The 461,373-nt window shown below is 68.5% G+C and carries 397 protein-coding genes, 9 tRNA genes, 1 other RNA gene, 2 pseudogenes and 1 riboswitch (2 of these 410 cut by a window edge); of the genes and pseudogenes, 202 read left to right on the top strand and 207 right to left on the bottom strand.

The genetic code is table 11. The features are described 5' to 3' along the window. Both ABZV58_RS00520 and ffs read right to left on the bottom strand, forming a co-directional pair. Positions 1-651: the 5' portion of an aminotransferase class I/II-fold pyridoxal phosphate-dependent enzyme gene (locus tag ABZV58_RS00520; protein ID WP_354998056.1), read on the bottom strand. It extends 639 nt beyond the left edge of the window; only the first 651 of its 1,290 coding nucleotides appear in the window; it begins with the start codon at positions 649-651; its stop codon lies beyond the left edge, outside the window. Positions 652-873: 222 nt separating this feature from the next. Beyond that, positions 874-968: signal recognition particle sRNA small type (gene ffs / locus ABZV58_RS00525), an RNA gene on the bottom strand. Between the two features lie 173 nt (positions 969-1,141). Between ffs and ABZV58_RS00530 the strand changes: the two genes are divergently transcribed. After that, positions 1,142-1,229, top strand: a tRNA-Ser gene (locus ABZV58_RS00530). A gap of 144 nt (positions 1,230-1,373) precedes the next feature. Here ABZV58_RS00530 and ABZV58_RS00535 read toward each other — a convergent pair. Next, the gene (locus tag ABZV58_RS00535; RefSeq protein WP_354998057.1) at positions 1,374-2,393 is read right to left on the bottom strand and encodes an alpha/beta hydrolase family protein; all 1,020 of its coding nucleotides are present in this window, start codon (positions 2,391-2,393) and stop codon (positions 1,374-1,376) included. Positions 2,394-2,592: 199 nt separating this feature from the next. After that, complete coding sequence (locus ABZV58_RS00540) at positions 2,593-3,429, bottom strand: NmrA family NAD(P)-binding protein (protein WP_354998058.1); 837 nt, start codon at positions 3,427-3,429, stop codon at positions 2,593-2,595. A gap of 190 nt (positions 3,430-3,619) precedes the next feature. On the opposite strand from ABZV58_RS00540, the gene ABZV58_RS00545 reads away from it, so the two are divergent. Then, entirely contained in the window at positions 3,620-4,300 is a 681-nt protein-coding gene (locus ABZV58_RS00545) for a hypothetical protein (RefSeq protein ID WP_354998059.1), read from the top strand. A gap of 37 nt (positions 4,301-4,337) precedes the next feature. Here the strand turns inward: ABZV58_RS00545 and ABZV58_RS00550 are convergent, their stop codons facing one another. The 4 genes from ABZV58_RS00550 to ABZV58_RS00565 form a co-directional block, all read right to left on the bottom strand. Further along, positions 4,338-4,784 (bottom strand): GtrA family protein, encoded by a 447-nt coding sequence (locus ABZV58_RS00550; RefSeq protein WP_354998060.1) that lies wholly within the window; start codon positions 4,782-4,784, stop codon positions 4,338-4,340. Continuing rightward, a complete protein-coding gene (locus ABZV58_RS00555) occupies positions 4,781-7,009 on the bottom strand; it encodes a hypothetical protein (protein ID WP_354998061.1) in 2,229 nt (742 codons plus the stop codon). Before ABZV58_RS00555 ends, ABZV58_RS00550 begins: the two co-directional genes overlap by 4 nt. A 133-nt stretch (positions 7,010-7,142) precedes the next feature. Further along, positions 7,143-7,424 carry an XRE family transcriptional regulator gene (locus tag ABZV58_RS00560; RefSeq protein ID WP_354998062.1) on the bottom strand — a complete coding sequence of 94 codons (282 nt, stop codon included), beginning with the start codon at positions 7,422-7,424 and terminating at the stop codon, positions 7,143-7,145. Continuing rightward, entirely contained in the window at positions 7,424-7,762 is a 339-nt protein-coding gene (locus ABZV58_RS00565) for a type II toxin-antitoxin system RelE/ParE family toxin (RefSeq protein ID WP_354998063.1), read from the bottom strand. Before ABZV58_RS00565 ends, ABZV58_RS00560 begins: the two co-directional genes overlap by 1 nt. A gap of 162 nt (positions 7,763-7,924) precedes the next feature. Between ABZV58_RS00565 and ABZV58_RS00570 the strand changes: the two genes are divergently transcribed. Next, positions 7,925-8,377 carry a hypothetical protein gene (locus tag ABZV58_RS00570; protein WP_354998064.1) on the top strand — a complete coding sequence of 151 codons (453 nt, stop codon included), beginning with the start codon at positions 7,925-7,927 and terminating at the stop codon, positions 8,375-8,377. A 163-nt stretch (positions 8,378-8,540) separates the two neighbouring features. On the opposite strand, the gene ABZV58_RS00575 is transcribed toward ABZV58_RS00570, so the two are convergent. After that, complete coding sequence (locus tag ABZV58_RS00575; protein ID WP_354998065.1) at positions 8,541-10,070, bottom strand: wax ester/triacylglycerol synthase domain-containing protein; 1,530 nt, start codon at positions 10,068-10,070, stop codon at positions 8,541-8,543. A 95-nt stretch (positions 10,071-10,165) separates the two neighbouring features. Here ABZV58_RS00575 and ABZV58_RS00580 point away from each other — a divergent pair, with 95 nt between their 5' ends. Then, positions 10,166-11,812 (top strand): cytochrome bc complex cytochrome b subunit, encoded by a 1,647-nt coding sequence (locus ABZV58_RS00580; RefSeq protein ID WP_354998066.1) that lies wholly within the window; start codon positions 10,166-10,168, stop codon positions 11,810-11,812. Between the two features lie 81 nt (positions 11,813-11,893). Here ABZV58_RS00580 and ABZV58_RS00585 read toward each other — a convergent pair whose 3' ends face one another. Continuing rightward, the gene (locus ABZV58_RS00585) at positions 11,894-12,103 is read right to left on the bottom strand and encodes a DUF397 domain-containing protein (protein WP_354998067.1); all 210 of its coding nucleotides are present in this window, start codon (positions 12,101-12,103) and stop codon (positions 11,894-11,896) included. A gap of 423 nt (positions 12,104-12,526) precedes the next feature. Here ABZV58_RS00585 and ABZV58_RS00590 point away from each other — a divergent pair, with 423 nt between their 5' ends. The 3 genes from ABZV58_RS00590 to ABZV58_RS00600 are packed head-to-tail and all read left to right on the top strand — an operon-like array spanning position 12,527 to position 14,832. Further along, on the top strand, positions 12,527-13,072 hold the full coding sequence (locus ABZV58_RS00590; RefSeq protein WP_354998068.1) for a DUF309 domain-containing protein: 546 nt from the start codon (positions 12,527-12,529) through the stop codon (positions 13,070-13,072). 24 nt (positions 13,073-13,096) lie between these two features. Continuing rightward, positions 13,097-14,044 (top strand): tRNA glutamyl-Q(34) synthetase GluQRS, encoded by a 948-nt coding sequence (gluQRS, locus tag ABZV58_RS00595; RefSeq protein WP_354998069.1) that lies wholly within the window; start codon positions 13,097-13,099, stop codon positions 14,042-14,044. Positions 14,045-14,091: 47 nt separating this feature from the next. Further along, positions 14,092-14,832, top strand: coding sequence for an RDD family protein (locus ABZV58_RS00600; protein ID WP_354998070.1), 741 nt, complete (start codon positions 14,092-14,094; stop codon positions 14,830-14,832). 82 nt (positions 14,833-14,914) lie between these two features. Here the strand turns inward: ABZV58_RS00600 and ABZV58_RS00605 are convergent, their stop codons facing one another. Next, positions 14,915-15,469 (bottom strand): DUF4190 domain-containing protein, encoded by a 555-nt coding sequence (locus ABZV58_RS00605; RefSeq protein ID WP_354998071.1) that lies wholly within the window; start codon positions 15,467-15,469, stop codon positions 14,915-14,917. A gap of 83 nt (positions 15,470-15,552) precedes the next feature. Between ABZV58_RS00605 and ABZV58_RS00610 the strand changes: the two genes are divergently transcribed. Next, positions 15,553-16,335, top strand: a complete 783-nt coding sequence (locus ABZV58_RS00610; RefSeq protein WP_354998072.1) for a queuosine precursor transporter — start codon at positions 15,553-15,555, stop codon at positions 16,333-16,335. Positions 16,336-16,752: 417 nt separating this feature from the next. Here the strand turns inward: ABZV58_RS00610 and tgt are convergent, their stop codons facing one another. Then, the gene (tgt, locus tag ABZV58_RS00615; protein WP_354998073.1) at positions 16,753-18,006 is read right to left on the bottom strand and encodes a tRNA guanosine(34) transglycosylase Tgt; all 1,254 of its coding nucleotides are present in this window, start codon (positions 18,004-18,006) and stop codon (positions 16,753-16,755) included. Between the two features lie 102 nt (positions 18,007-18,108). Between tgt and ABZV58_RS00620 the strand changes: the two genes are divergently transcribed. After that, positions 18,109-18,741 (top strand): helix-turn-helix domain-containing protein, encoded by a 633-nt coding sequence (locus ABZV58_RS00620; protein WP_354998074.1) that lies wholly within the window; start codon positions 18,109-18,111, stop codon positions 18,739-18,741. A 4-nt stretch (positions 18,742-18,745) separates the two neighbouring features. Here the strand turns inward: ABZV58_RS00620 and ABZV58_RS00625 are convergent, their stop codons facing one another. From ABZV58_RS00625 to ABZV58_RS00640, 4 genes are all read right to left on the bottom strand, one after another. Further along, positions 18,746-20,665, bottom strand: coding sequence for an ABC transporter ATP-binding protein (locus ABZV58_RS00625; RefSeq protein WP_354998075.1), 1,920 nt, complete (start codon positions 20,663-20,665; stop codon positions 18,746-18,748). Further along, positions 20,662-22,395 carry an ABC transporter ATP-binding protein gene (locus ABZV58_RS00630; protein ID WP_354998076.1) on the bottom strand — a complete coding sequence of 578 codons (1,734 nt, stop codon included), beginning with the start codon at positions 22,393-22,395 and terminating at the stop codon, positions 20,662-20,664. Before ABZV58_RS00630 ends, ABZV58_RS00625 begins: the two co-directional genes overlap by 4 nt. 68 nt (positions 22,396-22,463) lie before the next feature. Further along, a complete protein-coding gene (locus ABZV58_RS00635) occupies positions 22,464-22,922 on the bottom strand; it encodes an Rrf2 family transcriptional regulator (protein ID WP_354998077.1) in 459 nt (152 codons plus the stop codon). Positions 22,923-22,958: 36 nt separating this feature from the next. Next, on the bottom strand, positions 22,959-23,552 hold the full coding sequence (locus ABZV58_RS00640) for a TetR/AcrR family transcriptional regulator (RefSeq protein ID WP_354998078.1): 594 nt from the start codon (positions 23,550-23,552) through the stop codon (positions 22,959-22,961). A 203-nt stretch (positions 23,553-23,755) separates the two neighbouring features. Between ABZV58_RS00640 and ABZV58_RS00645 the strand changes: the two genes are divergently transcribed. Further along, positions 23,756-26,053, top strand: coding sequence for an MMPL family transporter (locus ABZV58_RS00645; RefSeq protein ID WP_354998079.1), 2,298 nt, complete (start codon positions 23,756-23,758; stop codon positions 26,051-26,053). Positions 26,054-26,282: 229 nt separating this feature from the next. Further along, positions 26,283-28,580: an MMPL family transporter gene (locus ABZV58_RS00650; RefSeq protein WP_354998080.1), complete on the top strand. Its 2,298-nt coding sequence runs from the start codon at positions 26,283-26,285 to the stop codon at positions 28,578-28,580. A gap of 94 nt (positions 28,581-28,674) precedes the next feature. Here the strand turns inward: ABZV58_RS00650 and ABZV58_RS00655 are convergent, their stop codons facing one another. Continuing rightward, entirely contained in the window at positions 28,675-28,875 is a 201-nt protein-coding gene (locus ABZV58_RS00655; RefSeq protein WP_354998081.1) for a hypothetical protein, read from the bottom strand. A gap of 685 nt (positions 28,876-29,560) precedes the next feature. Between ABZV58_RS00655 and ABZV58_RS00660 the strand changes: the two are divergent. Continuing rightward, a pseudogene (locus tag ABZV58_RS00660) lies at positions 29,561-29,950 on the top strand (EamA family transporter); the annotation flags it as partial. 81 nt (positions 29,951-30,031) lie between these two features. Here the strand turns inward: ABZV58_RS00660 and ABZV58_RS00665 are convergent. Then, entirely contained in the window at positions 30,032-31,006 is a 975-nt protein-coding gene (locus ABZV58_RS00665) for a helix-turn-helix domain-containing protein (protein WP_354998082.1), read from the bottom strand. 106 nt (positions 31,007-31,112) lie between these two features. Here ABZV58_RS00665 and ABZV58_RS00670 point away from each other — a divergent pair, with 106 nt between their 5' ends. After that, the gene (locus ABZV58_RS00670) at positions 31,113-32,069 is read left to right on the top strand and encodes an NADP-dependent oxidoreductase (protein WP_354998083.1); all 957 of its coding nucleotides are present in this window, start codon (positions 31,113-31,115) and stop codon (positions 32,067-32,069) included. 146 nt (positions 32,070-32,215) lie between these two features. Here the strand turns inward: ABZV58_RS00670 and ABZV58_RS00675 are convergent, their stop codons facing one another. Next, positions 32,216-32,416, bottom strand: a complete 201-nt coding sequence (locus tag ABZV58_RS00675) for a hypothetical protein (protein ID WP_067789709.1) — start codon at positions 32,414-32,416, stop codon at positions 32,216-32,218. A gap of 194 nt (positions 32,417-32,610) precedes the next feature. On the opposite strand from ABZV58_RS00675, the gene ABZV58_RS00680 reads away from it, so the two are divergent. Further along, the gene (locus tag ABZV58_RS00680) at positions 32,611-32,787 is read left to right on the top strand and encodes a hypothetical protein (protein ID WP_354998084.1); all 177 of its coding nucleotides are present in this window, start codon (positions 32,611-32,613) and stop codon (positions 32,785-32,787) included. A 92-nt stretch (positions 32,788-32,879) separates the two neighbouring features. Here ABZV58_RS00680 and ABZV58_RS00685 read toward each other — a convergent pair whose 3' ends face one another. From ABZV58_RS00685 to ABZV58_RS00705, 5 genes are all read right to left on the bottom strand, one after another. Continuing rightward, positions 32,880-33,257, bottom strand: a complete 378-nt coding sequence (locus ABZV58_RS00685; RefSeq protein ID WP_354998085.1) for a PIN domain-containing protein — start codon at positions 33,255-33,257, stop codon at positions 32,880-32,882. Continuing rightward, positions 33,254-33,514, bottom strand: coding sequence for a hypothetical protein (locus ABZV58_RS00690; RefSeq protein WP_354998086.1), 261 nt, complete (start codon positions 33,512-33,514; stop codon positions 33,254-33,256). Before ABZV58_RS00690 ends, ABZV58_RS00685 begins: the two co-directional genes overlap by 4 nt. 134 nt (positions 33,515-33,648) lie before the next feature. Further along, a tRNA-Ser gene (locus ABZV58_RS00695) sits at positions 33,649-33,739 on the bottom strand. A gap of 66 nt (positions 33,740-33,805) precedes the next feature. Then, positions 33,806-34,282 carry a nucleoside deaminase gene (locus tag ABZV58_RS00700; protein ID WP_354998087.1) on the bottom strand — a complete coding sequence of 159 codons (477 nt, stop codon included), beginning with the start codon at positions 34,280-34,282 and terminating at the stop codon, positions 33,806-33,808. A 13-nt stretch (positions 34,283-34,295) separates the two neighbouring features. Beyond that, positions 34,296-34,835 carry a tRNA adenosine deaminase-associated protein gene (locus ABZV58_RS00705; RefSeq protein ID WP_354998088.1) on the bottom strand — a complete coding sequence of 180 codons (540 nt, stop codon included), beginning with the start codon at positions 34,833-34,835 and terminating at the stop codon, positions 34,296-34,298. A 58-nt stretch (positions 34,836-34,893) separates the two neighbouring features. Between ABZV58_RS00705 and ABZV58_RS00710 the strand changes: the two genes are divergently transcribed. Further along, a complete protein-coding gene (locus ABZV58_RS00710) occupies positions 34,894-35,847 on the top strand; it encodes a prephenate dehydrogenase (protein ID WP_354998089.1) in 954 nt (317 codons plus the stop codon). A 184-nt stretch (positions 35,848-36,031) separates the two neighbouring features. Here the strand turns inward: ABZV58_RS00710 and ABZV58_RS00715 are convergent, their stop codons facing one another. The 3 genes from ABZV58_RS00715 to ABZV58_RS00725 all read right to left on the bottom strand — a co-directional run bounded on the left by ABZV58_RS00715 (position 36,032) and on the right by ABZV58_RS00725 (position 40,504). After that, entirely contained in the window at positions 36,032-36,637 is a 606-nt protein-coding gene (locus ABZV58_RS00715; RefSeq protein ID WP_354998090.1) for a putative glycolipid-binding domain-containing protein, read from the bottom strand. Between the two features lie 103 nt (positions 36,638-36,740). Continuing rightward, the gene (locus ABZV58_RS00720) at positions 36,741-38,654 is read right to left on the bottom strand and encodes an ABC transporter ATP-binding protein (protein ID WP_354998091.1); all 1,914 of its coding nucleotides are present in this window, start codon (positions 38,652-38,654) and stop codon (positions 36,741-36,743) included. Further along, complete coding sequence (locus ABZV58_RS00725; RefSeq protein WP_354998092.1) at positions 38,651-40,504, bottom strand: ABC transporter ATP-binding protein; 1,854 nt, start codon at positions 40,502-40,504, stop codon at positions 38,651-38,653. The genes ABZV58_RS00720 and ABZV58_RS00725 overlap by 4 nt, the downstream gene beginning before the upstream one ends. Positions 40,505-40,660: 156 nt before the next feature. Between ABZV58_RS00725 and ABZV58_RS00730 the strand changes: the two genes are divergently transcribed. After that, a complete protein-coding gene (locus ABZV58_RS00730; protein ID WP_354998093.1) occupies positions 40,661-40,939 on the top strand; it encodes an antibiotic biosynthesis monooxygenase family protein in 279 nt (92 codons plus the stop codon). A gap of 4 nt (positions 40,940-40,943) precedes the next feature. On the opposite strand, the gene fadD32 (ABZV58_RS00735) is transcribed toward ABZV58_RS00730, so the two are convergent. Both fadD32 (ABZV58_RS00735) and ABZV58_RS00740 read right to left on the bottom strand, forming a co-directional pair. Next, a complete protein-coding gene (gene fadD32, locus ABZV58_RS00735) occupies positions 40,944-42,860 on the bottom strand; it encodes a long-chain-fatty-acid--AMP ligase FadD32 (protein ID WP_354998985.1) in 1,917 nt (638 codons plus the stop codon). Between the two features lie 141 nt (positions 42,861-43,001). Continuing rightward, positions 43,002-44,252: a KasA/KasB family beta-ketoacyl-ACP synthase gene (locus ABZV58_RS00740; RefSeq protein WP_354998094.1), complete on the bottom strand. Its 1,251-nt coding sequence runs from the start codon at positions 44,250-44,252 to the stop codon at positions 43,002-43,004. Between the two features lie 303 nt (positions 44,253-44,555). Here ABZV58_RS00740 and dcm point away from each other — a divergent pair, with 303 nt between their 5' ends. From dcm to ABZV58_RS00765, 5 genes are all read left to right on the top strand, one after another. After that, positions 44,556-45,710, top strand: a complete 1,155-nt coding sequence (dcm, locus tag ABZV58_RS00745) for a DNA (cytosine-5-)-methyltransferase (RefSeq protein WP_354998095.1) — start codon at positions 44,556-44,558, stop codon at positions 45,708-45,710. A gap of 4 nt (positions 45,711-45,714) precedes the next feature. Continuing rightward, on the top strand, positions 45,715-46,134 hold the full coding sequence (locus tag ABZV58_RS00750) for a very short patch repair endonuclease (RefSeq protein ID WP_354998096.1): 420 nt from the start codon (positions 45,715-45,717) through the stop codon (positions 46,132-46,134). A gap of 265 nt (positions 46,135-46,399) precedes the next feature. After that, positions 46,400-47,110 carry a DUF998 domain-containing protein gene (locus ABZV58_RS00755; protein ID WP_354998097.1) on the top strand — a complete coding sequence of 237 codons (711 nt, stop codon included), beginning with the start codon at positions 46,400-46,402 and terminating at the stop codon, positions 47,108-47,110. A 74-nt stretch (positions 47,111-47,184) separates the two neighbouring features. Further along, positions 47,185-47,604 carry a RidA family protein gene (locus ABZV58_RS00760; RefSeq protein WP_354998098.1) on the top strand — a complete coding sequence of 140 codons (420 nt, stop codon included), beginning with the start codon at positions 47,185-47,187 and terminating at the stop codon, positions 47,602-47,604. Between the two features lie 60 nt (positions 47,605-47,664). Then, positions 47,665-48,393 (top strand): maleylpyruvate isomerase family mycothiol-dependent enzyme, encoded by a 729-nt coding sequence (locus tag ABZV58_RS00765; RefSeq protein WP_354998099.1) that lies wholly within the window; start codon positions 47,665-47,667, stop codon positions 48,391-48,393. A 6-nt stretch (positions 48,394-48,399) separates the two neighbouring features. Here ABZV58_RS00765 and ABZV58_RS00770 read toward each other — a convergent pair whose 3' ends face one another. From ABZV58_RS00770 to ABZV58_RS00790, 5 genes are all read right to left on the bottom strand, one after another. Then, entirely contained in the window at positions 48,400-51,186 is a 2,787-nt protein-coding gene (locus ABZV58_RS00770) for a CHAT domain-containing protein (protein ID WP_354998100.1), read from the bottom strand. Positions 51,187-51,188: 2 nt separating this feature from the next. Then, complete coding sequence (locus ABZV58_RS00775; RefSeq protein WP_354998101.1) at positions 51,189-52,595, bottom strand: hypothetical protein; 1,407 nt, start codon at positions 52,593-52,595, stop codon at positions 51,189-51,191. 421 nt (positions 52,596-53,016) lie between these two features. Further along, positions 53,017-53,089: transfer RNA gene (locus ABZV58_RS00780), tRNA-Arg, on the bottom strand. A 36-nt stretch (positions 53,090-53,125) separates the two neighbouring features. Continuing rightward, a tRNA-Ser gene (locus ABZV58_RS00785) sits at positions 53,126-53,215 on the bottom strand. Between the two features lie 91 nt (positions 53,216-53,306). Continuing rightward, positions 53,307-54,023, bottom strand: a complete 717-nt coding sequence (locus ABZV58_RS00790) for a dienelactone hydrolase family protein (RefSeq protein ID WP_354998102.1) — start codon at positions 54,021-54,023, stop codon at positions 53,307-53,309. A gap of 168 nt (positions 54,024-54,191) precedes the next feature. Here ABZV58_RS00790 and hisC point away from each other — a divergent pair, with 168 nt between their 5' ends. Then, positions 54,192-55,268 carry a histidinol-phosphate transaminase gene (hisC, locus tag ABZV58_RS00795; RefSeq protein WP_354998103.1) on the top strand — a complete coding sequence of 359 codons (1,077 nt, stop codon included), beginning with the start codon at positions 54,192-54,194 and terminating at the stop codon, positions 55,266-55,268. A 65-nt stretch (positions 55,269-55,333) separates the two neighbouring features. On the opposite strand, the gene ABZV58_RS00800 is transcribed toward hisC, so the two are convergent. Then, entirely contained in the window at positions 55,334-56,386 is a 1,053-nt protein-coding gene (locus ABZV58_RS00800; RefSeq protein ID WP_354998104.1) for an alpha/beta hydrolase family protein, read from the bottom strand. A 478-nt stretch (positions 56,387-56,864) separates the two neighbouring features. Here ABZV58_RS00800 and ABZV58_RS00805 point away from each other — a divergent pair, with 478 nt between their 5' ends. The 6 genes from ABZV58_RS00805 (at position 56,865) to ABZV58_RS00830 (ending at position 61,855) form a co-directional block, all read left to right on the top strand. After that, positions 56,865-57,941, top strand: coding sequence for a nitric oxide synthase oxygenase (locus ABZV58_RS00805; RefSeq protein WP_354998986.1), 1,077 nt, complete (start codon positions 56,865-56,867; stop codon positions 57,939-57,941). A 141-nt stretch (positions 57,942-58,082) separates the two neighbouring features. Continuing rightward, positions 58,083-58,952, top strand: a complete 870-nt coding sequence (locus ABZV58_RS00810) for a phosphatase PAP2 family protein (RefSeq protein ID WP_354998105.1) — start codon at positions 58,083-58,085, stop codon at positions 58,950-58,952. Between the two features lie 635 nt (positions 58,953-59,587). Next, positions 59,588-59,908 (top strand): type VII secretion target, encoded by a 321-nt coding sequence (locus ABZV58_RS00815; protein WP_354998106.1) that lies wholly within the window; start codon positions 59,588-59,590, stop codon positions 59,906-59,908. After that, complete coding sequence (locus ABZV58_RS00820; protein ID WP_354998107.1) at positions 59,905-60,621, top strand: WXG100 family type VII secretion target; 717 nt, start codon at positions 59,905-59,907, stop codon at positions 60,619-60,621. The genes ABZV58_RS00815 and ABZV58_RS00820 overlap by 4 nt, the downstream gene beginning before the upstream one ends. A 2-nt stretch (positions 60,622-60,623) precedes the next feature. After that, positions 60,624-61,166 carry a hypothetical protein gene (locus ABZV58_RS00825; protein WP_354998108.1) on the top strand — a complete coding sequence of 181 codons (543 nt, stop codon included), beginning with the start codon at positions 60,624-60,626 and terminating at the stop codon, positions 61,164-61,166. 434 nt (positions 61,167-61,600) lie between these two features. Continuing rightward, on the top strand, positions 61,601-61,855 hold the full coding sequence (locus tag ABZV58_RS00830) for a hypothetical protein (RefSeq protein WP_354998109.1): 255 nt from the start codon (positions 61,601-61,603) through the stop codon (positions 61,853-61,855). 643 nt (positions 61,856-62,498) lie between these two features. Here the strand turns inward: ABZV58_RS00830 and ABZV58_RS00835 are convergent. The 3 genes from ABZV58_RS00835 to ABZV58_RS00845 all read right to left on the bottom strand — a co-directional run bounded on the left by ABZV58_RS00835 (position 62,499) and on the right by ABZV58_RS00845 (position 64,317). Next, positions 62,499-62,583, bottom strand: a tRNA-Ser gene (locus tag ABZV58_RS00835). Positions 62,584-62,607: 24 nt separating this feature from the next. Next, positions 62,608-63,018 (bottom strand): MarR family transcriptional regulator, encoded by a 411-nt coding sequence (locus tag ABZV58_RS00840; RefSeq protein ID WP_354998987.1) that lies wholly within the window; start codon positions 63,016-63,018, stop codon positions 62,608-62,610. Between the two features lie 123 nt (positions 63,019-63,141). Beyond that, the gene (locus ABZV58_RS00845) at positions 63,142-64,317 is read right to left on the bottom strand and encodes an alpha-hydroxy-acid oxidizing protein (RefSeq protein ID WP_354998110.1); all 1,176 of its coding nucleotides are present in this window, start codon (positions 64,315-64,317) and stop codon (positions 63,142-63,144) included. Between the two features lie 88 nt (positions 64,318-64,405). Here ABZV58_RS00845 and ABZV58_RS00850 point away from each other — a divergent pair, with 88 nt between their 5' ends. Then, positions 64,406-65,410, top strand: coding sequence for an NAD(P)H-quinone oxidoreductase (locus ABZV58_RS00850; protein ID WP_354998111.1), 1,005 nt, complete (start codon positions 64,406-64,408; stop codon positions 65,408-65,410). A 7-nt stretch (positions 65,411-65,417) separates the two neighbouring features. Here the strand turns inward: ABZV58_RS00850 and ABZV58_RS00855 are convergent, their stop codons facing one another. Continuing rightward, complete coding sequence (locus tag ABZV58_RS00855; RefSeq protein ID WP_067789854.1) at positions 65,418-66,620, bottom strand: cysteine desulfurase-like protein; 1,203 nt, start codon at positions 66,618-66,620, stop codon at positions 65,418-65,420. 392 nt (positions 66,621-67,012) lie between these two features. Here ABZV58_RS00855 and ABZV58_RS00860 point away from each other — a divergent pair, with 392 nt between their 5' ends. The 7 genes from ABZV58_RS00860 (at position 67,013) to ABZV58_RS00890 (ending at position 73,820) form a co-directional block, all read left to right on the top strand. Next, positions 67,013-67,615, top strand: a complete 603-nt coding sequence (locus ABZV58_RS00860; protein WP_354998112.1) for a bacterial proteasome activator family protein — start codon at positions 67,013-67,015, stop codon at positions 67,613-67,615. 252 nt (positions 67,616-67,867) lie between these two features. Then, positions 67,868-68,704: an ABC transporter permease gene (locus ABZV58_RS00865; protein WP_354998988.1), complete on the top strand. Its 837-nt coding sequence runs from the start codon at positions 67,868-67,870 to the stop codon at positions 68,702-68,704. Positions 68,705-68,715: 11 nt separating this feature from the next. Beyond that, positions 68,716-69,567, top strand: coding sequence for an ABC transporter ATP-binding protein (locus ABZV58_RS00870; protein ID WP_354998113.1), 852 nt, complete (start codon positions 68,716-68,718; stop codon positions 69,565-69,567). After that, positions 69,564-70,559 carry a glycosyltransferase family 2 protein gene (locus ABZV58_RS00875; RefSeq protein ID WP_354998114.1) on the top strand — a complete coding sequence of 332 codons (996 nt, stop codon included), beginning with the start codon at positions 69,564-69,566 and terminating at the stop codon, positions 70,557-70,559. Before ABZV58_RS00870 ends, ABZV58_RS00875 begins: the two co-directional genes overlap by 4 nt. A gap of 350 nt (positions 70,560-70,909) precedes the next feature. Then, positions 70,910-71,956, top strand: a complete 1,047-nt coding sequence (rsgA, locus tag ABZV58_RS00880; protein ID WP_354998115.1) for a ribosome small subunit-dependent GTPase A — start codon at positions 70,910-70,912, stop codon at positions 71,954-71,956. A 120-nt stretch (positions 71,957-72,076) separates the two neighbouring features. Beyond that, complete coding sequence (locus ABZV58_RS00885) at positions 72,077-72,928, top strand: NAD(P)-dependent oxidoreductase (RefSeq protein WP_354998116.1); 852 nt, start codon at positions 72,077-72,079, stop codon at positions 72,926-72,928. Positions 72,929-73,199: 271 nt separating this feature from the next. Then, positions 73,200-73,820 (top strand): antibiotic biosynthesis monooxygenase, encoded by a 621-nt coding sequence (locus tag ABZV58_RS00890; RefSeq protein WP_354998117.1) that lies wholly within the window; start codon positions 73,200-73,202, stop codon positions 73,818-73,820. A gap of 42 nt (positions 73,821-73,862) precedes the next feature. Here ABZV58_RS00890 and ABZV58_RS00895 read toward each other — a convergent pair whose 3' ends face one another. Both ABZV58_RS00895 and ABZV58_RS00900 read right to left on the bottom strand, forming a co-directional pair. Beyond that, the gene (locus tag ABZV58_RS00895; RefSeq protein WP_354998118.1) at positions 73,863-75,761 is read right to left on the bottom strand and encodes a glycosyltransferase; all 1,899 of its coding nucleotides are present in this window, start codon (positions 75,759-75,761) and stop codon (positions 73,863-73,865) included. Positions 75,762-75,887: 126 nt separating this feature from the next. Continuing rightward, on the bottom strand, positions 75,888-76,430 hold the full coding sequence (locus ABZV58_RS00900; RefSeq protein ID WP_354998119.1) for a GtrA family protein: 543 nt from the start codon (positions 76,428-76,430) through the stop codon (positions 75,888-75,890). 110 nt (positions 76,431-76,540) lie between these two features. On the opposite strand from ABZV58_RS00900, the gene ABZV58_RS00905 reads away from it, so the two are divergent. Together ABZV58_RS00905 and ABZV58_RS00910 are read left to right on the top strand one after the other, a co-directional pair. Next, positions 76,541-77,530, top strand: coding sequence for a glycosyltransferase (locus tag ABZV58_RS00905; protein ID WP_354998120.1), 990 nt, complete (start codon positions 76,541-76,543; stop codon positions 77,528-77,530). Beyond that, positions 77,527-79,257: a DUF2142 domain-containing protein gene (locus ABZV58_RS00910; RefSeq protein ID WP_354998121.1), complete on the top strand. Its 1,731-nt coding sequence runs from the start codon at positions 77,527-77,529 to the stop codon at positions 79,255-79,257. The genes ABZV58_RS00905 and ABZV58_RS00910 overlap by 4 nt, the downstream gene beginning before the upstream one ends. A gap of 147 nt (positions 79,258-79,404) precedes the next feature. Here the strand turns inward: ABZV58_RS00910 and rfbB are convergent, their stop codons facing one another. Then, positions 79,405-80,415: a dTDP-glucose 4,6-dehydratase gene (rfbB, locus tag ABZV58_RS00915; protein ID WP_354998122.1), complete on the bottom strand. Its 1,011-nt coding sequence runs from the start codon at positions 80,413-80,415 to the stop codon at positions 79,405-79,407. Positions 80,416-80,711: 296 nt separating this feature from the next. Here rfbB and ABZV58_RS00920 point away from each other — a divergent pair, with 296 nt between their 5' ends. Together ABZV58_RS00920 and ABZV58_RS00925 are read left to right on the top strand one after the other, a co-directional pair. Beyond that, positions 80,712-81,425 carry a hypothetical protein gene (locus ABZV58_RS00920; RefSeq protein WP_354998123.1) on the top strand — a complete coding sequence of 238 codons (714 nt, stop codon included), beginning with the start codon at positions 80,712-80,714 and terminating at the stop codon, positions 81,423-81,425. 373 nt (positions 81,426-81,798) lie between these two features. After that, positions 81,799-82,596: a hypothetical protein gene (locus tag ABZV58_RS00925; RefSeq protein WP_354998124.1), complete on the top strand. Its 798-nt coding sequence runs from the start codon at positions 81,799-81,801 to the stop codon at positions 82,594-82,596. A gap of 48 nt (positions 82,597-82,644) precedes the next feature. On the opposite strand, the gene ABZV58_RS00930 is transcribed toward ABZV58_RS00925, so the two are convergent. After that, positions 82,645-83,055: a hypothetical protein gene (locus ABZV58_RS00930; protein WP_354998125.1), complete on the bottom strand. Its 411-nt coding sequence runs from the start codon at positions 83,053-83,055 to the stop codon at positions 82,645-82,647. Positions 83,056-83,169: 114 nt separating this feature from the next. Beyond that, positions 83,170-84,162 carry an alpha/beta hydrolase gene (locus tag ABZV58_RS00935; RefSeq protein WP_354998126.1) on the bottom strand — a complete coding sequence of 331 codons (993 nt, stop codon included), beginning with the start codon at positions 84,160-84,162 and terminating at the stop codon, positions 83,170-83,172. Positions 84,163-84,476: 314 nt separating this feature from the next. On the opposite strand from ABZV58_RS00935, the gene rfbA reads away from it, so the two are divergent. Both rfbA and rfbC read left to right on the top strand, forming a co-directional pair. Then, entirely contained in the window at positions 84,477-85,349 is an 873-nt protein-coding gene (rfbA, locus tag ABZV58_RS00940; RefSeq protein WP_354998127.1) for a glucose-1-phosphate thymidylyltransferase RfbA, read from the top strand. Between the two features lie 2 nt (positions 85,350-85,351). Beyond that, positions 85,352-85,900: a dTDP-4-dehydrorhamnose 3,5-epimerase gene (rfbC, locus tag ABZV58_RS00945; RefSeq protein WP_354998128.1), complete on the top strand. Its 549-nt coding sequence runs from the start codon at positions 85,352-85,354 to the stop codon at positions 85,898-85,900. A gap of 81 nt (positions 85,901-85,981) precedes the next feature. On the opposite strand, the gene ABZV58_RS00950 is transcribed toward rfbC, so the two are convergent. Beyond that, on the bottom strand, positions 85,982-87,445 hold the full coding sequence (locus tag ABZV58_RS00950; protein WP_354998129.1) for an MFS transporter: 1,464 nt from the start codon (positions 87,443-87,445) through the stop codon (positions 85,982-85,984). A gap of 85 nt (positions 87,446-87,530) precedes the next feature. Here ABZV58_RS00950 and ABZV58_RS00955 point away from each other — a divergent pair, with 85 nt between their 5' ends. Then, positions 87,531-87,935 (top strand): MarR family transcriptional regulator, encoded by a 405-nt coding sequence (locus tag ABZV58_RS00955; protein ID WP_354998130.1) that lies wholly within the window; start codon positions 87,531-87,533, stop codon positions 87,933-87,935. 146 nt (positions 87,936-88,081) lie between these two features. Here the strand turns inward: ABZV58_RS00955 and ABZV58_RS00960 are convergent, their stop codons facing one another. Together ABZV58_RS00960 and ABZV58_RS00965 are read right to left on the bottom strand one after the other, a co-directional pair. After that, on the bottom strand, positions 88,082-88,960 hold the full coding sequence (locus ABZV58_RS00960) for a helix-turn-helix transcriptional regulator (protein ID WP_354998131.1): 879 nt from the start codon (positions 88,958-88,960) through the stop codon (positions 88,082-88,084). A gap of 222 nt (positions 88,961-89,182) precedes the next feature. Next, on the bottom strand, positions 89,183-89,740 hold the full coding sequence (locus ABZV58_RS00965; RefSeq protein WP_354998132.1) for a DUF4282 domain-containing protein: 558 nt from the start codon (positions 89,738-89,740) through the stop codon (positions 89,183-89,185). A gap of 255 nt (positions 89,741-89,995) precedes the next feature. On the opposite strand from ABZV58_RS00965, the gene ABZV58_RS00970 reads away from it, so the two are divergent. From ABZV58_RS00970 to ABZV58_RS00980, 3 genes are all read left to right on the top strand, one after another. Further along, positions 89,996-90,478: a hypothetical protein gene (locus ABZV58_RS00970; RefSeq protein WP_354998133.1), complete on the top strand. Its 483-nt coding sequence runs from the start codon at positions 89,996-89,998 to the stop codon at positions 90,476-90,478. A gap of 171 nt (positions 90,479-90,649) precedes the next feature. Continuing rightward, entirely contained in the window at positions 90,650-92,839 is a 2,190-nt protein-coding gene (locus tag ABZV58_RS00975) for a molybdopterin oxidoreductase family protein (RefSeq protein ID WP_354998134.1), read from the top strand. A 228-nt stretch (positions 92,840-93,067) separates the two neighbouring features. Then, entirely contained in the window at positions 93,068-93,715 is a 648-nt protein-coding gene (locus ABZV58_RS00980) for a pyridoxamine 5'-phosphate oxidase family protein (protein ID WP_354998135.1), read from the top strand. 121 nt (positions 93,716-93,836) lie between these two features. On the opposite strand, the gene ABZV58_RS00985 is transcribed toward ABZV58_RS00980, so the two are convergent. After that, a complete protein-coding gene (locus ABZV58_RS00985; RefSeq protein WP_354998136.1) occupies positions 93,837-94,295 on the bottom strand; it encodes a GtrA family protein in 459 nt (152 codons plus the stop codon). Between the two features lie 128 nt (positions 94,296-94,423). On the opposite strand from ABZV58_RS00985, the gene ABZV58_RS00990 reads away from it, so the two are divergent. From ABZV58_RS00990 to ABZV58_RS01025, 8 genes are all read left to right on the top strand, one after another. Further along, positions 94,424-95,911: an FAD-binding oxidoreductase gene (locus tag ABZV58_RS00990; RefSeq protein ID WP_354998137.1), complete on the top strand. Its 1,488-nt coding sequence runs from the start codon at positions 94,424-94,426 to the stop codon at positions 95,909-95,911. Next, positions 95,908-96,687, top strand: coding sequence for a decaprenylphospho-beta-D-erythro-pentofuranosid-2-ulose 2-reductase (locus ABZV58_RS00995; RefSeq protein ID WP_354998138.1), 780 nt, complete (start codon positions 95,908-95,910; stop codon positions 96,685-96,687). Before ABZV58_RS00990 ends, ABZV58_RS00995 begins: the two co-directional genes overlap by 4 nt. 177 nt (positions 96,688-96,864) lie before the next feature. Further along, positions 96,865-97,110: a hypothetical protein gene (locus ABZV58_RS01000; RefSeq protein ID WP_354998139.1), complete on the top strand. Its 246-nt coding sequence runs from the start codon at positions 96,865-96,867 to the stop codon at positions 97,108-97,110. Beyond that, positions 97,107-97,541, top strand: a complete 435-nt coding sequence (locus ABZV58_RS01005) for a PIN domain-containing protein (protein WP_354998140.1) — start codon at positions 97,107-97,109, stop codon at positions 97,539-97,541. Before ABZV58_RS01000 ends, ABZV58_RS01005 begins: the two co-directional genes overlap by 4 nt. A gap of 109 nt (positions 97,542-97,650) precedes the next feature. Continuing rightward, positions 97,651-99,765, top strand: a complete 2,115-nt coding sequence (locus tag ABZV58_RS01010; protein WP_354998141.1) for an arabinofuranosyltransferase — start codon at positions 97,651-97,653, stop codon at positions 99,763-99,765. A gap of 214 nt (positions 99,766-99,979) precedes the next feature. Beyond that, a complete protein-coding gene (locus tag ABZV58_RS01015) occupies positions 99,980-101,932 on the top strand; it encodes a glycosyl transferase (RefSeq protein WP_354998989.1) in 1,953 nt (650 codons plus the stop codon). A 59-nt stretch (positions 101,933-101,991) separates the two neighbouring features. Then, positions 101,992-105,246, top strand: a complete 3,255-nt coding sequence (locus tag ABZV58_RS01020) for an arabinosyltransferase domain-containing protein (RefSeq protein ID WP_354998142.1) — start codon at positions 101,992-101,994, stop codon at positions 105,244-105,246. Positions 105,247-105,532: 286 nt separating this feature from the next. Next, positions 105,533-105,694, top strand: coding sequence for a hypothetical protein (locus tag ABZV58_RS01025; protein WP_169810867.1), 162 nt, complete (start codon positions 105,533-105,535; stop codon positions 105,692-105,694). A gap of 156 nt (positions 105,695-105,850) precedes the next feature. On the opposite strand, the gene ABZV58_RS01030 is transcribed toward ABZV58_RS01025, so the two are convergent. Further along, positions 105,851-109,180, bottom strand: a complete 3,330-nt coding sequence (locus tag ABZV58_RS01030; RefSeq protein ID WP_354998143.1) for an arabinosyltransferase domain-containing protein — start codon at positions 109,178-109,180, stop codon at positions 105,851-105,853. 139 nt (positions 109,181-109,319) lie between these two features. On the opposite strand from ABZV58_RS01030, the gene ABZV58_RS01035 reads away from it, so the two are divergent. Continuing rightward, positions 109,320-109,823 carry a peptidylprolyl isomerase gene (locus tag ABZV58_RS01035; protein ID WP_354998144.1) on the top strand — a complete coding sequence of 168 codons (504 nt, stop codon included), beginning with the start codon at positions 109,320-109,322 and terminating at the stop codon, positions 109,821-109,823. A 71-nt stretch (positions 109,824-109,894) separates the two neighbouring features. Here the strand turns inward: ABZV58_RS01035 and ABZV58_RS01040 are convergent, their stop codons facing one another. The 16 genes from ABZV58_RS01040 to glf form a co-directional block, all read right to left on the bottom strand. Then, positions 109,895-111,439, bottom strand: a complete 1,545-nt coding sequence (locus ABZV58_RS01040; protein WP_354998145.1) for an acyl-CoA carboxylase subunit beta — start codon at positions 111,437-111,439, stop codon at positions 109,895-109,897. After that, the gene (pks13, locus tag ABZV58_RS01045) at positions 111,436-116,772 is read right to left on the bottom strand and encodes a polyketide synthase Pks13 (protein WP_354998146.1); all 5,337 of its coding nucleotides are present in this window, start codon (positions 116,770-116,772) and stop codon (positions 111,436-111,438) included. Before pks13 ends, ABZV58_RS01040 begins: the two co-directional genes overlap by 4 nt. Before the next feature lie 111 nt (positions 116,773-116,883). Further along, positions 116,884-118,803 (bottom strand): long-chain-fatty-acid--AMP ligase FadD32, encoded by a 1,920-nt coding sequence (gene fadD32, locus ABZV58_RS01050; protein ID WP_354998147.1) that lies wholly within the window; start codon positions 118,801-118,803, stop codon positions 116,884-116,886. A gap of 192 nt (positions 118,804-118,995) precedes the next feature. Further along, positions 118,996-120,015, bottom strand: coding sequence for an LLM class F420-dependent oxidoreductase (locus ABZV58_RS01055; protein ID WP_354998148.1), 1,020 nt, complete (start codon positions 120,013-120,015; stop codon positions 118,996-118,998). 167 nt (positions 120,016-120,182) lie between these two features. Continuing rightward, positions 120,183-121,163, bottom strand: coding sequence for a cutinase family protein (locus tag ABZV58_RS01060; protein ID WP_354998149.1), 981 nt, complete (start codon positions 121,161-121,163; stop codon positions 120,183-120,185). Beyond that, complete coding sequence (locus ABZV58_RS01065) at positions 121,163-121,711, bottom strand: DUF732 domain-containing protein (RefSeq protein ID WP_354998150.1); 549 nt, start codon at positions 121,709-121,711, stop codon at positions 121,163-121,165. The genes ABZV58_RS01060 and ABZV58_RS01065 overlap by 1 nt, the downstream gene beginning before the upstream one ends. A gap of 102 nt (positions 121,712-121,813) precedes the next feature. Further along, positions 121,814-123,616, bottom strand: a complete 1,803-nt coding sequence (locus ABZV58_RS01070; protein ID WP_354998151.1) for an alpha/beta hydrolase-fold protein — start codon at positions 123,614-123,616, stop codon at positions 121,814-121,816. 207 nt (positions 123,617-123,823) lie between these two features. Then, complete coding sequence (locus tag ABZV58_RS01075; RefSeq protein WP_354998152.1) at positions 123,824-124,861, bottom strand: alpha/beta hydrolase family protein; 1,038 nt, start codon at positions 124,859-124,861, stop codon at positions 123,824-123,826. 297 nt (positions 124,862-125,158) lie between these two features. Beyond that, positions 125,159-126,148 carry an alpha/beta hydrolase family protein gene (locus ABZV58_RS01080; RefSeq protein ID WP_354998153.1) on the bottom strand — a complete coding sequence of 330 codons (990 nt, stop codon included), beginning with the start codon at positions 126,146-126,148 and terminating at the stop codon, positions 125,159-125,161. Between the two features lie 423 nt (positions 126,149-126,571). Then, positions 126,572-127,627, bottom strand: coding sequence for an alpha/beta hydrolase family protein (locus ABZV58_RS01085; RefSeq protein ID WP_354998154.1), 1,056 nt, complete (start codon positions 127,625-127,627; stop codon positions 126,572-126,574). A gap of 301 nt (positions 127,628-127,928) precedes the next feature. Then, on the bottom strand, positions 127,929-128,924 hold the full coding sequence (locus tag ABZV58_RS01090; protein ID WP_354998155.1) for an alpha/beta hydrolase family protein: 996 nt from the start codon (positions 128,922-128,924) through the stop codon (positions 127,929-127,931). A gap of 326 nt (positions 128,925-129,250) precedes the next feature. Beyond that, on the bottom strand, positions 129,251-131,167 hold the full coding sequence (zomB, locus tag ABZV58_RS01095) for a flagellar motor control protein ZomB (RefSeq protein WP_354998990.1): 1,917 nt from the start codon (positions 131,165-131,167) through the stop codon (positions 129,251-129,253). 7 nt (positions 131,168-131,174) lie between these two features. Further along, positions 131,175-132,101: a decaprenyl-phosphate phosphoribosyltransferase gene (locus tag ABZV58_RS01100; RefSeq protein ID WP_354998156.1), complete on the bottom strand. Its 927-nt coding sequence runs from the start codon at positions 132,099-132,101 to the stop codon at positions 131,175-131,177. 74 nt (positions 132,102-132,175) lie between these two features. Next, a complete protein-coding gene (locus ABZV58_RS01105) occupies positions 132,176-132,748 on the bottom strand; it encodes a phosphatase PAP2 family protein (RefSeq protein ID WP_354998157.1) in 573 nt (190 codons plus the stop codon). Next, on the bottom strand, positions 132,749-134,680 hold the full coding sequence (locus ABZV58_RS01110; protein WP_354998158.1) for a glycosyltransferase: 1,932 nt from the start codon (positions 134,678-134,680) through the stop codon (positions 132,749-132,751). Beyond that, a complete protein-coding gene (glf, locus tag ABZV58_RS01115) occupies positions 134,677-135,906 on the bottom strand; it encodes a UDP-galactopyranose mutase (RefSeq protein WP_354998159.1) in 1,230 nt (409 codons plus the stop codon). Before glf ends, ABZV58_RS01110 begins: the two co-directional genes overlap by 4 nt. A gap of 205 nt (positions 135,907-136,111) precedes the next feature. On the opposite strand from glf, the gene ABZV58_RS01120 reads away from it, so the two are divergent. After that, entirely contained in the window at positions 136,112-137,329 is a 1,218-nt protein-coding gene (locus ABZV58_RS01120) for a hypothetical protein (protein ID WP_354998160.1), read from the top strand. Between the two features lie 248 nt (positions 137,330-137,577). Here ABZV58_RS01120 and ABZV58_RS01125 read toward each other — a convergent pair whose 3' ends face one another. The 6 genes from ABZV58_RS01125 to ABZV58_RS01150 all read right to left on the bottom strand — a co-directional run bounded on the left by ABZV58_RS01125 (position 137,578) and on the right by ABZV58_RS01150 (position 142,122). Then, positions 137,578-138,102, bottom strand: a complete 525-nt coding sequence (locus ABZV58_RS01125; RefSeq protein WP_354998161.1) for a hypothetical protein — start codon at positions 138,100-138,102, stop codon at positions 137,578-137,580. 77 nt (positions 138,103-138,179) lie between these two features. Further along, entirely contained in the window at positions 138,180-138,767 is a 588-nt protein-coding gene (locus ABZV58_RS01130) for a hypothetical protein (protein WP_354998162.1), read from the bottom strand. A 32-nt stretch (positions 138,768-138,799) separates the two neighbouring features. Further along, on the bottom strand, positions 138,800-139,798 hold the full coding sequence (locus tag ABZV58_RS01135; RefSeq protein WP_354998163.1) for a hypothetical protein: 999 nt from the start codon (positions 139,796-139,798) through the stop codon (positions 138,800-138,802). Positions 139,799-139,872: 74 nt separating this feature from the next. Continuing rightward, entirely contained in the window at positions 139,873-140,133 is a 261-nt protein-coding gene (locus ABZV58_RS01140; protein WP_354998164.1) for a hypothetical protein, read from the bottom strand. 156 nt (positions 140,134-140,289) lie between these two features. Further along, entirely contained in the window at positions 140,290-141,063 is a 774-nt protein-coding gene (locus ABZV58_RS01145) for a MerR family transcriptional regulator (RefSeq protein WP_354998165.1), read from the bottom strand. 75 nt (positions 141,064-141,138) lie between these two features. Beyond that, the gene (locus ABZV58_RS01150) at positions 141,139-142,122 is read right to left on the bottom strand and encodes an EamA family transporter (RefSeq protein ID WP_354998166.1); all 984 of its coding nucleotides are present in this window, start codon (positions 142,120-142,122) and stop codon (positions 141,139-141,141) included. 107 nt (positions 142,123-142,229) lie between these two features. Here ABZV58_RS01150 and ABZV58_RS01155 point away from each other — a divergent pair, with 107 nt between their 5' ends. Further along, positions 142,230-142,730 (top strand): MarR family transcriptional regulator, encoded by a 501-nt coding sequence (locus tag ABZV58_RS01155; protein WP_354998167.1) that lies wholly within the window; start codon positions 142,230-142,232, stop codon positions 142,728-142,730. A 33-nt stretch (positions 142,731-142,763) separates the two neighbouring features. On the opposite strand, the gene ABZV58_RS01160 is transcribed toward ABZV58_RS01155, so the two are convergent. Beyond that, a complete protein-coding gene (locus ABZV58_RS01160; RefSeq protein WP_354998168.1) occupies positions 142,764-144,035 on the bottom strand; it encodes a SpoIID/LytB domain-containing protein in 1,272 nt (423 codons plus the stop codon). A 415-nt stretch (positions 144,036-144,450) separates the two neighbouring features. Here ABZV58_RS01160 and ABZV58_RS01165 point away from each other — a divergent pair, with 415 nt between their 5' ends. Then, a complete protein-coding gene (locus tag ABZV58_RS01165; RefSeq protein WP_354998169.1) occupies positions 144,451-146,895 on the top strand; it encodes an N-acetylmuramoyl-L-alanine amidase in 2,445 nt (814 codons plus the stop codon). 40 nt (positions 146,896-146,935) lie between these two features. Here the strand turns inward: ABZV58_RS01165 and ABZV58_RS01170 are convergent, their stop codons facing one another. Beyond that, positions 146,936-147,775 (bottom strand): HAD family hydrolase, encoded by an 840-nt coding sequence (locus tag ABZV58_RS01170; protein ID WP_354998991.1) that lies wholly within the window; start codon positions 147,773-147,775, stop codon positions 146,936-146,938. Positions 147,776-147,928: 153 nt separating this feature from the next. Here ABZV58_RS01170 and ABZV58_RS01175 point away from each other — a divergent pair, with 153 nt between their 5' ends. From ABZV58_RS01175 to ABZV58_RS01215, 9 genes are all read left to right on the top strand, one after another. Next, entirely contained in the window at positions 147,929-148,906 is a 978-nt protein-coding gene (locus ABZV58_RS01175; RefSeq protein WP_141807929.1) for an ABC transporter permease, read from the top strand. A gap of 40 nt (positions 148,907-148,946) precedes the next feature. Beyond that, entirely contained in the window at positions 148,947-149,873 is a 927-nt protein-coding gene (locus tag ABZV58_RS01180; protein WP_354998170.1) for an ABC transporter permease, read from the top strand. Next, positions 149,870-151,741 (top strand): ABC transporter ATP-binding protein, encoded by a 1,872-nt coding sequence (locus ABZV58_RS01185; RefSeq protein WP_354998171.1) that lies wholly within the window; start codon positions 149,870-149,872, stop codon positions 151,739-151,741. The genes ABZV58_RS01180 and ABZV58_RS01185 overlap by 4 nt, the downstream gene beginning before the upstream one ends. Before the next feature lie 13 nt (positions 151,742-151,754). Next, positions 151,755-153,434, top strand: a complete 1,680-nt coding sequence (locus tag ABZV58_RS01190; RefSeq protein ID WP_354998172.1) for an ABC transporter family substrate-binding protein — start codon at positions 151,755-151,757, stop codon at positions 153,432-153,434. Beyond that, positions 153,431-155,113 carry an ABC transporter family substrate-binding protein gene (locus ABZV58_RS01195; RefSeq protein ID WP_354998173.1) on the top strand — a complete coding sequence of 561 codons (1,683 nt, stop codon included), beginning with the start codon at positions 153,431-153,433 and terminating at the stop codon, positions 155,111-155,113. The genes ABZV58_RS01190 and ABZV58_RS01195 overlap by 4 nt, the downstream gene beginning before the upstream one ends. A 35-nt stretch (positions 155,114-155,148) precedes the next feature. Then, positions 155,149-156,819 carry an ABC transporter family substrate-binding protein gene (locus tag ABZV58_RS01200; protein ID WP_354998174.1) on the top strand — a complete coding sequence of 557 codons (1,671 nt, stop codon included), beginning with the start codon at positions 155,149-155,151 and terminating at the stop codon, positions 156,817-156,819. Continuing rightward, positions 156,816-157,466 carry a hypothetical protein gene (locus ABZV58_RS01205; RefSeq protein ID WP_354998175.1) on the top strand — a complete coding sequence of 217 codons (651 nt, stop codon included), beginning with the start codon at positions 156,816-156,818 and terminating at the stop codon, positions 157,464-157,466. Before ABZV58_RS01200 ends, ABZV58_RS01205 begins: the two co-directional genes overlap by 4 nt. 146 nt (positions 157,467-157,612) lie before the next feature. Next, positions 157,613-158,377 (top strand): GntR family transcriptional regulator, encoded by a 765-nt coding sequence (locus ABZV58_RS01210; RefSeq protein ID WP_354998176.1) that lies wholly within the window; start codon positions 157,613-157,615, stop codon positions 158,375-158,377. A 24-nt stretch (positions 158,378-158,401) separates the two neighbouring features. Then, positions 158,402-159,064 (top strand): sterol desaturase family protein, encoded by a 663-nt coding sequence (locus tag ABZV58_RS01215; RefSeq protein WP_354998177.1) that lies wholly within the window; start codon positions 158,402-158,404, stop codon positions 159,062-159,064. A gap of 190 nt (positions 159,065-159,254) precedes the next feature. Here ABZV58_RS01215 and ABZV58_RS01220 read toward each other — a convergent pair whose 3' ends face one another. Beyond that, on the bottom strand, positions 159,255-159,392 hold the full coding sequence (locus tag ABZV58_RS01220) for a hypothetical protein (RefSeq protein WP_354998178.1): 138 nt from the start codon (positions 159,390-159,392) through the stop codon (positions 159,255-159,257). Positions 159,393-159,521: 129 nt separating this feature from the next. Between ABZV58_RS01220 and ABZV58_RS01225 the strand changes: the two genes are divergently transcribed. Genes ABZV58_RS01225 through ABZV58_RS01235 form a run of 3 tightly spaced genes read left to right on the top strand, consistent with a single transcriptional unit; the run spans position 159,522 to position 163,040 of the window. Further along, positions 159,522-159,743, top strand: coding sequence for a heavy metal-associated domain-containing protein (locus ABZV58_RS01225; RefSeq protein WP_354998179.1), 222 nt, complete (start codon positions 159,522-159,524; stop codon positions 159,741-159,743). A gap of 30 nt (positions 159,744-159,773) precedes the next feature. Beyond that, on the top strand, positions 159,774-160,694 hold the full coding sequence (locus tag ABZV58_RS01230) for a hypothetical protein (protein WP_354998180.1): 921 nt from the start codon (positions 159,774-159,776) through the stop codon (positions 160,692-160,694). Between the two features lie 30 nt (positions 160,695-160,724). Further along, positions 160,725-163,040 (top strand): heavy metal translocating P-type ATPase, encoded by a 2,316-nt coding sequence (locus ABZV58_RS01235; protein ID WP_354998181.1) that lies wholly within the window; start codon positions 160,725-160,727, stop codon positions 163,038-163,040. A 67-nt stretch (positions 163,041-163,107) separates the two neighbouring features. Here the strand turns inward: ABZV58_RS01235 and ABZV58_RS01240 are convergent, their stop codons facing one another. Then, positions 163,108-163,668, bottom strand: coding sequence for a dihydrofolate reductase family protein (locus ABZV58_RS01240; RefSeq protein ID WP_354998182.1), 561 nt, complete (start codon positions 163,666-163,668; stop codon positions 163,108-163,110). Positions 163,669-164,012: 344 nt separating this feature from the next. On the opposite strand from ABZV58_RS01240, the gene tuf reads away from it, so the two are divergent. Both tuf and ABZV58_RS01250 read left to right on the top strand, forming a co-directional pair. Next, positions 164,013-165,194: an elongation factor Tu gene (gene tuf / locus ABZV58_RS01245; RefSeq protein ID WP_354998183.1), complete on the top strand. Its 1,182-nt coding sequence runs from the start codon at positions 164,013-164,015 to the stop codon at positions 165,192-165,194. Positions 165,195-165,520: 326 nt separating this feature from the next. Next, positions 165,521-166,954, top strand: a complete 1,434-nt coding sequence (locus tag ABZV58_RS01250) for a lipase maturation factor family protein (protein WP_354998184.1) — start codon at positions 165,521-165,523, stop codon at positions 166,952-166,954. Between the two features lie 49 nt (positions 166,955-167,003). On the opposite strand, the gene ABZV58_RS01255 is transcribed toward ABZV58_RS01250, so the two are convergent. After that, positions 167,004-167,687 (bottom strand): PAS and ANTAR domain-containing protein, encoded by a 684-nt coding sequence (locus tag ABZV58_RS01255; protein WP_354998185.1) that lies wholly within the window; start codon positions 167,685-167,687, stop codon positions 167,004-167,006. Positions 167,688-167,738: 51 nt separating this feature from the next. After that, complete coding sequence (locus ABZV58_RS01260) at positions 167,739-168,158, bottom strand: ATP-binding protein (RefSeq protein ID WP_354998186.1); 420 nt, start codon at positions 168,156-168,158, stop codon at positions 167,739-167,741. Between the two features lie 258 nt (positions 168,159-168,416). Here ABZV58_RS01260 and ABZV58_RS01265 point away from each other — a divergent pair, with 258 nt between their 5' ends. Then, a complete protein-coding gene (locus ABZV58_RS01265) occupies positions 168,417-168,779 on the top strand; it encodes an STAS domain-containing protein (RefSeq protein ID WP_354998187.1) in 363 nt (120 codons plus the stop codon). A 60-nt stretch (positions 168,780-168,839) separates the two neighbouring features. Here the strand turns inward: ABZV58_RS01265 and ABZV58_RS01270 are convergent, their stop codons facing one another. The 5 genes from ABZV58_RS01270 to ABZV58_RS01290 form a co-directional block, all read right to left on the bottom strand. Next, entirely contained in the window at positions 168,840-169,283 is a 444-nt protein-coding gene (locus ABZV58_RS01270; protein WP_354998188.1) for a response regulator, read from the bottom strand. Further along, entirely contained in the window at positions 169,280-170,884 is a 1,605-nt protein-coding gene (locus ABZV58_RS01275) for a CHASE3 domain-containing protein (RefSeq protein WP_354998189.1), read from the bottom strand. Before ABZV58_RS01275 ends, ABZV58_RS01270 begins: the two co-directional genes overlap by 4 nt. Continuing rightward, positions 170,881-172,041 (bottom strand): fused response regulator/phosphatase, encoded by a 1,161-nt coding sequence (locus tag ABZV58_RS01280; protein WP_354998992.1) that lies wholly within the window; start codon positions 172,039-172,041, stop codon positions 170,881-170,883. Before ABZV58_RS01280 ends, ABZV58_RS01275 begins: the two co-directional genes overlap by 4 nt. A gap of 248 nt (positions 172,042-172,289) precedes the next feature. Then, positions 172,290-172,362: transfer RNA gene (locus ABZV58_RS01285), tRNA-Gly, on the bottom strand. 135 nt (positions 172,363-172,497) lie between these two features. Continuing rightward, on the bottom strand, positions 172,498-173,376 hold the full coding sequence (locus ABZV58_RS01290) for an NAD(P)H-binding protein (protein WP_354998190.1): 879 nt from the start codon (positions 173,374-173,376) through the stop codon (positions 172,498-172,500). Positions 173,377-173,543: 167 nt separating this feature from the next. Between ABZV58_RS01290 and ABZV58_RS01295 the strand changes: the two genes are divergently transcribed. Continuing rightward, positions 173,544-174,116, top strand: a complete 573-nt coding sequence (locus ABZV58_RS01295) for a helix-turn-helix domain-containing protein (RefSeq protein WP_354998191.1) — start codon at positions 173,544-173,546, stop codon at positions 174,114-174,116. Between the two features lie 3 nt (positions 174,117-174,119). Here the strand turns inward: ABZV58_RS01295 and ABZV58_RS01300 are convergent, their stop codons facing one another. Continuing rightward, on the bottom strand, positions 174,120-174,869 hold the full coding sequence (locus ABZV58_RS01300; protein WP_354998192.1) for a lysophospholipid acyltransferase family protein: 750 nt from the start codon (positions 174,867-174,869) through the stop codon (positions 174,120-174,122). 420 nt (positions 174,870-175,289) lie between these two features. On the opposite strand from ABZV58_RS01300, the gene ABZV58_RS01305 reads away from it, so the two are divergent. Both ABZV58_RS01305 and ABZV58_RS01310 read left to right on the top strand, forming a co-directional pair. Then, complete coding sequence (locus ABZV58_RS01305) at positions 175,290-176,156, top strand: hypothetical protein (protein WP_354998193.1); 867 nt, start codon at positions 175,290-175,292, stop codon at positions 176,154-176,156. 83 nt (positions 176,157-176,239) lie between these two features. Continuing rightward, positions 176,240-177,775 carry a Rieske 2Fe-2S domain-containing protein gene (locus ABZV58_RS01310; RefSeq protein WP_354998194.1) on the top strand — a complete coding sequence of 512 codons (1,536 nt, stop codon included), beginning with the start codon at positions 176,240-176,242 and terminating at the stop codon, positions 177,773-177,775. Positions 177,776-177,840: 65 nt separating this feature from the next. Here ABZV58_RS01310 and ABZV58_RS01315 read toward each other — a convergent pair whose 3' ends face one another. The 7 genes from ABZV58_RS01315 to serS form a co-directional block, all read right to left on the bottom strand. Further along, complete coding sequence (locus ABZV58_RS01315) at positions 177,841-178,176, bottom strand: calmodulin (protein ID WP_354998195.1); 336 nt, start codon at positions 178,174-178,176, stop codon at positions 177,841-177,843. A 159-nt stretch (positions 178,177-178,335) separates the two neighbouring features. Beyond that, positions 178,336-179,367, bottom strand: coding sequence for a MauE/DoxX family redox-associated membrane protein (locus ABZV58_RS01320; RefSeq protein WP_354998196.1), 1,032 nt, complete (start codon positions 179,365-179,367; stop codon positions 178,336-178,338). A 199-nt stretch (positions 179,368-179,566) separates the two neighbouring features. Then, positions 179,567-180,562: a DMT family transporter gene (locus tag ABZV58_RS01325; RefSeq protein ID WP_354998197.1), complete on the bottom strand. Its 996-nt coding sequence runs from the start codon at positions 180,560-180,562 to the stop codon at positions 179,567-179,569. Between the two features lie 54 nt (positions 180,563-180,616). After that, positions 180,617-181,876, bottom strand: coding sequence for an oxygenase MpaB family protein (locus ABZV58_RS01330; protein ID WP_354998198.1), 1,260 nt, complete (start codon positions 181,874-181,876; stop codon positions 180,617-180,619). 129 nt (positions 181,877-182,005) lie between these two features. After that, positions 182,006-183,334, bottom strand: coding sequence for an MFS transporter (locus tag ABZV58_RS01335; RefSeq protein WP_354998199.1), 1,329 nt, complete (start codon positions 183,332-183,334; stop codon positions 182,006-182,008). 145 nt (positions 183,335-183,479) lie between these two features. Further along, positions 183,480-185,330 (bottom strand): bifunctional diguanylate cyclase/phosphodiesterase, encoded by a 1,851-nt coding sequence (locus ABZV58_RS01340; protein ID WP_354998200.1) that lies wholly within the window; start codon positions 185,328-185,330, stop codon positions 183,480-183,482. 85 nt (positions 185,331-185,415) lie between these two features. Continuing rightward, a complete protein-coding gene (serS, locus tag ABZV58_RS01345) occupies positions 185,416-186,678 on the bottom strand; it encodes a serine--tRNA ligase (RefSeq protein ID WP_354998201.1) in 1,263 nt (420 codons plus the stop codon). A gap of 195 nt (positions 186,679-186,873) precedes the next feature. Here serS and ABZV58_RS01350 point away from each other — a divergent pair, with 195 nt between their 5' ends. From ABZV58_RS01350 to ABZV58_RS01375, 6 genes are all read left to right on the top strand, one after another. After that, entirely contained in the window at positions 186,874-188,574 is a 1,701-nt protein-coding gene (locus ABZV58_RS01350) for an aldehyde dehydrogenase family protein (protein ID WP_354998202.1), read from the top strand. A 125-nt stretch (positions 188,575-188,699) separates the two neighbouring features. Further along, positions 188,700-189,842, top strand: coding sequence for a septum formation family protein (locus ABZV58_RS01355; protein WP_354998203.1), 1,143 nt, complete (start codon positions 188,700-188,702; stop codon positions 189,840-189,842). A gap of 13 nt (positions 189,843-189,855) precedes the next feature. Further along, positions 189,856-190,206: a metallopeptidase family protein gene (locus ABZV58_RS01360; protein WP_354998204.1), complete on the top strand. Its 351-nt coding sequence runs from the start codon at positions 189,856-189,858 to the stop codon at positions 190,204-190,206. A gap of 192 nt (positions 190,207-190,398) precedes the next feature. Then, entirely contained in the window at positions 190,399-190,722 is a 324-nt protein-coding gene (locus tag ABZV58_RS01365) for a PE domain-containing protein (RefSeq protein WP_141807961.1), read from the top strand. Between the two features lie 34 nt (positions 190,723-190,756). Next, positions 190,757-191,911 (top strand): PPE domain-containing protein, encoded by a 1,155-nt coding sequence (locus ABZV58_RS01370; RefSeq protein ID WP_354998205.1) that lies wholly within the window; start codon positions 190,757-190,759, stop codon positions 191,909-191,911. Beyond that, positions 191,908-192,735, top strand: a complete 828-nt coding sequence (locus ABZV58_RS01375) for an ESX secretion-associated protein EspG (protein WP_354998206.1) — start codon at positions 191,908-191,910, stop codon at positions 192,733-192,735. The genes ABZV58_RS01370 and ABZV58_RS01375 overlap by 4 nt, the downstream gene beginning before the upstream one ends. A gap of 96 nt (positions 192,736-192,831) precedes the next feature. Here the strand turns inward: ABZV58_RS01375 and ABZV58_RS01380 are convergent, their stop codons facing one another. The 3 genes from ABZV58_RS01380 to ABZV58_RS01390 form a co-directional block, all read right to left on the bottom strand. Beyond that, positions 192,832-193,497, bottom strand: a complete 666-nt coding sequence (locus tag ABZV58_RS01380) for a histidine phosphatase family protein (RefSeq protein ID WP_354998993.1) — start codon at positions 193,495-193,497, stop codon at positions 192,832-192,834. A 5-nt stretch (positions 193,498-193,502) separates the two neighbouring features. Then, positions 193,503-194,417 carry a prephenate dehydratase gene (gene pheA / locus ABZV58_RS01385; RefSeq protein ID WP_354998207.1) on the bottom strand — a complete coding sequence of 305 codons (915 nt, stop codon included), beginning with the start codon at positions 194,415-194,417 and terminating at the stop codon, positions 193,503-193,505. Between the two features lie 455 nt (positions 194,418-194,872). After that, positions 194,873-195,253, bottom strand: a complete 381-nt coding sequence (locus ABZV58_RS01390) for a hypothetical protein (RefSeq protein ID WP_354998208.1) — start codon at positions 195,251-195,253, stop codon at positions 194,873-194,875. A 167-nt stretch (positions 195,254-195,420) separates the two neighbouring features. Between ABZV58_RS01390 and ABZV58_RS01395 the strand changes: the two genes are divergently transcribed. From ABZV58_RS01395 to ABZV58_RS01415, 5 genes are all read left to right on the top strand, one after another. Beyond that, positions 195,421-196,182, top strand: coding sequence for a DUF2470 domain-containing protein (locus ABZV58_RS01395; RefSeq protein ID WP_354998209.1), 762 nt, complete (start codon positions 195,421-195,423; stop codon positions 196,180-196,182). A gap of 152 nt (positions 196,183-196,334) precedes the next feature. Further along, complete coding sequence (locus tag ABZV58_RS01400; protein ID WP_354998210.1) at positions 196,335-197,123, top strand: CPBP family intramembrane glutamic endopeptidase; 789 nt, start codon at positions 196,335-196,337, stop codon at positions 197,121-197,123. A gap of 820 nt (positions 197,124-197,943) precedes the next feature. Beyond that, positions 197,944-199,044, top strand: a complete 1,101-nt coding sequence (locus tag ABZV58_RS01405) for an LCP family protein (protein WP_354998211.1) — start codon at positions 197,944-197,946, stop codon at positions 199,042-199,044. A 9-nt stretch (positions 199,045-199,053) separates the two neighbouring features. Then, on the top strand, positions 199,054-199,599 hold the full coding sequence (locus tag ABZV58_RS01410) for a ferritin-like domain-containing protein (protein ID WP_354998212.1): 546 nt from the start codon (positions 199,054-199,056) through the stop codon (positions 199,597-199,599). 70 nt (positions 199,600-199,669) lie between these two features. Next, positions 199,670-200,218: a ferritin gene (locus tag ABZV58_RS01415; RefSeq protein WP_354998213.1), complete on the top strand. Its 549-nt coding sequence runs from the start codon at positions 199,670-199,672 to the stop codon at positions 200,216-200,218. A gap of 260 nt (positions 200,219-200,478) precedes the next feature. Here ABZV58_RS01415 and ABZV58_RS01420 read toward each other — a convergent pair whose 3' ends face one another. The 4 genes from ABZV58_RS01420 to ABZV58_RS01435 form a co-directional block, all read right to left on the bottom strand. Beyond that, positions 200,479-201,399 carry a DUF5926 family protein gene (locus tag ABZV58_RS01420; RefSeq protein ID WP_354998214.1) on the bottom strand — a complete coding sequence of 307 codons (921 nt, stop codon included), beginning with the start codon at positions 201,397-201,399 and terminating at the stop codon, positions 200,479-200,481. A 125-nt stretch (positions 201,400-201,524) separates the two neighbouring features. Beyond that, a complete protein-coding gene (locus ABZV58_RS01425) occupies positions 201,525-202,292 on the bottom strand; it encodes a glycerophosphodiester phosphodiesterase (protein WP_354998215.1) in 768 nt (255 codons plus the stop codon). Next, positions 202,289-203,338 carry a DUF4328 domain-containing protein gene (locus ABZV58_RS01430; RefSeq protein WP_354998994.1) on the bottom strand — a complete coding sequence of 350 codons (1,050 nt, stop codon included), beginning with the start codon at positions 203,336-203,338 and terminating at the stop codon, positions 202,289-202,291. Before ABZV58_RS01430 ends, ABZV58_RS01425 begins: the two co-directional genes overlap by 4 nt. A 94-nt stretch (positions 203,339-203,432) precedes the next feature. Further along, the gene (locus ABZV58_RS01435; RefSeq protein WP_354998216.1) at positions 203,433-203,798 is read right to left on the bottom strand and encodes a rhodanese-like domain-containing protein; all 366 of its coding nucleotides are present in this window, start codon (positions 203,796-203,798) and stop codon (positions 203,433-203,435) included. Between the two features lie 453 nt (positions 203,799-204,251). On the opposite strand from ABZV58_RS01435, the gene ABZV58_RS01440 reads away from it, so the two are divergent. Beyond that, on the top strand, positions 204,252-204,863 hold the full coding sequence (locus ABZV58_RS01440) for a hypothetical protein (protein ID WP_354998217.1): 612 nt from the start codon (positions 204,252-204,254) through the stop codon (positions 204,861-204,863). A gap of 129 nt (positions 204,864-204,992) precedes the next feature. On the opposite strand, the gene msrA is transcribed toward ABZV58_RS01440, so the two are convergent. Next, on the bottom strand, positions 204,993-205,700 hold the full coding sequence (gene msrA, locus ABZV58_RS01445) for a peptide-methionine (S)-S-oxide reductase MsrA (RefSeq protein WP_354998218.1): 708 nt from the start codon (positions 205,698-205,700) through the stop codon (positions 204,993-204,995). Positions 205,701-205,893: 193 nt separating this feature from the next. On the opposite strand from msrA, the gene ABZV58_RS01450 reads away from it, so the two are divergent. The 3 genes from ABZV58_RS01450 (at position 205,894) to ABZV58_RS01460 (ending at position 208,431) form a co-directional block, all read left to right on the top strand. Further along, entirely contained in the window at positions 205,894-206,517 is a 624-nt protein-coding gene (locus tag ABZV58_RS01450; RefSeq protein WP_354998219.1) for a superoxide dismutase, read from the top strand. A gap of 357 nt (positions 206,518-206,874) precedes the next feature. Then, positions 206,875-207,402 carry a peptidase gene (locus ABZV58_RS01455; protein ID WP_354998220.1) on the top strand — a complete coding sequence of 176 codons (528 nt, stop codon included), beginning with the start codon at positions 206,875-206,877 and terminating at the stop codon, positions 207,400-207,402. Between the two features lie 210 nt (positions 207,403-207,612). Next, a complete protein-coding gene (locus tag ABZV58_RS01460; RefSeq protein WP_354998221.1) occupies positions 207,613-208,431 on the top strand; it encodes a methyltransferase domain-containing protein in 819 nt (272 codons plus the stop codon). Positions 208,432-208,484: 53 nt separating this feature from the next. Here the strand turns inward: ABZV58_RS01460 and ABZV58_RS01465 are convergent, their stop codons facing one another. Beyond that, positions 208,485-209,252 (bottom strand): SDR family NAD(P)-dependent oxidoreductase, encoded by a 768-nt coding sequence (locus ABZV58_RS01465; protein ID WP_354998222.1) that lies wholly within the window; start codon positions 209,250-209,252, stop codon positions 208,485-208,487. Positions 209,253-209,471: 219 nt separating this feature from the next. Here ABZV58_RS01465 and ABZV58_RS01470 point away from each other — a divergent pair, with 219 nt between their 5' ends. Both ABZV58_RS01470 and ABZV58_RS01475 read left to right on the top strand, forming a co-directional pair. Further along, the gene (locus ABZV58_RS01470) at positions 209,472-210,350 is read left to right on the top strand and encodes an SDR family NAD(P)-dependent oxidoreductase (RefSeq protein WP_354998223.1); all 879 of its coding nucleotides are present in this window, start codon (positions 209,472-209,474) and stop codon (positions 210,348-210,350) included. 67 nt (positions 210,351-210,417) lie between these two features. Further along, positions 210,418-211,089 carry a TetR/AcrR family transcriptional regulator gene (locus tag ABZV58_RS01475; RefSeq protein ID WP_354998224.1) on the top strand — a complete coding sequence of 224 codons (672 nt, stop codon included), beginning with the start codon at positions 210,418-210,420 and terminating at the stop codon, positions 211,087-211,089. Here ABZV58_RS01475 and ABZV58_RS01480 read toward each other — a convergent pair whose 3' ends face one another. The 3 genes from ABZV58_RS01480 to ABZV58_RS01490 form a co-directional block, all read right to left on the bottom strand. Beyond that, positions 211,090-211,818: a TMEM165/GDT1 family protein gene (locus tag ABZV58_RS01480; protein ID WP_354998225.1), complete on the bottom strand. Its 729-nt coding sequence runs from the start codon at positions 211,816-211,818 to the stop codon at positions 211,090-211,092. A gap of 559 nt (positions 211,819-212,377) precedes the next feature. After that, complete coding sequence (gene htpG / locus ABZV58_RS01485; RefSeq protein WP_354998226.1) at positions 212,378-214,336, bottom strand: molecular chaperone HtpG; 1,959 nt, start codon at positions 214,334-214,336, stop codon at positions 212,378-212,380. A gap of 46 nt (positions 214,337-214,382) precedes the next feature. After that, a complete protein-coding gene (locus ABZV58_RS01490; protein ID WP_354998995.1) occupies positions 214,383-216,089 on the bottom strand; it encodes a TM0106 family RecB-like putative nuclease in 1,707 nt (568 codons plus the stop codon). A gap of 363 nt (positions 216,090-216,452) precedes the next feature. Between ABZV58_RS01490 and ABZV58_RS01495 the strand changes: the two genes are divergently transcribed. From ABZV58_RS01495 to rraA, 8 genes are all read left to right on the top strand, one after another. Further along, positions 216,453-217,085, top strand: a complete 633-nt coding sequence (locus ABZV58_RS01495; protein ID WP_354998227.1) for a DUF6474 family protein — start codon at positions 216,453-216,455, stop codon at positions 217,083-217,085. Between the two features lie 14 nt (positions 217,086-217,099). Beyond that, on the top strand, positions 217,100-217,906 hold the full coding sequence (locus ABZV58_RS01500) for a hypothetical protein (protein ID WP_354998228.1): 807 nt from the start codon (positions 217,100-217,102) through the stop codon (positions 217,904-217,906). 37 nt (positions 217,907-217,943) lie between these two features. Next, positions 217,944-218,594, top strand: a complete 651-nt coding sequence (locus ABZV58_RS01505) for a YcnI family protein (RefSeq protein ID WP_354998229.1) — start codon at positions 217,944-217,946, stop codon at positions 218,592-218,594. Then, complete coding sequence (locus tag ABZV58_RS01510) at positions 218,591-219,160, top strand: copper resistance CopC family protein (protein ID WP_354998230.1); 570 nt, start codon at positions 218,591-218,593, stop codon at positions 219,158-219,160. Before ABZV58_RS01505 ends, ABZV58_RS01510 begins: the two co-directional genes overlap by 4 nt. Before the next feature lie 7 nt (positions 219,161-219,167). Next, positions 219,168-220,097: a CopD family protein gene (locus ABZV58_RS01515; RefSeq protein ID WP_354998231.1), complete on the top strand. Its 930-nt coding sequence runs from the start codon at positions 219,168-219,170 to the stop codon at positions 220,095-220,097. Positions 220,098-220,134: 37 nt separating this feature from the next. Continuing rightward, entirely contained in the window at positions 220,135-220,590 is a 456-nt protein-coding gene (locus ABZV58_RS01520; RefSeq protein WP_354998232.1) for an SRPBCC family protein, read from the top strand. Between the two features lie 140 nt (positions 220,591-220,730). Continuing rightward, a complete protein-coding gene (locus ABZV58_RS01525) occupies positions 220,731-221,108 on the top strand; it encodes a DUF5313 family protein (protein ID WP_354998233.1) in 378 nt (125 codons plus the stop codon). A gap of 90 nt (positions 221,109-221,198) precedes the next feature. After that, on the top strand, positions 221,199-221,684 hold the full coding sequence (rraA, locus tag ABZV58_RS01530; protein WP_354998234.1) for a ribonuclease E activity regulator RraA: 486 nt from the start codon (positions 221,199-221,201) through the stop codon (positions 221,682-221,684). Between the two features lie 5 nt (positions 221,685-221,689). Here the strand turns inward: rraA and ABZV58_RS01535 are convergent, their stop codons facing one another. Further along, positions 221,690-221,911: an RNA-binding S4 domain-containing protein gene (locus ABZV58_RS01535; protein WP_354998235.1), complete on the bottom strand. Its 222-nt coding sequence runs from the start codon at positions 221,909-221,911 to the stop codon at positions 221,690-221,692. A 263-nt stretch (positions 221,912-222,174) separates the two neighbouring features. Here ABZV58_RS01535 and lysX point away from each other — a divergent pair, with 263 nt between their 5' ends. Then, positions 222,175-225,498 (top strand): bifunctional lysylphosphatidylglycerol synthetase/lysine--tRNA ligase LysX, encoded by a 3,324-nt coding sequence (gene lysX, locus ABZV58_RS01540; RefSeq protein ID WP_354998236.1) that lies wholly within the window; start codon positions 222,175-222,177, stop codon positions 225,496-225,498. 156 nt (positions 225,499-225,654) lie between these two features. Further along, positions 225,655-225,945 (top strand): hypothetical protein, encoded by a 291-nt coding sequence (locus ABZV58_RS01545; RefSeq protein ID WP_354998237.1) that lies wholly within the window; start codon positions 225,655-225,657, stop codon positions 225,943-225,945. Between the two features lie 115 nt (positions 225,946-226,060). On the opposite strand, the gene ABZV58_RS01550 is transcribed toward ABZV58_RS01545, so the two are convergent. Then, positions 226,061-226,639, bottom strand: a complete 579-nt coding sequence (locus tag ABZV58_RS01550; RefSeq protein ID WP_354998238.1) for a Uma2 family endonuclease — start codon at positions 226,637-226,639, stop codon at positions 226,061-226,063. A 170-nt stretch (positions 226,640-226,809) separates the two neighbouring features. On the opposite strand from ABZV58_RS01550, the gene ABZV58_RS01555 reads away from it, so the two are divergent. The 3 genes from ABZV58_RS01555 (at position 226,810) to ABZV58_RS01565 (ending at position 228,682) form a co-directional block, all read left to right on the top strand. Further along, the gene (locus tag ABZV58_RS01555; protein ID WP_354998239.1) at positions 226,810-227,421 is read left to right on the top strand and encodes a histidine phosphatase family protein; all 612 of its coding nucleotides are present in this window, start codon (positions 226,810-226,812) and stop codon (positions 227,419-227,421) included. Positions 227,422-227,546: 125 nt separating this feature from the next. Beyond that, entirely contained in the window at positions 227,547-227,870 is a 324-nt protein-coding gene (locus ABZV58_RS01560; RefSeq protein WP_354998240.1) for a hypothetical protein, read from the top strand. A 485-nt stretch (positions 227,871-228,355) separates the two neighbouring features. Continuing rightward, positions 228,356-228,682, top strand: a complete 327-nt coding sequence (locus tag ABZV58_RS01565; protein WP_354998241.1) for a hypothetical protein — start codon at positions 228,356-228,358, stop codon at positions 228,680-228,682. A 65-nt stretch (positions 228,683-228,747) separates the two neighbouring features. Here ABZV58_RS01565 and ABZV58_RS01570 read toward each other — a convergent pair whose 3' ends face one another. The 4 genes from ABZV58_RS01570 to aroQ form a co-directional block, all read right to left on the bottom strand. After that, positions 228,748-229,647 (bottom strand): cutinase family protein, encoded by a 900-nt coding sequence (locus tag ABZV58_RS01570; RefSeq protein WP_354998242.1) that lies wholly within the window; start codon positions 229,645-229,647, stop codon positions 228,748-228,750. A gap of 304 nt (positions 229,648-229,951) precedes the next feature. Continuing rightward, on the bottom strand, positions 229,952-231,421 hold the full coding sequence (locus ABZV58_RS01575) for a glutamate synthase subunit beta (RefSeq protein WP_354998243.1): 1,470 nt from the start codon (positions 231,419-231,421) through the stop codon (positions 229,952-229,954). Beyond that, a complete protein-coding gene (gene gltB, locus ABZV58_RS01580) occupies positions 231,414-236,060 on the bottom strand; it encodes a glutamate synthase large subunit (RefSeq protein WP_354998244.1) in 4,647 nt (1,548 codons plus the stop codon). The genes ABZV58_RS01575 and gltB overlap by 8 nt, the downstream gene beginning before the upstream one ends. 785 nt (positions 236,061-236,845) lie before the next feature. Continuing rightward, positions 236,846-237,421 carry a gamma subclass chorismate mutase AroQ gene (gene aroQ / locus ABZV58_RS01585; protein ID WP_354998245.1) on the bottom strand — a complete coding sequence of 192 codons (576 nt, stop codon included), beginning with the start codon at positions 237,419-237,421 and terminating at the stop codon, positions 236,846-236,848. A gap of 250 nt (positions 237,422-237,671) precedes the next feature. Here aroQ and ABZV58_RS01590 point away from each other — a divergent pair, with 250 nt between their 5' ends. Both ABZV58_RS01590 and ABZV58_RS01595 read left to right on the top strand, forming a co-directional pair. After that, positions 237,672-239,474 carry a DUF4407 domain-containing protein gene (locus tag ABZV58_RS01590; RefSeq protein WP_354998246.1) on the top strand — a complete coding sequence of 601 codons (1,803 nt, stop codon included), beginning with the start codon at positions 237,672-237,674 and terminating at the stop codon, positions 239,472-239,474. Between the two features lie 133 nt (positions 239,475-239,607). Further along, positions 239,608-241,161, top strand: coding sequence for an adenylate/guanylate cyclase domain-containing protein (locus ABZV58_RS01595; protein WP_354998247.1), 1,554 nt, complete (start codon positions 239,608-239,610; stop codon positions 241,159-241,161). Between the two features lie 171 nt (positions 241,162-241,332). On the opposite strand, the gene ABZV58_RS01600 is transcribed toward ABZV58_RS01595, so the two are convergent. Continuing rightward, on the bottom strand, positions 241,333-242,880 hold the full coding sequence (locus ABZV58_RS01600; protein WP_354998248.1) for an MFS transporter: 1,548 nt from the start codon (positions 242,878-242,880) through the stop codon (positions 241,333-241,335). 91 nt (positions 242,881-242,971) lie between these two features. On the opposite strand from ABZV58_RS01600, the gene ABZV58_RS01605 reads away from it, so the two are divergent. From ABZV58_RS01605 to ABZV58_RS01625, 5 genes are all read left to right on the top strand, one after another. After that, complete coding sequence (locus ABZV58_RS01605) at positions 242,972-243,517, top strand: TetR/AcrR family transcriptional regulator (RefSeq protein WP_354998249.1); 546 nt, start codon at positions 242,972-242,974, stop codon at positions 243,515-243,517. A gap of 147 nt (positions 243,518-243,664) precedes the next feature. Beyond that, complete coding sequence (locus ABZV58_RS01610; protein WP_354998250.1) at positions 243,665-244,516, top strand: hypothetical protein; 852 nt, start codon at positions 243,665-243,667, stop codon at positions 244,514-244,516. Continuing rightward, positions 244,513-245,538, top strand: coding sequence for a DUF4129 domain-containing protein (locus tag ABZV58_RS01615; RefSeq protein ID WP_354998251.1), 1,026 nt, complete (start codon positions 244,513-244,515; stop codon positions 245,536-245,538). The genes ABZV58_RS01610 and ABZV58_RS01615 overlap by 4 nt, the downstream gene beginning before the upstream one ends. Further along, the gene (locus ABZV58_RS01620; RefSeq protein ID WP_354998252.1) at positions 245,535-246,515 is read left to right on the top strand and encodes a MoxR family ATPase; all 981 of its coding nucleotides are present in this window, start codon (positions 245,535-245,537) and stop codon (positions 246,513-246,515) included. Before ABZV58_RS01615 ends, ABZV58_RS01620 begins: the two co-directional genes overlap by 4 nt. A gap of 2 nt (positions 246,516-246,517) precedes the next feature. After that, on the top strand, positions 246,518-247,804 hold the full coding sequence (locus tag ABZV58_RS01625) for a DUF58 domain-containing protein (protein WP_354998253.1): 1,287 nt from the start codon (positions 246,518-246,520) through the stop codon (positions 247,802-247,804). 650 nt (positions 247,805-248,454) lie between these two features. Here ABZV58_RS01625 and ABZV58_RS01630 read toward each other — a convergent pair. Continuing rightward, positions 248,455-249,231: an RDD family protein gene (locus ABZV58_RS01630; RefSeq protein WP_354998254.1), complete on the bottom strand. Its 777-nt coding sequence runs from the start codon at positions 249,229-249,231 to the stop codon at positions 248,455-248,457. Between the two features lie 44 nt (positions 249,232-249,275). On the opposite strand from ABZV58_RS01630, the gene ABZV58_RS01635 reads away from it, so the two are divergent. Beyond that, entirely contained in the window at positions 249,276-250,286 is a 1,011-nt protein-coding gene (locus tag ABZV58_RS01635) for a stage II sporulation protein M (RefSeq protein ID WP_354998255.1), read from the top strand. A 755-nt stretch (positions 250,287-251,041) separates the two neighbouring features. Here the strand turns inward: ABZV58_RS01635 and ABZV58_RS01640 are convergent. Continuing rightward, a complete protein-coding gene (locus ABZV58_RS01640; RefSeq protein WP_354998256.1) occupies positions 251,042-253,282 on the bottom strand; it encodes an MMPL family transporter in 2,241 nt (746 codons plus the stop codon). A 7-nt stretch (positions 253,283-253,289) separates the two neighbouring features. Here ABZV58_RS01640 and ABZV58_RS01645 point away from each other — a divergent pair, with 7 nt between their 5' ends. Then, positions 253,290-253,958 carry a TetR/AcrR family transcriptional regulator gene (locus ABZV58_RS01645; RefSeq protein WP_354998257.1) on the top strand — a complete coding sequence of 223 codons (669 nt, stop codon included), beginning with the start codon at positions 253,290-253,292 and terminating at the stop codon, positions 253,956-253,958. A 303-nt stretch (positions 253,959-254,261) separates the two neighbouring features. Here the strand turns inward: ABZV58_RS01645 and ABZV58_RS01650 are convergent, their stop codons facing one another. The 3 genes from ABZV58_RS01650 to ABZV58_RS01660 form a co-directional block, all read right to left on the bottom strand. Next, the gene (locus ABZV58_RS01650) at positions 254,262-255,692 is read right to left on the bottom strand and encodes a hypothetical protein (RefSeq protein WP_354998258.1); all 1,431 of its coding nucleotides are present in this window, start codon (positions 255,690-255,692) and stop codon (positions 254,262-254,264) included. A 43-nt stretch (positions 255,693-255,735) separates the two neighbouring features. Further along, complete coding sequence (locus tag ABZV58_RS01655) at positions 255,736-256,503, bottom strand: SDR family NAD(P)-dependent oxidoreductase (RefSeq protein ID WP_354998259.1); 768 nt, start codon at positions 256,501-256,503, stop codon at positions 255,736-255,738. A gap of 339 nt (positions 256,504-256,842) precedes the next feature. Continuing rightward, positions 256,843-256,925: transfer RNA gene (locus ABZV58_RS01660), tRNA-Leu, on the bottom strand. A gap of 236 nt (positions 256,926-257,161) precedes the next feature. Between ABZV58_RS01660 and ABZV58_RS01665 the strand changes: the two genes are divergently transcribed. The 8 genes from ABZV58_RS01665 (at position 257,162) to ABZV58_RS01700 (ending at position 267,665) form a co-directional block, all read left to right on the top strand. After that, complete coding sequence (locus ABZV58_RS01665; protein ID WP_354998260.1) at positions 257,162-258,583, top strand: FhaA domain-containing protein; 1,422 nt, start codon at positions 257,162-257,164, stop codon at positions 258,581-258,583. Positions 258,584-258,787: 204 nt separating this feature from the next. After that, positions 258,788-259,255: an FHA domain-containing protein gene (locus tag ABZV58_RS01670; RefSeq protein ID WP_067786390.1), complete on the top strand. Its 468-nt coding sequence runs from the start codon at positions 258,788-258,790 to the stop codon at positions 259,253-259,255. Continuing rightward, a complete protein-coding gene (locus ABZV58_RS01675) occupies positions 259,252-260,745 on the top strand; it encodes a PP2C family serine/threonine-protein phosphatase (RefSeq protein WP_354998261.1) in 1,494 nt (497 codons plus the stop codon). The genes ABZV58_RS01670 and ABZV58_RS01675 overlap by 4 nt, the downstream gene beginning before the upstream one ends. Then, a complete protein-coding gene (locus ABZV58_RS01680; RefSeq protein WP_354998262.1) occupies positions 260,745-262,217 on the top strand; it encodes an FtsW/RodA/SpoVE family cell cycle protein in 1,473 nt (490 codons plus the stop codon). Before ABZV58_RS01675 ends, ABZV58_RS01680 begins: the two co-directional genes overlap by 1 nt. Further along, positions 262,214-263,680 carry a penicillin-binding protein 2 gene (locus ABZV58_RS01685; protein WP_354998263.1) on the top strand — a complete coding sequence of 489 codons (1,467 nt, stop codon included), beginning with the start codon at positions 262,214-262,216 and terminating at the stop codon, positions 263,678-263,680. The genes ABZV58_RS01680 and ABZV58_RS01685 overlap by 4 nt, the downstream gene beginning before the upstream one ends. Before the next feature lie 37 nt (positions 263,681-263,717). Continuing rightward, positions 263,718-265,226: a protein kinase gene (locus ABZV58_RS01690; protein WP_354998264.1), complete on the top strand. Its 1,509-nt coding sequence runs from the start codon at positions 263,718-263,720 to the stop codon at positions 265,224-265,226. Further along, complete coding sequence (gene pknB / locus ABZV58_RS01695) at positions 265,223-267,130, top strand: Stk1 family PASTA domain-containing Ser/Thr kinase (protein WP_354998265.1); 1,908 nt, start codon at positions 265,223-265,225, stop codon at positions 267,128-267,130. Before ABZV58_RS01690 ends, pknB begins: the two co-directional genes overlap by 4 nt. 115 nt (positions 267,131-267,245) lie before the next feature. Continuing rightward, positions 267,246-267,665: a CBS domain-containing protein gene (locus tag ABZV58_RS01700; RefSeq protein ID WP_354998266.1), complete on the top strand. Its 420-nt coding sequence runs from the start codon at positions 267,246-267,248 to the stop codon at positions 267,663-267,665. A gap of 121 nt (positions 267,666-267,786) precedes the next feature. Here ABZV58_RS01700 and ABZV58_RS01705 read toward each other — a convergent pair whose 3' ends face one another. The 3 genes from ABZV58_RS01705 to ABZV58_RS01715 all read right to left on the bottom strand — a co-directional run bounded on the left by ABZV58_RS01705 (position 267,787) and on the right by ABZV58_RS01715 (position 269,724). Continuing rightward, on the bottom strand, positions 267,787-268,254 hold the full coding sequence (locus ABZV58_RS01705) for a deaminase (RefSeq protein WP_354998267.1): 468 nt from the start codon (positions 268,252-268,254) through the stop codon (positions 267,787-267,789). 142 nt (positions 268,255-268,396) lie between these two features. Further along, positions 268,397-269,083 (bottom strand): RibD family protein, encoded by a 687-nt coding sequence (locus tag ABZV58_RS01710; protein WP_354998268.1) that lies wholly within the window; start codon positions 269,081-269,083, stop codon positions 268,397-268,399. Next, positions 269,080-269,724: an aminodeoxychorismate/anthranilate synthase component II gene (locus ABZV58_RS01715; protein WP_354998269.1), complete on the bottom strand. Its 645-nt coding sequence runs from the start codon at positions 269,722-269,724 to the stop codon at positions 269,080-269,082. Before ABZV58_RS01715 ends, ABZV58_RS01710 begins: the two co-directional genes overlap by 4 nt. Positions 269,725-269,922: 198 nt before the next feature. Here ABZV58_RS01715 and crgA point away from each other — a divergent pair, with 198 nt between their 5' ends. Further along, positions 269,923-270,186 carry a cell division protein CrgA gene (gene crgA / locus ABZV58_RS01720; RefSeq protein WP_067786371.1) on the top strand — a complete coding sequence of 88 codons (264 nt, stop codon included), beginning with the start codon at positions 269,923-269,925 and terminating at the stop codon, positions 270,184-270,186. Positions 270,187-270,277: 91 nt separating this feature from the next. After that, complete coding sequence (locus ABZV58_RS01725) at positions 270,278-270,742, top strand: PH domain-containing protein (protein WP_354998270.1); 465 nt, start codon at positions 270,278-270,280, stop codon at positions 270,740-270,742. 52 nt (positions 270,743-270,794) lie between these two features. Here ABZV58_RS01725 and ABZV58_RS01730 read toward each other — a convergent pair whose 3' ends face one another. Together ABZV58_RS01730 and ABZV58_RS01735 are read right to left on the bottom strand one after the other, a co-directional pair. After that, the gene (locus ABZV58_RS01730) at positions 270,795-271,664 is read right to left on the bottom strand and encodes a rhomboid family intramembrane serine protease (RefSeq protein ID WP_354998271.1); all 870 of its coding nucleotides are present in this window, start codon (positions 271,662-271,664) and stop codon (positions 270,795-270,797) included. A 4-nt stretch (positions 271,665-271,668) separates the two neighbouring features. Next, positions 271,669-272,196 carry a peptidylprolyl isomerase gene (locus ABZV58_RS01735; protein ID WP_354998272.1) on the bottom strand — a complete coding sequence of 176 codons (528 nt, stop codon included), beginning with the start codon at positions 272,194-272,196 and terminating at the stop codon, positions 271,669-271,671. A gap of 187 nt (positions 272,197-272,383) precedes the next feature. Here ABZV58_RS01735 and ABZV58_RS01740 point away from each other — a divergent pair, with 187 nt between their 5' ends. After that, entirely contained in the window at positions 272,384-272,596 is a 213-nt protein-coding gene (locus ABZV58_RS01740; protein ID WP_354998273.1) for a hypothetical protein, read from the top strand. Positions 272,597-272,602: 6 nt separating this feature from the next. Here the strand turns inward: ABZV58_RS01740 and ABZV58_RS01745 are convergent, their stop codons facing one another. From ABZV58_RS01745 to ABZV58_RS01760, 4 genes are all read right to left on the bottom strand, one after another. Then, positions 272,603-273,421: an ABC transporter permease gene (locus ABZV58_RS01745; protein WP_354998996.1), complete on the bottom strand. Its 819-nt coding sequence runs from the start codon at positions 273,419-273,421 to the stop codon at positions 272,603-272,605. Positions 273,422-273,456: 35 nt separating this feature from the next. Next, a complete protein-coding gene (locus tag ABZV58_RS01750; protein WP_354998274.1) occupies positions 273,457-274,509 on the bottom strand; it encodes an ATP-binding cassette domain-containing protein in 1,053 nt (350 codons plus the stop codon). A gap of 837 nt (positions 274,510-275,346) precedes the next feature. Next, positions 275,347-276,273: an acyl-CoA dehydrogenase family protein gene (locus tag ABZV58_RS01755; RefSeq protein WP_354998275.1), complete on the bottom strand. Its 927-nt coding sequence runs from the start codon at positions 276,271-276,273 to the stop codon at positions 275,347-275,349. Positions 276,274-276,416: 143 nt separating this feature from the next. Further along, complete coding sequence (locus ABZV58_RS01760) at positions 276,417-276,914, bottom strand: pyridoxamine 5'-phosphate oxidase family protein (protein ID WP_354998276.1); 498 nt, start codon at positions 276,912-276,914, stop codon at positions 276,417-276,419. A 79-nt stretch (positions 276,915-276,993) separates the two neighbouring features. On the opposite strand from ABZV58_RS01760, the gene ABZV58_RS01765 reads away from it, so the two are divergent. The 3 genes from ABZV58_RS01765 to ABZV58_RS01775 all read left to right on the top strand — a co-directional run bounded on the left by ABZV58_RS01765 (position 276,994) and on the right by ABZV58_RS01775 (position 279,870). Continuing rightward, positions 276,994-277,419, top strand: coding sequence for a helix-turn-helix domain-containing protein (locus ABZV58_RS01765; RefSeq protein ID WP_354998277.1), 426 nt, complete (start codon positions 276,994-276,996; stop codon positions 277,417-277,419). A gap of 326 nt (positions 277,420-277,745) precedes the next feature. Beyond that, entirely contained in the window at positions 277,746-278,480 is a 735-nt protein-coding gene (locus tag ABZV58_RS01770) for a YoaK family protein (RefSeq protein ID WP_354998278.1), read from the top strand. Between the two features lie 37 nt (positions 278,481-278,517). Beyond that, the gene (locus tag ABZV58_RS01775; protein ID WP_354998279.1) at positions 278,518-279,870 is read left to right on the top strand and encodes a TIGR01777 family oxidoreductase; all 1,353 of its coding nucleotides are present in this window, start codon (positions 278,518-278,520) and stop codon (positions 279,868-279,870) included. A gap of 128 nt (positions 279,871-279,998) precedes the next feature. On the opposite strand, the gene ABZV58_RS01780 is transcribed toward ABZV58_RS01775, so the two are convergent. Beyond that, complete coding sequence (locus ABZV58_RS01780; RefSeq protein ID WP_354998280.1) at positions 279,999-280,835, bottom strand: MerR family transcriptional regulator; 837 nt, start codon at positions 280,833-280,835, stop codon at positions 279,999-280,001. A 136-nt stretch (positions 280,836-280,971) separates the two neighbouring features. Here ABZV58_RS01780 and ABZV58_RS01785 point away from each other — a divergent pair, with 136 nt between their 5' ends. The 3 genes from ABZV58_RS01785 (at position 280,972) to ABZV58_RS01795 (ending at position 284,254) form a co-directional block, all read left to right on the top strand. Next, entirely contained in the window at positions 280,972-281,571 is a 600-nt protein-coding gene (locus ABZV58_RS01785) for a lipocalin family protein (RefSeq protein WP_354998281.1), read from the top strand. Between the two features lie 136 nt (positions 281,572-281,707). Then, positions 281,708-283,021: a deoxyribodipyrimidine photo-lyase gene (locus ABZV58_RS01790; protein ID WP_354998282.1), complete on the top strand. Its 1,314-nt coding sequence runs from the start codon at positions 281,708-281,710 to the stop codon at positions 283,019-283,021. Positions 283,022-283,066: 45 nt separating this feature from the next. Then, a complete protein-coding gene (locus ABZV58_RS01795) occupies positions 283,067-284,254 on the top strand; it encodes a hypothetical protein (protein ID WP_354998283.1) in 1,188 nt (395 codons plus the stop codon). A 52-nt stretch (positions 284,255-284,306) separates the two neighbouring features. Here ABZV58_RS01795 and ABZV58_RS01800 read toward each other — a convergent pair. The 11 genes from ABZV58_RS01800 to dnaA form a co-directional block, all read right to left on the bottom strand. Beyond that, positions 284,307-284,379 (bottom strand) — tRNA-Ala (locus ABZV58_RS01800). Between the two features lie 24 nt (positions 284,380-284,403). Then, positions 284,404-284,511 (bottom strand): DLW-39 family protein, encoded by a 108-nt coding sequence (locus tag ABZV58_RS01805; RefSeq protein ID WP_218018413.1) that lies wholly within the window; start codon positions 284,509-284,511, stop codon positions 284,404-284,406. A gap of 29 nt (positions 284,512-284,540) precedes the next feature. Then, positions 284,541-284,614 (bottom strand) — tRNA-Ile (locus ABZV58_RS01810). Positions 284,615-284,899: 285 nt separating this feature from the next. Beyond that, positions 284,900-286,003: a DUF3566 domain-containing protein gene (locus tag ABZV58_RS01815; protein ID WP_354998284.1), complete on the bottom strand. Its 1,104-nt coding sequence runs from the start codon at positions 286,001-286,003 to the stop codon at positions 284,900-284,902. A gap of 40 nt (positions 286,004-286,043) precedes the next feature. Continuing rightward, complete coding sequence (gyrA, locus tag ABZV58_RS01820; RefSeq protein WP_354998285.1) at positions 286,044-288,557, bottom strand: DNA gyrase subunit A; 2,514 nt, start codon at positions 288,555-288,557, stop codon at positions 286,044-286,046. A 55-nt stretch (positions 288,558-288,612) separates the two neighbouring features. Continuing rightward, positions 288,613-290,664, bottom strand: a complete 2,052-nt coding sequence (gyrB, locus tag ABZV58_RS01825) for a DNA topoisomerase (ATP-hydrolyzing) subunit B (RefSeq protein WP_354998286.1) — start codon at positions 290,662-290,664, stop codon at positions 288,613-288,615. A 299-nt stretch (positions 290,665-290,963) separates the two neighbouring features. Next, entirely contained in the window at positions 290,964-291,872 is a 909-nt protein-coding gene (locus ABZV58_RS01830) for an alpha/beta fold hydrolase (RefSeq protein WP_354998287.1), read from the bottom strand. Positions 291,873-292,053: 181 nt separating this feature from the next. Further along, positions 292,054-292,617, bottom strand: a complete 564-nt coding sequence (locus ABZV58_RS01835) for a DUF721 family protein (protein WP_354998288.1) — start codon at positions 292,615-292,617, stop codon at positions 292,054-292,056. Positions 292,618-292,996: 379 nt separating this feature from the next. After that, positions 292,997-294,178: a DNA replication/repair protein RecF gene (gene recF, locus ABZV58_RS01840; RefSeq protein WP_354998289.1), complete on the bottom strand. Its 1,182-nt coding sequence runs from the start codon at positions 294,176-294,178 to the stop codon at positions 292,997-292,999. A gap of 54 nt (positions 294,179-294,232) precedes the next feature. Further along, positions 294,233-295,408, bottom strand: coding sequence for a DNA polymerase III subunit beta (dnaN, locus tag ABZV58_RS01845; RefSeq protein ID WP_067786332.1), 1,176 nt, complete (start codon positions 295,406-295,408; stop codon positions 294,233-294,235). Between the two features lie 832 nt (positions 295,409-296,240). Then, positions 296,241-298,268 carry a chromosomal replication initiator protein DnaA gene (gene dnaA, locus ABZV58_RS01850; RefSeq protein ID WP_354998290.1) on the bottom strand — a complete coding sequence of 676 codons (2,028 nt, stop codon included), beginning with the start codon at positions 298,266-298,268 and terminating at the stop codon, positions 296,241-296,243. Positions 298,269-298,871: 603 nt separating this feature from the next. Between dnaA and rpmH the strand changes: the two genes are divergently transcribed. The 9 genes from rpmH to ABZV58_RS01895 all read left to right on the top strand — a co-directional run bounded on the left by rpmH (position 298,872) and on the right by ABZV58_RS01895 (position 309,684). Further along, entirely contained in the window at positions 298,872-299,015 is a 144-nt protein-coding gene (rpmH, locus tag ABZV58_RS01855) for a 50S ribosomal protein L34 (protein WP_005516618.1), read from the top strand. A 21-nt stretch (positions 299,016-299,036) separates the two neighbouring features. Beyond that, the gene (gene rnpA / locus ABZV58_RS01860; protein WP_354998291.1) at positions 299,037-299,501 is read left to right on the top strand and encodes a ribonuclease P protein component; all 465 of its coding nucleotides are present in this window, start codon (positions 299,037-299,039) and stop codon (positions 299,499-299,501) included. Beyond that, complete coding sequence (gene yidD / locus ABZV58_RS01865; RefSeq protein WP_354998292.1) at positions 299,498-299,851, top strand: membrane protein insertion efficiency factor YidD; 354 nt, start codon at positions 299,498-299,500, stop codon at positions 299,849-299,851. The genes rnpA and yidD overlap by 4 nt, the downstream gene beginning before the upstream one ends. A gap of 4 nt (positions 299,852-299,855) precedes the next feature. Then, a complete protein-coding gene (yidC, locus tag ABZV58_RS01870; RefSeq protein ID WP_354998997.1) occupies positions 299,856-300,938 on the top strand; it encodes a membrane protein insertase YidC in 1,083 nt (360 codons plus the stop codon). A 79-nt stretch (positions 300,939-301,017) separates the two neighbouring features. Then, the gene (locus ABZV58_RS01875) at positions 301,018-301,569 is read left to right on the top strand and encodes a protein jag (protein ID WP_354998293.1); all 552 of its coding nucleotides are present in this window, start codon (positions 301,018-301,020) and stop codon (positions 301,567-301,569) included. Positions 301,570-301,803: 234 nt separating this feature from the next. Then, entirely contained in the window at positions 301,804-302,598 is a 795-nt protein-coding gene (gene rsmG, locus ABZV58_RS01880) for a 16S rRNA (guanine(527)-N(7))-methyltransferase RsmG (protein WP_354998294.1), read from the top strand. 4,012 nt (positions 302,599-306,610) lie between these two features. After that, positions 306,611-307,615, top strand: a complete 1,005-nt coding sequence (locus tag ABZV58_RS01885) for a ParA family protein (protein WP_354998295.1) — start codon at positions 306,611-306,613, stop codon at positions 307,613-307,615. A 70-nt stretch (positions 307,616-307,685) separates the two neighbouring features. Next, positions 307,686-308,705, top strand: coding sequence for a ParB/RepB/Spo0J family partition protein (locus ABZV58_RS01890; RefSeq protein ID WP_354998296.1), 1,020 nt, complete (start codon positions 307,686-307,688; stop codon positions 308,703-308,705). A 250-nt stretch (positions 308,706-308,955) separates the two neighbouring features. After that, positions 308,956-309,684 (top strand): GNAT family N-acetyltransferase, encoded by a 729-nt coding sequence (locus ABZV58_RS01895; RefSeq protein WP_354998297.1) that lies wholly within the window; start codon positions 308,956-308,958, stop codon positions 309,682-309,684. 52 nt (positions 309,685-309,736) lie between these two features. Here ABZV58_RS01895 and ABZV58_RS01900 read toward each other — a convergent pair whose 3' ends face one another. From ABZV58_RS01900 to ABZV58_RS01935, 8 genes are all read right to left on the bottom strand, one after another. Beyond that, positions 309,737-310,933 (bottom strand): N-acetylmuramoyl-L-alanine amidase, encoded by a 1,197-nt coding sequence (locus ABZV58_RS01900; protein ID WP_354998298.1) that lies wholly within the window; start codon positions 310,931-310,933, stop codon positions 309,737-309,739. A gap of 161 nt (positions 310,934-311,094) precedes the next feature. Beyond that, positions 311,095-311,421 (bottom strand): thioredoxin, encoded by a 327-nt coding sequence (gene trxA, locus ABZV58_RS01905; RefSeq protein ID WP_141808050.1) that lies wholly within the window; start codon positions 311,419-311,421, stop codon positions 311,095-311,097. 33 nt (positions 311,422-311,454) lie between these two features. After that, positions 311,455-312,471 (bottom strand): thioredoxin-disulfide reductase, encoded by a 1,017-nt coding sequence (trxB, locus tag ABZV58_RS01910; RefSeq protein ID WP_354998299.1) that lies wholly within the window; start codon positions 312,469-312,471, stop codon positions 311,455-311,457. A gap of 88 nt (positions 312,472-312,559) precedes the next feature. Further along, the gene (locus tag ABZV58_RS01915; protein WP_354998300.1) at positions 312,560-313,396 is read right to left on the bottom strand and encodes a hypothetical protein; all 837 of its coding nucleotides are present in this window, start codon (positions 313,394-313,396) and stop codon (positions 312,560-312,562) included. Positions 313,397-313,516: 120 nt separating this feature from the next. Continuing rightward, the gene (gene sigM / locus ABZV58_RS01920) at positions 313,517-314,065 is read right to left on the bottom strand and encodes an RNA polymerase sigma factor SigM (protein WP_067786414.1); all 549 of its coding nucleotides are present in this window, start codon (positions 314,063-314,065) and stop codon (positions 313,517-313,519) included. A gap of 319 nt (positions 314,066-314,384) precedes the next feature. Then, positions 314,385-318,635 carry a lipid II flippase MurJ gene (locus tag ABZV58_RS01925; RefSeq protein WP_354998301.1) on the bottom strand — a complete coding sequence of 1,417 codons (4,251 nt, stop codon included), beginning with the start codon at positions 318,633-318,635 and terminating at the stop codon, positions 314,385-314,387. A gap of 288 nt (positions 318,636-318,923) precedes the next feature. Beyond that, positions 318,924-321,518, bottom strand: coding sequence for a DUF6049 family protein (locus tag ABZV58_RS01930; RefSeq protein WP_354998302.1), 2,595 nt, complete (start codon positions 321,516-321,518; stop codon positions 318,924-318,926). Next, entirely contained in the window at positions 321,515-322,051 is a 537-nt protein-coding gene (locus ABZV58_RS01935; protein WP_067834794.1) for an NUDIX hydrolase, read from the bottom strand. Before ABZV58_RS01935 ends, ABZV58_RS01930 begins: the two co-directional genes overlap by 4 nt. A 136-nt stretch (positions 322,052-322,187) precedes the next feature. Here ABZV58_RS01935 and ABZV58_RS01940 point away from each other — a divergent pair, with 136 nt between their 5' ends. Next, positions 322,188-323,645, top strand: a complete 1,458-nt coding sequence (locus ABZV58_RS01940; protein WP_354998303.1) for a CCA tRNA nucleotidyltransferase — start codon at positions 322,188-322,190, stop codon at positions 323,643-323,645. Positions 323,646-323,660: 15 nt separating this feature from the next. On the opposite strand, the gene ABZV58_RS01945 is transcribed toward ABZV58_RS01940, so the two are convergent. Next, positions 323,661-324,476 (bottom strand): hypothetical protein, encoded by an 816-nt coding sequence (locus tag ABZV58_RS01945; RefSeq protein ID WP_354998304.1) that lies wholly within the window; start codon positions 324,474-324,476, stop codon positions 323,661-323,663. A 144-nt stretch (positions 324,477-324,620) separates the two neighbouring features. Between ABZV58_RS01945 and ABZV58_RS01950 the strand changes: the two genes are divergently transcribed. The 3 genes from ABZV58_RS01950 to ABZV58_RS01960 are packed head-to-tail and all read left to right on the top strand — an operon-like array spanning position 324,621 to position 326,914. Further along, positions 324,621-325,373 (top strand): 5-oxoprolinase subunit PxpA, encoded by a 753-nt coding sequence (locus tag ABZV58_RS01950; protein WP_354998305.1) that lies wholly within the window; start codon positions 324,621-324,623, stop codon positions 325,371-325,373. 12 nt (positions 325,374-325,385) lie between these two features. Further along, positions 325,386-326,063: an allophanate hydrolase subunit 1 gene (locus ABZV58_RS01955; RefSeq protein ID WP_354998306.1), complete on the top strand. Its 678-nt coding sequence runs from the start codon at positions 325,386-325,388 to the stop codon at positions 326,061-326,063. Beyond that, complete coding sequence (locus ABZV58_RS01960) at positions 326,060-326,914, top strand: biotin-dependent carboxyltransferase family protein (RefSeq protein ID WP_354998307.1); 855 nt, start codon at positions 326,060-326,062, stop codon at positions 326,912-326,914. The genes ABZV58_RS01955 and ABZV58_RS01960 overlap by 4 nt, the downstream gene beginning before the upstream one ends. A 1-nt stretch (position 326,915) precedes the next feature. Here ABZV58_RS01960 and ABZV58_RS01965 read toward each other — a convergent pair whose 3' ends face one another. Continuing rightward, entirely contained in the window at positions 326,916-328,547 is a 1,632-nt protein-coding gene (locus ABZV58_RS01965; RefSeq protein ID WP_354998308.1) for a DUF4185 domain-containing protein, read from the bottom strand. 135 nt (positions 328,548-328,682) lie between these two features. On the opposite strand from ABZV58_RS01965, the gene ABZV58_RS01970 reads away from it, so the two are divergent. Next, positions 328,683-329,303 carry a hypothetical protein gene (locus ABZV58_RS01970; RefSeq protein WP_354998309.1) on the top strand — a complete coding sequence of 207 codons (621 nt, stop codon included), beginning with the start codon at positions 328,683-328,685 and terminating at the stop codon, positions 329,301-329,303. A 260-nt stretch (positions 329,304-329,563) separates the two neighbouring features. Here ABZV58_RS01970 and ABZV58_RS01975 read toward each other — a convergent pair whose 3' ends face one another. Both ABZV58_RS01975 and ABZV58_RS01980 read right to left on the bottom strand, forming a co-directional pair. Continuing rightward, entirely contained in the window at positions 329,564-330,904 is a 1,341-nt protein-coding gene (locus ABZV58_RS01975) for a hypothetical protein (protein WP_354998998.1), read from the bottom strand. Between the two features lie 28 nt (positions 330,905-330,932). Next, positions 330,933-331,394 (bottom strand): NUDIX domain-containing protein, encoded by a 462-nt coding sequence (locus ABZV58_RS01980; RefSeq protein ID WP_354998310.1) that lies wholly within the window; start codon positions 331,392-331,394, stop codon positions 330,933-330,935. A 262-nt stretch (positions 331,395-331,656) separates the two neighbouring features. Between ABZV58_RS01980 and ABZV58_RS01985 the strand changes: the two genes are divergently transcribed. Together ABZV58_RS01985 and ABZV58_RS01990 are read left to right on the top strand one after the other, a co-directional pair. Further along, positions 331,657-332,433 (top strand): pirin family protein, encoded by a 777-nt coding sequence (locus ABZV58_RS01985; RefSeq protein ID WP_354998311.1) that lies wholly within the window; start codon positions 331,657-331,659, stop codon positions 332,431-332,433. 129 nt (positions 332,434-332,562) lie between these two features. Continuing rightward, a complete protein-coding gene (locus tag ABZV58_RS01990; RefSeq protein WP_354998312.1) occupies positions 332,563-333,054 on the top strand; it encodes a DUF4190 domain-containing protein in 492 nt (163 codons plus the stop codon). 6 nt (positions 333,055-333,060) lie between these two features. On the opposite strand, the gene ABZV58_RS01995 is transcribed toward ABZV58_RS01990, so the two are convergent. Further along, positions 333,061-333,600: a hypothetical protein gene (locus ABZV58_RS01995; protein WP_354998313.1), complete on the bottom strand. Its 540-nt coding sequence runs from the start codon at positions 333,598-333,600 to the stop codon at positions 333,061-333,063. Positions 333,601-333,729: 129 nt separating this feature from the next. On the opposite strand from ABZV58_RS01995, the gene ABZV58_RS02000 reads away from it, so the two are divergent. The 3 genes from ABZV58_RS02000 to ABZV58_RS02010 all read left to right on the top strand — a co-directional run bounded on the left by ABZV58_RS02000 (position 333,730) and on the right by ABZV58_RS02010 (position 337,093). Further along, positions 333,730-334,581, top strand: a complete 852-nt coding sequence (locus ABZV58_RS02000; RefSeq protein ID WP_354998314.1) for a Scr1 family TA system antitoxin-like transcriptional regulator — start codon at positions 333,730-333,732, stop codon at positions 334,579-334,581. A 10-nt stretch (positions 334,582-334,591) separates the two neighbouring features. Next, on the top strand, positions 334,592-334,966 hold the full coding sequence (locus ABZV58_RS02005) for a DUF397 domain-containing protein (RefSeq protein ID WP_354998315.1): 375 nt from the start codon (positions 334,592-334,594) through the stop codon (positions 334,964-334,966). Between the two features lie 108 nt (positions 334,967-335,074). Beyond that, positions 335,075-337,093: a M13-type metalloendopeptidase gene (locus ABZV58_RS02010; RefSeq protein WP_354998316.1), complete on the top strand. Its 2,019-nt coding sequence runs from the start codon at positions 335,075-335,077 to the stop codon at positions 337,091-337,093. Between the two features lie 13 nt (positions 337,094-337,106). Here ABZV58_RS02010 and ABZV58_RS02015 read toward each other — a convergent pair whose 3' ends face one another. From ABZV58_RS02015 to ABZV58_RS02030, 4 genes are all read right to left on the bottom strand, one after another. After that, a complete protein-coding gene (locus tag ABZV58_RS02015) occupies positions 337,107-338,189 on the bottom strand; it encodes an ABC transporter ATP-binding protein (RefSeq protein ID WP_354998317.1) in 1,083 nt (360 codons plus the stop codon). Between the two features lie 244 nt (positions 338,190-338,433). Then, the gene (locus ABZV58_RS02020) at positions 338,434-339,336 is read right to left on the bottom strand and encodes a L,D-transpeptidase (RefSeq protein ID WP_354998318.1); all 903 of its coding nucleotides are present in this window, start codon (positions 339,334-339,336) and stop codon (positions 338,434-338,436) included. Between the two features lie 371 nt (positions 339,337-339,707). Next, complete coding sequence (locus ABZV58_RS02025) at positions 339,708-341,051, bottom strand: cytochrome P450 (protein WP_354998319.1); 1,344 nt, start codon at positions 341,049-341,051, stop codon at positions 339,708-339,710. Between the two features lie 45 nt (positions 341,052-341,096). Further along, positions 341,097-341,615: a DUF6764 family protein gene (locus ABZV58_RS02030; protein WP_354998320.1), complete on the bottom strand. Its 519-nt coding sequence runs from the start codon at positions 341,613-341,615 to the stop codon at positions 341,097-341,099. Between the two features lie 209 nt (positions 341,616-341,824). On the opposite strand from ABZV58_RS02030, the gene ABZV58_RS02035 reads away from it, so the two are divergent. Next, complete coding sequence (locus tag ABZV58_RS02035) at positions 341,825-342,442, top strand: hypothetical protein (protein WP_354998321.1); 618 nt, start codon at positions 341,825-341,827, stop codon at positions 342,440-342,442. 81 nt (positions 342,443-342,523) lie between these two features. Continuing rightward, positions 342,524-344,008 carry an MFS transporter gene (locus ABZV58_RS02040; protein WP_354998322.1) on the top strand — a complete coding sequence of 495 codons (1,485 nt, stop codon included), beginning with the start codon at positions 342,524-342,526 and terminating at the stop codon, positions 344,006-344,008. Between the two features lie 53 nt (positions 344,009-344,061). Here the strand turns inward: ABZV58_RS02040 and ABZV58_RS02045 are convergent, their stop codons facing one another. Continuing rightward, positions 344,062-344,736: a S1 family peptidase gene (locus tag ABZV58_RS02045; RefSeq protein WP_354998323.1), complete on the bottom strand. Its 675-nt coding sequence runs from the start codon at positions 344,734-344,736 to the stop codon at positions 344,062-344,064. 515 nt (positions 344,737-345,251) lie between these two features. On the opposite strand from ABZV58_RS02045, the gene ABZV58_RS02050 reads away from it, so the two are divergent. The 9 genes from ABZV58_RS02050 (at position 345,252) to ABZV58_RS02090 (ending at position 354,808) form a co-directional block, all read left to right on the top strand. Further along, positions 345,252-346,070, top strand: coding sequence for an ABC transporter permease (locus tag ABZV58_RS02050; RefSeq protein ID WP_246124245.1), 819 nt, complete (start codon positions 345,252-345,254; stop codon positions 346,068-346,070). Between the two features lie 4 nt (positions 346,071-346,074). After that, the gene (locus ABZV58_RS02055; RefSeq protein WP_354998324.1) at positions 346,075-346,938 is read left to right on the top strand and encodes an ABC transporter permease; all 864 of its coding nucleotides are present in this window, start codon (positions 346,075-346,077) and stop codon (positions 346,936-346,938) included. A gap of 7 nt (positions 346,939-346,945) precedes the next feature. Beyond that, positions 346,946-348,415: an MCE family protein gene (locus tag ABZV58_RS02060; RefSeq protein WP_354998325.1), complete on the top strand. Its 1,470-nt coding sequence runs from the start codon at positions 346,946-346,948 to the stop codon at positions 348,413-348,415. 73 nt (positions 348,416-348,488) lie between these two features. Next, positions 348,489-349,532 (top strand): MCE family protein, encoded by a 1,044-nt coding sequence (locus tag ABZV58_RS02065; protein ID WP_354998326.1) that lies wholly within the window; start codon positions 348,489-348,491, stop codon positions 349,530-349,532. Next, positions 349,532-350,527, top strand: coding sequence for an MCE family protein (locus ABZV58_RS02070; protein WP_354998999.1), 996 nt, complete (start codon positions 349,532-349,534; stop codon positions 350,525-350,527). Before ABZV58_RS02065 ends, ABZV58_RS02070 begins: the two co-directional genes overlap by 1 nt. Next, the gene (locus ABZV58_RS02075; RefSeq protein ID WP_354998327.1) at positions 350,527-351,636 is read left to right on the top strand and encodes an MlaD family protein; all 1,110 of its coding nucleotides are present in this window, start codon (positions 350,527-350,529) and stop codon (positions 351,634-351,636) included. Before ABZV58_RS02070 ends, ABZV58_RS02075 begins: the two co-directional genes overlap by 1 nt. 8 nt (positions 351,637-351,644) lie before the next feature. Next, complete coding sequence (locus ABZV58_RS02080) at positions 351,645-352,733, top strand: MCE family protein (RefSeq protein WP_354998328.1); 1,089 nt, start codon at positions 351,645-351,647, stop codon at positions 352,731-352,733. Then, a complete protein-coding gene (locus ABZV58_RS02085; RefSeq protein WP_354998329.1) occupies positions 352,730-353,908 on the top strand; it encodes an MlaD family protein in 1,179 nt (392 codons plus the stop codon). Before ABZV58_RS02080 ends, ABZV58_RS02085 begins: the two co-directional genes overlap by 4 nt. A gap of 126 nt (positions 353,909-354,034) precedes the next feature. Next, positions 354,035-354,808, top strand: coding sequence for a hypothetical protein (locus ABZV58_RS02090; RefSeq protein ID WP_354998330.1), 774 nt, complete (start codon positions 354,035-354,037; stop codon positions 354,806-354,808). 95 nt (positions 354,809-354,903) lie between these two features. Here the strand turns inward: ABZV58_RS02090 and ABZV58_RS02095 are convergent, their stop codons facing one another. The 6 genes from ABZV58_RS02095 to ABZV58_RS02120 form a co-directional block, all read right to left on the bottom strand. After that, positions 354,904-355,554 (bottom strand): ribonuclease H, encoded by a 651-nt coding sequence (locus ABZV58_RS02095; protein ID WP_354998331.1) that lies wholly within the window; start codon positions 355,552-355,554, stop codon positions 354,904-354,906. Between the two features lie 10 nt (positions 355,555-355,564). Further along, a complete protein-coding gene (locus ABZV58_RS02100; protein ID WP_354998332.1) occupies positions 355,565-356,065 on the bottom strand; it encodes an SRPBCC family protein in 501 nt (166 codons plus the stop codon). 156 nt (positions 356,066-356,221) lie between these two features. Further along, complete coding sequence (lhgO, locus tag ABZV58_RS02105; RefSeq protein WP_354998333.1) at positions 356,222-357,400, bottom strand: L-2-hydroxyglutarate oxidase; 1,179 nt, start codon at positions 357,398-357,400, stop codon at positions 356,222-356,224. 148 nt (positions 357,401-357,548) lie between these two features. Continuing rightward, positions 357,549-358,250 carry a hypothetical protein gene (locus ABZV58_RS02110; protein ID WP_354998334.1) on the bottom strand — a complete coding sequence of 234 codons (702 nt, stop codon included), beginning with the start codon at positions 358,248-358,250 and terminating at the stop codon, positions 357,549-357,551. A 354-nt stretch (positions 358,251-358,604) separates the two neighbouring features. Then, positions 358,605-359,396, bottom strand: coding sequence for a TIGR03084 family metal-binding protein (locus tag ABZV58_RS02115; protein WP_354998335.1), 792 nt, complete (start codon positions 359,394-359,396; stop codon positions 358,605-358,607). 109 nt (positions 359,397-359,505) lie between these two features. After that, positions 359,506-360,861, bottom strand: a complete 1,356-nt coding sequence (locus tag ABZV58_RS02120) for a hypothetical protein (protein ID WP_354998336.1) — start codon at positions 360,859-360,861, stop codon at positions 359,506-359,508. Positions 360,862-361,056: 195 nt separating this feature from the next. On the opposite strand from ABZV58_RS02120, the gene lon reads away from it, so the two are divergent. Beyond that, complete coding sequence (gene lon, locus ABZV58_RS02125) at positions 361,057-363,480, top strand: endopeptidase La (protein WP_354998337.1); 2,424 nt, start codon at positions 361,057-361,059, stop codon at positions 363,478-363,480. 158 nt (positions 363,481-363,638) lie between these two features. On the opposite strand, the gene ABZV58_RS02130 is transcribed toward lon, so the two are convergent. Beyond that, positions 363,639-364,082 carry a PaaI family thioesterase gene (locus tag ABZV58_RS02130; RefSeq protein WP_354998338.1) on the bottom strand — a complete coding sequence of 148 codons (444 nt, stop codon included), beginning with the start codon at positions 364,080-364,082 and terminating at the stop codon, positions 363,639-363,641. Then, entirely contained in the window at positions 364,079-364,660 is a 582-nt protein-coding gene (locus ABZV58_RS02135) for a helix-turn-helix domain-containing protein (protein WP_354998339.1), read from the bottom strand. The genes ABZV58_RS02130 and ABZV58_RS02135 overlap by 4 nt, the downstream gene beginning before the upstream one ends. A gap of 79 nt (positions 364,661-364,739) precedes the next feature. Here ABZV58_RS02135 and ABZV58_RS02140 point away from each other — a divergent pair, with 79 nt between their 5' ends. Both ABZV58_RS02140 and ABZV58_RS02145 read left to right on the top strand, forming a co-directional pair. Continuing rightward, a complete protein-coding gene (locus tag ABZV58_RS02140; protein WP_354998340.1) occupies positions 364,740-365,807 on the top strand; it encodes a DNA polymerase IV in 1,068 nt (355 codons plus the stop codon). A gap of 136 nt (positions 365,808-365,943) precedes the next feature. Continuing rightward, complete coding sequence (locus ABZV58_RS02145) at positions 365,944-366,939, top strand: oxidoreductase (RefSeq protein WP_354998341.1); 996 nt, start codon at positions 365,944-365,946, stop codon at positions 366,937-366,939. 62 nt (positions 366,940-367,001) lie between these two features. On the opposite strand, the gene ABZV58_RS02150 is transcribed toward ABZV58_RS02145, so the two are convergent. Further along, entirely contained in the window at positions 367,002-368,882 is a 1,881-nt protein-coding gene (locus ABZV58_RS02150; RefSeq protein ID WP_354998342.1) for an ABC transporter ATP-binding protein, read from the bottom strand. Positions 368,883-369,310: 428 nt separating this feature from the next. On the opposite strand from ABZV58_RS02150, the gene ABZV58_RS02155 reads away from it, so the two are divergent. Next, positions 369,311-372,118, top strand: coding sequence for an FAD-binding and (Fe-S)-binding domain-containing protein (locus tag ABZV58_RS02155; RefSeq protein WP_354999000.1), 2,808 nt, complete (start codon positions 369,311-369,313; stop codon positions 372,116-372,118). A 73-nt stretch (positions 372,119-372,191) separates the two neighbouring features. Here ABZV58_RS02155 and ABZV58_RS02160 read toward each other — a convergent pair whose 3' ends face one another. Beyond that, positions 372,192-372,812, bottom strand: a complete 621-nt coding sequence (locus ABZV58_RS02160) for a hypothetical protein (RefSeq protein ID WP_354998343.1) — start codon at positions 372,810-372,812, stop codon at positions 372,192-372,194. Between the two features lie 140 nt (positions 372,813-372,952). Here ABZV58_RS02160 and ABZV58_RS02165 point away from each other — a divergent pair, with 140 nt between their 5' ends. Continuing rightward, positions 372,953-373,882, top strand: a complete 930-nt coding sequence (locus tag ABZV58_RS02165) for a DNA-3-methyladenine glycosylase 2 family protein (protein WP_354999001.1) — start codon at positions 372,953-372,955, stop codon at positions 373,880-373,882. 58 nt (positions 373,883-373,940) lie between these two features. On the opposite strand, the gene ABZV58_RS02170 is transcribed toward ABZV58_RS02165, so the two are convergent. Together ABZV58_RS02170 and ABZV58_RS02175 are read right to left on the bottom strand one after the other, a co-directional pair. Continuing rightward, positions 373,941-374,147, bottom strand: a complete 207-nt coding sequence (locus ABZV58_RS02170; protein ID WP_067792538.1) for a hypothetical protein — start codon at positions 374,145-374,147, stop codon at positions 373,941-373,943. Then, complete coding sequence (locus tag ABZV58_RS02175) at positions 374,147-374,662, bottom strand: hypothetical protein (RefSeq protein ID WP_354998344.1); 516 nt, start codon at positions 374,660-374,662, stop codon at positions 374,147-374,149. Before ABZV58_RS02175 ends, ABZV58_RS02170 begins: the two co-directional genes overlap by 1 nt. A gap of 237 nt (positions 374,663-374,899) precedes the next feature. Here ABZV58_RS02175 and ABZV58_RS02180 point away from each other — a divergent pair, with 237 nt between their 5' ends. From ABZV58_RS02180 to ABZV58_RS02195, 4 genes are all read left to right on the top strand, one after another. After that, positions 374,900-375,745, top strand: coding sequence for a helix-turn-helix transcriptional regulator (locus tag ABZV58_RS02180; RefSeq protein WP_354999002.1), 846 nt, complete (start codon positions 374,900-374,902; stop codon positions 375,743-375,745). Continuing rightward, positions 375,742-375,945 (top strand): DUF397 domain-containing protein, encoded by a 204-nt coding sequence (locus ABZV58_RS02185; protein WP_354998345.1) that lies wholly within the window; start codon positions 375,742-375,744, stop codon positions 375,943-375,945. The genes ABZV58_RS02180 and ABZV58_RS02185 overlap by 4 nt, the downstream gene beginning before the upstream one ends. 17 nt (positions 375,946-375,962) lie before the next feature. Beyond that, positions 375,963-376,181 (top strand): DUF397 domain-containing protein, encoded by a 219-nt coding sequence (locus tag ABZV58_RS02190; RefSeq protein WP_354998346.1) that lies wholly within the window; start codon positions 375,963-375,965, stop codon positions 376,179-376,181. Between the two features lie 153 nt (positions 376,182-376,334). Continuing rightward, a complete protein-coding gene (locus tag ABZV58_RS02195) occupies positions 376,335-376,532 on the top strand; it encodes a hypothetical protein (RefSeq protein WP_067792544.1) in 198 nt (65 codons plus the stop codon). A 51-nt stretch (positions 376,533-376,583) separates the two neighbouring features. Here ABZV58_RS02195 and ABZV58_RS02200 read toward each other — a convergent pair whose 3' ends face one another. The 7 genes from ABZV58_RS02200 to ABZV58_RS02230 all read right to left on the bottom strand — a co-directional run bounded on the left by ABZV58_RS02200 (position 376,584) and on the right by ABZV58_RS02230 (position 385,900). Beyond that, a complete protein-coding gene (locus ABZV58_RS02200; RefSeq protein ID WP_354998347.1) occupies positions 376,584-377,330 on the bottom strand; it encodes a succinate dehydrogenase/fumarate reductase iron-sulfur subunit in 747 nt (248 codons plus the stop codon). A 2-nt stretch (positions 377,331-377,332) separates the two neighbouring features. Next, positions 377,333-379,273, bottom strand: coding sequence for a fumarate reductase/succinate dehydrogenase flavoprotein subunit (locus ABZV58_RS02205; protein WP_354998348.1), 1,941 nt, complete (start codon positions 379,271-379,273; stop codon positions 377,333-377,335). Between the two features lie 27 nt (positions 379,274-379,300). Beyond that, on the bottom strand, positions 379,301-380,131 hold the full coding sequence (locus ABZV58_RS02210; RefSeq protein ID WP_354998349.1) for a hypothetical protein: 831 nt from the start codon (positions 380,129-380,131) through the stop codon (positions 379,301-379,303). Between the two features lie 498 nt (positions 380,132-380,629). After that, positions 380,630-380,917, bottom strand: a complete 288-nt coding sequence (locus tag ABZV58_RS02215) for a hypothetical protein (RefSeq protein WP_354998350.1) — start codon at positions 380,915-380,917, stop codon at positions 380,630-380,632. Positions 380,918-381,181: 264 nt separating this feature from the next. After that, positions 381,182-382,144 (bottom strand): alpha/beta hydrolase, encoded by a 963-nt coding sequence (locus ABZV58_RS02220; RefSeq protein WP_354998351.1) that lies wholly within the window; start codon positions 382,142-382,144, stop codon positions 381,182-381,184. A gap of 436 nt (positions 382,145-382,580) precedes the next feature. After that, positions 382,581-384,536: an acyl-CoA dehydrogenase family protein gene (locus ABZV58_RS02225; RefSeq protein ID WP_354998352.1), complete on the bottom strand. Its 1,956-nt coding sequence runs from the start codon at positions 384,534-384,536 to the stop codon at positions 382,581-382,583. Positions 384,537-384,718: 182 nt separating this feature from the next. Then, on the bottom strand, positions 384,719-385,900 hold the full coding sequence (locus ABZV58_RS02230; RefSeq protein WP_354998353.1) for an AAA family ATPase: 1,182 nt from the start codon (positions 385,898-385,900) through the stop codon (positions 384,719-384,721). 147 nt (positions 385,901-386,047) lie between these two features. Between ABZV58_RS02230 and ABZV58_RS02235 the strand changes: the two genes are divergently transcribed. From ABZV58_RS02235 to ABZV58_RS02245, 3 genes are all read left to right on the top strand, one after another. Next, positions 386,048-386,311, top strand: coding sequence for a hypothetical protein (locus ABZV58_RS02235; RefSeq protein ID WP_354998354.1), 264 nt, complete (start codon positions 386,048-386,050; stop codon positions 386,309-386,311). Between the two features lie 204 nt (positions 386,312-386,515). Continuing rightward, positions 386,516-386,685: riboswitch (cyclic di-AMP (ydaO/yuaA leader) on the top strand. Positions 386,686-386,763: 78 nt separating this feature from the next. Beyond that, positions 386,764-387,357 carry an NlpC/P60 family protein gene (locus ABZV58_RS02240; protein WP_354998355.1) on the top strand — a complete coding sequence of 198 codons (594 nt, stop codon included), beginning with the start codon at positions 386,764-386,766 and terminating at the stop codon, positions 387,355-387,357. A 76-nt stretch (positions 387,358-387,433) separates the two neighbouring features. Continuing rightward, on the top strand, positions 387,434-387,829 hold the full coding sequence (locus ABZV58_RS02245; RefSeq protein WP_354998356.1) for an RNA-binding S4 domain-containing protein: 396 nt from the start codon (positions 387,434-387,436) through the stop codon (positions 387,827-387,829). Positions 387,830-387,832: 3 nt separating this feature from the next. Here ABZV58_RS02245 and ABZV58_RS02250 read toward each other — a convergent pair whose 3' ends face one another. The 3 genes from ABZV58_RS02250 to ABZV58_RS02260 form a co-directional block, all read right to left on the bottom strand. Further along, positions 387,833-389,554 carry a fatty acyl-AMP ligase gene (locus ABZV58_RS02250; RefSeq protein WP_354998357.1) on the bottom strand — a complete coding sequence of 574 codons (1,722 nt, stop codon included), beginning with the start codon at positions 389,552-389,554 and terminating at the stop codon, positions 387,833-387,835. Between the two features lie 67 nt (positions 389,555-389,621). Then, entirely contained in the window at positions 389,622-395,948 is a 6,327-nt protein-coding gene (locus ABZV58_RS02255; protein WP_354998358.1) for an SDR family NAD(P)-dependent oxidoreductase, read from the bottom strand. Further along, entirely contained in the window at positions 395,945-396,184 is a 240-nt protein-coding gene (locus ABZV58_RS02260; protein WP_354998359.1) for an acyl carrier protein, read from the bottom strand. Before ABZV58_RS02260 ends, ABZV58_RS02255 begins: the two co-directional genes overlap by 4 nt. Positions 396,185-396,440: 256 nt before the next feature. Here ABZV58_RS02260 and ABZV58_RS02265 point away from each other — a divergent pair, with 256 nt between their 5' ends. Beyond that, on the top strand, positions 396,441-397,418 hold the full coding sequence (locus ABZV58_RS02265; protein ID WP_354998360.1) for an MBL fold metallo-hydrolase: 978 nt from the start codon (positions 396,441-396,443) through the stop codon (positions 397,416-397,418). A 161-nt stretch (positions 397,419-397,579) separates the two neighbouring features. Here ABZV58_RS02265 and ABZV58_RS02270 read toward each other — a convergent pair whose 3' ends face one another. Next, positions 397,580-398,551 carry a nitronate monooxygenase gene (locus ABZV58_RS02270; RefSeq protein ID WP_354998361.1) on the bottom strand — a complete coding sequence of 324 codons (972 nt, stop codon included), beginning with the start codon at positions 398,549-398,551 and terminating at the stop codon, positions 397,580-397,582. 408 nt (positions 398,552-398,959) lie between these two features. Between ABZV58_RS02270 and fadD5 the strand changes: the two genes are divergently transcribed. Together fadD5 and ABZV58_RS02280 are read left to right on the top strand one after the other, a co-directional pair. Beyond that, positions 398,960-400,531 carry a fatty-acid--CoA ligase FadD5 gene (gene fadD5, locus ABZV58_RS02275; RefSeq protein WP_354998362.1) on the top strand — a complete coding sequence of 524 codons (1,572 nt, stop codon included), beginning with the start codon at positions 398,960-398,962 and terminating at the stop codon, positions 400,529-400,531. A gap of 82 nt (positions 400,532-400,613) precedes the next feature. Beyond that, complete coding sequence (locus ABZV58_RS02280) at positions 400,614-401,216, top strand: cysteine hydrolase (protein WP_354998363.1); 603 nt, start codon at positions 400,614-400,616, stop codon at positions 401,214-401,216. 68 nt (positions 401,217-401,284) lie between these two features. On the opposite strand, the gene ABZV58_RS02285 is transcribed toward ABZV58_RS02280, so the two are convergent. Next, on the bottom strand, positions 401,285-401,860 hold the full coding sequence (locus tag ABZV58_RS02285; RefSeq protein ID WP_354998364.1) for a helix-turn-helix domain-containing protein: 576 nt from the start codon (positions 401,858-401,860) through the stop codon (positions 401,285-401,287). 107 nt (positions 401,861-401,967) lie between these two features. Here ABZV58_RS02285 and ABZV58_RS02290 point away from each other — a divergent pair, with 107 nt between their 5' ends. Beyond that, positions 401,968-402,654 (top strand): methyltransferase domain-containing protein, encoded by a 687-nt coding sequence (locus tag ABZV58_RS02290; protein ID WP_354998365.1) that lies wholly within the window; start codon positions 401,968-401,970, stop codon positions 402,652-402,654. 33 nt (positions 402,655-402,687) lie between these two features. Here the strand turns inward: ABZV58_RS02290 and ABZV58_RS02295 are convergent, their stop codons facing one another. From ABZV58_RS02295 to ABZV58_RS02305, 3 genes are read right to left on the bottom strand one after another with little or no spacing between them, the layout of a single operon-like run. Beyond that, entirely contained in the window at positions 402,688-405,060 is a 2,373-nt protein-coding gene (locus ABZV58_RS02295) for a lysylphosphatidylglycerol synthase transmembrane domain-containing protein (protein ID WP_354998366.1), read from the bottom strand. 43 nt (positions 405,061-405,103) lie between these two features. Then, positions 405,104-405,829, bottom strand: coding sequence for an SDR family oxidoreductase (locus tag ABZV58_RS02300; RefSeq protein WP_354998367.1), 726 nt, complete (start codon positions 405,827-405,829; stop codon positions 405,104-405,106). Beyond that, a complete protein-coding gene (locus ABZV58_RS02305) occupies positions 405,816-406,574 on the bottom strand; it encodes a 2OG-Fe(II) oxygenase (protein WP_354998368.1) in 759 nt (252 codons plus the stop codon). The genes ABZV58_RS02300 and ABZV58_RS02305 overlap by 14 nt, the downstream gene beginning before the upstream one ends. Before the next feature lie 118 nt (positions 406,575-406,692). Between ABZV58_RS02305 and ABZV58_RS02310 the strand changes: the two genes are divergently transcribed. Then, on the top strand, positions 406,693-407,280 hold the full coding sequence (locus ABZV58_RS02310) for a GDSL-type esterase/lipase family protein (protein ID WP_354998369.1): 588 nt from the start codon (positions 406,693-406,695) through the stop codon (positions 407,278-407,280). 108 nt (positions 407,281-407,388) lie between these two features. Here the strand turns inward: ABZV58_RS02310 and ABZV58_RS02315 are convergent, their stop codons facing one another. Then, entirely contained in the window at positions 407,389-407,679 is a 291-nt protein-coding gene (locus ABZV58_RS02315) for an AarF/UbiB family protein (RefSeq protein ID WP_354998370.1), read from the bottom strand. A gap of 300 nt (positions 407,680-407,979) precedes the next feature. Here ABZV58_RS02315 and ABZV58_RS02320 point away from each other — a divergent pair, with 300 nt between their 5' ends. Both ABZV58_RS02320 and ABZV58_RS02325 read left to right on the top strand, forming a co-directional pair. Then, a complete protein-coding gene (locus ABZV58_RS02320) occupies positions 407,980-408,756 on the top strand; it encodes a GntR family transcriptional regulator (RefSeq protein WP_354998371.1) in 777 nt (258 codons plus the stop codon). Positions 408,757-409,225: 469 nt separating this feature from the next. Beyond that, positions 409,226-410,203 (top strand): DUF5996 family protein, encoded by a 978-nt coding sequence (locus tag ABZV58_RS02325; protein ID WP_354998372.1) that lies wholly within the window; start codon positions 409,226-409,228, stop codon positions 410,201-410,203. Here the strand turns inward: ABZV58_RS02325 and ABZV58_RS02330 are convergent, their stop codons facing one another. The 5 genes from ABZV58_RS02330 to ABZV58_RS02350 form a co-directional block, all read right to left on the bottom strand. Beyond that, on the bottom strand, positions 410,204-411,322 hold the full coding sequence (locus ABZV58_RS02330; protein ID WP_354998373.1) for a nitronate monooxygenase family protein: 1,119 nt from the start codon (positions 411,320-411,322) through the stop codon (positions 410,204-410,206). A gap of 309 nt (positions 411,323-411,631) precedes the next feature. Beyond that, complete coding sequence (locus tag ABZV58_RS02335; RefSeq protein WP_354998374.1) at positions 411,632-412,993, bottom strand: wax ester/triacylglycerol synthase family O-acyltransferase; 1,362 nt, start codon at positions 412,991-412,993, stop codon at positions 411,632-411,634. Between the two features lie 133 nt (positions 412,994-413,126). Beyond that, positions 413,127-413,777 (bottom strand): methyltransferase domain-containing protein, encoded by a 651-nt coding sequence (locus tag ABZV58_RS02340; protein ID WP_354998375.1) that lies wholly within the window; start codon positions 413,775-413,777, stop codon positions 413,127-413,129. 28 nt (positions 413,778-413,805) lie between these two features. Beyond that, positions 413,806-414,696: a DMT family transporter gene (locus ABZV58_RS02345; protein ID WP_354998376.1), complete on the bottom strand. Its 891-nt coding sequence runs from the start codon at positions 414,694-414,696 to the stop codon at positions 413,806-413,808. 235 nt (positions 414,697-414,931) lie between these two features. Next, positions 414,932-415,513, bottom strand: coding sequence for a TetR/AcrR family transcriptional regulator (locus ABZV58_RS02350; RefSeq protein ID WP_354998377.1), 582 nt, complete (start codon positions 415,511-415,513; stop codon positions 414,932-414,934). Positions 415,514-415,595: 82 nt separating this feature from the next. Here ABZV58_RS02350 and ABZV58_RS02355 point away from each other — a divergent pair, with 82 nt between their 5' ends. Continuing rightward, on the top strand, positions 415,596-416,516 hold the full coding sequence (locus tag ABZV58_RS02355; RefSeq protein WP_354998378.1) for an ABC transporter ATP-binding protein: 921 nt from the start codon (positions 415,596-415,598) through the stop codon (positions 416,514-416,516). Between the two features lie 20 nt (positions 416,517-416,536). Continuing rightward, positions 416,537-418,228 (top strand): hypothetical protein, encoded by a 1,692-nt coding sequence (locus ABZV58_RS02360; protein WP_354998379.1) that lies wholly within the window; start codon positions 416,537-416,539, stop codon positions 418,226-418,228. 144 nt (positions 418,229-418,372) lie between these two features. On the opposite strand, the gene ABZV58_RS02365 is transcribed toward ABZV58_RS02360, so the two are convergent. Both ABZV58_RS02365 and ABZV58_RS02370 read right to left on the bottom strand, forming a co-directional pair. Next, entirely contained in the window at positions 418,373-420,085 is a 1,713-nt protein-coding gene (locus ABZV58_RS02365) for a cutinase family protein (protein ID WP_354998380.1), read from the bottom strand. Positions 420,086-420,210: 125 nt separating this feature from the next. Continuing rightward, entirely contained in the window at positions 420,211-420,588 is a 378-nt protein-coding gene (locus ABZV58_RS02370; protein WP_354998381.1) for a hypothetical protein, read from the bottom strand. Positions 420,589-421,106: 518 nt separating this feature from the next. Between ABZV58_RS02370 and ABZV58_RS02375 the strand changes: the two genes are divergently transcribed. Next, positions 421,107-424,589, top strand: coding sequence for a DNA-directed RNA polymerase subunit beta (locus ABZV58_RS02375; RefSeq protein WP_354998382.1), 3,483 nt, complete (start codon positions 421,107-421,109; stop codon positions 424,587-424,589). 189 nt (positions 424,590-424,778) lie between these two features. Here the strand turns inward: ABZV58_RS02375 and ABZV58_RS02380 are convergent, their stop codons facing one another. Both ABZV58_RS02380 and ABZV58_RS02385 read right to left on the bottom strand, forming a co-directional pair. Continuing rightward, positions 424,779-425,951 carry a DUF6596 domain-containing protein gene (locus ABZV58_RS02380; protein WP_354999003.1) on the bottom strand — a complete coding sequence of 391 codons (1,173 nt, stop codon included), beginning with the start codon at positions 425,949-425,951 and terminating at the stop codon, positions 424,779-424,781. Then, positions 425,951-426,358 (bottom strand): YciI family protein, encoded by a 408-nt coding sequence (locus ABZV58_RS02385; RefSeq protein ID WP_141808122.1) that lies wholly within the window; start codon positions 426,356-426,358, stop codon positions 425,951-425,953. The genes ABZV58_RS02380 and ABZV58_RS02385 overlap by 1 nt, the downstream gene beginning before the upstream one ends. Positions 426,359-426,523: 165 nt before the next feature. Here ABZV58_RS02385 and ABZV58_RS02390 point away from each other — a divergent pair, with 165 nt between their 5' ends. Together ABZV58_RS02390 and ABZV58_RS02395 are read left to right on the top strand one after the other, a co-directional pair. After that, a complete protein-coding gene (locus ABZV58_RS02390) occupies positions 426,524-427,948 on the top strand; it encodes a serine hydrolase domain-containing protein (RefSeq protein ID WP_354998383.1) in 1,425 nt (474 codons plus the stop codon). 31 nt (positions 427,949-427,979) lie between these two features. Continuing rightward, a complete protein-coding gene (locus ABZV58_RS02395) occupies positions 427,980-428,693 on the top strand; it encodes a MerR family transcriptional regulator (RefSeq protein ID WP_354998384.1) in 714 nt (237 codons plus the stop codon). A gap of 23 nt (positions 428,694-428,716) precedes the next feature. On the opposite strand, the gene ABZV58_RS02400 is transcribed toward ABZV58_RS02395, so the two are convergent. Then, a complete protein-coding gene (locus ABZV58_RS02400; RefSeq protein ID WP_354998385.1) occupies positions 428,717-429,316 on the bottom strand; it encodes an XRE family transcriptional regulator in 600 nt (199 codons plus the stop codon). Between the two features lie 155 nt (positions 429,317-429,471). Between ABZV58_RS02400 and ABZV58_RS02405 the strand changes: the two genes are divergently transcribed. Beyond that, positions 429,472-430,479, top strand: coding sequence for an alpha/beta hydrolase (locus ABZV58_RS02405; protein ID WP_354998386.1), 1,008 nt, complete (start codon positions 429,472-429,474; stop codon positions 430,477-430,479). Here the strand turns inward: ABZV58_RS02405 and ABZV58_RS02410 are convergent. Beyond that, on the bottom strand, positions 430,445-430,876 hold the full coding sequence (locus tag ABZV58_RS02410; protein WP_354999004.1) for a helix-turn-helix domain-containing protein: 432 nt from the start codon (positions 430,874-430,876) through the stop codon (positions 430,445-430,447). The genes ABZV58_RS02405 and ABZV58_RS02410 overlap by 35 nt on opposite strands. 78 nt (positions 430,877-430,954) lie before the next feature. On the opposite strand from ABZV58_RS02410, the gene ABZV58_RS02415 reads away from it, so the two are divergent. From ABZV58_RS02415 to ABZV58_RS02425, 3 genes are all read left to right on the top strand, one after another. Next, positions 430,955-431,365, top strand: coding sequence for a Rid family hydrolase (locus tag ABZV58_RS02415; RefSeq protein ID WP_354998387.1), 411 nt, complete (start codon positions 430,955-430,957; stop codon positions 431,363-431,365). A gap of 442 nt (positions 431,366-431,807) precedes the next feature. Continuing rightward, the gene (locus ABZV58_RS02420; protein WP_354998388.1) at positions 431,808-432,200 is read left to right on the top strand and encodes a VOC family protein; all 393 of its coding nucleotides are present in this window, start codon (positions 431,808-431,810) and stop codon (positions 432,198-432,200) included. After that, a complete protein-coding gene (locus ABZV58_RS02425; RefSeq protein ID WP_354998389.1) occupies positions 432,197-433,072 on the top strand; it encodes a sigma-70 family RNA polymerase sigma factor in 876 nt (291 codons plus the stop codon). Before ABZV58_RS02420 ends, ABZV58_RS02425 begins: the two co-directional genes overlap by 4 nt. Positions 433,073-433,354: 282 nt before the next feature. Here the strand turns inward: ABZV58_RS02425 and ABZV58_RS02430 are convergent, their stop codons facing one another. After that, positions 433,355-433,612, bottom strand: coding sequence for a hypothetical protein (locus ABZV58_RS02430; protein ID WP_354998390.1), 258 nt, complete (start codon positions 433,610-433,612; stop codon positions 433,355-433,357). Positions 433,613-433,625: 13 nt separating this feature from the next. On the opposite strand from ABZV58_RS02430, the gene ABZV58_RS02435 reads away from it, so the two are divergent. Together ABZV58_RS02435 and ABZV58_RS02440 are read left to right on the top strand one after the other, a co-directional pair. Continuing rightward, entirely contained in the window at positions 433,626-433,778 is a 153-nt protein-coding gene (locus ABZV58_RS02435) for a hypothetical protein (RefSeq protein ID WP_354998391.1), read from the top strand. Positions 433,779-434,446: 668 nt separating this feature from the next. After that, a pseudogene (locus tag ABZV58_RS02440) lies at positions 434,447-434,761 on the top strand (GNAT family N-acetyltransferase); the annotation flags it as partial. Here ABZV58_RS02440 and ABZV58_RS02445 read toward each other — a convergent pair. Next, the gene (locus ABZV58_RS02445) at positions 434,751-436,061 is read right to left on the bottom strand and encodes an MFS transporter (protein WP_354998392.1); all 1,311 of its coding nucleotides are present in this window, start codon (positions 436,059-436,061) and stop codon (positions 434,751-434,753) included. The pseudogene ABZV58_RS02440 and the gene ABZV58_RS02445 overlap by 11 nt on opposite strands. Before the next feature lie 81 nt (positions 436,062-436,142). Between ABZV58_RS02445 and ABZV58_RS02450 the strand changes: the two genes are divergently transcribed. Continuing rightward, complete coding sequence (locus ABZV58_RS02450) at positions 436,143-436,622, top strand: helix-turn-helix domain-containing protein (protein ID WP_354998393.1); 480 nt, start codon at positions 436,143-436,145, stop codon at positions 436,620-436,622. A gap of 106 nt (positions 436,623-436,728) precedes the next feature. On the opposite strand, the gene dnaB is transcribed toward ABZV58_RS02450, so the two are convergent. From dnaB to rpsF, 5 genes are all read right to left on the bottom strand, one after another. Further along, positions 436,729-438,552 carry a replicative DNA helicase gene (gene dnaB / locus ABZV58_RS02455; protein ID WP_354998394.1) on the bottom strand — a complete coding sequence of 608 codons (1,824 nt, stop codon included), beginning with the start codon at positions 438,550-438,552 and terminating at the stop codon, positions 436,729-436,731. 674 nt (positions 438,553-439,226) lie between these two features. Further along, a complete protein-coding gene (gene rplI / locus ABZV58_RS02460; protein ID WP_354998395.1) occupies positions 439,227-439,682 on the bottom strand; it encodes a 50S ribosomal protein L9 in 456 nt (151 codons plus the stop codon). Between the two features lie 17 nt (positions 439,683-439,699). Continuing rightward, on the bottom strand, positions 439,700-439,951 hold the full coding sequence (gene rpsR / locus ABZV58_RS02465; RefSeq protein ID WP_354998396.1) for a 30S ribosomal protein S18: 252 nt from the start codon (positions 439,949-439,951) through the stop codon (positions 439,700-439,702). Between the two features lie 56 nt (positions 439,952-440,007). After that, on the bottom strand, positions 440,008-440,556 hold the full coding sequence (locus ABZV58_RS02470; protein ID WP_354998397.1) for a single-stranded DNA-binding protein: 549 nt from the start codon (positions 440,554-440,556) through the stop codon (positions 440,008-440,010). 92 nt (positions 440,557-440,648) lie between these two features. Then, positions 440,649-440,936, bottom strand: a complete 288-nt coding sequence (gene rpsF, locus ABZV58_RS02475; protein WP_067786805.1) for a 30S ribosomal protein S6 — start codon at positions 440,934-440,936, stop codon at positions 440,649-440,651. Between the two features lie 289 nt (positions 440,937-441,225). Between rpsF and ABZV58_RS02480 the strand changes: the two genes are divergently transcribed. Both ABZV58_RS02480 and ABZV58_RS02485 read left to right on the top strand, forming a co-directional pair. Next, positions 441,226-442,566, top strand: coding sequence for a glycosyltransferase 87 family protein (locus tag ABZV58_RS02480; protein ID WP_354999005.1), 1,341 nt, complete (start codon positions 441,226-441,228; stop codon positions 442,564-442,566). Positions 442,567-442,679: 113 nt separating this feature from the next. Then, a complete protein-coding gene (locus tag ABZV58_RS02485; protein WP_354998398.1) occupies positions 442,680-443,642 on the top strand; it encodes a DUF389 domain-containing protein in 963 nt (320 codons plus the stop codon). Between the two features lie 50 nt (positions 443,643-443,692). On the opposite strand, the gene ABZV58_RS02490 is transcribed toward ABZV58_RS02485, so the two are convergent. From ABZV58_RS02490 to ABZV58_RS02500, 3 genes are all read right to left on the bottom strand, one after another. Next, positions 443,693-444,316 carry a Tellurium resistance gene (locus ABZV58_RS02490; protein ID WP_354998399.1) on the bottom strand — a complete coding sequence of 208 codons (624 nt, stop codon included), beginning with the start codon at positions 444,314-444,316 and terminating at the stop codon, positions 443,693-443,695. Between the two features lie 92 nt (positions 444,317-444,408). Further along, positions 444,409-445,512, bottom strand: a complete 1,104-nt coding sequence (locus tag ABZV58_RS02495) for a DUF475 domain-containing protein (RefSeq protein ID WP_354998400.1) — start codon at positions 445,510-445,512, stop codon at positions 444,409-444,411. Positions 445,513-445,672: 160 nt separating this feature from the next. Continuing rightward, on the bottom strand, positions 445,673-446,248 hold the full coding sequence (locus ABZV58_RS02500; protein WP_354998401.1) for a TerD family protein: 576 nt from the start codon (positions 446,246-446,248) through the stop codon (positions 445,673-445,675). A gap of 145 nt (positions 446,249-446,393) precedes the next feature. On the opposite strand from ABZV58_RS02500, the gene ABZV58_RS02505 reads away from it, so the two are divergent. The 4 genes from ABZV58_RS02505 (at position 446,394) to ABZV58_RS02520 (ending at position 452,533) form a co-directional block, all read left to right on the top strand. Then, positions 446,394-447,611: a hypothetical protein gene (locus ABZV58_RS02505; protein ID WP_354998402.1), complete on the top strand. Its 1,218-nt coding sequence runs from the start codon at positions 446,394-446,396 to the stop codon at positions 447,609-447,611. A gap of 13 nt (positions 447,612-447,624) precedes the next feature. Further along, positions 447,625-448,836, top strand: a complete 1,212-nt coding sequence (locus ABZV58_RS02510; RefSeq protein ID WP_354998403.1) for an HpcH/HpaI aldolase/citrate lyase family protein — start codon at positions 447,625-447,627, stop codon at positions 448,834-448,836. Positions 448,837-448,909: 73 nt separating this feature from the next. Next, positions 448,910-451,690, top strand: coding sequence for a phosphoribosyltransferase domain-containing protein (locus ABZV58_RS02515; protein ID WP_354998404.1), 2,781 nt, complete (start codon positions 448,910-448,912; stop codon positions 451,688-451,690). A gap of 57 nt (positions 451,691-451,747) precedes the next feature. Next, entirely contained in the window at positions 451,748-452,533 is a 786-nt protein-coding gene (locus tag ABZV58_RS02520; RefSeq protein WP_354998405.1) for an HAD family hydrolase, read from the top strand. Between the two features lie 37 nt (positions 452,534-452,570). On the opposite strand, the gene ABZV58_RS02525 is transcribed toward ABZV58_RS02520, so the two are convergent. The 3 genes from ABZV58_RS02525 to ABZV58_RS02535 are packed head-to-tail and all read right to left on the bottom strand — an operon-like array spanning position 452,571 to position 454,661. After that, positions 452,571-453,332 (bottom strand): AIM24 family protein, encoded by a 762-nt coding sequence (locus ABZV58_RS02525; protein WP_354998406.1) that lies wholly within the window; start codon positions 453,330-453,332, stop codon positions 452,571-452,573. Between the two features lie 2 nt (positions 453,333-453,334). Then, on the bottom strand, positions 453,335-454,027 hold the full coding sequence (locus ABZV58_RS02530) for an AIM24 family protein (protein ID WP_141808141.1): 693 nt from the start codon (positions 454,025-454,027) through the stop codon (positions 453,335-453,337). 10 nt (positions 454,028-454,037) lie between these two features. After that, the gene (locus ABZV58_RS02535) at positions 454,038-454,661 is read right to left on the bottom strand and encodes an AIM24 family protein (RefSeq protein ID WP_097246425.1); all 624 of its coding nucleotides are present in this window, start codon (positions 454,659-454,661) and stop codon (positions 454,038-454,040) included. A gap of 180 nt (positions 454,662-454,841) precedes the next feature. On the opposite strand from ABZV58_RS02535, the gene ABZV58_RS02540 reads away from it, so the two are divergent. Further along, positions 454,842-456,146 (top strand): TerD family protein, encoded by a 1,305-nt coding sequence (locus tag ABZV58_RS02540; protein WP_354998407.1) that lies wholly within the window; start codon positions 454,842-454,844, stop codon positions 456,144-456,146. Positions 456,147-456,177: 31 nt separating this feature from the next. Then, positions 456,178-457,764: a TerD family protein gene (locus ABZV58_RS02545; protein ID WP_354998408.1), complete on the top strand. Its 1,587-nt coding sequence runs from the start codon at positions 456,178-456,180 to the stop codon at positions 457,762-457,764. A gap of 132 nt (positions 457,765-457,896) precedes the next feature. Here the strand turns inward: ABZV58_RS02545 and ABZV58_RS02550 are convergent, their stop codons facing one another. After that, positions 457,897-459,606, bottom strand: coding sequence for a glycosyltransferase 87 family protein (locus ABZV58_RS02550; protein WP_354999006.1), 1,710 nt, complete (start codon positions 459,604-459,606; stop codon positions 457,897-457,899). A gap of 142 nt (positions 459,607-459,748) precedes the next feature. Between ABZV58_RS02550 and ABZV58_RS02555 the strand changes: the two genes are divergently transcribed. Continuing rightward, the gene (locus tag ABZV58_RS02555) at positions 459,749-460,009 is read left to right on the top strand and encodes a hypothetical protein (protein WP_354998409.1); all 261 of its coding nucleotides are present in this window, start codon (positions 459,749-459,751) and stop codon (positions 460,007-460,009) included. A gap of 104 nt (positions 460,010-460,113) precedes the next feature. On the opposite strand, the gene ABZV58_RS02560 is transcribed toward ABZV58_RS02555, so the two are convergent. Next, positions 460,114-461,373: the 3' portion of a transglycosylase domain-containing protein gene (locus tag ABZV58_RS02560; RefSeq protein ID WP_354999007.1), read on the bottom strand. It continues 927 nt past the right edge of the window; only the last 1,260 of its 2,187 coding nucleotides appear in the window; its start codon lies beyond the right edge, outside the window; its stop codon occupies positions 460,114-460,116.

Raw genomic sequence — 461,373 nt, forward strand, 5'->3', positions numbered from 1 at the left:
GAAGTCCGGCGCGGCGGCGGGCATCGAAACCAGTTCCCGCACAACGTCTTCGGAGAACACGACGCCGGTCGGGTTGGAGTAGTTCGGCACCGCCCACAGACCCTTGATCTGCGGGTCGGCGGCGAGCAGCTCGGCGATGCGGTGGGTGTCCGGGCCGTCGTGGCGCATCGGGATCGGGATCATCTCGAAGCCGAGCGCCTCGGTGATCGCGAAGTGCCGGTCGTAACCTGGTGCGGGACAGAGGAATTTCAGCGCGGGCTCGGCGGCCCAGCGGCGCTCGGAATCGTTGGTGCCGTACAGCATCGCGTAGGTGATGACGTCGTGCATCAGCTCGAGGCTCGCGTTGTTGCCCGCCAGCAGGTTGTCCACCGGGATGCCGAGCAGCTCACCGAAGATGGCGCGCAGTTCCGGGAGACCGTGCAGCCCACCGTAGTTGCGGCAGTCGGTGCCCGTGCCGTCCCGGTAGTCGCCGTCACCGGGCAGCGAGAGCAGTTCCGCGGAGAGGTCGAGTTGTTCCGGCGAGGGTTTTCCGCGCGTCAGGTCCAGCGTGAGCTTCTCGGTCTCGAGCGTCGCGTAGTTCGCGGTCTGGGACTCGTGTTCGGACACGAGCTCCTCATGGCTCATCAAACCGATCTGCGTTTGCCGGGGCATCCTGAGCAGCCTTTCGAAGCAGCGAAGTGGCGTGGGGTCGATGTCCGTACCGAAGTCGTCCGACCGTCGGTGGACCGTTGACCACGTTACCCGTGTGTTGCTCGGAATTGGGCCGATACCTCCGCCTGCGCTACGGGCATCCGCGGTTCGACGACAGCCGCGTCCGCTCGGCGATCTTCCGGAACTAAGGGCAAGCGCCCGATCTTCGGCATGGGCCGGAAATATAGGGGACCCCGCGCACCCGGCAGAGCCCGTTGACCCTTGCTGCCTTCCGGCCCTGGGGGAGTTCACAGGATGCGCGCCGCGCGGGATCCGTCGGCCAGTGTAGCGGGTCCCCGCCGCCCCGTCCGCACGGGGCCGAGACACCTCGCCCATCCCCGCCGCCCGCCCCCTCCGGAAACCGCCTCGACCAGCGCGAAGCCTTACCCCCCGCCCCGACGCCCGGCCCCAATTTGGTGTCCGACCGGGGGCAACCGGTATGCTGCTCCACGGAGGATTCGCCTAGTGGCCTATGGCGCTCGCCTGGAACGCGGGTTGGGTTAACGCCCTCAGGGGTTCAAATCCCCTATCCTCCGCCACAACGGCCCAGGTCGGACACGGTTTCCCGTTCCCGACCTGGGCCGTTCCGCATCTCTCGCCCGGCGAACAATTCATCCGCAGCCTGGCGAAGCTCCGCTGGGTCCGCGAGGTGAACACCGAACCGGCGCGTTCGCGCGCCCGCCTCAGCCGTCGAGCCCCATGCCCTGGGCGAGCAGCGGCCACGAGTCGTGCAGCGCCTCTTCCCAGTACGGCCAGTAGTGCGTGCCGACCGGGTTGAATTTGTAGGTCGCCGGGATGTCCAGCGAGTCGAGCCGGTTCTTCAGGTTGGCGGTGCAGCCGTTGACGGCCGCTTCGATGATCACGCCGAGGCTGAGGGTGACCGCGCCCATCGGTCCGGGTGCGGCGTTCAGGTAGTACTGGACGTCCTCCATCACCGGGATGCCGCTGCCGCTCGAGACGTACAGCAGCGTGCCGCGCAGCTTCTCCGCGTTGATCACCGGGTCGTTCGCGGCCCACAGCGGGCTCTCGGCAGGGCCGTACATGTTCTCGGTGTCGCCCCCCGCCCAGGTTTCGGTGGCCAGCTTGACGAACAGCTGCCCCATCGGGTCGGCGATCTGCGCGCACCCGCTGTAGGCAGCGACGGTTTTCCACAGGCCGGGCTTGGCCTCGGCCAGCTGCAACACCGATGTGCCCGAGGTGGAGAGACCGGCCAACGCGTTTTGTCCCGTCGAGTTCAGCGTCTGGTCGAGCAGCGGGGGCAGTTCCTCGGTGAAGAAAGTCGTCCACTTGTTCAGCCCGAGAACCGGGTCCCGCTGCTGCCAGTCGGTGTAGTAACTGCCGCGACCGCCGATCGGCAGGACGACGTTCACCGGCTTGTCGGCCAGCCATTCGAGCGCGTGCGTGGCGGCCTGCCAGCTGGCAGTTCCCTCGCCGCCATCCAGACCGCTGAGCATGTAGAGGTTCGGCGCGGGCTCGGACTCGTCGGCCGGACGCTGCACATCCACATCGATTTCGATGTCCATCGACGCCGAGTACACCTTCAGGTGCCAGGTGCGCCCCTCTTTGACGACGGAGGTGACGGCCGAGTGCTGCTGCGGATCGGCCGAAACAGTACCGCTGGTCAACGGCACGAACAGCGCGGCGGTCAGTGCTACAGCGGCGGTCCGCGGAGCGGCGATACTGCGTAGTGCGGAGAGCTTCATCGAATAGTCGATTCCAGTCCATGGGCCGTTTCCGGCCATATTGTCGTCGAAGTGGTCCGGGAACTACGTCTTTCGCGCAGCCGAAATCGTTACCCGGCAAGGCTATTCAACGAAGAAGACGCCGGCACGGCGGCTCGGATGGCGACCGCCGTGCCGTCTCGGCCAGCTCCTGCGCCGATCGGACGTCGGCGGGTCGATGTTATCGAGCCGTGCCGACCGGAGCCGGTGCGGAGCTCCGGAAGCGATCCGCGTGCTCGGCCGCCCACTGGGCGAAAGTCAGCGCCGGGCGGCCCAGCACTCGGGGGACGGTGTCGTCCACGGTGGCCGCTTCGGTCGGCGGTGCGGCGTACCAGCCGATGACGTAGTCGGCGTCGGCCTGGGAGACACCCCTGGCCAGGAGCCGGTCGATCGCCTGCTGATGCGAGATCCGGTCGAAGGCGATGTCGCGGTCGATCGCCTTGGACAGGATCGCGAGACGTTCCTGCAAGGTGAGCGATTCCGGTCCGGTGAGGTTGTAGGCCTGACCGGCGTGGCCGTCCTCGAGCAGCGCCGCGGCGGCCACCGCGCCGATGTCGGCCTCGTGCACCAGCGCGCTCGGGAAGTCGTAGGGTTCGCGCACCACGCCCTCGGCGCGGATCGAATCGACCCAGGTCAGCGTGTTGGACATGAACTCCTGGGGTTCGAGCCGCGTCCACTCCACACCGGAGTCGGCGACGGCCTGTTCGACCGGGCCTACCGCGCCGCCCCACACGACGGTGATGCGACGAACGCCCGCGTCGACGGCGCGGCGAACCAGTTCCTCGCCGACCTCCGCGAGCCCGGCCGTCACGGTGATGTGCAGCCGGGTGATTCCGTCCAGTGCCGGGCCCAAGGTCTCGGGTGCGGTGTGGGTGCCCGTCGCCAGCTCGACGCCCGAGGGGAGTTTCGCGGCCGCCGGATCGCGGGTGAGCGCACGGACGCGCTCGCCTCGACGCAAGAGTTCTGCCACGACATGGCGGCCGGTGTTGCCGGTCGCGCCAGTTACCAGTGTTGTCACGGTGTTTCCTTTCCTCGGCGCCGACGCTAAGAGCTCAACCTTGCTCGAGGTCAATGCCGTCGATTCTGGTGTCCCCCGCCGCATCCACGGACCTCGAACGAACCGCCCGTCATCGCGGGCAGGCCGACATCCGAACGCGTTGTCGGCGAGGCCGACGCCGGGAACGCATGTCGGCTGCGATGATTCCGGGGTGACTCAGTGGCTTCCCCTCTTCAGTTCCCTGGTCGTCGCCTTCGTCGTGCTGGTCGGCGTCCTCCTCACCAACCGCACGAACCGTCGCGCGATCGACGCGGCCGACGAGCGCGGCAGCATCGCACTGGAGGCCGCGCAGCGGAACATGGAGGCGGTCAACGCGGCGGCCGAGCAGCGCAGCAGGGCCGCGATCGAAGCGGCGCAACGGAATACGGAATCGGCCGACCAGCGTGAGCACGAGAAGTGGCGGCGCGAATCGGTGCTCGCGGCAGTCACCGCCCTGCTGGAGACCTCGGCCGCGGTCCGGCAGCAGCTGTCCAGCCAGGACTTCGCCTACATCGGGGAGATCGACAGGTTCGGCCTCGATCTGCACGAAAGCATCGGGCAATGCGGCGGATCGGTGACCCGGCTGCGCATCCTGTCGAGCCCGCGCCTCCCGAATCGCTGTGAAGACCTGCTGCGCACGCTCACCGCGGCCGCGAACATCACCGTCCAGAAGCTGACGCTGACTCTCGACGGCGACGCGACCATCGAGGACCTCGACGACATCCGGACGTTGTGGCACAAAGCCATTGCCAGCACCGCCGAGCAGGAGCTGTCGGTCGTCAAGGCCACCAGGGCCGAACTCGGCATCGAACCGCTCCCCACCGCCGAACGCGTTCCCGCTTCGGCCGCGTAGGGCGAAAGGCCGGGCAGCCAGCGCCCCTATGCCCTCGTCAGACCGCCTCAGCGGCCTTGCGCCGGAACGAGATATGCCGGTGGCCGAAGAAACTCGCGACCGCGACCAGCGCCATCACCACGACCGCCGACGGAATGCTCGGCAGGTGCAGCAGTGATACGGCCGCTTGCAGCAGCACCATGTTCATCAGCAGCCCACCGGAATTCACCGCGACGAAGGCGCAGAAATCGCGCAGCACCTGCCCGCGCACTCGGAAGACCAGGGTGCGGTGCAGCACGAACGCGATGACGATGCTGATGCTGTAAGCGGCGGCGGGCGCGAGCGCGGCGGAGACGCGGCCGTCGAAGATCGCCAGCCACATCACCGTCAACGCGATGCCCAGTCCGGTGTTCACCATGCCGACCATGGCGAACGCGATCTCCTGCCGCCGCACCACGCGCAGCAGCGGCCCGGGATCGAGTTCGGCCTGGTCGACGGAGTTCATCGGACGGCGTCCGCCAGCTCGGTCACGCCGGTCTCGTCCGCTGGGGTCGGAGCGGACTCGTCTTCCCTGCGGCCGCGCTTGTACAGCCAGTGCAGCACGCCGACACCGAGCAACCCGGCCAGTGCGCTCGCCGCGCCGATCTGCCAGCCGGGCGGCCGCCAGGCGAGTTCCAGTTCGGCGTTCTGAGTGCCCGCCGGAATATCGACGGCGACAAAGGTTTTCGCGACGTTCTGCACCGGCAGTTCGCGACCGTCGAGGATGACGCGGTAGCCGGGCCAGGCCAGCCGCGCGAACACCACCCGGCCGCCGCGCTCCGAGCTCACCCGGACGCGGCTGGTCGTGTCCGATTCGGCGAGGGAGGTGGCGGTGACGCCGTCGGTGGCGGAGACGCGGCCGTCGACGGTCGAGAGCAAGCCGTTCTCGCGTTCGAGCACGGCGATGTACTTCTCGTGGCCGGGGTAGTCGACCCACTTCCAGCCCTGCGGTGCGGGCTGGTTGCGCGCGTCCGGGTACAGGGCGGTGTGCAGCACGACCCGGTCCACCTTCATCAGGTCGACGATGGTCTTGCCGGTGGTCGGCTCGACGGCGAAGGCCCTGCGGAAGGCGTCGGGGCAGACGCTGGTGTCCCAGAGCATGCACAGCAGCTCGCCGAACTGGAAATGGCCGTTCGGCGTGTATCCGCTGACGTAGGTCAGCTCCAAGTCCTTGGCGTAGTTGCCGAAGACCAGCGATCCGTACGCGCCGTCCAGGGTGCGTTCCGCGCGCGGAATGAGGGCGCGGTCGCCCAGTTGCAGGGTGGTGCCGGGGAAATCGGGGAAGGCGGCCTTCATCTCCGAGCGCTGCTCCGGCAGGTTCCAGCCGAGCGGGGTCGGTTGGGCCGACCACACCTGGAGATAGGCGATCGGGAAGATCGACACCAGCACCAGCGCGCACGCCGCCGCGGCGCCACGACTACGGGCCAGCCACACCACGGCCGCGCCGAGTGCCGCCACCGCGAGGGCGGCGACCACGTGCCACACCGCTTCCTGCGGTGCGGCCGAAACCGAGCGCAGCAACAGCAAGCTGATCAAGCCCGCCGCGATCAACCCGCGCCTGCGCCAGTCGGCGAACGTCGCGAAGCGGCCGAGCAGCACGCAGACGAGCACCAGCAGCCCGAGCGCCACCATCGGCAGCACGCGGGCGGGCCAGCGCAGCGGGCCGATGGCGCCGGGACCCGCAGTCCACATCAGCATGATCGCCGTGAACAGCGCGGGTGCGGTGAGTTCGCGCGCCGAGTCCAGCGCTTTGCGCCAGTCGACGAAGGCCAGCGCCGGGATGACGAACCAGGCGATGTAGACGACCGGCATCGGCTGCACGTAACCCCACCAAGTGGTGAACGCGGGCAGGGTGCTGGGCAGACTGGCGTTCAACGACTCCGACCACGGCACGGTCAGCAGCTGCTCGTTGTTGATCTGCGCGGTGCCGCGCCAGGTGACCTTGGCCGAGAGCATGCTCGGCAGGTACGTCGCGAGCCCGGCCAGCGCCGCGCAGGCCGACACCGCGAGCAGGCGCAGCGACGGCTGCCACTTCCGCTGGTGGACCAGTTCGCCGACGGCCACCGCGGCGATCATGATCCCGGCCTCGACCGCCGGGAAGATGTACTGCACCGAGATGGCCAGGTACAGGAAGACGAAGGTGGGGATCGGCCCCGAGCGACCGCGCGCGTAGCGCACGCCCGACGCCCACGCGTGCGCCAACCAGGCGGTGCCGGTGAACGCGGTCATCCAGCTGCCCTCGTCGAAGAACAGCAGCCAGCCGCTGAACGGGATAGCGACGCCGGCCAGCGCCGCCCACGGCGCCCGCGACCCGTACGCCAGGCAGATCCGGTAGACGCCGAGGCCGAGCACGATCGCGAAGATCAGCTTGACTACCGTGGCGTACAGCGCGAGATTGTCCACCGACGGCGCGATCAGATCGATCAGCAGCTGCGGCGGATTCAGCAGGCCCGCCTCTTCGATGGTGTAGTTGCCCGCCATCCAGTGCTCCGGCACCAGCATCGGGAAGTCACCGTCGCGCAGCCGCCTGCCCATCATCACCCACAGCGGGGCGTACTGGGACTCGGTGTCGTCGGTATAGAAATGCCGAGCGTTGGCCAGCAGAACCGCGACATACCCCGCGACCACTCCGAGCGCCGTGATGAAGCCCCACTTGTACACCTCGCGCGGAGCGAGAGTTCCACTGTCCACCACGAGTCCCAGACCCTACAGGCAACCGCCCACGACCGAACGCAAGATGAGCCCCAGCACGCCCCGCGTGGGCGTCACCGCCTTCGCTCCGGCCGTGCACGGGTCAGGGACGGACGTCGTCCGGCAGCGCCCGTCACGCGGCCGGTTCGACCGTCATCTCGACGTGCATGCCTGCCGCGGTCACCATGTTGACGAGCGAGTCCAGGCTGAACAGGTGAACTTTGCCGCGCACCAGATCCGAGACCCGTGGTTGGGTGACGCCCAGCCGATCGGCCGCCGCGGCCTGCGTCCAGCCCTGCGCGGTGATCCGCTCGGTCAGCTCGATCATCAGCCGCGACCGCAGTCGCATGTTCTCCGCCTCCTGTGGGGTGTCCTCGATCGCATCCCACACGCTGTCGAACGTCTCGTCCGCCATCAGCGCTCTCCCTTCTCGCACTCCGCCACGACCTGCTTCAGCCGCTTGGCCGCCAGATCCAGATCCGCCGCCGGGATCTGTTGGGTCTTCTTCTGGAAACAATGCAGGACGTAGATGTAGTCGGCGAGCTTCGCTACGTAGATGACACGAAACGCGCCGTTGTGGTCCCGGACCCGGATCTCACGAACGCCGAGTCCGACGGTCGACACCGGCTTCCAGTCCGTCGGGTCCAGACCACGTTGAACCCGGTCGAGTTGGTACCCGCACTCTCGGCGTGCGGCGAGAGGGAACTCGCGAAGGTCGTCGAGCGCGGTGGCAACGAACCTGATCGGCTTCACGCGGACAATATACAAATTTTTGTATGCAAGCGTACCTTGTTCGACGGATTCGAGGAACCGCCTCGAGAACGGGACGCCGTTGTGGCAGGCCGAAGTCTCGAGTCAAAGGTGGTCGGCGGGCCTAGACTCGGGCTCTGCGAGCTTCGGTGGTTAGCGAGGGAGATGCGTACTCGGTTCGAGTTCGACCTGCATACCGTGGCTTCGCCGGAGCAGGTCGTCGAGTTGTACACCGATTTCTCCGCGGAGCGGCCGCGGCGGTGGCCCGCGCTGTCGGCGCGGCAGTATCGGGTGTTCGAGGTGGGTGAGCACACCGCGGACGTGCTGGAGGGGCAGGACTTTCCGAAGATCACGGCGCGCTGGCGCTACGACTGGTCGACGCCGGGGACGGTGCGCATGCGGGTGGTCGACAGCGATTACCTCGCGCCGGGCAGTTTCCACGAGCTGACGATCCGACCGGCCGACGACGGCGGCAGCGATGTGCACGGGGTGTGGGACAACACCGCGCTGCGCCCGTCCTCCCAGGTGGGGTTGGCGATGGCGCGGTTGATGGGGCGGCGGTTCTTCGTCGCGTATTACACGCGGGTCTTCGATGGGCTCGTCGAGGAAGGCGAGTAGCGGCAGCGCCGACTGTCCTCGTCTCGACGGTCACCACAGTCGTGCGACTATCGCGCAGCGGCAGCGGCAGCGGCAGCGGCAGCGGCAGCGGCAGCGGTGAGCGTGACCGTAGCAAGGTGCGCCGCGCGGGACGAGCCGCGAGACCGGGTTACATGTGCACTGTTCAGCCGGCCGCGAGCATCGCCGCCACCTCGCGCAGCGCCGTGCGGAGCAGGCCCGCGTATGAATCCACATCGACGACCGCGGCATCGGCGTGGATCGAGACGGTGACGGTGTCGCCGAGGCCGTGCACGCCGTGGGTGAGGTGCATGACCGCACCTAGGGCGGGAAAGCCGCCGGTACAGCGGACGGGTCCGCCGCCGAAGGTGAGATCGGCGGGTCCGCGGTACACGCTGGAGACGACCGTGTGACCGGCGATCGAGTCGGGCACGCTGTCGACGGGATAGCGGTCGACATCGCGGCGCAGGATGCGGGCCGGGGTCACGGCGGTCACGCGATCCTGCGCGGACAGCAGCGGATGCTGGGCCCGCAGCCGACGTTCGGCGAGCGCGGCGGCGATCCGGTCGGCTCGCAGGCGCAGATCCGGTTCGTCGGTGCACAGCTCGACGCCGAGGCTCCGATAGTGGTTGCGAGACACGGACTCACCCGACAGCGCCATCGGCACTTGCGCGCCGAGCCGCGAAACCGGTTCACCCTGCGCCGCAAGGTATTCGGCGAGGGCAACCGACACGGCGGTCAACACCACCACGGTGATCGTCCAGCCCTGTACGCGAAGCTCCTCGGCGTCGCACACGATCATCCGCGCCCGATGATCGATAACCCCAGCCGCCCCAATCTTGTTCACCGCACTCGGCGCGAACCCCGGACCCGGCTGCGGTACCGTTCCGGCCGCCGTCAGCTCGGCCAACTCCGTCTGCGCCCGATACGCGCGAAACCCACGAACCGCCGTACGAACCATTCCGGCAGGTAACCGAGCGGCACCCCATGCGGCCCCGGCTATCCCCGAATCTCGCAGGCGCGCAAAGGATTCAGCGATGATGCCGAACAGGTCGCCGTCCGCCGCCCGATCGGCGCCACGCCCTGCCCCGGGCTCCGCCGCGAACCCCTCGGCCGCTCGCGCCCGGCTGCCTGCGCCGTTATCAACGGCGCGTCCAGTCGCTTGCCCATCGCTGGCAGCACCCGACGCGCTCGGCCGCCCCGCCCCGCCGACCATGTCCTCCCCGGAGAACAACTCCCGCGCGACAGCCGCCGCCCGCATCCCATCCGCCAGCGCATGCGACATCTGGAGCACCACCACCGTGGCGAGCTCGTCGTCCGAGGCCCGCATCGGCGCGCCCGCGACGCCCCGGAAGACGTGCAACTTCCACGGGTGCGACGTGGCGTCGACACCGGTGGCGAGCAGATCGCCGAGCGCGGCCTGCACCGCTGCCCAGTCCGCGCGCGGCAGCGGGTGCTCGATGAACTGACTTGCCGAGTATTCACACGGCACCCAGGACGGATAGCCGAGGTCGCCGGGCGTCTCACGGAGCCGGACCCGCAGGTCCGGTATCCGCGCGCTGCGGGCCGCCACGGCGGTGCGCAGCGTCTCGGTCGACACGCCCGTGTCGGCGAAGCTGTAGAGCAGGAACAGATCGTTGCGGGTCCGGGCCGACAGCCAGAACATGGTCGCGTCCTGCGGCGCCATCGAACTCACGTGGGAGACCCTATAGAAACTATCGATTCCGCGCGGCAACGCTGCTACCGTCTGTAGTAGACCCATTCCACACACGCACGAGCGGAGTGTCGGCCATGGCGAACGGACTCGCGCGAACAGTTGGCGAACAAGCTGATGCGGCGGATCAGCGATATCGCGGCGCGGCATTCATGAAGCGGTCGATCAACAAGGTCTTCCCGACCCACTGGTCGTTCCTGCTGGGTGAGATCGCGCTCTACAGCTTCATCATCCTGCTGCTGTCGGGTGTGTATCTCACGTTGTTCTTCGACCCGTCGATGGCGCACGTCACCTACGACGGCGCCTACCAGCCGCTGCGCGGCGTCGGGATGTCACGGGCCTACGAGACCGCGCTGAACATCTCCTTCGAGGTGCGCGGCGGCCTGTTCGTGCGCCAGGTCCATCACTGGGCGGCGCTGCTGTTCGCGGCCTCGATCATCGTGCACCTGTTCCGTATCTTCTTCACCGGCGCGTTCCGCAAGCCGCGTGAGGCGAACTGGGTGATCGGCTCGCTGCTGCTGATCCTGGCGATGTTCGAGGGCTTCTTCGGCTACTCGCTGCCCGACGACCTGCTCTCCGGCACCGGCCTGCGCGCCGCGTTCTCCGGTATCACGATCGGAATCCCGGTCATCGGCACCTGGATGCACTGGCTGATGTTCGGCGGCGACTTCCCCGGCGAGATCATCATCCCGCGCCTCTACATCGCCCACGTGCTGCTCTTCCCCGGGATCATGCTCGCACTGATCGCCGCGCACATCGCGCTGGTCTGGTATCAGAAGCACACCCAGTTCCCCGGGCCGGGACGGACCGAGAACAACGTGGTGGGCGCGCGCATCGTGCCGGTGTTCGCCGCCGATCAGGGCGCGTTCTTCGCCTTCACTCTCGCCGTCGTCGGTCTCATGGGCGGTTTGTTCCAGATCAACCCGATCTGGAACCTCGGGCCGTACAACCCCTCCCAGGTCTCCGCCGGTTCGCAGCCGGACTTCTACATGATGTGGACCGACGGCTTGGCGCGTCTGATGCCGCCGTGGGAGCTGTATCTGGGTCGCTACACGGTCCCCGCCTCGTTCTGGGTGGCGCTGACCATGGGCTTGGTGTTCGTCCTGTTGATCTCCTACCCCTGGATCGAGAAGCGCCTGACCAAGGATTACGAGGCGTACCACAACCTGCTCCAGCGCCCACGCGACGTGCCGGTGCGCACCGCGATCGGCGCCATGGCCATCACGTTCTACGTGGTCCTCACGATCTCCTGCGTCAACGACATCATCGCCTACAAGTTCGACATCTCGTTGAACGCGACGACCTGGGCAGGCCGCATCGGTGTCCTCATCGGGCCGCCGATCGCGTACTTCATCGCCTACCGCCTGTGCCTCGGCCTGCAACGCAGCGATCGCACGGTGCTCGACCACGGCATCGAGACCGGCGTGGTCAAGCGCCTGCCGCACGGCGAGTACATCGAGGTGCACCAGCCGCTCGGCCCGGTCGACGAGCACGGCCACCCGATCCCGCTGGAGTACCAAGGCGCGGCGGTGCCGAAGAAGATGAACCGCCTCGGTTCGGCGGGCAAGCCGGGCACGGGCAGCTTCTTCCGCGCCGATCCGACGGCCGAGTCCAACCGCAACCGCGCCATCGAGCACGAAGAGGAACACCGGCAACTCGCGGTGTTGCGGAGCTACCAGGATCGCATCACCGGAAACGGACACGGCCGCGACGAAACCCAATAGCTCGCAGTCGAATTCGAGCGCGCGAAGGCCCCGAGCCGATTGGACCCGGGGCCCGTGCTGACTGCTCGTCGGACCTGACGTTCAGGCCTTGTCGAACTCCCCCGCCGATACTCCGCTGAGGAATGCGTCCCACTCACCCGGGGTGAATGCCAAGACCGGGCCGACGCCCTTGTCCTTGGTGTCGCGGACAGCCACATTGCCGCCGTCGAAAAATGCCACTTCCACGCAGTTCCCGTCGGGGCCGCTGTATGTGCTCTTACGCCACACAGCGCCCGTCGAATCTACTTCCACGGCACTAGCTCCTTTGCTGCGTCGAGAACGAGAATTTCCAACCGAGATTGTTCTAACTAGCACCGGTATCCGGGCGCAGGGAACGCCGAATACCGTGGTGCGCTTGGTGGTAGCGCGCAACAGTATCGGTGCGCGGTATCGCACTGAAGTTCGGGACGAATACGCCCCGCGGGTTGCCCCCGCGGGCTAAACCCTAGCAGGTTCTTCGAAGGATTTGCCGGTCTCTTGCCAGTTCAACCATCCCATTTGCCAAGCTTGCGAAGGCATTAAGTTGCGGGGACATTGCCAGCCCTGAGCTTTCCGGCGAAAAGCCGCGGAGGGCAATCATTTGTTCCAGCGTGATTGGTCTGTGATCCGTCGATCGAGGCACCGAGGGCCACCCTCGCGCGGCGTCGCCTGGACACGGCGTGGATCATGGATCTTATGGTCGAACGTCCACGCGACGAGGCAGGTCGCGCCCGCAACCCCCGCCCACGAGACCGGTTCGGCCGCCCGCTACCGCTCGGTAGCGAGGGCGTGCCGCGAATTCCGGACGATCTGAATCTGCCGCCCCAGCAAACTCTTACCCTCGCCCAGCAACTCTTGGATGACGGTCTGGCATTCAACGCACACGAGGTATTGGAGGCGGCATGGAAGAACGGGCCGTTCGCCGAAAGGATGCTGTGGCAGGGTCTGGCGCAATACGCGGTCGGTCTGACACACATACAACGCGGTAATCCGAAGGGAGCGCGCACCCTGCTCGGTCGCGCGGTCGGCCGACTGCGGGCCTACGAACCAGGCGATAGCGGCAATTCGGACGACGATTGTCACGACCAGGGTGCGGACGACTCGACAGAACTCCGAAACCGCGCTCTGCCCTATGACATCGATGGCGCGGGACTGATCGCGCGCGCCGAAACGCTGCTCGCCGCGTTGGACTCCGGCGCAGCGATCACCGAGGACGACCTCAAGCCGCGGCTGCGCGTCTGAGCGCCGTCGGTGTGGACGCCTACCATGGCAGTCGTGCCCGCCGCCCAGCTCGACTCACTCGCCCGAGGCGCGGGCCGCTATGCGCCGAGCCCGTCGGGCGACCTGCACCTGGGCAATCTGCGCACGGCACTGCTCGCCTGGCTGTTCGCGCGATCGAGCGGACGCCGGTTCCTGATGCGGATCGACGATCTCGATCGGGTGCGCCCAGGCGCGGCGGAGCGCCAGCTCGCCGATCTCGCGGCCATCGGATTGGACTGGGACGGCCCGGTGGTGCGCCAATCCGAACGCCTGCCGCACTACGACGCCGCCATCGAACGACTCACCGCCGCCGGTCTGACCTACGAGTGCTATTGCACCAGAAGGGAAATTCAGCAGGCCGCGACCGCACCGCACGGGCCGATGGGCGCCTACCCGGGGATCTGCCGCACCCTGAGCGCCGAGGCTCGCGCGCGCCGCAGGGCCGAGGGCAGATCCGCCGCGCTGCGCCTGCGTGCCGCGGCCGCCGAGTTCGAAGTAATCGACGACCTGCACGGCCGCTACCGAGGCCCGGTCGACGACGTGGTGCTGCGCCGCGGCGACGGCACGCCCGCCTACAACCTCGCGGTGGTGGTCGACGACGCCGCGCAGGGCATCGACCAGGTGGTGCGCGGTGACGACCTGCTGCCATCCACCCCGCGCCAGGCCTACCTGGCCAGCCTGCTCGACCTGCCCATTCCGCGCTACGCGCATGTGCCGTTGGTACTCAACGAAAATGGTCAACGGCTGGCCAAACGCGACGGCGCTGTGACGCTCGCCGACCGACGCGCCCTGGGCAACACGCCCGAACAGGTTGTGAGCTTGCTCGCCGGCTCGCTCGGCTACACCGCGAGCACCCCGTCGCAGCTCCTCGAACATTTCGATCCGGCGCGGTTACCGCGAGAACCTTGGATCGTGGCCGCCGACGGGTTGTTGCAACCCAGCGGGTGTCCGTAACGTACCGAATCGACCACTGATCAACCGATCACCACGAGGACAAAAGCATGACGAGCGGTGGGTACGACCCCAACCAGAATCCCCAGGGCGGGTACGGCCAGCCGTACCCCCAGGGCCAGCCGCAGTACGGGCAGCAGCCCCAGTACGGGCAGCAGCCGCAGTACGGTCAGGACCCTTACGGCCAGCAGCAGTACGGCCAGCAGCAGCCGCAGTACGGCCAGCAGCCTCAGTACGGGCAGGACCCCTACGGGCAGCAGCAGCCGCAGTACGGGCAGCAGCCGCAGTACAACCAGGATCCGTACGGCCAGCAGCAGTACCCGCAGCAGCAGGGCTATGGCGCAGGCGGTTTCGGCGGCGCGCAGCCCGGTGAGCTGTGGCCGCGCTTCGCAGCCCGTTTGATCGACAACATCATCGCTGGTATTCCATCGGCCATCGTGCTGACGATGCTCCTGCTCTTCCTGCCCGCGAACCTGGGAACCCAGATTCTCGCGTACGCGGTCTACTTCGCTCTGATCACCGCGTACTTCGTCGGTATGGAGGTGACGCAGGGCACCACCCTCGGCAAGAAGATCCTCGGCCTCCGGGTCGTCGGGCCCGGCGGCGCCAAGATCGACCCGGTCACCTCGCTCAAGCGCAACGTGTTCCTCGCGGCCAGTGTCGTCTACTGCCTTGGCTGGCTGGTCTCGTTCGGCCTCGGCATCTACATCGCCGTCACCATCGAGCAGGACCCGAACAAGCAGGGCTGGCACGACAAGTTCGCGGGCGGCACCCAGGTCGTCAAGGGCTGACCCACCCCCGGCAAACACTCAGGGGCGCTCCCGGCAACGGGAGCGCCCCTGAGTCGTCTTCGGCGCGAGTCGTTTTCGCGGCTCAGGCCCCCGCGATCACACCGATGATGTTGAGCACCCAGTACAGAATGCCGAGCACGATGCCGCCGACCCCGACCCACACGCCGGCTTGGGCCATGCCCTTGCCTTCGTAGTTGCCGGACTGCTTCATCTGGTTCAGCGCGACCACACCGAGCACCAGGCCGATGATGCTCGGCAGCAGGAAGCAGCAGGACGCGACGCCCGCGATGGAGACGATCATCGCGGCGATCGCCAAACCGTTGGAGCCCTGGCTCGGTGGCGCGCCGTACGGCTGATAGCCCTGGGGATAGCCGTAATTCGGCTGCTGCGGATAGGGCGCCGGTCCCGACTGGTACGGCGCGCCGCCCGCGGGCTGCTGGTAGTTCGGGTACTGCGGCTGCTGCGGATATTGCGGCTGCGAGGGCGGCGGCTGCTGCGGGTACTGCGGTGCGGAGGGGTACCCGGTCGGTTCGGAGTTCGGATACTGCGGTACCGAGCCCTGGGCGCCGGAGTCCGGCGACACGCCTTGGCCGCCGTACTGCTTCCACCACTCGTCGGAATCGCCGGGATTCGTCATGGGTACAGCGTAATGGGCGCAGACGGACGTGGTCTGTCCTTCATGACCGGACCGTCCCACGCGACCCGGTCCCGGCTGGGAGGATGATGCCCGTGAGTGATGTGCATAAATCAGAAGAACACGACGGGTCTGGGTACCCCGCGCCGGACCACGCGGCATTCGCCCAGGTCGCGCGGGGGTACTACACACCGATCGTCGCGCTGTTCACCGCGACGCTGATCATTTCGAATATCTGCGCCACCAAGGGCGTCGAATTCTTCCGCGACGAATCGGTCACGGTGGGACCGTTCCAGATCCTGCCGATCGTCACCGACGGCGCGTTCTTCCTCTTTCCCCTGGCCTACGTCCTCGGCGACGTGCTGAGCGAGGTGTACGGCTTCCGCGCCACCCGGCGCGCCATCTACTACGGGTTCGGCGCCCTTGTGCTGACCGTGCTGTGCTTCGCGATCGTGCTCCGCCTGCCCGCCGCCGGTTTCTACGAGAACCAGGAGGCGCTGCGATCCATCGTCGGTCCGGTGCCGCGGTTGGTGATCGCCGGTCTCGCCGGGTATTTCGTCGGCCAGCTGCTGAATTCCGCGACACTGGTGCTGATCAAGGAACGGACCAAGGAGAAATACCTGTGGGCCAGGCTGATCGGCTCGACCGTGGTCGGCGAATTCGCCGACACCCTGATCTTCTGCTCGATCGCCGCGGCCGCCATCGGCATCGAAACCTGGCAGCAGTTCGTGAATTACGTGATCATCGGCTTCCTGTGGAAGACGCTGGTCGAGGTGCTGGTCATGCCGCTCACCTACCGGGTGATCGCACTACTGAAGAAGCACGAACCCGGTTACGCGCCGCGCGCCGTCGACCCGCTGCACGCTTAGGACGCGGTCCTACACCCCACTCCGCACACGGCCGGAGCGCAGGCGGAGGTCCGCCCAAAACACGCTGCGCGATGGCGCCCGACGGACCAGTGCGTGCGCCGGGGCCAGCGCATGCGGCCGGGCGAACGCTTGCGTGCGGCCGGGCGAGCGCGCGTGCCGCCGGGCTCCGCAACGTGCAACCGAGCCCAGCACGTGCGCCGCGGCAGCGCGTCTGCCGGACCAGTGCGTGCGCCGAAACCAGCGCATCGGCGGGGCGAGCGTGTGCAACCGGAGGGGGTCGTGCGGACGGAGCCAACGCGTGCAGCCGACTCAGCAGCGCCTGCGCCGGGGCTAGCGCGGCTGCGCGGCTAGCGCGTGCGCTGCGGCTGGCGCCTCTGCCGAGCCAGTCCGTAGCACGTGCGCTGACCTCACCGGGGATCAGGGCGTGCGAATCCGCCCCTTCCAGCGGCCCAGCGTTTCGGCTTTGAACTCGTCGAAGCTGCCGTCGTCGATGCTGGCGCGGATCCGGTCGACCAGCCGAATGGTGAAGCGCTCGTTGTGAATCGTGCACAGTGTGGCGGCCAGCATTTCCTTGGCTTTGAAGAGATGGTGGATGTAGGCGCGGGTGTAGTGCGCGCAGGTGTAGCAGTCGCAGGTCTCGTCGATCGGGGTGAAATCGCGGCGGAAGCGGCTGGTATTGATGTTGAAGCGGCCCTCGGCGACGTAGATGGCCGCGTTGCGGGCGACGCGCGAGGGATTCACGCAGTCGAAGGTGTCCGCGCCGTTCTCCACCGCGACGAAGATGTCCTCCGGCTCGCTGATGCCGAGCATGTGCCTCGGCTTGTCCGGGGGCAGTTCGTCACAGCACCAGCCGACGATAGCGCCGAGGTTGTGCTTCTCCAGGGCGCCGCCGATGCCGTAACCGTCGAAACCCGTTCCGCCCGCGCCGCGGATCGCCTCCAGCTCGCGACATGCCTTGCGGCGCAGGTCTTCGTATTGCGCGCCCTGGATGACGGCGAACAGCGCCTGGTAGGGGCGGTGTGTGCGGGCCGCGGTCAGCCGCTCGTGCTCGTCGATGCAGCGCTGCGCCCATTCGTGCGTGCGCTGTAGCGACTTCTCTTGGTAGCCACGGGTGTTCAGCAGCGTGGTGAGCTCGTCGAAGGCGAACATGATGTCGGCGCCGAGCTGGTGCTGGATGCCCATGGAGATTTCCGGGGTGAACCGGTGCTTGGAGCCGTCCAGATGCGAGCGGAAGGTGACGCCGTCGTCGTCGACGGTGGCGAGGCGCTCCTTGCCCGCCGCGATCACATCGTCGCTGCGGACGTCGACGGCTTCCATCGCGAGCACCTTCTTGAAGCCGACGCCCAGCGACATCACCTGGAAGCCGCCGCTGTCGGTGAAGGTGGGCCCCGGCCAGTTCATGAACGCGCCGAGTCCGCCCGCCTCGTCCACGATGTCGGCGCCCGGTTGCAGGTAGAGGTGATAGGCGTTGGCCAGCAGCGCCTGCGCGCCGAGTTCGCTCATCGTCTCCGGCAGCACCGCCTTGACCGTCGCCTTGGTGCCGACGGGGATGAACGCGGGCGTCGCGATCGCACCGTGCGGCGTCTGGATGACACCCGAGCGACCGTGCCGTCCGTCCAGCCGGGCGCCGACGGTGAAGGAGAACGATTCCGGTGCTGACACGCCCTTCATCCTCTCAGGCGCCCCTGTGCGCCCCGCGCCGGCCGCGCCCGGGGCGCTGGTCGAAGGGATTCCTTACTAGAGTTCAACTCTAATCAGATATAGACTTCGGTCATGAGCGCCGTCAAGGGGACGAACAAGCGAGCCCTCAAAGCCCAGGAGACGAGGCGGCGAATACTCGCGGCCGCCGGCGAGTTGTTCGTCGAGCAGGGCTACGGCGCGACCAACCTGCAAGAGATCGCCGCGCGGGCGGGCGTGGCTGTGCAGACCATCTACTTCACCTTCACCAACAAGCGCATGCTGCTGAAAGAACTGGTCGACGTCACGATCGCGGGCGACGACGAACCGGTGGCGACCATGGAACGGGAGTGGTTCCGCACCGCCATGGCTGCCGCGACCGCGCAAAAGCATCTGCGCGCGCACATCGCGGGCACCCGCCCGGTGCTCGAACGCATCGCGCCGATACACAAGGTGATCGAGACGGCCGCGGCCACCGACCCGGAAGTCGCCGCGATGTGGCCCGCGGACCAACCGGACCCGCGCTACACCGTGCAGCTGCACACCGCCACCGTCATGATGACCAAACCCGGTGCGCGCCGAGATGTCTCGGCGGAAGAAGCCGCCGACCTGCTCTACGGCCTACTCAGCACCGAACTGTTCCTCCTGCTGGTCCGCAACAGAGGCTGGACCGCGCAGCACTGGGAGGACTGGGCCTACACCACCCTCCTCCCCCAACTCTGCGACTAGTCCGTCAAGCCTCCGCCGCGGCCGCCGCGAACTGGGCGCTGTAGAGGCGGTAGTAGGCGCCGCGCTCGTCGAGCAGTCGCTCGTGCGTGCCGTGCTCGACGATCCGGCCCGCCTCCATGACGACGATCAGGTCGGCGTCGCGGATCGTGGAAAGCCGGTGGGCGATGACGAAACTCGTGCGGTCTCGGCGTAGCGCCGCGGTGGCGTGCTGGACGAGCAGTTCGGTGCGGGTGTCCACCGAGCTGGTCGCCTCGTCCAGGATCAGGATCGACGGCTTGGCCAGGAAGGCGCGGGCGATGGTGATCAGCTGCTTCTCACCCGCGCTGACGCCCGAACCCTCCTCGTCGATGATCGTGTCGTAGCCGTCGGGCAGCGCGTGCACGAACCGGTCGACGTACGCGGCCCGTGCGGCGGCGAGGATTTCCGCCTCGCTCGCATTGGGATTGCCGTAGGAGATGTTCTCCCGGATGGTGCCGCGGAAGAGCCAGGTGTCCTGTAAGACCATGCCGATCCGCGACCGCAGGTGATCGCGGGTGATCTCGGTGATGTCGACGCCGTCGATGGTGATCGTGCCCGCGTCCAGCTCGTAGAAGCGCATGAGCAGGTTCACCAGCGTGGTCTTGCCCGCGCCGGTCGGCCCGACGATCGCGACGACGTGTCCGGGCTCGGCGACCAGCGAGAGCCGCTCGATGACCGGCTTCTCCGGCTCGTACCGGAACGAGACGGCCTCGAACTCGACCCGCCCGCGATCCACCGGCCGGGTGTTCTCCATGACCGGATCCGGGCTCTGCTCCTCGGCGTCGAGGATCTCGAAGATGCGCTCGGCCGAGGCCACGCCCGACTGCAGCAGGTTCGCCATCGCGCCGATCTGGGTCAGCGGCTGACTGAACTGCCTGGAGTACTGGATGAACGCCTGCACCTCGCCGAGCGAGAGATGGCCCGTGGCCACCCGCAGACCGCCGACCAGCGCCACCAGCACGAAATTCACGTTCCCGAGGAACATGATCGCGGGCATGATCAGGCCCGAGATGAACTGCGCCTTGAAGCTGGATTCGTAGAGCGCCTGGTTGCGCTCGTCGAACTCCCTGCCGACCTCGCGGCCGCGGCCGAACGCGGTGACCACCTCGTGGCCGGTGTACGCCTCCTCGACCTGCGCGTTGACCAGGCCGGTGTACTTCCACTGGTCCACGAAGTGCGGCTTGGACCGCTTGGCGATCTGCGCGGTGACGACGATCGCGCCCGGCACGGTGAGCAGCGCGATCAGCGCGAGCAGCGGCGAGATCCAGAACATCATGATCAGGATGCCGAGCACCGAGAACACCGACATGATCAGCTGGCTCATGGTCTGCTGCAAGCTCTGCGAGACGTTGTCGACGTCGTTGGTGACGCGGCTCAGCACGTCGCCGCGCGGCTGGGAGTCGAAGTAGCGCAACGGGAGCCGGTGGATCTTGTCCTCGACCTCGCCGCGCAGCCGCTTCACCGTCCGGTTGATGACGATGTTGAGCAGGTAGCCCTGCAACCAGCCGAACACCGAGGCGCCGACGTAGAGCGCGAGCACGAGCACCAAGACCCGGCCCACCGCGCCGAAATCCACGCCGACGCCGGGCACGACGTTCATGGCGCTGAGCATGTCGGCCAGGGTGTCGTTGCCGCTCGCGCGCAGCCGCTCGACGGCCTGCTCCTTGGACAGTCCGCGCATCGCCTCGAGGTTCTTGCCGACCACGCCGTCGAAGACGAGGTTGGTCGCCTTGCCGAGCAGATACGGGCCGAGGGTGTTGAGCACCACCGAGGTGACCGCGAGGCCGATGATGCACCCGACGTAGAACCGTTCCGGGGCGAGCCTGCGCAGCAGCCGCTTCAGCGACGGCCCGAACGACTTGGCCTTGGCGTCCGGTGCCCCGGGAGCGGGAGCTCCTGGCCTCATCGCGCCTCCTCCACACTCAGCTGAGACGCCACGATCTCCTGGTATTCGGGACAGTCGCGCAGCAGTTGCTCATGGGTGCCGATGCCAGCGATCACGCCGTCTTCGAGCACGATGATCTGGTCCGCGTCCCGGATGGTGGCGATGCGCTGGGCCACGATGATCACCGAGGCGTTCTCGGTCTCCGGCTTCAACGCCTCGCGCAGCCGGGCGTCGGTGGCGACGTCGAGGGCGGAGAACGAGTCGTCGAACAGGTAGATGCGCGGTCTGCGCACCAGCGCCCGCGCGATGGCGAGGCGCTGGCGCTGGCCGCCGGAGACCGTGGTGCCGCCCTGCGCCACCGGAGTCTCCAGACCCTGCGGCATCTCCCGCACGAAGTCGGCGGCCTGCGCGATCTCGAGGCAGCGCCAGAGTTCCTCGTCGGTGGCGTCCGGGTTGCCGTAGCGCAGGTTGCTGGCGACGGTGCCGGAGAACAGGTACGCCTTCTGCGGCACCAGGCCGATCTGTTCGCGCAGCACTTCGAGGTCGAGGTGGCGGACGTCGGTGCCGCCCACGTACACCGCACCGTCGGTGACGTCGATCAGCCGCGGTATCAGGTTCAGCAGCGTCGTCTTGCCGGAACCGGTGGAACCGACGATGGCCGTAGTGGTCCCTGGCTCCACTTGGAAACGGATGGCGCGCAGCACCGGCTTCTCCGCGCCGGGAAAAGCGAACTCGCAGAACTGCAAGTCGACCGAGGCCGGGTCGCCTTCGAACGGCTGCGGCAGACGCGGCGGCAGCACCGAGGACTCGGTGGCGAGCACCTCGCCGATCCGGTCGGCCGAGACCGCGGCGCGCGGCGCCATCATGGCCAGGAACGACGCCATCATGACCGCCATCAGGATTTGCATGATGTAGGACAACATCGCGGTGAGCGAGCCGATCTGCAGCTCGCCGGAGTCGATCAGGTGCCCGCCGAACCAGATCACCGCCACCGCGGTGACGTTGCTGATCAGCATGACCAGCGGGAACATCAGCGCCGTCAGCCTGCCGACGCGCAGCGAGGCCTCGGTGAGCTCGGTGTTGGCGATGCCGAACCGCCAGGTCTCCTGCCGCTCCCTGACGAACGCGCGCACCACCCGGATGCCGGTGATCTGCTCGCGCAGCACCCGGTTGACCGCGTCGATGCGCTCCTGCATGTCGCGGAAGCCGGGCACCATCCTGGCCACGACGAGCGCCATCGACAACCCGAGCGCGGGCACCGCGATGAGCAGCAGCCAGGACAGACTCAGGTCTTCGCGCAGTGCCATGACGATGCCGCCGATACACATGATCGGCGCCATCACCAGGATGGTCGCCGACATCACGATGAGCAGCTGCACCTGCTGAATGTCGTTGGTGTTGCGGGTGATCAGCGAGGGCGCGCCGAACATGCCGACCTCGCGCGCGGAGAAGGTGCCGACCCGGTGCACCAGCGCGCCGCGCAGGTCGCGGCCCGCGCCCATGGCGGCCTGTGCGCCCAGATAGACCGAGAACGCGGACGCGACGATCTGCACGCCCGTGACCGCGAGCATCCACAGCCCCGTCGTCCAGATGTAGCCGATGTCGCCCTTGGTGACGCCGTTGTCGATCAGATCGGCGTTCAGGCTCGGCAGGTAGAGCATCGCGATGACCGAAACCAACTGGAGCGCAACGACCCCCGCCAATTGCGCGCGGTAGGGGTACAGATGAGCTCTGAGCAGTCTGATCAACATGATGCTTGGCAGGCTACCGGCAATCGGTGACAGCCGTCGTGGCGATTCTCTCTGGGCGGAACCGCAGCTCAGCGCCGCTCCCAGGCGCCGGGATCGCCGGTGAGCGCGTCGACGAACTCGGGCAACCGGTCGGCGACGATGTCGGCGACGGTCACGTTCTCCAGCACCGCGCGGATGTTCACACGCAGCGCGATCCACACCGATTGCAGAGGCTCGGCCGCGCCCGGATACTTCACGTCCTCGGGCCGCTGCCCGCGCACCGAGGCGAGCGGGCCCTCGATGGCGCGGATCACGTCGGCGATGGAGATCGCGGCCGCGGGCCTGGCCAGCGAATATCCCCCGTCGGGTCCGCGCCTGCTGACGACCAGCTCGGCGCGGCGCAGCTCACCGAGCACGGTCTCCAGCACCTTGGGCGGAATCCGCTGCGCGGACGCGATGGCGTCGGCTTTGATCTTGGCGTCGGGCGTGGCCCGGGCGATCTCCAGCAGGGTTCGCACCGCGTAATCGACCTTCGCGGTGATGTGCACGGCTACTCCCAGGCGTGTTCGACGACGCGCACGAATCTACGCGGTGCCGCAGGCGGTCAACACGCAGGTGGCCGAGTCCAGGAGCGTGTTCTCCAGCAGCGAGTCGTCCGCGCCGGGCACCAGTTCCTTGGAAATCAACGCCACCCCGAGAACCTCGAGCGCCGCGCAGGCACGAACCCGCGCCTCATCGGTGGGATCCGGACCGGCCAGCCAATCGCGCAGCACCCGGTTGCTGTCCATCAGGTCCGGATATCGGTCGGCCATCGCGTTGACGATCGCCACCGCGTCGCGCACGCACAGCGCCCCCGCGTCGCGGTGCCGGATGAGCCCGCGCAGGTGCGCACGCAACACCGCCCGCACCCCCTCGGCGTTGTACGGGACCGCGTCGATGTCTTCGACGACCGAACGCAGATGGTCGATGATCGGATCGATGATCGCCAATAGCAGATCCAGCTTCGAGGGGTAGTGATAGTACAGCGAAGCCTTTGTGATTCCTACCGCATCCGCGACCTCGCGAAGGCTCGTCTGCTCGAAACCCTTGGCGGCGAATAGCTTCACAGCGGCGTCGCGGATCGCGATCTTAGTGCCGCTACCTGCGATAACGCTGTCGGGTGCGTCGGGTCCGGCCATTGGATGATCCTCTCGTCGATGCTGCGCGGCGCTAACGTCGCCACCAAAATTGAGGTTGTACCTCCACTTACTCGGTCGGTAGTCTACCTACCGCACGGTAGGCAGAAAGCGTCAGTGGAGGCGGGGACAAGCAGGGAGTCCCGCGAAAGTGCTGTCTACGCGCCACGATCCAGCACGTACCAGTCACCGCTAGGAGTACCCGCGTGTCCGTTTACCTCTATAGATTCGGAAAGTTCGCTTTCCGCCGGAAATGGATAGTGCTTCCGGTCTGGCTTGTCCTCTTCGTGCTCCTCGGTGGGCTGGGCGCGCAGCTCAGCAAACCGATGAGCAACGATTTCAGCATGCCCGAGCTGCCCTCCGCCCGAGCCAACGACATTCTCGACAAGCACTTCCCCGGTGCGTCCGAGGCCTTCAAGTTCGACGCCGTCACCGGAACGTACGTCATCGGCGCGCCCGAGGGTCAGAAGCTGACCGATCCCGCGAACCGCGCGGCGGTCGAGGCGTTCATCGCCAAGCTCAACCAGCTCGACATCGTCGACCACGAGAAGCCGATCGTGAACCCGATCGACGCCGCGGAGAAGATGGGCTGCCTGGAGAACCCCGATCCCTCGCAGTGCAGTGGCTCCCCGCTCAACGTGCTCGGCAAGGACGACCCGAACTCCGTCGCGTTCATGAGCGTGCCGTTCAGCATCGCGAAGTTCACCGACGTCACCGACGAGAACCGCAAGGCCGCCTACGACGTGGGCGCCGACGCGCGGAACTCCGGCCTCGCGGTCGAGGTGAGCGGTTCCATCGCCCAGACCCAGGAGCAGCCGAGCGGTACCGCCGAGCTGATCGGCATGGGCGTCGCGCTGATCGTGATGATCGTGGCCTTCGGCGCCATCGTCGCGGCCTTCGTGCCGATCGTCACCGCGATCGTCGGCCTCGGCGCGGCCACCTCGGTCATCCTGTTGGGCACCTCGTTCATCGAGGTCCCGAGCTTCACCACGTTCCTCGCCTCGATGATCGGCATCGCGTTGTCCATCGACTACGCGCTGTTCATCGTCTCGCGCTACAAGCACGAACTGGCCGTGCAGGATTCGCCGGAAGAGGCGGCGGGCACCGCGCTCGGCACCGCCGGTTCCGCTGTCGTGTTCGCCGGTCTGACCGTGATCATCGCGCTGGCCGGTCTGAGCATCGTCGGCGTCGAGTTCCTGACCTTCATGGGTCTGGGCGGCGCGATCGCGGCGGGCTTCGCCGTGATCACCGCGACCACGCTGATGCCCGCGCTGCTCGGCGCGTTCGGCCGGTTCCTGTTCAAGCCGAAGCTGCCGCTGGTCGCCAAGCACGACCCGGAGGACGACGCCATCGTCACCAACGGCATGCGCTTCGGCCGTCTCATCGGCAAGGCCCCGTGGGCCGCGCTGGTGCTGTCCATCGTCGCGCTCGGCGCGCTCGCCGCGCCCGCGGCCGGTCTGAACCTGGGTCTGCCCGGCGAGGACAGCATGCCCAAGACCTCCACCGTGCGTAAGGCCTACGAGCTGCGGACCGAGGGCTTCGGCGAAGGCAGCAACGGCGTGCTCAACGTCGCGGTCGACCTGAGCAACGTCGCGCCCGAGCGGCGCGACGAGGCGGTCAACGCCCTGCGCGAGCGGCTCGCGTCCTACGGGAACATGGACTACGTCACCGAGCCGCAGTTCAGCGGTGAGGACAAGGCGGGCGCGCTGCTCGACGGCGTGCCGAAGTCGGGCCCGAACAACCAGGACACCAAGGACCTGGTGCGCGACGCCCGCGACGCGGAGGCCGAACTGAAGGCGCAGTACGGCATCGAGTACGGCATCACCGGCACCACCGCCATCTACGCCGACGTCGACCACGTGCTGCTCAGCAAGATCGCGCCGTACCTCGCGATCGTGGCGGGCGCCGCGTTCATCCTGCTGATCCTGGTGTTCCGCTCGATCCTGGTGCCGCTGACCGCGGCGCTCGGCTTCCTGCTCTCCATGGCCGCGACCTTCGGCGCGACCGTGCTGATCTTCCAGGAGGGCAAGCTCGGCCTGATCGATGATCCGCAGCCGATCGTCAGCTTCATGCCGATCATGCTCATCGGCCTCGTGTTCGGTCTCGCCATGGACTACCAGGTGTTCCTGGTGACCCGCATGCGCGAGGAGTACGTGCACGGCAAGTCGCCGAAGGAAGCGGTGGTGGCCGGTTACCACCACGGCGCGCGCGTGGTGACCTCCGCCGCGATCATCATGATCTCGGTGTTCGCCTCCTTCATCCTGGAGTCGGACGTGACCGCGAAGTCGTTCGGTTTCGCGCTGGCGGCGGGCGTGCTGTTCGACGCCTTCATCGTCCGCATGGTGCTGGTCCCGGCGCTGCTGGTGATCATGGGCAAGTGGTCCTGGTGGATGCCGAAGTGGCTCGACCGGATCGTGCCGGATATCGATGTCGAGGGTACGAAGCTGCGTGATCTGCAGCAGAAGTCCGTCGAGCTGAAGAAGGAACCGGTCACCGTGAGCTGATCGGATTCGCCGACCGTCGGCCCCGCACCCATGCCTTTGGGTGCGGGGCCGACGTGTTTCCGGCGGTTCTTGCTCTCGTGCCCGGTACGCAGCAGACTCGGGGTGTTCGACTCTTTGCTCGGTAGACCGCCTGCATCGGCGCGGCGGAGGTAATTCGCGAGCGCGGGCGGGTGAGCCCGCGTGTTCGTTCCCGAACCGGCTCGACCCGATCAACCGCGAGGAGAACCCGTTGTCCGTGTATCTATACCGGTGGGGAAAGTTCGCCTTTCGCCGCAAGTGGATAGTCCTGCCGGTCTGGCTCGTCCTGTTCCTGCTGCTCGGCGCGCTCGGCGCCCAGTTGAAGGAACCGATGACCGACGACTTCAGCCTGCCGAACCTGCCGTCCGAACGGGCCACGGAGATCCTCGACGAACACTTCCCCGGCATGTCGGCCGCGTTCGAGTTCGACGCCGTCACCGGCACCTACGTGATCGGCGCGCCCGAAGGGCAGAAGCTCACCGATCCGGCCAACCACCAGGCGATCGAGGCGCTGATCAGCCGACTCGACCAGCTCGACATCGTCGACCACGGCAAGCCGCTGACCGACCCGATCGCCGCGGCCCAGCAGATGGGCTGCCTCGTGCCGGAACCGAACGTCTCCACGTGTAGCGGCGCCCCGCTGAACGTGCTGAACGAGACCGCGCCCGACACCGTCGCGGTTGTCAGCGTGCCGTTCACCCTCGAGGAATTCGCCGACATCACGCCGGCGAACCGCGCGGCCGCCTACGACGTCGCCGACGACGCCCGCGCCGCCGGGCTGACCGTCGAACTCAGCGGCACCATCGCGATCGAACAACAGGTCCCGAGCGGCAAGTCGGAGATGATCGGCATGGGCGTCGCGCTGATCGTGATGATCGTGGCCTTCGGCGCCATCGTGGCGGCCTTCGTGCCGATCGTCACCGCGATCGTCGGCCTCGGCGCGGCGACCTCGCTGATACTTCTCGGCACCTCGGTGCTGTCCATCCCCAGCTTCACCACCTTCCTCGCCTCGATGATCGGCATCGCGCTGTCCATCGACTACGCGCTGTTCATCGTGTCCAGGTACAAACACGAACTGGCCGTGCAGGATTCGGCCGAGGAAGCCGCGGGCACCGCGTTGGGCACGGCGGGTTCGGCGGTGGTGTTCGCCGGTCTGACCGTGATCATCGCGCTGGTCGGCCTGAGCATCGTCGGCGTTCGATTCCTGACGTTCATGGGTCTCGGCGGCGCGGTCGCGGCGGCCTTCGCGGTGCTCGTCGCGCTGACGCTGATGCCCGCGCTGCTCGGCGCGCTCGGGCGGTTCCTCTTCAAGCCGAAGCTGCCGCTCATCGCCCAGCACGACCCGGAAGACGACACCGTCGTCACCAACGGCATGCGCGTGGCCCGGCTGATCGGTCGCGTCCCGGTCGTCACGCTGGTGCTCAGCATCCTTGTGCTCGGCCTGCTCGCCGCACCGGCCGCAGGTCTGAACCTCGGTCTGCCGGGCGAGGACAGCATGCCCAAGACCTCCACCGTGCGTAAGGCCTACGAACTGCGCACCGAAGGGTTCGGCGAGGGCAGCAACGGTGTCCTCAACGTCGCGGTCGACCTCACCGACGTGCCGCAGGAGCGCCGGGCCGAAGCGCTGACCGCGCTGCGCGACAAGCTGATGTCCTACCCCGACATGGACTACGTCACCGAGCCGACGCCGAGCCAGGACGGCAACGGCGCGCTGCTCGACGGCGTGCCGAAGGCGGGCCCGAACAACCAGGACACCAAGGACCTGGTGCGCGACGCCCGCGAAGCCGAGGCGGGACTGAACGCCGAGTACGGCATCCGGTACGGCATCACCGGCACCACCGCCATCTACGCCGACATCGACCACGTGCTGCTCAGCAAGATCGTGCCGTACATGGCGATCGTGGCCGGGGCGGCGTTCGTCCTGCTGATCCTGGTGTTCCGCTCCATACTCGTGCCGCTGACCGGCGCGCTCGGCTTCCTGCTCTCGATGGCCGCCACGTTCGGCGCGACCGTGCTGATCTTCCAGGAGGGCAAGCTCGGGCTGATCGACGATCCGCACCCGATCGTCAGCTTCCTGCCCATCATGCTGATCGGCCTGGTATTCGGTCTGGCGATGGACTACCAGGTCTTCCTGGTGACGCGCATGCGCGAGGAGTATGTGCACGGAGCGTCGCCCAAGGAGGCCATGGTCAACGGCTACCACCACGGCGCGCGCGTGGTCACCGCGGCGGCGATCATCATGATCTCGGTGTTCGGTTCGTTCCTGCTGGAATCCGATCCGACCGCCAAGTCCATGGGTTTCGCGCTGGCGGCCGGTGTGCTGCTCGACGCGTTCCTGGTCCGGATGGTGCTGATCCCCTCGCTGCTGGTGCTGATGGGCGAGTGGGCGTGGTGGATGCCGAAGTGGCTGGACCGGATCCTGCCCGATATCGACGTGGAGGGCGCGCGGCTGCACGCGCTGCGTGCCGAATCGGCCGCGGCGCGAGAATCCGTCGCCGTTCGCGATTGACGCCTCGCGCGGTCGAAGCGGCTCCGCACCCGTTCGGGTGTGGAGCCGTTCTCGCGATAGTCCGACCGTCCGGTGCTACCGGATTGCTACCGAGTCACTCGCTCGGCCGTGGCATGACACAGTTCGATATTTTGGGGTTCAGTCCCAGGTAATTCAGGGGGCCGGAGACCGCGGTGAGCGCGATCGTGCCGAATCCGGCGCAATTGATCGGTCCGCTGGAGAAGTACTGACGCTGGCCTGCGGCGATCATGCCGACGGCCAACCACACCAGGAGCAGCAGACTGAACCACCGCATCCCGGATTCGCGCGCAGCCCGCCCGTGAGTCACTCGCTCGCGCATAGTCATCGCTTCCTTCCACAATCGCGCCAGGTGGCGTAAGGGGGGAGATACCCCTATGCCCACCGGTTACTCCCAGTGCGCTCGACCACAATTCGGCCGACATTTCGCCACCGGGGAAGGCTTGCGCGGCAACCGGACAGTCAATTTACTTTTACTTCGCACACCTACCTTTCCGCCCGTGGTCGTCACTTCGGTCGAAAAACCGCCGCGTACCTTTCTTTCGCTTCCCACTCGAAGCCCCGTCGATCGGGTGCCCGTGCCGATGCTCGTGCTCGGCGCGATGGTGTCCATTCATCTCGGGGCGGCCGTGGCCAAACAACTCTTCGCGCTCGCGGGCGCGGACGTGGTCGCCTGCCTGCGCATCGTCGTCGCCGGTGCGATCGCACTGCTGCTCTGGCGGCCCGCTCTCCGGGTCGACCGGCGCGCGCTTCCCGGCATTGCCGGGCTCGGAATCGCTATCGCCGCAATGAATCTCAGCTTCTACGCGGCGATCGAGCGGATACCGCTCGGCGTGGCGGTCACCATCGAATTCCTCGGGCCGCTCACTGTCGCCCTGCTCGGATCACGCAAGCCGCGCGACGCGGCGCTCGCGCTCATGGCAGGCGCCGGTGTGCTGCTGCTCATGGATGCCGGCGGGCCGATGTCGTGGACCGGCGTGCTCTTCGCCCTGCTCGCCGGCGCCGGATGGGGCGCGTACATCGCCTGCGGCGCGGTGGTCGGCCGACACACCGCGGGCCACGACGGACTCGCGCTCGCCATGGCGTTCGGCGGCGTGCTCGTTCTGCCTTTCCTTGTGACACAAGGTGGTTCGGCGCTACTGAACCCGGTGCTGCTGGCCGGGGTCGCGGTCGTCGCGGTGTGCTCGTCGCTGGTGCCGCACGCCATCGAACTGACCGCGCTACGGCGGATCGAGGCGTCGGTGTTCGGGGTGTGGATGAGTTTGCAGCCCGCGGTCGCCGCGGTGGCGGGGATGTTGTTGCTCGGTGAAGGTCTGCGCGGGGCGCAGTGGGGCGGCGTCGCGATGGTGGTCGTGGCCGCGGCTGCCTCGGCTTGGTTCGCGGCCGATTCGGGACTGCGCGCGCAGGACGAAACGGCGCGGCGAGGCGATCGGTCAGGCCGTACGCCGAAAGGTGCGGCGGTAGATGTTCGGGGAGGTGCCGAGAACCGAACGCATGTGCTGGCGCAGCGAATTGGCAGTTCCGAAACCGGCGCGGTGGGCGACGAGATCGATGCTGAGATCACTGTTCTCCAGCAGGTCGCGTGCGCGTTCCAGACGCTGAGCGAGCAGCCAGCGACCGGGCGTCGAGCCCACTTCGTCACGGAAACGGCGGGTGAAGGTGCGCACACTCATCCGCGCGTGGGCGGCCATCTCCTCCAGCGAGATCTGCTCTCCGAGCCGATCGAGCAGCCAGGCGCGGGTGGCGGCGGTGGAGGTCATCGTCGGCTCGGGCACGGGACGTTCGATGAACTGTGCCTGGCCGCCGTCGCGCCAGGGCGGGACGACGCAGCGGCGGGCGACCTGGTTCGCGATCGCGGTGCCGTGATCGCGGCGCACCAGGTGCAGGCATAGATCGATGCCGGCACCCGCGCCCGCCGAGGTGAGCACATCACCGTTGTCCACGAAGAGCACATCCTCGTCGAGGCGCACCAGGGGGTAGGCGCGGCGGAACTCCTCGGTCCGCATCCAGTGTGTGGTGGCCGGTCGGCCGTCGAGAACGCCCGCGGCGGCGAGCACATAGCTGCCGGTGCAGATGGACACCAGCCTGGCGTCCGGTCTAATCCGGGCGAACGCGTCAGCGAGGCGCGGCGGAAGCGGTCCGCCGACATGCGAGTCATCGCTGTCGCACGGGGGCGGTATGAGCACCGTGTCAGCCTGTTCGAGCGCGTCGGGTCCGTGCTCGACGGCCAGCATGATGCCCGTGTCGGAGCGGACCGGCGCACCGTCGACCGAGCAGACGATCACCTGATACAGCGGGTGCCCCTCGGCGTCGAATGCCTGGCCGAATACCCGGGCTGGCATACCCAATTCGAACAGCGGTACGCCGTCGAGGGCGAGCACCACGACGCGGTGCGGTCGAGCGGTCATGGCCAGATCCTGTCACATATTGTCCGTCCAGCCAGCACTGCGGACAGGAAACGGACGGCAATCTGGTCTCCGCTCACCGAACGAGCAGACAGAAAGGACCGCGCGAATGCCGACCATGCTCGCCGTCACCGCCCGCGAATGGGGCGCGCCCGAGGTGCTCACCCCGATCGAGATCGAGCGCCCGGAGCCGGGCCTGACCGAGATCCTTGTGCGAGTGCACGCAGCCGGTGTCAACCCGGTCGATTGGAAGACTCGGGCCAGCGGCGCCTTCGTCACCTGGGGCGAAGTGCCGATCGTCGGCTGGGACGTCTCGGGAACCGTGGAGGCCGTCGGGCCCGGCGTCACCCGGTTCGCACCCGGCGACGAGGTTTTCGGCATGCCCGCCTTCCCGCGCCAGGCCGGGGCGTACGCGGAATTCGTCGTCGCGCCTTCGCGTCACTTCACACGCAAGCCGGGCAACATCTCCCATATCGAGGCGGCGGCCCTGCCGCTTGCCGGTCTGACCGCGTGGCAAGCGCTGATCGACACCGCCGAACTGCGTGCGGGACAGCGGGTTCTGATCCACGGCGCGGCGGGCGGTGTCGGACATCTCGCGGTCCAGATCGCCAAAGCGCACGGCGCCTACGTCATCGGCACGGCGCGCGCGGACAAGCACGACTTCTTGCGCGCGATCGGCGCGGACGAGGTAATCGACTACACCGCCGTCGATTTCGCCGCCGAGTTGCGTGATGTCGATATCGTGCTCGACAGCGTCGGCGGGGATTACGGTGTCCGCTCGCTTCCGGTGCTGCGGCGCGGCGGCCGCCTGGTGACGCTGGCCGGACCGGATGGCCTGCCCGACGCGGCGGATGCGGACGCGCGGGGAGTCCGTGCCGACTGGCCGGTGGTCGAACCGGATTCGGCGGGTCTCGCCGCCATCGCCGAGCTCGTCGCGGTGGGCGAACTTCGAGCGGAGATCGACAGGGTGCTGCCGCTCACCGAGGCCGCGAAGGCGCACGCCTACGGCGAGACGGGACGCACGCGCGGCAAGATCGTGCTCCAGGTGGCCGAGCCCGCTACGTAGCCGTGGTTGCGGCGTCGGCGCCTGCTCGAGATCCTCGCCGGAGCAGGCCGTGCCGGAACTCGTGCACTGACCGAAGTCGGGCCCCGGAGGTCACGCGAGGACCACCGGGGCCGCGATTCCGTCACCGGACGCGCTGACCGCGCCGATTACGGACTCGGTTCCGGCACATTGCAATCCGCGATCTTCGGGTTCACGCCCATGTAGTTGAGCGGGCCCGCGATCACGGTTACCGCAATTGTGCCGAATCCGGCACAGTTCACCGGACCGCTGTCGAAGTAGTCCCGCTGCGCCGCGGCGACCACACCGATCAACAGCCAGATCAGGACAATCACACTTCCGATTCTCATGTAACTCTCGCGCATCGTTCCCACGCGGACGGCTCGGCGGCGCATTAGGCGTCACATCCCTTCCCGCTTCCATCTGTTCGGCGTATACCCGGAATTCGCGGTTCTACCGCCCGAATCGCCCTTTCATCCGCTGGTGCGCGGAGGCCGCGCCCGAGGCACTACCCTTGGCTCGCGGGTCGCCGCCGGGGGGAGTCGTGGCCGCCTGGATCACCGGCTTCTTCGGCGGGGTCTTTCTCGCCATGCCGCTGGCGATCTTCGCGCTGTTCCGCACACCGAAGGAGGACCGGAACAGCCGGGATCTCGCGATCGGCGCACTGATCTCGTCCGTCGGTTGGATTCTGGTGGCAGCGCTGATCTTCGTCACCCGCTGAGGTCTCGAAAGGCACTGCGACGGAGCCGATCCGCGGCAGTGCCTTTCGACTTCGACAACAACGGGCATCGGACCGACAAAACGAGACCGCTCCTATACGACGTGCAGCCGTACCGCCGGATCGAGGGCTTTCAAGTCGTCGGGGTCGGAGGTGAGTACCAGCGTTGCCCGCAGTGCCCGCGCCAGCACGATCACGTGCGCGTCCACCACGTCGGCGGTACCGGTGTCAGCGAGCAACTTCCCGACCGCGTAGGCGTGTGCCTCGGCGAGGTCCACCACACGGACGGCGCGAGTCTTCAAGAGCCGAGACACCGCGTGCTGGCGGGGACTGTTGCGCCAGCACTGCGCGAGAACCGTTGCGGGCACGATGACGTCGTAGGTGTTGCGCTGCGCGTACTCGAGGGCGGCCACCGCTGCCGCGCCGCGCTTCTCCAGCCCGATCAGTGCGCCGGAGTCGAGAACGACGATCACGCGGCACCGCCGAGAGCGTCAGCAGCGGCGGCGTTCTCGGCAGCGGTGAATGCGGCGGCGGCCTCGGCGCGGTCGGCGTCGGTGACACCGGCCTCGGTGGCAAGCTCAGCGACGATCTCAGCGGCAGCAGCCCAATCCGGCTCGCGCTGCGCAAGCTGAGTGAAGTACGCCGACACCGAACCCGCCAGTCCAGCGGCTACCGCGTTGTTCGCCTTCTCGGCGATGTCGTCGGGAATGCTGATGGTGATCTTGGCCATGAAGCCATTCTACCCAGCGGTATGACCGAGTCATACCGCAGAAGCCGAAGTGGCGGGCAGGCGGCGAGTCGTGACGGTGTGTTCGTGCACTTGGAAATAGAAAGCCCCTCACCCGAATGTTGAGTGAGGGGCTTTGGCGGTGGCGGAGGGATTTGAACCCTCGGAGGGGGGTTACCCCTCACACGCTTTCGAGGCGTGCTCCTTAGGCCGCTCGGACACGCCACCGCCGACTAGGTTACCCGACCGGGTCCGGATCGCTAAATCGGCTGGCGAGCGGGGGTGCGGCGGCCGTCAGCGCTGGGTGCGAAAGAAGTCGTCGAGGAGGGCGGCGCATTCCGGTTCGAGGACGCCGCCGCGGACCTGCGGGCGGTGGTTGAGCCGTCGGTCGCGCACCACGTCCCACAGCGAGCCGACGGCGCCCGTCTTCGGCTCCCACGCGCCGAAAACCAGCCGCCCGACGCGGGCCAAGATCAGCGCGCCCGCGCACATCGTGCACGGCTCGAGGGTGACGGCCAAGGTCGCGCCTTCCAGCCGCCAGCCGTCGCCGTGGACCTCGGCGGCGCGGCGCAGCGCGAGCACCTCGGCGTGCGCGGTCGGGTCGCCAAGGGCTTCCCTGGCGTTGGCGGCGCGGGCCAGTTCCCGGCCGGACGCGTCGAAGACCACCGCGCCGACGGGCACGTCGCGCGGATCGGCGGCCGCCGCCGCGTCGAGCGCGGCGCGCATCATCGCGAGGTCGGACACGAGCGGGTTCTCGGGCAGCACGTTCATGCGCGCACCACGATCACCGCGGCAGCTTGTCCAGCACCGCCGAGAGTTCGTTGGCGAAGCCCAGGCGCTGCGCGATCATGCCGAGCTGCTCGTCCGGGTACAGGTCGGTCTCGGCGAGGATCACGCTCAGCACCGGCTCGGGCAGACCGAGGTCGGCGAGCACGGCGAGATCGCCCTCTTCCCACGGTTCGATGTCGTCGAGTTCGTCGGGCTCGATATCGGGGATTTCGATATTCAAGGCCTCGAGCACATCGGCGGCGATGTCGTAATCGATCGCGGCGGTGGCGTCCGAGACGAGCAGCCTGGTGCCGCTCGGCGCGGGGCGCAACACGATGAAGAACTCGTCGTCGATGTCGAGCAGCCCGAAGACCGCCCCGGAGCTGCGCAATGCCTTCAGCTCGTTTTCCGCGACGGACAAATCGCTGAGCGCTTCCTGGCTCAGCGGACTACACCGCCATTTGCCTTCTTCGCGGACAACCGCAACTGCGAACCCTTCCACGTCGTCGTAATCTTCCGACGCCGCCCTGTTCGTGCCCGAGCGCTGTGCTGCCATGGCCGCAACGGTAGTCGGCTCGAGCTCAAATGTTGAAGTCGTATGCGAATCTGTTCCGGTGACTCGCGACCAGAAAGCACCGGTGTGTGTCCTCGGGACGGGCCTGATCGGCGGTTCCCTGCTGCGCGCCGCCGCGGCGGCGGGTTATTCGGCGTTCGGCTACAACAGATCGCGGGCCGGGGTGGCGGCCGCGCGGGCCGACGGTTTCGACGTCGACGACGACCTGCCCGGCGTGCTCGGCCGGGCCGCGGCCGACGACGCGCTGATCGTGATCGCGGTGCCGATGCCCGCCGTCGACCACATCCTCGCCTCCGTGGCCACCTTCGCACCCGGCTGCGTGCTCACCGACGTGGTGAGCGTGAAGGCGCCGGTGGCGGCGGCCGTACGACAGCACGGTCTGGCCGCACGCTACGTCGGCGGGCATCCGATGGCCGGGACGTCCGAATCCGGTTGGGCGGCCACCGATCCCGAGTTGTTCCACGGCGCGGTATGGGCGGTCGGCGTCGATCCCGGCACGCACGCGGACCCGTGGCGGCGGGTGGCGGCGCTGGCGCTGGACTGCGGGTCGGTGGTGGTTCCGGTGGTCGCCGAGGAACACGATCGGGCCGTCGCCCGGATCTCGCATCTACCGCACGTGCTCGCCGAGGCGCTGGCCATCGCGGGCGCGGGCGGCGGGCCGCTCGCGCTAGGCCTGGCCGCGGGCTCGTTCCGCGACGGCACCAGAGTGGCGGGGACCGCCCCGGAACTGGTGCGCGCGATCTGCGAACCGAACGCCGACGCCCTGCTCGCGGTGCTCGAGGAAACGCTGACGGTGCTCGGCGCGGCCCGCGACGCCCTGGCCGAGGACGGTTCGCTCGCGGACCTGACGCGGGCGGGCCACGACGCGAGGAACGGCTACGAGACCGCGCGCCGCTGGGAGATCACCGACGTGCGCCCCGGCGACCACGACTGGCTGGACCGGCTGCGCGAGGCGGGGCAGCGCGGCGGCGTGATCACGGCCGTGGACTTGTGACCACCGTCCGAGAGGAACTGCTGATCCGGTCGCACAGACAACCCGGTGGGCACTGCTGATCCGGGGCGGCACCCTCGTCGCCATCACGTAGACGGCCGAATCGGAGGACGCGGAAACCACCGCGCTGGCGTGGCGCAAAAGCCTCGGGCTGCTCCGCGACCTCGCGACGGGCTGAGCCGCGTCTTCAGATGCGTTCGGCCAGCCCCGGGTAATCCAGGAGGAAGCCGTCCTCGTCGACGGTGACCGTCGCGCTGGAGACCGGCGACAGCACGCTGATCCCGTCGGCGCCCGCGCTGTAGATCAGGCTGGCTTCCTGCACGAGCAGATCGGGCAGGCGCACGTACACCACCGGCACCTCCAGGTCGTCGACCGCGTGCTGGAGTCCGTAGCGGCGGATCGGCAGGGTGTTGAAGAACGGGCTGAGCACCACGTCCACGTCCAGCGCGCCCGCGAAAGTGGAGCGAACGTGGCTGCCGCCCGCGTCGACCAGCCAGTAGTTCTCCTCGTCCCTCGCGATCGATGCGTGCCGCTCCCCCGCCGCCGTGGTCGTGCGCAGCGAGAGCCGTTTCGTGACGCCGTTCTCGTCGGTGACCAGGTCATAGGACGCGCTGAACGCGGGATGGTCCGCACAAGCGCCGCCGATCATGCGACCGGCGGCGCGGATGCGATTGCCGTTCAGCGTCACACGCACCGACTCCATCCGTGTCGCGTTGTGCGCGCGCCACGTCAGAATCGCCGGCCACCGAGGTGCCGCCGGTTTGCTGTCGGGGGCAGGGGCTGGATTGGTCACGTATCTACCGTAAGCGAAAAAAGCCGCCACCCTGATTTTTTGCGGCGCTCGCGGGTCCCTGTGTGGTCACGCCGCGCTACCTCCTCCGGGCCACTCGCGGGCATCACACGAGCGACTCGCGCCACGCGGCGTGCAGTCCGGCGAACCGGCCCGCGCCTTCGATCAGTTCGGCGGGTGCGCCGTCCTCGACGATCCGGCCGTGCTCGAGCACCAGTACGCGGTCCGCGATCGCGACGGTGGACAGCCGGTGCGCGATGATCACGGCGGTCCGGTCCCGCAAGACCGTCTCCAGCGCCCGCTGCACCAACCGTTCGCTGGGGATGTCGAGACTGGAGGTGGCCTCGTCGAGCACGATGACCGCCGGATCGGCGAGGAAGACCCGCGCGAACGCGACCAACTGCCGCTGACCAGCGGAGAGCCTGCCGCCGCGCTTGCGAACGTCGGTGTCGAACCCCTCGGGCAGCTTCACCACGAAGTCGTACAGCCCGACCGCGCGGGCCGCCGCGTGCACCTCGGCGTCGGTGGCCTCCGGCTTGCCGAGCCGGATGTTGTCGGCCACCGAGCCGGAGAAGAGGTAGGACTCCTGGGTGACCATCACGACATTGCGCCGCAGGTCCGCGTCGGAGATGCGGCGCAGGTCGACCCCGTCCAGCGTGACCGTGCCGCCGGACGGGTCGTAGAACCTGGTCAGCAGCTTGGCCAGGGTCGACTTGCCCGCGCCCGTCGCACCGACCAGCGCGATGACCTGCCCGGCCGGAATCTCCAACGAGAACTCGGGGAGCACCGGCCCGCGCCCCGGCGACGTCTCCGCGTCGAGCGCTTCCGGGCCTGGCGCGGAGTCGTAGCCGAACCACACCCCGTCCATCCGCACCGCGCCCGCGGCCTTTCCCATCGGCGCCGGATCCTTCGGTTCCGGCACCGAGGGCTCCTCCTCCAGCACGCCGGAGATCTTCTCCAGCGCCGCCGCGGCGGACTGGTAGGAGTTGAACACCTGGGCGAGTTCGTCCAGCGGACCGTAGAACTCGTTGAGGTACAGCAGGTAGGCAGCGAGCACGCCGACGGCGAGATTGCCCTCGATCACCTGCCACGCGCCGACCACGATGACGATCACCGTGGTGAGGTTGCCGAGCAGCCGGGTGAGTCCGGCGTAGTCGCCCATGCCGCGCATGGCGGCGGTGGTCGCGGTCCGGTACTCCGCGTCCTCGGCGGCGAGCACCGCCTCGTTGCGCTGCTCGCGGCGGAACGCCTGCACCGCGCGCATACCGCCCATGGACTCGACGAACTGCACGACGACCTTGGCGATGGCGCCGCGGGTGCGCCGGTAACCCGCGCGCTGCCTGCGCTGCGCCCACCTGGTGACCAGCGCGAGCGGCACGAAACCGACGAGCACGATCGCCGCGAGCGTCTGGTCCAGGTACACGAGCAGCACCGCGATGGTGACCACCGAGAGGATCGCGCTCAGCGCCTGGTTCAGCGCACTCTCCAGCAGCTCCTGGAGAGTTTCGATGTCGCCGGTGAGCCGGGCGACCGCCTTGCCCGAGGTGTACTTCTCGTGGAAGCTCACGCTCAGCCGCTGCATGTGCTCGAAAAGCCGCACCCGCAGGTCGAACAGCACGCTCTGGCTGAGCCTGCCCGAGACCCGCAGGAAGGTGAAAGTGGTGAGCACGCTGATGCCGAGCACGCCGAGGTAGCCCGCGACGGTGAGTGTCAGCGGCGTCCAATTGCCTTCGGCGCCTTCGGCGATGCCGGTGTCGAGCCCGTAGGCGATGAACAGCGGCGCCGACACGGTGGCCGCGTTGTCGACCACGATCAGCACCAGCGCGAGCACCGCGAGCCTGCGGTACGGGCGCACCAGATCGAGTAGCAGCCGCCGGGACCGCCCGGCCAGCACCAGGTTTCCGGTCTCGGTGACCTCTTTGTCCTCACTGGCGATACCGCGCCAGTCGGCGACCTCGTCACGCGCGCCCGAATCCGGCTCGCTCGCGGCGTCTTTCGGCGCCGTCTCCGTCGCGTTCACGACACGCCTCCCATCAGTTCGCGATAGCGGGCACTGGTGCGCAGCAGGTGATCGTGGCTGCCCTCGGCGACGATGCGACCCTCGGCGAGCAGCGCGACCCGATCGGCCAGCGCCGCGGTGGAGGGCCGGTGCGCGACGAGCAGCGTGGTCGCGCCCGCCAGCACGGTGCGCAGCCGCTCCTGCACCCGTTCCTCGGTCTCCACGTCCAGCGCCGACAGCGGGTCGTCGAGCACCATTATCCTGCCCCGGTCACCGGCGCCGTCGCGGCCGAGCACCGCGCGGGCCAGGGCCAGCCGTTGCCGCTGGCCGCCGGACAGGCTCAGGCCCTGTTCGCCGATCCTGGTGTCGAGACCCCACGGCAGCTTGTCCACGAATTCCGTCGCCTGGGCGACGTCGAGCGCACGGCGCACGTCCGCGTCGGTGGCCTCCGGATCGCCGAGCGCGACGTTCTCGCGCACGCTCGCCGAGAACAGCACCGGGTCCTCGAACGCCACCGTCACCAGCGAGCGCAGATCCGCGACCCGCATCGCGGCGATGTCGATGCCGTCGATGGTGATCGCGCCGCCGGTCACGTCGTAGAGCCGCGGAATCAGGTTGAGCAGCGCGGTCTTTCCGCTGCCCGTCGCGCCGACCAGCGCCACGGTTTCGCCCGGCCGCACCGTCAGCGAGACGCCGCGCAGCACTTCGCGTTGCGCGTCCGGCGTCGCGTCCTCGCCCTCGTCTTCGCCGCGCGGGAACGCGAAACGCACATTGTCCAAAGTCAGTTCACCCGCGACGCGCTCGGGCAAACGCACCGGGTCGGCGGGATCGGTGATGTCGATCGGGGTGTCGATGATCTCCCAGTAGCGGTCGGCCGCGGTGCGCGCGTCGTTCAGCTCGGCGAGCAGGAAGCCGGTCCAGATGATCGGCCACTGTAGAAAAGTCGCCAGCGTGATGGCCGCGACCAGGGTGCCGAGCGTCATGGTGCCGTGCGCCACCGCGTAACCGCCGTAGCCGAGTGCGAAGGCGATGGCGAGCTGGGGCATGCCCATCATGGCCGACCAGAGCTTGGCGTCGAGGCGCACCTTCGCGAGTTCGGTCTGTTGCAGCTCGCGCGACTGGGTGGTGAACCGCGAACCGAAGAACAGGCCGCGGCCGAACGCCTTGAGGACGCGCACGCCCTGCACGGATTCCTCCGCGGTGGTCGCCAGGTCACCGGACTGGTCCTGCGAGCGCCGGGAGGCCACCGCGTAGCGCCGCTCGAAGTTGGTCGCGACGAACACCAACGGAATCGCGATGAGGCCGAAGATCAGGCCGACGCGCCAGCTCAGCGCGCACAGCACGAGCAGACCGACCGGGATCACCACGATGTGGATCACCAGGAACGGCCCGGCGAACGCGACGAACCGGCGCATGGTGGCCAGGTCGTCGACGGCGCGCGAGAGCAGCTGACCCGACTCCCAGGCATCGTGGCGACCGATCGCCAACGCTTGCAGCTTGCGGAAGATCTTGGCGCGCAACGTGATCTCGAACGCCGTCGCGGGCTTGGAGACCAGCCACCGCCGACCCCAGATGCCGAACGCCTCCAGCATGCCGAGCAGCAGCACCAGCAGCACCGGCACGACAGCACCGCCGAGATCGCGGTGCGCGATGGGTCCGTCGATGATGCGCGCGATCAGCAGCGGAATGACGACCGCGGTCAGCGTCGCGAGCACCGCCAGTGTGGTCGCCCCGATCAGGGCGGCCCGGTGCGGGCGCAGGTATGGCGCGAAGCGCCGCAGGGAATGCAGGCGGCCCGGCGTCGTAGCGGCGGGCCGCTCGGGTCTGTCCGCGTCCGATTCGGCCGACGGCAACTCCAGCGTGACTGACAAGGCTCCCCCTCGTGGTTCGTGGATCGCGGTGTCCGAGAATCAGGCGCCCGGCGATGTTCGCACCGGGATCCGACATCTCAGGGTCGCATCAAGGCTCGCTCCGGCCAACCGATTTTTTCGCACACCGCATTCCCGCAGCCGGTCTAAGCTGCGGGAATGCTGATCGTCGCCGGATATCTACGGGTCACCGATCGCGACGACTACCTGGCGCGCTGCCGGGAGGTCGTCGAACAAGCGCGGGCGGCCGAGGGGTGCCTCGACTTCTGTCTCGGCGCGGATCTGCTGGAGCCCGATCGGGTCAACGTGTACGAGCGGTGGTCGACCCGCGCCGACGCCGAACGCTTTCGCGGCGAAGGCCCCTCGGACGGGCTGGAGACCCGGATCGTCGGCGCGGACGTGCGCGAGTTCGACTACACCACCGAGACCCGCCTGTAGCGGATCAGCGAATTCCCGCGCCCTCGGGTTCCCGCTCCACCGAGTCCGGGAACGACTGCTGCCGGTAACCGCCGCGCAGCGTGCCTTCCAGATAGGCGGCGCGGCAGGCGCGCCGGGCGATCTTGCCGCTGGAGGTGCGCGGAATCGAGCCCGCGGGCACCAGCAGCAGGTCGCGGACCGTCACGCCGTGCCGCTGCGCGATCGCGCCGCGCACCGCGTCGGCGATCGGGCCCGCCTCCGCCTTGGCCGCGCCGGTGCCGCGTTCGGCGACGACGACCAACTGCTCGGAGGTGTCCTCGGCGTCGAATCCGCTTGCCGCGCCGCCCTGTTCGAAGCACTCGGAGGGCAACTGGTTCGCGGGAACCGAGAACGCGGCCACGAAGCCGGGGCGTAGCGCGTCGCTCGCTTCCTGCGCCGAGTACTCGAGGTCCTGCGGGTAGTGGTTGCGGCCGTCCACGATCACCAGGTCCTTGACGCGGCCGGTGATGAAGAGTTCGCCGTCGAAGTAGGCGCCGAAATCGCCGGTGCGCATCCAGTTCGCGTCCGCCGCGGCGCCTTCCGCGCGGCTGCCCTCCGGCCGCCGGTGCAGCCGGTTGCGGAAGGTCGCGGCGGATTCCTCCGGCCTGCCCCAGTAGCCGATGCCCATATTGTTGCCGTGCAACCAGATCTCGCCGACCTCGCCGTCGGCCCGCTCGACGCCGGTCTCGGGATCGACGATCGCGGCCCACTGCGACAGCGACACATAGCCGCACGACACCTGCGCGATGGCGTTGTCGGCGCCGGGCTCGACCTGCACCATCCGACCCGCGTTCAGTTCGCCGCGATCCACGTAGACCACCTTGGCCTCGTCCTGCGCCCTGGTCGCCGAGACGAACAGGGTCGCCTCCGCCATGCCGTAGCAGGGCTTGATCGCGGTCTTGGACAGGCCGTAGGGGGCGAACGCGTCGTTGAACTTCTTCATCGACGTCACCGAGACCGGCTCGCTGCCGTTGATCAGCCCGATGACGTTCGACAGGTCCAGTTCCTCGCCCGGTTTCGGCAGACCGCGCGCCGCGGCGTGCTCGAACGCGAAATTCGGGGCGGCGGCGAATGTTCCGGCGCCGTCGGAGACCGCGGCCAGCTCCTTGATCCAGCGGGAGGGACGGCGCACGAACGCGCTCGGGGACATGATCGTGATGAACCCGCCGCCGACGGTCGGCAGGATCACGCACAGCAGGCCCATGTCGTGGAACAACGGCAGCCAGGTGACCCCGCGCGAGTTCTCGCTCACGCCGATGGCATCGATCATCTGTAGCAAGTTGGTGCCCACCGCGCGGTGGGTGATCTCCACGCCCGCGGGCGTCCTGGTGGAGCCGGAGGTGTACTGGAGGTAGGCGACGCTGTCGATGTCGATGTCCGGGCGCACCCAACTGGTGCCGACGCCGTCCGGGATCGCGTCCACGGCGATGATGCGCGGCCGCTGCGTGGCGGGCAGGTGCCGGAAGAAGTTCCGCACACCCGCGGCCGCCGTGGAGACGGTGAGGATCACCGCGGGAGCGCAGTCGGCGAGCACCGCGTTCAGCCGGTCGGTGTGCCCCTGCTCCTCCGGGTCGAACAGCGGCACCGCGATCGCGCCCGCGTACACCGCGGCGAACAGCGAGATCACGTAGTCCAGACCTTGCGGCGCAAGGATCGCGACCCGGTCGCCCGCCTGCGCCACCTGTTGCAGCCGGGCCGCCACCGCGCGCAGCCGCACGCTGAACTGGCTCCAGGTCAGGTCCTGGTACTCGCCGTCGCGCTCGCGCGAGTAGTCGATGAACCGGTACGCGAGACCGTCCGGGTTCGCGGTGGTGTGCTGGTCGACGAAGTCGATCAGAGTCTTGTCACCCAGGATCGTGATGTTGCCCTGCTCGTCCAGATATTCGCCGAAAGTCTCGGGGATCATCGCCATCCTTTTCCAACGCACTGCGCGAAATCGCGCGGTGACACCGAACACAGATCGACAGCGGAGCGTCGGGAAGGCTAGCAGGTCTGCGGATCGCAGTCATGCGGCACGAGTATGACCCGCTGCCTACCCCTTGCCTCAGTACCTTCCGAACGCGATCGCCACGTTGTGCCCACCGAAACCGAACGAGTTGTTGATCGCGTAGTCGATGCGGCCATGCCGCGCGCCGCCCTTGACGACGTCCAGGTCGACCTCGGGGTCCTGGTTCTCCAGATTCAGCGTCGGCGGGACGATGCCGTCGCGCACGCTCAGCACGGTGAGCACCGACTCCAGCGCGCCGACCGCGCCGATCGAATGGCCGAGCGCGGATTTCGGCGCGTAGACCGACGCGTGCGAGCCGACCGCCTTGCCGATCGCCAGCGCCTCGGCGGTGTCGCCGATCGGGGTCGCGGTGGCGTGCGCGTTGATATGCGCGACATCGCTTTTCGTCAGACCGGCGGTGTGCAGCGCCCTGGTCATCGCGCGCGCGGCGCCGGTGCCCTCCGGGTCGGGAGCGACGAGGTGGAAGCCGTCGGAGGTGACGCCTGCGCCGAGCAGCCGGGCGTGGATGGTCGCGCCGCGGGCCTTGGCGTGTTCCTCGGTCTCCAGCACCATCATCGCCCCAGCCTCGCCGAAGACGAATCCGTCGCGGTCCACGTCGAACGGCCGCGAGGCCGCCTTCGGATCGTCGTTGCGGGTGCTCATCGCCCGCATCATGGTGAACGCCGCGATCGGAAGCGCCTGGATGGAGCCCTCCACGCCACCGGTGACGACCATGTCCGCGTCGCCCATCACGATCATCTTCCAGGCGTTGGCGATCGCCTCCGAGCCGGACGAGCACGCCGAGACCGGTGTGCAGACCCCCGCCCGCGCACCGACTTCGATGCCGACGCACGCGGCCGGGCCGTTCGGCATGATCCACTGCACCGCCAGCGGCGAGACTTTGCGGTAGCCGCCGTTGTGCAACTTGTCGCGCTGGTCGATCATGGCCTCCGCGCCGCCGAGGCCGGTGCCGACGGAGACGCCGAGCCGATCCCGATCCACCTCGGGACTGCCCGCATTGCGCCAGACCTCGCGGGCGAGCACGGTGGCCATCTGCTCCACGTACGCCAGCATGCGGACCTCGTCGGGGGACAGGGCGGTATCGGGGGCCACCTTCAGGTGCCCGCCGATACGCACCGGCAACTCGAACTGGTCGATGAACGGATCCTCGAGGACATCTATGCCGCTCTCGCCGTTCAACAACCCCTTCCAGGTGGAGTCGACATCACCCGCGATCGAAGTGGTCGCCGCGAGGCTGGTCACCACGACATCGGGGAAGTTGCCACGCTTGGTGGACGGAGACTGCATCAGGACTCACTTTCCTGGCGTTCGCATGGGTGTTCCGGGAACTGCGCGCCGACGCCGTCGGCGTCGGAAGGCCAAGCGGAAGAGCAGGAGAAGCAGCCGTGATCTAGATTCGGCCGATTGGGATTATCGAGGAGGCCGAGCTAATCCGCAGCAAGACGCGCGAATCGACACGGTGGCCGCGACCGCCGAGTCGACGCGTACCGGCGGTCCTGCCGGTGGTCCGCGCGGACGGGCTCGAGTAACGTGCTGTGCGGGGCACGGAGCGCGGACGTGTTGGCGCCCGTCGTGGAATCGCGAGAAGGGATGACTGTGACGGGCGGGCGGATGGTCGGGCTGTTCGCCGGGATCGGCGGGCTCGAGCTCGGTCTCGCCGAGCACGGCTGGCGTTCCGAACTGCTCTGCGAGATCGACGCGGGCGCTCAGGCGGTGCTCGCCGCGCACTTCACCGACGTCCCGCTGCATTCCGACATCACCCGGCTGCGCGGCATTCCCGCGGGCACCGAACTCGTCGCGGCCGGGTTTCCCTGCCAGGACCTCTCGCAAGCGGGCCGCACCGCGGGCATCACCGGCCAGCGCTCGGGCCTGGTCGACGAGGTGTTCCGTCTGGTGCGCCGCAAGCGCGGGCCGCGCTGGCTGCTGATCGAGAACGTCCCGTTCATGCTGCAATTGGGCCGCGGTGCGGCCATGCGGCACATCACCGAGGCGTTGGACGAACTCGGCTACACCTGGGCATACCGCGTCGTCGACGCGCGCGCTTTCGGCCTGCCGCAGCGCCGCCAGCGCGTGCTGATGCTGGCCTCGCGCACCGAGGATCCGCGCCGCGTGCTCTTCGGCGACGACGCGGGACCGCTCGACCTCGGTGACGCGGACAGCGACCCCTGCGGGTTCTACTGGACCGAGGGCGTGCGCGGGCTCGGCTGGGCGGTGAACGCGGTGCCCACCCTGAAAGGCGGGTCGGCGCTGGGCATCGCGAGCCCGCCCGCCGTGCGACTGCCGTCGGGCGAGATCGTGACACCCGGCCTGGTCGACGGAGAACGGTTGCAGGGCTTCGCCGCCGACTGGACCGCGCCCGCCACCACGGTCCGCGGCATCCGGCATGGACACCGCTGGAAACTGATCGGCAACGCGGTGAGCGTGCGGATGGCGGCCTGGGTCGGCGCGCGACTCGCCGCGCCGCTGGATCCGATTCCGCACGATCGGGTCCTGCTGACCGGTCAGCCGTGGCCGACGGCGGCGTGGGGCCGGGGCGGAACGGCCTACCGCGTGCCGGTGTCCACCTGGCCGGTGCACGAGCCGTACGAGGACCTGAAGAACTTCCTCACCGATTCGCGCCTGCTCTCCGCGCGCGCGACCGCGGGATTCCTGCGGCGGGCGGGAATGGGCTCGCTGCGGTTCCCCGACGGTTTCCTCACCGACGTGGAGAACCACCTGGACCGCATGGGCGGCTGGGCGGCCTGAGCCGATGATCGAACGCCCACGCACCGATGCCGCGACCAGCGCCCGGCTGGCCAGGCAGCAGCGCAGCGGGACCGCGCCGGAACTGGCCCTGCGCCGCGAACTGCACCGGCGGGGGCTGCGCTATTTCGTGGACCGCGCGCCCCTTCGCGGCCAACGCCGCCGCGCCGACGTGGTCTTTCCGCGGCGCAAGGTCGCGGTGTACGTCGACGGATGCTTCTGGCACAGCTGCCCTGAGCACGCGACCTATCCGAAGAACAACGCCGAATGGTGGGCGACCAAGCTCGCGGGCAATGTCGCCCGCGATCGCGCCACCGACGCGACCCTGCACGCCGCCGGATGGCAGGTGGTGCGGATCTGGGAACACGAGAACCCGGCCGCGGCGGCCGATCGAGTGCAGGCCGCGCTGGGCCGGAAACCCGGCTGACGCAGGGGTTACCGGTGGCGCACGCGCACCAGTGTGCGCGGCGCGTTGGCGGCGAGATAACCCGACAGCACCATCGTCGCCATCATCGCCAAACCCGCTGCGGCTGTCGCGTATCCGATCATGGAAACCTCCTCGCTTCCACTCCAGACTTGCCGGACAACCTGACAGTAGCCTGTGCACCGCGTGTCGAAGTCGTGCGAACCGCGGGAAACACGCATCTTTCGCCTCGGACTCCGCACCGAACGGTTCGCCGACAATGGGCAGGGTGACCGACGACGGGAGCAGAATCGCCGAACGACGCGCGCAGATCGCGTCCTGGGTGATCGCCGCCGCGATCGCGATCGCCGGGCTCTGCTACTCGTCCTGGGTGCTGGAGTTCGTGCTGCCCATCGACGCCGACCCGGTGAACTCCTTCCTCAGCGAACTCGACGCCGAAGGCAAGCCCTACCGCGAGGTGTTCGGTACGGCGGACAAGATCGTCGGCGCGCTGCTCATCCCCGCAGCGCTCGCCGCGCTGCTGATCTTCCCTCGGCGCAGGCTGACCACCGTGGGCTGGGTGGCGCTGGCCTGCTTCGGCGCGGCGACCATCGCCGACGTGCTGCTCCCGCTGCGCGACTGCACCCCGGGCGAGCCGGGTTGCGGCGAGCGGGACGGGCTGTTCCCGCAGCTGCACCAGCCGCACGCGCTGACCAGCACGCTCGCGGTCACCTCGATCGCGGTCTCGGTCTTCGCGTTCAGCCTGGCGGCCTTCCGCTATCACCGCTGGCGGATCCTGCGCGAGTTCGGAGTTGTCGCGCTGGTCGCCGGGTCCGCGGCGACGGTGTGGATGCTGGTGGCCGACAACCTGTCCGGCGACTACGCGCTCGGCATCGCCCAGCGGATCCAGGTGGGGTCGATGTCGCTGTGGTTGCTCACGCTGGCCGTCGCGGTGGTCGTCGAGGGCAGGGAGTGGGCCGAACCGGTCGGCGGACCTTGACGGGTTCGCGTGGCTGGGGGGCTGTTCGAAATCAATGGTGGCAACGCCGGTTGGTCCTGAAGCATGCTGTCGTCATGGCAGAGCGCGTGAACATCTCCTCGGAATCCGAGTTCGAAGACGTTGTCGGCTACTCGCGGGCGGTGCGCATCGGCGACTTCGTCGCGGTCAGCGGGACCACCGCGGCGGGACCGGGCGGGACCGCCGTCGGAGGCGACGACATCCTCGAGCAGACCAGGGAAACCTTGCGCCGCATCGCCGTTGCGCTCGACCAGGCCGGGGCGCGACTGGCCGACGTCGTCCGCACGCGGATCTTCGTCACCGACATCGCGCGGTGGCCGGAGGTCGCCGCCGCGCACGCCGAAGTGTTCGGATCGATCCGGCCCGCCGCGTCGATGTACCAAGTGCAGGCCCTGATCACGCCTGCCCTGCTGGTCGAGATCGAAGCCGACGCGGTCGTCACCGATCAGCGCCTCGATCGGCTCGTCGCCGAGTAGTCCTGCGGCCGTGCGCGGTTCGACGGACCTCGCCCGGCCGCGCCCACTAAGGTCGAGAGCGTGACCAGCGACGCGCAGGATCCCACGCCGCACGAACTGCTCGACCAGGTCGCCGACGCGACCGCCCGGTTGCTCGACACCGCACGCGGTCTGGGCGACGGCGACGTCATCGACCCCTCGCTGCTGCCGGGGTGGACTCGCGGGCACGTGCTCGCCCACCTCGCGCGCAACGCCGACAGCCTGCTCAACCTCCTGATCTGGGCCCGCACCGGCATCGAGACACCGCAATACGCGAGCCCGTTCCTGCGCGAGTTCGACATCGACGCGGGCGCGCCGCGGCCGATCGCCGAACAACTTCGCGACATCGAAGCCGCCGCCGACCGCTGGTCGGCCCTCGCCACGACAGCGCCGCCGGAAGCCTGGACCGCCACCGTCCGCACCCGCCAGGGCCGCGCCATCCCCGCGGCCGAAATCCCGTGGATGCGGCTGCTCGAAGTCGAAATCCACCACGTAGACCTCGCCGCCCCCTACAGTCCCGCCGACTGGCCCGCCTCCTTCGTCACCCGCGCCCTACCCCGCGTCGCAGGCGACATCGCCAACCTCCTCACCCCCGACATCCCACCTTTCGACATCCAAGCCACCGACCTCGACTTCACCACCTCCCTCACCCCCGGCGCCCCTACCCACACCGTCCTCGGCCCGGCCGCCTCCCTGCTCGCCTGGCTCACCGGCCGCTCCCCCGGCCGGGATCTGTCCGGCCCGCTGCCGGAGCTCCCCGCCTGGCGCTGAGCGGCGTCACCGATCCGGCCGAGTGAACCACTCGACGCCATCGTTGACGGTCTTGACCAGCGTGCCGTTCTCGACCAGCTTGTCGACCAAGGAGATGGCCTGATCCGATCGGGCGCCCGTCCTGGCGAGTACCTGCGGCAGGTCGAGCTTGTCCGATCCGATCGTTTCGACGATGTCGCGTTTGCGCAGCGTGTCCAGCGCCGTGGCCACATTCAGCCGTCGCACGACACGCCCGTCCGCGAGCCGCGTCTTCTCGGCGGTCTCCAGCAACAGGGTTCGGACGTGGACGGCGTCGAGCGTGCGGGCGGTCGCCCAGACGATCAGCGCCGCGATGGCCGCTTCGATCTCCGCCGACGTGCCGGGCTGCACCGGGTCGACGATGACATCGACCGGCCCGGCATGGTCGACGGAACCCGCGATCAACAGGCGCCGCCGAGCAGCACCCGCGGCGTGCTCGACCCCCGAGGCCGCGGTACCGACGACGAGGTGGTCCCGGCCGTGCAGCATCGCCGCGTCCGAGACGTCGTCCACCACGACGATGTCCGCGCACGCCTGCTGGGCGAACCGATCTCGATCCGTCACGCCGTCGAGGGGAACCACTTCGGCGAATACGGCCGCGCTGTCGCCGGTTCCGAACAGCACCGCCCGCCCGGCGACGCCGCGTTCTCCGGCGAACTGGGTGATCGTGCGCGCGAGCTCACCGGCGGTGTCCGACGCCGCCCCGGCCAGCGCGAGCCGCAGCGGGCGCTTCGTCCTGCCCGGGTCCGTCGCCGCGGTGAACAGGTCCTGCGCGTCCACCGGTGCGGTTACCTCCTCGACGTTCTCGCGTGCGAGGGCCGCGAGCGCTTCCGCCGACGGAGGTGTGGCGAGTGCCCGCACTCGGTCGGCGAGCTGGTCCCACTGTTCGAGGCGCGACAGATCGGCGTACAGGCGCGAGAGGACGGCGGGTCCGAAGCGGACGAGGATCGGCTGATTGCTGCGGATCCACTGCCACACCTCGGGCCAGGCCAGCAGGTCCAGCCGTATTTCCCTGGTCCGCGACGGCATGTCGGGGCGGTCGGTCAGCCCGGCGACGCCGTTGGTCGAGGTGATCGCGACCCTGGCGGGCAGGCGGCGGTCCAGCAGTTCACTCAGCGCGCGCAACGCGGCGGCGCCGCGCTCGTCGCCCGCGAGCAGTTCCGCCTCGTCGACGGCGAGCACGAAGCGTGTGTGCTCGAGCTTGCCGAGCAGGTTTCCCCACAGATCGATCGGGTCCTTCGCCAGGCTGCCGCGTGGCAGTTTCATGCCGCTGTCCGTCATCGCGGCCGCCACGGCGTCGTGCAGTATCCCGACCGGGTTGTGATCCCGGCGCCTGCACTTGGACTCGTCGAGCAGCCAGCGAGCGGCGACGAACACCCGGACCACCTCGTCGTCGAGATCATCGAGCACGCGGTCCACGAACGCCGATTTACCGCTGCCCGCAACACCTTTGACGTGCAGTAGCCGGGCGGGCGTCTTTCCGCCCAGCACGTCGATGGCTTGGCGCAGCTCGGTCAGGCGCGAGATGAACCTCGGGTCGCCCTGCGCGATGCCGAACGGGCGGTAGACGCGCGGCCGCAACACGATCGGCCTGCCGCGGGTGCGCTTGTCGATCAGCGCGCCCGGCTCGTTGGCGCCGACGTGCAGCGTCGGCACCACCCAGTTCAGCAGTGCCCCACCGGAGAACTCGTCGGTCGCGATCGCCTGTCTGGCCAGGCGCAGCGCCGTAGCCACCGTGTGCCCGGCGGCGAGCGATTCGTAGAAAGAGCTGGTGAAGATCTTCTCGGTGCCGAACGGCAGCACCGTCTGCATGCCGATGACCATCGGGCAGACGTCGCGCACGAAGTAATCGGCGGTGGACATCTGACCACGCCAATCGTCGTCCGCGGCAGCGGCGGGGGCCCGCGCGGTCTCGCATCCCGCGAAGACCGCCAGCCGCAGGTCGGGTAGTTCGGAGAGAATTTTGCAGAGTTCCGCGTTGTGCACGAAACGGCCACGGCCGCTGGCGTCTTCGAGTTTGAAGCCGTTCGGCGCGGCATGCCCGAGGTAGTGGAATATCTGGAACCCGTCGGCTTGGCGGCGAATGGTCTGCCGGATTCGCTCGGTCGACGGACGGTCCTCGACGACGATGTTGAGCCTGCCCTGCCGCACGAGCGGTTGCAGCCCGTCGAGCAAGGCGCGCTTCGCCGCGTACAGGTCGAACAGCGCCTCCCGGTTCTGCTCACCGACCTTCGGCATCGGGCTCGACATGACGATCAGGACGTTCAACGGCGCCTCGATCGGGTCCGGCGCTTGCTGAACCGGGTAGGTGCGAAAGCGCCCGAGCCGCAGGATGTGCGTATCCCGAGCGCAGCCGAGGAAGTCGACCCCTCCGGCGATGCCGTCCTCCGGATCGAGCAGCAGCTCCCACGGCCAGGCGTTGACGTGCTGCGGCGCCGATTGGACGCGGACGAGCACCTGCGCCCCGGCGTGCCTGGCGGCGCCTCGGGTTCGCGCGAACAGATTGTCGATCTCGGGTACTTCGAAGATCAGTCGCGTCAGGACGCGCCCGATGTCGACGGCGGTCGATTCGACGCCGGAACAGGCATTGCGCACGACCGCGTTGAGCCACTCGGACGGCGCTTCGAAACCGTCCGGCAGGGTCCAGGTGGGCGGCGGGCGCGGCACGGCATACACCGCGCCCTGGGGCGAGGACGCCGAGACCCACACGCGCCCACCGGCATCCAGCACACTGATGTCGAATCGGTGGAAGGCCTGCGCGGGGTCCGACGGCATCGCTATCCCGGCCCTTCCGCACTGCGGGCGACCTCGTCGAGGTCTACCACGCTCACCAGATCGGTCACCGGATGGACGGTGTCGGCGGACACGGTCACCCGGTAGTCACCGGGGGGCAGGCTGGCCAGGGTGACCTGTCGCCAACCGTCGGACGCCTCGGTCAGCGGATACGTGCTGGACAGGCCACGGCCGAGATCCTCCACCGTCGCGACCAAGGCCGCCGCGGGGTCGACCGTTTTCGCGCGAACGACCATCGGCTCGTCGGTGGTGACGTCCTCCACCTCTAGCGCGACCGGGTCCTTGACGGCGGGGAAGACGTCGACGCCACCGAATTCGGCGGTACGCAGCACGCCGCCCACATGGTCGAGTACCGGATCGTCGTTCTGCAACGACCCGTGCTTCTGGCTCACGAACGAGGCATTGCGCCAGCCGTCCATCAGCTCGTGCGGGATCGCGGACACCTTCGGGACCGTGCCGTCGCCGCCGTCCTCGCCCGCGGCCTTGCGCGCCCACAGCACCTCGATCCGGCCGTCGGTGAGTCGCGCGGCCCACCGCGTCGGCTGGAAGTCGCCGATGACCGGCCGGATCTCGTAACCGGGTCCGGTTTCGGCGATCCGGTCGTCGACCTGCTTGCGCAAGCCGCGGTGCAGCTCGACGGCATCCCGCAGCCGGGCGGCGTCCACGCCGGTGCCACTCCAATCCAGGCTGGCGTCGTCGAGATTCAGCCACTTGCCGTCCGGCCCTGCCACGCAGCGGTACGACGGCAACAGCTGATACGCCGAGGTGAACGAGCGCAGCAGGTCGGAGAGGTCGACGTCGAACGGTCCCCAGCTCTTGCGGAACCCGTTCGCGAGGAAGTCGAGGGCGTTGATCGACCCGGAATAGGGCGTGCCGAAGGTGATCAACCTGCGGGTGTCCTTCCATCCGTCGAGCTGCTCCAGATAGAGCCGAGAGACGATGCCGCCCATCGAGTGCCCGATCAGGACCAGTTTCGCGTCGGCGGCACCGGACTTCTCCCGCCAGTTCCGCAGCCAGTCGTGCGCCGACCTGGCGAGTTTCGCCGCGGCCGCCCGGTTGTCGCGCCGCCAGTCGTAGGGGAACTCGAAGTAGTTCTCGCCCTCGACCGCCCCGAACCGCTCGACCAGCTGGTTGCGGAACCGGGTGTAGCCGTCGATCTTCCAATCCAGACCGGGCACGATGTGCAGATCCGGCACGACCCGCGTCGCGACGACGCCGTCCACGTCGGCGGCGGCGGGATCGTCGCCGTCCAGCCGCAGCTTCTTGATACTGCGCCCGAGGGACAACACGCCGCGCAGGACCGCGCCCGGCGTGGGAGCCCACAGCTCCTTGCCGTCGCGGGCCAGCACGGAACCGCCGATTCCGGGGATCAACACGACCACGTCCCGCATGACTGGCCTCCGTCCGATCGTCTGCGGAAGAGTTCGATCTTCATGGTCGCGCGTTTCGCGGGCGCGATCACGAGTACTCGACTACTCGAAAGCCGTGGTCAGACGGTGTGCGCGGGCGCCAGGGCGTCACCCGGTGGATACCGGCCCCGGACCCGATCCCCACGCCCGGCCCGCCTCCCCAAGACTCCCGCACCCCCACCCCTCGGGCACGCGTACTCCGCTACCCGCGTTCTCGGATATCCACTACGCATACCCACCGGTCGGCCGCGACGGAGACCGGTACCGGCGCGCGACCATCACGGCCCGCTGACCGCGCAATCCCGCCCCCAAGCCTCCCGCCTGGCGTGACATCATCGTCGATCGGCCTAGCCGGAAATGCGAGAAGGCCTCTCCTTGTACAAAGGAGAGGCCTTCTGAAGAGTGCGCCCGAAGGGATTCGAACCCCTAACCTTCTGATCCGTAGTCAGATGCTCTATCCGTTGAGCTACGGGCGCATAGCGTTGTTCAGTTGTCACCCGGCGAACCGGGTGTGGCGGAGGCGAGAGGATTTGAACCTCCGGTCCCCGTGAAGGGACAACTCATTAGCAGTGAGTCCCATTCGGCCGCTCTGGCACGCCTCCTGGAGCCTTCTCTTCGAGGGCACCGGTCCTTTCGAACCGCCGAGCATGAAGGTTACATGACCCAACGACCAGATAACAAAACGCCTGGTTATCAGCGTAAGTTGCTGTCGAACCAGTCGAAGATCCTGGTTTGGGAAGCGATGGCGGTGGCGTTGTCGTCGTCATCGGCGCCGGGGTTGTCGGCGCGGTGGTGCAGACCGGGGTAGGAGACCACCAGGCTGGCTACGGAGGCGCGGGCGGCGGCGTCGCGCAGCCGGTCGACGTCGGCGGGCGGGGTGGCCGGGTCGTCGGAGCCGAACAGACCGAGCCAGGGGGCCTGGAGGTTGGGGGCGACGCGCAAGAGGGCATCGGCCTCGTCGGTGAGCGGTTCGGTGATGCCCGCGGCGGCGATGCTGACCGCGGCGCCGATCGGGCGGTTGGTGGCGACGAGGAAGGCGGCGGTGCCCGCGTGGTCGAAGCCGAGCACGCCGATGCAGTCGGGGAAGACGCCGCGCCTGGTCAGCCAGTCGAAGCAGGCGTCGAAATCTTCGAAGAGCTCGTCGCCGAAAACCTCGTGCGGGGGCTCCTCGCCGTTGGCCCGGTGGAACAGATTGGGCGCGACGACCGTCCAACCCTCGGTCGCCAGCGCCCGCATGAACTCCAGCAGTGCGCCGCTGAACTCCCGGGATTCGTGCAGCACCACGATTCCGCCGCGCGAGTTGCCCTCCGGTTCGATCACGGTGATGGGCACCCGGCTGCCTTCGGTGGGGCGCTGCTCGAGGTCGTCGCCACCGCGTAGCGGGGCGATATCGTCATAAATGCCCGACATGAAACCAGCGTAGGGCGAGCCGCTGTTCTTCGCGAGAATTTGCACGTGAGCAGCCATTACCCGCAACTTTTCCGGTACGGAAGGGGCGATTCCGGCCTGGGGAATCGGCTCGTGGGCGGACCTCAGGTGGGGACCGGACTCCCTGCTGTCGCCGATTAGGGTGGAGGGGTGACACCGCGCATCCGTCCCGACCTCTCCGCCATCCCGGCCTACACCCCCGGCCGCAGCCACCCGGGCGCGGTCAAGCTGGCCAGCAACGAGACCACGCTGCCGCCGCTCCCCGCGGCGGCGAAGGCGATCGCCGAGGCCGCGGAGCTCGCGCACCGGTACCCGGACAATCAGGCGGCCGACCTGCGCGCCGCGCTCGCCGAGTTCCTCGGGGTCACGCCCGCGCACGTGGCGGTGGGCTGCGGCAGCGTCGCGCTGTGCCAGGAGCTGGTTCAGATCACCTGCGCCGCACCGACCGACGAGGTGCTGTTCGCCTGGCGCTCGTTCGAGGCGTATCCGATCGTCACCCAGGTGGGCAACGCGACGGCCGTGCAGGTGCCGCTGACGCCGGAGCTCACGCACGACCTGGACGCGATGGCGGCCGCGGTGACCGAGCGCACCCGGCTGATCTTCGTCTGCAACCCGAACAACCCGACCGGCACCGCGCACGGCCGCGAGGCGCTGATCCGCTTCCTGGACGCGGTCCCCTCGCACGTGCTCGTCGTGCTGGACGAGGCGTACTACGAGTACCTGCGCCTCACACCGCAGGACCGCCCGGACGGCGTCGAGCTGGGCCGCACCCGGCCGAATGTGGTTGTGCTGCGCACCTTCTCGAAGGCGTACGGTCTGGCGGGCCTGCGGGTCGGCTACGCGGTCGGCGATCCGGAGGTGATCGCGGCGCTGATGAAGGTGCACATCCCGTTCAGCGTGAACCGGGTGGCGCAAGCCGCCGCGATCGCCTCGCTGGAGGCGCGCCTCGAGCTGCTGGACCGCACCGACGCGGTGGTCCTGGAGCGCGACCGGATGCGGGCGGCGCTGCTCGCGGCGGGCTACTCGGTGCCGCCGAGCGAGACGAACTTCGTCTGGCTGCCGCTGGGCGCGCGCAGCGCGGAGTTCGGCGAGGCGAGCGCGGAAGCGGGCGTGCTGGTGCGGCCGTACGGCGCCGACGGCGTGCGGGTCACCGTCGGCGACTCGCACGAGAACGACCAGTTCCTCGCCTTCGCCACCGATCCCGGCGTCCTGGCCCGCTTTCTCTGACAGCGGCGGGCCCGGACCGATTCCGCGAACTGCGGCGCGTCAGACCGACGAACCCCCGCGCGGCGTCAGCGGATCGCGGGGTAGATCGTCGACCATGACGTGGCGAGCTCGTCGCCCCAATACGGCCACGAATGCGTCCCGGTGGCACGGAAATTCGCGGTTACCGGAATCCGGAGCGAGGTGAACCGGTCGACCAGCCTGCGGGTGCACGCGTTGGTCGCCGCCTCCAGCGGTCCGCCGAAGGCGATGGTGCTGACCAGATCCGGGTTGCCCGGCGCGTCGTACTTGCCCGGTAGACCGCTGCCGACGGACAGGTAGATCGCCTTGCCGCGCAACGCTTCCGCGTGCAGCAGCACGTCGTGGGCGAGCCAGTCCGGGTCGTTCTCGTCGCCGAACATGTTGTCCGGCTCGCCCTGATAGGTGGCCACCACGGCACGCGCCTGGGCCTGGCCCATATCGGTGCCCGTGGAGAAGCAGCCGCTGTGCGCGGCCACGGCGCGGTAGAGCTCCGGCCTGCGGAAGGAGAGCATCATCGCGGCCTCGGCGCCCATCGAGACGCCCATGATCGCGTTGCGCCCGTTGCCGTCGAACTCCGCGTCGATGAGCGGCGGGAGTTCCCTGGTCAGGAAGGTCTCCCACTGGTTGGTGCCGAGCACCGGGTCGGGCCGCTGCCAGTCGGTGTAGAAGCTGGCCGGGCCGCCGACGGTGAGCACCACGTTCACGTCTTTGTCTTCGAAGAACCGGTCGGCCTTGCCGAGCTCGATCCAATTGTTGGTGTCGGGTTCGGCGCTGCGCCCGTCCAGCATGTAGACGGTTGGCCTGCTGCGGCTCTGGTCACGCGGCAGCAGCACCTGCACCTGCACGGTGCGGCTCATCGCGGGCGACTTCACGAATACGCGCACCCGGCGGTCGGTGATCGGTTCGATGCGCTCGATCGCGGGCGTGGCGGGCGCCGCCGTGGTGGGCTCGGCCGGAGCGGGTCCGTCGGAGGAGCCGGTGCTCGGCTTGTCGGGCGCGGCCATCGAGAGAGGCGCGCCTGCGCCGAAAGCACCGATGAGCAATGCGGCGCTCATGGCGACGACTGCGAGCCGTCGCCGCGCCCAACGCCGAGACAGCATGCTTGCCATGGTGCCAGAACGCGGGCCGCCATCTCGAGTCCCTGCCCACATTCGAAAGATTTGTGACGAGCGCCACTTTCACGATCCGGGCGTTCACGATTGTTTCGAATTCGGGCACACCGCCAGCACACCGGCCTTACGCTCCCACTCGGGCGATTCTTCAGGCGTCGATGGGGACCGCGATGACCGCACACAGCCGTGACCCCGGCAGAGGTCGGCCTTCCGCGCGCCCGCGTCCACACCGTCCGATCGGTTTTCCGGCTACGCAGAGGCTAATTCGGCGAGTCTTGCTAACGCCGGACCGCGCGCCACCGACCAGACGGGTGTGTCCGACGCGCCCCCGCGCGCGAATTCTCTGCTCGATCGTTGTGTCCGTCTGTTTCGCCGCAGTACCTGATGCCCGACCGGAGAAAAGATCGTGAACCACGTGTTGCCCGTTCCGCCGCTCGAAAACACCGCCGACACCGTGCCTTTGGATATGGCGCTGGCCCGTCGCCTGCGCGAGTGCGACGACTTCTACCGACAACCCGAACTCGCCCACCTCTGTGCGCAGCGCCGCCGCACCGCGCTGGAACAGCTGCGCCAGACCGGCACTTACCTACAGACCGCCGAGGAGATTTTGATCGGGGCCAAGCTGGCTTGGCGTAATCACGCCCGCTGTGTCGGCCGAAAGCATTGGCGCTCACTGAAACTGCTCGACGCGCGGCGGGTGCGCTCGGCGCGCGACCTGGCCGAGGTGTGCTGGCAGCACCTGCACATGGCGACCAACGGCGGCGCGGTGCAGTCCATGATCACCGTCGGTCCGCCGCGCCAGGGTGACGGGCGCGAGTACCGCATCGTCAGTCCGCAGTTGCTGCGCTACGCGGGCTACCGCAACGGCGACGGGACGGTCACCGGCGACGCCGCCAATGTCGCGATCACCGAGTTCGCCAGGAAGCTCGGCTGGCGCGGCGCGGGCACGCCGTTCGACATCCTGCCGGTGCTGATCAGCACGCCCGACGAACCGATCAGGTGGTTCGACGTGCCGAGGGAGCTGGCGCGCGAGGTGCACATCGAGCATCCCGACTTCGACTGGTTCGCCGGGCTCGGCTTGAAATGGCATGCGGTGCCCGCTGTTTCCAACATGAATCTGGAGATCGGCGGCGTGACCTACCCGTTCGCGCCGTTCAACGGCTGGTACGTCGGCGCCGAGATCGGCGCGCGCAATCTCAGCGACACCAACCGCTACAACATGCTCCCGCTGATCGCCGACATGATGGGCCTGGACACCTCGCATCCGCGCACCCTCTGGCGCGACCAGGCCCTCGTCGAACTGAATCGCGCTGTGCTGCACAGTTATCGCAAGTCAGGCGTGCACATCGTCGACCACCACACCGTCGCGAAACAGTTCTGCGACCACGTGGCGAAGGAGCAGGCGGCGGGCCGCGCCTGCCCCACCGATTGGAGCTGGATCAACCCGCCGATCTCGGCCGGCCTCACCCCGACCTTCCACCGCTACTTCGACCCGCCCGACGACAACTTGCGCCCCAACTTCGTCCGCCGCGAAACCACCTGAGGCCTCGCCGGTCCGACCCGAGCTGTTCCTCGGGTCACAGACCGGTTTGCCAACGCGCAGACGCTGTTACGGTAAACGGAGTATGTACCTCCGGTTAAACGTTTCGGGCGTTTTGTTCAATGGCGAAGGAGGCCACGGGCGATGGTGGCTGTCGGTTTTCCCGGTCCGCGGCTGGAACTCGGGGCTTCGGTCGCCGGAACGCTCGAACGGTGGCGGGCGGCGGTGCACGGCCGCGGCGGCGAGGCGATCCGGCAGCTGGCGCTGATCACCGTGCTCTATCTCGGTTATCGGTTCGGGCGGCTGATCACGGCGGACGACACCGCGCGCGCCTTCGGCAACGCGCACGATCTCCTCGCTGTCGAAGACCGGCTCGGGATGATGGCGGAGACCACCGTGCAGGCGCCGTTTCTACGTTGGGATCCGCTGGCCGTCTCGGCCAACTTCTATTACGCGACAGCGCACTTCACCGTCGCCGTCGGTGTGATCGTGTGGCTGTGGATCTTCCGCCCCCGGCACTACCGGTTGACGCGCAACCTCATGGTCGGGCTGACCGGCACGGGCCTGCTGCTGCACGTCCTGCTGCCACTCGCCCCACCACGCATGCTGCCGGAACGCGGATTCGTCGACCTCGCCGCCCTGCACGGTCAATCCGTCTACGGCCCATCACATTCCGACGGCATGTCGAACCAATTCGCCGCCATGCCCTCCCTCCACGTCGGCTGGGCCCTGCTGCTCGCCGTCGCCATGATCGCCGCGACCCGCACCCGCTGGCGCTGGCTCGCCCTCGCCCACCCCGCCCTCACCACCGTCATCGTGATCGGCACCGGCAACCACTACTGGCTCGACGCCATCATCGCGGTGCTGCTGCTAGCCGGAATCGCGGTGGCGCACCGCATAATCCTGCCCGCCGCATCGACCTGGGCACCATCGGCCCAACCCCGCGACACCCTCCGAGTCGCGGCTGGCACCCCCGTCCACCAAGGCGCGCAATCCGACCGTAGGGCGCCGTAAACCGGCCCACCGCGATGAAGGTCACGTCCAGTCGGCTTGGCGGGATGGAGGTGGCCTTCGGTCGGCTACCACACCGATCACCCTGCGCGCCGCAGTAGCTCGAGTCTTAACCTGCGCGGCATGGGCGTGGTCCGGTGGGCTTTGATGCTCAGGTGTTGCCGGCGGTCCACAAGAGTCGAATCCTGAACGGCCACAGCTTAAGCTCGACTTGCTGCACAGAGGGGGAGGACTCGGAGTGTCGAATAGACGGCATCTGGGCGACCGGCAGGTGTGCCTCACCGGTGCTGGAGACATGCTCGGCGACGGGCGTGTGACGGCGACGTGGCGCTGGCCGCTTTCGCCAGCATGTTCGGGACGAAGGTTATTGCGCCACTGCGGAGAGCGACACGGCTGGCGCAACGGTGCAGTGTGCTAGGAGAATTCTCGCCGAGATGGAACCGAAGCGGCCGGTCCTTCGTCCAACCTCGTATGAAACCCCGACATGCAACCGCTGACGGCACGCACCGGCAGACCAAGGTCGCCGCATTCGCCGCGATTGCTCGGCTTGGGGGTGAGGATGCGGTTGTCGAATGATGTGGCGTTTGGTGCTTCCGAGACGCAGCGGCCTTGTGACAACTCTATGAAGAGAGGAAATAATGACCGATTTCAAGGTTGTTCCAGATGACCTGGACAAGGCAGCAGCAGCATTGCTGAAGATTGCCGAAGAAAACACCAAAGCCGTTTCTTATGCCAAGGAATGGCTGGATCTGGAAGGCAATGCTGGCGCTATTCTGAAAGATATTATTCAGACGCTCGACGAAAATTGCTCCAATATTGCGTACAACTATGAGCGCCTCGGCGTTTTAACTAATTTGTCGGAGCAGGAGCTGCGGAAGGCTGCTCAAATGTATCGAACAACCGACGCAAAGAACGCAGCCAATCAGGACGCGCTATACGTCAAGGCAGAAGGCGAATGACCGAGTCTCCGATCGAAAAACTGACCGCACCAGACGACGTGGATTGGTTTCCAGGTTCAAGTGTCGCCCAATTCATTCTCGGCGGCGATTTGCTCAGCATCACCGGCGTTTTGAATCAGATAATCGACTCGACCACAGGATGGAACGCGGTTGAATCGATAACCAGCAACTTCGGTGGCGACTGGAAGGGGCTCCGCAAGTCCGCTCATGCGTTCAGAAACTTGGCCGAGTACAATGATGCATATGCCGCGACAGTGAAGTCCTCCGCCGAATACTTCAGCACTTCATGGCAAGGGAAAGCAGCTACCAGTGCGGTCGAATACTTCGACGAGCTGTGCACAGCCCTGAAAAATCAGGCGACGGCGCTGAATAAGATCGCAGACGAGATCAATGTCTTTGCCGAAGCGTCCTACCTGATGATTCAAGCGATGAACAACATCGTTCAGATGATTGTCGACCTCGCGATCGTTTTGATCGCGACAATCGCCGCTTACGGCACCGGAGTCGGAGTGGCAGCGTCGGCGGTAAGTGCCGCTATTTCGGCGTCGATGATCGCCAAAGTCGCGGCAGCGATGAAAATCATCGGCGAAAGCCTCGTCATCGCCGAAGGGGTTTTGGGCCTGATCGTCACCGGACTTGCTGCAGCGCAGGGTGAGGACAAGTACACGCAGCTTCCCAGCCTCGGAAAGTCCTACAATCACAGTGCGGTGTAATCATGAAACCAGATAACGAGCCGATGCTTGACACCGTTGGCGGGGATATCGGAATGTCGCGCCATATTGCGAAGGCCCTTACTGCCATTGCCGATCGCACTCACGACAACAATCTCAAAAGTCTGTTGCGGGAGATTTTGAGTGGTCAAGGCAGCATTCGAGACCTTATACGCAACGAGGGGTTTATTCGCCTCGGCGAGACCGTTGTTCCCCCCGCTATTGCGGAACTGAAGTCACTGAGCCCGGAACAGATGCAGCGCCTCGCAGAACAGGGCAATGCAATACTGGATCGGTATCGGAATGAGGTTCCGGCCGGCCAGCATCAGCCCGGACAGGATGCTAGCCATAAATCGCAACATCAAAGCCCGCCTCCAAATGCGGATCCAAACTCAGTAGGCGTTGGTTACCCTGACCGTGCGCGAGATTCTCGAACACTGCCAGGAACACGGAAGCCCAACCGCGACAGAATTGTTTGGCCGGACGACGATCTGGACGAAGACGACGCGTACTTCCAGGAACGTAACCAGAGGGGCTGGTTACAGTGACGGAGAGTAATGAACGAAGCCTCGGCCCTCCAATGACCTATCAGCGGCCAGAGACGAACGCGAGCGATGTGGTGGTTCGGTTGCGCCGGTCATCCGGACTTGCCGCGAATACCGGGCCTGTGTGGTTGGATCGACTGAGAGCCATGGCGCCCCAACCGCTCGAACTCGAGATCGACCAGCCGCTGCCACCGATATGTAGCAGACATGGACGTCCGGAGGTTTCGCGCCGTCCGGTTCGTGTGTATTTCTTCGACTCCTATTCCCGTCGCCGATCTCCCTCAGTTGTGCCCGAATTCTCGGTCGCAAGTGTGCTACAGCCGGAGTTGCGTCAGAGAACAGTCTCGTCCGTCGTCGTTGGGGAATGGCCAGTCTGCGACCGGTGTGAACGCGCCGGTCGACTGGCTCGCCGTATCGCACGGTTCCTGTATGCAGCGATGGCCGCAAATCTGGCGGCATTCGTGATCGTGGCGGCGACGAAGTTCGAGCCACTGATCGTCCCGGTTTCGGCTGCGCTGCTACCTGGTTCGATCCCGCTCGGGCTGTTAGCGGCGGTTTGGATCACCAAGAAGGGAGTCGAACCGGTCGTATTCCGCCCCATCTACGATGTACGCTTCGTCTTCGCGCAGGCTCATCCCCGCTTCCGAGCAGCCATCGATGAGGACCCGCGCTACAAGCCACCCTTGGGTTGAGCGGAGATGGGCATTCGCTCTGGTGCCGAGTGGAACTGCTGTGGCTGGTATCGACGCCGAGGTGAGATCCACGGCTGGACCCGTAGTCGGACGGATCCGCGGCAACGCCAAACCTCGCCCGCTCACGCAGTTCGGCAGTGATCCGCGGCGAGCCGTAGGCGCCTGCGGAGTCGGCGTGCACCTCAGTGATCTTCATCTCGAGATCGGCGCTGCCTGCTGTCGTGGCGTCAAAACCGTTGCCGCAGCATGCTTCACGTATGCGTAGTAGCCGGACGAGGAGACGCCCAGCAGCGGTGCCATGCGGCGGACGAGTGAACTATTCGACCTGTGCCCCAAATGAGCGAAAGGCCGAACAATTTGGATCTCTGCTTCACCTGACCGAACGGGCCAACGATTTGGATCTCTGCTGCACCTGAGCGGACGGCTCAACCATTCGGATCTTTGCTCGCCCTGAGCGGACAGCTCGATGACTCGAGTCTCCGCATCCCCGAGCCAAGTATCCGAATCATGCTCAGCTCAACCACAAGCTGGGGGTCCGGGGGCGAAGCCCGCCGGGCGGGGCGTGGGGGTTGCACCCCCACAAAACATTGCGAAGCGAACCAGGCCCACGCTTTCCGTGGGCATGGGCCACCCATGAGCGGAGCGGAGACGGAGGGATTTGAACCCCCGGTCGCTCTCGCGACGCTCGCTTTCAAGGCGAGTGCATTCGGCCGCTCTGCCACGTCTCCAGGCCCACGATCCTAACGGACGGCTCAATCGGCTCGCTCGCCGATTATCTTGTCGATGCGGGCGAACACCTCGCCGACGACGGCGAGGTGTTCGGGGACGAGCAGGTCGATGAAGTCGGTGCGGACAGCTTCGACGTGGCCGGGGGCGGCCGCTTCGAGGCGGCGCATGCCCTCGTCGGTGAGCTCGGCGACAACGCCGCGGCCGTCCTCTTCGCAGGTGTTGCGGCGCACCATGTGCTGCGCTTCCATGCGCCGGATCTGGTGGGTGAGCCTGCTGCGGGAGGAGAGCACACCGTCGGCGAGTTCGCTCATGCGCAGCGCGCGGCCCGGCGCTTCGGAGAGCAGCACCAGGATTCGGTATTCGGCGAGACTGAGATCGCTGTCGCGCTGCAACTGCTTGTTCAGCGCCGTCATCAGCCGCTGATGGCCGTCCATGTAGGAGCGCCATGCTTGCTGCTCCGTCGGGCTCAGCCAGCGGGGCTCGGCCGTGCGACCGCTTGGTTCGGGTTCCACCGCCTTATTCTAAGCGGCCCTGAACTGGGCAAACCCCGGTTCTGTTCACCGGACGGCGGCGATCGTGCCGCGATTCAGGTCGGCGACGTTCGCGCATCCGGACAACCCGAGCGCCGAGTCCAGGTCGGCGAGCAGCAGCCGCAGCGCGTGCCGGGCGCCGTCGCGGCCCGCGATGCCGAGACCATACGCGTACGGCCGCCCGTACAGCACCGCCTTGGCGCCGAGCGCGAGCGCGATCAGCACGTCGGAGCCGCTGCGCACGCCGGAGTCGAACAGCACGTCGGCGCGGTCACCGACGGACGCGACGACCGCGGGCAGCGCGTCGAGCGCCGCGATCGAGCCGTCGACCTGTCGGCCGCCGTGGTTGCTCACCACCACCGCGTCGGCGCCAGCGTCCACCACGAGGCGAGCGTCGTCGGGATGCAGGATGCCCTTCACGGCGATCGGCAGATCGGTCCATTCGCGCAGGTGGGCGAGGTCGGCGGCGCGCAGATTGTGGTTGCCGAACAACCCGACCCAGGTGAGGATCGCGATTCGCATGGCGTCCTCGCTCTCCTCGGGCGGCGTCGGCAGCTTCGCGCGGAACACCGGGTCGGACAGATAGTTGGCGATGCCCTTGCCGTGCAGGAACGGTAGGTGCGCGAGCTCCAGATCCTGCGGCCGCCAGCCGAGGGTCGGGGTGTCGACGGTGACCACGATGGCCTTCGCCCCGGCGCGCTCGGCCCGCTGCACGAAGGACCGCGCCAGCTCGGGATCGTTCGGCCAGTAGAGCTGATACCACCATTCGCCCGCCGCCGCGCCGACCTCCTCGATGGTGGACGAGGCCGCGGTGGACAGCACCGACCCGATCCCGAGTTCCTTCGTGACCTCGGCGACGATCACCTCGCCGCCCTCGTGCATCAGTTCGAGAACGCCGATCGGCGCGGTCAGCACGGGCGCGGCCAGCCGGGTGCCGAGCACGTCCACGGAGAGATCGCGCGCGCCGGGACCGGTGGTGCCGCGCAGCATGCGGGGAATGATCCGGTACCTGTCGAAGGCGGCGCGGTTGGCCGCCGCGGTGCGTTCCGCCGACGCGCTGCCCGCGACGTAGGCGTATTCGGCAGGTCCGAGGACTTCCTTCGCGCGTCTTTCCAAACCCGCGGCCGTCATGGGCAATTCGGGCACGATGCCGCCCAATCCGCCCAGGTAGATCTCGTTCTGGAAGTCGATGAAGCTGCTCACGCGGGGAACGCTAGTCCGTTGTGTCCGTTCCCGCAGGGTCCTCGGCCGATCGGTGGTTCGTCGAGCGGTCGGCGGGCACTATGGGTTGATGCGCGCGATCGAGTTGACCGAATTCGGCGGACCGGAAGTACTCACCTGGGGCAAGGCCCCAGACCCTGTGCCCGGTCACGGCGAGGTGCTGATCGACGTGGTGGCCGCGGGGGTGAACCGCGCGGATCTGCTCCAGCGCCAAGGCCGCTACAACCCGCCCGCGGGCGCCAGCGAGATCATCGGTTTGGAGTGCTCGGGCATCGTCGCCGAGGTCGGCGAGGGTGTGCGGGACTGGCGGGTCGGCGACCGGGTGTGCGCGCTGCTGTCCGGCGGCGGCTATGCCGAGCGCGTGGTCGTCCCGGCGGGACAGGTCCTTCCGGTGCCGGACGGTTTGGACCTCGCCGCGGCGGCGGCGCTTCCCGAAGTGGCGGCGACGGTGTGGTCGAACCTGGTGATGACGGCCGGTCTGCGCGCGGGTCAGCTGGTGCTGATCCACGGCGGCGGCAGTGGCATCGGCACGCACGCCATCCAGCTGGCGGTGCACAAGGACGCGCGGGTGGCGGTCACCGCGGGCTCGGCCGAGAAGCTCGCGCGCTGCGCCGAACTCGGCGCGAACGTGCTGATCAACTATCGCGAGGACGATTTCGTCGCCGCGGTCCGCGCCGAGCGGTCCGGCGCGAACGGGCCGGGCGCCGACATCATCCTCGACAACATGGGCGCGGCCTACCTGTCCCGCAATGTCGAGGCGCTGGCCGAGCACGGCCACCTGGTGGTGATCGGCATGCAGGGCGGGGTGAAGGGCGAGCTGAACCTGGGCGCGCTGCTGTCGAAATGGGGTTCGGTGCACGCGACCAACGTGCGCAACCGCCCGGCCACCGGCGCGGGAAGCAAGGCCGAGATCATCGCCGAGGTGCGCGGGCACGTCTGGCCGCTGATCGCCGACGGCACCATCGTGCCGGTGATCCACGCCGAACTGCCGATCGCGGAGGCCGCCGAGGCGCATCGGATGCTGGACGCCGCCGACACGTTCGGCAAGGTCGTCCTGCGGGTGGACGCGAGCTGAACCCGCCTCACTCCAGCGCGGCGAGCGCGCGGCCGAGCTGATCGATCTCGAATTTGGTTGTGTAGGGCGCGAGTCCGACGGTCACAGCCCCGCCCTCGTCGTTGACGCCGAGCGCGTCGAGCAGCCTGCTTCCGCCGTGCACGCCGCTGAGCGTGCCGATGCGGGCGTCGGCCAGTTTGGCGGCGATCTTCTCCGCCTGCATCCCGGCCATGGTGAAGCTGACGGTCGGGATGCGGGTGGAGGCGCGGCCGATCACGGTCAGGTTCGGGATCTTGTCCAGCACGTCCATCAGGTGCTCGAACAGCTGGTCGTGGTAGTCCTGCAGCGAGGTGATGGAGATTTCCAGCCGCTCGCGGCGGGTGCCCGTGGCCCGCTCGTCGAGACCGGCCAAGAAGTCGATCGACGTGGTGAGACCCGCCAGCAGCGCGTACTGGTGCCCGCCGACCTCGAGCCGTTCGGCGCCTTTCGCGTACGGATTCAACGACATCGACGGAATCCGGTCCAGGAACGCGGGATCGCGGAACACCAGCGCGCCGATCTGCGGCCCGCCCCACGCGGGCGCGCTCAGCGCGACCACGTCGGCGTTGAGTTCGTCGATATCGATGAGCGCGTACGGCGCCGCGCCGAACGCGTCGGCGACGAGCAGACCGCCCACCTCGTGCACGCGGTCGGCCGCCACCCGCACGGCGGGCGCGGAGCCGACGATGGGCGAGGCCGCGGTGAGCGCCACCAGTCGTGCCGTCGGCCCGATCAGCTCCTCGAACTGCCAGGACGGCATCTCGCAGGTCTCGATCTCGACCTCGGCCCAGCGCACGTGCGCGCCGTATCGATTGGCGATCCGCAGCCAGGGCGCGACATTGGCCTCGTCGTCCAGGCGGGACAGCACGATCCCGGTGCCGAGGCCGAGCCGGGAGCTGAGCGACTCCGCGAGCCAGGCGAGCAGCACCGCCCGATCCGGGCCGAGCACGACGCCCGCCGGATCGCCGCCGACCAGGTCGGCGACGGCCTCGCGGGCGGCGTCGAGGATGGCCGCGCTGCGCACCGCGGCGCCGTTGCGGCCGATATGGGAGAACGACGACGTGCGGAAACCCGTTGACACGGCACGAGATACCGAGTCAGGGACAAGCATGCCCGCCTGCGGATCGAGGTGGATCCAGCCGTCGCCCAGGGACGGTATCAGGCCCCGAACCCTCGCGACGTCGTAAGTCATGTTGGCCACTCTAAGGGCAGCGGGCGAGGCTGCGTAACCGCCTTCCCCTCCCCGGCCGCTCGCGAACGCGACGGCGAGGGACCCCGCCCGGACCGGCCATCGGCACCCGGCCGCGGCTTCGAGGGCGCCGCGGAGCTGGGCATTCGAATCAGCATGGCAACCGACTTTCAGCAAAATCCGAACCACACGACCCGCACAGAATAGTCGGCGCCGCCCTGCCGCGGCACCGACCCGCCTGCACCGGGACCGGCCCGTTCAGCGCGTCCGGCGACTGGCCCGTTCAGCGCCTTCGGCGACTGCCCCGTTCAGCGCCTTCGGCGGCTGCCCCGTTCAGCGCCTTCGGCGGCTGCCCCGTTTAGCGCCTTCGGCGAGTACGCGACATGATAGGGAACATGACGCACTCGGATGAGTCACCCGATTCCATCGTCGTGGTCGGACCCGACGGGCAGCCGCTGGTCATTCCGGCCGACGCGGGCACCCCGCTGACCGGACAGGTGGTCACCGACAGCGACAAGAAGACCGACGGCTCGGACGACCGCGACGACTCGGGCGAATCGCTCGCCGACATGGTGGAACAGCCCGCCAAGGTCATGCGTATCGGCACCATGATCAAGCAGCTGCTCGAGGAGGTGCGCGCGGCTCCGCTCGACGACGCGAGCCGCACCCGGCTCAGGGAGATCCACAAGTCCTCGGTGCGCGAGCTCGAGCAGGGTCTCGCGCCGGAACTTCGCGACGAGCTCGAGCGGCTGACCTTGCCCTTCACCGACGACGCGGTGCCGTCCGACGCCGAACTACGGATCGCCCAAGCCCAGCTGGTCGGCTGGCTGGAGGGCCTGTTCCACGGCATCCAGACCGCGCTGTTCGCCCAGCAGATGGCGGCCCGCGCGCAGCTCGAGCAGATGCGTCAGGGCGCGCTGCCGCCCGGCATCCACACCGTCGACCCGCGCGGCGGGCGCGGCGACCAGTCGATGGGCGGTTCGGGCCAGTATCTGTAACCCCGCTTCGCGGGTGAGGAGTTTCGCGCGTCCCGCGTGTACCAGCGGACCCGGTGCGAGGATGCAGGGGTAGGGTCGAGCACCGTGCCCGCCGCTGCCGCTCGCCCCGACTCCGACGAGAGTTCGGCGCGTCCTGAAGAGAGCCCAGTGCGTTCAGATGACAGCTTGCGTTCTGACAGTTCCGAGACCACCGAAGAGGGTCCGGTGAGTGCCGAGAGCACCGCGCCGGCGCAACCGAGCGGAGCCGAGGCGATGCCGCCGCTGCCCTCCGACTCGCAGACCTTCCGGCGCGCGATCAAGGACATGCGCGACGGCTTCAGCCAGCGCGAACTATGGCTCTCGCTCGGCTGGCAGGACATCAAGCAGCGCTACCGGCGCTCGGTGCTCGGCCCGTTCTGGATCACCATCGCGACCGGCGTGCAGGCCGCGGCGATGGGCATCCTGTACGCGACGCTGCTCGATCAGCCGCTGCGCGAATACCTGCCGTACGTGACCGTCGGGTTGATCGTCTGGAATGTGATCCAGGCGAGCATTCTCGAGGGCTCGGAGGTGTTCATCGCCAACGAGGGCTTGATCAAACAGCTTCCGTCCGCGCTCAGCGTGCACATCTACCGGTTGGTGTGGCGGCACTTGCTGTTCTTCGCGCACAACATGGTCATCTATGTGGTGCTGCTCGCCGCGTTCGGTATATGGGAGAACCTGCGCTGGTCGAGCCTGCTCGCGATACCCGCGATCGGCTTGATCTTCCTGAATTCGATGTGGGTGTCGATCGTGTTCGGCATCTTCAGCACCCGATACCGCGATATCGCGCCGATTCTCAGCAGCACCACGCTGATGCTGTTCGTGCTGACGCCGGTGATGTGGACGACCAAGACCTTGGAAGAGCAGATCGGCGGCGCGAGCGATCGGGCCCGGCTGGTGGAGATCATCCCGACCTTCCACTACCTGGAGATCGTGCGCGCTCCGCTGCTCGGCGAGCCGCAGGAGCTTCGGCACTGGGTGATCGTCGGCGCGATCACCGTGGTGGGCTGGATCGTCGCCGCCTTCGCCATGAAGCAGTACCGTTCGCGCGTACCGTACTGGGTATAGGAGCCGCTGCGATGAGCCGTGTGAGTATCGAAACCCGTCAGGCGTGGGTCGAATTCCCGATCTTCGACGCCAAATCGCGGTCACTGAAGAAGGCGTTCCTCGGCAAGGCGGGCGGCGCCATCGGGCGCAACCAGTCCGACGTGGTGGTGGTCGAAGCGCTGCGCGACATCACGCTGTCGCTGAAAGAGGGCGACCGGGTCGGCCTGGTCGGCCACAACGGCGCCGGGAAATCCACGTTGCTGCGGCTGCTTTCGGGCATCTACGAACCGTCGCGGGGTAGCGCGCGCATTCGCGGGCGGGTGGCGCCGGTGTTCGATCTCGGCGTCGGCATGGACCCGGAGATCTCCGGTTACGAGAACATCATCATTCGCGGGCTCTTCCTCGGCCAGACCCGCAAGCAGATGCTTTCCAAGATCGACGAGATCGCGGAGTTCACCGAGCTCGGCGAATATCTGCAGATGCCCTTGCGCACCTATTCGACCGGTATGCGGGTGCGGTTGGCGATGGGCGTGGTGACCTCCATCGACCCGGAGATTCTGCTGCTCGACGAGGGCATCGGCGCGGTCGACGCGGAATTCATGAAAAAAGCGCGGCTGCGGTTACAGGAACTCGTCGCGCGTTCTGGCATCCTGGTGTTCGCCAGCCATTCCAACGAATTCCTCGCTCAACTCTGCGATTCCGCGCTGTGGATCGATCACGGACAGATCCGTTTGCGCGGCGGCATCGAAGAGGTGGTGCGCGCCTACGAGGGTCCGGACGCCGGAAACCATGTCGCGACCGTGCTGAAGGAAATGGCAGCGGAGCGGGCGGCGACCGAAAAGACCGAGGACAGCGCACGAGAACTGGAGCGGAACAACGCATGAACGAGCCGACCGGGCAGAACGCCCCGATCAGCGCTGGGGCCGACGCCCCGGTCGACTCGCCCGCGCCGGAGGTGGTCTACACGCCCACCGACACCGGGCCCGACGCCCGCATCATCGCCGTCGTGGTCACCCACAAGCGCCGTGACCTGCTGGCCGAATCGTTGAAGGTCGTCGCCTCGCAGTCGCGACCGGTCGATCACCTCATCGTGATCGACAACGGCAACGAACCCGAGGTCGCCGAACTGGTGCAGCAGCAGCCGGTCGAGACGACCTACCTCGGCTCGGCCCACAACCTCGGCGGCGCGGGCGGTTTCGCGCTCGGCATCCTGCACGCGCTGTCCCAGGGCGCGGACTGGGTGTGGCTGGCCGACGACGACGGCAGGCCCGAAGGCGCCGAGGTGCTCGCCACCTTGTTGGACTGCGCGAAGCGGCACGGCCTCGCAGAAGTCTCCCCCGTTGTCTGCGACATCGATGACCCGGACCGGCTGGCCTTCCCGCTGCGCCGCGGCGTGGTGTGGCGGCGGCTGCGTTCCGAGCTCGGCGACGAGGACTTCCTGCCGGGCATCGCGTCGCTGTTCAACGGCGCGCTCATCGCCACGGCGGCGGTCGACCTGATCGGCGTGCCGGACCTACGCCTGTTCGTGCGCGGTGACGAGGTCGAGGTGCACCGCAGGCTGGTCCGCTCGGGCCTACCCTTCGGCACCTGCCTGCAGACGGCCTACCTGCATCCCAACGGCGCCGCCGAGTTCAAGCCGATCCTGGGCGGCCGGATGCACACCCAGTACCCCGACGATCCGGTGAAGCGCTACTTCACCTACCGCAACCGCGGCTACCTGATGGCTCAGCCGGGTATGCGAAAGCTGTTGCCGCAGGAGTGGATCCGATTCTCCTGGTTCTTCCTCGTCACCCGCCGCGATCCCGCCGGGCTGAAGGAGTGGTTCCACTTGCGCTCGCTCGGGCGAAACGAGCAGTTCGGGAAGCCGGAGAAGTAATTCCGACCCCGGCGCAGACCGAGCCGCCATTCGATTACCGCCGATTTCGGCGTGCGCCCGCTGAGTCGGGTAGGCAATCCAGCCCCTCCGAGCGCGAAGGTGTGCGCTCGATGCGGGCAGCCGGGTAGCGGGCGATAAATCGGTTGCGGGGGTGTCGGGTGTCTGGCAGGGTCTTGGGAAGTTGGCGGTTCGAGACGGAAGTGAGGAGGTGGAGATCGTGACGACGAATGTCCGGGTTGTCGTGCCCGCGTGCGCCGCGCTGCCGCGTGCCGCCGCACCGCACTCCACCTCTGTTTCCTCTCGCTGAACCCGGGTCGGGTTCGGCGCCCGACGAATGGATTCTTCCCATCATGGTCGACTACGACCTGCTCGTTCCCTACGGCTGGACGGAAGCCGTAGCCAATGAATACGCCGCGCTCATCGATGACGGGTGCGTGCCCGCGCGGGTGATCCGGATGGATCGCAGCGAATGCGATGTGGCGACGCCGGACGGCTGGGCGCGCGCGAAATGCCCGCGCTCCGATGCCGATCCGAGCGGCTTGTGCACCGGCGACTGGGTGAGCCTCGACGCGCAGCGCAACGTGCGCGCGCTGCTGCCGCGCCGCTCCGCGATCGTGCGCTCCACGGCCTCGCGGCGGTCCGAGGGCCAAGTGCTCGCCGCCAACGTCGACACCGTGCTGGTCTGCACACCCGCCGACGGCGACGTCGACCTCGGCCGGATCGAACGGATGCTCGCTCTGGCCTGGGAGAGCAACGCGCGACCTGTCGTCGTGCTCACCAAAGCCGATGCGGCCGAGGACATTCCGATCGAGACGGTGCAGGCGGTCGCACCCGGCGCGACGGTGCTCGCGGTCAGCGCGAGCAGCGGGTACGGGATCGATGTGCTCACCGCCGTTCTCGCCGGGACGGTCGCGCTGATCGGCCCGTCCGGCGCGGGCAAGTCGACGCTGGCCAACGCGCTGCTCGGCGCGGAAGTGTTCGCCACCAACGCCGTTCGCGCGGTGGACAAGAAGGGCAGGCACACCACCGTGCACCGGGAGCTGCGCCCGCTGCCCAACGGCGGAACGCTCATCGACACTCCTGGTCTGCGTGGCATCGGCCTGTGGGACGCCGCCGAAGGCATCGAGAAGACCTTCAGCGACATCGAGACCTTCGCCGCGCACTGCCGTTTCGGCGACTGCTCGCACGAGGGCGAACCCGGCTGCGCGGTGCGCGAGGCCATCGAGACCGGGGCCCTCACCCAGCGCCGGTTCGACAGCTATCGCAAGCTCGGCAAGGAGAACGCGTGGATGGAGGCCAGGGCCGACAAGCGCTTGCAGGCCGAACGCGACCGCGCCTGGCGCGGCATCAGGAAACAGCAACGTCAGATGTATCGGGAGCGAGGGTCACGGCGCTGATTCCCTGAGGTAAGCAGTCCCCTATGCAACTAGTTGCATAGGGGACTGCGCTACGCTTAGCCTGCAAGACGTGGCGTCGCGGGCGCGTCTCGTCCGCGGCACGAACGACAGGAGCAGGTCATGACGGAACCGGGTTCGAAGCCGCTGGCGGGCAAGACGTTGATCATGTCGGGCGGCAGCCGCGGCATCGGTCTGGAGATCGCCAAGCGCGCCGCGGCCGACGGCGCCAACATCACGCTGATCGCCAAGACCGATCAGCCGCACCCCAAGCTCCCCGGCACGATCCACACCGCGGCGGCGGAACTCGAGGAGGCGGGCGGGCAGGTGCTGCCCTTCGTCGGCGACGTGCGCCTCGACGAGTCGGTGGCCGAAGCGGTGCGCCAGACCGTCGAACGTTTCGGCGGCATCGACATCGTGGTGAACAACGCCTCGGCGATCGACCTGTCCAACACCGACGCCCTGTCGATGAAGAAGTACGACCTGATGCAGGACATCAACTGCCGCGGCAGCTTCCTGCTGTCCAAGCTGAGCCTGCCGTACCTGCGCGAGTCGGCCAAGGCCGGGCGCAACCCGCACATCCTGACCCTTTCCCCGCCGCTGAACCTGGACCCGAAGTGGGCGGGCGCCTCGCTCGGCTACACCATCGCCAAGTACGGCATGTCGCTCACCACGCTCGGCCTGGCCGAAGAGCTGAAGAACGACGGCATCGGCGTGAACTCGCTGTGGCCGCGCACCACCATCGCCACCGCCGCCGTCCGCAACCTGCTCGGCGGCGACCAGATGATCGCCACCTCGCGCACCCCCGACATCTACGCCGACTCCGCCTACCTGGTGCTCACCTCGCCCGCCGCGAAGACCACCGGCAACTTCTTCATCGATGACGAAGTGCTCGCCGCCCACGGCATCACCGACCTCGACAAATACCGCGTCGTCCCGGGTGACGCCGAGCTCACCACCGACCTCTTCCTCTGATACTCGAACCGGCCCGGCGGACCCCAACTTTCGCCGGGCCGGTCCCGACTCACCACACCCGCCGAACCGCTCCCCACGAACACCGGCCGCCGCCGACTCACAACCGGTGGCAGGCCCGTCCCCGCAGACCGCGCCAACGCCTCAGCCCAGGCCACCTTGCGAAGCATGTGAACCCTTTGCGAGGCCTATTGCCTGAAAGTCGCTGGCGGAGAAGTGTGGAATGTACCGGTGGCGCCACCGGGCGCTGCCTCGTGCAGAAAGGGGGTGGATCGTGTTCGCACGTTCTACCACTGTTCACGCGCAGCCCTCCGCCATAGACGCCGGGATTGCGCACGTGCGCGACGAAGTAATGCCCGCTGTCGAAGGCATGCAGGGCTGTATCGGGTTGTCGTTGCTGGTCGACCGAGGATCCGGGCGTTGCATCATCACGACGGCGTGGGAAACCGAGCAGGCGATGCGCGACAGCGCGGTCCGGGTCCGGCCGATCCGGGAGCGCGCCGCGGAGACGTTCCGCGGCAACGCCGAAGTCGAGGAATGGGAGATCGCGGTGCTGCACCGCGACCATCGCACGCAAGAGGGCGCCTGCGCACGCGTGGTTTGGGTCGAGGGCGACCCGAACCGAGCCGACACGGCGATCGAGACCTACAAGACCCGCGCGCTCCCGGGGATGGAAGAGCTCGAGGGTTTCTGCAGCGCGAGCCTGATGGTCCACCGGTCCTCCGGACGCGGCGTCTCCTCCACCACGTTCGACAGCGCCTTGGCGATGGACCGCAACCGCGAGCAAGCCGCCCGGATTCGTGAGACCAACACCCAGCACATGGGCCTCCGGGTGACCGACGTCGCCGAATTCGAGCTGGCACTCGCGCATCTGCGCGTACCCGAGCTGGTCTGATACCAGCGCGGCGCCGTCGGGTAGACGGCGCCGCGGCTCGGCTCAGCCGTTGATGCCGTAGAGGCGCTCCCAGTTGGCGCGACTGGTGAGTTCCGGCATGGCGGCGCGGTAGCGCTCCTGCAGCTCGGGCAGCTCACGACGCAGGCGGCGCAGCACACGGAACGTCCGCAGCAGCAGCTGGCGGGCGCGGGCCTTGTCGCGCTGCCGCACCCGGACGCCGGACTGCGAGGCGTCGGTGACCACGACGTGGTCGAACAGCGAGACGTGCCACCAGTGCGCGTCCTCGCGGGTGATCCCGATCAGGCCGTGCTGGGTGCGGCCGAACCACTGGTTGATCGCGCGCTTGACGAGCACAAGCGCTTCCCGGCTCGGCTCGCCGCTGGCCCTGCGCAACTGGATGTCCGCCGCGCGCACCGGCGGCGTCGCGGCCGGGTGCTTGATCGTCTCGCCGTAGTCGTTGCGGCTGGTGCGGGCGGCGGCCAGCGCGGCGATGCCGCCGTCGCGCAGGATCTTCGGACCCTCGAGGAAGTCCTCGATGCCCTGCAACGTCGTGTGCACCAGCCCGTACTGCATGGCGACCAAGTGCTCGGCGATGTTGCGGAAGAGCTGCTTGGTGATCTTCTTGCCGTCCAGATCGGCGTGCATGGCTCCGACGATGAGCGAGTTGCGCGTGCTGAAGTAGCGCGCCCAGTCGTCGTAGTCCTTCCAGTAGAAGTCCGCGTGCCAGACCGCCGCGTTGGGCAGCGTGACGGTGACGAACCCGTGCTCACGCGCCCGCACGCCGTACTCGACGTCGTCCCACTGGAAGAAGATCGGAACCGGCAGGCCGATCTTCGCGACCACCTCGGCCGGGATCAGGCAGGTCCACCAGGCGTTGTAGCCGGCGTCGACGCGGCGCTCCTGGTTCTTCTTCAGCATGCTGGTGTTGCGCAGCGCCTTGGGCACCTTCTGGCCGTGCCGCAGCTCGTGCAGGTGCACCTCTTCAGCGCCGACGTTGAGGTAGTCGGGGTTGAGCAGGAACAGCATCTGCGCGCCGACCAGGGTGGGTTCCACGGTCAGGTTGGCGAAGGCGTTGAGCCGCAGGACCGTTTCCGGTTCGCAGAGGATGTCGTCGTCCATCAGGATGACGTCCGCGTGCTCGTTGACCGCGGAGACCTCGTAGAGACCGCGCGTGAAACCGCCCGCGCCACCGAGGTTCGGCTGCCGGATGTAGCGCAGCTTGTCGCCGAAGACGGGCTGCACCTCCTGGTAGCGCGGCCGGTCCTGCACCAGATCGGTGCCCTGGTCCACCACGTAGACCGCGTCGATCGCGGCGAGCACCGTGGGGTCGGAGGCCAGCGCGGCCACCGTCTCGGCGCAGTCGGCGGCGCGGTTGAACGTGCAGATGGCGATGGCCACCGGGCGCACCCGCTCCGGCGCGACCGAGGTCCAGGTGAGTTCGGAGATGCCGAGCTCGCCGCCGTCGGCGTCGAACTCCAGCCAGATCGCGCCGCCGTCGACGTACTGGTCGAGCGGCGCGGTCAGGGTGAGCGGACCGCTCGCGTCGACCTTGGCGGTGTCGACGATCCTGCGGTGGCCCGCGATGTCCGAGGCGACCAGACGGACCCTGGCTTTTTTCGTCACGTCGAGCACCATCGTGGCGCGCACCTCGGTGACGGTGGTCCAGCGCTGCCAGTAGCTGGCCGCGAACCGGCCGAAGTAGGTGTTGGTGTGGGCGGTGGCGCCCTTCTCCAAGCGCAACGCCAGTCGTTCCCGCGCCGCGCGGCCCTTGACCACCGCGTAGAGTTCGTCGCTCACCTTGGCCGATGGACCGGTGAAGATGCCCCGCTGCAGGACCATCCGGTCCGGCGCCCGATGATCGGCACGCAGCGAGGCGGGCGCGGCGGCGGGCGTAGCGTGATCGTTCGGTTCGGTAACGGCCTGGGTAGCCGACTGCTCCATGAAGTCCTCGAAATCCTCATTCTTGCCGACGGGACAGACACGCCCCTGGATGCCGTGCGCGGCGGGAGCGAGGATATCAACCGACGTCGGAGCCCGCCCGTCCAGCAACCAGGGGTATCACACCCGCTATTGTTGCTGACTATTTGCTGCTTTGCCGGTGAAGACGAATTTGTCGTACGCCCAATACCGGAAGACCACCGCGACGATCTGACCTACCAGTGTTCCCGAGATGTTGTCCGACAGCGGGCTGGACAGGTCGAGAACGTAGCGGGAGAACCCGAGGCAGCCCAGTTGCAGGCCGATCGCGACGACATTGAACACGGCGTAGAGCAGGTACTCGCGCGCCGGATTGTCGGTCCGCTTGTCGCCGAAGGTCCACCACTTGTTGCCGAAGTAGGTCACCACCGTCGCCACCGCGATCGCGATGATCTTGGCGGGCAGCGGCGCGTGGTACAGCACGCCCTCGCCGCCCCAGAACACCAGCACGTTGTAGGTGCCCGCGTCGACGAGGAAACCGATCGCGCCGACCACCAGGAAGGCCGCGCCCTTGCGCAGCGCCGCGACCAGCTTCGTGATCAGCGACTCGCTCGACGGGACCGCGGCGGGCGCGGACGCCTCGGCGGACTCGGAGCGCTCGGGCGTCGACACGGGCTGCTCGGGGAAAGACACCGGGCGACGGTACCCCAGCACCCGAATGCCTCGGGTGCGCGCCGGATGTCCCGAGCCATGTACCCTCCCCCGTGTTCCCCATTCGCGCCGACATCGAGGAATGACCCCGGGTGGACTCCACCGAGCTTCGTATTGCCGCCGTGGTCCCGTGCCACAACGAAGAGGCCTCGGTGGCCAAGGTTGTCGCCGACCTCCAAGCCGCTGTGCCGGGAATCGTCGTCTACGTCTACGACAACCTGAGCACCGACCGGACCGCCGAACTGGCCCGCCAGGCAGGCGCGATCGTCCGCCAGGAACACACCAAGGGCAAGGGCAACGTGGTGCGGCGCGCGTTCGCCGACATCGAGGCCGACGTCTACCTGATGATCGACGGCGACGACACCTACGAGGCGGCCGACGCCCCGCTGATGATCAAGACGCTGCTCGACGGCCCTTACGATCACGTGCTCGGCGTGCGCAAACAGGACGCTTCCGGCACCGCCTACCGCGCGGGCCACGAGGCCGGCAACCGGGTGCTCAACGGCGTGGTCGGAAAGGTGTTCGGCGAGAACGTCGAAGACATGCTCAGCGGCTTCCGGGTGTTCTCCCGCCGGTTCGTCAAGAGCTTCCCCGCGGTCTCCCGCGAGTTCGAGATCGAGACCGAGCTGACGGTGCATTCGCTGCACCTGCGGGTTCCGCAGACCGCCGTTCCGGTCGGCTTCCGCGATCGCCCGGCGGGCAGCGAGTCCAAACTGCGCACCTACCACGACGGTTTCAAGATCCTCGCGCTGATCATCGGCTTGGCCAGGCACGAGCGGCCCGTCGCGTTCTACGGTCTGTTCGGCACGCTGAGCTGGCTGGTCTCGATCGTGCTGACCATTCCGATCGTCATCGAATTCACCAGGACGCACGAGGTTCCACGCTTCCCCACCCTGTTCCTCGGCTTCACGCTGCTTCTTCTCGGCAGCCTGGCCTGGACCGCCGGGTTGATCCTCGACGGCATCCGCCGGTCCCGCCACGAGGCGGCGCGGCTGGTCTACCTGCGCTATTCGGCGGTCGTCGCGGAGGACGACCCGTTCCGAAACGGCGGTGACGCGTCGGGCCGTGGAGAGGCGCGGTGACCACGTCCGCCGATCGCGGCAGCACGGTGGGGGCCGACGGGCACGAGGGGGAGCAAGGTCGGGACGTGTCGGCGAACGGGTCCGCGAAATCGACCGACGGTGCGAAGGTCACGCCGGGCACGGAACAGGCCACGGCCACGCGTGAAGAGGCCGCGGCCGACAACACGAAGACGATCGACGCTTCGGACACGGAACAAGCCGCCGCGCGCGAAGAGGGTTCGACGTCTTCCGGCGCGTTCGGCACGGTCCGAAAGGCCGGTCGCGCCATCGTCACTCGCTTCGGCGCGGCGACCGTCGCGTTCGCGGTGATCACCGCCCTCTTCGGCTCGCTGTTCGCCGTGCTCTCCCCGCCGTTCTGGGGCCACGACGAGATCACCCAGTTCGGCCGCGCCTACCAGGTCGCGTACGGCGGCTTCCTGCCGCAGCAGATCGAGGACGGTCGCGGTCTCGCCTACGGCGGCGATGTGCCCGTCAATGTCGACGCGCTGATGGGCTATTCGTTCCGCGACTACCAGGACAACCCGCAAGAGCCGGACCCCATGGTGGCCGATCCCGGCGCGTACGACCGGCTGAAGAGCGCCCCGGTCGACTCGCCCATGACGTCGGTCTGGTTCACCAACACCGCCGCCTACTCCCCTGTGCCGTATGTGCCCGCCGCCGTTGGCATTCGGGCCGCGGGGCTTTTCGACCTGGACGTGGGCTCGATGGTGCTGCTGACCCGGCTCGCGGGTCTGCTCGCCTACTTGATCGTGGTCGGCTTCGGCCTGTACGCGCTGCGCGCGCATCGGGTGCAGTGGCTGGCGTTCACCGTCGCGGTGCTGCCGATCGCGGTGTTCCAGGCGGGCACGGTCACCGCCGACACGCTGACCAACGCGCTGGCCATCATAGTGTCCGCGTTGCTGATCAAGGCGCTGTTCCTCGGCAACGGCCTGAGCCGCGCCGAAACGGTCGCCCTGCTCGGCGCGACGCTGCTGCTGCCCGTCAGCAAGCCGACCTACGTACTGCTCGCCATGCTGGTGGTGCTGGTGCCGGTGGACCGCTTCGGATTCTTCGGCGGTGCGGCGGATTTCGGCTTCACCTGGCGCCGACTGGTGCCGTGGGCTTTCGCCGCCGGAGGCGCGCTCGCCTTCGCGGTCTGGATGAAGATCGCGGCGCCCACCGGCGACGGCATGAGCCTGATGCGTCCGCCGCACCAGTGGTACACCGTCAAGCCCGGTGAACAACTCGGCGAGATCCTCGGTGATCCACTGCATTTCCTGAGCGTCTTCGGCGACAGCATCTCCTACCGCGACCAGCGCTGGTTCACCCAGTTCTTCGGTGAGCTCGGCTTCGCCTACATCGATGTGCCCGCCGTCGCGGTGCTGGCCTGCCTGCTCGCCTTCGCGGTGAGCGTCGGCATCGCGGACCGGATGAACCCGCGCACCGCCACCTTCGTGCGGACGCTGGTCGTGGCGCTCACGGTGGCGGCCAGCGTCGCGATGATCTACGTGACGCTGTACATGTCGTTCACGCCGGTCGGCTACTACATCATCGACGGCGTGCAGGGCCGCTACTTCGTGCCGCTCGCGCTGGTCGCGTTCGCGGCGCTGCTGCGCTGGATGCCGTTGCGGCTCACCGACGCTCGCGGGAAGACGCCGACGCGGGGACCTGCGGTGACGATTGTCGTCGCGAGCTCGGTCGCGCTGATCGCCTCGGTCGCGAAATACAGCACCATCGTCTGGGGCTGAGCCTTCCGAGCCGCACGGTGGCCGGCGTCCAGCTCGGGGCCGGCTTCGGCGCGACGGTGGTGTGCGCGGTCGCCGCGGATCGTCGAAATGGCGGCTACCGCAGTCGCAGCGGGCAGATCTAGGGATTCACCGGGCCCGGCCGGTGAACTACGCGAGGTCCAGGGTCTGCTCACCGGCCGCCGTGTAGGCGCGTTCGGTCGCGGCTTTGTCCGGACGCCACCAGGATTCGTTGTCGCGGTACCACTGGATGGTGGCCGCCAGGCCCGCGCGGAAGTCGGCGTAGCGCGGGGTCCAGCCGAGTTCGGTGCGCAGCAGGGTGGCGTCGATCGCGTAGCGCTGATCGTGGCCGGGGCGATCGGTGACGTGGTCGAAATCGTCGGGATCGCGGTCGAACGCCTCGAGCAGCATCCGCACCACGGTCTTGTTGTCGAGTTCGCCGTTCGCGCCGATCAGATACGTCTGGCCGACGCGGCCGCGGTCGAGGACGTCCCACACCGCGCGGTTGTGGTCGTCGACGTGGATCCAGTCGCGGATCTGATGGCCCGCGCCGTAGAGCCGGGGGCGCACGCCGTCGATCAGGTTGGTGATCTGGCGCGGGATGAACTTCTCCACGTGCTGGTACGGGCCGTAGTTGTTGCTGCAGTTGGACAGCGTGGCGCGCACGCCGAACGAGCGAGCCCAGGCGCGGACCAGCAGGTCGCTGGACGCCTTGGTCGTGGAGTACGGGCTCGACGGGTTGTACGGGGTGGACTCGGTGAAGGCGGGCGCGTCGGGGGTGAGATCGCCGTACACCTCGTCGGTGGACACGTGGTGGTAGCGCACGTCGTGCCTGCGAACGGCTTGCAGCAACGAGTAGGTGCCGACGATGTTCGTCTGCACGAAGGGCCACGGCTCGGTGAGCGAGTTGTCGTTGTGTGATTCGGCGGCGAAGTGCACCACCGCGTCCACTCCGCTGACCAGCTCGTCGACCAGGTCGAGATCGGCGATGTCGCCGTGCACGAATTCGATGCGGTCGGCCACCGGATCGAGCGACGCCTTGTTGCCCGCGTAGGTCAGGGCGTCCAACACGGTCACCCTCGTGCCGGGCCGCTCGGCCACGGTCTGCTGGACGAAATTCGCACCGATGAATCCGGCGCCGCCGGTTACGAGCAATCGCACGCTACGACCTTACGTGGGCAGGCACCCGACTTCTATGGCGGAGGGCTATCAAAGGCTCTAGCCCGAAGAGTGTGACCTTCGTCTCTTTACATTTCGCTAGGAGAATGACGACCGGTTTGGTTCGCCGCCGAAAACCCTGGATTCGGGTGCACGTTTCCGGGACCGCACCAAGCCGTGAGGCGCAATGGTGAACAAAATTTGAATTAACGGTCACAAACGGTTCACCACGCGTTAGCTGCTCTAGATTTCGATCATCTAGTCCCCTCCGAACGCTTCACATCGAGGTTCCAAACAAAATGCTGATGAGGAAATTCGCCGCCACCTCGGCGCTGCTGATCGCCGCGCTCGGCGTCACCGCTGGCGCGGTCAACGCGTCGCCCACCGCTCCGGCTGCCGATGCGCCGATCAACTTCACCGCCAGCTCCACCGATACCCAGTCCATCATCTCCCTCGACTCCGGGTCGCTGGTCGTCGAAGACGACGCGCTGAAGATCAAGGCGGCCGACGGCACCGTCGTCGCGGGAACTCCGCTGAAGTTCCGCGTCGACGAGTTCGAATTCCCGATCGCCGCGGAGATCTCCGACCGCACCGCGACCCTGACCCCGCAGCTCGACGTCGACAAGGCCGTGTACAAGCCGGTCGCCCTGCCCTACGAGGACAAGGCGCCCTGGAAGAGCGAGTACGACCGTGAACTCGCCGCGTTCAACCGCATGAAGGACACCATCGGCATGGGCGCCACCATCGGCACCCTGGTCGGCGGCCTGAGCGGCGCGGCCGTGGGCTGCGTCCTCGGCGGCATCGCGGGCGCGACCGTCGCGTCGGCCACCATCGTCGGCCTGTTCGGTCCGTTCATCCCGGCCGCGGCCATCGGCTGCATCGGTGGCATCCTGGCCGTCGGCGCGCTCGGCACCCTCGCGGGTCAGATCCTCGTCACCGCCCCGGTGGCCATCGGTGCTGCGATCCAGTACTTCGCCACCATCAACCAGCCGTTCGTGCCCCCGGCCAAGTAATTCGAACGGCTTGCCGCACAATTGAATTCGCGCGACGGAGTCGCGCTTCAGCAGGCCCCGCCCGGTCCGACCGGGCGGGGCTTTCGCATGCCGGGCGGCCCGACCTCGACGCACCGCGCCACGACGCGGCGCACATTCTCCGCAACCCGTTCGGTTCCGCTGTGTTCCGCGCCACCACGCGCTTGACCCGAACAAAAGTTCAGGTTCTACCGTCGAGACGGAGCCGAGGACCGAACGGCTCCGAACAGGGAATTGTCGAAGCGGATGGTAATCGAGTGAACACAATCTTAACAATACCGATTCCTATGGTTACCAATTGTTTGCGCCTGAGCGCACAATTCCCAGCGCATCGCGGATAAAGGGATACGGACAAATGCTGATGAGGAAATTCGCCGCAACCGCCTGGCTGCTGGTCGCCGTCGTGGCGAGCACCGCGGGCACCGCCACCGCGGACACCGAGGGAGCGGGGTTCACGGCGAGCGCCGATGGGCCCGCCGCGACCGGCCACACCGAGACGGTCGGCTTCACACCACGCACCGATGGCATTCCCGTGACCGGCCACCCCGAGACGATCGGCTTCACGGCGAGCACCACCGGCGACACCGCCGTGATCGGCATCGACGCCGGAGCGCTCGTGATCGCGGACGAGATCCTGGAGATCCGGGCCGACGACGGCACCGTCCTCGCGGGCACGCCGCTGAAGTTCCGCGTCGACGACTTCGAGTTCCCCATCGCCGCGGAGATCTCCGGCCGCACCGTCACCCTTACGCCGCGGCTCGCCCTCGACGAGGCGCGCTACCGGCCCGTCGCCCTCCCGTTCGAGGACAAGGCCCCGTGGAAGAGCGAATACGAACGCGAGCAGGCCGCATGGTCGCGGATGACCAGCACGATCGGCCTGGGCGTCAGTATGGGCGCGCTGCTCGGCGGACTCGGCGGCGCGGCCGTCGGCTGCGTCCTCGGCGGCATCGCGGGCGCAACCGTGGCGGCAGCCACCATCGCCGGACTGTTCGGGCCGTTCCTGCCCGCGGCCGCCGTCGGCTGCCTCGGCGGCATCGCCGCGATCGGCGCGCTGGGCGCGGTCGCGGGTCAGTTGTTCGTGACGGCTCCCGTCGCCATCGCGGCGGTCGCCCAGTACTTCACCACGATCAACGCGCCTTTCCCGGCGAAGTGAGCATTTCAATCCCGTAGGAAACGGCGCGCGCCCGATACTCGAGCCCGATCAACGCGCCGTTCCCTGCAACGTGAGCCGGTCCCGCAGGAAGCGGCGCGCGCCGATGGTCGCGTAGCCGCCGGTCAGGGCGACCAGCGCCGCGGCGACACCGCGGTGGATGTCGCCGCGGACCACGTGCGCCGTTCCGCTCGCGGTGTCGAGGACGTCGACCATGAGAGCGAGACGCTGCCAGCGCGGTCGGTCGGCGGGCGCGGCGGTCAGGTAACCGAGACCGAGCGCGAGCGCGCGAGCGCCGAAGATCCGGGTCATGTAGCCGAGTTCGGGAGTCGGGCGGGTCAGCGCCAGGCGCGCCGCCGTGCGCGGCGCGGCCAGCGCGGTCGCACCGAGCGCGATGCGACCGTAGGCGAGCGCCGAAAGAGCCCGGTCGAGTGTCGTCGGGGTCGTCTCTGTAGCCACCATGAGCTCAGCCTGCCGAAACGCGACATCGGAGTCGATTACGTCAGAGGTAATACGACAGCATCCCGCCCCGGGCGCGGGCCCGGGGCGGGACAAGACTCGTCCGGCCGACCGTGATCAGGCCGTCCGAGCCTGCTCCAACTGCTCGAACCTGGTGCGCACGAAACGCGCGACCCGGCCGAGCGCCGCCCGGGATTCGGGCAGGTTCGGCGCGATGCTCATGAACGCGTGCACTTGGCCGCGCCACAGCTCGACCGCGTGCGGCACGCCCGCCGCGACGAGCCGCCGCGCCATCAGCTCGCAGTCGTAGCGCAGCACCTCGTCCTCGGCAGCGATCATCAGCACCGGCGGCAGCCCGGCGAGCGCGCCGTTCACCGGCGAGAGCAGCGGATCGAGCGCGCCGTCGATCTCCGCGCCGAGTTTCACGACGGCTTCCAGCGCCGACAGCGGGATGTACGGATCGCGCGCGACGTTGACGTACTCGCGCTTGGCGGCGTAGTCCAGGTCCAGCAGCGGGCTCAGCCCGATAAGTCCGGCGGGGACCGGAAGTCCGGCCTGCACCGCGCGCAGCGCGGTCGCGAAGGTCAGGTAGCCGCCCGCCGAATCACCGGCGAAGACGATCCGGGCCGGATCGGCGCCGTGCCGCAGCAGCCAGCGGTAGGCGGTGAGGCAGTCCTCGACCGACTCGCCGATGCTGCCGACCGGCAACTGCCGATAGTCGACATTGACCACCGGAAGACCGATGCGCCTTGCCAGGCTGGCCGCGACCGGCCGGTGCGTCTCCAGTCCGCACACCGCGAAGCCGCCGCCGTGCATGTACAAGACCGCGCCGTGCCGCAGCGCCCGCGCCGCGCCGGACGGGCGCACGATCTCCATCCGGAAACCGCCGAGGGTGACCTGCTCGCGTTCGATGCCGCGCGGGGCGGGGCGCAATCGGGCCAGCCCGTCGATGGCGAAGGCGCCGACGGGAATGGTGGCCCGGGTGATCGGGGCCATCCGCAGCATCGGCCGCACCACACCGCGGCAGGTCGCGAGCAGCAGCCGCGCCGCGGCGCTGGGGCCGTCCGGATTCATCACGATGGCGGAGCCGTCGGCTCTGGTCGCTGTCATCGCGCACCTACCTCACACTGGCGCGCCGACGACCGGACGGAGCCGAACCCCATTCGGGCGAGGCCACGGGCGAGAGTCGACGCTGACATCTCACGCTGCGCACATTCGCGACGCTCCCGGGGCCCTGCGTGGTCACGCAAGCTACCTACCGCGCCCGTCGCTCACGTCGCAGCGCTTTTCAGAAGACCACGCGAAAGTGATCTATGCAACATCAATCGCCCGCCGCGCCGGGCGGCGAAACGTTCGTGATGAATTCGTGCACGAGTCGGAACCTCCCCGAATCCGAGAGCGGTCGAACTGGCAGACTCCAGGACATGCGCGGAATCATCTTGGCGGGCGGCACCGGCTCGAGGCTGCACCCCATCACGCGCGGGGTGAGCAAGCAGCTGGTCCCGGTCTACGACAAACCGATGGTCTACTACCCGCTGTCCACGCTGATGCTCGCGGGCATCAAGGACATCCTGGTGATCACCACGCCCGAGGACGCCGAGGCGTTCGCCAGGCTGCTCGGCGACGGTTCCCGGTTCGGCATATCGATCAGCTATGTCGTCCAGCCCGAACCGGACGGTCTCGCGCGCGCCTTCGTGCTCGGCGCCGACCACATCGGCGGCGAGTGCGCGGCGCTCGTGCTCGGCGACAACATCTTCCACGGCCCCGGCCTCGGCACCAGCCTGAACCGGTTCGCGGGGATCGACGGCGGCGCGGTGTTCGCCTACTGGGTCTCGGACCCGACGGCCTACGGCGTCGTCGAATTCACCGAGGGCCGCGCGGTGTCGATCGAGGAGAAGCCGAAGGTCCCGCGCTCCAACTACGCCATCCCCGGGCTGTACTTCTACGACAACGACGTGGTGGAGATCGCCCGCGGCCTGCGGCCTTCGGCGCGCGGCGAATACGAGATCACCGACATCAACCGCGCCTACCTGGAACAGGACCGGCTGCGCGTCGACGTGCTCGCCCGCGGCACCGCCTGGCTGGACACCGGAACCTTCGACTCGTTGCTCGACGCCGCCAACTACGTGCGCACCATCGAGGAACGGCAGGGACTGAAGATCGGCGTGCCCGAGGAAGTCGCCTGGCGGATGGGGTATATCGACGACGAGCAGTTGCGCGCCCGTGCCGAGCCGCTCGTCCGCTCCGGCTACGGCGCCTACCTGCTCGATCTGCTGGAACGCGGACGGGATTGGTGAGCATGGAGATTCGCGAGCTCGCGGTGCCCGGCGCCTGGGTGATCACCCCGCGCCGGTTCGAGGACGAACGCGGCACCTTCCTCGAATCGTTCAAGGCCTCCGAGTTCGAGAAGGCGACGGGACGCCCGTTCGAGCTGCACCAGGTGAACTGCTCGGTTTCGGCGGCGGGCGTGCTGCGCGGCATCCACTACACCGAAGACCCGCCCGGCCAGGCCAAATACGTGACCTGCGTGCGCGGCGCGTTCCTGGACGTGGTCGTCGACCTGCGGCGGGGCTCGCCGACCTACGGCCGCTGGGACAGCGTGCTGCTCGACGACGTGGACCGGCGCTCGGTCTTCCTGTCCGAAGGGCTCGGGCACGCCATCCTCTCGCTGGAGGACGAGTCCACGGTCACCTACCTGTGCTCCATCGAGTACACCCCCGAATTCGACAGAGACCTGGACGCTTTCGATCCCAGGCTGGCGATCGAATGGCCGAAGGTCGGCCGCGACGGCACACCGCTGACCTACCTGCGCTCGCCCAAGGACGCCGCCGCGCCGCCGTTCTCCTGAGCCATCCGTACAAAGCCGGAAGCCACGTCCGGCGGCGCGTGCCGCTGGACGTGGCTTCCGATTTTTCGTCGGCCGCTGCGGTCAGCCGACGAGCTCGAGTTCCGGTTCGGCGGCAGCCTGGCGCTGCTTGCCGCGCTTCGGAACGAAGGCCAGCAGGGCGACCAGCGCGCCCACGATGGCGACGCCCGCCGCGAATTCCAAACCGGGACGGTAGGTGTCGAGCATGTCCGCGGGCGAGGCGCTGTGCCCGCCGGAGGAGATGATCGCGGTGGTCACCGCGAGCACGATGGCCGCGCCGACCTGCATGGAGGTCTGCAGCACGCCCGCGGCGAGACCCTGCTCGTCGTCATCGATGCCGTTGGTGGCCTGGATGTTGATGGCGGGGAAGCCGATCCAGCCGATGCCGATCAGCAGCACCGCGGGCAGGATCACCGTCAGGTAGGACGGGTCGGTGTTCAGTCGCAGGAACAGCAGGTAGCCGACAGCCATCACGACCATGGTCACGGCGATGATCGGGCCGGTGCCGAAGCGGTCGACCAGCTTGTCGGAGAACACCGCCGAGAGCGCGACGAGCAGACCGACCGGCAGCAGCGCCATGGCCAGCTTCAGCGGCGACCAGCCGAGGGTGTCCTGCATGTACAGGGTCACGATGAACTGCCAGCTGAAGTACGAACCCGCGACCGCGACGATGGCGAGGCTGGCGCGGACCAGTGACGACTTGCGCAGGATGCCGAGACGAACCAGCGGGTGCGCGACCCGCCGCTCGACGGCGAGGAAGGCCGCGAACAACGCGATCACCGCGACGAACGAACCGATGGTGCGCGCCGAAGCCCAGCCCACTTCGGGCGCGGTGACCACCGTGTAGACCAGCAGCAGCATGGCGGCGGTGGAGAACACGGCGCCGAGGATGTCGTGGCCGCCCTCTTCGGCGGGCTTGTCCTTGGGCACAAGCACCCACGCCGCGGCCAGCGCGGCCACCGCGATCGGCACCGGGAGCAGGAAGGTCCAGCGCCAGCCGACGCCGGTCATCAGTCCGCCGAACAGCAGGCCGGAGGAGTAACCGCCCGCGCCGAACACGGTGTAGATGGACAGCGCCTTGTTGCGGGCCGGGCCCTCGGCGAAGTTGGTGGTGATGATCGACAGACCGGTCGGCGCGGTGAACGCGGCGGCGAGGCCCTTGATGAAACGGGTCAGGATCAGCAGCGGACCCGAGCTGACCAGGGCGCCCGCGAGCGAGGCGATGGCGAAGACCGCCAGTGCAATGAGGAAGACCTTGCGCCGCCCGAGCAGGTCGGCGGTGCGTCCGCCGAGCAGCAGCAGGCCGCCGTATCCGAGCACGTAGCCGCTCACCAGCCACTGCAGGGTCGAGGTGGACAGATCGAGTTCGGCGCCGATGGACGGGAGCGCGACACCGATCATCGAGACGTCGAGGCCGTCGAGGAACAACACGATGCAGAGAGTGATCAGCATGCCCCAGAGCCGTGCGGACCATCTGGTCGGATCGGTCGCCGTCGCGGCGGCCGAGAGCGTTGCCGGTGAAGTCATGCGGAGGACATTACATGCGCACGCATTAAATGCCAACACATTAAATGTCGTTGCATGAACTGGCCTCGGCCACTAAGATGGGGCCATGTCGAAGCCGGCCACAGACACCGCTCGGCGCACCGTCGCGCCCACCGAGCTGGTTGGCGAATGGCGCGAACTGCTCGATCGGCACGCCGCTGTCAGCTGTGCCTTGGAGAAAGCCCTGCAGGGCAAGCACAAGATGGGGCTCAGCGAGTTCGAGACGCTGGACCGGCTGGTCGACGCCGCCTGCGGCAAGTACCGAATGAGCGATCTGGCCAACGACATCTACCTGAGCCAGAGCGCGCTCTCCCGCGCGGTGGCGCGACTGGAACGCGACGGGCTCGTCGAGCGCAGCATGTGCTCCGACGACCGGCGCGCGATCTTCGTCTGCATGACGGAGAAGGGGAAGCAGGCCTACGACGAGGCGCTACCGACGCACCGCGACGTGCTCGGCCGCACCTGGCAGTAAGCCGAACCTCCACGCCGCTCCAGCCATGCGGCCGCACAAAGGCAGATCCGACGGCGCCGATCAGGCGAATCCCACGCCGCCCCTCGGACGTTCACGGCCGCATCGACCGTCCAGTTCGGCCGCCGCCCGATACCGCCCGAGCGGTATCAGACGATCGCGGCGCGGGCGTCGTCCAGCACCTGACGCGCGTCGACCGCGACCGACTTTATGTCGGCGAAAGCCTTCCGGTACCGGTCGATCTCGTTGTCTTTGTCCAGGTAGACCGGGCCGGTGAAGGCCTCGACGTAGACCACCGGCGGCTCCGGCGCCTCACCCATGCGCCCCTCGGGGAATTCGAGCATCACGAACCGGCCCGCCTCCATCCCGGCGTGATACCCGGACTCCGGCGGCACGGTCTCGAGCCGCACGTTCGGCAGATCGCACATGCGCCGCAAGTGCTCGAGCTGGCCCGCCGTCACATCCGCGCCACCGACGCGCCGCCACAGCACCGCCTCGCTGATCACCGCCGTGAGCTGCACCGGCGATTCGCCCCGGGTCACCAAAGCCTGCCTGGCCAGGCGCAACTGGACCCGGCGCTCGATCTCGGCGGCCGGGGCGTCCGGCCGCGCCGCGCTCAGCAGCGCCCTCGCGTACTCCTCGGTCTGCAAAAGCCCTGGCACCAGCTCGTTCTCGTAGGTGGACAGCTGGCGCGCCGCCTCCTCGAGACCGATGTAGATCTCGAAGCCCTCGCCGAGCACGTCGCTGTAGGAAGTCCACCAGCCCCTGGCCTTGGTCTCTTTGGCCAGCGCGGTGAGCGGGCCGACGAGATCGCCGGGGGCGCCGTAGATCTTGCACATCGCCTCGACGTCCAGGCTGCGCAGCGAGGTCTGGCCGGTCTCGATCCGCCAGATCTTGGCCTCCGACCACTCCAGCTGCTGCGCGGCCATCCTGGTGGTCATCCTGGCGCGGTTACGCAGGTCCCGCAGGTGTCGGCCGAGTTGCCGACGCGGCATGGTCGATCCGGTTGTTGCCTGCGGTAAAGCCATGCTTTCCCCCTCGCGCCATGCGCCGACGAGACACGGCGAAACTCCCGTGTCACCCGAAATCGGCGCTCCCTACCCAGTGCCCGGAGCCTTCCCGGACGCTCGAACAGCATTGTTTCACAGCAAAACTGACATAGTGCAGGATTGCTGTCACAGGCAGGTCGATGTCGCAAGAGAGACAATGAGGTTCGGCAAGGCCCCTACGTGGAAACTCCGTCTAGTTACCTACTTGCGTGAACCCCGCTTGCGGAAGCGCCAGAACTGCACGGCGCGCACGTCCTCGGAGAGCTGATTCACCGGCTCGGCCACATCCGACAGCGCTTGGAACAGGTCGTCGGCCAGCTCGCTGATGTGCTCCACCCTTGTGGCCAATCGCGAAGCGTTGACCAGGAACTCCAGCATCAGGCGCACGGCGGCGGCGATCGAGAGGCCGAGCGGCACCGCGACCAAACCGGCGAGCACACCGAGCACCGCGGAGATCTGCCACATCCACACGGTGATCGCGATCGGCAGCGCGAGGGCGAAGATCAGGCCGAGCATGTAGGCCAGCGGCAGCAGCGTGGTGGTCGCGGTGCGGTGGAACTGCACATCGATCAGGGCACGCGCGGTCTCCGCGCTCCACTGCCGAAAGGCGCGCGGGCTGCGGAACGGCTCGGCGGGCTCCTCGTCGCGATCCTGTGCCCGGAAGCGCTTGGCGGCCGACTCTTTCCAAGCGATCCAACGAGATTCGGTCTCGTACTCCTCGGGAACGAGCTCCGCGGGAGTGGTCGGTTCGTCGGTCATGTCGCGCATCTTCCCCGCATTCCGCTCCCCGAACCAGCCCCCAGGAACCTCACAGCCCGAACACAGCGGCCCGACAGCGGGATCGCCGAAAGTTGGCCGATGTCAGCGACCCGAACGACCCCGACCGAACCTCCGCCGAATGAGACCTAGTCCACAGTTCAAGAAACTTTGCCGAATCGCGTAACGCCGGGGCCACCGCCCCTCGATACGAACCATGAACGCAGGACCCAGATCTATCGGGGAATGGAGAAAACAGTGCGCACCTCGTTTCCGACTTCCGTCTCCGCGGCCGACATGGACGCCGCGGCGCAGGACTACATCCAGCGCGGGTGGACGGTCGCCGAAACGGCCAACGGGATCTGTCTGATCACCGATGACGAGATTTCCGGCATCGAGGTCAGCGGCGAGCTGGCCGGTGCGGTCCGCCGCTTCCTGCGTGCCAACAACCTGTCCGGGCCGGTGATCGAGTTCCCCGGCGCCGACCGTCGCGAGATCCACCTCGTCACCGGCCTGCGCAAGGCCGCCATGGCGCTGGAGGCGCTGCAGGAGGCGGGCGCCGTCGTGTACACCGACGGCGCAGGCATCCCGCTGCCGCCGAGCAAGCTCTCGGCCGGTTCGGCTTGCTGGGGCGTCGCTCCGCACGAGGCCCGCTGGGTGCCGCCGGTGGTCGCGATCAGCGCCGCGGTCCGTTCGGCGGGCATCCGTCGCCGGGCCCAGCTGACCAGCGTCGCCTGCTGATTCGCTCCCCGAGGTAGGGGACGGCCCGCACTACCGGCCCTGTACGACCGGCATCCGCCCGACGGATGCCGGTCGTCCTCATTTCCATCGCACGTCGCGGCTATGGGACATTCACCAGAAATGTCGCAAATTAGCCTTCCCTTCCGAGCCGCCGCCGGGTCAAGATGGGGTATGGCCCCGATCACAGAGCTCTCCCGCAACCTGTTGCGCACCTGCCCGCTGTGCGAAGCGGTGTGCGGGCTGGAGATCACCCTCGACCGCGACGATCACGTCACCTCGATTCGCGGCGACAAGCAGGACCCCTTCAGCAAAGGCTTCATCTGTCCCAAAGGCGCCAGCCTCGGACATCTCGACGAGGACCCGGACCGCGTCACCGAACCGCTGATCCGCGACCGGGAGACCGGCGAGCGGCGCACCGCGACCTGGGACGAGGCATTCGACTACATCGCCGAGCGCTTTCCGCCGATCGTCGCCGAGCACGGGAACCAGGCGGCCGCACTCTATCTGGGCAACCCGAACGCGCACACCGTGGCGGGCGCGCTGTACCTGCCGGTGCTGATCCGCGCGCTCGGCACCAGGAATCTGTTCTCCGCGAGCACCGCCGATCAGATGCCCAAGCAGGTGGCCAGCGGACTCATGTTCGGTGACCCGCTCACCGTGCCGGTGCCGGATTTGGACCGCACCGACTATCTGCTGATGCTCGGAGCCAATCCGCTCGAATCCAACGGATCGCTGTGCACCGCGCCCGATTTCCCAGGTCGTCTGAAGGCGCTGCGCCGCCGCGGAGGAAAGTTCGTCGTGGTGGATCCGCGGCTGACACGCACCGCGAAGCTGGCCGACGAGCATCTGTTCGTCCGGCCGGGCACCGACGCGTACCTGTTGTTCGGCATCGTGCACACGCTCTTCGCCGAGGGACTGACCGACGTGCGGGTCGAAGTAGCGGGCCTGGACGAAGTGCGCGCGGCGGCCGCCGATTTCACGCCGGAGGTCGTCGCAGCGCGCACCGGGGTGCCCGCCGAGACCGTCGTCCGGATCGCCCGCGAGCTGGCCGCCGCCCCGACCGCGGCGGTCTACGCCAGGATCGGTACCTGCACGGCCGAATTCGGCACCCTCACCCAGTGGCTCGTCGACGTGCTCAACGTCCTCACCGGCAATCTGGACTGCCCTGGCGGCGCCATGTTCGCGACCGCCGCGGCGGGCGGCATCACCCGCACCAAACCGTTCCGCACCGGACGCTGGACCAGCCGGGTGCGCGAGCTGCCCGAGTCCATGGGCGAACTTCCGGTGGCCACCCTCGCCGACGAGATCCGCACACCGGGCGCGGGCCAGGTGCGCGCCATAGTGACGGTCGCGGGCAACCCGGTGCTCTCCGCGCCGAGCGGCGCGCGGCTGGACGAGGCGTTCGCCGGGCTGGAGTTCATGGTGAGCGTGGACCGCTACGTCAACGAGACGACCAAGCACGCCGATGTCATCCTGCCGCCGCCGCGCCCGCTCCAGTCCCCGCACTACGATTTCGCGCTGCTCCAATTCGCGGTGCGCAACTATGCGCGCTATTCGCGGCCGCTGGTGCCGCTCGGCGACCGTCCGTCGGAGGCCGGGGTGCTCGCCCGGCTCGGCGCCGCACTGACTGGCAAGCCGCACAACGGCACCGGGGACACCGATCCGCTGACCATGGTTGACGAACTGGTCATCGCCGGAATGCTGCACAAAGCGGGTATTCCGGAACGTCGACCGGAACTGCACGGGGAGACCAGCACCGAGCAGCGCATCGATCTGATGCTGCGGCTCGGGCCCTACGGCGAGTGGAACGGCGGCACGCTGAATCTGAATGTGCTGCTGGACAATCCGCACGGCGTCGATCTCGGCCCGCTGCGACCTCGACTGCCGGAGGCGCTGCGCACCGCTTCGAAGCGGGTGGAGCTCGCGCCCGCGCCGCTGCTCGCGGACGTGGCGCGGCTGCGCGCCAAACTGGCCGCGGACGCACCGGAGTTCGTGCTGATCGGGCGGCGGCACCTGCGCTCCAACAACAGCTGGATGCACAACGTCGCGAGCCTGGTGAGCGGTACCAACCGGTGCACGCTGCAGATCCACCCCGACGACGTGAGCAGGCTCGGACTCGGCGACCAGGCCGTGGTGAAGTCCGCGGCGGGGACGCTGACCGTGCCGCTCGAACCGACCGAGGCGATCATGCCCGGTGTGGTGAGCCTGCCGCATGGTTGGGGCCACGACGGCAGCCCGCAGACGGTGGCGAAGGCCAACGCCGGGGTGAATGCCAATGCGCTGACCGATGATTCGGTGGTCGACGTGCCCTCGGGGAACGCGGTGTTCAACGGCGTGCCGGTGACGCTGACGCCCGCGTGAAACTAGGGCCGCCTGATACGCGCCGACCGGCCGGAAACAATTCCGGTCGGTCGGAATTCAGCAAACTTGTGGAAAGCCTTGCGCTAACTTCACATTCAGTGCATCCTCGATGTCGGTTTCGTAGATTTGCCCTGCCCGATCCCATTAAAATGGACAGGATTTCGGTCAAGTCGCGGTTCAGCGTCGAGTCGCGCGGTACCCCGGATTCCGGCGACCAGAGGGGGCTCGATGCCCGGTACACGATGTGGCAGCGACGGCGAGCACGAACTACAGGAAAGATACGGTACGCAGGGCAGAGCCGACCGATTCTACGCAGATCAGGTGGTGGATCGGCTCAACGAGACGATGATCGAGTTCATCGGCAGGATGGACATGGCGTTCATCGCGACCGCCGACAAACACGGTGAATGCGACAACAGCTTCCGCGCCGGTCCGCCCGGTTTTCTGCACGTGCTGGACGACCGTACGGTCGCTTACCCCGAGTACCGCGGCAACGGCGTGATGGCCAGTCTCGGCAATATTCTGGAGAACCCGCACGTAGGCATCCTGCTAATGGATTTCGTACGCGATCTCATCGGCCTGCACATCAACGGGTCGGCCCGCATCGTGGAGGACGAGACGCTGCGGCGCAGCGTCCCCGACCTACCCTCGAACGTCAAGGGAAGGGCCGCGGAACTCTGGGTCGTGGTCGACGTCGAGGAGGCGTACATCCACTGCCGCAAGCACATTCCGCACCTCGTGCCCGCGGAACGCGAGCAGCGGGACTGGGGCACCGACAACGTGCGGGCCAAGGGGGGCGACTATTTCGGCGTGAAAGCCCAGGCGCGGTCCGAACTCGCGGACCTACCGGAATCGGCGCCCGCGCTGGTCAGATGAGCGGAACTCTCGCGTTCGCCGTGCGCGGCTGGTGACGAGCTACGTCCGACAGACGAGCGGAACCCTTCGCATTCGTTCGGCCGTGCGCGGCCGGTGACGGACCGCGTCTTCGGACGGCGCCTCAGTGGATCTTGAAGATCACCAGCCGCTGCACGACGAAGTTGATGACGGTCGCGGTGCCCTGCGCGACGACGAACGCCAGCGGCACCCGCCACCACTGTTCGCCGATCGCGTAGTACACGACCTGGTTGATGCCGACCTGCACGGCGAAGGTCGTGGCGTACAGCGCGACGACGGCGGCGAAGCGGGCTCGGCTCGGCGGCGCCTGGAACGTCCACCTGCGGTTGATCAGGTACGCCGTGGTGGTGCCCGCGATGAAGCCGATGGACTTGGCGAGCCAGACCGGCAGGCCGAGCGCGTAAAGCAGGACGTACAGCCCGAAGTCCACGATCGCAGACAGGCCGCCGGTCACGGTGAACCGGATGATCTGCGTCTTCAGGTCGACATCGGTACCGGCCGGTTCGTCGACCAGCGGCAGTTCGGCCGGGAGCGGCAGGTGGGGTTCGGCTTGCACGCGCACGAGCGTAACCGGCGCGGCCGGACCTCGTCCGTCGTCTGCCCGCGCAGGGCGCCAACGCCGGAGAGACCGATCCCATACTGACGAGTACGGTGAGATCGACCCGTCCCGCCGTCATGCCTGTAGCCTCTATGCCGATGTCCACGAAAGCTTCGACCGCCACCACGACGAACGGTGTCAGCGGGACCGCAGGTAGCACCGCCAACGGCGCTGCGAGCGCCGACAGCTTCGCGCTGCCGACCCGGACCCTGGCGCTGACCGGGTGGGGTCGCACCGCGCCAACCTCCGCCGAAGTGCTCTCGACCAGCGATCCGGAAGTGATCGCCAAGGCCGTCGCCATGGTCGCGGAGGACAACGACGGCAAGCCCGCCCATCTACGCCGCGGCGTGATCGCGCGCGGGCTAGGCCGTTCCTACGGCGACAACGCCCAGAACGCGGGCGGCCTCGTCGTCGACATGACCGCGCTGAACAAGATCCACCGCATCGACCGCGACACCCGCCTGGTCGACGTGGACGCGGGCGTGAACCTCGACCAGCTGATGAAGGCCGCGCTGCCGTTCGGCCTGTGGGTTCCGGTGCTGCCCGGCACCAGGCAGGTCACCATCGGCGGCGCCATCGGCTCCGATATCCACGGCAAGAACCACCACAGCGCGGGCAGCTTCGGCAACCACGTGCGTTCGATGGAACTGCTCACCGCCGACGGCACCGTGCAGCACATCACGCCGAAGAAGAACGCCAAGCTGTTCTGGGCCACCATCGGCGGCTGCGGTCTGACCGGCATCATCCTGCGCGCCACCATCGAGATGACGCCGACGGAGACCGCGTACTTCATCGCCGACGGTGATGTGACGCCGACGCTGGACGACACCATCGCCTTCCACAGCGACGGCTCCGAGGATCGCTACGAGTACAGCTCGGCGTGGTTCGACGCGATCAGCCCCGAACCCAAGCTGGGCCGGGCCGCGATCTCGCGCGGCAACCTGGCCAAGCTGGATCAGCTGCCGAAGAAGTTGCAGAAGGATCCGCTGCGGTTCAACGGCAAGACGTTCTTCACGCTGCCGGACGTGTTCCCGAACGGGCTGGCCAACAAGTACACCTTCACCCCGATCGGCGAGCTCTGGTACCGCAAGTCGGGCACCTACCGCGGCAAGGTGCAGAACCTGACGCAGTTCTATCACCCGCTCGACATGCTGGGTGAATGGAACCGCGGCTACGGCTCCAACGGCTTCCTGCAGTACCAGTTCGTGGTGCCGCCGGAGTCGGTGGACGAGTTCAAGCGGATCATCGTCGACATCCAGCGGTCCGGGTTCTACTCGTTCCTCAATGTCTTCAAGCTCTTCGGCCCGGGTAACCAAGCGCCGCTGAGCTTCCCGATGCCCGGCTGGAACATCTGCGTCGACTTCCCGATCTCGGCGGGCCTCAACGAGTTCGTCACCGATCTGGACCGCCGGGTCCTCGAATTCGGCGGGCGGCTCTACACCGGCAAGGACTCGCGCACCACCGCCGAGACCTTCCACAAGATGTACCCCCGGATCGACGAGTGGATCAAGGTCCGCCGAAGTGTCGATCCCACAGGCGTTTTCATGTCCGATATGGCGAGAAGGCTGGAGCTTCAGTGATCAATGCCGTAGGCAACCCGCAGACCATCCTGCTGCTGGGCGGTACCTCGGAGATCGGGCTCGCGATCTGTGCCGAGTACCTGAAGAAGGGGCCGGCGCGGATCGTCCTCGCGACCCTGCCCAACGATCCGCTGCGCGAGGGTGCGGTGGCCCAGATGGAGGCGGCCGGCGCGAGCAAGGTCGAGGTCGTCGACTTCGACGCGCTCGACACCGACTCGCACCCGAAGGTGATCGACGCGGCCTGGTCCGGCGGTGACGTGGACGTCGCCATCGTGGCCTTCGGCCTGCTCGGCGACGCCGAACAGCTGTGGCAGGACCAGCGCAAGGCCGTGCAGATCGCCGGAATCAACTACACCGCAGCGGTTTCCGTCGGCGTGCTGGTCGGCGAGAAGATGAAGGCGCAGGGTTACGGGCGCATCATCGCCATGTCCTCGGTGGCCGGCGAGCGGGTGCGCCGCTCCAACTTCGTCTACGGCTCCACCAAGGCCGGCCTGGACGGCTTCTACCTCGGCCTCGGCGAGGCGCTGCGCCCCTTCGGCCCTCGCGTCCTCGTCATCCGCCCCGGCCAGGTCCGCACCACGACCACCCTGGACCACTGGAAGGCCACCGGCGCCAAGGAAGCCCCGTTCACGGTCGACAAGGAAGAAGTAGCGGCCCTCGCGGTCTCCGCCTCCGAAAAGGGCAAGGAGCTCATCTGGGCCCCCGGCCCCGTCCGCTACCTCATGTCCATCCTCCGCCACATCCCCCGCCCCATCTTCCGCAAACTCCCCCTCTGAGTTTCGGCTCGGACCAGAACTGCCGCGCCATCACCCGATGCTGCGGCAGTTCTCGTTCCATCGCGCGCGGCGATGTACAACAGCGGCCTCGGGAGTCGTAGCTGTTTGTCGTCCGTCGGCCTGCTGCGCATCTGCGCCACCGTGTGCGGGTCGGCAGACGGGCGCTAACCTGAAGACATGACGGCGGCGTACGACCACATGAACCTGCCTGAGCTCGTCGGTCTGTTGACCAAAGAAGAGCAGCAGGACCTGCGTCCTGTCGTCCTGCGCTTGGTCGCCAGCCACGGCCAGCGGACCGAGCCGGAGGCCGAAGGCACGTCGCCGCAGCCGCGCCTATCATTCGCCGGAACAGTCGAAGCTTCGCCAGATTTCGCTGCTACCTCACAGGAAGTTCTCCGGCGCGAGCTCGGCGGCCGCGAGTGATCGTCTGCGATACCGGGCCGCTCCTGGCCATCGCCAACAAGAACGACAGCGAGCATGCGGCGTGCCTGGCCGCGCTCGAGAATGCGCCCGGGCCGTTGATCGTTCCCGCACTGGTAGTCACCGAAGTCTGCTACATGCTCGGCAGGTTGGGACCGCAGGCGGAAGCTGGTTTCCTCCCATCGTTGGCCGCGGGCGAACTTCAGGTCGAGTCACACACGTCTGCCGACTACACCCGCATAGCGGACCTCGTCGTCAAATATGGGAGCTTCCCGCTCGGCGCCGCCGACGCTTCCGTCGTCGCGGTGGCAGAGCGGCTCGGCGTCACGCGGATCGCGACCCTGGACCATCGCCACTTCCGCCAAGTCGTGCCGACACACTGCGATGTCTTCGAGCTGGTGCCTGGCGAAGAGGTGCTTGCTCGGCGGCGGTGAGACCGCTCCCCAGCCTCGGTGCGGCGAGTTTGTTAGCGTGCGGTTCGGATCCGCGGCGGCGACCGGTGCGTGACGAGCCCGGAGCCGACCTACTGAAACCGGAGGCGCTATGAGCACACCTGTCACGGAACAGAGCACCGCGACCGCACCTGGGCGGACGACGCTGTTCCTGAAGCAGGTCGGGGCAGGGGTCGGGGAAGGGGCGCTGGCCGCGGTGGTGGCCGGGGTGGTGGCTGCGGTGGGGCTGGTCGCGTTCTCGTTGGTGGAGTGGCCCGCGTTCAATTCGTCGAATGTGACGCGGGCGTTGACGACGGTGGGGCAGGTGGGGGCGGCTGTACTGCTGGTCGCGTCGATTTGGTTGTTGCGGGTGCGGCGGTGGCCGTTGGTGGCGAAACTGCTTTCCTGGGTGGGGATTTCGGCGTTCGTGACGGTGACGCTCGGGATGCCGTTGGCGGCGACGAAGCTGTATCTGTTCGGCGTTTCGGTGGATCAGGAGTTTCGGACGGAGTATCTGACGCGGCTCACCGACAGTGCGGCGCTGCGGGATATGACGTACGTGGATGTGCCGCCGTTCTATCCGGCCGGGTGGTTCTGGGTCGGCGGGCGCGTGGCGAATGTGCTCGGCATGGACGGCTGGGAAGCGTTCAAGCCGTACGCGATCGGGTCGCTGGCCGTGGCGGCGGTGCTCGCGCTGGTGCTGTGGACGCGACTGATTCGCGCCGAATGGGCCGTGGCGGTGACGGCGGCGACCACCGCGGTCGCGGTGACATACGCGTCGCCCGAGGCGTACAGCGCGGTGATCGTCGTGCTGTTGCCGCCCGCGTTGGTGCTGGCCTGGGGCGCGCTCTATCGGCCGGCCGAGGACGCGGCCCGCGCCACGAACCCGCCGAAAGGACCCGGTGCGATCCGCGCGGACGAGGTCGCGGCGGATGCGCGAGCGGAAGCGCCTGCCGTCGAGGCTCCGCGGGCTCCCCGGACCGCAGGAGGTTGGGGCGCGGTCGTCGGCGCGGGTCTGTTCCTCGGCGTCGCCGCCACGTTCTACACCCTGCACTTCTTGGTCGCCGCTTTCGCGATCGCGCTGATGGGTCTGGTCGCCGCGGTCGCCGAGGTGTACCAGCGGCGGGCCGCGCGACACCCGAGGGCCGCACGCCGGGCGGCGACCGCGCCGACCGCCGTTCCGTCCGGTCCGGCGTGGCGGGCAGCCGTACCGCCCCTGGCGCGTTTGGCGGCGATCGCGGTGATCTCCGGTCTCGTCGCGTCGGTGGTCTGGCTGCCGTATCTGCTGGAGTCGCTCACCACGACAACCCCCAGCTCCGGCACCGCCCTGCACTATCTCCCCAAGTCGGGCGCGGAACTCCCCCTGCCGATGACCGAGTTCACCCTGCTCGGCGGCCTGTGCCTGATCGGAACCATCTGGCTGGTGGTGCGGGCGGGCTCCTCCCGGCGCGCGCAGGCGCTCGGCATCGGCGTGGTCGCGATCTACCTGTGGTGCCTGCTGTCCATGGTGGCGACGGCGGCGGGGACCACGCTGCTGTCGTTCCGGCTGGAGGCGCCGCTGCTCGTGCTGCTCGCGGCGGCCGGCGCATTCGGATTCGTGGAGGGCGCGCGGGCCGCGTACCAGGCGTTCAACGAGCCCGCCCGGTTCCGGGTCGCCGTCGTCGCGCTCGCGATCGTCGGCGCGCTCGCCTTCGTCCAAGACATTCCGCACGTGCTGACCGCGGAGATCACCACCGCCTACACCGACACCGACGGCGACGGCAAACGCGCCGACAAGCGCGATCCGTCGGCGGTCTCCTACTACGACGAGATCGACGCCGCGCTGCTGACGCAGACCGGCCGCCCGCGCGACGAGTCGGTCGTCCTCACCGCCGACACCAGCTTCCTTTCCTTCTATCCCTACTGGGGTTTCCAGGCCCTCACCTCGCACTACGCGAACCCGCTCGCCGATTTCGCGGGCCGGGCGGCGACCATCAAGGACTGGAGCAAGCTGGACTCGCCCGCGAAGCTGCTGGAGGCGATGGACAAGAGTCCGTGGCGCGCGCCGGACGCTTTCCTGTTCCGCCGCGGTGGCGACGCCTACACGCTGCGCCTGGCCGAGGACGTCTACCCGAACGACCCGAACGTCAAGCGCTACTCGGTGAGCTTCCCGAAGGAACTGTTCGAGGACCCGGCCTTCACCACCACCGATATCGGCCCCTTCACGCTGATCACCGTCCGGCGCTGACCGCCCAGCGAAGAGAACCCGCAGGTCACAGCCTCCGGCGCCGGACAAATGTGTCGGCGCGGCGATTTCTGGGCAACCGAACTCTTGGTGCCAGGTTCCGCCCGGCTCGGTGAGCGCGCGCTCTCGGCCTCCGGCGATACCGTTGGCGGCTGATTTCCGGTAGGGCAGAGGGAGAGTTTCGCGCGTGCGGTCGAACAGCGCCGATCAGGACACAATGGACGAATCGGCGGAGGACGGCTCGGCGGACAGACGGGTCCTGCTCGAACGGTCCGCGACAGCGCGAAGGCCCGCGCGCGCGATCACCCGTCGAGCCCTCGAGCGGATACGCTCCCGCATCCACCCGGCCGACCTCCTCATCGCCTTCGCCTACCTCGCGCTGGCAGCGACGGTCCTGTCCGCGCAGTGGCGCGATACCGACAGCGGCTACCTGATCAAGAGCGGTCAGGACCAGACGATGTGGGAGTGGTTCTTCGCGGTGACCGCGCATTCGGTCGCGAACCTGGAAAGCCCGCTCGGGACGAATCTCCAGAACTTCCCGGCCGGGGTGAACATGATGGCCAACACCGCCATGTTCGGCGTCGGCGTCCCGTTCACCCCGGTCACCCTGCTCTTCGGTCCGACGGTCACGTTCGTGCTCGCCCTCACCCTCGGCCTGGCCACGACGGCCTACGCCTGGTACTGGCTGTTCGCTCGGGAACTGGTGAGTTCACGGGCGGCCGCGGCGATCGGCGGCCTGTTCTGCGGCTTCGCTCCCGCGATGATCTCGCACGCCAACGCGCACCCGAACTTCGTCGCGCTGGCGCTGCTGCCGATCATCGCGGGGCTGCTGATCCGGATGGCGAAGGCAGGTTTACCTGCCCATAAGTGGTTCTCCGAGTGCGTGCCCGCAACGGAAAGACACGGTCTGCTCGTGCGCCGTCTCCGCACAAGTGCACCCGCCAGGGCGGGGGCGGTCGCCGCGGCCGCGCCGCGCAACCGGATCCGAGACGCGGTAGCGCTCGCCCTGCTCGTCGCCGCGCAGATCGCGCTCGGCGAGGAGCCGCTGCTGATCTTCGCGCTCGCGTTCGGGCTGTTCGGGGTCGTGTACCACCTGCGCGAGCCGCGACAGGGCGTGCGCGTCCTGCGTGCGCTCGCCCCGACGGTGGCCGCGGCCGCGGGCCTCACCCTGCTGCTCACGGCGGTCCCGCTGTGGTGGCAGTTCTTCGGTCCGCAGAGTTATCGCTCGATCGACCACGGTCCGATGGGCAACGATCTGAAGACCCTGGTGCAGTTCCCGTCCGAATCCCTTGGCGGCGCGTGGGCCCCGGGCCAGAACGTCGCCATCAACGAGACCGAACAGAACGCCTACTTCGGCTGGCCGCTGCTGCTCGTGCTGATCGCCACCGTTGCGCTGCTCTGGCGCGACCGGGTGGTGCGCGCGGCGGCCGCGGTGATCGCGGTGTTCGGCGTGCTCTCGCTCGGCTCCGTTGCCACCCTCGGCAAGCGCCCGACCGGCGTCCAATTGCCGTGGGCGCTGGCCGAACAGATCCCACTGCTGAATTCGGTGCTGGAGACCCGGCTGACGATGGCCGCCGTGCCCGCGATCGCCGCGGTGTTCGCGCTGGCATCCGATCGTGCCGTCGCGTCCTGGAAACAGTCGGCGGTGGACTGGAAGCCGCTCGCCTGGTTCGCGGCGCTGACCTTCGCGCTGTTGCCGTTGACGCCGACCGTCCTGCCCGTGACCGAACGCGCGCCCGCGCCGCGCTTCTTCACCGACGGCGCGGTGCGACAGTACGTCGACGACGGCTCGGTCGTCGTGATCCCGCCGCCGCGTCCGCCCGACGCGCGGGCGTTGCGCTGGCAGGCCGACACGGACTTCGCCTTCCCGCTCGCCGACGGCTACTTCGTCGGTCCGACCGGAGTCGAGAAGAAGGGCAGCTACGGACCCGAGGCCCGGCAAACCGCGATGCTCCTGGTGAAAGCGCAGGACACCGGTGCCGTACCGCCGATCGGCGCCGAGGCGCGGGCCGCCGCGCTGGCGGATCTGCGGTTCTGGCAGGCCGATGTGCTCGTGCTGCCGACCGCGAAGAACTCCGACGTGCTCACCAGCACCGTCACCCAGCTGCTCGGCTTCGCCCCGACGCGCGTCGAGGACGTGTGGATCTGGGACGTCCGCGCACTGGTCTGAAGCGGGCCCCGCCCTCGGTGCCGAGAGTCACGTTCGGGCGGTGATTAGCATGAACGATCGTGCGACCGGACCGATCTACTCGAGCGTTCTCCCGATACCGCCTGATCGCCCTCGTCTCCGGACTTCTCGGATTCGTGCTGGCGCTGCTCACGCCGCTGCTGCCGGTGGAGCAGGACCGGGCGACGCTGGACTGGCCCCAGCCGGGCGCCACCGACGTCGAGGCGCCACTGGTCTCCTATGTGCCGCTGCGGCTGGAAGCCACGCTGCCGTGCTCGACGCTCCAGTCCGGCGCCGACACGGTGCTGTCCACCATCCCGGTCGCCTCCGGCCAGGCCAACAGCAAGGGTCTGGTGGTCTCGATCGCGGACGGCACGCTCTCGGTGCTGCAACGCGACATTCCGCTGTTGTCCGCGCCGGTGGCCGAAATCGCGTCCTGCGGCGGGATCGAGATCGTCTCGACCGCGGCCGCGACCACCGTCGAATTCACCGGCGTGCGACGCGAAGACGGCACCGCCTTCCGCAACACGATCGACCGTGACATCCGGCCGCAGGTGGTCGGCGTGTTCACCGATCTGACCGCCGAACAGCTCGGCGGCGCGAAGCTGCGCGCCGACATCGACTCCCGGTTCTCCTCCACACCGAGCGCACTGAAACTGGCCGCCATGATCGCGGCCGCGGTCTGCACGATCATCGCGCTCGTCGCACTGCATCTGATCGACACCGGCGACGGCAGGCGGGCCCGCCGCTTCCTTCCCGCGCACTGGTGGCGCTTCTCCCCCGCCGACGCCGTGGTGCTCGGCGCACTGGTGGCCTGGCACGTCATCGGCGCGAATACCTCCGACGACGGCTACATCCTCAATATGGCGCGGGCCTCGGAGCATTCGGGCTATATGGCCAACTACTACCGCTGGTTCGCGGTGCCGGAGGCCCCGTTCGGCTGGTCCTACGAGGTGCTGGCCTGGATGACCAAGATCTCCGACGCCAGCCCGTGGATGCGCCTGCCGACGCTGCTCGCCGGGATCGTCTCGTGGCTGGTGATCAGCCGAGAGGTGCTGCCGCGCTTGGGCGCTCGGGTGCGCCGCGACCGGGTCGCGCTGTGGACGGCGGGACTGGTCTTCCTCGCCTTCTGGCTCCCCTACGACAACGGGCTGCGCCCGGAACCGCTGATCGCCGCGGGCGCGTTGCTCACCTGGTGCTCCATCGAGCGCGCCATCGCCACCGGCAGGCTGCTGCCCGCCGCCGTCGCCGTGCTCATCGCGGCCTTCTCGCTCGCGGCCGGTCCGACCGGCCTGATCTGCGTCGCCGCGCTGATCGCCGGATCGCGGCCGGTGCTGGAGATCATCGTGAAGCGGGCGCGCGGCTCGGCCACGGACTCCTTCGGCGCCAAGGTCTTCCGCTACTCCGCGCTGGTGTTTCCCGGTCTCGCGGCCGGAACCGTCGTGCTGATCGCGGTTTTCGCCGATCAGACCCTGTCGACGGTGATGGAGGCGACCCGCGTGCGCACGGTCGTCGGCCCGAACGTGGCCTGGTTCGACGAGCGCACCCGCTGGGACTCGCTGCTCATGCTCGCCCCGGACGGCTCGCTGTCCCGGCGTTTCGGCGTGCTGCTCATGCTGCTGTGCCTGCTGGTCTGCGTGCTCCAAGTGCTGCGCAAGGGGCGCATTCCCGGCACCTCGCGCGGTCCCTCGGTGCGCATCCTCGGCATCGTGTTCGCCTCGCTGTTCCTGATGATGTTCACGCCGACCAAGTGGACCCACCACTTCGGCGTCTACGCGGGCCTGGCCGGATCGCTGGCGGCGCTGGCCGCCGTCGCGGTGGGCACGGCGGCGATTCGCTCCGCCCGCAACCGTGCGCTGTTCGCGGCCGCCGTGCTGTTCCTGCTCGCGATCACCTTCACCGGCTCCAACGGCTGGTGGTACGTCTCCAGCTACGGCGTGCCGTGGTGGGACAAGGCGCCGCTGGTGGCGGGCAAGGGCATCTCGACGCTGTTCCTCGGCCTGACCGGCGTCGCGCTGCTGCTCGCGCTCTGGTTCCACTACCGCGAGCCCTACCGGCGCGAAAGGACCAAGCCCGCCAACGGTTTCGACCGGCTGGCGTCCGCGCCGCTGACCATCGCCGCCGCGCTGCTCGTGCTGTTCGAGTTCGCCTCGCTGGCCAAGGCCGCGGCCACCCAGTACCCGGCGTACTCGATCGCCAAGTCGAATGTCGAATCCCTGCGCGGCAATCCGTGCGCGCTGGCCGACGAGGTGCTCGTCGAGACCGACACCGCCGACTCGCTGCTGCTGCCCTACGAGGGCACGCCAGCCGACGGTCTCGACGCCGAATCGAAGGGCTTCTCCCCCAACGGCGTCGCGAGCGACCTGACCGCCGACGCGGAGGAGACCACCACGGGCGGCGCGAACACGGTGGACAAGGACTCGAAGAACAAGACGACCAACACCACCGGCGCGGGCACCGGCGGCGGCTCCACCGAGCAGGCGGGCATCAACGGCAGCACCGTGGCGCTGCCGTTCGGCCTCGACCCGGCGCGCACCCCGGTCATGGGCTCCTACCAGGAGGGCGAGCAGAAACAGTCGTCGCTGACCTCGCAGTGGTACCGCCTCGAGCTCACCGACAGCATGCGCCACGACCCCGCCTACCGCGTGCTCGCCATCACCGCGGCGGGCCGGATCAGGTCGGTGGACGCCGACGGCGTGGTCACCTACGGCCAGGACCTGCGCCTGGAGTACGGAACCCGCGGCGCCGACGGCGCGGTGACCGCGCTGGGCTCGGTGAACCCCCTCGACATCGGCGGGGCCCCGTCCTGGCGCAATCTGCGGGTGCCGCTCGATCGGCTGCCCGCCGAGGCGAACGCGGTGCGCCTGGTCACGGTGGACAACGACATCACCTCGAAGCAGTGGCTCGCCGTCACCCCGCCGCGCCTGCCGCGCCTGGCGACCCTGAATTCGGTTGTCGGGGAATCGGATCCGGTGCTGCTGGACTGGCACGTCGGCCTGGCCTTCCCGTGCCAGCGACCGTTCGACCACCACGACGGCGTCGCCGAGGCGCCGAAGTGGCGGATCCTGCCCGACCGCGTCGGCTCCGATGCCTCCAACGCCTGGCAGGACGACATCGGCGGCGGCCCGCTCGGCTGGACCGGACTGCTGCTGAAGGCCGAGACGGTGCCGACCTATCTCGACCACGACTGGGCACGCGATTGGGGTTCGCTGGAGCAGTTCACGCCGTATGATCCCGAGGCGCGGCCCGCGTCGATCGGGGTCACGACGGTGACGCGCGGCGGCATCGCGAAGGATGACCCGATTCGGGTGAAGTAGGCGTCACGGCCACGCGCGGAGTCGAGGCGTCTTCGCTCGGCCGAGCGAGGATTCGAATGCGTCGTCCCGGCACGAATCGGCCGGGACGACGGGGAGTTCGACGCCGAACAGATCGCCGGTCGCCCTACCGACCGGGAGGCCGTACGGTCGGTTTCGAACTGCCGCCCCACGTCTCGGGCTGCCCACGAAACCTCCTGACGCACTGTCGGTTTCGATGAGGTGACACCTCCGTAACCGATGATTCGAATACGAGACGCGGCCGCGTTTGGACCGTAATCTTGTGGGTATGACAGCAGCCTTCGATGACATGGATCTGCGCGATCTCGTCGATCTGCTCACCGACGAGGAAAAGCGCGAAATACGCCCTGCGGTGCAGCGGGTACTCGGCCGCCTCCCTTCCCAGGAGGTCCTGCGCCGCGAACTCGGGCGCCGCATGCTCGAGGTCTGAGCCGACCCCCCGAAACCTCACCCGCGGCGGCCCGGCGAAAGCCGAAAAGCCGTGAGTACGAGTCTGTCCGAAATCCCTACTACGTCCCCCCGAAAACGCACAGGGCCGTGCGCCGGTGAATTCTCACCTGCGGCACGGCCCTGCCTACGTTTCGGGTCAGAACACCCGCATATCGCCCGGCGACCACATGCCGGAACGGTTCGCCGTCCCGGTCTCCAGGCGGGCGGGCTTGGCGTTCGGGTCGTACTGGTCGTAGCGCTCCAGCGAACCCCAGTCGCGCGCCCAGTCGTCCTTCAGATAGGTCGGCATGGTGGTCGACTTGGCCAGCATCTGCGCGAAACCGAGCGGGCCGCCGAATTCCTCGGCCTGCCAGGTGTTGGTGGAGCTGATGGCCAGCGGCCGGTCCGGCAGGATGCGGTACTTCGGCACCTCGGCCACGCCGTTCTCGTGGTAGAACGGCCGCTGGCACGGGAATTGCAGACCCACCGCCCAGTCCAGCAGGATCGGCTGCTCGGAACCGAGGAAGTCGTTGAGCGAGTTCAGCTTCGGCATCCGCGGCGGGGTGAACGCCAGCCACTGGTCACCGATCAGGATCGGGTCGTTGGCGACGATGCGCACCGCGTCGGCGTCCGGCGCGAGCTCGTCCAGCGGCACCCGCAGGTTGCGCCAGGACGGGAACGGGCCGATGTCGCGCGGCAGGTAGGTGCCGAGTTTCTGCACGCTGCCGTCGGGCTGGCGGCGGCCGTAGTCCACCGTCAGCGACTGGCCGTACTTCATCGAGCCGGTGTCGTCGAAGGAGAGGATGCGTCCGGCGGCCGAGATCACCACCAGTGGGCGTTCGGCCGAGCGCGCGGGCAGCTCGTACCAGCTCGAGGTCAGGTTGGCGGGCTGCTGCACGCCCTCCTGGTAGCTGCCCATGATCGGCGTGGTCGCCGGGTCGAGACCGAAGGGCAGGGCCACGGTGCTGCCGTTGACGCCGAGCGCGCCCTGACCGCCGCCGGTGCCCGCGCTCTCGCCCTCGGCGAAGGCCGCGCCGACCGACTGGGTGGAGGTGTTGCCGGTGCCCGGCTTCACCTCGACGCTGTCGGCGGACAGGTCGTCCGGCACGCCGTTGGGATCGAAGCCCACCGGCTTCGCGCCCCCCAGCGGGTCGCCGTTGGCAGGCGGGTCGGCCGGATCGATGATCGGGTTCAGTCGTCCGCCGTTCGGGTCGGACTCCACCAGCACGTCGTTGGCCAGGCCGCACATGTTGCCGCCGAGCGCGTCGAAGTTGGAGCGGGCCAGCGAGTACGCGGGGTACTGCGAGTAGGCGCCCTTGGCCAGCGAGGCCACTTCGAGCAGCACCATCATCGCGGCGACCACGGTCAGCGGGATGGCGGCGAACTTGCGAATCCGCTTGCCCCGCACCGTCTTCGCCGAGGGTTGCGGCTTGGCGTAGTCCTCGCGCAGCGCGGACCAGGCGACCAGCGCGAGCGCGAGGCCGAACAGGACCAGCATCACCGTGTTCGACTGGTAGCCGCTCAGCGAGATCCGCTTGTCGAACCACGGCACGCCGAAGCTGGACACGTACCAGTAGCCGTTGATGCCGGAGAACGCGATCGCCAGCACGAACAGCAGGCCCGCGAGGAATATCGCCCGGTTCTTGCGTGCGCGCAACGCGCTCGCCGAGACAGCGACGGCCGTGACCGCCGCCAGCGAACCGGCGATGCCCGCGTACGCGCCGAAGTGGTGGGTCCACTTCGTCGGGTTGAACATCATGAAGAAGATCGTGCCGAGCACGATGCCCATCAACCGCCAGGTCGGACCGCTCGCGATGCCGGGCACCCGCCTGCGCCGCAGCAGCACCAGCATGGTGGTGAACAGGCACAGCAGCATGATCAGGAAGGCGAAGCGGCGCGAGAGCGAGCCGTCCACCGTCTCCACGAACAGGTAGTAGTAGCGCAGGTAGTCCTCGTACCAGGCCAGGTTCGGGCCGGTGGCCTGACGCACCCGGTTCGCTTCCTGGATACCGGCGAAGGTCTGATCGCTGTAGACCACCGTCAGCACGAGCACGCCCGCCGCAGCGATCGGCGCGAGCAGCGGCAGCGCGCCGTGTTCGCGGTGCCTGCGCACCACGACCCGCACCAGCGGACGGATACCGGCGAGCAGCGCCGCGACGCACATCAGACCGGTCGGCGCGGCCGCCAGCGTGAACGCGGCGATCAGCACCGCCGCCGCGGCGGGCAGCAAACGTCCGGTCGCGATGGCGCGCTCGATGGAGACCCAGGTCAGCAGCGCGCCGAGCGCGACGATCGGCTCCGAGCGCAGGCCGTTGTCGAACGGCAGCCAGAAGGCGAGGAACACCAGGCCGCCGGTCCACAGCGCCACCTTGCTCGCGCGCACGCCGCGCCCGAGGCGGGGCACCACCTCGCGGCTGATCACCATCCAGCAGAGGATGGCGCAGGCCAAAGCGGGCAGGCGCACCCACGGGCTCGCCGTGGAGATCTCGGCGAACACCTGGATCACGTAGTAGTACCAGCCGAACGGCGCCTCCGGCACGCCGTACCAGCGGAAGTAGTTGGCCATGTAGCCCGCCTCCGGGGCCACCCGCACCATGCTCAGGATGTAGCCGTCGTCGGAGGTGTTGGCGCCGACGAAGTGCCACAGCAGCAGGGTGCCGATCACCGCGCCGTCGGCCCAGGTCGGCTTCAGCCAGTTGGCGGGCAGGAAGCGGCGGTGTCCGCGGCCGTCGCTGCTGTCCAGGCGGGCCAGCGCCCCCAGCGCGACGAGAGTGCACAGCAGCGCCGCGATCATCGCGATCATCTTGACGAGCGTCGGGCTGGAGCTGAACCGGGTGTCGACGGTCATGTCGAAGGACAGACCGGCCGGGACCGCGCCCTTCAGATCGGAGAAGACGCCCACCACCTGCGGCCGCAGATCACCGATCAGCTGGCCCTCGACCGGAACCTGGACGCTCTCGACGCCGCGTCCGCCCTCGACCGGCTGGTCGACGGTCCTGGTCAGTCCCTCGAACGCGGCGTGGGTGCGCTCGCGATCGGAGGTGATGGCGATCGAGGAACACTCGCCCATCCGCTCACGCTCGGCCGACGCGACCACCGCGTTGCGGTCCACCACGTCGACCGACGACTCGGAGACTCGCACGAACATGGCCTCCAGCGCCGCACGGTCGCCCTGCGGCGGCGCGGTGGCCAGCAGCATGCCGCCCTGCGCGGGCAACGACGCCACCGCGGAACACGGGATGGTCGCCCGCAGGCCGGTCGGCACCTGCGACATGAGCGGCGCCTGCACGTTGCCCAGCGTGCCGCCCTGCGGCCACTTCAGCACCGCGGTGGTCTGCTCGACGGGCAGGAACGGCGTGGCCAGCGCCAGCAGTGCGCCGAGCACCCCGGCCACCAGCGCGATTATTCGCGCCGTTCGATAGTCCTTCGGTCGGACCTCGGGTGCGGCGGGAGGCTTCGTCAAGACAGCGGTTGCGGCGTCGGGCACGGTTGGCAATGCTAGCGAATAACGGGACGGCACCGGGTCCCGGAAGCGTGCTGTGAGTTCGCCGAATTTCGATCCGGGGTACTTTTCACCCCGAAACACGACCCGACGTGCTGACCCATTACCGGTCGAATGGAAAGGTGTGGGTATGACCAAGGTGAATCTCGAGACGAATTTCGGAGCGATCGTCCTGGAGTTGGACGCGGAGAAGGCGCCCAAGACGGTGCAGAACTTCGTGGACTACGTGAACGCCGGCCACTACAACGGCACGATTTTCCACCGCGTGATCCCGAACTTCATGATCCAGGGCGGCGGCTTCGAGCCCAACATGCGCCAGAAGGGCACCAACGCCCCGATCCAGAACGAGGCGAACAACGGCCTGAAGAACAACAAGTACACCGTCGCGATGGCGCGGACCAACGACCCGCACTCGGCCACCGCGCAGTTCTTCATCAACGTCGCCGACAACGACTTCCTGAACCACTCGGCGCCCACGCCGTCCGGCTGGGGCTACACCGTGTTCGGCGCGGTCGTGGACGGCGCCGAGGTGGTCGACAAGATCGCGGGCGTGCGGACCGGCTCGGCGGGCATGCACCAGGACGTGCCGCTCGAGGCCGTCGTCATCGAATCCGCGAGCATCGGCTGAGCGCCGAACATAGGAACGCGAATCGGGCCGTCTCCCAAGGGAGTACGGCCCGATTTCGATTCGCTGGGAAGTTACAGCGGCAGCAGGTGATGCTTGCGCGGGTTGCGCTCGAGCTGCTTGTCCTGCAGCAGCTGCAGAGCGCGGCGTAGCTCCAGGCGGGTGCTCGACGGCTCGATGACGGCGTCGATGTACCCGCGCTCGGCGGCCACCCACGGCGTCGCCACGGTCGCGTTGTAGAAGTCGATCATCTGCTTGCGCACCGCGTCGCGCTGCTCCTCCGGCGCCGCCTCGATCTGCCGCGCCCCGATCAGGCTCACCGCGCTCTCCGCGCCCATCACCGCGATGCGGGCGGTCGGCCAGGCCAGGTTCACGTCGGCGCCGAGCTGTTTGGAGCCCATCACGGCGTAGCCGCCGCCGTAGGACTTGCGGATCACCACCGTCACCTTGGGCACGCTCGCCTCCACGAAGGAGAACAGGAAGCGGCCGCCGCGCTTGATGACGCCGATCTTCTCCTGTTCCACACCGGGCAGGAAGCCGGGCGTGTCCACCACGAAGACCAGCGGGAGCTCGAAGGCGTCGCAGAGGCGGACGAAGTGCGCGGCCTTGTCCGAGGCGCGGGCGTCCAGGGCACCGGCGTACACCATCGGCTGGTTGGCGACCACGCCGACGCTGCGACCGTCCACCCTGGCGAAGCCGGTGATGATGTTGCGTCCCGCGGTCGCGCCGATCTCGTGGAAATCGCCGTCGTCGAAGATGCGCAGCAGGATCTCGTGCATGTCGTAGCCCGCGTTGTCGGAGTCGGGCACGATCGAGTTCAGTTCGCGGTCGGAATCGGTGACTTCCGGCTCCAGGCCGGGATTCACGATCGGCGCCCGCTCCGTGCAGCTGGTCGGCAGGAAGCTCAGGTAGTCGCGGACCCACTGGAACGCGGCCGTCTCGTCCTTGGCGACGTGATGGATGTTGCCGTACTCGGCCTGGCTCCGCGCGCCGCCCAGCTCCTCCAGGCTGACGTCCTCGCCGGTGACCTCGCGGATCACCTTGGGGCCGGTGACGAACATGTACGCCTCTTCGGTCGCCACCACCACGTCGGTGTTGATGGGGGCGTACACCGCGCCGCCCGCGCACTTGCCGAGAATCATCGAGACCTGCGGAACGAGGCCGGACAGCGGCTCCTGGCGTCTGCCGAGCTCGGCGTACCAGGCCAGCGAGGTGACCGCCTCCTGAACGCGCGCGCCGCCGGAGTCGTTGATGCCGACGACCGGGCAGCCGACCTTGGCGGCGTACTCCATGATGTAGGCGACCTTGCGGCCGAACATCTCGCCGACCGACCCGCCGTACACGGTCTGGTCGTGGGAGAACACCGCCACGGGTCTGCCGTCCACCAGGCCGTGGCCGGTGACCACGCCGTCGCCGTACAGCGCGGTGGGATCACCGGGCTTGCGCACCAGAGCGCCGATTTCCACGAAGGTTCCCGGATCGAGCAGCATGTTGATCCGGTCGCGGGCGCTGGGGATGCCTTTCTTGGCCCGTTTCGCGACCCCCGCTTCACCCGCCGGTTCCTGCGCCAGATCCAGACGTTTCCGCAGGTCGGCGAGTTTCTCGGCAGTAGTGCTCACTGTGCGCCTTTCGCCTCGATTTCCCCGAGCTTCGCGGTCAGGTCGGCACCGATCTTGCCGATCCGCGGCTCGTCGACGATCTGCAGATGATCACCCGGAATGTGGATGACCTCGAGGTTGGGGATGTACTCGTCCCAGCCGCCGTTGGGGCGCCGGTCCGCGTAGCGCGGCTCGAGTTCGATCATCCCGTCGTGGTAGCGATCGGCGAGATAGAGCACAACGTTGCCGTCATAGCGGGTCGGCGTGGTCTTGGCCAGGTGCCGTCCTTCGACCCAGGAGGTGCGCTGGTGTTCGAGCACACCACCCGGGATCTTGGCGCCGGTCAGCTTGATGAGGTTGGTGACGATCGTGTACTGCTCGTCGTCGTCGGCACCGGCCAGCTCCATGAGCTGCTCCTCGGGCAGTTCGCCCTCGATGCCGTAGGTCTTCTTCGCGAATTCCTGGTAGCGCTGGATGCGCCGGACTCGCTCGGCCGGGCTGTTGTCCTCCGGCTCGGCCGGGATCGCGAGGTCGATCAGTCCGACGTAGCGCACGTCGGCGCCTTCCGCGCGCAGCAGCTGTCCCACCGTGAGCGCGAAGACCGCGCCGAGCGACCAGCCGTACAGCACGTAAGGTCCGTTGCCCTGGATCTTGCGCAGCTCGGGCAGGTACTGCCGCGCGCGCTCCTCGATATCGCCTTCGACGCGCTCGAAGCCGTACATCGGGGTGTCGGCCGGAAGCCGCTTGAGCAGCGGTTCGTAGACCAACGTGTTGCCGCCCGACGGGTGGAAGACGAAGACCGGCACGGCATTCGAGCCCTCGGGACGCGGGCGCAGGGGACGGATGAAGCCCTCCACGTCGGCACCACTGTCTTGCAGTCCGCGCACGATTTCGGCGAGCTGCTCGATGGTCTCCGAGTCGAGCACGTCGTCGACGGTGACCTCGGCGCCGACCCGGTCGGTGAGGCGGGCCGCCAGCTTCTCGGCGACCTCCTCCTCCAGGATCGGCAGGGTGTTGAAGATGCCGCCCGCCGACTTGCCCGTGACAACGGCCCAGCTGGCGTAGGTCAGCCGCTCGGCGGCGTCGCGCGGCGGCACGCCGTCCTCGTCGGCCTGCGACTGCTGCTCGCCGAAGAGCGCGGCAGCGGCGTCTTCCTCCGGCTCCGAGGGCGCCTCGACCGTCGCGGCGACCGCGGCCGATTCCGCCTCGGCGACAATCTTTTCCGCCTCGGCCTCGATCGTGGTGTTCTCGGCGTCGAGCCCCGGCACCGGCGCGCCAGCGGCCTTCACCGCGGCGGCCGGATCCTCGCCCGATTCCAGGGCCGAACGCGCCGCGGCGATGAAGTCGCCGTCGACGGCGATCTCCTCGCCCGCGGCCTGCTTGTCGGCCATGGCCTGCACCTCGTCGCGGTGCTCGATGGCGTAGCGCAGCACCTTGCCGACCTCGTTGAGGTTCGCGTCGCGCACGGCCTGGATCTGCAGCTGCGGGATGTCGAATTCGTACTCGACGCGGTTCTTGATGCGCATGGCCATCAGCGAGTCCAGACCCAGCTCCATGAGCGGGATCTCCATCGGCAGGTCCTCGACCGCGTAGCCCATGGACTCGGCGACGATGATCGCGAGCCGCTGCTCGATGGTCTGGCTGCCGTTGGGGTCCCAGCGGTCGCCGAAGGTCTCCACGACCTCGGGCTCGGTGACCGTCGCGACCGCGGTTTCGGTAACCGGCTGCGCGACAGCGGTTTCCGGCAGCGCGGCGCCGGAGGTCACGACAGCTTCGAAGAGCAAGCGGAAGGCGTTGCCCTCCTTGGCGTGCACCTGCACCGACGCGCCGCCGAGGTGCGGGGTCAGCGTGGTGGTGAGGGTGCCTGCCGCGGGCAGCGCGCCGTGCGGCACGGATGCACCGAGGGCGACATCACTGAGCACCTGCGCCGCCGCGGCGCGTACGAGCGCGGGCAGCTCGGTGACGGCGCCCGCCTGGACCTCCCAGACGTGGCGGCCGTCCGGCAGCGCGACGTGCGCGCCGGGGACCTTGGTGTTGCCGCTGCCGCTGGTCATCTGCGCCTTCGGCCAGTACTCCTTGCGCACGAACACCGTTCGCGGCACGTCGGCGTAGTCACCGGCGGGCAGCAGCGAGGGCAGGTCGACGGCGTGACCGTGCACGTAGAGCTGGGCCAGCGCGGAGATCACGCCCGCCGACTCGTCTTCCTTGCGCTTGAGCGTCGGGATGAGCTGCGCGTCGTGCAGCCCCGCGGCGAAGGTGGTGCCCAGAACCTGCATCAGCGCAACGGAATTCGGCGCGAGTTCCAGGAACGTGGTGTGCCCGGAGTCCACCGCGAGCTTCACCGCGTTGGTGAAGTACACGCTGTGGCGCATGTTCTTGACCCAGTAGTCCTCGTCGTGGATCGGGTCGTGGCCGGGACGGTAGTACTGCTCCTTGTTCACCGTCGAGTACAGGCCCGTCTTCATGCGGGTCGGCTCGATACCGGCCAGCTCCGCGGCCAGCTCGCCGAGCAGCGGATCCATCTGCGAGGTGTGGCCCGCGCCGCGGGTCTGCAGCACGCGGGCGAACTTGCCCGCCTCCTCGACCTTGGCGACGATCGCCTGCACCTGCTCGGTCGGGCCGCCGATCACCGTGTTGGTCGGCGCGGCGTACACCGCGACCTCCACGTCGGGGTACTCCGGCAGCATCGCCTCGACGTCGGCGGCGCTCAGCTCGACCAGCGCCATGTTGCGCACGTCGTCGTCGCTGATCATCTGCTCGCCCTCGCCCATCAGGCGCGAACGGGCGCAGATCACCCGCACCGCGTCCTCGAGCGCGAGACCGCCCGCGATGTAGGCGCCCGCGACCTCGCCCATCGAGTGGCCGACGACGGCGGTGGGCTCGGCGCCGTGTGCGCGCAGCAGCGCGGCCAGACCGATCTGGATGGTGAAGATGCCGACCTGCGAGGTGCCGACGGTGTAGTCCTGGGCGTCGTCCAGGATCAGCTCGCGAATCGAGTAACCGGCCTCGTCCTGCACCAGCTCGTCGGCCTGGTCGACGGTGGCGCGGAAGATCGAGTTCTCCAGGTAGAGCTGCTTGCCCATCTTGCGGTGCTGCGCGCCGAATCCGGCGAGCACCCACATCGGGCCCTGCGCGGCCGGGGCGTCGGCGGTGAAGACGCCGGTGCCCGGCTTGCCCGCGGCGATCGCGCGCAGACCGGCGACGGCCTCTTCGTGCGTCTTGGCGACCACGACGCCGCGCGAACGCCAATGGCTGCGCTTGGCCAGCGAACGGGCCACGTCGGCGAGCGGGACGTCGCGACCAGCGTCGGACTCCAGCCAGTCGGCGAGCACGGCGGCGGCGCGCTTGCGGCGTGAGGGCAGGTAGCCGGACACCGCGAGGATCACCGGCAGCGGCTCTTCGCGGTCGGCCGACCATTCGGCGGGCGCCGCGGTTTCCACCTCGGCTGCTTCCACCTCGGCGGCCGCAGCCTCGACGGCTTCCGCCTCGGCCTCGGCGACGATCTCGGTGGCCTCGGCGACCACGTCGGTGGTCTCGTCGTCCAGACGCTGTTCAGCAGACACCTCGACCGGCGCACCCTGAGCGGGTGCGGCAGCAGACGCCACCTCAGCGGGTGCGGCAGCAGACGCCACCTCAGCGGGTGCGGCAGCAGACGCCACGTACTCCTGAAGCACGACATGCGCGTTGGTGCCGCCGAAGCCGAAGCCGGAGATGCCGACGGTGGCGACGCCGCTGTAGCGCGGGAACTCGGTCGGCGCGTCGACGACCTTCAGCCGCGCCTGCTCGAACGGGATGAACGGGCTCGGGCCCGCGTAGTTGATGTTGGGCGGAATGACGTTGTGCTGGAACGCCATGATCACCTTGGCCAAGCTGGCCGCGCCCGCGCCGGACTCGAGGTGGCCGAAGTTGGTCTTGGCCGAGCCGAGCAGCGCGGGCTTGTCGGCGTCGCGACCGCGACCGACCACTTGGCCGAGCGCGTCGGCCTCGATCGGGTCGCCGATCGGCGTGCCGGTGCCGTGCGCCTCGATGTAGTCGACGGTGGAGGGCTTGATGCCCGCATCGCGGTAGGCCGCGCGCAGCACGTCGGCCTGCGCGTCCGGGTTCGGCGCCAGCAGACCGTTGGAACGGCCGTCGTTGTTGACCGCGGAACCCTTGATGACGGCGAGAATCCGGTCGCCGTCCCGCTCCGCGTCGGTCAGTCGCTTCAGCACGACCAGGCCGCCGCCCTCGGACCGCACCATACCGTCGGCGTCGGAGGAGAAGGCCTTGATGTGGCCGTCCTTCGCGACGCCGCCGCCCATGTCGAAGCCGAGCGTGGCCATCGGCGTCAGGATCATGTTGATGCCGCCCGCCAGCGCCAGATCGGCATCGCCGTCGCGCAGCGCACGCACCGCCTGGTGCACGGCGACGATCGTCGACGAGCAGGCCGTATCGACGGAGACCGACGGACCACGGAAGTCGAAGAAGTAGGACACCCGGTTGGGGATGATGCTGGAGACGCTGCCCATGATGGCGTATCCCTGCGCCGTCGCGGGCAGGTTGCCGTCGCGCTCGCCGCCGAGGCCGAGCGCCGCGATCAGCTGGAAGTCGTTGGCGGACGAACCGATGAAGACGCCGACCGATTCACCGCGCAGCTCGCTCGCCGGAATCCTGGCGTGCTCGAGCGCCTCCCAGGTCAGCTCCATCATGAGTCGCTGCTGCGGATCGACGCGCTCGACTTCGATCGGCGACATCGCGAAGAACTCGGCATCGAAGCCCTTGACGACCTCTTGGTCCAGGTAGCCGCCGAGCGTATTGCCCTCGGCGACAGCCTTCGCGACTTCGGGCTCGCTCAGGAACTCCGACCAGCGGCCTTCGGGCCTTTCCCGGATGCCGTCGCCGCGGTTGATCAGGAATTCCCAGGTCGACTCCGGGGTGTCGCCCGCACCGGGCAGCCGGGTGGAAAGACCGACGATCGCGATGTCGTGCGCCTCGCCCGGGGTGAAACGGGCGGTGTAGAAAGCGTCGTCCGCCGACTCCTCGGGCGCCTCGGGCTCACCGTGCACGATGACCTCGGCCAACGACGCGATGGTCGGATGCTTGTAGACGACGGTCGCGTTCAGCATGACACCGGTGAGTTCCTCGATGTCGCCGCCGAGAGCGAGGGCGTCGCGCGAGGCGAGTCCGAACTCCTCCATCGGCCGATCCACCGTGATCTGCTCGATCGGCTGCCCGGTCGCGTCGGCGACCCAGCGGCGCAACCACTCTCGCAGTTCGGCCACCGAGATGTCCGTGGCGGCAGGCGCGGCCGCGCCTTCCGTGGCGGCGGAGGCGATTTCGGTCGTCTGGGTGGGCGTGCCCTCGTTGTCAGCCATCAATTCCTCAAGCTACCTGTCTGCGTAACCGGGCGCGCCGTGAATTGACGCTCGGCGTGGATGAGATCCGCGCCGAGCGTCGCTGGTCGGCTTCTAACTCACCCTGGGCAATTACTCTTCCGGTGCATCGGGGAAAGCCTGCTGGGTGTAACCACCTCGCAGCGTTCCCTCCAGATAAGCGGTCTTGCAGGCGCGCCGGGCGATCTTGCCGCTGGAGGTGCGCGGAATCGAGCCCGCGGGAACCAGCAGCACGTCGCGCACGGTGACACCGTGGCGCTGCGAGACGGCCGCGCGCACCGCGTCGGCGATCGGCAGCGGATCGGCCTTGCCCGCGCCCGGGCCGCGCTCGCCGACGATGACGAGCTGCTCGGAGGCGTCATCGGCGTCGAACGTCTTCAGGCCGGAGTGGCTACCCTGCTCGAACACCTCGGGCGGCAGCTGGTTGGCGGGCACCGAGAACGCGGCGACGAAGCCGGGGCGCAGCGCCTTGCTCGCTTCCTGCGCCGAGTACTCGAGGTCCTGCGGGTAGTGGTTGCGGCCGTCCACGATCACCAGGTCCTTGACGCGGCCGGTGATGTAGAGCTCGCCCTCGAAGTACACGCCGTAGTCGCCGGTACGCATCCAGTGCCCGTCGGCCTCGGCGCCCTCGGCGTGGCTGCCCTCGGCGAGCCGCTCGGTGACCTTGTTCTGGAAGGTCTTCGCGGTCTCGTCGGGACGGCCCCAGTAGCCGATGCCCATGTTGTTGCCGTGCAGCCAGATCTCGCCGACCCGGCCGTCGGGCAGCTCGTGGCCGCCGCCGTCGCTCTCGACGGTCTCCGGGTCCACGATCACGGCCCACTGCGACTTCGCCACGTAACCGCAGGACACCTGCGCGATGGCGTTCTCGGCGTTCTGGTCGATCTTCACCATCCGACCGGCGTTGAGCTCGTTGCGGTCGACATAGACGACCTTCGCCTCGTCCTCGGCCTTGGTCGCGGAGACGAACAGGGTCGCCTCGGCCATGCCGTAGCAGGGCTTGATCGCGGTCTTGGGCAGGCCGTACGGCGCGAACGCCTCGTTGAACTTCTTCATCGAGGAGGTGGTGACCGGCTCGCTGCCGTTGATCAGGCCGATGACGTTCGACAGATCCAGCGACTCGCCCGGCTTCGGCAGACCGCGCGCCGCGGCGTGCTCGAAGGCGAAGTTCGGTGCGGCGGCGAAGGTCCCGGCGCCGTCGGAGACCGCGGCGAGTTCCTTGATCCAGCGGTACGGGCGGCGCACGAACGCGCTCGGCGACATGATGGTGATGTACTTGCCACCCACCGCGGGCAGGATCACCGTCAGCAGACCCATGTCGTGGAACAGCGGCAGCCAGGTGACGCCGCGCGAGTTCCAGTCCAGGTTGATGGAGTGGACCATCTGCAGCAGGTTGGTGCCGACGGCCCGGTGGGTGATCTCCACACCGGCCGGAACCCGGGTCGAACCCGAGGTGTACTGCAGGTAGGCGATGTCGTCGATCTTGATGTCCGGGCGGACCCAGGTCTCGCCGACGCTGTCCGGGATCGCGTCGACCGCGATGATGCGCGGGCGCTGCGCCGCGGGTAGCGCGCGGAAGAACTGACGCACCCCGGCCGCGGAGGAGCTCGCGGTCAGGATGGCCGAGGGCTCACAGTCGCCGAGCACCGCGTGCAGGCGGTCGGTGTGACCGGGCTCGTCCGGGTCGAACAGCGGCACCGAGATGGTGCCCGCGTAGATGGCGGCGAAGAAGGAAACCACGTAGTCGAGGCCCTGCGGAGCGAGGATCGCGACCCGGTCGCCCGGCTTGGTCACCTGCTGCAGACGGGCGGCCACCGCGCGCAGCCGAACACCGAATTGCTGCCACGTCAGCTCGTGCACCTCGCCATCGCGTTCCCGCGAGTAGTCGATGTAGCGGTACGCGAGCGTGTTCGCGTCGTTGCGGGTGTGCTTCTCGACGTGATCAACCAGGGTGTGATCCTCGGGAATACGGATGTTCCCGGTTTCGTCCAGGTAGTCGTCGAAAGTCTCTTCCATTCCTTCTTCTCCTCCGAGGCACACGCAGCAGGACGGCGGCGACGCCGCCTGTTACCTGTGAGGCCCCGACTCGCTTTCGCCCGCGGGTGCTCGTCGTCCTAGAGCCAAACCTGCAAATTCGACGCGGTCTGCGCGGTGACCGCTATTGGCTAGATGTTCTCAAACCAGAGACATGTTACAGAGAAGACCGGGTCACTCTTCCCGCAGCAGGGGGATAACCGGTGCGAACGCGTCCATCTGGGTGGGGAAGACGCCGACATACGACATCGACGTGAGTTGCCGCACACGACGGATCTGTTCGGCGATCTCCTCGAACGTCCCGATCGCCACGTAAGGCGAATTCAGGATGTCCTCGACCGAGAGCTTGGTGTCGACCTCGAGGTCGGGATGCAGACCGCGGTCGATGGCCGAGAGCGCCATTTCGGCGGTCTTCTCCCGATCGTCGGTGATGACGATCGCGGTGATGGCCCAGTTCAGTTCGATCTGGTCGAACCGCTCGCCCGCGGCCTCTCTGATCAGGTTCACCTTCTCGATGGTCTTCTCCATGGTGATGCCGGAGAGCAGACCCTTACCGTTCTTGGTGGTGACCGGAACGATCGAGATGATGTCGGCGTGCTTGGCGGCCAGGCGCAGCATCTTCGGTCCGCCGCCGCCGGTGCAGATCGGCGGGCGCGGGCCCTGCCGCGGACGCGGGGTGCCCTTGATGCCCTTGACCTGGTAGTACTTGCCCTCGAAAGTGCACTCCTGGCCGCGCAGCAGCACGTCGAGGATGGTCAGCGCCTCGTCCAGCTTGGCCAGACGCACGCCCGGCGAGTCGTAGACCAGGCCCGCGGCCAGGTACTCGTCCTGCTTCCAGCCCGCGCCGACGCCCACCTCGAGGCGGCCCTTCGACAGCACGTCGATGGTGGCCAGGTCCTTGGCGAGCACCACGGGGTGGCGGAAGCCGTTGGCCAGCACCGACGTACCAAGGCGGATCTTCTCGGTGGCCTGGCTCAGTGCGCCGAGCGCGGCGATCGGGCCGATCTGATCACCGAGGTGATCGGGCACGAAAAAGGTGTCGAACCCGTACTCCTCGGCCTGCTGCGCCGTCTGGATGAACTTGCGGGCGCCGCCTTCCTGCTTGTTCCCCTCGCCCGCAGCCCCGAAGCGAAAAGGACGCAACGGGGTGCCCAATGCGGTCAGCTCACCGGCCGATGCGGCGGCTTGTGTCATGAACTCATGCTCCTGGCTGTAAGGAAATACGGCGCGACTCGCGCCCCTGATACTCGGGGGTAGTCGCGATCATCAGCGCACTTTACAACGTGCCGGGGAACTCCCGTACGGTTGCTGCGGCACAGGCTGGCCGAACACACGACGACGTCGGCGTGGTTTGTGCCATCTCACGAATGCGGCGGCCGAGGGGCGCCCTCGATCAGACCGCTCGCCCAGCTCGCCGTCCACTGGGTCGCCGTGGTGCCGTCGCCGTCCACCACGTATCCGTTGTACAAGGCGTGCACCGGATTTCCGACCGCCCGCACGAGCGCGAGCACGCTGGGGATCCAGTTCACCGGGTTCAGCGCCTGCGGCGGCGAATCGCAGATCATGTCGCCCGGTGCGCAGATGGTGTAGGTGCGGTCGGCGAGCGCGCCGAAACCGTCGCGCGGGCCGGTCATCGTGATGCCGGGGACCTTCAGGCCCGTCAGCGCGACCTCCGCGCCCACGCCGGGCGGCGTGGCGCCGATCGGGATGGCGCGTCCCGGGCCGGTGTCGAGGGTGCGTCGCCCGTCGGCGATCAGCGTCACGCCGAGGACGCGGTCGGCGGGAACCGGACCCTTGCCCGCGCCGATCTGCGCGGCGACGTCGCCGGCGATCACCGCGCCCTGGGAGAACCCGGCGATCACGTAAGTCGTCAAGGGGCATTCACGGGATCGCTCGGTCATCATGTCGACCATCCGCTGGGTGCCCTCGGAACGGCTGTTGTTGTAGGACTCCTGACCGTCCGGCGGGATGGCGATCGGGTTCGAGAACTGCGCGACGTACGGCACGGTGTAGACGTCGACCCGCTCGGCGGGGAACTGCTGCCGCACCGGCCCGGAGATGTTGAGCATCAGCGACAGCGGGTTGGCCGCCGGGTTGCGCGGGTCGTCGGCGCTGCTCGACTCCCAGGTGCCCGGCACCGAGATCATCTGCACGTCCGGGCAGGTGGCGGGCTGCGAGGTCGGCGGCTTGGGCGGCGGTTCGGGGCCCGGCTTGGGCACCCGCAGCCGTCCGGCCAGCAGGAACCACAGCAAGATCACCACGACGACGATCAACGCGACGACCGCCAGCGCGACCAGGCACCCCACCGGCCGAAGCCGGCGGGGTCTCGAACCGCCCGCCATCACTGGCAGTAGTTCTGCTTGGCCGTCTGAATGTAGATCTGACCGGCCTGCTCGACCGGCATCTTGGCCGGGTCGAAGGACGGGTCGGAACCGGCCATAGCGTTGACGAACGTGGTCAGGTCCTGCTCGGACGCGCCAGCGGCGACGCCCTGGCAGACGTAGCTACCGATGCTCAGCGCGATATCCGGGCTGGACGGGGTGATGCCCTGCGCCTTCAGCGCGTCGAGGAACTTGCGGTCCTTCTCGGTGAGATTGGAGGTGTCGGCGGGCGGCACCACATTCGTCGGCACCGGCTCCGGACGCTCCGGCGCGACGGTCTCGACGGGCGGCGGCGCCTGCTCGGGCGCGGGAGCCGGGGTGGTCTCGTGGCCTTCGTGGCCGGTCTCGGCCGGGCTGGTCGGCGCGGCGGCGGGCGCCGACGTCGTCGTGGTCGGCTTCAGAGTCGGCGTGCTCGTCGCGGTCGAGTCGTTGTCACCGCAGGCGCTGAGCAGGCCGGTCGCGGCGATCGCCACGGCGACGCCGAGTACCTTTCCTCGGGTCCGATGCATGTATTTCTGTCCTCGATCTATTGGGCAAGGGGGATCGGTCGCCCCCAGGGTAATGGCAACCACGGGCCGACCGGCGTCAGTCAGCCAACAGACCGGTCGGAATCAAAGACCGTGAACCTCCGATTTGCCGTTCACCACCGTGATGAACCCGGCTTGGAAGTTCTGCCGCACACCGCCTGGAATCGCGAACTCGTCGCTGATCGGATACCCGAGTTTGCCGTTCTCGAAGCCGACGCTCTGCCAGGCGTCCATCATCGGCCCGGTGCGCACCGCCCAGGCTCCGGAGAGCGGACTCCAATAGATGTTGCCGCCCTCGAATCGGCTGTAGCGGCCGAGATCCTTCAGCGGAAGTTCCTCCGCCGCAGGGAAACCGAGCCAGCTGTTCTCGTATCCCAGCTGGGCGTACTTGCCGAGGATCAGCCCGTGCACCCGGTGCACGCCGGTCTTGGCGCTGTAATAGAACGGACCGCCTTCGAAGGCCTGCACCGCGCCATCCTTGTTCGGCGTCTTGATCTCCGGCGCGGTCGGATAGCCCGCCGGTCCGCGTTCGAAGCCCTGCGCGCCCCATTCGTCGAGGATCGCGCCACGCACCACTTGCGCTCCGGTCTGTGGCGTCCAATACAGCGAGCCGTGCTGGAACGGCTGGAACCGGCCGCGTCCATCGGGCAGCCCGCGTTCACCGCCGGTCGGCAGGCCGAGCGGGCCCGCGGGTCCGTGCGCGGCCTGGTAGCCGCCGCCGATCATGCCGCCGACCGCGTGCGCGCCGCTCTCCGGCGCGAAGAAGACCCGCCCACCGTGGAAGTCCTGCGCGACACCGCCCGCCACCTGGTACTCCCCGGTGAGACATTCGCCGAGCCAGCCGTTCGCGGCCACCGCGGCGCCGATCGACTCGGCGGGCGCGCACGCGGGCTTGTCGGATTCGATCCCGAGCGCGGCCGCCGCCTGGGGCCAGGACTGACGCATCTCGAAGTCCCAGTACGGCCACGAGTGGGTGCCCGATGGCCGGTAGTTGACCTGCGCGGGGATGGACAGCTCGGCCAGCTTGGTGACGAAGTTCTGCGAGGTGAGCCGGGACAGGATCTCCAGCCCCATGCCCGCGTAGTTGGTGCTCACGCCGGGAATGCCGGAGGCCTGATCGAACGGCCCGGTGGCGCCGCTGCCGCTGGAGACGTAGATGCTGGTGCCCTCGAGCCGGTCGGCGAGGAAGTACGGATCGTGGTTCTCCCACTCCGGGCTGGTCGGCGGACCCCACATCGCGGCCGAGTCGAAACCGCCCGCGTCGCGCATGGCGAACTCGATGGCCTGCGGCATGCCGAGCGTGGTCGTGGTGAGGAAACCCGAGTACGAAGCGGCGTACTTGGCGAAACCGGGATTGCGTCCGGCGAGGAACATGGCCGCGGTGCCGCCCATCGAAAGGCCCGCCATGCCGCGCACAGCGGTGGCCCGCCACTGGCTCTCCAGCAGCGGCGGCAACTCCTTGGTGAGGAAGGTCTCCCACTTGTAGTTCTTGCCGTTGTTCGGCTGCAACCAGTCGGAGTAGAAGCTGGACTGGCCGCCCACCGGCAGCACCACCGTGACGTTCTTGTCGGCGTAGAAGCCCGCCGCCCCCGCGTCCTTGGTCCAGCCGCTCTCGTCCTCGGTGGCGCGCAGGCCGTCGAGCAGGAACAGCACGGGGAACCTGGCGTCCGGCCGGTTGTTCCAGTCCCTGGCAAGCAGCAACTGCACCTGTATCGGCGCGCCCATCGACGGCGAGTTCACCCACAGCGCCACCCGGCGGTCACCGTGCCAGACCACGTTCTGCACGGTGGCCTCGGCGAGGGCTGCCGTGGGCTGGGCGGCGACAGGCGAGGTCAGCGGGGTGGTGATTCCCGCGGCGAGAGGTAGCACCAGGGCGGTGGCAAGCATGGCGAAACGGCCGCGCGCCGTGCGTCCGCCGCGTCGTCGGACTCTCCCCCATCTACCACACGCAACTCCAGCCACATGAGTTTTCTACTCCGGCAAACCCTCAGTTTCCGGTAGCCGCGCCCATAGCGAACCGGCGTGTCGGAAAACGACGACGCCGCCGCTTCGCGAGGAAGCGACGGCGTCGTGCGGTTGTTCAGTGCGCGGTGATCACCAGGCGCCGGTGGCGTCCAGGATGCCCTTGCGCGAGTTCCACAGCTGGCCCTCCCAGTACTTCCAGGAGTGGGTGCCCGCGGCCGGGAAGTCGAAGAAGGCCGGGATGCCGAGCGAGTTCAGGCGGACCTGGAACGCGCGGGTGTTGACCAGCGACAGAGCCTCGAGCGCCATCGCGTTACCGGTGTTGAACAGGCCGACCGGGGAGGCGGGCCGGTCGAACTGACCGGGCAGACCCGACGCCGCCGAGATGTACATCGGCAGGCCCTTCAGCTGCGGCGCGAACACGAACGGGTCCATGCGCAGCCACTGCGGGCTCCACGGCGCGGCCATCGAGTCCACGTTGTAGCGGCCCGCGTCCAGCATCGCGATGCGGATCGCCTCGCGCATGCCCGGCGCGGAGATGTTCAGGTAGCCGGAGTAGGACGCGGCGAACTTGAACTGGTCGCGGTGGTAGGCGGCCAGCGCCAGCGCGGCGCTACCGCCCATGGACAGACCGATGACCGCGTTGTTGTTCTTGGAGACGCCGTAGCCCGCGAGGAAGTTCGGCAGCTCGTTGGTCAGGAAGCTTTCCCACTTGTAGGTGGTCTTCTGACCGTTGGTGTTGCTCGGCGCGTACCAGTCGGTGTAGAAGCTCGACTGACCGCCGACCGGCATCACCAGGGTGATGTTGTCGTTCTTGAACTGCTCCATCGCGTTGGTCTCGAACGACCACGCGTTGCGGTCGTCGCGAGCGCGCAGGCCGTCGAGCATGTACAGCGCCGCGTTGCCGCCGCGCGATGCCCACTGCACCTGAACCTTGATCGGACCCATCTGCGACGGGACCATCAACTCCTCGTAGCCACCGGCCGGCGCGCGCAGCACCGGGGCGTGCACGGGAGCGGCTGTGGCGACGGTCGGGGAAGCCAGTCCGGCGGCGATCGGCAGCGCTAGCGCAGCGGCTCCGACAGCCAGAATTCGATTACGCCAACCACGAGGTGCGCCTCGCCGACCCGACTTGACACTCTTCGGCGCGGCGGCCCTGCCGAAACGCATGAATCCTGCTCACTTTCTGCTGTTGCGGTGCCGCCGCGCCGAACCGGCGGGGCGACACCCGTGCTGCCAACGAGACGCGCGTCACACCGATGCCGGTTCCCGACATTCCGGCATCAATCGACGGCGCTACAACGATATGGTCACACTTACGCTCGCAGGAGGATATTCGACGTCCGAATCCTTAGCAAGGCTGCGGTCGACCGGGTGGCCGAAATCCGCCCGCGCACAATCTGTGATCGTGCGGTGACCATACCGCGTTCCAGCAGTGATGTCGTCCCCGAAGGTCAATTTGTTACGTCATCCGAGATGGGCGCTCATATCGGGGAGCATCGCCAGCACCTGGTCCTGCCAGTAATGCCAGTTGTGCACCCCGACCGCCGGGTAGTTGTAGACCACGTTCCCGCCGCCGAGGGTGTCCATCCTGGCCTGGAACGCGCGCGTGTTGGCGAGCGCGAGCGTCTCCAATGCCATGGCGTTGCCGAGGTGATAGGCGTCGATCGGCGCGGTGATCGCGTCGCGCGGTCCGTTCGCGCCGCTGCCAGCGGAGATCCAGAGCCGAGTGCCGTTCTGCCGCAACAATTGCGCGAACATGAACGGGTCGTGGCGCAGCCAGCGCGGGTCCCACGGCGGGCCCCACATGGCGTCGATGTTGAAACCGCCCGCGTCGAGCAGCGCCAGCCGCAATGCCTCGCGCATGCCGGGCGCCGAAATGTTCAGATATCCGGAATACGAACCCGCGTAACGGAATTGATCGGGGTGATAGGCGGCCAGCGCGAGCGCGGCGCTACCGCCCATGGAAAGACCGAAGATGCCGTTGCCGTTCGGATTGAAACCGAGCCGGTCGCGCAGCGCCCAGCGCAGATTCTCGGTCAGGAACGTTTCCCAGGCGTAGGTGATCGTCTGGCCGTTGGTGTTGCTCGGCGCGATCCAGTCCGAATAGAAGCTGGACTGACCGCCGACCGGCATCACGACGTTGATGTTCCACTGCGTCAGGGTCCGCGAGATGTCGGTGTCGATCTCCCAGCCGCTCAGGTCGTTGCGTGCGCGCAGACCGTCCAGCGCGTAGACGACGCGGTTGGTGTTGCCGTCGGCCGCGCGGAAGATGCGCGTCTTGATCGGCCCCATGCTGGAATCGACCCAGAAATCGAAACCGGCCGGATCGAAGCCCGCCGTGGCCGGTGCGGTCAGCCCGGCGGTCGCCGCGCCGAAGGGCACCGCGAGCGCGAGCGCCAGACCGGCGACCGAACGCCGCCACCATCGCCGCCCCCCGGCAACCCTCCCGTTCATGCCCCGGCCCCGCCCGCGCTCAGCATCATCGTGCGTGGTGTGCGCCAGCCTATGATTCGCTCACTGCGTTCGCTCAACCCGTCAACTCGCATCGACCAGACCTTTCGCCCGCGCGGTCTTCATCGACCGCAACCGTCGTGCATGAGGATCGCCACTGGCGCCGAGAACCGGACTAGCACGGGTTTCGGCGGTACTGCCGTTTCGAAGCGGTACTGCTCTTCTATATGTGCATATTCGAAGCAAACCGACGCGAGACGCGCGCCTATATCGGATCGTGATCAAAACCGGACGGCGGCCGGTTCCGCTCCCGGTGGGGCGCCTCCTTATATAGGGGGCCGGTTCTCGATCGCCCGCCAGCGATCGTCCAGCCAACGCGAAGGACCGCTCGGAACCCGATGGCCCCGAGCGGTCCTCGGTGGTTCGTCAGCCGATGTTCGCGGACAGGTCCGGAAGCATGCGCTTCGCCTCGTCGGCCCAGTTGTTCCAGGCGTGAATGCCGTAGGCCGGGAAGGAGTAGACGGCGTTGCCGCCGCCGAGCGTCGCCATGCGCGCCTGGAAAGCCCGGGTGTTGACCAGCGCGAGCGACTCGAGCCCCATGCCGTTGAGGGTGTTGAAGCTAGGCGAATCGGTGGCCGTGGGCAACCCGCTCGCCGCGGCGACCCACAAGCGGGTTCCGTTGCGAATCAGGTTGGGTGCGAAGACGAACGGGTCCATTCGCAGCCACTGCGGGCCCCAGGGCGGCGCCATCGAGTCCACGTTGTAGCCGCCCGCGTCGAGCATGGCCACGCGGATCGCCTCGCGCATGCCGGGGGCGGAGTTGTTCAGGTAGCCGGAGAAGGAACCGGCGAAGCTGAACTGGTCCGGGTGATAGGCGGCCAGGGTCAGCGCGGCGCTGCCGCCCATCGAGAGGCCGAAGACGCCGTTGCGATTCGGGTTGAATCCGAGGCGATCACGCAGCGCCGAGCGCAGATTCTGGGTCAGGAAGGTTTCCCACTGATACCGGTAGCTCTTGCCGGGACCGCCCGCGAGCACGTTCATCGCGCCGGAGCCGGAGCTGGAGCCGGAACCCGCTGGGATACCGAGGAGTTCGCTCGGCGCGTTCCAGTCCGCGTAGAAGCTGGACATGCCGCCGACCGGCATCACGACGTTGATGTTCTGGCTGGCCAGCAGCGCCGGGACGTCGGTTTCGATCTCCCAGCCGTTCAGGGTCTCGGGCGCGCGCATGCCGTCCAGGACGTAGACGACGCGGTGGGTGTTGCCGTCGGCGGCGCGCAGAACGCGGGACTTGATCGGGCCCATGCCCGAGTCGACCCAGAAGTCGAAGGCCGCCGGATTGAACGCCGCCGAGGCCGCGGCTCCGGTGCCCGCCACGGAAACCCCCAGTGGCGCCAACATCGCGACAGCGACTCCGAACGCCCACTTGCGCATCCACGATCCGGATGACGGCTTCGGGCGGTGTTTCCCACGGGCAGTACGCATTCGACTCGACCTTTCCTCGGCGACCGGAGGAGGCAAACAGCAAGCAACTCGACCGGCCCCCTCATCGGGCACGAAGATCACGCGTCCGCGCTGAAAACGGACGTTTCGACCTTTGTGCATGCACTATGTGTATCAATCGGCAACGAATGCTTATATGTTGCTGGAAAGTGATCCAGCCCACAAGGATTCATGGCTTTCCCGCTGCTGATTCGTTGCCTACCCCGCTTGCGGATGCCCGTTCGGCGGACGAAAAAACCGCCCGGCGCGGGGAGCGCCGGGCGGTTTCGGGTCGAGCCTGGAATCAGCCGATGTTGGCCGAGAGGTCCGGAATCATCCGGTGGACCTCGGACTCCCAGTTGCGCCAGTTGTGGATGCCGACGGACGGGAAGCTGTAGGTGACGTTGCTGGCGCCGAGCGTCATCATCCGCACCTGGAACGCCCTGGTGTTGACCAGCGCGAGCGCTTCCAGCGGCACGCCCTGGACGACGTCCATCAGCGAGTGCACGTCACCCGCGGCGGGCAGACCGCTGCCCGCGGCGATCCACAGGCGGGTGTTGTTGGCCTTGAGCTGCGGCGCGAACACGAACGGGTCCATGCGCAGCCACTGCGGGCCCCACGGCGGCGCCATCGCGTCGATGTTGTACCCACCGGCGCTCAGCATCGCGACGCGCAGCGCCTCGCGCATGCCCGGCGCGGAGATGTTCAGGTAGCCGGAGTAGGACCCGGCGAAGCTGAACTGATCCGGGTGGTAGGCCGAGAGGGTCAGCGCGGCCGAACCGCCCATCGACAGGCCGAACACGCCGTTGCGGTTCGGGCTGAAGCCGAGCCGGTCGCGCAGCGCCCAGCGCAGGTTCTGGGTCAGGAAGGTCTCCCACTTGTAGGTGCTGACCTTGCCGACGGTCTCGTTCCAGCCGGACGAGCCGGTCATCGAGGAGCCCGAGGACGAGCCGGAGGGGCCCGAGCCGGTCGGGATGCCGAGGAAGGTGCTCGGCGCGTTCCAGTCCGCGTAGAAGCTGGACGGGCCGCCGACCGGCATGACCACGTTGATGTTCCACTTGGTCAGCTCGCGGGCGACCTCGGTGTCGATCTCCCAGCCGCTCAGGTCACCGCGGGCGCGCATGCCGTCCAGCGCATAGACCACACGGTTGGTGTTGCCGTCGGCCGCGCGGAAGATACGCGACTTGATCGGCCCCATGCTGGAGTCGACCCAGAAGTCGAAGCCCTCCGGGTTGAACGCCGCGGACGCGGTGGCGCCCTGGCCTGCCACCGACGCCCCGAGCGGTAGCACGACTGCCATCGAAACCAGGACCGACTTCTTGAGCCATCCACCGGCTCTGCGAGCACGCAGGCGACCAGCCTGCGCGCTGCGCCCGATCACGCCTCGCATTATTTTTTTGGGCCTTTCCCTACATGCGACCGGAGAGGGCCGCGCCTCGACGGAGACCGCCGGTCCCCGTCCACGTCGAGTGGACACCCCGGCGGGCATACCGGATGAGCCTAACCCGCCATCGATGCAAGGGCGTTATCAAAAAGAGATAAAGCGGCGTACGACACGTTTATGAGAAGTTCACCAGAAACCACTGGGCCCACGGAGATCCGTGGGCCCAGTGTGACTCCAGAGGTTCAGTTCGGCGGCTGCGGGAAGGGGTCGACCAGCCCGCAGCGCTGGATCTCGTACTTCGGCACCCGCTCGATCCGGTACTTCGCGAACGACAGCGCGTTGCGCAGGTTGTGCCGGAAACGCTCGAAGGTCAGCGGATCGCGCGAGGAGATCAGCAGCGCCTGCGTGTCCGGGCAGGACATGGCCGTGCGCGCCTGGGTGACCCACTTCTCGTCCAGGTACCAGGGCATCCACGGCTTCTTGTCGACCATGCCCGCGTCCACGACGACCCAGTCCGGGTACAGGCTCTTGTCGTGGCCGATGCGGCCGTCGGCCAGCCGCTCGGTGTGCGCGGCCAGCGGATAGGCCAGGCCCATCTGGTCGATGACGCGCACGTCGAGCGGGACGTTCATGCTGGTCATGCCCAGATTCAGGAAGTACACCGTGTGACCGGCGCCGCCGTCGGGGATGGGCTGCGGCGGGGGCGCGATGTACCAGAACGTGAACGCGGGCGAGTTCAGCAGCAGGCCGCCGTTGGGCGTCTCCTGGATGTTGTTCACCATGGCGCGGATGCGCGGGTAGTCGAGGTAGTCCGTGGCCCGGATCGGGTGGTCGTGGCCGGTGTTGAGCACGTAGTAGACGCGCTCGTCGACGATGCCCGACGAGCTGATCTTGGTGCCGGTCTTGATGGCCGTGGTGCCCGAGGCGAACAGCGCCCAGCCGAGCGTGCCGAGCCAGGCGATCAGGATCACCGCGACCGGCCAGTTCGCCGCGCGCAGGCCGCCTTCGGGCAGCCGCAGCGGAATCACCGCGACCGGGAGCAGCAGCAGGAACAGCTGCGGCAGCAGCATGCGGCCGTGCATGAAGTCGCCGCCGACGCGCAACGCGTAGATCGTCAGCAGAAAACCGCTGACCAGCACCAGTGTGACCACCGCGGCGGGCGAGCGCAGCCACGCGCTGAACCGGCGCAGGCGCCCCTCGGTCGACGGGCTCCCCGCGGGCGCGACCATCGAACGGGCCGCGACGACACCCAGGACCAGCAGCACGAGCAGCGGGATCCACAGGTAGTACGGCCCGACCAGATCCCACAGGTACGTGAAACCCTGGCTCCACTTCGCACCGCCCGCGTCCTTCGCGACGGCGGTGTTCGGGTAGGGCAGGCCGTAGTAGCCCATCCGCCAGATCTGGTAGCCCAACGGCACCAGGCCCGCCACGGCGACGATGACGGCGCGCAGCACGATCGGGCGGAAACGGGTCTCCGGCAGCGGCGCGAAGAAGATCATCAGCAGCGCGAGCGCGCCGACGAGGGTCATCTCCGGACGGATCAGCGGTGCGAGTCCGGCGAAGAACACCAGACCGAACAGCCCGCCGAGGCGCACCCGCTCGGCCTGCGCCCAACGCAGCAGCAACCACCACAGCGCGCCGAGCCAGCAGATGACGAGTCCACTCTCCAGGCCGGAGGTGGCGTAGTCGCGGGCGGGCGGCACCGCGATGTAGACCAGCACACCGGCGGGCAACAGCAGCGCCGACCTGGTGCCGCCCCACAGCCGGGCCGTGCCGAGCATGGCGAACACCATGGCGGCCACCGACAGCGTCAGCGCGATGCCGAGCACCACGTACTCGAGCCGCGCCTGGGTCAGCCAGCTGAAGAACCAGACGATGTAGGTCCACGCCGTGCTGGTGTTGGTCTCGACCCGCTCGTCCATGTTGAACACCGGGCCGTGGCCCGCCAGCAGGTTGCGGACGGTGCGCAGCACGATCAGGCCGTCGTCGGCGATCCAGCGACGCTGCCAGCCGCCGATCGCGAAAAGCGCCGCGGTGAGCGCGATCCCACCGACGAACGTGGCTCGGGATAGGCGCTGGAAAGACGAGGCGGACCGCGCCTGCGCGTTGGCAGTGCGTTCCGCCTCGTCTTCAGTTCGCTCCGCTCCCTCTACCAGCATCTCGTCAGGTGAGATAGACAGCGACACCTACCGCTCCGATCCAGGCGATTGCGAGGAACTGGAGGACGCGATCCCCCAGCGCGATCTCTTCGGGTTCTCCGGCCTCGCCACCGTCGACGTCGACCGCGTAACGCAGGATTGCGATGGTAAACGGGATCATCGAGATCGCGAACCAGGTGGTGTCGTTGGCCCGATCCTGCTCGAAGGCCCACAGCCCGTAGAAGACCACGACCGCGGTAGCCGCCAGCGTCCAGATGAAGCGCAGGTAGGTGGGCGTGTAGTACTCCAGCGACTTGCGGATCTTGGCGCCGGTGCCCAGCGCGATCTGCAGTTCGGCGTAGCGCTTGCCCGCCGCCATGAACAGCGAGCCGAACGACATGACCAGCAGGAACCACTGCGAGAGCGGAATACCCGCCGCTGCGCCGCCCGCGACGGCGCGCAACAGGAACCCACTCGAGACGATGCAGATGTCCAGCACCGCCTGGTGCTTGAGCCCGAAGCAGTAGGCCAGCTGGATGACGATGTAGACCGCCATCACCACGGCCAGCTGCCAGGCCGCGAGGAACGAGCCGACGATCGCGCCGACGAGCAGCACCGCGGAGAGGCCGTAGGCCAGGTTCACGGGGACGATGCCCGCGGCGATGGGCCGGAACCGCTTGGTCGGGTGGGCCCGGTCGGCCTCCACGTCCAGCGCGTCGTTGACCAGGTAGATGCCCGAGGCCGCCATGCAGAACACCACGAAGGCGACACCGACGTGGGCGAGCACGTCGATCTCGGTCGCCGAGCCCGCGGCGAGCGGGGCGGCGAGCACGAGGACGTTCTTGACCCACTGACGCGGCCGGACGGCCTTGATCAAACCACCCGCCAGCGTCTTGGGCGGCCCCTTGACAACGGCCTCTGCCAGATCGGCGCCGGTCGGCTCTTCACTCATGTCAACCAAGGCCTTTTCTTGTGCGAACGGTGTTTGATTTGCGGCGCTCCCGGTGCCCTGCATGGTTACGCAAGCTACCCCCTCCGGGCCCGTCGCTCGCCCCGCGGGTCGAGTCGCTTTTCGGCGGCGAGCAGGGCAGCGGCGGACGCGGCACCGAGCGCGGATCCGGCGAGCACGTCGGAGGGATAGTGCACCCCGAGTACGACTCGGGAGAGCAACATCGGCGGTACGAGCACCGCAGGCAAGGGTAGCCCGGTGAGTCTGCCGAGCAACACCGCAGCCGCCGTGGTGGAGGTGGCGTGCGAGGAGGGGAAGCTCAGCTTGCTCGGCGTCCCCACGTTGACCTGCACCGACGGGTCGTTCGGACGCGGGCGCCGGACCACGCGCTTGATCACGATGGAGGCCGCGTGCGCGCCGACCGCGCCCACCGCGACCCCGGCCCACTGCCGCCGCCGCGGCTTGTCGACCAACCACCCCGCGGCGGCGATGCCGATCCAGCCGAGCGCGTGCTCGCCGAAGTGCGACATTCCGCGCGCGGCCGAGACGACCGACGGATTCGTGCCGATGCTCGCCTGCACGGCGTTGATGATCGCGACCTCCGGCGGCCGGATGGCCGAATCCTGGAGGCTGGGGTTGACCGCACTCACTTATTTGGTTCCGTTCTGATCGATGCCGAAGGCGTTCTCCCAGGCCGCGGTGCTGGTGAGCCGCGGGTGCGCGGCACGGTAGCGCTGCTGCATCTCCGGGAAGCGGGCCGCGAGCTCCTTGCGCAGCCGCATCGCCTCCTTGAACAGGCCGAGAGCCTGGCGCGGATCGCGCTTGCGGTAGACGACGCCGCGGCCGTCGGCCGTGGTGACGGTGACGCCGTCGACCTGCGAGAGCAGGAACCAGCGCGCGTCCAGCGTCGGCACGTTGAGCTGCGGGGTCCGGTGGTGTTCGGTGTGCGCCGGGCGCACGTTGTGCACCAGACCCTTGACCAGCCGGACGACCTTCGCGATCGGGTTCGGCGGCTCGCCCACCGCGCCGACGCCGATGTGGCTGGCCAGCGGCAGCTCCGTCGAGGAGGGCAGGATGACCGCGTCCGGGTACTGCTTGCGCAGCTCGTGCACCGCGCCGAGCGCGCTCGGCAACAGCTGGAACAGCCGCTCCGGGCCCGCGAGGAAGTCGCGGATGGCGAGGTTCTGGATCGCCACCGTCGAATACTCCAGGCAGAGCAGGTGCTTGAGCGTGGCCTTGACGGTGTTGACGACCATGGCGCGCCCGTCGCCCGGCAGGTGCAGCGAGGCGACCACCAGGCGGTTGCGCAGGTGGAAGTACGCCTGCCAGTCGATGGCGTCGTCCTTGTCGCTCCACGCCATGTGCCAGACCGCCGCACCCGGCAGAGTGACGGTCGGATAACCGGCGACGCGGGCGCGCAGGCCGTATTCGACGTCGTCCCACTTCAGGAACAGCGGCAGCGGCTGGCCGAGCTCCTCGGCGACCTGGCGCGGGATCACGCAGGTCCACCAGCCGTTGAAGTCGACGTCGATGCGCCGGTGCAGCAGCTTGGAATTGTCGCGGTCGCGCAGCGGGTACTTGGCGAAATCGTGGTCGTATTCGACGTTGGGCGCCGCCGTCCACATGAAGATGCTCCGGTCGACCACTTCGCCCATGACGTGCAGGTGCGAGCGCTCCTGCAGGTTGAGCATCTGCCCGCCGACCAGCATCGGCGACTTGGTGAACCGAGAGAAGGCGAGCGCGCGCAGGATCGAGTCGGGCTCGATCTCGATGTCGTCGTCCATGTAGACGATGTACTGGGCGTCGGTGGTCTTCAGCGCCTCGTACATGACCCGGCTGTAGCCGCCGGAACCGCCCAGGTTTGGCTGGTCGTGGATGGCGAGCCGGTCGCCGAGCACCGCGGCGGCCTCGGCGAAACCGGGCTCGTCGACGACCTTCTTGGTGCCCTGGTCCGGGATGATGACGGCCTTGATCTTCTCCAGCACCAGCGGGTCGGAGCCGAGCGCGCCGAGGGTCTTCACCGCGTCGGTGGGCCGGTTGAAGGTGGGCATGCCGACCGCGATGCTGCCGTCGCCCGGCGCATCGATCGGCGCGTACCAGCCGCCGGAGAGCAGCGTGACCGCCGTGTCGGTGGTGATGTCGAACCAGATCCAGCCGCCGTCCTCGAACGGGGCGAGATCGGTCTCGAATTCCACCGTCGTCGAGTCGGCGCCCGCCGCGACGGCGAACTCGCTGCCCTGTACGTGGATTCGCGAGCCGTCGGCCTTCGAGCGGTACATGTCCACCCGGCCGTGTCCGGCCAGCTCCAGCCGCAGCACCACCGAGGTCAGCACGCTCCAGCGACGCCAGTAGCTGGCGGGCAGCGCGTTGAAGTAGGTGCAGAACGAGACCTCGGACTCCGCGCCGATGGACAGCGAAGTACGGGTGGTCGCGTGCGCGCGCTTGGCGTTGGTCGCCGATTCCTCCAGGTAGAGGGTGCGCACGTCGAGGGGCTCACCCGGCCTGGGCAGGATGATGCGCTGCAGCAGCGATTTCGCGCGGGTCTCGGTCGTCATCTCTTCCAACATCGGTGAGGAGGTCATTCTGCACTTTCGTCCACGAGGGGCGCGCCCGACTCCAGATGCGGTCGCAGCACATTGTCGAACATGCTCAGCGCGGAGCCGATGGCCATGTGCATGTCCAGGTACTGATAGGTGCCGAGGCGGCCGCCGAAGAGAACCTTCGCCGACGCGGTTTCCCGCTTGGCGCGCTCGCGGTAGGCGAGCAGCTTGGCGCGGTCCTCCGGGGTGTTGATCGGGTAGTACGGCTCGTCGCCGGTCTGCGCGAAGCGGGAGTACTCGCGCATGATCACCGTCTTGTCCGTGGGGTACTCGCGCTCGGGGTGGAAGTGGCGCGGCTCGATGATGCGGGTGTACGGCACGTCCGCGTCGTTGTAGTTCATCACCGAGGTGCCCTGGTAGTCACCGGTTTCGACCACTTCGGTCTCGAAGTCGATGGTGCGCCAGCCGAGTTCGCCCTCGCTGTAGTCGAAGTAGCGGTCCAGCGGACCGGTGTAGACGACAGGGGCGTCCGGGTTCTGCGCGCGCACTTCGTCGCGGACCTCGAACCAGTCGGTGTCCAGCCGGACCTCGATGAGGTCGGAGGCGGCCATGTTCTCCAGCCACTTCGTGTACCCCTGCGCGGGCAGGCCCTCGAAGGTGTCGTTGAAGTAGCGGTTGTCGAAGTTGTAGCGCACCGGGAGGCGGGTGATGTTGCCCGCGGGCAGTTCCTTGGGATCGGTCTGCCACTGCTTGGCGGTGTAGTCGCGGACGAACGCCTCGTAGAGCGGGCGGCCGATCAGCGAGATGGCCTTCTCCTCGAGGTTCTGCGCGTCCTTGGTCTCGACCTCGGCGGCCTGCTCGGCGATCAGCGCCTTCGCCTCGTCGGGGGTGAAGTAGCGGCCGAAGAACTGCGAGATCAGGCCGAGGCCCATCGGGAACTGGTAGGCCTGCCCCTTGTGCATCGCGAACACGCGGTGCTGATAGCCGGTGAACTCGGTGAACTGCGTGACGTAGTCCCAGACCTTCTTGTTCGAGGTGTGGAACAGGTGCGCACCGTACTTGTGGATCTCGATCCCGGTTTGCGGTTCCGGCTCCGAGTAGGCGTTGCCGCCGATGTGATAGCGGCGATCGAGCACTAGCACCCGTTTGCCGAGGACATTGGCGGCGCGTTCGGCAATGGTCAGCCCGAAGAAGCCGGAGCCGACGACGATCAGATCGAACTGTGCGGAGGGGTTGGCGGAGGTACCGGGGGACGATGCGACGGTCACGGGAGCCCAGCGTATCGGAAGTCCGCACGCGGCCCCGGGGGAAGGCGGCGGGCGGCCCCGGCAACCGGAATTTCCCGCGTTGTTCGCCGAAACGGCTACGTCGCGGCCATGAAGGCGCTATTACATAGAGGACCGTCCAACTGAACATCTGTCCAGTTGGTGTCGCGTTGGGTTTCCCAACGATCGTCCGACCGGAGTAGTCGTCATGCGTCTTCCGCGCCTCCTCGCCCCGATCACCGGCATCCTCGCGCTGTGCGCGGTCCTCGGCGGCAGCGTCCTGATTCCCGCCTCCGCCCACGCCGAGGACGATTCACTAGCCTCGACGCCGATCGCCGACCCCGCGGCGCTGTGCGTCACCGGAGCCCCGACTTTCGACGACGTGGTGACCGCCGCCGCCACCGCCGTGCGCACCCTGGTCCCGCCGGAGCAGATCGCGGGCTACGACCGCCAGGTCGCCGACTTCCGCGCCTCCCTCGCCGCCGTGCGCGTGCACCGCGACGGTCTGCCCAAGCACCCGGGCGCGGTGGGCGAGCGGCCCGAGTTCCTCGACGACCCGATCGTCACCTATCTGGTCAACGGGCTGGACGCGATCCGCACCGGCCGCGTGCACGAGACCATGTCGGTCGCCCACCTCACCGTGAACGACGCGATCGAGGTGTTCGTGCTCGCGACCAGGATCGTGAAGATCCCGGCGCAGCTGGCCGCCAGCATGGTGCCCACCGCCGGTTTCTTCCTGAAGCCGATCGTCGGCGCGATGTTCAACGGCGTGAAGGCGGTGACGCGCAAGGTGCAGGAGTTCATCGCCGCCAACTGCGCGGCGCCGAACGCGTACCCGAAACTCGAGCTGGACGAATACCCGATCGAGCGTGTCGAACTTCCCGCGCCGCTGATCGACCTGGCCAACGCGCTGGTACGCGCCGACGGGACGTGCACGCCGATGGCCGAACTCACCACCGCCACGCTGGTCGAACGCACCAGGGCCTACCTCGACGCCGCCGATCTGCCGCTGGACCGGCCCGCGATGCACGCCGCCGCCGACGCGCTCCAGGCCTTTCTCGGCGAGAACCGGGTCGCCGAGCTGGCGCTGCTGCGCCGCACCGAGGAACTCGGCCCCCTGGTGCACTCGATCGACTACGGGCCACTGACCTTCCTGAGCAATCTCGGCTTCAGCCTCTACGAGGGCCGCGCGCTGAACACCGTTCCGCTCGCCGAGGTGCGCGTCGAGCACGCCTTCGACCTGGCGACGCTCACCCTGGACGTCACCAGTCTGCTGCTGACCGCGGGCAATATGGCGCTCGGCTTCACCGGCGTCGGCTCGAGCGTGACGACACCGCTGTCGATCATCCAGACGCTCGCCTTCTCGCCCGCGACCTATGGCGCGCCGATCCTCAAAGGGGTCATGCAGTCGATGTGCGCGGTCTGAGGATTCGCGCGGTTTGCGGCCCACGCCGAGCGGATGCGCCGTCGCAATTGGCCGAGTCAGGCCGGGAAGCCGACGTCGAGTTCGCCGTGGACGTCTCGGTGTCCACGCGCCAATAGTGTTCGCCCAGTTCGCCGTTGGTGATATGCGCGATATCGACGCCGGGTGACTCATCGATCGCACCTATCGGTGCGCGCGGAACTCACGCGACGCGGTCCGCGGACGTCCTGGACCGTGGGCGGGATCGGCGGTCAGTAGTACGGGTAGGGCGGCTGGCCGTACGACGGGGGTGGATAAGCGGGTGGGTAGGTGGGTTGGCGGCGGGCGGCGATCCAGCGGCCCGTCGGGCTCGCGACCGAGAGGCCGAAGATCGTGCCGGACAGGAGGAGTGGCAGGCCACCGGCAACGCCGCCGATGGCGACCAGAACGAGTGCGCCGAGCAGGGCGATCGCGGACAGGCCGATGATGATGACGCGCCCCGCGGTCTGACGCATGAACAGCAGCAGTGCGCCGAGCAGCCAGAGCATCGCGATCAGCGCGCCGACGCCGATGCCGATGAACGCGGCGGGCTCCACTTCGTTGTCCGGGTCCAGGGCTTCGAAGAGGCCGATGCAGATGCCGACCGAGCCGAGCAGGCCGACGAGCGTGGACAGCACCGCCGCGATGATGGCTGTCGCGCCGCTCGGAGCGGATGGCGGAAACCCGTGTCCCGGCTGTGGATAGCCGGGTGGCACCGGCGGATAGCCATAGCCGGGCGGCTCGTACGGATAGCTCACAAGGCTCCCCCTTCAATGCATCGAAACCCTACCGCGTCCCTACGACAGGATCGCGGGGCGACCGAATCCGCTCGTGGTCAGTAGTGCGGATACTGCGGCGGGGCATAGTGATTCGGCGGCGGGCCGTACATCGGCGGCTGTCCGTACATCGGCGGCGGAACGGCAGGCCTCCGACCCGCCGCGACCCAGCGGGCCGTTGTGCCGACGGCCGTGAGGATGCCGACGAACAGCGGCAGCCCGACGCCGAGAGCCCAACCGACGGTGCTCGCCGCGGATCCGGCCAGACCGGCCCGCTCGAGAGTGTCCTGGTTGACCAACCCGACGAATACCGCTGCGACGCAGGCCAAGACGATCAGGACGCGTCCCGAACCCTTCCGGGCCAGCAACAGGATTCCGCCGAGGACGAACGCGCCCGCTATACCCGCCGAGGTCGCGATCAGCAGGTAGAGCTCGTCGTCTAGGTCGCTGGCGAGGGCCGAGCTGCCGAGCGAACGGCGCGCGTCTTCGAGCCGCTGCACCGCGAGCAACCCGTCGACGACGTTGTAGCCGTTGTACAAACCGCAGACCAGCGCGAGGATTCCGGCCGTGATCGCGGTGCCACCGCTGGGCGGCGGCGGTGTGTACCCGTACGGCGGATACGCCGGATAACCCGGACCTGGATACATGTCGAAACCCCCTCGTAGCTGCGCCGTGAACTCTACCGCGCTGTCACCGCGCCGCTCGACCGCGAATCATCCATCGGCGCTCGAGCGTTGAGCAACGGTCGGCGCCGTGCGGCGATCCACCGGCCCGTCGGGCGCGCGACGGAGAGACCGAAGACGGCGCCGGACAGGACGAGTGGGAGCCAGCCCACCAGACCACCGACGGCGGCGGCCAGAACGAATGCGCCGAGCAGGGCGAGCGCGGACAAGCCGATGAGGATGAGCCGCCCCGCATTCCGCCGCAGGAACAGCAGCAGCGCACCGAGCAGCCAGAGCAACGCGATCAGCGCGCCAACGCCGAAGCCGATGAACACGACGGGCGCGACTTCGTTGTCCGAGCCGAGCGCCACGACAAGGCCGAGGCAAGAGCCGACCGCGCCGAGCAAACCGACGAAAGCCGACAGCACCCCCGTGGTGATCGCGACCACCTCGTCGATGGCGGTAGCGGCACTCGGCGGGGGTGCGCTCGGCGAAGGGGCAGCCGACGGAATCGCGGATGCGGCAAGGGTCACGATGATCACGGGCAGTACCAGCCCCGTGAGATTCACCAGCCGATCACCGTGCACCATGGCCGTCACCGAGCCGACCAGACCCGCGGTCGACGTGGCGATGTCCACCGCCGGACCGCCCTCCTCGGCCCAATGGATGCCGTATTCGGACCGATAGCCGCGTAGTGCGGCGAACACACCGGCGACACCGACGACCGTCCAGACACCGGCGGCGACGAGCACCGTGAAGCGCCCGTCCTCGTCACCGCGGACGGTCAGCACCGCACCGTAGCCGAGTGCGCAGACCAGCAGCAGCGTGCCGAGCGCGGTCGAGACCGCGAGCGAATCGTCGTATCGACCGGGATCGGGAAAGAAACCGAAAGCCAGCACGAGCAGCCCGACCAGGTTCGCCGCCGCGCCGATGGCCGCGAACAGCGCCACCGCGGTCGCGAGTGCCCCGACGGGCTCGACCGGCCGCGTGCCCGAACTCTCCTGGCTGTACAGCATGCGTCTCGTCCCTCCGAATCAGCCGGTCGAACACTTAAAGTATGCGCACGGACCGCCCCGCGCGCGGCGATCGGTCAGCGCGGCGATCGGCCCGCCGCGATCCACTCCCCCGTCGCACCGAGCACATAGCCGGCCGGACCGGCGGCCTCGGTGCGCTCGCCGGGTACCAGCCACGGGATCGCCGCGAAACCCCCGATGCCGCCGACCAGCATCGCCAGCACCGCGGCGGTCTTCGCGGGCGCCCCGCTCGGCGGTGGCGCCGCGCTGGAATCCGCTGGCCGCGAATCCGATTCCCGTGCGACCGGCTCGTTCCGATCGATTTCCTGCTCGTGCATGCGTGACCCTCCCGCTTCGAGCGAACCCGACATCATGCACGCAAAAGCGCCCGCACGCGAATCCGCGTGCGGGCGCTGGGTTTTCACTCCACCAATGGGCGCTGACAGGGCGCGTCCGCCGATGACCCGCGCATTGCCGGAGCAAAGGTGGACGCCTCAGCGCAGGTTCACCTCCGCGTAGACCTTCATCGCATCGCGCACGAAGGCGGCGGTGCCTTCGCCGTGCACGTCGTAGTTGACCGCGAATCGCGCGTCGTCGACGTACATTTCGCCCAGTCCGATGAAGGCGTCGGCCGTCACCGGCCGCCCCTGCCAGCCGTCACCGACCCAGGCGCGGTGCCGGGCGACAATGGCCTGCACCTCGTCGCTGTCCACCGGAAGCCCGGCGGCGTGCGCGCGACCGAAGTCCGCGGCGATGTCCAGCTGGGTCTGCTGGAAATCCTTCTTCTGCTGGTCGGTGAGCGAGCGCCACCAGCGGTCACCGCTCTCGTAGGCCTCTTTGCCCCAGCGTTCGATCACCTCGTCCTTGTACTGTGTGTGGTCGAACCCGTCGAAAACCTCTGCTGCCACGAGTTGTTCACCTCTTTCCGTCTTCCGCAGCGTGGTGTGCACCGAGTCGATCTGGCGTCGGATCCGATCCTGTTCCTGCCGAAGCAGTTCCAGGTGCGTACGCAATGCGGCGGCGGTGTCCTGTTCGCCCGCGAGCACTTCGGCGATGACCGGAAGGCCGAGGCCGAGTTCCCGCAGCAGCAGGATGCGTTGCAGCCGCACGAGGGAGTCCTGGTCGTAGTAGCGGTACCCGTTGGCGCCGATCCGGCTGGGCGGCAACAGTCCGAGCTGCCCGTAGTGGCGCAGCGCGCGGCTGGTGGTACCGGCCGCCTTCGCCAGATCCTGGATGGACCATTCGCCTGCTCGGGTGCCCGCGGTCACGACCTGGACTCCTTCCTTCTCTCGTCGGTGAAACCAGTCTGCAAGTTGACGCTACGTCAAGGTCAACCCGTTTTCTCAGCTTTTCGCTCCCACCAGAATGAGCGCATCTTCGGCAGGCTCACCAGCGTCGGCGGCGCCGCCGATCTCCGCGGCGGCACCGACATTCCCAGCCTCGTCGATTCGAACCCGTGCGGTGGTCTGCCCGAGCAACGTCCCGCCCAGCGCGATCACCATGCCGAGAATCTGCAACCCGGTGAGCGCCTGCCCGAGCGCGACCCACCCGATGACCGCCGCCGAGACCGGGCTGAGCAGTCCGAGGAACGCGACCGACGTGGCTGGCACCTTCGCGATGCCGCGCAACCACAGCCAGTAGGCCGCCGCGGTGCCGATCACGCCGAGGTAGAGGTAGCCGCCGATGGCGCGGCCGTCCATGGCGGGCGGTGCGCCCTCGATCAGCGCGGCGAGCGGGAGGATGAACAGGCCGCCGGCGGTGAGCTGCCAGCCCGTCATGGCCAGCGGGCCGACACCGTCGGGCCGCCCCCACCGCTTGGTCAGCACGGTGCCGAGCGCCATCGAGCCCGCGCCGACGAGTCCGGCGATCACCCCGATGGTGTCGAGTTGAGCGGTGGCGCGCAGCACCACGAGCGCGACGCCGAACACGCCGATCGCTCCGGCGAGAACCTTACGGCCGGTTGGCCTTTCGTTCAGCACCCCGGTGGCGAAGACCAGCGCGAACATCGGCGCGACCGCCCCGAGGACCCCGGCGACGCCGCCCGGCAGCCGATAGGCGGCAAGGAACAGCAGCGGGAAGAACGCGCCGATGTTGAGCACGCCGAGCGCGGCGGCGCGGCCGACCCACATTCCCCTCGGCAGCGTGCGCGTGAGCGCGAGCAGCACCAGCCCGGCGGGCAGCGCGCGCATCAGCGCGGTGAAGAGCGGACGGTCCGGCGGCAGGAACTCGGTGGTGACGGCGTAGGTGGAGCCCCAGACGATCGGGGTGAGGGCGGTGAGCGCGAGGGTACCCGCGTAGGGGTTCCGCGCCGCGGTGGTGATGGACATGTCGGTCGCTCCTCATTGATAATCTCAACGTTGAAATATCTACTCCGACTGGTGTCTCATCGTCAAGTAGATGAACGTTGAAATTCTTAGGACAGAGAGGAGTCGCGATGGGCGACGCAGTCGATCTGATCACCGCGCACTGGCACCGCGAGCGTCCGGACGTGGACGTCTCGCCTATGCACATCGTGGGCCGAATCACCCGCTTGTCCCGGGTGCTCGAGCAGGACCTCAAGCGCTTCTTCGCCGGTCACGGCCTGGAGTTCTGGGAGTTCGACGTGCTCGCGACGCTGCGCCGCTCCGGTGGCGCGGATGGCCTCACCGCGGGCGCGCTGAACCGTGCCGCGATGGTCACCTCGGGCGCCATCACCAACCGCATCGACCGGCTGGCCGCCAAGGGCCTCGTCGAACGAATGCCCTGCCCCGAGGACCGGCGCTCCGTCCGCGTTCGCCTCACCGCCGAGGGCAGGAAGCTGGTCGACGACCTGCTGCCGCTGCACGTCGCCAACGAACAGCGCCTGCTCGACGCCCTCGACACTCGGGATCGCGACCAGCTGGCCGCCCTGCTACGCCGCCTCGCCGAGTCGTTGGGCGACACCGCACTGGACTGATCGTGCAGACGATGTGATCGCGCCGTCGCCCGGTCAACGGTCGCCGAACACCTCCTCGAGGGACGGCACCGCGAGATCCGAGTTCGGCACCTGACCCGACTCCGGCGCCCGCGGCTGCACCTCCGCACCGGGCAGCGCCGACTCGGGCAGCGCACCACCCGACGGCACGGCCCTGGATTCCGGCCGCGGCGTCGGCGTGGACGCGGTGGTCGGCGCGAGAGTTCCGGGCTGCGCCGCCGAATCCGTCGGCAGCCCTTCGCGAATCGCCGGATCGGGCACCAGCTGCATGAGCGTCGCGAAGTCGACCACCTGCACACCCAACGTCGGCGTCGCGATGATGACGCCATTGGTGAACAGCCGGTAGGTGCCCGCGCGCTGCGGCAGCAGCATCTCCGGGCCGAGCGGCGCGCCGAGCGAGCCCGACTCGCCGCCGACGCGCTGGTACTCGAGCTCGATCGCCGACGGCGTCGACGCGGCCCGGCTGCGCGGGTCGGTCCGCGGATCAGTAGGCGGACGGCCGACGGCGAGTTCCGCTGGCGTCGGCCCCACGTCGAGGGCGTAGATATCGACGGGTTCGCCGCCGTCCGGCGCGGCGGAATACTCCGAGCGCAAGATGTGGCCGTCGCGTAGCAGGACGGTGCCCGCAGTGGAGGCGATGGCCGCGGCGGTGCGCGGATCCTCTTTCGCCGTACCGGGATACACCTGGCAGTCGGTGGTGTCGCAGGTCTGCGCGTACGAATACCTGCGCTCGGCGAGCGCGTAGGAGCGGGCCGCGATGGCCTGCGCGCGCAGCGCCTCGCCCGCGCCCTTGTCGACCCAGTTCGCCTGGACCTCGGCCGGGACCACGCCGAGCAGATAGTCCTCCACGTCGACGCGGTTGATCGTGCGCGCTTGCCCGTTCTCGGTGGCGACGCCGAGCGAGCCGCGATAGGCCGTGCCGCCGCAGAGCGTGAGATGTTCGGTCGCGGGCCGGTTCGGACGGGGATCGAGGGGATAGATCCACGGATCGGAAGTGGCTGTCTGCCATAGCACTTCGCCGTCGCACCCGAGGGTGACGACCACGTTCGCGCCGCCGTCCGGCAGCGGGGTCAGGTGGGCGACCTGGCCCGGCGCCAGTTGCCGACCGGCCACCCGGAATCCGGCCTCGGCGTAGGCGTCGAGGGTGGAATCGTCCTGTTCCATGAGCCGCACGGCCAGATTGGTCGGCGGGATGGTCCCGAGTGTCGCGCCCGGGTAGTAGTGCTCGAGTATTCGTTCGGCGAGCCAGCCCTGCTGGGCGCTGTCGAAGGCGCCGACCTGACTCATGCCCCGGCCGTGGCCGGGACCGGCGAGTGGCCTGACGGGCGTGTCGCCGGGCCAGGCGCACAGCGCGAGGGATGTTCCCGCGATAACCGCGGCGCACCCGGTGACGAGCACCGGCCTCAGCGAAATCGGTGCGGGTCGAATTCTGCGCATTCGTATCTCCCATGGTTTTCCAGGACCGGATCGGTTTGGATACCTGTCGGCATGTCGTGCCGTTCGGTCGCATTTCGAGAGCTACATTCGAGCAATCACTTGATTCTAATCCTCAACAAGAGGTTTAGATCTGTGACAGATGTGAACTAGTGTGATCGTTGATGCATCAGGAAGCAAGCCTGATTTCCCGCACCTGATCACCGGTTCGACCTGATTGGAGATGCTCGTGCCGTACCGCAAACCGAAACGCTCCTACGTGCTCCCGATGGTGACCACACTTGCGGTAGCGGCGCCGCTCGCGACGCTCGCACAGGGCGATTCGACCGACTACCGCACGGCCAACGACGCCGAGCTGGCCGCAGTGCCCGCGCAATTGGCGGAAGTGATGCTCACCCAGGCGCCCGACATCACCCTCCCGCTGCGCGAACTGACCGGCCTCGACCTCCCCGACCTGCGACTATCCGATTTACGGATGCTGCCGATCCCGCCCGCCATTCCGATACCGGATGGCCTGCCGGTGCCGCCCGGTGTGCAGCTGCCGAAGGAAATCCCGCTCCCCCGCCTCAATCAAGGCTTGCCCGCCGCGCCGAAACCCGTGCCTCCCGGATTCACCGCGCCGACCACCAATCAACCGATCCTCGGTCAGTCCGCGCAGGGATCCCTCCCGGCACAAGCCCAGCCCGTCGCACCGCTGCCAGGCCCAACCGCCCAGGCGCCCGCGCAGGCGATTCCCGGTCAGTCGGTCCCGGCACCCGCGCCGGCCATCCCGGGCCAGTCCGTCCCCGCGCCCGCGCAGGCCATCCCACGTCAGACGGTCGAGGCACCGGCGCAGCCCATACCTGGCCAAACGGTCCAGGCGCCCGCGCAGCCCGTCCCCGGCCAGTCCGTCCCCGCGCCCGCGACGCCGAGCCCGGTACCGCAGCCCGGCGTGAAGTTCATCGCCGACCCGGCCGACCTGCCGGAAGGCACCACCCCCGACACACCCGCACTGGCGCCCGGCGCGCTTCCGCCGGAGTTGCTCGATCAGGTGGGCGCGCAGGTGAAGGAGCTGTCCAGGGAGACGCCGTTCAGCGTCGTCGCGCTCACCGCGCGGGATCTGGCGAACACCAGGGCGATGGTCCGCGCGCGCCAACCCAACGGCACGTGGGGGCCCTGGTACGAGTCCGAACCCATCGACACCCGCCGCAACGACCACGCACCGGCCGACGACACCGTCGGCACCGAGCCGATCTACGTCGGGAACACCAACGCGGTCCAGATTCTGGTCACCCGCAAACCTGTCGCTACGACCGCGCAAACTTCCAGTGCGGCACCGGGATCCGGCCCGCTGCAACCAACCCCGGCCGCCGCACCGCGCGACAACGATCCGGCCCAGTTCGCATTGCCGTCGCTCACCGCGGTCCTGATCGATCCCGGTCGCGGCGCCATCGACGGCGCGCTCAACAACGTCGCCTCCGCGCTGCCGGGCGGTGGACCGAATGTGATCACCCGATCCCAGTGGGGCGCGGACGAATCCATCCGCTGCGACGAACCCACCTACGACGATGGTCTCGGCGGCGTCACCGTGCACCACACCGCGGGCCGCAACGACTACAGCAAGGCCGAATCGGCGGGCATCGTCCGCGCGATCTACACCTATCACGCCCAGACGCTCGGCTGGTGCGACATCGGCTACAACGCCCTCGTCGACAAGTACGGCCAGATCTTCGAAGGCCGCCACGGCGGGTTGGATCGCCCGGTGCAGGGCGCGCACGCGGGCGGGTTCAACGAGAACACCTCCGGCGTGGCGTTCATGGGCAATCACGAGTCGGAGATTCCGTCCGAGCAAGCGGTGACCGCCGTCGGCAAATTCGTCGGCTGGCGGGCGCGGGTCGCGGGCCTGGATCCCCAGGGCCACACCACGATGTACTCCGAGGGCACCGAGTACACCCCGTACGCCGAGGGCGAGGCAGTGCGCCTGCCGATCGTGTTCGCGCACCGCGACGTCGGCAACACCAGCTGCCCCGGCGACGCCGCCTACGAGCTGATGGACCGGATCCGCGACATCGCCGCGGGCGTGCCGGGCGGCTCGCCTGCGCCACAGGGTCGGCCGAGTCCGCAGGCGCCGCCGCGCACCCAGTCCGATCTCGCGACGCTCGCCGCGCTGACGGCCAAGCTGCTGAGCATGGTGAACGAGAACATCATCGCCAAGCACTACTCGGCGAAGGGCGGTCCCGACGGCCCGCTCGGCCAGGCGCTGTCCGAGCCGCAGCCCGCCGCGCAGGGCCAGCAGTACGCCAGGTTCGCCAACGGCTACGTCTACACCGCTCCGGACGGTCAGGTCATCGAGGTGATGGGCGCGATCCTGGATCGCTTCCTGCAACTCGGCGCCGACTCGGGCATTCTCGGCCTGCCGCTCACCAACGCCTACCCGGTGCCGGACGGCCTGCGCTCGGACTTCCAGTACGGCTCACTGATCCTGAACCAGCTGACCGGCATCATCACGACGGTGTGGAAGACCTACAACGAGACGTATCAGCAGGAGATGCGCCGCAACCGGGGCGATGAAGTCGCCGCCCCGCTGCCTGCCGCTCCCGCCCCAGCCGCAGCTCCACTCCCCGCTCAGGCGGGCGCGGTCGCTCCGGCACCGGCCTCGCTGCCCGCAGCACCCGCTCCCGCGGCCGACGTGGACCTCGAAGGCTCGGACGCTCCCGCACCAACGGGGCACTAGTCCCTGCGGTCACAGCACTCGACCCGGAGCTGAAACCCGCTCAGACCCACCAACGTTCGAGTACTTGCGCCACGCCGTCCTCGGCGTTGGTCGCGGTCACCTCGTCGGCCGCGGCCAACGCCTCCGGGTGCGCGTTGGCCATGGCGACGCCGTGCCCGGCCATCGCGAGCATCGGGACGTCGTTGGGCATATCGCCGAAGGCGATGATCGTCGAGTGCTGCACGCCAAGCCGCTGCGCGACGGTGGCCAGCCCGGACGCCTTGGTGACGCCGGGCGCCGACAACTCGATCAGCCCGTGGTCGGTGGAGTAGGTGATGTCCGCGCGATCGCCGATGAGCGGCGCGAGCACCGCGCGCATGTCCCCGCTGAGCGCACCGCGCAACCGGATGAGCATCTTGATCGCGGGCGTGTCGATCACCTCGTGCCGGGCGACGGCGGTGTCGTCCGGATTCAACCAGGCGTGCTCGTACTCCGGGGAGCTGACGAACTGGGGCGTCGCCGCGTCGTGCGCGCTTGCGCCGATGCGTTCGGCGGCGAGTCCACAGCCGGGCAGCGCTCGTTCGGCCAGGTCGGCGATCCAGCTCAGCGTTTCCACGTCCAGGGAACGGCTCGCGAGCACCCGGTCCGAAGCGCTGTCGTAGATGACCGCGCCGTTGCCGCAGACGCACAGCGGCGCGAAGCCGAGTCCTTCGACTACCGGGTCGATCCAGCGCGGCGGCCTGCCGGTGGCCAGCACGAACGGCACACCGTCGGCGATCAGCGCGGCGACCGCGGCCTTGGTGCGCGCGGTCACGCGTTCGTCGTGATCGATCAGTGTGCCGTCCACGTCGGTGGCAACCATTTTCGGTTTGGGCAGGTGCAGGCGTGTCACCTCTTCCATCCTGCCGGAAAACCGTCTCGGCGCGGTCGCGGTCGGCTCGGGTTCGCCGGACATGCCGGAAAGATGCATGGCACGCGCGTCGACGGCGGCGTCCTTATGATCAGGGGCTAACACTCGAATGCCGGCCGAGCCGGCTGGAGAACCAGAGGACTGATGACCGGCTTCCTGCTACGACGCGCGCTCAATTATGTCGTGCTGTTGCTGCTGGCTTCGTTCTTGACGTTCAGCCTCGCGTCGCTGACATTTCGGCCGCTGGACAGTCTCGAACAGCGCAACCCCCGCCCTCCGCAGGCGGTGATCGACGCCAAAGCCGAGGAATTGCATCTGAACGATCCGATTCCAGAACGCTATATCACCTGGCTGAAGGGCATCCCGAGCGGCGATTTCGGCACCACGCTCGCCGGTCAGCCGGTGAGCGAGGAATTGCCGCGCCGGGTCGCGGTGAGCCTGCGGCTGCTGATCATCGGTTCCCTCGTCGGCACGGTGCTCGGTGTGCTGATCGGCGCTGCGGGCGCGATTCGGCAATACAAATTCAGCGATTACTTCACGACGGTCGTCTCGCTGCTGATTCTCAGCACACCGATATTCCTGCTGGCCACGCTGCTGAAATACGGCGCGCTGGAGATCAATTCGGCGACCGGATCGCAGATATTCCTCTACACCGGCGAGACCTCGGCCAGCGCGATCGAGGGCTTCTGGCCGCAGCTGGTCGACCGACTCCAGCACCTGGTACTGCCCACCGCGGCGCTCGCGCTCGGCGGCATGGCCGGATACAGCCGCTACCAACGCAACGCGATGCTCGACGTGCTGCAGAGCGATTTCATCCGCACCGCCCGCGCCAAGGGTCTGACCAGGAACAAGGCGCTGTACAAGCACGGCCTGCGCACCGCGCTCATCCCGATGGCCACCCTGTTCGCTTACAGCCTCGGCGGCCTGATCACCGGCGCGACGTTCACCGAGAAGATCTTCGGCTGGCACGGCGTCGGCGAGTGGCTCGTCGATTCGATCAACGCACAGGACCTGTACGTGGTGGTGACGGTGACGGCGTTCGCCGGTCTGGTCGTGCTGGTGTCGGGCCTGCTGTCCGACATCGTCTACGCGATTCTCGATCCACGGGTGCGTGTGGGATGAACCTGCCTGACCACGGGGTTCTCATCAGGGGGAGAACGGCATGACCGAAGCCGAGATCATCGTCCAAGGCGCGCCCGAGGTCGCCGCGGCCGGGCGGCGCAAGCTGGTGCTGCGGCGTTTCCTGCGCAACAAGCCCGCGGTCGTCGGCGCCGCCGTGCTGGTGCTGCTGTTCGTCGCGAGCTTCGCGCTGCCGCCCTTCCTGCCCTGGGACTACCAGCAGATGGATTACACCGCGCTGCTGAAACCGCCCAGCGCCGAGCATCCCTTCGGCACCACCCAGATCGGCCAGGACGTGCTCGCGCAGACCCTGCGCGGATTGCAGAAATCGCTGGTCATCGGCCTGTGCGTGGCGATCATCTCGACCACCATCGCGGCCACCGCGGGCGCGCTGGCCGGTCTGCTCGGTGGCTGGACCGACCGAGCCATCATGTGGTTCGTCGACCTGCTGCTCGTGGTGCCCAGCTTCATCATCATCGCGCTGTTCGCGCCGCGCACGAAGGGCAGCGGTTCGATCGCGCTGCTGATCGTTCTGCTCGCGGTGTTCGGCTGGATGATCAGCGCGCGCATCGTGCGCGGCCTGACGCTGAGCCTGCGGGACCGCGAATTCGTCAAGGCCGCACGGTATATGGGCGCGCCGACGCGCACCGTCATCGTCAGCCACATCGTGCCGAACATCGCGTCGATCCTGATCATCGACACCACGCTGACCGTCGGTTCGGCGATCATGGCCGAAACCGGCCTGAGCTTCCTGGGTTTCGGCGTGCAGCCGCCGGACGTCTCGCTCGGCTCGCTGATCGCGGCGGGCACCAAGTCCGCGCTGACCTACCCCTGGCTGTTCATGTTCTCCGGTGGCCTGCTGATCGTCACCGTGCTGTGCGCGAACCTGGTCGGTGACGGCCTGCGCGACGCGTTCGACCCGAGCGCCAAGCGGGCTCGCTCGCGCAAGAAGGAGAAGGCAGAGGCATGACCGCGACTGTTGATTCGACCGCGACAGCCAACTCCACAGCACCGCTGCTCGAAGTCTCCGATCTGCGGGTCTCCTTCCCCAGCGAGGAGGGCCGCATCGATGCCGTGCGCGGGGTGAACTACAGCGTCGCCGACGGCGAGGTGCTCGCCATCGTGGGCGAATCGGGTTCGGGCAAGTCGGTGTCGTCGCTGGCGGTGATGGGTCTGCTGCCCGAGCAGGCGCGGATCAACGGATCGATCCGGCTGCGCGGTCGCGAGTTGCTCGGCCTCGGCGACCGGGAGTTGTCGCGATTGCGCGGCAGCTCGATCAGCATGGTGTTCCAGGACCCGCTCTCCGCGCTGACCCCGGTGTACCGGGTGGGCGATCAGATCGCCGAGGCGCTGCTCGCGCACGGCGCGATGAACCGGAAGGAGGCCGCCGAGAAGGCGGTCGAGCTGCTGGAGCTGGTCGGCATCGATGACGCGAAGATGCGCGCCAAGGCGTTCCCGCACGAGTTCTCCGGCGGCATGCGCCAGCGCGTGGTGATCGCGATGGCCATCGCCAACGATCCGGCGCTGATCATCTGCGACGAGCCGACCACCGCGTTGGACGTCACGGTGCAGAAGCAGATCCTGAATCTGCTGCGCAAGGCGCGCGACATCACCGGCGCGGGCGTCATCATGATCACCCACGACATGGGCATCGCGGCGACGCTCGCCGACCGCGTCGCGGTGATGTACGCGGGCCGCATCGTCGAAACCGCCACGGCGAGCGCGCTGTTCAACGCGCCGCGAATGCCGTACACGGTGGGTCTGCTCGGCTCGATCCCGCGCATGGACGGCCCGGCGCGCCGACCACTCATCCCGATCGTCGGCGCGCCGCCCGCCATGCACGCGCTGCCGCCCGGCTGCTCGTTCGCGCCGCGCTGCCCGATCTCGATCGACGACTGCCGCGCCGCCGAACCGCCGCTGGAGATGACCGACCCCGGCCACGCCGCCGCCTGCATCCGCACCGAGGAGGTCGGCACGCAGGGGCTGTTCGAGGCGTACCGCTCCGAGATGGCGGAGCCGGAGGCCGAGGTCGAGACCGAGTCTCGCGTGGTGCTCCGGGTCACCGACCTGGTCAAGACCTTCCCGATCACTTCGGGCGTGGTGTTCCAGCGCCGCAAGGGCGAGGTGCGCGCGGTCGACGGGATCAGCTTCGAGGTGCGGGCCGGCCGCACGCTGGCCCTGGTCGGCGAGTCGGGTTCCGGAAAATCCACCACGCTCACCCAGATTCTCGACCTGGTGCGGCCGCAGTCGGGCACCATCGAGATCATGGGCCGCGATGTGTCCACCCTGACCAAGGCCCAGCGGCGCGAGATCCGGCGCACGATGCAGATCGTCTTCCAGGATCCGACCGCTTCGCTGGACCCGCGCCTGCCGATCTTCGACGCGCTTGCCGAACCGCTGCGCATCGACGGACGCCCGCGCGCCGAGATCGCCCGCCGGGTGCCGGAGCTGCTCGAGCAGGTCGGTCTGCGGCCCGAGCACGCCGACCGCTATCCCGCCGACTTCTCCGGCGGCCAGAAGCAGCGCATCAGCATCGCTCGGGCCCTCGCGCTCGATCCGGAATTGCTCGTCCTCGACGAGCCGGTGTCCTCGCTGGACGTCTCGATCCAGGCCGGTGTGCTGAATCTGCTGCGCGACCTGCAGACCGAGCGTGGCCTGTCGTATCTGTTCGTCTCGCACGATCTCTCGGTGGTCCGCAACCTGGCCCACGACATCGCGGTGATGTATCGCGGCAAGATCGTCGAATCCGGGCCCGCCGAGCGGATTTTCGCCGACCCGAGCCACGAGTACACCCGCAGGCTGATCGACGCGGTGCCCGTGCCGGTCGTCAGCCGATAGTCAGGAGGGCAGCATGCGGATCCGTTCGAACGGTATGCGGTGGGTCGCGGGAGCGGTGGCGGTCGGGTTGATCGCCGCCGGGTGCGGTACGGCCGACGACGACTCGGCGGCGGGTCTGTCCGACGCGCTGGGCACCACGAGCGACATCAACCCCAAGCCGCGCGAGGAGATCCGCGACGGCGGTAATCTGCGGCTGGCCACCACCTCGTTCCCGGCGAACTGGAATACCTTGTCCAACGACGGCAACGAGGGCGAGATCGCCGACATCGAGCGCCCGATGATGCCGCGCGCGTTCCACACCGACGCTTCGGGCGAATTGTCGGTCAATCACGACTACTTCACCGATGTCGCGCTGACCGGCACCGACCCGCAGCACGTCACCTACACGATCAACCCGAAGGCTGTCTGGTCCGACGGAACACCGATCACCTGGGAGGACATCCGTTCCCAGGCGAACGCGCTCAGCGGCAAGGACAAGCGCTTCCTGATCGCGATCACCAACGGATTCGAGTTCGTGGAGAAGGTCGAGCGCGGCGTGGACGATCGCCAGGCCATCCTCACCTTCCACCATCCCTACGCCGAATGGCGCGGCCAGTTCGCGGGCAACGCCTCGCTGTTCCCCAAGTCGGTGACGCAGGACCCGGAGTCGTTCAACAACAGCCTGGTCGACGCGATGGGTCCGACCGCGGGTCCGTTCCAGGTGCAGTCGACCGATCGCGGTCAGGGCCGGATCGTGTTGGGCCGCAACCCGAAGTGGTGGGGCGAGCAGCCCAAGCTCGACACCATCACCTACTCCGTGCTCGACCGCAGCGCCTGGGTCGCCGCGTTGCAGAACAACGAGATCGACGCGGTGCTGCTCAATTCCATCGATGACGTGAAGAACGTCCGTGGCGCCGAGGGCCTGGTGGTGCGCCGCGCGCCGGGCAATCGCTGGCGGCACATCACGTTCAACGGCGCGCCCGGCTCGATCCTCGCCGATCCGGCGGTGCGAGTGGCTATTTCGAAGGCGATCGACCGCCAGGGTATCGCGACCGCCATCCAGAACGGCCTGGTGGAGAACCCGAAGCCGCTGAACAACCACATCTACTTGCAGGGCCAGCGCGGTTACCAGGACAACAGCCTGCCCTACGATCCCGCCGCGGCGGCGCGCGAACTCGACGCGCTCGGGTGGAAACTCAACGGCGATGTCCGCGAGAAGGACGGCCGCAAGCTGATCATTCGCGACGTGATGTACAACGACGCGCTGTGGGTGCAGGTCGCGCAGATCATCCAGCAGAACCTGGCGCAGATCGGCGTCGGCTTGGTCATCGACCCCAAACCGGGCGCGGGCTACTTCACCGACGTCATCCAGCCGGGCGATTTCGACGCCGCCCAGTTCATCTTCCAGGGTGACGCCTTCCCGCTCAGCAGCATTCGGCAGATCTACTACTACGACCCGAACGACCTGCAGGGCAATTTCGGTCGCATCGGATCGCCGGAGCTGAACGCGCTCATCGAGCGCACACTCCGCGAGCTGGATCCCGCCAAGGCCATCGAGCTGGCCAACGAGGTGGATCGCAAAGTGTTCGAAGAGGGGCACTCGCTGCCCCTCACCCAGTCGGACGGCAGCTGGGGCGTCCGAGCCGAGGTGGCCAACTTCGGCTCTCCCGGCCTGGCGTCCTACGACTACACCAAGATCGGATTCGTGAAATGACCGCAGCAATACACTCTCGTCGTCGGCTCGGCCCAGTGGTAGCCGCGCCCGCGCTGGCCTTCGCGCTGCTGCTCGCGGGCTGTGGCGCGGGAGCCGATGTGCAGTCCGGCTCGAGTTCGATCGGCACCAGCAACGACATCAACCCCCGCGACCGCAGCGAGTTGCGCGAGGGCGGCAATCTGCGCTTGGCGCTGACCGCCTTCCCGGAAACCTTCAACTCCTCGCACGTGGACGCCTCGGGCGACGTCTCCGAGGTGGTCGGCTGGACGCTGCCCGGCACGGTGAATTCGGACGCGGCGGGCGAGCTGACGACCGACTCGAACTACTTCACCGAGATCGAGCTGACCAACACCAACCCGCAGCAGATCACCTACACGATCAACCCGAAAGCGGTCTGGTCCGACGGCGCCCCGATCACATGGGAGGACCTGCGCTCGCAGGTCAACGCCCTGAACGGACGCGACACGGCCTATCAAGTGCGCGCGACGCAGGGCTACAGCCGGGTGGAGAAGGTCGAGCGCGGCGTCGACGACCGGCAGGCGATCGTCACCTTCGCCCAGCACTACGCCGAATGGCAGGGACTGTTCAACCCGCTGTATCCGAAGGCGTCCACCGAGTCGCCGGAGTCCTTCGAGAACTGGGCGCGCAACAGCCTGCCGATCTCGTCGGGACCGTTCCTCATCGACTCGATCGACCGCGCCCAGCAGCGCATCGTGCTGAAGCGCAACCCGAAGTGGTGGGGTGACACCCCGAAGCTCGACACCGTCACCTTCAGCGTGCTCGACTACTCCGCGCGCATCTCGGCGCTGCAGAACAACGAACTCGACTACGCGACCGTGTCCGGCATCGACGAGGTGAAGACCGCGACCAACTCGCCGGGCATCCAGGTGCGCCGGGCCGCAGCGCCGCGGTTCTCGCACTTCACCTTCAACGGCGCGCCGGGCTCGTTGCTCGAGGACGCGCGGCTGCGGGTCGCGATCGCCAAGGCCATCGACCGGCAGGGCATCGCCACCGCGACGCAGAACGGCATCGTCGACAACCCGAAGCCGCTGAACAACCACATCTACCTCAACGGCCAGAAGGGCTACCAGGACAACGCTCAGTCGGTGGCCTACGACCCCGAGGGCGCCGCGCGGATCCTCGACGAACTGGGCTGGAAGCTCAACGGCGACGTGCGCGAGAAGGACGGTCGAAGGCTGGAACTGCGCAATGTGATGTACCAGCAGGACACCTGGGTGCAGATGGCGCAGATCGCGCAGCAGAACCTGGCCGCCGTCGGCGTGAAGATGACCATCCAAACCTTCCCTGGCAACGGTCTTTTCACCGACGTGATCGACCCCGGCAACTTCGAGATCTGCCAGTTCACCTGGTCCGGCGGCATCCTGCCGCTCGGCGCGCTGCCGCAGATCTACGCCTACGATCCGAACAACCGGCTCAGCAACAAGGGCCGCGTCGGCAGCCCGGAACTGAACGCGCTGATCGAGGAGACGATCTCCGAACTCGACCCGAACAAGGCCATCGAGCTGGCCAACCGGGCCGACAAGATGATCTTCGACCTGGGCCACTCGGTGCCGATCGTGCAGTCGCCCGGCACCGTCGCCGTGCGCGCGAACCTCGCCAACTACGGCGCGTTCGGCTTGGCCTCCGCCGACGTAACTAAGGTCGGGTTCACACAGTGATGTGACGATCAGGCCGACGCGGAAGGACCAGCTCGATGCGCTTACGTTCCTTGACCACCAGGGTGGCGGTGCCACTCGCCGCGTTCGGCCTGATCCTCACCGGTTGTTCCGACAACGGCGCGATCGCCCCCGGCACCAGCACGATCGGCAGCACCAACGACATCAACCCGGTGGACCCGAGCCAGTTGCGCGAGGGCGGGAACCTGCGGTTGGTGCTGAGTTCGTTCCCGGAGAACTTCAATGTGCTCCATGTGGACGGCAACACCCAGGACGGTGCGGCGGTGGCGGGCCCGACCATGCCCGCGCCGTTCGTCAGCAACGCGGCGGGCGAGCTCTCGGTGGATCACAACTTCTTCACCGACGTGCAGCTCACCAACACCAGCCCGCAGCAGGTCACCTACACCATCAACCCGAAAGCCGTGTGGTCCGACGGCAGCCCGATCACCTGGGAGGACTTGCGCTCCCAAGCGAACGCGCTGAGCGGAAGGGACAACGCGTACCTGGTCGCGGCGCTGAGCGGCTTCGACCGGGTGGAGAAGGTCGAGCGCGGCGTCGACGACCGGCAGGCGATCGTCACCTTCGCCCAGCCCTACGGTGAATGGCGCGGCCAGTTCGGCCCGCTCTACCCGAAGTCGGTCACCGGATCTCCCGAGGCGTTCAACACCGCCAACCGGGACGGGCCGACACTCAGCGCGGGACCGTTCGTGATCAGCGACATCGACCGCGCGCAGCAGCGAATCACGCTGAGCCGCAACCCGAAATGGTGGGGCGACACCCCGAAGCTGGACGCCGTCACCCTGAGCGTGCTCGACCACACCGCCTGGCTGCCCGCCATCCAGAACAACGAGCTCGACATCGCCTACATGGCTGGCATCGAGAACGTGACGGCGGCGCGCAACGCGGCGAACGTGGTCATCCGGCGCGCGCCGGAGCCGAGCTGGTCGCACCTGACCTTCAACGGCGCGCCCGGTTCGCTGCTCGAGGACCCGCAGCTGCGGATCGCGATTTCCAAGGCCATCGACCGGCAGGGCATCGTGACCGCGTCGCAGAACGGCGTGGTCGAGAATCCGAAGCCGCTGAACAACCACATCTTCATGGCGGGCCAGAAGGGCTATCAGGACAACGCCGCGCCGATCTCCTACGACCCGGCCGAAGCGGCCCGGATGCTGGACGAGCTCGGCTGGAAGCTCAACGGCGACGTGCGCGAGAAGGACGGCCGCAGGCTCGAGCTCCGCGACGTGATGTACCAGCAGGACGCCTGGGTTCAGACCGCCCAGATCGTGCAGCAGAACCTGGCCGCGGTCGGCGTGAAGCTGAACATCCAAACCGTGCCGGGCACGGGTCTGTTCAAGGACGTGATCGATCCCGGTAACTTCGACATCGCCCAGTTCAGTTGGGGCGGTAGCGCGCTGCCGCTCGGCGTGTTGCAGCAGGTCTACTACTACGACCCGAACAACCTGATGGGCAACAAGGCCCGCATCGGTTCGCCGGAGCTCAACGCTCTCATCGACAAGACCATCGCGGAGCTGGACCCGGACAAGGCGATCGAGCTGGCGAACCAGTGCGATCAGATGATCTTCGCCGAGGGTTATTCGGTTCCGCTGAACCAGGCTTCGGGCACCTACGCGGTGCGCGACAACCTCGCCAACTACGGCGCGTTCGGGTTGGCGACGCCGGACTACACGAAAGTCGGCTTCCTGAAGTGAGTTCGAGGTCGGCCCACCCGCTGGCCTATCCGATCGGCGTGACGCTCGGCGCCCTCGCGGTCTGTGCCGCGTGGGCGCCGTTCGCCACGGTGGACCAGTTGGCCGGGTTGGCGACGGTGGCGCTGGGAATCCTGGGCTACACCGGGATTCGGCTTCTGGTGGCCTTCGGGGTGCTGTCCTGCGGGTTGCCCGAGGTTCTTCGGGTCGCTCGGGTTCGGCAGCAGCACCGGTTGGTGAGCCGATCGTGGTTGGAGGTCACCGGTCCGGCTGGTGCGCGACGGTGGTTGCCGGTGTACTTCGATCCGGCGCTGGTGACTTTCACGGAGAGCTCGGCCGAGTTCGACGGGCGCGTCCTTCGTGCGGGGGCTTTGCGGCTGTATCCCTCGGGGCGGGCGCGAGATACGGAACCGCCCGGGCGGCTCGTCGACAATCCGAGTCGGCCCGATCCGGACGCACCCGTGCTCGCCGCGAGCCGGGTGACTCGCCGCCTGCTGTTCGACGTGCAACCCGCCGTTGCCGCGCCCTTCGCCGCGCTGCTGTGGATCTACGTCGATGGTGGGGGGCTTGTCGCTTTTGTCGGCGCGCTGTGTGTCGCGGCGGCTACCGCGACCTGGCTAGCAGCCATTCGCGGGTCCGACCCGAGCTAGGCCCAGTCTCGAGTCCGGCCCGATGCATCCGTGGCTCAGATCGTCGCCTGCCATCCGGCGTACCGACCGTGATGCCGTCTCCGAACTAGGCCGCCAAATTGGTCTGACCACTTGACCAGCTGACCACCGAGGCGCACAGTAGAAGCATGGCGTTGCAACCTGTGGTCAAGAGGTCGGTATCGGCGGATGTGTTCGAGCAGATCGCCGCGGATGTGCTCAGCGGTGAACTCGCGCCCGGGTCGACCTTGCCGAGCGAGCGGCAGTTGGCGGAAGCGCTCGGCGTCTCGCGGCCCGCGGTGCGCGAGGCGCTGCAACGCCTGGCCGCGGCGGGGCTCGTCGCGGTGCGGCAGGGCGACGCGACCACCGTGCTCGACTATCGGCGCGGCGCCGGGCTGGAGGTTCTACCCCGGCTGTTGATCCGGGAGGGCATGCTCGAACCCGCTGTCGCGCGCAGCATCCTCGAGGTCCGTATGCACAACGGGCCGAAGGTCGCCGAGTTGGCGGCCGCGCGGATGGGGGCGTTGGACCAAAGCGGCGCGAGCCAGTCCAGCACCGAGACGAGCACCGAGTTCGAACAGGTGCGAGACGATCTCGAGCGCGTCGTCGCGGCGCTCACGGTCGAGACCGATCCGGTCGCGCTGCAACGGCATGCGCTGGAGTTCTGGGATCACGTCGTCGACGCGGCCGACTCGATCGTGTTCCGCCTGATGTTCAACATGCTGCGCACCGCTTACGAACCCGCGCTCGCGGCGCTGGCCCCCGTCATGTCCGCCGAGGTGGGCAATGCCGAGGGCTACCGCGAACTGGCCGCCGCCATCGTGGCGGGCCGGCCGCAGAAGGCCGCCGACAAGGCTCGGGCCCTGCTCGAACCGGCGACCACCGCCCTGATCGAGGCCCTCGGCGGCCGCTGATCACGCAACACCCGAGGTGACACCATGTCCAAAACCCAGCTGCGCCGAGGTCTCACCCTCGGCGACGCCTTCCACGAGTTCCTCCGCCACCCCTCACCCTGGATGATCGGCACCGCACTGGTTCTCGCCCTGGTCGCCCGAATCCTGGTGGGCGACTGGCAGCTCAGCGACGCAGTCCTGCCGCTGGTGATGCTCGCGGTGTTTCCCGCGTTCGAGTGGGTCGTGCACGTCATAGTGCTGCACTGGCGGCCGAAGCGCCTCGGCCCGATCGCCTTGGACAGCGAGCTGGCCCGCAAACACCGCCAGCACCACGTCGATCCGCGCAACATTCCGCTGATCTTCATCCCAACCCGCTCACTGGCCTTCGTCATGGTGGCGTTGCTGGCGATCACCGCCTTCGCATTCCCCCGCCTCGGCCTCGGCCTGACGTTCCTGCTGACCATCACGGTGCTCGGCCTCGGCTACGAGTGGACGCACTACCTCATCCACACCGACTACAAGCCGAAAAGGGCGCTGTACCGCGCCGTTTGGCGCAACCACCGGCACCACCACTACAAGAACGAGCACTTCTGGTTCACCGTCACGAGTTCCGGCACCGCGGACCGCATTTTCGGAACGTATCCGGACCCGAGCGAGGTGGACACCTCGCCCACCGCTCGGAATTTGCATGGAGCGCAGGTGAATTGAGGTAACCGCGTCGCTCGAGGGCGGCCTCTGCCAGCCTCGGCATCCAGTGCAATGCCCCGAAATTCGACGGTAGTCGAATGGTCGCTATTCGATCTTGAAAAGCCACCATACGACTACCGTCGAATCCATTTCTCTATCGAAAGTAGCCGAATGACGGCTGGCCCGCCTCGAGCATCGTCCACGTCTCCCATCAGGCGGGCTCGGCCGCGATCACGGCCGTCGCCGCGGCGTTCGACGCCAACCAAATCGCCGATACCTCCGAGCTGACCAGCGTCTTCTCGGCTCCGTTCTCAGGCGCGGCGGCGCTCACGTACGCCGGAGCGGACATCGCCGCGAGGTGACCATGCGAACCCCCGCCGCGGAACCCACAGCCGCAACCGATTGACAAAGTACCCTAGGGGGGTATGGTAAAAACAACGCCGACGGAGGAAGCCGTCGAAGCAACGAGGAGACAGACATGAGCACCACCGCACCCGCCACAGCCACTTATGCCGTCACCGGCATGACCTGTGGCTGCTGCGTCGGCAAGGTTCGCGACAAGGTCGGTGCCCTTCCCGGCGTGACCGAGGTGAGCGTCGACCTGGACGGCGCGACGGTGACCGTGTCGGGACCGGCCCAGCTCGATCGCGCCACCATCGCCGACGCGATCGACCGGGCGGGCTTCCGACTCGCCGACTGATCTCCAGCCCTGACACGAAAGGGAGCCCCGATGAACGCCACCACCAAGTTCACCGGCTTCACCCTCGGACTCGCGGCGGTCTTCGTCATCGCTCTCGCGACCGGAGCCGCGATCGGCCCGGAACCCACCGAGCCCGCCGCACACGACACACACGGGACCGGGCCCGCCACCGACAGCGGGCCCGGCGCCGAGGAGCTGCCCGGCGGCCTACTGGCCACCGCCGACGGCTACACCCTGAGCCTGGACACCGCGCAGACCACCGCGGCGCCGAACTCGACGCTGCGTTTCCGCATCCTGGATCGACAGGGCGCACCGGTCACCCGCTACGTCCGCAGCCACGACAAGGACCTACACCTGATCGTGGTCCGCCGTGACATGACCGCCTTCCAGCACGTGCACCCGGCGCTGGACGGCAACGGAACCTGGAGCGTCCCGCTCGACCTCACCCGCGCGGGTGATTACCGCGTGTTCGCCGACTTCACCCCCGAGGGCGGCACGAACCGCACGCTCGGCGCCGACCTCCGCGTCGCGGGCGCCTACGACCCGCGGCCACTGCCCGCACCCGCCACCACCACGGCGCTGGGCGACTACACCGTTACCCTGGATGGTGCGGTCATTCCCGGCCAGGCCTCGAAGGTCACGCTCTCGGTGAGCAGGGGCGGCAAGCCCGTCACGGACCTCCAGCCCTACCTCGGCGCCTACGGCCACTTGGTCGCGCTGCGTGCCGCCGACCTGGCCTACCTACACGTTCACCCCGAAGGCCACCCGGGCGACGGCGTCACCACGGCGGGTCCCGGCGTCACCTTCTTCGTGACCGCGCCGACGGCAGGCGACTACCGCCTGTTCCTCGACTTCCAGCACGAAGGGGTCGTCCGCACGGCCGAGTTCACGCTCTCGGTACCGTCGGGCAACGCGCAGACCGGCCATGGCGAGCCAGGCCACGGCCACTGATCACCACATGCCGCAAAGAAAGGAAGACCGATGACGACCGCGACGCAATCACCGGCCACCGGCCAGGTCGAATTGGTGATCGGCGGCATGACCTGCGCATCCTGCGCCAACCGCATCGAGAAGAAGCTGAACAAGCTGGACGGCGTCACCGCCACCGTCAACTACGCGACCGAGAAGGCGCGGGTCGATTTCACCGGTGACGTCTCCCCCGAGGACCTGATCGCCACCGTCGAGCAGGCGGGCTACACCGCCGCCCTGCCCGCACCACCGGCCGAGGAGAAGACCGAAGAGTCGGCCGAGGCGGATCCGACCGCCGCCCTGCGGACCAGGCTGCTCGTCTCGCTGGTGTCGACCGTTCCGGTGATCGCCATGGCGATGATCCCCGCGTTGCAGTTCACCAACTGGCAGTGGCTCTCGCTGACGCTGGCCGCGCCGGTGGTGATCTGGGGCGCGCTGCCGTTCCACCGTGCGGCGTGGACCAACCTGCGCCACGGCACCGCCACCATGGACACCCTGGTCTCGATGGGCACCCTGGCCGCGCTGGGCTGGTCGCTCTACGCGCTGTTCTGGGGCACCGCGGGCACGCCGGGCATGACCCACCCGTTCGAGTTCACCATCTCCCGGATGGACGGCACCGGCAACATCTACTTGGAGGCCGCGGCGGGCGTCACCACGTTCATCCTGGCCGGGCGCTTCTTCGAGGCGAGGTCGAAGCGGCGGGCGGGCGCGGCGCTGCGCGCTCTGCTCCAGCTCGGCGCGAAGGAAGTCTCGGTGCTGCGTCCCGGCGCGAGTGACGGGCACGGAGGCAGTGAGCGTGACCACGGAGGGCCCCGCGGCAATGGAGACCGCGTGGAGCAGCGGATTCCGATCGAACAACTCGGTGTCGGCGACGAATTCGTGGTCCGTCCCGGCGAGAAGATCGCCACCGACGGCGTGATCGTGGAAGGTTCCTCGGCGGTCGACGCGTCGATGCTGACCGGTGAATCGGTACCGGTCGAGGTGGCCACGGACGACGCCGTCGTCGGCGCGACGGTCAACGTCGGCGGACGGATCGTGGTGCGCGCCACCCGGATCGGCGCCGACACCCAGCTCGCGCAGATGGCGAAGCTGGTCGAGGACGCGCAGAACGGCAAGGCGCAGGCCCAGCGGCTGGCCGACAAGATCTCCGGAATCTTCGTGCCGGTGGTGATCGCGCTCGCGGTCGCGACGCTCGGATTCTGGCTCGGCACCGGCGGTTCCGTGGCGGCGGCGTTCACCGCGGCGGTCGCGGTGCTGATCATCGCCTGCCCGTGCGCCCTCGGATTGGCCACACCGACCGCGCTGATGGTCGGCACCGGACGCGGTGCGCAGCTGGGCATCCTGATCAAGGGCCCCGAGGTGCTGGAGTCGACCCGCAGGGTGGACACCGTGGTGCTGGACAAGACCGGCACCGTCACCACCGGCAAGATGACCCTGCTCGACGTGCTCGCCGCCGACGGCGAAGACACCGATCGAGTGCTGAGTTTGGCTGGTGCGCTGGAGGATTCGTCGGAGCACCCGATCGCGCAGGCGATCGCCAAGGGCGCCCGCGAGAAGGTCGGCGAGCTGGCGGCGGTCGAAGGCTTCGCCAACATCGAGGGCCTCGGCGTGCAGGGCGTGGTGGACGGGCACGCGGTGATCGTCGGGCGGGCCCGGTTGCTCGCCGACTGGTCGCAGCACCTGGACGCCGAGCTGGAGCGGGCCTGGCACGCGGCGGAGTCGGAGGGCAAGACCCCCGTCGCGGTCGGCTGGGACGGCAAGGCGCGCGGCGTGCTGGTGGTCGCCGACGCGGTGAAAGTGACCTCGGCCGAGGCGGTCTCGCAGCTGAAGGCGCTCGGCTTGACCCCGATCATGCTGACCGGCGACAACAAGGCCGCGGCACGGGCCATCGCCGATCAGGTCGGCATCGAGGAGGTCATCGCCGAGGTGCTGCCGCAGGACAAGGTGGCCACCGTCGAGCGGTTGCAGTCCGAGGGCAAGGTGGTCGCGATGGTCGGTGACGGTGTCAACGACGCCGCGGCGCTCGCCAAGGCCGATCTCGGACTCGCCATGGGCACCGGCACCGACGTCGCCATCGAGGCGAGCGACCTGACCCTGGTGCGCGGCGACCTGCGCGCCGCGGCGGACGCGATCCGGTTGTCCCGCAAGACACTCGGCACCATCAAGGGCAATCTGTTCTGGGCTTTCGCCTACAACGTGGCCGCGATCCCGCTGGCCATGGCGGGGCTGCTGAACCCGATGCTCGCCGGTGCGGCGATGGCGTTCTCCTCGGTGTTCGTCGTCAGCAACAGCCTGCGGCTGCGCGGTTTTCGCTCCACGGCGCTGTAGGGCGCGACAACAAGCAGAGAGGGCGGGACGGCACCCCACGAGGCCGTTCCGCCCTTTCGCGCGGAAATCAGTCGAAGGAGGGTCGCACGACGCTGTGGGCGGTGACCTTGTAGGTCGCCAGGATCACGCCGTTGTCCAGGACCTCCGAGGCGGCCAGCTCCATGGTGTCCTCGGCGTCGACGGGTTCGAACAGCCGCTGGCCCTTGCCGAGCAGCACCGGGTAGATCACCAGCCGGTACTCGTCGACGAGGTGATTGGCGCGCAGCGTGTTGATCAGCGCGCCGCTGCCGAAGACCAGCAGATCGTGCTCGGCGCGCAGCTTGGCAACGCCCTCGGCGACATCGCCCTCGATGCGGGTCGCGTTCCACGCCAGCTCGGTGAGCGAAGTGGTGGCGACGTGCTTGGGCATGCTGTTCATCCGGTCCTTGTACTCGCCCTCCTCCGGGTGCTCCGGCCAGGACGCGGCGAAGCCCTCGTAGGTCGTGCGACCGAGCAGCAGCGCGTCCGCGTCGAACACCTCGCGGCTCTTGAAGTTCGCGATGCTGTCGTTCCAGAACGGGAACGTCCACGCCGGGTTCTCGATGATGCCATCGGCCGAAACGAATTCGGAGACAACGACCTTGCCCATTTCATGACCTCGCTTATGTGTTGCTGTGTGCCCGGAACGTCCGGAGCATCTCACACATACAGACGGCGCACGGCCGCAAAACTCATCGCAAGAAAAATCGCTCGCCGTGCGGCCCGTCGCGGCCGTACTCTGCTCGACATGTTCCGGCTCGCCATCGTTCTGGAGTCCGCGGTCGCGGGCGCGATGGCGGCTGCCCTGGCAGCGGCGGCAGTGGCCGCGCTGTTCGACGGCGCCCGACGCTGACCTTCCCCGGGATGTCCCGGGATCTCCGACGGGGAAGGTGCCCCCGTCGAAGAGGTCCCCCCGTGACATTCGGGCGCTCGCCCGGAAACCAAGGAACACACATGTCGAAGCAAAGCTATGTCCGCACCAAGCCGCACCTGAACATCGGCACCATGGGGCACGTCGACCACGGCAAGACCACGCTGACCGCCGCGATCACCAAGGTGCTCGCCGAGCGGGGTGGCGGCGCGTTCGTGCCGTTCGACCGGATCGACCGGGCCCCCGAGGAGGCGATGCGCGGCATCACGATCAATATCGCGCACGTCGAATACGAGACCGCCACACGGCATTACGCGCACGTCGACATGCCGGGCCACGCCGACTTCGTGAAGAACATGATCACCGGCGCGTCCCAGCTGGACGGTGCGATCCTGGTGGTCTCCGCGCAGGACGGCGTGATGCCGCAGACCGCCGAGCACGTGCTGCTCGCCAGGCAGGTCGGCGTCGAGCACATCGTGGTGGCGCTGAACAAGGCCGACGCGGGCGACCCGGAACTGCTCGAGCTGATCGAGCTGGAGATCCGCGAGCTGCTCACCGCCCAGGGTTACCCGGGCGACACCGCGCCGATCGTGCGAGTCTCGGGGCTGCGCGCGCTGGCGGGCGACGAGCGCTGGACGGCGGCGCTGCTCGACCTGCTCGACGCGGTGGACGCGCACGTGCCGATACCGGTCCGCTACACCGACGCGCCGTTCCTGCTTCCGGTGGAGAACGTCCTCACGATCACCGGTCGCGGGACGGTCGTCACGGGGGCGATCGAGCGCGGCCAGGTCCGGCTCGGCGACCGGGTGGAGCTGCTCAGTCTCGGCGGTGAGGCGTTGACGACGGTCGTGACCGGCGTCGAAACCTTCGGCCGGACCATGGAGTTGGCCGAGGCGGGCGACAACGTCGCGCTGCTGCTGCGCGGCGTGCAGCGCGGTCATGTCCGCCGCGGCCAGGTGGTCGCCGCGCCGGGCAGCATCGCGGTGCGCACCCGCTTCACCGCGCGCGTGTACCTGCTCGGTACAGCCGAGGGCGGCAGGCGCACCCCGATCGCCACCGGTTACCGGCCGCAGTTCTACGTGCGCACCGGCGACGTGGTCGGCGACGTCACGCTGCCCGCCGACACCGCGCTCGCCCACCCGGGCGACACGGTCGAGCTCACCGTCGAGCTCGGCCGAGCGCTCCCGCTGGAGCCGAACCTCGGCTTCGCCATCCGCGAGGGCGGCCGCACGGTCGGCGCGGGCACGGTCCTCACCGTCACCTGAACCCGGCCAGCGAGCGGTTGGCGGGGACCACACAGCATGTGGACGCCTCACACAGGCGGTACCTATGTGAGGCGTCCACACAGTTTGTGCGACCGGGGCAGCCAAGGCGTTCGCGGCACTGCCAACGGCTGGTCGAAGCGCCTGCGGCGGCCTGCGATTGGCGGGGCCACACAGCGTGCGGACGCTTCACACAGCCGGTGCCTATGTGAAGCGTCCACACCGTCTGTGCCACCGGGGCAGCCAAGGCGGCTGCGGGGCGTTTCCGTGCTGGGCGGTTGGGTAGTACGGAAGCACCATGGACGCCCACCGTCCGAGGAGCTGCGGGCATGGAGTGGTTCACGGCGCCCGAATACTGGCAGGCCAGGCTGATCTTTCAGCGTGGCTTGGCGGTGGTGTACCTGCTCGCCTTCCTCGGGGCGGCGTTGCAGTTTCGTGCGCTGATCGGCGAGCACGGGATGCTGCCCGCGCCGCGGTTCCTGCGACGGGTCTCGCCGCGGCGCTCGCCGAGCCTGTTCCACCTGCACTATTCGGATCGGTTCTTCGCGGGTGTGGCGTGGGCGGGGGTGGCGCTCTCGGCGGCGATGGTCGCGGGGCTCGGAGATGTGGTGCCGCTGTGGGCGGCCATGGCGCTGTGGACGGTGCTGTGGGCGCTGTATCTGTCGATCGTCAACATCGGCCAGGCCTGGTACTCCTTCGGCTGGGAGTCGCTGCTGCTGGAGACGGGTTTTCTGGCGATCTTTCTCGGCAACGACACCGTCGCGCCGCCGCTGCTGGTTCTGCTGCTCGCCCGCTGGCTGCTGTTCCGGGTGGAGTTCGGCGCCGGGCTGATCAAACTGCGCGGCGACCCGTGCTGGCGCGATCTGACCTGCCTCTACTACCACCACGAGACCCAGCCGATGCCCGGCCCGCTCAGCTGGTTCTTCCACCACCTGCCGCGGCCGCTGCACCGGGCGGAGGTGGCGGCCAATCACTTCGCCCAGCTCGTGGTGCCGTTCGGGCTGTTCACGCCGCAGCCGGTGGCGAGCATCGCCGCGGGACTCGTCATCGTGACGCAGCTGTGGCTGGTGCTCTCCGGCAACTTCGCCTGGCTGAACTGGCTGACGATCCTGCTCGCGGTCACGGCACTGGACGCGCGCGTCTTCGGCCCGCTGCCCGGCGCGCCCGCGTTGTCCGAGCCGCCGCTGTGGTTCGCGGGCGCGGTGATAGCCCTGACCGTGGTGACCATCGGCCTCAGCTACTGGCCGGTGCGCAACTTGCTCTCCAAGAACCAGCGCATGAACACCTCGTTCAACCCGTATCACCTGGTCAACACCTACGGCGCCTTCGGAAGCATCGATCGGGTGCGCAACGAGGTGGTGATCGAAGGCACCGCCGACGCCTCGATCTCCGACGAAACGGTGTGGCGCGAATACGAATTCAAGGGCAAACCCGGTGACCCGCGCCGCTGGCCCCGCCAGTTCGCGCCCTACCACCTGCGGCTGGACTGGCTGATGTGGTTCGCCGCCATCTCGCCGCGCTACGCCCGATCCTGGCTGCTCCCCTTCGTCGTGCGACTGCTCCAGAACGACCCCGCGACGTTGCGTCTGCTGCGCCGCTGCCCGTTCCCCGACGACCCGCCCCGCTATATCCGCGCCCGGCTGTACGAATACCGCTACACCAGCCTGCGCGAACTCCGACGCGACCACACCTGCTGGCGCCGCGAACTCGTCGACGAGTACCTCCCACCGCTGACCCTGCACCAAGCCCGCGGCTTCGCCTGATCAGGCCTGCCGACGCAGGCCGACGCCCGCAGCCAAGGCGGAGGCAAGCCTATTCCGGCACGACCCGCTCGTGCGCGGTCAGCAGTACGTGATCGAACCGCGTGCGCAGACCTGCCAGGTCGGCGTCGATGTTCCGCGCGTCGAGCACCAATTGCTGCGCGAGGTCGCGGAGCTTGGTGTTGGTGTGCTGGGAGCGCCAGCGCAGGATCGCGAAGGCCTGGTCGACGGACACGGCGTATACCAGCGAGAGCACGCCTTTGGCCTGTTCGATCGCCGCTCTCGACTCGATCAGCTCGGGCAGCACGTCCTCGATGACGTCCTCGCGCTCACCCTCGAGGGCATCGGTGAGATCGATGTAATACCCGGCCGTGCCGATCACGGCGCCGTTCTCGTCGGTCTGATAGTCGCCGATGACGATGACCGGATGCTCCCGGCCTTCGGTATCGATGATGCGATGCCTGCTGCAGAAAGGTTCGGCGGTGTCCACCACCTTGGCGATCATCGATTCGACCAGCTCGCGGTCGTCGGGATGTTTGTGCGAGAGCAGCAACGCCGTCGTCGGTTCCACGGCGCCCGGCTCGTAGCCGTGCATGCGGGCGACCTCGTCGGACCACTCCCATCGCTGGTCCGCGAAGAAAAAGCGGAACTCTCCGGCGTTCGCGCACGACTCGGTGCCGATCACACTGCCGAGCGCGCCGATCGCACGCGGGCTCAGTTCCCTGCCCTCGATCACACGACCAGTATTCCGGCTATGGCCGGAAAGCGCGGGCTTATGTCCGGGGAATCACGCGGTGAGCGGCAGCCGCATCGCCACAGTGGTCCCACCTTCCCCGGTGGTCACAGCGACGTCGGGAATCACCGCCCGGATGATCGCGAGCCCGCGACCGCGCACGGACCGCGTCTGCGGGTCGGGAGGCTTCCAGCGGCCGTGATCGGCGACCGTCACATTCAGCTCGGCCCCGGTGCACGCGGCACGCACGCGCACGGTGCCGCCGTCGCCGCGATGTCCGTGCTCGACCGCGTTGGTGCACGCCTCACCGACCGCCAGCAGCACGTCGTAAGCGCGGTCGGAACCGATGCCGCACCGTTCCAGCCAGTCCTGGAAAGTGTGCCGGACCTGGGCCAAACGATCGGCGGTTGCCGGAAAGTCCAGCTCCAACGGTCTCGGCGGCGTTCGAAGCCGAAGTGAGCGGGACGTGGTCACCTCGCTGCCTCCCTGCAACGTCCATGTCGATTGCCTTCTCGCCCAGAGCAATACCCATTCGCACACCGCGCATGCCCGATCACCCGGTATGAGGTGGCCGATAGTGGTGTCCGTCTCCGTATTTCGACGCGGCGATTACGACGGTCACGATCGGGTAAGTTGACTTGGGAGACGCTCACAGCCTTGTCGCGCCCAGCGTGACGAGGCTCGATGCTGCAGAGGTGGGAAAGTGGCGAATTGCGAGCTGGGAGGCCGGCGGTGAGCGGCGAGGGCGCGTCCAAGGTTCTCGACGTGGAGGTGCGCGAACACGGCGACGTGGCCGTCGTCACCGTGCACGGCGAGGTCGACATGGCTTCCGCGCCGCAGCTGCAAGCCGCCTTGGAAGAAGCTCAGCGCGGCGGAAAGTCGCTGGTCATCGACATGTTGGCGGTCGGATTCCTCGGCTCGGCGGGACTGAGCGTGCTGCTCGTCGCCTCCGAAGCGCAGCCGACCCGGCTGCGCGTCGTCGCCTCCGACGCGGTGCGCCGCCCGATCGAACTCACCGCGCTCGACGAGCTGCTCTCGGTGTTCCCCTCGCTGGACGCCGCGCTCGCCGCGGACGAGAGCAGCACTCCGAGCTGAGCTCGCCCGGTCAGCGCTGCCGAGGCTTGTCTACAGCCCGCGCACGGCCGGGGTACGCCCTCAGCGCTGCCGCGGCAACCGGACGACCTGTACGAAGAACTCGTCGATCTGCTTGATCGCGGCCACGAACTGGTCCAGATCCACCGGCTTGGTCACGTACGCGTTGGCGTGCAGTTTGTAGCTGCGCAGAATGTCTTCCTCGGCCGCCGAGGTGGTCAGCACGACGACCGGGATGTGCGTCAGCTCCGGATCGGCCTTGATCTTCTCCAGCACCTGCCTGCCGTCGTACTTCGGCAGGTTCAGATCGAGCAGGATCAGATCGGGTCGCGGCGCGTCAGTGAAGTCGCCCTGCCGGTACAGGAAGTCCAGCGCCTCCTGCCCGTCGTGCGCGACATGCAGCGTGTTGCCGATCCTGTTGTCCTCGAACGCCTCCCGCGTCATCAACTCGTCACCGGGATCGTCCTCGACGAGCAGGATGTCGATCGGCTGGCCGGGAATGGTCATGCGCTGGCTCCTTCGGTGAGGGGGCTGGACTCCGTGCTCGCGGTTTCGACGGCCTGGAGGGTGAAGCAGAGGCGGGTGCCGTCGCGATAGTCGGTATCGATCCAGATTCTGCCGCCGTGATATTCGACGATCTTCTTGCAGACGGCCAATCCGATTCCGGTGCCGCTGTATTCGTCGCGGCCGTGCAGGCGCTGGAAGATGACGAACACCTTCTCGGCGAATTCCGGTGCGATGCCGATGCCGTTGTCGGTCACCGAGAACTGCCAGCCCTCGGTCGCTTCCGCCGCGCGCTCACAGTGGACGCGCACGACCGGCGGGACGTCGGGCTTGCGGAACTTGATGGCGTTGCCGATGAGGTTCTGCCACAACATCGTCAGCGGGGTCGGCTCACCGAGAATCTCGGGTAGCTCGTCCGGCAGTTCGATGGTCGCGCCGTTCTCCTCGATCGCCGACGAGAGGTTGGTTAGCGCCTTCTGCAACGGCTGGTCGAGCCGGGTCGGCTCGATGCCGTCGCTGATCCGGCCGACGCGGGAGAAGGTCAGCAGGTCGTTGATGAGCACCTGCATGCGCTTGGCGCCGTCCACCGCGAAGTCGATGTACTGCTTGCCGCGTTCGTCCAGCTCCGAGCCGTAGCGCTTCTCCAGCAGCTGGCAGAACGAGGCGACCTTGCGCAGCGGCTCCTGCAGGTCGTGCGAGGCGACGTAGGCGAACTGCTCCAGCTCGGCGTTCGAGCGGCGCAGCTCCTCGGCCTGCAGGTCGAGGTCGGCCTTCTGCTGTTCCAGCAGCGCCTGCTGCCCGCGGGAGGCGCCGAGCTCGGCGACGATCCGGCGACGCATGTCCTCGACGGCTTCGGCGACGAGGGCCAGGTCGGCGGGACCGTGCGCGTCGATGCGATGGTCGAAATCGCCGTCGGCGACCCGCTTCGAGGAATCGGTGAGGTAGCCGAGTGGGCGCGCGACCAGCCGCCGAAGCAGCTCGGTCAAGACGACTCCGGTCAGCAGGAAGGCCGCGATCATGCTGGAGAGCACGACGTTGCGCACCGTGCGGGCACGCTCGAGTTCCTCGTTGCCCCGCGCGACCTCGGCCGCGATGTTGTCGTGCTGCGCGGTGGAGGCGGCGCGCACCTCGTCGAAGATGGTCTTGCCGCGCAGCGCCGCGGTGGTCTCGACCGGACGGGTGGTGCCGGAGGTCACGGTCGCGGCGAGCGGGTCGGCGTACTCGTCGCGCCACCGCGCGGCCGCTCGCTCCACCGTCTCGAGATCGGCGATCCGGTCCGGCCGGTCGGCGAGCAGCTCGCGCAGCCGGGCCGCGGCGCGTTCCTGTTCCCGTTTGCCTTCGTCGTACGGCTCGAGGAAGCGCGGATCGGCGGCGATGGCGTAGCCGCGCAGGCCGGTTTCCTGGTTTACCAGCGCGCTTTCCAGGCGGTACGCCTGGGCGGCCGCGGGCATGGTCTGGCTCAGCAGACGGTCGGTGACGCGGTTGGTGTGCGCGATGACCTGTCCGCCCGCGATCGCGCCGACGATCACCACCAGGATCATCACGGCGAGCACGAGCTGGAACCAACCCTGCGCTGTCAGCCTGCCGACGGTCGTTCTCGTCATCGGTCCAGCCTCCCGTCCGCTGCCCAGCGCAGATACAAGATCGCCACGTCGTCGTCCAAACCGCCTGCGGCGCTCGCCAATTCCTCGACGCGACGGATCAGCTCGTCGACGAACGGTTCGGTTCGTTCGGCGGGCACCGTGCCCGCCAGTTCGAGCAGGCCCTGTTCACCCAGCCGCTGCCCGGCAGCGCCGACGTGACCTTCGAAGAGGCCGTCGGTGAACAGCATCAAGCCCGCGTCGTCCGGCAGATCGACCTCGTGACTCGACCATTGGGCGCGTCCGGGCAGGAAGCCGAGGGCGGGTCCGCCCGGCACCTCGAGCCAGTGCAACTCGTCGCCGCGCTGACGCAGCATGCCGGGGTGCCCGGCGCGCCAGACGTGCACTCGGCGGGTCCGCGGGTCGAGGACCAGGCTGGTCGCTGTCGCGAAGGTCTGCCGATCGGTGCGCTCGGCGAGCAGCACCTGCTCCAGCAGACGCAGCTGCCGCAGTCCGGTGACGCCGCTGAGAACCAGTGTGCGCCAAGCCAATCGCAACGCGACGCCGGCGGCGGCGGCATCGGGCCCGTGTCCGGAAACGTCGCCGATGACGGCGTGCACCGTGCCGTCCTCGCCTTGGACAACGTCGTAGAAATCGCCGCCGAGCAGCGAATGCGCGCGTCCGGGGCGGTACCGCGAGACCACGTCGACGGTCCGGCCCGGCCCGAGCAGCGGTGTCGGCAGCAGGCCGCGCTCCAGTCGGGCGTTCTCCTGCGCCCGCATCTGGCTGGCCTGAAGTGCCGCGCTGGTGCGTTCGGCGTGCTTGCGCTGGATCGCGTAACGCACAGCGCGCACGAACAATTCGGGTTCGACCCGGCCCTTCACCAGGTAGTCCTGCGCGCCGGAGGCGACCGCGTCCAAGCCGGTGCGCTCCTGGTCGAGGCCCGTCATCACCACGACGGCGACCTGATCGTTGTACGCGCGGATCCTGGCCAGCGCCTCCAAGCCCTGGGCGTCGGGCAGATGCAGATCGAGGAGCACGCAATCGGGAACCGAGACGCGCATCCGCTCACCCGCCTCGGCCAGCGTCCGAACCCATTCCAGGCGCAGACCTTGCGCGACATCGGCGACGAGCTCTTCGACCAGCAGGGCGTCGCCAGGATCGTCCTCGACCAACAGCATCGTCGGTTCCCGGTCCAACCGTCCCGCGTCGACAGCGATATCAGGATCGTGGGTGTGCAACGACACCACGGCCTCCGATCACGACGAACTGGCGCTACCCCAAGGAGCACGCCGACATACTCAGCGGCCGTTTGCTGGACCGAGAGGCAGGAGTGATCGTAGCCGATCTTGGGCACGTGGCGCGGCACACACCTGAGGCCCTTGTGATGGATTGATGTCGAAAACGCACGACCGAAAGAAGTGGGAAGAGCGGATGACGGGATTCGAACCCGCGACCCTCACCTTGGCAAGGTGATGCGCTACCAGCTGCGCTACATCCGCATGCACCGCGTGACGACCCGAGGGCGCGTTGCCGTGCGAGGGGCAACTTTAGTCGGCGCGTGCGGATGATTCAAAATCGGCCCTCCTCACACGGGTTGGGCCGCGTGCGTGAGGGGTGATCGAGGTCGCCGTGCTTCAGCCGACCGGTTCCGGTGCGCGGCGGAACGCGGCGATGTGGGCGGCGGCCCAGTCGGCGTAGGCGCGGGGTGGGCGGCCGAGGACGGTCCGCACGTCGTCGGTGCGGACGGCGTTGCGGCCCGCGCGGACGTAGGCCTGTCCGGCGAGTGCGCCGTCGACGTACTCGGCCGACATGCCCGCAGCGAGCATGTGCCCGCGGGCCTGTTCCTCGGGGACGTCGACGACCTCGATCGGGTGACCCAGGATCGCGGCGAGCGCGGCCGCTTGGTCGGCGGCGGTGAGCAGCTCGGGACCGGTGAGGGTATAGGTGTTGCCCGCGTGCGCGGCGGAGTGGAGGGCTTCGACGGCGACAGCGGCGACGTCGCGCGGGTCGACGACGCCCTGCGCTCCGGCTCCCGTGAGGTTGGGCACCGGCTGCCCGGCGCGGATGGGCTCGGACCAGCTGAGGGTGTTGGAGGCGAAGGTGCTCGGCCGCAGGACGGTCCATTCGAGTCCGCTTTCCCTTGCCGCCTGTTCGCCGGGCAGGTGCCAGGTGCCGACACGGCCGAGGTCCGGCTCACCGGTGCCGATCGCCGAGAGCTTCACGATGCGCCGCACGCCCGCCGCGCGGGCCGTGGCGATGAGCGCGCGGTCGGTGTCGGCGTCCTCCGGACCGAGAACGCCGACCAGGAACGCCGCCTCGACGCCCGTCATGGCCGCCGCCATCGAAGCGGCGTCGTTGTAATCGCCGCGCACCACCTCGACGCCCTCGGGCATCCGTGCCCGCGCCGGGTCGCGCGTCACCGCGCGGACCGGCACCGCACGCGCGGCCAGCCGGCGGACGATCTCACTGCCGATGGTGCCCGTGGCACCGGTGACCAGAACGCACACCAGCATCGCTGCGCCCGTGGCTGACCGAACTCGGGCGAATTCCGTTGGTGCGTGAGTTGTCCGAGCCGTTCGCACACATCCCGCACACCGCGACCACGATCGTGCTGCGCGCGGAGCAGGGTGGGCGGCGGGAGGCGCTGGTGCTCGGGCCGCGGACCAGGGCGACGTAATCCGTGGCGAAAGCGCCGGCGAGTTGCGTGCGGCTGCGGTTGGCTCCCGGCGCCGCCAACCCGATGTTGGGCGTCGCCGCGAGCGAACTCACCGATCGGGTCGCGCGGCTCGCCGATATGCCGGGCCCGGCGGGCGAACTCGCCGACGAGCTTCGCGAACTACCGCACGAGGAGATCCTCGCCTTTCTGGAACACGAACTACCGCAACGCCTTTCCGAGAACGCCACCCAGCGCGCCCACCGCGGCCTGCTCATCGGCGCCGCGGCCGCGCTCGCCGAGCCGACCGGGCGGTCGATCCCGGCCGTGGCCGCCGACCTCGCCGTCAGCGAACGCCAACTACGCAACCTGTTCAGCGCCGGAATCGGACTGTCGCCCAAGCATTTCGCGCGCATCGGCCGGGTTCGCCAGATTCTCGCGGACGCGGGCGACACCCCGTGGTCACGAATCGCGGCCGACAACGGTTACTACGACCAGTCCCATCTGACGGCCGACTTCCGGACCCTGATGGGCGTGCCGCCCGCCAAGTTCTTCCGCGGGCACCTGCCCGCCCCGACGCCGTGCCAGGCGCCCGCGTAGGCGTCAGTCGGTGCGGGTCGTGCGGCGGGCCGCCTTCTCGGCCGCTTCGGCGGCGTCCATGGCGTCGGCCTGCTCCAGGGTCGGTGCGCTGCCGCCGAGGCGCGCGGGCACCCAGTAGGCGCCGGGCTCGTGGTCGTAGCCGTTCTGCGCTTCGAGCAGCATCCGCTGCATGGTGGTGCGGAGTTCGGCGGTGAGGTCGGCGGCGGGTTCGTAGGGCTGGATGGGCTCGCCGACAATGATGGAGATGGGAGTGTTGGTGCGGCCCAAGCGTTTCGGGAACCCCTTGGTCCAGACGCGTTGCGCGCCCCAGATGACGATCGGGATGATCGGCACGCCCGACTCGATGGCCATCCGCGCCGCGCCCGACTTGAACTCCTTGATCTCGAAGCTGCGGCTGATGGTGGCCTCGGGGTAGACGCCGACCAGCTCCCCGCGCCGCAGGTAGTCCACCGCGGCCTTGTAGGAGTCGGCGCCCGCCCCGCGGTCGACCGGAATGTGCTTGAGCGCCCGCATGATCGGGCCGGAGATGCTGTTGTCGAAGACTTCCTTCTTCGCCATGAACCGGACGTAGCGCTTGGGTTTGCGCACCGGCAGACCGGCGTAGGTGAAGTCCATGTAGCCGGTGTGGTTGACCGCGATGACGGCACCACCGGTCGGCGGAATATGTTCAGCGCCCTTGACGGTGAACTTCAGACCTTGCACGAAGAAGACGGTCCGGGCCAGCCCGATGATCGTCCGGTAGACGGGTTCCACAATTCCGCTAGCGTAGTCGCAGACTTTCCCATCCGGCAGCTGCGACGCCCGCCGGATCCGGGATCCGCACCGATCGCGCCTAGAAAGAGGATCGTCGAAGTGGAACGCGCCCGACCGCTGCCGTGCGGCGACCGGACCATCAGGAACGCAGCATCGAGCGAGAGTTCCGCGACATCATCCGAGCCGAGACTCCCGATCGCGAACTGCCGCATCGCGCCCGGCGCCCACGCGCCCACGCGCGAACACGTGGTTGGACAGACCGGTACGCCTGACGAACAGGGCCGCCGGAGCACGGCCGCACCGGACAGCGCCGCCCTCGGCACCGACCAACCCGCGGCACCCAGCCGACGCCGAGCCGCCGTTCGCGAACTCGTGGCCGGACGGACCTGCGCGCCTGACGAACGCGCCCGCTCGAGCACGGTGGGCCGACGCCCCCGCGGCGCGCGGACGCTCGCCGGTGCGCTGGCACTCGGCGGCGCGCTACTCCTGAGCGCGTGCGATTCCGTCTCGGGCATCCCCGGCGACGACCCCGCGCCCGCGAGAGCGCTGACGACCCCACCCGCCGCGACCCCCTCGGCGGCCCCCACCACCGCGCAAACGAGCACCCTCCCCCCGCCGCCCGCCGACGCCCCCGAGGTCGGCGCGGTGCCCGGCGTCCCGGAGGCGGCGACCGCGCTGCGGCGCTGGGCCGCCGACCTGGAGTCCGCCACCATCGCCGAACTCCAGGAGAAGTGCTGGACCATGGCGCCGGGCAATGTGGCCGACATGTACGAGGACAAGCAGACCATCCTCGCCACCATCGCCCAGCCCGGCACCGCCACGGCGAAGACCGTCACCTGGAAGGGCAGGGCGGCCACCGTCACCGTGGAGCGCGACGCGATCGCCACCGGCTACGCCTGCCCGCGCGTGTTCCCGGCGGGCGCCCAGATCGGCCCCAACGACGCCGACGCCCGCCACATGGTGCGCCGCTACCTGGCCCGCTTCGTCGGCGAACCGCTCGACCCGGCCGACAAGGAAGGCGACTACCCGCTGGTCTGCAAGGCCACCCCCGCCGAATGGGACCCGGACGGCACCGGAAGCCCGACCCAGCCGCCGCTGGCGAACAACCCGGGCAAGCTGACCGGCGCGACCGACTTCGCCGGTCAGCAGATCTTCTCGGATCGCCTCGGTTCCGGCTACCTCACCGTGGAGGTGCCGATCACCAACTCCTCCGGCGTCACCAAGATCCGCACGTTCACGCTGGCCGAGGGTGACGAGGGCTACTGCATCGGCGACGTCTCCCCGTAGCGGGCACCGTGAGCGTCGTCATGGGACTGCAGCTATTAACCTGGGTGGCTGGCAACGCCCCTCAGGCGTAGGAGGAACAGCTAGTGCAGATCACCAGCGTCGGACACGCCGGATTCCACATTCGAACCGCGGCGGGATCGGTCCTTTGCGATCCCTGGGTCAACCCCGCGTACTTCGCTTCGTGGGTCCCGTTCCCCGACAACACCCAGCTGGACTGGGACGAGCTGGGCAATTGCGATTTCCTCTACGTCTCGCATCTGCACCGCGACCACTTCGACGCCAAGCACCTGGCCGAGCACGTCAACAAGGACGCGACGGTGCTGCTGCCGGACTACCCCGTGCCGGATCTGCGCCGCGAGCTGGAGAAGCTGGGCTTCCACAAGTTCGTCGAGACCGAGGACTCGGTCAAGCACACGGTGACCGGTCCCGGCGGCGAGCTGGACATCATGATCATCGCGTTGCGCGCGCCCGCCGACGGACCGATCGGCGATTCGGGCCTGGTCGTCTCCGACGGTGAGACGGTCTGCTTCAACATGAACGACGCCCGCCCGGTGGACATGGACGTGCTGCACGACGCGTTCGGCCACGTAGACATCCATCTGCTCCAGTACTCGGGCGCCATCTGGTACCCGATGGTCTACGACATCCCGTCCCGCACCAAGTCCAACTTCGGCAAGCAGAAGCGCCAGCGCGGCATGGACCGGGCGCGCAGCTACATCGAGCAGGTCGGGGCGACCTGGGTGGTGCCGTCGGCGGGTCCGCCGGTGTTCCTCGACCCGGAACTGCGCTACCTCAACGACGACCGCGGCGACGAGGGCAACATCTTCCCGGACCAGATGGTGTTCCTGGAGCAGATGGAGATCCACGGCAACGAGGGCGGGATCCTGATGATCCCCGGCTCGGTCGCCGACGTGCACGGCAAGGAACTGTCGCTCACCCACCCGTTCGACCCGGCCGAGATCTACGCCGACAAGGCGGGCTACATCGAGCGAATGGCCGAGCGTCTGGCTCCGGTGATCGAGGCCGAGAAGGCGTCCTGGGCGACCGGCGACGGCTCGCTGCTGGAGCCGCTGAAGAAACTGTTCGAGCCGATCATGGCGCAGAGCGACCTGATCTGCGACGGCATCGGCTACCCCGTCGGCCTGGTGATCGGCGACGAGACCGTGGTGCTCGACTTCCCGAAGCGGGCGGTGCGCGCCCCCATCGAGGGTGAAGGCAAGTACCGCTACGGTTTCCGCATCGCGCCGGAGCTGGTGCGCACGGTGCTGCGCGACGACGAGCCCGACTGGGTGAACACGATCTTCCTGTCCACCCGGTTCCAGGCGTGGCGCATCGGCGGCTACAACGAATTCCTCTACACCTTCTTCAAGTGCCTCACCGACGAGCGCATCGCCTACGCCGACGGCTGGTTCTCCGAGGCGCACGACGATTCGGCCTCGACCGAGCTCGCGGGCTGGGAAGTGCAGCGGCGTTGCCCGCACCTGAAGGCCGACCTGTCGAAGTTCGGTGTGGTGGAGGGGAACACCCTCACCTGCAACCTGCACGGCTGGCAGTGGGATCTGGAGTCGGGCCGGTGCAAGACGTCCAAGGGGCACGAGCTGCGGTCACGCAAGCTCTGAGCCGGGTTTCAGTGGACCCCGGCCGGTGGTCGTCGACCGGGGTCCGCTGCGAACAACTTCGCTGATCAGCGGATCTCTCGGGTCAGCTTGGACGACCACGGACACCAGAAGCAGCCGGGTAGGAAGGCGCCGCACGCCTCGTCCAGATGGTCCTCGACGTAGTAGATGCTCGAGTCGCACACCTCGATCGCCACAGTGAAGAAGGTGATCGTGTCGGGGTCCAAGTGGAAGCTCCACCCCGGGTTGTAGTCGGCTGTAGTCTTCCTGATCCGGCCCATGACATGGGTCGACATCGTCTCCTGGCCGGACAGGATGCGGCGCGCTTCTTCGATGCGCTGCTCGTTGGTCAGCCGGATGATGAATTCTTTGCCCGAGTAATCGGTGAATGCGAAGTCCGCCATGACATCTCCCTACCGAAGGTGGTTGGTTGGTCCGCGCGGTTCTGCATCGATGCTGTCCGATCGTATCGGTGGACGAGGGCTGCTGTTCGCGAAATTCGATGCGCGACAATCGATTTGGACCAAAGGTCGGTTTCCTCGCCGGGAAACGTGCCGGATGGGTCAGCTCCGGCCGTTGGCGGCGGCGCGCTGGCCGTTGCTTCGAGAGGAAAGCTGAGCGCGGACGGATTTCCTGGCGATAATCAGCTCGCGGGTCGCGATAGCGCCCCGTGCGACGGGCGCGGCGACCCGTCCGTCGGCGTCGATCAGCACGGCCGACGGTGTACCGCGGACGCGATACCGCAGTGCGGCCTCGTTGCCCTGCTGGACCAGTGAAGGGATGTCGCCGAGGCCCTGTTCGACGCCCCAAGCGGCCTGCTCGACGGCGTCACCGTTCCCGACGACCACCATGGTCAGCTCGGTGCGCGCCTGCCACCGCGGCAGCTCGCGGGCCAGCGCGGCGCACAGCTCGCAGCCGGGATGCACGAAGACCAGCAGCACCGGCCGCCCCGCCGCGAGCAGGTTCGCGAGGTTCGTGCGGTCACCCGCGACGTCGAGCAACTCGAACTCCGGCGCGACCGATCCGACCGGAAGGCCTTCGGCGCCCAGCGTGGACAGCGCCTGCTCGTCCAGCCGTCGGCGCAGCGCTCCGACCTGGCCGACCAGCCACGCGATGGCGCCGCACAGCGCCGCGACGAGCGCCAGCCCGGTCGCGGCATCGGCGGGCAGCCCGGCGGGAACCGACGGATGGGCGAACGCGCCCCACAGCGCCAGCGCCGCGAGCAGCATCAGCGCACCGTTGCGTGCGATGCTGCGCGCGCCGATCGGCTTCGCGCTGGCCGCACCGAAGCATGAGCACGCTGGACGTTTCCCGAGCCGCAACAGCCGGACCATCACCGCGGTGAACACCGTCAGCAGCAGCAGCGCGCCGATCGCCGCCGCCGCGGCCGTCCACGGCAGGACGACGCCCACCGCGAGCACCGCCTCGACGACCGGCAGTCCCCACGCCACGGCGGGCACCCACCGCACCGGCACCCCGAAATCCCCCACCGCCTGCCGCGTCCCGGCGCGATCGGCCAGCTTTCCCCAGGCCGACAACCCGAACACCGCGGCGAGCGCCAACCGCGTCACCCACACCCCGTATTCGATCAGCATGGGCCGCACCCTCCCACATCAGCGGTTATTCCAAAACGGAATCGCCGGAAGAGTATTCGAGGTGTTGCGGAGAGCAAACGACAAGCGCCGGTCTGCCGCGCTCGAACTCGGCCGGTGTCCGGCCGCTTCTACGTCACGAGTTGCTGTACGCCAGTCGACCGGGCCGCCGCGCGCCGACCCGGCATGCCCGGGAAGTTGGTCAGTTTGTGAACTCGGACTCGGGAGATGTGAAGTCCGCGCCGGGCCGCTGCTTCGCGGCGAGAGCGACCGCCGCGAACGTGAGCAGGCAGCCGAGGATCGACCACGGTGACAGGGGCGGGCCGGTCGGGGTGAGCAGGTCGAGGGCGATGGCGGCGGCGAGTTGACCCGCGACCGAGGTGAGGCCGAGCAGCAGCACGCCGATCCAGCGGACCGTGAGTGCGGCGAGGGCGATGAAGGCGACGCCGATCGCGCCGCCGAGGTAGAGCCACGGTTCGGTGGGGAATTCGCCGAGGCCGCTGGTTCCGATCAGCAGGGCGGACTCGATGACCAGCAGGGCGAGCAAGCCGACGGCGAAGTTCACCAGGGCGGCCGAGAACGATCCGCCGACCACGCCGACGCGTCCGTTCACGGCCTGCTGCCAAGCCAGGCCGATGCCCGCCAGCGCAGGCAGCGCGATGAGCAGCGTGGACGGGACCGCGCGCAGCGATTCGGGGAGGGCGAGAGCGCCCGGCGTCGCGCCCGAGCGGTCGGCGACGGCGACGAAGACCGCACCGACGGCGAGCGCCGCACCACCGACCCGCAGCGCGGTGACCGGAGTCGCGCCGCTGGGCGCCAGACCGAGCCGGTCGACGACCAGACTGCTCGACAGCTGCCCGGCGACGACGGCGACGGTGAACGCGGTGACGCCGATCGCCGCCACGGTCAGCCCCTGGCACGCGACGAAGAACGCGCCGAACAACCCGCCGAGCAGCTGCCACCAGCGCAACGTCCGATCACCCAACGCCCGCCCTACCGCCCCGAGCCCCGCGCGCAGCCGTGCACTGAGCAGGAACGCGATGGCGAGCAACATCAACCCGGTCCCGAAACTGACCGTGGCCGCGGCGATCCCATCCTGCAATCGAACCCCGAGCGCACCGTTGACCCGCGCCTGCACCGCCACACCCGCCCCGATGCAGAACCCGCACCCCAACCCGAGTCTCGTCCGCCCGCTCATTTCCGCACCGTACCCGCTGGGTGGAGGGCCGCCGCAGGAGCGATGCGCGCCACGTCAACCCGCGCGCAAAGCCTCGCGGTCGGCGGCGAAGCGGTCGTGCCTGGCGTACGTGCGGTCGCCGCCGTTGCGGGCGATGGAACCGCGGACGAGGCGGGTGCGGACGCGGGCGCCGACGTTCTCGTTCAGCCGGGTGGCGCCCGGGATGACGCGGCGCGGGACTTCCAGCGCGCCGTTGAGCGCGGCCGTGGCCAGGACGGCGGACTGGAAGAAGCGGCTGTCGGGCAGGCCGAGGAAGTCGGCGTTGGTGCGGCCGAGCACGATTCGGCTGTAAGCGACCATGTACTGGGTGAGCAGGTGGCGGATCGCGCGTTGCGTCGGGGTGCGGTCACCGATGAACAGTCCGCCCGCCGCGGGGATCAGCGCTTGGGCGAGGCGCTGGGAGTCCTCGTCGGGGATGAACTCGGTGTCGGCCAGGATCCAGAACGAGCGCCAGGTGTCGGTCTCGCAGGTCGGCAGGATCTGCGGGTCGATGCCGAGCAGGAACCCGACGTAGCGCCACAGCTGGAAGACGGCGTCCTTCTCGCGAGCGGAGAACCGCAGGCCGAGCGCCTGCGCGCCGACCAGGTTCGCCATCGAGAACAGGCCGAGGGTCCCGACGGTGAGCACCTGGTTGACCGGCTGATCCCAGGCCGCGTAATCCCAGTCGGGGCGGCGGTTCATGCCCGAGCGCACCAGCGCGTGCATCAGCCGCACCCGCAGCACGCTCTGGTAGCCGACCCCGTTGCGCTCCAGCGAGCCGGGCGTCGTGACATCGAGCCACCACTGCGTGGTCTCCGCGAGCCTGCGCGGCGCCATCGCGTCCAGATCGCCGGTGCCGACGAGCGTCTTGTCCGCGCGGGACGCGAGATAGCCGCCCATCAGCGCGAACATCCCCATCGCGATGCCGCCCCAGACGCTGGTCCGGCCGACGACCCGCGCCCCGCGCTCGATCTTGGTCCGGTCGAGCCAGTACGGCTCGGCCTCCACCTGCTCGAAGAACGCGCGCAGCTCGCGCGGCGCGTCGGGCACCTCGGCGATGCCGCGCACCACGGCGGTCTCGAACATCCGGCGGCCCTCGCCGACCGGCAGCCGCTGGATCATCGCCACCACGTCGTCCGCGAGTGGGTCGCCGACCTGGGCGAATCGGCGGAAGGAGTCCCGCTGCGTCGCGGTGCAGCGCAGGTCGCCCGGCGCGAGCACCGGCACCACGTACTTGAACGGGAACTCGGTGAACAGCTTCGGAGTCGGCAGGAACTTCCGGTTGTCATGCGCCATTGCATTGCACCCATCACTTCGAGGTTCGCGCCCGATATCAGCGCGTTCTGACTCGACCGTCCCACAAATTCCCATATCTGGCAATATGCTCTGCCAGATATGGGCGCCCAGCTCATAGAAATGCGCCGATCACCGCTGTCCCGCCGCGGAGCGCACCACCGGCCGCGGCAACCAAGCGGGGGTCAGCGCGGCGATCGCCAACATGACCAGGCCGAGCAGCGCCAAGGTCGTCGCCATCGAGAGCCGGATCGTCGCCAGCGCGACGAAGCCGAAGATCACCAGCGACACCACCTCAGAGAGCAGACCGGACACCGAGGTGACGGTCGCGCGGGCCGGTCCCTCGATCGCGTCCTGCAATCGGGATTCGGCGACCACCTCGGCGTTGAGCACGACGCCGTAGCCGATGCCGATCGCGGTGAAACCGATGCCGGTCAGCAGGTACACCGCGTCCGGGCGATCGGTGGCCAGTCCCGAGATCAGCGAGCCGCCGATGAACAGCAACCCGCCGACGGCGACGGCCGCGGCGATGGTGCGGGCCGACAGCCGAGCCGTGCGCCCGGCCAGCAGCGAACCGGTGAGCGAGCCGACGACGGTGAGCCCGACCAGCAGCGGAACCACCACGGTCGGCGCGCCCGCGGACTGCGCGAGCAGCGCGAAATACTCGTCGTAGGCGGTGATGCCGAAGAGCAGCGCGCCGAGCAGCACGCCGTTGCGCACTCGCCGCACCCGGATCGCCTCGCCGACGCCGGTGCGCAGCATGGTCAGGTACCGGGTCAATAGGACGCGCATGGCCGGAGCGAAGGCGGAGGTGCGCACCCCGGTCCGTTCGCCCGCCGCCGGGGCTCGGCCGTCACCGGGCACGACGGGATGACCGGGCACGACAGCGACGGCATCGGGCGTGTCGTCGGTCAGATCGTCGACCGACGCCGCCTTCGGCGCACTCGGCAGCGACACCGCGACGAGCACGTGCAACGCCGCGATCGCCACGCTGGACCAGCCGACCAGCGCGTATCCGCCCACCGCGTACAACGGCGTCGCGGCCAGGATCGCCACCACCACCGCGGCTTCCGCCGCCGCGCGGGCGTAGCCCATGATGCGCGGGTAGACGGCGGGTTCGTCCCTGGCGACCAGGTCGTCGTAGATCAGCGCCTCGAACGTGCCCGACTCCAGGGCGCTGGACACACCCCACAGCACGAAGCCGATCGCGAAGCCCGGATAGGACGGCGCGACGGTCCACAGCGTGAACGCGCCGAGCACCAGCACGCCGCTGAGGATCAGCAGGCCGCGCCGGGACACCGTGTCGGCCCAGCCGCCCGAGGGCACCTCCAGGACGAACGCGGTGATCGACCACAGTGCGAGCAGCGAGGAGATCTGCGCGGTGTTCAGGCCGTGTTCGGCGAACAGCAGCGCGTAGAGCGCGTAGAGCGGGATGAGATCGCGCGATCCCTTGAACAGCACCGCACGCGCGGTGAGACCACGGACACCGTGATCACGACCACGTCGCGTGGAGGGTGCGCGTGCAGCTCAATAACCGTTGATGATCAAGCGCATGTCCTCCAGCTTCGACGCCGGGCCGCGTCCGCGTCAAGCGATTTTCCGGGGCTCAGCCCAGCGGCAGCCAGCCGTTCGCCGCGGGCATCGGATCGTCGCCGATCTCCCGGTCGGCGAACCCGGAGCCGACCCGGCCCTGCCCCTCGTTCAGGTCGTTGATCAACTCCGATACCGGATGCGAGTCGCTGTAGTGGTATCCCTGGGCGAGCGCGAAACCGAGCTCGGTCAGCACCGCGGCCTGGTACTCGGTCTCCACGCCCTCGGCGATGACCTGTAGATCGAGCGCGCTGCTGAGCGCGGCGATCACGCCGAGCAGCGGCGGGGCCGGGGAATCGGAGCGGATGGCCGCCACGAAGGACTGGTCCACCTTGATGATGTCGCTCGGCAGGGTGGCGAGGCGGCTGAGCGAGGAGTAGCCGGTGCCGAAGTCGTCGATGGCGATGCGCACGCCTCGGTCCCGCAGGGTGTGCAGATTCGCGATGGCGGTCTGGGATTCGGCGGCCAGTTCGCTCTCGGTCACCTCGAGCACCAGTTGGTCGGCGGGCCATCCGGTGCTGGCGAGAATGTCGGAAACCCGGTCGGCGTAACCGGTTTCGGCCAGTTCCAGCCCGCTGACGTTGACGTTGAGCGTCAGGTCCAGCTGCGCGAAGGTCTCCTGCAAGCGGGCCGCGTCGGCGCAGGCGCGGCGCAGCACGAGTTCGTCCAGATCGGAGATGAGGTCGTATTCCTCCGCGACCCGGATCAGTCCCTCGGTGGTGACGTCCGGCTGCGCGCTCGACGACCAGCGCAGCAGCGCCTCGACGCCGACCGCCTTGCCGCCGCCCTCGGTCAGGCTGACGATCGGCTGGTAGTGCACGTCCAGCGCGCCGCGGTCGATGGCCTCGCGCAGTTCGACCGCCAGCGGCAGCTGCCTGGAGGACTCCAGCACGGTCCGGTTGCGACCGGCCTGCTTGGCGCGGTAAAGACCGACATCGGCCCGGCTCACCAGCAGCGAGCCGGACTCGCCGGGCTGCCACGACGTGACACCCGCCGAGCAGCCGGTGGTGACGGCCGCCCGCAACTGCTCGGTGAGCAGGATCGCGGCCTGTTCGGTGGTGTTCGGCAACAGCAGCGCGAAGGCGTCGCCGCCGTAGCGCGCCAGCCGCTGTTCCTCGGACAGCAGTTTGGACCAGGTGTCGGCCACGCGCTGCAAGACCGCGTCGCCCGCGCGGTGGCCGAGGTGATCGTTGATCTTCTGGAAGCGGTCGAGGTCGACGAGCACCAGCGAAAGGCCCTGCCCGTTGCGGGTGGCCTGCGCGATCGCGGTGTTCAGCGCGCGGTCGAAGCCGCGGCGGTTCAACAGTCCGGTGAGCACGTCGATATCGGCTTCCGAGGCCATCCTGGTCAGGATGCCGACGACGACGCCGACGCCGAATGTCACGCCCGCCGGGATCATGCCCGACCACCAGGGCAGGTCGCGTGCGGGCAGCGCCCACAGACACAGCGCCATGGCGAAGGCGATGTGCGCCATCGCCTGCGGCCACCGGAAGAACAGGGCCGCGTCGCAGGCGATGAAGACGTAGAACGAGGCGAGGCTGATACCGCCGACCGTGTTCGGGAACGAATGCACCGCGATCGTCACCAGCACGGTCGCGATCGCCACGTAGCCGTGGTGGATGGAATGCGGCAGGCGCGGACCCCACGCGAGCAGCGTCAGACCCAGCGCCAGCGCGATCGCCGCCGCCGTCCCGACCAGTGGCCGATTACCCTCGTTGCCCGGTGCGATGGCCGTGATCACCAGGCCAAGCACACCACCCATGACGTAGAACGCCCCGGTGGTTCGAGCCATGACCATTGCCGTCGCCAGCGCCGATGCCGCCCGCACCCGGGTTCGGGTATCGCCGCGCGCCCCGATTCCTCGCACGGGGAACAGCCTAGACACAAGGCATCTCACTGGTTGCCACATCCCCGGAATCCGCCCGTGGCGAACCAGTGGCTATTGCCCGTGGTCAGCCCGCGGGTCGCAGCACGTCGGTGCCGACGAATGGCACCAGCGCCTCGGGCACGCGCACCGAACCGTCGGCCTGCTGGTGGTTCTCCAGCAGCGCGACGATCCAGCGTGTTGTCGCCAGCGTTCCATTCAAAGTGGCTGCGATCTGCGGCTTTCCGTTCTCGTCGCGGTAGCGGATGGCGAGGCGGCGGGCCTGGAAGGTGGTGCAGTTGGAGGTCGAGGTGAGCTCGCGGTAGGTCTGCTGGCTGGGCACCCAGCCCTCGCAGTCGAACTTGCGCGCGGCCGAACTGCCGAGATCGCCCGCGGCGACATCGATGATGCGGTAAGGCACCTCGATGGCGGCGAGCATCTCGCGCTCCCAGTCGAGCAGGCGCCGGTGCTCGGCCTCGGCCTGGTCCGGCGTGGTGTAGACGAACATCTCGACCTTGTCGAACTGGTGCACCCGGATGATGCCGCGGGTGTCCTTGCCGTAGCTGCCCGCCTCGCGGCGGAAGCACGACGACCAGCCCGCGTACCGCTTGGGGCCGCCGCTCAGGTCGAGGATCTCGCCCGAGTGGTAGCCCGCCAGCGGCACCTCCGAGGTGCCGACCAGGTACAGGTCGTCGTCGGCCAGGTGGTAGACCTCCGCCGAGTGCTGGCCGAGGAAGCCGGTGCCCGCCATGATCTCCGGGCGCACCAGCACCGGCGGGATCATCATGGTGAAGCCGTTGGCGACGGCCTTCTGCGCGGCCAGCTGGAGCAGACCCAGCTGTAACAGCGCGCCGTAACCGGTGAGGAAGTAGAACCGGGCGCCCGACACCTTGGCGCCGCGCTCCATGTCGATCAGGCCGAGCGCCTCGCCGAGTTCCAGATGGTCCTTCGGCTCGAAATCGAATTCGCGCGGCGTGCCGACCGTTTCGAGGACGATGTAGTCGTCCTCGCCGCCCGCGGGCGCGCCGTCCTGCACGACGTTCGAGATCGCGCGATGCGCGGCGTCCAGGTCGGCGTCGGCGGCGTGCTGAGCCACCTCGGCCTCTTTGACCTTCACCGACATCTCCTGCGCCTGCGACAGCAGCGCGGGGCGCTCCTCCTTGGACGCCTTGCCGACCAGCTTGCCCATCGCCTTGTGCTCGGCGCGCAGGTTGTCGGCGGTGGCGACCGCGGCGCGGCGCGCGGCGTCCGCCTCCAGGAGGGCGTCGACGAGGGCGGGGTCTTCGCCGCGGGCGCGCTGCGAGGCGCGCACCACGTCGGGGTCTTCCCGCAGGAGTCGGAGGTCGATCATGGGCTATCAGCCTAGTCGGCGGACCCTCGGCACTTCACCCCGATATCGGTCTGCGGGTTCAGCGGGTCCGATCGGCGTAGCTCGGCCTTCCGTCGTGACCGCCGATGGACTCCGGCCGGCGCGCTCTGCCGACCTGTTTGCGCCGATATGTCCAGTTCCTGGCCACTCGGGGCGCTGCGCGCGCATAGTTGGCTTGTGGGCACGACTTTCGACGAGACGACCATCGACAATGCCCTGGCCGACTTGGCCGCGGGCGAGAAGACCTGGGCGGCCACCCCGCTGGGCAAGCGCAGGGAACTGCTCGACGAGATTCACAAACGCACCGGCCGCTTCGCCGGTGACTGGGTGCAGGCCGCTCGCACCGTCAAGGACCTGGACGCGGACTCGCCGCTGGTCGGCGAGGAGTGGATGTCCGGCCCGCTGACGCTCCTGCAGGCCACCGCAGCCCTCTCGGCCACCCTGGCGAAACTGGAGGCCGGGCGCAGCCCGCTGGACGGCGTCCGGCTGACCACCGCGCCCGGCGACCGGGTCGCGGTGCCGATCCTGCCCCTCGACGTCTACGACCGGCTGCTGCTCAGCGGCTTCCGCGGCGAGGTCTGGCTGCGACCGGGGGTGGACGCCGCTACCGCACGCCGCCAGGCCGGGCTGGGTCAGCTCGATCCCGCCGCGACGGGCGGCATCGGCGCGGTGCTCGGCGCGGGAAACATCACCTCGATCCCGCCGCTGGACACGCTCTACGAGCTGTACGCGCACAACCGCGTCGTGGCGCTCAAGCTCAACCCGATCACCGATCCGCTGTTCACGGTGTTCGAGATGATCTTCGCGCCGCTCATCGAGCTCGGTGTGCTGCGGATCCTGGTCGGCGGCGCGGAGGCGGGCGGCTACCTGGTTCGCCATCCCGATGTCGCGCACGTGCACATGACCGGAAGCGCCAACACCCACGACGCGATCGTCTGGGGACGCGGGGCCGAGGGCGAGGCGAACCGGCGGGCGGGCACGCCGCTGCTGGACAAGCCGATCACCAGCGAGCTCGGCGGCGTCTCCCCGACCATCGTCGTCCCCGGCGACTGGTCCGACGCCGACCTGAGCTACCAGGCCCGGCACATCGCGACCCAGCGGCTGCACAACGGCGGCTACAACTGCGTGGCCGCGCAAGCCGTGGTGCTCGCCGCCGACTGGCCGCAGAAGGACCGCTTCCTGGACGAACTGCGCACGGCGCTCGAGCTGGCGCCGCAGCGGACGGCCTACTACCCGGGCAGCGAAACCCGCGTCGCCGACGCGCTCGCCTCCTATCCGACGGCAGAGCGGCTCGGCCAAGGCCGGGTGCTGATCGACGGTCTGCCGTCGGCCGAAACGCCCCTGCTGCGCACCGAGTACTTCTCGCCGGTGCTCGGCGTGGTCGAGTTGCCCGGGCGCGGCGGCGAATTCCTCGAACGCGCGGTCGATTTCGCCAACACCGAGCTGACCGGAACGCTCGGCGCCAACGTGCTCGCCGATCCCAAGACGATCGGCGGGCTCGGCACTGCCTTCGATCGCGCGGTGGAGCGTCTTCGCTACGGGACCGTCGCGGTGAACGCGTGGACCGGCCTCGCCTTCCTGTCACCGCGCGCGAGCTGGGGCGCCTTCCCCGGCCACACCGTCGACGACGTGCAGAGCGGAATCGGCGTGGTGCACAACGCCTTCCTGCTCGACGACGTCGAACGCACCGTGGTGCGCGGACCGTTCCGGCCCGCGCCGCGGTCGCTGCTCGGCGGCGAGCTCGCGCTCTCGCCCAAACCGCCGTGGTTCGTCGACAACAGCACCGCCGCCACGACCGGCCGCAAGCTCACCGAGTTCTACGCCGACCGAAATCCGGCGCGGCTGCCCGGATTGTTCCTTTCCGCGTTCCGCGGCTAGGCCCTGTCTCGCAGTCACGCCGGATCATCCGCGGATGCGCCGGACGAAACTCGAGACAGAACCTAGACGCGCGGATTCGGCCAGGTCGTGGCACCGGAGGGCAGACGCTGCCATGATGGACCGCGATGTCCTCCGATGATGTGTCCCAGACTCCGCAGCCCGAGAAGTCGCCGGCGGGTGCATCGGCGCGCTCGGGTTCGTTCCCTCGATCCCTGACGTCCGCGCGCCAAGCGCTGACCGACGGCGGCGGACTGCACCTGTCCGCGCCGACGCTGCGCTGGGGTCTGCTCGCCGTCGCGGCGGGCGCCGTCACCGCGGCCTTGGTCACGCTCTTCGTGACCGGCTTCGACAACGAGGCAGGCCTGGAAGCGCACAACCCGGGCGCGCCCGCGCACACCGTGCTGGACAAGGAGTTCGGCACCGCGTCCAAGGGCGACTGCCTGAGCTGGACCAAACCCGACCGCAGCGACTTGGTGAAGGTGTCCTGCGGCAGCAGGCACCTGTTCGAGGTCGCCGCCGACATCGACATGAGCAGGTACCCGGGCGTCGAATTCGGGCCCGGCTCGCGCTTCCCGGACTCGCTGCGGCTCACCGAGCTCAAGGAAGAGCACTGCGTGCCCTCGGTGCAGCAGTACATGAACGGGAAGTTCGACCCGCGCGGTCGCTATGTCGTCGGCCTGATGTATCCGAGTCCGGAGGGCTGGAAGAACGGCGACCGCACCCTGCGCTGCGGCCTTCAGTTCTCCGGCAGCACCGGAACGCCGCTGCCCTCGCAGGGCAGCGCGGTGGAACACGACCAGTCCAGAGTCTTCCAGGCGGGCACCTGTCTCGGCATCAACCAGAATCTGCCGACCGATCCGGTGGACTGCGCGCAGGCGCACGCGGTGGAGATCATCGCGACCGTCGATCTCGGCGCGCATTTCACCGGCGGTCCGCCCGCCAAGGAGGAGCAGGACAAGTACGTCGAGGAGCAGTGCGCCAACGCGGCCACCGACTACCTCGGCTCCCCCGAGGCGATCCGCGACAAGACGCTGACGCTGTTCTTCGACTACGTCGACGCGCGCAGTTGGCTCGCGGGCAGCCGTAAGCTGGACTGCATGATCGGCAAGGGCACCGACCGTGAGGGTTTCGCACCCATCACCGGTACGGCCAAGGGTGAGATCCTGATCAACGGCCAAGCCCCTGTGCCGCCGCCGAATTCGGGTCGCTCCACCCCCGCTCCGCTGCCCGGCGCCGCTCCGCTGCCGCCGCAACCGCGGCCGCGATAGGGCGCGTGTACCCATGGCGGTCTTCATGTCCGAAGACCGGTTCGAGGAACTGGTCTCCGACGCACTCGATTTGATTCCGGCCGAGCTCGCGCGCGCCATCGACAATGTCGTCGTGCTGATCGAACCTCGCAATATGGAAGACCCGCATTTGCTCGGGCTCTATCACGGAATCGCGTTGACCGAGCGGGACAGTCAGTACGGCGGCTCTCTTCCCGACACCGTGACCATCTATCGCGACGCGATTCTGGAGATCTGCGCCGACGACGAGGAGGTCGTCGAAGAGGTCGCTGTCACTGTGATCCACGAGATCGCACACTATTTCGGCATTGACGAAGACCGGTTGCATCAGCTGGGATGGGGCTAGTCTTTACCAAGTCGTCTGTGCGAGCCGCGTTCATCCGGACGGACACGGTGCGCAGGGGAGCGCGGACGGCTGGCAAGATCGCAAAGAAGTAGGGGATTCGATGGAACCGATCGCGTGGCTGTCGCGTCCTATCACTCGTAGGGGGAATTCTCGTGGTTCCGCCCCATAGCCGCCACTAGAAGGAGTCGAGTAATGGTTGGCCACGTTTCGATCTCGCCCGAGATCATCCTCGCCGCCGCTGCCGAGCTGGACTTGCTGGCCGAACGACTGGCTGCCGCCGCGGCGGTGACCGCCCCGGCGACGCATGTCCTGCCGTCCGGCGCGGACGAGGTGTCGCTGCTCGCCGCACACCACTTCAACAAGGCCGCCGCGACGCACGACGGCTCCGTCGCCCAGGGCATTCTCGAGCTGCACCATGCCGCCGCCGTCCTGCGCATGCAGCTCGCCACCCACGTCGCCGAGGACGTCGTCAAGGCGGGCGTGATGCACGGCGTCGCGGGCACCATCGGCGCCTGATCGCGGACATCGAGACACAAGGGGAGAAACAAGCATGACCGCAGGTATCACCGGGGTGTTCTGGCTGCCCCGCATGGCCGAAGTGAACTCCGCGCTGCTCCATTCGGGCGCGCACGCCGTACCGATCTCGGCCGCCGCCACCGCGTGGGGCGGGCTCACCGCGGCCTGGGTCGACGCGACCGCGACCGTCACCCGCGTGATGGCCGAGCTCGGCGTCGGCATGCAGGGTGTCAACGGCATCGCGGCGCTGTCCCGGCTGGTCGGATTCACCGGCTGGGCGGAGCAGCAGGGCGTGATGGCCGCCTCGATGGGAGCCAAGGCCGCGGCGAACGCCACCGCCTACACCGTCGCCGCGCTGACCATGCCGAGTCCGCCGGAGATCGTCGCCACCAACACCGCCGTCTTCGTCTCCGCGAACCCCGCGGGCGCGGTGTCGGGCGCGTGGGAGGCGGCGGAGCTCGCCAAGCACGCGATGGACATCCGCGCCGCGCTGGTCATGGAGACCTACGAGGCCGCGACCACCGCGACCGTCACCACCCCCGGCGAGTTCTACAACCCGCCGCCGATCGCCAACGGCGCGGGCGCCGCGGATCCCGGCTCGGCCGAGGCCACCTTCCAGGGTGACCCGGTGCAGTCGGCCATCGCGACCGCCGTCTCGGTGGTGAACAACCCGGCCGTCGCCAGCGTCGCGACCCAGGTGGCCAACGTGGCGGGCACCGTCGCCACCGGTGGCGTGAGCACCGTCGGCAACCTCGGCGCCAACGCGATCGCGGCCGTCACCAGCGTGGGCGCGCCGAGCGTCGCGCCAGCCGCGCCGATGACGATGATGGCGGGCGGCATGGCGGGCGCCGCGGCGACCGCAGCCTCGACCCGCTCGGCGACCTTCGGACCGAGCGTCAACCTGAACAACGGCTCGCTGAAGCTGCCGGACGGCTGGGGTTCGGGTCTGCCGACCAACGCGCCCGCCGCGGCTCCGGTGGCCGAGGTCGTCGCCCGGGTCGATGCCGCGCCGGTCCGTCCGGCCGCCACCAACCCCGCGGGCAGCCCGCTGCTCGGGAACACGCGCGGCGCCGAGGACGACGAGTCGGTGCACAAGAGCGCGGACTACCTGCGCGGCGATCACTTCACCGACGGTCGTTTCTCCGCCGATGGCGTCATCGGCGCCGACCCTGCCGGGACGGCTAAGTGACGATTCTGGGTGCGGGCCGCGGCCCGTCGATGCTCGGGGGCGTCACGTTGTCGCTCGACGAAATGCAGTTTCTCCTGGAGAAATTGGAGTTCGACGAGCTTCCCGTCGTGCTGCAAGCGATGGGTCGCTACGACAACCAGACCGACCACGACGCCGCGATGGACGTGGCCGCCCAGTCACTCACCGAGCGGGACTTCCTGATCGACGGCATCGTCCACCGGGAGCTCGAGGACCGGTTGCGGACGCTGTACCGGCCGCACTGGGTGCTCGCGCTGCGGTGGAACGTCGAGGGGCAGGTCAGCCGGTTGTGTCTCGCGAAGGGTGACGACCTGGTGGTCGTCGCCCTCCGCGGGCCGGAGTCCTACGTCATCGACGAGGTGGAAGAGGATCTGCCGGGACCGATCGTCGCGGCGCTCGGTCCGGCCGAGCCGCTCGAGCTGGAAAGCATGAACGTCGAGACCGAGTTGCTCGCCCCGATCTTCAACGAGACCGGCGACGCCGCGGCGACGGCCAACCGGTTGGCGAAGGTGTGCAACCCGAATCGCGACGCGCAGACGCTGGCCTCGGCGCTGGTCGAAATCCATTCGCACGCACAGATTTCCGGCGTGGCGTACGGCGACGGGACCCGGGACATCTCGGACAACCACATCGCGATCTTCAATACGCGCAACGGGCGGTTCCTGATCACGGCCAGTGTTGCCGACGACGGGACGAAGTGGTCGTCGATCAGTTCGGGTACGACGGCGCGGCTGCGGACGGCGTTGCTGGATCTGATGAATACGCTGCCGGAGCGGGAGGATTTTCCGCGGGGCGTGGCGAAGTAGTTCGGGGCTCAGCGAGGTTCGGGGGGTCGAAGGCTCGAGGGTTCGGTTCTGGCGGACTTGGTCCGTCAGCGGCCCGCGCATGGCGAACTCAGGTTCTCAGCCCATCGGGTCGTCGGCGGTGGGTGAGACCTCGTAGCCGAAGGGTGGGACGAAACGGCCCCAGCGGATGCAGTCCCAGCCGCCGTCGGGGCGTGGGACCAGTTCGATGGTTTCGGTGTTGTCGAGGTGGTTGTTCGTGGTGAACGGCGGCGCCACTCCGCTGAGGGTGCGCGCGACCAATCGCATCGCCGCGCCGTGATTGACCAGCAGCACGTCGCCGCCGCCCGCCTCGGGCAGCAGGAAGGATGTGCGCAGGGTTTCGATGACCGGGAGGAATCGCGCCAGGACGTCCTCGCCGTTTTCGCCGCCGGGAACCCGCTCGGTCAGGTCGCCCTCGTGCCAGGCGCGGTAGATGCGCTGGAAGGTCCGGTGCGCATGGGGGTCGTTCAGCCCTTCCAGTTCGCCGACTTGGACCTCGTGCACGTCATCGAGGACGTCGGCCGCGACGCCGGTCGCCGCTTCGATGTAGCTCGCGGTCTGCCTGGCGCGTAGGGCGGCCGAGGAGAGCAGCGCGCGTGGGGGCGCGATCAGGTTCGAACCGAACGTCTTCGCTTGGGCCGCACCGCGTTCGGTCAATGGCAGTCCGGGCACCCTGGTGTCGAGAATCTTGGCGACGTTGCCTTCGGTCTCCCCGTGCCGGACCAGGATCAGCTTGCCCGCGATCTCGTTCATAAGTCCGCCACCCCCTTTCGTAACTGAGTCAGCCACTCCGCGGCCGCCTCGTCGGACGGCGGCGGCGTCCCGGTCGCCGAAGTCGCGGGCCAGGAACCGAGGAAACGGATCCGGGCCGTGCGGTGCAGCGCCTTGAGCGCCTCGGCCACCGCGGTGTCATCGATATGCCCGACGCAGTCGAGATAGAACCGGTAGGTACCCATACCCGTTCGGGTGGGCCGGGATTCGATCCTGGTCAGGTCGATGCCGCGCGTCGCGAACTCGGCGAACGCGCGCATCAGCGAGCCGGGCTCGTTCGCCAGCTCCAACACGATCGAGGTGCGGTCGGCGCCGGTCGCCGCCGGGGCCACACGCGGCCGGGTCACCAGCACGAAGCGGGTGATCGCCTGTTCGTGATCGGCCACACCGGAAGCCAGTGCGGTCAGCCCGAGCCGCTCCCCCGCCAGCGCGGTGGAGACGGCCGCGTCGGCGCGCCCTTCCGCGACGTCCTCGGCGGCGGCGGCATTCGAGGCCGAGGTGTAGATCTCCGCGTCGGCCAAGCGCCGCGCGATCCACATCCGCACCTGCGCGGCGGCCACCGGGTACGCGGCCAGCGTGCGCACGTCGGCCAGCTCGGTGCCCGGCCGCGCCAGGATGGTGAAGCTGACCTCCAGCTCGGTCTCCGCGACGATCTGCAACCGCGGCCCGATGGCCAGCGAATCCAGCGTCGCCGAGATCGACCCCTCCACGGAACTTTCGATCGGAACGACCGCGCCGTCGACATCACCGGACCGGATCAGATCCAGCGCCGCGCCCTGACTGGGCGCGGCGACCCGCTCGACGGGTCCGTCGAAGACCGCCGAGGACTCGAGCTTGGCGAGGGCCATCTCGGTGAAGGTTCCGGACGGTCCGAAATACGCGATGCGCGGCACGCCTACGACATTACAAGCGGTGAGGAGACAGCAAACCGGTTCGTGGGGGTGCGTCCTTCGCTGGGGGTGCCGGTCAGCGGTCCTGGATCTAGTGCGCGTCAGGTCCCGGTGCTTGATCGGGCGTTCGTCGTCGAGTTGGTGTGCGTGTGTGTCGGGAGACGTTGTTCCTCGGGTTCACCTGCGCATTCACGAGCTCCTACCCAGGTTCTCCTCGAACGGTGCTGGGCACGTCGGGTGCCGTACCCGACTTACCTCCCGCCGTCATTGGACGTAGGCGCGTCTCCCGGCGTGGTCATCTGGCTGTGGTCGCGTTCTTCGGGGTGAGTAGCTGGTGATTTCCGGAAGAAGGTGAGAGAAAGCAGCCAGCTTCGAACAAGCCAGCGCGCCCTTCCGAAGCCTTCCACTTCGGAAACCGTCAGCTCACCAGACCGCCACACCCCGAAGCGGACAACACCTCAGGGCGCAAGCACTTCCAACGCAGCGCGAACCTGATCGGACGCACCGGTCTCCACAGCAAGCAGAACCCCCCGAACCGCCTCGACCGCCGGCGGTTTCAACCCCGTCAAAAAGCCGATGTCCGGCCGAACCAGCGCATCCCGAATGTCCTCACCGCACAACGCCGCAGCGGTCGCGGCAACGATGGCGACCGCGCGCTCACCATCGTCGGTGCGCGCGACGAATCCGGTATCGGAGTGCGCGATGGCGGCGAGGAAGTCGGCGATCTCGGAGTCGGGAGCGGCGGCGTCCAAAGCCGGGACCTCGGGAACCGAGCCGACGGGGCGGACGAGCCCGTCGACCAGGCTGCGCCGGGCCGGGGTGGACAGCGTGACCAGCACCGGTTCGGTCGCGCCGTGGCCTGCCGTTGGTGTCGCATCTCCCACGAGATCACCGTAGCGGGCGCAGATTCTGGAATCAGCCGGAAGGTAACGCTTGCAGATCGAGGGCGGCTCACTTAGCTTAGGTTTACCTAATTGACGCCGCCGCCATCACCACGGAGGTCCGCATGCCGAATCCGACCGTCGCGCCTAGCACCGCCGAGCGGGTGCGCAGCGCGTGCGCCCACGCGGAGCAGGCGGTTCTCGCGCTGCCGGGCATCGACCCGACCCCGACGTCGGTGCATCACCTGCGCCAGTGCGGGGATGTGGTTGTGGCGGTGCCGAACGGCTCGCTCGCCGCGGTGCTGATCGGTAACTCCGGGCCCGGTGGCGCGGCGGCGGTGCTCGAACTCACCGATCACGCGCCGCTGCCGCTGCGCGAGCCGGTCCGCGCCTTGGTGTGGTTGCGCGGAACCGTGCGCTCCGTGCCGGTGCAGGCCCAGCGCGCGTTGGCGGGCGAGGTCGCCAAGGACAACCCGGACCCCGCGCTGCTGGACGTCGGGCACACCTCGACGCTGCTGCGCCTGGTGATCAACAGCGCCGTCATGGCCGACTCCACCGGCGCCGAAGCGGTCTGCGTCGAGGAACTGCGGCTCGCCCAGCCGGACCCGTTCTGCACGATGGAGTCGGCCTGGTTGCAGCACATGGACGCCGACCACGCCGACGTCATCGCCCAGCTCGCCCGCCACCTGCCGCCGCGCCTGCAGACCGGCACCGTGCACCCGCTCGCCATCGACCGCTACGGCGTCACCCTGCGCGTCGAAGGTCACGACGGCGACCACGACTTCCGCCTTCCGTTCAGCGCCCCGGCCAACGACATCGAATCCCTGAGCCGCGCCGTCCGCACCCTGGCGGGTTGCCCCTTCCTCAACGGCCTCCGCCGCATATGACCGCGGCCGTGGATCGGTCGCCTCCGCCGGAGCTGGCAGAAGCGACCGCGACTCGGCCGATCGACCCCCATCGGAAGTGGGCGCCTGCGTGGTGGCCTCGTCGAAAACGGGTGACGAGCGCCCGGACGCGGACCCGTCGCTAGATTCGACGCATGCGCGCTGAGTCGGATGCCCCTGGCGAATCCGAGTTGACGGACCGGGAGCGTCTCGGGATTCGGATCGAGATCGCGATCGTGCTGACCGTCACCTTCGGGTTGAGCGGGGTCAGCGCGGCGCTTTCGCTGGTGGACAGTGCGCTGGGGCCGGGAGGCGTCGGTGGGCGGACGGTCGCGCTGAACGCCTCGCGCTCCGACCATTCGCTGATCGATCTGCTGTTCCAGGTGCTCGGGGTGTTGCGGCTGGCCGGGTGGGCGGCGCTGGGTCTGTACCTGTTGTGGCGCAGCGGGATCGGGCCGCGGTTGATCGGACTCGCGCGGTTCCGTCCGAAGGCGGACGGGGTGCCCGGACTCGTACTGGCCGCGATCATCGGGTTGCCGGGACTCGGGCTGTATCTGGTCGCGCACGCGATGGGGTTCAGCGTGACGATCGTGCCGAGTTCGCTGGACGAGCACTGGTGGCGGCTGCCCGTGCTGATCCTGTCCGCCTGCGCGAATTCGTTCGCCGAGGAGATCCTGGTGGTCGCGTACCTCATCACTCGGCTGCGCAGACTCGGCTGGACGGAGAATTCCGCGCTGGCCGCCTCGGCGCTGCTACGTGGCAGCTATCACCTCTACCAGGGGCTCGGCGGCGGTCTGGGCAACCTCGTGATGGGCTTGATCTTCGGCCGCTACTGGCAACGCACCAACCGGCTGTGGCCGCTGATCCTGGCGCACGCGACCATCGACGCGGTCGCCTACATCGGCTACACGGCGCTGCGCGGACACGTTTCCTGGCTGCCGTAACGGAAACCCGCGGTCGGGTGATTATCGAAGAAACCAGTGCCGCCCCCCGATCAGTAGAGTCAGTGTGATGAACGGCGACGACCCCCGCAACGCGCGGACGCGCCGGGTGCCGCCGCCGCAGGGCCGACCCGGCGTGCCGCAACCACCCCAGCAAGGCGCCGCCGTCCCGCCACCGCCCCGAGGCGCCGTCCCGCCTTCGGAACGCGGCCGGGCCAACCCGCCGCACCGACGCGAGGGCATCCCGCCCGCAGAACACGGCCGGGCCAACCCGCCGCACCGACGCGAGGGCGTGCCACCCTCGGAACACGGCCGGGGAGCCAACCCGCCCCACGGCCGCGATGCCGTTCCGCCCGCACAGCGCCGCCCCGCACAACCGCCACAGGGTGGGCACCCGTCGCCGCCGGGCCACGCTGCCACCGCCCGTCCGGGCCACGCCGCACCGCCACCAGGTCGAACCCCGCAGGCCAGCGCCGCCCCGCCCGGAGGCCGGTCCGCCGCGCCTCCCCCAGACCAAGCCGCTACCCAGCGATCGAGCCACGCCGGTGCACCGCCGCACGGCCGCACCGCCGTCCCACCACCGCCCCATGGCCGAGGTGATGTCCCGCGGTCGGGCCGAGCAGACGCTCCCAGCCCGGGTCACGCCGCTGCGGGCTACAGCGCCGCCCCGCCGCACGGCGACGCGGCCGCACCACACGGCCACCCTCCCCACGGCCGAATCGATCGGACCACCAAAATCCTCCGCCGCGACGGCGCCGACCCCAACGCCCAGGCCCTCGCCTATTCGCAGGTCCCCCGGGACTCGCGCGAAGCACCCCCGCGCATGCGCAAAGCCGAACCCGAGTACGCACCGACGCAACAACCCGAGCCGTTCCACGATCCCGTCCCGCGCACTCACGCCCCGAGCCCGCGCGGACGCCGTGGCACACCGCCGCCGCCCGCCGCTCCCCCGCGCGCCGATCGCGCTCCGCGCCCGCGCCGCAAGCGGCGTCCGTTCCGCTGGTTCCTGGTGTTCCTGCTGCTCTTGGTCGTCGGCTCGGTCGCAGCGGTGATCAACCTGGACGGCAAGCTCACCCGCATCGACGCCCTGGCCGGATACACCGACCGAGTCGGCAACACCCCGGGCACCAACTGGTTGCTGGTGGGCTCCGACGGTCGCGGCGGACTTTCCCCCGAACAGGAGCAGGAGCTGGCCACCGGCGGCGAGGTCGGGCCGGAGCGCACCGACACGATCATGTTGGTGCACATCCCGAAGTCGGGCCCGACCACGCTGGTCAGCCTGCCGCGCGACTCCTACGTCGGCATCCCCGGCCACGGCAAGGACAAGCTCAACGCGGCGTTCGCGATCGGCGGGCCGCAGCTGCTCGTGCAGACCGTGGAGGTCGCGACCGGCCTGCGTATCGACCACTACGCCCAGATCGGCTTCGCCGGTTTCGCGGGCATCGTCGACACGCTGGGCGGCATCGACGTCTGCGTGCCCAAGCCCATCGACGACCCGCTCGCCGGGATCAACCTGGAGGCGGGCTGCCAGAAGCTGAACGGACCGGATTCGCTCGGCTTCGTGCGGTCGAGGGCGACCGCGCTCGCCGACATCGACCGGATGAACAACCAGCGTCTCTTCATGGCCGCCCTGCTGCAGAAGGCGACCAGCGGCGCCACCCTGGCCAATCCGTTCAAGCTGTGGCCGCTGGCGGGCGACACGGCGCGCTCGCTCAAAGTCGACGAGGGCGATCACATCTGGGACCTCGGCCGCCTCGGCTGGGCGATGCGCGGCGACACGGTCGCGACCACGGTGCCGGTCGGCGGATTCGACGACGTCTCCGGCATCGGCAACGTGCTGCTCTGGGACAAGACGAAGGCGGGCGCGTTCTTCGAGGCGCTCGCGGACGACAGATCCATCCCGGAAGAGCTGCTCACGCGGTAGCGTCGGAGTATGTCCGACACCGATGGCGCCCCGCCCTTCCCGGCCTTGCTGCGCGATCAGATCCGGCACGGATTCACCGTCGCGCAGCAGTATCTCGCCGGCGCGGTCTACTTCGACTCGCATCGGCTCCCGCAGTTGGCCCGACATTGCTATGCCCGCTCGGAGGAACATCGCGGGCACGCGCTGCGCATGGTGCAGTACCTGCTCGACCGGGATCTGGAGATCCGGGTCGGCGGGCTGGACTCGATCCGCTCCGACTTCGAATCTCCGCGCGCCGCAATGGCTTTCCTGCTCGAGGCGGAGCGCGGGTACACCGCGCAGGTGACCGCGCTCGCGAAGGCCGCGCGGGAGAGCGGCGACTACCTCGGCGAGCGGTTCACGCAGTGGTTCCTGAAAGCGCAGCTGGACAACGTCGCCGGGATGACGACGCTGCTGACGGTGCTCGACCGGGAGGGCAACCTCTTCGACGTCGAACAGTTCGTGGCGCGCGAGGTACGCGCTCCGGCAAAGCCCGACATTTCGGCGCCGAAAATGGCTGGCGCAGCGAACATTTAATTAGGCAATACTAGCCTCAATAAGGGTGCACTTGGATGACACGCGCCCTGACCAGCGTTAATGTGGCGTCATGTCCAGCCATCCGGAATCCCCACGCAGCAAATTCCACAGCCTGCTTCACGACCAGATCCGGCACGAATTCAATGCCGAACACCAATACATCGCGATCGCGGTGTGGTTCGACAATGCGGATCTGCCGCAGCTGGCCAAGCGGTTCTACGCGCAGGCCGTGGAAGAACGCAATCACGCGATGATGATCGTCCAGTACTTCCTCGACCGGGATATCAGCATCGAGCTTTCCGGCATCGATCCGGCGAAGTCGCATTTCGACGATGTTCGGGAACCGATCGCCCTGGCTCTCAACCAGGAGAAGACCGTCACCGACCAGATCATCCGGTTGGCGAGCACGGCCCGCGAAGAGGGCGATTACCTCGGCGAGCAGTTCATGCAATGGTTCCTGAAGGAACAGGTCGAGGAGGTCGCGAATATGACGACCTTGCTCAACATCGCCGACCGCGCCGGCTCGAACCTGTTCGACCTGGAGAATTTCATCGCACGGGAGATGAGTTCTCCCGCCGATACCTCGGGCGCGCCCTCGACAGCGGGCGGCCACATCTGAAAAGGCATTTCGGCAAACAGGCCCAGCTCTTCGCGACGAGCTGGGCCTGTTCGGACCGAGATGGTTGCCTCAGCTGGCGCTCAACGAGCTGAGCAGCGTCTTGAGCAGCGCAAGAATGGCGTCCATGGTGTTCCCTACTTTCCTCATCTGTGCGGTGCGGTAAACCGCACCATCACCAGTAACGGTGATGGTCAGAACTTATCCCGCGACAGATCCGAAAGAAGGGTTTTTCACAAAATTGCTCCGGGAAATTTCCGGAGTCAGCGCAGGGTCACCTGACGCGAGCGCAGACCATCGCGCGAGCGGCGCTCGTCGGCGGTCAGCGGCGCGTCCGTGGCCAGCTCACCGAGCAGGCGGACGCCGAACTCGGCGGCGGTCTCAGTCCACTCGCTGGGGTGGCGCTCCGGATCCAGGTCGAACACCGGCACCAGCAGCCCGTGCGTGCGGAACGAACCCGCGAAGCGCGAACCCTCGCCCATGTGCAGCCCGCCCGAGGCGTGCAGCCGGGCCAGCGCCAGCATCAAATCGTCCTCGTTCTCCGGGCGGACCCAGCGCACGTGCGCCTTCTCGCCCGCGTCGACCCACCAGGCCGCACCGACGGCATCGCCGCCGAGCTCCAGCCGCGCCGACGGCATGATCGCCTGCTTGGCCTGCTCGATGGTGGCGGCGACCTGCGGATCGGGCGTCACGCCCTCCGGCACCCACCAGTCGAAGTCCTGGTGCACGGTGAGTTCCAGGTCGGCGCCCGGATCGATGACGTCGGCCAGCCGCGGACCGCCCGCGACGCTCTCGACGGAGGTCAGCGAGTCACCGGGCTCGGCGGATTGGGTCCACAGGATCGCGGCGGCGATATCGGCGGCCGGGTCGGCGCCCTGGAACTGCACCTGGGTGCCGACGTAACCGGTCGGCTCGTCACCGGCGCGGACCAGCGCGGCCACCGCGCCGGGCAGCACCGTGGCGAGCACGACCGAACGCTCGGCGGCCACCTCGGGCGACAGCTTCAGAGTCGCGGTCGCCGACGGCACGAATTCCCGCAGTGCGACCAGATCGCATTCCGCGGCCAACCCTTCGAACGGCCGGGTGACGGCACTGGCCGCCTGCTCCTGCGCCGCCTTGCGCTCGGCGAGACGCTGCGCCCGGTTCCCTCCGGGCTTCGGACTGTTGCGCTTGCTCTTACCCACGAGGGCTCAAACTACAGGGTGCTGTGACTGTCGCCGCGATGCGCCACGGCGCGGAACGCGGGAATCGCGGAACGCGAATCTCGCACGGCGCCAAACATGGTCGAATCGGCGTCTGGCAGTACGAATCAAGCGGCGGCGAGCAGGGTTTTCGTGCGGCCGGGGTGATTGGTCGCGACCCAGCTGACGCCGAGATCGGCGCACAGCCGCACGTCCTTGGGATCGTCCACGGTCCAGCAGTAGGTCGCGCGACCCGCCGCGGCGGCCCGGTCCACCAGATCCGGGTGCTCGCGCAACGTCTTCACCGACGGTCCCACGGCCGTCGCGCCGACGGTGGTCGCCGCACCGCCGCCGAGGTATCGCGAGGACTCGCCGAGCAGCACCGTGGGCAACAGCGGCGCGGCGCGGCGGATCCGCCACACCGCGGTCGCGGCGAACGACATGACGACCGCGCGCGAATGGTCCGCCGAGGCGGGCGTGGCGATGCCGAAGCGCTGCAGCTCGGCGAGCAGCTTGTTCTCCACGAGCGCGCCGTAGCGGACGGGGTGCTTGGTCTCGATGAACAGCTTGGTCGGCCTGCTGCGCCAGTCGAGCACCAGCTCGATGAGTTCGCCGAGGGTCAGCACCGAGGCAGGCTGGCCGTCGCCGCCGAAATCGAGCGAGCGCAACTCGTCCAGTGTCATCTCGCTGACCAGCCCGGAACCCGTGGAGGTGCGGTCGACCGTGCGGTCGTGCACGCAGACCAGATGTCCGTCCCTGGTCAGCCGGACGTCGCATTCCACGCCGTCCGCGCCCTCCTGGAGCGCGAGTTCGTACGCGGCGAGCGTGTGCTCGGGACGCGCCGCCGAAGCGCCACGGTGCGCGACGACGAACGGTGCGCGACTGCTCTGGCTCACTTGGCCATGACCTCCTCGTGCTGAACGGCACCGCTGTCGGTATCCCGATCCTCGATGATGTCGGCGTCGGCCGCATCCCGGACCGGCGCCGCGGCGCGGGCGGGGTGCACCGGCTCGATGACCGGCACCGGCGGATCGACGGCGACCACCCAGCGGCGCGCCAACCGGAGCCGCCCGAACAGGTCGCGTCCGTCCAGCAGTCGCAGCGCCCAGAGCGTCAGCACCGTCACCGCCGCGGCGACCGCGTCGGTCCACGCCGCGAACAGCACGCCGTCCGCCTTGACCTGCAGCGAATCCGCGGTCCGCCAGAGCAGCGCGGCTGCGGCCATCAGTCCGCCGAAAACCCAAGCGCACCACCAGATCCGGATCGCGCGCAGGGCCCTGGGGTCGTCGCGTTCGGTGGCGATCTCGGTGAGGAACACACCCGGCCAGACCAGATTCACCACCGGTATCAGGCAGCCGAGGACGAGCGCAGGAGCGGAACGGGGATCGCTGCGGCCCGCCTTCGCGAACACCGCGCGGCGGGTCTCGACGAGCCAGCCGAGCAGCGCGACGCCGCTGCCGAGCGCCAAGGCCAGCGCCAGCAGCGACGACCCGGTGACCAGCCAATCCGAGAAACGCAGCGCCCACGGATCGATGAGGCGGGTCCGGTTGACCAGCAGGATGACGTAACGCACCAGCTCGCCGACCGCGGCGACCGCGAACATCACCGCGGTGACGAGCAGCAACGGCGTGACCCAGCCCGCCAGCACGGCGGTGCGCCGACGCGGGGTCGCGTCGGCCGCGGCGGCCGGTTCGTCGCGCAAACCCCAGCGCGGAATCTGCGTGTAGCGCGGGGTCGGCGCGGCGGGCTTGCGAGCCCCCGTCGCGACGGGCCTGCCGTGCCGCTGGTCGGGTCGGCGCGCGACCCAGCGGTAATTGCGCCGTTCGGCGGGAGCGTCGAGGGGGCCCGGCGAGAGCAGCACGCCGTGGCAGCGCGGGCACCAGTGCATCGGGGTCCCGTGCACGGCCCACCGCGCGCCGCAGCGCGCACAGGGCTGCAGCATGGTACTCACAGCGTGTCCTTCGCTCGCCCGGCGTGGTCGCGCGGGCAGCCGCTTCCCGGCCTGACGCTCATTGCCTGGGCACCTCGCTCTTTCGTCAGTAGATCTTCGCCGGTTGGTCGCTCTCGCCGACCAGCGGGCGACCCAACTTCTGCCAGGCCACCATGCCACCGCTGACTTGCACGGCCTCGAAACCGATATAGGCCAGGTATTTCACCACTTCGATCGACCGGCCGCCCTGCCTGCACACGACATAGACCTCGGCGTCGTAGTCCAGCTCCTCGGTGCGGGCCGGCACGTCGGCCATCGGGATGTGGATCGCGCCAGGGGCGTGCCCGAGCTGCCACTCGTCGTCTTCGCGCACGTCGAGCAGGATGGCCCGGACCTGGTCCGGTCGCTCGCTGTGGTCGAATTCGCCGGGCAGGTCTGCCACCGACACCGACGGGATCTCGGAGCTCGTCACGATTCGATCCTGCCATGATCGGCGCACGTACGTGCCGTCGCCCGCGTTGCGGTCACGCGCGGGTTCGGGGCGGCCTCGACCTCTCCATGAGAGTTATCCACATAATCCACAAGCTGATCCACAGGCGGGACCTATCAGGTTCTCGGACACTCACAGGACGCGGCTATAAGCAATCGTCCCGCGAATCCGTTCCCTCGTCGTCCAGACGGGATCGGGACCCACCGGCCCGGTTCAGCTGATCCGCGGCGAAGCGCGCGTCACGAACGACCGATCCGGGACTCCCCTCCTTGATCCATCCCGGAGCGGTCGTTCGCCGCCGCCTCGGAACCGCGGCCGAGCGGGTCCCGACACTTACTTGGACGGCGCGGGGAACGATTCGGTTCCAGAAAAAACGAGAACACTAGAAAAAATGAAATACCGGGTTCCAGCTGGAGCTGTCGGTAGCCTGGGGCCATGGACGTGCGCAGGGGGCTACTCGACGGATTGGACTCCACCGGTTTCAACACCGCGATCTCGGAGGCGACCTGCCTCGGGCTCGAGGTCGATACCGAGGCGGCGATATTGCGCCTCGATCTGACCGTTCTGACGCTGCCCGCCGACAAGGCGGCGCCGCAGGATCACCAAGTCCGCCTGACCTTCACCGGCGTCAGCCGGGTCGCGGCCTCGCTGCGCGTCCAGCGCTGGGACGACATCGAGGCGAGAATCCTTCCGTTGCAGCTCGACGGCCTCGACGAGGCGATCCGCAGCTTCGGCGGCGGCCGTTTGCACGGCTGGGAATTCATCGACGTCGACGACAGCGGGTGGGCGCTGTGGCGCGAACTGCTCAGCTTCGACACCAAGATCGACGACCACACCCCCTCGCACGTGCTGGAGTTCTCCCAGGAGGAGGGCATCGACCCGCGCGAACTCGACGTCCGAGTGTGGTTCGACAGCCTCACGGTGCACGACGCCAAGGGCAAGGAGATCGCGCCCGCCGACTTCATCGCGGGCGGTGTTCGTTGGTGGAAGGCGCACGACGCGGGCGATCCGCGCACCATCCGCCCCGGAATCGTTCCGCCGCTGTAGAGATTTCCGCGACCGCCGCGCGTCCGATCACACCGGGTGCGCGGCGGTTCGTGTTCAGGCGTCTACGCGCGTCACCACCGAGAACGGCAGCATCTGGAGCACGGCACGAGGCCCGTGGCACAAGGACTCTCAGGCTCCGAGCCCGACCGGGCAACTCACCCCGGTGGCGTGCACCGGACAGTAACCGCCCGGGTTCTTCGCCAGGTACTGCTGGTGATACGCCTCGGCGTAATAGAACCCGGACAGATTCGGTCCCGGCGCATCCGCGCCCGGCGTCGGCAGCGGAGCCATCTGGGTGGTGATCGACCCGTATCCCGCCTCCGCCAGCCGCTTTCCGTAGCGCTCCGCGGTACTCCTGGCCAGCTCGGCCTGTTCGTCGTCCAGCGTGAAGATCGCCGACCGATACTGCGTTCCGCGATCGTTGCCCTGGCGCATGCCCTGGGTCGGATCGTGCTCCTCCCAGAAGTGCCGCAACACCTTCGCGTAATCGAGCACCGCCGGATCGAAGACGACGAGCACCACCTCGGTGTGGCCGGTGCGGCCGCTGCACACCTCCTCGTAGGTCGGGTTCGGGGTGTACCCGCCCGCGTATCCGACCGCGGTCGTGAAGACGCCGTCGAGTTCCCAGAAACCCTTCTCCGCGCCCCAGAAACAACCCATACCGACGACGGCCACCCGCATGCCCTCCGGAAACGGCGGACGGAGGGGATGTCCGTTCACGAAGTGGGTATCCGGCACCAGAATTGGTTCCTCGCGGCCGGGGAGCGCCTGGTCCGGCGCCACCATCACCGGCTCGGGGAGGCGGATCCGTCCGACCAGTTCGTCGAAGAACGACATGGTTCGATGCTACTCACGAATGCTCGCGGTCGAATCGCCCTTCCGTTCACGCCGGAAGCAACCCCTGCGTGATCATCAGATCTCCGATGGAATGTGGGGGCACACGGCCCGGTTGGAACCGAGCGGGTGTACGAATGATGGTTGGAAGCGCCCGATCCGGGCGCCACAGCCCGACAACTGAGAAAGGGACATCGTGGCTGAGTACACGCTGCCAGATCTGGATTACGACTACAGCGCCCTGGAGCCCCACATCTCCGGGCAGATCAACGAGCTGCATCATTCCAAGCACCACGCGGCCTATGTCGCGGGCGCGAACACCGCTCTCGAGAAGCTCGAGGCGGCTCGTGAGTCCGGTGATCACGGCGCGATCTTCCTCTACGAGAAGAACCTCGCGTTCCACCTCGGTGGCCACGTGAACCACTCCATCTGGTGGAAGAACCTTTCCCCCAACGGTGGCGACAAGCCGGTCGGCGACCTGGCCGCCGCGATCGACGACCAGTTCGGTTCGTTCGACAAGTTCCGCGCGCAGTTCACCGCGGCCGCCAACGGCCTGCAGGGCTCCGGCTGGGCGGTGCTCGGCTACGACACCCTCGGCGGGAAGCTGCTCACCTTCCAGCTCTACGACCAGCAGGCCAACGTCCCGCTGGGCATCATCCCGCTGCTGCAGGTCGACATGTGGGAGCACGCCTTCTACCTGCAGTACAAGAACGTCAAGGCCGACTACGTGACCGCGTTCTGGAACGTCGTCAACTGGGAGGACGTGCAGGAGCGCTTCGCTCGCGCCGTCACCCAGGGCAAGGGCCTCATCTTCGGCTGAGTTGTTGGCGCGCTGGCGCGCGCGTGTTCGCGGCCCTTATGTCTCGCTTCCGAGCGGTCGAGACTCGCGCCTCTGGCGCATGCGCTTCGACCACTCGGAAGCGAGACGGCCGCGAACGGGCTCGTAAGACTCGCCCTCGAGGTGGCTGGGAGTGCTCGGGCGGCGAGTTGGATTACGAGTTGGCCCGTCGGGAAGTGGATCGCCCGGCGGGCTTTTTCGTGTCTGCCGCCCGATCAGGGCGTCCGCTGCCGATTAGCACTCATTGGTACTTGTGTGCCAGATGATCCGTGAGTCATCCTCTGAATCCAACAGTTCGAGGACGGGCAAGACCGCCCCCGGTTCATCTCGGGAGGCACGATGCGGACCAACGGGCCGATCGGCGTCACGCCGTTTCACTCGCGCGGATCGCTGCGCGGCTTCGTCATCTCCGGTCGCTGGCCGGACACCACCAAGGAATGGGCGCAGGTGCTCGTGCTCGCGGTGCGGGTCGCGAGTCTGCCTGGCCTGCTCGCCACCTCGACCGTCTTCGGCGTCCGCGAGGAGCTGCCGGACGATCCGGAGCCGGGCACGGTCGGGCTGGTGCTGGCCGAGGGCACGGTGCTCGGCGAGCAGGCGCTGGAGCCCGGCCGGTTCGCCGACCACGTGCCGCCCGCGCTGCTCATGCTGCACCCGCCCTCGGAGACCCGCCCGTCGCTGCCGGAATGCGCGGGCGCGGCCTCGGGCTGCGTGCTGCTGCCCGGCGTGCCGCACCTCGGCCTCGAACACCGCGCGGCCTGGGCCGAGGCGGAATCCGACGGCACCGTCACCTCGCTGGTCAGCCGGGTCGGCCTCGATCCGATCTGCGATCCGGACACCGCCGTGCTCGCGATGCTGCTCGCCGCTTGAAACGCACCGTCGACCGCCGACCGAGTGGCCACATCCGCCACTCGATCCGGCACCATTACGGCTGCGCGCGCTGCTCCGCGGATGCGGACGGCGCCACTTCGCCGTGAACCGTGCGCGAACACGCACGCGCACAGCGGCATTCGCGCGAGTCGGTGGTTTGCGAGGGGGCTACACAGTTAGCCTGTGACGGTCGAAAGGATCGTGGAAGACATGTCCGGTAATCCCCTCGCCGCCGCCGAACCCTGGGATCTGGTCGCCGACGGCTACGCCGAATCCGCGCTCGCGATCATGGCGCCCTTCTCCGACCGCGCCCTCGAAATCGCCGATCCACCCGCCGACGCGCACATCATCGACGTCGCGGCGGGGCCGGGAACGCTGAGCCTGCCCGCCGCCGCGCGGGTCCGCCGGGTGCAGGCCGTGGATTTCGCCGAGCACATGCTCGAACGCCTCCGTGCCGCCGCGCGCGACGCCGGGCTGACCAACATCGACGTGCGCGTCGGCGACGGTCAGCAGCTGCCGTTCGAGGACGATCAATTCGACGCGGGCTTCTCCATGTTCGGCCTGATGTTCTTCCCCGACCGGATCCAGGGTTTCGCGGAACTGTTCCGGGTGTTGCGGCCAGGCGGTGTCGCGGTGGTGTCGAGCTGGGCGCCGGTCGCCGAATCCCCCTTGATGCGGATGCGTTTCGGCGCGTTGGCGGCGGGCGATCCGAATATCCAGGAGCCGCCGCCGAACTTCCTGAGCCTGGAGAATCCGGAGGTGTTCGCCACCGAGATGCGCGGCGCGGGGTTCGCCGGGGTGTCCATCCAGCGCCACACCACATCGGTGTCCTACCCTGACGCGGATCGGCTCTGGGAGCAGATGTCGCGTGGCAGCGCGCCGATGGCGGTGCTGCGGCGCTCGATCGGCGAGGACGAGTGGGCCGCGCGTTCCGAGGCCATGCGGGCCTACCTCGTCGAGAACTACCGTCCGAACACCCCGCTGGCCACCACCGCTTTCCTCGGCATCGGCCACAAGCCCCTGCCCTGACCACGAAAAAAGCCGCCCCCGAAGCGAATCGGAGACGGCTTTTCGAGCGGAGATTACCGCGGCGCCATGCGCAGCGCGCCGTCCATGCGGATGGTCTCGCCGTTCAGGTAGTCGTGCTCGACGATGTACTGCGACAGCTGCGCGTACTCCTCCGGGCGGCCGAGGCGTGACGGGAAGGGCACGCCCGCCTCGAGGCCCTTGCGGTACTCCTCGGTGACGCCGGCCAGCATCGGGGTGTCGATGATGCCGGGGGCGATGGTGTTCACGCGGATGCCGAACTGCGCGAGATCGCGCGCGGCCGGGACGGTCATGCCGTGCACGCCGCCCTTGGAGGCGGAGTAGGCGATCTGGCCGACCTGGCCCTCGAAGGCGGCGACAGAGGCGGTGTTGATGACGACGCCGCGCTGGCCGTACTCGTCGACCGGGTCGGTCTTGGCGATGGCGTCGGCGGCCAAGCGCATGACGTTGAAGGTGCCGAGCAGGTTCACGGTGATGACGGTGCGGAACAGCTCCAGATCGTGCGGGCCGTTCTTGGACAGGATGCGACCGGCCCAGCCGACACCGGCGCAGTTGACCACGATGCGCAGCGGCGCGCCCGACTCGACCACCTGCGCGACCGCGGCGGCGACCTCGTCGTTGCTGGTGACGTCGGCCGGAATGAGGGTGACTCCGGCGGGCACGTTGTCACCGGCGCGCTCGATCGACTGCGGCACGTCCAGGCCGAAGACGGTGGCGCCCAGCTCGGCGAACCGCTTGGCGGTGGCGGCGCCGAGGCCGGATGCGCCTCCGGTGATGATGGCGGCGGAACCCGAAATCTCCACGATGGTCCTCTCGTTCGTGACAGCCAGTTGGCCCTTCGTCAATTGCACCCTAATAGGTACGCGGTGAGAGATACAGCACGACTCCCTCTCACGGCCGGAGCGAGCAGAAGGTGCGCCCGGTGTGTAACTCGGGAGGGGTCGGAAACGACTCCATGATCGTGGTTCGCGCGCGGCGAAATATTTGCGAACATCGCTGTTCATCGGTGGTATCGTCGCTGCATGAAGCTGTTCTCCGGCCCAGCGATCGCCGGTAGGAAGGTGCTGATCACGGGAGCGGCGCGAGGCATCGGAGCCGCGCTCGCCAGGCAGCTGTACGCGCACGGGGCTTCGGTCGCGCTGCTCGGACTCGAACCCGATCTGCTGGCCGAGGTGGCGCGCGAATGCGGCGACGCGCCGTGGCGCTATTGCGACATCGGCGACCCCGCCCAGGTGGAGCGGGTGGTGACGACGCTGGCGAGCGAACTCGGCGGGCTCGACGTGGTGGTCGCCAACGCCGGGGTGGCCAAGCAGCTCGCGCTGATCGGCGGCGATCCCTCGGTGATGGAGGAGACGCTCGCGGTGAACGTGCTCGGCGTCTACTACACGCTGCGCGCCGCCGGTCCGCACATCTGCCATCCGAGGGGGTACGCGCTGATCGTCTCGTCGCTGGCAGGGGTGGTGAATCTGCCGCTCGCGGGCGCCTACAGCGCGTCCAAGGCGGGCGTCGAGGCGCTCGGCCACACCCTGCGCAACGAGATCAGGCATACCGGCGCCAAGGTCGGCGTCGCCTACTTCGCCGAGCTGGACACCGACATGACCACCCGCGGTTTCGGCACGGCCGCGGCGCGGGCGATTCTGGGCCGCGCCACGGTCTCGGGCGTCGCACCGCTCGGCCCCGCCATCGACGCCACCGAACGGGCCATCGCCCGGCGCCGCCGCCAGGTCGTCTCGCCCTGGTGGGTGGCCGTCGTGCTGCCCTTCCGCCCGCTCGCCCAGCGCCTCGTGGACGCCGCGCTGCGCCGCGGAGTCGCCGAGGCCCTGGAGATCGCCCGCACCGAGGACACACCCTTGACCACCGACCAGCCCACCCGACCCCGCAGAATGGAGCGGCCCGCCTGATCGGCGCGGCGCTGCCACAGCACCCGCCCGTCGAACACCTGCCCCACCGAACACCCGGAGCCACCGCATGACCGACACCGCAGGCACCGCCCGCCAACTCCCCAGGGGCAGGCACGGTTTACCTCGGGAGCAGGTGATCGCGTCCCAGCGGGACCGGATCCTGGACGCGATGGCCGAGACCATGGCGGTCACCGGTTATGTCGGCACCTCCGTCGCGGCCGTGCTGAAAGTGGCGGGCGTCTCCCGTGAGACCTTCTACGAGCAATTCCGTTCCAAGGAGGACTGTTTCGAGGCCGCCTACGAGCGCGCCGTCGAGCGGTTGGTCGCCCGCATCGCCGAGGCGTCCGGCCCCGAGGACGAGAACGCCACGCGCGGACCGGATCTCGACCGCATGGCACGGCTGCTCGACGCGTACTTCGAGGGCCTGATCGAGGACCCCGCCTACGCCCGGCTCTACCTGGTCGAGGTCTACGCGGTCGGCTCCAACGCCCTGGCCCGCCGCGCCCAGCTCCAGGACTCCTTCGTCGCCTTGATCGCCGAGGTGCTCGACGCCCACACCGAACAACAGCGCTTCGCCTGCCAGACCTTCGCGGCGGCGGTCAGCGCGATGGTCACCGCCCGCATCGCGGCCGACGACCTGGACGGTCTGCGCGGTTTGTCCGCGCCGCTGCTCGACATGGTCCGGCGGGGCGGTGATCTCTACGGGTCGGCGATGGTCGCCGACCAGATCCGCGCCTGATCACCGTCCCGAGAACTGGCCGTCGGCCGACTCCGCGACAACGCCCTCGACCGCGACCACCGACGCCGCCCGAACGCGGCGCATCAGGACGACAGCGCCCACCGTCACCGGAACAACCGCCGCGATCCCCGCGCTCGCCCACATACCCAGCGACGGAACCGCCGCGCCCAGCAACGTGGTGCTGCCGAAGTAGAGGAACAACAGCCCCGAGCAGATGCCGATGAGCCGCTCCGGCAGGTGCTTGCCCACCGCGATGCCCACCGCGATGGCGAGCGCGTCGGCGGCGACCATGCCGACGGTGGATCCGAGCCACACGCCGAACCAGCTGTTGTCGGTGGCGAGGGCGGCCGTGGCGAACATGGTCCGGTCGCCGAGTTCGGCGAGCAGGAAAGCCGAGAGGACGACGAGGAACGGGGCCGCGGTGGAGCGGGGCGGTCGCGGCTCGTCGTCTTCGTCGGGGGCGCCGAGGTGTTCGCGCAACGTCCACAGACCGACGGCGAGGAAGGTGAGGGCGGCGACCAAGGAGATGGCGCGGGTGGGCAGGGCCGCGCCGAGGAAGTAACCGACCGCGACCGAGATCAGGTGCACACCGGCGGTCGCGGTCGCGATGCCGCCGAGCACCACCCACCAGCGATAGCGCAACGCGAACGTCAGCGCCATGAGCTGGGACTTGTCCCCGAGTTCGGCGAGGAAGACGATGCCGATGCTCAGCAGGATGGTGGCGATCATTGTGTGACGTACTCCCGGGTCTCCGGCCTGCCTGCCGGAGATCTGGGTACGCCTCCGGCCGACAACGAATGGTTGTTCAGGCCGAAGGTCTCGCCCACCGGATGAAAACCCGGTTCACACAACCGGACCCGAGCCTCGGGGAGGCGGCGGGTCAGTATGTCGACTGTGTGATTGGGGGCTACTCCCCTTCGCTACACCCGACCCTACCCCAGCAATCTCCTGGACGCCAACCCGCTGTTAGCCAAATCGCAATGCGCACAATAAGTTTGGCACTCCTACCCACAGGTTTCGGTAACCCGCACGGCCCAGGCAGCAAACCCTCATCAGCGGACTAGGGACCTCGTACGAAGGCATCCGGACACCCGTCCGTGGACTCGAAACCGAACCGCGCCCGACCGCACCGCCGGGAGCCACAGTTCTCCCCCACACAAGTACGGCACGCCTCACATAGCCACCGCCTATGTGAGGCGTATACGCGGCGTGTGGGAGCATCGCTACGGCACTCGGGGCGCAGACGACGAAGGCCCCCTCCTGGGAGGGGGCCTTCGGGTTCAGCGAATCACAGCGTGCGGGTCAGCCGGTCGGTGAGGATGTGCGCGAAGCGCGCCGGGTCCTTCAGTTCACCGCCCTCGGCGAGCACCGCGGTGCCGTAGAGCAGTTCGGCCGTCTCGGTGAGCTCGGGGACCTTGCCCTCGTCGGCGTCCTGCTTGCGCGTGTCGTACGCGTCGCGCAGGCCGGTGACCAGCGGGTGGGTCGGGTTGAGCTCGAGGATGCGCTTGGTCTCGGGAAGGATCTGGCCCGAGGCCCGGTACATCCGCTCCAGCATCGGCGTGAAGTCGAAGACGTCGCCGACCAGGCAGGCGGGCGAGGTGGTGAGCCGGTTGGTCAGGCGCACCTCCTTGACGCTCTCCTCCAGGGTCTTGCCGAGCCAGCCGAGCAGCTCGGCGAAGTCCTTGTCCTGCTGCTCGCGCAGCGCCTCGGACTCCTTCTTCTCCTCCTCGGTCTCCAGGTCCACCTCGCCCTTGGCGACGGACTGGAACCGCTTGCCGTCGAACTCCGGCACCGAGCCGACCCACATCTCGTCGACGGGATCGGTGAGGATCAGCACCTCGAGGCCCTTGGCACGGAAGGCCTCCATGTGCGGGGAGCTCTCCACCTGCTGACGGGACTCGCCCGTCATGTAGTAGATCGCGTCCTGGCCGTCCTTCATCCGCTCGACGTACTGCGCGAGCGTGGTCAGCTCGGTCTCGGAGTTCGTCGAGGAGAACGAGGAGACCTGCAGGATGGTCTCGCGGTTGTCGAAGTCCGAGAGCAGGCCCTCCTTGAGGACGCGGCCGAACTCCTTCCAGAAGGTCTGGTACTTCTCCTGGTTCTCGGCTCCCTGCAGCTCCTTGACCGTCGAGAGCACCTTCTTCACCAGGCGCTTGCGAATCATCTGGATCTGCCGGTCCTGCTGGAGGATCTCGCGGGAGACGTTGAGCGAGAGGTCCTGCGCGTCCACCACACCCTTGACGAAGCGCAGGTACTCCGGCATCAGCTCTTCGCAGTTGTCCATGATGAACACCCGCTTGACGTAGAGCTGCACGCCGCGCTTGTGCTCGCGGGTGAACAGGTCGAACGGCGCGTGCGACGGGATGAACAGCAGCGCCTGGTATTCGAACGTGCCCTCCGCCTTGAGCGGAACGATCTCCAGCGGATCGTCCCACGCGTGGCTGACGTGCTTGTAGAACTCCTTGTACTCCTCCTCGGAGACCTCGCTCTTCGGGCGCGTCCACAGCGCCTTCTGCGAGTTGAGGGTCTGCTCCTCGAGGATCGTCTTCTCTTGCTTGTCCTCGCCCTCGCCCTCGGTGACGGTCCGCTCCACCTGCATGCGGATCGGCCAGGCGATGAAGTCGGAGTACTTCTTGACGATCTCCCTGAGCTTCCACTCCAGGGTGTAGTCGAAGAGGTGGTCCTCCTCGTCGGCGGGCTTGAGGTGCAGCGCGACCGAGGTGCCCTGCGGCGCGTCGTCGACGGCCTCGATGGTGTAGGTCGAGCTGCCCGCGCCCGCCTCCCAGCGGGTGCCCTCGGTCTCGCCTGCTTTACGGGTGGTCAGGGTGACCTTGTCGGCCACCATGAAGGTCGAATAGAAGCCGATGCCGAACTGGCCGATCAGCTCCTCGGCCGCGGCGTCGGTCTTCGCGTCCTTCAGCTGCCTGCGCAGCTCCGCGGTGCCCGACTTGGCCAGGGTGCCGATCAAGTCGACGACCTCGGCGCGGGACATGCCGATGCCGTTGTCCCGGACGGTGAGGACCCTGTCGTCCTTGTCGACCTCCAGCTCGATGTGCAGGTCGGATGTGTCGACGTGCAGGTCCTTGTCCTGAAAAGACGCCAGCCGCAGCTTGTCCAACGCGTCGGACGCGTTCGAGATCAGCTCCCGCAGGAACGTGTCCTTGTTGGAGTAGACGGAATGGATCATCAGCTCGAGCAGCTGATGGGTTTCTGCCTGGAACTCGAGTTGTTCGACGTGCTGAGTCACGACGCGATGTTACCGCCGCGCACCGACGGCGCGGCCGAACACCCGATCAGGCGCCGCGGCCGAGCGAGGGCGCGGCGCCGCGGCCACCGGCGGGCAACTCCGGCGCGCGCCCGAAGTCGGCGAGCGCGGGCACCTCCAGCTCGGCGCAGTGCGGATTCGGCACCCGCGGCATCATCCATTCGCGCAGCACCTGGGTGGCGCGCACGTCGTCCTCGTTGTACTCGAACAGGCGGGTGCGCTGGGTCAGGTCGGGCGCACCGTCGTAGCCGACGGCCTGGCGGTACCAGCTCATCGACGCCTCGCCGCCCGCCTCCGGATCACGCCAGGCGAAGCCCGCCACCGGCGCGATCTTCTTGAGCCCCTTGCCGTTCGGGCAGATGAACTGGTCGGTGACGGCCTGGAACATGTCCACCCACTCCGGCCCGTCCACGAACGCGCGCACCTGGTCCACCGTCGGGACCCCGGGTCGGCCCGCGAACCTGCGCGCCGACTCGTACAGCCACTTGTCCTCCGCGGTGCGCGAATAGCAATACGCGGCAAAGGTCTTCCCGGCCGTCGCGGCCTCGGCGCGCACCGTCATCAGCCAGGTCCAGAACTCGCCGAAGGAGCGGCCCTCGTCCTCGGTGGGCAGCGGGTCCCAGGTGACGAACGGCCGGTAGCGCCCGTCCAGCAACGTGCCCCACAGGTACGCGCCGTGCTCCTGGAAACTCTCCAGGTCGACGTCCACCTCGACGTCGGCGCGGCGCACGTGCACCCGGTCGAAGCGGCGGACCAGCGGCGCGCCGGCCAGCCAGGCGCGCGCGGTGACAACGGCCTCGTCGAACGGGCCGTGCTGCCAGTCCTCCGGGTCGTCGCCGGTCCAGGCGGCCAGGTCGTCGATGGTCTCCACGCCGTGGCCGCGCAGCACGTCGGCCCGCGAGCCCGGCGCGACCAGGCTGACGTCGCGGTGCTCGGCCAGCCAGCCCTCGCAGCTCGGTCCCTCGACTCCCCTTGTCCACCAAGGGCATTGCCTGCACTCGGGGACTTTGGACGGCACCGTGGGCAGTTCGCCGCGCACCACCGCGATGCGGTCGGCGTAGCGGCGGTCGTAATCGTCGAGCACCGGGCCGAGGTCGTGCACCAGGATGCGGTCGAAGTGGTAGCCGATGACGCCGCCGACCAGCGCGGGACTGGCCAGCCCGTGGCGCTGCAGCATCCGGTAGAGGTGGGCGAGGCGCTGCTGATCGCGCGGCTGCTGGCGCAGCTTGCGCGACGGATCGGGGCGCGGGTCCCAGCGATACAGGTCCGAGGTGGTCGGGTGGAAGTCGGCCGGTTCCGGTTTGCGCGGGTCGGTGACCTTGTGGTTGACCACGATGATCGGGATGTAGCCGCCGCGATCGCGGTCGCGGAGCAGGATCTCCGAACCGCCGCGGCGTCCGGTGTCCGGTTCCTGCGGCAGCAGCGCGCCCCAGATGTGTTGCGTCCCAGCGGCGCACGCGCTCATGGTGGCCGCGGCGCGATCCGACGCGCGCGTCGCCGGGTCGATGATCACCCAACTGTCCGGATCGGCGGCGACGAGCGCGTCGCGCACCCGGTTGCGGTGCGCTGTCGCGGCCTCGCGGCGCTGGCGCACGCCGGGATCCTCCGCGACGTCGGTGAGCAGCCCCGGGTTGGCCGCGTCCAAGCGCAGGCGGTGTCGGCATCCGATCAAGGCCCGCGCGTCGATGAACGCGACCGGCGCCGTTTCGATCGGCGCGCGCGGCTCAGCTTCTATCGATGCGCGCGGCGGTGTTTCGATCGGCGCGCTCAGCGCGGAGTCCTCGATCGGCGCGCCCGGCGCAGTTTCGATCGGCGCGCTCGGCGCGGTTTCGATCGGCGCGCTCGGCGCGGGCTCCACGGGCGCGGCTGTGAGCTCGCCCGACCGGTCCGCGGCCGAGCCGTCCTCCTTGCGACCCTCGCGGTCACCGCTGCCCGAATACACGTATGCAGTATGGTCCAGACCCCCGACAGGACACGGTGTGCCCTCGCTGCCGCCGCCGTCGACCCGATAAGGTGGGCGCAAACCGCGTGGTAGACGGCAGACGGCCTCGCGCCGAGAGCGCTGCCCTGGCACACAGCATTGACGGAGGGCCTTCCGATGGGGTTGTTCACGAAGCGCAAGCGGCGTCCGAGTCGCCGGGCCGAGGCCAAAGCCCTCAAGCACAAGGCCGCGATGGAGGCCAAGCTGTTCGCCAAGAACGATCGCAAGGCCAAGCGCGCCGAGGCCCGCACCCAGGCCAAGGTCGCCAAGGCGCAGATCGCCACGCTGCAGGCCGAGGAGAAGGCCGCGCTGAAGCTGGCCGCGAAGGCCGAACGTGACGTGTTCAGCGCGGGCCAGGTGCGCAAGTACCTCGGCGTGGCACGGGTGCTCGTTCCGGTGCTCGCGCCGCTGGCCTACCGCGGCGCGACCTTCGTCCGCGGCCAGCTCGACACCCGGCGCGCGCAGCAGCTCGGCATCGGCGTCGACCAGCTCGGCGACTACACCGGGCACGGCGCGAAGCTGCAGGCCCGCCTCGCCAACGCCGAGGCGGCGCTCGGCAAGATCGACGACAAGGGCGGCGAGACGCAGAAGTTCGTCACCGCGACCCGCGCCCGGCTCGACAGCCTCGGCGCCGCGGTCCGCACCGCCGAGCAGATGCCCGCCTCGCGCAGGCGCGCGGTGCACACCTCGATCTCGCACGAGCTGTCCGGCATCGAGGCCGATGTGCTCGCCCGCCTCGGTGTGAACTGAACGCCGTCCCCGCCATGCACCCCAGCACCGGCCTGCCGCGCGGCGGCTCGGTCGGCGCGCTGGTCGGCTTGCTCAGCGTCGCCGCGCACGGCGCCGCGGGCGGGGGTTACCCGGATTCACCGGAATTCGCCCTGCTGCTGACGAGTTCGGTCGCGGCGGGGTGCGCGGCGACCGGATTCGCACGGAACGGCGCACCGTGTCGGACGTCGGCCGCTCGCACGCCCGAGCGCAGGCTGCCGGGCGACGGGCAGCGCTTCGGCTCCGGCGAACGACGAGTCGTCCGGCGCGGCAAATCGCCTGGCGGCAGCGGCTTTTGGCGACCCGAAGACGCCGCACGACACCGCGATTCGGTCGACCGCGACAGCCGCCATCGCTCCGAGCATGGCAACGGACGCCGACGCGAGCGGTTACTCGCGGCCGGACAACTCGCCGCGCACGGCAGCGGACGTGGGGCCGGACGGTTGCTCGCCGCACTCGCGACCGGACAGCTCGGCGGGCACGCGGTGTTGGCCGGGCTACTCGGGCACACGCACGGGGAGCGCGCATCGCACATCGCACGCGGCGATGCCCCGGTGGCGGGCTTCCTGCCGACCGGCTGGATGCTGGGCGCGCACGTGCTCGCGACCATCATCTGCGCGGTCCTGATCATGGCCGCCGAGCGCCTCTACGGAATCATCACCCGCGCGGTTCGTGCCGCCCTGAACGCACCGCGAAATGTCCCGGTCGCGCGGGTCAGCCGCTGGACCGATCCCTCGACTCCGACCTACCGCTTTCCTCCGCAGGGGCCCATCGGGCCGCGCGCCCCACCCGCGCTCGCCTGACCCGCTCCCAATTCCCTTCGGACAGAAAGCCTCTCCCATGCGAAGTTCACTTTCGCGCGCCTGCGGCGCCGTGGCGACCGCGGGTTTCGTGCTGCTCTCCGGCGGTGTCGCCGCCGCGCACGTGACCGTGGACGCGCCCGGCGCCCAGCAGGGCAAGTACTCCGTCGTCACCTTCCGGGTGCCGACCGAATCGGACACCGCGTCCACCACCGCGCTCACCGTGACGCTGCCCAACGTGCGCAGCGCCCGCACCGAGCCCATGCCGGGCTGGACGGCACGGGTGGAGCGCAACGACAAATCCGAGGCCGTCGCGGTGACCTGGACCGCGGACCCCGGCGCGCCCGGCGTCGGCCCCGGCCAGTTCCAGCGCTTCGTCGTCTCGCTCGGCCCGCTGCCCAGCGCGGAGACGGTCAGCTTCCCGGCCAAGCAGACCTACAGCGACGGCAAGGTCATCGACTGGAACCAGCCCGTCGGCCCCGACGGCGCGGAGCCGGAGCACCCCGCTCCCACGCTGACCCTCGCGGCGGGCGGAGACGACAACGCCGACGGCCACCGCGTGGACAGCGGCGCCGCGGAGCAGGACGACGACACCGACGACACCGCCCGCTGGCTGGCGGGCATCGGCTTGGCCCTCGGCGTGCTCGGTATCTCGCTCGGCCTCGGCAGCCTGTTCAGGAGGCGCTCATGAGTACCGCGATTCGACCGTCCGCCAAGGCGATTCGCCGCCTCGGCGCCGCGCTCGCCGCCGTGCTGCTGCTGTTCGGCGTCGGGCTGGCCACCGCGGGCGTCGCCGCCGCGCACTCGGCGGCGGTCGGCAGCGTGCCGGAGGACGGTTCGACGGTGGACACTAGCCCCGGCCGGATCAGCGTCACCTTCAACGAGGAGTTGCAGCCGAACTTCCCGTCGCTGACCCTCACCGGCCCGGACGGAAACCTCTGGTCGGAGGGCGAGCCGGTCGTCGACGGCAAGTCGGTGAGCGTCGAAGTGGGCGATCTCGGCCCGGTCGGCGAATACATCATCGCCTACCGGGTGACCTCCGCGGACGGTCATCCGGTCACGGGCAAGCGGACGTTCACGCTCAGCCAGGCGGGTAAGGGGACGCCGGGCCCGCGCGCCGACGCCAAGGGCAGGGCCACCGAGGACGACGGCTCCGACGGCATCCCGGTGTGGATCTTCGTGCTCGGCGCGGTCGTGCTGTTCGGCGGCGGTCTCGCCGTGGCCCTGATCGGCTTCCGCGGCGGGCAGCGGCGGTGAGAAGAAGGTGAGCGGCGGGGCGACCGGCGGCCGGGACGCGGGGGCACTGCTGCTGATCGTCCCGGCCGGACTGCTCGGAGTCGGGTTGGCCTGGCTGCTCACCGCGGGAACGGCGCCCACCGAGGGAGCGGTGCGGGTCCTCGCGGACGGTCTGGGCGCGACGGTGCTCGGACTCGCCGCGCTGCCCCGGCTGCACGAACGGCTGGCGCCGCCGTGGCGCATGCTCGCCGCGCTGGCCGGGGCCTGGTTCGTGACCGAGTTCGCGGTGCTGGTCTTCGAGGCGGCCGAGGTGGTCGGGGTTCCGGTGCGGCGGCTGTCCGCCGATCGGTTCGGCACCTTCCTCACCGAGATCAGCGGCGGTCAGGTCGGCATCGCCATCCTGGTCGCGACCGCCGCGGTGGCCGGTTATTCGGCACTCGCCTTCCGCGGTTCCGATGCCGCTTCCACCGATCTGGTGCTGGTCTTCGCCGCGGTGGCGCTCGCGCTGCGGCCGATCACCGGGCACATGTCGCAGCAACCGTTCGGCTCGGTGCTAGCCGCCGTGCACGCGCTGGCGGCGGCGGCCTGGTTCGGCGTGCTGGTGGCGCTCGCGCTGGTGGTCCGCACGCGCGGCGAGTGGGCGGCGACGCTGCCGAGGTACTCGGCGCTGGCGCTGCCGCTGATCGGGGTGGTCGCGGCAACCGGCGTGGTGAACGGAATCGTCCGCCTCGGCGGCCTCGAACCGCTGCTGAGCACCGGGTACGGCCGCATCCTGCTGGCGAAGACGGCGGTGCTCGCCGGTCTGCTCGTGCTCGGCTGGTGGTGGCGGCGCGGCTGGGTCCGCTTGGCCGCCGACCACCGGATGGGCGCGGCGGGTTCGCTGCGCCGCGCGGTGCTGGAGGTGACCGTCATGGCCGTGGCCTTCGGTTTGGCGGCGACCCTCGCCGTCACGGCGTGATCGGCTCCCCCTTCGGAAACCCGTTACAGTTGCCCGCATGACCGAAGTGAAGATCGTGGAAGACTGTGCCGCGTCGGCCGAATCAGCGTTTCAGTACGTCAACGACTACCGGAACCTGCCGAACTTTCTGCACGGCATCCAGTCCTTCACTCCGATCGGCGAGCAGACCGAGGGCGTCGGCGCCGTCTTCGACGGCCACATGAAGCTCGGTCCCGCCTCGCTGCATTCGCGTGTCGAGGTGATCCGGTGGGAGGAGAACTACGCGATCGGCATCAAGTCGATCAAGGGCTTCGAGATCGTGTCGACCTTCCTGTTCCACGCCAAGGACGACGCGCTGTGCACCGTCGACGCCATCATCGATTTCCGCGTGCCGGGCGGGCTCGCGGGCAAGGCGCTCGGTAAGACCATCGAGCCGTTCGTGAAGATCGCGGTCAAGCACACCACGGACAATCTCGTGAAGGAGATCGCGGCGTACCACGCGAGCCGCGCCTGATCCGGCCGCGGTTCGGGCGCAGGCGCGGAAACCATGAGGGGCGCCGCGCCCGCTCGGCGGCCGGAAAACCCGTGGTCGGAGGCGGCTGACCGCAATCGCGACGCTGGCGGTGGCATATATCACGGGCATAGCCTGTATGCATGAACAAACCCACATTCGGGCAGCGGATCACCTACGATCTGGGCCGCGAACTCCCGGAGGAGTTTCACGAGTGGGTCGTCCACGACCTCGTCGGACACGGGGCCATGGAGCGGTACCTCGTCCGATTCCTCGTGCCGATCATCCCGTTCTTCGCGCTGGTGCTGCTGTTCCCAGGACCGATGCCGCTCAAGATCGGCATGATCGTGATGATGATCGTCCCGCTGGTCGTTTTCACGGTGGCGCTGAGCTACGTGTGGCGCCGCTTCCGCTTGATCCAGCATGGACTGAGCCCGGACCTGCTCGACCACAACAGGATCACCGACCGCGATCGGGAGCGGTACGAATTGCGCTATCGCCATCACGAGGGCCAGACATAACGGCGCGTCTCCGGCGCGAGTAGCGACCGAGCTCACATCGAGCAACCGGTCGCGGCCACCGCTCGGCCCGCCACCCCTAAGCTGACACCCGTGACCGAATCAGTGAACATTGCCACCGCCGATCTGGCCGACGAGATCGGCCCCGAGATCCGTAGCTGCGACACGCAGTTCATCCAATTCGGCGGCCGCGAGGTGTTCTCCGGGCGCATCACCACCATCCGCTGCTTCCAGGACAACCTGCTTGTCAAGCAGACGCTGAGCGAGCCGGGCAACGGCGCGGTGCTCGTGGTCGACGGCGGCGCCAGCGTGCACACCGCCCTGGTCGGCGACATCATCGCGGGCCGCGGCGTGGACAACGGCTGGGCGGGCGTGATCGTCAACGGCGCGGTGCGCGACTCGGCGATCCTGCGCACTCTCGACATCGGCATCAAAGCGCTGGGCACCAACCCCCGCAAGAGCACCCAGACCGGCAGCGGTGAGCGCGACGTGACCGTCGAGTTCGGCGGCGTCACCTTCGTGCCCGGCGACATGCTCTACAGCGACCACGACGGCATCGTGGTGCGCGCCGAATCCTGAGCTGATCAGTCCGGGGCGACCCGGACCTTGTGACCGGCGAGGGCGACCACGTCGCCGACGTGCAACTGACGTCCGCGGCGCAGCTCGACCTCGTCGTTCACCCGGACCAAGCCCGCGGCGATCACCGTCTTGGCCTCCGAACCGGAATCGATCAGGTTCGCCAGTTTGAGGAACTGGCCGAGCCGAATGACGTCGTCATCAATCGGCACATCGACTGGATCCGACATGGCGTACATCCTCGCGCCAGGACCCCCGGATCGCCAAACCGCCGCACACCGGTAAGCCGTCGAACGAACCCGGCACAGCGCACTCCCAACCACGTCGAGGGCGAGTCTTACGAGCCCGTTCGCGGCCCGTCTCGCGTCCGAGCGGTCGAAGCGCATGCGACGCAGTCGCGAGTCTCGACCGCTCGGACGCGAGACAAAAGGGGCCGCGAACACGCCGCGCCGAAGGCGCGGCAATAAAACACAGCAACGTACAGACTGGGTTGGTGACTTCCACGCAGGCCGGTGCGCGCACCGAGATCGAACTACCGGCGAACAGACCGACACCACCGGTTCCGCACCGCGGGCACGGCCGGTTCGCTCAGGTCCCGCATATCGCGGGCACCGTGCTCGGTGTCTTCGCGGTGCTGTGCTTCCTGTGGAGCCTCTCGCCCGCCCTGCGCTTCCTGACCCACGTGCCGCGCCGCTACATCGACGACTACTACTTCGACGCGCCCGACACCAACCTCATGTGGGCGCTGATCGTCGGCCTGCTGGCCGGCGCGATCGCCAGCCGTAAGCGAATCGCCTGGTGGTTGCTCGTCGGCTATCTCACGCTCTTCGCGATGACCAACGCGTTGGATTTCGCCGCCGAGGGCAATATCGACGCGCTGGTCGCGATGATCGTGCAGCTCGGCGTGATCGGTGTGCTGATCGCGTCGTGGCGGGAGTTCTACACCAGGGTGCGCCGCGGCGCGGGCTGGAAGGCGCTCGGCGTCCTGCTCGGTGGGCTGGCCGCGGGCTGTCTGCTCGGTTGGGCGCTCGTCGAGCTGTTCCCCGGCACGTTGCCCGCGGGCTGGCAGCGGCCCGGCTGGGCGGTGTACCGGGTGACCGCGGCGATTCTGGTGGACAACGAGCACTTCGACGGTCATCCGCGTCCGTTCGTCAACTTCCTGCTCGGCCTGTTCGGCGCGCTCGCGCTGCTGGCCGCGGTGATCACCCTGCTGCGCTCGCAGCGCGCCGAGAACGCGATGACCGGTCTGGACGAGTCCGCGATCCGCGGCCTGCTGGACCGCTCCGACGTGGAGGATTCGCTCGGCTACTTCGCCACCCGCCGCGACAAGGCGGTGGTGTTCGCACCGAGCGGCAAGGCCGCCGTCACCTACCGTGTGGAGCTGGGCGTCTGCCTGGCCAGCGGTGACCCGGTCGGCACAACGGACGCCTGGCCGCAGGCGATCGATGCTTGGCTGCGGCTCGCCGACCGATTCGGCTGGGCGCCAGCGGTCATGGGTGCCAGCGAACACGGAGCGACCGCATACCGCAGGGCCGGGCTCTCCGCGCTGCGCCTCGGCGACGAAGCCATTCTCGACACCAGGAGCTTCTCGCTGGCGGGCCCGGAGCTCAAGCAGGTCCGCCAGGCCGCGAATCGGCTGCGCAAACACGGCATCTCGGTGCGCATCCGCCGTCATTCGGACATCTCCGCAGAGGAGTTCGCGCAAATCATCGCCCGAGCCGACGCCTGGCGCGACACCGAGACCGAGCGCGGCTTCTCCATGGCGCTCGGTCGGCTCGGCGACCGGCTGGACGGCGACTGCCTGCTCGTCGAGGCGGTGAACCCGCAGGACCGGGTGCTCGGCATGCTGTCGCTGGTGCCGTGGGGCCGCACCGGCGCGTCGCTGGAGCTGATGCGCCGCGACCCGCAGAGCCCCAACGGCGTGATGGAGCTGATGATCTCGCAGCTGGCGCTGACCTCGGAGCAGCACGGCATCACCAAGGTGTCGCTGAACTTCGCGGTGTTCCGCTCGGTGTTCGAGGAGGGCGGGCGGATCGGCGCGGGCCCGGTGCTGCGGCTCTGGCGCGGGGTGCTGCTGTTCTTCTCGCGCTGGTGGCAGCTGGAGGCGCTGTACCGGTCCAATGTGAAGTATCAGCCGCACTGGGTGCCGCGGTTCTTCCTTTTCGAGGAACGCAGGCAGTTGCCTAGAGTCGCGATGGCGAGCGGCCTGGCGGAAGGGTTCCTGCCGCGCATCGGCAAAGACCCCGAGACCGCCGTGCACACCGGTCTGCACAGCGCGGTGCCGGACACCGTCACCGGGCTGCACGCCGACGGCAGCGCGCCGGAAGCGCCGGAAATCGAACTCGCCGAACAGTTCCCGCGCCGCCCCGAGCAGGTGCGGGTGCGGATGGACAAGCTGGACCGGCTGATCGAGGCGGGCATCGACCCGTACCCGGTCGCCTATCCCCCGACGCACACCGTGGCGGCGGCCCGGCGCTCGCCGCGCGGCACCACGGTCCGGGTGTGCGGCAGGCTGCTGCGCATCCGCGATTACGGCGGGGTGATCTTCGCGGTGTTGCGCGACTGGACCGACGACATCCAGCTGATGATCGACCGCGACCGGGTCGGCGCCGAGCGCAGCGCGGAGTTCGGCGAGTACTTCGACCTCGGCGACCTGATCGAGGTGAGCGGGCAGATCGGGCGCAGCCGACGCGGCGAGCTCTCGCTGCTCGCGGCCGACTGGCGGATGAACGGCAAATGCCTGCATCCGCTGCCGGACAAGTGGAAGGGCCTGGCCGATCCCGAAGCCAAAGTGCGCCAGCGCTACGTCGACATGGCCATCAGTCAGGAGTCCCGCGACGTGCTCGCCAAGCGCAGCGCGGTGGTGCGCTCGCTGCGCGACTCGCTGAACTCCTGGGGCTATCTCGAAGTCGAGACGCCGATCCTGCAACAGGTGCACGGCGGCGCCAACGCGACGCCGTTCGTCACCCACATCAACGCCTACGATCTGGACCTCTACCTGCGAATCGCCCCCGAGCTCTACCTGAAACGGCTGTGCGTCGGTGGCATGGAAAAGGTGTTCGAGCTCGGCCGCACCTTCCGCAACGAGGGCGTCGATTTCAGCCACAATCCCGAGTTCACCATCCTCGAGGCGTACGAGGCGCACAGCGACTACGAGCGCATGATGCACACCTGCCGTCACCTGATCCAGAACGCCGCGCTGGCCGCCAACGGCGCCATGGTCGCGATGCGGCCCGCGGCCGACGGCTCGTTCGAGGCCGTCGACATCTCCGGCGAGTGGTCGGTGAAGACGGTGCACGGCGCGGTGTCGGAGGCCATCGGGTCCACCATCACGCCGGAGACGTCGGTGGAAGATCTGCGCGAGCTGTGCGACGCGGCCGCCATCCCGTACCAGCACGCCTGGGACGCGGGGCAGGTCGTGCTGGAAATGTATGAGCACCTGGTGGAATCGCAAACCCAGGAGCCCACGTTCTACATCGACTTCCCCACCTCGGTGTCGCCGCTGACCCGCGCGCACCGCAGCATTCCCGGCGTCACCGAGCGCTGGGATCTGGTGGCCTGGGGGGTCGAACTCGGCACGGCCTACAGCGAACTCACCGATCCGATCGAACAGCGGCGCAGGCTGACCGAGCAGTCCATGCTCGCCGCCAACGGCGATCCGGAGGCGATGGAGCTGGACGAGGACTTCCTGCAGGCGCTCGAACACGCCATGCCGCCCACCGGTGGTCTCGGCATGGGCGTCGACCGGATCGTCATGCTGATCACCGGCCGCAGCATCCGCGAGACGCTGCCGTTCCCGTTGGTCAAGCCGCGCTGAGACTTTCGCGTCCGCCGCGAGGATCTCACTATGAGGGATTGCATCGGCGAAGGGTTAACGGTAATCGAGTCCTGCCGATAACCTTGGAGATTCGGCCTCGGGAGGAGGGGGCCGATACCTACGACGATCGGGATGGGACATATGTACGTTGACCTGTTGACCAATGCCAGCCTGCTGGATCCGTCCGTGTGGGCGAGCCCGGACACCTGGACAACGGCGATGGAATACACGGCCAAGAAAAAGAAGAAGAGCAACAACGGCCTGATCTTCGGCGGCATCTGCTGCCTGCTCGTTGTCATCGCCATCGCGGTCGGCATCTACCTCCTGCTCAACAAGCGCAAGAAGAACGACCAGCAGCCTCCGGCAGGTCAGCCGCCCTACGGCGGCCCGGGCCAGCCGCCCTACGGCCAGCCGCCGCAGGGTCAACCCCCGTACGGTCAGCACTGACCGGCTCCGCCATTCGAAAAGCCCGGGCCGCGTAAGCAGCCCGGGCTTTCGTGTGCGGCGCGGAATCGGCTCGGTCCGCCCTAGTTCGGCTGCCGAGTCGGTTCGGCTCGCCAGCCTACATCCGGGCGATCTCGGTCAGGTCGATGTCGATATCGAACGGGACGCTCAGTCGCAATTTGTCGTGGTGGATGCCTGTTAGCGCGTACGTCCTTGTCGCCGGGTCGAGTTCGTACGCGTAGACGACCGGACGGCCGTCGATATCCTCGACTCGCCAGAAATGCATGATTCCGGCTTTTGCGTACAGCTGCGGCTTACGCTCTCGATCCCGAAATCGCGATTCGACCGACACAACCTCGACGGCCAGCACGACTTCCTCGGGGCGAAAGGTTGTCCGCTTGGTGTCGCCACCGATGTTCGCTCGCACCACCAGAACATCCGGCTCCGGGCGCTGGTCTCGACCGAGCGTCACCGTCATCTCACGCCGAACTCGCATCTCTGCGGGCACCAGGCGACGCAGCACCGATTCGAGCAACGAGATGACCAGCATGTGAAACTCCGCCTGCGGGCTCGCGAAGACGAGACTCCCGTCGATCAACTCGGTGTGCGGTGGCAGGTCGGGCAGGCGATCCAAATCCTCGGCGACGAACCCGCCGGGCGGCGGACGCAGCCATTGCGGGAACGACTCGACGGTCATGGCTACGAGTATGTCACCGGGTCTCGATTCGAGGTATTCGAAAGCATGCACTGAGCTGGACCCCAGAGTTGCAGGGCGAATGCCCCGGTCGCCGCGGCGGCTCGAGCTTTCGCGCCCCGACAACGCCACCTGATCCGAACCGCCACGTGGGCATACGGCAGAGTGGGTGGGTGCAGTTGATTCTCGTTCGTCATGCTCAGCCGGTTCGGGTGTCGAACGCGTCCGGGCCCGCCGATCCGGAGTTGTCGGAGGTGGGGCGGGAGCAGGCGGAGCGGGTGCCCGGGGCGTTGAGCCACCATCGGATCGCACGGGTGCTGAGCAGTCCGCAGCGGCGGGCGCGGGAGACCGCGGCGCCGACGGCGGCCAAGCTGGGGCTGCCGGTGGAGATCGTGGACGACCTGGCCGAATACGATCGCGACCTGCCCGCCTACATTCCGATCGAGGACGCCAAGCTGGAGTTCCGCGACACCTACGACCGGATCAAGGCCGGATACCTGCCCGAGCAGATCGACGGTCCCGCTTTCGTGCACCGGGTGCGCGAGGTGGCGACGGAGATCGCCGCGAACACCGACCCGGCCGACACCGTGCTGGCCTTCGCGCACGGCGGCGTGATCAACGTGTTGCTCCAGGAGGTGCTCGGCCTGCCGCGGCCGTTGACCTTTCCGATCGACTACTGCTCGATCACCCGAATCCTGTTCTCCCGCACCGGCCGCCGCACCGCCGCCACGGTGAACGAGAACGGGCACGTGTGGGACCTGTTGCCGCGCAACATCGGTCGCTGATTCACAGGAACGCTCCGCCGTTCACAGCCGACTACCAGCCTCGTCGCACCGCGGTCACAGCGCCGCCGCCTTCGATAGGAGTGGTGAGTCACCGCGACTCACGCTCCGAGAGAAGGGAATACCGAGTGCTTTCCAAGACGAACATGCGCCGAGGCGCGGTCCGGATCGCCGTGGCGGGCGCCCTGGTGACGATTCCGCTCGCCGCCGTGGCCGCCACCGCGAGCGCGGAAGCCCCCGCCGACGCCACCCAGGTGCAGCAGGTGTCGGAGGGCATCCCGCTCGAGGGCGCCGATGTCAGCCGTCCGCATCCGGGCGAGGGGTTCCCCGGCAGGCCCGGCCCCGGCGGACCGCGGGTCGAGTTCCGCGGTCCCGAGCACGACTTCCCCGGCCCGGGCCCGCGCGTCTTCTACCAGACGCTTCCGCCGACCGGCTCGTTCGGAAGCAGCTAGCCACGGGCCGCCACGACGAAGGCCACGTCCCGCGCGGGGAACATGGCCTTCGCTCGCCCGTTGGCACCGGGACGAATCCCGCGCAATAGGCCGCGGAATCGCGGGCAAGTCCACCACCGTTAACGCCGGTGATGAATCGAGCGGAACTCGTTGCCCCGCAACATCCGCTGGCGGGATCGCACCGAAGTTCGCCGCCAGCGACAACGGCGACGGTTCGAGCGGGACCTCTCGCCCGTCCGCGGAATCGCGGGAAAGCCGACCTCCGTTAACGCTGGCGGCGAATCGAGCGAAACTCGTTGCATCGCAATATCGCCCGCGTTATCGCAGGTCAGCGCGCCACCGTTAACAACGACCGGAGATTCAAAGAAAGGCCCCTCGGCTCACAGTCGAATACCAGACTCGTCCTATCCGGGTCATAGCACCGAGGCCTTCGATAAGAGTTCGTGAGTCATCGCGACTCGCGCTCTGAGAGAAGGAGTTCCGAAATGCTTTCCACATCGAACATGCGCCGAGGGGCCCTCCGGTTCGCCATCGCGGGCGCGCTGCTGACGATTCCGCTGGCCGGGATGGCGGCTACGGCCGGTGCGCAAGCGCCCGCGGCCGACGCCGTTCGGGTTCAGCAAGCGGCGGAGGGTCCAGCGCTGGAACACACGGATGTCGGCCGTCCGCATCATCCTGGGCATCACGGCTTCCCAGGTCAGCCAGGGCACAGCGGCATGGATTCGCACCGGTCGGACTCCACGTCGCCCGGTGCGGAGCCCCCTGCCGACCAGCAAGTGATGCCGCCGACCACGTCCGGCCACCGTGGCTGATCCGGCGACGACGAAGGCCACCATCCCGCGCGGAATGGTGGCCTTCGTCGTGGCTTACGGACCGATCAGGCCATGCCCGCGATCCAGTTGTGCATCCAGGAGATCGCGGTCTGCCCGCCGCCGACCGAGTAGCTGCCGTACACGGTGTGCGCCTGGGAACGGTAGAAGCGCTCCAGATCCTTGGCCCGCTGCTGGTTCGCCGACTCGGTGAGCTGCGACTGCAAGAGGGGCACGCCGCCGAACGCCATCAGATCGTTGATGATCGCGCCCGCCTCGAGCTGGTACCGCCAGATGTTGGCGGGATTGGCGTCCGAGCTCTGGGCGAGGAAGCCCGCGAAACGGGTGACGAAGTCGTCGGTCGCGGTCGCGCAGTACAGGTCGTCGACGGCGCAGATGGTGCGGGTGCGATCGCTCAGCCAGCCGAAGCCGCCGACCCGGGGGCCACCGGCGCCCGCGCCCTGCGCGACGGGGCCGACCTGGATGTCGGTCGGCGAGCGGCGCGGATCCGAGATCAGGCCGACGCCCGCGACACGATTGGGCGGGACCACGCCGAGGCCGGTGCCGATCTCGGCCGCGAGATCACCGGCGGCGTCGGCGCCCTGGCTGTACCCGACGAGCGCGAACTCCGTCGCACCGCAACGCCTCGCCATGTCGCCGATCAATCCGCGCGCGGCGCTGACGGCTTCTTTCTTCGAGTTGCCGTAAACCTCGCCCTCCCAGGGGAAGGCGGTCGCGGCGTAGGTCACGTAGTCGACCTCGACCGAGCGCGGCAGGTTACGGGTGACGCCGGCCAACATGCCGGGCTGCGGCGTCTTGTCGTGACCGGTCTCCCACGTGCCGGGGATGGCCACCACATGGAGGGTCGGGCAGTTGTCCGCCGCGGCGGTCCCACTGCTGCCCATCACCAAGCCGGACGCGATCGTCGCGGACGCGCCGAGGGCCGCGACAAGCTTCTTCAACTGCATACTGCTCCAGTTCACACCCTGGCCCCGGTTGTGTGGGGCGTCCCCAACGAGTTGCCGCTCACATGCTGGACGCCACGAATGTCGTTCCAGTGAACGGAGGGTCAACTCGAGTTACCCGCCGACGTGACGTGCCGACGACTCCCGGATCTCGCAGGCCCCGCCGCACGCCGAAGATCACAATAGGGCCCGCGCGCCCCAGATGCCATTCGAGGCCCGCTGATGTCCGATTTCAGCGAGCAAACGCGCGAAGGCGCCCGTGGACGAGTTGTCCACGGGCGCCTCGTGTTCGCGTTGTGCGACTAGATCAGCGCTGAGCGACCATCGTCGGCGTCACCGGCGCGGGCAGCGCCGTCTCGCCCTCGAGGAACTGGTCGACCGCGGCGGCCGCGGCACGGCCTTCGGCGATGGCCCAGACGATCAGCGACTGACCACGGCCCATGTCACCGGCGACGAAGACGCCGGGAATGTTGGTGGCCCAGTTCTTGTCGCGCTGGACGTTGCCGCGCTGGTCGTAGCCGACACCGAGATCGCTGAGCAGGCCCGGCTTCTCGGGTCCGACGAAGCCCATGGCCAGCAGCACCAGGTCCGCCTCGAGGGTGAAGTCGGTGCCGTCGACCTTCTCGAAGCGGCCGTTGACCATCTTGACCTCGTGCGCCTCCAGGCCGGTCACCTTGCCGTCCGCGCCGACGAAACGCTCGGTGTTCACGGAGAACACCCGTTCGCCGCCCTCCTCGTGCGCCGAGGAGACCCGGTACATCAGCGGGTAGGTCGGCCACGGGGTGGACGCGGCGCGCTCCTCCGGCGGACGCGGCATGATCTCGAACTGGTGCACCGACGCCGCGCCCTGGCGGTGCGAGGTGCCGAGGCAGTCCGCGCCGGTGTCGCCGCCACCGATGATGACGACCTTCTTGCCCTTGGCGTGGATCGGCGGCAGGCCATCGGCGTCGGTGACGTCGTCGCCGAGCTGCACCCGGTTGGCCCAGGGCAGGAACTCCATCGCCTGGTGGATGCCGTCCAGCTCACGACCCGGGATCGGCAGGTCACGGGCCAGGGTGGCGCCACCGGCCAGCACGACCGCGTCGAACTGCTCGCGCAGCTGCTCGGCGGTGATGTCGACGCCCACGTTCACGCCGGTCTTGAAGATGGTGCCCTCGGCCTCCATCTGCGCGAGACGGCGGTCGATGAAGCGCTTCTCCATCTTGAATTCCGGGATGCCGTAGCGCAGCAGGCCGCCGATGCGATCGGCGCGCTCGAACACGGTCACGGTGTGACCGGCGCGGGTCAGCTGCTGGGCGGCGGCCAGACCGGCCGGGCCCGAACCGACGACGGCGACCTTCTTGCCGGTGATGCGGGTCGGGTAGACCGGGGTCACCCAGCCCTCGTCGAAGGCGTTCTCGATGAGCTCGACCTCGACCTGCTTGATCGTCACCGGGTCCTGGTTGATGCCGAGGACACAGGACGCCTCACACGGCGCCGGGCAGAGCCGACCGGTGAACTCCGGGAAGTTGTTGGTCGCGTGCAGGCGGTCGATACCCTCCCGCCACTGGCCCTTGTACACCAGGTCGTTCCACTCGGGAATCAGATTCCCGAGCGGACAGCCGTTGTGACAGAACGGGATACCGCAGTCCATGCACCGGCTGGCCTGGGTCTGCAGAGTGTCGTGCGAGAACTTGTCCTCGTAGACCTCTTTCCAGTCCATCAGGCGCAGTGGAACCGGACGCCGCTTGGGCAGTTCCCGCGAGGTGTGCTTCAGAAATCCTTGTGGGTCAGCCACGTGCGGCCTCCATGATCGCCTCGTCCACGTCCTTGCCGCTCTTCTCAGCTTCGGAGATGGCGAGCAAAACCTTCTTGTATTCGCGCGGCATGACCTTGACGAAGTGGTTCACCTGCTGCGACCAATCGCTCAGGATGCGATCGGCGACAGCCGAACCCGTCTGGTCACGGTGCTCGGCGACGATGTCGTGCAGCCAGGTGAAGTCGTCACCGGCGAGCTGCTCGATCGCGTCGCTCTGTTCGGGGTTGACCCGCGCGGCGAACGTGCCCTCCGGGTCGTAGACGAACGCCACACCGCCGGACATACCGGCGCCGAAGTTGCGCCCGGTCTCACCGAGGATGACCACCCGGCCGCCGGTCATGTACTCGCAACCGTGATCGCCCACGCCCTCGACCACCGCGGTGGCGCCCGAGTTGCGCACGGCGAACCGCTCGCCGACCACGCCGTTGATGAACGCCTTGCCGCTGGTCGCGCCGAACAGGATCACGTTGCCCGCGATGATGTTCTGGTCCGCGACGAAATCGGCGGGCGCGTTCTGCGACGGGCGCACGACGATGTGACCGCCCGAAAGACCCTTGCCGACATAGTCGTTCGCGTCACCCTGCACGCGCAGCGTGATGCCCGCCGGAACGAAGGCGCCGAAGCTGTTGCCCGCGGAACCGGTGAACGTGATGTCGATGGTGTCGTCGGGCAGGCCGGTGCCGCCGTACAGCTTGGTCACCTCGTGGCCGAGCATGGTGCCGACCGTGCGGTTCACGTTCGTGATCTTGGTCTCGAACTTCACCGGCTTGCCGCGCTCCAGCGCGTCCCGGCTCTGCGTGATCAGCTGCTGGTCCAGCGCCTTGTCCAGGCCGTGGTCCTGCGACTTGGTGCAGCGGCGGTCCTGGTACATGAACGCCGTCTCGACGTCGTCCAGGATCGGCGACAGGTCCAGCTTGCTGGCCTTCCAGTGCTGCTTGGCCTTGGAGGTGTCGAGCAGGTCGACCCGGCCGATGGCCTCGTCCAGCGTGCGGAAGCCCAGGGAGGCCAGCAGTTCACGGACCTCTTCGGCGATGAACAGGAAGAAGTTCTCGACGAATTCCGGCTTGCCGGTGAAGCGTTCGCGCAGCACGGGGTTCTGCGTGGCGACGCCGACGGGGCAGGTGTCGAGGTGGCAGACGCGCATCATGATGCAGCCCGAGACCACCAGCGGCGCGGTCGCGAAGCCGTACTCCTCCGCGCCGAGCAGCGCGGCGATCACGACGTCGCGGCCGGTCTTCATCTGACCGTCGACCTGGACGACGATGCGGTCGCGCAGACCGTTGAGCAGCAGCGTCTGCTGGGTCTCGGCGAGGCCGAGCTCCCAGGGACCGCCCGCGTGCTTGAGCGAGGTCAGCGGGGACGCGCCGGTGCCGCCGTCGTGGCCGGAGATCAGCACGACGTCCGCGTGCGCCTTCGACACACCCGCGGCGACGGTGCCGACGCCGGGCTCCGCGACGAGTTTCACGTGAATCCGCGCCTGCGGGTTCGCGTTCTTCAGGTCGTGGATCAGCTGCGCCAGGTCCTCGATCGAGTAGATGTCGTGGTGCGGCGGCGGCGAGATCAGGCCGACGCCCGGCGTCGAGTGCCGCACCTCGGCGACCCACGGGTACACCTTGTGCGCGGGCAGCTGGCCGCCCTCGCCCGGCTTGGCGCCCTGGGCCATCTTGATCTGGATGTCGGTGCAGTTGGTCAGGTAGTGCGCGGTCACACCGAAGCGACCCGAGGCCACCTGCTTGATCGCCGAACGACGCCAGTCGCCGTTCTCCTCGACCTCGAAGCGGGCCGGGTGCTCGCCGCCCTCACCGGAGTTCGAGCGGCCGCCGAGCCGGTTCATCGCGATCGCGAGGGTCTCGTGCGCCTCGGCCGAGATCGAGCCGTAGCTCATCGCGCCGGTGGAGAACCGCTTCACGATCTCCGAGGCGGGCTCGACCTCGTCGATCGAGATCGGCGCGCGCTCACCGGACTTGAACTTGAACAGGCCGCGCAGCGAGGCGAGGCGCTCGGACTGGTCGTCGACCAGCTTGGTGTACTCCTTGAAGATCGAGTACTGGCCCGAGCGGGTCGCGTGCTGCAGCTTGAACACGGTGTCCGGGTTGAACAGGTGGTACTCGCCCTCGCGGCGCCACTGGTACTCGCCGCCCACCTCGAGCTCGCGGTGCGCGCGCTCGTTGCGGTTCTCCAGGAACGCGACCCGGTGCCGGGCCGCGACCTCGTCGGCGATCTCGTCCAGGCCGATGCCGCCCAGGTGCGAGCGCAGGCCGGTGAAGTACTCGTCCACCAGTTCCTGCGACAGACCGATCACCTGGAACAGCTGCGCGCCGTTGTAGGAGGCCAGGGTGGAGATGCCCATCTTGGACATCACCTTCAGCACGCCCTTGCCCGCCGCCTTGTTGAAGTTGGCGACGGCCTTGCGGAAGTCGGTCTCCAGGCTTCCGGTACCGAGGTCGAGCGCGCCGCGCTCCAGCATGTCCTCGATGGTCTCGAAGGCCATGTACGGGTTGATCGCGGCCGCGCCGAAGCCGACCAGCATGGCCATGTGGTGCACCTCGCGGGCGTCACCGGCCTCCACGATCAGGCCGACCTTGGTGCGGGTGCGCTCGCGCACCAGGTGGTGGTGCACCGAGGAGGTCAGAAGCAGCGACGGGATCGGCGCCAGCTTCTCGTTGGACTCGCGATCGGAGAGCACGATGATCCGCGCACCGCCGTCGATGGCCGCCGAGACCTGGGTGTTGATGGCCTCGAGCGCCTTGCGCAGGCCCTTGCCACCCTTCTTCACCGGGTACAGGCCGCGCACGACCACCGAGCGCAGCTCGGGACGCGAGCCGTCGTCGTTGATGTGCACGAGCTTGGCCAGCTCGTCGTTGTCCAGGATCGGCTGTTCGATGGCGATCTGCTTGCACGACTCGGGGCCGGGGTGCATCAGATCGGCCTCGGGGCCGATGTTGCGCTTGAGGCTGGTGACGACCTCTTCGCGGATCGCGTCCAGCGGCGGGTTGGTCACCTGCGCGAACAGCTGCGAGAAGTAGTCGAACAGCAGACGCGGGCGCGCCGACAGCACCGCGATCGGGGTGTCGGTGCCCATCGAGCCGAGCGCCTCGAGGCCGGTCTTGGCCATCGGCGAGATCAGCAGGTTCAGCTCTTCGGTGGTGTATCCGAAGATCTGCTGGCGGATCAGCACGCGGTCGTGCGACATGTGCACGTGCGGACGATCGGGCAGATCGGCGAGCCGGGTCACGCCCTCGTCCAGCCACTGCTGGTAGGGGTGCTCGGCGGCGAGCTCGGTCTTGATCTCGTCGTCGGAGATGATCCGGCCCTTGGAGGTGTCGACCAGGAACATGCGGCCCGGCTGCAGACGCGCCTTCTTGACGACCTTGGACTGGTCGATGTCGAGCACGCCGACCTCGGAGGCCATCACGACGAGGCCGTCCTCGGTGACCCAGATACGGCTCGGCCGCAGGCCGTTGCGGTCGAGCACGGCGCCGATCACGGTGCCGTCGGAGAAGCACACCGACGCCGGGCCGTCCCACGGCTCCATCAGCATCGAGTGGTACTCGTAGAACGCCCGCCGCTGCGGGTCCATGTTCTCGTTGCGTTCCCAGGCCTCGGGAATCATCATCAGCACGGCGTGGGGCAGGCTGCGACCGCCGAGGTGCAGCAGTTCCAGCACCTCGTCGAAGCGGGCCGTGTCGCTCGCACCCGGGGTACAGACGGGGAAGATCTTCTCCAGGCGGTTCTTGCCCGCGGAGTCGGTACCGAAGACGTCGCTGTTCAGCAGCGCCTCGCGGGCGCGCATCCAGTTCTCGTTGCCGGTGACGGTGTTGATCTCACCGTTGTGCGCCACCCGGCGGAACGGGTGCGCGAGCGGCCACGAGGGGAAGGTGTTGGTGGAGAACCGGGAGTGCACGATGCCGAGCGCGGACTCCACCCGGTCGTCCTGCAGGTCCAGGTAGAAGGCACGCAGCTGGGGCGTGGTGAACATGCCCTTGTAGACGAAGGTCTGGCCGGACAGGCTCGGGAAGTACACCGACTCCTTGCCGACGGCGCCCTCGCCCGCACCCTGCGAGCCGAGCTCGTGCTCGACGCGCTTGCGGATGACGTAGGCGCGACGCTCCAGGTCCATGCCGGACAGCTGCTCGGCGGCACCCTTCGGCGAGGCGATGAAGATCTGGCGGAAGGTCGGCATGGCGTCGCGCGACAGCGCGCCGAGCGACGACTCGTCGATCGGCACCTCGCGCCAGCCGAGAACCTCGAGGCCCTCTTCCTTGACGATCTTCTCCACGCCGTAGGCGGCGCGCGCGGCTTCGCGGCGGGCCTGCGGGAGGAAGGCGATGCCGGACGCGTAGGCACCTTCGGCGGGCAGCTCGAAGTCCACGATCGCGCGGAAGAAACGGTCCGGGATCTGGATCAGGACACCCGCGCCGTCGCCGGAGTTCGGCTCGGCGCCGGCGGCACCACGGTGCTCCAGATTCAAGAGTGCCGTAATAGCCTTGTCGACGATGTCGCGGCTGCGGCGGCCGTGCATGTCGACGACGAATGCGACACCGCAGGCGTCGTGTTCGTTCGCCGGGTCGTAGAGACCGATGGGTCCAGGTGACCTGTGGCCAGGAAGTTGCGTCATGCCTCTGCCTTCAAGAAAGTGGCCTTCGAAGAAAAAACGGCCTTTCGTCGAACGCCTCCGTCAAGACTGCGCCCGTACGTTCCGGAATCCAGCCGCGCTGATGGTCTTCCGGCGTGCAGTCACGTCTCCAGTTGTCCACCCGCGATGGATACGTAGTGGGTGCTAGTCGGTAACGGAACGCTTACGTGTTCCTTACCTCCGTGCGGGTGCTCGCCCGCTACTCTGGGCACCTACTTGGTGAGCCCGAGCGGGCGATGGTGCCGAACTTTTCGTGTTCGGCGTAAGAGCAAACGATAAGTCAGGTCCGGGGCCCAACCAACTTAGGTAGCACTAATAACCTGGTCTAGCTGGGCTTCTTCATTTCGGTCCTCCACGTGTGCGCGTCGTCCAGTGTAAAGCAGCGGATGGACCTGGATCGATCCCCCGGCACTCGGTGCCGGGCGGCGGCGATGAGCCACCGACAGAGCGTCCGACGAGGCACTTCGACCCCGAGAACAGGCGCTCACCTGCATCGAAGATGATTTCCCCCGGCCGGAGGACGGCAAACCCCTTGTGCCACGGCTAACTCGTCAACGGCCTTGATGAGATATTTACGACAGGGGTGTGACAAGCCTCGGACGGTATCCGACCGTCCGGATTCTTTTGCCCTTTGTGGCTTTCAGCACATTTTCAGCAAACAAGATCAGTAATTTTCGACACAGCGCGTTCAGCGCACATCAACACCCGCGCCAGCGCACTTCAACGACCCCCGCGCCAGCGCTCATCAACAACCGCACCAGCGCACTTCAACACAGCGCCGAGGCGGCCCGAATCAAGGCCAGCCGGTGCAGCGGATCGGCGGTCGTGAAGTGCGCGAAAACGCCGGGCGCCAACCGTTCCATGCAGTCCGGCGCGGCGAGTTCGGCCCGGTGCTCGGCCAGCTGATCGATGATCGCCTTGTTGAGCCGATCGATGGTCGGGCGCACGCCTGTCAGGTCCGGTGGCGCGGCCGGTGCGGCGGCTGGGTCGAACCGCCAGCGCGCGATCAGGCCGTATTGCACGGTCTTACTGGCCTCGATCTGGCCGAAAAACACCCTCCTGACCCAGTTTTCGGACAGCCCGTGCGCGGCGCCGAGGCGCGCCATCGCGTCGTATACCGCCGCCTCGCGCTCCGGGTCGTCGATCGTCGGGACGGAGCCATCGCGCGCGGCGTGCGCCCATTTGGCCGCGGCGACGGCGTCGGCGGTGTCGATGCGCTGCGCGATCAGCGCGACGAGCGGTTCGAGCGACCCGGGCACCGGCTCGCCGGGAACCGGCCTCGCGCTACCCGCGGCCCACACGAGCAGCGCCGCGGACAGCAGTGCCACCGCAAGTGCGCGCATGCTCCCACCCGTTCGCCCGACAACGACTCACCCTGCCAGGTTAAGGCGAAGCCACGGCCTCCGCGCCGACTCCGCGCACACTGCTCGGCGCGGAAAACGGCACGCCCGAACCCCCTTCGCTGTGAGCCTCGACACATCCGCCGGGCCGTACTCGGTGTGTCGGGCCCTTGCCTGTCACGCTGAGACAACGAATCTGTGACAGTTTCGCCAAGCTGCCAAACGACTGGGACGTAGAGGATGTGAGATCCCCATGACCGTCACCGGCTTGTTCACCTGGCTCGGCGGAGGTCAGACCGGTGAACTCACCGAACGCCACGAACGCGCGAGCTACGCCGTCACCGGAGCTTCCGTCGCCCTGTTCGCCCTGGTAGCGGGGGTCGTGACGACGTTGGCGCTGGCGGCGACCGACGGCTGGCCGCTGTTGGCCATCGTGCCGCTCGCGCTGATCGTCGCGCTGCTCGCGGGCACCGTCGGCCGCGCACTCGCCACCGCCCGCCCGGGGCGGATGCCGGACCGGCTCGGGCTGGCCGGACGCGTCGCGGTGGCCGTGGTCTTCGGCGTGCTGCTCGCCGAACTCGCGGGCACGGCGCTGTTCGACGGCTCGGTGGACAGGGTGCTCGACGAGAAGTCACACGCGGCCGTCGAATCCGCCCCTGCGGTGGCCGCCGCCCGCGCCGAGTTGGACCGTGCGCGCGCCGACCGGACCGCGCTCGACCAGACCATCGCCGCCGCGCAGGCCGATATCGACCGCATGCTGGTGATCGCGCGGTGCGAGTTCAATCCGACGCCGGAGTGCCCGCAGACCCGGATCACCGGCGTCCCCGGCCGCGGTCCCGAATCACAGACCGCCAACGAGATGCTCCAGGACGCCCGCGACCGGCACACCGCCGCCCGTGATCGCGCCGCGCAGCTGGATCAGCGCCTGGCCGAGGCCGAAAGCGCAACGGCCGCAGCCCGATCCGCCGCCTTCACGGACGGCGATCGCGGCCTCGGCGCGCGCTGGGTCGCCATGAACGACCACACCGCGGCGTCGGGCGGCGCGCTGCTGCTGCGTCTCGCGACGCTGCTCGCCTTCGTGCTGCTCGCCCTGCTCCCGCTGCTGCTGCGCTGGTGGCGCGGCGAGACCTCGTTCGACCGGCACGCCGCCGCGCGCGCCGTGGTGGATCGCGCCGAACGCGAGGCCGAGGCGGCGATCGCCATCAAGCGCGCCGAGGTGCGCGCGGAGGCCGAGAACCTGCGCGCCGAACAGCAACTCACCGCCGCCCGGCTCGCCGCGGAGGCCGACACGGCCATCGACAGGGAGCGCCAGCGCACCCGCGTCATCGCGGCCATCGGCGGGCTGGAGATCGGCATCACCGAACCGCGCGGCCTGGAAAAGCCGACGCCACACGCCCTGCCAGCCGCACCGGCTGCCGATCGAAAGGACAGCTCCGTGTCTCAGGACGGGATCGTGACACCGAACCTGCCCGCGACCGTCGGCGCGGGCGCGCTGGCGCCCACCGCGAATGCGGGCGCACTGGCACCGGCTCCTGCTGCGCGGCCCGCGGAGCCCAAGGCTGGCGGCGGCCTGGAGCTGCCGATCATCGGGACGGTGCCGTTCACCGACACCGCGGCGCGCTGGATCCGCCCGCTGGTGCCCTCCTTCGTCGCCAACGCGATCGACACCGCGACCCACCCGCTGCGCACGGCGCGGCAGGCCTTCGAAGAGGTAGAGGAGATCACCTTCACGCTGCGCCGCACCAGGAAGGTGACGGTGGACTCGCAGGACTCGCACGCGCAGGCCCAGCAGGCGGTCGCCCCGCCCGTCGGCTACCAGCTGCCGCCCGGGTCGCCCGAGGCATGGCACGCGCACCGCATCGCGTCGTCCGTGGTCGACGCCCACTACCCCCCGCCGCACTATGCGTCGCCGCACGACCCGCGGTATTCCGCGCTGGGCTACGGGCAGCAGACGTACGGCCTGCCGCCCGTCGAACACCGTGACGAACTGGCCGCCCGCGAGCAGCGGGAACTGCCTGGCCCGCGGGGTCAGCGGGAACTTCCGCCCGGTCGCTGACCGAGCGGAACACGCGGTGGCGGCAGCGTGCCGTTCGTGCGGAAGCCTCATCGTGGCGCCGCCGCCATTGGGCTACGTCCAACCGTGGTGACGTCCGCACATGGCTTCGCGCGCGGCGATCTAGTCTGCACGCATGTCGGTGCGTGATGTGACGGCCAAGACGCCCGCGCCATGGGGCTCGCGACTGCTCGGGTCGACCCAGGAGTCCTCGGGTGTGCGTCGCATCCGTATCCAACTGTTGCTGACGGTGCCGCTGCTGCTGGCCAACTTCACCGGCATGGTCGTCTCGCTCGCGCTCGGCGGGTTCGTGCTGCCGGGCCCCTCGGTGTTCACTCGCGACCTGCTGCTGCTGGATGTGCTCGCCGCGCCCGTGTACGCCGGGCTGGCGACGGTGTTCGGCGTGTGGTGGGGCACCACGCGCGGACTCGGCGCGCTGCGCTGGGCGACCGATCCCGACCACGTCCCCACCGAGGCCGAACAGTCCGCGGCGGCGGCGGTGCCGCGCAAGCTGGTGGTGCAGCAGGCCGCGCTGTGGTTCGGCGGGCTCGTCGTCCTGACGACGCTGTACGGATTGGCGGATCCGGAGCTGATCGCGAAGATCGCGTTCGCCGTCGGTTTCAGCGCGATCGTGGTGTGCGCGAACAGCTACCTGATCATCGAGTTCGCGCTGCGGCCGGTGACCACGCGAGTGCTGGAGGCCGCGCCCGCCCACCGCCGGCGCGGCATCGGCGTCTTCGGCCGTTCGCTGCTGGCCTGGATCCTCGGTTCCGGCGTGCCGGTGGGCGGCCTGATGGTGATCGCGGTGCTCGCGCTGGCCCGCTCGGATGTGAGCGTCGAGCGGCTCGCCGTCTGCGTGCTCGCCCTCGGCGGGGCCACGCTCCTGTTCGGCCTGCTGCTGACGACCCAGACGCTGGCCGCCACGGTCGCGCCGATCCAGGGCGTGCGGCAGGCGATGCGTCAGGTGGAGAAGGGCGATCTGGACGTCTGGCTCGCGGTGTACGACGGCACCGAACTGGGCGAGCTGCAAAGCGGTTTCAACCACATGGTGCACGGGCTGCGGGAGCGCGAACAGATCCGCGACCTGTTCGGCAGGCACGTCGGCCAGGACGTCGCGGACGCCGCGCTGGCGGCCGAGCCCGCGCTCGGCGGGGTGGAGACCGACGCGGCCGCGCTGTTCATCGACATCATCGGCTCGACGACGATGACCGCGACCCGCCCGCCCACCGAGACCGTCGCGCTGCTGAACCGCTTCTTCGGCATCGTGGTGGACGAGGTCGAGCGCTGCGGCGGGCTGCTCAACAAGTTCGAGGGCGACGCGGCGCTCGCTGTCTTCGGAACGCCGAGCCCGCTGCCCGACGCCCCGGGCGCCGCCTTGGCCTGCGCCCGCGCCATCCGCGCGCGCCTCGGCGAGATCCCCGAATTGACCGCCGGTCTCGGCGTGGCGGCGGGACGCGTGGTCGCGGGCAACGTCGGCGCCCACCAGCGCTACGAGTTCACCGTCATCGGCGACGCGGTCAACGAGGCGGCGCGGCTTTGCGAACTCGCCAAACAGGATTCGGGCCTGCTGCTCGCGTCCGCGTCGACCGTCGCGGCCGCGGATTCCGCGGAAGCCGAACATTGGGCACTCGGCGAGTCGGTCACCTTGCGCGGCCGCGTCGCGCAGACGACCCTCGCGCGGCCCCGCTAGCCGCGACGAATTCCGCGGAGGCCGAACCCAGGCAACCCGGCAAGGCGATCAGCTTGCGCCGCCGCGCGCCGACAACGCTGGCGCCACCGCTGAACCGAAGCGGGCAGCAGCGCTGATCACGCGAGCGCGAAGACTCGCACCCCTTGCGGAGTGCGAGTCCTCGCCGATTCACTACTGCGTCGCGCGCAGCCGGAACGCCACGACGGCGGCGATCAGCAGCACCGCGGCGGTGCCCATCGCGGCCAGGTGGATGCCGGAGACGAAGGCCTCGTGCACCGAGAGCAGGAACGTCTCCGCCGTGGCGTCCGGCAGCTGGCGGGCGAATTCGGTGGCGGCGCCGAGGGATTCGGTCGCCGCGCCCGCGGTTTCGCCGGGCGCTCGGGACAGGTCGAGGCCGTTGCGGAAGATCGCCATGACCACGCTGCCCAGCAGCGCGACGCCGAGGGCGATGCCTGTCTCGTAGGCGGTCTCGGAGACCGCCGCGGCCGCACCGGCCCGCTCCACCGGCGCGGAGCCGACCACCAGGTCCGACGAAACCGTCAGCGCCGCACCGACACCCGCGCCGACGCCGAGGAAACCGAGAACGAACGGCACCGTGCTCGTCGCGACGTCGGGGCTGAGCCAGAGGAACAGCACCGCGCCGGACGCCGCTGTCACCAGTGCGCCCGCCAGCACCGCGCCCGCTCGCCAGCGTCGCACCAGCCAGGCCGCCGCCAGCGAGGCGACCACGCTGGCCGCCAGACCCGGCAGCAACAGCAGCCCGGCCTGCAACGGCGACTTGCCGAGCACCAGCTGCAGATACTGCGAACCGAAGAACAGCACACCGGCCAGTGCGAACACCGCCAACAGGTTGGTCACCACCGCGGTGCGGAATCTGGGCAGTGCGAACAACTGCAGGTCCAGCATCGGGTGCGCCAGCCTGCGCTGCCTGCGCACGAACAGCACACCCGCGAGCACGCCGACCGCGCCGACGAGGACGAGCGTGGCGCTCGGACCGTGCGCCGCGGCTTCCTTCACCGCGTACACGATCGGCACCAGGGCCAGCATGGACAGCGCCGCGCTCGGCAGGTCGAACCGGCCGGGGTTCGGGTCGCGCGATTCCGGGACGAGCACCGGGCCGAGGGCCAACAGCACCAGCATGACCGGCAGGTTCACCAGGAACACCGAGCCCCACCAGTAGTGCTCGAGCAGCCAGCCGCCGATCAGCGGACCCGCCGCGGCGCCACCGCCCGCCATCGCGCTCCACACCGCGATCGCGACGGTGCGCTGGCGTGGATCGAGGAACATCGTCCGGATCAGGCCGAGCGTGGCGGGCATCAGTGTCGCGCCCGCGACGCCCTGCAGCACGCGGGCGGCGATGAGCATTTCGGGCGAGACCGCCCACGCGGCGACCACGGACGCGATGCCGAAACCGGCCGCGCCGATGAGCAGCAGCCTGCGCCGCCCGACGCGGTCGCCGAGGTTGCCCATCACGACGAGCAGACCGGCGAGCACGAAGGAGTACACGTCGATGATCCACAGCAGCTGCGGCGTGGTGGGCGCGAGATCGGCGCTGATGGCGGGGACCGCTAGGTCGAGCACCGTGGCGTCGACCGCGAGCAGCAGCAGGGCGAGCGCGAGTACGGCGAGGCCCGCCCACTCGCGCGCGGTGGCGCGCGGCGGGGCGGTCCTGGTTGGCGAAGCGGCAGAGGTGGCCGCGGTCGTGGTTGGGGCGTTCATCGACTCTCTCGACTTCCGTCGTCGAATTCTTATTTACCGTCCAGACGGTACAGTACAGGACATTACCGTCCGGCCGGTATAGTCGAAAACCGTGACGGCAAACACCCGCGACCGGATCCTGGACGCACTCGAGACATTGCTGCTGGACAAAGGCATGTCCCAGGTGACGCTGGAGAACGTCGCCGCTACGGCGGGCGTCTCCAAGGGCGGGCTGCTCTATCACTTCAAGAGCAAGGACGCGTTGCTCGCCGGTCTGGTCCGCCGCCTCGGTGAACGCGCCACGCAACAGGTCGCCGACGCGCGAGCCAAGGGCACCTCGGTGGCGGAGTGGTATCTCCAGACGCCGAATCCGGACAGCGCCACCGACGCGGTGGAACTCGAGCTCTACCGCTCGATGCTCGCGACCATGCGCACCATCGACGCCAGCCCGGGACCCGAGGTCGACGAGGTGCAGCGCGCGCTGACCGAGCTGATGTCCTCCTGGTCGGACGGGTTGGACGCCGAGATCGACGACCCGGTGCACGCCGACATCGTCCGCCTCGTCGGCGACGGGGTGTATCTGCGCGCACTGCTCGGTTTTCCGCCGATCGAGCCGGAGCGGTACCGCCGCGTGCTGGATCGCCTGCTGGAGCGGTGACACTGTCTCCTCCTGCCCTGCCGCGCACCGGATAACGGGCCCAGGTCGGTCGCGCGCATTAGACTCGGCCGCGTGTTACCAGCCGCTGACCCGGCCGGTGCCGTCGGGGCGGGGAGCGATCCGGTACCAGGGTCCCCTGGAACGACGGTGCCGATCCGGCCGCTGACCTTCCGCGAACTGCTCGACCTGCCGTTCGCCCTCATCCAGGCCAACATCGCCACGCTGGCCGGTACGGCGGCGGCCGGACTCGTCGCGGCCGAGATCGTCGTCGTGGTGATCACCGGAAGCGTCTCGAACGCGACCGACGGGTCCGACGCGGGCACCGCCTGGGCGGCGATCCTCTCGACCGTCGTCTGCGCCTGGTTCCTGCGGCTGCTGCTGCGCGGCGTGACCGTGCCCATCGGGTTGGCGAGCATCGCGGGCGAGCGGATCGGGTGGCGGGCCGCGCTGGTCCGGCTGCGCGCCGTCGCGCCCGCGCTGTTGATCGGACAGGTGCTGTTCTCGCTGATCGGCGTCGCGGTGTTGGTCGGCGGCGGCATTCTGATCATCACCTTTCCTTTCGCGGTGATCTGGCTCGGCTACCTGCGCGCCAAGCGGTTCCTCGTCGCGCCGGTGCTGTTCGCCGAACACGGCTCGCACGGCGAGGCGGTCCGCCGCACGAAACTGCTTGTCGCGGGCTCGGAATGGCCGCTGACTGGGCTGTGGTTGACCCAGCGCTGCCTGTTCACGCTGCTCGCCGTTCCGCTGCTGGCGATCCCCTGGTTCGTCTCGGATTTCTCCGGCACCCACCGCTGGCCGGTGATCGTGCTGCTCACCGCCGCGGCGCTGCTGCTCGTCGCGTTCGGCGAGATCGTGGAGGCGAGTACCCGGGTGGTGTCCTATATCGATCTGCGGTGTCGCCGTGAGGGACTGGACATCCGGATACCGTCCGGTCGCGAGGACGCTGGGTCGTTCGGGCGCGACGGCGCCGGGTCGTTCGGGCGCGAGGACGCACGGTGACGCACCCCGAGACACCGCCGCCCCCGCGTCTCGGCCCCGCCGCCGATCATCGCGCCGCCGCCGAGGAAGCGGCGCAGCGCCGCGACTACGACCGCGCGCTGCGCGAACGGTTCCGCGCCGTCCTGCGCGGCATGGAGCAGCACGGCGTGCTGGAAGTCCGGCGTTCCCGGACGGCCGACGAGACCGTCGACGACGTCTCGGCTGTGCTGCCGCTCGAGGTCACCACCGAACTCCAACCCGCCGCACGCAGTTTCGATGAGGTCGTCTACGGCGGCCGCGCGGCCACCGAGGACGAGTACCGCAGACTCGAATACGCCGACCGCTTCTCGGCCGCGGCCCCACCGCCCGCCGCCGAGCCCGTCGAGCGCGAGGTCGTCGAGGCCGGGCCGCGCACCCGCAGAAAGCTGCCGCCGCTGCCGAGCCTGCTGCGGAATCCGAAGTTCTGGGCGACGCTGGCCGTGGTGGCCGTGCTCGCGCTGCTGCTCTACGCCGCCATGCAATCCTGCGGCGCGCCCACCGCGCCGAAACCGCCGCCGGACATCCCGCCGCCGCAACCGCCGCCCTCCGACAACGACATCGACCGCCCGGACATCGGGGCCGGCGAGGACTCGATCTTCTCCCGGCTGCCCGCGCCGCTGGCCTTCGGCGGCTTGCAGTTCCTGATCGCCCTCGCGCTGCTGATGTGGTGGCGGGCCAGGCGGCGCGGGGCGCTGGTCGGTGAACCGCGCCCGGTGGAGGTCGCCGCCAACGAACTGCTCGCCGGACAGGCCGCGCTGTACCGCAAGTCTCGCGACTACGAGTACGTCGCCGCCAAGCTGCGCGCGGCCACGCTGCGCAGGCTGCGGCCGCTGCTCGGGGTCGGCGCCGACGCGCCGCCCGAACCGCTCGTCGCCGCGATCGCGGCCCGCAGCGGCGCGGACCCGCAACTGGTCGGAAACGCGTTCTTCGGGCCGGTGCCGGACGCGGACGCGCTGCACATCGTCGCCGCACAACTGGAATGGATCGAAACGGAGGTCGGATGACCACGGACATCACGAAGGGCGTCACCGCCGAGCAGGCCGGTGCGGCGTTCGGCGCGCTGCGAGCCGAGATCGGCAAGGCGGTCGTCGGCAACGACAACGCGGTGATGTACCTCGTGCTCGCGCTGCTGTGCCGCGGGCACGTGCTGCTCGAAGGCGTGCCGGGCGTGGCGAAGACGCTGCTCGTCCGCGCGCTGGCGACCGCGCTCGATCTGGAGTACGCGCGGGTGCAGTTCACGCCCGACCTGATGCCGGGCGACGTCACGGGATCGCAGATCTACGACCCGCATTCGGCGGAGTTCACCTTCCGGCACGGCCCGGTGTTCACCAACCTGCTGCTCGCCGACGAGATCAACCGGACGCCGCCGAAGACCCAGTCGGCGCTGCTGGAATCGATGGAGGAGCGCCAGGTCTCGGTCGACGGCAAACCGCAGCAGCTGCCCGATCCGTTCGTCGTGGTCGCCACCCAGAACCCGATCGAGCAGGAGGGCACCTACCCGCTGCCGGAGGCGCAGCTGGACCGGTTCCTTTTCAAGGTCGACATCCAATTGCCCAGCCGCGACGACGAATTCCGCGTGCTGCAACGGCACGCGGCCGGTTTCGATCCGCGCGATCTCACGGCGGCCGGATTGCGACCGGTGGCCGGGCCCGCGCACATCACCGCGGCGAGGGCCGCCATCGCCGACGTGACGATCAGCCCCGAGGTGCTGGCCTACACCGTCGACTTGTGCCGGGCCACCCGCACCGCGCCCGCCGTGCAGCACGGCGCCTCGACGCGCGGCGCGACCGCGCTGATGGCGGCCTCGCGGGCGTTGGCGTGGCTGAACGGGCGCGGTTTCGTCACGCCCGACGACGTGAAGTTCGTGGCGGTGGCGGTGTTGCGGCACCGGCTGCACCTGCGGCCGGAGGCCGAGCTGGACGGCGTCACCACCGAAGGCGTCATGTCCGCGCTGCTCGGCTCGGTCCCGGTTCCGGTCTAGCCGTGGTCGTCACCGGTCGTCTGGTCGCCGTCGCCGCGGCGCTCGGGTTGTTCGTCGCGGTCGTGCTGCCGTCCTGGTACGGGGTCGCGCTGGCGTGCGTCGTGCTCGCGGTCGCGATACTCGTCGACCTGGCCGCGGCAGGTGCGGCGGGCGACCTGACTTTGACCAGGCCAGAACTGACCACCGTGCGCCAAGGCCGCACCGCCGAGGTGGAACTCACCGTCGTGAACACCGGCGCGCGGACCGTGCGCGGTCTGCTCTGGGACGACTGGCCGCGCAGCGCGCGCACCGAGAACCGCAGGCACACGCTGGAACTCGCGCCCAACACCAAAGTCCGGCTGCGCACCTCGCTGCGTCCGGTGTATCGGGGCGACCGGGTCGCCGGTCCGGTGACGCTGCGGCTGCTCGGTCCGCTCGGCATGGCGGGCAGGCAGACCAGGCGCACCGTGCCCGCCCGGGTGCGCGCGCTGCCCGCGTTCCGCAGCGAGCGGCTGATGCGCTCCAAAGTGAAGCGGCTGCAACACCTCGAGGGCCGCAACGTCGCCAACACCCGCGGCCAAGGCAGCGAATTCGATTCGTTCCGCGAGTACGTCGCGGGCGACGACGTGCGGTCCATCGACTGGCGCGCCACCGCCCGCGCCACCGACGTGCTCGTCCGCACCTGGCGCCCGGAGCGCAACCGGCACGTGCTGATGCTGCTGGACACCGGGCGGGTCAGCGCGGGCCGGGTCGGCGAGGGCACCCGTCTGGACGCCGCCATCGAGGCCGCGCTGCTGCTCGGCGGATTGGCCGCGGCGGCGGGCGACGGTGTCGACCTGCTCGCCTACGACCGCACCGTGCGCACCGAGGTGCGCGGCGTGCGGGGCAACCGCCTGCAACTCCAGCTCATGCATGCGCTGGCGGGCGTCACCCCGGCGCTGGTCGACACCGACAGCGCGGGTCTGGTGCGCGCCACCATCGAACGCGCCCGCCGTCGCAGCTTAGTGGTCTGGTTCACCAGCCTGGACGGCGCCGCCGTCGAGGAGAACCTGCTCCCGGTACTGCCCGTTCTCGCGCACCGCCACCGCGTCCTCATCGTCTCGGTGATCGACCCCGACATCGCCGCGGCCGCCACCACCCGCGACGACGTCTACGCCGCGGCCGCCGCGGAAACCGTCCTCGCCGAACGCGCCCTCGTCCAGGAATCCTTGCGCCGCAAGGGCATCGCGGTGGTCTCCGCCCCTCCCGACCGCCTCCCCGAGGCCCTGGCCGACGAATACCTCGAACTCAAACAGTCCGGCTCCCTCTGAGTTTCGAAGTCCGTCTATCGCATACACGCCCCGCAGGGGTTCGAGGCTTGCGCGGCGTCGTGACCGCCGAGGACCGAGTTCGGAGCGCCTGGGCCGCGCGGACGGCCCCGGTGCGGGCGGATACGTGTGAAGCGGCCATGCGACGCAACGAGGTTCAGCGCGAACGGCTGCGCACCCACGGCTGCGCCGTGCACGAGGCGCGGCCGGGGCAGTTGCGTGTGAAGCGACTATGCGACGTGCACCAGGCCCGGCGAGCGACTGCGTGCGGGCAACTACGCGACGCCAACGAGACCCGGCGCGAGCGGCTGTATCACGCGCGACCACGCCGCCCGAGCGAGGCCCGGCGCGAGCGGCAACGTGCGGCGCTCTGCGACACGAACGAGCTCACACATCCTGTGCACGCCTCACATAGGCGGTGCCTATGTGAGGCGTGCGGTAGGGGTGTGGGGCGTCACCCCTGCGCGAGGGCTGCGACGCGGATGAACCCCGGCGTGGCGATCGAATGTGAAGCGACTACGCGAACAATGAGCCAGCGCGAGCGGCTGCGTGAGAGCGACTGGCGACACGAACGAGAGGCCCGACACAAGCGGCGCATAAGAGCGACTACGCCATGCGGACGAGGCACGGGGCGGGGCGGCGCGTGAGAGCGATTACGCCACGCGGACGAGACCCTGGGCGGGCGGAGTGAGGGCGCGGCGTTGGCGTTCGGCGACGATCGCGCCGAGGATCTGCACCGGCGGGTAACCCTGGGGTGGGGGCACGCGCAGCTGGGCGCAGAGCGCGGTGACGAGTGCGTGGCCGAGACTCGCCTCGGCGGCCGGGGTCAGGGTGCGCAGCCGGGTCAGGTACTGGCGGATGGCGAGGGCCAGATCCTCCGGAATGCCGGAGAGGTCGAGGCGAGCGGCCCAACCCGCCAGCCAAGGCGGCGCGAAAGCCAGTGCGGGGGCTGGCAGGCCGCGCTGGGCGTGCACGACGACGGTGCCCGCGAGCACGTCACCGACGCGGCGGGCGTTCGGCGAACACATCGAGGTGATCACCGCGATCGCGCCGAAACCGCCGAGCATCCAGAAGTCGACGATGGCGCCCGCCAGTCCGCGCGTCATGGCGTGCCGGAAATCGATGGGTCCGCCGTCGGTGCGCACGACCCGCAGCCCGAGCGCCAGCTTGCCGAGCGAACGGCCGCGGCTGAGCGTCTCCCACGCGACCGGGTAGCCAACGAGCACCACGACGACCGTCGCCAGCATGATCGCGTCCACCCATGCCGAGTCGGCGTCCGCGCGCACGACGACGAGGCCCGCCAGCGCCATCAGCAGCACGCCGAGGGTCAGTTGCGCCACCAGGTCGATGAGGAACGCGGTGGCGCGTGTCGGTATCCGCGCGATCGGAAGCTCGAGGGCGACCGCTTCGCCGGTGGTGAACTCAGCCATCTCGATAGCATTCTTGCGACCGGCGGTAGTGGGAGGCAACCGATATGGACGTAGACGCATACAGTTACGCGTACCGGCGGTCGTGGGACCGGCTCGACCAGCTGTCGCGCAGGCGCAAGCTGACCGGCGCCGAGTCCGACGAACTGGTGGCGCTGTACCGGCGCACGTCTCAGCAGCTGGCCCGGTTGCAATCGCACACCCCCGACCCGGAACTCATCGCCGGGCTCAGCGCCCTGCTGGCCAGGGCGCGCGGACGGGTGCTCGGCACCAAAGCCGACACCTGGGGCGAGATCGCCCATTTCTTCACCCACCGGTTCCCCGCCGCCGTCTACCGCGCGTGGCCCTGGTGGGCTTCGGTGGCCGCGCTTTTCGTGGTGGTCTCGGCCGGGTTGGCGATCTGGATCGAGGGTTCGGGCCGCGCCCGCGAGCTGCTGGGCATCAGCGGTGACAATTCCGCGATCACCGCGCCGGGCGGCGCTTTCGAGACGTACTACACCGAACACCCGAACGACGCGTTCGCCGCGCAGGTGTGGACCAACAACGCGTGGGTGGCGGCGATCGCGCTGTTCACCGGCGTGCTGATCCTGCCTGCGGTGTATCTGCTCTTCATGAACGCGTTGAACGTCGGCATCACCGCCGGTTTGATGGCCGAGGCCGATCGGCTCGATTCGTTCTTCGGTTTCATCCTCCCGCACGGAACCCTGGAGCTGACCGCGGTTTTCGTCGCGGGCGGCGCGGGACTGAAGCTGGGCTGGACGCTGGTCGACCCCGGTCGGCTGAGCCGGATCGAGGCGGTCGCGAGGCAGGGCAGGGCCACCGCGACGATCGCGCTCGGGCTGGTCGGCGTGCTGTTCGTTTCCGGCCTGCTGGAGGGTTTCGTGACCCCGAGCCCGCTTCCGGCCCCGGTGCGGATCGGAATCGGCTTCGCGGCGGAGGCGCTGTTCTTCGCGTACGTGTTCGGCGCGGGACGGCGCGCGGCGCTCGCGCAGGACGCGGCGCGAACCTTGCCGATCGAGGAATCGGAACGGTGGCAGACAACCCCGGGCACACGCTGACTGGAAAGGCTTCGGACAATCGGCAGCAACGCCATGTCACGGAACGGTTGCGATATCCCCCATTTGAGTTCCGCTGGCCGCAGCGAGTCGTGCTCGAGCTGCGGCCAGCGTTACCGCCAACTGTACACAATCGTTATGCCCGCGCAACCCTCCGCGCCGGTGTCGCGCGTATAAAGCAGCGCGTCAGCAAACCCCTCTGACCACCCACTTTTTCACACCAACAGCTAACTCATGGCTGACGCTCGGGCGGTCGGTTTTCCTCCCTTCCAAGATCCCCCGCGGCGAAGTTGAAAACCACTACTGAAACCCGTCCGCGAACCGAACAATTGGCTGCGTAATGGTTAGCCGAAGCGCCTCCCGCGCATCGGTATGTATTCCGCCCGACGCATCTACCAGGCGTTTTGTCAACTCGTTTTCGGGTTGCCGCACGTTCTTGAAGCTAAAAGCGACCCAAGGTCTGTTTATAGCCGACTAAACAAGATTCCCACCCCGCCGGGACGGCATGTGGTGTACACGCATCAAGCCGATCCGGATGATTGCCAGACGCGCAATTGGCCACCCGGGCCCGAACATCACGCGATACCCCAGCACCGAAACCGCAACCGAAAGCGCCTCTGTGATCTTCGCCTCACCGTCTCGCTCAGCGGGGCGAAAGCCCAGGACGGTGCCGGTTTCCGGTATTGAAACGACAGCGTCCGGCCGAGCTCGAAAACTCGACCGGACACATCAGTCGGCGCCGAATAAAGTGGCCTGGATCACGCTTCCGCGAGACCGAGCCGCGCGTGCACCAGCCGCAGCGGGCGCGGTGCGAACCAGGCCGCCGGACCGAGCAGCCGCATCGCCACCGGAACCAGCACCCCGCGCACCAGCGTGGCGTCGATCAGGATGGCCAAACCGGCGCCGAGACCGAAGAACTGGATGAACCGCACGTCGCTGGTGACGAACGCGAGGAAGCTGATCGAGATCAGCGCGGCGGCCGTGGTCACCAGCCGGCCCGTGCGTGCGAGCCCCTCGACGACGGCGTCCCGGTTGGAGGCGCCCTTGTCGTGCATCTCCTTGATCCGGCTGACCACGAAAACCTCGTAGTCCATGGACAACCCGAAGGTGATGCAGAACAAGAGCAGCAGCATCGACACGTCCAGCGGCGCGGGCGTGAAGCCGAGCAGTCCCGACAGGTGCCCGTCCTGGAAGACGAAGACCATCAACCCGAGCGTGGCCGCGAGACTCAACACGTTCGACAGCAGCGCCCGCAGCGGCTGCACGATGCTGCCGGTGAACAGGAAGAGCAACACGAAGGTGGTGACCACGATCCACGCCACCGCCACCGGTAGTCGCGACCCGATCGAGGCCAGACTGTCGCGCAGCTCGGCCACCTGACCGCCGACCAGCGCCGTCGCGGGCGCGGGCACGTCGCGCACCCGGTCGACCAGTTCGCGCGCCTCGGCCGAGTTGCGGTCGAGATCGGTGAGCACCGTGAGTCGCTGCGCGTCCGGCTTGGCGAACCTGGCGTCCGCAGGCGAACTCGCGGTGCGCTCGCCCCGCACGAAAGTGCCCACGCTGGAATCGACCTGAGTGACGTGGGTCACGCGCGAGAGCGCCGCCGCGTACTCGGCGAGCGGACCCGCCTCGACGCCGGAGGTGGTGACCACGGAAAGCGCGTTGCTGTCGCCGCCGCCGAAATCCTCGCGCAGCGCGTCGCCGACCTGGCGAACCTCGGTGCTCGTCGGCAGCACACGATCGTCGGGCGTGCCGAACTGGACGTTCAGCAGTGGAGCCGCCGCGAGCAGCAGCGCCGCCACCACGGGGGCGCCGGTGAGCAGCGGCCGCCGCATCGCGAAGCCCGCGACTCCCGCCCAGAACGGCGCCGAGTCACCGCGAATGCCGCGCACACCCGGCACTTTCCACGCGTCGGCCTTGGCGCCGAGCGCGACGAGCAGCGCGGGCAGCGTGATCACGGCGGCCGCCGCCGAGATGGCGACGACGCCGATGCCCGCGTAGGCGAACGAGCGCAGGAAGTACTGCGGGAAGATCACCAGCGAGGAGAGCGCCGCCGCGACGGTCGCCGCGCTGAACACGATGGTGCGCCCGGCCGTGGCGACCGCGCCGACCACCGCGTCGTCGGGCGACGCGCCTGCCGCGCGCCGCTCCCGGAAACGGCTGACCATGAGCAACCCGTAGTCGACGGCGAGGCCGAGGCCGAGCGCGGTCGTCAGGTTCACCGCGTAGACCGACACGTCGGTCACCGAGCCGAGAATCGAGAGTTCGGTGAAGGTGCCGAGAATCGCGACGCCGCCCACCACCATCGTGAGCAGCGCGGCGATCACATTGCCGAAGGCGAGCACCAGCAGCGCGAGGATGAGCGGCACCGCGATGCCTTCGGCGATGCCGAGATCCTTGCCGATCTGTTCGGTGACGGCCTGGAAGGTCGCGTTGTTGCCGCCGATCTGGACGTCGGCTACCGGCCCGTCCGAGCGATATTCGGCGACGATCTCCTCGGCGATCTCGGTTTCCTTGGTCGGGTCCCGCTCGGCGCCACCCGCCAGGACGACCGCGGCCGTACCGTCCGCGGACCGCATCGCCGGAGAGCCGGTGTCCCAGTACGAGACGACATTGGTGAGCCGGTCGTCGGCGGCCAGTCTGCGCGCGAGATCCCTGCCGAACCCGGCGGTCGCCTCGGCGTCGACGCCGCCCTGCTCGGCTCGGATCAGGAAGACGTAGTCGGTGTCGGCGCCGAACTTGTCGGCGAGTTGGACGGTCGCGGTGCTGGATTCCGCGTTCGGGTCCTCCTGCCCGCCGGGTTGCATCTTGCTGAACGCGGTGACGCCGAGCGCGCCGCCCGCGATCAGGGCGAGCACGCTCGCCACGAGTATCCAGCGAGCGTGTCGGGCCACGAAGCGGCCGAGTTGTTCGAACATGTCGAGCCTCCAGTCGAGCATGTTGGCATGCGTAAACTTTATGGGCGTTAACTTGCCATCGATGTGTGCGAGTGTCAACATCGAATGGATGACGAAATCCGAGCGGGAAGGGCCGTATCACCACGGCGACCTGCGCAATGCCCTGGTGCGCGCGGCCGCCGCACTCGCCGAGACCGGTGGACCCGAGGCGGTCACCGTGCGGGCCGCCGCGCGCCGAGTCGGCGTGACGCCCACCGCCGCCTATCGGCACTTCACCAATCACGAGCAGTTGCTCGGCGCCGCGCAGGAGCAGGCGCAGCAGAGCCTGTTCGGCGCGATGGCCGAGACCATCCGGACATTCCCGCCCGACGCCGACGCGGTGACCCGGCTGTTCGCGGTCGGACGCGGGTACATCGTCTTCGCGCTGCGCGAGCCGGGCCTGTTCCGCACCGCGTTCTGCAACCGCGAGGAGGACGACCCCGAGAACTGGAACTCCCCCGCCTTCGATCTGCTCTCGGATCTGCTCGACGAGCTCGTAGAGATCGGTTTCACCGATCCCGCCGACCGGCCGGACGCCGAGTACGCGGCGTGGTCGGCGGTGCACGGGATGGCGTCGCTGCTGGTCGAACGCGCGCTACCCGACACGGGCCCGCGAGCCAGGGATCTGGCTATCGACCGCACCCTCGCCGTGATCTCGCGCGGACTGGCGACCGGACCGAACGCCGCGGATTTCGGCCGCGATGCGCGGCGAACAGCAATGCCGGACGCTGCGGACTGAGCGGCGCGGTGCGCACAGCCTGTGGATAAATGCGCGGAAGTCGTTGTGAGCGGGCGTTGTTCCGTGTTCCGCGTGTGTCGCGGACCGGATATCCACAGGCCGGGCACGGAATCGGCTATTCGAGAATCGGCTCTCTACCAGCCGAAATAACGCGTAGACCGGAGGCGGCCATGGCACTCGCGCTGGCGCGCAAGGACTTTCGCGAACGGCGGTGGCAGTTGTCCACAGCTCACCGCACATCCTCTGCGCCGCACACGTTTTCCACAGGAAGGTCCGGACTGTCCACAGGTTCGGGCGAGGTTGTCAGCCGACCCGCAAAACGCCGGTAACCGTGCCTTGCAGCACCCGCCCGCTCGCGGTGACGAGCGGCGACATCTGGAGCGGATCGTCCACGATGGTGCCGGGCAGCGGCGAGTTCGAGACCACCGCGCCGGTGCCGGGATCGATGACGGTGAACGCGTAGCCGTCCAGCGGTGTCGTGACGTCCACACCGCGCCGGGTCACCGTGTAGACGTAGCCGTCCGCGGTGGACAGGTGCGGGACCGCCGCGCTGCGGACGGTGTTCTCCCATACCGTGCGGCAACCGCCCGCGTCATCGATGTCCACGCGGGTCATCCCGCCGACGAACGGCGCGTTCGGCGGCACCGCCGGGCCCGCGTCCTCCGGCACCGCCGGATACGGGTAGCCGTAGGTGCTCGCCACGAAAACCGACCTGCCGATGCCGACCGGCGAATTCTCGCTGCCCGCACCGCCTTTCGTCAGTACCGGCTGCGAACACACCAGCTGCCCGGTGCCCGAGGCGTAGACGAGCACCCGCACCTGACCGTCGGCGTTGTCGACGATGGTCAAGTAGTCGGCGCCGGTGCGCGGGCCGAAGTAGGTCGGTGTGGAGCCGGTGCCCCAGCTCAGCTGTCCCGGTTTGCGCGCGGAGCCGCGGTCGTAGGTCGCGCGCCAGATCACCTCCGGGCGCCCGGCCGTGTCGGCGCGCAGTTCGTAGAGCGCGTGCGTGGTCGCCACGGCGATCCGTCCGCTCGGCGCCGCCGAGATGCTGTTGGCCACCAGCTCACCTGCGGGCAGCGGCGCCGTCGCTGTCGCGCCCGCGGGCGTCACCAGGCCGACGAGCCCTTTGCCCGTGGCGAACCAGACATTTCCCGACCAGTCCGGCACCAGGCCGGTCACGTTGTCGTCCGCCGGGATCGCGCCGGAAAGGTCGGTGCTGGTGTCGACCCGCAGCTGCCACCTGCCCCGTGAGTTCTCGGCGTGCGCGACGCGCAGCAGGGCGCGTTCACCGTCGACCACCACCAGGCGATCGGCGTTGTCGAGATAGGCGTACACGCCGCCGAGCAGGCTGCCCTTGGCCAGTTCCAGCGAGGCGAGCGAGTGACCGACCGGCCCGGCGCCCGGATCGAGCAGATGCACCGTCGGAGCTCGCCCGGCGATGGCAGTGCAGAGCGCGACGACGAGCCCGTCGGAGCCCTGTAGCAAAGTCGGGCACGCGGCCGCCAGCGGATAGGCGCCGACCCCGCGCAGACCTGGCCCGGGCCCCGCGAGCGGAGTGGCGTCCGAGGACCCGGCGTCACCGTGCATGGTCGACGTGCCGTGCGGCCCGAGATGCGGATTCGGCGGCGCGAGCGGCCCCCACTGCTCCGCCGCCTGCGCCTGCCCCGGCGATCCGAGCGCCAGGACACAAGCGGCGAGCACAGCGAGGGACCGCGTGCGAGAGGTGCTGCCCACGGGAGTTACGAAATCAGATTGCTTGTACGCGACGGGAACCCACTCACATCAACGCGCCGCCGTCGATGCGGATCTCGGTGCCGGTCATGTAGCGGCCGTCGTCGGAGGCGACCATCGCGACCACGCCCGCGATGTCCTCCGGCGTGCCGAGCGCCCCGCCGTTGAGCCACCCCGTCAGCCGCGCGAACAGGCTGTAGTCCACGCCCTCCGGTTGGTCCAGGATCGACTTGGTGGTGATCCCACTGGTGATGCCCGCGGGCACGATGTTCACCGCGCGCAACCCCTGCTTGGCGTATTCGAGCGCGATCGAATGCGTGAACGCGCTGACCCCACCCTTGGAGGCGGCGTACGCCGCGAGATAGGGAGCCGCGCTGTAAGCCGCGGTCGACGACAGATTGACCACCACCCCGTGCCCCGACTCCACCAACGCGGGCAGCGCGGCCTGCGTCATGAGGAAGGTCCCGGTCAGATTGACCGTGATGACCTGATTCCACGCGTCCAACGGCATCTCGTGCGTCCGCGCGGGCCGCAGGATCCCCGCCGCGTTCACCAGCACGTCCAGCCCCCCGAGAAATTCCAGCGCCGCCGCCGTCCCCGCCCGCACCGACTCCACATCGGCGATGTTCACCTCGACGGCCTCGAACCGCTCCCCCACCTCCCCCGCCTTCTCCGCGGTGACATCCAACCCCGCCCGATCGATGTCCACCCCCACCAGCTGCGCCCCCTCGTCGAGCAGCCGCAGAGCAATCCCCTGCCCGATCCCCGACCCAGCTCCGGTGACGACAACCCGACGACCCTCGTATCTACGCATGCCCAAAATTAGAACAGGTTCCTACAGGGAATCAACCCATCCGACCACCATATTTCCGGTCAACCCCGCTGCAACCGGTTCCAGAACAGCCCCTACCCACACGCGCAACGCGCACATATAGATAAGGCATCCACACCGACTGGGCACCAACCAACTAGCGCGCCTCGCGAACCAAAGCCCCACTAGGTACCTACCAAGTAGCGCCACTCGGCACCTATGAAGCGGGGGGCTAGGGGGCAGAGCCCCCAGGCCGGGGCGTGGGGGCCGCGCCCCCACAAAACACACGAAACGAGAAAAGGCTCATGCTCTCAGTGAGCATGAGCCTCTTATCGAGTGCAGTGGGCGAAGGGGGACTTGAACCCCCACGTCCCGAAGGACACTGGCACCTGAAGCCAGCGCGTCTGCCATTCCGCCACTCGCCCGAGCGACTCCGGAACACTATCACGGGGCCGGTCGAGAAACGAAATCGGCTGCTCAGTGGGGCTTGTGATGCGTAATGGGCATCAGGGGAACCTCCTGGGATTTCCAAGAGTTACAGGTGTGGAGGATCGTGGATATCATGCAATGAACGTGTTCGTCGGACGACACGCCATGCGCGTGTGTCGTTGTTATGAAGCTGGGAATGACATAGGAAGACGCTCACCGAAGGGAGGCCGAGATGGGCATCGTTTCGCGGTTCGAGCGTCGCCTGCAGGGCGCCGTCGGTGATGTGTTCGCCCGGGTCTTCGGGGGCAGCGTCGTGCCCCAGGAGGTGGAGGCGGCGCTGCAGCAAGAGGCCGCCGATCACGTCCAAGACGTGGGCGGTGGTCACCTGCTGGCTCCGAACAGCTATGTGATCACCATCAACTCTTCCGACCACCAGCAACTGGACGCCGATCACGACCTCACGACCCGCGCGTTCGCCAAGCATCTCCAGGACTACATCCGCGATCAAGGGTGGCAGACCTATGGCGAAGTACACGTAGCGTTCGAGGCATCACCTACGCTGCACACCGGACAGTTCAGGGCGAGCGGCCGCGTCGATCCGGACGTCGGCCGTCGAGCTGCACCCGCTCACAGCCCGGAACCCACGCCACAACGACCTGCAACCCCGCAACCAGGAGCTGGCCCCATGACGCAGAACTCTGGCTACGACCCGAGCCGTGAGCCCGCGGAGTCCGATCCACGCAATCGCGGGTACGCACCTCCGCCAAGCGGGCGGGCCGGTGGTCCCCAGAACGGTGCGTACCGCGACGAGTACGGGCGCGGCGCCGCGCCCTACGGCGCCTCCGAGTACCAGGCGCCGGATTCGCAGCAGGCGTACGGCGATTACCAGAACGGCTACGACTACCAGCAGGGCGGCCAGGGTTACGGCGGCCAGCAGGGCGGGTACGCCGATCAGGGTTACGGCGGCCAGCAGCAGGGCTACGGCGAGCGCGGCGGCTATGGCCAGCAAGGTTTCGGCGACCAGGGCTACGGCTCGCAGGGCTACCAGGAGCCCGGCTACGGCCAGCAGGGCGGCGGCTACGGCGAACAGGGTTACGGTCAGCAGGGCTACGGCCAGCAGCAGGGCTACGGTGACCAGGGCTACGCCGACCAGGGGTACGGCCAGCAGGGCTACGCCGGCCAGCAGGGTTACGGCCAGCAGGGCTACGCGGAGCCCGCCTACGGCGAACCGGGTTACACCGACCAGAGCTACGGTTCGGAGGAGCAGGCGGGCTACGGCCAGGCCTACTCGCAACAGTCCGGCTACAGCGGCCAGCAGGCAGGCTATGCCGCGCCGTCGTACAGCGGCGGCGCCGCCGCCGGTTCCGGCTATTCGGCCACGCTCCAGCTCGACGACGGCAGCGGCCGCACGTACCAGCTGCGCGAGGGCAGCAACATCATCGGCCGCGGTCAGGACGCGCACTTCCGGCTGCCCGACACCGGTGTCTCGCGCCGCCACATCGAGGTCCGCTGGGACGGCCAGACCGCTATGCTGTCCGACCTCGGGTCGACGAACGGGACGCTGGTCAACGGCTCCCCGGTGCAGGATTGGCAGCTCGCGGACGGTGATGTGATCCGCGCCGGGCATTCCGAGATCCTCATCCGTATCGTCTGATCCCGTAAGCTCGCGGTGCAGGTCACGACATGGCTCTCACGGTTTAGTCGGTCGTATCGTGATCGGAATCGACTGACAGCCCTATGATGCTGCCAACGCGCACGGCCCCGAAATCGGGGCCGGCAAGCCCGGCAGGCCGTGGGGGTGGGTCGAACCGCACCTACGGCACCGACATACCTATCGCCGAACAGGAGGTGGAACGCCGTGCAGGGACTGATCCTGCAGTTGACCCGTGCGGGGTTCCTGCTGCTGTTGTGGCTGTTCGTGTGGGCGGTACTTCGGACCTTGCGCAGCGACATCTACGCGGCATCCGGCATACGGATCCAGCCCAGGGCCGCACGCGGTTCCGCGGTGCTGCCTTCCTTCAGCCGAGGCCAGAAGGGCGCCAAATATCTTGTGGTGACTCAAGGTTCACTCGCCGGCACCCGCATCTCACTCGGCACCCAACCGGTGCTGATCGGGCGTGCGGACGATTCGACGCTGGTGCTCACCGATGATTACGCCTCCACCCGACACGCGCGTCTGTCCCCGCGTGGTGACGACTGGTACGTCGAAGACCTCGGCTCGACCAACGGCACCTACCTGGACCGCGCGAAAGTCACCACGGCCGTGCGGGTTCCGCTCGGCACTCCCGTCCGTGTCGGCAAAACAGTGATCGAGCTCCGATCGTGACACTCGTTCTCCGCTACGCAGCGCGCAGCGACCGCGGTCTGGTCCGAGGCAACAACGAAGATTCCGTCTACGCGGGCGCCCGCCTGCTCGCGCTGGCCGACGGCATGGGCGGGCACGCGGCGGGTGAGGTCGCGTCGCAGTTGATGATCGCCGCGCTGGCGCATCTCGACGACGACGAGCCCGGCGACGATCTGCTCGGCAAGCTCGACTCGGCGACGCGGTCGGGCAACGCCGCCATCGCCGATCAGGTCGAGGAGGAGCCCGAGCTCGACGGCATGGGCACCACGCTCACCGCGATCCTGTTCGCGGGCAAGAAGCTCGGGCTGGTGCACATCGGCGATTCGCGCGCCTACCTGTTGCGCGGCGGCGAGCTGGCGCAGATCACCCGCGACGACACCTTCGTCCAGTCGCTGGTGGACGAGGGCCGGATCACGCCCGAGCAGGCGCACACCCACCCGCAACGTTCGCTGATCATGCGCGCCCTCACCGGCAACGAGATCGAGCCGACGCTGATCATGCGCGAGGCCCGCGCGGGCGACCGCTACCTGCTGTGCTCGGACGGTCTTTCGGACGTGGTGAGCGACGAGACCATCGCCAACACCATGCGCGAGGGCAGCACCGACGAGTGCGCCGACCGCCTGATCGAACTCGCCCTACGCAGCGGCGGTCCCGACAACGTGACCGTTGTCGTGGCCGACGTCATCGATCTGGACTACGGCCAGAGCCACCCGATCGTGGCGGGAGCGGCCTCCGGACAGGACGAGGACACCCCGCCGCCGAACACCGCCGCGGGTCGCGCCGCGGCCATGCGTCCGCCGCGCGCCGCACCGCCGCGCCGGGCCGCCGCGCCGGAACCGCCGCCGCCGGGCAAGTCGCACCGGCTGCGCTGGATCCTGCTCGCGGTCGCGCTGGTGGTCGCCGTCGCCGTCGGTCTGCTCGTCGGCTACAAGATGATCCGCAACAACTACTACGTGGGCGCGGACAACGGCCAGGTCGTGATCATGCGCGGGCTGCCGGGTTCGGTGCTCGGGTATTCGATCCACGACGTGGACACGGTCGGCTGCGTCGACCGCGACGGGGACCTGACCATCGTCAAGTCCGGATCGGATCTGCCCTCGGGCTGCCGCCAGCTGCGGGTCAGCGATCTCGAGCAGACCGGTCGGGACAAGGTCAACGCGGGCCTGCCGCCCGGTTCCCTCGGCAAGGCCGAGGAGCAGATGCGGCTGCTCGCCCAGCAGGAGCTGCTGCCGCCGTGCCCGGCGCGGGAAACGACCCCGCCGCCGCAGCCCGGCGTTCCGCAGCCCGGTGTCGTGCCGCCCGGCGAACCCGCGCCGGGTCCGGTCGCGCCGCCGAACCCCGCACCGACCACCGACCCGGGTGACACCAGGGGCACCGACGTCAACACGCCCACGAAGGTGGAGCAGGCGCCGACGACGACCCCGGCGCCGAACCCCCAGATCTCGGGGGAGAACTGCCGGGTGACGGACTGATGTCCGCACCGGCACCACCGTCCGCGGGGGCCTTCCCGAGTCCCCCGGGCGGGTTCGCTCCAGCACCGCCTCCGTCCACCAGACGCAACGCCGAACTGCTTCTGCTCGGGTTCGCCGCGCTGATCACCACCGTCTCGCTGTTCCTCGTGGAGGCCAGCCAGGAACAGTCGGTCACCTGGGACATCGCCAAGTACGGCCTCGCCTTCCTCGCCCTGTTCGGCATCGCGCACCTGGCCGTGCGCCGGTTCGCGCCGTTCGCCGATCCGCTGCTGCTGCCGATCGTCGCGCTGCTCAACGGTCTCGGACTGGTGCTGATCCACCGCCTCGATCTCGGCGCGGCGCAGAACGCGAAATTCAATTCCGACCCGATCCCCTCCCCCGACGCCAACCAGCAGATCCTGTGGACGGCGCTCGGCATGGTGGTGTTCGTCACGCTGCTGATCGTGCTGCGCGATTACCGCACGCTGGCCCGCTACAGCTACACGCTCGGCCTGGTCGGGTTGGTCGCGCTGATGATTCCGGCGCTGCTGCCCAGCGCGTACTCGGAGACCAACGGTTCGAAGATCTGGATCCGGCTGCCCGGCTTCAGCGTGCAGCCTGGCGAGTTCGCCAAGATCCTGCTGATCATCTTCTTCGCCTCGGTGCTCGTCGCCAAGCGCGATCTGTTCACCACCGCCGGACGGCACATGCTCGGCATGGAGTTCCCGCGCGCCCGCGACCTCGGCCCGATCCTGGTGGTCTGGGTGGTGTGCATCGCGGTGCTCGTCTTCGAGAAGGACCTCGGCACCTCGCTGCTGATCTTCAGCACGGTGTTGGTGATGCTCTACATCGCGACCGAGCGGGTGGGCTGGCTGATCATCGGCGGCAGCCTGCTCGTCATCGGGTTCGTGTTCGCCTACCAGGCGTTCAGCCACGTGCGGGTGCGCACCAACACCTGGCTCGACCCGTTCGCCGACTACCACAACACCGGTTACCAGATCTCGCAGTCGCTGTTCGGCCTGGCCACGGGCGGGCTCGCGGGCACCGGCCTCGGCAGCGGACGGCCGAACCAGGTGCCGTTCGCCAACACCGACTTCATCGTCACCACCATCGGCGAGGAGCTCGGCCTGATCGGGCTCACCGCGGTGCTGATCCTCTTCCTCGTCTTCGTGGTGCGCGGTCTGCGCACCGCGCTCGCCGTGCGCGACAGCTTCGGCAAGCTGCTGGCGGCCGGGCTCTCGTTCACCATCGCCGTCCAGCTGTTCGTGGTGGTCGGCGGCGTCACCAAGCTGATCCCGCTGACCGGTCTGACCACACCGTTCATGTCGTACGGCGGTTCCTCGCTCTTGGCCAACTACGCGCTGCTCGCGCTGCTGATCAAGGTCTCCGACGCGGCCCGCGCACCGGCGCCGGCGCGCAAGAAGGACCCGGCGCCGATCGCGGACGCACCGACCGAGCTGCTGCGCCGCTCGGAATCGAGGCCGCAGGAATGAACACTCCCCTCCGGCGGGTCGCGGTCGCGGTGATGGTGATGGTCGTCGCGCTGCTGGCCAACGCCACCTATGTACAGGTCATCAAGGCCGACGACTATCGAAGCGATCCGCGCAACTCGCGGGTGCTGCTCGACGAGTACTCGCGCCAGCGCGGCCAGATCTCGGCGGGCGGCACCGTGCTGGCCAGCTCGATCGAGACCGACGACCGCTACAAATACCTGCGCACCTACCCGACCGACCCGCAGGCCTACGCGCCGGCGACCGGCTTCTACTCGATCCAGTACGGCAGCGCCGGACTCGAGCGCTCCGAGGACCAGGTGCTCAACGGATCGGACAGCCAGCTGTTCGGCCGCCGCCTCATCGACCTGGTCTCCGGCCGCGATCCGCGCGGCGGCAATGTGCTGACCACTCTGAACCCGGTGATGCAGCAGGTCGCCTACGAGCAGCTCACCGCCAAGGGCCACACCGGTTCGGTGGTGGCCATCGAGCCGAGCACCGGCAAGATCCTGACCATGGTGTCCACCCCGAGCTACGACCCGAACCTGCTGGCCGGGCACGACGGCGCCGCGACGACGCGGGCGTGGGAGTCGCTGAGCCGGGATCCGGACCAGCCGATGCTGAACCGGGCCGTCTCGCAGACCTATCCGCCCGGCTCGACGTTCAAGGTGGTGGTCACCGCGGCCGCACTCGCCAACGGCGTCGCGACGCCGGACGACCAGTTCACCGCCGCGCCCAACATCACCCTGCCAGGAACGAGCACCACCCTGGAGAACTACAACGGCTCGAACTGCGGGTCCGGCCCGACGGCCTCGTTGACCGAGGCGTTCCGGCTGTCCTGCAATACCGCGTTCGTCGAACTCGGCATCAAGGTGGGCGCCGCGAACCTGAAGGACGAGGCCGCCGCGTTCGGCATCGGCCCGCACCGCGGCATCCCGATCCCGGTGGCGGAGAGCACGGTCGGCACCATCTCCGACAACGCCGCGCTCGGCCAGAGCAGCATCGGCCAGCGCGACGTGGCGCTCACCCCCCTGGACAACGCGGTGATCGCCGCGACCATCGCCAACGGCGGCGTTCGAATGGAGCCGTACCTGGTAGATCAAACGCAGGGGCCGGATCTGAGCGTGTTGTCCAAGACGAAGCCGGTCTCGGTCGGACAGGCGGTGAGCGCCCAGGTAGCGTCTCAGCTGACCTCCTTGATGGTCGCCTCCGAGGAGAACACCGTCGGATCACGCCAGTCCCGATACACGATCGCGTCCAAGACCGGAACCGCCGAGCACGGCAGCAACCCGCGCAACACGCCGCCGCATGCCTGGTACATCGCCTTCGCGCCCGCGCAGAACCCCAAGATCGCCATCGCGGTGATCGTGGAGAACGGCGGAGATCGGGCGCTGGCAGCCACCGGCGGTTCGGTGGCCGCACCCATTGCCAGGGCCGTGCTGGACGCCGGTCTGCAGGGGGGCTGAACGATATGAACGAACGAGTTGAAGTTCGGGGGCCCCGATGCTGAACAACGGTGCGCTGATCGCCGATCGCTACCGCCTGCAACGTCTGATCGCCACCGGCGGCATGGGTCAGGTGTGGGAGGCGCTGGACACCCGCCTGGACCGCCGGGTCGCGGTGAAGGTGCTCAAGGCGGAGTTCTCCGCCGACCCGACCTTCCGGCACCGGTTCCGCACGGAGGCCAAGACCACCGCGCAGCTGAACCACTCCGGCATCGCGGGCATCTACGACTACGGCGAGACCTACGACCCGAGCGCGGGCGAGACCGCCTACTTGGTCATGGAGCTGGTGCAGGGCGAGCCGCTCAACACCGTGCTCAACCGTATGGGCAGGCTCTCGGTGCTCCAGGGCCTCGACATGCTCGAGCAGACCGGCCGCGCGCTCGATGTCGCCCATGCCGCCGGCGTGGTGCACCGGGACGTGAAGCCGGGCAACATCCTGGTGACGCCGACCGGTCAGGTGAAGATCACCGACTTCGGCATCGCCAAGGCGGTCGACGCCAGCCCGGTGACCAAGACCGGCATGGTGATGGGCACCGCGCAGTACATCGCGCCGGAGCAGGCCGTCGGCGAGGACGCGACCGCCGCGAGCGATGTGTACTCGCTCGGCGTGGTCGGTTACGAGGCGCTGGCCGGTCAGCGGCCGTTCACTGGCGACGGCGCGATCACCGTGGCGATGAAGCACGTGCGCGAGAATCCGCCGCCGATGCCGGAGGATCTGCCGCCCAACGTCCGCGAGCTCATCGAGATCACGATGGCCAAGGACCCGAACATGCGCTACGCCACCGGCGGCGAGTTCGCCGACGCGGTGGCCGCGGTGCGCGCGGGTCACCGTCCGCCGCCGCCGCTGAGCGCCGGCTCCGCCGCGGGTCCGCTCACCGCGGGCGCCACCCGGGTACTGCCGCCCGGCCCGACCGTCATCCTGCCCGCGGGTCAGGCCGACGGTGCGACCGTGCGGTACAGCGCGCCCGCGGCCGCTGCCATCGGCGGCGCGGCGGCGAGCGCGCCCGCGACCATGATGAACACGGGCGGATCGAACGCCGAGCCGCCCGGCAAGAGGCCCTGGACCACGATGCAGAAGGCGCTGGCCGGCCTCGGCGCGGGCGCGGTGCTGCTCGGCGGCGCGGCGATCTGGCTGCTGTTCGGCGGCGACACCAACCCGGACCCGGTGCGCGACCCGGTCCCCTCGTCGGTGGCCCCACCGCCCGCGCAGATCACCACGACGGTGCCGCAGACCACCACCAGGTTCGTGCCGCCCCCGCCGCCGGTCACGTCCGACGAGCCGTCACCGACCACCACCGAGCCGCCGACGACGACTCCGGAACCCACGACGACGGCGCCGCCGAGCACCACGGCGCCGACCACGACGAAGACGACCAAGACGACGAGTCCGACCACCACGCGCACCCTGTTCCCGACTTTCGACTTACCATTTCCGGAGAATCCCGGTGCTTCGGGCCCCGGTAACACTCGCAGCGCGCCCGCTACTCCTTCACAAGGACAACGATGACGACCCCGAAGAATCTCTCTTCCCGCTACGAGCTGGGCGAGATCATCGGCTTCGGCGGTATGTCGGAGGTCCACAAGGCGCGCGATCTGCGGTTGAGCCGGGATGTGGCGATCAAGGTGTTGCGCGCCGATCTGGCTCGCGATCCCACGTTCTACCTGCGCTTCAAGCGTGAGGCGCAGAACGCCGCCGCGCTGAACCATCCGGCCATCGTCGCGGTCTACGACACCGGCGAGGCCGAGGTCGACGGCGGTCCGCTGCCCTACATCGTCATGGAGTACGTGGACGGCGAGACGCTGCGCGACATCGTGCGCGGCAAGGGTCCGCTGCCGCCGCGGCGGGCGATGGAGATCATCGCGGACGTCTGCGCCGCACTGGATTTCAGCCACAAGGCCGGGATTGTGCACCGCGACATGAAGCCCGCGAACATCATGATCAACCGGGCGGGCGCGGTGAAGGTGATGGACTTCGGCATCGCGCGCGCGCTGGCCGACAGCTCCAACCCGATGACCCAGACCGCGGCCGTCATCGGTACCGCGCAATACCTTTCGCCCGAGCAAGCCCGCGGCGAGACCGTGGACGCGCGCTCGGACGTGTACTCGGTCGGCTGCGTGCTCTTCGAGATCCTGACGGGCGAACCGCCTTTCACGGGTGACTCACCGATCGCCGTCGCCTATCAGCACGTGCGCGAGGACCCTCGGCTTCCCTCGCACGTGTACTCGGGCGTGCCACGCGAGCTGGATTCCGTGGTGCTCAAGGCGATGAGCAAGAACCCGGCCAACCGGTACCAGACCGCCGCCGAGATGCGCGCGGACCTGATCCGGGTTCTCGGCGGCCAGAAGCCGAGCGCGCCGATGGTGATGACCGACGAGGATCGCACCACCGTCTTCGGCAACAACGAGCCCGCGCCGCGCAGCTTCCGCACCGTCGAACGCAACGACGACACCGCCGAGCAGGAGCCCGCCGAACCGGGCGGCTCGCGCCGCACCGCCTATCTCGGATTCGGCGCCGCTGCCGCGCTCGCCGTGGTGTTCGCGCTGTTCTGGGTGCTGATCGGTCCGGGAAGCAAGCCGGATCAGGTGACCGTGCCCGACCTGTCGAACAAGTCGCTCGCGCAGGCGCAGGACGCGCTGGAGAAGCTCGGCTTCACGGTGGCCATCCAGCAGAAGCAGGACAGCAAGGTGGCGGACGGCAACGTCATCGCGACCCAGCCGCTCGGCGGTTCCCGCATCGACGAGGGCAGCACGGTCACCCTGCAGGTCTCTACCGGGCCCGACCAAGTGCCGGTGCCGCGGTTGGACGGACTGACCTTGCAGCAGGCCGAGCAGGAACTCAATTCCCTCGGCTTGCGGATGGATCCGAACGTGGTGCGCAAGGAGTCCAGCGCCCAGGATCTGGACAAGGTGATCGGCACCGAGCCCGCGGCGGGCGCGCGAGTCGACGTGGACCAGGCGATCGTGGTCTGGCTCGGCAAGGGCCCGGAGAAGGTTCGGGTGCCGAGTCTGGTCGGGCAGGACATCAGCGTGGCCCAGCCGAACCTGGTGGACAGCGCCGGATTCAAGATCGTCATCGAGGAGGTGCAGTCCTCCAAGCCGAAGGGTGAGGTCATCGCGACGAGCCCGGCGGGCGGCACCAACGCCGACAAGGGCTCGACGGTGACGGTCCAGGTGTCCAGCGGCGACCAGATCGCCATGCCGTCCGTGGTCGGTCTGACGCCGTCGCAGGCGGTGGAGAAGCTGCGCCAGGCCGGCTGGACCGGAAGCACCAGCCAGATCGACCAGAACACCGTCGGCACCTTCGACGCCGGCAGCGTCGGGCGGATCGTCAGTCAGCAACCGTCGGCCGGTTCGTCGATTTCCAAGACCAGCACGATCACCATCACCACCGGGGTGCTGGGCCCGCCCTGATCCGGTGCCGCCCGATCGATCGTTATCCGAAAGAGGCGACCGGTCGGTGTGATCGGCGCGAGAATGGGGCTGCTCCATCCGAACCCAGCAACAGCATGGAACAGGAGGCAGCCCCATGACCACTGCCAGGGACATCATGAAGCCCGGCGCTCAGTGGATATCCAAGGACGAGACGGTCGGCAAGGCGGCGCGCATGATGGCCGAGCTCGGCGTCGGATCGCTCGTCATCGCGGACGAGAACGAACGGATGTGCGGCATCATCACCGACCGCGACATCGTCGTGAAATGCGTGGCCCAGGGTCGCGCACCGGCCAACACCCGCGCGGCCGAATTGTGCGAGGCGACCCCGCGGTGGGTCTCGGCCGACGCCGATGTCGAGGAAGTGCTCGAGGAGATGGAGAGCCATCGCATCAAGCGCATGCCGGTGATCGAGAACAAGCGGCTGATCGGCATGATCAGCGAGGCCGACCTGGCCAGGCACCTCGACGACAACCAGCTCAGCGAATTCGTGACGGCGGTCTACGGCAGGCCGTGACCCGGTAGCCGCCTCGAATCGGAGTAACGCCCGTCGTCCGGAGCCGCAGACTTCCGGGCGGCGGACGGAAAACGTTCCGCACATCGCTCGAAGAGTCGGCCGTTCGGCGCCGACGGCCCGATTACGACAGGTCCAGGTGCCGATTCATCGACATGGCCTCGTCGGCCAGATCCGGCAGTTCGACCACCTCGACGCCGTGCTGCCGTAGCTTCTCCACCCCGACACAGTTCACCACGAAGGTCGTCGGCTCCCGCCAGGCGATGACGACACGGCCGATCCCGGCGCGCAGGATGCGATCGGTGCACGGCGGCCTGGTCGCCGTCGCGCGCTGCGAACACGGCTCGAGGGTGCTGTAGATCGTCGCCCGCGCCAGCCGCGGATCGTCGGCGGGCAGCTTGTTCAGCGCGGATTCCTCGGCGTGCACCTTCTCGTCGGTCTCCCGCGAGTATCCCGTCGCGATCTCCGCGCCGTCGACCACGACGACCGCGCCGACCGAGAACGCGGTGTCGCTCGGCGGGCACTGGCGCGCGAGGTCGATGGCCCTGCGCATGAAGCGGTGGTCGGCCTCGGACCGCTCGCCGCCGTTCACGCCGCGGCTCCGGCCTCGACGATGTTCTGCCGACCGGACGCCGCCGCGCCAGCGGACCGACTGCTCACGACGCGGCGCCGTTCCCGCCGCGACTCCCGCACCGACGAGGGTCTGCCGACGGCACAGTCGGGCCAGCCGTTCACTATCCGGCTCCGTTCTCGGGACGGAGGAGGTAGCGCAGCACCGCCATGTCGCCGACCTGCTCGACCTCGGCGAGCGTCCGGCGGCGGGTCGATCCGCCGGGGAATCGAGCGTCCGCGAGGAACCGCGGCGCGGCCGAATCGCCGACGACGATCGGCGCGACGGCCAGGTGCAGTTCATCGGCCAGATCGGCGGACAGGAACGCCGTGTGCATCCCGGTGCCGCCCTCGACCATCAGACGTCCGATGCCGCGGCGGCCGAGATCGTCCAACAGCGCCCCGAAGTCGAGCTCCGCGCCGAGCGCGACCACGTCGGCGATGCCGACCAGTCGATCGGCGAGCCGCGCCGCGCCGGAATCGGTCGTGTAGACGACCTTCGCCCCGCCGTGGTGCCAGAAGTTCAGCTCACGGTCCAGGTCGCCGCGCGCGGTGACGGTGACCTTGAGCGGAAACTCCGGCTTGCCCGCCGCCACCCGCGCCGCCCGGCGCTCGGCACTGTCGACCAGCAGCCGGGGATTGTCGCGGCGCAACGTCTCGGCACCGACCAGGATCGCGTCCGACTCGGCGCGCACCCGGTCGACCCGATCGAAATCCGCCGCGTCCGAGAGCAGCAGCCGCTCGGGACCGGCGTCATCGATGTAGCCGTCCAGGCTGACCGCCACCGAGAGCAGCACGTACGGCCTGGTCACTGCAACACCAGTGCCGCGACCTCCGCCTCGAGCATCTCCACCAGACCCTCGGCGGGCCGCTCGCCGCAGACCTCGAGCCAGTTCGCCAGCATCCGGTGTCCGCCCTGGGTAAGGACTGATTCGGGATGGAACTGCACGCCGTGGATCGGCAGGGTGCGGTGCCGCATGGCCATCACGATCCCGGATTCGGTGCGGCCGAGCACCTCGATGTCCTCGGGCAGGGTGTCCTCGAGCACGGTGAGCGAGTGGTACCTGGTCGCGGTGAACGGATCGGGCAGACCGGCCAGCACGCCCGAGCCGATGTGGAACACCGAGCTGGTCTTGCCGTGCAGCAGTTCGGGCGCCCGGGTGACGGTCGCGCCGAAAGCCTCGCCGATCGCCTGGTGCCCAAGGCAGACGCCGAGCAACGGCGTGCTGCTGCGGGCGCAGGCGTGCACGAGGTCGATGCTCGCGCCCGCCCGGTCGGGGGTGCCGGGACCGGGGCTGATCAGGATGCCGTCGTAGTCGGCGATAGCGGCATCCACGTCGGCCAGTTGCGGATCGTCGTTGCGCCAGACGACGGCCTCGGCTCCCAGCTGGCCCAGGTACTGCACCAGGTTGAAGACGAAGCTGTCGTAATTGTCGACGACCAGTACACGCATGGTTCGAGATTACGTGGCGACGCGGGAGACCGTCGCATCCATTACCTGTTGGGATAGCCTAGGGGGAACACCGGAGGGCTTCCGAGCCTCGCCCGGGCCGTCCGCGCTGCCACCGGAACGGCCGCGGCGAAGTCGCTCGGCACAGAGTCAACTGAATCAGCCGCCGGTACCGACCTGCACGCCGAATACGAGGACGTCATGCCCAAGTCGAAGGTCCGCAAGAAGACCGACTACACGATCAACCCCGCCAGCCGGACCCCGGTGAAGGTGAAGGCGGGCCCGTCGCCGGTCTGGTACGTCACGATCATGCTCGGCTTCATGCTGGCCGGTCTGGTCTGGCTGCTGGTCTACTACCTGGCCGCCGAGCAGATCAGCTGGATGAACGACCTCAACGCCTGGAACTTCCTGATCGGCTTCGGGCTCATGGTCGTCGGACTGATCATGACCATGCGGTGGCGCTGATCCACCTCCTTCGGGATTACAGACGTGTCATTCATGCACACCTGTGGATGACCCTGTGGACAACTCGAGGACCGATTGGGGAAAGTGCCGCGTGAACCCTGAATCCCCCTCCGTGGAACCGCGTCTCGCGTGGACCACGCCTACCCCCGCGCTCATCGCGGTGGCCATCGGCGGTGTGATCCTCGCTGGTGCGGCGTTCTTCGCCGCGGACGCCGCGAGCCGGCTGCTCATCGGGCTGGCCGCGGCGGGCCTGCTCGCCCTGGCGGGCCTGGGTTTCCGCCAGCGGCCGCGCCTGTCCATCCAGACCGGCGCCGATCCGCGCCTGGTGGTGCGCGGCCTGCTCGGCCCGGCCGAATACCGGCCCGAGCAGATCGTCAAGGCGCGGGTGGTGAGCTACCGCCGCCTCGGGCGCAAGTCGCCGATGCTCGAGATCGATGTCGAGCACGAGGGCCAGGAGCGGCTGTTGATCTTCGGCCGTTGGGACCTGGGCACCGCGCCGCAGGATGTCTTCGAGGCGCTGGTCGCGCATCGGATCGCGTATTTGCCGTCGGAGTAGGCATACCTCGGCATTCGCTCCATGTTTCACGTGAAGCGAGCCGAAAACCGGCTCAGGACACCAGTGCCGCCGCGACGCCGATGAGCGCGACCGAGACCGCGCCGACCGCGCCGATGGCGGCCCACCCGATGGTGCGTGCGGACTCAGGCGATTTCGCGCGCACCCACTGCGGCAGGAACAGCACGCCCATCGTTGCCAGCGTGCCCGCGACGAGTCCGCCCAGGTGCACCCACAGCGAGACCCCGCTCAGCGAGAGGCTGAGCAGCACGTTGATCGCGATGATCACCAGAATCTGGGTGGCGTTCATCCGCAGCCGGATCAACAGCACCGCGACCGCGCCGAACATCCCGTACACCGCGCCGGACGCGCCTGCCCCGATCGTGTTCACCGGCTCGAGCAGCATCCCGCCCGCCGAACCGCCGACCAACGCGACCATATAGATGGCGAGCATCCGGGTCCGCCCGAGGAACGGCTCCAGCTGGATGCCGACGATGTAGAGGGCGAACATGTTCAGCGCCAGGTGCAGCGGGCCCCAGTGCAGGAAGCCCGAGCCGATCACCCGGAACCACTCACCGTCGGCCACCAGCTGTGGAATCAGCGCCCAGCGCAGGAAAAGGCTGGACCGGTAGTTGTCGGCCAGGCTGCTCGCCTGAACCGCGGTGATCGCGTAGAACAGCACGTTCAACGCGATCAGCCCGTATGTCACGAGCGGGGTGGTCGAGGCGACGACCGGTGCGCCCGCGACCGTGCGGACCGGACGGACCTGGGCGCCCGCCTCCCGCACGCAGTCGACGCAGTGCTGCCCGACCGCGGCGGGGCGCAGGCAGTCCGGGCACGCGGGCCGCCCGCAGCGCGTGCACGCCAGGCCGGTCGGACGATTCGGATGGCGGACGCACGTCGGTGCGGGCGGCTGAGGGTTCATCGGTTCAATCGATCGTGACGGTGGAGATGCGGACGGGCTCTTTGGGACGGTCGTTGCGATCGGTCGGCGTCGCCGCGATGGCGTCGACGACCTTGCGCGAATCCGGGTCGACGACCTCGCCGAAGATCGTGTACTTGCGATTCAGGTGCGGCTGCGGGCTCACCGTGATGAAGAACTGCGAGCCGCTGGTGCGGGCGCCGACGTTCGCCATGGCCAGCAGGTAGCCGCGGTCGAAGCGCAGCTCGGGATGGAATTCGGCGGCGATGTCGTAGCCGGGCCCGCCGCGACCGGTGTCGCCGGGATCGCCGCCCTGGATCATGAAGCCCTCGATCACCCGGTGGAAGGCGGTGCCGTCGTAGAACGGGCCGGAGGTGCCCCCGCTCGCGTTCTCGGTGGTGTACGCCGCCGAGCCGTCGATCAGCCCGAGGAAGTTCCGCACCGTCTTCGGCGCGTGATAGCCGAAGAGCGCGAGCTTGATATCGCCGTGGTTCGTACAGAGCGTCACACCGGCGGTCTGAATCGGTGAGGTCACGCCCGCAATGCTAGAACAGCGCCGCCGGACGAAGTCCGCAGAACACCCGCGCATGGCCGGAGCGAACGCGGAGGCACGCCTGACGATCGCGCGCTCCGATCCTGCACACTGCCCGGGCCGGCCCGCGGCGCGTCCAGACCGGTCGGCACTTACTGCGCAGTTCACTCCGCTGTGCCAAAGTGGTCGAATGAGCTTGGGGCGTCTACGCGTATCCGCACGTTCTCGTAACCGGCTGATCGCCGGGGGTCTCGCCGCGCTGGCGGGTGGGGTGGCCTGGCTGGTCCGCAGCAAACGACCGCTGCCGCCGCAGCCAGCGCCGGAGCCGCCGCGCATCGGCTACTCCCGAAACGGCTCCGCGCCGACCCCCGTCGCGGGAGCCGGCGCGGAGAACAACCGCTGAGCACGTTCAGCGGCTGACGGCGCGCTTGTACTGGCGCAGGGCCAGCGGCACGAACACCACCAGGATCACGACCACCCAGATCAGCGTGGTCGCCACCGGATGCTGCATCGACCAGGCGTCCGAGACCGGCACCATCGGGCTGGTGTTGCCGAACAACTCGCGGGTCGCCTGTGTCAGCGCGGAGACCGGGTTCCATTCGGCGAACACCTTCAGCACGGTCGGCAGGTTTTCCATCGGCACGAACGTGTTGGCCAGGAAGGTCAGCGGGAACATGACCATGAAGCTGGCATTGTTGAACACCTCGGGCGCCCGCACCAGCAAACCGACGACGGCCATGATCCAGGACACCGCGTAGGCGAACAGCAGCAGTAGGACGTACGCGAGCACCGCGTCCAAGAAGGAGCCGCGGATCCGCCAGCCGACGACCAGGCCGGTCAGCGACATGACCACCAGGCTGACCACGTTGATCACCACGTCGCTGACGGTCCGGCCGACCAGCACCGCCGACGACGCCATCGGCAGCGAGCGGAACCGGTCGATGATGCCCTTCTGCATGTCCTCGGCGAGACCCGCGCCGGTGAACGAGGAACCGAACACCACGGTCTGCGCGAAGATGCCTGCGATCAGGAACTCGCGGTAGCCGCCCTCCATGCCGGGCACCTGGATCGCGTTGCCGAAGACGTACGCGAAGAGCAGCACGAACATGATCGGCGACAGCGTCGAGAAGATCAGCACGTCGGGCACGCGCTTGATCTTGATGATGTTGCGCTTGGCAATGGTCACGCTGTCGCTGACCACGATGGAGAGGCGTTCACCGAGACCCATGCGGGGCGGTGCCTCCACAACTGTCGTCGTCGCGGTCATCGGGACTTTCCTTCCGTAGCTTCGAGTCGTTCGGCGGCTTTCGCTCCGCCGGAGCCGTTCGCCGCGACGTCTCCCGCGCGCTTGTCCACGGCATCGCCACCGACGAGTTCCTCGGCCTCGTGCCCGGTGAGCGTCAGGAACACGTCGTCCAGCGACGGACGACGCAGGCCGACGTCGTGCACCTGCACGTCGCTCGCCGCGAGCAGGCCGATCGCGTCGACGAGCGCCTGGGAGCCGTTGCTGACCGGCACCGTGATCCGGCGCAGGCCGGGTTCGAGGTGAATCTCCCCGTCCGCGAGGCCCTTCAGCGCCTGCTGCGCGACGGCGAGCTTGTCGACGTGGTCGACGGTGAATTGGACGCGATCGCCGCCGACCAAGGTCTTCAGCTCGTCGGCGGTGCCGCGCGCGATGACCTTGCCGTGGTCGATCACGGCGATCGAGTCGGCGAGCCGGTCGGCCTCCTCCATGTACTGGGTGGTGAGCAGCAGCGTGGTGCCGCCCGCGACCAGCTCCTCGATGACGTCCCAGAGGTCCAGCCTGGCCCGGGGGTCCAGGCCGGTGGTCGGCTCGTCCAAGAACAGCACCGGCGGATTGGCCACCAGGGCCCCGGCCAGGTCGAGCCTGCGGCGCATGCCGCCGGAGTAGCCGCGGACCGGCCGGTCGGCCGCGTCGCTGAGCCGGAAGCGTTCCAGCAGCTCGCGTGCGCGCTCCTTACTGCGCTGCACGCCCATGTGATAGAGCCTGCCCACCATCTCGAGGTTCTCGAAGCCGGTGAGGTATTCGTCGACGGCGGCGTACTGGCCCGACGCACCGATCCTGGACCGCAGCGCCTGCGGATTCCGGAGGACATCGAGTCCCGCCACCGTCGCCCGGCCCTCATCGGGAACGAGCAGGGTGGTGAGCACCCGGACCGCGGTGGTCTTGCCCGCGCCGTTGGGGCCGAGTAGCGCGGTGACGGTGCCTTCCGGCACCGTCAGGTCGAGTCCATCGAGGGCGACCAGCTGGCCGTAGCGCTTGACCAGACCCTCGGCGACTATTGCGTCGGGCATGATTCTCCTGACGTTGGTGAATTCTCGATGTCGAACGGCGTTCGACGCCCCTCATCCGGGCGTCGAGGCGTTGTCAGCGGGTCGGACAACCGACCGATACGGGGGTCAGTATTGTCCTGACTCCGGTTGTGCGCATCCCCTTTGTTGGGGGACGTCTCGCCTCGGGCCGGACAGCGAAAGGCCGCATCCCGGTCCAGTCGGTGCTCGGGGGTACCGGAACGGGATGCGACCGGTTCGATGGTCCCGCGCGCGGCCCTCTCGGGTCGTGCGTAGCCGACTACCCGTTTCCCGCGCGCGCGGTACTCACTCCGCACCGTGCCGCGGGCGGCGGTCGAACCAGTCCGAGTGACCACCGGCACATACTCGCACCGGGGTACGACAGATTTCGGTCGTCGCCCGACATGCCCAGCCCGCCGCGACACGCGACAAACCCGGCAGAATCGAGCCCGCTCGCGGTCCGGTGGAGGGATTCGCGCCACACTGCGACCACTCGGAATGTTTCCGGTCGGAACCGCTTTTCGTGCCACCGCGCCGAAATTGTGGTGGAATGAGCTGCACCGCAACGTTTTTGACAAACACCAGGTCACGGACCTGCCGCAGGACATGCACGGGCGACCGGTCGACGCCGTGATCGAGCAATCGCACCGCGTACCACCGCGCCAAATTTCTTGGAAAGTGGCTACCCCCATGCGCACACAATCACAAATCTTCGCGTAGGATCAGTCACGTCGGCCCCTCCCCCCCGGGCCGACCTTACGCGGGCCTCGGCTAACTCCCCCCCTTCGCCGAGGCCCGCTCCCCATTTCCGGACCCTTTTCACGAGGTCCGTTCTCGCCTTCAGCCGGTGGTCTCGGTGTCGAAGCCGACCGCCCGCCAAGCGGTTGCCAGCCGCTGCGCCCGCACCCGTCCCGCCGTACCGAACAGCGGGCGATCCCGCTCCCAGCGGTCCCTGGCGACCGGATCGGCGGTCCGCCAGAGCGGCGCGAGCTCGTCGACGACCCGGCCGAACTCCTCGAAGACGCCACCGAGTGCAACATGCACGCCGGGCGACCCGGGCTGGTCCAGATCCAACCCGCGCACCGCGGCCACCAGCGCGAGCAGGCGCTGAAGCACCGGACGCGGCCAGGACGACTCGCGCGCGACGCGCACCAGCCAGCCGAGCGCGGCGGCGAGCACGTGCACGTCCTCGATGGTGCGGAACGGCTTGAGGAAATCGGTGTAGCCGTCGCCGGGCAGCACGGTCGCGGGCGCGTCGGTGAAAGTGACGGTGGCGTGCGGGATCTCGGGGGCGAACGGCGGCGCGGGCAGATCCGTCACCGCGACGCCCGGCGCCGAGGTCTCGACGAGCGCAGCCCGCAGGATGTTGCGGCCGTCGTCGGCGACGCCCGCGCTGGCGACGACCAGGAGCCTGCGCGCCAGACTGCCCAGCGTGGTGAAGGTCTTGGTGCCGCTGATCGTCGCCGCGCCGTCGTGCTCGGTCAGCGCGGTGCGGATGGCCGAGGGATGCGCGCCGCCCGCCTCGGTGGCCGAGACCGCGACGGCGTCTTCGGCAGGCAACTCGGGCAACAGGGTGCGCAGCGCCTCCTGGTAGCCGGAGAGGAAGGCGTAGCCGAGCCGGTCGGCCGCGAAACCGCCCGCGATCGCGGCGTCCACAGGTGCCGCGAAACGGACCGCGACCGCGCGGTGCCCGGCCCAGGCGGCCGTCACGGAGTCGACCGGTGCGCCGGGCGGTTCGGTCAGGAGATAGTCGAGCACAGATTCCACTCCTGCACGCTAACCCGCGCGGAGCTCGTGCCCGACCGACTCGGGCCTAGCTGATCTCTACCCGCAGTCGGCCACGGCGAAGGTCCGGAAAATAGGCGTTGCCGGACGAAGTTCGCCAGGAGCCCGCCCGGAGCCGAGGCCACCTAACCGGTCCGGGCGACCTCGACCGGGGACTGCCATATCCGGCTGCGCAGATCGGCGCCGCGAATCACCTGGATGCGCCACGGCTCCAACCGCATGATGTGCAGCGTCGGATCGTCGGGCGCGCGCCAGAACTGGCCGAGGTGATAACCCGCGCCGGGCGGACTGGTCTGCGCGTACAGGTCCCAGACACGTTGGCGCGTCGGGAGATCGTCCACCCACTCGGCCGTCGCGTCCACCGCGACGGAGTTGTTGCCGCGCGACCAGTAGGAGAAGTTGACGTGCGGGTTCCGCGCGATGTGCGCCGCCTTGACCGGCGTCTTGTAGGTGGCGAGCCAGCCGAGCGGAACCCCGTCGACCCGCTCCCAGACCGGGATGAGCACCCGGGTGCGCGGCCGGTTCTTGCTGTCGACGGTCACCATCGTGGCGTACACGATGTGCCCCACGTAGGCGTTGAACTCCGTCTCGATCTCGTCGAAATCCTCGACCTTCTGCGTCATGCCGAAGTCCTTCCGGTTCCCGCTGCGACTGTCGGTTACTTCTTGTAACCAAGGGCATCATCGGACACCATGGAGAGCTATGGAAGACGGCACTTCTGAGTCACCCGGTTACTGCGGAGATACCGAGGACTACACGGCACGCCAGTGGGACACCCGCGAGGACTGCGATGTGCGCCAGATCCTCGACCGCATCGCCGACAAGTGGTCGCTGCTGACCATCGCCCTCCTCGCGGAACGCACCATGCGGTTCACCGAACTGCGCCGCGAGATCGACGGTGTCAGCCAGCGCATGCTGACCCGTACGCTGCGCCACCTCGAACGCGACGGCCTGGTGCGGCGCACGGTGCATCCGGTCGTGCCGCCGCGGGTCGACTACGAACTGACACCGCTGGGCGGCAGCCTGCACGAGACCATCCAGGCGCTGGTCACCTGGACCGAGGATCATCAGCGCGAGATCGCCGAGGCGCGCACCGCGTACGACGCGGCCGCCGCGGTGCCGGTGTGATCCGAGGGTCGATCCCCCAGCCGGATGTCGGCGCAGCCGGGTGACGGCTTCGACAACACAACCGGTGACGGCACAGACAACACCGTCGCGGTGACGGCACCAGCAACATAAGCCGGTGACGGCACCAGCAACACAAGCCGGTGACGGCACCAACAGCACCGCCGGGGCGGCGGCACAGACAACACAGCCGCAGTGACGACACCGACAGCACAGCGCGGATGTGAGCTCGGCAAACAACCGGACACACCCAGCATCTGGTCAGCTGATTCTCAGGGCGCGCGGGTATCACTGATTGGGTCGCATCCGCCGCGTGAGGAGCCTGACCTGTGAAACAGCCGGACGAGAGACGGAGAAGGGAACTCTTCGACGCCGAGGCCCGGCTCTCCTGGGTGCTCGCGGCGCTGGCCGGGATGATCGGCGCGGCGGCCTTCATGCACACCGCCGGCTACTTCGTCACCTTCATGACCGGCAACACCGAGCGTGCCGTACTCGGCGCGTTCCATGATGAGCCCGATCTGGCCGTCGCCGCCGCGCTGCTGCTGACCGCGTTCCTGTCCGGCGTGGTCGTTGCCTCTTGGTGTCGCAGGCACTACTGGTCGGGTCATCCGCACGGGCCCACGCTGCTCACGACCGTGTGCCTCGCGCTGGCCTCGATCATCGATATCGCGCTCTACTCCGTGACAGACACCAGCCGGATCGATTTCGTCCCCATCCTGTTCGTCGCCTTCGGCGTCGGCGCGCTGAACACCTCGTTCGTCAAGGACGGCGAGGTCTCGGTGCCGCTCAGCTACGTCACCGGGACGCTGGTCAAGCTGGGGCAGGGCATCGAACGCCACGTCAGCGGCGGTGACTACGCCGACTGGCTCGGCTATTTCCTGCTGTATCTGTCCTTCGGGCTCGGCGCGCTGCTCGGCGGTCTGCTGAGCTTGCTGGTCGCGGGCTGGGCGATGCTCATCACGGCGACGGTGGTATGCACCCTCGTCACCGGCTACACGTATCTGCATCTGGACAGGCACGGTCCGCTGCCGATCGAGCGACCCGGCCGGTCGAACGACGCATAAACGTTTCATCCCAGCCCTGCGCGACTACAGTCGAGACATGGCCATCGAGTGCTCGAGCGTCGTCGCCGCGCCCCGATCCGAGGTCTTCGCCTGGTACGCGCGTCCCGGCGCGTTCACCAGACTCGCGCCACCGTGGCATCCGGTTTCCCCGCTCGCCGAGGCCGATTCGCTGGCCGACGGGCGCGCCGTGCTCGGCTTGCCGGGCGGGTTGCGCTGGGTGGCGCGGCACGATCCCGCCGGTTATCTCCCGCCGCAACGTTTCGTCGACGCGGTCGCCGCGAAGGGACTCGCCTCGCTGCCCGCCGCGCGGCTGCTGCGCTGGCGGCACGTGCACGAATTCGAGGAGGTCGACGCCCGGCACACCCGGGTGATCGATCGAGTGCGGACTCCGATTCCGGAATTCGTGCTGCGCCCGATGTTCGACTACCGATACCGCCAGCTGGCCGACGACCTACTCGCGCACCGCCGCGCCGCCGAGCACGGCTTCGGCCCGGCCACCGTCGCGGTGACAGGTGCGTCCGGCCTGGTCGGCACCGCGCTGTGTGCCTTCCTGAGCACCGGCGGCCACCGCGTCCTGCGCTTGGTGCGTCATCCGGCCCGCACGCCCGGCGAACGCCGGTGGGACCCCGCCGCTCCCGACCCCGAACTGCTCGACGGCGTGGACGCGGTGGTGCACCTGGCCGGCGCGTCGATCGCGGGACGGTTCACCGAGGGGCACAAGCGGGCGATCGCCGACAGCCGGATCCAACCGACGCGCAAGCTGGCCGAACTCGCCGCGCGATCAGGTCTTTCGACCTTCGTCAGCGCCTCCGCCATCGGCTTCTACGGCTACGACCGCGGCGACGAGACGCTCACCGAGGAGGCGAGCTGGGGCGACGGCTTCCTAGCCGATGTGGTCGCGAACTGGGAGGCGGCGACCCGCCCCGCCGAGAAAGCCGGAGTGCGGACGATCCGAATTCGCACCGGCATCGTGCAGTCCCCCAGCGGCGGCACACTGCGGCTGCTGCGTCCGTTGTTCACCGCGGGTCTCGGCGGGCGGATCGGAGACGGCCGTCAATGGCTGTCCTGGATCGCTCTGGACGACCTGGTCGATGTCTACCACCGCGCGCTGTGGGACGAATCCCTCGCGGGACCGATCAATGCCGTTGCGCCGCACCCGGTCCGCAACAGCGAATACACCGAGGTGCTGGCCCGCGTGCTGCACCGCCCCGCGCTCCTTCCGGTGCCCGACTTCGGCCCGGCCCTGCTGCTCGGCAAGCAGGGCGCGCGCGAACTCGCCGCCGCCGGCCAGCGCGTGCTGCCGACCCGGCTGGTCGCGGCGGGGCACACGTTCCGAACTCCCGGCCTCGACGCCGCGCTGCGTCACCTGCTCGGCCGGACGAGGCACTGACAACCTGGGGCGCGACACTCGCTCGGCGCACAGGACAGCGGCTGAGAACCCACCGCGACGCGTCCACCGGCGGTGCCACGGCCGGACCTTCCCGCGAAGCGACGGCATCCGTTCGGGCGCCGAGAAATTCAGCGCAGCCGGTCGACGGCGTCCGCCAGACTCTCCACCTGCACGGCGGCCGCCGGCAGGATCACGTCGTCCCATCCGGGCCCGCCGAGGAACACCCGAGCCCCCGCCCCGAGGCAGGCGCGAACGGCCGACGTCAACGCCGTGGATTCGCGCTGCGACCAGAGCAGGACCGCAGCCGGATCCCGCTGCCTCGCAAGCGCGTCCACCAATGCCGCGGTCGGAACATCGGGGCCGAGCATCCGCGCGCCGACGCCGCGTTCGGCCAGCGCGGCACGCAGCACGTCGAGCGGCAGCGAATGTGTTTCACCGCTCGTGCAGGCGAGCACGGTGCCCGCGGGCCCAGTGGGCGGATTCGTTCGTTGCATGGCGGCCGCGACACACCAGGAGAGCAGGTGTTCGACATCGACGCACCCCTCGCCACTGCCCTGCCGATCGACGATCTCGGCAAAAGCGGGACGGCACAGGCGTTCCCAGGTGTCGACGACGCCGTAGGCGCGAACGTGCGATTCGACCAGGGCGGTGACCGTGCCGGTCTCCAGGGCGAACGCGGCGGCGAGCAGCGCGGTCCGATCGCCGAGCGCCAGCACGGGCCCGCGTGCTGTCGCGGCGGCGCCCGCCGGGCTGGCGCCACCGCGGATCAGCTCGAGCATCCGTTCCAGCAGCGCGATGTCGGATTCGGTGTAGAGGCGGTGACGGCCGGGCCGATCCTGCGCGGGCCCGATCTCGTAGCGGCGGTTCCAGCTGCGCAGGGTCGCCGTCGGAATGCCGAGACGCTCGGCCACCGCGCGCACCGTGTAACCGGCCGCGTCGGGAGCGGAGGCGGAACCGGCGGGCATCGTCTCATTCTGCCCGGTCGAGTCCATCCGGTTCCGCACGGACGCCCGGATTCGGAGTGTGTCCGGCGAAAATTCTGCATCGTTTATGCATCGTTGACTGATATCATGGCGAGAGTCGCCGACCCGAGGAGGTCCCATGGACTCGCACCGGACAACACGATGGTGTGCGCGTCTCGCGACCGCTGTCGTCGCGGCGGCGAGCGTCGCCGCCGGTACCGCGACGGCCGAACCGCCCGCCCCGGTGCCGAACTTGGATCTGGATCGCTACCTCGGCCAGTGGCGCCAGCTCGCCGCGATACCGCAGTACTTCAACCTGGCCTGCGCCCGCGACACCACTGCCGACTACGCGCTGGACGCGCGCGGCGACATCTCCGTGCACAACCGCTGCATCACTTGGACCGGCACCGTCAACGAGATCCGCGGCACCGCGCGGGTGAACGACCGGGTGACGGGCGCGCAGCTGCACGTCAGCTTTCCCGGCGTTCTCACCCAGGATCAACTGGACGGCCCGACGAACTACATCGTCACCGCGCTCGGCCCGGACTACTCGTGGGCGCTGGTGACCGACCCCAACCGCACCTCAGGCTTCGTGCTCGCCCGCGAACCCGCATTGGATCCACAGTCCTGGTCGGACGTGCGTGCGGCGATCGTCGCGGCGGGCCAGGACTCCTGCCTGTATCTCACCTCGCCGACGACTGGCGGAATGTCCACGATCGGACCGCTGTGCACTACGTGAACCTCGACAGCGTGCGGACTCCGCGAGGGTCGCGTTCGCGCCGGTACGGAAGAGCCGCCCGTGCCCGCGCGGCGCGACCCTCGTGGGGCCCGCATCGGTCGCGTCGCTTCCCCTGGCGGCCGCACGGAGCCGATCGATGACGACCTCGGTGGCGCTGTTCACCCGCGACCTGCGGGTGCACGACAATCCCGTGCTCACCGCGGCGCACCGGGCGGGCGACGCGGTGGTGCCGCTGTTCGTCGTCGACCGCGACCTGGTGCCGGACCGCTGCCCGCCCAACCGCGCCCGCTTCCTCGCCGCCGCCCTCGCCGAACTCGACGACGAACTCCGCGCGCTCGGCGGGCGACTCGTGCTGCGCCGCGGTGACGTGGTGGACGAGGTCGACCGCGTGGTCGCCGAAACGGGCGCCGCCAGCGTGCATCTCGCCGAGGATGTGAGTGGATACAGCCGCTCGCGAGCACTGCGATTGCGAGAACGGCTGCGGGAGCGTGACTGTCGGGTCGACGAGCACACCGCCACGATCACGGCGGCCGACCCGGAACTGCTCGTGCCGTCCACCGGTCGCGACCACTTCGCGGTCTTCACCCCCTACTTCCGGCGGTGGACGGAAGCGCAACGGCGCAAGCCACTCGGCAAACCACGCGCCCTGACCCTGCCGCGAATATCGGGTGACCCGCTGCCGAAGCCCGACGACCTGTGTTCGGGCGAATCCTCGCCGCACTTGACCGTCGGCGGCGAGACGACGGGCCGGAAACTGCTGCGCGACTGGCTTTCCGGTCCGCTCGCCGACTACGCGAAGCTCGGCGACGATCTGGCCGCCGACGCGACCTCCCACCTCTCGCCCTATCTGCACTTCGGCTGCCTGTCCCCCACCGAGGTGGTGCACCGGGTCGACATGTCGGCCGAGGGCGGTCACGCCTTCGCCAGGCAGCTGGCCTGGCGCGACTTCCACCACCAGCACCTCGCCGCCCGGCCCGAGGCCGCCTGGCACGACTACCGCGCGCGGCAGATCCAATGGCGCGACGATCCGCGCGCGGTCGAGGCCTGGCGAGAAGGCCGCACCGGCTATCCGATCGTCGACGCGGGCATGCGCCAGTTGCGCGCCGAGGGCTGGATGCCCAACCGCGCACGACTGATCACGGCCAGCTTCCTCGCCAAATCCCTTCGGGTGCATTGGCGAATCGGCGCGGCCCACTTCTTGCACTGGCTCGTCGACGCCGACCTCGCCAACAACCAGCTCAACTGGCAGTGGGTGGCGGGCACCGGCACCGACACCAGGCCGAACCGCGTGCTCAACCCGCTGCGCCAAGCCAAGCGCTACGACCCCGACGGCGATTACGTCCGGCGTTGGATACCCGAACTCGCGCACCTGGAGGGGCCGCGGATTCATCTGCCGTGGCGCGCGGATGTCGACTACCCCGCTCCGATCATCGACTTCGTCGGCATGTGAATACACCGGGCTGCGCTTGTCGGTGCGGGTGATTACGTTGGCCGAGTGGACAACTCACGAACACCAACGCCGAGCGAGTTCGCCGCGCTGGTGCGCCGCCAGCTCGACGACCTCGGCATCGAGGGCGCCGAATACCAACCCGGGGAGTTCTGCTTCGAACTGCCCGACGGCTTGGTCATCAATCTGCACAACATCTTTCGCGACACCGCCGAGTTGACGGCCGAGGAACGATCGGAGCGCGTCACGCGGTTCCTGTCGGCGTTGCGCGCCGACGAGGAACTCCCCGCCGACTGGGAAAGCGCACGTCCCACGCTGTTTCCGGTGCTGCGCCCGGCCACCTACGGCGGACAGGGCATACGTCCACTCTCGCGCCCGGCCTTTCCCTTCGTCGACGAGCTGATCGCGATCGATATGCCCGACAAGCGCGTCCTCGTCACCGCCGATCACGTGACGGGTTGGGGCGTCACGATTTTCGAGGTGTTCGAAGCCGCGCGCGAAAACCTCGCCGCGAAACCGCCTTCGATCTCCCTGTCGGACGACGGGTATACGCGCATCGTCGACACCGGCGACTACTACGCGACTTCCTGGCCCTTGCTTCCCGGCTGGCTCGCCTCGCTCGCCGCCGAAGGCAGACGCGCGGTCGCCTTCATCCCCGAAGACGACGCCCTCATCCTCACGCTGGACGAGCCCGAACTCCTCGAGCAGCTCTTCGACGCCGTGGAGGACCAGTACGTCACCGCGGTGCGTCGCCTCTCACCGCAGGCCTACACCACCAACGGGAGCGGCGCGGTCGTCCCGTTCGACCTGGCAGGTCCGCATCCCCAGCTACCCGCCGCCCACCGGGCGCGCTGTGGCCTGGCCACCACCGAGTACCAGGCCCAGCAAGCGCAGCTCATCGAGGCGCTGGACGACGAAGACGGCTTCGCGCCCTACGGCATCGACTTCGCCTATCCCTCCCAGCTGAACTTGGCCAGCGGCGACAACGGTTTCTTCACCATCGCCCCGTGGGCCGAAGAGATCGAGACCCTGCTGCCGGAAGCCGACTACATCGACCTCTGCCTGACCGACGAGAAGGACGAGATCATCGAAACCCTGGCGATCCCCTTCGCCACCCTCGCGGCCCACATCGACTTGGTCCCGGTCCGCACCCTGTCCCCACGCCGCTACTTGGCCAAGAACTGGCCCGACGCTCCGACCCTCACCCGCCTGCGCGCCGCCGCCGTCGACCTCTAGCCCGGAAACGAGAATCGGCGCGTGCTCTGAACGAGCACGCGCCGGTTGAAAGTGGAGCCTAGGGGAATCGAACCCCTAACCCCTGCCTTGCAAAGGCAGTGCTCTGCCAATTGAGCTAAGGCCCCGAGTCCCCGAGGGTGGAATGAGTTTCAGCGAGTGGTGACCTCGTGCCACAGGTCCGCTTCGTCACGCTTGCGCAGCTTGGTGATTCCGAAGAGAACCGCGACCACGACGCCGACCGTGAGGAGAATCTTCATGGTTCCCACCCTACTGTCATGTTCGGGAGTGGGCCTAGGAGGACTTGAACCTCCGACCTCTTCGTTATCAGCGAAGCGCTCTAACCGCCTGAGCTATAGGCCCGTGTTCGGCTCTCGCACCGTAGTGGGCGAGCCGAGGCTAGACATTACCAAACTTGACTCAAAACAAACAAAACAGCTGGTAGCGGGCCTAGACCGGCCTATTCGGCCCATCTCTCCGACCCCTGCCAGCCGACCTAGCCGCCAGCGATCCCGTCGCCCGAACGGAAACGGCCGGTATTCCCTGGAACGGGAATACCGGCCGCCGCCGAGAATTTCGCGGACTGGGCGATCCGCCGACGCTCCAGCCATGATGGAGCGATCGACGAACACCGTCCGAGCCGAGTTCCTAGTCCGGATCCGCCAGAGTCACCTGGATACCACCGACCAGGTCGCAGCACTGGTTGTAGATGAAGGTGCCGACCGTGCCGAGCGCGGTGAACAGCACCACGTTGATCAGCCCGATGACGCCCGCGTAGCCGAACACCGTGCCCGCGTCGATCAGGCCCACCGAGCCACTGTCCTGGGACACCATGTCGGTGAAGGTGTTGTTCAGCCGCTCCCACACGCCCATGCCCTCGAGCACGATGTAGAGCAGGCCGACGGCGAGCATCCACACGAAGAACAGCGCCACGCTGATCACCAGCGAGATCTTCAGCGTCGACCAGGGGTCGATGCGGCGGATCTGCACGGTGGCGCGCAGCGGCTCACCGGAAGCCACGGCCGCCGCGACCGCGACCGGAGCCGCGGGCGAGACGTGCGCCTGCGGGTTCATGCCGACGGGCTCGGGGTGCGGTAGTGGGTGCCGGATATCGGACAAATCGGGCATGTCCTTGATCAGCTCCGGCCGCGCGATGCTGCGGGTGGGTCCGTCGATGCCGACCGACTTCACCATCGCCGCTTCCTTGCGCGCCGCCTTGGCCGCGAGGTCGGCCGTGGTGCGCGCGTTGGTGACGCCGCCGTTCAAGCCGACCGCCGCGTTGCCGCCCGCTCCGGCGCCGAGCCCGGCGCCGCCGTCCGCGGGCGGCCTGCCCGCCACCGGCGCCTGGCCGGGGCGGTACAGGTTCGACTGCGGCTCGCGCTGCGGCAGCTGCGACCAACCGTCCTTGTACTGCGACTGACCGCCGCCCGGCGCGGGTTTCGCGCCATCGGGGCCGCCGGATTCACCGGGCGAACCCATCCGAACGGTCTCCTGATCGAACCCTTCTTTGCCGCCACCGGGCTCCGGCGCACCCTTGGGCGCGCCCTGCTTGGGCCCGCCCTGCCCGGGCCCGAAATCGCCCTGCTGGCCGACGTTCTGTTGCGGCTGGCCACCCTGCTGGCCCCCGCCCGGCTGTCCGGTTTCGCCCGCGCCGGGCCGGGGGATCGGCCGCGGCGGAATCGGAGACGGTGCGATCCGTTCGGTCACACCGTTCGTCTGGTGTCCGTCATTCGGCTGATTCGGAGTGGTCAATGGGAATCCTTAGATCCGTTCGTTGCCGCCGCTTGGAGGGTCACTGCTGAGAGGAACCGATTTCGTCGCCACCGTCGACCTGATCGGGTTCGTCGGCGTTGCGCGCGATAGCAAGCAACGTACTTCCCTCTGCGAGGTTCATCAATCGCACGCCCTTGGTCTGTCGCCCAGCCTTACGAACCTGCTTTGCCGCCGTCCGGATGACTCCACCGCCGGAGGTGATCGCGTAGAGCTCATCCTCATCGTCGACGATGAGCGCACCGACCAGAGTGCCACGCCTGGCGTCGAACTGGATAGTCAATACACCTTTACCGCCGCGTCCCTGCGCGGTGTACTCCTCGATCGCGGTGCGCTTCGCGTAGCCGCCCGAGGTCGCCACCAGCAGATACGTCTCGGGTCGAACGACGTTGAGCGACAACAGTTCGTCCTCGGCGTTGAACCGCATGCCCTGCACGCCGGAGGTGGCGCGACCCATCGGGCGCAGCGCCTCGTCGGTGGCCGAGAAGCGGATCGACTGGCCCTGCGCCGAGACGAGCAGCAGATCGTCGTCGGCGGAGCAGAGCACGGCGCCGACGAGTTCGTCCTCGTCGCGCAGGTTCACCGCGACGATGCCGCCGCTGCGGTTGGAATCGAAGTCCGAGAGCCTCGACTTCTTCACCAGACCATTCTTGGTGGCCAGCACCAGATACGGGGCGTCTTCGTAGGATTTGATCTGAATGATCTGGGCGATCTTCTCGTCCGGCTGGAAAGCCAGCAGGTTGGCCACGTGCTGACCGCGCGCGGTGCGGTTGGCCTCGGGCAGCTCGTACGCCTTGGCGCGGTAGACCCGGCCCTTGTTCGTGAAGAACAGCAGCCAGTCGTGGGTCGAGGTGACGAAGAAGTGCTTGACGATGTCGTCCTGCTTGAGACCCGCGCCCTGCACGCCCTTGCCGCCGCGCTTCTGCGAGCGGTAGAGGTCGGTCTTGGTGCGCTTGGCGTAACCGGTCTCGGTGATGGTGACGACCACGTCCTCGCGGGCGATCAGGTCCTCGTCGGCCACGTCGCCGTCGGCGGCGATGATGCGGGTGCGCCGCTCGTCGCCGTACTTGTCGACGATCTCGGCCAGCTCGTCGCGCACGATGGCGCGCTGACGTTCCGGTTTGTCCAGAATGTCCTTGTAGTCGGCGATTTCGCTTTCGATCTTGGCCAGATCGTCGACGATCTTCTGCCGCTCCAGCGCGGAGAGGCGCCGCAGCTGCATGTCGAGAATGGCGGTGGCTTGGATCTCGTCGATCTCGAGCAGCTGCATCAGGCCGGTGCGGGCGGTGTCGGTGTTGGCCGAACGCCGGATCAGCGCGATGACCTCGTCGAGCGCGTCGAGCGCCTTGACCAGGCCGCGCAGGATGTGGGCCCGTTCCTCGGCCTTGCGCAGCAGGTAGCGGGTGCGCCGGACGATGACTTCCAACTGGTGATCGACGTAGAGCCGGATCATCTGGTCCAGGCGCAGCGTGCGCGGCACGCCGTCGACGATGGACAGCATGTTGGCGCCGAAGCTGGTCTGCAGCTGGGTGTGCTTGTAGAGGTTGTTCAGCACCACCTTGGCGACGGCATCGCGCTTGACCGTCACCACGATTCGCATGCCCGCGCGGTCGGAGGACTCGTCGTGGATATCCGAGATACCCGCGATCTTGCCGTCCTTCACCTGCTCGGCGATCGAGTTGATGAAGTTGTCGGTGTTGACCTGGTAGGGCAGCTCGGTGATGACGATCGTGGTGCGACCGCGGTTGTCCTCTTCGATCTCCACCACACCGCGCATGCGGATCGAGCCGCGACCGGTGGTGTAGGCGTCGTTGATGCCCTGGTTGCCGACGATCAGGCCGTGCGTCGGGAAGTCCGGGCCCTTGACCCGCTCCATGCACGCGGCGAGGGTGCTCTCCTCGTCGGCGTCGTGGTTGTCCAGCGCCCAGTAGATCGCCTCGGCGAGCTCGTTCAGGTTGTGCGGCGGAATGTTGGTCGCCATACCGACCGCGATGCCGTTGGAGCCGTTCATCAACAGGTTCGGCACCCGGCTGGGGAGAACCACCGGCTCCTGGGAACGACCGTCGTAGTTCGGCGCGAAATCGACCGTCTCGTGGTCGATCTCGCGCAGCAGCTCCATCGCGAGCGGCGTCAGGCGGCACTCGGTGTATCGCATGGCGGCCGCGCCGTCGTTGCCGCGGGAACCGAAGTTGCCCTGGCCGTCGACCAGCGGGTAGCGCAGCGACCACGGCTGCGCCATGCGGACCAGGGTGTCGTAGATCGACGCGTCACCGTGCGGGTGGTAGTTACCCATGGTCTCCGCGACCGGGCGCGCGGACTTCACGTAGCCGCGGTCCGGGCGGTACCCGTTGTCGTACATCGCGTAGAGCACGCGCCGGTGCACCGGCTTGAGGCCGTCGCGCACGTCGGGCAGCGCGCGGCCCACGATCACGCTCATCGCGTAATCGATGTAGCTGCTCTGCATTTCGTTCTGGATGTCGACCGGCTCGATCCGGTCGCCTGCACCGCCGTTCGGGGGCAGCGTTGTCTCAGTCATGCGGTCTCCTTAGCGGGGCGTGAAAAGGCTGAACTGCAGCGGGTTCTCACGCCGGCTACACGTCGAGGAAGCGAACGTCCTTGGCATTGCGGGTGATGAAGCTGCGACGCGCCTCGACGTCCTCGCCCATCAGAACGGAGAACAGCTCGTCGGCCGCGGCCGCGTCGTCGAGCGTCACTTGACGAAGCACCCGCACCGCCGGGTCCATCGTGGTCTCCCACAGCTCTTTGGCGTTCATCTCGCCCAGACCCTTGTAGCGCTGGACGCCGTCGTCCTTGTTGATCTTCTTGCCCGCCGCGAGACCGGCCTCGAGCAGGCCGTCGCGCTCCCGGTCGGAGTAGGCGAACTCCGGATCGCTGCGCTGCCACTTGAGCTTGTACAGCGGTGGCTGCGCCAGGTAGACGTGGCCGTGCTCGACCAGCGGGCGCATGAAGCGGAACAGCAGCGTCAGCAGCAGGGTCGAGATGTGCTGGCCGTCCACGTCGGCGTCGGCCATCAGCACGATCTTGTGATACCGCAGCTTGGCGATGTCGAACTCGTCGTGGATGCCGGTGCCGAACGCGGTGATGATCGACTGGACCTCGTTGTTCTTGAGAACCCGGTCGATACGCGCCTTCTCGACGTTGATGATCTTGCCGCGCAGCGGGAGGATCGCCTGGTACATCGAGTCGCGGCCGGACTTGGCCGAGCCACCGGCGGAGTCACCCTCCACGATGTAGATCTCGGACTTGCTCGGGTCCTTGGAGCGGCAGTCGGCCAGCTTGCCGGGCAGACCGCCCAGGTCGGTGGCGGACTTGCGGCGCACCAGCTCGCGCGCCTTGCGTGCCGCGACGCGCGCCTGCGCCGAGGAGACGGCCTTCTGCACGATGGTCTTCGCGTCGGCCGGGTTGGCCTCGAACCAGTGCGCGAGGTGCTCGTTGCATGTGCGCTGCACGAACGACTTGACCTCGGTGTTGCCGAGCTTGGTCTTGGTCTGGCCCTCGAACTGCGGGTCGGAGATCTTCACGCTCACGATCGCGGCGAGACCCTCGCGGATGTCGTCGCCGGTGAGGTTGCCGTCCTTCTCCTTGAGGAGCTTCTTGTCCTTCGCGTACTTGTTCACCACCGTGGTGAGCGCGGCGCGGAAGCCCTCTTCGTGGGTGCCGCCCTCGTGGGTGTTGATGGTGTTGGCGAAGGTGTGGACGGATTCCGAATAGCCGGAATTCCACTGCATCGCGACCTCGAGCTCGTGCCCGGTGCCCTTGCCGGTGAAGCCGACCACCGAGTTGTGGATCGGCTGCTTGGTCCGGTTGATGTGCTTGACGAAGTCCTCGAGTCCACCGGGGTAGTGGTAGGTGCGGACCTTGACCTTGGCCTTCGGCTCCTCGACGGCGGGCGCGTTCTCGTCGAGGTGCTTGGGCGCCTCGGCGGTGTCGCTGACGACCTCGTCGGTGACCTCGCTCTCGGAGACCCGCTCGTCGGTGAGGGTGATGGTGAGCCCCTTGTTCAGGAACGCCATCTCCTGCAGACGCCGCGCGACCGTCTCGAAGTTGAAAGTCGTGGTCTCGAAGATCTCCGGATCCGGCCAGAACCGGATGGTGGTTCCGGTGCGCTTGGTGGCCTCGCCCTGCAACAGTTTGCCGGGTTTGGAGTCCTTGTACTCCTGGGTCCAGTGGTAGCCGTCGTTGTCGATCTCGGCCTCGAGCCGGCTGGACAGCGCGTTCACCACCGAGATGCCGACGCCGTGCAGACCACCGGACACCGCGTAGGCGTCGGAGTCGAACTTGCCGCCCGCGTGCAGCTGGGTCATGACCACCTCGATGGTGGGGATGCCCTGCGCGTGCATGCCGGTCGGGATGCCGCGGCCGTCGTCGACCACCTCGACGCCGCCGTCGGCCAGCAGCGTGACATCGACGCGCGTCGCGTAGCCCGCCATCGCCTCGTCGACGGAGTTGTCGACGACTTCCCAGATCAGATGGTGCAGGCCGCGCTCACCGGTCGAACCGATGTACATGCCCGGGCGCTTGCGGACCGCCTCGAGTCCCTCGAGGACGGTGATGGAGGAGGCACCGTAGTCCTGCTTGCCCGATGTCGCCTTGGTCGAATCGTTGGAGTCCTTGGCAGCCACTGGTCGGTAGCTCTCCTTACTTGCTGACCCCGGTGCAGCGATCGCCACAGCGCAAGCGCGGCCCGGTCTTGACAGGTCGAGATTCACGGGCCCACGCGGGGGCTGTGCGGAACGCACCGAAGGGTTCGCCGCTAGTTACGTCACCATCCTACTGGTAGCCCCGCGCCACAACGCACCTACGACACCCCTGACGGCTTCATGGCTGCGAGAAATCGACCGGCGACGAGTCCGGTCTCCCTCGAAACCGTTTCAGGGTCTCTCAGATGTGCTCAGCACGCCGTGCCGGACGGTCGCCACGATCACCCGGAGACCGCGACCCGATCCACGAATTCGGCGGTGCGGTCGGCGAGCGCCTCCGGGTGCGAGATCGGCGACCAGTGCCGGGCCGCGATCTCGGTGCGGGTCAGGTTGCCGACCCACTGCTCGGCCTCGGCGTGCACCACCGGACGCACCGCCCGGTCGCCGCTCGAGACGATCAACTGCACCGGGACACCGATCGGGCGCGGACGCGGATTGCGCAAGTGCGCACGAATATTCGCACGATAGAGCTTGAGGTTGTTGATCATATCGGCGCGCAGCGTCGGCGCTGTCTGCACCAGTGCGGGGTCCAAGCCGTCGAAGAAGGCGAGGAAGCGCGGCCAGCGGCGGGACAGCGCGCGCAGCACCGGATTGGGCAGGCCGGGAATCTGGAAGGCGACGGTGTACGCCGAGGCGATGCCCTGCGCGAGCGCCCCGCGCAGCCGGGCCGCCGAGAACGGGCCGCGCAGGTACGCCCCGAGGAAGTCGAGGTTCGGGCCGGAGACGGAACTGAACGACGCGATCCTGTTTTCGGCGTCGGGATCGCTGACGAGTTCCCAGCCGATCACCGAACCCCAGTCGTGCCCGAGCACGTGCACGCGCTGCCCCGGAGCCACCGCGTCGGCGACCGCGCGCACGTCGGCGGCCAGTTCTTCGATGCGATAGGCCGAGACCTGGGTGGGCACCGTGCTCTCACCCGCGCCGCGGTTGTCGAAGGCGATGACGCGATAACGATCGGCCAGGCGGGCGGCGACGCGATTCCACAGGATGTGAGTATCGGGCCAGCCGTGCACGAGCAGGATGGGTATGCCCGCGGGATCGCCGCATTCGAACACCGCGAGTTCGACGTCGCCCCGGCGGACGGTGGTGGTGGCCGTGGCGGGGAACGGGCCCGCGGTGCTGATCGTCATCGATCCGTTTCTCCTGTGCATATTCGATCCGGGCCGGTGGCGCGGCCTCGGGCGTTCCACGGTGAATCCGCAGGTCCCGAGGCTGGGGACTGTGGAGATACCTGTGGATATGTGGATAAACGTAACACCAGGTATCGGGTAATTGCCAGAGCGTCTGGGTCACCCGATCCGCGCCCGTCGATCAGCCGTAGGTGTCGCGTGGACCGCGGCCCTTGATGTGCCGCTCCCCCTTGCGCCAGCTCGGCGCGGCCGGGCCGGAGATCTTCAGCTGCGTCACCACGCCATGACCGACCGCGGCGTTGATCTTCGCCAGGATCTGGCCCTGCAACATGCGCAGCTGGGTCGCCCACGCGGTGGACTCGGCGGCGATGCTCAGCACGCCGTCCTTGAGCGCGATCGGGGTGGCGTGCGAGGCGATGTCCTCGCCGACGACGCCCGCCCAGCGCCCGAGCACCGTTCCTTCGGAGACCTTGCCGTCCCAGCCCCTGCTCTTGGCGATGCGGGTGGCGAGCTGGGACAGCAGCTGGGGATCGCGATCGTCCGGTCGCGCGCCGGACCAGCCCGTGCGCCTGCGTGCCCCGGTGCGCAGCTTCCGCACCGGCGAGGCACGGCCCTGACCGACCGACTTTCCGCTGGCCTTCGCCGCGGCGCGGGCCTCTTCCAGTGCGCGCCGGGCCAGATCGATGCCGCGCAACTGCGGCTCGCCGCCGGGCTGCTGTGCGCCCGGTTCGGGCTGGTCGGTCATCGTCCCGCTCCGTTCGACCCTCGGGTTTGTCCCCAGATCTTGCTCTGTTGTCCCCAACCGGTGCGCGGCCGGGATCCGGCGCCGAAACGCCCGGTCAGCATGATCGCCGGACCGGCGTCGAACGCCTGTTCGTGGCGTTTTCCGGAACCACGGCGGTGACTGTCGAACGATCACCGCAGCACCGTGGGAAAACACCTCGGGGGTGACGTTCTCCACAGGTGCTGGGGATGAATCGACGGCTCCGTTCCGGCCCCGGTGCAGGGCAACTGTACGGGAGCCCGCCGACGAACTGTCACACGCGTCGCGGCTCTTCCGCGTCGGCGTTCCCCACCTGTGCACAACCCCGCGGGCTACCTGTGGACACCTCTGTCCGCGCGATTCAAGCGAACCCGGGCGCGGGCTCGACGATGCGTGAGGCGCGGTGCGTGGCCTCGCCGGTGGTCTCCACCCGCAGGGGTACCGCGGCCAGCTCGGCGGGCACGTCCTCGGGGACGGCGGCGGTGATCAGCACCTGTTCGGCGCCTGCCGCGACCTCGGCGAGCGCGGTGCGGCGGCGACGGTCCAGTTCGGCGAAGACGTCGTCGAGCAACAGCACCGGCTCCGCTCCGGTGGTGCGCAGCAGCTCGAACGCGCCGAGCCGGAGGGCGAGGGCGAAGGACCAGGACTCGCCGTGGCTGGCGAATCCCTTCGCGGGCGCGTCACCGAGCATCAACTCGAGGTCGTCGCGGTGCGGGCCGACCAGGCAGACGCCGCGGTCCAGCTCCTTGGACCGCGCCGCGGCGAGTTCGCGCAGCACGATCCCCGCCAGCGCGGCGGCGTCGTCGGCCTGCGGCTCCCTGGCCGGATCCAGGAAGTCCGGCGGAAGATACGAGCTGCGGTAACCGATTGCGGCGGGACGGGATTCGGGCGCGATCGACCGATAGGACTGTGCCAGATGGGGATACAGGTCGTGCACCAGCCGGAGCCGCTCGGCGAGCAGCACGGAGGCGTGCTCCGCCAAATGCCCGTTCCACACGTCGAGTGTTCCCAGGTCGGACCTCGATCTGGCTTGCCGCCCAGCGGTTTTCAACAGGGCGGAACGCTGCCGCAGCACCCGCTCGTAGTCCGAGCGCACACCCGCCAACCTGGGGAGCCGGGCTGTGCACAACTCGTCGAGGAATCTGCGGCGCTCCCCGGGGTCGCCCCGCACGAGCGCCAGATCCTCCGGCGCGAACAGCACCGTCTGCAGAATGCCGAGGATCTCCCGCGTTCTGCGCACCGGCGATCGGTTGATCTGCGCGCGATTGGCCGCGCCTTGATTCAGCTCGACATCGATGCGCAGTTCGCGTCCGGTGTTGACCACCGTCGCACCGATCCGTGCCCGCTGCGCGCCCATCCGGATCAGCGGCGCGTCGGCGGCCACCCGGTGTGAACCAAGGGTGGCCAGGTAGCCGATCGCCTCGAGCAGGTTGGTCTTGCCGTTGCCGTTCGATCCCAAGAAAACCGTTCGGCCTGGGGATAATTCGAGTTCCGCGTGCTCCCAGGAGCGGAAGTCGCGCAGCGACAGCGCTCGGATGAACATTCGCTACACCGCCCCGGTCACCGCGGGAGACGGCACCCGATCACGCACAGATGCTCAGCCCGGGAGCCGGACCGGCATCAGCAGGTAGATGTAGGAGCTGGCCAGCGCGGCGAAGGCGCCGGAGTCGAGGACCTCGGGCTCCTCCTCGCTCGCCGGGAGCAGCACCGCGGGACGGCTGGGGGTGGTGAACCCGAAGGTGACCCGATCGGAGTGCAGCGCGGACAGGCCGTCCACCAGGTAGCCGGGGTTGAAGGCGATGGTCAGCGCCTCACCGCGGAAATCGGCGGGCAGCCATTCCTCGGCGCGACCCGCGTCGTCGCCGCCCGCGGACAGCAGCAGGCCCTCGCTGGAGAACTCCAGACGAACCTGCGCGCCGCGCTCGGCGACCAGGGCGACGCGCTTGATGGCCTCGGTCAGCGCCGCGACTTCCAGCGTGGCGATGGAGGTGTGCTCCTTGGGGAGCAATTGGCGGAACTTGGGGAATTCCGCGTCGAGCAGTCGCGTGGTGGTGCGGCGGCCCGCGTTGACGATGCCGAGCAGGCCGTCCGAGCCCGCACCCGTGCCCAGCGAGAGCTGCACGGGCGCGTCCGAGGGGCCCAGCGTCTTGGCGGCTTCGGAGAGCGTGCGGGCCGGGATCAGCACCGCGGTCTCGATGTCGGTGCGGGCGGGCTGCCACTCGATGTGGCGCACGGCCAGTCGGAAGCGGTCGGTGGCCGCGAGAACGACCTGGGGGCCTTCGATCTCGACGCGAATGCCGGTGAGCATCGGCAGGGTGTCGTCGCGGCCCGCCGCGACGGCGACCTGACCGACGGCCTCGGAGAAGACATCCACACTCAGTTCACCGGTCTGCTGCGGCACCTCGGGCAGCTGGGGATAGTCCTCGACCGGCATGGTGGGCAGCGAGAACTTGGCGCTGCCGCAGGAGATCAGCACGCGCGTGCCGTCGACGGAGACGTCCACCGGCTTGTTGGACAGCGCCTTGGTGATGTCGGCGAGCAGGCGACCGGAGACAAGGACCTCGCCGGGACCGGCGACCTCGGCCGCGACGCGCATCTGCGCGGAGACCTCGTAGTCGAATCCCGAGACGGTCAGTCCGTCCTCACTCGCCACCAACAGCACGCCGCCGAGGACCGGCACCGGAGGCCGGGACGGCAGGCTGCGCGCGACCCAGGCGACGGACTCCGCGAAATCCTCCCGGGCGACCCGAAACTTCATGCTCGCAAGCTCCATCGCCCGATCTGTCCTCTCCCGGTTCCGTGATCCGTGTGTGGCGTCCGTCCGAGCACTGTTGGCTCGACAGCGTGTTGGCTCGACAACGTGTGGTTCTCGTCAGGGGGTGCTGGATCGGCCGCGCCAGCAGTCTGGCACAGGCGACCGACATAAAACGTACCCGTGTGTGGCCCGGGTACCTAGTCCGACCCTCGATTCGCGCTCGCGTGTCCGAAACGGGTGTCCGTATATCCGAGAGCGCCCATCCCCTCTTCTCCTTGCCGGTGTAGACGCGTGGCTCCAGACCGGACACTCCCCGACCGACTTTCCACACACCCTGTTTTGAAGAGAGATCTATAAGAAGAAGAACTGAAGTAGTAGTAGGCACTGTGGAATCTGTGGACTGAGCCCGTTTCCGCTGGTCCGGGGGTGTGGTGCCGTGGGGATGGCCGTCGGGTGACTCGAGGATGAACCGGAGGCGTCTGTGGAGGTTCGAAAACTGTCCCACGTTCATCCTCGAGCCGTCCTCGAGTTGTTCCACCGGATTCACCCTGTTGTTCACACGTGTGCACCGAATGGTGGACAGCTCGAGGAATCCTCGAGGACTCCACACGGACTCCTCGAGGATTCCACAAGCGCCTGACCGAGACGTGGCTGGTCAGACCCTGTGGGCAGAGATCGATGGGGATGATGTTGATATCCGGCTGTGAGCGACTCCGCCGCGAGCCTGTGCACGAATCGGTGCACAAACCGGTGGATTCCTCGAGGACTCCACAAGGAATCCTCGAGGAATCCACAACGCACAAAAAAGCACCGCCCCTGGTCAGGGGCGGTGCGGGGTTGTGGAGGGCGCTCAGCGCGAGCGCTGTTTGATACGGGCTGTGAGTTCTTGAACCTGGTCGTAGACGCGGCGGCGCTCGGTCATCTCCTTGCGCACCTTCTTCTCCGCGTACATGACGGTGGTGTGGTCGCGGCCGAAGGCCTGACCGATCTTGGGCAGCGATAGGTCGGTGAGTTCGCGGCAGAGGTACATGGCGATCTGCCTGGCCTGCGCCAGCGGCCGCGCCTTGCCGGGGCCGGTGAGCTCCTCGAGCGTGGTGTTGAAGTACTCCGCGGTCACGGCCATGATCGTCGCCGCGTTGATCTCCAGCGCCGCGGTGTCTGGCATCAGATCGCGCAGCACCACTTCGGCCAGCGGCAGATCCAGCGGTTGACCGTTGAGCGAGGCGAACGCGGTGACCCGGATCAGCGCGCCCTCCAGCTCACGGATATTGCGCTCCACCCGGCTGGCGATCAGTTCCAGCACGTCGTGCGGCACGTCGAGCCGGTCCATCCGCGCCTTCTTGCGCAGGATGGCGATGCGGGTCTCCAGTTCCGGCGGCTGCACGTCGGTGATCAGGCCCCACTCGAACCGGGTCCGCAGCCGCTCCTCGAGGGTGGCCAGCTGCTTGGGCGGACGGTCGGAGGAGACCACGATCTGCTTGTTCGCGTTGTGCAGCGTGTTGAAGGTGTGGAAGAACTCCTCCTGGATGCCTTCCTTGCCCTCGATGAACTGGATGTCGTCGACCAGCAGGATGTCGGTCTCGCGGTAGCGCCGCTTGAACGCGACCTTGCGGTCGTCGCGCAGGCTGTTGATGAAGTCGTTGGTGAACTCTTCGGTCGACACGTACTTCACCCGCATGCCGGGAAACAGCCGCTGGGCGTAGTGACCCGCCGCGTGCAGCAGGTGCGTCTTGCCGAGACCGGAGGCGCCCCAGACGAACAGCGGGTTGTAGGCGCGGGCCGGCGCCTCGGCGATGGCCACCGCCGCGGCGTGCGCGAAGCGGTTGGACGCGCCGATGACGAAGGTCTCGAAGGTGTACTTCGCGTTCAGGCTCGCCGAGGAGTTCGCCGGAGCCGGCGTCTCCTGGCTCTTGGTGAAGTAGGTCGGCCAGTTGTTGCGGACGTTGACGACCGGTTCGTCGTCGGGCTGCTCGGTGCGCAGCGCCTCACCTGACTCGCGGACCGAATCGTGCGCGGCGGCGGGCGCGGCCTCGCGCAACGGCATCCGGGCTGGTCCGCGCATCGGAGCGGGCTCGGGCGTGAACAGCGACTCCTGGCCGGGCGGGGTGGAATCCCGGCGCGAACCCATTCCTGGCTCACGCCGCGGCGCCGTGGACACCTCGGGCACGGCGGCGGAGTCGGGGTAGTCGCCCACGCCAGGCGCGCGATAGGCGGCGGTCGGATAGTCGTCGGCCGGGTAGTCGACGCCGGACTGGTATTCGGCCGGGTAGTCCGAACTCGGCGGGTACTCGGGCGCTGGGGTGTACTCGGGCGCGGGGGCGTACTCGGCGGCGGGCGGGTAGTCGGCGGACTGGGGATAGTCGGACGTTCCCGGATACTCCGGCGCGGGCGCGTAGTCCTGCGGTGCGTACCGCGGGGCCGGGTAGTCGGTGCGGCTCGGCGGATCGGCCGGGTAACCGACGGGACCGCGCGACGCCTCCCTGGTGCGCTGCGTGTCCCGGTTCCGCTGGGCCGCCTCCCTGCTTCGCTCCGGACGACTGGTCATCCTGGCGTGCCGTGGGTTGGCCGCGGAACGATCGGTGCTCGGCGTCGCGGGCGCCGCGATGCGCACGCCGAGGCCCTCGACCTGGGGACCGAGCCGGCGGGCGAGGGAACGCAGGATGGGTTCGCGCAGATCGCGTTCGATGGCCTCCTGGGCCAGCGACGAGGGCACCGACAGCAGGGCGAAGCCCTGCGCGACGGTGATCGGCTTGACGAGTTTGAGCCAGGCCTGCTGTGCTCGGGTCACCGCCGGGATGGATCCGTCGTCGGAACCGGTGGTGAGCTCGGCAATCACCTCGGGCCACACGGTGGCCAGCACGTTCTGCTCGTCGTCCATGCAGTTTCCTCCCCGGAAGTAGGTCGATAGGAGCAGACGGCCGGGGTACGCGAGCAGGTTCGTGGATGGGCTATCCTGTGATCCCGCGTACGTCCGTAGCCGTGTGGACGCTGCTCGGATTCCCCCGTACCAAGTCAGCGGCGTTGGCGCCGTCGGCCTACGAATATGCCACTCCAGGGGTCTTTCCACACAATTATCCACAGATGTGGAAAACCCTGGGGAAATGTGAAACGGGCTCGAAGTTCGCGGGGATCACGCCCCGACCTGCGGATCTGTAGCAACCATCTGGCAACGCCTCGCTCGCGGGCACGCTCGGCACGCCTAGGGGTGTGGACGAAGTCACGAAGAAGCCCGGGCGCGTCGCACCGGTGCACCGGATTCGCCTGGGGGCCGAGTTTGACCCGTCTCGGGCTGATCAGTACCCTCGTACAGTCACCCCTTGGTGCGGTGGCGGTCCCGTGCTGACCGCGTTAGGTCGTTTGACGACCGTGTGCGCCAGGACCGACGCGCGCCGATGATGACATCGCGATTCATCGCGCACATACGTATCACCGACAAGCTTCGGGCGCCGAACGGCGCCCACCAACTCGAGGAGTGTTGACCGTGGCCAAGGGCAAGCGGACGTTCCAGCCGAACAACCGTCGTCGGGCGCGGGTTCACGGCTTCCGCCTCCGGATGCGCACCCGTGCGGGTCGCGCCATCGTTTCGGCGCGTCGCCGCAAGGGCCGCGCCGAACTCACTGCCTGATCCTCGCTCTCGGACGCTCGGGTGTTGCCTGAGCCGTATCGGTTGCATCATCGTGCCGACTTCTCCCGGACGGTGCGCCGCGGCCAGCGAATCGGGAGGCGAGATCTGGTCGTACACGCGCTCGTGCACGGGTATGACGGAGTCGTGGGCTCTGATGAACGACACAGTGCTCCGGTAGCCACCGGAGCGCTCGTTCGCGTCGGCGGGCCGAGGTTCGGATTGATTGTCAGCAAGGCGGTGGGCTCCGCGGTGATTCGACACCGGGTGGCCCGCCGCCTGCGTCATATGTGCGCCGAGGTGATCAGCGACCTGCCCGCCGAGGCCGACATCGTCATCCGGGCGCTGCCCGGCGCCGCGAACGCGGAATCCGACGAACTGCTGCGGCAGTTGCGCAGCGGGTTGCGCAAACTCGGTATCGCTCAGGCTCCCGCCCGGACCGGCACACGGGCTCGACCCGTCGCCGTCGACGCGGACGTTTCGTCGTGAGATTCGCCGCCGTCCTGGCCCGGCTGCCCGCCCGTACGCTGATCTTCCTGATCGAGCTCTACCGGACCTATGTCTCCCCCACCCGCATGCCGGTGTGTCGTTTCACCCCGACGTGTAGCGAGTACGCGGTCACCGCGTTGCGCACCCGAGGACTGTTCGTCGGCCTCGGATTGACGGTCGTGCGATTGGCCAAATGCGCGCCCTGGCACCCTGGTGGGTGGGACCCCGTTCCCGAGCGCAGAAATCGCGCACGGAACGAGGCTGCGGCCGACGCCTCGTCGTCGGCGCCACACGCTTGTAAAGGATCGCCGCATGCGGTGATCGGCGATACGAACGACGGGAGTGCATAGAGCCGTGCTCGACTTCATCTACTACCCGGTGTCCTGGATCTTGTGGTTCTGGCACCGTGCTTTCGCGGCCATCCCGGGCCTCGGCAAGGACAACGGCCTGGCCTGGGCGCTGGCGGTGGTGTTCCTGGTCTTCACGCTGCGCGTCGTGCTCTACAAGCCGTTCGTGAAGCAGGTGCGCACCACCAAGCAGATGCAGGAGCTGCAGCCCCAGATCAAGGAGCTGCAGAAGAAGTACAAGAACGACCGCCAGAAGATGGCGCTGGAGATGCAGAAGCTCCAGAAGGAACACGGCTTCAACCCGCTGATGGGCTGCCTGCCGATCCTGGCGCAGGTGCCGGTCTTCCTCGGTCTGTTCCACGTCCTGCGTTCGTTCAACCGCACCGGCCACGGGTTCGGCCAGCTCGGCATGACGCCCGAGGAGAACGCGAACACCGCGAACTACGTCTTCAACGCGGCCGACGTCCAGTCCTTCCTGAGCGCCCGTATCTTCGGCGCGCCGATCTCGGCGTTCATCACCACCCCGGCCAACGAGCTGCTGGCCTTCGCCGACTACGGCGGCATCCCGAGTCGGGTGAGCATCGCCCTGGTCGCCATCCCGCTGATGGTGATCGCCGGTCTCGCTACCCACTTCAACGCCCGCGCCTCGGTCGCGCGGCAGACCCCGGAGGCCGCGGCCAACCCGCAGGCCGCGCTGATGAACAAGCTGGCGCTCTGGGTGTTCCCGCTCGGCGTGCTCGTCGGTGGTCCGTTCCTGCCGATCGCCATCCTGATCTACTGGGTCTCCAACAACATCTGGACCTACGGTCAGCAGCACCTCGTCTTCGGCCGGATGGCGAAGGAAGAAGAGGCCAAGAAGCAGGCCAAGCTCGAGCAGCGCGCGCAGAACGCGCCGAAGCCGGGCGCCAAGCCGGTGAGCACGAAGAAGAAGCCCGCGGCCACCGCCGTCGACGCCGAGCCGTCCGATGCGGAACCGTCGGCGAACGGCACCTCCAAGACCGCGGCAGGCAAGGCCGCCGGACAGCGCAAGGCCGGTGGGCAGAAGCGTTCGGGTCAGCGCGGCCGGGCCAACCAGAAGCGTCGCCGCTGACCGCCGAGCAATCCCGTGAGCGCGCAACCGCCCGGCGCCGAGCGTCCGGCGCGCGCGATGGACAGATGAAGGAATTCAAATGACTGTTGAGACCGACGGAGGGGACGCCACCGTGGCGACGAGTGTGGTGAACGCCGGAACGGATGCCGGCGATGTCGTGAGCGATGCCGAGGAAGCCCTGATCGAAGAGGGCGAGATCGCGGGCGACTACCTCGAGCAGTTGCTCGACGTGCTCGACTTCGACGGCGACATCGACCTGGACGTCGAGGGCGACCGTGCCGTCGTGAGCATCGACGGCGGCCGCGACCTGTCGAAGTTGGTGGGTCGCAACGGCGAGGTGCTCGACGCGCTCCAGGAGCTGACCCGGCTCGCGGTGCAGCAGGCGACCGGCGTACGTAGCCGCCTGATGCTCGACGTGGCGGGTTGGCGGGCCAAGCGCCGCTCCGAGCTCAGCGCGCTCGGCACCGAAGCCGCCAAGCGGGTGCTGGAATCCGGCGCCCCGGAATCGCTCGATCCGATGACGCCGTTCGAGCGCAAGATCGTGCACGACGCCGTCGCCGCGGTCGAAGGAGTCAGCAGCGAGAGCGAGGGCGTGGAGCCCAACCGCTTCGTGGTGGTCGTTCCGGGCTGATCGCCCGGCTTCCCCGGAGGACGGCGCGTTTCGTCACGCTGACGATTCATGCCCGGGCGCTGCTCCGCCTTCGCTCCGGCCGTGCGCGGTCCGAGGGCGGACGGCCGTCCGATAGTGTCGTCTAGGCCTCCGGTCTTCGGATCGGGGGCCTTCTCCATGCCGGGGCGTCGCCGCCCGCGGCCGAGGCGGACACCCCTCCGCTGTCTTGCAATTGGTGACCTCGAGCTCGGAAGGATGTTTCACGTGGAACGAGAACTCGGTGGAAGCGCCGCGCTGCCGACCGAGCTGGAGCCGCCCGCGGCGGCCGCCACCGTCTTCGGCGATCGGCTCGACATCGCCCGCCGCTACTGCGCCGCGCTCGCGACCGCAGGCGTCGAGCGCGGTCTCATCGGACCCCGCGAGGTGCCGCGGCTCTGGGATCGGCACATCCTCAACTGCGCGGTGGTCGCGGAGCTCATGCCCGAAGGAACGACCGTCGTCGATATCGGTAGCGGCGCGGGTCTTCCCGGCATCCCGTTGGCCATCGCCCGTCCCGACCTACGCATCACCTTGGTCGAGCCGCTGCTGCGCCGCACCGTCTTCCTGAGCGAGTTCATCGAAGCGGCCGGACTCGACATCACCGTCGTCCGCGGCCGCGCCGAACAATCCGGCGTGATGAAGGAAGCGGGCGGCGCCGACGTCGTCACCTCCCGCGCCGTCGCCCCCCTCGCCAAACTCGCCCAGTGGTCCCTCCCCCTCCTCCGCGACCACGGCCGCATGCTCGCCCTGAAGGGCGTGAGCGCGACCGAAGAACTGGAACGCGACGGCGAAGCATTGACCCGCGCGGGCGCCGGCAACTTCGAGGTCCTCGAATGTGGTGTCGGAGTCCTGGATACCCCGACAGTCGTGATCAGCGCCGAACGCCTCCCCCGCGCGGAACGCGCGCCCCGCCGCCGCACGGAGAAGGTCGGAAGCCGCCGTGAGGGCGGCCGCTCCGAGGGCGGCGTCCTCCGCCGCAGCACCGAACGCCGTCGCTCGGGCGGGAAGTAGGCCGAGACCCTTTCTCGCCCGCGAGGGCTGCGTGCTGTTTCACATAAAACAGCGCCGCGATCTCCCGACCCTCCCAGATGCCCCGTTGGCACCGCCCGACGACCCGGCCGGATCCCCCCAACAGCAGACCGGCTAGGCCCTGCCTCGATGTTCCGACGGTGCGGTCTGACGACCCGCTTCCCGCTCCATTGGGAGGACGGCTTGGCTCGGTGGCGCGTATCCGTTGGTGCGGGCCGATGGCTCAGCGGAACGGCTTGATCGTTGGCGTGCCCGATGGGTCAGTCCGACGGCGCGACCGGACCCCTCAATCCCGGCCATCGTCGATCGGCTCGGCGCCAAAGCATGGCTGATGGAGCCCGGCCGGTCCGCCGCACGGCTGCCTCGACGTTCCGACGGCTCCGCCCGACGGCGCGGTTCCGATCCTTCGGCCGGAAGGGTTGGCTCGATAGCACGCAGCACGGTGTGATCGACGATCCCCTCCAGACCGATACTCCCGTTCGCTGCCGAGCGCGTCGATGAACGCCATAGAAGGCAGGAAGGCGTGCGGCTAGCGGGTGGCCGTTCAGGCGTCCCGACGGCTCGGCGGAACGGCTGGAATAGATGGCACTCGACGGCTGGTCCGATGGCGCGGCCGGATGGTGCTCGACCCAATGCCACCACGACGGCTCAGCCTGGTGGCGCGTCTCCAATGGCTCCGCGCTACGACGCGGCCACGCAACGCGCTGGACGGTGGGCGCAATGGCACAGCCGGGTGGCTCGGCCCCACGGCCCAACTCGATGGCGTGCCCGATGGCTCAGCCCCACCGGACGGCCGGATGGCTAGGTTTGTTGCCATCACGATGACCCGGACTCACGCCGACATCGACGCACGGCCCGGTCCCGCAGCGCGGCGGGACGGGGACCCAATGGCTGCGGTCGAATGGTTCGGCCACAGCTCGACTCGACGGCGTCCCCGACGGCTTATGCCGACGGCTCAGCCTGGTGGCGCGTCCCTGAAGGCTCGGCGCACGGCGCGGCCACGAGCGCGGCGGGAGGTCGGTCCCGCAGCACGGCCGAGTGCCTGGCGGGGCCTTCCGACTGAACTCGATGGCGTGGCCCACGGCCGAGTCCGGCGGTTCGGCCACAGCTCGACTCGGTGGCGTCCCCGACGGCTTGGCCTGATGGCACGTCCCCGATAGCTCGGTCCACGGGCACGGCCACGAGCGCGGCTTAGTCCGACGGAGCGGCCGGATGGCTTGGCTCGATGTCACCACGATGAATCGGACCCTGGCTCAACCCGACGGCGCGCTCGATCGCTCAACCCGATGGCTCGGCTGGGACTACCGGATGGACGCCATTCAATAGGTGCCCGGGCGGACGAGCGAACGACTCGGTCCGCAGCACGACTCGATGGTGCGGTCCGTCGGCGCAGGCGGACCGGCGGTCCGTCGGTGCCGCGGTAACTCCCGCCCCAAGCCTCGGCGATGGCGCGCCCTCGGCGGTCCGACTCGATGGCTCGGCCGGGCTGTGGAGTTCCGCAGCGGGGCCGACGGCGGAGTCGAGAAGCGCTTCCCGACAGCGCGCCCCCCCCGGAAGATCTCCGCAGACTGAGCGCCGATGCCGCGCTTCCGATTGCTCGGTTCCACACCTCAGCCCGATGGATCGGGTGGATGGCGTGGCTGGAGGGCGCGTCCGATGGCTTGGGTGGGTGGCGTGACTCTAGTACGTGCCCGATGGCTCGGGTGGGTTGCTCGCCCGGGTCCCACGTCCTAAGGACAAGCGCTTGGAGGCGCGGCCGGTCGGCTCGGTCCGATGTCCCACCTGAATGTCCATTCCCGATGGCGCGGTCCGGCGGCGCGATTTCAGGACTTGCCCCATCGTGCGGTACCGACTCGAGCGGATCCCCGGTCGGAAGACTCAGCACGATGATGCGCCGCTGAACCTGACAGCTCGGCTGCTTCACCGTCGGCCGCAGCACGCTCTGCTCGTGCGACGGCTCAGCTGTGTGGTTCGCGATGGGGCGAGAGGTGCCGCGCATCGGATCGGATTGAAATTGCTCGGCGAATGTTTCACGTGAAGCATCGTCTGGTGCTCGAACTGGATAAGGCACAACGCCGCTCCCCCGGTTCACCACGCCAGGCTCGCCGCTGTCCCGTGGCGGACTCACGCTGTCCGCGCGGCAGCGCCACTTCACGCGGCCCCGTCACCGCTTCTCTCCACAGCGGTAGCCCACAGATCGACGGCAGGGCTCGGCCGGACGACGCGCCCGCTTACCCGATCCGTGGGCCCCGCCCCGAGAGCGAGCCGCGCCGTCGTGCCACCAGGCTTGGCACGACGCGCGGGATGGCTCGGCGCGGACTCTCGCGGCTTGGCCCGACTGCGGTCGATAGCGCGTAGAGACAGCACGTCACCGTGAGCGCCACGGGGGACTCGGCCGGATGCCGCGCACGCTGGCTTGGCTCGATGGTTGGCCGCAGCACTCGGCTGGACGGCGCGGGTGTTGGTGGCGGCCCGGATGGCCCTGCGCGGCGCGAAGGCGACCCGCGGCAACGCAGCGCGATGATTGGCCGGGTGGTTTCGAGCCGTGAGGCGCAGCCGGATACAGCGCTGCAAGCGGCTCGGCACGATGGTGCGGCCGCGATCGCGGGACGCGATGGGTGGCCGAGTGACTCCGGCACGATGGCCAAGATCCTGGAGACGCAGTCGGATGCAGCGCTGCGGATGGCTCGCCCAAGGCTCGGACGGATGGCTCGACCAGGCCCTGTCTCGAAGTCCCATCCGGCGCCTCTGCGGCGCAGATCGCCGCCTGACCGCGTTGTCGTCGTCGCCGAGACAGGGCCCCGGTATCGGCTCCTCCTCCGCCTTGCCAGGTGACGATCAGAGCCACGCATGCATCCCGGCCGGACTTCGAGACCGGGCCTAGATGTGGCCTGTCGGCTGACTCGATTTCAGTTGCGCATGTGACGGCACGGGTAAGGGTTTGGGCTGTGGTGAGACGCCACGAATGAGGTCGGGTGGAGGCTTTGGCGGATGTTTCACGTGAAGCATCGCTCGGTGCGCGAACTTGGTGGTGGCTGAGCGGCACTCGTCCGGATCTCCGCGCCAGGGGCGTTCTCCCCCCTTTTCGCGCGGCCGGTGGCTGCTTCAGGCGCGCCTGTGTCAAGCCACGGCTTCCGGCGGTGGGCATCTGAAATGGGTGGCGACGGGATTCGAGTGTGCGGACAATGGATGCGTCACCGACTGGAACGCTCGACGCGCCAACTCGATACGGGGTTCGCAGATGCGGACGTAGATCGGATGTGCGAAGCGGGGGCGATAGACCCAGTGCCTGGACTGCGGCAGGCGCGACCGACCCAGCTTTTGGATCCGAAGCTTCGCAACGGGTTCGGGGCATTGGCTTCGGCTGTTCTTTGGGCGTCCGCCGCGTCCCAGCAACGGGATTGGATCGCTGCGGCGCCGTCGAGAGCGCCAGAATCGTGGATGCGTGAACGGAAGGCGCAGTGCCACTCTCCGCGGGGGTGCGGCATTCGGCCGTGGACACAATGCTTCACGTGAAACATCGCCCCGCCGCTTCACGTGAAACATCGCTCGTCGGGTGCGCTATCGGAGCAGTCCCCGGAGCATCAGCGCAACTCGATGAAGCGCCGCAGTCCGTCCTCCGCGCAAGGAATCTGCGACGGCGCGCAAAGCCCAACCCCTAACGCACCCCCAACCCGGCACCTTCGAACCCCCATTCGCCCAGTGAAAATCACTTACCCGGCCGGAAATCCTGCGGCACGCAATGTTCATTCGCGCGGATCTGCGTGTCGCCGCGATTCAACTTTCTTCTAGCGCTCAGTGCTGGCAAGCTAGTGTGCGTCGGGCGTGAGCGTTGATGCCACGGTGGGATGTGGGTGTGCGGGACAGCTCCGCTCGGTTGATCGGGCGCCGTCCCGACGGAGCATCATGTTCGATCCGACACAGGCTGTTGAAGACACGGCGTCGGCGTGGGCCGAGGGCACGTGGTCTGTAGTTCTCTGGTTAGGAGCTGTCTATGTCGAGCGGTTCGGCGAATGTTTCACGGGAAACTACGTCGCGCGTGCCGGGGATGCTGGACTCCAGCAACTTCGACGCGGAGGCATTCGGAAGCACGCCGTTCGGGCACATCTCCCCCAGCGAGACCCCGATCGCGGCCGAAGCTCAGCGCGCAAGTCAGATATTGCACCCAGGAAAGGTGACAGTGCCGAAACCTCGCGAGCAGCGCATCATCACCATCGCGAATCAGAAGGGCGGCGTCGGTAAGACGACCACGACGGTGAATCTCGCCGCGGCCCTTGCGCATCAGGGGATGAAGGTGCTCGTGATCGATCTCGATCCGCAGGGCAACGCCAGCACCGCCCTCGGCATCGAGCATCACTCCGGCGTCCCTTCCAGCTACGAACTGCTCATCGGCGAGGTCTCCGTCAAGGACGCTATCCAGCAGAGCCCGCACAACGAGCGCCTGCTGTGCATCCCGGCGACGATCGATCTCGCGGGTGCGGAGATCGAACTCGTCTCGATGGTCGCCAGGGAGGGCCGCCTCAAGGGCGCCATCCAGGAGGCCAATATCGCGGGCTACGACATCGATTACGTGATGATCGACTGCCCGCCTTCCCTCGGCCTCCTAACGGTCAACGCGCTCGTCGCGGCCAAGGAGGTGCTGATCCCGATCCAGTGCGAGTACTACGCGCTGGAGGGCGTCGGCCAGCTGCTCCGCAACATCGGCCTGGTGCAGGCGCATCTGAATCGCGAGCTGCACGTGTCCACGGTGATCCTCACGATGTACGACGGGCGTACCAAGCTCGCCGACCAGGTCGCGGAGGAGGTGCGCGGTCACTTCGGCGATGTGGTGCTGCGCTCGGTGATTCCGCGCAGCGTGAAGGTCTCGGAGGCGCCGGGTTACGGAATGACCGTGCTCGATTATGATCCAGGCTCCCGGGGTGCGATGAGCTACCTCGACGCCGGACGTGAGATGGCCCAGCGGGCGATGGCCCGGCAGGCCGCGAACGGCGCGGAGTGATTCGGGTACCGGTGTCCCGGGTCGGCGTGACCCGGTTTGGTGGCGAACGAGGGAAGGGATCGGTGGGCCGATGAGTCAGGCGAAGAAGGGCGGGCTAGGACGAGGTCTGGCCGCGCTGATCCCGACGGGGCCCGCGACCACGCAGGGTCTCGGCAGCGCCGCGGCCAACGTGGTGATCGGACTCGATCCCGTCGGTCCGCAGCCTGCTTCGGCGTACCTGCACCGCGTCCCGGATCCCGAGGACACCGTCGACGAGGCCGACCTCGCCACCCCCGGTGGCGCGCTCTACCGCGAGATTCCGCCGGACCAGATCGAGCCGAATCCCAAGCAGCCGCGCCAGGTCTTCGAGGAAGAAGCGCTCGCTGAACTGGTCCACTCCATCCGCGAATTCGGCCTCATGCAGCCGATCGTGGTGCGCCGCGTCGAGGCGGACCGCTATCAGCTGATCATGGGTGAGCGCCGCTGGCGTGCCGCCCAGGAGGCGGGCCTGGAAGCGATCCCGGCGATCGTTCGGGAGACCGCCGACGAGTCGATGCTGCGGGACGCCCTCTTGGAGAACATCCACCGGGTGCAGCTGAACCCGTTGGAAGAGGCGGCCGCGTACCAGCAGCTGCTCGAGGAATTCGACGTCACCCACGAAGAACTGGCCACCCGGATCGGTCGATCCCGTCCGGTCGTCACCAACATGATCCGCCTGCTGAAGCTGCCGATCCCGGTGCAGCGGCGGGTCGCGGCGGGCGTGCTGTCCGCCGGTCACGCGCGCGCCCTGCTCGGATTGGAAGCGGGCGCCGACGCGCAGGAGGTGCTGGCCGCCCGCATCGTCGCAGAGGGCCTCTCGGTGCGTGCCACCGAGGAAGCCGTCACCCTGGCCAACCGTGATCCGGACGCGGCCACTCCCCCGGCTCCGCGGCGCAAGCCGATTCACATGCCCGGTCTGCAGGACGTGGCCGAGCGGCTGTCGAATTCGTTCGACACCCGGGTGACTGTGAGCCTCGGCAAACGCAAGGGCAAGATCGTCGTCGAGTTCGGGTCCGTGGAAGATCTGGAGCGCATCGTCGGTCTGATGGCGCAAGAGCAGCTCGGTCAGTGACAGAAGAGGCAAAATAGCCCCGTGTTCTCGGTATCTACGGGCCCGGCGTCGAAACGTCACTGTGACGGCGTCGAAAAGGGCAGCGCGACAGCGATATTGCGCGCGCCGACGGTCCGGCACGAGGGCTCCTACCAACAGCACAGCGACGTGGAATGAGGCGGATTCGCTTGATCGCTTATTCTTGCTGGCGAGAAGACGTTGATGCGACGTGAGCGTGGATGAATCGGACAGCTGGAGGCTGAGCAGAGCGGTGTCGACCAGCGTCACAGCACTTACCCTCGACGGACTGGACAAGCTGCCCGCGCATGCCCGGCGCTGTGTCTTCTGGGAGATCGATCCCGCCGTCGCGGAGGACTCGCGCGGGTTCAGCGATCCGGTCTTCGAAAAAGAGGCCTGGCTTTCGACGGTCATGCTCGAATGGGGTTCGTGCGGCCAGGTGGCCCACGTGGACGGCAGCGTGGCGGGTTGCGCCCTGTACTCGCCGCCCAGCGCCGTGCCGCGCGCGACGCTGTTCCCCACTTCCCCGGTCAGCCCGGATGCCATCTTGCTGACCACGCTGCGCACCGAGTTCCCGCACCGGGACGAGGACATCGCCCACCGCCTGGTGCAGGCCGTGGTGTCGGATCTGGTCCGCCGCGGTGTTCGCGCACTGGAGGCGTTCGGCATCCGTACGGATCCGCCGACCAAACGGCTCTCGGACCGTTTGGTCGGTTCGATGACGCTCATGGAGCGGATCGGCGCTCCGGTCCGCGGTTCCGCCTCGGCTGCCCCCACTGAATGCTCACCGCAGACCTGCATGATCGAAGCGGACCTGCTCGAAGAATACGGCTTCGAGGTGGTCGCACCGCACCACCGCTTCCCGCGCCTGCGCCTGGAGCTGGATTCCGATCACGGCTGGAAGGAAGACGTGGAGCGCGCGCTCGACCAGCTGCTCGCCGCCGCGTCCATGACGGCCCCCACCCGGGCCGGCGCACGCTGAGACGAGAAAGCCCCCGCCGATCACAGCGGGGGCTTTCCTTCGAGACGAAGTCTCAGGTTCGGTCGGCGGCGGCCAGCTCCTCGGCCAGCAGCTCGGCGAACGTGTACGTGCCGGTCGGCTGATCGTCTTGACCCAGCAGATACAGACGCTTCACCGAGATCAGGATGGCCTCGGCGATGACGTCGCGCATCCGCGGGTTGGTGAGGACCGAGGCGTCGTATTCGTTGGTGAGGTAACCGATGTCGACCTGGACCGTCGGCATCTTGGTGAGCCGCAGCAGATCCCAGGTACGCGAATGCGTCCGGCAGTCCTGCAACGACGTGCGGGCCACCACCTCGCGCTGAATGAACCCGGCCAGCACCTGCCCGATCATCGAGACCGAGCCGTGCGAGTTGCCGAAGTGGAAGCTGGCCACACCGTTCGCCGAGGAGCTCGGGTTGGTGGCACAGCGCAGCGAGATCATCAGGTCGGCGTCGAAGGCGTTGGAGGTCTCCGCGCGCTCGGCGTCGGTGGGATTCGCACCCCACGGCCGTGACAGGAACGTCTCCATGCCGGTGGCGGCCATCCGGCCCTCCAGCCTGCTGGCCAGATCCCACAGGATCTCCGACTCGTAGACGTCGCCGTACTCGGTCGGCACCGCGTATCCCTTGTCGGGACCGCCGAGACCCGGATCGATGACGATCCGCTTGCCGGTGAGCTGCGGCCCAGCCCGATGCACCACCTCTTCTTCGGCGATGCGATGCGGGTTGCCGCCGGTGACGCGCGCGCCGAGCAATTCCAGCGAACGCAGCGTGTCCGGACCGCAGATGCCGTCGGCGGACAGACCGATCTCGCGCTGGAACGCGGTGAGTGCGTCGTGGGTGTGCGGGCCGAAGTACCCGTCCACCCGATGAACATAGAAGCCGAGGTCCTGCAGTTTGCGTTGCAACGTGGCGACGTCGTCGCCGTACAGCGGCGCCGAGAGCTGATAGATCAGCGTGCGCGCACCGAGGCGGTAGGACGCCTCCTTCAAGGCCCGGTAGGTGGCCGGACCCACCACACCGTCGACGAGCAGACCGCGATGCTGCTGGAACGCGCGGACCGCGGAGTCGAGGTGGTGGTCGAAGGAGGCTTCGGTGTCCTTCCAGTACTCGCGTGCGTCGCCGTGCTCGGCGCCGATGGCGTGTGCGTGCAGGAAGCCGAGACTTGCCAGGGTGCTCCGAACCTCAGCGACGGCTGGACCGGTATCACCGTGACGAAGTCGGTGCATGCGTGAGAGCCCTTTCCTTCCGTCAACCCGGGTACCCACTCATGCGACGGCATACACCCTCGCACGACCGGAGCGTCGGTCGATTGTCTCAGACCTGCCCCGGAATCCGACAATTACGGGGGTGGTGCAGGCATCCTACGGCGCGTCGTGGATTCGCGCCGTCAGATCACGTCTTCCAGTTCGCGCAGGAGGGCCGCTTTGCCCTTGGCGCCGACGATCTGTTTGACCGGCTTACCGCCGCGGAACAGCATCATAGTGGGCAGGGACAGGACCTGGTACTCGCGCGCCGTCTCCGGGTTGGCGTCCACGTCCAGCTTGGCGATGGTCAGCTTGTCCGCGTTCGCGGCGGCGATCTCCTCCAGCACGGGAGCGACCATCTTGCACGGACCGCACCAATCCGCCCAGAAGTCGACGAGCACGGGCTTCTCACTGAGCAGCACCTCGTCGGCGAAGGACTTGTCGGTCACGGTGACCGTGTTCTCGGACATGGGGTATCTCCTTGTGAATCCGGTAGAGCGAGATCAGTTGGCGTTCACGGCGACCGGCTGGCCCGCGGCGTCCAGGGTGTTCGCGGTGATGTCACCCTGTTCGGCCAGCCAGCGCTCGGCGTCGATCGCGGCGCGGCAGCCGGTGCCCGCGGCGGTGATGGCCTGGCGGTAGGTGTGGTCGACGAGGTCGCCCGCGGCGAAGACGCCGGGAACCTTCGTGGCCGTCGTCGGGTGCTCGACCTGCACGTAGCCTTCGTCGTCGAGCTCGACCTGGCCGCGCACCAGCTCGCTGCGCGGATCGTGGCCGATCGCCACGAACAGGCCGGTCGCGGCCAGCTCGGAGGTCTCGCCGGTGCGGGTGTCGCGCAGGGTGAGGCTGGTCACGGCGTTCTCACCGTGCACCTCGACCACCTCGGCGTTCAGCACGAACTTGATCTTCTCGTTGGCCTTGGCGCGCTCGAGCATGATGCGCGACGCACGGAATTCCTCGCGGCGGTGCACGATGGTGACGCTCGACGCGAACTTGGTGAGGAAGGTCGCTTCCTCCATCGCCGAGTCGCCGCCGCCGACCACCACGATGTCCTGGCCCTTGAAGAAGAAGCCGTCGCAGGTGGCACAGGCGCTCACGCCGCGGCCGAGCAGTCGCTGCTCCCCGGGCACGTTCAGGTAGCGGGCGGCCGAGCCCATGGCCAGGATGACCGCGTACGCCCGGTAGGTCTGATCGCCCACCGTGACCGTCTTGACCGGTCCGCTCAGGTCGATGGCGTCCACGTCCTCGGTGCGGATGTCGGCGCCGAAACGCTTGGCCTGCTCGCGCATCTCGTCCATCAGGTCCGGACCCATGATGCCGGCGCGGAAGCCGGGGAAGTTCTCGACCTCGGTGGTGGTCATCAGCGCGCCACCGAACTGGGTGCCCTCGAAGAGCAGCGGCTCGAGTTCGGCGCGGGCGGCGTAGACGGCTGCGGTATAGCCTGCGGGGCCGGAGCCGACGATGATCAGGTCGCGAACTGGCGTGGCCGTGTCGGTGGTTCGCTCGTGGAGCTCGCTCATGGGGCCCTTCCGAGAAGATCTGAGGGGGAACGTGACGGTCAACAACAGCCTAAACGCTGTTGTTCCCGCACCGGTGGGCCCGTGCTCGTCAGCCGATGTCGGTGACTTTGCGCACCTGCGGGTCACCCGTGGTGCAACCTGGGCCGACGACCAGCGCTGTGATCTTGCCCTGGGCGGTGCCGGTCAGCAGGATGAGCACCGCGTCCTTGCCCTGATACCGCATATTCATCGAGCCGAGAACGGCCCGGTCCAGCCCCGCCGCCGCGACACAGCGGGTGAGGGCGCCGCGGCTGCCGAGCGGTCCGGTGACGTCGTTGCGGCCGAGGGCGGCGAGCGCGGCCGTGGGGGTCAGGTCGTCGCCGATCTGATCGTTGGTCGGCGTCGGTTTCGCGGAGGTCGTCGCGTCACCGTCGCGGAGCATCTGGACGCCGATGCCGGTGCCCGCGATCACCGCGAGGACGGCGGCCGCGGCGGCGACCAAGCGCAGGCGTCTACTTCGCCGGTGAGCGAGCGATATCGGGGTCGCGATGCGTTCGGTCCGGTCCTCGGAAGCCGTTGGCTCGCTGCCGTTTCCGAGGACCCGTTGATCTCGGAGCGCCGCGTCCTCGTCGGATGCCGTGGCGTCGAGCCGATGCACGGTGGCGACTCGTTCGGTCGGCTCCTCGCCCAGCTCCAGTTCGGCGACGAAGGCCGCGAGCCGCTCGGAGACGTCCTCCGGCATCGAATGGACGACGCACTCGTCGGTGCGCAGGGTGCGCAGCCGCGTCGTCACCTCGTCCAGCGAGCGCAGGTAGCGCACCGCGTCGGAGTCGGCGCGGACGGCGGGCCACAGCTGCGCGCCGAGCTCGGGATCCACGTTGTCGGCATGCAGATCGGCGAGCAGTTCCGGCGAAAATGGAGGCTGCGGTACGGACCGGGTCGCCATCGCACCTCCAGTGGTCTCATCCGACGTAACTGTCTTGTCTGTCGCGGCCGCGCCGCGGGAACCCGCGGGCGCCATCTGTACATCGCTCAGGTGTTCGTCACTATTAATGACGCATCGCCACTACTTCCGGTTCCCCGGATCGCGGAGAAATTCCAAACGCTCTTGCAGGCGTTGTCGACCCCGAGCGCAGCGGCTCTTGATCGTCCCCTCCGGAACCCCCAGCATCGCCGCCGCCTCCGACACGCTATACCCCTCCAGGTCGATCGCTACCAGCGCGGTGCGCTGATCGGGCGGCAGCGAGAACAGCGCGCGGTCCACCACGATCGACATCTCGACCTCGGCGAACTCGTCCCGCTCGTCGCGCGGTTCGGGCAGCGTATCGGGCGACAGCGAGACCGCGCGACGAGTCTTGTTGCGGCGGATGCGATCCAGGCAGGCGTTCACCACGATCGCGTGGAGCCAGCTGCGCACCTCGGCCTCGGCGCGGAACGATCCCGCGGTGCGGTGCGCGGAGAGCAGCGCGTCCTGCAACGAGTCCGCGGCGTCCTCACGGGTGTAGGACGTGCGCAAGGCCGTCTGCCAGAGGTGATCGTTGTGCCTGCGTAGTAGTTCGGCGAAGGCGTGCCGCTCGCCGCGCGCGTGGGCGCTGAGCAGTTCCCGGTCGGACAGCTCGCCGGGCACGAACGAGCGCTCACGGGCCGCGACCCGCGAACTTCCCCCGCGGGAATCCTCGTTCAATTCCGACGACAAAACCAACCCCTTGGACGGCGCTCAACTCACGACAGCCCAAAAAGACCATCGCCGTAGATATTTCGCAGCATCCGGGATCGAAAAACCAGGTCCCGGGAAGCTCCCCTGCCGAGAGCGCGAGCCGATCATATCGGGACTGCCGAAGCGGCAGCAACAAGACCACGTGCGCGGGCTGCGGGCGGACTTCGTCCGACGGCGCCCAATCAAGAAGGGAGCGGGAGGAATTCGACGCGGGCGATCAGGGCGCGGCGTCGAACCGCAGATCGGCGATCGTCGTCTGGAACTGGTTTCCCGAGTTGCCGAGACCGGTGATCCAGACGAGCACGTAGCGCGCGGACTGGTCCGCGGTCACGGGGATTTCGGTGACTCCGTCGGCCAGCTGGGCGGCGCCGATCAGCTGGGTCTGGTCCAACGTCGGCGAATTCGTCGGCGAGGTACGGATTTCCACGGACGTACCGGGGCTCGGCGAGGTGATCGAGACGTTCGTCAGCTTCGCCGGGCTCGGCAGCGTGGCCAGCAGACCGACCCCCTTCTTGAGGGCCGGGAACTGCTGGAAGTACTGATCGGAGCGCCAGACGGTGGCCGGGTCGTCGTCCAGCACCGCGCCGACGCCGCTGACGTTGTCCGGGGTGCCCTCGGGCGAGAACACGGTCGCGTTGGTCACCGGGACGGGCACGCCGCCGGACGCAGGATTGCTCGGGACCGCTCCGGCTGGTGTCGTCGGCGAGACGGAACTGTTGGTGGTCAGACCGATGTTGCGTGATTCGTCGATCGGCGCGTCGGACGCCCCTGGCGCGAAAACACTGACCATCCACCAGATGACGATGCCGACCACGAGCGCGGCCAGAATACCGAGGCCGACCATGATCCACATCATCCGCTGCGACCGCTCGCGTTCGGCGGCGAGCAATTCCGGATCGGCGAGCGAATCGTCGGCGTTCGGCGGCTGCGCGCGCTGGCCGAGGCGGAGCACCGGGATGAAGTCGGTCTTCTGGTCGACGACCGAGGCCTGCTCCAGCACGTGCTGGACGGTCGCCGCGGTCCGCACGCCCTTGTTCGACTCCAGCGAGCGCACCGCGACCGCGGAGATCTCGAAGGGCACCTCGGGCCGAATCTGCCTCGGCTCCACCGGCGTTCCGTCCGGACCGAAGTCGGCGAGACGCAGCCCGCCGACGGTGGCCGCGGTGCCGGTCAGGCCGCCGGAGCGGATCGGCCAGCGCGCGGTGATGAGCGCGTAGAGCATGGCGCCGAGGCCGCGCACGTCGGACTGGGCGTCGGAATCGCCGAGCGTGCCGGGGAAGGCCAGCACGGCGTCACCGGAGGCGCTGATGCGCACGCGGTCGGGATGGTCGATGGACAGCGAACCGCCGCCGCGGTGGGCCAATTCGGCCGCCGAGGCGAGCGCCCGGATCGCGCGGGCCGCGCCGATCGGCGAGGGCACCGTCTCGGCCATCTCGCGCAGCGAGCGACCGGGCGTCCACTCGGCGACCACGATGCCGCCGGAGCTGCCGCGCACCACGTCCAGAACGCGGGCCAGACCGGGCGAATTGATGCGGCCGAGCCGCAGGGTGCGCGACAGGATGGCCTGCGGACCGTCGTGGCCGGAGTTGTCGGTGGCCTTCTGGTCGGCGTCGACGAAGGTGAGCGCGACCTCGCGGTCGAGTTTGATGTCGAGGGCCTGCCAGAACTTGAGCCCGCGCGCGCCGCCGTGGCTGGCGAGCAGACGGTACCGACCGCCCGCGACCGACGCGCCCGGAATCAGCTTGGGGCCGCGCGGAGTTCGACGCGCACCCGTCGCTTCCGTTCCGGCGGGCGGCAGCTGCGGAATGGGGATCATTCCGGTGTCGTACATCGGGTCGCGCGGCGGCGCCTGATGCTGGGTCTCGCGCGGGCCGTGGCCGTCGGCGGAGGGCGGGCTGTCGGGTCCCTGGTGCGGATGCTGGGGGTCCGACGGGTTCTCCGCGGCGGGCGGGTGGTCGGTGGACAGGCCGCCGGCCTTGGTCGCAGAAGGATCGGCGGCTGGGACGCCGCCCACCGCCGCGTCGTCGCTCACCCTCATTCCTCCTTCGCCCTGATATGTCGAAGTTCCGGCGAACTCGCCACTTGTGCTTCTCTGCCGAACAGGGTACGGGAACTCACCCCGCCCGGTGCGGTCAACAGCATCCGGTCTGATCACGGGCAAGACCATCGTGGCCTGCGAGTCCAGGTAGGGGTCGAAGCCCGAGTACATGTACGGATCGGGCCTGCGGAACACCTGCGTGGCGTACTCGTCCTCGACCGGTCCGTCGAGGTCGAGATCCGGTGCGGGCGGCGTGATGCCGAGGCGCCGGGAAATGGCCACGGTGATGGCGACGATCTCCGGAATGCCCGCGAGCCGCATGAGCCCGAACGCCGTCGCGAACATGACGATCGCCGTGATGATCACGCGGATCAGCGAGCCGGGACCGCCCATGGACTCCGACAGCCGCTCGAGGCCGAGCACCTTGTCCACGATCAGCATCACCGCGCCGCCCGCGACCGAGGCGAGCACGACCCGGGTGACGGTGCGCCCGACGTTGGCCATCCGCAGGTCGCCGAGACTTTGGTGCAGCAGGTAGCCGCCGATGATGGCGCCCGCGGTGAACCCGAGGCCGTTCGCGACGCCGAGCACGATGACGACCTGATCGCTGTTGTCGGCGATGAACGGCGCCAGCGCCGACAGGGCGATCTTGACGGCGGTGATGCCGAGAATGATCCAGGTCGGCGTCCACGCTTGCTCCCGCGCGTAGAACACCCGGAGGTGGATCAGCACGAGGGCGTAGGGAATCAGCGCGAAGGCCGACCAGCTGACGGCGTAGCCGAGCCGTTCGGCGTCGCCGGTGAATCGCGCGTACCCGAACAGCGCCTCGCCCAGCTGCGGCCCGGCGAGCGTCAGGAAGGTGACGACGGGGAAGAGGGCGATCATGGTCAGGCGGGTCGCGACGGACAGGTCGTCGACGACGGCCGGGGTGTCGCCCTCGGCCGCGTTGCGACTCAGGCGCGGCATGATCGCGGTGAGCACCGTGACGCCGAGGACGCCGTAGGGCAGCTGGAGCAGCAGCCAGGCCAGCGAATAGATGGCCGGGCCCGCCTCGTCCGCGGTCGAGGCGACGTGGTTGGCGAAGACCAGGCCGACCTGGCTGATCAGCACGTACAGGATGATGGCCGCGCCCATCATGCCGAACTGCTTGAGCCGGGTGTCGACACCCCAGAGCGGGCGCAGGTCGATCCCCTCGCGGCGGATCGCGGGCAGCAGGGCGGCCGCCTGGGTGAACACGCCGAGCGTGACGCCGACGCCGAGGACGAGCAGCTTCGGATCGCTCATCGACACCGGGTCGAGCGTGATCTCACCGGGCGTCACCGCGTAGAGGCCGAGCACCGCCAGCATGACGATGTTGTTCAGCACGGGCGCCCACGCACCGGGTTTGAACACCTGGCGGGTGTTCAATATCGCGGTGAACAGCGCCGACATGCCGTAGAAGAGGATCGCGGGCAGCAGCAAGAAGGTCAGCGCCGTGGTCAGCTGGGTGTTGACCTTGCCGTCGGCGGACACGAAGACGTGCGTCGCCAGCAGCGGCGCGGCGGCCGTCGCCAGCAGTGTCGCGCCCATCAGCACCACGAAGGCGGCGGTGACCAGACGCCGGACGAAGGCCGCCCCGCCGTCGGGGTCCTCCTTCTCCGCGCGCACCAGCGTCGGAACCACCATCGCGGTCAGCACCGCGCCGAGCACCAGCTCGGTGATCATGTTCGGGATCAGGCTCGCCGAGGTGAACGCACTGGCGATCGCCGGGCCGAGCACCGCGGCGAGCAGCAGCTGTTTGCCGAAACCGGTGATGCGGCTGATCAGAGTCGCGATCGCGATCGAGCCGGAGTCCCTGAGCAGCCGGGAGTTCGTGCTCTCCTTGGTCTCGGTCGGCTCCGGCTCGGCCTCGGTGACGGCCCACTCCTGGGTGCGCGGCCGATTGGCGGGCGGCGGCGTGTCGTTCACCGCGGCCGCGGGTCGGCCACGCAGCGGTGCGGGGTTCGGCTGCTGTGGCGCGTACTTGGGCGGCGGCGCGAACCGCTGCGGCGGCGCGGGGGTACGTGGGATCGGCTCGCCTTGGCCGTGCGGCGCCCTGGGCGGCGCCTGCCTGCCCTCTGCCGGTGCCGGAGGACGCTGTGTCGGCGGCGGCGGGGCCGATGGCATCGGCGGTACGGGGCGCCCGGGCGGCGCGGGACGCGGCCCGCCGGATTGCGGCGGATACTGGCGCTGACCGGGATGCGGCGCGGAGCCGGGCCGCTGCGGCGGCACGGGCGGACGACCGCCAGGTCCGCGCTGCGCGGGCATGGGGCCGGACTGGCCGGGAAGCGGTCCGCGCTGGGCGGGCATCGGGCCCGAGGGCGGCGCCGTCCGACCGCCCTGCGGCGGTCCGGAGGGGCGGCTGACCCGAGGCACCCTCGGGTACTCGCCGTAGGGGTCCCGGTGCGTCATGCCGGGATCCTCCTGCGGTTCGCTCTGCGGCCGCATCCCCCGTTCCCAAGGCGCGGCGGGCGCCCGGCGGGCAGGCGGCCCGTCAGGTCGTTCATCAGGTCGAGGCCGATGAGCGGATAAATCATCGTCGCTCATCATGCCTCCTGTGTCGTACCGGACCTGCGCATCCGGCATGCCCGATCGGCGTTTCGCCCATCGAGCCTCCCCCGTCGTGCTGGTACCCGCCCGCGCTCCGAAGCGGGCGCGGACATCCACCGATTGTCCCGCACGGTGAGGGCATCGGATCGATCATCCCTCATCGTGCCCCTGTCCCTCTTCACGCAGCACTCGCATGCGCGCCCGACGGTACCTGTTGACCCGACGCCGGATGCCGGGGTCGAAACCCTCGTCGGCGGGATCGGGCTCGCCCCGGAAGCGCCGCCACAGCCGACGCCCGGCCAACAGGAACAGCAGCAGTCCGGCACATGCCGTAATTATGGCCAAGGCTTGGCCGTAGGCGTTCGAACGCACCGAGACCGAAGTGGCGTTGCCGAGCGCGACACCGTCGGGCGTGGCGAGCGAGATCGGAATCACCAGGTTGCGGCTGTCGCTGACCTCGGTCGGTATCTGGAACGACCGGGTGCCCTTCGGCGGCAGCTGCTGTTCGCCGATGTCGGTGATGTTCGTCTCGGCCGGCGCCTCGATGCGGAACCTGATGCGGATCGCGACCGGCAGATCGTTGCGCGCGACCAGCAGCAACGGGCTCTGTTCCGAGGCCAGCGTGTACACACCGCCCGGCGGAAGCACCGTCACCGACCGGTACAGGTTGTTCATCGTGCGCGTCGTCTGGTCCAGCCGCCGCTGCGCGAAGGTGTCCGGCTGGGTGGCATTGCCGGTGCGGCGATCGGAGAGCGAGAGCACCCGGATCAGGTCGTCGCGCAGCGGGGTGAGGAACTGGCGCGGCGTCGGCTCGATCTCCGGCACGTCGACGAGGGCTCGCATCAGCTCGGTGATCCGGTGGCCCTGCTCGCGCGTCGGCAGGACGAACCGCGCGGGCACCGCGTCCTCGGCGGCCTGCGGCAGGTAGTCGAGTTCGTAAGGCTGCGGGTCCGGTGGCAGCGCGAGCAGGTCCGCGAACGGGCGCGGCGTCGCGAGATTGCTCTTGACCAGCAGGTCCAGCTGCCGCAGCAGCGCGGCGGCCTCGTCCCGGTTGGCGCCCCACTGCTGCGGCGGGACCAGCAGCAGCGAACGCGGTTTGCCCGGTTCCGGGTGCAGCGCGCTCCACGAGACCGCGCCCAACGCGTCCTGCAGGCGGGCGGCGCGCGAGTCGTTGGTCACGTCATAGCGCACCCGGTCCGGTGTGAACGAGGGCGTCGGCGGATTCGAGCCGACCGCGGCGAGCGCCGTCGCCGACCAGATGTCGAAGGTCGCCGCGTGCAGCGCGGGGTCGGGCTTCGCTGGAGCGGGCCGCGCGGCGGGCGGCGCGGAAGGATCGGCGGGTGGAGGTGCTTGCTCGGGCGTCGGCGCGGTGACTCCCGGCAACCGGATCATCTCCGGCGCCGCCGTTTCCGGAGCGTCCGTCGTGATCGCGGATCCGCGACTGCTGCTGAAATCCACCGCATCGGCCTGGCCGACCGGGACCGCGGCCGTGTCGGCGAGCACGGCGGTGCCGAAACCATGGCCGCGCAACAACGTTGCGCCGCTCACGTCGATACTGCCGGAATCGGGCAGGCTGACGCCGCGCAGCGAGCGGGTGGCCAGGATCGAATCGATGATCTCCGCGGGCGCGTCCAACGCGCGGGCGGACAGTTCGGGATCGTTCACCGCCGCCAGCGCGTTCACGTCCACCTGGGCGAACGGCAACGCCACCGTGCACACCGACGAGGCGAGCGCGCGCAACCGGTCCAGCCAGACTTGCGCGTGTTCGGCGCCGGTGCCCTCCCTGGTCGCGCCGTCCGGATCGGACGGGCTGGCGAGGACGCGGTAGCCCCTGGTCATCGCCTGCACGGTGAGCAGCAGATCAGGGTCGACGGCGACGCACACCGCCGAGGCCAGCCCGCGTTCCCGGTTCGGCCCGGTGCCGAGCGCCGACTCCAGCGCGCCGAGCAGCTGTTCCAGCCGACCGCCCTTGCCGAGCGACGCCGCGAGTTCGTCGTCGGTCAGCTCGACGTTCCCGTTCACCGAACCCGGCATACCGGCCACCAGCCGCGGCCGGTCGGCCAACGGCCACAGCAACGTGGTCGCCACCGGCGCGTCGGTCGGCGCGTGCACCGGCTCGGGCGCGTCCGGCCCGGCGGGCGGCAGACCGAGCACCGGCAGCAGGAACCTGGCGTCGTCCAGCCGCGCCTGGCTGCCGTAGGCGGGCTCGCCGTTGACGTTCAACAGCAGCGGATACACGCCGGGCTCATCGATCTGCAACGACGTGTCGCCGCCGGAGCGCAGCGGAATGCTCAACGTGAACTGCTTGCGCTGGCCGGGACTGAGCCGCTCGACCACATCCTCGAACGGACCGGTCAGCTCGTAGTTGACCTGATCCAGCCGCAACGCCGAACGCAACCCGCTCGGCGCCGACACCATGGAGGCCCGCTGAATGCGGACGCTGATGTCGTCGACGACGCGGTCGCCGATATTGGTCACCGTGCCGGAGACGGTGAGCAGCGGATCACTCGTGGTGGTCACCGCCGAGGGCGTCACCGAATCCAGCGACAACTTCAAGAATTTGGGCGTCGTCGAGTTGTTCGACCCGGTCGGCTGCGCGTCCGCCGGAACCGCGAGCAACACCGGCATGGCCGTCACCGAACCGATCAGGGTCAGGACCGCCACGATGACCCGGAACAGGCCTACCCGTTGCCCGGCCACCACCCCCCACGGAATCGCAGTGCGATGCCGAAAAGTCTGGGTCATCGCTTGCCGGTCTCCATCCGGTCGATCAACCGGTTCGCGACCTCGGCCAAGCGTCGCTCGTCGGCGTAGGCCAACCGAGAATCCAGCTCGCTCAACGGAACCCACGCGACCTGGGTGACCTCCACGTCGGCATCGGACAACTCACCGCCGACGGAACGCAAAAGATAATGATGCACGGTCTTGTGTACCCGGCGGCCCTCGGTGACGAACCAGTAATCGATACTGCCCAACTCGGCCACCACCACGCCGTGGATGCCGGTCTCCTCGGCCACCTCACGGATCGCGGTCTGCTCCGCCGTCTCGCCTTCCTCGATATGACCCTTCGGCAACGACCACAGCAACCGGCCGCGACGATCGGTGCGACCGATCAAGGCGGCGCTGCGTTTATCGCTCGGTCCGTCCAGACCGTCCACGACCAATCCCCCCGCGGAAGTCTCCCGTACCGTGCGCATACGCGGTTTCGCCGCGTTGGCCGCCGAACCGCGGCGCCGAGGCTGGCGGCGTCGACTGTTCGCGCGATCGGCCGGAGACACCAAGCAATCCTACTGTGTTGGATTTGCCGCCCTGGCGCGCACGGCACGCACCACGCCAGCGCCTTGCCCGAATTCCGCTTTTCCCGCCTCGGTAAGCTGCTGCTTCGTGGTTTCGTCCAAGTCCGAGGATGCGCAAGTGACCGATCCAGCCCCGTTGCCTTCCGAGGATCGGCGTACCCGGTTGCTTGCCGCGGCGGCGGTCACCCTCGGCGGACTCGCCGATGTGCTGACGCCGCTGGGTGAACTGTTCGCGGCGCGCGGGCACGAGCTGTATCTGGTCGGTGGCAGCGTGCGCGACGCGGTGCTCGGGCGGCTCGGCACCGATCTGGACTTCACCACCAGCGCGCGACCCGAGCAGGTACAGGAGCTGATGCGCGGGTGGGCCGATCACCTGTGGGACACCGGCGGGCTGGCGTTCGGCACGGTCAGCGCGGCCAAGGACGATCAGCAGCTGGAGATCACCACCTTCCGCAGTGACACCTACGACCGGGTCTCGCGCAATCCCGAGGTCACCTTCGGCGACAACCTGGAAGGCGACTTGGTGCGCCGCGATTTCACCGTCAACGCGATGGCGGTCAAGATCGCCGCGGATGGTTCGCTGGAGTTCGTCGATCCGCTCGGCGGCATGGATGCCCTGCTGGCCGGAGTGCTGGATACCCCTGCGGCGCCCGAGGATTCGTTCCACGACGATCCGCTGCGCATGCTGCGGGCCGCCCGCTTCGTCTCCCAGCTCGGTTTCGAACTCGCCCCGCGGGTGCGCACGGCCATCGAGGCGATGGCCGAGGAGATCGATCGCATCACCGCCGAACGGGTGCGCGCCGAACTGGACAAGCTGATCGGTGGCGCGCATCCGATCGACGGCATCAACGTGATGTGCGAGACCGGTCTGGCGCAGCGGGTGCTGCCCGAGGTGCCCGCCATGAAGCTGGAGATCGACGAGCACCACCAGCACAAGGACGTCTACTGGCACTCGCTGACCGTGCTCCAGCAGGCCATCGATCTGGAGGACGGCGACCCGGACCTGGTGCTGCGCTGGGCCGCGCTGCTGCACGACATCGGCAAGCCGGACACCAAGCGCAACGAGCCGGGCGGCGGCGTCAGTTTCCACCACCACGAGGTGGTCGGCGCCAAGATGGTGCGCAGGCGGATGCGCGCGCTGAAGTACCCGAAGCAGTTCACCGAGGACGTCGCCCGGCTGGTCTTCCTGCACCTGCGTTTCCACGGCTACGGCAAGGGTCAGTGGACCGATTCCGCGGTGCGCCGTTACGTCACCGACGGCGCCGAGCTGCTGCCCAGGCTGCACAAGCTGGTGCGCGCGGACTGCACCACCCGCAACAAGCGCCGCGCCGCCGCCTTGCGCGCCACCTACGACGACCTCGAGGCCCGCATCGAGCGACTCCAGCAGGAGGAGGACCTCGCCAAGGTCCGCCCCGACCTGGACGGCAACGCGATCATGGAACTGCTCGGCCTGCGGCCGGGTCCCGAGGTCGGCAAGGCTTGGCGCTACCTCAAGGAGCTGCGCCTCGATCGCGGCCCGATGACCCGCGACGAAGCCGAGGCGGCGCTGTTGGAATGGTGGAAGACGCAGAGCTGAAAGGGTTTTCCGCGCTCAGAAGACGATGAGCGTGGTACCCGCGACGATGGCGTCGCGAATCTGCGCGAGATCGAACGAGCCGGTCGTCTCGGGCAGGTCGACCCGGAACCGGACCAGGTCGCCGTCTCGGGTCGCCTGCGCGATGCGCGCGTGCCGCGGCAGGTTCTCCAGCAGGATCGCTGGCGCGGTGATCATCCGCCGCGGTATCCGGAGGCCGAGCCAGTTCGCCCGGTGGATCTCGATGGTGAGCAGGTTGTTCTCGACCGCGACGTCGACCAGCGCGGTCAGCTTGCGTCTTCGGTGCTCGGCCCGGATCAGCCCGCTCTCGTGCACACTCAGCCGCCAGTCCAGCGGCTGGGTGTTCAGCCAGCCGACCAGGGACGCCGTGGTGACGGTGCCCTCCAGGTCCAGCTGGGCGGCTCGCAACTTGGTGGGAACCCCGGGGATCAGCCGCACACCGTGCGCGATCACCGTGACCGCCTCGATCGGATGCTCGTCCCAGCTCAGCCGGGACAACACCGTCTTGGTCTGGAAGTGCGCCCCGCGCCTGCGCACCTTCAGCACCTGCAGTGTCGCGTTCACCTCGTGGCCGAGCAGTGTGGCGTGCACCTCTTGACCGCCGAACCGGCTCAGAATGCCTTCGCTGAGCACCGTCATCAGCACGTCCGGCATCAGCGCGGTGACGGTGCCGGAGCCGAGGTCCACCACGGGATCCACCCACGAGGTGGTCGTCGCGATCCACTGCTCCAGCCAGGACTGGTCGAAGAGGCGCTTGCCGAAGTCGACGGCCCGCAGCGGTGACCATGACTTCGGATCGAAATACGTGGCCATGATGCTCCGAGAGTACTTGCCGCCGAGCGGTGCGACCATCCGCGCGGGCGGGCGCCGCGAGCCGGTCTGCCGATTCTTTGTCTCGTGCGGCGCGCGAGGACGAGAATGTCACGGGCACGCAGGTTGGACGGCGGGAGGACACCGATGGCGCTGGATCTGAACAGCGATCTCGGCGAGGGCTTCGGCCCGTGGACGATGGGCGACGACGCGGCGATGCTCGACATCGTGACCAGCGCCAACATCGCCTGCGGGTTCCACGCGGGCGATCCGTCGATCATGCGGGCCACCTGCGCGACGGCGGTGCGCAAGGGTGTGCGGATCGGCGCGCACGTCGGGTACCGGGATCTGGCCGGTTTCGGCAGGCGCGCGATCGCGGTCACGCCCGCCGAGCTGCGCGACGAGGTGCTGTATCAGATCGGGGCGCTCGACGCCTTCGCGAAGGCCGCGGGCGACCGGGTCCGCTACGTCAAGCCGCACGGCGCCCTCTATCACGCGGCCGCGGCGGATCGGGAGCTGGCCGAGGCGCTGCTGACCACGATGACGGAGTACGACACGGAGCTCGCGCTGCTCGGCCCGTCCGGGACCGAACTCGAGGCAGCCGCTACCGAGGCGAAGGTCCGGTTCGTCGGCGAGGGCTTCGCCGACCGCGCGTACACGCCGACCGGCCTGCTCGCGCCGCGCGGACTGCCCGGCGCGGTGCTGCACGCCGACGAGGCGGTCACCCAGGCGATTTCGATCGCGGCGACGGGCAAGGCGCGGACCGTCGATGGCGGTGAGGTCCCGGTGTCCGCCGCCAGCCTGTGCGTGCACGGTGACACTCCCGCCGCGGTGGAGATGGCGCGGCGGATTCGCGCCGCGCTCGCGGAATCGGGTGTGCCGGTCGCGTCGTTCGGGTAATCGGAGCGCCATATGAGAGATCCGAAATCGCCCTGGCAGCAATATATTCGCGCGGCCGGAGACCGGGCGCTGCTCGTCACGCCCGATGAACCCGCTCGCGCCGCCGGATTGGCCGACGCTCTGCGCGTCAGCGCGCCGAAGGGCGTGCAAGACGTGCTGCCCGCCGCGGAAACCGTTCTGGTGACCCTGGCTTCCGCCGACGCCGCCGAGTCGGTGCGCCGCGAGATCTGCGCCATGCTGGAAAGCCTCCAGCAACAGGATGATTCGGCCGATGTTTCCCGTGGAACATTGCCGCACAACGTCTCTCCCGAGCCGCTGGTAGTCCCGGTGCGTTATGACGGCACGGACCTGGCCGATGTCGCCGAGTTGCTCGACATGACCGAGGACGAAGTGATCGCCGCGCACACCGGCACGGTGTGGCGCTGCGCGTTCGTCGGATTCGCACCGGGTTTCGGTTATCTCGAGTCCCCCGACGGGAGACTCACGGTGCCGCGCAGGGATACCGCCCGCACGTCCATACCGGCCGGTGCGGTCGCGCTCGCGGGCGGCTTCTCGGCGGTCTATCCGCGCAGTACGCCCGGCGGGTGGCGGTTGATCGGCCGCACCGATCTGACGATGTGGGACGTCGACCGCGATCCGCCCGCGCTGATCAGGGCGGGCGGGCTGGTTCGTTTCGAGGTGGCCGAATGATGCTCGTCGAGTGGGTCGGTCCGCTGGCCACCATCCAGGACCTCGGCCGCCCCGGCTGGTTCGATTCCGGCGTCGGGGTCTCGGGCGCGGCCGACCGTGCGTCGTTGCGGCTGGCCAATCGCCTGGTCGGCAATCCGGAGGACGCCGCGGCGATCGAGGTACTGCTCGGCGGGCTGGTGCTGCGCGCGGAGCGGCACCACACCGTCGCGGTCGCGGGCGCGCCCGCCCAAGCGGTGCTGGACGGCGTCCCGGTCGGCCACGCCAGCGTGCTGGAAATCGAAGAGGGACAGACCCTTCGGCTCGGATTCGCGGCGAACGGGTTGCGTTGCTACGTCGCCGTGCGCGGCGGCGTCGACGTCGCGCCGGTGCTCGGCTCGCGCAGCCGCGACACGCTGTCCGGCATCGGACCGGAACCGCTGCGCGCGGGCGATCGGCTGCCGATCGGGCCGGTTCCGCGCGAGCTGCCGCTCGTCGACGTCGCGCCGGTCGACGCGCCACCCGGCGGACTCGTCACGGTGCGCGCGCTGCTCGGCCCGCGTGACGACTGGTTCGAGGACGCCGCAGCGCTTTTCGCGGCCGAGTGGGCCGTCTCCCCCGACACCGACCGCGTCGGCGCCCGCATCGACCGCGTCGGCGGACCGCCGCTGCGTCGGCGGATCACCGGTGAATTGCGCACGGAGGGTATGGCACTCGGCTCGGTTCAGGTGCCGCCGAGCGGCCAGCCGGTGATCTTTCTCGCCGACCACCCCGTCACCGGCGGCTACCCGGTGATCGCGGTGGTACTCGATGCCGACGTCGACGCGGTGGCGCAGGCCAGACCCGGTCAGCGACTGCGGTTTCTGCGGGGCTGAATCACTTCGGTGTGCCGAGGTCGGCGCGCATCAGGTAGACGTTGTAGGTGTCCCAGGCCGAGATGGTGAAGTACAAATCCCGGCTCGAGGACCACGGGTGGATGAAACCGCCGTAGGCCTTCGGGTAGTCCGAGGTGTTCACCAGCGGCACCGTGTCGGTCCAGATGCCCTGCGGTGCGGCGGCTTCGCGCAGCACGATGGCGCCCTGCGCCGAATCCAGATACACCATCTGCCACTTCTCGGTGGCCTCGTCGTAGCGCACCGACACCTCGCTCGCGATGCCGAGGAACAGTGGCGTCGCGTGGTTTTCGATCACCGGGGCCCAAACGCCGTTCACCCAGTACTGGTAGGCGGTCTTGTTGAGCACCTGGTTCTTCGGAACCCTGGCCAAGCCGACCACGCCGACCCGGCCGTTGGGCGTGCCGAACATGTAGACGTAGTCGCCCTGCGGAACCATGGCCGCGACCTGGAAGCGGCCCGTGCCGAAGAGATTGTCCCACCTGGCGTGCTGATCCTTGGTCCAGGTGCTGCCGTTGTCGTCGGAGTAGGCGATGCCGCCGTAGTTGGTGAACCACATGCCGGGCACGCGGCTCCACCTGTTCACCGACATGTAGCTCAGGTACTGGCGCTTCCCGATCGCGAACCCGGAGGTCGGGATGACGGTGGTCTCCCAGTTCTTGATCTTGCGGCTGCTCAGGATCTCCGCCGCGTGGCAGCGGCTGTCCTGCACCATGGTGTCGATGGTGAGGCCGTCGGAGAGGTCGCGGTCGGTGCTGTAGCCGAGCACGTTGCTTCGCCAGTCCGGGCCGCCAGCGCCACCGGTCACCCAGCCCTCGCCGAAGGTGTCGCCGAAGACGACGGCGACCTCGCCCGGCTTGGTCTCCCACATGAAGCCGAGGTCGGTGCCGTCGACCTGCCAGCGCATATCGGTGCGGTTGTTCGACCCGTGCCCGGTGACCTGGCCGACCAGCTCGGTCTTGCGCACCCGCGGCGCGACGACGGCCTCGGCGACCGGTCCCGGTTCGATCGGGTGCACGACCGGCGGCGGCGCGGGCTGCGGCTCGTCGCCGGGACCGCCGGGCACCGGAATCGGGATCGGCTCGATCTCGGGACGGAACTCGATGCGCGGCAACTGGATTTCGCCCTCGCCGGAACCGCTGCCCGAACCCGAACCACTGCCGGAGTCCGCACTGCCGGAGCCGGAACCGCTGCCGGAACTCGATCCGGTGCCGCCGGGAGCGGGAGCCTCGGGCGTCTCCGGGTCCGCCGCTTCGATATCCGGCTTCGGGGTGTCCCGGATGTCGGGGCACGGGTTGTGGCACGGATCCTCGGGCAGCGGCTCCGGGACGATCCTGGTCTTGTCCTGCGGCGGGTCCGGCACCGGAACCGGCGTGATCTCCGGGATCGGCACGGGGATGTCGATCTGCGGCGGCACCACGATCGGCGGTGGCGGCGGCAGGCTCGGATCGGGCTCGCGGGCCAGCGGATCGAATCCTGTTTCGCCGCAGAGATTCACCGGCGGCGGCGCCCACGGGTGCGGTGCGGCCTGCGCGGGCGCCGGGACCGAGAGCACACCCGCGAGCAACACACCGAAGAGCGCTGGGGACTCCAGCTTCCTCGGTATCGCTCCCATACCTGTTGACTCCCTGGTCGAATCGGTCGCAGCGTGATCAACTTACCGGAACCGAGGGCCTGCGGCCGGGCGCCGTGCGGTGCCAATCGCCAATCGCGAGGGAACCGGATCAGGGCCGGTCGCGTCCAAGCAGATATGAACGACATCGAGTACGGCTTCGGGACGGGCGACGGCGCCGTCCACGTCTGGTCGTCACCCGCCGATCTCGACCTGGCCCGCACCGGCACGGCCGACGCCATTCAGCTGGATTTCGACGGCGACGGTATCGCCGACGACGCGCTGTGGGATTCGCACGGCACCGGCATCGCCGACGTCGCCGCGCTGGACCTGGACGACGACGGGGTGCTCGACCACTTCTATACCGACCCCACCGACCTCGGCACCTGGAACCACCAGATCACCGGTTCGGCCGCCGACGCGGGCAGCGAACCGCTCGACTGGATCGTGCGCACCGGCCCGGATCCGCTCACCGCCCCGCAGAATGCCGCCGCCCCGGTCGTCACCGAAGCGCTGGCCGACTACCCGATTCCACCGGCGCCGACCGCTCACGGCGGCACGTTGGATCATCCCGGGCCGGGGCATCCGCCTCCGCTCGAGCAGACGACTCCGCCCAATCTCCCCGAGCAACCGCACGATTCGGCACCGCTCGCCGAGCACCCGCTCTGGTCCGACCGCCCAGCCCGACCGGCCGCGGTCCCGCTGGCCACGGAGAGCACGCCGATCACCGAACCACCCGCGACGACACACGAGCTCTGATCGGTGCGGGGCCGCTCCACGGGCGCCTCGGCCAGCACGTTCGCAGAACGCGCCGATCGCTCCTTGTCGGTGCCGCGCAACCGCCCGGAAGCCGAATCGGCCGGACCCAAGACGGGCGGGCCCGCGCGTCCAGTTGGCGGCGCCGCCTGCCCACAAGGTCCTGAAGCTCGAGCGTGCGCCAGGCCGCTGGCAGACCGGCCAAGCCATCTCGGATCGAGCGGAGTAGCGGTGACCCGCGTCCGCACGCGAGCCCGGCAGTCTTATCCCCGGGCCCGCCGCCTGCTGTTCAACGCGATCGCGAGAATCCCCACCCCGTACCCGACCGCGCCCGCGACCACCACCGGCAGCGATCGCCCGTCGTCCGGGACCACCAGCGCGGCCAGTGCGATGGCCAGGACGAACGCGATGTTGAAGACCGTGTCCTGGAGGGCGAACACCTGCCCGCGCCTGGCGTCATCGATATCTATCTGCATGGTGGCGTCGCCGGTGAGTTTGATCGTCTGCCCGGCCAGCCCGAACAGGAAGGCGCCCACGAGCAGTAGTTGATACGCGCGCTGGGCCGCCGGTCCCGCCTCGGCGACGGCGATCGGCGTCACCAAGGTCAGCTGCACGATCATCGCGGCGACGAGCCCGGCGACGACCGTGCGCGAACGGCCGAACCGCGCGATCACCAGCGGCGCGACGACAGCGGCGACCAGCATGCCGCCCGCCGTCGCGGCGATCGCCACACCGAACCCGATCAGGCCGCTGCTCAGACCGGAGCCCTCGGGAGCCTGCCGCAACACCAGCACCATGATCAGCGTGTTCGCGCCGAACACCACGCGGTGCGTGCCGATGCCGACCATCGCCGTGGTCACCGAGACCGACTGCCACACCGCCCGCGCGCCGGTGCGCAACCCGGTGAGGATCGCGTGCACGGTCCCCTCGTGGACCGCACTGCCGTCCTCCGGGCCGAGCACGCCGTGCCGGAACCCGGCCGCGAGCAACGCGCCGAGCACCGAACCCACTCCGCTCATCGCGACGGCGACGGCGGAAGCGAAATCACCCGCCCCGATTCCTCCGATGACAGCCACCGCGATCGCCGCGCCCGCGCCGGCGCACCCGGAGGCGACGGTGGCGAGCACCGAGTTCATCGGCACCAGCCACTGCTGCGCGAGCACCCTCGGCAACGCCGCCGAGACGCCCGCCATCACGAACCTGCTGATGCCGACCACGGCAAGCGCCAGCAACAGCAGCGGCGGCTCGGCGATCCCGGCGACCAGCCCGACGCTCGTCACGCCGATCAGCACGCCGCGCAGCACGTTCGCCACCAGCAGCACCGCGCGCCGGTCCCAGCGGTCCAGCAGCGCACCGGCATAGGGTCCGATCAGCGAATACGGCAGCAGCAGGACGGCGAAGCCCGCGGCGATGGCCAGCGGATCGGTCTCGCGCTCGGGGTTGAACAGAATCGCCCCCGAGAGCGCGGCCTGGAACATCCCGTCGCCGAACTGTCCGGCGAAGCGCACGATCGCCAACCGCAGCACGCCGGGACTCTCGCGCAGCGCCGTGCGCAACGAAACGCGCGGCGCGTCGGCGGGCGGGCTGTTCTCTTGGCGACCGATCGACACCGCCTTGATTGTGCCCTGTTCCTCAGCCCGAGCTGACCAGGGAACTGACCGCCGCCCGCATATCCGTCGTCATCGGAAGTTCGTCGAGCGCGCTCGCGTCGATCCAGGCGAAGGCGTCGTGTTCGCCCGGCGCGAGCGCCACCTCGCCCGGCTCCACCTCCACCAGGAAGCTGAACTTGCGCACCCGCGGCTTGGTGCGGGTGGCGTAATCGATGCCGCCGAGGAACTCGGTGATGCTGCGCACCCGCAGCCCGGTCTCCTCGAACAGCTCCCGCGCCACGCACTCGGCGAAGGTCTCCCCCGATTCCACGCCGCCGCCCGGCAGTTCGTACATGCCCCCGTGATAGTCGTCGGGCACCCGCCGGACCACGAGCAGTTTCCGGTCGCGGAAGACCGCGACACCGACCACGAAGTCGCTGATGCCGTCGCGGCGCGCCTCGGTGCGGAGCTGTCGCTCGATGCGATCGAGCGCTTCCGGTCGCATTCGGCTCTCACCTCCGATTCCGTTGGTGCGCTTAGTATTTCGAACTCGGTGCCGTCGGGAAGGGGCTCCGTCGCCGGTAACCCTACGTGTCCCGTCCCCGCTTCACCGCACCGGTAGGTATTGCTCGCCTGCCGTTCACCCGCTGGTCGCTCGCGTAAAATGCCGAGTGCAGGACAATTTACTAGGAATCAGGAGTACCGCGACCTCGAGTGCTCCTACCCTGAAAGGTGATCGGTGCACGGTCGGAGAGAGGAGGACCCTGATGTCCACACTCACGACGCCGCACATCGATATCCACCGTGGCGGCGACCGCATGAAAACGCGGGTGTCCTGGTTGGATTCGAAGCATTCGTTCTCCTTCGGTGAGCACTACGACCCGGAGAACACCCATCACGGCCTGCTGCTGGTGAACAACGAGGACATCGTGCTGCCCGGGCAGGGTTTCGACACCCACCCGCACCGGGACATGGAGATCGTCACCTGGGTGCTCGGCGGCAGCCTCGTGCACCAGGACTCTCTCGGCCACAGTGGCGTCATCTACCCCGGCCTCGCCCAGCGGATGAGCGCGGGCACCGGCATCCTGCATTCGGAGAAGAACGACTCCTGGCGGCTGGACGACAGCGCCGAGCACCAGGAGCCCGTGCATTTCGTGCAGATGTGGGTGGTGCCCGACGAACCGGGCCTGACCCCCGGCTACCAGCAGCTGGAAATCGATGACGAGCTGGCGGGCGGCGGTCTGGTCACGGTGGCCTCCGGCCTGCCGCGCTACCGCGACCGCGCCGCGATCGCCATCAACAGCAGCCACTCCGCGCTGCACGTGGCCCGCATGCCCGGTGCGGAACCGCAGGTGATCGACCTGCCCGACGCGCCGTACCTGCACCTGTTCGTCGCCCGCGGCGAGGTGGAGATGGAGGGCGTCGGCCCGCTGTACGAGGGCGACGCCGTGCGGCTGACGCGCAGCGGCGGTCAGCGGATCACCGCGCACGGTCCGGCGGAGGTTCTGGTCTGGGAGATGCACGCGCGACTCGGCGGGCAATGAGCGGTCCACCGTACGGTTTGTCCTATTAACATCCGAGCGTAGGGAGCGCGATCAGTAGGCGACCGCCGCGCAGCGCACCCGCGAGACCCGCCAGCGAGTTCCCCAGCGGCACCGACTGAGAGGAAGTCCATGTCGCAATATCCCCCGCCCGGCCAATACCCGCCGCCCGGGCAGTATCCGCCGCCACCCGGCGGATATCCGCCGCCGGGGCAGGGCGCCTACTGGCAGGAATCGCCGAAGGGCAAGGGCCTGGCCATCACCGCGTTGGTGCTCGGCATCCTGGCGCTGCTCACCTTCTGGTCCATCCTCGGCGGCGTCCTGTTCGGGCTGTTCGGACTCATCTTCGGCATCATCGCGTTCGTCAAGGCGCGCAAGGGAACCGCGGGCGGCACCGGCATGGCCGTCACCGGTCTGATCTTGAGCGTGCTCGCGCTGATCGGCGCGATCCTCATCGCCATCGTCGGCTGGAGTTTCTTCGTCGATTCCGGCGGCAAGGATTTCATCGACTGCCTGGACAAGGCGGGCAACGATCAGGCCAAGATCGACGAGTGCGAGCGGAAGTGGAACCAGAACATCGAGGACCGCTTCAGCGTCACGCTGACGCCGCGGCCGACGCCGTAGCCGAACTCACTTGTCTTTGGACGGGATCGCCGCGGTCCTGGTAGCGGCGATCACCTCGGGTAGCTCCGGTCGGTAGTCCATATCCGGCCGCGCGACCCAGGTGCGGTAGCCGCTGTGTTCGTCGGCGGGCGAGGGCAGCACGATCGTGCTGCCCGGCAGGGCGACCGAGGCGCAGACCCGGAACAGGTCCGCGAAGAGTGCCATGTCCAGGTAGGAGTTGTCGGTCGGCCCGGTCAGGAAGGTCCAGCGGCCGGAACGCGGATGCGCGATGATCGGTCCGCCGCGTCGCCCGCCCGCGGTGAGCAGCGCGCGCACTTCGGCGCCGAGCGAGGCGGGCATCACGACCGCGCCGACGGCGCCGACCTCGAGCATGATGCGGCCCAGCGCCGGATCGACCACGGCGTAGAGACCGTTGTCCTTGCGGTAGTGGCGGCAGCGCGCGAACGCGTCCTGGGTGGCCGAGTACTCCTGGGCCGCGTGTGATGGCGAGGCGTCCGGTGTCCCGAGGGGGCCGTGACTGCCTGATTCGGTGCGGAACGTGCTCATGACGAACCTCGCCTCGATGCGTAGTGAACGTGACGGGTGAATCGGCCGCTGGTGTCGACCCTAGTCCTGGGCAATCAGGTTGACAATAGTCACACGCTGGCGTGTTGCCCAGGCGTAGCATCGCGTGTCATGGCACCCGTCTCGCCTACTGTCGCGCGTTGGGAACTGGTGCTGCGCCTTCGCGAACTGCGCGAGCAGCGCGGTTTCGACTCCGCGACCTTCGCCAAGCGGGTCGGCTTCACCCCGGCGAACTGGTCGCACGTGGAGAAGGGCAGGCGCGTGCTCACCGGCAACACCATCGGTCCCGTGCTCGAACTGCTGGAAGTCACCGCCGAGGAGCGCACCGAGCTGCTCGCCCTGCTGGACGCGAGCAAGCAGCGCGGCTGGTGGGCCAAGTCCTCCGCGCTGATCGGTCCCGAGCTGCAGCGGCTGTACGGAATGGAGCACGGAGCGCAGAGCATTCGCAGCTACGACAGCCTCATCGTGCCGGGTTTGCTGCAGACCGAGGCCTACGCTCGCGCGCTCATCAGCGCCGACGTGATGATCCGTCCGGTGCAGGTCGAACAGCTGGTGTCCATCCGCATGCGTCGGCAGGATCGGTTGCGCGGACCGGACGGCGTAGAACTCACCGCCGTCATCGGTGAGGCCGCGCTGTTGCAGCAGACCGGCGGCCCCGCGGTGCTGCACGGTCAGCTCGAGCACCTGGCCAAGCTGATCGAAGAGCTGGACACCGTCGAGGTGCGCGTCATCCCGTTCGCCGCGACCGCGGGCGCCACCCTCGGCGGTTGCAGCTTCCACCTGCTCGATTTCGCCGGCGTGCAGTTGCCGACCTTCGGCTGGGCCGAGAGCGCGGTGTTCGGCGGCGCGGTCGACGACCCCGATCTGGTGCGCGATCTGAGCTTCGCCTACCTGCGCGCGCTGGAGCAATCGCTGACCCGTGACGAGTCATTGGCCCTGATCAGGCGGCACGCGCTCGGGTAAAATCCTGCCCATGGCCACCACCGCTTGCCCGCCGGGCTCCACCGGCTGGTTCACGTCGACCCGATCGAACAACGGCAATCAATGCGTCGAGGTCAGGTTCGATGGTGATGCGGTGCTCATCCGTGACAGCAAATACCGCCGCAACCCGGCCAACCGCCCCGCCGAAGAGCCCATCATCACCGTCACCGCGAGCGCATGGACCTCGTTCCTGACCTTGCTCACCAGTGGACGACCGCACACCGATCTGGTCGTTCACACCGCCGCGGACGGCACCACCACGCTCCGCCACGGCGACGTCGCCCTCACCTACACCCCCGAAGAGTGGGAAGCCTTCCTCGCCGGCGCGCATGACGGCGAGTTCGACCGCATCATCCTCCCCGCCTGACCGCCCACCCCGGTCGCCCGCGCGGCCGGGGTTCACTCTGCGTGAACTCGCCGCAGCCCCCGCCACGATCACCTCGCGACACCGCGTCCACTCGGCATACTGGAGATCGTGACTTCCGAACCGATCAGCCCGTCCGGCCTGGACCTGTCCCACCTCGACGACGCCGTGCGCGTGCAGGACGACCTGTTCGCGCATGTCAACGGCAAATGGCTGGACGAATATCGGATTCCGGCCGACCGCGCGGTCGACGGCGCGTTCCGCGCGCTGTACGACCAGGCCGAGCTGGACGTTCAGGCCATCATCCAGAATGCCGCCGCCGCGGGCGCCGAGCCGGGCAGCGACGCGCGCAAGATCGGCGACCTGTACTCCAGCTTCATGGACACCGAGACCGTCGCCGCCGCCGGGCTCACGCCGATCTCCGCCGAACTCGCCGCCGTGCACGATGTCGCCGACCGCGGCGCCTTCGCGGCGCTGCTCGGGCGGCTTCAGCGCACCGGTGTCGGCGGCGCGGTCGCCCTTTACGTCGACACCGACGACAAGGACTCCACCCGTTACCTGGTGCACGCCACCCAGTCCGGCATCGGCCTGCCCGACGAGTCCTATTACCGCCAGGACGAATTCGCCGAGATCCGTACCAAGTACATCGCGCACATCGGCCGCATGTTCGCGCTCGCCGCCGCCGATCCGCGCATCGCCGCGCTGCTGCCCGAGGACTTGGACTCGATCGGGCAGCGGGTCTTCGAACTGGAGCGCAAGCTGGCCGCGGGCCACTGGGACGTAGTTCGCCGCCGGGATGCCGAACGCAGCTACAACCTCGTCACGTTCGACGCGCTGGTCGCCGAGAACCCCGAATTCGATTGGCAGGCCTGGGCTTCGGCGCTTGCCGAGGGCGTCGACAAGCCGGTCGCGGAATTGTTCGCCGAGGTGGTGGCGCGCCAGCCTTCCTACCTGCGCACCTTCGCGCAGACCTGGGCCGAGGCGGATCTCGCCGACTGGCGCGCGTGGGCGGCGTGGCGTGTGCTGCGTTCGCGCGCGGCGTATCTCACCGAAGAACTGGTCGAGGAGAACTTCGACTTCTACGGCCGCACGCTCACGGGCGCCCAGGAGAACCGGGAGCGCTGGAAGCGCGGTGTGTCCCTGGTTCAGGAACTGCTCGGCGAGGCGGTCGGCAAACTGTATGTGGCCGAGCACTTTCCGCCGGAGGCCAAGGCCAGGATGGTCGAGCTGGTCGCCAATCTCCAGGAGGCCTACCGCCGCAACATCTCCGAGCTGGCGTGGATGGGTCCGGACACCAGGAAGGCCGCGCTGGCCAAACTGGAGAAGTTCACCCCGAAGATCGGCTACCCGGAGCGCTGGCGCGACTACTCCGCCGTGGTCATCGATCCCGCGGACCTGGTCGGCAACTACCGCAGCGGCTACGCGGCCGAGCACGATCGCGAACTGAACAAGCTCGGCGGACCGGTCGACCGGGCCGAGTGGTTCATGACCCCGCAGACGGTCAACGCCTACTACAACCCGGGCATGAACGAGATCGTCTTCCCCGCGGCGATTCTGCAGCCGCCGTTCTTCGACATGAACGCCGACGACGCGGCCAACTACGGCGGCATCGGCGCGGTGATCGGTCACGAGATCGGCCACGGCTTCGACGATCAGGGCGCCAAGTACGACGGCGACGGCAACATGATCGACTGGTGGACCGACGCCGACCGCGCCGAATTCGCCAAGCGCACCAAGGCGTTGATCGACCAGTACAACGTGCTCTCCCCGAAGGAGCTGTCCGACGAGCACACCGTCAACGGCGAATTCACCATCGGCGAGAACATCGGCGATCTCGGTGGGCTCTCCATCGCCCTCGAGGCGTACAAGATCTCGCTGAAGGGCGCCGAGCCCTCGGTCATCGACGGACTCACCGGACTTCAGCGCGTCTTCTACGGCTGGGCCCAGGTCTGGCGAACCAAGGCCCGCACCGAGGAGGCCATCCGCCGCCTCGCCGTCGATCCGCACTCGCCGCCCGAATTCCGGTGCAACGCCGTCGTCCGCAATATCGACAGCTTCCACGAAGCCTTCGACGTCCGCCCCGGCGACGCTCTCTACCTCGAGCCCGCCGAACGCGTGAAGATCTGGTAGCGCCGAAAAAGATTCAGCGAAGGCGGGTTTCGGTCTCGGCGTCGAAGAAGAGGATTTCGTCGGGCTTGGGCCGCAGGTGCAGCGGGGCGCCGAGGCCGGCGCGGAAGCGGCGGTCGACGCGGGCTACCACTTTGCCGGTGCGGCTGCTCCAGTCCTCGGAGGCGCCGTGGCCGTAGAGGAAGGATTCGGCGCCGAGTTCTTCGACGCGCTCGGCGGTGATCGTCACGCTCGCGTCGGAATCGCTGGTGACCGCCCAGGATTCGGGACGGATGCCGAGGACGACGCGGGCGCCCGGTTTCGCGCTGCGCGGCAAGGGGATTCGCAGGTCGTCGAGCATCGCGGCGTCGTTGTGCACCGGGGCGTCGAGCAGGTTCATGCCCGGCGAGCCGATGAAACCCGCGACGAACGTGTTGACCGGGTCGTCGTAGAGATCGCGCGGGGCGGCGATCTGCTGAAGCCTGCCTTCGCGGAGCACGGCGACCCGGTCACCCACGGCCATCGCCTCGACCTGATCATGGGTGGCGTAGAGGGTGGTGGTGCCGAGGCGCTTCTGTAGGGAAACGATCTGGGGCCAGGTGCTGACCCGCAGCCCGGCGTCCAGGTCGGCCAAGGGGTCGTCCATGCACAAGACCTGGGGTCTGCGCACGATCACCCGCCCCATCGCGACGCGCTGGCGTTCCCCTTCGGAGAGTTTCGCGGGTTTGCACTCCAGCAGATCCTCGAGCTCGAGCAGCTTCGCGGCCTCGTCGACCCGAACCTGAACGTCGGCCTCGTTCACGCCCGCGTCGCGTAGCGCGAAGCCCATGTTCTGGGCGACGGTCAGATTCGGGTAGAGCGCGTAGCTTCCGAACACCATCGCCACGTCGCGGTCGTGCGCCGGCAACTCGGTGACATCCCGCTCGCCGATCGAAATGCGCCCGTGCTGCACCGCGGCCAGCCCGGCGAGCATGCGCATACTGGTGGACTTACCGCAGCCCGACGACCCCACCAGCACGACGAACTCCCCGTCGGCGATCTCGAGCTCCAGGTCGTCGACGGTGGGCCTCGGCGCACCGGAATACCGGTGCGTCACCCGGTCGAAATGCACCGTCGCCATGCTGTCGTCTCCTCGTGTCGTCGCGAAACTTATCGCCGTATTCGCACGGCGGAGACTTTACGACGTGAACAGCAAATCATCGGTGAACATCGCCCGGCGGCGCGTTGAACATGCGACCAGTCCGCCGTGCGCCACCGAATCGCGAACAATGAACGGTTATTTCGCGGCGGAGCGAGCTGTAGAGACGAAAACGCCGACCGCGCGGTAGTGCGCGGTCGGCGTTTCGTTGGCTATCGGCCGGGTATCAGTTCCAGTCGCCCAGGCCGTCGCGCGAGTTCAGCGTCCCGCCGTCGGTGTTCTGCACGATGACCGGATCGCCCTTCTGCGCGTTCTCGAAGAACCAGCGGGCGTTCTCGGTGCTCACGTTCAGGCAGCCGTGGCTGACGTTCGACACGCCCTGCTGGCCGACCGACCACGGGGCGGCGTGCACGAAGATGCCGCTGTTGGAGATGCGGGTGGCGTACTCGACCTCGAGCTTGTAGCCCTCGGGAGCGTCGATCGGGACGCCGTAGGTCGACGAGTCCATGATCATCTTGCGCTGGCGCTCGCCGACGATGTAGATGCCGTTCGGGGTCTCGTACTTGGGCTTGCCCATCGAGACCGGCATCTCCATCACGACCTCGCCGTTGCGGGTGACGGTCACGGTCTTGGTGGTGTCGTCGGCGGTGGTGATCAGCGCGTCGCCGATGCGGAACGAGCTGGTCGTGCCGCCCGCCACCACCGTCACGTCGGTGTTGTCCGGCCAGAAGTCGTTCGGCCGGTAGCGCACCTGCTTGTCGCTGAACCAGTAGAAGTGGCCGGGCGCGTCCTTCGACGAGGTGACCTTGATGGCCTTCTCGGCGGTGGCGTGATCGGTCACCGGCTCCTGGAAGGTGATGATGATCGGCTGCGCGACGCCGACCGTCTCGCCGTCGGCGATATTGATGCTCGGCGGCGCGAAGTTGGCCTGAGGGGCGGGATCGGTGGCCGCGGCCGCCGATCCCGAACCGACTCCGGGGATGCCCGGCTCGGCCTGAGCGGGAGCGACGATCATGGCACCGGCCGCCGCGATCGCCGCGGACAAGAGAACGCCCCGCCGGATCCGGCGGGCTAGCCGTCCTTCCTCGCGGAAAGTCGACAGCGTTCTGTTGTTCGAAGCGGCATGCATAGGTTATTCGTCCATTCCAGCTCTCGCGCGCGCGTACGCGGGCGAGATGTCTCATCGGTGTGGGTGCTCGGCGCCCGCGCGCGGACGTCACGGGTCCATCGGAGCTGCCACGGATACTGACGGGGCCTTCGAAGCACCCCACGGGTATTGACGCCCGACCCCTGTTCATTCCTACCGTTTGGATGCGACAGCTAGCCAGTGCCAATATCCGGTTATTCGCCCTATTGGTCAGATGTGTCCTGGGACACATCAGTCAAAGCCGATCACTGAGTTCGGTCAAACGGCCCGGTCAGGTCCGCAAGTCCGGTGCAAGTGCGGCAACCTGCGGTCCGTCCGGTTTTCTGCAAGATCAAACAGTTTCGTGATAGAAATCACGCCAGGACGTCGAAGGGGATCGACCGATGCGGTCCCGTCGCGATGTTGTGCGGCACCGAGAGCGGCGCCCGCCCGCGCGCGTAGCGCGGCGGCAGCGCGAGCCGCACGCGGCCGAGCACCGTGGCGAGCGCGATGCGCAGTTCGTAGTCGGCCAGGCTCGCCCCGACACAGCGCCGATGTCCGCCGCCGAAGGGTGCGAACTCGAACGGGCCGTAGCGACGGTCCAGGAACCGTCCGGGACGGAACCGCTCAGGATTGTCCCAAATGTCCGAGTCGGTATGCAGCAGGGGTAGCGCGAGCCCCATCGTCTCGCCCGCGGCCAAGCGCACGCCGCGCAGCGCGAACGGCTCGGTCACCCGGCGCAGCACGATCGGCACCGGCGGATGCAGGCGCAACGTCTCCTGGCAGACGGCGTCGAGGTAGGGCAGCGCCGCGATTTCCGTCGGTGTATCGCCCGCCTCGCGCAGCTCCGCGCACAGCGTGCGCAGGGTCTCCGGTACACGGTGCAGGTGGTACAGCGCCCAGACCAGGCTCGTCGCCGTGGTCTCGTGCCCGGCGACCAACAGGGTGCGCAGCTGGTCGCCGAGCTCGGCGTCGGTGGGTGCGCTTCCGTCGTCGTAGCGCGCGCTCAGCAGCAGGCCGAGGATGTCGCGGTCGTCTTGGCGCGCAGTGCTTTCGCGCTCGGCGAGGTCTTCGCGGATCAGTCGATCCAAGCGGGCGCGCGCTGCGACGAACCGATCCCACGGCGCCCGACCGAACGCACCGCGCCGCAGGGCGGGCGCGAGCAGCAGCGGGCCGGAGAAGGCGGTGAGGAACTCGGTGATCGCGGCGGTGTACGCGGCCCGTCGTTCGCGGGCGCGCACGCCGAAGACCGCCTCCAAGATCACCCGCAGCGTGATCGACCGCGCCGCGGCACGCGAATCGACGCGCGTACCCGGACGCCACGGCGTCGGGCCGTCGCAGATCTCGTCGAGCGTCGCGGTCCGGACCAGCTCGCCGTAGGCGCGGATCCGCGCGCCGTGGAAGGCAGGCGCGAGCAAGGTCCGATCCCGTCGGTGCACGGCGCCCGAGGTCAGGATCAGCGAGGCCGGTCCGACCAGCGGCTCGATCGGATTCGGCCGCGGCGGTTCGAGCAGGTCGATCGGGGCGCGGAACAGTTCACGCGCGCCCGCGGGTGTTCCGGTGAACAGCACCGCGCCGAAGCCGGGGAACCTGACGTAGAACGGATCACCCTCGCGCGCCCGCCGCCACCGGAAATACCGCTCGAAGTCCAGCCCGGCCGCGAGCGCGTGCAGTGCGAAGAACCGAGGCGGAGCCGGTGCGGCGGTCTCTGTCGCCATGCCCTTACCTACGAGACGCCCACGGCCGCGGTTCGACCGGCTCGTTCAGTGCGACGCGACCCAGCGGCCGAACGGCGTCGCGAGGCAGGACGCACCGGTGGCCGCGTTCCACGCGAAGGCCGCGGACCCGAGGCACACCACGGTGCGTTCCTCGCTGCTGACCTGCGCGCGCGAGCCTTCGAAGGCGATCGAGATCGCGATCGTGGTGCCGTCCGCCGCGTCGGGATCGGTGATCGAGGTCAGTGCCAGCGCGTCCGGGCCGAAGCCGAGCGCGACCGGAATCCCGCCCGCGCCCTCGCTGGCGCCGATGCCGCCCGCCGCGCCGATGCCCAGCGCCATCGCCCCGGCGGTTGCTCGCGCGTAACCCACCCCGTCGAAACCGGCCGATCGCGCCTGTCCTTCCGAGTCGGTGGCGGCCCGGCACCCGGCTCGACCATCGATGACGGTGACGTCGACACCGTGCTCCGAACCGCAATGCGCATCGGTTGCCGAAGCGAGAGCCGGAAGTGCGAACGAGGATCCCACCGCGGCGGTCGAGCAGATGATCGCGCTGATCAGCTTCACGGTCTACCCCTTTCACACCGTAGGGCCCACCATACCCAGGTCCATTGCCGCCGAGGCCTTTCCGCAGCGCCCCTGGACTGTGTCCCTTTCGACTCGACTACCGCGTCCGTGATGGTGTATGCATGGCGTGATATTTGAAGATCAGATCGTCAACTTCGGATTCTTACGGGGGTATAGGTTCGGAGCGTTACAGCTCGGGAGGACTGTACGTGTCTCGTCAACTGCTATCCGGTCTCGCGCTCGCGCTCGGAACCGCCGCCACGGCGCTCACCTTGGTGGCCTGTAGCTCGACCATCGACGGCACCGCGCAGCCCGCGCTGGACAGCGGGACCGTCGACGCCGTCAACACCAGCACTCCGAAGACCTCCGCCCCCAAGTCGAGCGGCAGGCCGACGTCCGGCCGTCCCACGCCGACCGGCGGCAGCACCGATTTCGAGGCGTCCGTCGGCGACTGCGTCACCCTCGGCGGCACCACGACCAACGCCACCATCGCGAAGGCGTCCTGCGGCAGCCGCGCGTCCAACTACAAGGTCATCGGCAAGACCGAGACCAGCTCGGCGTGCCCGGCGGATCGCGACAACTACTACGCCGAGACCATCAACGGCGTGCAGCAGGGCGCGCTGTGCCTGGACATCGACTGGGTGGTCGGCGGCTGCATGGACGTCGGCGGCGACGATCCGAAGCGGATCGACTGCACCGAGCGCGGCTCGCAGGGCGTGCGGGTGACCACCATCGAGCAGGGCGCCGCCGACGCGAGCGTCTGCGACAGCGGCATCGGATTCGAGTACTCCGAGCGCCGGTTCGTCGTCTGCGTCGAGGAACTCTGACGACCGCGAGACGTACCCGCGCTCCGGCCGTGCGCGGGCTGTCGACGGACTGACGTCCGGCAGCGCCTATAGGTTGGACCGGTGAGCACCATCCAGGAGCTACCCCGGTTGCGTTCGGCGACCGGCCGCTGGATCCTGCTCGCCACCATCCTCGGCTCCTCGGTCGCCTCGCTGGACGCCACCGTCGTCAACATCGCGCTGCCGCGCATCGGGGAGTCGCTGGACACCGATGTGGCCGGTCTGCAATGGACGCTCAACGGCTACACCCTGACGCTGGCCTCGTTCATCCTGCTCGGCGGCTCGCTCGGCGACAAGCTCGGCAGGCGCAAGGTCTTCGTTTGGGGCGCGGTCGGTTTCGCGGTCACCTCGGTGCTGTGCGCGGCGGCGGTGAACATCGAGATGCTGGTGGCGGCGCGAGTGTCGCAGGGCGTGGCGGGGGCGATGCTCACCCCGGGCAGCCTCGCGCTGATCTCCTCGTCGCTCGACGAACGCGATCGGGGCGCGGCGATCGGGCTGTGGTCCGGTTTCGGCGGCGTGGCGGGCGCGCTCGGGCCGTTCCTCGGCGGCTGGCTGATCGACTGGGTGGGCTGGCAGTCCATCTTCCTGATCAACGTGCCGCTGGTCGCCGTGGTCGTGGTCCTGGCGTTGCGTCACGTTCCGGAGAGCTTCGATCCGAATGCCGCCGCGCGACTGGACGTCCCTGGCGCGGTGGTGGTCGCGCTGGGACTCGGCGCGCTGACCTTCGGACTGATCGACGCGATGCCGCTGCTGGCCGTCTCCGGCGTGCTGCTGCTCGTGGTTTTCGTGGTGATCGAGGTGCGCAGCGATCATCCGCTTGTGCCGCCCGCGCTGTTCCGTTCCCGGGTGTTCACCGCGGCCAATCTGGTGACGCTGGCCGTCTACGCCGCGCTCGGCGGCGTCTTCTTCTTGCTCGTCATGGAACTTCAACTGGTGGCGGGCTATTCGCCGCTGCTGTCCGGGTTGGCCACGGTGCCGATCACGCTGATCATGCTGGCGCTGTCCGCGCCCGCGGGACGCTGGGCTCAGGCGCACGGCCCGCGCGTCCCGATGACGCTCGGCCCCCTACTGGCGGCGGCGGGATTGATCCTGCTGCTGCGCATCGGACCGGCCGCCGGATATGTCGGCGACGTGCTGCCCGGCGTGGTGGTCTTCGGACTCGGGCTCGCGGTGCTCGTCGCCCCGCTGACCGGCGCCGTGCTCGGCGCGGTGCCCGCGTCCGAGGCCGGGATCGCCTCCGGCGTGAACAACGCCGTGGCGAGGACCGCCCAGCTGCTCGCGGTCGCCGCGCTGCCCGGGCTGGCGGGGATCTCCGGCTCGCTCACCGACCCGGCCGCGTTCGACGACGGGTTCGAGACCGCGATGTGGATCTGCGTCGGGCTGCTTGCCGTCGGCGCGCTGATCGCCGCCGTGCTGCTGCGTCCGCCGCGCCGGGCGCCGGACCCGGCCAGCGTCGAGTGTCTACCGCAGTGCGCGGTCGCGGGCCCGGCCGTCGCGCCACGCCACGGCCTCGTCGACGCTCCACGGCGTCCCCGGAGTTCCGCGTAACAGAAAAGGAGCGGGCGATGCCGCCCGCTCCTCGTGGTCTGTGCTGTGGCCGATCAGATCGGCACGTAACCCGCGCCGATGCCGCCGCGCGCGTTGATGTCGTTCATGATCGCGCTCATGTTGGTGCCGACCTCGGGGCCGAAGCACGCGATCGCCAGGTAGGCGTTCACCATGCCGACCAGGGTCGTGCCCGCGACCACGGGTGCGCCGGAATCGCCTTCGACGACGCACATCTGGGTCCAGGTCTCGATATTGGTGCCGAACACGTCGCCGTAGGTGATGCCGCAGGTGTTGCCCGTGGTGCGGCCTTCCTTGCAGACGATCATCGGGAACTGGGCCGGTCCGCCGATGCCGGTGATGGTGACGTTGCCGATCCGGTTGACCGGGGTGATGGCGCCCGGCTCGAACTCGATGACGGCGTAGTCCAGCTCCGAGTTGGAGTAGACGAAGCGACCGATCACACCCGCCTCGCGATCGACCTCGGCGTACACCTGCGCGCCCGGGTCACCGCAGTGTCCGGCCGTGAGTCCGACCAGTCTGCCCGCGTTGTCGTGACCAACCGTGGTGACGGTGCACTCGAACATGTTGTCGATGACGATGCCGGATCCGCCCCCGATCACCGGCGGACCGGGCGCGGCGGCCGCGGGGCTCGCGCCCGTCCCGAGCAGCGCCGCACCGAGGGCGACGGCGAAGACGGCGTTGGCCGCCTTGGCGAGTTTGCTGAACATGTCCCTCCAGACGTCGGAAGCCCGCACGATATCAATCTGTCGCATACATCGTGTCAGTATTCGGTCTCGGGCGCGTCTCGTCCCGGCGGGTGCCGCCGAATCGTGATGGTGATAGCTAGGATCTATAACAAAGGTCGCGGGATGACACGCTCAATGCGTTTCCAAACGGTTTGGAACGCATTCGGGAGCCCTCGAATAAGGCGTCAATTTTAGATGAATATTTTCCGCGTAATTGATCGGTGATAGTGGACGACGCCCATATAGAGGCGCCCCACCTGTAACTTGTTCTAAAATCTGGACGCTTTATTTTGGGACGCAAGACAAAGGCCTGACCGCGCGCTCTAGGACATTCCCCGACGGTGACTCACATCTATGACTGCAATCACATGGGGATGGTGTGTTCTGCACTACTCCGTAGTAAGGTGCGTCAAGCAAACAAGTCGTCGGGGTGAGCAACCGGCGTCGAGAGGGGTTAGCCAGTGCAGTCGACCAAGAGTCCTCCCACGGGATCACGGATAAGTGAAGCGGTCGATTGGACGAGGTCGTACTGGGAAGACCATCCCAAGCGGTCACTGGAGACCTTCGGCCGACAGATCACGATGGGTATCGCCGCCGTGGCGGAACTCGTCCTCGCCATCTTCCGGCGAAGGTTCCCCTTCGGCGAATTCGTGCGTCAGTGCGCCTTCATGGCCAATGTGGCCGCGGCGCCCACGCTGCTCGTCGCGATTCCCATCGGCGTCATCGTCTCGATCCAGGTCGGCGCGGTGGCCGGACAGGTCGGCGCGACGTCGTTCATCGGAGCGGCCAACGGCCTCGGCATCATCCAGCAGGGCGCGCCGCTGGTCACCTCGATCATGATCGCGGGCGCGGTCGGGTCGGCCATCTGCGCCGATCTCGGCTCGCGCACCATCCGCGAGGAGATCGACGCCATGAAGGTGATGGGCGTGGACCCGATGCGCCGCCTCGTCGCGCCGCGGCTCGGCGCCGCGATGCTGGTCAGCGTCCTGCTCTGCGGCTTCGTCGTCTTCGTCGGCTTCCTGACCGGCTACATCTTCAACATCTTCGCCCAGGGCGGCACGCCCGGCTCGTACGTCAGCACCTTCTCCTCGTTCGCCGTGACCCGCGATCTGCTCGTCGCGCTGGTGAAGTCGCTGATCTTCGGTCTGCTGGCCGCCATCATCGCCTGCGATACCGGCCTCAATACCCGAGGCGGCCCGGGCGGCGTCGCGAACTCGGTCAACTCGGCGGTGGTGAGCTCCGCGCTGATGCTCTTCGGCGTGAACCTCATCATCACCCAGGTCTACAACGCACTCTTCCCCCCACAGGTGGTCTGAGCCGGTGTCATCAACCTACGTACCACCGCTGCTGCGGCCACTCCAGGGACTCAAGCGTTCCGCGCAGGCGCCGGTCGATCTCGTCGCTCGGCTCGGCCACCAGGTGTTCTTCTTCCTGCGATCCGTCGGCTCCATTCCGCTGGCGCTCAAGCAGTACCCGAAAGAAGTGTGGCGGCTGCTCTCCGACGTCACCTGGGGCAACGGCAACCTCGTCGTCGGTGGCGGCACCATCGGCGTCATCGTGATCCTGAGCGCGTTCGGCGGCATGACCGTCGGCATCCAGGGCCACACCTCGCTGAACCTGCTCGGCCTCAGCCCGATCACCGGCGCGATCTCCGCGTTCGCGACCACACGTGAACTCGGTCCGCTGCTCGCCTCACTGGCCTTCGCCGCCCAGGCGGGCTGTCGATTCACCGCTCAGCTCGGCGCGATGCGCATCTCGGAGGAGATCGACGCGCTGGAGTCGGTGGCCATCCGGCCGCTGCCGTACCTGGTCAGCACCCGGATGTTCGCGGCCATCGTCGCGATCGTCCCGCTGTACTGCCTCGGCCTGGCGACCGCCTACATCTCCTGCTCGCTGACCGTGCAGTTGATCGGCGGTACCCCGAGCGGTACCTACGCGCACTACTTCTATCAGTTCCTGATACCGACCGACGTGCTGTATTCGCTGCTCAAAGCGATCGTTTTCGTCGCGATCACCACCTTCATCCAGTGCTACTACGGCTTCTTCGCCTCGGGTGGCCCGGAGGGCGTCGGTGTCGCGGCGGGGCGGGCGATCAAGATGTGCATCATCCTGGTCGTCTTCGCGGACCTCTTCATGACGTTGGCGATCTGGGGCGTCAACCCCGGAATCCGGATCTCGGGGTAAGGGCCAGATGATCATCGATCCCAGTGGGCGCGGGCCCACGATGCGGCAGTTGCTGATCGCGGGCGTGTGCGGACTGATCGTCTTCGCGCTGGTGCTCGCCTTCCTCATGGCGCGCTACACCGGCTACTTCGTGCCGAAGGTCAACGTCGTCGCGCAGCTGACCACCACCGGTGACGGCCTGCCGTCGGAAGCCGACGTGAAGTTCCGCGGCGTGCTTGTCGGCGCGGTCGACGAGGTCGAGGTCGCGGCCAAGGGCGAACTGCAGAAGGTGCAGATCGAGCTCAAGCCGGAGTACGCGGGCGACATCCCGTCCAACGTGACCGCCCGCGTCGTGCCGAGCAATTTGTTCGCCGTCACCTCCATCGAACTGGTCTTCAACGGCCCGTCCGACACCTACCTGAAGGAAGGGTCGGTCATCGAGGAGGACCGCAGCAAGGGCACGATCGCGCTGCAGGACACGCTGACCACGGTCCGCAACATCCTGGAGAAGATCGACCCCGTGCAGTTCGGCCGGGTGCTCGGCACCCTCTCGCAGGCGCTGGACGGCAGCGGCCGGATGCCCGGCTCGACCATCGAGCGGCTGGACCGCTGGGTGCTCGCCGTCGACGAGTCCATCCCGGATCTCGGCGTCTTCCTGAACGACTTCTCCAGCTCGTTCCGCGCGCTGAACGAGTCGGCGCCCGAACTGCTCGACGTGCTCGGCAGCTCGGTGCAGACCGCCAGCACCATCGCCGAACGCCGCGACGAGCTCGTCGCGCTGATCACCGGGACCAGCGGCACCGTGGACCGCGTGAACGACCTGTTCGCCCGCAACCCGGACGTCGGCAAGGAAGTCACCGTCGGCACCTCCGACCTGTTCGGCGCGCTCACCGCCGATCCCGACGCGATCACCAGGACGCTGCTGAACCTGAGCGAGTCGGTCCGGGCGATGAACACCACGTTCCGCTGGGGCCCGCAGCAGCAGCAGATCTGGAACGCGGGCATCACGCTCACGCCGTACACGCCGTACACCGTCGCGGACTGCCCGCGCTACGACGAGATGGCCGGACCGAGCTGCGCCACCGCGCCCGAGGTGAACGAGCTGCCGCCGCTGCCGGAGAACCTGCGGCCGCGCGCGCTGGACTCGGCCGCCGGGCTGCCTCCGGTGGTGCCGATGCCCGGCTTGCCGCTGATCCCCGGCGTCACCATGCCGGATCCTGGCCGGATCGTCGCCGACCTCCAGGAGACCGCGCAGCAGCCGTTCGCGGGTACTCCGCTCGAGGGTCTGTTCCCGGCGCTGCCCGGTCTGCCCGGCCTGCTGCCGCCCGCCCCCGCGCCCGCGGCGGCTCCGGCGGACGCCCGGCCGATCTCCTACCAGGGTGACGCGGCGATCGAGAAGCTGCTCGGCCGCAAGCCGACCACCGCGGAGTACCTGCTGCTGAGTTCGATTCTGAAGGGCGGAACGATGGAAGTGTCCGAAGGCGGTGCCGCTCGATGAGTGAACGCAGTGAGCGAATCATGTGCCAGCGTGCCATGCACATGCCGGAGCCGAGCGCTAGCGAGGCGCAGGCATGAGTATCCGTAAGCCGCTGATCGGGTTCGGTATCTTCGCCATCGTCTCCATCCTGGTGACGGTGGTCGTCTGGAACACCCTCGCGCGGGTCGTCGCAGGCGATACCAAGACCTACTCCGCGACGTTCACCGATGTGCTCGGTCTGCGCGAAGGCGACGACGTGCGCATGGCGGGCGTGCGGGTGGGCAAGGTCGAGAAGATAGAGCTCGCCCGCGACGATCGGACGAAGAAGTCGGTCGCGAACGTGACGTTCATCGTGCAGAGCGACCAGACCATCTACGACGACACCAAAGCCCTTGTCCGCTACCAGAACCTGATCGGCCAGCGGTACGTGGCGCTCGCCCCCGGCGAGGCGGCCAACCCCGCGCCGCTCAAGGACAAGGCCTCGATCCCGCTGGAGCGGACCGAACCGTCGTTCGACGTGTCGGGTCTGCTCAACGGGTTCCAGCCGCTGTTCCAGGTGCTGCAGCCCGAGCAGGTGAACCGGCTCTCGGAGACGTTCATCCAGGCGCTGCAGGGCGACGGCGTCTCGCTGAGTTCGTTCATCGTGCAGGCCGCCCAGCTGGCCACCGATTTCCAGCGTCGCGACGCGATTCTGTCCGGCGTGATCGCCAACCTGTCCGGTGTGATGGCGGGCTTGGCCAAACGAGGTGATGAATTGGAGACCCTGGTGACGCAGACCCGGGCCTTGATCGGCGGACTGTACGAGCAGGGCCAGTCCCTGCTCGCGTCCACCGAGCAGATCGCGAGCGCGACCACGTCGCTGGTCGGCATGGTCGGCAACATCCAGCCCAAGCTGCAGACGGCGCAGAACTCCACCAGCGCCGCGCTGACGCTGCTGCTGGACAACGGCGCCAAGCTCGACCAGGCCGCGATCGACCTGCCGCACGTCCTCTCGGCGGCGGGCAGGCACACCTCGGAGGGCGCCTACGCGAACGCCTATCTCTGTGGCTTGGACATCTCGCTCTACGGCGTGCTGTTCCCCCGCGGTCTGTTCTCGCAAATCGGCGGTACCGCGCACTCGGCGGTGTGCCGCCCATGATCGCGAAGATGAGGAGCCGCTTCGAGAGCAACCGCTACTTCTGGCTCGGCGTCGTCGGCGCCGCTCTGATCGTGGTGCTGCTGATGGCGTCGGGCATCATCCGGATGCTCGGTGTCGGCGATCAGACGGTCAAGGCCGAGTTCGTGCAGGCGGCCGGGATCAAGGTCGGCGACAAGGTCAACGCCGCTGGCGTTCCGGTCGGCACCGTGACCGGCGCGAAGCTCGAGGGCAGCCATGTGCTGCTCACGATGAACGTCGACAACAACGTGAAGCTCGGCCCCGACGCCCGGGCCTCGATCAAGATGGCGACGCTGCTCGGCGCCAGGTACGTCGACCTGGATCCGGGCGACGGCTCCGGCCTGAAGGACGGCCGAATCCTGGTGTCCAACACCTCGGTTCCGTACAACCTCGCCGACGTGGTGCAGATCGGCACCCCGAAGTTCGAGGCGCTCGACACCGCGAAGCTGGCCGAATCGCTGAACGTGATCAACCAGTCGATGGGTGACTCGCCCGAGCTGACCGCGCAGGCGCTGGACAGCGTCGGCGCGCTGGCGAAGGTGATCGACACCCGCCGCGGCGAGGTCGACCAGCTGCTCAAGGACCTGGACCGGGTCACTACGATCCTCGGCGAGAACCGCAACAGCGTGCTGCTGGTGATCACCCAGGGGGAGGCCATCGCCAACCGGGTGATGGAGCGCCAGGACCTGCTGCGTCAGCTGCTCGACAACATCGCGGCGCTGACCAGGCAGCTGCAGGAGATCGGCGCGCAGAACGAAGGTCAGCTCGGCCCGACCATCCAGCAGCTGAACACGATGGCCGAGGGCTTGCAGAAGAACAAGGACAATCTGGACCGGATCCTGTCCTTGCTGCCGCCGACCGTGCGCTACCTGGCCAACTCGTGGGGTGGCAGCGGCCCGTACGGCGACGTGGGTCTGCCGTGGCTGTTCCCGGACAACTGGTTGTGCTTCGCCCAAGCTATCGAGGGGTGCCAGTGATGAGATTCGCTCACGCGGCCAAGCTGAAAACCGCCGCCAAGCTGGTCGCGATCAGCGCCGCGGCGCTCACGGTCGGCAGCTGCTCGCTGCTGCCGACCTCGGTCAACGACGCGCTCGGCGGCACGATGAAGATCACCGCCGACTTCGAGAACATCGCGGGCATCTACGAGGGCAACCCGATCACGGTGCTCGGTCTCCAAGTCGGCAAAGTCGACAAGATCGTGCCGAAGGGCACCCTCGTCGAGGTGCACCTTTCGGTCGATTCCGGCGTGAAGATCCCGAAGAACGCCGAGGCGGCGATCGTCTCGCCGTCGATCGTCACCGACCGGCACATCGAACTCACCCCCGTCTACACCGAGGGCGAGACGATGACCGACGGCACCCACCTGCCGAAGGCGCGCACCAGGACTCCCGTCGAACTGGACACGATGATCAAGACCATCGACCAGTTCGCCGCGGCGCTCAAGCCGCAGGAGGGTGTCGAGGGCATCGGCCCGCTCTCCGGACGGGTGCTGTACCCGATGCTGAACGGCAACGGCGAGAAGATGCGCGACACCCTCAACGCCCTGTCCGGCGCGCTGAAGGTCGGCGTCGACAACAAGGACGCGATCTCCAACATCATCATCCAGCTCAACGAGCTGACCACGATGCTGGCCGAGAACGACCAGTCCGTGCGCGATTTCAGCAACCGGGTGACCCAGATGACCGGCCTGCTCGCCGAGCAGGCTCCCGGTCTCCAGGCCACGCTCGACCAGCTCAACGACTTCCTCGCCAACACGAGCACCACGCTCGGCGACTACCAGGGCGAGCTGGCCAGCAGCCTCGCGGGCCTGACCAACGTCACGAACCAGCTGCGGGACAACGCCTACGGCCTCGTCGAGGTCGCCGACGTGGCCCCGATGGCGATGCAGAACATCGACAGGATCGTCAACCGCGAGGGTCGCTACGTGCGCCTGCACGCCATCATCGGCACCGCGCTCAACGGCGAGATCGTCGCCCTGTTCTGCGAGCGGATCCAGATGAAGGCCGACGGGTGCCGCACCGGAAATATGCAGGACTTCGGACCCGACTACGGGCTCACCGCCGCACTGCTTGGACTGACGAAATGACGTACCGGATGACGATCAAGGCACGCAGGGCGCTCGTCGCCATCGCCGCGGTGGCCGGGGTGGGCATCACCTCCGGCTGCGGGTTCACGGTCGAAGACCTGCCGCTGCCCAAGCCGGGGCAGGCGGGCGACACCTACACCGTGCAAGCGGTGTTCGAGAACGCGCTGAACCTGCCCGACCAGGCCAAGGTGAAGATCGGCGGTTCGGATGTCGGTGTGGTCACCAACATCACGACCGAGAACTTCCAGGCCGTCGTCGACCTGAGCATCCGCAGCGATATCGAGCTGCCCAAGGGCAGCACCGCCGAACTGCGCCAGGCGACCCCGCTCGGTGACGTGTTCGTCGCGCTGTCCAAGCCGAAGGTCGAGCCGGGCGCGCCGATGCTGCACGACGGCGACACCCTGACGATCGAGGACACCTCGGCGGGCGCCACCGTCGAGCAGCTGCTCATCTCGGTGTCCATGCTGTTCAACGGCGGCGGCATCGCCTCGCTCACCAAGCTGACCTCGGAACTGGATTCCATCGTCGGCGGGCGCGGGCCGCAGGTCGCGCACCTGATCGACGAATTGACCGGTGTGGTCGGCAGTTTGAACGACAACACCGCCCGCGTCGACGCGGTGCTGAACCAGTTCAGCACGCTGGCGAACACGCTCGACTCGCGGCGCGCGGAACTGGGCCAGGTGGCCGACACGCTGCCCCAGATGATCGGCGCGGTCGCCGAGAACAACCGGGCGATCGGCGAGCTGCTGACCAAGATCTCGGTCACCAGCGCCGCGCTCGGCGACTACTCCGATACCACGGGCGACCAGCTGGGCAACCTGCTGACCAACACTCAGGCGCTGATGGACGCGCTCGCGCGAACGGGCGACGACTTCGGCCTGCTGATGGACCGTCTGCACGACATCCGCCCGAAGGTGGACGCCACCTTCCGCGGCCGCAGCTTCGCCGTCTACGCGACCGCGACCAACCTCGATCTCAGCGCGCTGACCGATCCACAGCACGGCAGGCTGCCGAACCTGGAAGACCTGCAGGACTTCGCGGGCAGCCTGATCCAGGTGCTGCAGCTCGTGCAGCAGCGGGTGGGAGGCCACCGATGAGCGCGGTGTCGAAGCTCTGGACGAACAAGCTGATCCTCTCGGGGGTCGGCCTGGTGCTCGTGCTGCTCGTCGGCGCGTCGTACCTGCTGGTGAGCGTCATGCGGATCAATCCGCTGCGGTCCAGCTACACCGTGACGGTGAACCTGGACCGTTCCGGCGGACTGCAGCCCGGCAACGACGTGACGCTGCGCGGCTACCGCGTCGGCAAGGTCACCTCGATCGAGCTGACCGACCGCGGGCAGGCCATCGCCGCCACGGCCGAGATCGACGGGCGATACAAGATCCCCGTCGACACCGACGTCGCGGTGCAGGCGCTGTCGGCCGCCGGTGAGCAGTACATCGACTTCCGGCCCGGCACCGAGGACGGCCCGTTCCTGGCCGACGGCGCGGTTGTCGAGTTCGATCCCGAGACGGTCAAGACGCCGACGCCGGTGTGGTCGGTGCTGGACAACACCAGCGCGCTGATCGCGCAGGTCGATCCGGACAAGTTCAGCGTCATCCTCGCCGAGTTGGACATCGCGCTCAGCGGCGGCCCGGATCAGCTGCGCGGCCTGGTCAACGGCATCAGCCTGGCGACGTCCGGTCTCGACTCACTGCTGCCGCAGACCACCAGCCTGATCACCAACCTGCGCACCATCGCCGATACCACGTCGCAGGCGCAGCCGGATCTCGCCACCCTGACCGCCAACTCCGGCGAGCTGTTCGCGCAGTTCAACGCGGCCAACGCGGAACTGGTCGGCGTGCTCGACTCGGGCCCCGGTCAGCTGGAGAGCCTCGGCGCGGTGCTCGACCAAACCTCGGACCCGATCACCAGCCTCGCGACCAACTTCGTCGCCATCACCAAGGCCGCGCAGTTGCGCCTGCCCGCGCTGCGCGCGCTGTTCCCCTCGCTCGCGCTCGGCGCCGAGGCGCTCGGTATCCCGGCGCACGACGGCGAGTTCCACGCGATCATCGACATCTGGCCCCGGCCGTACTGCACGTACGAAACCCCGCAGATCCGCAACGAGGTCGTCCAGGACGGCAGCATCCCGAAGTGGAACTACTGCGTGAATCCGCCGCCGGGGCAGCAGATCCGAGGCGCCGCGAACGCGCCGCGGCCGAACGTGCCGAACAACGGCGCCCAGATGCCGCCGGGCGTGGATCCCAACGAGCGGACCCTTCCCCCGGTGCGGTGAGTGACCCGGGCCACCGCCTGTTCGGTCGGCCCGGCATACTCGCTGGTAGAACGCGTACGGTTCGCGCATGCGGGCCGGCGAGCCGATTCGGTGCGTGCGCGCGCCGGGAAAGAGCAGGATTTATCGATGTCCACCGACGACGCCGACACCAACAAAGACGCCGAGACCACGAAGAAGTCCGCCGAGGAGAATGCCGCGACCGACGCGGCGGGGGCGAGCGACGCGGCGACGGCCAAGCTTGATCTGGGGAAGGCGGGCGAGAAGCAGGCGAAGAGCGAGCCGAAGCCGAAGCCGTCACCCGCGGCGAGCCCGGACCGCTCGAATCTGCTGCCGGTGATCGCGGCCTTCGTCGCGGGCATTCTGCTCGTCGCGGCCGTCACCGCGGTGGTGGTGTTCTACCAGCAGGCACAGAAGAAGTCGGACGAGCTCGCCGCCGTCAACGACGCGACGCGCGCAGCGTGCGATTTCGGCCGCGACGTCTCGGTCTACGACTACTCCAAGGACCTCGAGGGCTACTTCAACAAGGTCAAGGCGGGCTCCACCGGCGAGTTCCTGAAGGAATTCACCGACGCCACCACGGCGCTCACCGACGCCATGAAGCAGGCGCAGGTCAAGTCCTGGGCCGACGACGTGCAGTGCGGGTACCAGTCCGGCGACACCAGCGAGGCCAAGGTGCTGGTGACGCTGACCCAGTTCCGCACCAACTTCACCCAGCAGCAGCCGGATCGGCAGTTCGTGGTCATCGTCGCGGACCTGCAGAACGAGGGCGGCAAGTGGAAGGTGGCCAAGCTCGACTCGCCGATGCTGAAGGGTGGCGGCACCGGCCTGCCCGGCGGCGCTCCGGCGCCCGCTCCGGCTCCGGCCCCGACCGAGCAGCCGCAGCCGCAACCCGGCAACTGATCACTCGACAGTTCTCCGAAAGCGCCTCCGGCGGTGGGCCCAGTCACCACCGCCGGAGGTCTTTCGGGCGGTCCTGCATGCGGTCGCGGAGCTGCTCAGAACAAGGTCAAGGTCTGAGGAGCCGACGCGACCGCCTTCCCCGAGGCCCGCGGCCCGGTGGTCTTCTGTTGCGGTGCGGCATTCCGCTGTTGCGGTGCAGCGCTTTTCGCCAGCGTCACCGAGAGCGGAACGGTCGTCTTCGCCAGTGGCACCGTGGTTTTCGGCGTTTCCACGGCGGTGAGCTCGGTGGTGTCGGCCTCGGCGACGGACGCCGAAGCGGCGGCCTTCCGTGCCGCTTCGCCCGCGAGGGTGTCGGCCATCTCGTTGAAGTAGTTGCCTACATGGCCGCGCACCCAACGGAATCGGACCGGACCCGGCCTGCTCGCGATGGCGCGGTCGATCTGCTTGATGATCTCCACGTTCTTGACGGCGCCGCCGGTCGAGGTGCGCCAGCCGTTCAGCCGCCAGCTCGAGATCCATTCCGACGCGCACTTGATCGCGTAGAGCGAATCGCTTTCGATCAGAAGGGGTTCGGCGCCGGGGTGGGCCTCGATGGCCTCCAGGACCGCGCGTAGCTCGGCGATCTGATTCGTCCCCGTCGCGGCTCCCCCGCTGCGCGAGGCGCCCCCCTGATGATTGACCCAAGCCCAGCCGATAGCGCCGCCGGGGTTTCGGAGGCAGGATCCGTCGGTGCTCACGATGATCATGGCTGGCACCTTACGCAATCCGACCGACAAGATCGGTACCGTGGAATTCCTCTATCTCCCTTCGCAATTGAGACTCGGTGCGACGTAGCGCCGATCGCACGGCACTGTCGACCAAGCCCGCGCACATGCGGCCGAGGAAGCCGCGAGGTGCAGCGTACTCCGCTTCGGAGGTCAGCACCGACCGTCCATAGCCGAGCGGGTCGAAACGCAGCGTCAGCGTTCCCGACAACCGCCCACGCAGCGTATACCCGATCACCACGTTGCGGCGATATTCGGTGATCTCGCAAGGGATCTTCGGATGCCACAGGCCGAGTCGGACCGTTGTCGCGAAACAGGCGCCGGGACCTTGGTCCAGCTCGCCGGTGGGTTCGAAGGAAGCGACGCCGAACATCCAATCCGGCACGAAAAGATGGTTGTCCGTGTACGTGAATGCCACCTCGACCGGTGCCCCGACGTCACTCGCGTACTTGATGTGGCCCATAGGCCCTCCCTGATCCACGGCTGCGGACAAAAGTACTACAGCTCTCCTTTTTATTCGAGGGGTTGGGCGCAAATCGGACAGTAGCCCGGTCGACACAGCCGGACGCCGTCCGCCCGTAGCCTGTGGCCGGAGCGAAGGCGGAGGTACGCCTTTCCATATCCAAACCGGCCGGTCGCCGAGGTGGCGTCAGATTTGGTCGACGATGTACTCCGCGATGGGCATGGCCGAGGTCGCCGCGGGCGAGGGCGCGTTGAGCACGTGCACCGAGCGCGCGGTGCGTTCGATCATGAAGTCGTGGACCAGGGTGCCGTCGCGCAACACCGCTTGGGCGCGGATGCCCGCCGGGCGCGGTCGCAGGTCGGCGGCGGTGAGTTCCGGACAGTAGCGGCGACATTCGGCCAGATAGCCGCGCTTGAACAGGGAATTGCGCAGTTCCCGCAGACCCGTCTTGAGGTGCGTGCGGGCGACCCGGTGCACGCCGGGGAAGCCCACGACCTCTTTGGCGTCGCGCAGGTCGACGCTGCCCTTTCGATAGCCCTCGCGCGCGAGACCCAGCACCGCGTTCGGCCCGACGGTGAGCTCGCCGTCGATGGTCGGGCTCAGGTGCACGCCGAGGAACGGCAGGTTCGGGTCGGGCACCGGATAGATCAGCGTGCGCACCAGACCGGCGCGTTCGGGCGGCAGTTGGTAGTACTCGCCGCGGAACGGAACGATGCGAAAGTCGATCGGCAGACCCGCGAGCCGCGCCATGCGATCCGCTTGCAGTCCGGCGCAAACCACCAGGGTGCGGGCCGTCCACGTGCCGGTCTTGCCGGTGATCGTCACCGCCGAGTCGGTCTCCTCGATGGCGGTGATCTCCGCGCCGAGCACGATCTCGCCGCCCGCCGCGCGGACCTGTTCGGCGAGTGCCGCGGTCACCTCGCGGTAGTCGATGATGCCGGTGCTCGGCACGAAAAGCGCGCCGACGCCGGTGATTCGCGGCTCACGCCGCACCAGTTCGGCGGCGTCGACGAGTTCGACCTCCACCCCGTTGGTGACCGAGCGCTCGTATAGCGCCAGCATCCGTTCGTACTCCGCGGCATCGGTGGCCACCAGCAATTTTCCGCACACCTCGTACGGAATCCCGTGCGCCGCGGCGAAATCCTTCGTCCACCGCGCACCCCGCCTGCACAATTCGGCCTTGAGACTCCCCGGCTCGTAATAGATCCCGGAGTGGATCACCCCACTGTTGTGCCCCGTCTGATGCGTCCCCAGCCCCCCGGCCTTCTCGACCAACACCAGCCGAGTCCCGGGATACCGCTCCACCAGCCGCCGGGCCGTCGCCACCCCGACGATCCCGCCCCCGATCACGCAAAAGTCGTACACGTCAGCCGACAGTACCGGGGTGCGGCGCAAACGCGTTGGCGGTGGTCCCGCCCGGCTCTTACGGTGACAGCACCAACCCGGCCCCTGATAGGGCCGGGTCTTTTCGTATCGTCGAGCGGTGCGTAAGCCCCCTGATCCGGGATCCGGATCAGAGGGTGACGGTGGATTCGGCTCGGGCCGAGGGCGCGGACTGGATGTCGTTGCCCGCAGGGGCGTCCGGGTCGGTGGGGGTGATTTCGTCCGTCGGGGTCGGGTGGGGGTGGAGTTCGATGGTGTGTTCGCCGAGGTTGGCGTCCGAGAGGACGAGGGCGATTTCGCCGCTGCGGGTGTCGATTTCGGTGCGGATCCGGGTGATTCCGGTGGGGTCGAGGTCGATGCCGAGGTGGTCGCGCACGGGTTCGGACAGCACGAGGCCGGTGAGGGTCGAGAAGGCGTTGGTGTCGACGGTGAACGCGACGGTGCCGGTGCGGACCGGGGCGACCTGCGCGCCGACGTAGGCGTTACCGAGGCCCAAACGCCCGCCGACCCCGGCGGGTCGCGGCGGAGCGGCAGCTGGATCTGGTTGCGGCACAACGGCTTTCGCGGGAAAAACGGATGCCTGGTAGGGCGACGGCAGCGCGTGCGTCTCACCGGCCAGCAAGGTGTCGACGGTTCGTGGGCCCGGACGCGGCGCGAAGGGCTCGACGACGGGCGCGGGCGGCGGCGCGGCTTGCCCGGCGCCTGCGGACTGGGTGTCGGCCATCTGGTTCCCGATATACGAGCCTGCGACGAAGGTGAGACTGAGGCTGGCCGCACCGGCCAACACGATCGCGGTATGACGCACGATCTGAGCAGGCTTGTGTGCCGTCACGATGCGTTCCTTTCCCTCCGCCCCGACTCCCCTCGCGTCGTCGGCCCGCATCGTTGAAAGCCGAACGCCTGTCCAGGTTACGACGCTCCGCGATCTTGGACGGCATCCGTGCGAGCAGGATCACAATAGACCGCCCTACGGATGTTTCCGGCATCTGAAGAGAGGGTAAAAATCGCTTAGCTGGCGAGCGTCATTCTCGACTGCCACTCTTAGACACCCGGCCAACGGCGTCCGGCCGTCGACGCGAACGGCGCACCCAAGTGTGGCGCTCGCCCGCTCCCGAATTTTCGGATCGGGTCGGGTGAAGCCCGGTCGGACGGTGTCCGGCCGGGCTGCCTGCCATTTCGGCGGTGATCAGGCGAATTGCCCTGCGGCCCTGCCCTCCCCGGACGGTCCCGCGAAGACCTGGGCGATCGTCAACCACTCCTGCGCATCCGTGCCGTCGGCGCGTACCGCCAGGTCGTCGGGATGGCGACGCTGGGTGACGAGCAGGCAGAAGTCCAGCGCGGGCCCGGTCACCCGCTGCGCCGCGTCCTCCGGACCCCAAGTCCACACCGTGCCGTCCGGCGCGGTGAGCTCGACGCGGAATTCCTCGGCGGGCGCCGTCTTGCCCCGCACCGAATAGGCGAAGTTCCTGGTCCGCACGCCGAGATGAGCCACGCTGCGCAATCGCGCGGTCGGTTCGCGCACCACACCGAGCGCGTCGGCGACGTCCTGACCGTGCGCCCAGGTCTCCATGAGCCGCGCGGTGATCATCGAGGCCGGGCTCATCGGCGGGCCGAACCACGGCAGCTTGGTCCCGGCCGGCACGGCGCGCAGCGCCTCGATCAGGGTCTTGCGTCCGGCGCGCCAGCGCTCGAGCAGCTCGGCGGGCGGGGCCGCGGCGGCTTCCTCGGCCGCCTCGTCGACGAAAGTCAGCGCCTTGGGCGCGGCGGCGGCGACCTGTTTCGCGAACTCGTCGGCATCGGAGGCCGCGACGGACGCGATCTCGTCGGTCCAGGTCAGGTGCCCGATCTGATGGGCGATGCTCCAGCCGGGCGCGGGCGTCGGCCGTGCCCACTCCGCGGGGGCCAGCGGGGCGACAAGTCGTTCCAGGTCCGCGCATTCGTCGCCGAAATCGCCGAGCAGCGCCTCGAGGTCAGCCATGAGTTCCCTTGCCGATCGCGGGCACACCGCCGCGTGTGCCTTGGTATGACCAAGCATCGCAGCGGTGCGGAAAAAATGCAAGCACGCGTGCTTGTATTTCCGGCGCGACCTACCAGCCGAAAAGCACCAGGTGGGCCGCGCCGACGGCCAGCCCGAGCACCGCGCCGTGCAGGTACAGCAGCCAGGCGTCCTGCTCCACCGAGGCGTAGAACATCTCCATGAACTCGCCCGGGCTCAGCTGCTGCAACTTGCGCGCGGCGAACTCGTCGATCTTCTTCGCCTGCTCGCGCGCGAACTCCTCGTCCTCGATCATGCTCGGCGCCAAGGCCACCGCGGCACCCGCCGCGCCGACCTTCAGATTGTCGAACTGCCGCTTGCCGAACGCGGCGCGCACCATCGAGTGCGTCGGCCCGAGCTGACGGTGAATCTCCTCCGAGATCAGCCGCTCGACGAGCTGGCGGGTCTTGTCGCCGTTCGGTCCGTCGAGCAGTTCCGAGGCCAGGTTCGGCAGGGTGAGCACCTGGTAGGCCAGGATGCGCGCGAGGTCGGTCGCGGCCTGCGGCTGGCGCTTGGCCAGCAGGGCCTGGCGCCACAGGTACTTGTACCTCGGCTGCGGATCGCCCGGCTCGAAGACCATCTTCACCGCGATGACGTTCACGACGACGCCGATCGCCGCCGCGCTGAGCAGCACGATCACCCAGGCGGGTACCCAACCGAGCACCGGAATGCGGTCGTGCACGCGCAGATACAGCGCCATCAGCAGGCCGAACGGCGCGCCGAGGAAACCGATGCGCACCATGAACTTCAGCTCGGGGGCCGCGATGGTGGTGGTGAGATCTTTGAGGATGTACGGGTTCTCGCGCAGGTAGCGGATGACGAAGCTCTTGATGTCGATGAGCTGATCGATGTTGTCGCCGAGCGAATCGAAGGCCCGCCGGCACAGCTTCGGCAGCTGCCGGTCCACCCGCTGGTAGATGACCTGTCGCATCTGCCGTGGCACCGAGCGCCACAGGTCCGGGTTCTCCCGGTACATCACCTCGTCGACCAGCGGCTGCACCTGCTTGCGCGCCAGCTCGGCGATGTAGTCGGCGATGCCGTCCAGGTCGAGTTCGTGGATGAAATCCCTGGGACTGCCGATCCGCATCAGCGCCTTGTCGACGCAGATGCTCGCCATCTTCTCCGCGCGCGCCGGAATGAAGCCTTGGAAGCCGAGTCGGCGCCCGTCGCCGGAGAAGGTCGGCAGCACCTGCACCCGCCGCGGCAGGTACGGGTACAGCACATGCAGGCCCGGCACGCGGACGCCGCGGAACTGTACCGGCCAGAAGAGCATCAGCACGCCGGTCCAGTTGGTCAGCCAGCCCGCGAGCGCGCTGAAAATCGGGAAAGTGACCAGGTCGACGACGAACTTCGTCTGGCCGGTGAGCTCTTCCCAGTCGATGAACACCCCGGAGGCGAGAGTGGTCATCCTGGGATCCCCTTAGTGCCGCGAGCTGTAGTGGCCCCCACATTCTCATTGCGATTGCGAGGGTGTCAACGCGGCAGCGGGAACTGTCACAGACGGCCCTTCCTTCGCTCTGAGCGAACGTCCAGGAAGGGCGGAACAAAGACGGAACGGGTGGGGTTGAGTAGGCATCGCTCAACTTTTGGAAGGGTCGAACACGTGACTACACCTCAGAATCTGCCGGTGCTGTTCCTGACCGATCCGATCGTGCTGCCGGGCATGGTCGTGCCCATCGAACTGGACGAATCGGCGCAGGCCGCGATCGACGCCGCGCGTGCCGCCAAGACCGAGGCGGTGCTGCTCGCGCCGCGACTGACCGAGGGTTATGCGTCCTACGGCGTCGTCGCGACCATCGAACAGGTCGGCCGGATGCGCGGTGGAGCGCCCGCGGCGGTCCTGAAGGCGGAGCGGCGAGCCAAGATCGGCCACGGTGTCACCGGGCCGGGCGCCGCGCTGTGGGTCGAGGCCGAGCCGGTCGAGAATCCGGCGCCGGACGGCCGGACCAAGGAGCTGGCCGCCGAATACAAGAAGCTTGTCGTCTCGGTGTTGCAGCGCCGCGAGGCCTGGCAGATCATCGACGCGGTCAACCAGCTGACCGACCCGTCGGCGATCGCCGACACCGCGGGCTACGCGCCGTATCTGACCCCGGAGCAGAAGCGCGAACTGCTCGAGACTCCCGAGGTCGCCAAGCGCCTGACCACCCTCATCGAGTGGACCAAGGCGCACATCGCCGAGGCCGAGGTCACCGAGAAGATCAGTGACGAGGTCCGCGAGAACGTGGAGAAGAGCCAGCGCGAGTTCCTGCTTCGTCAGCAGCTCAACGCCATTCGCAAGGAACTCGGCGAGGACGAGCCGGATGGTGCCGAGGACTACCGCACCCGCGTGGAGCAGGCCGACCTGCCCGAGTCCGTTCGCGAGGCGGCGCTGCGCGAGGTCGGCAGGCTGGAGCGGTCCAGCGACCAGAGCCCGGAAACCGGCTGGATCCGGACCTGGCTGGACACCGTGCTGGAGTTGCCGTGGAACGAGAAGACCACCGACTCCACCGACGTCTCCGCCGCCCGGGCGGTGCTGGACGCCGATCACCACGGCTTGGACGAGGTCAAGGACCGCATGGTCGAGTACCTCGCGGTCCGGGCCCGGCGCGCGCAGCGCGGGCTGGAGGTCGTCGGCGGACGCGGTTCCGGCGCGGTGCTGGTGCTGGTCGGTCCGCCCGGTGTCGGCAAGACCTCGCTGGGCGAGTCCGTCGCTCGGGCGTTGGGGCGCAAGTTCGTTCGCGTCGCTTTGGGCGGCGTGCGCGACGAGGCCGAGATCCGCGGTCACCGCCGCACCTACGTCGGCGCCCTGCCCGGCCGGATCGTGCGCGCCATGAAGGAGGCGGGTTCGATGAACCCGGTCGTGCTGCTCGACGAGATCGACAAGGTCGGCTCCGATTTCCGCGGCGACCCGGCGGCGGCCCTGCTCGAGGTGCTCGATCCGGCGCAGAACCACACCTTCCGCGACCACTACCTGGATCTGGATCTCGACCTGTCCGACGTGCTGTTCATCGCGACGGCCAACGTCATGGAGACCATCCCCGGTCCGCTGCTGGACCGCATGGAGCTGATCACGGTCGACGGCTACACCGAGGCCGACAAGGTCGCGATCGCCCGCGACTTCCTGATCCCGCGCCAGCTCGAGCGCAACGCGCTGACCGCCGAGGAGGTTTCGATCACCGAGGAGGCGCTGCGCGAGATCGCGGCGAACTACACCAGGGAAGCGGGCGTGCGGCAGATGGAGCGCCTGATCGCGAAGGCGTTGCGTAAAGCGGCGACTCGGCTCTCGGAGGACGAAGCCGGCTCCGGCGCAACGGTGTCCGACATCGGCTTGGGCTACGACCCCGAGCTCGGCTACGACCTGCCGGCGACGATCTCTTCCGGCCGACTCACCATCGGTCTCGGCGATCTGAAGGATTACCTCGGCCGTCCCCGCTTCACCCCGGATTCGGTGGAGCGGACCGCGGTCCCCGGTGTGGCGACCGGCCTTGCCGTGACCGGCGCGGGCGGCGACGTCCTCTACATCGAGGCCAACGCGGCCGAGGGCGAGCGCTCACTGACCCTGACCGGCCAGCTGGGCGACGTCATGAAGGAATCGGCGCAGATCGCGCTGACCTACGTGCGCTCGCACCTGGAGGAGATCGGCATCGAACCGTCGGTGCTCGACCGCAACATCCACATCCACTTCCCGGCGGGCGCGGTGCCCAAGGACGGTCCGTCCGCGGGCGTCACCATGGTCACCGCCCTGGTGTCGCTGGCACTCGGCCGCCAGGTGCGCTCGGATGTCGGCATGACCGGTGAGGTCACGCTGAACGGGCGGGTCCTGCCGATCGGCGGCGTGAAGCAGAAGCTGCTCGCCGCGCAGCGAGCCGGGTTGAAGACCGTGTTCATTCCGGCCCGTAACGAGCCGGATCTGGACGAGGTGCCCGCTGAAGTGCTTGCGGCGCTGGATGTTCGGCCGGTGGCGGACGTGGGTGAGATTTTGGGTCACGCGATCGAGCCGGTGGTGGAGGAGTCGTTGAACCGTCCTGCGTTCGCTGCCACCGCGTGAGTCCGGTTTGGGCCGGGCACGGGAAACCGCGCCCGGCCCTTCCGAATGCGGAACTTTCATCACCCCTGACTAGTGCCACACATGCTGTACACGCCTCACATAGGCACCGCCTATGTGAGGCGTGTGAACCCTATGCGCCACCGTCCATGTGAACCCGGTCAAGCGTCGCCGAGTTCCCTTTCGACGCTGCGGGTGGTTCCCTGCGCGACAGCGCACAGCACCGGTTCCCCGTCTTCGGATTCCGCGTAGATCTCGCAGCTCACCACGGCCTGGCGTCGCGTGGACGCCGTGACCGAAGCCTCCGCCCGCAATCGCACCCCCGCGGCGGGGCGCAGATAGGTGATGGTGAACCCGCCGGTCAGCACGTTCGCGCCGAGTACGGTTCCGGCGGCGAAAGTGAGGGCGTTGTCGGCCGCGTAGGCGAGGACGCCGCCGTGGACGAAGCCGAACTGCTGGCCGAGTTCCTGGCGGATCGGGATGACGAGAGTCGCGGCGCCGTCGCCGAATCGGGTGAGTTCGGAGCCGACCAGATTCGCGAAGGGTTGCGCGGTCAGGACCTGTTTGGCCAGGTCGAGGTCGAGTGCTGTGGTGCCGACGGTCATTGCCGCTCCGTTCTTTTCGATGTCGATCCGGCGTCGAGGGCGAGCCAGGCCGCCTCGGCGAGTTCCGCGCCGACCTGCGTCGGCGCGATGCGGATGTCGCCGCCCAGCCACTGCCGCGAATACTCCTGCGCGGGGCCGAGCCATAGTGCGTAGACGAGATCCAGATCCAGTGCGCGCAACGCGCCGTAGGACGCGTGGGTGCGGTACCAGCGCGCGATGTCGGTCATGAAGGTGCGGTTGGTTTCGCTCTCGCGCACGCCGGGCGGCCGCGCCGAAGTGAGAACCTTTGCGCGGTGTTGGTTTTCGGTCACCCAGCGCAGATGCTCCCGCACGCCCGCCGTGATGCCCTCGCGCGCGTCGGTGCTCTGGCCGACCACCACCCAGAAGTGCTGCTGATAGTCGGTCAGCGCGTGCGCCCACACCTGCCGATACAGATCCGCCTTGTCCGGGAAGTGGTGGTAGAGCGCGCCGACGCTCGCTCCGGCCGCCTCGCGGATCTGCGCGAGCGTCGCGTCCAGCGCTCCGTGCTCGGCGAACTGGCGCTCGGCCGCCAGCAGCAACCGATCTCGGATCTTCATAACCAGAATTTAGTTCTGTTCTCCGGTCAGCGCAACACGTCCACCTGCTTCCGTCATACCCGTGCGGTATGACGGAGAGGTGGCCAGATGGCTGTTGCACGTCGATCTCGACCAGTTCCAGGCGGCGGTGGAGTTCCGCCGCCACCCGGAACTGCGCGGCAAGCCGGTCATCGTCGGCGGCCACGGCGACCCGAACGAGCCGCGCAAGGTCGTGACCTGCGCGTCGTATCCCGCTCGTGCCTACGGTGTGCGCGCGGGCATGGCGCTGCGCAGCGCACTGCGCAAATGTCCGGACGGCGTCTTCCTGCCGCTCGACATGGCCGCCTACGAGGAGGCTTCCGAGGAGATCATGGCGCTGTTGCGCACGTTCCCCGGCCAGGTCGAAGTGTGGGGCTGGGACGAGGCGTTCCTTGCGGCCGACACCGACGATCCCGAACTGCTCGCCCGCGAAATCCGCGGCGCCATCGCCGAACTGGACCTGACCTGCTCCATCGGCATCGGCGACAACAAGCTCACCGCCAAGCTCGCCACCGGCTTCGCCAAGTCCGCGGGCAAGTCCTCGGACGCGCCAGGCGTGGGCGCCGCCGCGGGCATGTTCCGGTTGACCGCCGCCAACTGGACCGAGGTCATGGCGCACCGTCCCACCGATGCGCTGTGGGGCATCGGCAGCCGCATCGCCGCCCGCCTCGCCGACCTCGGCATCCACACCGTCGCCGACCTGATGGCGGCCGACCGCCACCGCCTCGCCGAGGCGTTCGGCCCGACCACCGGCCCCTACCTGTGGGTGCTCGGCCACGGCAAGGGCGACACCGAAGTGACCACCGAGCCGCGAATCCCGGTGGGCCGCAGCAAGTCCGAGACCTTCCCGCACGATCTCACCGATCCCGCCGAGATCCGCGCGCAGGTGGCGCGCATCGCGACCGAGGTCGCCGAGGAGATGGCCGAGGTGGGCCGGATCAGCATCCGGGTCGCGGTCACCGTGCGGACCAAGACCTTCTACACCAGCAGCAAACAGGCCAAACTCCCGAAGCCGACCGCCGACATCGCGACCATCACCGAGACCGCGCTGCGCATCATCGACCGCTTCGACCTGGACCGCCCCGTCCGTCTGCTCGGCGTGCGGCTGGAGTTCGTGCCCGAGGAGTAGTCGCGCTCAGCCAGCACCGGTAGCGGGCCGGTCCCGGAGCCTCCGTGTCGCCCGGGAGGAGGAACGCCGCGCGGGTCAACGGGCGGCCCTCGCGGAGCCCCCTCGAGCGCCGCCCGATCCTCGTATGCTCGTCCGCATGGAGTTCTGGGCGATGGTGGCACACGAATCGGACAGCGGGATCGTGTTGACGCGGCAGCAGGTCGACGAGGAATTCCTCGGCCAGGGCACCGTGACGATCAAGGTGCATTACTCGAGCGCCAACTTCAAGGACGGACTCGCCATCACGCCGGGCGGCGGTGTGGTCCGCAACTACCCGATCGTGCCCGGCATCGACATCACCGGCGAGGTCGTCTCCTCCGAATCCGACGATTTCGCGCCGGGCGACCAGGTCGTCGCGCACGGCTACGAGATCGGCGTCTCGCGCAACGGTGGCTTCGCCGAATACGCCAGGGTGCCCGACGAGTGGGTGGTGAAGCTGGACAGGTTGAGCACCCGCGACGCCGCCGCCCTCGGCACCGCCGGTTTCACCGCGGCACTGAGCGTGCAGGCCTTGCTCGACCGCGGTCTCACCCCCGACGACGGCGCGATCCTGGTGACCGGCGCGACCGGCGGCGTCGGCAGCGTGGCCGTGGACATCCTGTCCGGCCTCGGCTTCGAGGTCATCGCCTCCACCGGCAAGAAGGACGCGGGCGATCTGCTCTCCGAACTCGGCGCCAACGAGGTGATCGGCCGCCTGCCCGAGGATCCCGAGGCGAAGCTGCGCCCGCTGTCCAAGGCGCAGTGGGCGGGCGCGGTCGACAGCGTCGGCGGCAAGTCGCTGGCCTACGTGCTCAGTTGCATCGGCTACGGCGGCGCGGTCGCGGCCAGTGGCCTCACCGGCGGCCACGACCTCCCCACCACCGTCATGCCGTTCATCCTGCGCGGCGTCGCCCTGCTCGGCATCGACTCGGTCAACCTCCCGATCGAGAAGCGCCGCGGACTGTGGTCCCGTCTCGGCAAAGACCTACGCCCCCAACACCTCTCGACCCTCGAGAACTACGCCCCGATCACCGAAGTGGAATCCGTCCTGCGCAGCATCAAGAGCGGAAACCACTCCGGCCGAACCGTCCTCGGCGTCGCAGGCGAATTCTGAGCCGACCGGCCGCGCCGAGGTCTCCCCGCGCCGGTTGGTTCGGCGCGGCCTTCGGGTGTGGGTCAGGCTGCGACGGTGACCGGCTCGTCGGCGAACTGGGTGCGGTAGAGCTCGGCGTAGCGGCCTTCGGCGGCCAGTAGTTGGGTGTGGGTGCCGCGCTCGACGACACGGCCGTCTTCCAGGACCAGGATCTGGTCGGCGGCGCGGATCGTGGAGAGGCGGTGGGCGATCACCAGGGCAGTGCGACCCTCCAGCGCTTCCGAAAGGGCTTCTTGCACAGCCGCTTCGGAGGTCGAGTCGAGCGAGGCGGTCGCCTCGTCCAAAATGACGACGCGCGGTTGCTTCAGCAGCAATCGGGCGATGGTCAGGCGCTGGCGCTCGCCGCCGGAGAGGCGGTAACCGCGCTCGCCGACCACGGTGTCCAGGCCGTCCGGTAGTCCGGCGATCAGATCGTGCAGGCGGGCCCGGCGCAGCGCGTCCCACAGCTCGGGCTCGGTCGCCTCCGGTCGGGCCAGCAGCAGGTTGGCGCGGATCGTGTCGTGGAACAGGTGCCCGTCCTGGGTGACGAGGCCGACCGTCTCGCGTAGCGAGTGCGCGCCGATCTGCCGCACGTCGGCGCCGTTGAGCCGGACCGCGCCGCCGTCCACGTCGTACAGGCGCGAAACCAATTGGGCGATGGTGGATTTCCCCGCTCCGGAGGAGCCGACCAGCGCCACCAGCTGACCGGGCTCGGCGCGCAGCGACACATTGTGCAGCACGTCGACCCCACCCCTGGTGTCCAGCGTCGCGACCTCCTCCAGCGAGGCCAGCGACACCTTGTCCGCCGACGGGTACGCGAAGGTGACGTCGTCCAACTCCACCGCGACCGGACCCTCCGGCACCGCGATCGCGTCGGGCGCGTCCTCGATCAGCGGGCGCAGGTCGAGCACCTCGAAGACCCGCTCGAAACTCACCAGCGCGGCCATGATCTCCATCCGCGCACTGGCCAGCGCGGTCAGCGGCGTGTACAGCCTGGTCAGCAGCAGCGAGAGCGCCACCACCGCGCCCGCGTCCAACTGCCCGCGCAGCGCGTACCAGCCGCCGAGTCCGTAGACCAGGGCGACCGCCAGGGCCGAGACCAGCGTCAAAGAGGTGACGAACACCGTCTGCAACATCGCGGTGCGCACGCCGATGTCGCGCACTCGCCGCGCCCGCAGCGCGAACTCGTCGGACTCCTGCTCGGGGCGGCCGAACAATTTCACCAGCGTGGCGCCCGGCGCGGAGAACCGCTCGGTCATCTGCGTGCTCATGGCCGCGTTCAGCCGCGCGGCCTCGCGCTGCAACCCGGCCAGCCGGTTGCCCATCCGCCGCGCCGGAACAACGAACACCGGAAGCAGCACCAGCGCGAGCAGCGTGATCCGCCAAGAGATGCTGAGCATCACGGCGAGCGTGAGCGCCAGCGTGACCAGGTTCGCGACGACGCCGGACAGGGTGTCGCTGAAGGCCCGCTGCGCGCCGATCACGTCGTTGTTCAGCCTGCTCACCAGCGCGCCGGTCCTGGTGCGGGTGAAGAAGGCGATCGGCATCCGCTGCACGTGGTCGAACACCGCGCGGCGCAGGTCGAGGATCAGACCCTCGCCGATCCGCGAGGAGAGCCAGCGGATGCCTAGCCCGAGCGCCGCGTCCAACACGGCGAGCACGCCGATGATCGCCGCTACGGTCACCACCATGCGCGGCGCGGCCCCGCCGACGATGTCGTTCACCACGCGGCCCGCCAGCACCGGCGTCGCCACCGCGAGCAGCGCCGAGACCACGCTGAACACCAGGAACACCGCGATCCGCCGCCGATGCGGCGCGGCGAACCGCAGGATGCGCTTCGCGGTGGCGAGACTGAACGGGCGCTGTTCGTCGGGCGCGTTCATCCGCCGATACATCTGGCTCCACGCCACCGATTCGATACTCACGATCGCTCCCTCTCGACCCCCGCCATCCAACTCCTGGTCACCGACACTAGGACCTCAACAAAGGTTGAGGGCAAGTCGTTCCGTGGCGCCCGTGGATTCCGCCGCGAGCGAACAAAGTGGCCGATCAGCGGCGGGGTTCCCGCTTCGAAGATCGACCGGCTGCCATGCGCCCGATGCTCGCTCGGCGTCTGGCCCGACTCCTCGGCCAAGCCCGCTCCGTGGCAACCGCCTCGCGTCGGGTCGACTGATCACCGTCCGACAGCGGTCGATGGTCCCCGCCGAGGGCTGCCGCGCGAAGTCCCGATCTCAGTCCGCGCATAGCCGTTGGACGCCCGAAGACCGCTGCCGGACGTGTCCGTCGAAAGCCCGCGCACGGCCGGACCGAAGGCGGAGGTACGCCCTAGGCTGACATCGTGACCGAGGAGCGGATGCTGGCGGCTCTGCGCGGACGGGTCGACGGTGAGGTCGACGCGTCACCGCGGCGGCGCGCGGAGTACTCCTCCGACGCGTCGAACTATCGTGTGCCGCCGACCGCCGTCGTCTTCCCCCGCACCGACTCCGACGTCGCCGAAACCCTGAACTTCGCCCGCGAACACGGCCTGCCGGTCACCGCTCGCGGTGCGGGAACCTCGGTGGCGGGCAACGCGATCGGCTCCGGCCTCGTGCTCGACTTCAGCAGGCACATGAACCGCATCGTGCACATCGATCCGGACCGTCGGACCGCGCGGGTGCAGCCGGGCGTGGTGCTGTCGGCATTGCAGACGGCGGCCCGGCCGCACGGATTGCGGCTCGGCCCCGATCCCTCCACACAGAACCGCTGCACCCTCGGCGGCATGATCGGCAACAACGCCTGCGGTCCGCGCGCCGTCGCGTGGGGCCGTACCTCCGACACCGTCCGCGAGCTGCGCGTTCTGGACGGAACCGGAACCGAGCGCGTCCTCGCGGACGATCTCGCCGCGGTGCCGGGCCTGCCCGAGTTCACCAGGTCCAACCTCGCGGTACTGCGCACCGAGCTCGGCCGCTTCGAACGGCAGGCGTCCGGCTACGGACTGGAGCACCTGCTGCCGGAACGCGGTTCGGCCCTCGCCAAGTCGTTCGTCGGTAGCGAGGGCACCTGCGGGTTGCTGCTCGACGCGGAGGTCGGACTGGTCGAATTGCCGCGCGCCACCGTGCTCACGGTGCTCGGCTACCCGGACATCGCGACCGCGGCCGACGATGTCGCCGCTGTCATGACGTGCGCGCCGATCGCGGTCGAGGGCATCGACGCCCGCCTGGTCGACGTCGTTCGCACGCACCGCGGCACGGTGCCCGAGCTGCCGCGCGGCGACGGTTGGCTGTTCGTGGAGACCACGGGCGCGAGCGCGGCGGAGGCGCTCGCGGTGGCCGAGCGGCTGTGCCGGACCACGCACGCGCTGGACGCCCGCATCGTCACCGACACCGCGGCGGTCGCGGCGCTCTGGCGCATCCGCGCGGACGGCGCGGGCCTCGCCGGACGCACCACCGACGGCAAGCCTGCCTGGCCCGGCTGGGAGGATTCCGCCGTTCCGCCCGAGCACCTCGGCGCGTACCTGCGCGATTTCGCCGAACTCACCGCGCAGCACGGAGTGGACGGCCTGCTCTACGGCCACCTCGGCGACGGCTGCATCCACGTGCGCCTCGACCTGCCGATCACCGAAGCGCCGCAACGCTTCCGCGCCTTCGTGTTCGATGCCGCCGAACTCGTGGTGCGATACGGCGGTTCGCTGTCCGGCGAGCACGGCGACGGGCGGGCCCGCTCCGAACTGCTCTCGGTGATGTACTCCCCCGACGCGCTCGCGGCCTTCGCCGGATACAAGGCGCTGTTCGACCCTGACGACGTGCTCAACCCCGGCGTGCTCGTCGAGCCACGCCCCGTCGACGCCGACCTGCGCGTCGCCGGCCTGCCGCTGCTGCCCGGCGCGGGCGGCTTCGCCTTCCCGCACGACGACGGCGACATCGGCACCGCGGTACATCGGTGCGTCGGTGTCGGGAAGTGCCGCGCCGACAGCTCGGCGGCGGGCGGTTTCATGTGCCCCTCGTACCTGGCCACCGCCGACGAGAAGGACAGCACCCGCGGCCGCGCCCGCGTCCTGCAAGAGGTGGTGCGCGGCGAGCTGCCCTGGTCCGCGCCCGCCGTCGCCGAGTCGCTCGACCTGTGCCTTTCCTGCAAGGCGTGCCGCTCCGACTGCCCCGCGGGCGTCGACATGGCGACCTACAAGGCCGAGGCCATGTACCGCCGCTACCGCCGCAGACCGCGCCCACTCGACCACTACGCCCTCGGCTGGCTCCCCCGCTGGCTCCGCCCCGCCAGCCGAATCCCGCGCGCCGCCAACGCGATCGCCGGTATCGACTGGTTGCGCCGAATCGGCCTGCGCGCGGCGGGCATCGACCCGCGCCGCGAAATCCCCCGCCTCGCCGACCGTCCCTTCCGCCGCACCGAACGCGCCCGAGCGCTGCTATCGCCCGATCCGCCGCCCCCCACACTCAACCCTCTGAGCACCACATCAGCCGGTGCCCCAGCCGACGTTCTCCTCTGGATCGACACCTTCACCGACGCCTTCGACCCCGGCATCGCCCAAGCCGCCGTCACCTTGATCGAATCGCTCGGCCACCGCGTGCGCATCCCCCGGCGACGAGTGTGCTGTGGCCTGACCTGGATCAGCACCGGTCAACTCGACGGCGCGCGAGCAAAACTCCGCGCCACCCTCACCGAGCTGGACGAGCACGTCCGCGCGGGCGGCATCGTCGTCGGCCTGGAACCCTCGTGCACCGCGGTCCTGCGCGCCGACCTCCCCGAACTCCTCGCCGACGACCCGCGCGCCGCTCCCACCGCGGCGGCCGTCCGCACGCTCGCGGAGTTCCTGCTCGACCACCCGGACTGGCATCCGCCGCGACGGACGAACAGCCGAGTGGCCGTCCAGCCGCATTGCCACCAACATTCGGTGCTCGGCTTCACCGCCGATCGCCGAATTCTGACCAGCACGGGAGCGCAGGTGACGGAGATCACCGGATGCTGCGGCCTCGCGGGCAATTTCGGCATGCAGAAAGGCCACTACGACATTTCGGTCGCAGTGGCCGCCAACGGCTTGCTTCCCGCGCTGCGCGAGGCGCCCGACGACGCGATATTCCTCGCCGACGGTTTCTCCTGTCGCTGCCAGAGCGCCCAGCTGACAGGACGCCCAGGAATGCACCTGGCGCAATTCCTCATGGGCGAGTGATCAAGGCTACGGAACACGCGGTCCAGGGCACCGTGGCGTGCGTCCGAAACCGGAATCGTTCATCCCCGAGGGATCACGGCAGGACCTGCGGAATGACGTCCGGGGCGATCGCGCCGACGATCAAACCGATCACGGCGCCCTGGAAACCGGAACCGAGCGCGCACAGTGGAATGAAGGGAATCCCGATGATGGTGGCGCCGCAGACCACGGCTCCGAACACGGCCCCGGCGATTCCGCCCGCTGCCGCGCCATTGGCCAGCGGATCGTGGTTGGCCGCATTGGGGTTGGTGGCGATGTCCTGCGGAACCGCGGCCGCCACCGGCTGAGCCACCTCCGGGGTGACCGGCTGTGCGATATCCGCGGCCGCGGGCTGCGCGGCGACCGGGATCACCCGCTGGATCGTGTCCAGAGTCTGCGAAGCCTCGACCACCTGCACGGCTGCGGACGACTGCGGGGCGATGCTCGAGGCGTCGGCAGAAGCCGCTCCCGCGCCCGCGAAGGTCACCGCGACAGCCAGCGGCAATGCGGCGACGAGAGCCTTACGGCCGAATTTTTTGGTGGTCAGACGCATGATTTCCGTACCCTCCCGGCACCGTGAACGTCGCAAACCGATTGGCGTGCAGATTGTTTCGCGGTGCGAATTACAACGATGAAAGTTATGAGAGGTTATATCCGAGCTCGATCGTTCGATCAAATCTTCGTGCGGCGCGCACGCGACGGAAATATGTTCGACGACAAGGTGATTGGCGCATCCATCCTGGTTGCCACAGTTTCGACCGGGCCGGGTGCGCCCGCCGCACCGGAGGCGCGGAGAATGGATCCGTGCGCGAACAGATGGCAACGGCCGCGCGGTCCGGCCTGGCTCGAACGGTGACGTCCGACCGGCCGATCGATCTGGCGCACACCCTCGCGCCGCTGCGCCGCGGCACCGGCGACCCCTGCCATCGGGTCACCGCCGACGGCGCGCACTGGCGAGCTTCCCGGATGCCGAGCGGTCCGGTGACCTATCGGCTCGTCCAAATCGATCGGTGTTCGGTGCGGGCGCAGGCCTGGGGTGCGGGCGCGGCCGAATTCCTCGACCGGCTGGATCACATGCTGTGCCTGGACGAGGACCTGTCCGGCTTCGCTCCCGAGCACCCCAAGCTGGCCGAGGCGCACCGCCGCTTCCCCGGCCTGCGCATGCTGCGTACCGGCCTGGTCCTGGAATCGCTGGTGCCCGCCGTGCTCGAGCAGAAGGTGCACACCATCTCGGCGCGCGCCTCCTGGCGAAAATTGGTGCGCGAGTTCGGCGAGCTCGCACCGGGCCCCGCGCCGGACGGGCTGCGCCTACCCCCGGATGCCGAGACCTGGCGGCGCATCCCGTCCTGGACCTACCACCGCGCGAACGTCGGACCGCAACGCGCGCAGACCATCGTGCGCGCGGCGCGGCTCGCGGAATCGCTGGAGCGCACCGCCGATCAGGATCCGGCCGAGGCGGCGCGGCGGCTGTGCTCGGTGCCGGGCATCGGCGTGTGGACGGCCGCCGAGACCGCCCAACGCGCCTACGGCGACGCCGACGCGCTCTCGGTCGGCGACTACCACTTGGCCGCCGTGGTCGGCTGGACTCTGCTCGGACGCCCGATCGACGACGAGGCGATGGTCGAGTACCTCGAACCCCTTCGCCCGCACCGCTACCGGGCCATCCGGCTGCTGGAGATCAGCGGCCAAGCGCACAAGCCGAAATTCGGCCCGCGCACCCCGCTCACCGATCACACCTGGCACTGAAGGTCACCTTCGGTCGGTCGGGGCGGTTTCAAGCGGTGAAGGTGACATTCGGTCGAGTTCACAATTGCAGTGCCCGCTCGTCCAAGACGCATTTGCCCGATTCGACCAGGGTGGTACGGGCCCGGCGGCGCACCAGGCACTGGTCGACGGTGCAGTCGATGTGCAATTGCATTGCCGCGTGCGCCTGTTCGTCGGTCATCACGCCGGGGTCGCGACCGCAGACCAGCAGACCGGCGACGTGCATGTTCAGATTCGTCAGTTGCATCAGGCGACCCCAACCCGCTCGCGGTCGGAGCCGAATAGTCGGGAGCGCCGTGGTGCGGGCCGTTCGTCCCACGGAGCGAGGCGCACCGCCATGCCGACCGCCTCGAGCGCGGTGAGCCCCACCTCGTCGGCCAGCTCGCCGACGGTGTCGAGGAGGCTTGGCACCACCTCGGCAACCCGCAGCGCCGCAACCGCTTGCGCGCAAGTGAGGGTGCGCCCGGGCAAATAGGAGACCACCCAGCCTTCCTGCCCTACGCTGCGCGCTCGATGCGGTGTCAGATCGCTGGTCATCAACGACGACCCTATGACTTGTACGGCCATGACTCCTCGTTCCTGCGTGCGGTTTACGGTGCCGCGCTCGATCCGAGCACACTTCCAGCACACCATCGAGGCGGCCACGACACGGTGTCCTTCGTGGATATCCAAAGATTTCGCGCGAATTCCCAGCACGAAATCCAGCCGGGAGGGCAGGATTCTCCATAGTGGACGAGGAAGTCCGCGATCGACGTTCGACAACGCCACAGCAGAGCCACACGAAGCCCCATTGCCCTTATTGCCCAAGCGAAGTCACGGGGAACCGAGCTTGTGGGTGCGCCCCTGACCGACTCGGGTGAGGAGACCGAGCACAGAACGGAGCGTACTGTGTCAGCGAGTTCGGCGAGAACAGCAGCGAATTCGGAGCACGCGGCCGCGGAGACGCACCGCACGCCCGCGGCCTCCGACAACGGCTCGTCCACCCTACCGCGCCGGCAATTGGGCCGATACCTCAGGGACTGGCGTACCCAGGCCGGGCTCACCATCGCCGAGGCCGCCCGCCTGATGGAGTGGGGCGCCAGCACTTTACAACGGTTGGAGAAGGGCCAGGCCGACCGCATCCGCACCATCGACATCCAGGAGCTGTGCCGCATCTACGGCATCCCCGACGAGCTGTGCGACGGGCTCAAGGGCCTGGCGCAGCAGGCGGCGGTCAAGAGCTGGTGGCACGCCTTCGGCGACCTGATCCCCGAAAACTTCGACGTCTATGTCGGTTTGGAGGCCTCGGCCCGCGAGCTCCGCTCCTACCAGTCCGAACTCGTGCTCGGGCTGCTGCAGACCTCCGACTACACCAGGGCGCTCAACCGGCTCTGCTACCCCGACGACACCGAGGACGAGATCGAACGGCGCGTCCAGCTGCGCACACAGCGGCAAGCCTTAGTCACCCGAAGGGTCTCGCCCGCCATCGTGGACGTGGTGTTGCACGAGTCGGTATTGCACCGCGCGGTGGGTGGCTCGAAAGTGATGGCGGCGCAGCTACGACATCTTGCCGATTTCAGCACCAGACCCAATGTCTCCCTGCGTATCCTGCCGTTCGCGGCCGGCGTCCCGCTCGGCGATTCCACGGGTCCGTTCACCGTTCTAGGGTTCGGCACCGACAGCAAGGGACATCAGGTAGAGCCTCCGGTGGTGTACGTAGAGGGTTTCACCGGAGACCTCTATCTCGAAAGACCGGCCGATGTTGAGCGTTACCACCTGGCACACGAGTGCCTCCAGCGCTCTGCGCTGGACATCCAACCCAGTAGACATCTGCTTCGGCAGTTAGCGAAGGAGTGTGCGGCATGAGGACGGAACTCGTCGGGGCGACTTGGATCAAGAGCACCCGTTCCGGCAGCAGGGACTGCGTGGAAGTGGCTTTCCTGCCCGGCGGGCAGGTCGGCGTCCGCGACAGCAAGAACCCGGAGGGCCCGGCCTTGATCTTCACGCCCAGCGAGTGGGACGCCTTCTCCGCGGGGGTCGCGGACGGCGAATTCACTCGCCCGTGAACACCTCTGGCGAAGCCGTGAACGACAAACTCGGCGCGGCGGTGGATCTGGCCGCTGCCCAGTGGCGCGGCGCGAACGGCGCGGGATCCGAGGGCGTGCAGGTGGCACTGCTCCCTGCGGGGTATGTCGCGCTGCGCAGCGCCAAGGACCCCGCCGGTCACGTGCTCGTCTTCACCCCGGGGGAATGGGCGGCCTTCACCGCCGGCGTGAACGACGGGGAGTTCGAGCTACCGTGAGGTTCGACGGACCGGCCCGGCGGCGTGCGATCCCGCCCGGCCGGGCCGTGGCGTATCCGGCGCCGTGATCATCTCTGCGCGAAGATCACGAAACGGAGCAGATTCGACAACGAATCACGTTTACCTGGGCTGCGAACGGGTAGCCCATATTTCGTGGACCGCGGGTTGAAGAACCCCCCACCTCGGTACAAGAAGTTGCGGCCGGGCGATTGGGTGGAATGGCTGATCGTCGCGCTGCTTTTCGCGGTGTCATCGGTGGGCGTGTATGTACTCACCAGCTCATTGCTGTCGGCCTTGTTCGTCGGCGTGCTGGTGTGGCTGGTCGCCATCGGCGTCGTCGCGATGCTGTGAACGGGTGCGCCGACCGGCCGGGTGTGAACCCGGCCGGTTGACATCGGCGGGTCAGCGTCGAAAGAGCTTGTTCCCCAACCAGACCAGCGGATCGTATCGCTTGTCGACGACCCGTTCCTTGAGCGGAATCAGCGCGTTGTCGGTGATCTTGATGTGCTCCGGGCACACCTCGGTGCAGCACTTGGTGATGTTGCACAGGCCGAGACCCTGGTCCTGCTGGGCCAATTCGCGCCGATCGCCCACGTCCAGCGGATGCATCTCGAGCTCGGCGATACGCATCAGGAAGCGCGGACCGGCGAAGGCCTCTTTGTTCTCCTCGTGGTCGCGCACCACGTGACAGGTGTTCTGACACAGGAAGCACTCGATGCACTTGCGGAACTCCTGCGAGCGCTCCACATCGACCTGACTCATCCGGTAATCCCCGGGCTTGAGGTCCGGGGCCGGAGTGAACGACGGGATCTCCCTGGCCTTCTCGTAGTTGAACGACACGTCCGTCACCAGATCGCGGATCACCGGGAAAGTGCGCATCGGCGTCACGGTGATCAGCTCGTCCGGCTCGAAGGTGGACATGCGGGTCATACAGAGCAGGCGGGGACGCCCGTTGACCTCCGCGGAGCAGGAACCGCACTTACCCGCCTTGCAGTTCCACCGCACCGCTAGATCGGGCGCCTGGGTGGCCTGTAGCCGGTGGATGATGTCGAGCACCACCTCGCCCTCGTTCACCTCGACGGTGAAGTCCTCGAGCGCGCCACCGTCCTGATCGCCGCGCCACACGCGGAATTCGGCGTCGTAACCCATTGCTACGCCTCACCTTCTGTGGCCGAAACCAAACCGTCCGGGTGTTCGGCGAGGTCGGCGGAGTTGTAATATTTTTCGAGTTCGGCGAGGTCGAACAGCGCGAGCAGGTCGTCGCGCATCGGCACCTGGTCTTCCGGCGTCACCCGCACCCGCGGCACGGCTTCGGCCGCGTCGTCCGGTTCGATCGCGCAGACCAGCAGCTTGTTGCGCCAGGCCGGGTCCATCGACGGGAAGTCGTCGCGGGTGTGCCCGCCGCGGCTCTCGGTGCGCAGCAGCGCCGCCTGCGCCACGCACTCGCTGACCAGCAGCATGTTGCGCAGGTCGATGGCGAGGTGCCAGCCGGGATTGAACTGCCGGTGCCCCTCCACGGTGACGTGCGCGAAGCGTTCCCGCAGCGCGCCGAGCCGTTCGATGGCCTCCTCCAGCTCGTGCTCCTTGCGAATGATGCCGACCAGGTCGTTCATCGCCTGTTGCAGATCGGTGTGCAGGGTGTAGGGGTTCTCCCCCGCGCCCTCGGCCGGCGGATCGAACGGCGCGACAGCGGCTTTCGCCGCCGCGGCGATGTCGGCGTCGGACACCGTGGGCTGTTCGGTCAGCTGTTCCACGTACATCGCCGCGCCCAACCCCGCCCGGCGACCGAAGACCAGCAGGTCCGACAGCGAGTTGCCGCCGAGCCGGTTCGAGCCGTGCATGCCGCCGGAACATTCACCCGCCGCGAACAATCCGGGCACCTTCGCCGCGCCCGTGTCCGGGTCGACCTCGATACCGCCCATCACGTAGTGACAGGTCGGCCCGACTTCCATCGGCTCCTTGGTGATGTCGACGTCGGCCAGCTCCTTGAACTGGTGGTACATCGAGGGCAGGCGGCGCCGGATCTCGTCGGCGGGCAGGCGCGAGGCGATGTCGAGGTAGACGCCGCCGTGCGGGGTGCCGCGGCCCTCCTTGACCTCCGAGTTGATGGCGCGCGCCACCTCGTCGCGCGGGAGCAGATCCGGTGTGCGGCGGGCCGAGTCGTTGTCCTTCAGCCACTGATCGGCCTCGGCCTCGCTCTCGGCGTATTGACCCTTGAACACCGAGGGGATGTAGTCGAACATGAACCGCTTGCCGTCGGTGTTCTTCAGCACGCCGCCGTCGCCGCGCACGCCCTCGGTGACCAGAATGCCCTTCACACTGGGCGGCCACACCATGCCGGTCGGGTGGAATTGCAGGAACTCCATGTTGATCAGCGTCGCCCCGGCCCGCAGCGCGAGCGCGTGACCGTCGCCGGTGTACTCCCAGGAGTTCGAGGTGACCTTGTACGACTTGCCGATGCCGCCGGTCGCCAGTACCACCGCGGGCGATTCGAAGAGCACGAACTTGCCCGATTCGCGCCAGTAGCCGAACGCGCCGGAGATCCGGTCGCCGTCCTTGAGCAACTCGGTGATGGTGCACTCGGCGAACACCTTGATCCGCGACTCGTAGTCGCCGGTCTCCGCGTGATCCTCCTGCTGCAGCGAGACGATCTTCTGCTGCATGGTGCGGATGATCTCGAGCCCGGTGCGGTCGCCGACGTGCGCGAGCCGGGGGTAGGTGTGGCCGCCGAAGTTGCGCTGGCTGATCCGGCCGTCGGCGGTCCGGTCGAACAGTGCGCCGTAGGTCTCCAGTTCCCAGACCCGGTCCGGCGCCTCCTGGGCGTGCAGTTCCGCCATGCGCCAGTTGTTGAGGAATTTGCCTCCGCGCATGGTGTCCTTGAAATGGGTTTGCCAACTGTCCTTTTCGTTGGCGTTGCCCATCGAGGCGGCGCAGCCGCCCTCGGCCATGACGGTGTGCGCCTTACCGAACAGGGACTTGCACACCACCGCGACGGAGAGCCCGTGTTCGCGGGCCTCGATCACCGCGCGCAGTCCGGCGCCACCGGCACCGATAACGACGACGTCGTACTTGTGCCGTTCCACTTCTGGCATTGCCGCGTGTACTCCTGAGTCGAGCGGTCAGTTGATGAACCGCAGGTCCGAAATGGTGTTGCTGGCCACCAACATCACGTAGAAGTCGGTCAGCACGAGGGTGCCGAGCGTTGTCCACGCCAGCGCCATGTGACGGGTGTTCAGCTTGGACACCTGGGTCCAGAACCAGTACCGCACCGGGTGGGCCGAGAAGTGCTTCAATCTGCCGCCCGCGATGTGCCTGCACGAGTGGCACGACAACGTGTAGGCCCACAGCAGGATCACGTTGCCGAGCAGGACGATGTTGCCGAGACCGAAGCCGAATCCGCCGTCCTTGCCGTGGAAGGCGATCACCGCGTCGTAGGTGTTGATCACCGAAACCACCACCGCCACATAGAAGAAGTAGCGGTGCGCGTTCTGGATGATCAGCGGCAGCCGGGTCTCGCCGGTGTACTTGCCGTGCGGTTCGGCCACGGCGCAGGCGGGCGGGGAGAACCACACCGCGCGGTAGTAGGCCTTGCGGTAGTAGTAGCAGGTCAGACGGAAGCCGAGCAGGAAGGGCAGCACGACGAAGCCCAGTGGCAACCACATCGGCAGCTCGCCGAAGGGTTCACCGAAGTGGCTGGAGCCCGGGACGCACGAGGTGCTCAGGCACGGCGAGTAGAACGGCGTCAGGTAGTGGTAGTCCGGCACCCAATATGCCGTTCGCACATACGATCTGATGCCCGCGTATAGGACGAAGGCGGCTAGGCCGAGCACGGTGAACAGCGGCGGCACCCACCAGCGGTCGGTGCGTAGCGTGCGCTCGGCGATTCGGGCCCTGGTCTTGCTGAAAACGCCGGTCCCCTGCTCCGGGGTGGCGGTCGGTGCGGCACTCACAGGTGGATGCCTCGCTGATCTGTCTGCGGGCGGTGATCGATACCGACCGCGATCCAATGTGATGCTCAGCACCATACGACACGTCAGCTATTGCTCGAGCGCGGTCCTGGCAATACAGACCCGCGTGGCAGCCCGTGATTTGCGCCACACAGCGGCCTCGCGCGCGTCTCCGCTCGGACGGTACGGCAAACCTTTCGAACTCCTTTCCAGGAGAACGAGATTGCCGCCCCAGCGTGCGCGGGATTCGCTGTCCCGGTTTTCGGACGGCTCACCCTGACCGCCCATCGCGCCGAAGTGCGCCGCGCCAGGGGTGAGCCGGAGGTCGTCGTCGCCGCATCGCGTGCTGTCCGCCTGCGAGGCTGTTTCACGAGGCGCCCGCATCGCGCGGGTTCGGTCGGTGGTCGCGCGCAGCCGGGAATGGCATCGGTTTCGGGTCACCCGAGGGTGAACCGAAACGGTGCTCGCCCGCATCAGCGGACGAGCACCGCTGGGTGTTTGCTATTTCGTGCGCGGCCGGGAGTGGAAACCTAGGCCTTCGTCCTGCGCGCCCATCCAGGCCGCCTCGTCGGACTTGCTGTCCGGGACGTAGATGGTCTCCTGCGGTCGGCTGGTCACCTCGGGCGGCGGCGCCTGCTCGAACTCGTCGGCGTCGATGACGAGCCGTTCGAGGTCGTTCTCCAGCCGTCGCACCGTCTTCGCGTCGCCATAGTGGGAGCGCAGTGCGCCGATGGATTGCCGGAGCTGGTTGACGGCGTAGCGCAGTTCCGCGATATCGCTGCGTGTCATCGTTACCTCCTGTGTTCCTTCGGTGGCCGTGCGAGCCCGGTCGGCACCTACGGTTCCGGAGATCTCCCCAGGGCCGCACACCACCGAGTCGTGTGACCCACCACACAACGTGATCTACAACACAGTACAGAAAGATTCCCGAACAAGCTCGTGCGATTCGGGATTCTCAGATTTGCGGATAGCTTGCCCGCATCATCGGGGGATGGTTCCAGCGTGCGGGCTCCTCCGGCGGTTCGCAACCGCAGGGGGAACATTCGAGCCGGGTCAGCTGGCCGCGGCGTACTCGGGCCCCGGTGTGGTCATCGTTCCCGAGGCGCGGTTGACCAGCGCGACGATCGACAACGCGACCTCCTCGGCGCGTTCCAGGATGACGCTGTGGCCCGCGCCCTCGATCCGCACCAGTTCGGCGCTGGTGAGCTGGGAGGCGAGCAACACCGAGTGCGCGAACGGCACGACGATGTCGGCCGAGCCCGCCAGCACCAGCGCCGGGATGTCGCCGAGCCGGTGCAGCGACGCGGTCTCGTCGAAGGTGATCAGCGAGCCGAGGAAGCTCGACATGGTCAGCAGCGGCGTCTCGTTGAGCATGGCCGTGGCGACGGCGACCATCCTCGGGTTGATCTTCCTCGTGCCGAAGCTCGCCTCGCGCATGATCGGCTCGAAGATGCGGCGGGAGAACTGTTTCGACGCCTGCATGACCCGCGGCGCGCGCACCACCGCCGCCTGCAACGAGGTGACGGCGTACCGGTGCAGCAGCCTGCCGATGCCGACCTCGTTGAGCCCATTGGCGATGCCCGCGATCAGCCCGACGCCGAGCACCTTCGTGCCGATGGCCTCGGGGAACAGCCGGGCGTAGGCGAGCACCACCATCGCGCCCATCGAGTGCCCGACCAGCACCACCGGGCCGGTCGCGGCGATCGTGCGCAGCACGGCGTCGAGATCGTGGCCGAGTTGGTCGATGGTGTAGGTCGACGGGTCGGCGACGCCGGACTCGCCGTGACCGCGGTGGTCGTAGAAGACCATCCGGACGCCGTCGCCCCACTGGCGCGTCAATTCTTCGCGCAGGAAGGTCCACGATTCGGTGCGCAGGCAGTGCCCGTGCACGAACACGACGGTGAACGGCGCGTCGTCGGCGCCGAAGGTGCGGACCGAGATCGGGACACCGTCATCGGCCGACACCGTCACACGGTGGCCGTCGAAATCGGCGGCGCGGCGGGCGATGGTCGACATGAGATTCTCCTGCGGCGGGCACCTGGTCGGAGCGTCTTGCCAGGATGTCGATATCCATTTCCGCACCGTTAGCCGTCCATACCGGGCGTTATGGACACGTTGTCCAACCGAGGCCGCTGGTCGATCACACCGGTCGGTACGACCGGACGAAGGCCGCGTTCGACGCGCGCCAGGCGAATGTCCGCCTGGCTCGCGGCGGCTTCGCCGGAGAATCTACGGAAAACTAGGTCGATTGCTAGATACGAGTAGATCTTGATCGATGTCCCGCTCGCGATCTCCGTATCCGGCGTTCTATCGAACCTCCTAGAACGCGGTAGATTTCCCTACCGCTTTCGCGAGTATCGGAAATCTACGGGCTTCTAGCGGATCCGCCATACATCGGCAGATGTGCATGACGCCCGGCGGGGACAGTCCACCGGGCGCACGCCCCGCCTCGCTACGGGCTCACGTGAGACTTCGTCGACGGCAGGAACGGCCGCAGCAGATTGGCCTCCGTGGACGGACCGATCTGCCATTCGGCGATCCACGGCCCGGTGCCCTCGCTCGGGTCGATGATGCCGTCCTCCAGCCACGTGTACCGCCCGTCCAGCACGCCCCTGGTGAGCGTCCGGTCCTCGTCGTCGGTGTTCTCCCAGAGCCCGTCGAAGAGCTCGCGCACCCGGATGCGCGATTGGCGGCAGAACGTGTCGGCGAGTTCGACGGCCGCGTGGCCCTCGGGCCCACCGGTGGCGCGCTGGGCTTCGGCCCGCACGCACGCCGCCGACATGGCGAACAGCTCGGCGCCGATGTCGACGATGCGCCCGAGGAAGTTCTGCCGGTACTCGAGGCCGGCCTGCCAGCGCGCCATGCCGTACGTCAGCGAGCGCGCCTGCTTGCGCGAGGTGCGTTCGACGAACCGCAGATGCCTTGCCAGCGGACCGAATTCGGCGTAGGTGCCGGTGACGGTGCCCGCGCCGACCGCGAGCTGCGGGAACCACTTGGCGTAGAAGCCGGTGGCGCCGACGGCGGCCTTGGCCTTGTCCTTGAACTCGGCCTTGCGGTCGACGAGCGCGCCCGCGGCGGCCATGTGGGCGTCGGCCATCTCGCGGGCGATCAGCAGCCGCATGATCTCGCTGGAGCCCTCGAAGATCCGGTTGATGCGCAGGTCGCGCAGCAGCTGTTCGGCGCCGACCGCCCGCTCGCCGCGTGCGGCGAGCGACGCGGCGGTCTCGTAGCCGCGTCCGCCGCGGATCTGCACCAGCTCGTCGGCGATCCGGCAGCTCATCTCGCTGGCCCACAGTTTGGCGAGCGCGGCCTCGATGCGGATGTCGTTGCGGTCCTCGTCGCACATGGTCGCCGAGAGGTCGAGCGCCGCCTCCAGCGCGTAGGTGGTCGCGGCGATGAACGAGATCTTCTCGCCGACGGCGGCGTGCTCGCCGACCGGCCTGCCCCACTGCACGCGCTGGGCGCTCCACTCTCTGGCGATCTTCAGCGACCATTTCGACGCGGCGGTGCACAGTGCCGGAATGGCGAGCCGCCCGGCGTTCAGCGTGGTCAGCGCGATCTTGAGGCCGTCGCCCTCCCTGCCGATCAGGTTGCGCTTCGGCACGCGGACGTTGTGCATCCGCGTGACGCCGTTCTCGATGCCGCGCAGACCCATGAACGCGTTGCGGCGCTCGACCGTGATGCCCGGGCTGTCGGCCTCGACGACGAACGCCGAGATGCCGCCCCGGTGCCCTTCGCTCTTGGGCACCCGCGCCATCACCACGAGCAGCTCGGCGACGACGCCGTTGGTGGTCCAGAGCTTCACGCCGTTCAGCTCGTAGGCCTCGCCGTCGGCGGTCGGCGTCGCGGTGCTGGCCATGCGGGCCGGGTCGGAACCGACGTCGGGTTCGGTGAGCAGGAACGCGCTGACCGCGCCCGCCGCGCAGCGGGGCAGGAACTCGGCCTTCTGCTCGGGGGTGCCCGCCAGCTTGAGCGGTTCCGGCACACCGATGGACTGGTGCGCCGAGAGCAGCACGCCGAGGCTGGGATGCGCCGAACCGACGAGCATCAGCGCGCGGTTGTAGCCGTACTGCGTCAGGCCCTGGCCGCCGTAGGACTCCGGGATCTTCAGGCCGAAACAGCCGAGCTCGGCGAGACCCTTGACGTATTCGTCCGGGATGCGACCCTCGGCCTCGATCACCGAGCCGTCGATGCTCTCGCAGAGCGGCCGCAGCCGCGCCAGGTAGGCCTCGGTGCGCGCGGCCTCCTCCGCGCCTGGCCGGGGGTACGGGTGGATCAGATCGAGCCGGAACCGTCCGAGAAACATCTCCTTGGCGAACGACGGTTTGGCCCAGCTGGTCTCGCGGGATTCCTCGACTAGTGCGCGAGCCTGTTCTTCGGTGGCGTCGACTTTCGCGGCAGTCGCCATGGTGTCCTCCTCGGACGTGATCAGAATCACATTCGAGTGTAGGAAAGTCGGTTACTCACCGGTAGGCATATGAGCCGATCGATATCTACCGATTTCTAATGATCTTGATAGAGAGCGAGGGCGCATCGCCGTCCATGCGCCGTTTGCCGGGGATCGCTCCCGCCGCTGCGGAGATATGCCGATCACACGCTGCGCAGGTAGCGACCGAAATGCGGGACCGTGAAACCGATCGTGCCGCGCTCGGCCGAGTAGATCAGCCCCTTCTTGATCAGACCGTCCCGCGCGGGCGAGAGCGAGGCCGGTTTGCGACCGAGTTCGCTCGCCACCGCGGCGGTCGCGACCGGGCCGTCGTCGCCGGACAGGTCGGCCATGGCGCGCATGTACTCCCGCTCCGCCGGTGTTGCCCGCTCATAGCGGGAGCCGAAGAATCCGACCGCCAGCTCCTCCTCCGCCGCCGGTGAGGCCACCTCGACATCCTCGGCGGTGATCGGGCTCTCCGGCGCTTGATCCCACGCCGCCTTGCCGTACGCCTGCACGAAATAGGGGTAACCGTCGGCCCTTTCGTACAGCGCGTCCAACGCCTCCTCGGTGAACTTCACCTCCTCGCGCTCGGCGGGCGCGATCAGCGCCTGGTCGGCCGACTCCCGGTCCAGCCGATCGATTCGGTGGTAGCTGAACAGGCGCTCCGAGTAACTCTTCGATGCCGACAGCACCGCGGGAAGATGGGGAAGACCCGCGCCGACGACGATCAAAGGCGCGCCGTCCTGGCTCAATTCGTGGCAGGCGCCGCAGATCGCGGAGATGTCGGCGGCGCCCAGATCCTGCATCTCGTCGATGAAGATCGCCATGCCGACGCCGATGTCGCTGGCCAGCCCCGCCGCCTCCTTGAGCAACTCCACCAGGTCGATCTCGATGTCGCCGGAGTCGGCGCGGCCCGAGACCGCGGGCACGTCGATGCCGGGCTGCCAGCGTTCCCGCATGCCCTTGTCCGCGGTGGCTCGCAGCGCGAAGGCCTTGAGAATGCCGAGGAAGTCGTCGACCCGCTCCGGATTGCGGTGCGCCATGGCGATGGCGCGGGTGGCCATGTGCAGCGCGGAGGAGAGCGGCCTGCGCAGTTCCTGATCCGGTCGCGCCTCGATCTTGCCGGTGCCCCAGCCGCGCGAGATGGCGGCCGAGCGAAGTTGATTGAGCAGCACGGTTTTTCCGACGCCGCGCAGGCCGGTGAGCATCACGCTGCGTTCCGGCCTGCCCCGCGCGACGCGCTCGAGCACGATGTCGAAAGCCGTCAGTTGTTTGTCGCGCCCGGCGAGTTCGGGCGGGCGCTGGCCCGCGCCGGGTGCGTACGGATTGCGCACGGGGTCCATGCCGACACACCGTAGCGCGTTCGGGCACAAGAATCTTCCTATCTCTACTCGATGTCGTAGAGAGGGGTATTTCGTCCTTGTCTTCCGCGTGGAAGTCTTTACGCTTGGGGCGGTTCGGTGAACGGCCCGCGTGGGAACGGAGGAGTCATGTCCGAGGAGCCAGCTCCCCATACCACCGCCGAGGTGGTCGAGTCCTGGACCGTGCCCGCCGGAGCGACCCAGGCCGGGCTGATCCGGTCCAACATCCTCGTCGCCATCGAGCAGGGCTACGACGATCCGCAACTGGTCGCCGATCTCGCGGTCGGCCCGTTGGTCATGGCGCTCGGCAAACTCGAGGTCGGCCTGGCCGAGGCGCGGCGGCGCATCGAGGAGCTGGAGCGGGCGCTCGCCGAGCGCGACTCACGGTCCTGAACTCGCCCGACTCGCTTCGTAACACTGTGCAGTCCGCCGAGACCGGACCGTGACCTGATCACCTCGGCATCATTCCGCCCGGTCGTCCAGTGATTTTTCACAAGGGCTGGAAAAACTGCACTGTGCGCTGGACAACACCGCTTCCGACATCGTAATCTCTTCGTGACTTCGTGGAGGGAGTCGCTTCGTAAGAGGAGTGGCGCCATGGAGTCACCACCTAAACGGCAGTCGGCCCACCAGGATCCGCCTGCCGTGCCGGGGACCCACAGGTTCGTCTGGGGTGAATCCGCGAAGGCCGCACGGCCGGAGTGGTAGGGCCGATCTTCCCGGCCCGAACCCGTCAGCTAACCCGGTCGGTGGAAGAGCAGGAAGATCGGAGACTCAGCTCGGTGGGTAAACACAGCTTGCAGCGGGAATCGCGACTGCCGAATTCCGTTAAGGGTGCTCTCGTTATGGGTGCGGTGGCCGCCACTGGCGCGATGCCCGCGGTGCCCGCGATGGCCGCCACGATCAACATCCCCGGCATCGGCGGTTTCGATGTTCCGGTACCCCAAGAGTTCGAGCAGCCGGTCCAGCAGCTCAACCAGCAGCTTCAGCAGGCGCTCGCCGCGCCGCAGGCCGGTGCCCCGCAGCAGGCGCCGCTCGCCGCGCCGCAGTTCCCGAACTTCCAGATGCCCAACCCGTTCGAGGTGCAGAACTCTCCGGGTGACATCGCTCTGGACGCCGCCAAGACCAAGGTCGGCGCCATGTACTCCTGGGGCGCCGCTGGCCCCTCCAGCTTCGACTGCTCCGGCCTGGTGAAGTGGGCCTACCGGCAGGCCGGTATCGAGCTGCCCCGCACCAGCTTCGAGCAGTCCCACGTCGGCGCCCCCGTCGCCTTCCAGGACCTGAAGCCCGGTGACATCGTCATCACCAACGGTGGCGGCCACGTCGGCCTGTACGCCGGTGACGGCAAGCTGCTCAACGCGGTCCAGTCGGGCCAGCCGGTGTCCTACACCTCGCTGAGCCCGGACGACGTGGTCACCGCTCGCCGCATCGTGGAATAAGGGTCACCCTCGGGCAAGTCCGTCGTCGGCCCGTGCACGGCTGGAGCCGAGGCGGATGTACGCATAGTCTGAACCGGTGCCGAAGGGAGAACAGGCTGCCTTGACGCAGGCCAGGGTCGATTCCTGGACCTGGGCGGTACGCCTGTTCAAAACCCGGTCCGCCGCCGCCGAAGCCTGCCGAGGCGGGCACGTCCGCGTCAACGGCAGCACCGCGAAACCCGCCCAGCCCGTGCGGCCGGGCGATGAGATCCGCATCCGCGCGGGCGGTGTCGAACGCATCGTGATCGTCGAGCGGGTCATCACCAAGCGCGTCGGCGCTCCCGTCGCCGCGCAGTGCCTGATCGACCGCAGCCCGCCCCCGCCCTCCCGCGAGATCCTCGCGACCATGCCGCGCCGAGACCGCGGCACCGGTCGCCCCACCAAGCGGGAGCGGCGCGAGACCGATCGTCTCCTCGGCCGCACCGAGGACTGAGGTTCACGGCGCGGGCCGGTGGCCGATCGTCACCAGGTGCGGAAGCCTGCCCGCGCCGAAGAGCCTGCGACATTCGCCGCGTCGTAGTTTTCCGCTGGAGGTCTTGGGGATTCCGCCCGGCTCCACGAGCACGACCGAACCCGGCATCACCTCGTGCGCCGTCGCGACCGCGGCCCTGATGCGCCGCGCGACCTCCGCGAGCGCGTCGGCTTCGGCGGCGTGCTCCGCGAGCTCCGCGACCACCACCAGGTCCTCGCGTCGTCCGTCGTCGTGGCCGAAGGCCGTCACGTGGCCGGGGCGCACTTCCGGCGCGTGGTCGGTCACCGTCGATTCGATGTCGGACGGGTAGTGGTTGCGGCCGTCCACCACGATGAGGTCCTTCAGCCTGCCCGCGATGTACAGCTGGTCGTCGAACGTGAAGCCGAGATCGCCGGTGCGCAGCCAGCGTTCGGGCCGCCCCGCCAGCGTGGCGCCGAACGTCTCCTCGGTCGCGGCGGCATTGCCGAAGTAGCCCCCGCAGACGTTCGGGCCCGCCACCCAGATCTCGCCCACCATCGTCGCGGGCAGCTCGGTTCGGGCGGCCGGATCGACCACCGCGACCCGCTGTCCGGCGGGAAAGCCGCAGCCGACGAGCGGAACTCCGGCGGCGCCGGTCTCGTCGACGAGTGCCATGCCCTCGGCGAGACGAGCCCGGTCGAAGCGGTGGGTCACGGGTTCGGCGGCCTGATCACCGATGGTCACCGAGAGCGTCGCCTCGGCGAGGCCGTAACCGGGCGTGTGCGCGCAGTGGCGGAAACCGTTGGCCGCGAACGTCTTCGAGAACAGCTCCAGCGCCTCGGCGCGGATCGGTTCGGCGCCGTTGAGCAGGGCGTCCAGGGCGGAGAGATCCAGCTGTTCGCGCTCTCGCGGAGTGGTGCCCGAAACTGCCAGGGCGAGACCGAAATTCGGGCCGCCCGTGACGCCCGCCCGGTAGTCGGCACAGGCGCGCAACCAGCGGATCGGACGCTTGACGAACTCCGCCGGGGCCATGGTCACGCCGAGCACGCCGGAGTACAGCGGCAGTGCCAGCGCCAGCACCAAGCCCATGTCGTGGAAGAACGGCAACCACGTGACGATGGGTTTGTGTCGCGCCGCGGGCACCGCGGTCCAGAGCTGCGCGAGTGCCGCACCGAGATTCGCGTGCGTCACCTCGACGCCGGCGGGCGCCTTGGTCGAGCCGGAGGTGTACTGGAGGTACGCGGGACCCCGGCCGACGGGATCGAGCACCGGGTCCGAGGCCTCTGCGGTCACCAGTTCGTCGGGCAGGTAGTGGATGCGGCCGAGCGACGTGACGACGCTCGGCTCGGTCACCGCGTCGCCAGGGGAGAGCAGGCACAGCGCAGGACGGGAGTCGGCGAGCGCGCCCTCGAGCCGCGCGGTATTGCGCGCGCCGGAGACCGGGAAGAGCGGCACCGCGACGCGGTCGGCGTAGAGACAGGCGAGGAAGGCCACCACGTAGTCCAGGCCGTGTGCGCACAGGATCGCCACCCGGTCGCCCGGTTCGGTGGTCGCGCGCAGCTGCGATGCGAGTGTGCCTGCGGCGCGGTGTAATTGCGCGTAGGTCAGCGACCGTGGGAAGCAGGACGTTCCGCGATAACGCAATTCGACGAAGGCTTCGGCATCGGGCTTGGTCGCCGCCCACGCCGCGACGCGGGCGGCGAGTGGGCTGGGGAAGTCGGCAGTCACGGTGCCTCGCAGTGGTTTCTGGCGACCCGGTCGGCAAGAGCGGCGAGCGGGCTGGGGTGCTCGGTGGTCACGATGCCTCGCTGTCGTTCGCGGCGACGCGGTCGGCGAGGGCGGCGCCGAGGGCGGCGATGGTGGGGTGCTGGAAGAGTTCGGCTGTCGAGATAGCGATGCGGAGCCGCGCCTCCAGCGTGCGGCGCGCCTCGATGGCGAGCAGCGAGCTGAGGCCGAGATCGTTGAAGTCGTCGGTGGCGCCGATCATTTCGGCGGGCAGGTCCAGGGTGGCGGCCAGCACGCGGCGGATGGCGGCGGTGATCGACTCCGGATCGGCCGGTGCGACGCCGTCGGATCGGCGGATCGGGTCGTCGCTACCGCGGGCCGTCGATACACCGGCCGAATTCGGCGATCGCTCGAAGGAGGACGGTGCGCCGAGGAGTTCGCGGAGCCGGGCCGCCACCGGCGACCGGTCGTCGGTCGGCGTGTAGTCCAAGGCGAGCAGATACGGTCCGTGGTACCGCAAGGCCTTGGCCAGCATCGCCGCGCCACGCTCCGCGTCGAGGGCGGCGATGCCCGCACGGCGCAGGTGCTCCGCGCCGCCTGCCGTCGCCGCGAGGCCCGTCGCCCACACTCCCCACCCGATGCTGAGCACCCGGCGGTCTCCCGCAGCGGCGGCAACCGCGTCCATCGCGGCGTTGGCAGCCGCGTACGCCGCCTGACCGGGTGCGCCGAAAGCGCCGGTGGCAGAGGAGAACAGGAGCACGAAATCGGTGGGGTCGGCGGCCGTGAGCGCCACCAGGTCGGCGGCCGCGCCGACCTTCGGCGCGAACATCCTGGCCAGCTGGTCCGCGTCGACGTCCTCGAAGGCGGCGTCCTCCAGCGCGCCCGCAGCGTGTATCACGCCACGGATGGTGGAGCCGCATTCGCGAATGTCGTTGAGCGCGTTCGCGAGGTCGCTGCGATCGGCCACGTCGCAGCCGACGACGACCACGTGATCCTCGGAGCCGTCCAGCACGGCGGGCACCGGGCGGGGTGAACGCGTCAACACGACCACGTCGCGCGCGCCCGCGTCCAGCAGCCAGCGCACCGCGACCGCGCCGAGTGCGCCGAGACCGCCCGTCACCACGTAGGTTCCGTCCGGATCGATCACGATGGGCGGGGCGTCCGGCGTGGCCGGGACGAACCGCCGCACCGCCAGTTCGCCTGCGGTCACCTCGAGTTCGGCGGGGTGCGCGTCCTGGGTGACCAGCTCGACGAGCCGGGGCAGCGTGCGCGGATCGGTATCGGTCCAGACCAGCCGCACCGGACGGCCGGACTCGAGCTGGAGAGTCCGGGTCAGCCCGGCGATGGCGTTGGCGGTGCTTCCGCGCCGTGCTCGTTGCGGAAGCAGGACGGTCAGCGAGCCGATCGCCGGATCGGACTGCGCGCATTGCAGCACGTCCAGAACTCGGCCGACCGCGGAGGTGCCGGGTTCGCCGCCGTCGTCGGGCCAGACGGTCACCAGCGCGGTGCGGTCGGCGGCGTCCCGGGCCAGCAGCACCGACGCGAGGATGGCTCCGGCCGCGTCGGGTTCCCGTGCGATCCGCTCGGTCGGCAGTGTGCGCTCCAGCGCGCGGGACAGTCGAACGGCGAGGTCGGACTCGCCCACCACGAGCGCGCGCCTCGGATGCGGAGCGCCGGATGTGCTTCCCCTCCGCGCTGGACTTGCCGGTACCGGTTCATTGCCCGGCGAGGAGTGCGCGACGTCGGCCGAGCTCGCCTGTGCCGGACCCTTCCCCTGATGCGGGGCAAAGTGCGCGTCGTTGGCCGCCTTCGCCAGTGCCGCATCCCTCCCCGGGTGCGGGGCGGAGTGCGCGTCGTTGGCTGCCTTCGCCAGTGTCGCATCGTTGGTCGGGTTCTTGGCTGAGTTCGCCGGTGTCGCATTGTTCGTCGGGTGTGGGGCGGAGTACGGGGCGTTGGTTGAGTTCGCGGGTGTCGCATCGTTCGCCAGGTGCGGGGCGTAGTGCGGGGCGTGGGCCGAGTTCGGCGGTGCCGCATCGTTCCCCGGGTGCGGGGCGTAGTGCGGGGCGTTGGTTGAGTTCGCCGTGGTCGCATCGTTCCTGGGGTGTGGTGCGTAGTGCGCGGTGTTGATTGGCGGTACTCGCGTCAGGTCGTAGCTCTGGCTCGCGGGGGCGAGGATCGGCTGCCACGTTTCGGTGCGGAAGATTCCGCGCTCCTCGCCGCCGAAGTCCTCGTCGTGCCGGAAGTGATCCACCGATCGCGCGTCCGCGAAACGAACCCGCACGCCGCAGAACGCCAGCACGGGCACACCGTGCTGATCGGTGCCGACGACGTCGCCGATCAAACCGCGCGCCGTGCGCTCACGGGTGACGGCGTGCGCCTCGGCCACCACGCGCCCCGGCTCGGTGGATACCCACGCCGTATCCATGGCGATCGGCAGCGGGACGAGTCCGTCGGGCAGCGTGCCGTCCGCGGCCGCGGCGAGCAGATGCAGGCAACCGTCCAAAGTTGCGGCGCTGTGTAATTCGGCCGCATCGAAATGCCCGAGCGCGCGCCCGGGTGCGGCGGCGACGGCGCGCAGCGGACGAAAGCGCGGACCGTATTCGAGTCCCCTGCGGCGCAGCGCGTCGTAGAACGAACCTGCCGCGAGCGTCCGCATCCGGTGCTGGGCGGCGCGATTGGCGTCGACCGCGCGCATCCACGCGACGATGTCCGCGGGGGTCGGTCCCGGTGCGGGCCGTGCCGCGGCGAGCAGCGTCGCGCCCGCGTGCACCCGGACGCTCGCGTCGTCGGTGCGGTAGACGGCTTCGGGAAGCACGGACAGGTCGGTGCGTTCGTGGACGACGAAATCGGCGATCATCCCGGCCGCCGCGCTGTTCGCTTGGTGCAGCAGCCTGCGCACCCAGTGCACGGCGGGCACGGTGGGAACGCCGCGCACCACATGATCTTCCAGCGAGCCGGTGCGGAAAGGCGTTGTCGCTCGACCGGTTCGATGTCGCGTGACGAGGTCGAATTGGCTGCGCCGCCAGCGCCTGCGCGGTGGCGGAACGACGAAGGGTCCGCTCGCGGACCAGTCGAGCGGACGGCCCTCGTCGTACAACCCGGCCAGGCACCGCAAGAAGGCCCCGGCTTCGTCGTCACGATCGGCGATCGGGTACGTGGCGGCGCGGAATTCCGGATACTCGCGGGCGGCCGAAGCGAGGACGGAGTGCGGCGCGAGTTCCAGTACCGTCGCCAGTCCGTCCGCGGCGGCGCGTTCCAGTGCGGCCGCGAGTTCGACTGTCCCCGAGGCGTTCTCGGCCCAGTAGTCGCGGTCCAGCGCGGCCGTCGTCAACACCGCGCCGCGGCGTGTCGTGGAGTAGACGGGGGTGTGTGGCGTACGTGGCGCCAAATCGCCCAGTGCGCCGATGAATTCGGTCAGCACGGAGGAGACCTGAGGACTGTGCGCGGCGAAGTCGACGGCGATGCGCTGTGCGAACATGCCGCGGCGCTTCGCCCGTCGCACGACAGTGTCGATATAGCGCGGCGTCCCCGACACCACCACCGAACGCGGTCCGTTCACCGCGGCGATCGCCACCTCGGCCCGCACCGGCGCGACCAGCCGCTCCGTCTCGTCCGGGGTGGCCTCCAGCAGCGCCATCGCGCCCTGCCCGTCGAGCGTCGCCAGTGCACGGCTGCGCCGCACCGCGACCAGCGCCGCGTCGGCGAGCGTCAACGCGCCGCTCACCGCCGCCGCCGCGATCTCGCCGAGGCTGTGCCCCGCCACCGCGTCCGGCCGAATCCCCCAGGAGGCCAACAGCTCCGCAGACGCCACCTGGTAGGCGAAAATCGCGGGCTGCACCAGTTCGGTGGCGGCTCGCCCGTCCTCGCCGAGACCGAACCCGTAGCGCGGGGTCCACACCTTCGGCCCGCCGTGCCCCGCGATCGCGTCCGCTGCCTCGGCCAGGGCACGGGCGAACACGGGATAGCGCGCCGCCAACGCGCGTCCCATCCGCGCATGCTGCCCGCCCTGCCCCGAGAACAGGAACAGCACACCGCCGCGCCGCCGAACCGTGCCGGGACCGGTGATCGCGGGACCGCTCTCGCCGCGCGCCAACGCCCGCAACGCGGTGACCGCCGTCGCGCGGTCGTGCGCGATCACGCTGGCGCGCGCGTCCTCCGGCAGTAATCGGGCCGCCGCCGCGGCGAGTGGGCGAAGGGTTGAAGTGGAATACCCAGTCGCCGCGGTGGTTTCATCTCTGCCCGCGGCGCGTGTGGTGGGCTCGGGTACGGGAATGCGCTCGGATGTCGCGGTTTCCGCGATCGCGGTCGCGGAACTGCGGCACCATCCACTCGGCCATGGTCGCGCCGTCCGTTCGGTCGCGTCTGCCGTCGAGGCTACTCCGCCCGGGACCGGTGGGTCAGCCGTCGCGCCTACCCTGTCCAGTACCGGTGGGGCGGCCGTGGGGGATTCGCCGTCGAGTATCGCCCAGTTAGCTGTGGGGAGTTCGCCGTCGAGTACTGGCCGGGCGGCCGTGGGCGATTCGCGGCCGAGTACCGGAGTGACGGCTGTGGGGGATTCGCCGTCGCGTATCGCCCAGATAGCCGTGGGGGATCCGCCGTCGTGTACCGCCCGGGTAGCCGTGGGGGATTCATGGTCGAGTACCGGCGGGGCAGCCGTGGGGGAAGTGCTGTCGTGTACCGCCCGGGTAGCGGTGGGGAATTCGCCCTCGAGTACCGGCGAGGCAGCCGTGGTGAATTCGCAGTCGAGTATTGGCGCGGCAGCCGTGGGTGATCCGCCGTCGAGTACTGGCCGGGTAGCCGTGCGGGGCTCGCCGTCGAGTACTGGCCGGGTAGCCGTGCGGGGCTCGCCGTCGAGTATCGCCCCGGTAGCCGTGGGGAATGTGCCGTCGAGTTCCGGCGGGGTATCCCTGGGGGATTCGCGGCCGGGTGAGCGCTTGGCCGCTCCGTCCGAAAGCCCCGTAATGCCGGTCTTCCCAGCGGATTCCGAATTCCACCCGGCTACGGAGTCGCGCACCGAATCGCCGCGACTCGAGGCGAACTCACCCTCCGAATCCAACCGCTGCGCCAACGCCAGCGCCTGAACCTGCAGATCCGCCACGTCGCGCCCGGTCACCGGTATCAGTACCGGCGGCTCGTCACCTCGCGACGCCGCGGACTCCGGATACCCGCGCAGCACGACGTGGGCGTTGGTCCCGCCGAATCCGAACGAGCTGACCCCGGCCAGCCGCTCTTCCGGCGCGGCCGCCCAGTCGACCGGCTCCGTGGGCACCCGCAGTCCGCGCTCGGCCAACTTCAGCAGCGGGTTCGGAATGTCGAAATGAATAGTCGGTGCGATGACGCCGCGATGGATCGACAGCGCGGTCTTGATCAACCCGGTCACGCCCGCCGCCGCCTCGAGGTGGCCGAGATTGGACTTCACCGAACCGATCCAGGTGTCCCCGCCGCCGAGCACCGCGGCCAACGCGCCGACCTCGACCGCGTCACCGAGAGCCGTTCCGGTGCCGTGGCATTCGATGTAACCCGCGCGGCGCGGGTCGAGTCCGGCGCGAGACCACGCGGCACGCACGGTCTCTCGCTGAGCGCGTCCGTTCGGCGCGTAGAGGCCGTTCGAGCGGCCGTCCGAACCGACCGCCGCACCGAGGATCTCGGCGTACACGCGGTTTCCCTCGCGCCGCGCGTCAGCGGTGCGCTGGAGGACGAGCACGCCGCACCCGTCGCTGCGCGTGTAGCCGTCGGCCGCCGCGGAGAACGGCTTGCAGCGCCCGTCCTCGGCCAGGAATCCGCTCTCGGCCAGGTAGTCCGAGGTGTGCGGCAGCAGCGTCAGATTCACGCCGCCGACGATCGCGAAGGGCACGGTCTCGTCCGCGAGCAGCCGCAGCGCGATGTCGACCGCCGCGAGCGAGGACGAGCACGCGCTGTCCACCACAAGGCTCGGCCCGTGCAGGTCGAGCGCGTAGGACAGCCGGTTGGCGATGATGCTGAGCGCGGAACCCGTCACCGCGTACGGCGCGTCCTGTTCACCGCCGCCGAGCACCGTGACGCCGTGGTCGTATCCGCACGCGCCGAACACCACGGCGGCATCGGAACCCCGTGTGCGATAGCCGATCCCGGCGTCGTCGAGCGCCTCGACGGAGACCTCCAGCGCGACGCGCTGCTGCGGATCCATCAGCGCCGCCTCGCGGGCGGAGATGGCGAACCAGTCGTTGTCGAACCACTCGATGTCGTCGAGATAGCCCGCCCGCCTGGTCACCGACCGGCCCGGAGGTGGATCGCCGGTGGCATCGCGCCCGGCCGTCAGCAGTCGCCAGAATTCGTCCAGACCAGCGGCGCCGGGCACCCGGCACGCCATGCCGACGATGGCGACCGATGGCTGGGTGGACGGAGTGCGTGCGGTCATCGCATCGCGAGAAACTCGGCCAACTGCTCGATATCGGGGTGGTCGTACACGGCTTCCAGCGACACCTCGACGCCCATCGCGTCCTCGAGTTGTGCGGTCAGCCGCGCCAGTTGCGTCGAGCTCAGCCCGAGCTCGGCGAACGGCGTGCGGGTGGACACCGCGGCGGGCGCGACGCCGAGCAACTCGGCGATCGCCACGACGGCGGCGTCGGCGAGCGCGGCACGTCGATCGCGCACGCCGGTATGGCCGTTTCCGGTGGTATCACTTTGCCCGTCCGGCTGACTGGGCCGCATCTCGTCCTCCCTCCCCGTCTCCCGGCGGTTCGCGGCCCGGGAACGGTACCCCCGCGATTATGCCGTACCTGAAGAGGCCGGAAAACGTCCGTTTTCCGCTGTTCGCCTGCGCGTTTGGCGACACGCCAAGAGTTCTCGCAGCCCCCGCGTGTCGCCCGGATGCTTTCCGGAAACCGGCCCATCCCCTACCGTGACAACCGTGCTCGAACCCGACCGTGCGACGCGCGCCGAGCGGACGCCGACCCTGCCCACCGTGCTGCGCTGCTGCGCCGCGCTCGCCGCGACCCCGGGCAAGCTGTTGCGCCCCCGCCGCCCCGACACCGACCTGCTGGCCCGGCTGACCGTCGCCGAGCCGCCGCGCCCCACCGCGACCGTCCGGCTGACGGTGCTCGCCCAGGGCGACATGACCGCACCGGAGACCATCGTCGCCGAGGGGGTGCGCAGCCTGCGGGAGCTGCCGCTGATCATGTCGGCGTTCCTGATCGAGCACCCGAAGGCGAGGTTCATCGTCGACCCGGCGCTGTGCTCCGGCGTGCACGATCGCGTGATACCCGAGCTGCCGTTCCCGGTGCCGCTGTTCGTCGCGCCGGACAAGCCGGTGCTCGGCCTGTCCGACGCGCTGGCGGCGCGCGACTTGGCGGGTAGCGACATCGATTTCGTGATTCCCACCCATCTGCACTGGGATCATGTGTCGGGCCTGCTCGAGCTGCCCGCCGAGGTGCCCGTCCGGTTGCCCGCCGCCGAATACGCGTGGGCCATGCTCGGCGCGCACGCACCGGTCGGCGTGGCGCGCGGCCCCTTGCGTGGACGCACCTTCGACCCCTTCGAACTCGACGGCCCTCCGGTGCTGACCTTCCCGCGCAGCAAGGACCTGTTCGGCGACGGTTCGGTACTGCTGCTCGACCTGGCGGGCCACACCCCGGGCAGCATCGGCGTGCTCCTCGCGGTGGACGACGGCACCCGCGTCCTGCTCGCGGGCGACGCCGTATGGAGCAAGCTCCAGATCGACCTGCTACGCGAAAAGGCCCCCATGCCAGGCCAATTGTTCGACTCCGACCGCGACGCCGCCTTCGCCGTCATCCACCGCCTACACGCCCTCCCCGACGACATCGAGATCGTCGCGGGCCACGACCACGCCGCGGTCACCGCCCGCGCCACCCGCAACCCCTCGCGCTGAGAATGCCGTTCGCCGCGCACGGTGTCCAAATGCGCTGAGTGGCACCGTTGCCCGTTGTAGGCGTTCGAGCACAGCGATCCGCGCGGTGTCGGCGGCTTGGCGGCGCTTGCCGCGCGACGGCCTGGCTATCGCCATCCGACTACCGTCGATTTCGCCCGACCTCAGGCGACGACGTCGGCGAGGCGGGCGGTGATGAGTTGTTCCGCCTCGGAGACCATGCGGCTGATGAGTTCGCCGCAGGTGGGGATGTCGTGGATCAGGCCTTGGGCCAAGCCCGCCGACCAGATGCCCGCGTCCAGGTCGCCCTCTTCGAAGACGCGGCGGCCGCGCGCGCCCGCGACCAGCTCGCGCACGTCCTCGAAAGTGCCGCCCGCCTTCTCGATTTCGACCACCTTGCGGCTGATCTCGTTGTCCGCGACGCGCGCGGTGTTGCGCATGGTGCGGAAGATCAGCTGGGTGTCGAGTTCGCTGTTGGCGACGATCTGTTCCTTGACCTTCTGGTCGATCGCCGACTCCGCGGTGCACAGGAAACGCGTGCCCATGTTGACGCCGTCCGCGCCGAGCGCGAGCGCCGCGACCAGGCCGCGGGCGTCGGCGATGCCGCCGGAGGCGATCATCGGGATCTCCAGCACGCGGGCCGCGGCGGGAATCAGGATCAGGCCGGGGATGTCGTCCTCGCCGGGATGACCCGCGCACTCGAACCCGTCGATGCTCACGCCGTCGACGCCGATCTTCTGCGCCTTGAGCGCGTGCCGCACGCTGGTGCACTTGTGCAGCACCTTGATGCCCGCCTCTTTGTAGTACGGCAGGAACGGCTCCGGATTGCTGCCCGCCGTCTCGACGATCTTGACGCCGCTTTCGATGATGGCTTGCACGTATTCCGCGTACGGCGGCGGGTTGATCGAGGGCAGGATGGTCACGTTCACGCCGAACGGCTTGTCGGTCAGTTCGCGGGTGCGCTCGATCTCCCTGCGCAGATCGTCGGGGGTGGGCTGGGTCAGCGCGGTGATGAAACCGAGTCCGCCCGCGTTGGCGACGGCGGCGACGAGTTCGGCCCGGCCGACCCACATCATGCCGCCTTGCACGATCGGGTGCTCGATCCCGAATTCCTCGGTGAACCTGGTCCGCAGCATTGCGCTCTCCTCCGTATGACGGCGGCGTCCGTGGATCGCGCACCGCTGTTCTGTCCCACCGCGACGGCTTGTCCCAGCGCAGGCGCGCCACGCGTGCCGGTCCGTCCCGACAGGACGATCGTGACATGAGGGTCGACTCACGTACAACTGGTAAGTGAGTCGCCGTTCGCATAGCTAAACAGCCGCAGTGCTGTTCGATAGCGCCCTCGAGGGCGCTGCGCCCGCCCAAAAGCGCAGATGGCGGCGCTTCTGCGACGAGCGCCACGGCACTGAGTCAATTAACGATGATTCATCTCTTGATCTCTTGCCGCGCGATTAAGTTAGTTGTTATTCTCGTCTCAATTCAGCCCGCCCTGGCGGTCGGCCACCCCGGCGGACGCTGTAGGCGGTCCGAGAGGAGTACGTGGCATGACCACCGGTGCACAGGCGCTCGACGAGCCGATCAGGTCGCGGCGCAACCACTGGAACAACCAGATCGCCGCCCACGCGCAGATGCGCCCGGACGCGGTCGCCCTGCGGTTCCGTGGTGTGGACACGACGTGGCAGCAGCTGCACGAGCGCTCGCAGAAGTTCGCCGACGCGCTGGCCAGGCGTGGCGTCGGGTTCGGCGATCGGGTCCTCATCCTCGCGCTGAACTACCCCGAATACATCGAAGCGGTCTTCGGCATCAACGCGCTCGGCGCCATCGCGGTGCCGGTGAACTTCCGGCTCACCCCGCCCGAGGTCGCCTACATCGTGGGTGACAGCGGGGCCAAGGCCATCATCACCGACACCGTGCTACAGCCGCTGGCCACCGCCGTGCTCGCGCAGTCGCCCGTGCTGGAGACCTGCGTCGTGATCGGCGGCAAGAGCGCGGAGGGCGTGCTCGGATACGACGACGTGTTGGCCGAGGAGGGGACGCCCCACACGCCGCTGGACATCCCGGAGGACACCCCTTCGCTGATCATGTACACCTCGGGCACCACGGGCAGCCCGAAGGGCGCCGTGCTCTCGCACGCGAACATGAACGCGCAGGCGCTGACCTGTATCCGGGCCATGAACCTCGGCCCCGAGTCCATCGGTTTCTGCACCTCGCCGCTGTTCCACATCGCCGGACTCGGAAGTCTCGCACCGTATTTCCTGCTCGGCGGCAAGACCGTGCTGCACCCCCTCGGCGCGTTCGATCCCACCGAGTTCCTCGACGCCGTCGAGAAGGAACAGGCCACCACCGCGTTCTGCGTGCCCGCGCAGTGGCAGGCCATCTGCGCCGAGCCCACCGTGAAGGACCGCAAGCTCGCGCTCACCATGCTCAGCTGGGGCGCCGCGCCCGCCTCGGACTCGGTGCTGCGCGCCATGGCGGAATGCTTCCCGAACGCCGCCAACGTCGCGGTGTTCGGCCAGACCGAGATGTCGCCGATCACCTGCGTGCTCGAGGGCGAGGACGCGCTGCGCAAGCTCGGTTCGGTGGGCAAGCCGATCCCCACCATCCAGGCCCGCATCGTGGACGAGGAGATGAACGACGTCGCGCCGGGCGAGGTCGGCGAAATCGTCTACCGCGGACCGACTCTCATGCAGGGCTACTGGAACAAGCCCGAGGCCACCGCCGAGGCTTTCGCCGGCGGCTGGTTCCACTCCGGCGACCTGGTCCGCACGGACGAGGAGGGGTTCGTCTGGGTGGTCGACCGCAAGAAGGACATGATCATCTCCGGCGGCGAGAACATCTACTGCGCCGAGGTGGAGAACGTGCTCTTCGGGCACCCCAAGATCCGCGAGGCCGCGGTGATCGCTCGCGCGCACGAGAAGTGGGGCGAGGTGCCGGTCGCCGTCGTCGCGCTGGTCGACCCCGACGCCGAGCTCACCCTCGCGGAGCTGGAGCCGTTCCTCAACGAGAACCTGGCCCGCTACAAGCACCCCAAGGATCTGGTGATCGTGCCGGAACTCCCGCGCAACGCCAGCGGCAAGGTCGTGAAAGTAGAGCTGCGCAAGGATTATTCGTCCTGATCCGTTGCGCGTCCGCCGATTTCCACGAACTGGGTGGTGGAAATCGGCCACACGCGCGGCGCGGATGCGTGAGGATCGAGGCATGGCGATTCCCCGCATCCGCGCCGCCGTGCTGGCCCTGCACTGGCAGGTGAACATCGTTCGGCCCGAGGGCTTTTTCGGTCCGATGCTGGCCGGACCGGTCGCGGCCAGCGGCGTCGTGCCGCGCGCGGTGGACTTCCACGACGCGGCCGCCGAAGCCGATCTCCCGGTGATCTTCACCCGGTTCACCATCCCCGTCGGAGAGGGCGCTCTGGTGCGCAACACCGGTTTCATGCGGTCGGTCGGCGCGGCGCAGACGGAGTTCCGTCCGGAATCGCCCGGCGCACAAGTCATCACGGAGATGAAGGATCAGCCGAGCGCGATCTACGACAACCAGAAGCTGTCCGGGCTCGCGGGCAGCGCCCTGCCCGACTGGCTGACCGAGCGCGGCCTGGACACCTTGTTCCTCACCGGCGTCGCCACCAACCTCACCGTCGAGCAGACGGCGCGCCACGCAACGGATCTCGGCTTCACGGTTCATCCGATCGCCGACTGCGTCGCCGCCGCCGACCCCGCCGCCCACGAGGCCGCACTCGCCAACCTCGAACTCGTCACCGCGGGCTGCCTGACCGCCGCCGAGGCCCTCGCCCTCGTCCACCGCTGAAGCCGGACCCGGCGGCCAACTGCCTTGCGACGCCCGCTCCAAAGTTCGGCCGACCACGCCGCGCGGCCTCAGCGGATTCGATCGGCCAGTCCCGGCCCGATCAACCCCGCCACACGCCGATAGGCGACCTCCGCCGGAATCGGCGGTTCCGCGTCGGCGATCGCGCCGAGCGTGCCGACCACGCCCCAGGACAGGAAGTTCACCATCGCCGTGAACTCCTCGTCGTCCATGTCGAACCGCCCGGACAGTTGTTCGGTGAGCACCCGGCCGACCATGCCGCGGGTGGCGCGCAGCAGCTGCCCGCCCGCCTTGCGCCCCAGTAGCGCTCGGTACACCTCGGGATTCTCCGCGGCCAGTTGGAAGAGGGTGTAGACCGGTGCGAGCGGAGCCGAGGGCGGTGGTGCGGCGGGGTCCTCCGGGCGGGCCGCGGTGATGGCGGCGCGCAGGTATTCGGTGCTGCTCACCAGCAGCAGGTCGTCCTTGTCGCGGAAGTGCGCGTAGAAGGTGGAGCGTCCGACGTCCGCGCGATCCAGGATGTCGCGCACCGTGATTCGCTCGTAGGAACGTTCCAGCAGCAGTTCGATCAGCGCCCGGTGCAACGTCGCCCTGGTCCGCCGCACCCGGCGGTCGATTGTCTCGTTCATCATCTGTTCCCGCGTTTCCGGACGGATCGGGCGGTGTTGTCCCGAACCGGACGGATTCCGTACTTCTGCTTCTGGTCGCCGCGGCGACCACCTTCGATCATGAACATATGTCCGGAAACGCACAACAGTCCACAAACGACCAAGCCGCCGAGATCGGCCTGCTCATCACCCGCCCGCGCGGCTACCGCTTCGTCCGCTCCGCGTTCCTGCTCGGCCGCGGCCGCGCGCAGAATGCCGCACTCATCGCCCGCAGCGGCGCCGCCCCTGGCGACCGCGTGATCGACATCGGCTGTGGTCCGGGCGATTTCGCCCGCGCCACGGCCGCCCGCGTCGGGGACACGGGCGAGGTCGTCGGACGCGACCCGTCACCGCGAATGATCGCCTACGCCACCGCCCACGCGAAGCTGCCGAACTGCCGTTTCGAACTCGGTCCCGCGCAGACCCTCGACCACCCCGACGCCTCGTTCGACCTGGTGACCTGCACGTTCGTCATGCACCACATCCCGGAGACCCAGCGCGAAGCCGCCCTCGCCCACATGTACCGCGTACTGCGCCCCGGCGGCCGACTCCTCCTCGCCGACACCCACCCCGCCGGGCGAGTCCTGCCGAAACTCATCCGCACGATGTCCCGCTTCGCCGCGCACCACACCGGCGACGCGGCCGGACAGCACGCCGACCCGCTCGCCGCCATCGACATCCGCCGCTACCGAGAACCCTTGTCGGCAGCGGGGTTCCGCTCGATCGAGTTCGAAACCGTCCCGCCGCTCGCCGGGGTCCTGCTCGCGACGAAGTAGCGGCGGCGCAGCGAACGCCAGTCCGGCGATAGCTCAGATCATGTTCTTCGCGGTCATCCACCGCATGGTGAACCACCCGCAGAACACCGGCAACCAGCAGGTGAGGACGCGGTAGAGCAGCACCGCGGGCACGGCGATGTTCGCGGGCAGTCCGAAGGCGGCCAGGCCGCCGATCAGCGCCGCCTCGACGGCGCCGACGCCGCCGGGTGTCGGGGCGGCCGAGGCGAGCGTGCCGCCGATCATGGTCACGATCGTGACGGTGACGAACGTGGTGCCGCCGCCGAAGGCCTCGACACTGGCCCACAGCGCACCCGCCATGCCGAGCGTGATGGCGGCGCAGCCCGCGACGATGATGGCGAACCGCTTCGGGTCCCTTGCCAGCTGGCCGAGCTCGCCGAGCACTTCCTGAAGCTGGGGCCGAACCGAATTGTTCAGCCAGCGCCGCAGTTTCGGCACGAACATGAAGGTGCCGATGATGCCGACGCCGACACCCGCGGCCAGATACAGGACGAGCGGATCCGGCACGAAATGCGAGAGGTCCGCCGAGGTACCGGCCACGATGCTGAACAGGATCAACAAGCTGAGGTGGGTGATCACCTGCACCGCCTGCTGCAACGCGACGGCCGCCGTCGCCCGCACCGCGCCGAGCCCGCCCTTCTGCAGGAACCGCACGCTCAGCGCCAGACCGCCGACGCGCGCGGGCGTGGTGGTCGCGGCGAAGGTGTTGGCGATCTGCATGATCACCAGGTTGCGGAAGTTCACCATGCCGGAGGCGCAGGCCCACAGCGCGGCCGCGGCGCCGATGTAGGTGAGGCTGGAGACGGCGAGCCCGAGCAGCGCCCACCACCAGTTGGCCGTCCTCAACTGGGTGAAGAAGGTCGGGACCTGGCTGATGAACGGGTACGCCACGTAGACCAGGCCGATCAGCAGCACCAGCTGAATGATCTGGTTGCGGGAGAACCGGGTGATCTGATCGGCCTCGATCCGATCCTTGCCGGTCTGCTCGCGCACCTCGTCCCGGGTTTCGGCGACGATCGAACCCCACTCCGGAATCGAGACCCGGATGCCGGACGGCATGGCCGACTTGGTCAGGCGGCGGGTCGCGGTGAGCACGGTCTGCTCGCCGAGCGCGTCGATGGCGGCGCGCACCGCGGACTCCTTGCCGTAGACCGCGGCCGTGGTGACCAGCAGCTGCGCGATGTCGGACTGGATCTGGGTGTCCGACGCGCCGAACTCGGCATTGCCGAAACCGCTGAACAGCACGGCGTCCTCGGTGACGCGGATGTCGTCGGGACGCAGGTCGCCGTGCGCGATCCGGCCGGTGTGCAGCGCGTCGAGCGCCTTCCAGACCGTGGGCAGCCGGTCGATCGGGGTCTCGGCGATCGAGGCGCCGCCGGAGTCGGTATGCGCGTAGAGCATCCAGCCGCGATCCAGCGCGGCCACCGCGACCACCTGCTGACCGGCGAGTTCGAGGTCGCCCGCGGCGATCGTCATCAGCGCGCGGTGCTCGACGGCGCGGTGCATGGAGCCGTGCAGCGCGCCGGTCTCGCTGCTGCGGAAGGTCAGCCAGCGCCAGAACATGCGCAGCGCGCTGTGACTGCGCTGGTTCTTGCCGTACATCTCGACGGTCAGCTCGCGCTCCGGACCGGTCACGGCGGCGGCGAGCACCAGCGGACCCGACCCGGCCGGTCGCACCACGGTGAATCCGGTGACGGTGCGCCCGCCCTTGGCGAGCACGCGCACCGCGGCGTCCAGCGGCACCTCCAGCGCCGGGGTGCCGACCACCCAGACGATCACCGCGCCGACCAGCCAGCCCACCGCGAGCCCGAACATCGCCCGCGCGGGCACCACGGTGCTGACCACCAGGTGGATCGGCGCGAAGGCGAGCAGCAGGAACCACCACCAGCGGCGCGGCTTGGTCGGCAGCCACGGGCTGGAGACCGTGAGCACCGCGGCGAGCATGGCGATCCAGCGCGGGTCGTCGAGGAATTGGGAGAGGAAGGTGTCGAGCCGATCGGGCACCTGCAGGTGCCACTGCGGCGCGGAGATGCCGGTCCCGGTGATGGAGAGCAGCAGCCCGGCGACCAGCCCGGCCGCGGCGTAGCCCGCGAGCAGCTTCCACTGCCTGCCGATGATCAGCTCGATGAGGATCGCGAACGGCAGGATGAGGATCGCGATGCCGTAGATCAGGTAGATCAGATTGGACTGGTCCGGGGTGAGGAAGTCGACGATGTTGGAAACCGAGCTTTCCAGCGCGAGCCATTCCGGCCGGGTGATCACCGAGGCCGCGATGACCACACCGAGCCACAGCGCAGCGAACATGACCCGGACGATGTCCGTGGTTCGCCGGATCAGCGGCTGCAGGAGACTACCCGTTACCGGGATCTCCCGCCCGTCGACTCGCATGTGTTCACCCTGCCAGAGGCGGCCCCGCGGCGGCCCGGCGGGCTCAATTGGCGACGACGCTGTACACGCCTCCGGTCATGGCGCCGGTGTCCAGTTCGAGGATCGCCTGCAACACCTTCTCTGTCGGCACCCGGGCCGGGAAGCTGTCGGGAGCCACCGCGTTGGCGCGGACGCCGAACTCCGCGAACTCCGCGGCCAGGTGCCGGGTCAAATGATTCAGCGCCGCCTTGGAGGCGGCGTACACCGCCTGGCCGCCGGGATAGACATTCGAGCCGGACAGACTGGACACGTTGACGATGTTGCGGTTGCGCGCGCGGTTGCCGTCGATGTCGTGCATCCAGCCGCGCTGCGCCAATCGGGCCGAGAGCCGCAGCGGCACACCGACGTTCAGCGCGAACTGGGGCTCGAAGTCGTCGATCGCGGTGTCGCCGTCGACGATGCCCTGCGGATGCAGCCGCAGGCTCGCGGCATTGTTGACCAGCAGGTCGACGCCGCCGAACTTGGCGAGCGCCAGATCGATGACCCGGTCGACCTCACCCGGCGCGGTGAGATCGGAACGGATCAGGAAGACCCGGGAATCGTTCTCCGGCACCGTGCCCTGCGGGTCGAAGGGATCGACGAACCACTCGTGCTGCGAGGGCGTCGCCGGTACGCGGGTGCCGCAGACGGCGACGATGTCGTAGGCGGTGTAGAGGGCACGGCAGAACGCGTCGCCCAAGAGGCCGCCCGCGCCGGTGAGCAGGCAGACCCGTCGGTTACCACTGGACAATGCGGTCTCCTCCCCAACGCTGGATCGCGTCGTCCTTCGGCCGGTGCAGCCACATCACGATGCTGCTGCGCGAGGCTCGGTTGTAGCCGAGGTAGGTGTGCCAGGACCGCGGCGTGCACTCGAAGATCACCATCGAGTTGTCCAGCGGCGGCACCGCGAGCGTCGGCGCCGGGTCGGCGATATTGGCGTACAAGCCGGTCTCGCCGCCGTCGCCCGGCTGCCATCCGGGATTGCCCAGGTAGAACAGCAGCGCGACGGCGCGCACCGTCTCCCGCGCGGTGACGCCGTCGGACTTCGCCCCCGTCTTGGTGTTGACGCTGGGGTCCGGCAGACGCACCTCGTCCGGGCCAGGGGCCGGGCCGGCGAACCACGCCGGATTCAGGTCGTTGTGCGGCCAGCCCGCCGGGCTGTCCGGCGCATGGTGGTGGATCGAGCCCTCCACGTCGCCGGTGACCTCCACCCCGGCCACCGACGCGATGAGGTCGTGCCATTCCCGCGAGGTGAACAGCGCGAGCGGTCCGTCGCGCAGTTCGGCGAGCGGAATTCCGCTGGCACTGTAGTTGTCGGCCACCCGCGAGAACGCGCTGGATCGCGCGTCGAGCACCCGCTGGTATTCGTCGGCCAGTCGCTTGTAGAAGTCCTCCACGAAGACGTCGCGCACATACACGTGCGGAAACGGCCCCGATCGCCGGATCCAGCGCCGATGCGCGAACAACTCCGTGAACCACGCGGGCGCCTGACTCACCGTTTCCCCTGACAACGTCACTCCCTCCCGGACGAACACGCCGATCTTATTGCCTTCGCCCGGCGAATTTCGAGCGGCCGGAATTCCGCAGCGCGACAGTGCACGAGAGGATCGACCGGTGGCTCGTGATCTTCGCATCTGCTTCGTCGGTGACTCGTTCGTCGCGGGTGTCGGCGATCCCCGCTGCCTCGGCTGGGTCGGCCGTCTCGGCGCCGCCGCCATGCCGTTCACCGGATACAACCTCGGCGTGCGGCGCGAGACCTCGGCGGACATCGCCGCGCGGTGGGAAGCCGAGTGCGCGCCGCGGCTGCCCGAGGGGACCGACGCCAGGGTGGTCCTCTCGTTCGGCGTCAACGACACCGTGCTCGAAAACGGCTCGCCGCGGGTGGATCCCGGCGACTCGGCGACCAACCTGACCGCCGTGCTGGCGCGCGCCGCCGAGCGTGGCTGGCAGACGATGATCGTCGCCCCGCCGCCCGTCGACGGCGACGCCCACAACGCCAGGATCGCCCACCTCGACGACCGCTTCGCCGAGATCTGCGCCGCGGCCGGAACGCCGTACGCCCGCGTGCATCACGAACTGCGCGCGAACGAGGTGTGGATGCGAGAGGTGCGCGAAGGCGACGGCGCGCACCCGAGCGAAGCCGGTTACGACGCGATCGCGGCGCTGATCATGCCGGTCTGGCTGGAGTGGTTGTCCCGTTGAGTGTTTCGGAGTTCCAGCCGCTTCTGGTCCAGGAATCCAGCAGTGTCCCAGACGGGAATCCAGCGCTCATTTCGGGAATCGGCGCAGGTCAGCCCAGGGAACCTGCGCCTAGTCGGCATCGCGAATCAGGCAGATCGCGGCCGGAGCAACCGGCGCGGCGTCCACCGGACCGTGCGCGTTCTCGTCCAGTTCCGGGTACCAGCGCGCGAGCTCGGCGCGATACGGGCCCTCGGTTCCCGTCACCGCGGCACGGCCGCCGGGATACATCACCTTGACCGCGACCGGTGTCCCGTCGCGCCAGACCGCGCGGTGCACATGGCCGATCGAGGCGGCCGCCGCGCGGCGCTCGTCGAATTCCCGGAAATGCCAGCGCCAGTCCGGGCCCATGCTCGCCGTCATGGCGGCGTCCACGGCGGCGGGAAGCATGGCGGGGGTGGCGTCCGACGACCCGCGTAGGCCACCGGCACTCCGGCCAACTGGGCAGTGCGTATCGAACGACGGACCGGAGGCACGCCATCCGTCCGGCACCGCGAAAAGACGTCTACCTGGGGATTCGGTTCCCGAAGGCGCAGGCCGGCGGCGAATGGCCATGAATCACCTCACACTGTGCGCGGATCGGTGTTACACAGATGCAGTCTCGTACAGCAGGGCTTAGACTGTCTGGGACGTAATGGGAAAACAGTCGAAAGGTGGCATCCGATGGGATCCCAGACGGTAGTCGCCGACGTTGCCGACGAGCTGGCGCGCCGGGTTGCCGCGGGGGAATATCAGCCGGGGGATTTGATGCCGTCGGTCCGCCAGGTCGCCGAAGAATTCGATATGAATCGCGCGACCGCGCAGTTGACCTTGGGCAGGCTGGAATCGTATGGATTCGTCGAGGCGCGTCGCGGTAAGGGTTTCACCATCCGCGATGTGCGGGAGGCGGGCGGCCTCGACGTGTACCGCCATCTGTTCCGCTTCTCGGTGCCGATGCCCGACGTCGCGATCGAGATGTTCCACGACATCGTCGACGTGCAGCGCGGCATCGTCATGGAGACGTTGCTCGCCTACACCGCGAGCGAACAGGAGATCGACCCGGCCGAGCTGAAGGCGGCCATCGACGAACTGGAAGCCCTTGCCCGCCTGGAGGTTCCGGACTACCGGCAGATCCTGGCCATCGAGGTCGCTCTGGTCCGGCGTTTGCTGACCGCGCTCGGACTGAGCATGCAGCGGGCGATCCTGAACACCATCGGCGAGATGGTGCTCGAGGTGCCCGAGGCGATCGAGGCGTACTTCGCCGGCGCGGCCGACCTGCACGTGCTGGTGTGGCGGGCGCTGGTAGCGGTGTGGGAATCAGGCTCCGGCCCGTCGGAGGCGCAGCTCGCGCTGTTCGAGGACCTGTTCGGGATGTACCACGACAAGGTCATCGCCCGGTTCGAGGAACTGCTCGGCGGCGGCGAAGCCGAGGTCGAGGAAGCGCACGCAGCCACCGCCTGATCCGGCGAAACGTACAAAACGGGCTGTCTGAGTCCAGTCGTCCCGGGCGGTCGCGCGATCCGCGGCCGCTCGGAACTTGGTCACTTGTTCATTACTTATCCCGGTCAATAGCGTCTGAGACAGGTATTCTGGATCTGGCTGGACGGTGTCGCCGACGCGCTCGGGGCAACCGTTGCCGCTGTCCGATCACGGGGAGGCGTGATGGGTGCGGCCGGATACTCGACCGCGTGCGGTGACCCGCGGACTCGGCGCCGACGCTCACGGTGCCGGGCCGTCCCGTCATCGGACTGGCGGGGGCGGGTGTACCTGCTCGTAGTGTGGATCTCCGGGCGAGTGCCCACCAACGGAAAAGCACGGCCTGCCGGTGTGCCGGCTCCGCACAAGTGCACGTATCGGTGACTGTTAGCCGAATCGGGTGGGCCGCGCGATTTGCCAGCGCATTGCCGGAGTCGGTCGTACCGTTTTCGTCATGACCGAGTCAGCAGAATCGCTGCCCGCCATACCGCTGGAATCCTGGCGTCCGACCAAGGACACGCTGCACCGTTTCGCCCAGGTGGTCGGCAAGGTCGCCCTGGCCAAAGGCATCCGCCGCAACCACTGGTGGCACATGACCTTCCGGCTGACCGCCCGCGGCTGGACCACCGTTCCGCTCGGCACCGCGCGCAACGGGCCGGTGTTCACCTGCTCCTTCGACTTCTTCGACCACGTCCTGCGCATCGCGACCGATCGCGGCGTCGAGGTGGAGATCGACCTGCTTCAGCAGTCCGTCGCCACCTTCTACACCGATGTGATGGGCGGACTCGGCGACCTCGGCATCCAGGTCGTCATGCCGCACCCGCACCCCTTCGATCTGCCCGACTCCGACCGGCCGTTCGAAGAGGACACCGACCACGCCGCCTACGATCCGGACAAGGCGCGCAAGGCTTTTCGCGTGTCGAGCCAGGTCGGGCGGATATTGGAGGAGTTCAGCGCCACCTACTCCGGCAAGATCAGCCCCGTCCAATTGTTCTGGCACACTTTCGATATCGCGGTGCAGCGGTTCTCGCCACGGCAGATCGACATGCCCGCGACCGTCGATTCGGTGACCCGCGAGGCCTATTCGCGCGAGGTGATCAGCGCCGGATTCTGGTTCGGCGACGACAAGGTCCCCGAGCCGACCTTCTACTCCTACGTCGCACCGGAACCGGACGGACTCGCGGACCGGACGCTGAAGCCCGCGGGCGCGCGCTGGGTCGCCTCCGGCTCGGGCCATTCCGCGTACTACCCCTACGACGCCGCGCGCCGCACCGGTGACCCGGTGGGCGCGGCGCTGGAATTCTTCCAGTCCGTCTACGCCAACGGCTCCGAGCTCGCCGGATGGGATGCCGACCGGCTGGCCTGCTGGGGCGGCATCACCGATCCGGTGCTCGAGCAGAAGGCGGCGCGCTGGCCGGAATGGCCCGCGTGATCAGCCGTTGAGCTTGTTGAGGCGATCGCACGCCTCGACGTACTCGTTGATCAGCCGCTGGACCACATCGGCGGAGCGCTCCACCTTGGTCATCATGCCGACCACCTGACCGACCGGGTTGAAGTTGACGTCCTTCGCGGCCTCCGGGTACCGGTGGCCGCGCTTGACGCCGTCCAGCGCCACCATCATCTGCAACGGCATCGGCAGCGGGTCCGGGGTCTCGGCCGACTCCCACGCGTCGGTCCAGTCGTTGCGCAGCATCCGGCACGGCTTGCCGGTCCACGAGCGCGAGCGCACGGTGTCGTGGCTGCTCGCGTCGATGTAGGTCTGCATCTGCGCGGGCGGCACGTTGGCCTCCTCGACCGTCAGCCACAGCGAGCCGGTCCACGCGCCCGCCGCACCCATGGCCATGGCGGCCGCGACCTGGCGGCCGTCGCCGATGCCGCCGGCGGCGAGCATCGGCATATCGCCGATCGCGTCGACGACCTGCGGCCAGAGCACCATGGACGAGATCTCGCCGCAGTGCCCGCCGCCCTCGGTGCCCTGGCAGACCACGAAGTCCAAGCCCGCGGCCTTGTGGTTGAGCGCGTGCTTGACCGAACCGCACAGCGCGCCGATCAGCCTGCCGGAACCCTGGATCTGCTCGATCACGTCGGCGGGCGGCGTGCCGAGCGCGTTGGCGACCAGCTTGGCCTTGGGGTGCTTCAGGATGACCTCGATCTGCGGGGCCACCGTGGTCGCGGTCCAGCCGAGCAGCTGGTTGTGATGCTCCTCCGCGGGCAGGTGCGGGACGCCGTGATCGGCGAGGATCTTCTCCGCGAAGTCGCGGTGGCCCTGCGGCACCATCTCACCGAGCTTGGCTTCCAGCTGCTCGGGGGTCAGGTCGTCGATGCCCTTGCCCTCGTACTTGGAGGGGATCACCAGGTCGACGCCGTACACGCCGTTGACGTGCTCGTCCAGCCAGGCGAGCTCGACCTCGAGCTGCTCGGCGGTGAAGCCCACCGCGCCGAGGACGCCGAGCCCACCGGCATTGCTGACCGCGGCCGCCACGTCGCGGCAGTGGGTGAAGGCGAAGATGGGGAACTCGATCCCCAGCCGGTCGCAGATTTCGGTACGCATCGGGTGCTGGTCTCCCTTACCTACGCCGTGACCGGATCGCAGCGGCCGCGGACGTTCTAGAACGGGTTACATAGTTGCCGCGCGGGCTTCGCCTCGCGGGCGACGGACTGCCGCCCCGACCGGCCGAATCCGCCGCATGCCGCGGGTATCGCCATGCCGCGGCAGCGTCGTCATCGACCGGTGGGGCACCATAGATTGACAGTAACACGTTCTAGTTTTGTCGCGGTACCCCCAGCGCTCCCGTGCGCAGACGGCGCACCAGCAGACGGTCTCTTCCCATTGCGGGTACCCCCGCAGAGGACCACACCATCAGCAGGCAAACCCGCCAATGTTCTCCAGCTCGGCGAGCGCGCCCTCCAGGTGGTCGAGCATGCGGTGCAGCTGTGGCACGCTGCGGCGGCAGCCGACCAAACCGAAGTCCAGGTTGTCGGCGTTCGAGGTGAGCGTGATGTTCACGGCTTGGCCGTCGAACGGGATGGAGAGCGGGTAGATGGCGTCGAGCCGGGCGCCGTTCCAGTACATCGGCTCGCGCGGACCGGGCACGTTCGAGATGACGATGTTGAACGGCGGTGTGGTCCACGGGATGAGCGCGGGCACCAGGTTCAGCGCTATCGGGCTGACCATCAGCGCCGAGAGCGCCATCGACTGCACGGGCGAGAGCTCGCTGTAGACCTCCTTGCTCTTCCGCATGGACTCGCTCACCGTCCGCAGCCTGGCGATCGGGTCGGCCAGGTCGGTGCCGAGGTTGCACAGCAACGCGCCGACCTTGACGCCGTTGGTCTCGGTGTCGTCCGCCGAGCGCAGCGACATCGGCACCATGGCGATCAGCGGCTTGTCCGGCAGCGCGTCGCGTTCGGCCAGGTAACTCCGCAGCGCACCCGACGACATCGCGAGCACGACGTCGTTCATCGTGGTCCCGGTCGCCTTGCGCACCTGCTTGATTCGCTCCAGCGGCCAGGAACGAACGACCGAGCGCCGGGCGCCACCGATGGGCACGTTGAACATGGTCTTCGGCGCCTCGAACGGCAGCGTCACCTGCTGTTCGCGCAGCGCGATGCGCGCCGCGCGAAGCAGCGGCGAGGCGGAAGCGGCGGCGGAGACGAAAGTCCTTGCCGCGCCGAGCAATCCGGAATTGGACGACTCTTTCTTGCGTCCCGAACGCGGCAGGTTCCATGGCACCCGCGCCTCGCTCGAGGTCGGGTCGTCGGTCAACGTGCGCTGCAACAGCCGCTGCGCCGAGACTCCGTCGATCAAGCCGTGGTGCATCTTCGAATAGAGTGCGAAGCGGCCGTCTTTGAGCCCCTCGATCAGGTGGATCTCCCACAGCGGACGGTGCCGGTCGAGCAGGGAGCTGTGCAGCCCGGAGGCCAGCTCGATCAACTGCCCATGGGTGCCGGGCGCGGGCAGCGCGATGCGCCGCACGTGGTACTCCAGCTCCACCTCGTCCTCGAGCGTCCAGGCCAGCTGCGGCGAGCCGAGCAGATTGGCCGGGCGCTTGCGGAAGGTCGGATGAATCTCGCGGCAGGACAACAGCTTTTCGTGCGTCTCCCTGGCGAACTCCGGACCGGCCCCCTCCGGTGGTTCGAACAGCTGTAGCGAGCCGACGTGCATCGGGTGCTCGCGGGATTCGGCCAGTAAAAACACGGCATCAACCGGTGCGATGAGTTCCATGTATGAGTCGCCCCCTGACGACGGTGGAGATCTTGTGCAATGAACAATCGACCACGTTGTCGGGTGGGACGCACCACAGAAACCTGTGTACCCGTACCAAAGCTACCTGGGGTAGCCCAGGATGTGCGCGGAATCAGCCCACCGGATCGTCGACCTTCGCGACCATCAGGTACGCCTGATCGAACCGCTCGTCGGGGTCCGGCGCGCAGACCATCCTGGCGATCACCGTGAAGCCCGCTTCGCGCGCCAGCTGGGCAAGCCGGTCGGGTGACCAACGGTAGGCCCGAGTCACCTTGTGGTCGAAGGCGAGCACGGTGTCCGCGGAGTCCGCCGCCTGGAACGCCAGCAGTGCGTGCCCTTTCGGCCGGAGTACCCGGTAGAACTCGTTCAACACGTGCGGCACCCGCTCCGGCGGCAGGTGGATGAGCGAATACCAGGCGACGAGTCCGGCCAACGCGCCGTCCTCGATGGTGAGCTCCTCCATCGACCCCACCTCGAAGCGCAGGCCGGGAAACTCGTTGCGCGCCAGTTCGATCATGCGCGGCGAGAGATCCATGCCGAAGGTCGGGACGCCGAGCGACTCGAGATGGGCGGCGATTCGGCCCGGGCCGCAGCCGATGTCGGCGACCGGACCGGAACCGTTGGCCAGCAGCCGCTCCGCGAACGCGGCGAGGACCGCGCGGTCGAACGGCTTGGTCGCCAGGTTGCCGCGGGCGAATTCGGTGTAGAGCTCGGCCATGTCGTCGTAGGCCGTGCGGGTGGCGTCGACATCGGCATGGGTCAAACCGGAACTCCTTTGCGCGAAAGGTGTCTCATGGCGTCGCGGAGAGCGCGGGGTCGTCCTGCGGAGCGGCGGCGCGAGACTGCCGTGTTCCGAGGAACGATCCGAGCACTACCAGCGGAAATCCTATCGCCATTCCCGCGGTCAGCGGTTCGTTCAGCAGCGTAACGCCCAGCACGATCGCCACGGCGGGGTTGATGTAGGTGATCACCGTGGCCCGCGCCGGACCGACCTCGCCGATCAGCGCGAAGAACAGCAGGAACGCCGCCGCGGTGCAGACGATCGCCAGGCCGAGCACCGACAGCGAGGCGTCCGCGGGGAAGTGCTCGGGTCTGCGCAGCGCGGCGAACGGCACGTAGAGCACCGCCGCGAGCAGCAGGGAGGCGGTGACCACGCCCATCGGCGGCAGATCCGCCAGCGAACGGTTGATGACGATCGGGCCGACGGCATAGCCGATGGTGGTCAGCGCGATGGCGCCGATCGCCGCCGGATTCGACAGATCCACATCCAGGCCGACCAGCGCGGCGACGCCCGCGAAGCCGACGACGAGGCCCAAAATCCTTCGCGCGTCGATGGTTTCGTGCCCCATACGGGTCACGATCAGCACCGCGATCAGCGGCACCGCCGCGATCAGCAGGCCGACGGTGGAACTGTTGAGCGTGGTCTCGGCGTACCCGATGAGGAACCACGGGCCCGAGATCTCCACCATTGTGTAGAGCAGCAGCGGTCGCCAGCGTCGCAAGACCGGTCGCAGCGCGTCGGTGTACAGCGCGATCGGCAACAGCAACAGACCGCCGATCAGCGTCCGGCCGAACGCCACGAACACCGGGTCGAAGTCCTCGACCGCGACCGCGATCATCGCGTACGGCACGCCCCAGATCACGCCCATCGCCAGGAACAGCAGCCAACCGCGCTTGGTCATCGCGCTGTTCCCCGAGCCATCGCCACAGAATTCATGCTCTCGCTCGCTTTCGATCCACGAGGAGCCTAGCGGGTGATCCCATGATCCGACAGATCCGATTTCCATGGGCAGCCGGTATGTCGCTTCCGTTGGGCTTCCGGGCGATGTGCTGCGGAAGGCAGCAGTGCGGCAACGACTTTCGCCAGCGCGGGCCGATCGGCAACCGGATCCGGCAGATCCAGGAAGTCGCGCGCGGTCAGGCGCGCGGGGTGCCCCACAGGTTGCGCAGCAGGACCCAGGCCTGATCCGGATCCGGCGTCCGACCCGCCTTCATCTCGGCGGCTCCCCAGCCGTCGACCGCGCGAAGGACGGCGGCCGTGGCGGCGACCAGCAGGTTGCGGTCGGTCTCGACGGTGATGATCCCGATGGTGATCCCGTTCGCGACGAAGTCGGCGATCCAGGACATGAACGCGCCCTGTTCGCGCAGCAGGAAGGCCGGATCGATCAGCGCGAGGTCGGCGGGGTGCGTTTCGATGTGGGCGCGCAGCCGCTGCTCGATGGTCTTCAGCTGCGACCAGAACTCGGCGTCGTCCGCGACCCGCCGCCACGTACCGAGTACCTCCGCGAGGCGGACGGCGACGTCGTCGAGCGCGGTGTAGAGCAGGTCTTCGCGGCCGTCGAAGTAGTTGTACGCCGAGGATTTCGAGATGCCCGCCGCCGCGATGATCTGGTTGTAGGAGGCGGTTTCCACGCCGTCCTCCGCGAAGATCCGCTGCGCGACATCGAGGATGCGGCGTTGTTCGTCGGCGGGTAGCCGGGTGAAGCGGGGGAGCGGCATGGTCACATCCTAGGGCCTAGTCGTGCGCACCTCTAGTGTGTACCATCGGTACACACCAACGTTCTGAAAGGTGGGTGCGGCCATGGCCGACGCCGTCATCGAGACGATCGGATTGCGCAAGCGGTTCGGCGACTTCACTGCCCTCGACGGACTCGACCTGCGGGTCGAGGCGGGCGAGGTGCACGGATTCCTCGGGCCGAACGGCGCGGGCAAATCGACGACGATCCGGATCCTGCTCGGATTGATCCGGTCCAGCGGCGGCACCGCGCGCCTGCTCGGCGGCGATCCCTGGCGCGACGCAGTGCGGCTGCACCACCGCATCGCCTACGTCCCCGGTGACGTCTCGCTGTGGCCCGGTCTCACCGGCGGCGAATGCCTCGACGTGCTCGCCGCCGCGCACGGCGGCTTCGACCGCGCCCGCCGCGACGCCCTCGTCGAACGATTCGAACTGGATCCGGGGAAGAAGAGTCAGGACTACTCCAAGGGCAACCGGCAGAAGGTCGCGCTGGTCGCCGCGTTCGCCTGTGACAGCGAGCTGCTCATCCTGGACGAGCCGACGTCCGGGCTGGATCCGCTGATGGAGCAGGTGTTCCAGCAGACGCTGGCCGAACGCAAAGCCGAGGGCTGCACCGTCCTGCTGTCGAGTCACATCCTCGCCGAGGTCGAGGCGCTCGCCGACCGGGTCAGCATCATCCGGCAGGGGCGGACGGTCTCGACCGGGACGCTGGACGAATTGCGCCGTCACACAACGACTCACGTGCACGCGATCACCACCGCGCCGCCGGGGTTGAGCGACGTGCCCGGGGTGAGTTCCGTTCGCATCGAGCACGACGGAGCCGGGTACGCGGTCTCCTTCGGCGTCGATGCCGGGCACGTCGGGGCGGCGATCGGCGCGCTGCACGCGGCGGGGTTGCTGTCGATCACCGCGAATCCGCCGAGCCTGGACGAATTGTTCCTGCGCAACTACGCGTCCGCCGAAGACGTCGAGACGGTGGGGGTGTAGCGGTGCGCGGATTCACGGTGATGGCAGGTGTCGGACTGCGCGGCAGCCGCCGGCAGATGCTGTGCTGGGTGCTCGGGCTCGCGGCCGTCTTCGCGGGGACGGTGTGGTCGCTGGACAGCCTGTATTCCACGCAGGCCGAGTTGGCGAGTTACCGGGCGGCCACCGAATCGGGCGCGGCGCTGTTCGCGATCAACGGCAGACCCTATGGAGTGGACGATCTGGGTGGAGTCATCGCCTACGAATTCGGTTTCATGAGCGCACTCGCCTTTCCGCTCATGGGAATTCACCTGGTGACTCGGATGACGCGGCGTGAAGAGGAATCCGGGCGGGCGGAGTTGTTGCGTGCCGGATCGGTCGGCCGGGTTGCCGGACTCGCCGCGGCGGTGGCGCTGACCGTTTCCGCGCTGATATTGGTTTCCGTGTCCATGGTTGTCGCCTTGCTGGCGACGGGGCTGGAAGTGTCTGGCGCGCTGCTCTATTCGGCGGCGCTGATGTCGCTCGGCTGTTGTTTCGCCGGGATCGCGGCGCTGGCGGCCCAGATCGTCGCGTCGGCGCGGAACGTCCTCGGAATCTGTCTCGCCGTGTTGATCGCGGCCTTCCTTCTTCGCGGCATCGGCGACGTGCGCGGCAACGGGCTGGTGTGGCTGTCGCCGATCGGCTGGGCGGAGCAGGCGCGCCCGTTCGGCGCGGCGCGGTGGTGGCCCGTGTTGCTGGCGTTGGGTTTCGCCGCGGTGCTGTTCGGCGCGGCCTGCTGGGTCGCGGGGCGACGCGACCACGGCGCCGGGGTGCTGGCCGCCCGTCGCGGACCCGCCTCGGCGTCACCGATTTTGCTGCGGCCCTGGGGATTCGCTTTTCGCAGGCACCGCGGCGGCATCGTCTCGTGGAGCGTGATCGGCGCGCTGGTGGCCATCTCGTTCGGTGCGCTCGCCGACGCCATCCGCACCGTGATGGCGGACAACGCCGCCCTCCAAGACGTCTTCGGCGGCGACAGCGCAAATCCGGATGCGTATCTGTCGTTCGTCGCGGTGCTGCTGGCTTTGATCGTCGCCGGTTTCGCGGTGCAAGGGGTCGGCCGGATCGCGGAGGACGAGCCGGGCGATCGGCTGGAACCCGTACTGGCCGGATCGGTTTCGCGAGCGCGGTGGTTGGCCGCCGAGGTAATCACCGTCGGATGCGGCACCGCCGTGGTCGCCACGGTGAGCGGATTCGCGCTCGGCGTGAGCGACGCGCTGGCAGTGGGCGATTCCTCGGCCGTGATGCGACTGACCCTCGCCACGCTCTCGTACCTACCGTCGGTTCTCGTGCTGCTCGGGCTCGCGGTGGCGCTCTACGGAATTCGCCCTGCCGCTTTGTCCGCGAGCTGGGCCGCCTTCGTCGCCGTAGCCGTTATCGCGACCCTCGCCGACACGCTCCGCCTACCCGAATGGCTCCGCCACCTCTCTCCACTGGAATGGGTGGGCCGCACCCCCTCCGACGCCGTCTCCCCCTTGGCCTTGATCGCCTCCGCGACCCTGGCCGCCGCTTTGATCACCCTGGGCCTCAACGGTTTCACCACCCGCGACATCCCAATGCGCAGCGGCCCAGGTTTGCTCCGAACGCTGCGAACTGTACGCCTGTCCCGCCCTCTGCGAACCCACGCCGCCCCAGCCGACCTGCATGCGCCACCGCGGGATGCAGGCGCTTCCCACACATCTTTCACACGCCCCACATAGCCGGTGGCTATGCGAGGCGTCGAATGCTTATGTGGCACAGCGGTACTGCTCGCTCGTGAAGTGGAAGCCCACTGCCCAGGACGATCGTGAAGGCGTTGCCGGGAGAGGTCGGCGGCCGTTCGGTGGCCGTCGACCTCGCCCAGCTCACCTCGCGCCGGTAGTGGTCGGCGCGGGGGTTTGCGTCGTGGTGGTGGGTGCGGTCGTGGTCGGCTGGGTGGTGGTCGGCGCCACGGGCTCAGCCGGTGCCACGGTTTGGGCGGGTGCCGCGACCGAGGTCCGCGCCTGCGGATTCGCCGCCTCCGGAGCCGTTGTAGTGCTGGAGGTTTCGGACGAGACCGGGGGCGTGGTGGTCGGCGCCGTGGTCGTCGATGTGACGGCGGCGTCGGTCTTCGTGGTCGTCGGCGCGGTGCTGGTGGTGGTCGGCGCGGCCGAGGTCGTCGTCGTGGTCGAGGCGGCCTTCGGCTTCGCCGTGGCGGACTCCACCGCCTCCCGCGCGGCGGCGAAATCGGTGGCATCCGGCTCGGCGGACTTGTCGACCGTCTCGCCCGCCTGCGCCTGCTTCGCCAGGTGGGTGAGCCACGCGGCCGCGTACTCGGCAGAGGTCAGCGGCCGGCCTTCGCCGGGGTTGGCGTCGCGCCAGTAGTCGAAGTGGTGGCCGGTGTGGTCCGGTCCGAGCGTCAGCTTGTAGGGGTCGCTCATGATCACCGGGATGGTGTTCTGGTTGGTCACGACGAGACCGATGATCTCGTTCAGCACCTTCTGCGGCAGGTAAGCGAGCGGCGACATCTGATCGGTCGAGATCGAGTCGGCCTTCGCGGGCTCCTTCGGCTGCTGACCCGGCTTGTATTCCGGATCGGAGACCCGAAGCAGGACCTCGAGGAAGGTCTCGTCGCTCGCCATCCAGTTCGGCTGCGACGCGATGTCCGCGAACGCCGCCATCGCGATCTCCCCCAGAACCACGGCGACATCCATGCCGTTGGTCGGATTGAGTCCTTCGCGCTCGAGCTGGTCGACGTTGATCTGCCTGCCCACGTTCACCACGAGCTGCAACAGCGAGATGTTCTCCGGCGCGGCGCAGGTGAGATCGCCCTCGGAGCAGAACGACGCGATCTTGCCGTTCAGCTTGCCGAAGTCGCCGCTGGTACCGGGCAGCGCGCCCTGGCCCGAGACTGGCTTCCTGCCGTCCTGGTACTGCTGGTCGAAGCCGTCCGGGTTGCTGAACGGGTCCTTCGAGCCGGGGAACGGCCCGTCTCCGGCCGAGCGGCCCGAGTCGGCCAGGATGACGACACCGAGCACGTCGTCCGGATCGACGATCTGCTGACCGCCCTCTTCCTGGTGCCCGATGTTCATCGCCACGCGGCGGACCACATCGGCGCCCTCGCTGTAGCCGACGATCGAGAACTTGGTGTCCGGGCAGGCCTGCGCGATCTCCCGCATCACCTGCTGGGTGTTCGCGACGCCCGCGTTGACGGCGTCTTCGTAGGTGGCCATGTTCGCCGGATAGGCGATGTAGACCGCGGCGTAGGAGCCGGGGTCGACGTCGTCGGCCGGAGCGTTCACCACCGGGTCGACCCAGCGGCTGTTGTGGTCACCGGCCAGCGCGGCGGGCAACTCGTTGCCGTTGGCGTCGACCAGCAACTTCGTGGTCCCCGCGGTGGGAGTGTCGCCGCGACCGGCGACCGAGATGGTCACCATGTCGTGGCACTCCGTGACGGAAGCCTTGAGTTGGGTGTCCGCCGTGTGCGGCGGCGAATCGATAGCGAACGACGCGGCGACTATCGCCGCCACGCCGAGAACTGCTGGTGCGGCAACGGCCGAAGCGATGCGATGCCGCGCGAAGAACTCGCGAAAAGCCATGTCCCGATCCCATTCCAGTACCGACAGGTGGGCTGGCCCCCCGACGGGCCATATGTCACCAAGCACGTCGTGGTTGGGATAGCGAGCGTTACTGTGATCGATTCGAGGGGTCGGTCAGGGGTGTCTCACTGGTGGAGCAGCTTGTCGGTTCCGCGCACCTGACGACGGGCGACGTAGGCCGAAGCGAGGAAGAGCGCTACCAGCCCGCCGAAGAGAGCCGCCTTCGCGTTGTCGTGTTCGAGCAGATGCGACGTGGCTCCCAAGGCGTAGAGGGCGGCGAGGGCGAGGGCGAATCGTCCCCAGACCACGTAACCACGCCGATACGCCTGCAACCGCGGCACCCACACACTCCAGTTCTCCGGCAGCCTGCCGGACCGGACGACGCGACTCGTCTCCTGCCGCTCGTTCAGCCGCTGACTGCGACCCGTCCGCGCGAACCATGTCTGGGCGGCCCAGATGCCGCCGCCGACGACCGCACCGGCCAGAACCATCCAATAAAGCACCGTGTCGACCTCCTGAGGGGAACGTTCTCGTCCATCCAGGATCGGGCGCATCCGTCGATGGGCCTAGGCACCCCAGGGTGCCGGATCGCCACCACTCACAGGCATCGGCGCAGGTAGGCCGCTCGGGCAGATCGAATGCCGCGGACCTCTTTCACAATTGGCGCTCATGTGTGGCCGATTACCGCTAATGGCCTTGACGAATGGTATATTTGGATGTCACTATAAATACGGGAAGGCACTCAGTAATTGCGGTGCCTATTTATCTTCGCCCTCGACATCGGTCGAGTTCGGGTGTAATTTGAGACTTCGCGCCGGGTCGCGCGCTGTCCAACTCTCGAAATACGAAATGACTGTGGAAGTGGCGCTTGTCTGCGTGCCACTTTCTACCCGTTGTTGTCGAGTCATGTTCGGGCGGTGTCCAGCACGGCGCGCGATGTGAATACACCCCACAGGACAAGCAGATACCGTGACGACCGCGCGACCAGCGTGTGCGGCACGAGGTGCTGGAAGGACGCGTCTTGGCAGTCTCGAGTCAGATCAAGGTCGATGCCGGAAACCCCACCGATACCGCGAAAGCCGGGATCCCGAGGCGAGTCTCGTTCGCGAAACTTCGTGAACCCCTCGCTGTTCCAGGCTTGTTGGATGTCCAGACCGATTCGTTCGAATGGTTGATCGGTGCGCCCGCCTGGCGCGAACGGTCAGCGGCGCTCGGCGATTCGCCCGAGGGTGGATTGGCGGAGTTGCTCGCCGAGATCAGCCCGATCGAGGACTTCGCCGCGACGATGTCGCTGACGCTCTCCGAGCCCCGTTTCGAGGAGGTCAAAGCCTCGATCGAGGAATGTAAGGACAAGGATATGACCTACGCGGCGCCGTTGTTCGTCACCGCGGAGTTCATCAACAACAACACCGGCGAGATCAAGAGCCAGACGGTTTTCCTGGGTGATTTCCCGATGATGACCGACAAGGGCACGTTCGTCATCAATGGCACCGAGCGTGTCGTGGTTTCGCAATTGGTGCGTTCGCCGGGCGTCTACTTCGATCGCACCGTCGACAAGGGCACCGAGAAGGATGTGCACAGTGTGCGTGTCATCCCGTCGCGCGGCGCGTGGCTGGAGTTCGACGTCGACAAGCGCGACACCGTCGGCGTGCGTATCGACCGCAAGCGCCGTCAGCCGGTCACCGTGCTGCTCAAGGCGCTGGGCTGGACCGCCGCGCAGATCACCGAGCGATTCGGTTTCTCCGAGACCATGATGACGTCACTGGAGAAGGACAACACTTCCGGCACCGATGAGGCGCTGCTCGACATCCATCGCAAGCTGCGTCCGGGCGAGCCGCCGACGAGGGAGTCCGCCCAGAACTTGCTGGAGAACCTGTTCTTCAAGGAGAAGCGGTACGACCTGTCGCGCGTCGGCCGCTACAAGATCGGCAAGAAACTCGGCATTCACACCGGTGCCCGGGTGCTCACAGAGGAAGACATCGTCACGATCATCGAATACCTGCTGCGTCTGCACGCGGGTGAGAAGGTGATGACCGCGCCCGGTGGCGTCGAGGTGCCGGTCGAGGTCGACGATATCGACCACTTCGGTAATCGCAGGCTGCGCACCGTCGGCGAGCTGATCCAGAACCAGATCCGGGTCGGCCTGTCCCGCATGGAGCGTGTCGTCCGCGAGCGGATGACCACCCAGGACGTCGAGGCGATCACGCCGCAGACGCTGATGAACATCCGTCCGGTCGTCGCGGCGATCAGGGAGTTCTTCGGAACCTCGCAGATGTCGCAGTTCCTGGATCAGCGGAATCCACTGGCGAGCCTGACGCAGAAACGTCGTCTGTCGGCGCTCGGGCCGGGTGGCTTGACCAGGGAACGTGCCGGTCTCGAAGTCCGCGATGTGCATTACAGCCACTACGGACGGATGTGCCCGATCGAGACGCCCGAAGGTCCGAACATCGGGCTGATCGGATATCTCTCGGTGTACGCGCGGGTCAATCCGTTCGGCTTCATCGAGACGCCATACCGAAAGGTTGTCGGCGGCAAGGTGACCGACGAGGTCGACTACCTCTCCGCCGACCAGGAAGACCGGCATGTCGTCGCGCAGGCGAACGAGCCGCTCGATGCCGACGGCCGCTTCCTCGCTGCCCGCATCGCGGTGCGCCGCAAGAACTCCGAGGTCGAACTCGTCGACTCCGCCGAAATCGACTACATGGATGTGTCTCCGCGCCAGATGGTGTCGGTCGCGACCGCCATGATCCCGTTCCTCGAGCACGACGACGCCAACCGTGCCCTCATGGGCGCGAACATGCAGAAGCAGGCCGTGCCGCTCATCCGTTCGGAAGCCCCGCTGGTCGGTACGGGTATGGAGTCGCGTGCCGCGATCGACGCCGGCGATGTCGTGGTGAACGAGAAATCGGGTGTGGTCGAGGAGGTTTCCGCCGACTACGTCACGGTGATCGCCGACGACGGCACCCGCAAGTCCTATCGCATGCGCAAATTCGCGCGGACCAACCAGGGCACCTGTGCGAATCAGCGTCCGATCGTGGACGAGGGGCAGCGCGTGGAGTACGGCGAAGTGCTGGCAGATGGGCCCAGCACCGAGAACGGTGAGATGGCCTTGGGTAAGAACCTGCTCGTGGCGATCATGCCGTGGGAGGGTCACAACTACGAGGACGCGATCATTCTGTCGCAGCGCTTGGTGGAGGAGGACGTTCTCACCTCGATCCATATCGAGGAGCACGAGATCGATGCCCGCGACACCAAGCTGGGCGCCGAGGAGATCACCAGGGACATCCCGAATGTCTCCGATGAGGTGCTGGCGGATCTGGACGAGCGGGGCATCGTGCGTATCGGTGCCGAGGTTCGGGATGGTGACATCCTGGTCGGCAAGGTCACCCCGAAGGGTGAGACCGAGCTGACTCCGGAGGAGCGGTTGCTGCGGGCGATCTTCGGTGAGAAGGCGCGCGAGGTGCGTGATACCTCGCTGAAGGTGCCCCACGGTGAGTCGGGCAAGGTCATCGGTATTCGGGTGTTCTCCCGGGATGACGAGGACGACCTGCCCCCGGGTGTGAACGAGTTGGTCCGGGTGTACGTGGCGCAGAAGCGCAAGATCCAGGACGGTGACAAGCTCGCCGGTCGTCATGGCAACAAGGGTGTGATCGGCAAGATCTTGCCGACCGAGGACATGCCGTTCCTGCCGGACGGTACCCCGGTCGACATCATCCTCAACACCCACGGTGTGCCGCGTCGTATGAACATCGGCCAGATCCTGGAAACCCATTTGGGCTGGATCGGCAAGGCGGGCTGGAACATTCAGCTTGCCGACGGTGCGCGTCCGGACTGGGCGAAGCGGTTGCCCGAGGAGTTGTTGTCGGCGAGCCCGGACACGAATCTCGCGACACCGGTCTTCGACGGCGCCCGCGAAGAAGAACTCGCCGGGTTGCTGGCGTCGACCCTGCCCAACCGCGACGGTGACGTCATGGTCGGCGCGGACGGTAAGGCGACGTTGTTCGACGGCCGCTCCGGCGAGCCGTTCCCGTACCCGGTGGCGGTCGGTTACATGTACATCTTGAAGCTGCACCACCTGGTCGACGACAAGATCCACGCGCGTTCGACCGGTCCGTACTCGATGATCACCCAGCAGCCGCTCGGTGGTAAGGCGCAGTTCGGTGGTCAGCGCTTCGGTGAGATGGAGTGCTGGGCCATGCAGGCCTACGGCGCGGCGTACACGCTGCAGGAACTGCTCACCATCAAGTCCGACGACGTCGTGGGCCGCGTGAAGGTCTACGAGGCGATCGTGAAGGGCGACAACATTCCGGAGCCGGGCATTCCGGAGTCGTTCAAGGTGCTCCTCAAGGAACTCCAGTCGTTGTGCCTCAACGTCGAGGTCCTCTCCGCCGGGTCCGCCATCGAATTGCAGCACGGCGACGACGAACTCGACCGCACCGCCGCCAATCTCGGAATCACGCTGTCTCGCACGGAATCGGCATCGGTCGACGACCTTCCGGGGTGATTCGCCCGGGCTGCCGCGCGCCGCATCTTCGGTGCGCGGCACTCCGCCGTCGGAAGCTCCACGCCCCGCTGGTTATTCGGCAGCCGCCGCCTCGCGTATCGCCCGCACGGCGGCGGTCGGAGCGTAGTCGTCGGGAACCCCTTCGACCAGAATGATGTCTCCCTCGATGTGTCGCGAGCGCGGCGGCGCTCAGCCTCCTTCGCTGGAGAGACGCTGCCGGAGGGTCGCTGCGCGCAGCGTGAGGTGGTTGCGCTCGGCGAGGTTCTGCGCCTGCGCGGCCGCCTCCACGTAAAGCCTTGCCGCCGTGGCGGTGTCGCCAGCGCGCTCGTGGAGGTAGGCGGACGAAGCGGTGTACCGCGGGAGCTTCGGGTCGAGTTCGGCGAGTGCGGCGAGGCCCGCCTGGGGTCCGTCCGCCTCGCCGACCGCGACCGCGCGGTTGAGCCGGACGACGGGACTGTCGGTGAGAAGGACCAGCTCGTCGTACCACTCGACGATCTGCACCCAGTCGGTTTCCTCGGCTGTCCGCGCGTCGGCGTGCAGTGCGGCGATCGCGGCTTGCGCCTGGTACTCCCCGAGGCGATCGCGGGCCAGCGCCGCCTGGAGTATCACGACACCCTCGGCGATCAGGTCGCGCCGCCAGAGGCCGCGGTCCTGATCCGCCAGCGGCACGAGGCTGCCGTCGGCGCGTGTCCGGGCCGGGCGTCTCGCGTGGTGCAGCAGGAACAGGGCGAGCAGTCCCGCGACCTCCGGATCACCACCCGTGGTCGCCGCGAGCTGTCTGGCCAGCCGGATCGCCTCCGCGGCGAGGTCGACGTCGCCGCTGTACCCCTCGTTGAACACCAGGTAGAGCACCCGAAGCACGGTGCGCAGGTCACCCGGACGATCCAGCCGGACCTCGCTCACGGTGCGTTTGGCCCGGCTGATCCGCTGGGCCATCGTCGCTTCGGGCACCAGGTACGCCTGCGCGATCTGACGGGTCGTCAGGCCGCCGACGGCCCGCAGTGTCAGCGCGACGGCCGACGCGGGGGTGAGGCTCGGGTGCGCGCACAGGAAGTAGAGCCGCAACGTTTCGTCCACGGTGGCGGCCGGTCCCGGCGGCGGCTCCTCGGAGACCCGAAGCTCGCGGCGCCGCCGCGCGGCGTCGGAGCGGGCGAGATCGAGGAAGCAACGCCATGCCGTGGTGACCAGCCAGCCCTTGGGGTCGTCGGGACGCCGGTTCGACCACGTCTCGACGGCACGGACCAGTGCCTCCTGGACGGCGTCCTCGGCGGTCGCGAAGTCCGCCCCGCGGTGGACGAGAGCCGCCAAGACACCCGGAATCAGGTCCCGCAGCTTGGCCTCGTCCACCGCATCGGCGGCCATCACTCGGTGACGGTCGGCGGAGCCGTCAGGAAGGGCCGAACCTCGAGCCACTCGTGGATCGGCTTGCCGCCCGCGCCGGGCGCCGCGGACAGCTCGCCCGCCAGCTCGACGGCGCGCTCGTACGAGTCGACGTCGATGATCATCCAGCCCGCGATCAGGTCCTTCGTCTCCGCGAACGGGCCGTCGGTCACCGGCGGCTTGCCCTCGCCGTCGTAGCGGACCCAGGCGCCCTCCGGGGCGAGGGCTTGGCCGTCCACGTACTCGCCGCTGTCTTGCAGGCGGGCCGCGAAGTCGTTCATGTACCGCAGATGTGCCTCGATCTCGGCGGGCGTCCACTGGTCCATCGGCACGTCGTTGACGGCCGCCGGGGCGCCTCGGTAGTGCTTGAGGAGCAGGTACTTGGCCATGAGATTCTCCCTTCGGCTTGCGACCCTAGTTGGTCGCTCACCCCTGGGACGGAACCGTCACGACGTTCTCGACATCCGTCGCCGAACTTTTTCGCGCGACGCATTCACCGCGTTCGTCGAACGGACTTGACCTTGCCCCTGGGTCAGGGTTCGACGATCCTTCGCATGAACAACAACGCACTCCGCACCGTCGAAGCCCAGATCCGTGAACAGGCCGCGTCCTACTGCGAGTCCAACAACGTCCCCGGTTTCCTCGCGGGCGTCTATCACGCGGGCGAGCAGATCGTCGTCGCGCACGGCACCGCGAACGTCACCACCGGCGCACCGATGCTCGAACACACCGGATTCCTGTTCGGCTCTGTCACCAAGGTCCTGACCACCACTTTGGTCCTGCAGCAGGTCGAGCGCGGACTCCTGGACCTCGATATGCCGGTGGTGAAGTACCTCCCCGAATTCGCCTTGGCCGCTCCGGGCGCGACGGACGGGATCCTGGTCCGGCACCTGATCTCGCACACCAACGGCATCGACGCCGACCTGTACTTTCCCGATGCCAAGGGCCGCGACGCCCTGAAGTCCTACGTCGATGGCCTCGAGAGCAGCGGCGGCACTCTGTTCGAACCCGGCGAGCAGCTCAGCTACTCCAACGGCGGCATGATCGTCGCGGGCCGCCTCTTGGAAGTGGTCACCGGGCTGCCCTTTCCCGAGCTGCTCGCGCGCGACATCTACCGACCCGTCGGCATGAACGACTCCAGCACCTCGGCCGAGCAGGCCATCCTGCGCAGCACCGCGGTCGGCCACTTCAACGACCACGAGACCATGGCGGCCGCGCCCACCGGCATGTTCACGTTGCCCGAAACCTGGGGACCGGCCGGCGGCACACCGATCGGCACCATCGCCGACCTGCTGGCCTTCGGACGCACGCACCTCGCGGGCGGTGTGTCGCCCACCGGCACCCGCGTCCTCTCGACCGAGTCGACCGCGCTGATGCGGCAAGTCGCCTACGACATGGCCAGCCCGAACGTCCCGCCGATCGGCCTGGGTTGGGTGCTGTATCCGTTCGGTGGGACGACCGTCCTCGCCATGTCGGGCGCGTCGCCCGGCGGGGTGTCCCTCCTGTGCGTCGTGCCCGAACACGACCTGGTCTTCACCGCCTTCGGCAACACCCCCGGGGCGATCATGCTGCAGGACCAACTGTTGCAGTGGCTCGTGCGCGAGCATCTCGGCGTCCAGATCCCCACCCTCATCACCGAATTGGCGCAGGACGTCGACCTGACCCCCTACGTGGGCACCTACCGCTCCAATCAGCTTCGCATCGACGTCGACATCGTCGACGGCCAGCTCGAGGAGCGGGTGACCTACGAACCGGCCGACGCCTCCCAGGAGCGTATCTTCACCGAGTTCACCGGCGGCACGACCTCCGCACCGCCGCAGCGCTACGTGCCGATCCAGCCCGGCCTCTTCGCGCCCGCCGGATACCCGCTGGAGGCTTTCGACGGATACCTGCGACTGCTGCTCGTCTCCTACCACGATGTCCGCGAGGGTCGAGCGCGCTTCCACAACGCAGGCGGCCGCCTGACCCGACGGGCCTGACCGTTCCGAACGACCTGCGAGGATGTCGACCATGATCACGATCGGCCAGCTCGCGGACTACGCCGGAGTGACCATCAAAGCCATCCGTCACTATCACGAGCGCGGTCTGCTCCCCGAGCCCGACCGCGACTCGTCCGGGTATCGCCGCTACACCGCCCAAGACGCCATCACCCTCGTCAAGATCAGGACATTGGCCCATGCGGGCGTGCCACTGGCTCGCATCGAGGACCTCCTCGGCGCCGATCCGGACGCGCTCACGGCAGCCATCGCCGAGATCGACCACGACCTCGCCGACCGCATCGCGCAGCTGCGGCGAACCCGCGATCAACTCGCCCAGTTGCGTAGCGGCGACCGGCTTTTCGTCTCCGAGGAAGTCGCCGACTATCTCGACGAGCTGCGCGAACTCGGCGTCAGCGAGCGTCAGCTTCGCCTGGAACGCGACGGCTGGATCCTGTTGCAAACAGCCGCACCCGAGGACGCCGCCGCGTGGATCGCCGAAAAGCGCGAGCACATCACCGATCCCGAGGGCCGCGCCCTCTACCTCGGATACGACGCCGCCTACGACTGGCCGCCGGACGATCCCCGCCTGCTCGCCCTCGCGGACCGTACCCGGAACTGGTTCGCCAACCACCACAGCGAGACCCATGCCGCCCACAACTCGACTATCGCCCGGTTGGCCGCGTTGTCCAAGGCCGGAGTCTCGTCCCCGGCTTGGGATCGTCTCGCCCAGCTGGTGAAAGGGTAGGCGCCGCGCCACGGCAAGCGTTGTCACGATGATCCGGAAGAAGACCGATCGGAGCCTGGGCGCACGTGCGCGCGCATCCCTTGCGGACCGAACAGGATGAGCAGCTCGACCACGCCGCCGTCGGCGCTGCCAAGCCAGTGCGGTACGGAGGTGTCGAATTCGGCTGCCTCACCGGCGGGTAACGTCAGGTCGCGCTCGCCGAGCACCAGGCGCAGACGACCGTTGAGCACATACAGCCATTCGTAGCCTTCGTGCGTCCGCGGTGTCGGTTCGAGCGGTTTCGGCCGAGCGGGGATGATCATCTTGAACGCTTGGACACCGCCGGGACGCCGGGACAGCGGAATGAAGGTCATCCCGTACCGCCGGATCGGTTTCAGGTGGACGCGGGGGTCGCCGGTGCGCGGGGCGCCGACGAGGTCGTCCAGCGGAACGTCGTAGGTACGGGCCAGCGGCAACAGCAATTCCAGGGTCGCCCGGCGCTGGCCGCTCTCCAACCGCGACAGGGTGCTCTCCGAGACGCCGGTCGTCGCGGCGAGATCGGCGAGGGTGATACCGCGTTCGCGGCGCAGTGCGCGCAACCTCGGTCCCACCGTGTCGAGCACGTTTTCCGTATCGCGGTCCACCGGCTCATCTTGCCGGAACCGCAAGAATGCGTGCCAGTTCCTGGTCGGCCTGGCGAGACTCGTCCTGTCCACGCCGGCCACGCCGACATCCTCCGCGAACTGATCGACGGCGCGACCGGGCGCTGACTTCACCCGCATTCTCGAATCGAGGACCCATGATCACCACATCGCGCCCCTCCACGCGCAGGGTGGCGACCGCCGTACTCGCCCTCCTGCTCACGATCTACACCGCGGCTTGCGGCACACCGGCCGCCGACGACGTTCCCGCCCACGCTGCCATCACGCAAGACGACCCGCAGTTCACGAGTACTTTTCGGCACGAATTCGCCGACGTCGACGACGTCCGGATGCACTACGTGACCGGCGGAAGCGGCCCGCCCGTGGTGCTGATCCACGGCTGGCCGCAGACCTGGTACGGCTGGTGGCCGATCATGCCCGCGCTCGCCGAGCACTACACCGTCTATGCCGTCGACCTCCCCGGATTGGGCGACAGCACCGGCACCCCCACCGGCTACGACAAGGCCACCCTGGCGCGCTACGTGCACACCCTGATCGCCGGTCGGCTCGGAGTGCGGGACGCCCGCGTCGTCGGACACGACTTCGGCGCCGCCGTGGCGTTCCAGTACGCGGCACAGTTCCCCGCCGACACCGCACGCCTCGGCTACCTCGACCTGCCGCTCCCCGGTCCCGTAATCGATGCGCCGACATACCGAACACTGAGCTGGCACATCGCCTTACACTCCCAGCGGCGGGTCCCCGAGGCGGTGGTCGGCGACGACGTTCGCGACTATCTCGCCCTGTTCTATCCGCAAGTCTCCTACGGTGGAACGGCTTTCGGCGGCACATCCGACCGATCCCCGTTCACCGACGCCGAAATAGACGAGTACGCACGCACATACCGTCGACCCGAAGTCCTGTCGGGCGGCTTCGAGCTCTACCGCGCCCTCGACGAAGACGTCCGCGACACCACGGCAGCCGCACCGGTACACGTCCCGACCCTGCTCATGACCGCCCAAGGACAACTCGACCCGGTCCGCGCCACCGCCGCCCCGCGCATCACCAATATCGTTCGCGCGGTGGACGTCCCGAACGCGGGACACTGGCTCGTCGAGGAGAACCCGCAATTCGTCACCGCGGAACTGCTGCGCTTTCTCGACGGATGACGTCGGTGGTGAGTGACAGCTCTTCTTCCTGGTCGTCGAAGCGCGCACGGGCCCGCTCGACGGCGGGCAATGTGGCGGTGGTCCAGTGCAGGAGCGCGTCGATGAGGTCCTGCAACGACTTCCCGATCCGCGTGATCCGGTACTCGACGGCGACAGGCCGCGTACTTGTGACGACGCGCTCGACCATCCCGTTGCGCTCGAGGCGCCGCAGCGCCGCCGTGAGCGGCTTCTGCGTCACGACCGGGATCGCCCGGCGGAGCTCGTTGAAGCGCAACGGCCGCTCGCACAGGGCGTCGAGGATCTGCAGCGACCACTTGTCGAGCACCTGGTCGAGCAGCTCACGGTGTTGCTCGGTGAGTTGAGGACTGTCCGAACTGTGTGGAGCGGTTTCCTGCATGACACCTAGTCTCGTTGAAGTTCCCTTCAAGTACCAGGTAGACATCAGATACCTAACCCGACCATGAAGGGACACACCATGGCAGTGCAGCTGCTGACCCCGGAGGGCATGTTCGCTCCCGTTCCGTACCACCATGTTTCGATCAGCACGGGCGCCCGTCAGGTGCACGTGGCCGGCCAGATCGCCCGAGACGCCGAGGGCAACCCTGTCGCTCCCGGTGACCTCGCCGGCCAGCTCGCCCACGCGCTACGCAACACGGCACGCGGCTTGGCCGGCGCCGGAGCGAGCTTCGCCGACGTCGTACGCCTCCGTTTCTTCGTCACGCAATGGACCCCGGACAAGTACGACGACTTCATCGCAGGTATCGAGCGCGTCGCGGAGGAACTCGAAATCCCGCGGCCGCTACCGCCTTTGTCCGCGATCGGCGTCGACTACCTCTTCGAGCCCGACGTCCTCGTCGAGGTCGAGGCGTTCGCCGTCCTCGACTGAGATCCCCTGTCGCGAACAGCGAAGCTTTCGCGGTGTCGGCGGGTTCGGCAGGGTGAGCCGAAGGTCGACCGCGACCGATCCTCCGGCCGTAGGCTGACCTATCGTGAACTACCTCGGATCTATCCGAAATCCCTTGCACGACGGGCTTTTCCTGGTGCTGTGTGATGCAGAGGCGCCGTTCGGTGGCCGGGATGTCCACGGCGACGAGCTCGCCGCTGAGGGCAGTACCCGCCGACGTGCGGCCAGGGAACGCGGCGGCTGCTTCGATCACCACACCGGTCGAGGAGGCCGGTCTGGCCTGGACGCGTGATGCCGCTAGCCGCATACGCTCGGCAACCACTCCGGCGGAGAGGTCCTGTTACGTTCTCCCGTCGGCACTCGTCATAGGTGCGACGACCGAATACGCACGGTCGTCGCACCAACGACTGAAGTGGAGAACAGGATGCTGACCAACATCATGTACGTGACGGTCTACGTCACCGATCAAGACCGCGCGCTGGAGTTCTACACCGAGGGACTCGGCCTGGAAAAGCGGATCGACTTCCCAGGGCCCGACGGGCGCTTCCTCACAGTCGGGCTTCCCGATAGCCCGGTGCAGATCATCCTGTGGTCGCATGCGGCAGCCGCGGGACAGCCGGCCGACGTGGGCCAGCATGCCGCGCCCGGTCCACTCATCCTCGAATCCGACAATCTGCGAAAGGATTTCGAGATCCTTCGCCAGCGCGGCATCACCTTCGAACAATCCGAACCCGAGGACTACCCGTTCGGGGTCCGCATCGAGGCGGTGGACCCGGACGGCAACCGGATCTCGCTCCGTCAACAGCGCAAGCCGTGACCGCCCAGCCGTCCGGTCTCGTAGCCGAGGCGTTCGAAGCCCAGCGCGATCGGCTCCGCACCGTCGCGTACCGCGTGCTGGGATCGCACGCCGACGCCGAGGACGTGGTCCAAGAAGCCTGGATGCGCCTCGTCCACCAGGACGCGGCGGCCATCGGCAACCTCGCGGGCTGGCTGACCACCGTCGTCGGCCGAATCAGCCTGGACCTCTTGCGCTCACGCCAGGCGCACCCCGAAACACCCTACGGCCAGGCGTGTTCGGATTTCATGGTGTCGATCGATGATGCTCCTATGCCAGACGAGCAAGTGGCACTAGCCGATTCGGTCGGCCTGGCCCTGCTCGTCGTGCTCGATTCGCTCACCCCGAGTGAGCGCCTGGCGTTCGTCCTGCACGACATGTTCGCGGTCCCGTTCCACGAAATCGGGCAGATCCTAGGCAAATCCGCCGATGCCACCAAGATGACCGCCAGCCGCGCCCGCCGCAAGGTCCAAGCCACGGACCGGCCGGCGGGCCGCGGCCGTCAACACCGAGAGGTCGTCCAAGCCTTCCGCGCCGCCGCCCTCGGTGGCGACTTCGAAGCGCTCCTCCGCGTCCTCGACCCGAACGTGAAGCTGACCGTCGACACCCCCGACGGCGTGGTCGTAACACTCGGCGCCACCGAGGTCGCCGTCGGCGCTCGCATGTTCTCCGGCGAGGTCGCCCGCCACCGAGCCGTGCTGGTCAACGGCATCCCCGGCTATGTGTCCTGGCGCTCCGACGGAACTCCACTCTCCGTCATCGCCTTCACGGTCGCCGGAGACCGGATCACCGCCATCCACATCGTCGTCGACCCAGCCAAACTCGCCTCGATCCATCTGCCGGATCCGGCCTGATCCTGACATGCTTGTAGGTTCTCAAAGGCATGGCATACCGCCAGCGCACTGACTTGGCCGTTTACGGTTTGTCTCACGCCGTGGCGGACGTTGTCAGTCCAACTCGGTGGCAATTCCCAACACTTCGTCCGTGTGGTCCCACCACGGACCGCGCTACTGCTCGCCAACCTCCGCTCGGTTGGTCGCTCGCTCAGCGGCATCGGTTGACCGCGCATCGACCCGCGGCGCGGTCGTCTGCGCTACGAGTCGATGCCGGGGTGTCGATCAGCAGCGGTATAGGTTTCAGCTGCCCGCGCTGCCGGTGGAAGGTCGCGTCCTGCGCAGTTCGCAGGCCAGCCGGTCGGCATCCGGCCGGTCCTCGCCGGAACGAGCGCAGCCCTGCGAGGTGTAGCCCTGTTCGTCGTAGCCTTGCCGGTCATAGCCCCACCTGTCGTAACCCCAGCGATCGTAACCCCACCGGTCGTAGCCCCAGACATCGAAGCCGTCGGGGCCGTAGGGGTCCTCCGGCTCAACAAGTTTCGGAAATGACGGAGTGGTCACGGGCGGTTCGGTCGTGACCGGCGGCACGGTGGTGACCGGCGGCGTGGTCGTCACCGGCGGCACGGTGGTGACCGGCGGCGCGGTCGTCACCGGTGGCGCGGTCGTCACGGGCGGCACCGTCGTCACGGGCGCGATGGTGACAGGTGCGGTAGTAGCCGGGGTTTGATCAGGGGTTGCGAATGCCGGTATGACCAGCGCGGCCGGAGCAAGCATCACCGTCCCGGCGACTGCGGCCAGCAGGACCGACTGCCGAACCGTGCGCGGACTTCTCCTCAAATGAGACATCGTCGACCTCCAACTTGAGATAAGCGCGCTCGCCGCACCCGAGTCCCCTATCGGACGAATGTCCAAAGTTGCTACACAGCAGAGAGTTTCGCTTTTCACCCGTGCCGGGAAAACCTGCTCAACGTGCGGAGATGGCCGAACCTCTCTCCCATCCTTCACACGTCCACTGCTTGCCGAAGAACCAAACGACGGATCCGCGACGAATACGAGGGAGTCGAATACGGTTCTCGCATGTTCCCCACCTGGCGAATCGCTTCTGCCAAAGCGTCATTTCAGCGCTGGCCCCGGCGTGCCATCCTTGGGCTGGCGGGATGGATCGCGCTCCTCGGGTTTCCCGCAGCAGTGATCGGCGTCGCGGCTACGGCCGAATTTTCCGCCGCGGCAACCGAACTCGTCGTTGGTGTCTGGCTGCTGCTCGTGGTGGCCACCGTACTCGTCGCGGTTTGGCTCTGGGTGTGGCGCGTCAGCGAACTTGCCAGCAAGGAAAGCAGTGCACGCTATGACGTGCTGCGGGACATCGAAACCTCGCGGCTCACTCTGCGCCGACCGATGCCGAAGGACGCCGTCCCGCTCGCGGCCACGATCGACGATGCGATGCTCGCCAGCAACGGTTGGACAGAACGAAATGGCCGGGCACTGATCAAGGCGGTCGGGCACGGCTACCCGACTCTCGGGCTTCTGGTGATCGAGTCGCGATCGAACACAACCGTGATCGGTGGTGCGACTGTGCACCTCAGCGACGACCAGACGTCGTTCCCGTCCATCGGTTGGTGGATCGGCCCCAGTCACCGGCGAGCCGGCTACGCGAGCGAAGCGGTGGCCGCCCTCGTCGACGCGATCCACGACACCGGATTCACCAGCGTAGAGATCGGCACGAACGAGTCGAATCTCGCGGTGCAGCGCATCTGCGACAAGATCGGCGCAACAGAGAAGGACCGGCGACCGCAGCCGTTGCCGGACGGGCCGCCGGTTTCGAGCCTTCGCCGCTCACCGACACCGCGCCGGTAGCCTGGGCAAGTCCCCACACAACCAGCGCGCAGAGGGAATAGGTCGCGCCGACCCAGCAGGAGGCCGACCATCCCCAGGTGCTGTACGCCCAGGTGGTCGTGATCGCGCCGAGTGCGGATCCGAGGGAATAGCAGGCCATGTAGGCGCCTATGACGCTGCTGGCGTGGTGCTGGTGCGCTGCGGTGAGCAGGTGTTGGCTGCTGACATGTGCTGCCTGGACGGCGAAGTCGAGCAGGACGATGCCGATGATGAGCAGCCATAGTGTTGCTTCGGTCCGGGCGATGAGGAGCCAGGAGGCGGTGAGCAACGCCAGTGCGGAACCGGTGATCGCCTGTGCGTGACCGGAGTCGGCCCATCGTCCCGCGCGGGCGGCGCCGAGCGCTCCGGCCAGGCCCGCCAATCCGAATAGGCCGATCTGCGTGGTGCCCAAGTTCCAGGGCTCGGTGCCGAGGGGGAGGGCGAGCCCGCTCCAGAGTGTTCCGAAGGACCCGAAAAGGAAGAAGGCGATCAGTCCTCGGCTCAGGAACAGGCGATCCGTGCGCGCGAGCCGCCCCATCGATGCCAGGACCTGCGCGTACCGGACGCCGGAAGTGCCGCGGTCGGGGTCGAGTGTCGTGCGGACAGCGAGGGCCAGAGCCACGCACAGTGCGGCGAGCAGCGCGTACACGGCACGCCAGCCGACCGTGTCGCCCAGGACACCCGCGAGGACACGGACGCCGAGGATGCCGATCACCACACCGGAGGTGACCGCGCCGATATTGCGGCCCCGCTCGCTCGGTGCGGAGACCGCGGCGACATAGGCGACTGTCACCTGAACCACGACCGCGAACAGACCCGCGACCGCCAGCCCCGTCACCGCGACGGCGCTGTTCGGGGCGGCAGCCGCGACCGTAGCGCCCGCGGCGGTGAGTACCAGCAGGGCGGTGATGAGCCGGCGACGATCCACTACGTCTCCGAGTGGGACCAGCAGGACGAGACCCACGAAGTAGCCGACCTGCCCGGCGGCGACCAGCACGCCCAGCGAATCGTGCGCCAAATCCAGGCCGGTGCCCGCTGCCTCCAGTACCGGCTGGACCGCATAGATCGTGGACACGGCCACTGCGCACACCAGCGCCAAGATGAATCGCTGCGAACGCGAGACCCTCTGTGCCACCACACCTCCCAATCAGTAGCAAAATGCAACCATTTAAAGGTAGGGCATAATGGTTTCGAATTGCAACCGATTGGGAGGTAACTCATGACCGCGACACTCGGTTCCGGCCGCGAGTGGACCGATCCCACCTGCCCCGTCGCGCGAGCCGTCGACCTCGTGGGCGACCGGTGGAGTCTGCTGATCGTGCGTGACGCCATGGACGGCGCGGCGACCTTCACCGAATTCCAGCAGCGGCTCGGTATCGCCCGGAACATCCTCACCGACCGCCTGCGCAGGCTCGTCGACCATGGCATCCTCGCCACGAGTGCCACACCCGGCGGCAAGCGGCACATCTACGAACTCACCGAAGCCGGGCAGGACCTCTTCACCCTCGTCGTGGCGTTGCGTCAATGGGGAGAACGCCACGCCTTCACCGACAACGAACCCCACTCGACACTCGTCGACCGTGACGGTAACCCCGTCGCTGAACTTCGCACCGAAAACCACAAGGGCAAGCGCGTTACCGCGAGGACCACTCGAGTTCGCAAAGTGGGTGGACGCGAACCCTCTGCGGCAGATGCGTGATTTGCTGCGCCGCAAGAGATTCGAACGTCCCGATCGCCGGTATCACCGGACAGTCGGACCACAAACGTCGAGCTGACAGACGGAAGGGCCGACCCTACAGCTCCGGTCAGCCGCGGGCCATGTCCACGAACCGGCTCAGGTGCAGCTGGTGGGCGACGGTGATGGTGGCGGTCGGACCGTTACGGTGCTTGCCGAGGATCAGGTCGGCCTCACCGCCGCGCGGGTCGTCGCGCTCGAAGGCGTCAGGGCGGTGCAGCAGGATGACCATATCGGCGTCCTGCTCGAGCGAGCCCGATTCGCGCAAATCGGACACCATGGGCCGCTTGTCGGTTCGCTGTTCGGGTCCGCGGTTCAGCTGACTGATGGCGACCACCGGGACTTCGAGTTCCTTGGCAAGCAGCTTGAGGTTTCGGGAGAAGTCCGAGACTTCCTGCTGGCGGGATTCGACCTTCTTTCCGGAGGTCATCAGCTGGAGGTAATCCACCACGACGAGTTTGAGGTCGTGGCGCTGCTTGAGACGACGCGCCTTCGCGCGAATCTCCATCATGGTCAAGTTCGGCGAGTCGTCGACGAACAGCGGCGCCTCACTGATCTCGCTCATCCGCCGAGCCAGCTTCGTCCAGTCGTCGTCGCTCATCCGCCCCGACCGCATATCACCGAGCTTGATCTTCGCCTCCGCGGAAAGCAGACGCATCACGATCTCGGTCCTGCTCATCTCGAGCGAGAAGATGACGCTGGCCAGCCCGTGCTTGATCGAGCAACTGCGCATGAAGTCCATGCCGAGCGTGGAATTGTGCGTCGGGATCATCGAGCGCCCGGCGAGATACAGGTGATCGGCGTTGTCGACCTCGACACAGCGCACCGGGAGGCTGTCGATCTTGCGCACGTCGACGATTCGGCGCGGTGCGGAACGGGCTGTGCCGCTTACGGAGTGGTTGAGGTCGCCCGTGAGGTCGCGCAGGGTGTGGACGATCTCTCCTGTGGTGCGGACCGCGATCGGCCTGACCACATCCAATGCCGACCGGGTCACCCACTGGTGCATTTCATCCGCGACGATCACTGTCCCGTCGGAGAATTCGACCTCGAAGCAGGGCCGATCGGTGAGGACTTCGGTGGCGGCGAGGACGCGGGTGGGGCGCCCTTCGGCGTCGAGGAGTTCGTCGCCCACCTGGACTTCGCCCATGGTGGTCCAGCCGGTGGGGGTCGGCAGCGGGGTGTCGAGGGCGAGTGCCTTTCCCACGCCAGGTCGAGCCGCGACGATGATCATCTGGCCCGGGTGCAGGCCGTTGGTGATCTCGTCGAGTTCGGTGAAGCCGGTGGGGACGCCGAGGGAGATGCCGCCGCGGGAGGCGATGGAGTCGATTTCGTCCATCGTGGGCTGCAGGAGCTCCTCGAGGGGGAGGAAGTCCTCGGTGGTTCGGCGTTCGGTGACCTCGTAGACCTCGGCTTGGGCGCGGTCGACGACCTCGGCGATGTCTTGGCCGTCGGCGCCCGCGTAGCCGTACTGGACGATGCGGGTGCCTGCCTCCACGAGGCGGCGCAGAATCGCCTTCTCGGCGACGATTTCGGCGTAGTAGCCCGCGTTGGCCGCGGTGGGAACGGTCTGGGTGAGGGTGACGAGGTACGGCGCGCCGCCGATGCGCTTGAGTTCGCCGCGGCGGTCCAGGCCCGCGGCGACGGTGACGGGGTCGGCGGGTTCGCCGCGGCCGTAGAGATCGAGGATGGTGTCGTAGACCGCCTGGTGCGCCGGGCGGTAGAAGTCGCCGGGCCGGATGACTTCGACGACGTCGGCGATGGCGTCCTTGCTCAGCAGCATGCCGCCGAGGACGGACTGTTCGGCGGCCATGTCGTGCGGCGGCTGACGGCCGAAGTCTTCGCCGGGAGGTTCGGGCGGGAAGTCGGTGTGCCCGCGGTCATCGGTGGTCGTCACCAGACTCGACCGTCCTCTCTGCCCCACGATCGGATTTCACCGTATCGATGACTCGTTCTTACTCCGGGCCTCTGACACGTTTGCCACAGCCACGGACGCGTTTGCCACAGCCGCGTCGACCTCGACCAGCAACTATCGCGACAGCTCGAATTCGCGCCATTCCGTACGGCCCGATCCGGGCGATGCGACGAACCTAGGCGACTCGGTGGGAGGTCGCCAAACCGAGCTGTGCACACAACTGTGGATAAGTTGGGGACTGTTTACCAAACCGTGTGCACCCCCTGTGTACAACTTGGGGAAAACCCAGGTCACTCCTACTAAAGCCGCTGATGGATGCACGTTTCCGCATCCATCCACGTGTGGATAGATCTCACCTCGGCGTGTCGCCCGAGATGAACAGCCGGGCGTGTTGGGTAAACAGCGGGTGCGCACGCTATGGGCTGAGTCACATTGCGATCGGTCGGTTTGGTCAGTAATCCACAGGCCGAATAACCGGAGGTGAAAGGCGATAGCCGACGCGAGCCGGTAGTGCCCCAATTCACCGCCCTGCATTAGAGCAAATATCCGGCTAACAGAGGATCGGGACGCGAAAAGGCAAGCCGAAGACCACCCCCGAGCGAACACGGGGGTGGTCTTCGACGTGAAGCGCGAACCGCCCGGGGGGCGGTGCGGACTCAGCTCGCGGCGGCGACCTGCAGGTCGAACTTGGCGACCACGTCCGGGTGCAGGTGCACCACGATGCCGTGCTTGCCGGTCGACTTGATGTGCGCCTTCGGCAGCTCGATGCTGCGCTTGTCGACCACGGGGCCGCCAGCGGTCTTGATGGCCGCGGCGACGTCCGCCTGGGTCACCGAGCCGAACAGCTTGCCGGTGCCCGCGGTCTTCACGCTCAGCGAGACCGACTCCAGGCCCTCGATGGCCTGCTTCAGCTCGTTGGCGTGGTCCAGGTCGCGAACCTTGCGGGCGTCCTGCGCCCGGCGGATGCCCTCGACCTGCTTCTGCGCGCCACGGCTGGCGACGATGGCCAGGCCGCGCGGCAGCAGGTAGTTGCGGCCGTAGCCGTCCTTGACCTCCACGGTGTCGCCGGGGGCACCGAGGTTGTCCACATCAGCGGTCAGAATCAACTTCATTTGCGTGCCTCCCTTACTCAGCGAGCCGTCGACACGTAAGGCAGCAGGGCCACCTCACGCGAGTTCTTCACGGCAACGGCGATGTCGCGCTGGTGCTGCACGCAGTTGCCGGTCACCCGGCGGGCGCGGATCTTGCCGCGGTCGCTGACGTACTTGCGCAGCAGCGTCGTGTCCTTGTAGTCGATCGAAACGGTGCCAAACTTGGCTTCCTTGCAGAAAGCGCAAGCCTTCTTCTTCAGCACCTTTTCGCGCGCGGGCGCTTTAGGCATGGTCTTTTACTCCAAAATTATTGTGGCCCAAGTGATCCGGGCCTATGAAAGCCGTCTCAGAACGGCGGTTCGTCATCCATGCGGCTGCCCCCGAAGGAACCTGCCGCGGGCGCGCTGCCCCAGGGGTCGTCCTCGGCGCCGCCGGAACGACCGCCGCCACCACCGCTGCTGCCGGAACCGGAAGAGGCGTAGTTACCGCCACCGCCACCACCGAAGCCGCCGCCCCCACCGCCGCCGCGGCTGGCCTTGTTGACCTTCGCCGTCGCGTAGCGGAGCGAGGGGCCGACCTCGTCGACCTCGAGCTCGACGACCGTACGCTTCTCACCCTCGCGGGTTTCGTAGGAGCGCTGCTTGAGCCGTCCGCTCACGATGACGCGAGCGCCTCGGGTCAGGCTTTCGGCGACATTTTCCGCGGCTTCGCGCCAGATGTTGCAGCGCAGGAAAAGCGCTTCGCCGTCTTTCCATTCATTGGTATTACGGTCGAACACGCGGGGGGTGGACGCGACGGTGAAGTTCGCGACCGCCTGCCCCGCGGGCGTGAAACGCAGTTCGGGGTCGGCCGTCAAGTTTCCGATGACGGTGATGACCGTGTCGCCTGCTGCCATGGGTTCCTCCTGCTCGGTGTGCAGTCCGCATGCACTCGCTTTGTTGCGCTAGAGCCTAGAGATAGGCACCGACGCTGACGAGCGCGGTGGAACTACTTGTCGTGGCGCAGAACCTTGGTGCGCAGCACCGACTCGTTGAGCCCCAGCTGGCGGTCGAGCTCGCTCACCGTGGCCGGGGTCGCGGTCAGATCGACCACCGCGTAGATGCCCTCGGCCTGCTTGCGGATCTCGTAGGCGAGCCGACGACGGCCCCAGATGTCGACCTTGTCGATCTTGCCGCCTTCGGTCTTGACGACGCTCAGCATGTTGTCCAGCGACGGACCAACAGTGCGCTCGTCCAGGCTCGGATCGAGGATGACCATCACTTCGTAATGACGCACGGACCAATCACCTCCTGTGGACTAGGAAACGGCCACGGACGGTCCGTGGCAGGAGGGTCGTTGCGTCAGCAACCCGGTAAGGCTACATGATGGGGGCAGGTTTACCTGCCAAGGGGTGGTTCTCCGGGTGAATGCCAGTCAACGGGAGATCACGGTCTGCTCGTGGGCCGTACCCGCACAAGTACACCTGCCTGGGGCGGGGTTTCGCGTCATGACGCGGTGCGGGTGTGGCACATAAGGTGGTCACATGTCGACCGGACCCGCCGCCACCCAGGTGCAGGCCCGGCGCATGCACCGCCGGACCGCGTTGGCCGCGGTGATCGTGCTGCTGTGCGGCCTGACGTTGGCGTTCGCGTACGCGAACAAGGCCAGGTGCGCGGGCGCTCCGTTCTACGAGAACGGTCGCAGCGCGGTCTTCGACGTGATCAAGGATTCGGACGTCTGCTATTCCGACATCCAGTTCCTCTGGCTGGGCCGCGATATCGATCGGCACGTCTTCCCCTACGTCGACGGTGGCATCACCGACGACGGCCTCCTCACCGGCGGCGCGGTCGAATACCCGGTGCTCAGCGGCACGCTCATGTGGGTCGGCGCGAGCGGCGCGGACGATGACGCCGGCTTCCTGCGCCTCTCCGCGTTGTTGCTCGCGCCCTTCGCGCTGCTCACCGCCTGGTTCCTGGCCCGGCTCGCGGGACGCGCCGCGCTGCTGTGGGCGATCGGTCCGCCGCTGGTGCTCTACGCCTTCCACAACTGGGAGCTGCCCGTGGTCTGCACGGCGGTCGCGGCCGTCTATGTGGTCACCACGGCGACCAGGTATTCGCTGCGGACCCGCGGCGTGCTCGCCGCCGTGCTGCTCGGGCTCGGCTTCTGTTTGAAGCTGTATCCGGGAATCTTCGTGCTGCCGTTGATGATCTACGTGCTGACCGGCGGCGGCGAGCGCGATCCCGACGACGATTCCGGCCTGGACGTGCGCGGCGCGCTGCTGACCGCGGGCGCGGCCATCGGCACCGTCGTCGCGGTGAACCTGCCGTTCGCGCTGATCGGATACGAGGGCTGGCGGGCGTCGATCACCTTCCAGCAGCTGCGCCAAGCCGACATCACCACCAACTCCATCTGGTACTGGGGACACCACCTGCTGTACGGGCGAGAGTCCGAGACCAGTCAGGCTTGGCACGACGGCGTCTCCATCGCCTCGCCGACCCTGATCCTCGCCGCGTTCGTCCTCGCGGTCTGGCTGGGCTGGAAGCGTTATCGCGCGACCGGTGTCTTCCCGTGGGTCGGCGTGAGCGGCGCGATGCTGTGTGGATTCCTGGTTTTCCACAAGGTGCATTCACCGCAGTACACGCTGTGGCTGATCCCGTTCCTGGTGCTGCTCGCGGTGCCGTGGCAGATGATCGGCGCGTATCTGCTCGCCGACGCGGCCATCGGGATCGGCGTGTTCCGCTACTTCTACGCCATGGGCTCCGGTGCGCCGTTCGAAACCCAGGAGGTCGTCGTCCAGTTCGGCGTGTGGGGCCGCGCGGCCCTGCTCGTCGCGCTGTTCTTCTTGTTCATCAGGGCCGATTTGCGCGGGGCGGACGAGAAGACCGCGCGGACGAGCCCGGACCGAGGGGACTTGGTCGCCGCCTGAACCAGGCCCGCACACCACCAACGGAGGGTCAGGCCCTGTCTTTTCCGTTGGTAGGCACTCACCCGGAGAACCGCCCGTTGTGCAGGCGCACCCGCCCCTCCACACTTGGGCGCATGCTGCACATGCGGATCCTGTCGCCCAAAGAGATGACCGACGACGTGATCGACATCCTCGACAGGGACACCGGAGTGAGCGGGCTGGCCGTCGTGCGCGGTTCGTCGCTGAAACCGCCCGGTGACCTGGTGCTCGCGGACGTCGCGCGGGAGGCGGGCAACGACGTTATCCAGAAGCTGCGCGCGCTCGGGGTTCATCGTGCGGGCAGTATCGAGGTCGATCAGGTGCGAACGTGGTTGTCGCGCAGCGGTTTCGACGCCGAGGTGCGCACGCCGGGTAGCAGCGCCGACGCGGTGGTGTGGGCCGACGTCGCACAGCGCTCGTACGAGGAAACCGAGCTGAACTGGACCTACCTGAGTTTCATGACGTTGGCGACGGTGATCGCTGCCATCGCGATCGTGCTGGACTCGCAGATCCTGGTCATCGGCGCCATGGTGCTCGGCCCGGAGTTCGGGGCCATCGCCGCGCTCGGCGTCGCGCTGGTGCGCCGCCGTTTCGTGCTGTTCGGACTCGCGGTGCGCACGTTGTTGCTCGGTTTCGCGGCGGCCATCGTCGTGACGTTCGTGCTGGTGCTGATCGGACGCGGGCTCGGCTGGATCACCATCGAGGACGTGACTGGGCCGCGCCCGGGCACGGCGTTCATCTACACGCCGGACAAGTGGTCGTTCATCGTCGCGGTGATCGCGGCCGCCGCCGGAGTGCTCGCCCTGACCTCGTCGAAGGCGTCCGGGCTCGCCGGTGTCTTCATCTCGGTGACAACGGTGCCCGCCGCCGGAAACATCGCGCTCGGTGTGGCTTTCGGTGTCCAAGAGGCGATCTGGGGGAGCACCTTGCAGCTGATCGTCAACCTCTCCGGCATGGCGTTCGCGGGATGGGCGACGCTGGCGTTCCAGCAGGCCGTGTGGTCGCGCGTCTCGGTGCGTCGGGCCAGGGCGATGCGCAGGCCCCGCCGGATGCTCTAGTCACTGTCTCGAAGTCCCATCCGGCCGGACTTCGAGACAGTGACTGGCCGTCACTTGCTCGCGCTGCTCCATTGCATTCCCCAGCGGTAGGCCTCGTCGATGTGGCGCTGGGTTCCGTTGATGTACTGCACTTCTCGGTGCACGGTGATTCCGCGGCCGTTGTTCTGCAGCAGGGCGATGGCGCAGGAGCGGGCGCCGTCGACCGGGGAGTCGAGGCGCACCTCCACCTGCGGCCCGTTGCTGGGATACAGGGTGACCACGCCGTCGGCGGCGGCCCAGTTCGGCACGCCCTCGTAGATGAAGGCGAAAATCAGGATGCGCTTGAACAATTCGGGGCGCGCGAGATCGATGTGCATGTTCTCGCCCGCCGTGACGGCGCCGCTGCGGTCGTCGCCGTCGAGCTGGATGTACGGCTCGTCCCGCAGCGAACCGAAATTCTCGCCGACCGCCTGCACGACACCTTTTGAGCCGTCGGCGAGTTCGTAGAGGCAGCCGAGGTCGAGATCGACCGGCTTGGATCTGCGGAAGAAACCCTTGGCCGCCCGCGACCAGTTCAGATTGACCCGCAAGACCCCTTGCTGCTCACCGGGTTTGGTGAGATTGATGCTCGGCGTCGCCTTGGACAGCGTCACCTTCGTCGAATTCGCACCGCCGGACTGCTGCTCGGACGCCATGCGCGGTCCCCCTCGGGAAAAGAAAAGCGGCAACGGCTTCCTCCTTCGGAGGGGCCGCTGCCGCGTCGAGTTCGTCGGCTGCCTGCCGAAAATCAGCCTACCGGCGTGGCAGCTCGCTCGCTCTCGAGTTCCTCCTCGTCGCCGCCCTCGCGCTTGTTGCGAAGCACGCTGCTGATGAACGCGGCGCCGATGAACGCCACACCGATACCACCGGTGACGAGCTCGTTGACGTGCACGCCGATCGAGATCAGCAGGATCGCCGCGAGCGCGCCGATCGCCCAGTGCGCACCGTGCTCCAGGTACACGTACTCCGAGAGCGTGCCCTTGCGCACCAGGTACACCGTGATGGACCGGACGAACATGGCGCCGATCAGGCCGAGGCCGAGCGCGATAATGATCGGGTCGGAGGTGATGGCGAACGCGCCGATCACGCCGTCGAAGGAGAACGAGGCGTCGAGCACCTCGAGGTAGAGGAACAGGAAGAAGCCCGCCTTACCGGTGGCTTTGGCCAGCTCCGACGGTCCGCCCGTGTGCTCCTCGGTGTGGAACATCGAGCCGAGCCCGTCGACCGCGATGTAGACGATCATGCCGAGCACGCCCGCGACCATCACGGTGGCGCGCTTGTCGTCGGCGGCCAGGAGCTCCGCGGTCAGGACCAGGCCCGCGCCCGCCACCACGACCGAGAGCATGTCCAGCTTGCCCGCCGCGGCCAGCGGCCGCTCCAGCCAGCCGAGCCAGGTGATCTCCCGCTCCTCGAAGATGAAGTTCAGGAACAGCAGCGCGAGGAACATGCCGCCGAACGCCGCGATCTGCGGGTGCGCGTCGGTGAGCAATGTCTCGTAGCTCGGGCTGCCGTCGGGGAAGTACGGCGCGTCACCCGCGGGCGGGTTGAGCGCGAGGTCGAGGGCCTGCACCGGGTCCAGGCCCGCGGTGATCCACACGATCGCCAGCGGGAACACCAGGCGCATGCCGAAGACGGCGATGAGGACACCGATGGTCAGGAAGATGCGCTGCCAGAAATCGCTCATCCGCTGCAGGATGGTGGCGTTGATGACGGCGTTGTCGAACGAGAGAGAGACTTCGAGAATGCCCAGGATCGCGCACAGCGCCAGGGCGGTGGGGCCACCGTACAAGAACGCCACCACCAGGGACGCCACGGTGACGAGGCCGGACAGGCCGAAGATGCGCAGGACCACGCGTGGACCTTTCGTGAATGGGAACTGAAACGGCGAGATCGATACCAGCGTGGCCGTTGAACCGCCGGATGTCCAACGAATGCGACCGGCGCGATAGCTGCCCCGGTCGCACGACGAGGGGGCTCGTCGCCCGAGCCCCCTCGTGTTGTGCGTGTTTTCGTCAGACGTTCACGCCGTAGTCACGGGCGATGCCCGCGAGGCCGGAGGCGTAGCCCTGGCCGATGGCGCGGAACTTCCACTCGGCGCCGTTGCGGTACAGCTCACCGAAGACCATGGCGGTCTCGGTCGAGGCATCCTCGCTCAGGTCGTAGCGGGCCAGCTCGGTGCCGTTGCTGCGGTCGACGACGCGGATGTAGGCGTTGCGCACCTGACCGAACGACTGCTGACGGGTGTCGGCGTCGTAGATCGAGACGGGGAAGAAGATGCTCTCGATGGTCGGCGGGGTGTTGGCCAGGTCGACGTTGATGACCTCGTCGTCGCCCTCGCCCTCACCGGTGCGGTTGTCGCCCGCGTGCTCGATGGCGCCCTCCGGCGAGCGGAGGTTGTTGAAGAAGACGAAGTGCTGGTCGGTCAGCACCTTCTTGTCGCCACCGGTCGCGATCGCGCTGGCGTCCAAGTCGAAGTCGGTACCGGTAGTGGTCCGAATATCCCACCCCAGGCCGACGGAAACAGCAGTCAGGTTAGGCGCCTCCTTGGTCAGCGAGACGTTGCCGCCCTTGGACAAACTGACACCCATGCGGGGATCCCTTTCATTAGTCCGTCTGTGGTTCCCAGCATGTCCGAATCGCCGGGTACGACTTACGACAGTAGTAGGTTTCGCCGAACTTGCGTAGGAACTGGGGGAACCCCCGGCGAACAGGAAGATCTCCTACCATCGGGGCGTGGTAGGGCGCAGGCGGAGCTGGTTCCGGTCGTCCGGGAACAGCGAATGGATCGAGCAGGCGCGAGCCCGGCTCGCGGACGCGTTCCTCGACATGGACCGGCGGCAGAGCGCGGCGGAGGCCGCGGTGCACGCCTCGGAGGAAGTCTTCTCCGAGCGGGGGTTCTCGGCGGCGTGGGATCCGGTGCGCGGCCGCTGTTACGACGCGGCGGGCGCGTATCTGGCGTTGAGCGAGGAGCTCGAGGCGGCCCAGCGCGACGGCACGAGCGTCGCCGACGGTCAGCAGCGCGCCGACGCCGTCACGCGGCAGCTGGTCGAGGCCGCGCGCGCGGTGGACGAGTTCTATCGAGGCAATCAGGCTCGGCTCGAGGAAGCCGTCGCGATCGTGCGGTCGGTGCCGCAGCTGGCGCAGCAGGTGAAGGTCGCGGCCGCCGCGGTGCGCGGGCAGGCCGCCGAATCCGAGTACGCCGACTACCCCTCGGTGCGGTCGCGCGCGGCCGCCGTGGATGAGGCGCTGGTCACACTGGAATCGGCAGGTGTGAGCGGTGGTTCGGGCGCCGTCCGCGCGGCCGCGAACCGCTTGGACGCGGTCACCAAGGAACTGGCAGAAGCGTTGGCGCAGGCACCATCTCGGCTCGGCGCCGCGAATACCGCGCTCACCTCGGTGGATACCAGGCTGGCCGCCGTACGCAACCGGTCCGAGCGGCTCGGGCCCGCCTACTCGGCGCTGCTGCGGGAATTCAATGCTGCGAGTTCGGCGGATCTGGCCAACAATGGGCGGGAAAGCCAGCAAGCCATCGATGCCGCAGCCGACGCTCTCGCCAGGGCGCGCGCCGAATCGGTCGCGAAGAATCCGGAGTCAGCCCTTGAATTGACCTCTACCGCGCGGGGAAGCCTCACCGAGGCCGAGCAGCTGATCGATGCCGTCACCAAGCGGCTCGAGCTGTTGCGCTCGGTTCGCGAGGACCCGCAAGACAAGGCAAAGGCCGTACGATTCAGGTTGCGGGACGCGCAGATGCTCGCGATGAGTCGGGGGCTCGCGGGCGAATGGGGATCTGTGCTGGACGCGCAGGCCGAACGAATCGAACGAATCACCGAAACACTGTCGGGGCGGCACCCCGATTACTGGGCCTATGTGGCGGAACTGGATGCCGTCACCGAATTCATAGCCGGAGTAGTGGATCGAATGAGAAAACAAGCAGGACCACGACGAGAATGAGGACGGAGCACCGATGACCGCTCCCGTCGCCGTCCAGCAGGAAGTATCCCTGCGGAAGCGACTGCCGCTGCGCCACTTTCGGCAGCTGCAAGGCCCCGATGCCAGACATCTCTTCCACCGGCAGCCCGAACCGTTCGGTGAGCACACCGACCGGGAGATGCTCGCGTACGGACTCGGCGCGACGCTCTACGCGCCCGCCACCAGACCCGATCTCGCCGAGACCATCCGGCGCCGCGCCGAGCGCGGCGTCTGCTCGATGGTGATCGACCTCGAGGACGCCGTCGCCGACGACGAGGTGGAGCTGGCGAAGAAACAGGCCGTCGACGCACTCGGCGAGCTGGCGGCCAGACCGGATCCCAATCCGCTGCTGTTCATTCGGGTGCGCGAAGCCGGCGCCATCGGCGAGATCGTCGACCAGCTCGGGGCGGGCGCGCCCGCGCTCACCGGCTTCGTCTTCCCGAAGTTCGACAGCTCCACCGGCCGGGCCTATCTGGACGCGCTGGCAGCGGCGGCCGAACGTTTGGGTCGGCCGCTCTACGGCATGCCGGTGCTCGAATCGGCGGCCCTCGTGCACCGCCAGACCCGCGATCAGGAGTTGACGAACATCGCGGCCATGCTGGCCGAGCACCGGGAAAGGGTGCTCGCGGTGCGGGTCGGCGCCACCGATATGTGCTCGACCTTCGGCATCCGCCGCGACCGCGACCTGACCATCTACGACGTGCGGGTGGTCGCCGACGTCATCGCCGACATCGTGAACTACCTGGGCCGCGCCGACGGCACCGGCTTCGTGATCACCGGACCGGTGTGGGAGTACTTCGCCGATCACGAGCGGATGTTCCGGCCGCTGCTGCGCACCGCGCCGTTCGAGGAGTCCGACGCGGTGCCGTTCCGGCAGTACCTGGTCAGCAGGGATCTGGACGGACTGCTGCGCGAGATCACCCTCGACCGCGCCAACGGCATCCAGGGCAAGACGGTGATCCACCCCTCGCACGTCGCGGCGGTGCACGCGCTGTCGGTGGTGTCGCACGAGGAGTATTCCGACGCGCTCGACATCCTCCAGGTCGACGTGGGCGGGGTTGCGGCCTCGGGCTACCGCAACAAGATGAACGAGATGCGGCCACACCGCAGTTGGGCCCGCGAGACGCTGTTGCGCGCCCGCGTGTTCGGTGTGGCGAACAAGGGAGTTTCTTTCGTGGATCTGCTCACGGCGTTGGTGAAGGTATGAGCGAACGGAGTGAGCGAATCATGTGCCAGCGTGCATCGCGCATGCCGGAGCCGAGCGTCGGCGAGGCGCAGGCATGACCTCGCCGTGGGCGACCCGAACACTCGGTATCGAACTGCATCATCTGTCTTGTCACGGCACGAGTTCCGACGGCGTGCTGCCCGCCGAGCTGTCGATCGAGATGCTGATCGAGCCCGGTTTGCGGCGCAATCCGCGCCGGGCGCACCTGCTGGTCTCGACGGTGCTCGGCAAGCATTTGCCCACCGATCCGCGGGTGGTGCTCGACGCGGGCAACCGGCTCGGTGATCTGGTGCGGGCCGCGCTGACCGAGCGGGCGGACGAGTCGGGCGCGGTCGTGCTCGGATTCGCCGAGACCGCAACGGGTCTCGGTCACACCGTCGCGGCGCGAATCGGGGCGCGGTGCTACCTGCATTCGACGCGCCGTGACGTGCCGGAGGCCGACACCCTGGCCGGTTTCGAGGAGGGGCACTCGCACGCCACCTCGCACCTGCTGCAACCCGCGCCCGCCGAGATCTTCCGCAACGACCTGCCGCTGGTGCTGGTCGACGACGAGATCTCCACTGGCGCTACAGCGATCGACGCGGTGCGCGCGCTGCACGACTTCGCGCCGCGCTCGCACTACGTGCTCGCCTCGTTGGTGGACATGCGCACCGCCGAGGATCGGGCCGTATTCGAGAGCGCCGCAGCCGAACTCGGTGCCCGCATCGACACCGTGTGCCTGGCCTCGGGGTTGACCAAGCTGCCGGAAGGCTTGATCGAGGCCGTCACCTCGATGCCCGATCCGGCGCTGAATCCCATTGCACCGCAGCGTGGCTCGTTCGGTCGCATCGAGCTGCCCTGGCCCGATTCGGTGCCCGAGGGTGGACGGCACGGGATACTGGATTCCGACGCCCCGGCCTTCGAATCGGCCGTCGCCGCCGCGGCCGCGGTGCTGACCGCGCGCCTGGCCGTGGACGCGCCGGATCGTCCGGTCATCGTGTTGGGGCACGAGGAGCTGATGTACCTGCCGCTGCGGTTGGCGGCGGCGTTGGCCGAGTCGGGCATCCCGACGAGGTATCAGACCACCACCCGCTCGCCCGCCTACGTGCTGGACGAGCCCGGATATCCGCTGCGGCGCGGGTTCCGTTTCGTCGCACCGGAATCCGACGCGGACGCGCCGCGGTATCTCTACAACGCCTGCTGGCCGGAGGATTTCGACGCGGAGTTGCGCGAGCTCACGGCGCAGAGTTCGGTCGTGGCCGAGGACGTGTCGGCCGTCGACAACGATGCGCGGGTCGCGGGAGATGGTGTGCGGGCCGCCGGCGGGGATGCGGGGGTCGCCGGCGAGGACACCTCGGTTGCGAATGATGGCGTGCGGGCCGCCGATGCGGACGCGTGGGGCGCAGAGAACGACCTGCGCGCCGCAGGCGATGCGCGCGACAGTGCGTCGGGCGCGGGCGTGCACGGTGGTACCGGAAATGATCCGGTCCTCATCGTGGTACTCGACCCGCCCGCCGACACGCCGGAGCTGATCGCGGAGGGCGGTTTGGTCGACGTTCTCACCGCTTCGGGGGCCGACGTGCTCGTCGCGCTCGTGCCGGGCGCCGATCCGCGTAAATTGGACATCGAGCGGCGTGCGACAGCGAAGGCCGCGAACGTCGACGAGGAGGTCGAGACGAACCGCGCCGTGCGTGCCGCGACGTTGCCGGAAGCGACCGGGGAGCCTCGGCTACCCGCACCCCTGTACGGGCCGGACTTCGGCTCGTACGCCGCCGACGAGGTCTCCTGGCTGCTGAAAGATCTGTCCGACGCCGACCTCGAGGCCGACATCGCCGAGCGGGAGCGCCGCATCCAAGCGGGCGTCGCGCACTACGCGGAATCGCTGCCGATCGAATACCAGCCGGACGCCGCCTATCGCGGTCTGTTCGACGAGGTGCTCGCGGAGAGCTCCGAGCGGCTGGCGCTCGCCGTGGCCACCGTCGCCGAACTCGTGGTCGCCGAGCGCGGCGAGGACATCGTGCTGGTGTCGCTCGCGCGCGCGGGCACGCCGGTCGGGATTCTGATGAAGCGCTGGTTGCGCTCCGGACGCGGGGACGGACTGCCCGGCCTGGACGTGCCGCACTACGCGGTGTCCATCGTCCGGGACCGTGGCATCGACGCGACCGCGCTGGATTACCTTGCCCGGCATCATGATCCGGCCTCGGTGGTGTTCGTCGACGGCTGGACCGGCAAGGGCGCGATCACCAAGGAACTCACCGAGGCGCTCGACGCCTACCACGCGGCGGGCGGCGCTCGATTCGACGACGAGCTCGCCGTGCTCGCCGATCCTGGCCACTGCGTGCGCACCTACGGCACCCGCGACGATTTCCTGATCGCCTCCGCGTGCCTGAATTCCACAGTGTCGGGTCTCATCTCGCGCACCGTGCTGAACGACACGCTCATCGGGCCCGGTGACTTCCACGGCGCGAAGTTCTATCGCGAACTGGCGGCCGACGACGTCTCCGGGCGCCTGCTCGACGCCGTCACCGGCGCTTTCGACGCCGTGCGCCCGCGCGTGCCCACCGAACTCGCCGCGGTGCTCGGCTCGGATCGGACTCCCACCTGGACCGGCTGGTCCTCGGTGGAGAAGGTGCGTGCCGAATACGGCATCGCCAGTGTGAATTTCGTGAAGCCGGGGGTCGGTGAGACCACCCGGGTGCTGCTGCGCCGCGTGCCGTGGCGGGTGCTGGTCCGCGAGGCCGACGCCCCCGAGCACGCGCACATCCGGATGCTCGCCGCCGCGCGCGGTGTGCCCGTCGAGGTCGTCCCCGATCTGGCGTACTCGTGCATGGGTTTGATCAAGGAAGTACCGAAGTAGATGCTATTGGTAAGACCACGAAGACAAGCGCTAGTCGCCACCGATCTCGACCGCACGATGATCTACTCGCGCAACGCCTTCAGCACCGCCTCGGAGGTGCCGATGGTGTGCGTCGAGCATCTGGAGGGCGCGCCGCTGTCGTTCATGACGACGGCCGCGGCGCTGCGCATGCAGACGCTCACCCAACCGGCGGCCGTCATCCCGACGACGACCCGGACCATCAAGCAGTTCAACCGGATTCGACTACCCGGGGCGCCCTGGCGCTACGCGATCACGAGCAACGGCGGCAACATCCTGGTGGACGGCGTCCCGGACATGCGCTGGCGCATCGACATCGACGTGCGAGTGCGCCAGAGCGGCGCCACCCTGTCGGAGGTGAGCGCGGAGCTACGCGCCAGGATCGATGACTCCTGGGTGACCAAGTTCCGCGTCGCCGACCATCTGTTCTGCTACCTGGTGGTCAAGCCCAAGGCGGTGCCCGAGGGTTTCCTGGCCGAATGGGACGCCTGGTGCCGCGAGCGCGGCTGGTCGGCCTCTCAACAGGGCCGCAAGATCTACACGATGCCGCAGTCGGTCTGCAAGAGCGTCGCGGTCGCCGAGGTGCGCCGCCGCCTCATGGAATCCGGCGAACTCACCTACGCGGCCAAGACTTTCGCCGCCGGTGACGGCGCGCTGGACGCCGAAATGCTGCGCGCCGCCGACTCCGCCATCCGCCCGCGGCACGGCGAACTCGAACAACTCAACTGGACCAGCCCCAACCTCACCATCACCCGCGCCACCGGCATCCTCGCGGGCGAGGAGATCATCAACTGGTTCATCAAGGCGGCGCCGCTCGCCGACTGAGGTCGGACCGGCGCACGAGTCGCGCCGGTCCGCGAACTCAGTACTGCTGCTGGCCCGCTAGCTGCTGGGCGATCACACTCTGCAGGCGTTGCAGGCCGCCGACGGTGACGCCGCTTTGCAGCTGGCCCTCGATGGTGCGCACGAGCACCGAGTCGCTCATGACCTTCTCGCTGGACTGGATGAGTACCGTCCCCGCGCCGGTGAAGTCGAATTGCCGTTCCTCACCGGAGTTCACGCCGAAGCGCGCCGCGCCCGCCGCCAGGAAGCTGGAGACCCACTGGTGGTCGTAGTGGTGGCTGGGGGAGGGGCAGTCGGCCCAGCCGACCAGCGATTCCGGGTCGACCCGCAGCGGCGGTTCGGCGAAGATCACCGGGCCGTTGGAGGAGGCGAGAAACTTGCCGGTGCCGATCAGGGTGAGGAAGCCGGGCACTATCGACTGCTTCAGCGCGAGACCCGGCTCGAAGGCGAGCAGGTTGGCCGCGCGGATGGTGAGATTGCCGTTGTCGAGATCGAAGGAATTGATGTCGTAGCCGCGGTCGCCGATGATCAGCTTGCCGTGGCCCTCGGCGACGACGTAGTCGTTGGTGAACAGCGGCGCCGAGAACTGCTGCGACACCATGTGCATCAGCCCGCCGTGCAGGCCGTGGGTGAGCAGCTGGAAATTCATCTGGCCGTAGTAGGCGATCATCGCGCCCTTGCGCATGAACCACGGCTTGTTGAGGTCGATGCAGTAGGCGTAGCTGTTGCCCGGGATGTTGTCGCTCTCGCCGAGCGTCATCGGGTTCAGGATCTGGGCCATGGTCACAACTTCTCTTCGGAGGCCTGCACGTAGACGACACCCTGTCCGACGCAATGCAATTGCATCGCCTCGCCGGAGCCGCGCCCGACCGCGTCACGCCAGCTCAGCGCGGTCTTCAGTTCGGTCTGCACGTTGCCGTACGCGGCGACGAACGCCTGCGGGTCGACCACGATCGGATTCGGCCCGCCCACTTGCAGTTCCAGGAATCCGCCGTGCGCGAGCAGCACCGCCGCACCGTGCCCGGACAGCTGGGTGGTGAACATGCCCTGCCCGGTCAGCGCACCGGAGGCCGCGCCGCGTAGCGCGCCCATCAGCCCGCCGCCGCCACCGCCGCCGGAACTCGCCACCGAGACGATCGAACTCTGCAGGCCAGCGGTATTGGCAAGGAGCCGTGAGGCTTCCACCCGCAGCGACGCGCCGGGCTGCATCTGCACGACGTGCACCTCGAGCCCCGCGAAGCCGTAGTGCACCTGGCCGTTGCCCTGCGCGAGCATGGTGCGCTCGTGCTCGCCCGCCATCATGCGACCCGCCATGCCCATCAGCCCGCCGCCGCCCATGCCCTGCGCGCCCGGAATCTGGTGCGGCGCAAAGGAAACGTCGCCGCTGTAGTACAGCATCGCGCCGCTGCGCGCGACGACGCCGCCCGCCATGCCGACGTCGACCTTGACGACCTTGCCGTTGACTTTCTCGAACATCCCCGGCCCCTTACCGTTCCGCAGGCTGGATCAACACGACGCCCTGGCCTTCCCAGCGCAGCGAGAACGCCTCGCCCGCATCCTGACCGACCATGGTCCGCCACGAGACATCGGTGACGAAGGACTGGTTCAGATTGCCCTGCGCGGCGACGAACGCGTCCGGATCGACCACCAGCGGATACTGCGGCGACACCTCCAGGTGGATCAGCGGGCCGCCCGCGGAGAGCAGCGCGACCTGTCCCTGGCCGGTGACGGTGGTGGTGAACAGCCCCGCCCCGGTGGACGCGCCGCGCAAGCCCGCGAAACGCACGTCGGTGCGCAGATTCCCGGCGAACGCGAGCAGTTGCTGCGATTCCACCTGCAGCGTCTCACCGTTCAGGTTCACCACCGACACGTGCTGGCCGTTCACCGCGAAGAAGACCCTGCCGTTACCGCCGCATTCCATCAGCGACAGCTTCTCGCCGGTGGCGCGCCGCTTGAGCCCGGCGAGCACGCCGTCGCCTCCGCCGAATCCGGCGGCCTTGAACTGCACGTTTCCTTCGTAGGCGATCATCGACCCGGCGATCGCGCGGACGCTCGTTCCGGCGAGATGGGCCTCGACCACCTTCTTCGACTGTTCGAAAAGTTGTGCCATCTGGGAGTTTGCCCTGCTGTCTCAGTTCGGGAACGTGGGTCGTCGTCGCGTTCCGCTGCCAGCGGTCACTGTAACGGACACACAGGGTTCGCAACGCCCCGCGCGGCGTTTACTTCGGCGGTGGCCGGGCCGTTTCTCGTAGAGTGGCAAACGTACGCACCGACAAGCGAAGGGTCGACCTTGTCCGCAACACTCGCCAAGGGCCAGAACGGCCCGCTGGCCACCAACGATGTGGTGATCTCCGTCCAGCTGTCGGCACCGGCGGACCTGTCCGCACTGCTGGTGACCGAGCGGGGCAAGGTCCGCTCGGACGCGGACTTCGTCTTCTTCAACCAGCCCAATGGCCCCGGCGTCAACCTGCAGCCCGCGCCCGCGGGACAGCCCGCCTCGCTCGCTGTGTCGCTGAACGCGGTGCCCGCCGAGATCGAGCAGATCCGCGCGGTGATCACCCTCGACGACGCCTCCAGCAATTTCGGCAGGACCGCGCCGCCGATCGCCATCGTCTCCGACGCCGGCGGTAATCCGTTGTACGAGTACCGGATCGACGGGCTCGACACCGAGTCCATCGTGATCGCGCTGGAGCTGTACCGCCGCCAGGGCTCCTGGAAGGTGCGCGCCGTCGGCCAGGGCTACGCGGGTGGTTTCGCGGCGCTGGTCACCGATCACGGCGTGTCCGTCGACGAGTCGCCCGCGGCCCAGCAGGCCCCGCAGCAGGCGCCGCCGGCGCACTACCCGCAGCAGACGGCCCCGGCCCAGCAGTCGCCGCAGTACGCCGCCACCGGCGGCTCGTACCCGCCGCCCGGACCCGGGTACGCGCCCCCGACCGGTGGTGGCTACCCGCCGCCGCCCGGACCGGCCACCGCACCGCAGCAGGCCGCGCAGCCGACGGGCGAGGTGAGCCTGAGCAAGGACCGCCCGGTCAGCCTGCAGAAGGGTCAGCGCGTCACGCTGCGCAAGGAGGGCGGCCAGGCGCTGACCTTCGTGAAGATGGGTCTGGGCTGGGATCCGGTGCAAACCCGCGGCATGTTCGGCAACCGGACCGTCGACATCGACCTGGACGCCTCGGTGATCATGTTCGCCGACGGAAACCCGGCCGACTACGCCTACTACGGTCAGCTTTCTTCCAAGGACGGCTCGGTGCGCCACCAGGGCGACAACCTGACCGGCGAGGGCGAGGGCGACGACGAGGTCATCCTGGTCGACCTGACCAGGATCCCGGCGCACATCACCTCGCTGGTGTTCATCGTGACCTCCTACAAGGGCCACACCTTCGAGCAGGTGCGCAACGCGTTCACCCGTCTCGTCGACGGCTCCAACAACGCCGAGCTCGCCAGGTACACCATGGCGGGCGGCATGGCGTTCACCGCGATGGCGATGGCGAAGGTGTTCCGGGTCGGCGGCGACTGGAAGATGCAGGCGCTCGGCGAGGGCTTCCAGGCCAAACATCCCGGCGAGGCGATTCCCCAGCTCGGCCGTTTCCTCTGAGGCAGGCTTGCCGGAGGTACACGCGAAGAGCATGGCGGACAACGTGATTCAACTGAAGGCGGGCCAGAACATCCCGCTGAACGGTGAGGTGCTTCGGTTCAGCGCGAAAGCCGGTGCGGCGCTGGATGTTTCCGCGCTGGTGGTGGCGGAGAACCTGCGCGTGTTCGACGCGTCGGACTTCGTCTTCTACAACCAGCCGAGCACCGGCGGCGTCGCGCTGGACGGCGACGAGGTGAGCATCACCCTGGCCGAGGTGCGCGCCGACGCCAAGGCGGTGCTGCTGGTGGTCAGCGCCGACCCCGCGGCGCCTGGCGGCGGCGAACTCGGGCCGGTGACCGCGTCTCTCTCCGAGAACGGCACGGTCACCGCGGAATTCGCGATCGCGCCCGCGGCGGGGGAGGCGGCGTTGATCTGCCTCGAGGTCTACCGGCGCGGGGACGCGTGGAAGGTGCGCGCCGTCGGCCAGGGCTACGCGGGCGGGCTGCCGGTGCTGCTGCCAGCGCACGGCGTCGAGGTGTCCGGTGGACCGGATGCCGCGGCGCACGCCCCGCATCCCGCGAGTGACCGGGACGCCATCGCCGGGCCGCAGCAGGCCCAGCATCCGACCGGTGGTCCCGGGCTGGAGGTGTCGCACGGTCTGGAACGGCTGTGGATGATCTTCGAGGACGCGGCCCGCTCGGCCGCCGCGCTCATCTCGGCACGGGACTACGCGGCGAAACGGCTGGACGAGGAACTCTCGGCCGCAGTCTCCGATCCCGCGACCAGGAACACCCCGGTCGCCGAGGCCAAGCGCCAGGAAGCACAACGGCGCAGCGACGAACTCGTCGCGGTCGCCGAGGGCAATCACCGGCGCGACAGCGAGCATCTGATGCGCGAGCTCGCCGAGGCCGACCGGCTGCTGCCGCCCGCGCTGGCCTCTTGGTCGTCACCGGCCTGGGAGGGCCGCGCGAAGCCGAGCGACGGCATCCGGCTGGGTGAGCTGTACGCGATCGAACGCGGGTCGCTGCGCATCCCGTACTGTGTGCCGGTGCCGCTGACCAGGCCGCTGTGGATCGACACCGAGCATTCGGCGGCGGTCGTTCCGGTGGTCGGCGCACTGCTGGCCCGGCTCCTCGCGTCCGACCCCGGCAGGCGCACCCGCATCGACGCCATCGACCTGACCGGGGCGTTCACCGGACTGCTCGCGCCGCTCGGAGCGGTGCTGAACGGTCCGCCGATCACCGACCACGGCGATATCTCGGCGCGACTGCAAGCCCTTGTCGACGCCGCCGAGCTGGCCGAAATGGCTTACAACAGCGGCGCTTTCACACCGCCCGCCGAGCATCGGGTGCTGCTCGCGGCCGACTTCCCGCACGGATACCAGGCCTCCGACGCCCAGCGCATCACGGCGCTGACCCTGCGTGGCGATCTGATCGGGCTGTCCATCGTGATCGTCGGCAGCGACGAGTCCGAATCACCGGACGGCACCGTGGCGGCGCTGTCGCAGGCCTGCCGTCACCTGCCGACTGTGGAGGACACCCCGCTGTTCGATCCGTGGACCGGGAGCGCCTGGCAGTTGGAGTTGGATCTGTTGCCAAGCGATCCGCAGCGGGCGGCAAAGCTTTTGCGTTCGGAGTAGCTACCGATCGAGGTGACCGTCAGCCATTGGCGGCCGCCTTCGGTCGAATACCGCATGGGCGCAATCCGACTGAAGGTGACCGTGAGCTATTCGGACCGACCATAGGTCACCTTCGGTCGACGATCGCGCGGCTCAGCCGGTGCGGGATGGGGTCGCCTTGGGGCGCAACAATTCCGGCAACCACGGCAGCAGCGGATCGGCGCTGCGGTCGATGACGCCGCCTGCCGGGTCGTCCACGAAATCGCGGCGTACCAGGTCCTCGCCCGGCCGGTAGATCTGCCAGACGATCAGTGCGCAGAGCCCGAGCACCGCGAGGTCGCGCAGGACGACGGTGCCGGTGAACCACTGCTCGGGCAGACCCTTGCGGTCGAGTCCGAGGTAGTAGAACATGCGCGGCGCCCAGACGAGCGCGTCGATCGTCATCCAGGCCAACAGGATTCGGCGGTGCGGCAGCGCGAGCACGGCGAGCGGCACCAGCCACAGCGAATACTGCGGGCTCCACACCTTGTTGGTGAGCAGGAACGCCGCGACCACGAGGAAGCAGAGCTGGGCCAGGCGCGGGCGGCGCGGCGCGGTCAGCGCGATATACGCGATCGCGGCGCAGGCGACCACGAAGAGCAGCAGCGAGACCGCGTTCAGCACGGTCGGCGCCTCGCCGTGGTTCAGTTCGCCGTCGAATCCGGTCCAGCCGGTGAACGAGGTGATCACGTTGTAGATGGAGTCGGGGTCGGCGTGTCTGGTGGTGTTGAGCCGGAAGAACTCGCGCCAGCCGTTCGGATACAGCACAGCGATCGGCAGATTCACCGCCAGCCAGGTGCCCGCCGCGGCCACCACCGCGACGATCGCCGCGCCGAGCGGACGGAAGCTGAGGAACTGGATGCGGTACGGGGTTTCGCGCACCCAGGTGAGCGCCGCGCGCCAACCGTCGATATCGCGCATCCGCAGCCCGAGCCGCGTGCTCGGCACCCGGTGCATCGGATCCACCCGCAGGCACAGCACCACGATCGGGCCGAGCAGCAGCAGCGGATAGAGCTTCGCCGCGCCGCCGAGCCCGAGCAGCACGCCGGCGAGGACGGGCCTGCGCCGCGCCCAGGCCAGCAGGCCGGTGGCGGCGAACGCGGTCGCGAGGGCGTCGAAGTTGGTGAACGCGTGCACGATCACCAGCGGCGAGCACGCGACGAGCGCCGCGTCCCAGATCCGGCGTCCGGCGAGCAGCGCCGAGGCCCACACGGTGACCAGCCAGCCGAGGGCGAGGCCGAACGCGACGACATTGAAGTAGATGACCACCTGCAGCGCGCCGGGCAGCGGCAGCGCGTCCCAGGTCTTGGCGATCTGCATGGACACGTACTGGTACAGACCCGAAAGCACCGGGTATTCCATGTACCGCGTCTCGCGCCCACCGTCGGGTGTCTTCTCGACCCAGGCTTTTTTGTACGGGAACGCGCCTTCGTCGAGGCGTTCGGCGCCGTACAGCGGCACCGTGTCCGAGTAGCACATCGCCACGTACTGGCGGCCGTTGTTCCAGTCCAGCGTCAGCGTGCCGTCACCGGCGTCCGTCTGCTGGATGCAGCCCGCCTTGGTAGCCCAGCCGAGCGCCAGGAAGATCACAGTGCAGGCGAAGATGACCCGCAGTGGTGTCCAGAAGCGGACCCGGCCGATCAGCGCGTGATCGCCCACCGGCCCGCCGACGACGGTGCTCAGCTGCGCGGCGAGGGAATCGTTGCGGCTCGGGCGATCCCGCGCGTCGGCCGAGCGTAGGTCCGGTGCGAGCGGCGCGGGCGCCACGTAGTGTGTCCCGCCACCAGAGCCCCCGCTGGAGCGCGCGGCCTCTCCCGTCCGCACGTCCACCACTTGCTGATCGGTCACGGAACCCGAGCCTAGTAGGTCCGCCTGAGCCGTCGTACGGCCCCGACGTGACAGGAGTGTGGGCGACTGGCAGCACTCGGTCGATGGAACCGGCGCACACGGCTGCCGTTGGGGCTATATGTTCAAGAAATTGCTGACGGTGCTCGCCATAGCGAGCGCTGCGGTCTTCGGACTCGCGGGGAACGCATCAGCCGGGTACCCGTCGTATGCGGAGTGTCTGACATGGGCAGGCGTCCGCGACAGGTGCGTCGAGGTCGGCGAGGGCAACTGGGTCGTCCTCGAGGGCTACCGTTCGTACTCCGAGTGCCTGACCTGGGCCGGCGTGCACGACCGCTGCTATCAGGACCCGAACGGATTCTGGTACATCACCCGCGTCTGATCCCGTCGGGTGCCAGGCCGCTTCAGGCCGACGACGGCGCGGCCAGTCGCGTGCACTGGACAAACAGCGAGGCCGCCCGGGATTTTCCCGGGCGGCCTCGGCTGTTATCGACTGCGCGTCGGCTGCGGGCTGTTCGACCCTTCTTCGTCGCCGCTGTCGCCCGCTCCACCGCCGCCGTTTCCGGTTCCGCCCGGACGCGGCGAGCCGGTCTGCGTCGGTGAGCCACCGCCGGTCGGGGCGACCGGCTGGCCGGGCAGCGGGCCCGGATCCTGCTCACGCTGCTGCGGACGTTGCTGCGTCTGCGGGTTGGGCTGCACGCCGGGGACCGGGATGGTGATGCCCGGCAGGATCTCCACCTGGGTCGGCGCGATCACCACCGGCGGCACCGGCGCGTCGACGGTCGACGGCGGGGTGTACGGCGCGGTCCACTCCGGGACACCCGCCTGGCCCTTGATCGGCGCGGGCTTCGGGAAGGTCTCGACCGGTGTGCCCTGCAGGGCGCCGTCCATGGTCGCCTTCCAGATGTCCGACGGCAGGCTGGAGCCGTAGATCATGGCGCCGGCGTAGTTGCGCAGCGGCGAGTTGTCCACGCTGCCGACCCAGACCGCGGTGGACAGCGACGGTGTGTAGCCGACCATCCAGGTGTCCTTGTTCTCGCCGGTGTCGAGCAGCTGCGCGGTACCGGTCTTGGCCGCCGACTCGCGGCCGCCCGCCAGGTTGTGGTTGCGCGAGTACTGCGCGATCGGCTTCATCGCCGCGGTCACGTTGTCGGCGACGGCGGCCGAGACGCGCTGTTCGCCCGCGACGTCACCGCGATCGAGCAGCACCTGGCCGTCGGCGGTCACCACCCGCTGCACGAAGTGCGGCTGGTGGTACACGCCGGACGCGGCGAGCGTGGCGTAAGCGGAGGCCATGTCGAGCGGCCGGGCCTGGTACTGGCCGAGCACGATGCCGTTGTTCGGGCCGGAACCGTCCGGCTCGGACAGGGTCTTGCCGACGCCGGGCAGCTCCTCCGGAATACCGAGCTTGTGACCCATGTCCGCGATCTTCTGCGGACCATTGCCCATGTCCAGCTGCATCCGATAGAAGCTGGTGTTCAGCGAACGCTTCAGCGACTCGGCGATGGTGCACATGCCGCAGGACTCGCCCTCCACGTTGGTGATCTTGATGCCGTTCACCGTCAGCGGCGAGCTGTCGTACATCTGCGAGAGCGGGATGCCCTGTTCGAGGTTCGCGGCCAAGCCGACCACCTTGAACGAGGAACCGGTCTGCAGCGGCGCGTTGGCGAAGTCGTAGCCCTGGCCGTCGGTGCCGCCGTAGTAAGCGCGCACCGCGCCGGTGCGCGGGTCGATCGACACCACCGC

The organism is Nocardia sp. NPDC004654, assembly GCF_040609595.1.
In the GTDB taxonomy this organism is placed as follows: Bacteria; Actinomycetota; Actinomycetes; order Mycobacteriales; family Mycobacteriaceae; genus Nocardia.

What these genes read in the sequence shown, in the direction of transcription:
- ABZV58_RS00535 (WP_354998057.1), bottom strand. Translation starts at nt 2,393, where the DNA reads ATGAAGCTCTCCGCACTACGCAGTATCGCCGCTCCGCGGACCGCCGCT.
- ABZV58_RS00550 (WP_354998060.1), bottom strand. Translation starts at nt 4,784, where the DNA reads ATGAACTCCGTCGACCAGGCCGAACTCGATCCCGGGCCGCTGCTGCGC.
- ABZV58_RS00560 (WP_354998062.1), bottom strand. Translation starts at nt 7,424, where the DNA reads ATGGCGGACGAGACGTTCGACAGCGTGTGGGATGCGATCGAGGACACC.
- ABZV58_RS00570 (WP_354998064.1), top strand. Translation starts at nt 7,925, where the DNA reads ATGCGTACTCGGTTCGAGTTCGACCTGCATACCGTGGCTTCGCCGGAG.
- ABZV58_RS00580 (WP_354998066.1), top strand. Translation starts at nt 10,166, where the DNA reads ATGGCGAACGGACTCGCGCGAACAGTTGGCGAACAAGCTGATGCGGCG.
- ABZV58_RS00590 (WP_354998068.1), top strand. Translation starts at nt 12,527, where the DNA reads ATGGTCGAACGTCCACGCGACGAGGCAGGTCGCGCCCGCAACCCCCGC.
- gluQRS (WP_354998069.1), top strand. Translation starts at nt 13,097, where the DNA reads ATGGCAGTCGTGCCCGCCGCCCAGCTCGACTCACTCGCCCGAGGCGCG.
- ABZV58_RS00600 (WP_354998070.1), top strand. Translation starts at nt 14,092, where the DNA reads ATGACGAGCGGTGGGTACGACCCCAACCAGAATCCCCAGGGCGGGTAC.
- ABZV58_RS00605 (WP_354998071.1), bottom strand. Translation starts at nt 15,469, where the DNA reads ATGACGAATCCCGGCGATTCCGACGAGTGGTGGAAGCAGTACGGCGGC.
- ABZV58_RS00610 (WP_354998072.1), top strand. Translation starts at nt 15,553, where the DNA reads ATGATGCCCGTGAGTGATGTGCATAAATCAGAAGAACACGACGGGTCT.
- tgt (WP_354998073.1), bottom strand. Translation starts at nt 18,006, where the DNA reads ATGAAGGGCGTGTCAGCACCGGAATCGTTCTCCTTCACCGTCGGCGCC.
- ABZV58_RS00620 (WP_354998074.1), top strand. Translation starts at nt 18,109, where the DNA reads ATGAGCGCCGTCAAGGGGACGAACAAGCGAGCCCTCAAAGCCCAGGAG.
- ABZV58_RS00625 (WP_354998075.1), bottom strand. Translation starts at nt 20,665, where the DNA reads ATGAGGCCAGGAGCTCCCGCTCCCGGGGCACCGGACGCCAAGGCCAAG.
- ABZV58_RS00630 (WP_354998076.1), bottom strand. Translation starts at nt 22,395, where the DNA reads ATGTTGATCAGACTGCTCAGAGCTCATCTGTACCCCTACCGCGCGCAA.
- ABZV58_RS00640 (WP_354998078.1), bottom strand. Translation starts at nt 23,552, where the DNA reads ATGGCCGGACCCGACGCACCCGACAGCGTTATCGCAGGTAGCGGCACT.
- ABZV58_RS00655 (WP_354998081.1), bottom strand. Translation starts at nt 28,875, where the DNA reads ATGCGGTGGTTCAGTCTGCTGCTCCTGGTGTGGTTGGCCGTCGGCATG.
- ABZV58_RS00665 (WP_354998082.1), bottom strand. Translation starts at nt 31,006, where the DNA reads ATGACCGCTCGACCGCACCGCGTCGTGGTGCTCGCCCTCGACGGCGTA.
- ABZV58_RS00670 (WP_354998083.1), top strand. Translation starts at nt 31,113, where the DNA reads ATGCCGACCATGCTCGCCGTCACCGCCCGCGAATGGGGCGCGCCCGAG.
- ABZV58_RS00675 (WP_067789709.1), bottom strand. Translation starts at nt 32,416, where the DNA reads ATGAGAATCGGAAGTGTGATTGTCCTGATCTGGCTGTTGATCGGTGTG.
- ABZV58_RS00690 (WP_354998086.1), bottom strand. Translation starts at nt 33,514, where the DNA reads ATGGCCAAGATCACCATCAGCATTCCCGACGACATCGCCGAGAAGGCG.
- ABZV58_RS00700 (WP_354998087.1), bottom strand. Translation starts at nt 34,282, where the DNA reads ATGAACGTGCTGCCCGAGAACCCGCTCGTGTCCGACCTCGCGATGATG.
- ABZV58_RS00705 (WP_354998088.1), bottom strand. Translation starts at nt 34,835, where the DNA reads ATGGCAGCACAGCGCTCGGGCACGAACAGGGCGGCGTCGGAAGATTAC.
- ABZV58_RS00730 (WP_354998093.1), top strand. Translation starts at nt 40,661, where the DNA reads ATGCTGATCGTCGCCGGATATCTACGGGTCACCGATCGCGACGACTAC.
- ABZV58_RS00740 (WP_354998094.1), bottom strand. Translation starts at nt 44,252, where the DNA reads ATGCAGTCTCCGTCCACCAAGCGTGGCAACTTCCCCGATGTCGTGGTG.
- dcm (WP_354998095.1), top strand. Translation starts at nt 44,556, where the DNA reads ATGACTGTGACGGGCGGGCGGATGGTCGGGCTGTTCGCCGGGATCGGC.
- ABZV58_RS00750 (WP_354998096.1), top strand. Translation starts at nt 45,715, where the DNA reads ATGATCGAACGCCCACGCACCGATGCCGCGACCAGCGCCCGGCTGGCC.
- ABZV58_RS00760 (WP_354998098.1), top strand. Translation starts at nt 47,185, where the DNA reads ATGGCAGAGCGCGTGAACATCTCCTCGGAATCCGAGTTCGAAGACGTT.
- ABZV58_RS00770 (WP_354998100.1), bottom strand. Translation starts at nt 51,186, where the DNA reads ATGCCGTCGGACCCCGCGCAGGCCTTCCACCGATTCGACATCAGTGTG.
- ABZV58_RS00775 (WP_354998101.1), bottom strand. Translation starts at nt 52,595, where the DNA reads ATGCGGGACGTGGTCGTGTTGATCCCCGGAATCGGCGGTTCCGTGCTG.
- ABZV58_RS00790 (WP_354998102.1), bottom strand. Translation starts at nt 54,023, where the DNA reads ATGTCGGGCATTTATGACGATATCGCCCCGCTACGCGGTGGCGACGAC.
- ABZV58_RS00800 (WP_354998104.1), bottom strand. Translation starts at nt 56,386, where the DNA reads ATGCTGTCTCGGCGTTGGGCGCGGCGACGGCTCGCAGTCGTCGCCATG.
- ABZV58_RS00805 (WP_354998986.1), top strand. Translation starts at nt 56,865, where the DNA reads ATGGCGCTGGCCCGTCGCCTGCGCGAGTGCGACGACTTCTACCGACAA.
- ABZV58_RS00810 (WP_354998105.1), top strand. Translation starts at nt 58,083, where the DNA reads ATGGTGGCTGTCGGTTTTCCCGGTCCGCGGCTGGAACTCGGGGCTTCG.
- ABZV58_RS00815 (WP_354998106.1), top strand. Translation starts at nt 59,588, where the DNA reads ATGACCGATTTCAAGGTTGTTCCAGATGACCTGGACAAGGCAGCAGCA.
- ABZV58_RS00820 (WP_354998107.1), top strand. Translation starts at nt 59,905, where the DNA reads ATGACCGAGTCTCCGATCGAAAAACTGACCGCACCAGACGACGTGGAT.
- ABZV58_RS00825 (WP_354998108.1), top strand. Translation starts at nt 60,624, where the DNA reads ATGAAACCAGATAACGAGCCGATGCTTGACACCGTTGGCGGGGATATC.
- ABZV58_RS00830 (WP_354998109.1), top strand. Translation starts at nt 61,601, where the DNA reads ATGGCCGCAAATCTGGCGGCATTCGTGATCGTGGCGGCGACGAAGTTC.
- ABZV58_RS00840 (WP_354998987.1), bottom strand. Translation starts at nt 63,018, where the DNA reads ATGGACGGCCATCAGCGGCTGATGACGGCGCTGAACAAGCAGTTGCAG.
- ABZV58_RS00850 (WP_354998111.1), top strand. Translation starts at nt 64,406, where the DNA reads ATGCGCGCGATCGAGTTGACCGAATTCGGCGGACCGGAAGTACTCACC.
- ABZV58_RS00855 (WP_067789854.1), bottom strand. Translation starts at nt 66,620, where the DNA reads ATGACTTACGACGTCGCGAGGGTTCGGGGCCTGATACCGTCCCTGGGC.
- ABZV58_RS00860 (WP_354998112.1), top strand. Translation starts at nt 67,013, where the DNA reads ATGACGCACTCGGATGAGTCACCCGATTCCATCGTCGTGGTCGGACCC.
- ABZV58_RS00865 (WP_354998988.1), top strand. Translation starts at nt 67,868, where the DNA reads ATGCCGCCGCTGCCCTCCGACTCGCAGACCTTCCGGCGCGCGATCAAG.
- ABZV58_RS00870 (WP_354998113.1), top strand. Translation starts at nt 68,716, where the DNA reads ATGAGCCGTGTGAGTATCGAAACCCGTCAGGCGTGGGTCGAATTCCCG.
- ABZV58_RS00875 (WP_354998114.1), top strand. Translation starts at nt 69,564, where the DNA reads ATGAACGAGCCGACCGGGCAGAACGCCCCGATCAGCGCTGGGGCCGAC.
- rsgA (WP_354998115.1), top strand. Translation starts at nt 70,910, where the DNA reads ATGGTCGACTACGACCTGCTCGTTCCCTACGGCTGGACGGAAGCCGTA.
- ABZV58_RS00885 (WP_354998116.1), top strand. Translation starts at nt 72,077, where the DNA reads ATGACGGAACCGGGTTCGAAGCCGCTGGCGGGCAAGACGTTGATCATG.
- ABZV58_RS00895 (WP_354998118.1), bottom strand. Translation starts at nt 75,761, where the DNA reads ATGGAGCAGTCGGCTACCCAGGCCGTTACCGAACCGAACGATCACGCT.
- ABZV58_RS00920 (WP_354998123.1), top strand. Translation starts at nt 80,712, where the DNA reads ATGCTGATGAGGAAATTCGCCGCCACCTCGGCGCTGCTGATCGCCGCG.
- ABZV58_RS00925 (WP_354998124.1), top strand. Translation starts at nt 81,799, where the DNA reads ATGCTGATGAGGAAATTCGCCGCAACCGCCTGGCTGCTGGTCGCCGTC.
- ABZV58_RS00930 (WP_354998125.1), bottom strand. Translation starts at nt 83,055, where the DNA reads ATGGTGGCTACAGAGACGACCCCGACGACACTCGACCGGGCTCTTTCG.
- ABZV58_RS00935 (WP_354998126.1), bottom strand. Translation starts at nt 84,162, where the DNA reads ATGACAGCGACCAGAGCCGACGGCTCCGCCATCGTGATGAATCCGGAC.
- rfbA (WP_354998127.1), top strand. Translation starts at nt 84,477, where the DNA reads ATGCGCGGAATCATCTTGGCGGGCGGCACCGGCTCGAGGCTGCACCCC.
- rfbC (WP_354998128.1), top strand. Translation starts at nt 85,352, where the DNA reads ATGGAGATTCGCGAGCTCGCGGTGCCCGGCGCCTGGGTGATCACCCCG.
- ABZV58_RS00950 (WP_354998129.1), bottom strand. Translation starts at nt 87,445, where the DNA reads ATGACTTCACCGGCAACGCTCTCGGCCGCCGCGACGGCGACCGATCCG.
- ABZV58_RS00955 (WP_354998130.1), top strand. Translation starts at nt 87,531, where the DNA reads ATGTCGAAGCCGGCCACAGACACCGCTCGGCGCACCGTCGCGCCCACC.
- ABZV58_RS00960 (WP_354998131.1), bottom strand. Translation starts at nt 88,960, where the DNA reads ATGGCTTTACCGCAGGCAACAACCGGATCGACCATGCCGCGTCGGCAA.
- ABZV58_RS00965 (WP_354998132.1), bottom strand. Translation starts at nt 89,740, where the DNA reads ATGACCGACGAACCGACCACTCCCGCGGAGCTCGTTCCCGAGGAGTAC.
- ABZV58_RS00975 (WP_354998134.1), top strand. Translation starts at nt 90,650, where the DNA reads ATGGCCCCGATCACAGAGCTCTCCCGCAACCTGTTGCGCACCTGCCCG.
- ABZV58_RS00980 (WP_354998135.1), top strand. Translation starts at nt 93,068, where the DNA reads ATGCCCGGTACACGATGTGGCAGCGACGGCGAGCACGAACTACAGGAA.
- ABZV58_RS00990 (WP_354998137.1), top strand. Translation starts at nt 94,424, where the DNA reads ATGCCGATGTCCACGAAAGCTTCGACCGCCACCACGACGAACGGTGTC.
- ABZV58_RS01000 (WP_354998139.1), top strand. Translation starts at nt 96,865, where the DNA reads ATGACGGCGGCGTACGACCACATGAACCTGCCTGAGCTCGTCGGTCTG.
- ABZV58_RS01010 (WP_354998141.1), top strand. Translation starts at nt 97,651, where the DNA reads ATGAGCACACCTGTCACGGAACAGAGCACCGCGACCGCACCTGGGCGG.
- ABZV58_RS01015 (WP_354998989.1), top strand. Translation starts at nt 99,980, where the DNA reads ATGGACGAATCGGCGGAGGACGGCTCGGCGGACAGACGGGTCCTGCTC.
- ABZV58_RS01025 (WP_169810867.1), top strand. Translation starts at nt 105,533, where the DNA reads ATGACAGCAGCCTTCGATGACATGGATCTGCGCGATCTCGTCGATCTG.
- pks13 (WP_354998146.1), bottom strand. Translation starts at nt 116,772, where the DNA reads ATGGCTGACAACGAGGGCACGCCCACCCAGACGACCGAAATCGCCTCC.
- fadD32 (WP_354998147.1), bottom strand. Translation starts at nt 118,803, where the DNA reads ATGGAAGAGACTTTCGACGACTACCTGGACGAAACCGGGAACATCCGT.
- ABZV58_RS01055 (WP_354998148.1), bottom strand. Translation starts at nt 120,015, where the DNA reads ATGACACAAGCCGCCGCATCGGCCGGTGAGCTGACCGCATTGGGCACC.
- ABZV58_RS01060 (WP_354998149.1), bottom strand. Translation starts at nt 121,163, where the DNA reads ATGGCGGGCGGTTCGAGACCCCGCCGGCTTCGGCCGGTGGGGTGCCTG.
- ABZV58_RS01065 (WP_354998150.1), bottom strand. Translation starts at nt 121,711, where the DNA reads ATGCATCGGACCCGAGGAAAGGTACTCGGCGTCGCCGTGGCGATCGCC.
- ABZV58_RS01070 (WP_354998151.1), bottom strand. Translation starts at nt 123,616, where the DNA reads ATGCTTGCCACCGCCCTGGTGCTACCTCTCGCCGCGGGAATCACCACC.
- ABZV58_RS01075 (WP_354998152.1), bottom strand. Translation starts at nt 124,861, where the DNA reads ATGCGTTTCGGCAGGGCCGCCGCGCCGAAGAGTGTCAAGTCGGGTCGG.
- ABZV58_RS01080 (WP_354998153.1), bottom strand. Translation starts at nt 126,148, where the DNA reads ATGAACGGGAGGGTTGCCGGGGGGCGGCGATGGTGGCGGCGTTCGGTC.
- ABZV58_RS01085 (WP_354998154.1), bottom strand. Translation starts at nt 127,627, where the DNA reads ATGCGTACTGCCCGTGGGAAACACCGCCCGAAGCCGTCATCCGGATCG.
- ABZV58_RS01090 (WP_354998155.1), bottom strand. Translation starts at nt 128,924, where the DNA reads ATGGCAGTCGTGCTACCGCTCGGGGCGTCGGTGGCAGGCCAGGGCGCC.
- ABZV58_RS01100 (WP_354998156.1), bottom strand. Translation starts at nt 132,101, where the DNA reads ATGAGTGAAGAGCCGACCGGCGCCGATCTGGCAGAGGCCGTTGTCAAG.
- ABZV58_RS01110 (WP_354998158.1), bottom strand. Translation starts at nt 134,680, where the DNA reads ATGACCTCCTCACCGATGTTGGAAGAGATGACGACCGAGACCCGCGCG.
- ABZV58_RS01120 (WP_354998160.1), top strand. Translation starts at nt 136,112, where the DNA reads ATGCGTCTTCCGCGCCTCCTCGCCCCGATCACCGGCATCCTCGCGCTG.
- ABZV58_RS01130 (WP_354998162.1), bottom strand. Translation starts at nt 138,767, where the DNA reads ATGTATCCAGGTCCGGGTTATCCGGCGTATCCGCCGTACGGGTACACA.
- ABZV58_RS01135 (WP_354998163.1), bottom strand. Translation starts at nt 139,798, where the DNA reads ATGCTGTACAGCCAGGAGAGTTCGGGCACGCGGCCGGTCGAGCCCGTC.
- ABZV58_RS01140 (WP_354998164.1), bottom strand. Translation starts at nt 140,133, where the DNA reads ATGCACGAGCAGGAAATCGATCGGAACGAGCCGGTCGCACGGGAATCG.
- ABZV58_RS01150 (WP_354998166.1), bottom strand. Translation starts at nt 142,122, where the DNA reads ATGTCCATCACCACCGCGGCGCGGAACCCCTACGCGGGTACCCTCGCG.
- ABZV58_RS01155 (WP_354998167.1), top strand. Translation starts at nt 142,230, where the DNA reads ATGGGCGACGCAGTCGATCTGATCACCGCGCACTGGCACCGCGAGCGT.
- ABZV58_RS01160 (WP_354998168.1), bottom strand. Translation starts at nt 144,035, where the DNA reads ATGAGTCAGGTCGGCGCCTTCGACAGCGCCCAGCAGGGCTGGCTCGCC.
- ABZV58_RS01165 (WP_354998169.1), top strand. Translation starts at nt 144,451, where the DNA reads ATGGTGACCACACTTGCGGTAGCGGCGCCGCTCGCGACGCTCGCACAG.
- ABZV58_RS01170 (WP_354998991.1), bottom strand. Translation starts at nt 147,775, where the DNA reads ATGGAAGAGGTGACACGCCTGCACCTGCCCAAACCGAAAATGGTTGCC.
- ABZV58_RS01175 (WP_141807929.1), top strand. Translation starts at nt 147,929, where the DNA reads ATGACCGGCTTCCTGCTACGACGCGCGCTCAATTATGTCGTGCTGTTG.
- ABZV58_RS01180 (WP_354998170.1), top strand. Translation starts at nt 148,947, where the DNA reads ATGACCGAAGCCGAGATCATCGTCCAAGGCGCGCCCGAGGTCGCCGCG.
- ABZV58_RS01185 (WP_354998171.1), top strand. Translation starts at nt 149,870, where the DNA reads ATGACCGCGACTGTTGATTCGACCGCGACAGCCAACTCCACAGCACCG.
- ABZV58_RS01190 (WP_354998172.1), top strand. Translation starts at nt 151,755, where the DNA reads ATGCGGATCCGTTCGAACGGTATGCGGTGGGTCGCGGGAGCGGTGGCG.
- ABZV58_RS01195 (WP_354998173.1), top strand. Translation starts at nt 153,431, where the DNA reads ATGACCGCAGCAATACACTCTCGTCGTCGGCTCGGCCCAGTGGTAGCC.
- ABZV58_RS01200 (WP_354998174.1), top strand. Translation starts at nt 155,149, where the DNA reads ATGCGCTTACGTTCCTTGACCACCAGGGTGGCGGTGCCACTCGCCGCG.
- ABZV58_RS01210 (WP_354998176.1), top strand. Translation starts at nt 157,613, where the DNA reads ATGGCGTTGCAACCTGTGGTCAAGAGGTCGGTATCGGCGGATGTGTTC.
- ABZV58_RS01215 (WP_354998177.1), top strand. Translation starts at nt 158,402, where the DNA reads ATGTCCAAAACCCAGCTGCGCCGAGGTCTCACCCTCGGCGACGCCTTC.
- ABZV58_RS01220 (WP_354998178.1), bottom strand. Translation starts at nt 159,392, where the DNA reads ATGTCCGCTCCGGCGTACGTGAGCGCCGCCGCGCCTGAGAACGGAGCC.
- ABZV58_RS01225 (WP_354998179.1), top strand. Translation starts at nt 159,522, where the DNA reads ATGAGCACCACCGCACCCGCCACAGCCACTTATGCCGTCACCGGCATG.
- ABZV58_RS01230 (WP_354998180.1), top strand. Translation starts at nt 159,774, where the DNA reads ATGAACGCCACCACCAAGTTCACCGGCTTCACCCTCGGACTCGCGGCG.
- ABZV58_RS01235 (WP_354998181.1), top strand. Translation starts at nt 160,725, where the DNA reads ATGACGACCGCGACGCAATCACCGGCCACCGGCCAGGTCGAATTGGTG.
- ABZV58_RS01240 (WP_354998182.1), bottom strand. Translation starts at nt 163,668, where the DNA reads ATGGGCAAGGTCGTTGTCTCCGAATTCGTTTCGGCCGATGGCATCATC.
- tuf (WP_354998183.1), top strand. Translation starts at nt 164,013, where the DNA reads ATGTCGAAGCAAAGCTATGTCCGCACCAAGCCGCACCTGAACATCGGC.
- ABZV58_RS01250 (WP_354998184.1), top strand. Translation starts at nt 165,521, where the DNA reads ATGGAGTGGTTCACGGCGCCCGAATACTGGCAGGCCAGGCTGATCTTT.
- ABZV58_RS01270 (WP_354998188.1), bottom strand. Translation starts at nt 169,283, where the DNA reads ATGACCATTCCCGGCCAGCCGATCGACATCCTGCTCGTCGAGGACGAT.
- ABZV58_RS01275 (WP_354998189.1), bottom strand. Translation starts at nt 170,884, where the DNA reads ATGACGAGAACGACCGTCGGCAGGCTGACAGCGCAGGGTTGGTTCCAG.
- ABZV58_RS01280 (WP_354998992.1), bottom strand. Translation starts at nt 172,041, where the DNA reads ATGCTGTTGGTCGAGGACGATCCTGGCGACGCCCTGCTGGTCGAAGAG.
- ABZV58_RS01290 (WP_354998190.1), bottom strand. Translation starts at nt 173,376, where the DNA reads ATGCTGGTGTGCGTTCTGGTCACCGGTGCCACGGGCACCATCGGCAGT.
- ABZV58_RS01315 (WP_354998195.1), bottom strand. Translation starts at nt 178,176, where the DNA reads ATGGCGGACTTCGCATTCACCGATTACTCGGGCAAAGAATTCATCATC.
- ABZV58_RS01320 (WP_354998196.1), bottom strand. Translation starts at nt 179,367, where the DNA reads ATGCTGATCGAATACGGGGTGTGGGTGACGCGGTTGGCGCTCGCCGCG.
- ABZV58_RS01325 (WP_354998197.1), bottom strand. Translation starts at nt 180,562, where the DNA reads ATGAGCGGGCGGACGAGACTCGGGTTGGGGTGCGGGTTCTGCATCGGG.
- ABZV58_RS01330 (WP_354998198.1), bottom strand. Translation starts at nt 181,876, where the DNA reads ATGGCGCATGACAACCGGAAGTTCCTGCCGACTCCGAAGCTGTTCACC.
- serS (WP_354998201.1), bottom strand. Translation starts at nt 186,678, where the DNA reads ATGATCGACCTCCGACTCCTGCGGGAAGACCCCGACGTGGTGCGCGCC.
- ABZV58_RS01355 (WP_354998203.1), top strand. Translation starts at nt 188,700, where the DNA reads ATGTCCTCCGATGATGTGTCCCAGACTCCGCAGCCCGAGAAGTCGCCG.
- ABZV58_RS01360 (WP_354998204.1), top strand. Translation starts at nt 189,856, where the DNA reads ATGGCGGTCTTCATGTCCGAAGACCGGTTCGAGGAACTGGTCTCCGAC.
- ABZV58_RS01365 (WP_141807961.1), top strand. Translation starts at nt 190,399, where the DNA reads ATGGTTGGCCACGTTTCGATCTCGCCCGAGATCATCCTCGCCGCCGCT.
- ABZV58_RS01370 (WP_354998205.1), top strand. Translation starts at nt 190,757, where the DNA reads ATGACCGCAGGTATCACCGGGGTGTTCTGGCTGCCCCGCATGGCCGAA.
- ABZV58_RS01395 (WP_354998209.1), top strand. Translation starts at nt 195,421, where the DNA reads ATGCCGAATCCGACCGTCGCGCCTAGCACCGCCGAGCGGGTGCGCAGC.
- ABZV58_RS01400 (WP_354998210.1), top strand. Translation starts at nt 196,335, where the DNA reads ATGCGCGCTGAGTCGGATGCCCCTGGCGAATCCGAGTTGACGGACCGG.
- ABZV58_RS01405 (WP_354998211.1), top strand. Translation starts at nt 197,944, where the DNA reads ATGCGCAAAGCCGAACCCGAGTACGCACCGACGCAACAACCCGAGCCG.
- ABZV58_RS01410 (WP_354998212.1), top strand. Translation starts at nt 199,054, where the DNA reads ATGTCCGACACCGATGGCGCCCCGCCCTTCCCGGCCTTGCTGCGCGAT.
- ABZV58_RS01415 (WP_354998213.1), top strand. Translation starts at nt 199,670, where the DNA reads ATGTCCAGCCATCCGGAATCCCCACGCAGCAAATTCCACAGCCTGCTT.
- ABZV58_RS01430 (WP_354998994.1), bottom strand. Translation starts at nt 203,338, where the DNA reads ATGCTGCAGCCCTGTGCGCGCTGCGGCGCGCGGTGGGCCGTGCACGGG.
- ABZV58_RS01440 (WP_354998217.1), top strand. Translation starts at nt 204,252, where the DNA reads ATGGACGTGCGCAGGGGGCTACTCGACGGATTGGACTCCACCGGTTTC.
- msrA (WP_354998218.1), bottom strand. Translation starts at nt 205,700, where the DNA reads ATGTCGTTCTTCGACGAACTGGTCGGACGGATCCGCCTCCCCGAGCCG.
- ABZV58_RS01455 (WP_354998220.1), top strand. Translation starts at nt 206,875, where the DNA reads ATGCGGACCAACGGGCCGATCGGCGTCACGCCGTTTCACTCGCGCGGA.
- ABZV58_RS01460 (WP_354998221.1), top strand. Translation starts at nt 207,613, where the DNA reads ATGTCCGGTAATCCCCTCGCCGCCGCCGAACCCTGGGATCTGGTCGCC.
- ABZV58_RS01470 (WP_354998223.1), top strand. Translation starts at nt 209,472, where the DNA reads ATGAAGCTGTTCTCCGGCCCAGCGATCGCCGGTAGGAAGGTGCTGATC.
- ABZV58_RS01475 (WP_354998224.1), top strand. Translation starts at nt 210,418, where the DNA reads ATGACCGACACCGCAGGCACCGCCCGCCAACTCCCCAGGGGCAGGCAC.
- ABZV58_RS01480 (WP_354998225.1), bottom strand. Translation starts at nt 211,818, where the DNA reads ATGATCGCCACCATCCTGCTGAGCATCGGCATCGTCTTCCTCGCCGAA.
- ABZV58_RS01495 (WP_354998227.1), top strand. Translation starts at nt 216,453, where the DNA reads ATGGGGTTGTTCACGAAGCGCAAGCGGCGTCCGAGTCGCCGGGCCGAG.
- ABZV58_RS01500 (WP_354998228.1), top strand. Translation starts at nt 217,100, where the DNA reads ATGCACCCCAGCACCGGCCTGCCGCGCGGCGGCTCGGTCGGCGCGCTG.
- ABZV58_RS01505 (WP_354998229.1), top strand. Translation starts at nt 217,944, where the DNA reads ATGCGAAGTTCACTTTCGCGCGCCTGCGGCGCCGTGGCGACCGCGGGT.
- ABZV58_RS01510 (WP_354998230.1), top strand. Translation starts at nt 218,591, where the DNA reads ATGAGTACCGCGATTCGACCGTCCGCCAAGGCGATTCGCCGCCTCGGC.
- ABZV58_RS01520 (WP_354998232.1), top strand. Translation starts at nt 220,135, where the DNA reads ATGACCGAAGTGAAGATCGTGGAAGACTGTGCCGCGTCGGCCGAATCA.
- ABZV58_RS01525 (WP_354998233.1), top strand. Translation starts at nt 220,731, where the DNA reads ATGAACAAACCCACATTCGGGCAGCGGATCACCTACGATCTGGGCCGC.
- ABZV58_RS01535 (WP_354998235.1), bottom strand. Translation starts at nt 221,911, where the DNA reads ATGTCGGATCCAGTCGATGTGCCGATTGATGACGACGTCATTCGGCTC.
- ABZV58_RS01550 (WP_354998238.1), bottom strand. Translation starts at nt 226,639, where the DNA reads ATGACCGTCGAGTCGTTCCCGCAATGGCTGCGTCCGCCGCCCGGCGGG.
- ABZV58_RS01565 (WP_354998241.1), top strand. Translation starts at nt 228,356, where the DNA reads ATGCTTTCCACATCGAACATGCGCCGAGGGGCCCTCCGGTTCGCCATC.
- ABZV58_RS01570 (WP_354998242.1), bottom strand. Translation starts at nt 229,647, where the DNA reads ATGCAGTTGAAGAAGCTTGTCGCGGCCCTCGGCGCGTCCGCGACGATC.
- gltB (WP_354998244.1), bottom strand. Translation starts at nt 236,060, where the DNA reads ATGACGCAACTTCCTGGCCACAGGTCACCTGGACCCATCGGTCTCTAC.
- aroQ (WP_354998245.1), bottom strand. Translation starts at nt 237,421, where the DNA reads ATGCGCGCACTTGCGGTGGCACTGCTGTCCGCGGCGCTGCTCGTGTGG.
- ABZV58_RS01590 (WP_354998246.1), top strand. Translation starts at nt 237,672, where the DNA reads ATGACCGTCACCGGCTTGTTCACCTGGCTCGGCGGAGGTCAGACCGGT.
- ABZV58_RS01595 (WP_354998247.1), top strand. Translation starts at nt 239,608, where the DNA reads ATGTCGGTGCGTGATGTGACGGCCAAGACGCCCGCGCCATGGGGCTCG.
- ABZV58_RS01600 (WP_354998248.1), bottom strand. Translation starts at nt 242,880, where the DNA reads ATGAACGCCCCAACCACGACCGCGGCCACCTCTGCCGCTTCGCCAACC.
- ABZV58_RS01620 (WP_354998252.1), top strand. Translation starts at nt 245,535, where the DNA reads ATGACCACGGACATCACGAAGGGCGTCACCGCCGAGCAGGCCGGTGCG.
- ABZV58_RS01630 (WP_354998254.1), bottom strand. Translation starts at nt 249,231, where the DNA reads ATGGCTGAGTTCACCACCGGCGAAGCGGTCGCCCTCGAGCTTCCGATC.
- ABZV58_RS01635 (WP_354998255.1), top strand. Translation starts at nt 249,276, where the DNA reads ATGGACGTAGACGCATACAGTTACGCGTACCGGCGGTCGTGGGACCGG.
- ABZV58_RS01640 (WP_354998256.1), bottom strand. Translation starts at nt 253,282, where the DNA reads ATGTTGACACTCGCACACATCGATGGCAAGTTAACGCCCATAAAGTTT.
- ABZV58_RS01645 (WP_354998257.1), top strand. Translation starts at nt 253,290, where the DNA reads ATGACGAAATCCGAGCGGGAAGGGCCGTATCACCACGGCGACCTGCGC.
- ABZV58_RS01655 (WP_354998259.1), bottom strand. Translation starts at nt 256,503, where the DNA reads ATGCGTAGATACGAGGGTCGTCGGGTTGTCGTCACCGGAGCTGGGTCG.
- ABZV58_RS01665 (WP_354998260.1), top strand. Translation starts at nt 257,162, where the DNA reads ATGGGCATCGTTTCGCGGTTCGAGCGTCGCCTGCAGGGCGCCGTCGGT.
- ABZV58_RS01680 (WP_354998262.1), top strand. Translation starts at nt 260,745, where the DNA reads ATGTCCGCACCGGCACCACCGTCCGCGGGGGCCTTCCCGAGTCCCCCG.
- ABZV58_RS01685 (WP_354998263.1), top strand. Translation starts at nt 262,214, where the DNA reads ATGAACACTCCCCTCCGGCGGGTCGCGGTCGCGGTGATGGTGATGGTC.
- ABZV58_RS01690 (WP_354998264.1), top strand. Translation starts at nt 263,718, where the DNA reads ATGCTGAACAACGGTGCGCTGATCGCCGATCGCTACCGCCTGCAACGT.
- pknB (WP_354998265.1), top strand. Translation starts at nt 265,223, where the DNA reads ATGACGACCCCGAAGAATCTCTCTTCCCGCTACGAGCTGGGCGAGATC.
- ABZV58_RS01700 (WP_354998266.1), top strand. Translation starts at nt 267,246, where the DNA reads ATGACCACTGCCAGGGACATCATGAAGCCCGGCGCTCAGTGGATATCC.
- ABZV58_RS01715 (WP_354998269.1), bottom strand. Translation starts at nt 269,724, where the DNA reads ATGCGTGTACTGGTCGTCGACAATTACGACAGCTTCGTCTTCAACCTG.
- crgA (WP_067786371.1), top strand. Translation starts at nt 269,923, where the DNA reads ATGCCCAAGTCGAAGGTCCGCAAGAAGACCGACTACACGATCAACCCC.
- ABZV58_RS01730 (WP_354998271.1), bottom strand. Translation starts at nt 271,664, where the DNA reads ATGAACCCTCAGCCGCCCGCACCGACGTGCGTCCGCCATCCGAATCGT.
- ABZV58_RS01740 (WP_354998273.1), top strand. Translation starts at nt 272,384, where the DNA reads ATGAGCTTGGGGCGTCTACGCGTATCCGCACGTTCTCGTAACCGGCTG.
- ABZV58_RS01745 (WP_354998996.1), bottom strand. Translation starts at nt 273,421, where the DNA reads ATGGGTCTCGGTGAACGCCTCTCCATCGTGGTCAGCGACAGCGTGACC.
- ABZV58_RS01750 (WP_354998274.1), bottom strand. Translation starts at nt 274,509, where the DNA reads ATGCCCGACGCAATAGTCGCCGAGGGTCTGGTCAAGCGCTACGGCCAG.
- ABZV58_RS01760 (WP_354998276.1), bottom strand. Translation starts at nt 276,914, where the DNA reads ATGACGCAGAAGGTCGAGGATTTCGACGAGATCGAGACGGAGTTCAAC.
- ABZV58_RS01765 (WP_354998277.1), top strand. Translation starts at nt 276,994, where the DNA reads ATGGAAGACGGCACTTCTGAGTCACCCGGTTACTGCGGAGATACCGAG.
- ABZV58_RS01775 (WP_354998279.1), top strand. Translation starts at nt 278,518, where the DNA reads ATGGCCATCGAGTGCTCGAGCGTCGTCGCCGCGCCCCGATCCGAGGTC.
- ABZV58_RS01780 (WP_354998280.1), bottom strand. Translation starts at nt 280,835, where the DNA reads ATGCCCGCCGGTTCCGCCTCCGCTCCCGACGCGGCCGGTTACACGGTG.
- ABZV58_RS01785 (WP_354998281.1), top strand. Translation starts at nt 280,972, where the DNA reads ATGGACTCGCACCGGACAACACGATGGTGTGCGCGTCTCGCGACCGCT.
- ABZV58_RS01790 (WP_354998282.1), top strand. Translation starts at nt 281,708, where the DNA reads ATGACGACCTCGGTGGCGCTGTTCACCCGCGACCTGCGGGTGCACGAC.
- ABZV58_RS01805 (WP_218018413.1), bottom strand. Translation starts at nt 284,511, where the DNA reads ATGAAGATTCTCCTCACGGTCGGCGTCGTGGTCGCGGTTCTCTTCGGA.
- gyrA (WP_354998285.1), bottom strand. Translation starts at nt 288,557, where the DNA reads ATGACTGAGACAACGCTGCCCCCGAACGGCGGTGCAGGCGACCGGATC.
- ABZV58_RS01830 (WP_354998287.1), bottom strand. Translation starts at nt 291,872, where the DNA reads ATGACGATCAGCACCGCGGGCCCGTTCCCCGCCACGGCCACCACCACC.
- ABZV58_RS01835 (WP_354998288.1), bottom strand. Translation starts at nt 292,617, where the DNA reads ATGACCGACCAGCCCGAACCGGGCGCACAGCAGCCCGGCGGCGAGCCG.
- recF (WP_354998289.1), bottom strand. Translation starts at nt 294,178, where the DNA reads ATGTTCATCCGAGCGCTGTCGCTGCGCGACTTCCGCTCCTGGGAGCAC.
- dnaN (WP_067786332.1), bottom strand. Translation starts at nt 295,408, where the DNA reads ATGGAGCTTGCGAGCATGAAGTTTCGGGTCGCCCGGGAGGATTTCGCG.
- dnaA (WP_354998290.1), bottom strand. Translation starts at nt 298,268, where the DNA reads ATGGACGACGAGCAGAACGTGCTGGCCACCGTGTGGCCCGAGGTGATT.
- ABZV58_RS01875 (WP_354998293.1), top strand. Translation starts at nt 301,018, where the DNA reads ATGACTGTTGAGACCGACGGAGGGGACGCCACCGTGGCGACGAGTGTG.
- rsmG (WP_354998294.1), top strand. Translation starts at nt 301,804, where the DNA reads ATGTTTCACGTGGAACGAGAACTCGGTGGAAGCGCCGCGCTGCCGACC.
- ABZV58_RS01885 (WP_354998295.1), top strand. Translation starts at nt 306,611, where the DNA reads ATGTCGAGCGGTTCGGCGAATGTTTCACGGGAAACTACGTCGCGCGTG.
- ABZV58_RS01890 (WP_354998296.1), top strand. Translation starts at nt 307,686, where the DNA reads ATGAGTCAGGCGAAGAAGGGCGGGCTAGGACGAGGTCTGGCCGCGCTG.
- ABZV58_RS01900 (WP_354998298.1), bottom strand. Translation starts at nt 310,933, where the DNA reads ATGCACCGACTTCGTCACGGTGATACCGGTCCAGCCGTCGCTGAGGTT.
- trxA (WP_141808050.1), bottom strand. Translation starts at nt 311,421, where the DNA reads ATGTCCGAGAACACGGTCACCGTGACCGACAAGTCCTTCGCCGACGAG.
- trxB (WP_354998299.1), bottom strand. Translation starts at nt 312,471, where the DNA reads ATGAGCGAGCTCCACGAGCGAACCACCGACACGGCCACGCCAGTTCGC.
- ABZV58_RS01915 (WP_354998300.1), bottom strand. Translation starts at nt 313,396, where the DNA reads ATGGCGACCCGGTCCGTACCGCAGCCTCCATTTTCGCCGGAACTGCTC.
- ABZV58_RS01925 (WP_354998301.1), bottom strand. Translation starts at nt 318,635, where the DNA reads ATGACGCACCGGGACCCCTACGGCGAGTACCCGAGGGTGCCTCGGGTC.
- ABZV58_RS01930 (WP_354998302.1), bottom strand. Translation starts at nt 321,518, where the DNA reads ATGACCCAGACTTTTCGGCATCGCACTGCGATTCCGTGGGGGGTGGTG.
- ABZV58_RS01945 (WP_354998304.1), bottom strand. Translation starts at nt 324,476, where the DNA reads ATGGCCACGTATTTCGATCCGAAGTCATGGTCACCGCTGCGGGCCGTC.
- ABZV58_RS01950 (WP_354998305.1), top strand. Translation starts at nt 324,621, where the DNA reads ATGGCGCTGGATCTGAACAGCGATCTCGGCGAGGGCTTCGGCCCGTGG.
- ABZV58_RS01955 (WP_354998306.1), top strand. Translation starts at nt 325,386, where the DNA reads ATGAGAGATCCGAAATCGCCCTGGCAGCAATATATTCGCGCGGCCGGA.
- ABZV58_RS01960 (WP_354998307.1), top strand. Translation starts at nt 326,060, where the DNA reads ATGATGCTCGTCGAGTGGGTCGGTCCGCTGGCCACCATCCAGGACCTC.
- ABZV58_RS01965 (WP_354998308.1), bottom strand. Translation starts at nt 328,547, where the DNA reads ATGGGAGCGATACCGAGGAAGCTGGAGTCCCCAGCGCTCTTCGGTGTG.
- ABZV58_RS01970 (WP_354998309.1), top strand. Translation starts at nt 328,683, where the DNA reads ATGAACGACATCGAGTACGGCTTCGGGACGGGCGACGGCGCCGTCCAC.
- ABZV58_RS01980 (WP_354998310.1), bottom strand. Translation starts at nt 331,394, where the DNA reads ATGCGACCGGAAGCGCTCGATCGCATCGAGCGACAGCTCCGCACCGAG.
- ABZV58_RS01985 (WP_354998311.1), top strand. Translation starts at nt 331,657, where the DNA reads ATGTCCACACTCACGACGCCGCACATCGATATCCACCGTGGCGGCGAC.
- ABZV58_RS01990 (WP_354998312.1), top strand. Translation starts at nt 332,563, where the DNA reads ATGTCGCAATATCCCCCGCCCGGCCAATACCCGCCGCCCGGGCAGTAT.
- ABZV58_RS01995 (WP_354998313.1), bottom strand. Translation starts at nt 333,600, where the DNA reads ATGAGCACGTTCCGCACCGAATCAGGCAGTCACGGCCCCCTCGGGACA.
- ABZV58_RS02000 (WP_354998314.1), top strand. Translation starts at nt 333,730, where the DNA reads ATGGCACCCGTCTCGCCTACTGTCGCGCGTTGGGAACTGGTGCTGCGC.
- ABZV58_RS02005 (WP_354998315.1), top strand. Translation starts at nt 334,592, where the DNA reads ATGGCCACCACCGCTTGCCCGCCGGGCTCCACCGGCTGGTTCACGTCG.
- ABZV58_RS02015 (WP_354998317.1), bottom strand. Translation starts at nt 338,189, where the DNA reads ATGGCGACGGTGCATTTCGACCGGGTGACGCACCGGTATTCCGGTGCG.
- ABZV58_RS02020 (WP_354998318.1), bottom strand. Translation starts at nt 339,336, where the DNA reads ATGCATGCCGCTTCGAACAACAGAACGCTGTCGACTTTCCGCGAGGAA.
- ABZV58_RS02025 (WP_354998319.1), bottom strand. Translation starts at nt 341,051, where the DNA reads ATGGCGACAGAGACCGCCGCACCGGCTCCGCCTCGGTTCTTCGCACTG.
- ABZV58_RS02045 (WP_354998323.1), bottom strand. Translation starts at nt 344,736, where the DNA reads ATGTTCAGCAAACTCGCCAAGGCGGCCAACGCCGTCTTCGCCGTCGCC.
- ABZV58_RS02060 (WP_354998325.1), top strand. Translation starts at nt 346,946, where the DNA reads ATGATCATCGATCCCAGTGGGCGCGGGCCCACGATGCGGCAGTTGCTG.
- ABZV58_RS02065 (WP_354998326.1), top strand. Translation starts at nt 348,489, where the DNA reads ATGAGTATCCGTAAGCCGCTGATCGGGTTCGGTATCTTCGCCATCGTC.
- ABZV58_RS02075 (WP_354998327.1), top strand. Translation starts at nt 350,527, where the DNA reads ATGAGATTCGCTCACGCGGCCAAGCTGAAAACCGCCGCCAAGCTGGTC.
- ABZV58_RS02080 (WP_354998328.1), top strand. Translation starts at nt 351,645, where the DNA reads ATGACGATCAAGGCACGCAGGGCGCTCGTCGCCATCGCCGCGGTGGCC.
- ABZV58_RS02085 (WP_354998329.1), top strand. Translation starts at nt 352,730, where the DNA reads ATGAGCGCGGTGTCGAAGCTCTGGACGAACAAGCTGATCCTCTCGGGG.
- ABZV58_RS02090 (WP_354998330.1), top strand. Translation starts at nt 354,035, where the DNA reads ATGTCCACCGACGACGCCGACACCAACAAAGACGCCGAGACCACGAAG.
- ABZV58_RS02095 (WP_354998331.1), bottom strand. Translation starts at nt 355,554, where the DNA reads ATGATCATCGTGAGCACCGACGGATCCTGCCTCCGAAACCCCGGCGGC.
- ABZV58_RS02115 (WP_354998335.1), bottom strand. Translation starts at nt 359,396, where the DNA reads ATGGCTGACCTCGAGGCGCTGCTCGGCGATTTCGGCGACGAATGCGCG.
- ABZV58_RS02120 (WP_354998336.1), bottom strand. Translation starts at nt 360,861, where the DNA reads ATGACCACTCTCGCCTCCGGGGTGTTCATCGACTGGGAAGAGCTCACC.
- ABZV58_RS02130 (WP_354998338.1), bottom strand. Translation starts at nt 364,082, where the DNA reads ATGACCGTCGGCACCACAGCACTCGACCTCGACCTGGCCAAACAGGTC.
- ABZV58_RS02135 (WP_354998339.1), bottom strand. Translation starts at nt 364,660, where the DNA reads ATGAAGATCCGAGATCGGTTGCTGCTGGCGGCCGAGCGCCAGTTCGCC.
- ABZV58_RS02145 (WP_354998341.1), top strand. Translation starts at nt 365,944, where the DNA reads ATGGAGTTCTGGGCGATGGTGGCACACGAATCGGACAGCGGGATCGTG.
- ABZV58_RS02155 (WP_354999000.1), top strand. Translation starts at nt 369,311, where the DNA reads ATGCTGGCGGCTCTGCGCGGACGGGTCGACGGTGAGGTCGACGCGTCA.
- ABZV58_RS02165 (WP_354999001.1), top strand. Translation starts at nt 372,953, where the DNA reads ATGGCAACGGCCGCGCGGTCCGGCCTGGCTCGAACGGTGACGTCCGAC.
- ABZV58_RS02170 (WP_067792538.1), bottom strand. Translation starts at nt 374,147, where the DNA reads ATGCAACTGACGAATCTGAACATGCACGTCGCCGGTCTGCTGGTCTGC.
- ABZV58_RS02185 (WP_354998345.1), top strand. Translation starts at nt 375,742, where the DNA reads ATGAGGACGGAACTCGTCGGGGCGACTTGGATCAAGAGCACCCGTTCC.
- ABZV58_RS02200 (WP_354998347.1), bottom strand. Translation starts at nt 377,330, where the DNA reads ATGGGTTACGACGCCGAATTCCGCGTGTGGCGCGGCGATCAGGACGGT.
- ABZV58_RS02205 (WP_354998348.1), bottom strand. Translation starts at nt 379,273, where the DNA reads ATGCCAGAAGTGGAACGGCACAAGTACGACGTCGTCGTTATCGGTGCC.
- ABZV58_RS02215 (WP_354998350.1), bottom strand. Translation starts at nt 380,917, where the DNA reads ATGACACGCAGCGATATCGCGGAACTGCGCTACGCCGTCAACCAGCTC.
- ABZV58_RS02220 (WP_354998351.1), bottom strand. Translation starts at nt 382,144, where the DNA reads ATGTCGACCATCGCCCGCCGCGCCGCCGATTTCGACGGCCACCGTGTG.
- ABZV58_RS02225 (WP_354998352.1), bottom strand. Translation starts at nt 384,536, where the DNA reads ATGGCGACTGCCGCGAAAGTCGACGCCACCGAAGAACAGGCTCGCGCA.
- ABZV58_RS02230 (WP_354998353.1), bottom strand. Translation starts at nt 385,900, where the DNA reads ATGGACCCCGTGCGCAATCCGTACGCACCCGGCGCGGGCCAGCGCCCG.
- ABZV58_RS02235 (WP_354998354.1), top strand. Translation starts at nt 386,048, where the DNA reads ATGTCCGAGGAGCCAGCTCCCCATACCACCGCCGAGGTGGTCGAGTCC.
- ABZV58_RS02240 (WP_354998355.1), top strand. Translation starts at nt 386,764, where the DNA reads ATGGGTGCGGTGGCCGCCACTGGCGCGATGCCCGCGGTGCCCGCGATG.
- ABZV58_RS02255 (WP_354998358.1), bottom strand. Translation starts at nt 395,948, where the DNA reads ATGACCGCACGCACTCCGTCCACCCAGCCATCGGTCGCCATCGTCGGC.
- ABZV58_RS02270 (WP_354998361.1), bottom strand. Translation starts at nt 398,551, where the DNA reads ATGCTGCGGACCAGGTTCACCGAGGAATTCGGGATCGAGCACCCGATC.
- fadD5 (WP_354998362.1), top strand. Translation starts at nt 398,960, where the DNA reads ATGACCACCGGTGCACAGGCGCTCGACGAGCCGATCAGGTCGCGGCGC.
- ABZV58_RS02280 (WP_354998363.1), top strand. Translation starts at nt 400,614, where the DNA reads ATGGCGATTCCCCGCATCCGCGCCGCCGTGCTGGCCCTGCACTGGCAG.
- ABZV58_RS02285 (WP_354998364.1), bottom strand. Translation starts at nt 401,860, where the DNA reads ATGAACGAGACAATCGACCGCCGGGTGCGGCGGACCAGGGCGACGTTG.
- ABZV58_RS02290 (WP_354998365.1), top strand. Translation starts at nt 401,968, where the DNA reads ATGTCCGGAAACGCACAACAGTCCACAAACGACCAAGCCGCCGAGATC.
- ABZV58_RS02295 (WP_354998366.1), bottom strand. Translation starts at nt 405,060, where the DNA reads ATGCGAGTCGACGGGCGGGAGATCCCGGTAACGGGTAGTCTCCTGCAG.
- ABZV58_RS02315 (WP_354998370.1), bottom strand. Translation starts at nt 407,679, where the DNA reads ATGACGGCGAGCATGGGCCCGGACTGGCGCTGGCATTTCCGGGAATTC.
- ABZV58_RS02320 (WP_354998371.1), top strand. Translation starts at nt 407,980, where the DNA reads ATGGGATCCCAGACGGTAGTCGCCGACGTTGCCGACGAGCTGGCGCGC.
- ABZV58_RS02325 (WP_354998372.1), top strand. Translation starts at nt 409,226, where the DNA reads ATGACCGAGTCAGCAGAATCGCTGCCCGCCATACCGCTGGAATCCTGG.
- ABZV58_RS02330 (WP_354998373.1), bottom strand. Translation starts at nt 411,322, where the DNA reads ATGCGTACCGAAATCTGCGACCGGCTGGGGATCGAGTTCCCCATCTTC.
- ABZV58_RS02335 (WP_354998374.1), bottom strand. Translation starts at nt 412,993, where the DNA reads ATGGAACTCATCGCACCGGTTGATGCCGTGTTTTTACTGGCCGAATCC.
- ABZV58_RS02345 (WP_354998376.1), bottom strand. Translation starts at nt 414,696, where the DNA reads ATGACCAAGCGCGGTTGGCTGCTGTTCCTGGCGATGGGCGTGATCTGG.
- ABZV58_RS02350 (WP_354998377.1), bottom strand. Translation starts at nt 415,513, where the DNA reads ATGCCGCTCCCCCGCTTCACCCGGCTACCCGCCGACGAACAACGCCGC.
- ABZV58_RS02355 (WP_354998378.1), top strand. Translation starts at nt 415,596, where the DNA reads ATGGCCGACGCCGTCATCGAGACGATCGGATTGCGCAAGCGGTTCGGC.
- ABZV58_RS02360 (WP_354998379.1), top strand. Translation starts at nt 416,537, where the DNA reads ATGGCAGGTGTCGGACTGCGCGGCAGCCGCCGGCAGATGCTGTGCTGG.
- ABZV58_RS02365 (WP_354998380.1), bottom strand. Translation starts at nt 420,085, where the DNA reads ATGGCTTTTCGCGAGTTCTTCGCGCGGCATCGCATCGCTTCGGCCGTT.
- ABZV58_RS02380 (WP_354999003.1), bottom strand. Translation starts at nt 425,951, where the DNA reads ATGGCCGCCGATGCGGTGGACGAGGCCAAGCTGCGGGACCTGATTCCG.
- ABZV58_RS02385 (WP_141808122.1), bottom strand. Translation starts at nt 426,358, where the DNA reads ATGGCCAAGTACCTGCTCCTCAAGCACTACCGAGGCGCCCCGGCGGCC.
- ABZV58_RS02390 (WP_354998383.1), top strand. Translation starts at nt 426,524, where the DNA reads ATGAACAACAACGCACTCCGCACCGTCGAAGCCCAGATCCGTGAACAG.
- ABZV58_RS02395 (WP_354998384.1), top strand. Translation starts at nt 427,980, where the DNA reads ATGATCACGATCGGCCAGCTCGCGGACTACGCCGGAGTGACCATCAAA.
- ABZV58_RS02405 (WP_354998386.1), top strand. Translation starts at nt 429,472, where the DNA reads ATGATCACCACATCGCGCCCCTCCACGCGCAGGGTGGCGACCGCCGTA.
- ABZV58_RS02410 (WP_354999004.1), bottom strand. Translation starts at nt 430,876, where the DNA reads ATGCAGGAAACCGCTCCACACAGTTCGGACAGTCCTCAACTCACCGAG.
- ABZV58_RS02415 (WP_354998387.1), top strand. Translation starts at nt 430,955, where the DNA reads ATGGCAGTGCAGCTGCTGACCCCGGAGGGCATGTTCGCTCCCGTTCCG.
- ABZV58_RS02420 (WP_354998388.1), top strand. Translation starts at nt 431,808, where the DNA reads ATGCTGACCAACATCATGTACGTGACGGTCTACGTCACCGATCAAGAC.
- ABZV58_RS02450 (WP_354998393.1), top strand. Translation starts at nt 436,143, where the DNA reads ATGACCGCGACACTCGGTTCCGGCCGCGAGTGGACCGATCCCACCTGC.
- rplI (WP_354998395.1), bottom strand. Translation starts at nt 439,682, where the DNA reads ATGAAGTTGATTCTGACCGCTGATGTGGACAACCTCGGTGCCCCCGGC.
- rpsR (WP_354998396.1), bottom strand. Translation starts at nt 439,951, where the DNA reads ATGCCTAAAGCGCCCGCGCGCGAAAAGGTGCTGAAGAAGAAGGCTTGC.
- ABZV58_RS02470 (WP_354998397.1), bottom strand. Translation starts at nt 440,556, where the DNA reads ATGGCAGCAGGCGACACGGTCATCACCGTCATCGGAAACTTGACGGCC.
- ABZV58_RS02480 (WP_354999005.1), top strand. Translation starts at nt 441,226, where the DNA reads ATGCACCGCCGGACCGCGTTGGCCGCGGTGATCGTGCTGCTGTGCGGC.
- ABZV58_RS02485 (WP_354998398.1), top strand. Translation starts at nt 442,680, where the DNA reads ATGCTGCACATGCGGATCCTGTCGCCCAAAGAGATGACCGACGACGTG.
- ABZV58_RS02490 (WP_354998399.1), bottom strand. Translation starts at nt 444,316, where the DNA reads ATGGCGTCCGAGCAGCAGTCCGGCGGTGCGAATTCGACGAAGGTGACG.
- ABZV58_RS02500 (WP_354998401.1), bottom strand. Translation starts at nt 446,248, where the DNA reads ATGGGTGTCAGTTTGTCCAAGGGCGGCAACGTCTCGCTGACCAAGGAG.
- ABZV58_RS02510 (WP_354998403.1), top strand. Translation starts at nt 447,625, where the DNA reads ATGACCGCTCCCGTCGCCGTCCAGCAGGAAGTATCCCTGCGGAAGCGA.
- ABZV58_RS02515 (WP_354998404.1), top strand. Translation starts at nt 448,910, where the DNA reads ATGACCTCGCCGTGGGCGACCCGAACACTCGGTATCGAACTGCATCAT.
- ABZV58_RS02520 (WP_354998405.1), top strand. Translation starts at nt 451,748, where the DNA reads ATGATCTACTCGCGCAACGCCTTCAGCACCGCCTCGGAGGTGCCGATG.
- ABZV58_RS02525 (WP_354998406.1), bottom strand. Translation starts at nt 453,332, where the DNA reads ATGGCCCAGATCCTGAACCCGATGACGCTCGGCGAGAGCGACAACATC.
- ABZV58_RS02530 (WP_141808141.1), bottom strand. Translation starts at nt 454,027, where the DNA reads ATGTTCGAGAAAGTCAACGGCAAGGTCGTCAAGGTCGACGTCGGCATG.
- ABZV58_RS02535 (WP_097246425.1), bottom strand. Translation starts at nt 454,661, where the DNA reads ATGGCACAACTTTTCGAACAGTCGAAGAAGGTGGTCGAGGCCCATCTC.
- ABZV58_RS02545 (WP_354998408.1), top strand. Translation starts at nt 456,178, where the DNA reads ATGGCGGACAACGTGATTCAACTGAAGGCGGGCCAGAACATCCCGCTG.
- ABZV58_RS02555 (WP_354998409.1), top strand. Translation starts at nt 459,749, where the DNA reads ATGTTCAAGAAATTGCTGACGGTGCTCGCCATAGCGAGCGCTGCGGTC.